Origin of the sequence: gamma proteobacterium SS-5 (assembly GCA_009497875.2) — a bacterium.
Taxonomy (GTDB): Bacteria; Pseudomonadota; Gammaproteobacteria; order Chromatiales; family Chromatiaceae; genus Magnetovirga; species Magnetovirga frankeli.
On record CP032508.2, the window covers coordinates 1,381,096 to 1,842,468 of the forward strand.

Here is a 461,373-nt window from a genome sequence, read left to right on the forward strand (position 1 = left end):
TCGGTGGCTGGGCGTATTCGTGCAACATGCCGTCCTGGCGCAGGCGGATGCGATAGACCTTCTCGTAGGGTTCCAGGTGGATATCCGACGCGCCCTTGTTGATGGCGTCCACCAGCACCTTGTTGACGAAGCGCACTATGGGGGCATCGTCGATGCCGGAGTCGTCACCCTGCTCGGCCTGGGCCTCGGGATCGGCGAACTCCAGGTTGCCCAGGTCTTCGTCGATCATGTCGGTCATGCTGGTGTCGGCGGCGGCCAGGGCCTTTTCAATCGCCGGCAGCAGCTTTTCCACGTCCACCAGCACCGCCTCGGCGGTCAGCCCGGTGTGGAAGCGTACTTCATCCAGGGCTTGGTGTACGGTAGGGTCGGACAGGGCCAGAAACAGCTTGTTGCCGCGCTTGAACAGGGGCAGCACATGGTGCTTGCGCACCAGTTTCTCCGCCACCAGCTTGATTGGCATCAGTTCGCTGTCCATGGCGTCCAGGTCCAAAAGGGGTACGCCATACTCCAGGGAGGCGATCAGGGCGATGTCCTGCCCCGAGGCCATCTTGTTTTCCACCAGATAGGAGACAAAGGGCACCCGTTTCTTGCGAGCGCCCTCGGCGGCCTCAAGGGCAGCCGTCTCGGTCAGGACCTTGTCCTGAACCAGGCGGCGCGCCAGGCCGGTCAGATTGACGGAAGCGGGGGTCGTGGCCATGATCTCTCTAATCAGGGATGCGGATGGGGTGGACAAGTATAACCACAAGCCCGCCTGTTATTCACGCCCTTTGCGCCGCGACGTGCAATCCTGTGCCGTACCGGTCCCGTTGCCCGCTACCTGTCAATCGGCAAGGGCCGTCCTGAAACCGGCAGGAGTTTTCCTTTGGCAGGGGCCTGGCAGGCCCGACGCCCCTGGCCCATCGATTGCTTTTTTCACCTGATGGCCGCACAATGCGCCGCCTGCAAAAACTCCCCAACCCTGAACACATCACAAAGAGGACAGATCATGCGTTTGATTCTTTTGGGCGCCCCCGGCGCTGGTAAAGGCACCGTGGCCAAGCTGCTCACGGCAATGGACGGTTCGGTACAGATCTCCACCGGCGACATACTGCGCGCCGCAGTCAAGGCCGGTACCGAGCTGGGCAAAAAGGCCGAGGCGGCGATGAAGGCCGGTGAGCTGGTCTCCGATGACCTGATCATGGGCATCATGAAGGAGCGCCTGCAAGAGGCGGATTGCAAGAACGGCTACCTGCTCGACGGCTTCCCCCGCACCATCCCCCAGGCCGAGGCCCTCAAGGGTCTGCTGCTGGAGATCGGTGACGAACTGGATGCTGCGGTCAATCTCAACGTGCCCCGTGACGTCATCCTGGACCGCCTCACCACCCGCCGCACCTGCGTCGATTGTGGTGCCATCTACAATGTCAAGTCCAACCCGCCCAAGGAAGAAGGCAAGTGCGACAAATGCGGCGGTGCCGTGGTGCAGCGCGACGACGAGACCGAAGAGGCCATTTCCAAGCGTCTGGATGTATTCACCGAACAGACCGCCCCGCTGGTGGGTTTTTACGAGAAGGAAGGCCTGCTGCTGGACATCAACGCCACCTCCAGTGATGCCGTGGTGGAAAGTATCCGCGCACATCTGGCCAAGTAAGGTAGTCTCTATTCCAGCAAAGTTGGAACCCAGGATCATGGGGCATGGAGAGTCTGCTTGCCCCTGATCCTGACCCTAACTGCCATCCTGAGAACCCACAAATCCCGGCCAATCGAATAGGGCGGCCCGTGGCCGCCGCGCAACCACTAGGGGCAGTCTTCATGGCTGTGGCTTGGCGGCGGACGCGGCCCGTCCTATGTCCTCCCAGGGCTCAATCGAAGGCGCAGCCGGGGGTCTTACCCATCTTCTTCAGGATATTGGCCAGCGGGCAGAAGCCGGTAAAGGCCGACTGCAGCAGATTCAGGCCGATGAAGGCGGTGAAGAAGTGCCAGTAGGGGTGATGGACATGGCCCAGGCCCAGGGTCAAGAGAATCATGAAACCGGCAAAGGCAAAGATGATTTTATCTACGTTCATGCAGTAAGCTCCGTTGAATGAAGGAAAGGACGCGGGAATCTTCGCATCGGCAGGGTGAAAGTCAAGCCAGAGTTGAGGATGCCAGGCTGGGCGGTTGGCTCTGTCGGTGACCTGACGGCTCAGGGCTGATCGCGCCGCAACCGGGCCTGCCAGCAGGCTGCTCGGGCCGATTGGCTGGGCTTGGTGGGTGATCAGGAAAACCTTTGCCCCTCCGCGCTGATGCAGGTACTCAGGCCATCAACCGCGAAACAAAATCCCATGCAGGACAGCCCCATGAGCGCGACCCAGCAACACCCTTTGATCGATGCCCTGCGTCGCCCCGAGGCCTGGGCCGGGCTTGGCCCTGTCCCGCAGCGGGTTGAGCTGATAGAGACCCACATCTCCTGCATCTTTTTGCTGGATGGCCTGGCCTACAAGCTGAAAAAGCCCCTGGATCTGGGCTTTCTCGACTTCTCTACCCCGGAAAAACGTCGCTTTTGCTGCGAGGAAGAGCTGCGCCTGAATCGCCGCCTGGCAGCGGATGTCTATCTGCAGGTGCTACCCATCTGTGGTAGCGAGGAGAGCCCTGAGCCCGGCGGCAGCGGCGAGCCCTTCGACTGGCTGCTGCAGATGCGCCGCTTTGACGCCGAGGGCGTGCTGGCCGAGCGGCCCGAACGCCTGGCCCCCGAGCTGGTACGCCAGATCATCGGCCAGATCGCCCGTTTTCATGCCGCCGCCGCGCCCCTGGAGCCGGATCAGCCCTACGGTCGGCCGGAGCGGGTGCTGCATCCCATGCAGGAGAATTTCACCCAGTTGCGTCAGTTCACCCAGGAGCCTGAGCTGCTGCGGCCCCTGGTCGAGCTGGAGGCCTGGACCCTGGAGCGTTTCGAGCGGCTGCGGCCCCTGCTGGAGCAGCGCCGCGAGCAGGGCCATATCCGCGAATGCCATGGCGATCTGCACCTGGGCAACATGGTGCTGGAGGCCGAGCGGCCGATCATCTTCGATGGCATAGAGTTCAACCCGGCCCTGCGCTGGATCGACTGCCTGAATGACCTGGCCTTTCTGCTCATGGACCTGCGCCACCAAGGGCGGGCCGATCTGGCCCATCTCGCCCTGGATGAATACCTACAGCAGTCCGGCGACTTTGCCGGTGTGCCGCTGCTGGACTTCTATCAATGCTACCGCGCCCTGGTACGCGCCAAGGTCAGCGCCATTCGCCTCAGCCAGGCCGAGCTGGATCAGGCCAGCCGCCAGTCTATCCAGCGCGACTGCCTGGCCTACATCCAGCTGGCCGCTGAGTTCACCCGGCCGCAACGCGGGGCGCTGCTCATCAGCCACGGTCTGTCCGGCAGCGGCAAGAGCCACATTGGCCGCCAGCTGTTCGGCCCCCTGCCGCTGATCCGCCTGCGCTCGGACGTGGAGCGCAAGCGCCTGGCGGGCCTGGCACCGGATCAACGCACGGCATCCGATCTAAATGTCGGGCTGTATAGCCCGCAGATGACCCGGCGTACCTTTGATCATCTGGCGCAGCTGACAGAAAGCCTGCTCGGCTGCGACCAGCTGCTGCTGATCGACGCCACCTTCCTCAAGGCCTCGGTGCGCCAGCGCTTCCGTCAGCTGGCCGAAGGACTGGGTGTGGCGTTTTATATCCTGGAATTTCAGCGCAGCCCGCAGCAGCTGGCGCAGAACATCCAGCGCCGTCTGGCCAAGGGGCTGGACGCCTCGGACGCCGATTTTGGGGTGCTGCAACAGCAGTTGCAGCAGGATGAGCCCCTCAGCGCCGAGGAGCAGGCCCTGAGCATTCCAGTGCCCCTGGACGGGGTCGAGGGCCTGCTCACCGAGCTAAGGCGGCGCTTGCGACTTCCGCAGTAACCGAATGGGAATGGGACGCAGAGGACGCAAAGCAGCGCAAAGGACGCAGAGAAGAATGAATGGGTAGGTGGCGTGGTGCGCGGCATCCGTTCGTCCTCAAGGGGTGGTTCTGGAATGATTTGTCGCGCAGGCGTGACAAAGGCACGCCACTATTTTGGCGCGCTAACTGTCACTCACCAAGACAAAAGGGTCGCTCGTGCATCCGGCAGGGTCGGCCTCCCGCAGGCCTTACCGTGAAACTCGCGGCTGGCGGCTGGCTTGACGTGCGGCCGCGCCCGCCGCTGCGCTGCATCCGGGCTACGGCCTTGCAACTCTCGTGTCCTTTGCGTTTTCTTTGCGCCCTTTGCGATCCGATTTTAGCTCCCCGCAGGGTTAGAACGCATCATCCAACAACTCCGTATCCCCATGGCTATAGGCCGGGCTGCAGCAGCAGAGCACGCGCAGCGGTTCCTGGCCGGTGTTGCTCAGGCTGTGGGCGCTGCCGGGCGGGATCAGGATTGTGTCGCCGGGCTGGATGGCGAAGCGCTCGTCGCCCAGGCGCATCCGCCCCTGACCGGCGCTGATGTGGTATAGCTCTTCGCTTTGTCGATGGCGGTGCAGGGCGGTGTGCTGGCCGGGTAGCAGCAGGGCCTCGGCCAGGCTTTGGTTTCGGTTGCCATGCCGCTGGGGGTGCATCAGCTCGCGGATCTCTGAGCCGTCCTTGGTGCGGTAGGGCAGGATCTCGGCATAGGCGGTCTTCACGGGTGCTCCTCAGATGATGATAAAGGCCACCCCCAGCACCATGAGCAGGGCGGCGGGCAGGTTGCGTTTCAGGTTGGCCTCCTTGAACCACCAGGCACCGATGAGGATGCCAAACAGCAGGCTGGTGCGCTTCACCGCTACCATGTAGGCCGCCTCCACCAGGCTTACGGCGATGAAATGGGTGACCACCATGAGCGCCATCAGGCCGGCCACCGCCAGCGCGGGCAGGGGTCTGCGCCACAGGGCGCTGATCGCTCGGGGCTGGGTGGTCAGTACCAGCAGCAGGGCCGCCGTGCCGACCAGAACAAAATAGAAGGCACCGAAGGCCGACGAGGGCGGGATGAACTGCATCGCCTTTTTGCTGGCGCTGAGGGTAAAGCTGTAGATCAGCGCCGCGCCCAGCATCATCAGGGAGCCGGGGTTGTGGAACATGGCCAGCAGGGGAGAGAACAGCGTACGCAAGCGCAACCGGTCGAACAGGTGCAGGTTGAGCAGCCAGGCCCCCAGGGTGATCAGCGCTATGCCGCCCAGGCCGTTGGCGGAGACCTGCTCGCCCAGCAGCAGCCAGCCGGTCAGTATGGCGAATACCGGGGTGAAGGAGAGATAGGGCAGGGTCAGGGCCAGGGGGTAGTCGCGGATCGCCTTCATGTAGAGCAGCATGGCGGCCAGCTCCAGCAGCACCAGCAGGGCCATCCACTGCCAGAAGGCGGCGGGCGCATCGGCCAGGGGCACCTGGGGCAGCAGGGGCAGCAGCAACAGGCCGCTGAGGCTGAAGCGTATCAGCACCAGCTCGCGCGCGCTGTAGCCCTGCAGATAGCGCTTGGCCAGGGCATCGGAGCCGGCCAAGGCCAGGGCGCAGATGAGGGTGATGAAGAGCCAGCTCATGGCCTGTCCCCGGCGACAGGCAAGGCGTGCTATTTACGCTTGCGGCTGACCGGGAAGTTGGCATTCTGCCAGGCCAGGATGCCGCCGCGCAGGTTGAATACCCGGCTGAAGCCGGCCTTGCGCAGTATGCGGCAGGCAGAGGCGGACTGGGCCCCGGAGTTGCAGCTGAGGATCAGGGGTCTCTCCTGATACTTGCGCAGGCTGTCGATCTGCCCGGCGAAGCCGCTCATGGGGATATTCCTGGCGTTGATGATGTGGGCCTTGTTGAAGTCCGCCGCCGGGCGCACGTCGATCACCAGGGCCTCCTCGTTATTGATCAGCTCGGTGGCACCGCTGGGGTCCACCGTATCCTTGCCGCTGCCGCCGCTGATGATGTCCTGGATCAGCAGGGACAGGACAAGGATAAAGCCCCCCACCAGCAGGTAGTGGTTGGCGGCGAAATCGAGCAGTTGTTGCGTGGCCATGGTGTCTGGGTTCTTGGTTAGGGTGTAGGTCAGGGTGGTCGCTTTGCCCTTCGGCTTCGCTCAGGGAGCCAGGCTAGGCCCAGCGAGTAGGTCCGCTCAGCCAGCCCTTGCCGGGGCTAATGGTTGCAGAAGACCTGCTTCATCATGCCGATGAGTTGCAGGGTGCGGGCGTCGCCTACCCGGTAATAGACCCGATTGGCGTCCTTGCGCGAGGCGAGGATACCCTTTTCCCGCAGGATTGCCAGATGCTGGGAGATATTGCTCTGCGAGGTGCCGACGCGCTCCACTATGTCCTGCACGCTGACCTCGCGGTCCCCCAGCACGCAGAGGATCTTCAGCCGCAGCGGATGGGACATGGCCTTGAGGGCGCGGGAGGCGCGGTCTATGTCCTCATCGCCCTGCAGCAGGTCTTCGTAGTCGTCCTCTGCGGGGCTGGCCTCCGCTGCGGCTGGGTCAAGATCAGGCACCATTCAGAAACTCCTAAATTAAAGGCATAATAATAAAATGATAAAGACTTTTTGCCGATAATGAAATGAGCACAAGCAGCCAACAGGTACCGAATGGGTACGCGTCCGCCCCCCAGCACAGCGTCCAGACCCGCGCAACCCCGACATTGCAGCGCCCGGCAAGGCACCACGAGGGGGCTCTGCGATGAAGCCCGGCCCATCCAACCCCCTCTTGCTGCTGTTGATCCTGGACGGCTGGGGGTACCGTGAAGAGACCGACGGCAACGCCATCCTGGCGGCGCATACGCCGGTGTGGGATCGCCTTTGGGCCGAGTCTCCGCGCAGCCTGATCCGCACCTCGGGCGCGGCGGTGGGCCTGCCCGGCGGGCAGATGGGCAACTCCGAGGTAGGGCATCTCAACCTGGGTGCCGGTCGGGTGGTGTATCAGGAGTTCACCCGTGTCAGCCGCTCCATCCGCACCGGCTCCTTCTTCAGCAACCAGACCCTCACCGGCGCGGTGGACGCGGCCATTGAGCGCGGTTCGGCGCTGCATGTGCTCGGCCTGCTCTCGCCGGGCGGGGTACACAGCCATGAGGATCAGATCCACGCCATGCTCCGCCTGGCGGTGGAGCGTGGCCTGTCCAGGGTCTATCTGCACGCCTTTCTGGATGGCCGGGACACCCCGCCGCAGAGCGCCATGGCCTCGCTGCAGGGGGCCGAGGGGCTGTTCGCGCAGCTCGGCCAGGGGCGTATCGCCAGCCTGATTGGCCGTTACTATGCGATGGACCGCGACCACCGCTGGCCGCGCATCCAGGCGGCCTATGAGCTGATCAGCGAGGGCCGTGGCGCATTCCGCGCCGACTCCGCCTGCGCCGCCCTGCAGGCGGCCTATGCGCGGGGCGAGAGCGATGAATTTGTCCAGGCCAGCTGTATCACCGCCGAGGGTGCCGCGCCGCTGACCCTGAACGACGACGACGTGGTGGTGTTCATGAACTACCGCTCAGACCGCGCCCGGCAGATCACGCGGCCCTTCATCGAGGCCGATTTCAGCGGCTTTGAGCGCCGTCGATGGCCCCGCCTGGCGCGTTTTGTCAGTCTCACCGAATACAGCAGGGAGTTCGACATCCCCATCGCCTACCCGCCGGAGCGGCTGCACAACGTATTGGGCGAGACCATCGCCAAGCAGGGCCTGCGCCAGCTGCGCCTTGCGGAGACGGAGAAATACGCCCACGTCACCTTCTTCTTCAACGGTGGCCGCGAGGAGCCCTTCGACGGCGAAGAGCGTATCCTGGTCGCCTCGCCCCAGGTCGCCACCTACGACCAGCGGCCGCAGATGAGCGCCGCCGAGGTCACCGAGCGGCTGCTGCAGGCCATCCAGGCCGAGCGCTACGATGTCATCATCTGCAACTACGCCAACCCGGACATGGTCGGCCACAGCGGCAACCTGGAGGCCACCCGCTGCGCCATAGAGGCGCTGGATGCCTGTCTTGGCCAGGTCGTGCAGGCCCTGCGCGCCAGCGGTGGGCAGATGCTGATCAGCGCCGATCACGGCAATGCCGAGCAGATGATCGACCGGCGCAACCAGCAGCCGCACACCGCCCACACCAGCAACCCGGTGCCCCTGGTGTATGTTGGCCCGCGTCGGCTGCGGCTGGCGCAGCAGGGTGCCCTGTGCGACATTGCCCCGACCCTGTTACAGCTGATGGGCCTGAAACAACCGGCCGAAATGAGCGGCCAGGGCCTGATTCAGGACCAAGAGCAAGATCCACACAGAGCGAGCGAGACAGCGCCTTGAAGCCAACCCGACCGAACCGCAGCAGGCCAGCCGCGCAAGCAGGACGCGCCGGGTGGGTCAGCGCCTGCCTGCTGCTGTTGCTCGCCTGCTGGCCCCTGGCGGCGGCACAGATCGACGAGCAGCAGGCCAAGCTGGAGCAGTTGCGTCAGCGCATCGCCCGCCTGACCGAAGACCTGCACCTGGACCGCAACCGCCTGGACAGCTATCAGAATGAACTGCGCGAGATCGAGCGCAACATCTCCCAGCACAAATTTACCCTGAAGGACCTGGAGGGCAGCCTGCAACGGCGTCAGCGGCTGCTGGAGCGGCTGGAGCCACGGGAGCAGCAGCAACTGCAGCGGCTGCAGCGCCACCAGCGCCTGCTGGCCCAGCAGCTGCGCGCCGCCTGGCTGATGGGCGAGCAGAACCGGCTGAAGATGCTGCTCAACCAGCAGGACCCGAGCCGCATCGCCCGCCTGCTCAAATACCACGAATACCTGAACCGGGCGCGCAGCCGCAAGATGCAGCAACTGCGTGGCCTGCTGCAAGAGCTGGAGCAGACCCGCCGCAGCCTGGACGAGGAACGCCAGCGCATGGCCGAGCTGCGCGGCCAGGCCCTGCAGCGTCAGCAGCAGCTGGAGCGGGACAAGGCCCAGCGCGCCGCCCTGCTGGAGAAACTGGCCGCCGAGATCCAGGACAAGGATAAGCAACTGAACAACCTCAAGCGCAACGAGGCCAATCTCAAACAACTGGTCAGTCAGCTGCAACAAACCCTCCAGGAGCTGGCCGTGCAGCAAAGCCAGAAGACCCCCTTCGGTGATCACAAGGGGCGCATGTCCTGGCCGGTAAAGGGCCGACTCGGTGCCCGCTTCGGCTCGCCCAGGGCCGGCGGCATCCGCTGGGACGGGGTCTTTCTGCGCGCCAGCGAGGGCAGTCAGGTAGCGGCCATCCAGCCCGGTCGGGTGGCCTTTGCCGACTGGTTGCGCGGCTACGGCCTGCTGCTGATCATCGACCACGGCGAGGGCTACATGAGCCTCTACGGCCACAACCAGAGCCTGTTCAAAAAGGTGGGCGAGACGGTGACCCAGGGCGAGACCCTAGCCCAATCCGGCAGCGCCAGCCTGCACGGCCAGGGCATCTACTTCGGCATCCGCCACAACGGCAAACCGCTGGATCCGGCGGGTTGGTGCCGTTGATCAGAAGACAGAAGACGGAGGACAGAAGACAGATTTTCGCGTCGCTGCGCGACATATTAAGTAAAAACTGGCGCGAAGCGCCTCTGTCTTCTGTCTTCCGTCCTCTGTGGCTAACTGCTCTTTTTAGGATAAAATCCCTGACCATTCACCTATAGCCTGCGAAACCGCCATGCCCCATGCCAGCAAAATCCTCTCCCTGTCCCTGCTCTGCCTGTTGCTTGCCGCCCCGCTGGCGGCCAAGCCCCCGGTGGCCGAGGAGGCGGCCCAGTCCGCCAAGCCCGAGCAGCAGGAGCTGCCCATCGACGAGCTGCGCGCCTTTGCCGAGATCTTTGGCCGTATCAAGAACGACTATGTCGAGCAAATCGGTGACCGCAAGCTGATCGAGCAGGCCATCCGCGGCATGGTCAGTGGTCTTGATCCCCACTCCAGCTATTTGAATACCGATGAATATCAGGACCTGCAGGAAGGCACCAGCGGCGTGTTTGGCGGCCTGGGCATAGAGGTGGGCATGGAAAACGGCTTCGTCAAGGTGATCAGCCCGATCGACGACACCCCGGCGCAGAAGGCCGGGCTCAAGCCGGGCGACATCGTGATCAAGCTCGATGGCAAGAGCGTCAAGGGCATGACCCTGGACGACGCGGTAAAGATCATGCGCGGAGAACCCGGCTCAAAGATCACCCTGACCCTGATGCGCGAAGGGGTCGATGCCCCGATCGAGGTCACCATCGAACGGGCCGTGATCAAGGTCAAGAGCGTCAAGCATCGGCTGCTGCAACCGGGCCTGGGCTATGTGCGTCTTACCACCTTTCAGTCGCGCTCCCTGATCGACCTGACCAACGCCATCAACCGCCTGCAGGAAAAGGCCAAGGGGCCGCTCAAGGGCCTGATCCTCGACCTGCGCAACAACCCCGGCGGGGTGCTCACCGCTGCCGTGGCGATCAGCGACGCCTTCCTGGAGGACGGCCTGATCGTCTATACCGAAGGCCGTTTGGAGAACTCCGAGACGCGCTTCTCCGCAGGCCCCGGCGATCTGATCAATGGAGCGCCCCTGGTGGTGCTGGTCAACGGCGGCTCGGCCTCGGCCTCGGAGATCGTCGCCGGTGCCCTGCAGGACCGTCAGCGGGCGCTGATCCTGGGCAGCCAGACCTTCGGCAAGGGCTCGGTGCAGACGGTCATCCCGGTGGGCGAGCACGGAGCCCTGAAGCTGACCACGGCGCGTTACTTCACCCCCTCGGGCCGTTCCATCCAGGCCGAGGGCATAGCCCCGGACATCATCATCGCGGATCGGGAGATCGTCACCAAAGAGAAGGATGACACGGCGGCCCAGGTCAAAGAGGCCGACTTGGCACGGCATTTGAATAATGGCAAGGAGACCGATCCGGATGCCAAAAAGGCGTCCCCCGACAGCCAGGAGCACGGCAATGCCGATCAGCCAAAAGACGACAGCGATCTCAAGCAACTGCTGCAAAAGGACTATGTGCTCAACGAAGCACTCAACCTGCTCAAGGGCCTGAGCATCTTCAGTGCGCGCAGCAACAATGAGCCGACCCCAGCTTCAACCCAGGCCCCAGCCCAGGTTCCCAGCGAGCCTGGCAAGGAGACCCCGCCCCAGCCCTGAGGCCAGGGGCCAGGACTGCTCCAAGCGCTCGCCCCTGCGGTGGGGCGCTGGCCGCTGGACGGGATTGCTGCTGCTGACGCTGTTCATTGGCCTGCTGCCCCTGGCCGCCTGGTCGGCCGGGCGCATGGCCATCATCATCGACGACATGGGCTACAGCCTGCGCAACGGCAAGGCCATGCTGGAGCTGCCCGGCGAGATCACCTACTCCTTCCTGCCCCATGCCCCCTACACCCCGCAGCTGGTGCAGCTGGCCGAACGGCGCAACAAGGAGATCATGGTCCACCTGCCCATGCAGGACCTGACCGGCAAGGAACTGGACCCCGGTGGCCTGACCCTGAACATGGGCCGTCAGGATTTTTTTCGAACCCTGCTCGATAGCCTGGATGCCGTACCCCAGGCGGTGGGGGCCAACAACCACATGGGCAGTCTGCTCACACGCCACGCCGGGCCCATGCACTGGCTCATGCTCGGCCTGAAGAGCTATGGCGACCTGTTCTTCATCGATAGCCTCACCCACAACCAAAGCATCGCCCTGGACATCGCCCAGGAGGCCCAGGTGGACAGCCTGGCGCGGGATGTATTTCTCGATCATCAGCGCAACCCGGCCAGCATCGGTCGTCAGTTCGATCAGCTACTGCGCATCGCCCAGCAAAGAGGGCAGGCCATAGGCATAGGCCATCCCTACCCGGAAACCATTACCGTTTTACGACAAAAACTGGCCAATCTGCCCCAGTCCGCTGTATCTTTGGTCAAGGCCTCCCACTTGCTTGACCCGAACCGAGAGAGAACCCCGCTATGGCACGCATCCTCATCCCCCTGGCCCCAGGCTGTGAAGAACTCGAAGCCGTCACCCTGATCGACCTGCTGCGCCGCGCTGGTCTTGAGGTGATCAGCGCCGGGCTGGATGATCAACCGGTCAAGGCCAGCCGGGGCGTGGTACTGATACCGGACTGCGCCCTGGATCAGGTGCTGGAGCAGGAATTCGACATGATCGTCCTGCCCGGCGGCCTGGCCGGTGCCGATGCCCTGGATCAAGACCCGCGCATCCACCAGCTCGTGCAGCGCATCGCCGCGCAGGGCGGCTACACCGCCGCCATCTGCGCAGCCCCCAGGGTGCTGGTCGGCCTGGGCCTGCTCGATGGCCGTCAGGCCACCGGTTATCCGGGGCTGCTGGAGGCCATGGGGCGGCCCCAGGTCCAGCTGCGGGATAGCCCCGTGGTGTGCGACGGACGGGTAATCACCTCCCGTGGTCCTGGCACCGCCATGGACTTCGCCCTGACCCTGATCGAACAACTACTCGGACGCGCCGCCCGAGAACAGGTGGAAGGCCCCTTGATGCGGCCTTGATTCATGGCTCGGGAGTCGGTCCCAGGCCCTTGTCTGCTTGCAACCCAAGCGTCACCCTTACGAGGAGAACACCAATGACCGAGATTACCCAAGTCAGCGGCATAGGCCAGGCCGCCGCCGTCCTGCTCAAGGAACAGGGCCTTACCAGCGCGGAGGACCTGGCCGCTGCCAGTATCCAGGCCCTGAGCGCGGTCAAGGGCTTCGGCCCGGCCCGGGCGGCAAGGATCATCGCCAATGCCCAGCAACTGCTCGCCCAGCCGGAACCCCAGCCCCAGCCCGAGCCCGAGCCAACCGCAGAGCGGGAAAAGGCGACCGAGACGCCCCAACCCAGCGCAAAAAAGACCCAGGAGGACAAGCCGAAGGGGGCAAAGAAGGCAAAGGCGGCCAAGGGGGGTAAGGCCAAGAACAAGAGCAAGAGCAAGGCCAAAGACAAAGACAAAGACAAGGCCAAGAAGAAAAAGGCCAGTAAGCCAAAGGCCAAGAAAGACAAAAAGCCCTGAGTGGGCAGCCTTCAGCCGTCAGCCTTCAGCGGTCAGTTGCCGGCCCCCAGTCCCGAACGCCACTCCACAAAAGCTGCAAAAAAGTGTGGACAAGGCCTTACTCTCTGATTATGATAATCACTATCAACTGAGTGGATGGCCCTATCCCCTTGCCTCCGTTTCAGGCTGTTCGCTCTCCCATTACCCGGTCCCTGCGCCGGGTGTTTTTTTACCTGGCCCAGCGCCTGCAACCCCGAGCAAAGGACCGACAATGGCCGATCCCAAACAAACCACGGCAAAACCCATCAAGGTCGCCCTGGTGGGCAACCCGAATACCGGTCGTACCACCCTGTTCAATCAGCTGACCAAGTCCCGTGGCGGCACCGGCAACTATCCTCGGGTCACCGTGGGGGTCAAATCCAAGGTGATCGAGCACAAGGGCTGGGCCATCGAAGTGGTTGACCTGCCGGGGATCTACTCCCTCAGCTCGCGCACCGATGAGGAGCTGCAAAGCCGGGAGTTCATCTACCAGCAGCAGCCGGACATGCTGATCAATGTGGTGGATATGGGCCATCTGGAGCGCAACCTGCTGCTCACCAGCCAGCTGATCGAGATGGGCGTGCCGCGCATCATCGCCCTCAATATGAAGGACGAGGCCCAGCACAAGGGTGTCGAGGTGGAGCTTGCAACCTTCTCCACCCTGCTTGACTCGCCGGTGGTGGAGATGGAGGCACGCAACGGCAAGGGCGTCACCGAATTGCTGGATAGCATTGTGCAGGAGGCGGAAAAGGGCTTCCATCACGACCCCATCCGCATCCCCTATGACGATCACCTGGAAGAGGCCATAGAGCGGGTCACCGCCAAGTACCGCGAGCTGCACAGCGATGAGCTGAACGAAATCCAGATCCGCTGGCAGGCGATCAAGCTGCTGGAGGGTGACGATAGCGTATTGCAACAGGAGAGCGACCACAGCGCCCTGATGGCCATGGTGGAGGAGGAACAGCGCCTGCTCAAGGAGCAGCACGACGAAAGCGCCGCGTTGATGCTCAACGATGGTCGCTACGGCTTTGTCAACGGTCTGATGCACGAGACCGTGAGCCTGAACATGGATACCGCCCTGCAGCGGGTGGATGTCACCCGGGTATTGGACTCGGTGCTGTTGCATCGCTGGTTGGGGCTGCCGCTGTTTCTCGGTTTCATGTGGCTGATGTTCGAGACCACCTTCACCCTGGGTGCCTACCCCATGGACTGGATCGACATGGGCGTGGGTGCCCTGTCGGACGGCCTCAACCAGGTGCTGCCCGAGGGCCTGTTCAAGGACCTGATCATCAACGGCATCATCGCCGGGGTGGGCGGCACCATTATCTTTCTGCCCAATATCGTCATACTCTTTTTCTTCATCGCCCTGTTCAGCGAGACCGGTTATCTGTCCCGCTCGGCCTTTCTCATCGACCGCATGATGCACAGCTTCGGCCTGCACGGTAAGGCCTTCATCCCCATGCTCACCGGCTTTGGCTGCAACGTACCGGCGATCATGGCCACCCGCACCATAGAGAACAAGAAGGACCGCCTGGTGGCCATGCTGGTGATCCCCTTCATGAGCTGCGGTGCCCGCCTGCCGGTGTATATCCTGTTCATCAGCGTGTTCTTTGCCGACAACTCCGGCACCGTACTGTTCAGTATCTATCTGATCGGCATAGTGGTGGCCCTGTTCGCGGCGGTATTTCTCAGCAAAACGGTGGTGCGCGGGGCCAATACCTCGCCCTTCCTGATGGAGCTGCCGCCCTACCGCAAGCCCAGCTACAGCGCGGTGATGAACCACATGGGGGAGAGCGCCCTGGAGTTTCTGAAGAAGGTGGGCGGCATCATCGTCATCGGTTCCATCATCATCTGGCTGTTGCAGACCTTCCCCCAGGAGGTGCCCCTGTCCCAGGACTACGCCCAGGAGATCGCCAGCCTGGAGGCCCAGCCGGAGAGCGAGGCGCGTAATGAGCAGATCGGCGAGCTGAACAACGCCATGGCGGCGGAGATCCAGCGGGGCCGCTATCTGGGTCAGATCGGTGCGGTGATCGAGCCCATCTTTCACCCCCTGGGCTTTGACCTGAACGCCTCCATCGCCATCCTCACCGGGATTGTGGCCAAGGAGGTGATAGTGGCCACCTTCGGCGTCCTCAACGCCCAGGGTGAGGAGGCCACCGAGGAGGATACCGGTCTGAGGGCGGCCATTGCCTCCTCCATGACCGCCACCTCGGCCTTTGCCTTCATGATCTTCTCCCTGTTCTATATGCCCTGTTTCGCCACCATTGCCATGTTCTACCGTGAGTCCGACTCGTCCCTGGCCTGGACCGGCTTCATGGTGGCCTTCTCCACCAGCATTGCCTATGCCCTGGCCCTGCTGGTGGTACTGGTCGGGCCCTGAGCCATGGCCTACAGCTGGACAGTCTGGGATTATCTGACCCTGGCGGTCACCCTGCTGGTGGTATTGGGCTATGTGTTGCTGCGCATCAAGGAGGCCCTGGACGGCAAGAGCGGCTGCAACAGCTGCTGCAGCGGCTGCGGCAGCAACCAATGCCCAGCCGAACCGCCGCCAAACAGCCTGCGCGGCATAGAGATCCGTGCCGAGCCGTTAGACGAAAAATCCAAACAGGACAGTGCGCGGGAGTGATCAACCAGGCCAGCCCAAGGCTGTAGGAGCGCCCTTGGCCGCGAAGGGCTCCCACAGGCCAGCCCAAGGCTGTAGGAGCGGCCTTGGCCGCGAAGGGCGCTTAAGTTTGAAGGGTGAAGTTTGAAGGAATGAGCGCCAAATCCCCCCCCTTTACAAAGGGGGCAGGGGGATTTCTTCTGCCCCCTGGCCCGGATGCAGCGAAGCGGAATCCGAGATCAATGCGATTCACCAAAAGGGTGCGGGTTTTACGGCCAGCCCCCGGAAAGGCCCCAAATTGGTGCAATTTTTGTTGAATTTATTCAATAAAATCAGTTGCCTATAATCGATCTACGGGTTAATATTTCAGCACCTTTACAACCTATCGAGGATAGACCCATGCGCAACAAACTCCTGCCCCTGGCCATCGCCAGCGCCCTCACCAGCACCCTGGCCTCCGCCCCCCTGCTGGCCCAGGACCTGACCATCTACGGTGCCATGCACTACAGCCTGGATTATCTGGACACGGATTCCGCCGCCGTGCTGGATGACACCGACTGGGCCACCGGCGTCAATCGCGCCAGCTTCATTGGCGTCAAGGGCTCTGAGGACCTGGGCAATGGCCTCAAGGCGATTTTCAAGATCGAATCCAACATCAACGACAGCGTTGGCAGTTTCAATACCTACGTCGGCCTGAGCGGTGACTGGGGCACGGTATTCATGGGCCAGCATGACACCCCCTACATGATTGCCACCGATTCCCTGGATCTCTTTGTGGATACCCTGGCGGATTCCAATGTGGTGCTTGGTTCAACGGCGCTAAACGGCTCCTTTGCCCTCACCGTGCCCCAGACCATTGCCTACATCTCACCGGACATGAATGGCCTGACCCTGGCCGGTGCCTGGGTACAGCATCTGGTGGATGAACCCCTGGGCGTGAGCGACACCAACGCCGTCAGTCTGGCTGCCATGTACGCCAACGGCCCCCTGTTTGCCAGCCTGGCCTATGAAGACCACGCCAATGGTACCGCTATTGGCGGTGCTGCGGATGCCGATGCCTGGAAGCTGGGTCTGGGTTATCAGGCCAACGGCTTTACCGCTGGCCTGGTCTATGAACAGGTGGATGGCAGCGGCCCGCTGACCGGCCTGGAAGTGGACAACCTGATGCTCAGCGCCTCCTATGCCGCTGGTAACAATGTGTTCAAGGTGCAGTATGGTGATTCCGACTCCAACCGGGTGGGTGGTGATTTCGACTACTGGGCCATAGGCCTGGATCACAACCTGAGCCAGCGTACCAAGGTCTATGCCCTGTACACCGCACTGGATAACGACAGCCTGGGTTTGGGCGCGCTGAACTGCGCGGATACGGTGAGCTCCAACGACCAATGCGTAGCCGACCACGACGGTCTGTCGGTAGGCATACAGCACAGCTTCTAAAAACAGGAAGATGGGGGGCTGAGGACAGAAATCAGTCCTCCGTCCTCTGTCACCTGCACAGGTTCAAGCACAACCGTTCCAGCATCAGCCAGGGGTCCTGCTTGCGCCAGCCCTTGATGCAGGCGTCCACCTCGCCGCAGCGGATCAGGGCCTGTTGCAGGCGCTGGGGGCCGAGGCGTTTGAGGGCGGCGCTGACCAATGGCTTGCGCTTGGGTGGCCAGGCCCCGTTCGCCACGGTATTGAGGTTGCCGCCCTGAGCCACTTGCTGGGCCATGGGATAGAGGCCGCGCAACTCCCGGCTGATGGCCCAGAGCACCACAGGTTCGGCCACGCCCTCACCACGCAGGCCGGCCAGTATGTGTACGCAGCGGGACGGATGACCGGCCAGGGTCTCGTCCATCAGACCAAAGACATCGTAGCGGGCGCTGTCGGCAACCGCCTCCAGCAAGGCCTCCTGACTGATCGGCCCTGGGCCGTGCAGCAGCAGGAGTTTGTCTATCTCTTGCTTGGCCGCCAGCAGATTGCCCTCCACCCGCTCCGCCAGCAGGGCGGCAACCCCAGGCTGCGGTTGCAGGCCATGGCCGCGCATACGCTGCTCCAGCCAGGCGGGCAGTTGACGGGCCTCCACCGGCCAGATCTGTAACAGAATCCCCACCCGATCCACTGCCTTGAGCCACTTGGTGGTCAGCTGCTTCTTGTCGATCCTGGGGGCATTGATCAGCAGCAGGCTGTCCTCGGGCGGCTGCTCGCACCAAGCGCTCAGGGCCTTGCTGCCCTCGTTGCCGATGGCGCTGGAGTGCAGATGCAGATCAAACAGGCGGCGGTCGCCAAACAGGGAGCGGTTGGCACCCTCATCCGCCAGCCGGTTCCAGTCGAAATGGGCCTGGGTCTCCAGGCGGATGCGTTCGCTAAAGCCCTGGGTACGGGCCTGGGCGCGGACCAGATCGGCGCACTCCAGCATCTGTAGCGGCTCGTCGCCGCTGAGCAGCAGCACCGGCGGCAAGGGCCGCTTGAGCTGGGTGGCCAGTTGTTCCGGCTTCAGTCTCATTGGCCCTGCGCGGCTTTGACCTGATGGGCCATCTGCCGCAGCAGCCGACTGGCCAGCTGCTGGTGCATGTCACGGCGTAGCTCGGATTCTTCATACTGACGCCCCAGGGTCTCGGTCTCCGGGTTGGTATAGACCCGGCTGACGCGCAGCTGCTGGGCCTGTTCCCGCTCCAGCCGGTCCGGCGGGCTACCCAGACGGAAGGATAGCTGCTCGATCAGCTCATACTCCAGCACCTTGCCGCGTGAGCCGATGGAATGTACCCGCTTGTCGCGCAGGTGATTGAACACATAAAGGGTCTGCCTGGCCTCGGCGGGGTTGTCGGTCAGCTCCACCTCGGCCCCGCGCAGGTTATTGCGCAGCACCTGGGTGAAGGGGTCGGCCAGGGCCAGGCCATTGATGTAGAGCGGGCTGATCTGCGGCATGGCCATGCCGCCGTCGGTACCGCGCAGCTGATAGCCACAGCCGCTGAGCAGAACTATCAGCAACAAGGGGAAAAACAAGTGCTGTTTCGACATCTCAGTCTCCTAACCCGGCCAGGCCGGAACCAAAAAGGACGCAGAGGACGCAAAGAAGCGCGGAGAGCGCAGAGGGGTAAAGGTGTTTCTGATTACCCACAAACCTCGGCCCATCGACTCGAATAGGGCGGCCCGTGGCCGCCGCGCCACTCAGCACAGTGGCTGGTCGGCGGGCACGGCCCGCCCTATGCAAAAGGACGCAGAGGGCGCAAAGAAGCGCGGAGAGCGCAGAGGGGTAAAGGTGTTTCTGATTACCCACAAACCTCGGCCCATCGATTCGAATAGGGCGGCCCGTGGCCGCCGCGCCACTCAGCACAGTGGCTGGTCGGCGGACACGGCCCGCCCTATGCAAAAGGACGCAGAGGGCGCAAAGAAGCGCGGAGAGCGCGGAGTGGTAAAGGTGTTTGTACAAGAAAAATTCAATCCTCTGCGTCCTGAAATTTTCGACATGTTGTTCTGCATTTCACTGGCAGCGTATAGGGCGGCCCGTGGCCGCCGCGCCGCTTATCACAGTGGCTGGCCGGCGGGCGCGGCCAGGCCACCGGTGATCCCGTCAATTGCGCCCTTTTCGTATCTTGGCGTCCTTTGCGATCCGGTTTGTTAACGCCTCTAGTTGGCCACTATGTTGACCAGCTTGTTGGGCACCACTATGACCTTGCGGATTGTGGCATCCCCGATGAAGCGTTGCACGTTTTCGTTGGCCTTGGCGGTAGCCTCGATGCTGGCCTGATCGGCCTCGGCATCCACCTCGATATTGGCGCGCACCTTGCCGTTGACCTGCACCACATAGGCGATGCGCTGCTGCACCAGGGCAGTCTCGTCCACCTCGGGCCAGGGGGCCTGGAGGATGTCCGCGCCAAAGCCCAGCGTCTGCCACAGATGATGGCTGACGTGGGGGGCGATGGGGCTGAGCAGGCGCAGCAGCAGGCTCAGACCCTCGCACAGCAGGCTGGCATCCGCCGGGCCATCGCCGAGCTTGTTGAGGCTGTTGACCAGGGTCATGCAAGCGGAGACCACGGTGTTGAACTGCTGACGTTCATAATCGAACAGGGCCTTCTTCAGGGTCTGGTGGATCTCCCGGCGCAGAGCCTGCTGGTTCTCATCCAGCGCTGCCCCGGCCGCATCGGGCAGGTCTTGCAGCCGCAGCGCCAGGGCCCAGACCCGCTTGAGGAAGCGATGGGCACCCTCGACACCCTCATCGGACCATTCCAGGGATTGCTCCGGCGGCGCGGCGAACAGGGTGTAGAGCCGCACCGTGTCGGCGCCGTAGCGGTCGATCAGGGTCTGCGGGTCGATGCCGTTGTTCTTCGACTTGGACATCTTCTCGATGCCGCCGATCTGCACCGGCTCGCCGTCGCTATGCAGGCGGGCACCCAGGGGGCGGCCCTTGTCGTCGCGCTCCAGGGTCACATCCGCCGGGTTGAACCAGTCCTTGCCGCCATCGGCGCGCTCACGATAAAAGGTTTCCGCCACCACCATGCCCTGGGTGAGCAGGCGGTTGAACGGCTCGTTGCAGCGCAGCAGGCCCTCGTCGCGCATCAGCTTGTTGAAGAAGCGCGCATAGAGCAGGTGCAGCACGGCGTGTTCTATGCCACCCACATACTGATCCACCGGCAGCCAGTAGTTGGCCTCTTCGTCCAGCATGGCCTGGTCGTTGCCGGGGCAGCAGTAGCGGGCGTAATACCAGCTGGATTCAAAGAAGGTATCGAAGGTGTCGGTCTCGCGCTGGCGGCCATCGCCCAGGTCGTAGAACGCGGCCATCTTCTTCAGCGGTGAGCCGGAGCCATCGACCACCACATCCTCCGGCAGCAGCACCGGAAAGGCTTCCGCGGGCTGGCTGCTGCCATCGGCCTGTTTGATCATGGGGATCGGGCAGCCCCAGTAGCGTTGGCGCGACACGCCCCAATCGCGCAGGCGGAAATTCACCCGCCGCTCGCCCTTGCCGTGCTCCACCAACCAATCGGCGATGGCATCAAAGGCCTGCTCGGAGCTGAGGCCATCAAAGGGGCCGGAATGCTGCAGCAAGCCCTTTTCCACATAGGCCGCCTGGTCTATGCCGCAGTCGCTGCCATCGACGCTGAAGATCACCTGTTGCTTGGCAATGGCGTATTTCTCGGCGAACTCCCAATCGCGTTGATCGTGGGCCGGTACCGCCATCACCGCGCCGGTGCCATAGCCCATGAGGACGAAATTGGCGGCATACACCGGCACCGGCTCGCCGCTGACCGGGTGCAGGGCGTTGATACCCAGGGCATGGCCCTTCTTCTCCATGGTCTCCAGCTCCGCCTCGGACACCCCGCCCTGCTTGCATTCGGCGATGAAGGCGGCCAGCGCCGGGTCGTGTTCAGCAGCGGCTAGCGCCAGGGGGTGCTCGGCGGCCACGGCAACGTAAGTAACGCCCATCAGGGTGTCCGGGCGGGTGGTGTAGATCTCCAGCGGCGCCTGACCGGGAATGTCGAAGCGCATCTGCACCCCCACCGAGCGGCCGATCCAGTTGCGCTGCATGGTGCGCACCTGCTCCGGCCAGTGCTCCAGCTGCTCCAAATCATCCAGCAGTTCCTGGGCGTAGTCGGTGATCTTGACGAACCATTGCTCGATCTCGCGCTTTTCCACCGGCGCGCCGGAGCGCCAGCCCTTGCCGTCGATCACCTGTTCGTTGGCCAGCACCGTTTGGTCCACCGGGTCCCAGTTCACCGTCGCCAGCTTCTTGTAGGCCAGGCCCTTCTCCACCAGGCGGGTGAACAGCCATTGCTCCCAGCGGTAATAGTCCGCATCGCAGGTGGCCAGCTCCCGCGACCAGTCGTAGCCAAAGCCCAGACGCCTGAGCTGGCCCTTCATTTCGGCGATGTTGGCGCGGGTCCACTCCGCCGGCGGGCGACCGTGCTTGATCGCCGCGTTCTCCGCTGGCAGGCCGAAGGCATCCCAACCCATGGGCTGGAGCACGTTCTTGCCGAGCATGCGCTGGTAGCGGGCGATGACATCCCCCAGGGTGTAGTTGCGCACGTGACCCATGTGCAGCTTGCCGCTGGGATAGGGGAACATGGACAGGCAGTAGAACTTCTCCCGAGTCGGATCGGGGCGGGCGCGGAAGCTCTGTTGCGCTTCCCAATAGCTCTGGGCAGCGGCTTCAAGGGATTGGGGTTCGTAGGATGCTTGCATGATTGCTGGGGCCGGGGTGCGGTTGAAGGGGTGAGCTAACTATTGTTCCCTCTCCCCCTCGGGGAGAGGGTCAGGTAGTTAGGCTTTTTATCTGTGTGCTCTGTGGCTCTGTGGCTAAATATTCGTTTTAGGGTCATTTCAGGCCCGCAAGCATACCGGAAACGGCCCATCCAGGTAATAGCTAGCCCAAGGGCGCGACAAGTTCGTCAAACTGCGCCTGAATCTCATCCCCCAGCTGGGTAAACTTGGGGTTCAGCCCCTGCTGGCCGGGATCCTGAGCCGAAATATCCATGTAACGCTGCTCTACCACGGCACCGGCCTGGCTGTTGGCCACATGGACCAGATCACTCAGGCTGTTGATCTGGTCCAAACGGGGCCGGGGCGTGTCGTGGTCCTGCACGGCATCTACCAGCCGCGAGGGCAGGCCCAAGGCCCCAAGCAAGGCATGACCCAGGCCATCGTGCCACTTGCCGATCAGATACTTCACCGTCTCCGGCCGCTGGCGCAGCTCCTCATACTGGGCCGCCCGAAACAGCATGTAAAAGGCCCCGATATCATGGGTCAGGCCGGCCAACTGGGCCTCGCCGGGGTCAAAATGAGCAAAATGCCGATTCAGCACCAGCGCGGCGCTGGCCGTCTTCAACGAATGCCGCCAAAAGCCAAACAACAGGTCACTGAACACGCTCACCGGGCCACCGATCAAAAACTGCCGCACCACCAGCTTGCGCGCCAGCACCCGCGCCCGTTGCAGGCCCAGCCGCGCCACTGCCGAGGGCAGGTCATACACCGGCCCATCCAGCGGTCCGAAATCCGGCAAATTGGCCAGCCCCACCAGGCGCGCGCTCAGCAGTGGGTCCAGTTGCAGCAGGCCCACCAGCTGATCTTCAGACAGCTGCGGGGCCTTCAGGGCAGAACGCAGGCGCAGAACCAAATCAAAATGGCAGGGGAACACCACATCCCCCGACAACTCCCCGGCAATGTCCTGCAGCATCTGAAACCGTTGCTGCTCAAGGGCCTTGCCACTCTTATTCTCATCCGAGGTCAAATCGGTCTCCAGTCAGTCAAAATTCAATCCACGCCAAGTCCAGTCAACTCGGTCCGTCAAGCAGAAAGAGGCCTATCTTCAGGGCTGGCGCTGTCCCTCCCCTGATCCATAGGTTAACATTCATCGCAAAGGGGGAGACACCAACATGAACATCATCATCACCTTCATTCCGAACAGCACCACCCTGCAGGAACTGGAGCGCTTCGTCCGCTCCGGCCTGGGGCTGCCGCTGGCCTTCTGGAACAAGGCCAAGCTGCGCCACTGCGACATCCTCAACATCCTCGACCGCGACACCGGCGGCCGCGAGGCCCACGGCCTGGCCTACTTCATCAGCGATGAGGCCGCCGACCAGGCGGTCAAGGCCCTCAATGGCAAAAAGATCAACGGCAAGCCGGTGGAGGTGCGCCGCTTCTTCTACCGCAGACCCGGTGACCAACGCAAGAGTCTGGGCAACCTCAAGGGCAAGGCCCTGGTCAAGGATGCCCGCCGCACACACCTGAGCATCCGCTCCCTGGCCACCGGCAACCAAGCCTTCGGCGGCGACGACGCCATGCCCGAGCGCAAGATCTTTGAAGACGGCCCGGAAAGGGAACTGGGCTGGGAGGCCGTGGACCTGCCCGATGCCGCAGACGCGCCCAGCAACCGCAGCACCATCCGGCTGGACCAGCGCCAAGCGCAGGAGAACACAGCCAAGGCCCCGGAAGGGGCCGCCCTCAAGCCCGGCAACGCCGCCCCCCTGGGCAGCGCCGGGGAATCGGAGCAAGAGGTAATAGACCTGAGCGATCAGCTCAAGGAAATGGAAGACCCCAAGGAAGGCAAATAGGAGACTGTCGGGCAAAAAGGGATCAGGTCTGGATTTTAGCGGCATAGGGCGGGCCGCGCCCGCCGGCCAGCCACTGTGATAAGCGGCGCGGCGGCCACGGGCCGCCCTATGTGCGTTAATCAACCGGATCGCAAAGGACGCCAAGATGCGCAAAGGGCGCAAAGGGTTTGCGGGTTGTTCGTCGCGCCTGGGAGTTCCGAGCGCTGGCTCGGAGGTGTAAGTGAAAAGGGATCAGGTCTGGATTTTAGACCCTGTTCTGCTGTAACTGTAAATGGACGGGAATCAGGCTGAATGCGCCGCCTCGGCCAACACCTTGGTAACCCACTTGTTCAGACTGCGCCCTTGGCGTTTGGCGGCCTTGATGGCGGCGGCATGGATCGCTGGGTCAATTCGCAGCATCAGTCGGCCGCTGGCAGGCTTGTCGGGTTCTTGGTCGAGTTTGGCGCAGGCCGCCAGGTAATCATCCACGGCAGCATGAAACGCCTGCTCGAACCCGACTACCGACTCGGCGTGAAAGCCGATGATGTCGTCAATATCCAGCACGCGGCCGACGATGATCTTGTCGTCAGGATCGAATGTCATGCTGGCTTGATAGCCTTTGTAGGTCATGGTGTTGTTCATGGGGCCTCTCCGAGTTGCCGTAAAAATTCGCGCACCAGTTTGATCCGATATTTCAGGGCATCGTCACCCGGATGCGGCCGATGAATGGTTAGCTTCCTTCCGTTTCTGGCAAAGGTAACGGATGAACCGCTGCTTTCGATCAGGGTGCAGGCCATCGCCATCAGCAGCGATTCGATGCGGGACCATTTCATGTTGCCATTGACCGGGTCGGTAAAGAGTTCGGCGCGGGTTTTGCGGTGCTTGCTGTTCACGGCATTAATGATAGCACTCTAGCCTGCGTGGGAAAGCAAGAAGGGATCAGGTCTGGATTTTAGCGGCATAGGGCGGGCCGCGCCCGCCGGCCAGCCACTGTGATAAGCGGCGCGGCGGCCACGGGCCGCCCTATGTGCGTTAACCAGCCGGATCGCAAAGGACGCCAAGATGCGCAAAGGGCGCAAAGGATTTGCGGGTTGTTCGTCGCGCCTGGGAACTCCGAGCGCTGGCTCGGAGGTGTTAGTGAAAAGGGATCAGGTCTGGATTTTAGCGGCATAGGGCGGGCCGCGCCCGCCGGCCAGCCACTGTGATAAGCGGCGCGGCGGCCACGGGCCGCCCTATGCGCGTTAATCAACCGGATCGCAAAGGACGCCAAGATGCGCAAAGGGCGCAAAGGGTTTGCGGGTTGTTCGTCGCGCCTGGGAACTCCGAGCCCTGGCTCGGAGGTGTTAGTGAAAAGGGATCAGGTCTGGATTTTAGCGGCATAGGGCGGGCCGCGCCCGCCGGCCAGCCACTGTGATAAGCGGCGCGGCGGCCACGGGCCGCCCTATGTGCGTTAATCAACCGGATCGCAAAGGGCGCAAAGGGTTTGCGGGTTGTTCGTCGCGCCTGGGAACTCCGAGCGCTGGCTCGGAGGTGTTAGTGAAAAGGGATCAGGTCTGGATTTTAGCGGCATAGGGCGGGCCGCGCCCGTCGGCCAGCCACTGTGATAAGCGGCGCGGCGGCCACGGGCCGCCCTATGTGCGTTAATCAACCGGATCGCAAAGGACGCCAAGATGCGCAAAGGGCGCAAAGGGTTTGTGATTCTAGACCTGACCCCATTTTGCTCTGTACCACCAGGCCGCTGGCAGCGGCTGGGCGAGCGGCTATCACTGGACCACCATGGCCAAATGCTGCTCCTCATGCCCTTTGCCATCGCCGCCTCCCTCCAATCCGGTCCCATGGCCCTGGGCGCGCTGCTCTACGCCATCATGCACTTCATGTACGGCGGCAGCGGCACCTTTCAGCGCCCACCCCGGCTGGGCAAGGCCGAAACCGCCCTCGATATCCTGCTGGTAGGCGCTGGCATCCTCGGCATCGGCCTGATGCTGGCGGGGTTAATCCAGGGGTTGATGGGTTGGCTGGGCTAATCCGGGCCAGGGCAGGCAAGCAGGATGTCGCGTTCATCGGTTTTTTTGGGCGTGTGTCCTGTTCTTCTTCCTGCGCGTTCAATCTACTCAGCTGCGGTGTGTGTTTAACCCAGCGATTAAGATGGACTTGGCCTGATTACTGTTTAGTTACGGCCAGCACAACTTGCTGGTGTAAAGGTGCCTGCGCGGTTTAAAGATATGGTGAGGCAGGCAGTGTCAGCGGTTTGTGAACCTACAGCAGTTGCAGTAATCGTGTAGTCCGTCGCTGTGTTGGTAGGTACAGTTATGCTGTAATAGTTATCCGGTGATGTGGCACTGATACCTGCCTGTGCCAATGTCCCGTAAGTGGGATTACTGGCACGGTATTTTTCTTGCAGTTGTGCAGCTTGGCTCAGCGCTGCAAGGGCATCAGAGCGTTTGCCCCGCAAGACATAATCTTGATATGAGGGATAAGCTATGGCGGCCAAGATGCCAATAATGGCAACCACAATCATAAGTTCTATCAAGGTAAAACCGTTTGTTGTTTGGTGTTTCACACTAAGGCCTTTAGTTGCTTAATTTCCAGAAACATCCACCTGAGACCTGATTTTTAGGCTCAGGTAGGAGTTTTAGTTAGTGCCACAATCAGTGGTGCCTTCTTCGATCAAGAAGTTAATAGTCTGGTTGGCCGAAATATTGATATCTGCCAAGACCAGACTACCACCTGATGTGGATGTGCCTGACTTGTAGCCAGATGCTGTAATTGTCAGGTTCTTAGCTGCCGTATTACTATTTTGCGCCTTGGCACAAGCTGGATCAACAGAAACTGACATGCTCAAAGACTGATTTGCAGGCACTTCACAGGCGTAGTTTGCTGTAGAGTTTTTATCCCAAGTTGGAGTGCCCGAATAGCTGCATGATCCCTCGCTAATATTTAGGGCAACTGTATCCAAGTTGCTTAAGTTGTTGTCGTTGGCTATCTGAATTGTACCGCTGATCGTTTCGATCACCTTAGGTTGTACCACAAAATTACCAGCATCCATCTCATAGGGGGTGGAGGTAGGCAGAGTTAGAGGGCTGGATATAGGGTCTGTAGTATAACTGTAAGAGAAAGGGGTAAGGGTTGCCGAGGTAGCTGATGAGTTAAATGTGCAAACAAAGCCCTGTTTGCCATCAGCATAGGTGCTTAGTGGGCAGTTATAGGTGCCAATGCCATCATCAATCGTGACTGTAAAGGTAGCTGTTTCTGTCTCTGTGCCAACCAGATAGCCTTGAATGTTATAAGCTGGATTCTCAGAGGTTGGGAAATTAAGCGTACAACCTGTCAGCGTACTGCTACTAAGAGGTAATGAATCACATTCATAGCGCTGGCCATCATAATCACTATATATGATTACCGAGTCTGCTGTGGTTTTGAAGCTACAGGAATAGGATGCCAAAGAAACATCAATATTGCAGTCAAATGAGTTTAGCCCAACATTGGCCTTGATGCTTGGTTCGCCAATGGCATTAGTATAGCTGCCTGTGACAATATAATCAGTACCTACAGCACCACCGCAGTAGGTAATATCGGCAATCGGATCATAATAATTTACACCAGTTGAGATAGTCCTCATGATTTCCTTGGAAGCCAACTGTAAGCCAGCAATGGATGTAGCCTGACTCACGCATTCCTGGTGTAGTTGCTTGTTATTGGCCTGGCCATCGATAATCAAAAAATCATGACAGTTGTAGGGAATGTTGATGCCTTCGTTGAGGTTGTTTCGCCGGGCGAAGTAGTTCCTGGCGGTATCCCGTGTGTTGGGCTCTCCAAGCAGTTCTTCGGCAAAGCAGACATTGCGGTTCTGGGGGGCTATGCCAAGAAGGCCCAGTTTGCCGCGCCAACCACCTTCTCCAACATTGGCGTAGCTGTACTGTACGGCTGGGCATTTGGTGAAGTCTGTTTCAAGGCCTTCTATTGAGTCAGTACTGGTGTTGTTTTTACAGTTGCCACCGATATAGCATACATAAGGATGGCTTGAAGCATCAGCTGGGGGGTTAAATACGCAAAAGGCTCCTGTTTCTGTGGCATTAAAACTGAACAATTTGACATCAAGAATGCTTGTATTATTACCTGTTCCTACGCTGGCACGAGAATGGACAATGCCACGGATGGGAATGATGACACCACCATTGAAGCGAACCTGTGGTGTGCAGTACTCGGATGAGTTGACTTCAGAGAAACTGAATAGCTCAATGGCCTCGGCACCGGATTCACTGTCGTAATCTACCCGGCGTGCCCTGAAGCCCTCAAATTCACTGACGGCAGGGGTTAGATTGCTGCACAGGTCGGTCTTTGACGCAGACTGCTCCGACGTATTTACTATGTAGAGTTTGCCATCTATTTCGATAACCTGACCAGCAGTAACCTGTCCCTTCATGTCTTCGGGGATGGCTATAGTCTCAGTAATATCATCCATGGAGCCGCCGGTAAGGCTGGGGCCTGCACCGCCAGAGCCACCTCCACCACCCTTACCGAATGCACTTGCTAGCAAGGCATCTTTGGGGTCTTTAAAGGCAAGGATGCTCTCTACCTTGACATCGGTCTCTTGGCCATCGGCTTCAGACCAAGAACAGGTGGCAACAATCTGTTTACGCGCCGGATTGGTTAGATTTACTACAGCCCATTCTCGCTCAATGGTGGCATTTTTACCGGTTATGGATTCTGCGCTGGCTGAGTTGGTAATAGCTGCAAAGTCTGTTGATGAATACAGGCCGCGCAGTTCCTCTACCTTTTGCTCGCAGAGCATTTTGGCCTCGGCTCGTGCTTTATTGGTGCCGCTTTCGCGCATGAGCCCTGTCTGTAAATTGGCCAATGCCAGTAGGCCTAGGGCAACTACCACTACGGTGACCATGACCTCTATAAGGCCAACACCTTGCGTGTATTTCTTATTTATTGCTTGGTACATAGTAAAAATACCTCAAAGCGAAATAACTTATAATCGAAAACTAGCTGTCACCAGTCTCGCCAGGTGCCTGGAATTGTCGTACCACCACCTTTGGCAGATGGGTCAGCAAAGCCATGGCTGCCATAGGGCACATAGATCAGGTCAACCGTACCACCTACACCACCAGTAGATTGATCCTCTGCGATAACAGAGCCATAAATGGCAGGGGTACCTGTCATTTTCAGTTCACCAGTAACATAAACAATGCCGTAGATTTCTGCGCCACCGTTCAAGGTTAAGTCGCCATCGATAACCAGAACTACGGGATTGTCTAAACTTCCCACTGTTGTAGTGGCATTTACAGTGGCATCACCTTCTACCCAAACATACCCCTTTTCGCCGTCTAGACTGGCACCATCACTATAGACTTGATCTAATAGTTCAGCGACACCCTTGACGTCATCCTTGGTAGAGTTGAAAAACATGGCGAAAAACTCATCTGTCGTCTTGTTGGCTAGAGTAGGGTCACCATACACTACATCTATGCCAAATCCGGCATCGCCATTAGATACCTCTTGGGTGTTTTGTGATTCATCGGCATCGATTAGCTGGGCATTGGTGTAGTCGCCTACCAGGGTATTGGATGGTCGTAGGTAGGTTTCAAAGGCGTTTCCTACCTGGCTGGCGCTGCCGCCGGCCCAGATAGAGCTGTTATTGAAACGATTGATGATCATGGCGTTACCGAAAGCTCCCACTGAGCCACGGGTAATAAAGGGCTGCTTTGGGCTACCCCCTCCCAAGCCAAAGGAGCCATAACCTACACAGACAGATATGGTGCGTTGGGCAGTACAGTCATCACTCCAGCCTCTAGTAACCAGTTCAGCCTGAAGGCCATTGGTATCACTACAGGGCTCCCCCGCAGTTGTATTGAAATTAAACCAAAACATCCCTAGTGTGTCTGGCAATATGACTCTGCCCGCTGGGGTATTAGCTGCCGTAGGCATGGTACAATTGGTCTCAGTGGGTTGTTGGTTTGCTGCGGGTATTGTGAAGGTGTTTGCACCCACAAAATCGGCATCACCGTCGGCAATGCCGTCCCCATCCGTATCTACAACGCCCTTGAAATAGGCAAGACCATGGTCCAGTGCTGCCTGGGCGGCCTGAATAGCCTGGGTGGTGCGATAATGATTGGCACTGACTCGGGTGTCATTGAGCACAATTTTGGCCGTAAAGAAGGTGATGATGGTCAGGGTTATCATCAAGGCCAATGCAGTAAGCAGGCTGGCCATTCCTTGCTGGGCCTTTGGATAGGGGCTAGAGAATGAAATGGGATTCCTCATGGCGTGTGCCCTTTAAGGTACAAGGATGTGACGATCATTGGGCAAGGTTACACTTCCCTGGATAATCTTGCCGATGCCGGCGTCATTGGCCGATGCCCCTGCCATATTGATGGTAACAACCCGCCTGACCAATAAGTTATCTCCTGATGCTGGTGCCGTAGTCAGGCCTGAGCAATCAACAGTGGAATCAGAACCTAGGCTGTCATTGAAGTTGTCGCAGGTTGAGCCATTGAAGGTAAATTGCAAGTTTGTGATTTGGATATCCTCGCCGCCTTCTTGCAAAGTAATCCGCTCCCAATTGCCGTCGGTACAACTGGCGGTGGTTGTCGCACTTAACCTGATACTAACACTGCCGTCGTTATTTAGCCTGAATCCATAACGCTCATTTTCATCTATTACAGTGCCGTTAGTATCTTCATCATCATCAATGTCGGGGTGGCCATCTCTATTAGCATCATAGCTGTAGACGATACAGTTACCGCCGATAATCTGTATATTTTCAGCAGCGGTCATGAAAGGGTTTCCACTGAGATCCATGTCCGGTCCAGCCCCGCCCCAGTAACCTGCACGTCGTATGTCATTGGTCATTAGAGACATCAAGGAATCCATATCGTGATTTAATCGGGCCGAACGCACCACCGCAGAACTGCCTTGCAATGTAGATATGAATACTGCAATGGTTGCGCCCACAACAATGAGTCCCAAGGTAAGGGCTATCATGAGCTCTACCAAGGTAAAGCCCTTTGCTCCTCTTATATCGACAGGATGCCCTGCTTGAATGTTAGTTACATGTACCATAAATACCCTTTAGACTGGAATTTGAGTCATTACAGATTCTAATGCGGCCAACATCGCTGAAGGTCACTCGGGCTGCGTACTTGGATGTGGTAAAGGTTCCACCACCTGCCGCTAGGGTGCCACGTCTAAAATTAATTTCTGTATTACCACCTGTCAGCAGATTGGTGGTTTGAGAATCTGTACCTGATACCCGTTTGAGATCACAGAAATCCGCAGCCGTTGCATCTGTTTGGGTGCAGTCACAGGCGGCTGTGCCTATGCCGTAGCACCATGTGCCAGCGTTACCCGCTGTGCGGTTGATATGGATGTTGCTGCTGCGCTTGAATGCCTCTGTCCGAGCATATTGCATATCTGCCTTGAAGGTCTCTACCACGTCTTTCAGGCGGTTACGCTCAATCAATTCTGCAAAGCTGGGCACGGCAAGTGCAGCAATAATTCCAATCAAGGCCACCACCATCATGGCCTCAATCAGGGTCACGCCTCTGGTGTGCCTGATGTCCTGGTAAAGCAGGGGTAACGTACTGGCGACTTTCAATCTCAAGGCTGTTGCCCTCTGTAAAAATCTGTTGCTGCTCTCTTAGAGACAACTTTAGCCCTATCTGGGTCGGTTGGCCGCTATTTTTTGATGGGCGGTAATGCTTGGTGGATGGATGGATGCCGCAAGTTTCACAGTAACGGTCATGGAGCGCCCCGCTTAACTAACCCATATTTGTCACCCAAAAAAATAACCTCCTTGTAAAACAGCGCATTGCAAATCAACAGAGCAAGGCCTAGCCAGAAACACCTGCATCCGCGCAAGAGCCCCCCGAAGCGGCAAGCAGCCCGCCAGAATCATCCGTACAGCCCAATCTAAGCGGCATCAAGCTACGCTGTGAACGCCACTTGGCCCAGATCGCCCCACACCCCTGATGCCTTTTGATGCCACGGCACGCCTCAAGGCCGCTATCCCCTTCAGCATCGACGACTACCTGGAACTGGTGGAAAGCATAGGCCGTTGCCTCAGGCCAGGCAAGCGGGGAGCCAAAGACTTCGCCAATCCAGCCATAGCCGCTAGAATGGTCATAGATGCCCCTTGTGCAGGACCAACGAATGCCTAACCTCAATACACCAGCCCCCAATTTTGACGATGTCTGGCGCACGATCCAGGAGCTTGCCTTGTCGCAGAAGGAGAGTCAGAAAGAAGCGCATCGGCGAATGCAAGAAGCCGATCAGCGCATAAAGGAGACCGAGCGCCTGATGAAGGAGAGCCAGCAGGAAACCGCTCTTCAGCAGAAAGAAACTAACCGCCAGATCAAGGCACTGGCCAAGCAGCTAGGCGAGCACGGCAACCGCCTGGGCGAGTTTGTCCAAGAGATGGTGCGTCCTGCGGTGGTCAAGCTGTTTCAGGCGCGCAACCTGCCGGTGCATCAGGTGCTGTCGAATCTGGTGGCCTACGGTGATGATCGCCAGTCCCGCATGGAAATCGATCTGCTGGTGGTGGATACGGGCACCGTGATCGCGGTGGAGTGCAAATCCCGCCTCAGCTGCGAGGACGTGGATGAGCACCTGCTTCGACTGCAGGGCTTCAAGACCTGCTTCCCCCAATACCAACCCTACACCTTGCTGGGCGGGGTGGCCGCCATGGTGCTGGCAGAAGACGTGAGCCGCTATGCCTACCGCAAGGGGCTGTTCGTGCTGGCGCAATCCGGCAATGCCATGGAAATCCGCAACGAAGCCCAATTCATACCAAAGTCTTGGTAAGGCACAGAAGGAGTTAGACTACTGCCACCCAACGGACATGGAGCGGACAGCGCCATCCCGGAACATGAAACATCTCTTGGCCGCTTCGGAACTCGGGGTTCGGGACTCGGGACTCGGGACTCGGGACTCGGGACTCGAAAATTGCCACGGATGTTTCACAGTAAGCACCACTAAATACATTTCAATCTGGGAGCTCCGAGCGCTCGCTCGGAGGGGCAAAGGTTAGGCGTGGCCCTGCCCAGCAGCAACCCCGGATTCCGCCCTTCGTCAGGCCCTTCGTCAGGCCCTTCGGCAGGCTCAGGACGCCGCTCAGGACGCCGCTCAGGACATCGCTTCGCTGCATCCGGGCTACTTCTTCCTCATTCTTCTCTGCGTCCTTTGCGCTTCTTTGCGTCCTCTGCGTCCCATCGATTAGAAGATGTTTCATGTTCCGGGGTGGCCGCCTCGCCCCATGATCGTTGGTGGAAAGCACAGGGCGTTATCTCAGACCGGGCAAGCGGGGAGTCAAAGACTTCGCCAATCCGGCTGTAGCCGCTAGAATGGTCATAGATACCCCTTGTCCAGGACCAAAGAATGCCCAGTTTCAACACCCCAGCCCCCACTTTTGACGATGTCTGGCGCACGATCCAGGAGCTTGCCTTGGCGCAGAAGGAGAGCCAGAAAGAAGCCGACCGGCGTATGAGTAAAACCGACAAGCAAATCAAAGCACTGGCCAAGCAGCTAGGCGAGCACGGCAACCGCCTGGGCGAGTTTGTTCAGGAGATGGTGCGTCCTGCGGTGGTCAAGCTGTTTCAGGCGCGCAACCTGCCGGTGCATCAGGTGCTGTCGAATCTGGTGGCCTACGGTGATGATCGCCAGTCCCGCATGGAAGTCGATCTGCTGGTGGTGGATACGGGCACCGTGATCGCGGTGGAGTGCAAATCCCGCCTCAGCTGCGAGGACGTGGATGAGCACCTGCTTCGACTGCAGGGCTTCAAGACCTGCTTCCCCCAATATAAGCCCTACACCCTGCTGGGCGGGGTGGCCGCCATGGTGCTGGCAGAGGACGTGAGCCGCTATGCCTACCGCAAAGGGCTGTTCGTGCTGGCGCAATCCGGCGATGCCATGGAAATCCGCAACGAAGCCCAATTCATACCAACGTCTTGGTAAGGCACAGAAGGAGTTAGACTGCTGCCGCCCAACGGACATGGAGCGGACAGCGCCATCCCGGAACATGAAACATCTCTTGGCCGCTTCGGAACTCGGGGTTCGGGACTCGGGACTCGGGACTCGGGACTCGGGACTCGGGACTCGGGACTCGGGACTCGAAAATTGCCACGGATGTTTCACAGTAAGCACCACTAAATACATGTCAATCTGGGAGCTCCGAGCCCCGAAAATTCCGATCTGATGCTTGGAGGGGCAAAGGTTAGGCGTGGCCCTGCCCAGCAGCAACCCCGGATTCCGCCCTTCGACAGGCCCTTCGGCAGGCCCTTCGGCAGGCTCAGGACGCCGCTCAGGACGCCGCTCAGGACATCGCTTCGCTGCATCCGGGCTACTTCTTCCTCATTCTTCTCTGCGTCCTTTGCGCTTCTTTGCGTCCTCTGCGTCCCATCGATTAGAAGATGTTTCATGTTCCGGGGTGGCCGCCTCGCCCCATGATCGTTGGTGGAAAGCACAGGGCGTTATCTCAGACCGGGCAAGCGGGGAGCCAAAGACTTCGCCAATCCGGCCATAGCCGCTACAATGGTCATAGATACCCCTTGTGCAGGACCAACGAATGCCTAACCTCAATACACCAGCCCCCAATTTTGACGATGTCTGGCGCACGATCCAGGAGCTTGCCTTGGCGCAGAAGGAAACCGAGCGCCTGATGAAGGAGAGCCAGCAGGAAACCGCTCTTCAGCAGAAAGAAACTAACCGCCAGATCAAGGCACTGGCCAAGCAGCTAGGCGAGCACGGCAACCGCCTGGGCGAGTTTGTTCAGGAGATGGTGCGTCCTGCCGTGGTCAAGCTGTTCCAGGGGCGCAACCTGCCGGTGCATCAGGTGCTGTCGAATCTGGTGGCCTACGGTGATGATCGCCAGTCCCGCATGGAAATCGATCTGCTGGTGGTGGATACGGGCACCGTGATCGCGGTGGAGTGCAAATCCCGCCTCAGCTGCGAGGACGTGGATGAGCACCTGCTTCGACTGCAGGGCTTCAAGGCCTGCTTCCCCCAATACCAACCCTACACCTTGCTGGGCGGGGTGGCCGCCATGGTGCTGGCAGAAGACGTGAGCCGCTATGCCTACCGCAAGGGGCTGTTCGTGCTGGCGCAATCCGGCAATGCCATGGAAATCCGCAACGAAGCCCAATTCATACCGATGTCTTGGTAAGGCGCAGAAGGAGTTAGACTGCTGCCACCCAAGCACCACTAAATACATGTCAATCTGGGAGCTCCGAGCCCCGAAAATTCCGATCTGATGCTCGGAGGGGCAAAGGTTAGGCGTGGCCCTGCCCAGCAGCAACCCCGGACTCCGCCCTTCGTCAGGCCCTTCGTCAGGCCCTTCGGCAGGCTCAGGACGCCGCTCAGGACGCCGCTCAGGACATCGCTTCGCTGCATCCGGGCTACTTCTTCCTCATTCTTCTCTGCGTCCTTTGCGCTTCTTTGCGTCCTCTGCGTCCCATCGATTAGAAGATGTTTCATGTTCCGGGGTGGCCGCCTCGCCCCATGATCGTTGGTGGAAAGCACAGGGCGTTATCTCAGACCGGGCAAGCGGGGAGTCAAAGACTTCGCCAATCCGGCCATAGCCGCTACAATGGTCATAGATGCCCCTTGTGCAGGACCAACGAATGCCTAACCTCAATACACCAGCCCCCAATTTTGACGATGTCTGGCGCACAATCCAGGAACTTGCCTTGGCGCAGAAGGAGAGCCAGAAAGAAGCCGACCGGCGTATGAGAGAAGCCGACCGGCGCATGAAAGAAGCCGATTTGCGCATGAGTAAAACAGACAAGCAAATCAAAGCACTGGCCAAGCAGCTAGGCGAGCACGGCAACCGCCTGGGCGAGTTTGTCCAAGAGATGGTGCGTCCCGCCGTGGTCAAGCTGTTCCAGGGGCGCAACCTGCCGGTGCATCAGGTGCTGTCGAATCTGGTGGCCTACGGTGATGATCGCCAGTCCCGCATGGAAATCGATCTGCTGGTGGTGGATACGGGCACCGTGATCGCGGTGGAGTGCAAATCCCGCCTCAGCTGCGAGGACGTGGATGAGCACCTGCTTCGACTGCAGGGCTTCAAGACCTGCTTCCCCCAATACCAACCCTACACCCTGCTGGGCGGGGTGGCCGCCATGGTGCTGGCAGAAGACGTGAGCCGCTATGCCTACCGCAAAGGGCTGTTCGTGCTGGCGCAATCTGGCGATGCCATGGAAATCCGCAACGAAACCCAATTCATACCAAAGTCTTGGTAAGGCACAGAAGGAGTTAGACTGCTGCCGCCCAAGCAGCACTAAATCATTCCCCCCAGGGGGAGGCAATGGTGTGAAGTTAAGACACTTACTGGCTGCTTAAGCCGTTCGCTGACAATTATGATGTGGGCTAAATCATGGGATTAACACAGGTTACGGTAGCCTTGGGTAACTTGATGGGCACAGGCGATTGCTATGAAGAGGAATTTCTGGTCGATACGGGTGGTATCGATTGTTTGGCACCTGCCTCGGCCTTGGTGCGCGCCGGAATAGTGACCGAGGGGCGTGATGTGTATGAGCTGGCCAATGGCGAGGTCGTGGAATACCCCTATGGATTTGCCCGCGTTACGTTTATGGGTGCCGAAACGGTCAGCAAGGTGATATTTGGGCCGGATGAGTGCGAGCCTTTACTGGGTGTAGTTGCGCTTGAGAGCACCGGTATTGGCGTCGATCCGGTCTCCCGTACGCTGAAACGGATGGCCGCTAAGCCGCTGAAATAATTTGTGAAACAACTAAAGAGAAGAAAAGGGCCGAGCCGCGCACCCGAAAAAGCCCTGAGCTATCCACCGCATCAACCTAAAATCATCCACCGAATCGGCATAGACGTCATGTGCGTGGGGTGCAGGCAGCGAGCAATCCCTCCCCAAGAGTCAAGAGCCACCGCCGAAGGTGGAGCCGCTGGAGACCTGGCTGCAAACCGAGAAGGCTGAAAGTTCTGTAACTGTTTGAATTTATTGGCGCGCCCTAGAGGATTCGAACCTCTGACCTCAGCCTTCGGAGGGCTGCGCTCTATCCAACTGAGCTAAGGGCGCTGGGGGAGGGGCGAAGAGCATAGCGAGATTTGCTCGTTTCGTCCATGTCCGTTTTGCCCCTTTTTGCCGAAGAGGGCAGCTGGGGCTATAATCCGCTGCCACCTTTGGCTGGGCTGCCCTGTACTTGGCCGGTCCGCCCCCTTTGACTTGCCCCTTTTAGGAGTATGAAGATGTTTGCACAATCCGTTGCTGGCCTGGCCTTGGGCGCTGCCCTGGCGCTGAGTTTTTCCTCCCTGCATGCCGAGGACCGTTCCGAGGTGTTGCAGCGGATCAAGCCCGTGGGCCAGGTGGCCATTACCGGCCAGCCCGAGCCCGCCCCGGCAAAACAGGCCGAGCAGCCGACTGCGGCGGCTGCGGCCAAGGCAGAGCCGGTACAGGCGGCCCCGGCCGAGGACAAGCAGGCGGCAGCGGCCAGCGAGGGGGCGAAGACGGCCAGCAGTGGTGAGTCCATCTACAACACCAAGTGCATGGCCTGTCACATGACCGGGGCGGCCGGCGCGCCCAAGCTGGAGGACAAGGCCAATTGGGAGCCGCGTATCGCCAAGGGGATGGATGCCCTGTATCAGTCGGCCTTCAATGGCACCGCTAAGGGTATGCCGCCGCGTGGCACCTGCATGGAGTGCAGCGATGATGAACTCAAGGCGACGGTGGATTACATGGTGCAGCAGGCCAGCAACTAGCTGTCCGGCTGCCCTGGTCGGCTCGGCGAACGGCTTGGCTTGGCGTCACGTCACCATGACCGCCCGCATAAGGCCCTGAACGGTCCACTCTATGCGGCAGGCCGTTGGCTGCATCGGCAGACGGGCCTGCTGTTTCCGCCCTGCTGCTCCCTTTGCGGGGCCGCTGGGGTGGGGGATTGGGATATCTGCGCCGAATGCCTGGCCGATCTGCCCCGGCTGGGTGCCTGTTGTCAACGCTGCGCCCTGCCGTTGGCCGTGCCGGGCCTCTGTGGTGCTTGTATGCAGCGGTCGCCGCTGTTTGATCGCTGCATCTGTCCGCTGCTCTATCAGGGGCCGGTCCCTGGCCTGATCACCGGGCTTAAATTCCATAACCGGCTGGCCCATGCCCGGCTGCTGGCAGAGCTGATGTGGCAGCGTTTGGAGCAGGAGGTGGAGTGGCCTGAGTTGATCCTGCCGGTGCCCCTGCATCCGCTAAGGCTGCGCCAGCGGGGCTATAACCAGGCGCTGGAGATTGCCCGTCCCCTGGCCCGGCGGCTGGGTAGGCCGCTGTCTATCCGCCATTGCCGTCGCCAGCGCGCCACCAGCGCCCAATCCGAGTTGCCCAAGCGCCAGCGGCAGAAGAATCTGCGCGGGGCCTTTGTTCTGGATCGGCCCCTGGGGGTAGGGCACCTGGCCCTGCTGGATGACGTGGTGACGACCGGCAGCACGGTCAATGAACTGGCCCGGCTGCTCAAGGGTGCCGGGGTGCAGCGGGTGGATGTCTGGGCGCTGGCGAGGACGCCTTGAATAAAGTTTGGAGTTTGAGGTTTGAAGGGATGTGCCCTTCGGGGGTTTTTTAGAATCGCGGGCAAGCCCGCTCCCACGGCAAGCCCAACGATGTAGGAGGCCTTGGCCGCGAAGGGCGCTTATGATTGATAGACAACCCGGCCTTCAAACAGGGTGTAGCACACCCGTCCGGGTAGGTGCCAGCCGTGAAAGGGGGTGTTGTGGCCGGCGCTGTGCATCTGTTCGCGGTCCAGGACCCAGTCTGCCTCGGGGTCGAAGATGCAGATATCGGCGCTGTTGCCCAGGCTCAGGCGGCCGGCCGGGATGTCCACCACTTGGGCGGGGCCGAGGGTGAGCCGGGCTATGGCCTCGGGCAGGCTGAGCAGGCCATCGCGCACCAGCTTCAGGCTCAGCGGTAACAGGGTCTCCAGGCCGGAGATGCCGGGTTCGGTGGAGGGGAAGGGGGCCTGCTTGGCGTCTTCTTCGTGGGGCTGATGGTCGGAGCAGAGGGCGCTGATGACGCCTTCAGCCAGGGCCTGACGCAGGGCCTCGCGGTCTTGCAGGGTGCGCAGGGGCGGGATCAGGTGGCAGTCGCTGTTGTAGCCGTCCACGTCCTGCTCGGTCAGGTGCAGTTGATGTACGGCGCAGTCGGCGGTGATGGGCAGGCCATCGTGCTGGGCGCGGCGGATCTTGCGCACGGCGGTGGCGGTGGAGATACCGTGAAAGTGCAGCCGGGCACCGGTGTGCTCGGCCAGGGCGATGTCGCGTGCCACGGCCACGGTCTCGGCGGCGGCGGGGATGCCGGGCAGGCCCAGGCGGGTGGCCACCGGGCCTTCGTGTACACAGCCGTTGCCGCGCAGGTGCCTGTCCTCCGGGCGGACGAAGACCACCAGGCCGAAGGTGACGGCGTATTCCAGGGCGCGGCGCTCCACCTGGGTGTTCTTGAACGGGCGCAGGCCGTTGCTCAGGGCCACGCAGCCGGCCTCGTGCAGGGCGGCCATCTCGCTCAGGGCGTCCCCCCTGAGGCCTTGGGTGATGGCCCCTATGGGCAGCACCATGGCCTTGCCGCTCTGCTTGGCGCGACGCCGGATCAGCTCTACCACCGCCGGTGAGTCGATCACCGGATCGGTGTCCGGGGCGCAGCACAGGCTGGTGATGCCGGCCGCGGCGGCGGCGGCGGTCTCGCTGGCGATGTTGGCCTTGACCTCCAGCCCCGGCTCGCGCAGATGGGCGCTCAGGTCCACCAGGCCGGGGCAGACCACGCGCTCGCGGGCGTCTATCACCTGTTCGGCGACAAAGCCCGCTGGTGGCTGGCCTATGGCCAGTATCCGGCCTGCGGCCAGGTGCAGGTCGATGATCTCATCGCGCTCAGCGGCGGGGTCGATCAGGCGGCCATTGAGGATGCTGATACTGTTCATGACTCGGCCCCAGGGGTTTGCTGCATACACAGGGACATCACCGCCATGCGCACGGCAATGCCGTAGGTGACCTGTTCCAGAATCACCGAGCGCGGCCCGTCGGCCACCTCGGAGTCCATCTCCACGCCCCGGTTGATCGGCCCGGGGTGCATGACTATGGCCTCGGGGTGGAGCAGGTCCAGGCGTTCCTCGGTGAGGCCGAACAGGCGGTAGTACTCCTGTTCGCTGGGCAGGAAGGCCCCCTCCATGCGCTCCTTCTGCAGACGCAGCATGATGACCACATCGGCATCGCGGATGCCTGCCTCCAGGTCGTGAAAGGGGTGTACCCCCAGGCTGCGCATGTCGTTGGGCATCAGGGTGCGCGGCGCGATGACCCGCACCTCGGCCGCGCCCAGGGTGTTGAGGGCGACGATCTGTGAGCGGGCCACCCGCGAGTGGCGCAGATCGCCCACTATGGCTATCCGCAAGCGGCCAAAGTCGGGCTTGTGGCGGCGGATGGTGAACATGTCCAGCATGGCCTGGGTGGGGTGCGCGTGCCAGCCGTCACCGGCGTTGATCACGCTGACGTGGGGGGCGCAGTGCTCGGCGATGAAGTGGGCCGCGCCGCTTTCGCCGTGGCGGACCACGAACATGTCCACCTGCATGGCCTCCAGGTTGCGCAGGGTGTCGAGCAGGGTCTCGCCCTTGCTGGTGGCCGAGGTGCTGATGTTGAGGTTGAGCACGTCGGCGGACAGGCGCTTGGCGGCCAATTCAAAGGTGGTTCGGGTGCGCGTGCTGTTCTCGAAAAACAGGTTGGCGATGACCTTGCCGCGCAGCAGGGGCACCTTTTTCACCGTGCGGTTACTGACCCCGGCGAAGGATTCGGCGGTGTCCAGGATCAGGTTGAGCATCTGCCGGTCCAGCCCCTGGATGCTGAGAAAGTGGCGCAGGCGGCCCTGCTCGTCGAGCTGTAGATTGGGCCTCATGCCGCCTCTCCGGCGGCCCGCGCGACCTGCTTGGGGTGACCGATGAACAGCCGCAGCGGGGCCGGTCCGGCCAGGGTGACCTGGGCGTCCTGATCCAGTTGCAGGGCGGATAGCTTGGGCTGGATGGGCAGCTCGCGGCCATTGCGCTGCACCAGCACCAGCAGGCTGACCGAGGCCGGTCGGCCGTAATCGAACAGCTCGTTGAGGGCGGCGCGGGCGGTACGGCCGGTCTGGATGACGTCGTCCACCAACAGTACATGCCGCCCCTCCAGATCGAAGGGGATGTCCGAGGGGCGTACCTCGGGGTTCATGCCGATGCGGGTGAAGTCGTCCCGGTAGAAGCTGATGTCCAACACCCCCAGGGGCTCGCTCAGGCCCAGCTGACGGTGCAGCAGATCGGCCACCCAGACACCGCCGGTGTGGATGCCGACCATGAGGGGATCGCTGACGCCGTGCCGGAGCAGATCGGCCTGCAGGCGCTCGCCAAGCTGGCGGATCAGGCCCTCGACCTCTGGGGTATCTAGGCTGCGGGTTTCATCGTTCATGGGCAGTGCTCGTGCTAGGGGTGGCAAGGTGTTCAAATCCTAAACTGCCATTCCCGCCAGGGAGTGGCGGGGATCCCGTACCAAGGATGGCAGCAGGCTTGGCAACGGTCAGGCCCTGCCCTCCCTGGCCACTGGATTCCGGCGGTCCACGCTGGAATGACGGCTGAGTCGTTGCTTCAAATCGCGGATTATGCCGATTTCTTTACAGATTGAACGCTCAATTTTACCTGATTACCCACAATCCTCCGCCAATCGGGTAGGTCGGCCCAGGACAGCCGGTGGGCGTGCCGCTTGCTGGGCAATCGGCCATGCCCTGTCAGGTCGCCTGGCAGAGCCGACCTCCCACGTCAGGTTAAGCCGTTCGCTCGGCCAGCGCTTTTGCTTTTCCGCTCAGCTGACGGCATTGGCTGTCCAGCCCCTTGCCCGCTGTCCATTTTTGCTCGGCTTAGGGTACCATCTGAACGCGAAATTTTTCATTATTGAGCCTGGGCAGGAGACACCATGCAGCACCAGACCGAGCGACTGATCCACCAATTGAGCCAGCTGCTGGGCCAGATCGGCCCGCTCAAGCTGGCCTGCAGCGGCGGCGTGGATAGCCTGACCCTGGCCCTTTTGGCCCACCGCAGCCTGGGCGATCAGGCACTGATCTGCCATGCCGTCTCCCCGGCGGTGCCGACCGAGGCCACGGCGCGGGTGCAGGGGCTGGCCCTGCGCCACGGCTGGCGGCTGCAACGGCTGGATGCCGGCGAGTTTGCCGACCCCAATTACCTGAACAATCCCTATGACCGCTGCTTTCACTGCAAAAGCAACCTCTACGCCGCCCTGGAGCGCATCGCCGCCGAGGGCGGAGACGCTACCCTGGTATCGGGCACCAACCGGGATGACCTGGACGACTACCGCCCCGGCCTGATCGCCGCGCGCCGCTTCCGGGTGCGGCATCCCTATGTCGAATGCGGCATCGGCAAGGCCGAGGTGCGCCGCATCGCCGCCCATCTGGGGCAGGCCGAGCTGGCTGAGCTGCCGGCCTCGCCCTGTCTGGCCAGCCGGGTGCAGACCGGCCTGCCGATCCGCGCCGAGCACCTGGGCTTTGTTCACCAGGTGGAGCGGGCACTGACAGAGGCGCTGCGGCCCAGGGTGGTGCGCTGCCGCATCTTCAACGATGCCATCAGTATTCAGCTTGACCCGGAGAGCCTGCAACGCCTGGATGCCGCCAAGGAGCACTGGCGTGCCCAGGTACAGGGGCTGGCCGCGCCCTTGCAGCTGCCAGGGCCGGTGCGCTTTGACCCCTACCGCATGGGCAGCGCCTTCGTTGCCGAGGGGGAATCGGCCCCGTGATCGAAGCCAACAGCAAGGCCCAAATCAGATTGGATTTTGACCGCGCCGCACGCACCGGCCTGGACGAGGCGGTGTTCTGCATCCGCAAGAGCCCGGCGCAGATCAGCGCCATCCTGGAGCAGTTCCAGCAGCGGGGTCAGGCTTGCCTGCTGACCCGGTTGGAATCGACCAAGTTCCAGCAACTGTCCCCGGCCTGGCAACGGCAGCTGGATTATGACCCCCTCTCCGCCAGCGCCATCCTGGGCCAGCCCCCCGCCATCCGGCCCGATCCCGCCCGCAGCGTGGCCATCGTCAGTGGCGGTACCTCGGATGCCCCGGTCTGCGCCGAGGTGGCACGCACCCTGGCCTTCTACGGCGTGGCCTGCCAACAGTTTCAGGACGTCGGCGTGACCGGTCTGTGGCGTTTGCTGGAGCGCATCGAGGAGATACGCCAATACCCCATCGTCATCGCCGTGGCCGGCATGGAGGGGGCTATTTTCTCGGTACTGGGCGGGCTGATCGACTCGGTGCTCATCGCCGTGCCCTGCTCGGTCTCCTACGGCGTCGGCCCCGATGGCGAGCTGGCCCTGCACGCCGCCCTGGGCTCCTGCGCCCCCGGCATCCTCAGCTGCAACATAGACAACGGCTACGGTGCCGCCTGTGCCGCCCTGCGTATCCTGCACCGGTTTCAGGCCGGTTAAGGAACAGCGACATAGGGCGGGCCGCGCCCGCCGCCAAGGCAGCTGGGTCCTGGATTTAATATTTCTCTGTCTTGGCCGATAGCCTGAGTGCAACGGACAAAGGCGGCCTTCAGGGCCAGCCAGACAGGGCGGAACGGGATGGCCGCCAGGCGTTGCCAGAGCAATCAGGATTCAACAAAACCCGGCCTCGGCCGATATAGGGTGCAAGGAAAGTGTTTTTATGCAGGTGGCGTTATGAACAACATCACTAATACCGTAGAGCTGAACAGCTTTGTCGTGAATCAACTGGCCAACCCGGTCAATCCGGTCAACCCGAGTCAGGGCAATCCCCTGGGCAGGGCGCAAGACCCTCTTGCCGAAGGCGAGGATAAACTGACCCTGAAGGACCATGCCCTGCAAGGCAGGGAGGAGATGAGTCATCGTTTCTCCGAGGCAATCAGCAATGCCCGCGCCCGTACAGCGGTGCTGGTGGAGTCCTTCCGCGAGGGCAAGTCGCCCTTTGATCTGGAGGCCATGGTCAGAAGCAAGGACGATGTCGAGCGGATTCTGGCTTCCTAAACAGAGGACAGATGACAGATAGTTGTGGCGCTTCGCGCCAGGTCACTCGATCTGTCGCGTAGCGACGCCAAACGCTGTCTTCTGTCCTCTGTCCTCAGTCCTCTGTTTAGGTAAAGGCCCGCAGCAGCTGTTGCAGGGCCTTGCCCCTGTGACTCATGGCGTTTTTTACCTCGGCAGGTAGTTGCGCGGCGCTGCAATCGTGCTCGGGGACGTAGAAGATGGGGTCGTAACCAAAGCCGTTTTCGCCCTGGGGCGCGGTGAGGATGCGGCCCTCCCAGCTGCCCTGGCAGATCAGCGGGGTGGGGTCTTCGGCGTGACGCATATAGACCAGCAGGCATTGATAGCGGGCGCCGCGCTCCTGCTCGGGCAGGCCGTGCAGCGCCTGTAGCAGTTTGCGGTTGTTGGCCTCATCCCCGGCACCGACTCCGGCATAGCGGGCGGAGTAGATGCCGGGGGCACCGCGCAGGGCATCCACCTCTATCCCTGAGTCGTCGGCAAGGGCGGCAAGCCCGGTGTGCAGGGCGGCGTTGCGTGCCTTGATCAGGGCGTTCTCGACAAAGGTCAGGCCGATCTCATCCGCCTCGGGCACATCGGTAAACAGCCCTTGAGGCACCACCTGGACAGGGAAATCAGCCAGCAATTCACTGAATTCACGGACCTTGTGTGTATTGTTACTGGCCAGCACTATGCGTTGTTTGGCATCGGCTTGCGAATCTGTGGCGTGCTGCGGGTTCATGCTTGTGTCTCCAGGGCCTGACGTTGGGCTTGAAACAATTGGCTTATCCCCGCCTGGCCCAGATCGAGCAGGCAGAGCAGTTCATCACGGCTGTAGGGGTGGCCCTCGGCGGTGCCTTGCAGTTCGATGAAGCGGCCATCCTCGGCCATCACCAGGTTCATGTCGGTCTCTGCCGCCGAGTCCTCGGCATAATCCAGATCCAGCACCGGAACCCCCTGATAAATACCCACGGAGACCGCCGCAACCCAGTGCCGCGTGGGGTTGTGGCTCAGCTTGCCGTTGGCAACCAGGCCATTGAGGGCGTCTTGCAGGGCGACGAAGGCCCCACTGATGGCGGCGGTGCGGGTGCCGCCATCGGCCTGGATGACGTCGCAGTCGAGGGTGATGCAGCGTCGGCCCAGGGCCTTGAGGTCCACCGCGGCGCGCAGGGAGCGGCCGATCAGGCGCTGGATCTCCAGGGTGCGGCCACCCTGCCTGCCGGTGCTGGCCTCGCGCCCCATGCGGCTGCTGGTGGAGCGCGGCAACATGCCGTATTCGGCGGTGATCCAGCCGCCCTGGCCGTCGTTCATCCAACGCGGTACGCGTTCTTCAACACTGGCGGTGCAGAGCACCTGGGTATCGCCAAAGGCCACCAGTACCGAGCCCTCGGCGTGCTTGGTGTAGTGGCGTTGCATACGCACCGGGCGCAGTTGATCGGGGCGGCGTCCGCTCGGTCTCATGGTGCTCTCCTGTCCGGTCAGGCCGGGTTTATGTCGGGGTTTCAAAGTTGTCCAGGGCCGAGCGCAGACGCTGCACGGCGGAGTCGATCCGGTCACCATCATCCTTTAGGGGACGGCGTGCCGGGGCCAGCCAGCGCAGGGCCACGCCGGTGACGTTGTCGCTGCCCGGCGAGGCCTCGTACTGGGCCATGTTGGCGGTCTGGTGGAGCAGGGAGTCCAGCGGCACGTCGGCGGCATCCATGGCCAGCGCCAGGCGCTCGTCCCCCATGGGCCCCCACAGACCATCGCTGCACAGCAGCAGCACATCGCCCGGCTCCAACACCACGGCCTCCGGCCCCAGGGTCGGCTCGGGGGACGCGCCCAGGCCACCCAGGCAGCGGGTGACAAAGTTCTTGAACGGGTGCTGGTCCATCTCCTCGGCCTCGATCAGGCCATCCCGGCGCAAGCGCTCCACATAGGAGTGATCCACCGTGCGGCCGAGCAACTCGCCCCGGCGAAAATGATACAGGCGGCTGTCGCCCACATGGCCCCACCAGGCGCGGCCCTCCTGCACCAGACACAGGGCCAGGGTGGTGCGCGGGTCGATCGGCGGGTCCTGCGCCTCGCCATAGTCCACGATGCGCTCATGGGCCTGCAGGCTGATGTACTCCAACAGGCCAGCCGGGTCCGGCACCGGCTTCTTTACCCGCATGAAGGCCTCGTGGCAGCAGTCCACCACCATCTGCGCCGCTTCCTCACCCTTGGGATGTCCGCCCATGCCATCGGCCACCACCAGCAGGGCCACCCCGGCACTGGTGAACAGGGCACCGCGATCCTGGTTGTTGCGGCGATCACCCAACAGGCTGATCTGGCTGGTCTCGAACACGGCATCTGTCATGGGCCTGGGCTCACTTCACTTCGGTTAGGGGTTTGGGTTATTCCGGCATAGGGCCGTAGGCGGTGGGCCTGTCATTCCACCGCCAGCAGGGCCTGCAACAGCTCCCGCGCATCCTGCGGCCGGTCCGGCGCGTCTATCGCCATGGCCCAGTCAATCGCCTCCAGCATGGCCTTGGGGTAGCGTTGGCCGTATTCCTCCAGCGCCGGTTTCAGGTTGTCCTTGGCGTGGCGCTCGATGGCGGTGGGCGGCGACTTGCCATCCAGACAGGTGCGCATACTGGCCCCTATGGCATAGACATCGCTCCAGGGGCCCAGGGCACCGGTGGAATAATACTGCTCCATCGGCGAATAGCCGGGGGTGACCACCCGCCCGGAGCGGACCTGGGTCTGCTCCAGAAACTCATGGGCGGCACCAAAATCCAGCAGCAGGGGGTTGCCGCCGGAGCGTAGGTGGATGTTGCTCGGCTTGATGTCCAGATGCAGGTGGTTTTTTTCGTGGATCAGGGCCAGGGCATCCAGGATCGGCGGGAATACCGTCATCATGAAACGGGTGCTCAGGCTGCCGCCGCGCTTGCGGATATAGCCGCCGAGGTTTTTGCCCTCTTCGTAGTCCATCACCATGTAGGCGGTGTCATTGGCGAGAAAGAAGTTGCGCACATTGACGATGTTCGGGTGCTTCAGTTGGCTGAGCACCTTGGCCTCCTTGTAGAACAGCTTGCGCCCCTGATTGAAGGAGTGGCGCTTGTCCTCGCTGACAATCTGCACCAGGGCGGAGTCCTGATTACGCTGGGACAGCTTCTTCGGCAGGTATTCCTTGATCACCACCCGCGACTGGTCATCCAGATCCTTGGCCAGATAGATCAGGCTGAAGCCGCCACCGGCGATGGGCTTGATGATCTCATAGCAATCGATCTGGCTACCCTCGGCCAGGGGGTTGCGTTCATCTGCCACGGGGGTACCAGGCACTGGGGTTTGCGTTCATTCGGGTATGATAGCAAGGAAGCAGCGAAAGTCTTTAGCCACCCGGAGGAATTCCCATGATCCACAGCATGACCGCATTTGCCCGCAGCGAGCAGCGTACCGAACTGGGCGAGCTGATCTGGGAGCTGCGCTCGGTCAACCACCGTTACCTGGAGCCCGGCCTGCGCCTGCCGGAAGAGCTGCGGCAGATGGAGGGCGCGGTGCGAGAGCGCCTGGGGGCGCGCCTGAGCCGGGGCAAGATCGACGCCAGCCTGCGCTTTCAGCCCGCCGCCAGCAGCCGTGGTGATATCCAGCTGAACGACGCCATTGCCCAGCAGGTATTCTCTGCCGCCGAGCACTTAAGCCACAAGATCGGCCGCCAGATGCAGCTGCCCAGCCTGATGGATCTGCTGCAATGGCCCGGCGTGGTGGAGCAGCGGCGACCCGACCTGAGCCCGGTGATCGAACAGGCCCTGGTCCTGCTGGATCAGGCCATGGAACAGCTGATCGCCAACCGCCAGCGCGAGGGCGCGCGCCTGGCCGAGCTGATCCAGCAACGCTGTAGCGCCATGCGACAGCAGGTGGAACAGGTGCAGGAACAGATGCCCAGGGTCATCGCCGGGGTCCGCAAGCGCCTGCGTGAACGTCTCGACGAACTCAGCGGCGAGCTGGAGCCAGGCCGCCTGGAGCAGGAGATGGTCATCCTCAGCCAACGCCTGGACGTGGATGAGGAAATGGACCGGCTGCTCACCCACATCAGCGAGGTGGAGGCGGTCATGCAACGCCAGGAGCCGGTCGGCCGCCGCCTTGACTTTCTGATGCAGGAACTCAACCGCGAGGCCAATACCCTGGGCTCAAAATCCAACGACCTGAGCATCACCCAATGCGGCATGGAGATGAAGGTGCTGATCGAACAGATGCGCGAGCAGGTGCAGAACATTGAGTGAGTTCCACGGGGTTCTGGTGTGTTCTGCCGATAAATATCATCTTTCTGTTTTTATGGGAAATATTGTCCTATTTGTTCTTGTATGTTCCACGCTAAGCCGCTATATTTTGTGTACCGGTAAGTGTACCCGCAGGTACACTTAGCTGATTCTGGCGGGTACACCACTTAGGCGAGGCGGAAAACATGGGCAAACTCACAGACTTGCAGATCAAGGCCTGGATCAAGAACGGCGAGCGTTTTGAGGGGCGGTCCGATGGAGGTGGCCTCTATCTGCGCTTTCGCCCCGATTACGCGACCCCCATGTGGCGCTTCCGCTATAAATTCTCTGGCAAACCGCGCTGGGTGGAGCTGGGCAGTTACCGGACCCTGAGCTTGGCTGAGGCGCGCAAGGTAGCCAAGGAAATGAAGGCGCGGGTTGCCTTGGGCTATGACGTGGCCATGGAGAAGCGCGAGCGCAAGCAGGAGGCCCTGGAGAAAATCGAGGCGGCAAAGCGCATATACACCGTGGCCGCGCTGGCCGACGAATTTTTTGAGGCCCGGATTCTGGGGCGCTGGAAGCACCCAAACATCGTACGCTCCCGCATTGAGAAAGACATCAAGCCCGCCATCGGCAAGCTGGCCTTGAACGAGGTCCGCCCCAGCCATGTGGACGCGCTGCTCAAGGGTATCGTTGCCCGAGGTGCGCCCAGCATCGCCACCGATGTGATGCGCTGGGGCAAGCGGATGTTCGACTATGCCATCAAGCGCGAACTGGTGGACAAGAACCCCTTTGCGGTTTTCGATCCTTCCGACGCCGGTGGCACCGAAAAGGCACGGACGCGCTGGCTGACCCGTGACGAGCTGGCCAGGTTGTTGCAAGTGATGAAAGACGCACCCGGCTGGTCGGTGGAAAACGGCATCACGGTCAAGCTGCTGTTGATGCTGGCTGTGCGCAAGCAGGAGCTGATCGCCGCCCGCATTGAGGAATTTGATTTGGACAATGCGGTCTGGCACTTACCCGCCGAGCGCACCAAAACCGAAGCGGCCGTTGACATCCCCCTACCCCGGCAGGCGGTCGAACTGCTGCGTGAATTGGTGCGTCTTGCGGGCCGCAGCCAATGGCTGTTGCCGGCCCGCAAAATGCAGAGCCGGATGATTCCGCATATCGACCTGAACACGGTCAACGCCGCCATGGCCAAGAGCATTCGCCCGCTGATGGGACCTGACTGCGAACCCTTCAGTCCCCATGATTTTCGCCGTACCGCCCGCACCCACCTGGAGGCGCTGAGCGTGGCCCCGCACATCTGTGAGCGCTGCCTGAACCACAAGATCAAGGGAATTGTCGGCGTCTATAACCGCCACGATTATTTCGAAGAGCGCAAAGTAGCGCTGCAGCGTTGGGCCGACCTGCTCAGCAGCCTGGAAAATAGTGCCAACGTGGTGCCGATTGGCGAGGGCCTGCTGCGCAAGGCCGGTTGATCCTTGCCCGGCCAAGACCTGGAAAGAACCTATGACCCATGACGATAAGCAGGCTGAGCTAAAGCGGCAACTGATTCGTGCGAAAAATCGTTTCCAGGCCTGGAGAACCCTGCGCGAACGGGGCTGGATCAGCCGGGAGGGTGACCCAACCGAACCGGAACCCGCAGAAAAAAGCCTGGACTGGTGGCTGAGCCTGCCGCCCTTGCCGAAGGACCTGGAGGGCCACCTTCGGTTGCTAAGGGCGGTAACGCCCGACCCGAAGAGACCCTATCGCCGACCGCCAGCGGATCAACTCAGCTCAGGTCACAGCACCAAGGATTGGCTCAGGGCCATTGAGGCAACTAGGCTCAACTTTGGCGAATGGTGGCCGGAGTTCGATCAGTGGCGCCGGGACCATCCCGCCCAGCTTGATCCCTTCACGCCCACCACGGCGGAGGGCTGGCTGAACCAGCTACGCCAGTGGGCGGATGGCGTGGCGGAGCGGGAGGCCTGGCTTGAGCAAGCCCAGGCTGAAGCCGAGGCGCTGAAGTCCAGTAGCCGTGAATCAGCAGAAGAGGCCTGGTGGCTCAAGCTGGATGGCTGGACCCTGGAGCAGGCGGCCAATATCCTCGCCGGCAATCGGCCGGACCAATGCACTGACATCAGCAAGTTCGATTTCCCCGGCGAGCCCCGCGAGTTCCAGCGACGCAAAGCAATGCCCGATCAGCAGCAGTTTGACCACTGGCTGGCGCTACTCCGGCCAGCAGTGGCGGCAGGCCGATTCACGCGCATCCCCACACAGCCGGTTTCGTTTCCGCCGGGGGAAATTGTGCGCTGGGCTGCTGATAAGGGGTTGTCGATCCCTCCGGCGCTGATGGGATTGCTCGATGAGCAGCCAGCTAAAGCCCATGAAAAAGAGCCGTCTAGCGCATCCCTCCTAAGTCGACGCATTGATGCAGTGAAAGAACACATGCGCTCACAGGGGGTTCCTGACAAAGATTGGCAGTCTCTCAGTGAATGGGATTTCACAGTTCAATCACTTTACGAGGAAGTCCAGCATTTACCGATTTTCCAAACCAAAGGCAATCCCATAACTTTTGAGACGTTCAATCGTAAGTTCTGGGAAGAGCAGAAAATCTTTCGTATTTCCTGAGGGCGACCCTTGGCCCGACGGTCGCCCCAAAGTCGCCCTAGGTCGATGACAGTCGCCCACCCCTCCCTGTTCTCCTAACCGCGTGGTCTGGACAGTTCCAGACGTTGCCTAGGAGAACCAAATGCAAAATGAATCCCAGTACAGAACACGTCTGATCCGTCGGCGTGAGGTTGAGCGACTGACCGGCCTTTCCCGCTCATCCATTTACGCCCGGTTAAAGCCCAACCCAAATCGCCCCAGCGATTTCGACCCCGACTTTCCACGCCCCGTCCAGCTTGGTCCAAAAGCGGTTGGTTGGGTTGAAGGGGAGGTTCTCCAATGGGTTGAGGGCCGAATTGCAGCAAGTCGGGACAAGGAGTGCGGGCAATGAAACAGTACCAACCTGTCCGTCGCCGCCCCAACTGCAAGGTCATCCGAGGCCCCTGGCTGCAACCCTATCGATCAGCCGATGGGATTTTGTTCCCCAGCATCAAGACCTACCGCCGCTACCACCAGCGCGTCGCGGCCGGCTGCATGGATTGGGCCTGACCATGGCGGTACCGATCCATGAAATCAAACAGGTAGCAACAGGCCGCTGGCGCGACATTCTGGTCGGGCTGGGGCTGCCTGCCGAAGCCCTGTCCGGTAAACATGGTCCCTGTCCCGGTTGTGGCGGAAGGGACCGCTTTCGTTTTCAGCCCGATGACCGCGATGGCCGCTGGATTTGCGGCCAGGGTGGCGCACCGACGGGCGGGGATGGCTTTGACCTGCTGGTGCATTGCGGCCGGAGCCAGGGCGAGGCCTTCAAAGGTGTTGCGGATTGGCTGGGTCTTACTGAGCGGCCGCTGACGCCAACGCAAAGGCGGGAACTGGATCTGCAGCGGCGCAAATCGGAGTTTCTCAAGCTCGACAAGGCGATTTTTCACGAGGCGCATGTGCTGCAGAACCTGGTGGGTGGCCGCAATGCCAGCCGGGAGCTGGAAGGTAATCGAACCTTCCGTGAGCAGCGCCCCGAGTGGGCACCCCTGCCCGATGAGCCGTCGGATCGTGAATTGCTGGCGGTACGCCGCCTGCGCAAAGCCATGAGCAAAAGATATGAATGAGCGACTAGCGATGAATGAAGATGATCCCAGTGGTTGGCTCGATCAGCAGCCAGAACAACCTCGCCGCGACCTGCGAGTCATTGAAGGCGATGGACCGCAATGGCCACCGATCAGGCCATTGCCAAGCCCCGGCGATGTTTCAACAGCAGAACCCTATCCGCATCACGACGTCCCTGAAGCCATTGGTTTAGCTGCGGCTTGCGCATTCCGCCGAAGATGACCGTTGATTCCGGTGATCGTGACCGACTGGCTCATCGGTCCCGCACTGGTGTGGGTTTTTTACGCTGACCGGTCACGATCCGTCAACTCGGCGTCATTTTCCGCATCGACTCGCCGCGCAGTGGGAGCCGATGGGCACCGTGCAAAAGGCGGTCGAGAATGGCGTCTGCCAGCGTCGCCTCGCCGATGAGATCATGCCAGTGTTCGACGGGTAGCTGACTGGCGATCAACGTGGAGCGTCGGCCGTGGCGGTCCTCGATCACCTCCATCAGGTCGTGCCGTTGGGCGGCCGTCACCTTCTGGATGCCCCAGTCATCCAGGATCAGCAGATCCATCTTCAGCAGCTGGTTCATCAGACGCGGGTAGGAGCCGTCGCCGTGGGCGATGCGTAGCTGTTCGAACAGCGTGGGCAGGCGCAGGTAGCGCACCGCCAAGCCGTGCCGACACGCCTGATTGCCCAAGGCACAGGCCAGCCAGGTCTTGCCACAGCCGGTGGGACCGGTGATGCAGAGGTTATGGGCCTGGCGGACCCAGTCACAGCTCGCCAGCGCCGCCAGGCGGGCCTTCTCCAAGCCGCGGGGATGGCGGTAGTCGATGTCCTCGACACAGGCGTGGATACGCAACTTGGCGGCCTTGAGCAGGCGCCCCAGACGCCGGTTCTCCCGGTGCAGCACCTCCCGCTCCACCAAGAGCGCCAGGCGCTCCTCGAAGGCCAGATCGTGGGTTTCGGGTTGCTCCCGTTGCTGTTCCAGGGCATCCAGCATGCCGGTCAGCTTGAGGGCGCGCAGGTGTTCGGTGGTCTGTTGGTTCAACATGAAAGACTCCTCAGTGGTAGTAATCGGCGCCGCGCAGATTGGCGTGTTCGGGTAGCTCAGCCTCAGGCTCATCGGCCTCCTGGGGTTGCCGATCCAGGCCTTGCTTGAGAATGGATGCCACGCTCGGATAGGTGACCGAGCGGATCGCCAGGGCGCGCTCACAGGCCTGCTCCAGCCGCGTCCGGTCGTAGCGTCGCCCCAGGAGCAACAGCCCGAGGCAGGCGCGGTAGCCGTGCTCGGGATGAGGGCGGCCCTCCAGTTGCTGCTGGATCACCTGCGCCGTGCAGGGGCCGATGTCACGGGCCCAGTTCAAGAACCGTCCCGGCGACCAGTCCCGATGGGCCTGATGGGACTTGGGCATGTGCTCGGTGAGCGTGCTGTAGCGGCCTCGGCCGTGACGTGGGTGAGCGGCGACCCGCCGGCCCTTGTGCAGCACCTCCAGCGTGGTGGCGGTCAGGCGCAGGTCCAGGGTCTGACCAACCGGACGCTGTAGAGGCGCTTGTCCACTTCGACGTGGTAGTCGATGCCCGGCTTGGCCTTGCGCCACTCGGCATAGACGTAATCGTCCTGGGGCAGCGGTTTGAGCGCCGGCCGGTCGATCGCCTCGAACAGGTCCCGGCGGCTCTCCTCACGGCCCTGGAACGGCCGTTCGTTGAGCGGGGGCAGCAACTCGGCGATGGCCTGATTCAGCTCGGCCAGGGAGAAGAAGGTGTGATGGCGCAGGCGCGCCAGAATCCAGCGTTCCACCACCTGCACCGCCACCTCGGCCTTGGCCTTGTCTTTCGGCTTATAGGGCCGTGCCGGCAAGACGGCGGTCCGATAGTGGGCGGCCATCTCGGCGTAGGTGGCGTTGATCGTCGGCGTATAGCGACAGGCCTGGGTCACCGCCGCCTTGAGGTTGTCGGGCACCAGCAGGTCGGGCACGCCACCGAAGAACCGCAGCATGCGCTGGTGGGACGCGATCCAGTCCGGCAGGGACTGGGTGTAGGTCGCCTCGGCGTAGGTATAGCTGGACGCCCCGAGCACGCCGACGAAGATCTGCGCCGAACGGACCTCACCGCTGTGGCGGTCGACGATATCCACCGTCGGGCCGCAGTAGTCGATGAAGGCCTTCTCGCCGGCTCGGTGCAGTTGGCGCATGCTGCACTTCTGCCGGTCTCGCCATTGGCGGTAGCGGTGGCAGTATTGGCTGTAGCCGTAGGCCCGATCCTCATGCACAGCGGCATACTCGGCCCACAGCAGTTGCAGGGTCACGCCCTTGCGCTTGAGCTCCTGGTGGATCTGGAAGTAATCCGGCTCGGCACGCGAGGCAGGCGCCTCACGGGGCGGGTACAGCAGGGCCTCCAGGCGCGCTTCGTCCACCCCGTCAGGCAGCGGCCAACTGATCCCTTTGGCCTGGGCCAGGCTGACGTACTTGCTGACGGCCCCCTTGGACAGGCCGCAGGCGCGACCGATCTTCTCGTGGCTGAGTTGAGCCTCGTACTTGAAGCGTAAGACGTCGATGATTTTCTTCATGGGAATCCTCGTTGCAGGCATGGCGTCCTCCGGGTAAGCAAAAGGACGCGGTTATGCCGGTTAAAGTCGAAGAATTCCAGTGGGTTGGATGGGCATTCCGGGATCGTGACCGGTGATTCCAGACACGTGACCGCGGATTCCGGAAACAGACCCGGAATCGGTCACGATCAATCGGAATCACCGGTCACGTTGCGCCGGAATCGGCGGTCACGTTCAAACGGAATGGGCGGTCACGATGGGGCGGAATACGCACGGCTGAGGTTTCGAGGTTTTGTAAGGTTCCAGCGCAATCACCTGCAGTGGTCGGGCTGGCTGTGACTGGTGTTGCCATAGGCAAATTGGCGGAAATTGAGGAGCGTTCCGGCCATCGGCATTTTCCCAGCTTGTTTTGGCTGGTAATCGCCAGTTCCGGCGAAAGGAAATCACCTGTTTTTAAGCACATGGCAGCACCGCTTGAAAGTTGGTCGATCCGTCAAGAAGCAGCCTTTGCCGAAGCCATGGCGGGATTTCGCGCAAAGACTACAGCCATCGATACCGCCATCAGTGGTCTGAAGAGCGCTGGCCGAAAGATGTCTGATCTTTCGCTGCTCGAAGAGCAACTCGCCGAACTTGAACGCCAGAGGCCAGAACCGCCTGTCAAGCCGATGCTCTTTAGCGCTGATGTGACTGAAGAACGTTTGTTTCAAAAATTGCACGAGCGTGGTGGTGAGTTTGCCGTCCTTTCGGCTGAAGCGCGGCCAATATTGGACAACATCATGGGGCGTTATAGCAGTGGAGGCCGGACCGGAGACGCCATTTATTTAGCGGCCACTTCGGGCGACACCATTACGCGGGATCGAGTGGGCTCAGAGGGACGGGCAGAGGAGCGTGTTGTCTGGCGTCCAGTTTTGACCGTATGCGGCATGTGCCAAGCGGACAAGTACATCGAACTCGCCAGCCACCCCGCCCTGCGTGCCTCTGGGGCATTGGCGCGCATCTGGCCGGCATGGCTGCTCTCACTGGTAGGTGAGCGCCTGGAGGATGTCGGCGAGGTCGGCTTGCAGGATGAACTGATGGGGCCTTTCCGGCGCCTGCTGACCACACTGCTGCGCTTCCGGGAGCAGGGTAGCCCTCGGCTGGAGCAGCCTCATCTGGCCTCCTTGAGCGCTGAAGCGGCGGAGTTGCGGCGGTTGCTGCACAACCAGATCGAAGCGCGCATGGGCGCTGGCGGCGATCTGGTGGATGTGCGCGACATCGCCAGCAAGGCGGTATCGAACATCTGCAAACTGGCGCTGATCCTGCATCTGGCGGATGCGCCGGAGCTTCTGGAGCAGGAAACCTCAGTGATTGACGAAGATTGCTGGCGGCGGGCTGAGTCCATTGGCAGCTGGCATTTGGCTGAGGCGGTCCGCGCCCAGCGTGTTGCCGGGGAAAACCCCTTGCTGGATGGTGCGCGCCGGACCCTGGATTGGCTCAGGCGCGAACGCATGGTGACGGTCAAGGGTATTGATCTGCAGCAGTACGGCCCTCGGCCGCGACCCAGTGGCAGAGAGGCCGGGGAGATTCTGGAGCTGCTGGCCGACCACGGCTATCTGCTGGAAGACCCGGCGCTGAGCAAGCGCAAGCCGGTGTACCGGGTGAATCCCCATGTGCATGACGCCTGAATCTAGCCGGATTAGCCAAACTAGCCAGGGTGCGCCCGCGCCGGCAAAATCCGAGAATGCGCACAGTTCACTGGCTAAGTTGGCTAGTTTGGCTAGTGACCCCGATGCCGGCCAGGCCCGCCAGGACAGCGGCCTGGACAGGGCCACCCAGGCCAGGGCCAAGCGCGTGATCCGCCAGCTGGCGCGGGATTTTGACTGGCCGGCGCAGGATTTGCTGGCTTGGTACGCCAAGGACTTCGCCGACTTTGCCGAGTTACCCTATCAGCGGCTGCGCTGGATCGTGCTGGACTACCTGCAGCGCCATCATGATTGGCACCCGAAGGGCGGCGGCGCGGGAGCTTGAGATCTGGTGGCTTCATTCTCCTTGCAGTTGGCGCGTAACTCGCTGAATTTCAGCAGGTTAAAGCAAATACGCAAGGGTGAAATTGGGTGATTTATAGGAATTGGCTATGAGGTATTTCAAATGAATAGTTATTCTTTATTAAATGAAAATAGCCACTCTAGCCAAATTAGCCGCAGAATCTCCGCCATTGGCCCGTTTTGCGCCCACAGGACTACCCCGGCTAATTTGGCTAGGCCGGCTAAAAAGGCCGTAGCCGCGCCTCAAGTACCCTGGCGCCGCAACAAGAGGGTGATGAAGTCATCCACCAGTTCGCGGTTTTCCGGGGTCAGGGCAGCCAGGCGATGGCTGATCCGATGGATTTCGGTTGCGGGATCAAGCTCAGTGGATTCGGCGCGCTGGTGCAGCTGCGAGACCGTAACGCCGAGGGCGTTGGCAATTTTTGCCAGAGTATCAGCGGAATAGCCCTGAACGCCGCGCTCGATCCGGGACAAATTGCTGGGATTGGTGCCGGCAGCGAGCGCAATCTCCTCCAGCGTCGCCTTCTGCGCTTCCCGAATTTCACGAATGATGGTGCCGATCTGCATCGGCAGTATGGTTAGGGGCATTGACCTGTCGCGAAAAGCGTGTCACGTCAATTAGAATGACCTTTGACGTCAATTCATTTCTCTCAGCAGGAAGAAAGCCGATGCCGACCCAGAACGATGAAGGCAAGCCACATCAATTGGATCTGTTTGAAGTTGACGAAGTCCGGTCGATCCTGGATCAGTTGCTCGATGATTCGCGGCTGTACAGGAAAAGCCAGCGCTACATCGATCTGCTGGATTTTGCATCCCGCCTGCGCAATTTCGCCCCCTTCAATGCCATGCTGCTCAATATTCAGAAGCCTGGCCTGACCTATGCCGCCTCAGCCTATGATTGGAGGGTAAAATTTGAACGTCACCCCAAGAAAGATGCGAGGCCATTGGTAATCCTTTGGCCCTTTGGCCCGGTTGCCTTTGTCTATGATGTGCAGGATACAGAAGGAAAAGACCTACCCGATGGCGTTTACTGTTTTTACGCCAGTGGCCCAGTGGATGAAGCTGCAATAGCGCGATTTATCGATCTTGCGAAAAAGAAGAATATTATTTGCACCATGATTGACGCAGGAGATAGCAAAGCAGGCTCTATTCAGCGTGAAGGAAAACTATTGCCAAAAAAGCCAGGAGCTAAAGTAAAACCAAATTCGTACAGCTACAGTCTGAAAATCAATAAGAATCACTGTGCGCCAACTCAATTCGCAACACTTGCTCATGAGCTAGGTCATCTTTTTCTAGGGCACTTGGACAAAGACAACGAATTGAACATTCCAGACAGGAGTAAGTTGTCACATCATCAGGAAGAACTTGAGGCAGAATCTGTTGCTTACCTGCTTTGCAAAAGAAACGGCGTGGAGACAAAATCAGACAGTTACTTGGCGACCTATGTCAAGACAAACATAACCATCAATAATCTGGATATGTATCAAGTCATGAGAGCAGCTGGCAGAGTAGAGGAGGTACTTGGCCTGACCGCGCACAATACATTTGAAGACCCCAAGAAAAAAAAGCTGAAACGAAAGAAAGCGAAGTGAACTCAGTGGCAACCTTTTGGCTTGTTGGCTTAGTCCTCCCCCTCCATAACCAACACCGAGATCCGTTTCAGTAGCAGACCCTTCTGGATGTTTGGCGGGCCGGCGGTCGGAATGGGGACGGCTTCGATGAGTTCCTTGGCGAGCGGCGTCGGTCAGAAAATCACGCTGCTGCTTGTTGGGATGGGGCGTCGGAGTGTTGGCTACCTGTTTGCTGCCGGAATCTTTCGGGTCAACGCCTCCCAAACACCTTCTTGAATGCGCCTTTCCGGGCCTCACGCCATGACGGTGGAAGATCATCGTTGTTTTCCAGCGCGGCGAAGATCTCGCGCACCTGCTCATTGCTGATCATTTTCGCTGAGTGCATTTTCTTGAGCAGTTCATGGCCATGCCAAACGGGGATCTCGAACTCGGCACCCAGGTGGTGCATGCCCAGGTCATCGGTGGCGACGATCCCGGGGCGCACCTGACCAAAGGCCAGGCAATAGCAGTCAGCAGGGGATGGTGGTGAACGGCCGTGGATGCTGTAGCTGGCCGCGTTCTCCAGCACATGGGCGCGCAGTACGCTGACCATCGCCTCGATTTCGGCCTTTTCCCTGGCGCTCAGCCGCACCCCTTTTGCCAACCGCTCTGTTGAAAGTTCCGCCTGGTCGAACCAGGGGTACTGGAACCGCAAGCGCGGACTGCGGTGTACCTCATCCTCAACGAGCTTGAGGATGGTCAGGGTGTATTGCTTCTGGCCAAAGGGAATCCCGAGCAGGGGCTTGATGCGTTTGGCCAGGCGCAGGTAGGCGTTGGTGTCCAACAACACCCACATTAACGCGCCAGTTCCTCGTACAGCGCCTTCGCATCCAGAGGGGCAATGTCCAAGACCTGCTGGAGATAGCCGGCCCCCGTGCCTTGTTCGTGAATCATGCGCCGTAGGCCGTTGAAGAAATCGGACTGGAAGCTGTGCTCACAGGCCGCCAGGTAACGATCGGGCGCGGGCGGTGCCGGCTCAAACAGCGCCTCAGTAATCAAAGGCCCTGAGCGGCTAGTGCGGACGACATGGATATCCTTGTCACGCAGGGGTAGCGGGGCGTAACCCTTCGCCTGGGCGTAGTGCTGAACCTGCTGGAATACGGTGTTCAGGGAAATGCTGTGGTGGTGCGCCTGCGCCTGGAGCCGATGGAGCGCATCCCGCTGGGGTTGGCCCTTGGCCTCGTCATAGAGTGGCGCGGCGCAGGCCTCGGGGAACAGGAGCGCGCCGGCAAAGGCGTCGGCAAAATCTTCGCCCTTGTCCTGCCCGGTCCAATCCGGGGTGTAAACATGCGCGAGCTCGTGGGCCATCCAGAACTTGAAGTCCTCGATGCGGGTATCGAGGTTGAGGAAGATGAAGGTTACATCCTCCTGGGGCAGGCGGATATGCAGAGCGTTCTCATGGCGCTGCTTGTCACCCCAGAGGACCGGCACCAAGATCGCCCCCGCCCGGTTGAATTCGCCAATCAGGTGTTCGTAGCGCAGCACCGCCGACTCCCCCAGGCCCAGGTGCTTGCGGGTTTGGGCAACAATCGTCTGCAACCGCTGGTAGTCGGTACCTGGCGAGGTGATCAGCGGCCGCAGTGCCTGGATCTCGGATAGATAGGGCACCAAGGGCCGTAGCAGCAGGCCGATGGCCTCGGCCTTGGCGATATGGGCTGCCGTGGTCTTCGCGTTGCCCTTTTTGCGAAAGGCGACAATCGGCCGCCCTTCGTTCTGCGAAACGGTCAGCTGGTCGAAGGTCAGCCTCAGCGCCGCGGCCAGCTTCAGCAGGGCCGCAGGCCGGGGGAAGTCCTTGCCCTTCATCCAGTTGGTGATGGCTTGGGGGGAGACATCCAGGCGTTCCGCCAGTTCTTTCTGGGTCAGCCCGTTTAGGGTCAGGGCCTCGGCGACCGCCGCTTTGTTGAGGAGCTTTTGCATACAGAGAACATAGGGCAGGAATGGAGGGCGATCAAGTTTAATCAAGTTTTCGGCGGTTGGATAGCGCAATCAGCGCGGCTAATCGACCAAAATTTTACCTGATTACCCACAAAGATCAGCCTCGTTCACACAGGGAGCTATACTTGGTGCAGGAGGTATAACGCCATGAAAAACCGAGTGCAATTCCAGAAAGGCTACAGTCTAACTGAATTTCTGCGTGACTACGGCACGGAGGAACAGTGTCGCCAGGCCCTGTTTCGATGGCGCTGGCCAGAGGGCTATGTATGTCCCGAGTGTGGTGGCCGGAAGTACTGCACCCTGCCATCCCGGGGTGGACTGTTTCAGTGCAATCATTGCCATCACCAGCATTCATTGACCAGTCGCACGATCTTTGACTCCAGCAAGCTACCGCTGACGACCTGGTTTCTGGCCATGCACCTGCTGACGCAGGCGAAGACGGGGCTGTCCGCCTTGGCACTGCACCGGCAACTGGGCGTCTCCTACAACACTGCTTGGAGCATGAAGCACAAGCTGATGCAGGTGATGAAAGAACGGGATGACGGCTATACCCTATCCGGGACCATCCAGCTGGATGATGTTTACTGGGGTGGAGAGCATCGGGGTGGCAAGGTGGGTCGCGGCTCACCCAACAAGACCCCCTTTGTGGCGGCGGTTTCCACCACTGACGCGGGCCATCCGCTGTACATGAACCTGCAGGTAGTCAAGGGATTCCGCTCTGCCGAGATCCTGAAGTGGTCTCGCAACCAGTTGGCACCCGGCAGCACCGTCTACAGCGATGGTCTGGCCTGCTTTCGCGCCGTCACGGCCGCGGATTGTCAGCACATCCCGATTGTCACCGGCGGCGGTCCCGATAGCGTAAAGCATGAGGAATTCACCTGGGTCAACACGATGATCGGCAACGTCAAGAATGCCGTCACGGGTGTTTACCATGCCATGCAGCATAAGCACCTGCCACGCTATCTGGCTGAATACTGCTACCGCTTCAACCGACGCTTTGCTCTGGAGACGCTCCTGCCCCGGCTGGGCTGGGCCGCTGCACGAACGCCACCGATGCCGTACCAGCTCCTGAAGATGGCTGAGGTTTATGGGTAATCAGGAAATTTTATGCGGCGGCTAACTCCGGCGGTGCGTCGAAATAGCGGGCCATCAGCGCTTGCAGGGTGGCCTCGGCGGTTTCGGCCATGCGGGTTTGTTGAGCCTGGGTCGCTCGGATAGCTTCGACTCGTTCCGCAAACAGGCGCTGCATCTCGACCGGCGGCAAAGGAATCGGGATCGTCTTGAGTCGAGCTTTGGAAATGTTGGGCATCGAGTTCGCAGCACCGGTTGCGAGCGCTTGAATAGTTGGGCGCATGGGGCTGGAGCCAAGAACTGCCCAGAGGTAACGGGGCGTCATCTTGATGGTTTCGTTGGGGACGAGGCGGAAAATCGTATCCGCCAGCATCAGATTGCCCGGCGCTTCCTCGACATAGGCAACCGCTCCAACCAGTTCCCTCGTGTTTTTTCGTGTAAAGAGAACATCACCCACATGGACTTTGATCTCCGCCCTGGGGGATAACGTATCAGGAAGTATTTTGTTTTCGCTCGGCCTGTAATTGCCATAAGTGACTGCACTGAGCTTCAAAACACCCCATTCCTCTTCCTTCGCCGGCCTATTTCCACATTTCGGGCTCCAGCCTCCATCAATGCGTGTCAGAACTTCGCCAAGGGGGCGCAACTCCCACCCCCGCGGATTCTCTACCGGGTCGCCGAACATTTCGATGAACAGAGCGGGGATGATCTCGCTAGCCTTTTGCTCGGCCTGGCGACGCAGGCGGCAGATGCTGTCGGCGTGGTTGAGGATGTCCACAATCCGGCGTTGTTCGGGGAGGGGCGGGAGCGAGATAACGGTTCGCTCAAAGTCTCGCTTGGTAACGTGGCGCATCGTAGAGCCGTGAGTCTTTTGCAGCAACTTTACGATCTGGCTTTTAAGTAGAAAAAAGAGAAAATCTCGCTCCACTCTATTTGAGGGAGTGACTTTAAAAATGTGCTGATTTAATAGCGCCTCTCCTCTGTCCCAAATAAAAACGCCAAGGCTGGCACTCCACGAGAACAGAAGGTCACCGCAATCTACATGATATTGCTCAGGAACGACTCGGTTAGTTTTGTTCAGGGCCTCAGATGTGCCGGTGAGATTTTGAATTCGGATAATTGGCAGACCCTCTTGGCCCCAATCTTCAGGCTTAAAGGCAAAGCCGTTTTGGAAATTTGCGATTTCTCCCAGGGTGGTCTTTGTCCAGTCACTCATTACACAGCCCTTCCTGATCTAGATCGGCAGCTATAGCCAGCAATGCGCCGACGCAACAAGCTGAGACCGCTACGGGTGCAGGCGACCATCAAGCCGCAATCCGCTCGCGCCATTCGGCGATTTCCACGGTGCTGTGCTTGCGCCGGGCCTCGGCTACCATGGTCTCCAGTTGTTCAGCAGTGGCGTCTTCCAGCCAGTCTTCGCCGCAGCATTGACAGACCAGGGCGGGCACATGGCGGATGACCACCACGCCAAAGCCCAGGTCAGTGGTGAAGGTGGTTTCGCCGGGGGCGCATTCGCCGCCGCAGAGGGGGCAGGGTGCGTTCATGGTTTGATCCTCGTCTTCAGGTCCGGGCCGAAGTGCTCGGCATCGGGGCGGTAGCAGGTGATGACATAGCAGGTGGCGCTGGCCTTGTCGAGAGCAGCGACCACATGCAGGGGCGGTTCCTGGTTGGCATGGAGCAGGGCGCTGGGGATTGGCCGGTCCTCGGGATAGCTGGCGATAATCTCGCCCTGGCGCAGGCTGGCCAGCACCTCGGCGCGGCTGATGCCGCGCTCCAGCATGCGCTCCAGGGCGTGCTTGCGCCATTGGATGCGGCCGCTGTCGAGACAGTGGCGCAGGTCGGCCAGGTTCCAGCTGAGTCCTGTCATGGCGCTGGGTTGGCCTCGGCTGGCCCGCTGGTGCGTTCCGCCGCCAGCTTTTCCGCCAGGGCGTCCACCTCGTTGAGTATCTCTAGCTCGATGGCCTTGAGTTCATCCACCAGTTCCGCCACGGGCCGATGCTCGATCTGGTTGCGCGAGAGGGGCCGGTAGCGACCGGCAGAGAGGTTGAGGTCGTTGGCGCGCAGGGTCTCCAGATCGGCGAACCACCAGTTTTCCGTCCATTCTTCCCTCACCCCTGGCCCCTCTCCCTCAGGGAGAGGGGAATTGTATTGTTGCCATCTTTGCCATCTTTGCCAGCTGGCTTCCCGTTCACGATAGGCCTGGACCAGGCCGGGCAGGTCGTCGGCGGCGATGGGGGTGTCGTGGTTGGCGTCGAGCTTGTAGCCGTCGTTGTCGGCGTGGAGAAAGAGGACGCGCTGGGTGCCGGGCGGCTCATGGGGCTCGGGCTTGCGGAAGAAGAGCACGGAGGTCTTGACCCCGGAATAGGGCTGAAAGACGCCACCGGGCAGGGAGAGCACGGCTTCGACAGCGTGGTTTTCCAGCAGTTGTCGGCGCAGCTCCTTGTGCGCTCCGGTGGAGCCGAACAGGACGCCCTCGGGGATGACCACGCCACAGCGGCCGCCGGGGACGAGGTTGTCCATCATGTATTTGAGAAAGAGGATTTCCGTGGCGGTGGTGCTGCCAATGCGCACTTCATCGATGATGCGGTCAGCATCCAGGCGGCCGGAGAAGGGCGGATTGGCGAGGATGACGTTGTAGCCGTTGAGGGGCAGACCCAGTTCCGCCTGACGGGCCGGGTCAAGGCTGGTGGTCAGCACATTGCGGCGCAGGATGCGCACATTGGCCAGACCGCGCAGGGTGAGGTTCATGGTGGCCAGGCGGACCATCTTGATGTCCACGTCGTTGCCGAAGAAGGTTTCGTTGTGCAGCTTGGTGACCTGTTCCCGGCTGAGGCGGTCGCCGGAGCCGCGCCATTGCTGCTTGCCGTCCTGGTCCAGGGTTTCGATGGCGTCCGGAGAAGAGTGGGCGAGGCGGATGTGGTTGTAGGCGGCGACCAGAAAGCCGGCGGTGCCAGCGGCCGGGTCGAGGATGGTTTCGCCGATCTCGGGGTCGATGATTTCCACGATGGTGCGGATGATATGGCGCGGGGTGCTGCGTCTGCGCCATCGCCCCTATCTGGCGTGCCATAGAGGGCCTGATTGAGGTCATCAATCAAGGCCTGCAGCTGGGCATCGTCACCAAAGAGGGCAAAGGCGCGTTCGATACCGCCATTGTGGCTGAAGGGTGGTTCGGTGAAGTAGTAGAGTTCAAAACGGTCCTGGCTAAGGGCATTGGCCTTGATCTGCTCGCCCAGCATGCGTAACAGGCGCAGTTGGTCGCTGTTGAAGTGATGGGCTTGCAGCCAGGCCTCAAAGCGTGCGCCCAGCTCCAGGGTGCGGGCCTCGCCGGCATCGGTGCGGATTTCGTTGCCGTCTTCATCCAGGGTGATCCAGCCCCGGGTCATGGGGTCGATGTGGTCATCCACGTCCAGCACCAGCAGCTTGCGCGGGGTGCTGGGGCCTTTCGGCGGCTGGCTCTGGATGACAAAGCCGCCCTCGGCATAGTCATCTTCGGCATCACCGTGAAAGGCGGTGACGCCAACAAAGTCGAACAGGGTAAACACCGGCTTGGTGACGGTGACGCCTTTTCTGGCCCCTCGGCCGCGCATCTGCTGGTAGAGGATGGCGGATTTGGTGAAGCGGGCCATGACCAAATTGACCACGTCCGGGTAGTCAAAGCCGGTATCCAGCATGTTCACCGAGACCATGATCTGAGGGAATTTCTCTTTCTTGAAGCGCTTGATGCGGGTGCCGGCGTCGCTGGTGTCGTCCTCGCCGCTGAGCCCGGAGACGACAAAGTCGGCATAGCGCACGGCGGGGTCCGGTTTGCGGTCGGCAAATTCCTGGTCAAGCATCTGCGCCAGGGTTTCGGCATGGCGCTTGGTGACGGCAAAGACAATGGTCTTGCCGTCCAGGGCATAGCGGTGGCGACCATCGGGGCCTTGGTAGCCCTCGTCAATGATCTTGCGAAACTCCCTTACCATGGCGCGGTTACGCTCGGGGATGGTGAATTTCCGCTCCAGGGCGTTGGGATCGACGGTGATGCTGTTCCGGCCGGCAAAGAGCGCTTCCCATTCGACCCGCTCCTCCTCGGCCATGGTGTCCCAGGGCAGTTCCTCCCGCTTGACCTCAAAGCCATCCGTGGAGGCGGTCTTGACCGTTTGCGCGTGGTAGATATGGTAGGGGACCAGATGACCCTCGCTAATGGCCTGCTTGAGGGTGTAGCGAAAGGTGGGTTCGTCCAGCTCGAAAAAACGCAGGGTGTCGCGCACAAAGGCGGCGTCTTCCTGGTCGGCCAGTTTGTCCAGCACCCGCTGCGGGACTTTACAGGGGGTGGCGGTAAGTCCTACCTGGATACCATCGAAATACTTGAGCACACCGGACCATTTGCCGTAGATGCTGCGGTGGCATTCGTCGGTGATGATGAGGTCGAAATAGCCCGCCGAGTAGTCCCGGTAGATGTTGATCATGCTTTGCAGGGTGGTAACGGTAATGCGCTTTTGGTCCTGAAAGCGGCCTCTCTTCAGCACATAGGCCGGGTACTCGCTGAGGTAGTCAGTAAAGGCCTCGTCCACAGCCTGGTTGGCCAGCGTGATGCGATCCACCAGAAACAGCACGCGGGTAACCCGGTTGGCTTCAAACAGGCGCTTGATCAGGGCGGCGGCGGTGCGGGTCTTGCCGGTGCCGGTGGCCATTTCCACCAGCATCTTGCGCTGACCCTGGTTGATGGCCTGGCAGATGGCATTGATGCAGTCCTTTTGGTAATCCCGCCCGGCGATCTTGTTGTCGATGGGAATGTCCATGGGGTCGCGGCGCAGGGTGCGGCTGGCCACACGTCGCTCCAGGTCTGCCTGGGCAAAAAAGGTTTGCACCGGGTGCGGATGGGCTTCGCTGGCGTGGTCCCAGAACCAGATTTCTTCGCCATTGCTGAGGAAGATAAAAGGCACCTCAGCGAGCTTGGCATAGTGCAGGGCCTGCCCCTCCGCCTCGACCGGATTGATACTGGCGCGTTTAGCCTCGACCACCGCAAGGGCGCGTCCATGTCGGTCACAGAGCAGATAATCGGCCTTGGTGCCATCCGGCAGCAGGTATTCGAAATGCACGCTAACGCCATCGGTCAGTGTCCAGCCGATATCCTTGAGTTGCGCATCAATTTTGGCCCGGGAAAAGGCCTCGTTGGAGTTTCTGGGCACGATTGAATTCCGTCTGTGTCGCTTGGAGGCTGACTATGCCACAGATTGGGGGCAGGGTGACATGGCGTTGATCGATATGGCCTGCCGCCGGATAGCGCTCCGCCAGCTCGGCCTGCTCAATCCGGTCGATAATCGCCTGCTCGGTGCGCTTGCTCATCTCCACATAGCTGTCGCGCGCCTCGCGGTAGATTTCCTTTGCCTCATCCGGCAGTGCGCCCCACTGCGGCATCAGCTCCTTGTGCGCCTTCTTGCGGTTCATCTCCTGGCCGATCTTAATCTTCAGCTCCTTGATTTCCACATTCCAGGCCTCGCGCTGCTTGCCCGCCGTGCCTGGCGCCCCAGCCATGAGGCGCTGAATCTGCTCGATGCGCCCCTGCGCCTGCACCACATCGATGATGGCCTTGTAGGGCTTATCGGGATCCACCCCGGCTGCCGTGGCCGCGTGCATCATCTCCGCCAGTTTGTCCGATGCCTGCTTGCCCAGCTTCTGCCAGCGCTCGGCCAGCTTGGCCGCCGCGTCCGCCATCTTGTTACGCTCGGTCTGCATGGTCTGCACCGCCTTGACCATGCCCTTGATCTGCGGCACACGGCCCTCCGACACCTCCGCCAACTGGCGCAAGGTCAGCGCCCCCAGCCTGGCGCCGTAGGTCTTATCCCAAGCGCTTTTCAGCGACTCCTTGAGGGATTTGACGGTCGATTCACGCGCCTCGTTGAGGTTGTCGAACAGGCGGGAATCGTCGTTGGGGTCGGGACTTTGCGCTGGGGCGGCGCGGGAGAACTTGGGCTTGTCGCCGGCTTGTTCGCGCTTGAGCCAATCAGGGCGCTTGTCTTCGGTGGTGGGTTGGCCTATGCTATTGGTATCGGCTGGCCGGTCAGGGATGGGTGAAATCCCCGTTGAAGCACTATGACTTCTGCCCTGACTGCGCCGGTCCGAGTAAAAGGTAATCAGTGTCTCTTTCTTTCCATTCTTGCCGACCACGGCCCGGAATCTCACCCCGTCCTTATTTAACGTGTAGATTCTCTTGCTTCCATCTGTGGTTAGCTCACCCCGCCTGATCACTATCCCAAGGTCTAGTATTTCTTGCGCGGTCACCCGTCCTTGCTTTCCGCTGAAGTGCTTGAGGAGAATGTGTATCGCTCCCGCCTTTCTCCCGCCCGTGTTGAGGACCACGAAATCACGCACGGAGGCTAGGTCAGACTTTCTAACAGCCGCACTGCTCTTTTCTCCCGACATAACGGCAGCAATGCCAGCCTGCTCACTGGTTAGATCGCGGCCATCAATCTCCGCGATGAACTGATCGATGAGGCGTTTCAGTTCACCCTTATTGCTATCTACGCTCCCCGTCATCGCCGCCACACCACCATCAAACCGCACAATGCGCTGCTCTCTCGGTGTATCGTTGGTGTCGTCAGGGAATGCTGCGGAATCCATGCCAAAGCGGGCTTCAGTGTTTCTGGCTTCGGCTTCACCCGCGAGACGCTTGTAAGCGGAATAGGCTAAACCGCGCACAAGTCGGTTTACATCCTCCTGGTACCGGTTAGCTCTGCGCGTATCACCACGCTCGACCGCTTGCGCTATATTCGCTAGAAGCCTCTCGTATCTTGACCGATTCCTTTTATCTCCACCTATCAATTCTTCTATGTCAGATGTCAGCCGCATTTCTGCCGGACTACCACCAATAGCGAAACCCTCGATCGCTTGAATTACATGCTGCACCTCATGCAGCAAGACAGATAGCGCCCGATCTGCACTCGGCGCTGTTACGGTTATCTGCTCACTCAAGTCAAACAGCCCCTCATCGCTACGATCAACAAACGGCTGATATTCTCCAGATGCGGTCTTCTCTGAGGGGTCGATATAAAGCACTATTGGAATGTCTCGAATTTCCGGGTAGGCGTCAAATAATGCTGGATGGTCTAGGAAATCAGAAACAACTCCTGTCGATCTGCCTATTTCCTTTATTGACGCCGCATTATCGTTAATCCAGAACCGCCACTTGCCATCCACATCCTTGTACCAGCCCGTCTCGCGCCAAATCGTCCGCGCATCCGCGCCATCAGTCTCCATCTGCTCAGCCCTGGCCAGCCTGTCCGCATTCGCGGTCCTGGCGTTACGGCCAGCGAAGGAACCACTCACCACCTCGCCATCCTCGCGCACGCGCCCATCGGCGGCGCGCTTCATGTCGTACCGAGCCATGGCCATGATGTCATCGACCGTCAACTGCACCGGCACGCGCAGGCGGCGCAGGCCGGCGCGGACCATGGCGACGAAATCACGCATCAGGTTGCCGATCTTCTGGCCGAAGGTGCGGTCCACCCAATCCATGAAAGCGCCATCGATGGCGCTAAAGCCATTCTCGCGCCCATGGTTGGCCACCACCTCCACCAGGTAGGTCGGCGCCTCATCGATGTCGATGATGTTGCCGTCCGCATCCATGGCGCCGGCCGACTGCATCCGCCCGCGCACCGTGGCAATAACGCCGCGCGCCCGCTGGGGTAGCCGCTGGGGATTGTTGAGGATATTGGCCGCCGCCTGATTCACCGCCTCGCGCTGGGCGCCGTGAGTGACTTCGTGCAGCACCACGCCGGGCGCCGTGTCGGCGTCCAGGTTATCGCCGACCAGGAAGGTCAGGCCGGATTGGGGATCGAACAGGCCTTGGATTTGACCGTTCTGGGAGAAGAAGATAGCGCCCTCGCGGCCCATGGGTCCGCCGGTTGCGCCAGTGTCACGCTTCCAGTGAATGCCGACATACGCCTCTCCACTATGCTCCTTGGCTCGCGCATGAGCCTCGCCGAGAATCTTGAATATATCCCGGCGCCCAAGGCTGTCTTGCTCGCCCTTGAATCGCGTGTAGTAGGTGGTTCTGTCGAAGGGCATGGGGACAAGGTTGCCGTCCTTATCCTTCGCCGACTCTGCCCAGCCAAGCGCTGCGTAATAGTCGTAGGTTTTGCTGGATGATATGGGTCCGTTGATGGCCAGCTCGCCGGTTGGCGTAATGCCGACAAACAGGAATGGGCTGTCATTCAGTCCTTCGGCGAGCTGTTCCTTGCCGAAGAACTCCAGGATCAGGACGCCATCTTGTTCTCGCTGCTTGACGGAGTATCCGGAGAAAGGCCCAAGAGGCTCCTCATAAGCGCGAATTCTTCCGCTTCCTCTTCTGGGGTTAGCGGCGGACTGTCTGGACCGATTATAAATTGCACGGGCCGAGGGGGACGTGGGATCGTACCTAAAGGCGCCCTCTGACTGAGCGGATAGGAAAACAGACGCGGCATCTGCGAGGGCTTTGACTTCTGATTCACTGATCTGATCCTCTGGGGTTCCTCTCTCAAGCATAACCTCCCGGTACACTTTTTCAAGCTCTGCGTTCGAGCGATACCAATCTTCTCCCCGCTTGCTCAACTGCAGCGCCGCCCGCGCCTGCTCCAGCGTCCTCCCGGTCTTCTCCGCAAAGGCCCTGGCCAGGTCCGCCTCGGCCTGTACAAACACCAGCCCCCCGCGCAAGCCCTTCTCTCCACGCGCAATCATCTTGTCCAGCGACCGCGACAGATTGCCGAAGCGCTCGGCAAACACCTGGCGAATGGCGCTCAAGGTGGTGCCGGCTGCCCGGCCTTGGCGGCGTGAGGTCTGGGGTGCGTCGTCGGCCTCTACCTCATCCGCTGCCGCTTTGCCATTGCCGGCCTTTTCGTCGGCGCGCTCTTTAAGTATCCGCTCCACCTCGGCCAGTCGGGTCAGCTTTTCGCCCAGCTCCTGCTCGCTCTTGAAGGGCTCTTTGGCCTGATCTTCAAATACCGACAAATCGGACTGGGCGCGCTGCAGGTTTTTGCGGTAGTTCTCCGCCTGGCTGTAGGCGGCGGTGCTGTCCAGGTCGCGCTCAAACTGGCGCAGGGCATCGCGCAGGCCTTTGGACATTTCTGTGCGCGTGCCGTAGCCGCGGCCGACCAGGTTGTAACCCATGGCCGAGCCATCATCCAGCTTGACACTTAGCTCAATTCCAAGGTACTTCTTGATGTAACTCATTCCGTGAGTCTGAATTCCCAAGAAGCAACTTGATTCCAAAGCCGCCTACAGACAACCAGCATTAGCCACAGGAAAAGGTGTACCAATAGGTGTACCTGTAAGATCATGATGGCTAATAAGATGCATTTTAAATAAGGCAATAATGGTCACACTCAATAATCAGGTGCAATTGAGTGAGAGACGCGGAAAAATAGATCGTAGGTCGGGTTAGCGCAGCGTAACCCGACAACCTTACTGCGCTAACCCGACCTACAGTTGAATGACCAAGCCAGACACGCCTACCGCTATGCGCCTACTGATCGCCCAGATCCGCCAGGCGATACCCTTTGACGCGCCCCAGGCGCGTATTTGCGCCGGACCCTGCGCGTCTTGTTCCCTGAAGCTGCTGGAGTACCTGGAGGCGGAGCTGGACAGCTGGGAGTTGCGTCTGGCGCAGGGTGAGCGGCCGGGTCTTGCCGAGCTTTCCCGATTGGCCAAAAGTGCGCGCAGGATCCAGCGGGCACTGCATCGCAATGGCCTGCTGGATAGCCATACACCGCTTGCGGGGGAGGAAGAAGGCAGGCAAAAAGGCTGAAAGGAGACCGCTGTGGCCGACCCTGGCATGGGTTCCAGGCCCCTTATTCAGGTAATATGCAAGGCATGGAGATGACCCAGCTGCTGCAAAAGATCTTCGAGCGCGTCTTCGCCCCCGGTCATCCGGCCGGGGCGGCAGAGCAGGATGCGCTGCTGCACCAGGCGGTGGACCACCTGGTGCAGCGGATCGATCCCGGCCTGTGCGCCCTGGGTGATTATCAGGCGCGGCTGCGGCCGGCGGTGGAGCTGGCCCTGGAGCATATCGACGGCATTGTCGAGGCCGTTCCCGAGGGCTTCGTCTGTAGCCGTCGGAACTATCTGCAGGATCGCCGGGTCAATGCCTTCTTTGTCAGCCCGGACCACCTCAGTGAGGTATTCAGCGCCAGCCGTGAGTTGCGCGACCTGTTTCAGGCCGATGCGGCCCTGGAGCAGGCCTGGGGGCTGCTGTGTATGCGCCGTCGGCAACAGCGTCGGCTGGGCATGGGCCTGCTGGGTGATACCCTGGTGCGCGATCTGGCGCAGCAGGTGGTCAGCTTCGGCAAACATCAGCTGCTCTCCCCCGGCGAGGACCTGGCAGCGGCACGCAAGGCGCTTAAGTGCTGCATTTTCAATAACCTGCTGGACTACATCAAGACCGGCCTGGTGACCGGGTCGGATGACCGGGCGGCCAACTTTGGTGGCGGCGGTGGGGACAACGGCGGGGCCAGTCCCAGCGCTATCGCCTTCCGCGCCCCGGTCAGGGCCATGCCCCTGCGCCAGCGCCTGCAGCGGGTAGTGGAGGGCCTGCGGCAGCCGCAGCGCTTTGTCCGTCTGCGCCAGCTGGAGCTAAGGCTGGATCGCATGGGGGTGATGCAGGAGGCCGCCGATGTGGACCGGCTGCTTGAGCCCCTGCGGCTGAGCGAGATCGAAATCGCCGGTCGCGGTGCCCGGGTTGCCGCCCTGGTCGCCGTGCGCCGGGAGGACCTGTTGCCGGCCCAGGATATGGCGCGCAATGCCGAGATATTTCTGGCCATGTAGGAGGCCCCATGCGTCGCTTGCTCTGTACCCTATTGATGCTCTTTCCCCTTGGCGCGGCTGCCGGCGAACTGCTCGGCTACGGGGTACGCCCCTGCGAGGACTATCTGCGCACCTACCAGGGCTGGGAGCAGGACCAGCCCAAGGCCGTGATGGAGTATTTTCACTATCAGGATTGGCTGGCCGGTTTTATCTCTGGCCTGAACTACGCCACCGGCGATGATCAGCTGCGCGGGGTCGGCATCCCCGGCGTGCTCAGGCGCAACCGCATCCACTGTCAGGAGCGACCCAATGACGACTTTTTCACTGCCACCATGGCCCTGATCAGGGGCCTCAAGGACCTGCCCTGATGTCAGGTAAAACCCCGCGCCCCATCCCTTGGCTGCTGCTCCCCCTGCTGCTGGCAGGGGTCGGTAACGGCCTGGCAGCGGAGCTGTGGCGCGAGCCCACCACCGGCATGGAGCTGGTCCGGCTGCCGGCCGGCTGTTTTTCCATGGGTGATGGCTTTGGTGATGGCGAGCACAACGAGCGGCCGCTGCATGAGGTCTGCCTGGATACATTCTGGATCGGTCGGCACGAGGTCACCCAGGGCCAATGGCAGGCACTGATGGGGGACAACCCCTCCGCCTATCCCGGCCAGCGCTATCCGGTGGAACAGGTACGTCTGGATGAGATCGAGGAATTTATCCGCCGTCTCAACCAGCTGGGGCAGGGCACCTTCCGCCTGCCCAGCGAGGCGGAGTGGGAATACGCCTGCCGCAGCGCCGGGCAAGGGCATAGGTTCGCCACCATCGATGGCCACTTCAGCCCCAGCGGGGTCAACACAGATGCCGAGGACGACCCCTGGCCGGAGACCGCCCCGGTGGATGAGTTGGCCGCCAACGCCCTGGGCATTCAGGGCATGTCGGGCAATCTCTGGGAATGGGTGGCGGATATCTACGCCGCCGATGCCTACAGCAAGCACAGCCGGGACAACCCCCTGTACAGCCAGCAAGGCCCCAGCCGCGTGGTGCGCGGCGGTGCCTGGTCCCACGCGCCCCACTTCGCCCGCTGCAGCAAGCGGCACATGCATTGTCGGCCCACGGTGCGCTACGACATCATCGGTTTTCGACTGGTGCGCGAGCCTTGAATCAGGGGCCAGGCGGGGACAGGGATGAGGACTACATGCGCAGGGCCCTGGAGCTGGCCCGGCGCGCCGAGGCCGAGGGGGAGGTGCCCGTGGGTGCCCTGCTGGTGCTGCATGGCCAGGTCATAGGTCAGGGCTGGAACCGGCCCATCGCCGCCCACGACCCCAGCGCCCACGCCGAGATCATGGCCCTGCGCCAGGCCGGGGCCCGGCAGAAAAACTATCGCCTTCCGGCCAGCGCCCTCTATGTCACCCTGGAGCCCTGCGTAATGTGCGCCGGGGCCATCATCCATGCCCGGGTGGAGCGGGTGGTCTATGCCGCCAGCGATCCCAGGGCGGGCGCGGCCGGCTCCCGCTTCGATCTGCTCCCCTCAGACCAGAGGTTCAATCACCACACCTGGTGCGAAGGGGGGGTGCTGGGCGAAGAGGCCGGCCAGATGCTGCGGGCATTCTTTCGCCAGCGGCGCCAAACCCCTCGGCACTCGGGCACATAGGGCGGCCCCTGGCCGCCACGCCCTTAATCCAGGTAGCCCGCAGCGCGGGCCTGACGACGGGCGCGGCCCGCCCTAGGCCGCTGGCTGGAACTTGGACGACTGCTGGCGGGAGAGGTATTCGTAGTTCTCCCAGCGCAAATCCACCAGTTCCTGGGCGACCTTCATCAGATGCTCGGCCTCGTCCGGGTTGGTTTTGGTGAGGATCTTGTAGCGCATTTCGTTGTAGGCGTAGTCCTTGAGCTTCACCGTTGGCCGGGGAGAATCGAGGATGAAGGGGCGCTCGCCCACCTTGCGCAGTTCCGGGTTGTAGCGGATCAGCGGCCAGTAGCCGCTGGCTACGGCGAGCTTTTGCTGTTCCAGACCCTTGCTTAGGTCGAAGCCGTGGGCGATGCAGTGGCTGTAGGCCAGAATCAGCGACGGGCCAGGATATTCCTCCGCCTCGCGCATGGCCTGCAGGGTCTGCTGCGGGTTGGCGCCCATGGCGACGCGGGCGACATAGACGTTGCCGTAGGAGATGGCCTGCATCACCATGTCCTTGTTGCCGACGCGCTTGCCGGCGGCGGCGAACTTGGCCGAGGCACCCAGCGGCGTGGCCTTGGACATCTGCCCGCCGGTGTTGGAATAGACCTCGGTGTCCAGCACCAGGACGTTGACGTTGCGGCCAGAGGCGAGCACGTGGTCCAGCCCGCCGGAGCCGATGTCGTAGGCCCAGCCGTCACCGCCCACCAGCCAGACGCTGCGGCGCACCAGATAGTCGGCGATGGCGAGCAGTTCCTGGGCGCGCACCTGATCGCCGTTGTGAATCTCTGCCAGGCGCTGGCGCAGCTCATCCACCCGCAGGCGCTGGGCGCGGATGTCCGAACCCAGCAGCTGCTTGGAGTCGAGAATCGCCTTGACGAACTCGGGGGCGAAGTGACGCTCCAGTTCCTTGAGGTATTCCCGCGCCATCAGGGTGTGATGGTCGGCGGCGATGCGCATGCCCAGGCCAAATTCGGCGTTGTCCTCGAACAGGCTGTTGGACCAGGCCGGGCCGTGGCCCTCTTCGTTCACCGTCCAGGGGGTGGTGGGCAGGTTGCCGCCGTAGATCGACGAGCAGCCGGTGGCGTTGGCCACCAGCAGGCGCGGGCCGAACAGCTGGCTGAGGAGCTTAACGTAAGGCGTCTCGCCGCAGCCGGCGCAGGCGCCGGAGAACTCGAACAGCGGGGTGAGGAACTGGGCACCGCGCACCGAGGAGAAATCCACCCGAGCGCGAGGGATGTGCTTGAGGGATTCGAAGAAGCGCACGTTCTCCTGCCCCTGCTCCAGAATCGGCGCCTTGGCCACCATGTTGATCGCCTTGGTGCTGGCATCCTGGGGGTCATGGGCCGGGCAGGCCTCGACGCAGAGGGTGCAGCCGGTGCAGTCTTCCAGGTAGATCTGCAGGGTGTAGCGGGTCTCGGGGAAGCCGCGGGCGCTCATCGGCGCCGAGGGGAATTCCGCCGGGGCATGGGCCAGCTCGCTTTCGTTGTAGAAGCGGGCGCGGATGACGCTGTGCGGGCAGACAAAGCTGCAGTTGCCGCACTGGATGCACAGCTCCGGCCGCCACTCGGGCACGCTGTCGGAGATGTTGCGCTTCTCCCAGCGGGTGGTGCCGCTGGGGTAGGTGCCGTCGTTGGGCAGCTTGCTCACCGGCAGCTCGTCGCCGCGGCCGGCCATCATCATCGCCGTCACCTCCTGGACGAAGCCCGGCGCCTGGCTGGGGACGACGATGTTGAACTCGCGCAGGCTGTTGGTCCGTTCCGGCAGGGGCACCTGATGCAGGTGATCCAGCGCCGCATCCACTGCGGCGAAGTTCTTCTGCACCACCTCGGCGCCCTTGCGGTAATAGGTCTTTTCGATGGCGTGCTTGATCGCGGCTATGGCCTCATCCCGCGGCAGCACCCCGGAGAGGGCGAAGAAGCAGGTCTGCATGATGGTGTTGATGCGCCGGCCCATGCCAGCGCCCTGAGCGACGGTATCGGCGTCGATCACATAGAAGCGAATCTTGCGCTCGATCAGGCTCTGCTGCAGCGGTCGCGGCAGCTGGTCCCACACCTGATCCGGGCCAAAGGGACTGTTGAGCAGGAACACCGCGCCGTCCATGGCCTCCTTGAGCAGGTTGCGCTGGTAGATGAAGTTGAATTGATGGCAGGCGATGAAGCCGGCCTGCTGGATCAGGTAGGGCGCCTGGATCGGCTTGGGGCCAAAGCGCAGGTGGGACACGGTCTGGGAACCGGATTTCTTCGAGTCATAGACAAAATAGCCCTGAGCGAACAGGGGCGTGTTCTCGCCGATGATCTTGATGCTGTTCTTGTTGGCGCCAACGGTGCCATCGGCTCCGAGGCCGTAGAACAGGGCGCGGGTGACCTGGGGGGATTCGATGTTGAAATCGGCATCGAACGCCAAGCTGCTGTGGCTGACATCATCATTTATACCGATGGTAAAGCCGTTCTTCGGCTGGGCCTTGACCAGCTCATCGAACACCGCCTTGACCATGCCGGGGGTGAATTCCTTGGATGACAGACCATAGCGGCCGCCGATGACCTTGGGCAGCTGCGCCAACTGGCCGCTGTTGTAGGCGGCAAACAGGCTGGTGGAGACATCCTGATACAGGGGCTCGCCGCTGGCGCCGGGCTCCTTGGTGCGATCCAGTACCGCAATCGCCTTGACCGTAGCCGGCAGCGCGGCGAGGAGATGCTCGGTGGAGAAGGGGCGGAACAGGTGGACATTGATCGCGCCAAGCTTGGCGCCCTGGGCGTTGAGCGCCTCCAGGGTGGTGGCGACGGTTTCAAAGCCCGAGCCCATGATGATCAGCACCCGCTCGGCATCGGCCACACCGGCGTATTCAAACAGATGATACTGGCGCCCGGTAAGGCCGGCGAACTCGTCCATGCTGTGCTGCACTATGCCCGGGGTGGCGGCATAGAAGGGGTTGACGCTCTCGCGGCCCTGGAAATACACATCCGGGTTCTGCGCCGTGCCGCGGATGAAGGGTTTGTTGGGGTTGAGCGCGCGCTCGCGGTGGGCCAGCACCAGATCTTCCTTGATCAGGGTGCGAATCTGGTCATCGCGGATCAGCTCCAGCTTGTTCACCTCATGGCTGGTGCGGAAGCCATCGAAGAAGTGAATGAACGGAATCCGCGCCTCCAGGGTGGCGGCATGGGCGATCAGGGCCAGGTCGTGGGCCTCCTGCACCGAGCTGGAGGCGAGTTGGGCGAAGCCGGTGCCGCGCGCCGCCATCACGTCCTGATGGTCGCCGAAGATGGATAGCCCCTGCGCCGCCAGGGCGCGGGCGGCCACATGGAACACCGCCGGGGTCAGCTCGCCGGCGATCTTGTACATGTTCGGCAGCATCAGCATCAGCCCCTGGGAGGCGGTGAAGGTGGTGCTCAGGGCGCCGGTCTGCAGGGCGCCGTGGAGGGTGCCGGCGGCGCCGGCCTCGCTCTGCATTTCCATCACATCGGGGATCTGGCCCCAGATGTTGCGGATGCCCTTGGAGGCCCAGAGGTCGGCCAGCTCGGCCATGGTCGAGGAGGGCGTGATCGGGTAGATGGAACAGACCTGGCTGACGCGATAGGCCACATGGGCCACGGCCTCGTTGCCGTCGATGGTGGCGACCTGGGGTGTCTTAGGCATGGGTCTGTTCTCCGCTCAGGGAAGCCGCGCTGGCGTCGGGCTCGGGGATCATTTCAATCGCGTGGCAGGGGCATTGCTCGAAGCAGACGGCGCAGCCGGTGCAGCGTTCGAAGTCAAAGCGGTAGCGCTTGCCGCGGCCAAGCTTGATGATGGCGTCCTCCGGACAGGAGCCGTAGCAGCCATCGCACTCAAAGCAGTTGCCGCAGGAGAAACAGCGCCGCGCCTCAAACAGGGCCTGTTCGGCGCTGATACCCTGGACGATTTCCTCAAAGCTGTGGGAGCGTTCTTCGCCCTCCAGATGCTGCTGTTCCACCTGGGGCGCGTCGGTGCGGTACCAGAGGTGGATCATGTTGTGATCCACCAGCGGGTGGCGCTTGGGGTAGCTGAAGGGCTCGCCGCGCAGCCAGCCGTCGATATAGCGCGCGGCACGCTTGCCGTGGCCGGTGGCAATGGTCACCGAGCGATCGCCGGGCACCGTATCGCCGCCGGCGAAGATGCCCTCATGGCCGGTCATCATGTCCTGGCCGACAATCACCGTACCGTCACGCTTGAAGGCGATGCCGTCGATGCCGCGCAAGAAGTCGGTATCGCTCTCCTGGCCGACGGCGAGGATTACTGCATCCGAATCCAGGGTCTCGAAGCGACCGGTGGGCTTGGGCTGGCCCTGCTCGTCCAGCTCCATCACCTCGATGGTCATCTGCCCCTCGCCCACCTCGGTGATGGTGTGCAGCCACTTGAACTCTATGCCTTCCTCCAGCGCTTCCTGCACCTCGAAATCGTGCGCCGGCATGGACTTGCGATCACGCCGATACACCACCACCGCCTCGCTAGCGCCCAGGCGCTTGGCAGTACGCGCCGCATCCATCGCGGTGTTGCCGCCGCCATAAACGGTGACCTTGCGCCCCAGCAGCAGGGGCTGGTCGCTGTTGGCCTTGTCCAGATAGGACACGGCATCGACGATGCGGCTGGCATCGCGGTTGGGGATGTCGATCTTCTTGCTGATATGGGCGCCGACGGCGACAAAGGCAGCGGCGAAATCACCCTCGGCCATCTCCGCGGTCAGGTCCTCGACCCGGTGATTGAGGCTGATCTTCACCCCCATGGCGATGATGCGGTCGATCTCCGCCTGCAGCTCGGCCCGTGGCATGCGGTAGCTGGGAATGCCAACGCTGATCATGCCGCCGGCCACCGAGCGGGCATCGCGGATCTCGACCTGGTGACCCAGGCGGGTGAGGTGGTAGGCCGCCGCCAAGCCGCTGGGGCCGGCGCCGACGATGAGCACGCGCCGACCGCCGGTCTTGGGCTCGAAGCGCGGGGTCCAGCCCTGCTGCAGGGCCATGTCGCCGAGAAAGCGCTCTACCGCGTGGATGGATACGCTGGTGTCGGTGAAGTTGCGGTTACAGGCCGACTCGCAGGGGTGGTAGCAGACCCGGCCATGCACCGCCGGCAGGGGGTTTTCCTCGATCAGCTTCTGCCAGGCCGCCTCGAACTTGCCGGCCTGGGCCAGGTCCAGCCAGGCCTGGATGTTCTCCCCGGCGGGGCAGGCATCGTTGCACGGCGGCAGGGAATCCTGGTAGATCGGGCGGCGGCTGCGCAGAGCGCCCGTGCCCAGATGGGTCTGGGTCAGCTCGGGCTGATGGGTCATATCCCCTTGGGTCATGCAGATTCTCCTTCAGACGGTCAAGGCAAGAAAGCGGGCATTCTACTCCGCCGGGGATGAAACAGCAGTGACAAAAAGAAAATTTTTGCTTAAAAATCATAGGTGCAGTGCACAAAAATGCGCGGGCAAGCGGGTGATGGCCTTTGCTGCATGGCAGCAATTCTTGACCCCAACGCACATGGAGCGGACAGCACCACCCCAGAACATGAAACATCTCCTGATCAGTGGGACGCAGAGGACGCAAAGAACGCAGAGAAGAATGAGGAAGAAGTAGCCCGGATGCAGCGAAGCGGAATCCGGGGCGGCGCTGCAAAGCATACGAGTGCCTGCTCAGCACAAACAAAACGGCTGTCCTTGTTTAATCGGAGTGAGGTCGCGGGGTATTGACGCTGGTGCAGCCAGTCCATCAGTCATTGCCTCGCTGTATTTATCGACAGCATAAAATCTGCTGTTACAATATACAGCATGAAGGCCGAACAGCTCATCAAAGAAATCTACCCGATTGGCGAGAACGCCTTCGCTCGGATTCTCTTGTGGGGCCTCGACACCCCTCTGGCCGGCAGCAAGCACCTGTTCAAGTACAGCTTTGCTTATGTGGAGGATGGCGTATGCGTTGTGCGCTTCGACAACGAAGCCGGCAAAGGCGACCACCACCACTTCGGCGACAAAGAAACGGCCTACGAATTCACCAGCGTGGAACAACTGCTGGTGGACTTCTGGACCCAAGTTGACCACTGGGAGAAAAGCCAATGAATACCCTCATCATCAGCATCGGCACTCGTGAGGATGTGAACGCACGGGTGAAAGCCGCCGCACAGGGGATGCCTCAAGGAAGCAGGCTGACCTTCCCTGATTTGAGACTCCTGCATAAAACACTGACACCGAACCGCTGGACCATCATCGAGCATTTGCAGCGCCAGGGCGCGATGGGACTGCGCGCACTCGCACGCGAGCTGGGCGTTGATTCGGGCAACCTGGCGCGGGATATCCGGCAGCTTAAAGACCTCGGCCTGGTCGAGGATTCCGCAGATGGGCTGGTGGTGCCCTACGATGCCATCCGGCTTGAAGTGGTGCTGAGCCGGGCGGCATGAGGCCCGAGCTCAGTTCATACTCAGCGACAATAAGGCATCCCCCTGGTGACGGATCAGGATTCGCTCCGCTCCCGGTTCAACGCCAGCAGGCGGCGCAGCACCTCTTCATCGGGGATGTCCACCGCCCAGCCATAGGTCGCCGCAACCGCCTCGTCTAATTGGATATTTTCTTATTCCCATGTGCTGCAAGCACAAACAAAACGACTGTCTTTTTACGGCAAAAAATAATCCAACCGCTCACCCAAGGTGCTTGATGGATAGAAAACGGGCTTCCACCTCCTGACGATCGGCGTATTCCGGCAGGCCGCTGCGGGCTCCGTGGCGGATCATTTCGGCGTGGCGTAACAGGGCAGCGCGCTCTTCCGACCGATGCACCCCGTCAACGACTACAGCCAGGGTTTCCAGCAGGCGCAGGGTCACTGCGGTGCTGCAACGAGCCTGTTGGCGGATTGGGTTGCAGGCGGCATCGGCTACATCGGCAAAGCTGAATACCGGCATGATCGGCCGCAGTTGCCCCTGGCCATCATAGCTGTAGGGGGGAGTCATCTCTCTACCCGCCAGGCGGCAGAGTGCCGAGCCCAGGTGATCCACAGCGGACATCGCGGTGAAGGGATCATTCACCTAACCATTACTGAAGCCGCAACACCAGAAACCACAGGAGCCTTCTTTGATTTCTCAACAGGGATATTGCATGTGCCAGAGGTGGCTGTGGACCTGGGTCTTGGACCAATGTCGTCAACTTAACGAGAAAACGCTGGCTGAGCGGAGTCGAAGCCAGCCGCCGCTCGCTTCGACTCCGCTCAGCGAACGGTCTAAGCAGCCACTGATTGTCTTAAGTTGACGCCATTGGGTCTTGGACCCATCCTTTACAACCTGCAGTTCTCACTCGTACCCTCATTAACATCATTGCAGTTTGCATTAGACCTAGGCAACTTTGCAGTGACGCCAGATACGGCGGAGATTGCCAACTCTGCATTCTCGGGAACTACGGGTGTATTATCTATTCCGCAAGTAGAAGTCGGAGAGCAATCATTCGCTGTCGATCTGGTGCTAATAGGCTCTGCAAGTGGAATCGTCTTTGAACTGGCTGCGGCCACTGTGCTGTAAATAAAGCCAGCTTTTCAACGATCATGGGGCAAGCGGAGCAACCCCAAAAAAAGAAAGCCTGCTTGCCCCTGATCATTCCTCCTAACCCTAGGGAGGGCCAGAACAAAAGGAGAGCATAAAACAGTCGTTTTGTTCTCTTTGCTGCGCAGGGCGCACGTGCCCAGATGGGTCTGGGTCAGCTCGGGCTGATGGGTCATATCCCCTTGGGTCATGCAGATTCTCCTTCAGACGGTCAAGGCAAGAAAGCGGGCATTCTACTCCGCCGGGGATGAAACAGCAGTGACAAAAGCAAAATTTTTGCTTAAAAATCATAGGTGCAGTGCACAAAAATGCGCGGGCAAGCGGGTGATGGCCTTTGCTGCATGGCAGCAATTCTTGGCCCAAAGGGCCGCAAAGCAAAGCCACGCATCCTGGGAGTGCCGAGTTGTACTCGGCACGGGCAGTGTCGCCTGGGCAGGGGGCCGAGTACAACTCGGCGATCCCAGCGGCCTCTCCTTTTGCTCAGCTCCCGCCGCTGTCGCTGCTTGCTGCCCTTTAGTCTCCGGCGTAGAATCAAAACCCATTGATCCATAAGTAAAACTGAGCAATCCAAGCGCATGTCCGCGTATAAGTCAGCACAATTGGGATTGGAGTTTCCCTATGATTGGGCAAACAGTCGCATGGCCGATGAGGCCCTCATTCGGGCTGTGCTACAGCGTGGGCGCTTCAACGACATGCTGAAAATCTGTGTTCACTATGGTGTTGCCCGCACCCGTCAAGTGGCCGACTCCCTGAGCGATGTGGATAGCCAGGTGCGTGAACGCATCATGAGAAGCCTGTATCGCATCGAGTTGGCGGAAAGCCAAATCCAGGCTCAAGCCCATGATTGATCCCTCTGTTCTTGCGGAGAAAACCGCTGCGCTACTGGAAGATTTGGGCCGTATCAGCGAGATCGGTCAGTTCATTCTGGTGGGTGGCACCGCGCTTTCGCTCCAACTCGGGCACAGAATCAGCTTGGATCTGGATTTCATGGTCCCGGAGCCTGTTCTTCCTCGCGGGGCCATCCAGCCCATTGTCAGTGCTCTGGCGTGGGTGGTGATGCTTGCTTTATTCGGCTGACAACGATTTCAAACGGTTTGCCGGATTGGTGCATGTCAATCCGCTGGCAAACCAATAGTCAGAATGAGTTAATGTCTCAAGTCCCCTGGCTGACTCTTAAACCAGTGGGGCATAACAACCCGAAACCCCCGTTGTTCACATGGCTGCGGGGGTTTTACTGTCTATAACGCCGCCGCGCCAGCGCCGACTTCTGATGGCTGGCTGACTTGGCTACAAGGGGGGGTGATAGCGGACAGGCCAGTGCGCCGGGACAAGCTGGCAAGCGTTTGGAGGTGCAAGCCCTCTGCCCGGTGTAGCGAACCGCCGGGACTCGACCGCCGGGTGTGGCGGTTGAATCTGTGCCGGACCCTGCGTTTTTTGCCTGAAATCCGTCGCTATCGGTTTTTTGGCGATAGTTTGCGTAAGAAAATAATTTAATAAAAACAATAATATAAAATAATCTTTTAATAATTGAAATTAATTTAGGCGTTTTTTTGACATTTTCAGGCAAGAGTGCTTAACTACCTTTTAATATCCTGTTAATTAAGGCTTTCCTCTCAGGTACTCTGCCATGTCCGATCTCAATGCCGCAGGTCAAAAATCCCTGCTTGTCTGTGACAGCAAGGAAACCGTCAATTATCTGAACACCATCTTCAGCTTTGTCAGCCACGAACTGGAGATCATGGAAGGCGGTCAGGAGGTGGTGGACAGGCTATCGAAACAGGGTGGGGCCGATGGCTGTTTCGCCCTGTTCATCGATACCGGGCTGAGCGAGGAGCGCCTGCTGGCCCTGTATGAATCGATCTCCGACATGGACCCACGGCCACCGGTGTTTGAACTGGTGCGCGGCATCACCCCGGCCTCAACCCGTCCGGCGGGCGGCGTGGTGCTGGATGCCCTCTCCCTCCCGGCCCAGTTCGAGAATCTCAACAGCCTGTTTCACAAGGCGCAAATCTATAACGAGAGCCAACGGCCAGACACCGCCTTCCAGCGGCCGGTGGAGCTGTTCCGCAGCCTCTCGGGCAACGGCCGCGCCACGCGCAAGATCAATAAGATGATCGAGCAGGTGGCGGGTACCGATGCCACCGTGCTGGTGCTGGGCGAATCCGGCACCGGCAAGGAGGTGGTGGCGCGCAAGCTGCATTACCATTCCCAGCGCCGCTGCAAGCCCTTTGTGCCGGTCAACTGCGGTGCCATCCCGGCGGACCTGCTGGAGAGCGAGCTGTTCGGTCATGAGAAGGGGGCCTTCACCGGTGCCATCAGCGCCCGCAAGGGGCGCTTTGAGATGGCCGAGGGCGGCACCCTGTTTCTCGATGAGATCGGCGACATGAGCATGCCCATGCAGGTCAAGCTGCTGCGCGTGCTGCAGGAGCGCACCTTTGAGCGGGTGGGCAGCAACAAGACCATCCACTGCGATGTGCGCATCATTGCCGCCACCCACCGCAATCTCGAAGAGGCCATCATGGATGGTCGTTTTCGTGAAGATTTGTTCTATCGGCTCAATGTCTTTCCCATCGATATGCCGCCCCTGCGTGAACGGGTTGAGGATATCCCCCTACTGGTCAATGACCTGGTTACCCGCATCGAGCGGGAGAAGCGCGGCTCGGTGCGCATGACCCCGGCGGCGATCACCGCCCTGACCCAATACCACTGGCCGGGCAATGTGCGTGAGCTGGCCAATCTGATCGAGCGGTTGGCGATCCTCTACCCCTATGGCCTGGTGGATGTGCGCGACCTGCCGGAAAAATACCGCAAGGGTATCCCGCTGGACGAGGCCCCCGAGCCCGAGCCGGGTCATCATTCAGAAGGGGAGGTCAAGCCGATCACCCTCAAGCAGGCCAAGGTGGAGAACGGCGCGGTGGGAGAGTCGCCGCCGGTGCGTCTGCCGCCGGATGGGTTTGATCTCAAGACCCATCTCAATAGCCTGGAGGTGAGCCTGATCAAGCAGGCCCTGGACGAGGCCGATGGCGTGGTGGCCCATGCCGCCAAGCGCCTGAGGATGCGTCGCACCACCCTGGTGGAGAAGCTGCGCAAGTACGGGCTGCAGCGCAGTCAGGACATGATGGAATATTGACGTATCTGCCCTGGCTTGATGATTAGTGTTTTTAACCCATTGTAAATAAACAATAAATTACATTGGCACGCTGATTGCTAAATCAGGTCTGACGACTTGATTCTGGAGATCAGCATGGAATCCACAAACCTGTTTTACGTTGAAGACAACCTGCCTCAGGGGCTCCCTGGGCAGGTTCTGGGCGGGGTGCGTCCCCGGCTAAATGGGGCCGGCGCGCTGGTTGAAAGCCATCCGGTGGTGGCGGAAGACCCGGCCACGCAACGCCTGCTCAACCTGGCCGATCGGGTCGCCCGCAGTGACGTGACGGTAATGCTGGGCGGCAAGAGCGGTACCGGCAAGGAGGTATTTGCCCGCTTCATCCATGCCCGTTCACGGCGACTGGCGGGGCCCTTTGTGGCGCTCAATTGCGCGGCCATCCCGGACAATATGCTCGAAGCCATGTTGTTCGGCTATGAAAAGGGGGCCTTTACCGGGGCCTACAACGCCGCGCCGGGCAAGTTTGAACAGGCCCAGGGCGGCACCCTGCTGCTGGATGAGATCTCGGAGATGAGCCTGGAGTTGCAGGCCAAGCTGTTGCGCGTGCTGCAAGAACGTGAGGTGGAACGCCTCGGCGGCCGCCGCCTGATCCAGTTGGACGTGCGGGTGCTGGCCACCAGTAACCGCATCCTGCGCGAAGAGGTATCGGCCGGACGCTTCCGCGAGGACCTGTTCTACCGGCTCAATGTCTTCCCCATTACCCTGCCGCAATTGAAGGATCGTCCCGGCGACATACTGCCGTTGGCAGGCCATTTGCTTAAGCGTTATGGCGGGGCGGGGCACCCGCAGATGGATGGGGCCGCCCGTCGCGCCCTGCTCAACCACAGCTGGCCGGGCAATGTGCGCGAGTTGGAGAACCTGATGCAGCGCGCCCTGATCCTGGCCGACGATGGCCATATCGGTGAGGAGCACCTGATGTTCGAGATGGAGCAGGGATTCGAGGAGATGGCCCAGCAGACTGCGGCCGAGGGGCACCTGAACGAGGGTATGCGTGACGTGGAGGCGCAGATCATCCTGGAGGTGCTCAAAGAGCAGCAGGGCAGCCGTAAACGCACGGCGCAACACCTGGGGATCAGCCCGCGCACCCTGCGCTACAAGCTGGCGCGGATGCGTGACGCAGGGATCGACCTGCCGCGTTGAGGCCCGCTGAGGTTCGGACCTGATTCAGATCATGTAGAGGCAAGCAGACATGAGCATAGGCAGCATAGATCAAATGACCGCGCAGATGCGGCTCATGGCGGCCCAGGCCGGTGGCGTGCAGGGGCTGGCCAGTGAACCTGTGGCCCCAGGCAACCAGACCAGCGCCTTTGGCGAGATGCTGAAGAACTCCATCGACAAGGTAAACGAGTTGCAGGGCACGGGCAACGCCATGGCCAAGGCCTTTGAACTGGGCTCGGAGGAATACAGCCTGGCCGAGGTGATGATCGCCAAGCAAAAGGCCAGCGTTGCCATGCAGGCCACGGTGCAGGTGCGCAACAAGTTCATGGAGGCGTACAAGGAAGTGATGCGGATGTCCCTTTGATCCCTGAACCCGGCCACTCGGCCCCTCCCCGAGGGATAGGGGATGATTGGCCAGAGGGGTTGGATTTGATTATTGATTTTTGACGGATACTGACCATGGCCGAACTAGCCACTACCACCACTAATCCCCCGCTGGCCGGTGAGGCCACTGCCATTCCCAATCTATCGCTGATGCAAAACCCGCTGCTGCGCCAGCTGGGGTTGATGGTCGGCATTGCGCTTAGCGTCGCCCTGGGCGTGGCCGTGGTGCTCTGGTCGCAGGCCCCCAATTACTCTGTTCTGGTCACCAACATGGCCCAGGCCGATGCCAGCGAGATCGTCGATCTGCTGCGTCAGTCGCAGATCGAGTTCAAGCTGGATCAGACCACCGGCGCGGTCATGGTACCCAGCGCCAAGCTCAGCGAGGCCAAGCTCAAGCTGGCCGGTGCCGGCCTGCCGCGCAGCGAGGAGCTGGGCTTTGAGCTGCTGCAACAGGAGCGCGGTTTCGGCTCCAGCCGTCTGGTGGAGGCGGCGCGCTACCAGAAGGCCATAGAGGGCGAGCTGGCGCGCACCATCAGTACCATCAACAGCGTACAGAGCGCACGGGTGCATCTGGCCATGCCCAAGCGCTCGGTATTCGTGCAGCCGCGCAAGGTCACCAGCGCCTCGGTGGCGGTCAAGCTGCACCCTGGGCGTATTCTGGATCGCGGCCAGGTGGAATCCATCATCCATTTGGTGGCCTCCAGCGTGCCCGAACTGGAGGCCAGTCACGTCACCCTGGTGGACCACCAGGGCCGCCTGCTCAGTGGCCGCAACGATGACCGCGCCCTGATGATGAGCGCCCGTCAGTTTGAATACGCCCGTCAGCTGGAGGATCACTACAAGAGCCGGGTGGAGGATATACTGGCCCCCATGATCGGCATGGACAAGGTCCGCGCCGAGATCACCGCCGATCTGGATTTTACCCGGGTAGAGCAGACCGAAGAGCGTTACAATCCCGATGCCCAGGCGGTGCGCAGCGAACAACTCAGCGAGCGGGCCAGCAACGCCAATGCCCCCGAAGGCGTACCCGGTGCCCTGACCAATCAGCCCCCGGCGGCAGGCGTGGCCCCGGAACAGGCCAATGGCGGCGAGGCAGGTGGCGCTGGCGGCACCCAGTCGAGCAGCAAGAACACCACGCGCAACTATGAGGTGGACAAGACCATCAGCCACACGCAAAACGCCGTTGGCCGTCTGCGTCGGCTGTCGGTGGCGGTGGTGGTGGATGACCGCGTCATCACCGGCCCGGATGGTGCACCGATGGCGCAGGAGCGCAGCGCCGAGGAGATCCAGCGCATCACCCAGCTGGTGCGCGAGGCGGTAGGCTTCGATGCCCAGCGTGGCGACAGCGTGCGGGTGATCAACACCCCCTTCCAGTTGCCCACAGAGCTGGATGCCGTGCCCGAGCTGCCCCTGTGGGAGCAGCCCTGGTTCCTCGATCTGGTCAAGCAATTGGGGGGTATCCTGCTGGTACTGGTGCTGATCTTCGCCGTGATTCGCCCGGCCATTCACCGTCTCACCCATGTGCCGGTAGAGCCGGAGAAGGAAGAAGAGGAAGAGACCGAAGAGGAGAAACAGGCCAAGCTGCATGATTCGGGTAGGGCGCTGCTGGGTGCCGATGGTCAGCCGCTGCGCCTGCTCACCGGCCGGGAATCCTATGAAGAGGTACTGGACGCTGCCCGGGGCATGGTCCAGGAAGACCCCAAGCGGGTCGCCCAACTGATGAAGGCATGGGTAGCTGAAGGCGCTGATTGATGGCCGATCCACAGAAAACCGATATTGCTCAACTCAAGGGCATAGAGCGGGCAGCCATCTTCCTGCTCGCCCTGGGGGAGAAGGACGCCGCCGAGATCCTCAAACACATGGGGCCCAAGGAGGTGCAGGACATAGGCGTGGCCATGGCCAACATGACCAAGGTGACCACGCCGCAGATGCACGATGTGATGCACTCCTTCGTCGATATGATCCAAGGCCAGACCAACCTGGGCCTGGACTCCGACGACTACATCCGTAATGTACTCACCAGTGCCCTGGGCGCGGACAAGGCCTCGGGCATCATCGACCGCATCCTGCTGGGCAAGAACTCCAAGGGCCTGGAGCAGCTGAAGTGGATGGACGGCCGCGCCATCGCCGAGCTGATCCGCTTCGAGCACCCGCAGATCATCGCCATAGTGCTGTCCTTTCTGGAGAACGACCAGGCTGCCGAGGTGCTCTCCACCTTCAGCGAGCGTCAACGTTCCGACATCATCATGCGCGTGGCCACCCTGGACGGCATCCAGCCGGCCGCCCTGCAGGAGTTGGATGAGATCCTGGAGAAGCAATTCTCCGGCAACACCAATGTGCAGTCCTCCAGCCTGGGCGGGGTGAAGACCGCCGCTAATATCCTTAACTTTGTCGATGGTGCCATCGAGGCCAAGATCATGGAAGACATCTCGGACAACGATCAGGACCTCGCCCAGGAGCTGCAAGACAACATGTTCGTGTTCGAGAACCTGATCGAGATCGACGACCGCGGTATCCAGACCCTGCTGCGCGAGGTATCCACCGACCAACTGCTGCTGGCCCTGCGCGCCGCCGACGAAATGCTCAAGGAAAAGATCTTCAACAATATGTCCAAACGCGCCGCCGAGATGCTGCGCGACGATCTGGAGGCGGCCGCCCCGGTCAAGCTTAGCGAGGTGGAGGCAGCGCAGAAGGAGATCCTCTCCATCGCCAAGCGCATGGCCGATGCCGGTGAGATCTCTCTGGGCGGGGCAGGTGGTGACGAGTTTGTCTGATCCGGGCAAGGGTTCTAGCAAGGGCTTTCAGGCCTGGCTGCCGCCCGATGTGGGAGACAGCAAGCGCCCCAGGCCCCTGGCGGTGAACCTGAAGCAGGAAAAGCTGAAGATGCCCACCGCCGAGGATATCGAGGCAATCCGCCAATCGGCCCAGGAGGAGGGCTATGCCGAGGGCTTCGCCAAGGGCCAGGCCGAGGGCCAGACCGAGGGCCACGAGGAGGGCTACCAAAAGGGCCAGCGCGAAGGCCTGGAGGAGGCGCGTCAGGATATGCAGCGGCGCCTGACCCGGCTGGACGAACTGGCCGCCGACCTGGAGGCCCCGCTGGATCAGCTCGACGAGGAGGTGGAGGAATCCCTCATCAGCCTGGCCCTGGCCGTGGCCCGCCAGTTGATCCGCCGCGAGATCCGTACCGACCCGGCGCAGATCGTCGGCGTGGTGCGCGAGGCCCTGGGGGCACTGCCGGCAAATTCCCGCAAGGTCCGCATCCACCTGCATCCGGAAGACGCCAAGCTGGTGGAAGAGGCCTATCAACAGATGGGCAGCGAGCACGAATGGCGCATTGAGCAGGACCCCAGCCTGTCCCCCGGCGGCTGTCTGGTGACGAGCCAGACCTCGCGCATCGACGCCAGTCTGGAGCGGCGCTTCGCCAGCGTCATCGCCCCCCTGCTGAATGAAGAGCGCCATGCCGAGCAGATGCAGGCCTTCGCCGCCGAGCCGGAGTGGCTGGAGGAGGACAGGCAGGCAAGCCAGGCCCATGCCGAGACTGAGACTGAGACTGAGGCTGAGGCTGAGGCTGAGGCTGAGGCTGAATTTGAGCCGGAATCTGAGGCCGAGTCTGGATCTGAGTCCGAGTCCAAGGCCGAATTTGAACCGGAAGCCGGATCTGAGACAGGGTCTGAGGCAGGGTTTGAGACGGCATCCGAACCCCAGCCGGACCCGGATGCGCCTGAGATCAGGGACTCCGGTAAGGCAGAGGTCGAGGCCGAAGGAGCAGAGCGCGACGAACCGGACAAGAGCCATGGCCAGTGAACTGCTGCGCCAGCACCAGAAACGCTGGGCCGGGGCGCTACGCGAGCGCCTGGGGCATCTGGAGCAGGATCCGGGCCTGGTGGTGGAGGGCAGCCTCAGCCGCATGGTCGGCCTGACCCTGGAGGCCACCGGCGTACGCGCCGCCATCGGTGCCCAGTGCGACGTGGTCAATGCCTCCGGCCAGCGCATGGGGGCCGAGGTGGTCGGCTTCGGCGGCGAGACCCTGTTTCTCATGCCCACCGGCGACTTGCAGGGCCTGGAGCAGGATGCCCGGGTCATCCCCACCGGCAAGGTGGGCGAGGCCCATGTGGGCGACGAGCTGCTCGGTCGGGTGATCGACGGTGCCGGCGAGCCGCTGGATGGCAAAGGCCCGCTGCGGGTGCGCCACAAGCGACCACTGACCGGCAAGGTGATCAATCCCCTGGAGCGCCAGCCGATCCACAAGCAGATGGACGTGGGCATACGCGCCATCAACGCCCTGCTCACCGTCGGTCAGGGCCAGCGCCTGGGCCTGTTCGCCGGTTCCGGCGTGGGCAAGTCCGTGCTGCTGGGCATGATGACCCGCTACACCACCGCCGACATCGTGGTGGTCGGCCTGATCGGCGAGCGCGGCCGCGAGGTCAAGGACTTCATCGAAAACATCCTCGGCCCCGAGGGCCTCAGTCGCGCCGTTGTGGTGGCGGTGCCCGCCGACCATCCGCCACTGCGCCGGATGCATGGCGCCATGCTCTGTACCAGCATCGCCGAACACTTCCGCGATCAGGGTCAGGACGTGCTGCTGCTGATGGACTCCCTGACCCGCTTCTGTCAGGCCCAGCGCGAGATCGGCCTGGCCATCCACGAACCGCCGGCCACCAAGGGCTACCCGCCATCGGTATTCGCCAAGCTGCCGCAGCTGGTGGAGCGGGCCGGCAACGGCCCCCCCGGCGGCGGCTCCATCACCGCCTTCTACACCGTGCTTACCGAGGGCGATGACCAGCAGGACCCCATCGCCGATGCCGCCCGCGCCATCCTCGATGGCCACATCGTGCTGTCCCGGCGTCTGGCCGAGGCCGGGCATTATCCGGCCATAGATATCGAGGCCTCCATCAGCCGCGCCATGAACGACATCGTCTCGATCGATCACCGCAATGCGGCGAATAACTTCAAGCGCATCTACTCCCTGTATCAACGCAACCGCGACCTGATCAGCGTGGGTGCCTACGAGGCGGGGGCCGACCCGGATATCGACCTGGCCATCCGCGCCATGCCCGAGTTGGAGCGATTCCTGCAACAAAGTCTGGAAGAGGCGGTTCAGCTGGAAGACAGCATCCTCGGCCTGATGGATCTTACCGGCTGAGGTCTGAGGGGTTGGGATTCCTGCCTGCGTGCTCCGTGGCTAAATACGCTTTTTAGGGTTATATTTGGAGGTAGAGGACCATGATGACATCATCCGCACGACTCAAACCCGTACATGGCTTTGCCGAGCGCAAAGAGCAGGACGCTGCCCGCGCCTTCGGTGAGAGCCAGCAAAAACTGCAAAGCGAGAGCGATAAACTGGAGCAGCTGCGCCACTACCGCCGCGAGTATATGGAGCGCTTTCATAGCGTGGCCCGGCAAGGCATCCAAGCCCGCCGGGTGCTGGACTATCAGGCCTTCATCGCCAAGCTGGACGAGGCCATCGGTGAGCAGGAGAAGATGCTCGGCTATGCCCGCGAAACCAGTCATCGCGCCAAGGACCAGTGGATGGAGAAGCAAAGCCGCAGCAAGGCCCTGGGTAAGGTGGTGGAACGCCACCAGGTACGCGAGCGGCAGGAAATGGACAAGCGTGAACAACGGGAGCAGGACGAACGCAGTCAGCACGGCAGGCCGCTGCACTAGGGCCTACCAGATTTGACACTCAAGGGGTTTTATAATTTATTTCAATGACGTAATATTGAAATCTGAAGTAGAATCTTACTGCTCGACCCAGGTTTCACCGAGATCAACAATACCTGGCGCTCTGTGACGCGGCGCAAGCCCCGAGTCCCGCTTCTTCCCAGCCCGTGCCCGGAAGGGCAGGAATAAAGCGCCGCACGATTCTCACACTAACTAGCCCATGGAGACGGTCATGAACGTCCGCACAGCCTTATTGATGGCAGTTGCCTGCCTGCCGCTTTCTGCCTGCGATAACGCCCGCAACACCAATTCCATCACCCAGGCGGATATGGATGGGGTACGCACCGAATCCAGCCGTGCCCACGCGGCCACGGCGCAGACCGAGACCCATCACCGGGTAAGGGATAGCTGGTACATAGTCCATCCCTGATTTGCCGATGGCACAAGGGACGCCCTCAGCTGGCCGGTTGCGGTCTGCTGGCGGGTCGATTGGCCGCTTGCTTGGTGGCGGTTTCTATGGGGTAGGGGGTCGGGATAAGCAGGGTGCTGGCCACCTTGAGGCGGTCGCTTTTCAGGTTGTTGGTGCTCTTGATCAGGGCTACGTCGCAGTTGTAATGGGCGGCCAGCTTGGCCAGGGTATCGCCCTTGCTGACCCGGTGCTTGCGTAGCCGCAGGCGTTCCGCCAGGGGCACCTGGGCCAGGCGTTGGCTGAATTGCTCGGCCTTCTCGGCGGGTAGCAGCAGGCGATGCGGGCCGCTGGGGCCGGTGAACCAACTCTTGAAACCGGGGTTGAGCTGGCGCAGCCTTTCCATGCCGATCTCCGCCAGACGGGCCACCAGGCCCAAATCCATCGGGCTGTCCAGATCCACAAGCTGCAAAGGCCCCTGCCCTTGTCCGCTCTTCAGTTCAATGCCGTAGCGTTCGGGGGACTCAAAGATCTCCTTCAGGGCCAGCAGCTTGGGCACATAGGCGCGGGTCTCGCGGGGCAGATCCAGGGACCAGAAATCCGTCGGCCGACCGCGCTTGCGGTTGTTGCGGATGGCACGCCGCAGCGCCGGCTCACCGGCGTTGTAGGCGGCCAGGGTCAGGGCCCAGTCGTGGTCGAAATCAGCATGGATGCGGCTCAGATAGTCCAGCGCCGCCTTGGTCGATGCCGCCACATCCTGGCGCCCTTCGTACCAATGATTGCTGGACAGGCCAAAGGCCCTGCCGGTGGCGGGGATGAACTGCCAAAGCCCGGCGGCACGGCTGGGGGACAGGGCCTGGGGCCGGTAACCGCTCTCGATCATGGGCAGCAGGGCCAGTTCACCGGGCATGTCACGGCGTTCGATTTCGTCAAGGATAAAGCCGATGTAAGGCTCCGCCTGCTCCTGGGTGCGGCTCAGGTGGTTGGGGTGTTTGAGTAGCAGTGCGCGTTGCTGGGCGACCTGTGGGTGATCGGCCTGGGGTAGGCTGAAGTTGGCGGTCAGGCGTTGCCAGACGGACGTCGGGGGCGTGCCTTGCGCCAGGTCCGTCGGCGGTGCCTCGGCCGGGACGGCCGTGGCGGCTGCATCCAAGGGCCGTTGCTGCAGGGACAGCTGGCCTGGGGTGCAGCCACAGAGCCATAACGCCATAAGCATCAGGCCTGCCAGGGCAAACCTGAATCCTGCCGCCGGGCCGGGTGCGCCTTGTGTATCAGGGTCGGTCGTGGTGTCGGTCATGGCATCAATTGGGCAAAGTGTTACATAATGGGCTACGCAATGGGTTGGGTAATGGGTGACAGAATGGGCGATCGAATATACGGTAAGCCAAGGCCAAATGCCACAACAAAAACCTGACATATACCCCCCAGCATCGGACGAGGCGGCCTTCTGGCAGGGCTCGGCCTGTGCCAGGGACCTGATTCGACAGGAAAATAAGCTGCTGCAGAAGCTCGATGAGCGGCTCTTTGGCCGTTTCATGTTGCAGCTGGGCGGACAGCAGACGGGCTGCCCCATGCCCTGTTTCAGCGGGGTGCGCAAGCAGTTTGTCATCCAGCCGCAGGCCCAGGGCACTGGCGATCTGCGCGCCCTGCCCAGGCAGTTGCCTATCGCCAGCTCTTCTGTAAACGTATTCTACCTGGCCCATGTACTGGAGTTCAGCGATGACCCCCATGCCCTGCTGCGCGAAGTGGATCGGACCCTGATCCCCGGCGGACGCCTGTTGCTCAGCTGTTTCAACCCCTTTGGCCTGTACGGCCTGGCGCGTCTGCTGGGGCGCGATTACCCCTGGTCTGGTCGTTTCATCGGCCGTCATCGGCTGCTGGATTGGCTGAACCTGCTGGGTTTTCAGGTGGAGATGATCGAGCATTTGGGCTACAAACCGCCCCTGTCCAATCAGCTGCTGCACGACCGCTTCTCCCTGCTGGAGCGCCTTGGCCCCAGGCTGTGGCCGCAGATGGGCGCGGCCTTCCTGGTGCTGGCGGTAAAGACCGAGGCACCCCTGAGCCTACTGCGCCCCAGCTGGAAGAAAAAACGCGGCTTTGTGCCCCAAGGCGGCATTGCCGAACCCACCACGCGAACCGATCACCATGGCTGAACCTACTGAATACGTTGAGATATTTACCGATGGCGCGTGCAAGGGCAACCCCGGCCCTGGGGGCTGGGGTGCCGTGCTGCAATTCAAGGGCGCGGAGAAACGCCTGCACGGCGGCGAGGCGGCCACCACCAACAACCGCATGGAGCTGACAGCGGTAATCAAGGCCCTGGAGGCCCTTACCCGGCCCTGCCGGGTACGCCTGACCACGGACTCCCAGTACGTGAAGAACGGCATCACCGGTTGGATCAAGACCTGGAAGCGCAACGGCTGGCGCACCGCCAGCAAGCAGCCGGTAAAGAACATCGATCTCTGGCAGGAGCTGGAACGCCAGGTGGCCCGGCATCAGGTGGCGTGGGCCTGGGTCAAGGGCCACAGCGGCCATCCACAGAACGAACTGGCCGACCAGCTGGCCAATCAGGGTATAGCGGAGCTGCGCAGATGAGCCGACAGATCGTACTGGATACGGAGACCACAGGCCTGGAGCCCAGCGAGGGGCACCGCATCATCGAGATCGGCTGCGTGGAGATGATCAACCGGCGGCTGACCGGCAACAACTTTCACCAGTACCTGCAACCGGACCGAGAGATCGACGCCGGGGCCATCGAGGTACACGGCATCAGCAATGAGTTCCTGGCCGACAAGCCGCGCTTTGCCGAGGTGGCCGCCAGCCTGCTGGACTATCTGCGCGGTGCCGAGCTGATCATCCACAATGCCGCCTTCGATGTGGGTTTTCTCAATCACGAACTGGCCCAGCTGGGCGCGGACCAGGGGCGCGTCGAGGACCACTGTCAGGTAACCGACTCCCTGGTCCTGGCGCGCAAAAAACACCCCGGCCAGCGCAACAGCCTGGATGCCCTGTGCAAGCGCTACGAGGTGAACAACAGCCACCGCGACCTGCACGGGGCCTTGCTGGATGCAGAGATCCTGGCCCAGGTCTATCTGGCCATGACTGGCGGGCAGAAAAGCCTACAGCTACAGCAAGAAGACAGCGAAGGGGAGCAGCAATCAACCCGCATCCGCCGTCTGCCAAGCCAGCGTCCACCCCTGCCGGTGATCCCACCCAGCGCCGAGGAGTTGCAGCTGCACCAGCGCCAGGTCCAGGCCCTGGCCGAGAGCACAGGCCTGCCCATCGCCGAATGGGGCTGATGGCCATGAAAGGCGGCACAAAAAGTCAAAGATTGCAGGTAACTACTGGCTCTCTCTCGCCTTCAAAGAGAGGGCTCAAATTCCCCCCTTTACAAAGGGGGGCAGGGGGATTTCTTGAAAATGGGGCCAGGCCCTTTTTCTATAGCGAAATCGCGAACGGATACCAATGCAACGCTCCACAGCGCGGAGCATCGTGGTTCCCACGCGGCGCGTGGGAACGAGACATTAGTGTAAATGGTAAGGTGTCACCGTAATTCCCGCCGCTTCCACAGCAGATACACCGCTGGCAGGACGAACAGGGACAGCAGCGGCGCGGTGATCATGCCGCCGATCATGGGTGCGGCGATGCGGCTCATGACCTCGGAGCCGGTGCCGGTGCCGATGAAGATGGGGATCAGACCGGCGATGATGGTGGCCACGGTCATGGCCTTGGGCCGCACCCGCTGCACCGCGCCTTCGATGATCGCCGCCAGCAGGCCGGCCTGGTCCAGCGGGCCTTGGGCCTGGCGTTCGCGCAGGGCGTTGTCCAGGTAGATCAGCATGATCACGCCGAACTCGGCAGCTACCCCAGCGAGGGCGATGAAGCCGACCCCCACCGCCACCGACAGGTTGTAGCCGAGCAGGTAGATCAGCCAGAAGCCGCCCACCAGGGCGAAGGGCAGGGAGGCCATCACCAGCAGGGCCTGGCCGGCGTGGCGGAAGCTGAGATAGAGCAGCAAGAAGATGATCACCAGGGTCAGGGGCACCACTTGGCTCAGACGCTGGTTGGCGCGCTGCATGTATTCGTACTGGCCGGCCCAGCTGATGGAGTAGCCCGGCGGCAGTTGCACCTGCTCGCGCACCGCCTGCTGCGCCTGGGCGACGTAGCTGCCCAGGTCCTGGTCGCGGATATCGACGAAGGTCCAGCCGTTGAGTCGCGCGTTCTCGCTCTTGAGCATGGGCGGGCCATCGCTGATGCGCACCTCGGCCACCTGGGCCAGGGCCAGCTGGGCGCCGCTGGGGCTGATCAGCGGCAGCTGGCGCAGGTCCTCCAGGCTGTCGCGCTGCTCGCGGGGGAAGCGCAGATTGATCGGGTAGCGCTCGCGCCCTTCCAGGGTCTGGCCGATGTTGACCCCGCCCACCGCGCTGGCCACCAGCTGGTTGATGTCTTCGATGCTCAAGCCGTAGCGGGCGGCGCGCTGGCGGTCGGGGATGACCTCGATATAGCGACCGCCGGCCACCCGCTCGGAGTAGGCCGAGGCGGTGCCGGGCAGCTGCAGCAGCACCTGCTCGATTTGCTCGCCGATTTGCTGAATCTGCGCCAGATCGGCACCGGCCACCTTGACCCCCACCGGTGTCTTGATGCCGGTGGCGAGCATGTCGATGCGGGTCTTGATCGGCATCACCCAGGCGTTGGTCAGGCCGGGGAATTTCACCGTTGCCTCCAACTCCTCGATCAGCTTGGCGGTGGTCATGCCAGGCCGCCACTGCTCCCGCGGCTTGAGCTGGATGACCGTTTCGATCATGGTCAGGGGTGCCGGATCGGTGGCAGTATCGGCGCGACCGGCCTTGCCGAATACCCGCTTCACCTCGGGTATGCTGGCGATCAGCCGGTCGGTCTGCTGCAGCAACTCCTGGGCCTTGCCGATGGAGATACCGGGCAGGGTGGTGGGCATGTACATCAGATCGCCTTCATCCAGCTCGGGCATGAATTCCGCGCCCAGGCCGGAGGCCAGACGGGCGATGTCCGGCTGGTCGGCAAAACGCGCCCGCCAGGCCTTGGCCCAGTCCTGCTGGCTGGCTTCCAGCACCGCCAGGGCGGCAGGCGGCTCGCCGCTGAGCTGTTCTATCAGCTGCAGCGGCCATTTCAGCGGCGCCAGCAGGCCGGGCAGCCCGGCCAGGGGGATGAGCAGGCTGACCACCAGCACGGCGGCGGTGAGCAGGGTGGCCCGCGGCCAGCGCAGCACCCAGAGCAGGGCGGGGCGGTAGAGCCAGATCAGCAGGCGGCTCAGGGGATTTTTGTCCTCGCTGGGAATGCGGCCGCGGATGAAGTAGCCCATGAGCACCGGCACCAGGGTTACCGCCAGACCGGCCGCGGCGGCCATGGCGTAGGTCTTGGTGTAGGCCAGGGGGCTGAACAGGCGGCCCTCCTGGGCCTCCAGGGCGAATACCGGCAGGAAGCTGAGGGTGATGATCAGCAGGGAGAAAAACAGCGCCGGGCCGACCTCGTTGCTGGCCTTGATCACCAGCGCCCAGTGCGCTGCGCCCTGGGGCGGGCTGCCGTGCCGTTGCAGATGGCGCTCCAGGTGTTTGTGCAGGTTCTCCACCAGAACGATGGCGGCATCCACCATGGCACCGATGGCGATGGCGATGCCGCCCAGGGACATGATGTTGGCGTTGATCCCCTGCTGCTGCATGACGATGAAGCTGATCAGCACCCCCAGCGGCAGGCTGATCACCGCCACCAGCGCCGAGCGCAGGTGGAACAGAAACAGCAGGCAGACCAGGGCGACGACCACCAGTTCCTCGATCAGCTTCTCCTGCAGGTTATCCACCGCGCGCTGGATCAGGCCGGAGCGGTCGTAGGTTTCGATGATCTCCACCCCCGGCGGCAGCCCCTGCCGGAGTTCGTCCAGTTTCTGCTTGACCCCTTGGATGGTGGCCAGGGCGTTCTCGCCGAAGCGCATGACGACGATGCCGCCGGTGATTTCGCCCTGGCCATCCAGGTCCGCCACCACCCGGCGCATCTCTGGGCCGAGCTGAATTCGGGCGATGTCGCGCAGCAGCACCGGCGTGCCCTGCTCGCCGACCTCGATGGGGATCTGCTCCAGATCGGCAAGCCCCTGGATAAAGCCACGGCTGCGCACCATGTATTCGGCCTCGGCCAGCTCGATCACCGAGCCGCCGATCTCCTGGTTGCCACGCTGGATCGCGCTCTGTACCCGGTTCAGGGGGATGCCGTAGGCGCGCAGTTTTTCCGGATCGACCACCACTTGGTACTGGCGCACCATGCCGCCCACCGTGGCCACCTCGGAAACCCCGGGCACCGTCTGCAGCTCGAACTTGAGGAACCAATCCTGCAGGCTGCGCAGCTGCGCCAGATCGTGCTGGCCGGCGCGGTCCACCAAGGCGTAGCTATACACCCAGCCGACGCCGGTGGCGTCCGGTCCCAGCTGTGGCTGCACCCCCTCAGGTAGCTTGGCGGCGGCCTGATTGAGGTACTCCAGCACCCGCGCCCGCGCCCAGTAGATGTCAACCCCGTCCGCGAAGATGACATAGACATAGGAGTCACCGAAGAAGGAATAGCCGCGCACCACCTGGGCCCCGGGCACCGACAGCAGGCTGCTGGTGATGGGGTAGGTGACCTGGTCTTCCACCACCTGCGGCGACTGGCCGGGGAAGGCGGTGCGGACTATGACCTGCACATCGGACAGGTCGGGGATGGCATCCAGCGGCGTGTTCTGCAGCGACACCCAGCCCCAGCCACTGAGCACCAGGGTGGCCAGCAATACCAGTAGGCGGTTGTGTACCGACCAGGCGATTAGACGTTCGAGCATGGTTTACATCTCTCAAGTAGTGCGTCCTAAGGACGTAGAGGGCGCAGAGAAGCGCAGAGCTCGCAGAGGGCGTGCCTAGAAAACAGACTGAAAAATCCGCACTCCATCCGGGCTAGAGTATCCGCGTGTTCTCCGCGTCCCATCTCAATGACCGCCATGATGGCTTGGCGGTTCGCCGCCGAGGCGGCTGAAGCTGGCCTGCAGGTTGGATTCCGAGTCGATCAGGAACTGGCCTGAGGTGACCACGCGGTCGCCCTCGCTCAGACCCTCAAGGACCGCCACCTGGCCCTTGGCCTGCATCCCCAGCACCACATCGACTGGCTGAAAGCGGCCGTCTTCCAGCTGTTTGATCACGCTGGTGCGCTTGCCGGTGCTGATTACCGCCTCGGCGGGTAGCAGCAGCAGATCGTCCTCGGGGCCGCCGTAGATCACCGCCTCGGCGAACATCTTGGCCTTGAGCAGGCCCTCGGGGTTGTCAAAGCGCAGACGTACCCTGAGGGTGCGGGTCTTGGGGTCCAACTCGGGGTAGAGATAATCCACCTGGCCCTGCCAGACCCGGTCGGGGTAGGCCGGTACGCGGATCTCGGCGCTCAGGCCGGGCCTGACCCAGGCCAGTTGCTGCTCGAACACATCCACCTGCACCCAGATGCTGGAGGTGTCCACCAGGCTCATCATCTCGACGCTGGGCTGCACATACATGCCCTCGCGCACCCCCAGCCTGGCTACTATGCCGTCCTGGGTGGCCTGAATGGGCACCCGGTTGAGATTGGCCGAGCCCTGCTCCAGGGCACCGATGGTGGCCTCATCCACCCCCAGCAGGCGCAGGCGGTTGCGGGCCTTTTCCAGCCGTTCGGTAGGGATGTTGGGCCCCAAAGCCACGCGAAAATCCACCTCGGCGGACAGGATCTCCGGTGAGTACAGCTCCGCCAGCAGCTGGCCCTTTTTGACCGGGTCGCCCTCGCTGCGCAGGTGCAGGCGCTCCAGCCAGCCGCTGACGCGGGGGTGCAGGTGGCTGATACGGGTCTCGTCGTATTCCACCCGGCCCAGGCTTTCGATGTATTTCCACAGGCGGCCGCGCCTGACCTCGGCGGTGCGCAGGCCCATGTTCTGCACCACGGCGCTGCCGACGGTCACCGCCGGGTACTTGTCCTGCTGCTGATCCTGATCGGGCTGCTTGGGCACCAGGTCCATGCCGCAGATGGGGCAGTTGCCCGGTTCGTCGCGCACGATCTGCGGGTGCATGGGGCAGACGTACTTGGGGTCCAGGTGCTTGCGTGCGTGTTCCTCGGTGGAATCCAGCGCCGCGCTGAGCCTGGATTCAGAAGGCGCAGGCCCGCCATCACCGCAGCCAACCAGCAGCAGGGAAAGCATGAGCAAGACTACAGAGATAGGCATATTCATAGCGAGTTGTCCGGTTTTGTCATGGGTTAGAAAAGTCCGCAAATGCACGCCAATTAACTACAGGACGCAGAGCACGCGGAGTAGCGCAGAGCACGCGGAGTTTGTGTTTTCTCTGATCCGTCTAGTCCGGGGTTTCGCTTTACTTCATCGACGAGCTGATCCCGGGTACAGGCTTGCAACTTTCCAGCACTTAGCGTCCTTTGCGTTTCCTTTGCGTTCTTTGCGATCCGGTTTTGCTTGTGGCTTGGCTAAGCTAGGCAATGGGTGGGCGGTAGAGGGGGCTTTGGCTGGGGGTTGGGTGTGTGGGGATGTGCAGAGGGAGGGGGCTGATGGCCGGGGTCAAACCGTTCTGGGCCAGAGAGATGTTCGTTGGCAGGCTGGGACTCAGGGCGCTCTGGCAGCAGTCGCAGTCCAGGGCCATGCCGGTTTGATCACAGTGCGGGCAGGGGGCGGGTTCAGGGTTGGAGTTCTGGGCATGACAGGGGGCAAGGGACTGCCCCATGCCGGGGTCTTGGTCGGATACAGCAGGGCAGTGGGGCATGGCCCAGAGTTGCGCCAAGGGGATCAGCAACAACCACAGGGCCAGGCCCAAGGCCAGGCGTCCCTGCCAGCGGGTGATCTGCATGGGGCTCATTCAAGCGTTCTGCAGATGGGCTTGGCGCGGGCTATTTGGAACCGCCACACTTGCCGCCGCCGCACTGCATGGCAGGCTGGGCCTTAGCGCCGCCGCACTTGCCCTCACCGCACTTACCGGCCGTGGGGGCCTTGTCGGCACCACCGCACTTGCCTTCCGGGGCCTTCTCGGCACCACCGCACTTGTCAGCGGCAGGGGCCTTGGCCGCGCCACCGCATTTGCCTTCACCGCACTTGCCGCCGTGATTATCGGCGATCTGCGGCAGATTGCCCATATCCTTCAGGGCAAAAGGGTTTTCCGCAGCCAAGGCAGGCATGGCAAAGATCAGGGCGGAAAGCAGGACAGACAGGGTCAGGGTTTTCAGCATGATTTAGTGCTCCAAATGGATGGGTTGAATCAAAACAGGGCCCATTATAGACAGCCTTGAGGGCTTAGGGTAAACCCCTTTTTTGGCATGTTTTCATTTGTGGCCCGGTGCATAGGGCGGCCCATGGCCGCCGTGCCCTCACCAGGGGTCTATGACCTGGCGGCGGGCGTGGCCCGCCCTATGCGGTAGGGCAAATAACCGGGCGGATGGCCGGAATTCCCGTTTTGTGACCCAGTTCACAGTTTCCCCCCTTGCACTGGACAAGCCCAGAAAGACAGGGGTTAAATGCGGATCATAAGACAAAGCCACATGGACGCCCGAAAAATGATCCTGATACTCTGCAACATCCCCTCCGTCTCCTCCCTGGATGACTTGCGTCAATTTATTGAAAAGTATTCCAAATCCTGGAACCCGCTGAAGAGGTCCGTGGAGGTCAGCGGTTGCGAGATCCTGGAGATACTGGACCCGACCACGGGGGACCGGGAGCTGCACGGGCTGGTGAATATCCCCAACTTTCAGCAGGCCAACGCGGCCATTCAGCGCCTGAACGGGCGCAAGCTACTCGGGAGGCCGGTGCGGGTGCGGGAATATGTCTATCGCTCCCCCGGAGATCGCCGCGTCAATCTCCGCTGCCAGGGGCTCAATCGCCCCGAAGACCGCCGCCGCGCCCAGTTGAAGGTCAGAAGGCACGGCGAAGAGGTCGAGGCCGCCACTCACAATCTCCTGTCTGATACGCCCCTGGGCTGAGCTTCCTCTTAAATTTTAAAGAGTAACTGCTTGCCCACTCTCAACTCTTAAAGAAAGGGTCAAATTCCCTCCTTTACAAAGGGGGCAGACGGGTCATTTTTTTACCGCATCAATAGGCTAGGCCCAGTGGGAGCGGGCTTGCCCGCGATTCTAAAAAACGCGCGAAGGGCTCATTCCTTCAAACTTCACCCTTCAAGCTTCTAACTTTTTCGGCTGCCAGCTGGGTGTAGGCGCTGCTTGTGGCAACCCCGGATTTGGTTGCACTCCATCCGGGCCACAGGGACTGAGTCCTTTGGCGGGGTCAATTGATATCATGATGCCGCACCGGGTGGCCGCTTTGCTGGTATTGGCGGTAGCGCTGGCGACCGGCGCTGATGATCCGGGGGTCCTGGTCGATCAGCTCCGCCAGGCGCTGGAAGCCCTGATAGAAGGGCGGTTGGCGGGCGGTCAGATTGACCAGAACGTCGCACTCGCCGGCCGGGTCGTCCTGGTGGCCGATGAGTACCGGGTTGAGCCTTGCATCGGTCTGGCGCAGCAGGCCGTGGGGGATGAAGCTTTGATCACGAAATTCCCACAGCAGCCGGTCCAGCCGCTGGCTGTCCTCGGACGAGGCGGTGTAGGTCAACACCCGCCGCCCCTGGCCATAGGCCTTTTCGATCAGGCGACAGGCCAGGCCGAAGCGGTCGCTGCGGCTTTGCGGGCGCAGGATGTAGAAGTCGATCTCGGTCATTTATCGCCAGCGCGTTGCAGCAGGAATTGCATCAGCAGGGGCACGGGGCGACCGGTGGCACCCTTTTTGTCGCCGGATTTCCAGGCCGTGCCGGCGATATCCAGGTGCGCCCAGTGGAATTTCTCGGCAAAGCGGGACAGGAAGCAGGCGGCGGTGATGCTGCCGGCGCCCTTGCCGCCGATGTTGGCCATGTCGGCAAAGGGGCTGTCCAGCTGCTTCTGGTATTCCTCCCACAGCGGCAGCTGCCAGGCGCGGTCGTTGCTGGCCTGACCGGCGGCGAGCAGCTCATCCGCCAGCGCCTGATCATTGGCCAGCAGGCCGCTGGCCTGATCCCCCAGGGCGACGATACAGGCACCGGTGAGGGTGGCGATGTCGATCACCGCCGTCGGCTCGAAGCGCTCGGCATAGGTCAGGGTATCGCACAGGATCAGGCGGCCCTCGGCATCGGTGTTGAGGATTTCGATGGTCTGGCCGGACAGGCTGGTGACTATGTCGCCGGGCTTGTTGGCGGCACCATCGGGCAGATTCTCGCTGGCCGGCACCAGGCCCACCAGATTCAGCGGCAGTTTTAGCTCGGCTACGGCCTGCAGGCAGGCGATGACGCTGGCGCCGCCGCACATGTCGTATTTCATCTCGTCCATCCCCGCGCCGGGCTTGAGCGAGATGCCGCCAGCGTCGAAGGTCAGGCCCTTGCCCACCAGGGCGATGGGCTTGGCGCTGGCCTTGCCACCGGCGTATTCCATGATGATGAGCTTGGCTGGTTGGCGGCTGCCATGGGAGACCGAGAGCAGGGCACCCATGCCGAGCTGCTCCATGTCGTCTTCATCCAGTACCGAGACCTTGAGCGCCTTGTGCTGCTTGCCGATCTTTTTCGCCTGTTCGGCCAGGTAGCTGGGGGTGCAGATGTTGCCCGGCAGATTGGCCAAGTCCTTGGCCAGGTTGACCCCCTGAGCAATGGCCTGGCCCTGCTCGATGGCGGATTCCAGGGCGCTGCCATCGGTCGGGTCCGGGGTCCAGAATTGCAGCCCCTGCAGGGGGTATTTGGGGCTGGCCTTGTCGCGGTTTTTGGCGCTCTTGCAGCTATCGGCGCGGTACAGCGCCTCCTCGCTGATCAGTACCGCCTCACGGGCCAGGCGCAGGCCATCCGCCCCCGGCCAGGGGTCATCCAGCAGGCTGGTGGCCAGGCGGCGGCTCTTGTCCGCATTGAGTTGGCCGATGGCGCTGGCCAGGGCGGTGCGCCAGGCGGCGGCCTTGTACTCCTTCTTTGGCCCCAGACAGACCAGCAGCAGCTTTTTGGCTCCGACCCCGGACACCTGGTGCAGCAGCAGGCTATCCCCCGGCTTGTCCAGGTGGGCCGTTTTCAGCAAATCGGCCAAGGCTCCATTGCTGGCCTGATCCAGGCGCTGACTGGCGGAAGTCAGTTTGTGGTTGGCGAATACGCCGCTGATCAGGCAGTCGGCCTTGAGTTCGGATAGGGGTTGGCGGGTGATGCTGTAATCCACGGGGGCTCCTCAGATGGGCTGAAAACCCGCTCAGTTTACCCTGAAACTCGGGGCCTGGTCTTCGGCGATTTTGGCCTCAAGGGCCTCTCCTTCTCTCTACAAAGCCGCTCGGTCTGTGCCATAATTCCGCCCTGTTTCCGCCAACCAAAATCGAGGGGATATACGTGGACGAGAATCGCAAAAAGGCATTGGCAGCGGCGCTGGGCCAGATCGAAAAGCAGTTCGGCAAGGGCTCGGTAATGCGCATGGGTGATACCGGCCGGGTCAATGTCGAGACCGTATCCACCGGTTCTCTGGGGCTGGATATTGCCCTGGGCGTGGGCGGCCTGCCCAAGGGCCGGGTGGTCGAGATCTATGGCCCGGAATCCTCCGGCAAGACCACCCTGACCCTGCATGCGGTGGCGGAGATCCAGAAACAGGGCGGCACCGCCGCCTTTGTCGATGCCGAGCACGCCCTGGACCCCATCTATGCCGAGAAGCTTGGCGTCAATATCGATGAATTGCTGGTATCCCAGCCCGATACCGGGGAACAGGCCCTGGAGATCACCGATATGCTGGTGCGTTCCGGCGCGGTGGACATGGTGGTGGTGGATTCGGTGGCAGCGCTTACCCCCAAGGCGGAGATCGAGGGCGAGATGGGCGATTCCCACGTCGGCCTGCAGGCGCGGCTGATGTCCCAGGCCCTGCGCAAGCTCACCGCCAATATCAAGCGCACCAACACCATCGTCATCTTCATCAACCAGATCCGGATGAAGATCGGCGTCATGTTCGGCTCGCCAGAGACCACCACCGGCGGTAACGCCCTCAAGTTCTACGCCTCGGTGCGGCTGGATATCCGCCGCATCGGCAGCATCAAGAAGGGGGATGAGGTCACCGGCAACGAGACCAAGGTGAAGGTGGTGAAGAACAAGGTGGCACCGCCGTTCCGGCAGGCCCAGTTTGAGATCATGTACGGCGAGGGCATCTCCAAGATGGGTGAGTTGATCGACCTGGGGGTGCAGGAGAAGATCATCGACAAGGCCGGTGCCTGGTACAGCTACGGCAAGGAGCGCATCGGCCAGGGCAAGGAGAATGTGCGCCAGTATCTGAAGGACAACCCCGCCATGGCGGACGAGATCGAGGGTAAGATTCGCGCCATTCTGATGCCCTCCAAGGAAAAGGCCGCCGCAGTCGATGCCGAGCCCGCCGTAGGGGACGAGTCGGCCGTTCCAGAGCAGCTGGGCCTGGCCAACTGAGGGCCCCTTGAGCCCTGACCAGACCGTTGAGGCAGCCGTGGTTCGGCTGCTGGCCGGGCGTGAACACAGCCGGGCGGAGCTGAGGCGCAAGCTGTCCGGCCGCTTTGCCTCCACGGAGCTGGAGCCGGTGCTGGATGACCTGGCGGAACGCGGTCTGCAAAGCGACCGGCGATTTGCCGAGGCCTATGCCGCCATGCGCCAGAGCAGGGGCTATGGCCCCCTGGCGATCCGGGCGGAACTGAAGCAGCGCGGGGTGGATGCCGCGCTTATCGCCTCTGCCCTGGATGCCCTGGATCCGGACTGGCTGGCGCAGATGCGCGGTCTGTCTGAGCGTAAGTTTGGCGCAGACCCCCCTGCCGACCGCAAGCAGATGGCCCGCCGTGGTCGTTTTCTGGCCCAGCGTGGGTTTCCCGCTGATTTGATCCATCAACTGCTGCGAGATTGAATGTCTCTACGCCTATCGCCCCTGTTGTTGCTCCTTGGTCTGACCGGCCTGTTTGGCCTGGTCGGATGCGGCCAAGACGTTGATTCACCCTTTTTCAACTACATGGACTGCCGGGCGAAGAAGCGCGCAAGCCTTGAGCAACAGGGCATGGACCCCACGGCGGCGGATATGCGCTCCAAGGCCTACTGCAAGGAGCGCTTTCCGGAACAGCCCTGATACCGGCTCAAACGACCACCTGCAGCGCCCGCTCCAGACTGATGCCCTCGGGGCTGGGGCTGGCCGCGTAGGCCAGGGCCTCCACCCCCTGCTCCAGCGCCTGCCTGAGGGTCTGGCCATAGACCGGATCAATGGCGTCGGCCGGACTGACCCGGCAGGCATCATTACGCTGAACGCAAAAGAAGATTACCGCCCGCTGGCCTGCCCGCGCCACTGTCGAAAGTTCACGCAGATGCTTGCTGCCACGGGCGCTGACGGCATCGGGAAAATAGCCAGTGCCCCCTTCCACCAGGGTGAGGTTCTTCACCTCCACATAGCAATCGGGCCGCCCCTGGGCTGCAAGCAGCAGATCGATACGGCTGTTCTCGCTGCCGTATTTTACCTCGCTGCGGATGCGCTCATAGCCGCCCAGCTCGCTCACCTGGCCGGTCTCTATGGCCTCGCGCAGCAGGTGATTGGCCAGCCCGGTATTGATCCCCACCATCACCCCGGCATTGGTTTCCACCAGCTCCCAGGACAGGGGGTACTTGCGCTTGGGGTTGCCGGAGTCGCGCAGCCAGACCCGGCTGCCCGGCTCGGCACAGCCCAGCATGGAGCCGGTGTTGGGGGTGTGGGCAGTGACCAGGCTGCCATCGGCCAGCTCCACATCGGCAAGAAAGCGCTTGTAGCGGCGCAACAGACGGCCAGGGATGAGCCCTTGAGTAAATTTCATCGACCTTGGCCCGGCGTGGCTTCAGTGTGCCAGCAGTTGGTCTTCGATATCACGAGACAGCCATTGGTAATCTCGCTCATCCAGCTCGAAGAAGTTCAGGATGTCTGTCTTGGATCGCCTCCAGGAGACATCCAGGGAGAGGCTGCTGACGCGGTTGCCTAGGTGTTCGGCAAAGGCGAGCAGGTAAACCAAGGGGGTCAGTTTGGCGTGCTCACCCTCTAACCCTATGGGTTCGTGATGCAGCCGGATCACCTCGCAGACCAGCTCGGGCAGGTTCCAGCTTTGCGCCACCAGATAGCCCAAGATGGAATGACTGAGGGCGAAGGCCTGCTCCTCGATCCGGTTGACATCGTTGCCGGGGTCGGCGCTGGCCTGCTTGATGACCGGCACATAGCCATGAAAGCGCATCATCATCAAGGGGATGCCGCAGTCATGAAACAGCCCGATCAGATAGGCATCGGCAGGGTCACCAACCGAAAATTGCCAACTCAGGGCGCGGGCCGCCATGGCCGTATTGGAGGCGGCATCCCAGAAGCGGTCGAAGCTGACCCTGGGCGTGCCGTTCATCGCCTGGCGCAAGGACAGACCGGTGACCAGACTGATGACGTTCTTGTAGCCCAGCAGGCTAACCCCGTGGGGTATGGAATTGACCGGGTTACGCAGGCCGTAGAGCGAGGAGTTGACGGTCTTGAGGATGCTGGCCGAGAGGGCGACATCGGTACTGATGGCCTCACTGATCTTGGCCATGTCCGGCTCACTGGCCTGCTTCTGTTGCAGAATTTCCACCAGCACCCTAGGCCGAGGGGGGATATGAATACCGGTCAGCAGCCTGTCGATGCTTGCCTGATCCAGATCCTGCACCCTGTTCATCGCCTACCCCCTGCTCGAAATCATGGGGCGACCCGCCCCGGAAAAAACTTACCCTGGCGCTTGCAAAACAGGCAGTGAGCCCCTGCGCCCGCACCCTGTTTGGCCACAACAGGTCGCAGCGCCAAAGGAGCGCAAGCCAGGCGCTCAGAGCCTGGCCCGCACCCAGGACTCCACCGAGGCCAGGGCGGCGGGCAGGGCGCTGGGGTCACTGCCGCCGGCCTGGGCCATATCCGGGCGGCCACCGCCCTTGCCGCCGACCTGGGCGGCGATGTCCTTGATCAGGTCGCCGGCCTTGAAGCGGCCGGTGAGGTCCTGGGTAACGCCGGCCGCCAGGCTGACCTTGCCCTCGCTGACCGTGGCCAGCAGGATGACGGCGCTGCCGAGTTTGTTCTTCAGCTGGTCCAGGGTATCGCGCAGGCCCTTGGGATCGGCGCCCTCCAGGTTGGCGGCGAGTAGCTTGAAGCCATCCAGGCCGATGGCCTGGTTGAGCAGGTCATCGCCGGCGCTGCTGGCCAGCTTGGCCTTGAGCTGTTCCAGTTCCTTTTCCTGCTTGCGGCTGCGCTCCAGCATCTGCGCCAGCTTGGCGTCCACCTCGTCGCGGCTGCTTTTGAGCAGCTGCGCCAGGCGGTCCAGGCGCTGCTGGCTGATTTCGACATAGTCCAGGGCGTTCTGCCCGGTGACCGCCTCGATGCGGCGCACCCCGGCGGCGACGCCGCCCTCGCTGAGGATCTTGAACAGGCCGATGTCACCGGCGCGCTGCACATGACAGCCGCCGCACAGCTCGGTGGAGAAGTCGCCAAGGCTGATCACCCGCACCTGATCGCCGTATTTTTCGCCAAACAGGGCCATGGCCCCGGCGGCTATGGCCGCCTCCTTGCTCATTTGTCGTTCGCTGGCCTCGGCGTTGGCTCGGATCTCGGCGTTGACCCGGCGCTCCACCTCGGCGATCTGCTGCGGGGTCATGGGTTCGAAGTGGGCGAAGTCGAAGCGCAGGCGCTCCGGCTGCACCAGGGAGCCCTTTTGCTGTACGTGCTCGCCCAGCACCTGACGCAGGGCGGCGTGCATCAGGTGGGTGGCGGAGTGGTTGAGCACTATGGCGCGGCGGCGCTCGGCATCCACCTGGGCGCGCAGGGTTTCATGCAGGCTCAGCTCGCCGCTCTCCACGCGGATGCGGTGCAGCACCGCCTCGCCCTTTTTGCGCGTGTCCAGCACCAGAGCGCGGCCCTGCTCGCCGATCAGCTCGCCGGTGTCGCCCACCTGGCCGCCGGATTCGGCATAGAAGGGGGTCTGATCCAGCAGCAGCAGGCCCTCTTCGCCCTCGCTGAGGCTGTTGACCGGCTGCTGGCCGCGATACAGACCAAGGACCTGGGCGCTTTCCTGCAGCTGCTGATAGCCGTTGAAACGGGTCTGGGCGTCGATCTTCAGCCCATCGCCATCGCTGGCGCCAAACTGACTGGCGGCGCGGGCGCGGCGGCGCTGCTCGGCCATCTGTACCTCGAAGCCGGCGTGGTCTATGCCCAGACCGCGCTCGCGGGCGATGTCGGCGGTCAGGTCGGCGGGGAAGCCGTAGGTGTCGTAGAGGCGGAACACCAGCTCGCCGGGGATGGTCTTGCCGCTCAGCCCGGCCAGCTCGGCCTCCAGGATGCGCATGCCCTGCTCCAGGGTCTCGGCGAAGCGCTCCTCCTCCTTGCGCAATACCCGTTCGATGCCACTCTGCTGCTGGGCCAGCTCGGGGTAGGCGCTGCCCATGGCCGCCACCAGGGGGGCGACCATGGCGTGAAAGAAGGGCTGAGTCTGGCCCAGCTGATAGCCGTGGCGGATGGCGCGGCGGATGATGCGGCGCAGCACATAGCCGCGTCCCTCGTTGGAGGGCAGTACGCCGTCGAGCACCAGGAAGGCGCAGGAGCGGATGTGGTCGGCAATCACGCGCAGGGATTTGTTGTCCAGATCGGCCGCCCCGGTGAGCTGGGCAGCGGCGCGGATCAGCTGCTGGAACAGGTCGATCTCGTAGTTGCTGTGTACCTGCTGCAGCACGGCGGCCAGGCGCTCCAGGCCCATGCCGGTATCCACCGAGGGGCGCGGCAGCAGACTCATGCTGCCGTCGGCATCGCGGTTGTACTGCATGAACACCAGGTTCCAGATCTCGATGTAGCGGTCGCCGTCTTCCTCGGCACTGCCCGGCGGGCCGCCCCAGATTTCCGCGCCGTGGTCGTAGAAGATCTCCGAGCAGGGGCCGCAGGGACCGGTGTCGCCCATGGACCAGAAGTTGTCGCTCTCGTAGCGCTTGCCGCCGGGCTTGTCGCCGATGCGGCTGAAGCGCTGCTCATCCACGCCAATCTCGTTGAGCCAGATGGCGGCGGCCTCCTCGTCCTCGTCATACACGGTGACCCAGAGCTTTTCCGCCGACAGGCCCAGGCGCTGGGTGAGGAATTCCCAGGCGAAGTGGATGGCTTCGCGCTTGAAGTAGTCGCCAAAGCTGAAGTTGCCCAGCATCTCGAAAAAGGTGTGGTGACGGGCGGTGTAGCCGACATTTTCCAGGTCGTTGTGCTTGCCGCCGGCGCGCACGCAGCGCTGGCTGGTGGCGGCGCGCACATAGTCGCGCTGCTCACGGCCCAGGAACAGGTCCTTAAACTGCACCATGCCGGCGTTGGTGAACAGCAGCGTGGGGTCGTTACCCGGCACCAGGGGGCTGCTGGGGACCACCTGATGGCCCTGTTCGGCGAAGTAGTCGAGAAAGGCCTGACGAATCTCTGCGCTGGTTTTCATGGCAAACCTGGGTCTGTTGGCTGGAAAGGGACGAATCATGCCACAAAACCCCCGCACTGATGAAACCCCCGAGTGCGTTACCGCCTAGTAGAGCAATGACCTGAAACCGGGCTTGTGGTTAAATGCAGCCCATGTTCAAGCCCCTGCCCCTGTATATAGGTCTGCGCTACACCCGCTCCAAGCGGCGCAACCACTTCATCGACTTCATCTCCATCAGCTCCATGCTGGGGGTGATGCTGGGCGTGGCGGCGCTGATCATCGTCCTGTCGGTGATGAACGGCTTTCACAAAGAGGTGCGCGAGCGCATTCTGGGCATGGCCTCCCACGCCATCATTGTCGGTGCCGAGGGCAAGATCGACGACTGGCGCGCCGGGCTGCGCATCGCCCAGGACCACCCGGAGGTAATCGGCCAGGCCCCCTTCATCGAGATGAAGGGCATGCTGATCAATGCCGACCAGGTCAGCGGCGTGGAGGTGCGCGGCATACTGCCGGAGGAGGAGCCCAAGGTGTCCCAGGTGGGCGAGCACATGGATCAGGGCCTGCTCAGTGACCTGGCCGATCGCAGCTACAACATCATCCTGGGCAAGGAGCTGGCCGCCAGCCTGGGGGTGATGGTGGGCGACAAGGTCACCCTGCTCGCCCCCGAGGTGATGATGACCCCTACCGGCAACATGCCGCGTATGAAACGCTTCACCGTCTCGGGCATCTTCCGCGTCGATATGGGCAAGTACGACAGCGGCGTGGCCCTGGTGCATCTGAACGACGCCGCGCGGCTGCTGCGCCTGGGCGATGGGGTCACCGGTATTCGCCTCAAGCTCAGGGATATGTACAAGGCCCCCGAGGTCTCGGTGGAGCTGGCCCGCGCCCAGGAGGGCTGGTTCCGCGTGGCGGACTGGACCATGCAGCACCGCAATTTCTTCAGCGCCCTGCGCACCGAGAAGCGCATGATGGGCCTGATCCTGTTTCTCATCGTTGGCGTTGCCGCCTTCAATATCGTCTCCACCCTGGTGATGGTGGTGACCGACAAGCGCAGCGACATCGCCATTCTGCGCACCCTGGGTATGTCGCCCCGGCAGATCATGCACATCTTCATCATTCAGGGTGCCACTCTGGGCCTGGTGGGCACCCTGGTCGGCACCCTGCTGGGGGTGGTCATAGCCTTCAACTTGGAGGGCATAGTCGGTGGTCTGGAGGGCCTGTTTGGCTTCAAGATCCTGGACCCGACGGTGTATTACATCAGCAGCATGCCCTCGGACTTGCATTGGAACGACGTTGGCATGATCGCCAGCAGCGCCTTCGCCCTGACCCTGCTGGCTACCATCTACCCGGCGCGGCGGGCAGCGGCCACCCGGCCGGCGGAGGCGCTTCGTTATGAGTAAGGGTTATGAGTAAGGGATATGAGTAGGCCGATCCTCAGCGGCAGCCAGCTGACCAAGAGCTATGACGAGGGCCTGGTCAGGGTGGACGTGCTCAACGGCGCCTCGCTACAGGTGTTCGAGGGGGAGAGCATCGCCATCCTGGGTGCCTCCGGCTCGGGCAAGAGCACCCTGCTGCACTGTCTGGGCGGGCTGGATCGACCCGATTCCGGTCAGGTGCTGTTGGATGGCACCGACCTGTTCAGCCTCAACGAGACCGAGATGGGCCTGTTGCGCAACCGCCTGCTCGGCTTTGTCTATCAATTCCACCACCTGCTGCAGGAATTCAGCGCCCTGGAGAACGTGGCCATGCCCCTGCTCATCGGCGGTGCCGAGGTGGACGAGGCGCGGGAGCGGGCGCTGGCCATGCTGCAACGGGTCGGCCTGGGCCAGCGGGTGGCGCACAAACCGGCCGAACTGTCCGGCGGCGAGCGCCAGCGCGCCGCCATAGCCCGCGCCCTGGTCACCCAACCCCGCTGCGTGCTGGCCGATGAGCCCACCGGCAACCTGGACGGCCACACCGCCGCCAGCGTCTATGCCCTGATGATGGAGCTGAACCAATCCCTGGGTACCAGCTTCATCATAGTCACCCACGATATCGAACTGGCACGCAAGATGGGCCGCGTGCTGCACCTGGTGGACGGCCAGTTCGACGCGGATTTCACCCTGCCCGAGCCATTGTCCTAAAACATTTTCCCGATTAGCCGCAAATCTCAGCCAATCGAATAGGGCGGCCTGCGGCCGCCGCGCAACCACTCGGAGCAGGCTTCATGGCTGTGGCTTGGTGGCGGGCGCGGCCCGCCCTATGTCGCACGGCAAAGTCGGTTTTCAAGCCACATGGCCATACAGGCTCAGGGGCCGAAATCGGCCGCGCCGAGCAGTTCACTGCCCTGACTGAGCAGAAATTCCTGAAACACCTGGGCGGTGTAGGACAGCCTTTTGCCCTTGGGATAGACGCAGTGCCAGGGGCGAATCAGGGGAAAACCCTCGACGTTGAGCACCGCCAGCAGGCCGGCGCTCTGCTCCAGTCGGAAGCTGAGGCTGGAGATTACCGACACCCCCAGACCGGCCATGGCCCCCTGCTTGATCGCCTCCTCGCTACCCAGCTCCATGTAGGGGCTGATACGCAGGCCCTGGGCGGCAAACAGCCGGTCCACCGCCGAGCGTGTGCCCGAGCCTTCCTCGCGGATCAGAAAACGCTCCTGGATCATGCGCTCCAGGGGGATGGGGCGGGCCTCTTGCGCCAGCGGGTGGCTGGGGGCGGCCACCACCACCAGGCTGTTGTTGATGAAGGGCCGATAGTTCAGCTCCATGCCCTCGGGCACCTGGCCCATGATCACCAGGTCGTCCATATTGTCCTTCAGCCGCGCCAGCACCTTGGCCCGGTTGGTGACATTCAGGCGCGGCTCCACCTCCGGGTGTTCGCGCACGAAGGGGCCGAGCAGGTGGGGCATGAAGTATTTCGCGGTGGTGACCACGGAGACGCTCAACGGCCCGCGTACCTGCCGGTGGTGATCCTCCAATGTGTTTTCCAGCTCCGTCAGTCGGCCCAGCACGTCACGACTGGCCTTGAGCATCTCTTCACCGGCCGTGGTCAAGTAGAGCTTCTTGCCGACCTGCTCGAACAGGGGCGTGCCAATACTGGCCTCCAGCTGCTTAAGTTGCATGGATACCGCCGGCTGAGTCAGATGCAACTCCTCGGCGGCGCGGGTGTAGCTGAGATTGCGCGCTACCGCCTCGAACAGGCTGAGTTGTCTTAGGGTCAGGTGCACAGGTCTCATCGGCAGGCTGGAAAACAGGCCCCTAGCATAGCACCTAGAGCGGCCTGGCGGTTGCCCGCCGTCGGCTCTGCCGACAGGAATATCACGCAATACAGTGGGCTAAGGGTTTTGTGCAGTGCGTTATAAGGAAATTGACCTTTGCCATATATTTTTTCTGGGCGTCATTCCGCTATTTACCTTATAGACTGCGCGCTCTTTTTTACCTGCAAGTGCTGGGGTTTTTCCCGGGATCTGCCCGGGCGGCGCAGGTAGCATCCACACCCAAGATTTAAGAGGAAACACCATGGCTCTCGACCAATCCAGTCGCTACTCCGATCTCTCCCTGAAAGAAGAAGACCTGATTGCCGATGGCAAGCACATCCTGGTCGCCTACAAGATGAAGCCGAAGGGTGGCTACGGCTACCTGGAGGCCGCCGCCCACTTTGCCGCCGAATCCTCCACCGGCACCAATGTCGAGGTCTGCACCACCGACGACTTCACCAAGGGCGTGGATGCGCTGGTCTATCACATCGACGAGGCCACCGAGGATATGCGCATTGCCTATCCCATCGACCTGTTCGATCGCAACATGACCGACGGCCGCATGATGCTGGTGTCCTTCCTCACCCTGACCATCGGCAACAATCAGGGCATGGGCGACATCGAACACGCCAAGATGATCGACTTCTACATGCCTGAGCGCGCCATCCAGCTGTTTGACGGCCCGGCCCGCGACATCAGCGACATGTGGCGCATCCTGGGTCGTCCGATCAAGGATGGCGGCTACATCGCCGGCACCATCATCAAGCCCAAGCTGGGCCTGCGCCCCGAGCCCTTTGCCCATGCCGCCTACCAGTTCTGGCTGGGTGGCGACTTCATCAAGAACGACGAACCCCAGGGCAACCAGGTGTTCTGCCCGACCAAGAAGGTCATCCCGCTGATCGTCGATGCCCTGCGCCGCGCCCAGGACGAGACCGGCCAGGCCAAGCTGTTCTCCGCCAACATCACCGCCGATGACCACTACGAAATGTGCGCCCGCGCCGACTACATCCTGGAGGCCTTTGGCCCGGATGCGGACAAGGTCGCCTTCCTGGTGGACGGCTATGTGGGTGGTCCGGGCATGGTCACCACCGCCCGCCGTCAATACCCCGGCCAGTACCTGCACTACCACCGTGCCGGTCATGGTGCCGTGACCTCTCCCTCGGCCAAGCGCGGCTACACCGCCTTTGTGCTGGCCAAGATGAGCCGTCTGCAGGGTGCCTCGGGTATCCACGTCGGCACCATGGGCTACGGTAAGATGGAAGGCGATGCCGATGACAAGATCATCGCTTACATGATCGAGCGCGACGAGTGCCAGGGCCCGGTGTACTTCCAGAAGTGGTACGGCATGAAGCCCACTACGCCGATCATCTCCGGCGGCATGAACGCCCTGCGCCTGCCCGGCTTCTTTGAAAACCTCGGCCACGGCAACGTCATCAACACCTCCGGTGGCGGCTCCTACGGCCACATCGACAGCCCGGCGGCCGGCGCCATCTCCCTGCGCCAGGCCTATGAGTGCTGGAAGGCCGGTGCCGATCCGATCGAGTGGGCCAAGGAACACAAGGAATTCGCCCGCGCCTTCGAATCCTTCCCGCACGATGCCGACCAGATCTTCCCTGGCTGGCGCGACAAGCTGGGTGCCAGCTCGGCGCACAAGTAAGGCAAAAGGGCGGCCCTCGGGCCGCCCTTGTTTTGTCCTAACGACCATGAAGCGAATGGCGACACCCCGAAACATGAAACATCTCCTGGTCAATGGGACGCAGAGGACGCAAACGACTGCAGGGAAGCAGGAGGTAGAACGAAGCAGGATGCCAGAGTCGAGGAGCGCAAAGGACGCAGAGAAGAATGAGGAGGAAGTAGCCCGGATGCAGCGCAGCGGAATCCGGGGTTGCCGTTAGACAGGGTCACGCCTGCCCCATTGCACCTCCGAGCGTCAGTTCGGATTTCCGGGGCTCGGAGCTCCCAGGATGAGTGGCAAACCTCAATGTTGTTTCACAGTAAAAAAAGCCTTTAGCCACGGAGCCACAGACGACTCCATGGACGGAGGAGGTAGGGCGAAGCCTGGAGCCAGAGCCGAGCGCACAGAGAAATTCAATGTGTTTACAGAGGGGATATTTAGCATCTTCCAGGTGAATGCGGTCAATAATGTAACTTATTGAAAAAACTCTGTGATCTCGGCAACTGCTCCTGCGTTGCTCTACCTCTCCACATCCTGTGGGTCGTCTGTGTCTCTGTGGCTTAACTGAAAAATTAAGGCCTACAAAGGCCTTGACCCTTGCCCGTACGATTGACAGGAACCCGCATGACCGACAGCGAGCAATACCGCGTTCAGCGCGAACCCTTTTATCAACCCCAGGCGGACGAGGTGGCGCTGTATCAGGCGGCCTATGCCGAACGCCTGCCGGTGATGATCAAGGGCCCCACCGGCTGTGGCAAATCCCGTTTTGTTGAATTCATGGCTTGGCAGCTGGGCCGCCCCCTGATCACCGTCGCCTGCAACGAGGACATGACCGCCTCCGACCTGGTCGGCCGCTACCTGCTGGACGCCAACGGCACCCGCTGGCTGGACGGCCCCCTGACCACGGCGGCGCGTATCGGTGCCATCTGCTACCTGGATGAGATCGTCGAGGCGCGGCAGGACACCACCGTGGTCATCCACCCGCTGACTGACCACCGCCGCACCCTGCCGCTGGACAAGAAGGGCGAGCTGGTGCAGGCCCATGCGGATTTTCAGCTGGTGATCTCCTACAACCCCGGCTATCAGTCGCTGATGAAGGACCTCAAGCAATCCACCAAGCAACGCTTCTCCGCCCTGACCTTCGACTACCCCGGCGCTGAGCTGGAGGCGCAGATCATCGCCACCGAGACCCGCTCTCCCCTGGAGACCGCCAGCCAGCTGGTCAAGATCGCCCAGACGGCGCGCAACCTCAAGGGTCACGGCCTGGACGAGGGCATCTCCACCCGCCTGCTGGTGTATGCCGCACGCCTGATCCAGCGCGGCGTGGTGCCGATTCCCGCCTGCCGCATGGCGCTGGTCGATCCCATCACCGACGATGCCGACATCCGCGCCACCCTGCACCACGCCATTGATGCGGTGTTTGGTTAGTTTCTTTCTGTGAAAAACGCCGGTGGGAGGCCAGCTTTGCTGGGCGACTGGCCAGCGCCATCAGGAGCCTATTCGCGCAGCAAAGCTGCCCTCCCACAACCGGCAGCTTTACTGTGAAACATCTGTGGCAATTTTCGAGTCCCGAGTCCCGAACCCCGAGTCCCGCAGCCGCCAAGATATTGATTCATGTTTCTGGATGCTGCTGTCCGCTCCATGCCCGTTAGGCTAACCCCATGAACGATCAAGACATCCAGGCCTACCGCCAGCGGCTGAGCTGCAACTTCGAGCGCATCGAGCATGTGTTCCCTGCCTGTATCAGTGAGGCTGCGCGGCTGTTGAGCGCGCAGGGCATCAAGGACTACCTGGACGGCGCCTCGCTGATCTGCATGATCGGCCGCGGCGTGGAGCCGGTGCTGGTCTATCTGGAGGAAATGCCCGAGGTGGCCGAGCGCCTGGGCGAGGCCAGCCTGTCGCTGGTCGCCCAGACGGTATGGAAGATCTCGCGCAGCCCCAACGGCAAATCCATCCCGCCCTTCCTGCAGAGCCTGGCCGCCGTGTCCCGCCGCCTGGCCAGCCTGGAGTTGCTGGAGCGCTACTGCGCCCTGGTGCTGGAATTCATGGAGCGCACCAGCAGCTCCATCCACGGCAACCAGTCCGCCACCATCGCCAGCCCCAGCCTGGGGGATCTGCTGGAGCGCATGCCCGCCTTGCTCGCCGAGCTGTCCTGCCAGGGCCTGCGCAACTGGATCGACTACGGCCTGGAGCACTATCTGCGCCACCCGGAGCGCCAGCGCGACTACTTCAGCCTGCAATCCGCCGACAGCCGCGCCGTATTACAGCGCGAGCGCCACGGCACCCTCTATGCCGATCACGAGCGCCAGCTGGATCTCTATCTGCAGGCGCTGTGGGGCCGCCATGAGCTGTTCGTGCCCTTCTCCAACGCCTTTGACCAGCTGCGCAAGCCGGTGGCCTATTTTGATGATCGCGGCATCCGCGTGCCCGATGTCTATGACGACCGCGCAGGGGTGCGCGGCATCGACCGCTACCGCGCCCTGCTGGCCCATGTCGCCGCCCACAAGCGCTGGAGCCGCCCGCTGATCGCCGACAACTTCAGCCCGTTTCAACGTCTGGCCATCGAGGTGTTCGAGGACTGCCGGGTGGAGCGCCTGGCGCTGCGCCGCTATCCCGGCCTGCGCCGCCTGTGGCTGGCCCTGCACCCGCGCCCGCATGAGCAGGCCTGTGACCCGCAGCGCGAGTCCTGCATCCGTCACCGCCTGACCATGTTCTCCTTCGCCGCGCTGCAACCGGCGCACGGCTACAGCAACCCGGTGCTGCTGGAGTTTCTCGGCCAATTTGAGCAACTGCTGGCGCAGCCGGGGCAAAACAGCCAGCAGATGGCCGATCTGGCCATCAGCTACATCGCCCGGACCCGCAGTCAGGCCGACCTGTCCGCCCGGGTGCACTTCACCGATACCGAGGTGGACTACCGCGACGACAACCGCCACCTGTGGCGCTACATCGAAAACGGCGATGAGGAAGAGCTGTACGAAGAGGAACGGCGCCCGCAGCAAGAGGAAGACAGCAACCGCCTGCCGCCGCGCCACTATCCGGAATGGGACTACCGGGCGCGCACCTACCGCCCCGACTGGGTCAGCCTGTACGAGGCCCTGCACCCCGGCGGTCAGGCCGAGCGCATCGACGCCCTGCTCAACAAACACCAGGCCCTGGCCAAGCAGCTCAAGCGCCTGCTCGACCTGCTCAAGCCGCAGCAGTATGTGCGCCTGCGCTATCAGGAAGACGGTGCCGAGCTGGATCTGGACCTGGCCATCCGCTCCCTGATCGATCTCAAGGGCGGTGCCCAGCCCGATCCGCGCATCAACATGAGCCAGCGCCACGATGGCCGCGATATCGCCGTGCTGCTGCTGCTGGATCTGTCCCAATCCCTCAACCAGGTACCGCCGGGGGCCAGCCAGAGCATCCTGGAGCTGGCGCAGGAGGCGGTGGCCCTACTGGCCTGGGCCATAGAGCACCTGGGGGATGAATTTGCCATTGCCGGCTTCAACTCCGACAGCCGCCACGAGGTGCGTTACCAGCACATCAAGGGCTACAGCGAGCACTGGGATGAGCAGGTCAAGGGCCGGCTGGGTGCCATCCAGGCCGGCTTCTCCACCCGCATGGGCGCGGCCATGCGCCACGCCGGCCGTGCCCTGGCCAAGCGTCAGGCGGACAAACGGCTGATGCTGATTCTCACCGACGGCGAGCCCCATGACATCGACGAGGCCGATCCACGCCTGCTGATCGAAGACGCCCACCAGGCGGTGCGCGAGCTGGGCCGCGACGGCATCGCCTGCTTCTGCGTCAACCTCGACCCCCAGGCCGATGCCTATGTGGCGGACATCTTCGGCAAGCACTACACCGTTATCGACCGGGTAGAAAAGCTGCCCCAGCGCTTGCCGGAGTTGTTTTTGTCCCTGACCAAGTAGATGGCTACCTGGCCCCATCCCCCGAGGCCTTGATCAGCAGGCGATCCAGCAGCGCCGTGGGCAGCAGGCGCTTGAGCAGAGCGAACAGATAGGTGGGAAAGGTCACCGGGTAGCGCGCCTTGGGGCGCGGGCTTTCCAGGGCGTGAATCAGCCGCTTGAGCACCGCCTCCGGCGGCAGGGTAAAGGGCGCGGCCGGGCCTTGTAGGGTCAGGCGTCGTTCCATGGCCGCATATTGCTCGCGGTGGCGGCTGTGGGCCGGGTCTATGTTGCGCTGGAAGCTGCGGTAGGCATTCTCGCGGAAGCGGCTGAGGATGGGGCCGGGCTGGATCAGGCTGACGTGCACCCCAGTACCGCGCAGCTCCAGGCGCAGGGTGTCGGTCAGGCCCTCCAGGGCGTATTTGGAGCAGTTGTAGGCGCCCCGGTAGGGCATGGCGACAAAGCCGAGCACAGAGCTGTTGTGCACCAGGCGGCCGCGTCCGGCGGCGAGCATGGGCCCAAGCGCCAAGCAGCTCAGTTCATGCCAGCCGAGCAGGTTGGTCTCCAGCTGCTGGCGCAGGGTATCGCGGCTGAGGTCTTCCACCGCGCCGGGCTGGCCGTAGGCGCCGTTGTTGAACAGGGCGTAGAGCTGGCCATGGGTCGCCGCCATGACCTGCGCGAAGGCCTGCTGGATGCTCTGGCTAGAGGCCAGATCCAGCTGCAGGGCCTCTAGACCCAGTTGCCGCAGCCGTTCCACATCCTCAGCGCGGCGCGCGCTGGCGAACACCCGGTAGCCGCGCTGCTGCAAGCCCAGGGCGCAGCACAGGCCGATGCCGCTGGAGCAGCCGGTGATGAGGACGCTGGCGCCGTCCTCAGCGTTTGAGCTTGGCAAAGGCATTGGCCATGGCGGTAGGCTGGGCCGGCTTGGCAGGTAGCTGGGCGGGCTTTTGCGGCGCCCCACGCCGAGCCGGTCTGCTGCGCTTATCGCTGGCGCCTGCCTGTGCTTCCTGATCCCGCGGGTCATCGTTGAGGCGCATGGACAGGCCGATACGCTTGCGCGGAATATCCAGCGCCATCACCTTGACCTTGACCACATCACCGGCCTTGACCACCTGATGGGGGTCCTTGACGAACTTGTCCGACAGCGCGGAGATATGCACCAGGCCATCCTGATGCACGCCGACATCGACGAAGGCACCGAAGTTGGCGACATTGGTCACCACCCCTTCCAGGATCATGCCCAGCTGCAGGTCGCTGATCTGCTCCACCCCTTCCTTGAACTCGGCGGTCTTGAACTCGGGGCGGGGGTCGCGACCGGGCTTTTCCAGCTCCTTGAGGATGTCGCGCACCGTCGGCTCGCCGAAGCGCTCATCCACATAATCATTGGCCGCCAGGCGCGAGATCAGGCCGGTGTTGCCGATCAGCTCGCCGATGGGCTTGCCGGTCTGCTGCAGGATGCGCTGCACCAGCGGGTAGGCCTCAGGATGCACCGCTGAGGCATCCAGTGGGTTGCTGCCGTTCATCACGCGCAGAAAGCCGGCGCACTGCTCGAAGGTCTTGGGGCCGAGGCGCGGCACCTGCTTGAGCTGCTCGCGGCCGGCAAAGGTGCCGTGCTGATCGCGGTGGGCGACGATCTGTGCGGCCAGATTGGCCGACAGACCGGCCACCCGCGCCAGCAGGGGTGCCGAGGCGGTATTCAGATCGACACCGACGGCGTTGACGCAGTCCTCCACCACCGCATCCAGGGTGCGGGCCAGGCGGGTCTGCGACAGGTCGTGCTGATACTGGCCGACGCCGATGGACTTGGGATCGATCTTCACCAGCTCCGCCAGGGGGTCCTGCAGGCGGCGGGCGATGGACACCGCGCCGCGCAGGGACACATCCAGCTCGGGGAACTCCCGCGCCGCCAGCTCTGAGGCGGAATAGACCGAGGCCCCGGCCTCGCTGACCATGATCTTCTGCAGGCGCAGCTGCGGCAACTGCTTCACCAGCTCGGCGGCGAGCTGATCGGTCTCACGCGAGGCGGTGCCGTTGCCGATGGCGATCAGCTGTACGCCGTGGCGCTGACAGAGCGCGCCGAGCACCGCCAGGGACTGATCCCACTGCCGCTGCGGCACATGGGGATAGACGGTGGCGGCGTCCAGCAGCTTACCAGTGGCATCCACCACCGCCACCTTGACCCCAGTGCGCAGGCCGGGGTCCAGCCCCAGGGTGGCGCGGGGTCCGGCCGGGGCGGCCAGCAGCAAGTCCTGCAGGTTGCGCGCAAACACGCGGATCGCTTCTTCCTCCGCCACCTCGCGCAGGCTGCCGAACAGGTCGGTCTCCAGGTGAAAGGCCAGCTTGACGCGCCAAGTCCAGCGCACCGTCTCCTTGAGCCAGGCATCCGCCGGGCGCTGTTGATCGCTGATGCCAAAGTGGGCGGCGATGCGCCGCTCGCAGCGGCCCAGCTCGTTATGGCCCAGGCCTTCATCATCGGCCAGCGCCAGGTTCAGATTCAGCACCCCCTCCTTGCGCCCGCGAAACAGCGCCAGGGCGCGGTGCGAGGGCGCCTTGGCCAGGGGCTCGCTGTAATCGAAATAATCGGCAAACTTGGCCCCCTCCGTCTCCTTACCCGCCACCAGTTGGGCGCGCAGCTGGCTCTCCTGCTGCAACAGCTGGCGCAGATCGCCCAACAGCTCGGCATCCTCGGCAAAGTGCTCCATCAGAATCTGCCGCGCGCCATCGAGCGCCGCTGCGGCATCGGCCACGCCCTTGTCGGCATCCACAAAGGCCGCCGCCCGCAGCGCCGGGTCTTGAGTGGGATCATCCAGCAAGCTCAGGGCCAGGGGCTCCAGCCCGGCCTCGCGGGCAATCGCCGCCTTGGTGCGGCGCTTCTGCTTGTAGGGCAGATAGAGGTCTTCCAGGCGCACCTTGGACTCCGCCGCCTGGATGGCGCTGGCCAGCTCCGGGGTCAGCTTGCCCTGCTCCTCAATGGACTTAAGCACGCTGACGCGTCGCTCCTCCAGCTCGGTGAGATAGCCCAGACGTTCTTCCAGGTGGCGCAGCTGGGTATCGTCCAGACCGCCATGCACCTCCTTGCGGTAACGGGCAATGAAGGGGATGGTCGCCCCCTCGGCCAGCAGCTGCATCACCGCCTCCACCTGGGCAGGACGACAGCTGAGTTCTTCGGCAATACGCACGGGGATGGGGGCAAGGCTCATGGGCGTTCCAGAATAGGGTCACCAGAATAGGGTCAGGTCTAGAATCATAGCTTTTTTTCGTCTTTGGAGGTAAGAGCAGAGCCTGAATTCTGAAATCTAGACCTGACCCCCTTTTCGGGGTGTCTATCAGGCCGCCAGTGCCTTGACCCAATGCTCCATGGCCTCGTTGGCCACAGGCATGGGGGCCTCCAGGAAAGAGATGACAAAGCGATCGGCGTACTCGGCAACGCCAATGGAGCGTGGCCGCACCGAGAGCATTTCCGGTTTGGGTAGCTTGGTGCCGAAGCAGAAAACGATATTCTTGGCCGCCACCAGACCGGGGGCCAATTCACCTTCTGGCAGGGCCTTGGTGTGGGCGTAGTGATCAAACTCGGCGATATAGGCGGCCACTGGGTGCTTGTCGATGGCGTCCTTGAGGTAGGCCAGTATGGCGTCGGTGTCGGCATAAGGGGTCTCGCCCTTGGCCAGTTCCAGCACATAAACGGGGTATTTTTCTTGCAGTAACTGCTGTTTCATCGAGCACTCCAGGGTCGGGAAGGAAAGCGCTCTAGCTTAGTCGCAGAGGGGGCTGGTGGCATTGAATTCAATCAATCACACAAGAGCAGAATAGGGTCAGGTCTAGAGAGCAGAATAGGGTCAGGTCTAGAATCATAGCTTTTTTCGTCTTTGGAGGTAAGAACAGAGCCTGAATTCTAAAATCTAGACCTGACCCCTTTTCTGTTTTAGACCTGACCCCTTTTCTGTTTCGGGTTCAGTATTTGCTCCAGGCGGCCATGGCCTTGGCGGTGGCATCGGCCCAGAGGCCGCGGTTTTCCACCTTGGCCTGCAGCGTGCTTGCCCTGTGCGGGGAGGGGGTATCGGCCGGCTTGGTGGGTACCGCATAGCCCTCGGCCACCAGGGTGGCGGCCAGGGAGCGGCCCTGGGCATCGAATACCTCGCCGTTGATGCGGCCGTAGCGGTCGCGCAGGTCGGGGTCGAAACGCGCCTGGAAGGGACCAAGGCTGGCGATGAGCTGCTTCAGCCGCGCCGTGCTGGCCTGGCCCAGCGCGAGCAGGCTGTTGCGATCCAGCCCGGTGGTCTGCAGGTCGAGCAGCAGCTTGGGGTTGTTGCTGTCCTCGGGGGCGTCTATGTCCAGCAGCTGCAGGCGTATCTCCTTGCCGTTGAAGGGGATGAGGACGGTATCGCCGTCCTCAACGGCAAGCGTATCCAGGTCGATCTGCATTTCAGCGGCCAGCGCCAGCGGGGCCTGCAGCCATAGCAGGCTAGAGATCAGTAGAATGGATTTGGTCATCTTGTTCTCACTTCAGTTCAAGAAGAAACTGGGGCCAAGTCTAGAATAGAGGCCTTTAATCGGCTAAGCAACGAAAATGAGTTGGGTCTAGGAGCCTGTCGGATTTAGGATGCTCCTACTGCGCCGGTGGGAAGAACGGCCCAGAATGGTTTTAAACATTGGCCTTGATTTTTCGTTGCGTAGGTGTCGGTCCCGCCCTGTATCTGCTGGCGAGCCTTGGCCTTGGCTTCGCGGGCGTCAGCCAGAGATACCTCCGGGTACTTGCCCAGCGCCAGCAGCTTCTCCAGGCTTCAGCCGCCAAAGTCTTGAGCCGTTGGGCATGACATGCAGGAACAGCCCTTCACCGTCCGCCAGCTTGTAAGCCTTCTCGGCGGGCTTGGCGTTCTTCACTTGTTGCGCAGTCAGTTTCACCTTCTCACCTCCTGGGGGTATCGCTTTTGAGGTCAGAATCCACCAGCCCAGCAATGACACGCACTTGGCGGCCATGAGAAGGGGTCTTGTCCGTGCTGCAACCTGCACTCTGGTAAGAGTTTTTTTGCCGCATCCAAATTCAGGAGCAATCAGGCTGTATTTTCAGCTGGTGGCATTCCGCAGAGAGGTCATTCCCCCCTGATTGGGGGTAGATTTTTTACCCCCTGGAAAATCCCCCCAAATCTACCCCCACTTTTGCGGGTACCCCTGGGGGTTCCTGGGAATAAATGATAGATCACGGAGATAAAAAACCAGCTTTTCGCTTGGTTAGGGGGGTTGGTGGGAGTGTCTAGGAGGGGTGTTTGGAGGCTCAGGCCGGAATCGAACCGACGTACACGGATTTGCAATCCGCTGCATAGCCACTCTGCCACTGAGCCGAACGGGATTGCGCATTATAGCGATCCTTTGGCGGGGGTCAAATCAACAAGCGGGAGGCCGGTCTGCTGGAGAAGCTGCGTATCGAGTTCACCAAGTCACGTTCGCGGCACTCCAACGACAACGCTTTGGCGGATGGAAAAAACGGTGCCGTGGTCAGAAAGCTGTTCGGTTACAGCCACATACCACAACAGAACAAAATAGGGGACGTACCCCTATTGCCCTTACTTTTTTTGGGGCGCAAGCCCACCTTATGGAGCGCAGCGACACCGCGAAGCAAGGCGAGCGGCCTGGGGGTTTGGGGGCATGCCCCCAAGTAGAAACAGCCGCGCAGCACCTTAGCGGGATGGGATGGGATGAACAACCGGCTTTGCCCAGTCAGGGAAGGCTGGGCAGAACCCACCGACCCGACTCCCCGAGCAGGGATGCTGGGGGATTAAAACAGCCCTGGTGAGCCCAAGCCCGGACGGCACCGGGCTGGCCAGCACCCCGCCAAAGCCCCCGAGCAACGATCATGGGGCAAGGCGGCCACCCCAGAAGATAAAAGTCGCCTTGCCCCTGATCGTTCCCTCCCCCCAACCCCTTCCCGGAGGGAGGCGACTGCAGGGATGCAGGAGGTAGAATAGCGTCAGGAACAGCTGTCGAGGGAGCAAACGAGCGCTTCGCGAGTTTCACAGTAAGGATGCTGGGGGATCAAACAGCCGGACGGGGCTCCGCCTCGGGGGTCTGGGGCTCTTCCCAGGGCAGAACAACTCGGGGGCCGCTATCAGCGCCAGCGCGGGGCACAGGCCCCACCAACACCTCAGCACCAATCCGGCGGGCCGTGGAGCCGCCCCACCCCAGTGCAGGTTGCCGCAGCTTCCGGCACGGTGCTGATCCCTGCGCCGGCCTGATCATCCCCTATCCTGCAGCGGCTGATGGCTCGGCATCGGGTCCGGCATCTGTCTCAGGAGCGGGAATCGCGAATGCTGTCGCCGCGCTGGTCGATCCCGCCGCCGCAATCGCTGCCAGTCGGGTTCGACCTCCAGGCGGGCGCAACGGTGCATCGGTGCATAGCGACGGGCCATCACCAGCAGTCCGCCCACAGATGGGACCCGGAAGCGCAGCACCGATTCCAGACTCCCCCTCCTTCGCCAGAAAATCCGTAAATCACACCCCCACTCATAACGCGAGGGTTTCTGTCATTAGGGGCGCACTTGGGGTACGTCCCCATTATTCAATTTGAATTGATATGATGCCTGTGCTACAGATGCAGTATCGATCGGATAATTAACCTACCAAGGGGCTTTCCATGCTGGCAGTGACCGTTTCTCCCAAATTTCAGGTTGTGATTCCACAGGCGGTTCGAGAGCAGTTGCACATCGAAGCAGGGCAGAAACTGCAAGTACTGGCGTATGAGCATCGAATTGAGTTTTTACCTGTTGAAAGTCCGCAGACTCTGCGAGGCTTTCTGCCGGGAATAGCCACTGATGTGCCCAGTTTGCGTGACCTGCAGGCAGAGCAGCGGCGTCTGGAGCAGGCTGGCAAGCCCGTGAAGGCCTTCAAGACCTACCCCTTGGGCTATGTGCACATCGATCTCAAGTACTTGCCCCGCATGGCAGATGAGACCAGGCGATGTTACCTGTATGTGGCAATCGAGCGCTCCACGCGCTGGGTACACATGGAGATCCATGGCGACAAGAGTGCCGAAACGGCCAGTCGGTTTTTGCAGAATGCCATCGACAAAGCCCCGTTTCACATCAAAACCATCTTGACCGATAACGGTAAGGAATTCACTGATCGTTTCGTGGCCAATGGAGAGCGAGAACCCACCGGCTCACACCTGTTTGATCAGGTGTGTACCCAGCAGTCGATCGAGCATCGCCTAATCAAGCCGAGGCACCCACAAACCAATGGCATGGTAGAGCGTTTTAACGGGCGTATCAGCGAGATACTGGCCACTCACCACTACGACTCCAGGCGCAGCCTAGCAGAGGCCCTAGAGCACTACCTGATGGTCTATAATTACCACATCCCTCAGAAGGCACTGGGGCACAAAACGCCTGTGCAAGCATTGAAGGAGTGGCAGAAAAAGGCACCGGAACTGTTTAATAAAAGCACTGATGATCAGCCGGGACTCGACAGTTGACCAGTTGCGCCACCTCAACCCCCTTGGAGCGGGCGTGTTCCTGTAGATAGCGCTCCACGTCCTCATCGAGGTAGACCGGCAAATGGTGGCGGGCTTTCGGGCGGAAGAACTTGCCGCGCTCACCCTGGGAAAAATCGGTGTCGGCTTTCAGGGACGCTGGTCGCACGGAGAGCACAATCAGCCCTCGCGGATCGCGCTCAGCTCGTCGTGGATCACCTGGCGGATGGCCTCCAGCGTTGGCGGCGCATCCTGCTGCAGGTATTCACGCAGCGCCCGGTTGATTTCTGTCTGGTAGCCGCTGCCGCTTGCTTCCGCCTTGGCGCGAAAGGCGTCCAGTATCTCGTCGTCTAACATGATGGTGATGCGGGATTTCCCTGTGCTTTTGGCTACAGCTCCGCGCGTTCCCATGGAGAAATCGTATCGGTCTTTCATTGGGTCACCCTTCGTAGGCTTTACGTTCGCTCGGATCGGCCCTGCGGGCCGAGATGATGCGGATGCAGTCCGTCCCGCATTCCGTCCAGCACACCACCAGCAACCGTGAGAAGCTATCCATGCCGAGGGTTACTTGGCGAAACTCATCCTGGTCGCGGTCTTCGATGGTGATGGCCATCGGGTCATAGAACACGCCTTCGCAATCGGCGGAGCTGATCTTGTGCTTGCGGATGTTGGCGGTGTTCTTGGCGATGTCATACTGAATCTCCATGCCTCGATTATGTGCATTAAATACATATATCGCAAGCTAGCCTGAAGCGGTGCGCGCGTTGTCTGGCTACCCCCACCTGGGGCAGCCCCGCCAACCATCACACCGCCGCATACAGCTCGCCTTCCAGCTTGCGGGCCTGGCCTATGGCTACCAGTGTTTCGAGGATTTCGGCGATGCGCTTGAGCTGGGCGCGTTTGAAGGTGCGGGCCAGTTGGTCGGCGCTGGCGGGGTCTGGGTGTTGGTCGAGGGCGGTGCGCAGGGCTTGGACCTGTTCGGGCAGGGTTTTGGGCCAGTCCAGTTTGCTGGTTTCGCTGGCGGCTGCGGCGGGGTTGTCGAGCTCGGCGGCCTGTTGGCTGGCGGTTTGGCCCTGGGGGTTTTGGTAGTCGGGGCGCAGCCAGCGGATGAGGCCGCGCTGTTCCTCCAAGGCGCGCTGGGCGTTGAGGTCCACCAGGCTTTGCAGCAGTTCTTCTTCGGCCTCAGCCTGGTCGTCGGGCTTGTCCGGCCAGGGGGTGGTGGCACCGGGGCTGACGTGGTGCCGGGTATTACTGCCGGTGATAGCTCAATTATGCCCAAGCAAAGCCGGAGTGCAAACCGGGCTATTGCCGATACGCCCATGGCCGCTGCCAATCCCCCGCCTGCCGCCATACCCCCAGCCCCTGCCGCTTGACCTCTTGCTCGGCCTGCCGGTAACCGGACTCCGGGCAATAACGCCGATACACCGCCGCCTGGCCCTGTTCGACCATCTGCCGGTTGATGTTGTGGCCGCTGGCCGGGTCGATGAGTTCGGCGACGGTGCGGCCGTAGCGGTCGCGGTCGAGAAATAATAGGGGACGTACCCCGTTTAGCACAAGGGGCCAATCGGACTACATCTTTCGGTTGGCGGGTTAGGCGCTTGCATGCCCATCGCCGATTCGGTGCCATGCCTCCTTGAAAGGGTGCCAGTACCAGTTGGCCGCGTCTACAAATCATTCCACACCTCGTCCTCGAGATTGTTCCAAACGGACGCCAGGGATTCCTGCTGGGCATTGATCAAGTCGACCCACGCGGTCCGGTCGTTTTTTTTGCTTGAGATAGCCAATGAAGTCCAGGACCTCGCGGATCTGCGGTTCCGCCAGGGTGTCGATCTGTTCAATCGCCAGTTCTTTGATGGTCATGGCATTCGGCTCCTGGGCGCGGCAGGCAGTCACCCTCACGCAGCCTTGCTTTTATGCTCCGCCTCCCAACCGATGCAGGCTAGGGCGATGTAGCGGGGCACCGGGCGAGCGCCAGTGCCAAAGCTGCTGATGGTGCGCGGGGTGAGCCCTAGGGCACCGGCGGCTTGGGCCAGGCTGAGGTGGTTGCGTGCACGCCATTGGGCGAAGATGCGGGCGTTTTCGTCCGGGGCGTTTTGCGCTTGGGCGTCCAGCCAGAGGGTGTCTGCGCCGATCTGGATGTCGACGCTGGGCCAGACCACGGCCCAGCCTTCACCTTCGATCAGGCTAGCCTCGGCAAAGACCTTGGGGTGCTGCAACGGTGCCAGACCGGGGGATTGCGCCCAGAGCGGTGCAAAGTCCAGTTCCTGCACGCTGTCGTCTATAAAGGTGAGGCGCAGGCGATGGGTCGGCAAGGCTTGCACGGCCTTGAGGCGGGGGCGTTTCATGGGTGCCATTGGTTCCAGTCCTCCATCAGTTGCTGCCGGTGCTGTTTGATCCAGTCCAGGACTTCCTGGCGCAGTCCTTTGGGCCAACGGCCCTCGCTCTGCAAGCTGTCCAGGTAGATGATGACGTCGAACTCGCCGCCGACCAGGTGGACATGGGCGGGGCCATGATCCCGCTCGCGCAACTCCAGCCGGTACTTTGTGCGGAAGCGCTGCTTGCTCGTCATGGCTTTAAGTATATAGAAATTTTTTCTATAAAAAAGGCATCAGTCCGTCATGGATGCCGATACCCCAAGGCCGCTGGCCGGGTCGATGAGTTCGGCGACGGTACGGCCCTAGGAGCCTGTCGGGTTTAGGTGCCCGTAGCGAGCAAGGTGGGAGAACGAGAACAAATTTTCACGATTTTGAGGCGCTGAGTTGGCCTACGCAACGAAAAATCGGGGCCGATGTTTAAAACAATTCTGGGCCGTTCTTCCCACCGGCGCAGTAGGAGCATCCTAAATCCGACAGGCTCCTAGTGGTCGCGGTCGTGCGCGATCAGTTTGAACCGGCGCGGGGTGATGGCGCGCAGGTGGTCGCCGTCGAGCGAACAATAGGGAACGCCCCCCAATTGCCGCTCTACCTTGCCAAGCAAAGCCCTCGGTGTTGTCGCACCGGGGGTTTTGTTTTTCTACGTCAAACCAAACAACCTTCTCACCTCCCCTTGCCCACGTCCCAGCGAGCGACTGAACAGGCGGTAGTTGTGTTTCTTGTGCTGTATCCGCCCGACGATGATGGCAGAGTGAATGTTGCGGCTGCGGGCCAGTTTCAGCACGGCCTTGGGGTCAAGCCGTTGCCAGGCGGGGCTGGCCTCCAGCAGCGCATCGGGCAGGAGGGCATTGAGGGCGAGCTGGTCGGCCTCGCGCTCTTGGGTGTCATCGGATTCACTGTCCAGGTCATCGACAAACAGGTCTTTGCTGTCGTGCAGGTGCAGTGCCACATGGGCCAGTTCGTGCAGCAGGACGAACCAGAAGTTGTCGATTCGGTCGTGCCTCAGGGTCATGCCGATGACGGGCTGGCCGTTGCCCAGCAGTAGCGCGGCGCCGTCCAGGTAGGTTTTGGGCAGATGGGGTTCAATGATGAGGTGGATGCCGTAGCGCGCCAGATGCTCTTGGGCCAGCAGAGGGCCGTTGTCGAAGCTGCTGAGCTCGGCCAGGCGTGCCATGAATTGGCTTTGATCATTGATAGCGCCTTGGCGATAGGCGCCAACCGACTGCTGTTTAGCGCGTTCGGCCACGCGGCCGCACCAGGCCTTGAGTGCGTAGGGGTCGAGGTCACGCTTGCTGCGCTTGTGCGCTTCCGGCTGATTGTTGCTGTGGCGAAACCGTGCCACCAGGGCGGGTTCATCCACACGCCTGAAAAAGCCGGTCACCAGTTCCTCGGCGTAGTCCTTGAGTTCGGCCGGGGCGAGGTTATTGGCGGTGAAGTAGCCATTGGCCTGCATCGGCTTGATGGGGTATTTGCTGTAATCCTCTTCGCTTTCCAGGGGCAGGGCCTGACCGGGCTCTTGCAGCAGCACCTCAGCCGGTATGCCCAGCTCTGCATGGAGCTTGCGGATCATGGACAGGCTCAGCGGCCGTTTGCGATTGAGCACTTCCGAGACCTTGGACTTGGAGCCGATCAGGGGTACCAGGTCGTTGTTGATCAGGCCTTGCTGGTCCATGCGAAAGAGGATGGCGTCCACCGGGTCGGGCGCATCCATGGGGAAGTGCTGGTCCTCGTACTGTTCCAGCAGCAGGCCGAGCAATTCCAGTTGATCGGCCTCGGGGCTGCCCGGCGCTGGATCAAGTTCCATGAGTTCGGCCAGCGCCGCCATGCCGGCCTGGTAGTCGTTTTCGGATTTGATGACGCGAAGCTGCATGACGCTTACCCCTTAGAATGTCTTTTTGCTGTATTCCGCATGGGTGCCAACCCATTCTATTCGCAGAATACCCGCTTGATAGGCCGCTTTGACGACCAGCCGGTAATGGTTGCCCTTGATGTTGAAGATCACCCGGTTGTCGGAGAGGAAATCCGCACTGGGGAAACGACGCTTGATGTCGTTCGGGCATTGCCAAGCGGAGGCCTTCTTTCTGGTCAGATCGAGGCCGATAGCCACCTTGGCGGTTTTCAGGGAGGATGGCTTGGTCTGGAATGGATGGTCTGGCTTCCACTCCCAGTCAGCGGTTTATGTGGAGGCCAAGCGAAAAGAATCGGAGCTGATATATCAAAGCTAGGGCGGACCCCCGACAGCGCCGCCGGGGTCCAATACAGCCTCAGGGCGCAAACAGGCGCTTATCCTCCCCTTATGGCTGCTGCAATCCAGTATAGAGGTCAGCTGCCGGGGTTTAAAAGCCTTATCGGAGCCTTGGCCTGACCCCTATTCCTCGCCCTCCCGCCAGCGTTTCAGCAGCACGTAGGTGGCCCCGGTGCCGCCGTCCCAGCGTGGGGCCGAGCTGTAGGCCATGACGCCTTGGTGCTGCGGCAGCCATTGGTTGACCTTCTGCTTTAGAATGGGCTGCTGTTGCGCCGAGCCCTTGCCCTTGCCGTGGATGATGCGTACCACGCGAAAGGCGCGCATGCGGCTTTGGTCGATGAACTGGCGCAGCAGGTGGCGGGCCTGTTCCACCCGGTAGCCGTGCAGGTCGAGGGTTTCCTCTGGCGGCAGATGACCGCGCTGCAGGGCCAGAAAGCGGCGCTGTTGCAGACCGGGCCGCATGAACAGCAGCTCGTCGTGGGTCTGGATGCTGCGGTCGGCGAACACCTCCGGGGCCTCGGGCTGCGGCGGTTGTTCGATGGGCTCGGGGCGCAGGCGTGGACGAAAGGGCTCGATGCGGTTGGCCTGCAGGGGGCGGGCATCGGCCATGGCCTGACGAAACAACTCGGCCTCCGCAGTGCCGTCGGCAGCGGTTTCGTTTATAGTGTCGCCTTTCTTTTTAGATGTGTTCATGAGCATGAGGATATTACTCAGTAACGACGATGGCTACCAGGCACCGGGTCTTGCCGCTCTGGCCGAGGCGATCGCTGAACTGGCCCAGGTCACCGTGGTGGCACCGGAGCGCAATCGCAGCGGGGCGAGCAATTCCCTGACCCTGGATATGCCCATCCGTGCCCAGACCATGGCCAATGGCTTCATCAGCGTTGAGGGCACCCCCACCGACTGCGTGCATCTGGCCATCACGGGCCTGTTGGAGCAGGACCCGGATATGGTGGTGGCGGGGGTCAACGCCGGGGCCAACATGGGCGATGACGTGCTCTACTCGGGCACGGTGGCGGCGGCCACCGAGGGGCGTTTTCTGGGCTATCCGGCGATTGCCGTCTCCATGGCCAGCCATGAGCCAAGGCATTACGCCAGCGGGGCGCGGGTGGCGGCCCTGCTGGTGCGTCATCTGTGCCGCCAGCCCCTGGCCCAGGACAGCATCCTCAACGTCAATGTGCCGGACCTGCCGTTTGATCAGATCAAGGGCCTGCAGGCCACCCGTTTGGGGCACAGGCACCGTGCCGAGCCTGTGGTGCGCACGCAGGACCCCAGGGGGCGGCCGATCTATTGGGTCGGGCCGGCCGGGCCGGAGCAGGATGCCGGTCCGGGGACCGACTTCCATGCCGTGCGCCAGGGCTATGTCTCGGTTACCCCGCTGCAGGTGGACCTGACCCGCCACGCTGCCCTGCCGGAGCTGGGCAGCTGGCTGGACGGGATGGTCGATTGATGCTCAAGGCGCATCTGCAGGGCATCGGCATGACCTCCCAGCGTACCCGTGATCGGCTCATTGAGCGTCTGCGGGAGGAGGGCATCCGCAGCATGGCGGTGCTCGATGCCATGCGCAACACCCCCCGGCATATCTTTGTCGATGAGGCCCTGGCCAGCCGCGCCTATGAGGACAGCTCGCTGCCCATAGGCCACGGCCAGACCATCTCCCAGCCCTACATAGTGGCCCGCATGACCGAGGAGCTGTTGCAGCAGGGGCCGCTGGATCGGGTGCTGGAGGTGGGCACGGGCTCGGGTTATCAGGCGGCGGTGCTGGCCCGGCTGGTGGGCTCTCTGTACACGGTGGAGCGGATTCGCGCCCTGAGCGATTTGGCCTGTCAGCGCTTTCGTCAGCTGGGTCTGCGCAATATCTACGTCAAGCACAGGGATGGCGGCATGGGTCTGCCGGAACAGGCCCCCTTTGATGCCATCATGGTCACCGCCGCGCCCGAGGGCATCCCCCTGGCCCTGGTGCGCCAGTTGCGCCTCGGCGGTACCCTGGTGCTGCCGGTGGGGGATCGCAAGACCCAGGCCCTGCTGCGGGTAACCCGCACCGAGGAGGGCTATGACAAGGAGTTTCTGGAGCAAGTGGTTTTCGTGCCTTTGTTGGGAGGTCTGAGTTGAAGCTGTTCTCCCCGCTGTATGAGCGCGTCATGCGCTGGGCGGCCCATCGCCATGCCACCCGCTATCTGGCCGGGCTGAGCTTTGCCGAATCGTCGTTTTTCCCCATCCCGCCGGACGTGATGCTCGCCCCGATGAGCCTGGCCCGGCCGCAGCGGGCCTGGTTCTATGCCGGCCTGACCACCCTGACCTCGGTGCTGGGCGGGGTGCTGGGCTATCTCATCGGCCTGCTGGCATTTGACCTGGTGGAGCCCCTGTTGCATCAACAGGGCTATTACGCCAAGTACCTCACCGCCCACCAATGGTTTGAGCAGTGGGGCTTCTGGGCGGTGCTGCTGGCGGGCTTTTCACCCATCCCCTACAAGGTATTTACCATCACCGCCGGGGTCATAGGGATGAACTTTCCCCTGTTCGTGCTGGCCTCAGTGGTGGGGCGCGGGGCCCGTTTCTATCTGGTGGCCGGCCTGATGCGCTGGGGCGGCGAGCGCATGGATGGGCTCCTGCGCCGCTATGTGGATTGGCTGGGCTGGCTGACGGTGGCCTTGGCCCTGATGTTGTTTTGGCTGTTTGGCCGGTGATCCAAGTGATGTTCCCATGATGATCAAGTTCAGCAAGCGCGGTCTGGCCCTGCTCATTCCGCTTGGGTTATCGGGCTGTTTCGGCTTCTTTGGCGAGCCGGTGCGGGCACCGGTATATGAGGGCGAGCGCATGGTGGCCCGCGCCGGCCCCATGCCCAGCACGGATATCTACAGCGTACAGCCGGGGGATACCCTGTACTCCATCGCCTGGCGCGAGAACATGGACTACCGCGCCCTGGCCCTGTGGAACCGGCTGCCGCCGGACTATGCCATCCGCCCCGGCCTGCGTTTGCGCCTGCAACCGCCGGTGATCAGTGGCGATTATTACGCAGAGCCGGATTTTGCCAGTGGTGCCATAGTCGATCTGCAACCCCAAGACAGCCCCCTGATCCAGCACGACCGGCCCCTGGCGGCGCTGCCGGACAACAACAAGCAGGACCTGGTGCGCAAGGCGCAGCAACTGCAGCAGCGTAACGAACAGCCGCCCCAGCCCAGCGGTGCGCCGGGCTGGCGCAAGCCCACCCAGGGCCGACTGGTGAAGGCCTACAAGCCCAGTGATCTGGCGCTTAAGGGGGTGCATTTGAGCGGGCGCGAGGGCCAGCCCATCATCGCCGCCAAGGGGGGCAAGGTGGTGTACAGCGGCAGTGGCCTTAAGGGGTACGGCAATCTCATTATTGTAAAGCATGATAAAAATTACTTAAGCGCCTATGGATTCAACAGAAAAATCCTGGTAAAAGAGGGGCAGCTGGTGCGCGCCGGGGAGCAGATTGCAGAAATGGGGCGGTCGGAAAAGGGGGTGGCCCTGTTGCACTTCGAGATCCGCCACAAGGGCAAGCCGATCAACCCGGCCAGCCTGGTTGCACTGTAATTGCCCGGCCCGGTCCTATGCCTTGTCAAGGGCGGGCCTGCTGGGCCGGAGGGGTTGGAGGAGCATGAAGAAACAGAAAAAAGCCAAGCCAACGGCCGCAGCACAGGCCGATGCCGAGTTGTTGGACGAGGCCGATCTGGAAATCACGGAGGATGAGCTTGACCTGGACCTGGTCGATGACGATGCGCCCGAGGAGGTTGTCTTGGATGAGGAGGATGCTGCCGATTTCGATATCGAAGGCCTCCGGCCGCGCACCCCGTCCACCGGCTTTGGCCAGATGGACGCCACCCAGCTCTATCTGAGCGAGATCGGTGCCTCCAAGCTGCTCAGCGCCGAGGAAGAGGTCCACTTCGCCCGCCTAGCGCAGAAGGGTGACGAGTTGGCGCGCAAGCGCATGATCGAAAGCAACCTGCGCCTGGTGGTGAAGATCGCCCGGCGCTACCTGAACCGCGGCCTGGCCCTGCTGGACCTGATCGAAGAGGGCAACCTGGGGCTGATCCGGGCGGTGGAAAAGTTCGACCCAGAGCGTGGCTTTCGCTTCTCCACCTACGCCACCTGGTGGATCCGCCAGACCATAGAGCGGGCCATCATGAACCAAAGCCGCACCATCCGCCTGCCCATCCATGTGGTCAAGGAGATCAACAGCTGTATGCGCGGGGCCCGTCAGCTGGCGCAGCAGCTCGATCACGAGCCCAGCGCCGAGGAGATCGCCCGTCTGCTGGACAAGCCCCTGGCCGAGGTGGAGCGCATGCTGGGCCTGAACGAGCGGGTCGGCTCGGTGGACAGCCCCCTGGGCAAGGAGGCGGACAAGCCCCTGCTGGACAGCATCGCCGACGAGGCCGCCACCGACCCCATGGACTCGCTGCAGACCGAGGGCATCAAGGAACACCTGGACGAATGGCTGCTGCGGCTCAATGAGAAACAGCGCGAGGTGGTAGAGCGCCGCTTCGGCCTGCACGGGCACGAGGTCTGCACCCTGGAGCAGGTGGCCAACGAGCTGGGGGTGACCCGCGAGCGGGTGCGTCAGATCCAGCTGGAGGCCCTGCGTCGCCTGCGCATGATCCTGGAACGGGATGGCTTTTCCTTTGACAGTATCTTTAAGTAAACCAGCGAGCAGGGGGTGTTCTGGATCCATCAGCCCCCTGGTCCTCTCCCCAATCTCATCCCGGGGATGCAGGAGGTAGAACAGCGTCTGGAACAGCTGTCGAGGGAGCAAACGAGCGCTTCGCGACTTTCACACTCAGGGGGGCTAATGGCCAGGGCAGTTGGATTTTGATCGGGATTACACGGGTGAGGGAGCTGTTTGCAAGGGACTCAAGGGTGGTAGTATGAGGGCAATGAGGGTCTGATTGATGCAGCACTGCCGAGATTGCATCGGGGTAGATGACAAGGGTAATGGAGGTAGTTCGACAATGGCGAAGATTCTGGTTGTGGAAGACGAAGAGGTCTCTTTGCATTTTTACACCACGGTATTGCAGGGTGCCGGGCATGAGGTGTTGCAGGCCAGCAATGGCCTGGGGGTGGCCGAGATAATCCATGCGCAACGGCCGGATCTGCTGCTCACCGACCTGGTGATGCCGGATTGTGAGGGCTTTGAGATGATCATGTCCATCCGCAAGACCAACAAGGCGCTGCCGATCATCGCCATGTCCGCCCATGCCAACTATCTGGATCTGGTCGGCGAGTTGGGTGCCAATGCGGTCTTGCAGAAGCCTTTTTCCAAGGCCGATCTGACCCAGGCGGTGGCGCAGGCCCTGTAGTAACGGCCCTCTGCCGCCCTGCGGGGGGTGCTGTTTTTGGTTTCTTTCGCCGTTTTGTAACCCGCTTGTCGTATTCTTCCCGGTCGGGCCTGTTGTCCCTTCCTTTTGCAGATCCAGGGCCTGCGGATGCGCGGGCCTTGAGTTCAAATCCAAGCCGACGCTTGGTGGTTCACCGCAGTATCTAGGAATCGCTATGAATAATGAGCAAAATCCCCGTTTTGTCAGTCGTCTTACCCGTAATACCCTGGCCCTGATCCTGGCCGGTGGGCGTGGATCCCGTCTCAAGCACCTGACCAAGTGGCGCGCCAAGCCGGCGGTGCAGTTTGGCGGCAAGTTCCGCATCATCGATTTTCCCCTGTCCAATTGCATCAACTCCGGTATCCGCCGGATTGGCGTGCTCACCCAGTACAAGTCCCATTCCCTGCTGTTGCACCTGCAACGGGGCTGGAGCTTCCTGCGCGGTGAGTTCGGCGAGTTTGTTGAGTTGCTGCCGGCCCAGCAGCGCATCGAGACCAACTGGTACGCCGGTACCGCCGATGCCATCTATCAGAACCTGGATATCCTGCGCAGCCACGATCCGGAATATGTGCTGGTGCTGGCAGGAGACCATATCTATAAGATGGACTACGGCACCATGGTGGCCGAGCACGTGGCCTCGGGGGCGGATATGACCGTGGGTTGCATCGAGGTGGACCTGGAAACCGCCAAGGCCTATGGCGTGATGGCGGTGGACGATGGCAATCGGGTGGTGGAGTTCAGCGAAAAGCCCGAGCAGCCCAAGTCGATCCCCGGTGACCCGGGCCGGGCCCTGGCCTCCATGGGTATCTATGTGTTCAACAAGGCCTTTCTGTTTGAACAGCTGATCAAGGACGCCGATGACCCCCATTCCAGCCATGACTTCGGCAAGGACATCATCCCCGAGGTGATCGGCAAGTACCATGTGCAGGCCTATCCCTTCCGCGACCACGAGGGCAAGCAGGCCTATTGGCGCGATGTGGGGACGGTGGACTCCTTCTGGCAGGCCAATCTGGAGCTGACCGGGGTGACCCCGCCGCTGAATCTGTACGATGAGACCTGGCCCATCTGGACCCATGCCGCCCAGTTGCCGCCGGCCAAGTTCGTGTTTGACGACGATGATCGGCGCGGCATGGCGGTGGACTCCATGGTCTCTGGCGGCTGCATCATCTCCGGGGCCCAGGTGCGTCATTCTTTGTTGTTCTCCAGCGTCATGCTGCATTCCTACAGCCTGGTGGAGGATTCGGTACTGCTGCCAGAGGTGGTGATCAATCGCCACTGCCGCATCAAGAACGCCATCATCGACCGGGGTTGTGAGATCCCCGAGGGTACGGTGATCGGTGAAAACCCCGAGGAGGACGCCGAACGCTACCATGTTTCACCGGGTGGCATCGTCCTGGTCACCCCTGACATGCTGGGACAAGATATCCACTATGCAAGATGAAGAACACCCCCTGAAGGTTGTACTCTGCTGGCACATGCATCAGCCGGACTATCGTGGTCCGGCCAGCAGTGATTTTGAGCTGCCCTGGGTCTATCTGCACGCCATCAAGGACTATTCCGACATGGCCTTTCACCTGGAGGCCAACATTGAGGCGCGGGCGGTGGTCAACTTCGCCCCGGTGTTACTGGAGCAGCTGGATGAGTATGCGCGTCAGCTCAGGCGCTGGCTGAAGACCGGTCAGCGTATCACCGATCCCCTGTTGGCGGCCCTGGCCGGGCCGGGCCTGCCGTTGCGTCTGGAAGACCGCAACCTGCTGATCGATAGCGCCCTCAAGGCCAACGAACAGCACCTGATCAACCGTCATCCGGTGTATCGGGAGCTGGTGGATACGGCCAACTGGGCCAAGCAGCGGCCCGAGACCCTGGCCTATCTGAATGACCAATATCTGATCGACCTGCTGGTCTGGTATCACCTGGCCTGGATGGGCGAGAGCGTGCGCCAGAGTGATCTGCGGGTGGTTTCCCTGGAGAGCAAGAAGCGGCACTTCAACGAGGAGGATCGCAGGCATCTGATCGAGGTGATCAGCGGGGTGCTGGACAATCTGATTGAACGCTACCGGAATCTGGCCCTGGCTGGGCGGGTGGAGTTGTCGGTCACTCCCTATGCCCACCCCATCATGCCCCTGTTTCATGACTTCCAGGTGGCGCGTGAGGCCATGCCCGAGGTGGCCCTGCCCGAGGCCGACAACTACCCAGGGGGCGAGGAACGCGCCCTCTGGCATATCCATCAGGGCCTGGCCACCTTCGAGCATCATTTCGGTTTCAGACCCGCTGGGTGTTGGCCCTCGGAAGGGGCGGTGAGCGACGCCAGCGTGGCCCTGTTCGAGCAGGAGGGCTTTGCCTGGGTGGCCAGCGGCCAGCAGGTGCTGCATAACAGCCTCAGCGCCAGCGGTGCCGACATGAGCGCCCCGGCCTCCTGGATACACAGCCCCTACCGTCTGGCCAGCGGCAAGCTGCATGGCTTTTTCCGCGACGATGGCCTGTCGGACCTGATCGGCTTCACCTATTCCGACTGGCATGCCGAGGACGCGGTACAGAATCTGATCCAGCACCTGGAGAGCATCGCCGATGCCACCCGTGGCGAGGCCAACCGGGTGGTGTCCATCATCATGGACGGGGAAAACGCCTGGGAGTATTACCCCAAAAACGGCGTTTATTTCCTCAGCGCCCTGTACAAGCATCTGGTGGAGCACCCGCGCCTGACACTCACCACCTTCAGCCAGGCGCTGGATACCAGCCCGGTGGAGCCGCCCCTGCTGCCTCGTCTGGTTGCCGGTAGCTGGGTCTATGGCACCCTGTCCACCTGGATCGGCGACCCGGACAAGAATCGTGGCTGGGAGATGCTGGTGGATGCCAAGCAGGCCTATGATCAGGCGTTGCGAGAGAAGCGGTTCAGCCCCAGTCAGGTCCAGGCCCTGGAACTGCAACTGGCCACCTGTGAGGGCTCCGACTGGTTCTGGTGGTTTGGCGATTACAACCCCGGTCAGGCGGTATCGGACTTCGAACGCCTGTTTCGCCTGCAGCTGACGCAACTCTATGCCTTGTTGGAGGTCGAACCCCCGGATTACCTGCAACATGTCTTCGCCAAGGGCAGCGGCGCGCCCTCCGCCGGTGGCGTCATGCGGCAGAATGTCTAGCTTGGCCGCAGCACCAGGCGGCGTCCTTCTTTTGGTTCCGGTCTCGCCGGGTTAGGGATTGTTCGTGAAATCATCAGCCACCATCGCCTGCAAGCCACCGCGTCAAGCAGGTGTACTCTTGCACATCACCTCCCTGCCGGGCAGCGGCTACAGCTGTCTCGGGGCCCAGGCCTTTCGTTTTGTCGATTTCCTTGCCGATGCCGGTTTTCGCGTCTGGCAGGTGTTGCCTATCAACCCGGTGGGGATGGACGGCTCGCCCTACCAGGCCACCTCTGCCTTCGCCGGCAATCCGGAAATGATCGACCTGGCCGAACTGCACCAGCAGGGCTGGCTGGCCGAGCTGGATGACATGGCCCCCATCTGTCAGCTCATCTGGGATACCTGGCAGGGCTTCTGCCGCTACGCCGGAGAGGCCGACCGCAAGGACTTTGCCGACTTTATCGAGCGTCAGGCCTACTGGCTGGATGATTACGCCCTGTTCTATTCCATCCATACCGAGCAGGAGAAGCCCTGGTGGGAATGGCCTGCACAGTTGCGCCATCGCAGCAAGGAGGGGCTGGACAAGGTCAGGGCGCGCCTGGCCGATCGCATCACCTGTGCGCGTTTCGAGCAATATCTATTCTACCGGCAATGGCGGGCGCTGAAGCACCACGCCAATGAACGTGGGGTAAGCTTGTTCGGCGATGTACCCATCTTTGTCGCCCACGACAGCGCCGAGGTCTGGTCACGGCCGCATCTGTTCGAGCTGGACGAGGAGGGCCAACCGACCCTGGTGGCCGGGGTGCCGCCGGATTACTTCTCCGCCACCGGCCAGCGCTGGGGCAACCCCCTGTACCGCTGGGACGTGATGCACGCCGATGACTACGCCTTCTGGGAGCAGCGCATCAAGACCCAGCTGGAGCTGTTTGACCTGATCCGCATCGACCACTTCCGCGGCTTCGAGTCTTACTGGGCGATACCCGCCAGCGAGGAATACGCGATCAACGGCAGCTGGATGCCGGGGCCGGGCGAGGCCCTGTTCAAGCGTCTGAAAAAGAAGCTGGGCAAGCTACCCCTGGTGGCCGAGGACCTGGGCGTGATCACCGACGAGGTGCGCGAGCTGAAAGGCAAGCTGAATATGCCGGGCATGAAGATCCTGCAATTTGCCTTCTCCGGTGATGCCGATAACCCCTATCTGCCCTACAACCACGAACGCTGCTCCGTGGTCTATACCGGCACCCACGATAACGACACCACCCTGGGCTGGTATGCAGACCTGAGCGACGGTGAGCGGGAGCATGTCAATCACTACCTGGGTCATCCCCAGGAGCCCATGCCCTGGCCGCTGATCCGCCTGGCCCTGGGCTCACGCAGCCAGCTGGCCATCATCCCCATGCAGGATCTGCTGGCATTGGCCGGCGAGCACCGCATGAATACCCCCGGCACCACCGAGGGCAACTGGCACTGGTCCTTCACCTGGGAGCAGATTCCCGAGGACCTGGGCCAACGCCTGCACGGCTTGCTGGGCCTGTACGGCCGGATCAACTGAAACCCTGTTTGGCCTGAGCCAAGTAGGCCGCAGCCAAAAAAGGGCACAGAAAGTGCAAACAAAGGTCCAGCCAGCGCTTTCTCGTTAAGTTGATGATATCCTGATCTTAACCTGACATTGGTCGGATGCCCTGATTGTTCCCTCCCTCCAACCCCCTCTCGGGGGGCAATGGAGTGGACTGCTTCACCCCGGAACATGAAACATCTTCTGGTTGCTTCGGGACTCTGGTCTGGGGACTGGGGACTCAGGTCTCGAGATCGACCAGGGATGCTACAGCAATCCCCCTGAATCTTGCCGCCTTCACCTGAAGACCCTAAACTCGCTCCATGGTCCTGAAGCCGCAAACCCCTGCCGACGACTACGACAGCCCCTGGAAAGAGGTGCTGGAGCACGCCTTTCCGGAATTCATGGCCTTCTACTTCCCTGAGGCCCATGCCGCTATTGACTGGTCCCAGGGTTACAGCTTCAAAAGCACCGAGCTGCGCCAAGTGGTGCGCGATGCCGAGCTGGGCAAACGCTTTGCCGATGCCTTGGTGCAGGTCACCCTGCTGGATGGCACCGAGGGCTGGGTCTATATCCACATCGAAGTGCAGGGCGAGCCCGAAAGCCAGTTCCCCAAGCGCATCTACACCTACAACTACCGCCTGTTCGACCGCTACGACCGGCCCATCGCCAGCTTCGCCGTGCTGGCCGATCAAAACGAACACTGGCGGCCCGACCACTTTGGCTACGACATCCTCGGCTGTCGTCATCGCCTCGATTTCCCCATCGCCAAGCTGCTGGATTACGCCACCCAAGCCGATGCGCTGGAAGATCACCCCAACCCATTTGCCCTGGTTACCCTGGCCCACCTGCGCACCGGCCAAACCCGGCATGACCCCGAGGCCCGCTATCAGGCCAAACGCACCCTGGTTCGGCTGCTCTACAAGCGCGGCTGGGAGCGCCAGCGTATCCTCGACCTCTTCGCCGTGCTGGACTGGATGATGCGGCTACCCGACGGCCTGGAGCAGAAATTGTGGCAAGATATCGATCAAATTGAAGGAGAGACCCAAATGCGTTATGTCACCAGTGTAGAGCGCCTAGCCACCGAGCGTGGGCTACAAAAAGGCATGGAACAAGGTATGCAACAAGGTTTGCAACAAGGCGTACAACAAGGCATGCAGCAAGGCATGCAGAAAGAAGCCCAAGCCATCCTGGAGCGCCTTCTGCGCAAACGCTTCGGCCCGCTCAGCCCGGAAACCCGCGCCAGGCTGGAAAGCGCCACACTGGATCAGCTTAACCACTGGGCAGACCAGATCCTGGATGCGCCGACGCTGGCGGCCTTGTTTGAGGAGCACTGAAACTTGCTGTACCTGTTTGACATATTAAATGACACAGGGCGGCCCGTGGCCGCCGTGCCCTCGCCGGGAGGCAACCCGATAACAGATCGCCCCCGAGGCCCGCTACCAAGCTAAACGCACCCTGATTCGGTTACTCTATAGGCGCGGCTGGGAGCGCCAGCGCATCCTTGAGGCTTCGGTCCTGGATGAGGTCTTTACCAACCACTAAATAGCACCGACCCGGTCAAATCCAACAGGCGTCTAGGTGATTCTTCAGGCGGCTTTTTCTGTCCTGTTCAGGGTCTCTGATTTGGCAGTATCCCAACTAAATTTGGACAAAGCCCAGTCACTGTAATAGCATCTGCCGCGTGAACAGGTTCCAATCCCAGCCCATGAGGAGTTCGTGATGACGACTGCAGCTACAGAAAAAACCGAGACTGATCTCCATGCCAAATCGGCCCGTGTGATTGCTTCTGCAGTCAAGTGGTCTGCTGCTGCGGCAGTGGTACCTGTTCCCTATGTGGATCTGCTCGCCCTGGCATCGGTCCAGGTCAAGATGGTGCGTGATTTAGCGCGGGTACATGGTCAGGATGCCGGTGATGAGACCCTGCCTGGGGTGATCTCTGCGTTGCTGGGTACCCTGGTTCCAGCCAGCCTCAGCACTGGGCTGCTGGGCAGTTCGCTCAAGGTGATTCCTGGCGGTGGGTCGCTGATTGGCAGCCTGGGCATGGCCGCCTTTGCATCTGCATCTACCTTTGCCATTGGCAAAATCTTTGTGATCCACTTCGCCAAGGGCGGCACCCTCAGCAATTTCAGCGCCGAGGCCGTAGAAGACGATCTGAAGAAGGAGTTTTCCGCCGCCAAAGCCAAATAAGCCTTATGTCAGCCCATCCCGCGTTAATCCTGCTGTATGTACTATTGAGCATTGTGGTTGGCTTTTATGCCCGCAAGCGCTCCGTGGGGTTTGCGGGTGGCTTTGTTCTCTCCTTGCTCCTATCGCCGTTGGTCATGGGTATTGCATTGATGATCGGCAGTCCCCAGTCAAAATAACGTAGATCGACACCATGCCGACAGTCAGCGAAGGTGCGGACAAGGCCACCGAGGGTTTGGGTGAGCGCCTGTTGCGGCTCATTCCTACCCGAAAGCAACAGCAGAACGACCAGTCCCCCCCCTCCAAGCCTCCCCTCGTAGCACAACTATTCAAGCTTGGCAGCCAGGATTCGCTGGCGCGTCTGGCCTGGATTGCCGTGCTGGCGGCGTTCTGTGGCAATGGCGTCCTGCTGCTGTTGAACATGGAGGTGAAACAGCTAGAAAGGCACGACTATTCAACACTGACAGCCTTGCTTTTTGCCGGCTTGTTGGTGGTCTATCGTTTGTCGCAGAACCATTTGATCCGCAAATCCGCCGAGGCCATAGAGTCGGCATTGGACCGCCAGAGGCAGCGGGTGGTGGGCGATGTGCTGAATCTCTCCTTGCGTGATGTCGAGCAGTTGAATGACGATCATCTGCGCGATGGGGTTGCCGCCCAATACAGCGCGCTGTCTCAGACCCTGGTGCCCCTTGTTGCAGGGGTGGAGGGCTTGATCCTGCTGGTTTTTATGTTTGCCTATGTGGTCAGCATATCGGCCTTTGTTGGTTTGTTGACGGTGCTTGTTCTATCGGTGACTGTCATCGGTTACCTGAATAAGAGCAAGCAGTTGGACGCTGAGATGAGCGATGCCAGTCAGGCCGATGCCCATTTTCGCCAGCTCACCGACGCCATTGTGCATGGAGCCAAGGAATTGCAGTTGAGCCTGGGGCGGCGTAATGCATTGCAGGAGGCAATGAATACCAGTTCCCAGGCCATTGCCCGGGGCCGCACCCGATCGGCGGCCCAGTTTGCCGAAATCATAGCCACGGGAACCACCATCTCTTACCTGTTGGTCGGGGCTGTGGTGTTCATTATGCCCTTGATTGTCAACCAAGAGGGTTCCGATATCTCCCGTGAGGTGATCGCCGTTATTTTTCTGTTGGGTCCAATAGGTTCAGTCGTACAGGCCATGCAGCAATACGCTACAGCCCAGTTTGCCCTGCGGGTGATCAACGAGTTTGAGGCCAAGGTGGCATCCTGCCGCAAGGCCACGGAGAGCGTTAGGGGAGGGGATAAGGCGATCCCTGCCCAGGATTTCAGTGAACTCCGGCTAGAGGCCCTGCGCTACCAGCATTTGGGTGAGCAGGGTTTCGCCATCGAACAGATTGATTTACGGCTCAAGCGTGGCCAGATCCTCTTTTTGACCGGTGGTAATGGCTCGGGCAAGACCACCTTGTTGCGGGTGTTGACCGGGCTTTACCCACGGGCAGGAGGGAAGATCATCTTGAACGGTCAAGAGTTGCCCTTGATGCCGCCTCAATCCTACAGAGAGCTGTTTGCCAGCGTATTTTCCGATTTCCACCTGTTCGATCGGCCCTATGGTCTGGATGAGCAGTCCATGCAGCGTTTTGACCATTGGCTGAGACAGCTGGGGGTGCGGGATAAATTGGCTGACAGCCTGGACCACTTGCCCACGGCCAAGCTCTCCACGGGCCAGCGCAAGCGGCTGGCCCTGGCCTATGTGCTGGCGGAAAAAAGGCCCATACTGGTGCTCGATGAATGGGCGGCAGACCAGGACCCGCAAACCCGCCAGCGCTTTTATGAGCAGATATTGCCCCAGCTAAAGGCCGAGGGGTACACGATTTTTTGCATTACCCATGATGAGCATTACTTCCACTGCTGTGATCAGCGGCTGCACATGGTCGAAGGACGGTTGAGTCAAGAGTTACTGTGAAATAATCGTGGCTATCTTCGAGTCCCGAAGCGGCCAAACCTGGTTTCACGTTCCGAGGTGTCCCACACCTAGGAGCCTGTCGGATTTAGGATGCTCCTACTGCGCCGGTGGGAAGAACGGCCCAGAATTGTTTTAAATATTGGCCCCGAATTTTCGTTGCGTAGGCCAACTCAGCGCCTCAAAATCGTGAAAATTTGTTCTCGTTCTCCCACCTTGCTCGCTACGGGCACCTAAACCCGACAGGCTCCCAGTCGCCCTGGCGGGCGACAGTCGGGCTGGAAGCCCGACCTACAACCCGAACTACAACTTGGCCAGCCGCAGCCAGGTGTCCACCATGGTGTCCGGGTTCAGAGAAACGCTGCTGATGCCCTGGGTCACCAGCCATTCCGCCAGGTCCGGGTGATCAGATGGCCCCTGGCCGCAGATGCCGACGTACTTGCCCTTGGCGCGGCAGGTTGCTATGGCCATCTCTAACAGCTTTTTCACCGCCGGGTTGCGCTCGTCGAAGGCCTTGGCCACCAGGGCCGAGTCACGGTCCAGGCCCAGGGTCAGCTGGGTGAGGTCGTTGGAGCCGATGGAGAAGCCGTCGAAGCGCTCCAAGAATTCGTCCGCCAGCAGGGCGTTGGCCGGGATCTCGCACATCATGATCAGGCGCAGGCCGTTCTCACCCCGGCGCAGGCCGTTTTCCGCCAGGCGTTCGATCACCCCATCGGCCTCGTCGAGGGTGCGCACGAAGGGGATCATCACCTCCACATTGGTCAGGCCCATGTCGTTGCGCACCCGCTTCACCGCCTCGCACTCCAGGCGGAAGCAGTCGCGGAAATCCTCGGAGACATAGCGCGAGGCACCCCGGAAGCCGAGCATGGGGTTCTCCTCATGAGGCTCATAGCGCGGTCCGCCGATCAGGTTGGCGTATTCGTTGGACTTGAAATCCGATAGGCGCAGGATCACCGGATGAGGCGCGAAGGCCGCTGCCAGGGTGGCTATGCCCTCGGTCAGCTTGCTGACGTAGTACTCCACCGGATCGCCGTAGGCGGCGATGCGTGGTGCCACCAGCTGTTTGATCTCATCGGTCTGATCGGCATATTCCAGCAATACGCGGGGGTGGATACCGATGCTGTTGCTGATGATGAATTCCAGCCGCGCCAGGCCTATGCCCTGATGGGGGATAGCGGCGAAGCCGAAGGCCCGCTCCGGGTTACCGACGTTCATCATCATCTTTACCGGCGCTGGGGGCATCTGATCCAGTTGCACGGTCTTGTGCTCGAAGGCCAGCGCGCCCTGATAGACCAGGCCGGTGTCGCCCTCGGCGCAGGACACGGTAACCGCCTCGCCATCGCGCACCCGCTCGGTGGCGTCACCGCAGCCCACCACCGCCGGCACGCCCAGCTCGCGGGCGATGATGGCGGCGTGGCAGGTGCGGCCGCCGCGGTTGGTGACTATGCCGGAGGCGCGTTTCATGATCGGCTCCCAATCGGGGTCGGTCATATCGGTGATGAGCACGTCGCCGGGCTTGACCTGATCCATCTGCGCCAGGCTGCTGATCACCCGCGCCGCGCCGCTGCCAATGCGCTGGCCAATGGCGCGACCCTCGCACAGCACCTCTCCGCGCTGCTGCAGCTCGTAGCGTTCGATGACGCCGCCACTGCGGCTTTGCACCGTCTCCGGCCGCGCCTGCACCACATACAGCTGGCCATCCAGGCCGTCGAGGGCCCATTCGATGTCCATGGGGCGGCCGTAGTGCTGTTCGATGGTCAGGGCGCAGCGGGCCAGCTCTTCTATCTGCGAATCCTTGATGCAGAATTGCTGCCGCTCGGCCTCGCTGCAGGGGCTGGTGCGTACCTTCTCCGGCCCCTCGGCGTAGGTCATGCGGATCGCCTTGCTTCCCAGCTGGCGGCGCAGTATCGCTGGCCGGCCAGCGCTTAGGGTGGGCTTGTGCACATAGAATTCGTCCGGGTTGACCGCACCCTGCACCACCAGCTCGCCGAGGCCGTAGCTGCCAGTGATGAACACCGCATCGCGGTAGCCGCTTTCGGTGTCCAGGGTGAAGATGACGCCGGACGCGGCCAGGTCGCTGCGCACCATTTTCTGGATGCCGGCGGACAGGGCGACCTTGCGGTGATCGAAGTTCTGGTGCACCCGGTAGGCGATGGCACGGTCGTTGAACAGGGAGGCGAACACCTCGTGGATGCAGTGCAGCAGGGCCTCGTGGCCGCGCACATTGAGGAAGGTCTCCTGTTGACCGGCGAAGGAGGCGTCCGGCAGGTCCTCGGCGGTGGCCGAGGAACGCACCGCCCAGGAGCAATCGCTGCCGTACTCGGCATCCAGCTCGGCGAAGGCCTCTTCCAGGGCGCTGCTGAAGGCGGTGGGGAAGGGCGTCTCCATCACCAGGCGGCGGATCTCGCGGCCGGTGCGGGTCAGGGCTTCGATGTCATCCACATCCAGGGCGTCGAGCATGGCACCGATCTGATCGTTCAGCCCGCTCTGGGCAAGAAACTCGCGATAGGCCTCGGCGGTGGTGGCAAAGCCACCGGGCACGCGCACCCCCAGGTCAGCCAGATGATGGATCATCTCGCCCAGGGAGGCATTCTTGCCGCCGACCAGTTCGACCTGGTCGATACGCAGTTCTTTTAAAGGGATGACGTAGGGGTTCATGGACTCTCCTCAGGGCTGATGTTGGCAGTCAGGCCACAGAGACACAGAGATCACAGAGTTTTTTCAATGCGTTATATCTCAGCCCGATTCGCCCAGATAGGGCTTGAATGGTTACTCTTCGATACATTGATTTTTCTCTGTGTGCTCTGTGGCTCCGTGGCTAAATGCGCTTTAGGTGTGGCATCGATCGATGTTGCGTTGCAAAATAACCTTTTAACCTGTCAGGCGCTGCTGTCAAGCCTTGGGCGTCATTTTTTTTAATTTTTCTGTAACCAAAGGGGATGGGAGATGGGCAAGCGCACGGTATTTTTTCTTTCGGATCGCACCGGCATTACCGTCGAGATGCTCGGCAACAGCCTGCTGTCGCAGTTTGACGGCATTGATTTTCATCGGGTACACATCCCCTTTCTGGATAGCGAGGAGAAGCTGGCCGAGGCCATAGCCCGCATCGAAAAGGCCGGTGAGATCGAACGCCACCCGCCGCTGGTGTTCTCCACCCTGGTGGAGTCCGGTCTGCGTGATCAGCTGGAGCACTCGCCCTGTCACCTGATCGACCTGTTCGAGCACTTCATCCCCGATCTGGAGCAAGAGCTGGGTCGCCCCTCGGGCAGGGCGGTGGGCCGCACCCACGGCATCGGCAACCTGGCGGAATACGAGCGCCGGGTGGATTCCATGCACTATTCCCTGAGCCATGACGACGGTGCCAAGCTGACCAATCTGGGCAAGGCCGAGGTGATCCTTATCGGCGTGTCACGCTCCGGCAAGACCCCTACCTGCCTGTACCTGAGCCTGCACTACGGCCTGTTCGCCGCCAATTACCCGCTGATCCCCGAGGACCTGGAGCAGCACCGCTTGCCAGAGGCGCTGAGGCCCCATAAAGAGCGCCTGTTCGGCTTGACCCTGCAACCCGAGCGACTGCACCAGATCCGCCAGGCACGCCGAGGCGGCAGCGACTACGCCGCGCTGGATACCTGTCGGCGGGAGATCCGTCAGGCAGAGAGCCTGTTTGCCCGCGAGGGCATCCCGATGATCAACAGCAGCTCCCTGTCCATCGAAGAGATTGCCACCGAGATCCTGCGACGGTTGAAGTTGAAGGGGCACAGGTGACGGAGGACAGAAGACAGAAGCCAGAGGACGGAGGATAGAGGACAGGGTGAAGCACGTCAGCCAGCCAGTCATCCAGCTTGGCGCAGTTTGTTTAACTGCGTCATGATTGCGCCAACACGCCTCTAAAGGGTGCCAAAACCCATGCCATCCACGACAGATCGGGTCAGCAGCACCCGCTCATCGCCAACCGGGGTGGCGCTAAGCCAGCTTTTCTGTGAAAGTCGTCACAACACCTCATTGGCGTAGTCCGCCAGGCGTGAGCGTTCGCCGCGCAGCAGGGTGATGTGGCCGCTGTGGTCCCAGCTCTTGAAGTGATCCACCACATAGGTCAGGCCGGAGGTGGTTTCGGTCAGGTAGGGGGTGTCGATCTGGGCGATATTGCCCAGGCAGATCATCTTGGTGCCGGGGCCGGCGCGGGTGATCAGGGTCTTCATCTGCTTTGGCGTCAGGTTCTGCGCCTCGTCGATGATGATGTATTTGTTCAGAAAGGTGCGCCCGCGCATGAAGTTCAGCGAGTGGATGCGGATGCGGCTTTTGAGCAAATCATCGGTGGCGGCGCGGCCCCAGCTGCCGCCCTCGGGCTGGGCCAGCACCTCCAGGTTGTCCATCAGGGCACCCATCCAGGGGGTCATCTTTTCCTCCTCGGTGCCGGGCAGAAAGCCGATATCCTGGCCCACGGGCACGGTGACCCGGGTCATGATGATCTCGCTGTAGATGTTCTGGTCCAGCACCTGGGTCAGGCCAGCGGCCAGGGTCAGCAGGGTCTTGCCGGTGCCGGCCGTGCCCAGCAGGGTAACGAAGTCCAGATCCGGGTCCATGAGCATGTTCAGCGCGATATTCTGCTCCCGGTTGCGCGCCCCTATGCCCCAGACGCCGTGCTTGGGGCTGCGGTAATCATTGGCCAGCTCGATGGTGGCGCTGTCCTCTTTCACCTTGCGCACCAGGGCCTCGAAGCCGCTCTCGTCCTCCATATAGACGCACTGATTGGGGTACCAGTCGGCCAGGTCCGGGCCTTTGACTTGGTAGAAGGTGCGCCCCTGCTCCTGCCAGGATTCCACATCCTTGCTGTGGCTGTCCCAGAAGTCTGCCGCCAGCTCGGTCTTGCCCTGATAGAGCAGATCGACGTCGTCGAGTACCTTGTCGCTGTGATAGTCCTCGCTGCGCAGGCCGAGCACGGCGGCCTTGATGCGCATGTTGATGTCCTTGGAGACCAGGATGACCGGCTTCTCTCCGCATTCCTTCTGCAGCGCCATGCTGACGCCGAGGATGTTGTTGTCCGGGGTCTGACCGGGGAGAAAGTCGGGCAGGCTGTGTTCGCGCTTGCTGGTCTGGAAGAAGATGCGCCCGCGCTCCAGTCGATCATTCTCGCGCAGACCGCTGCTGGGCATGGGCAGCTGCAGGCCCGCCTCGATCTCCTCACGGCTGCGCCCGGCCATCATCTCATCCAGAAAACGGCTCACCTGACGCACGTTGCGCGCCACCTCGGAGACCCCCTTCTTGCCGTGGTCCAGCTCCTCCAGTACGGTCATGGGCAGGAAGATATCGTGCTCCTGAAAGCGAAACAGGCAGCTGGGATCGTGCATCAGCACGTTGGTATCCAGGATAAAGAGTTTTTTGCTCATGGGAGCTCCGGTTGGGTTTGGCGCGGAGAGGCAAGGAGTCCGCAGATAAAGGCTAATGGATGCGAATAGCTTTAAGAATTCAAGGAGATAGAATCCTAGAATCTTAGAGTCTTAGAGTCTTAGAGTCTTAGAGTCTTAGAGTCTTAGAGTCCTAGTGTCTTTGTATTCTCAGTTAAACCCGGATTCCGCTGTGCTCTATCCGGGCTGCTCCCAGCTGATGGCTGACCGCTGCTTATGCCAGCTGCCGCAGGGCTTCAAGCACTTCTGCCACATGGCCCTTGACCTTGACCTTGCGCCATTCCCGGCGCAGCACGCCGTCCGGGTCGATGAGGAAGGTGCTGCGCTCTATGCCCAGGTATTCTCTGCCGTAGTTCTTTTTCAGCTTGATTACGTCGAACAGCTTGCACAGGGCCTCTTCCTTGTCCGAGATCAGCTCGAAGCCAAAGCCTTGCTTGGCCTTGAAGTTCTCCTGGGCCTTGAGGCCATCGCGGGAGGCACCCAGTATCTGGCAGTTGGCAGCGGCAAACTCCGCAGCGGCGGCGCTGAAGTCCAGGCCCTCGGTGGTGCAGCCGGGGGTACTGGCCTTGGGGTAGAAGTAGAGCACCAGAAACTGGCCAAGGTAGTCGCTGAGCCGGGCCTGGCGGTTGCCGGTGAGCAGGAGTTCACAGTCGGGGATGGGCTGGTCCAGGGCGATTTCGATCATACTGGGGTTCCTTAAGAAAGACTGTTCAGTCCGCAGATGAATTCAAGAAGATAGCGGTTTAGTGGTATTAGTGGTTTGGCCTTTTACCGGATTTCGCTGCGTTGCATCCGGGCTACGCTCAGTTGACGGCTGACGGCTGACGGCTGACGGCTGGAGGCTTTAACCTAAAAAGAGCATTTGGCCACAGAGCCACAGAGTACACAGAGAAAAATCAATGTGTTGGAAAGCGAACATTCAACACCTTCTAGGTTAGCCCAGTCTGATAGGTAACTCATTGAAACAACTCTGTGATCTCGGCTCAGGCTCCAGGCTTCGCTCTACCTCCTCCGTCCCTGGAGTCGTCTGTGTCTCTGTGGCTTAACTGAGGAATATAGGTTTAAGCGTTCATTTGCGGACTTAAAGTAAAAGCTAACTCAGCGCTTCATCGGCTCCAGCACGGCGTCCAGGTTCATCGAATCACAGAAGTCCATGAACTCGTCGCGCAGGGTGGCGATGTGCAGGTTGGCCGGTACGCCTATGCTCATCTGTACCGAGAACATGGGGGTGCCGGTGTGGGGCGCGGCATAGCTGCCGGTGACCATGTCCTCGATGTTGATCTCGCGCTGGGAGAAGAAACTGGCCAGGTGGTGGACTATGCCGGGGTGGTCAAGGGCGACCACCTCTACCATGTAGGGCAACTGATCGGCGCTGGGCTGGCGCTCTTCGGTGCGTTCGCAGATGATGGTCAGGCCAAGGGATTTGCGCAGCTCGGGCAGTGCGTTCTCCAGCTTGGCCAGGGTGTTCCAGTTGCCGCGTACCATCATCAGGATGGCGAATTCGCCGCCGAGCACGGTCATGCGGCTGTCCAGGATGTTGAGATCGTAATCAAGCAGCAGCTTGGTCAGGCGATCGACGATCCCGGGACGATCCGTGCCCAGGGCGGAGAGGACCAGATAGTTGTTGATGGCGGGCATGCTCGGTTCAGACTCCTGTGGCTGGGGCTTGGGTTCTGCCTTGCCAGTGGGATGCCAAGGCCGAATGCAGCTAGTTTAGCTTTGCCCAAGGCCTTTGGATAGCCCGAGTTTGACCCGAGCTTGACCGAGGCATTGCGTGACCCATGGCGCAAACCGGGCTAGAATTGGCCCCTTTGGCGATAATCCGTGAGTGGTGTGCAAATGATTCAGGGCAGTCTGGTGGCGTTGGTCACGCCGATGCTGGCGTCGGGCGAGGTGGATTTTTCCTGTCTTGAGCGCCTGCTTGACTGGTATGTTGAGCAGGGCAGTAACGGCATTGTCGCGGTGGGCACCACCGGCGAGTCCTCTACCCTGGATGAACAGGAGCATTGCGAGGTGATCCGCCGTTGCGTGGAGCACCTGGACGGGCGGCTGCCGCTGATTGCCGGTACCGGGGCCAACTCCACCCGCGAGGCCATCGCCCTGACCCGCTGCGCCAGGCAGGTGGGGGCCGACGCCTGCCTGCTGGTCACCCCCTATTACAACAAGCCCACCCAGGAGGGCCTGTATCGACACTACCGCGCCATTGCCGAGGCGGTGGATATGCCCCAGATCCTCTACAACGTGCCCGGTCGTACCGCCTGTGACATGCTGCCTGAGACCGTTGGCCGACTGGCCCCGATTGAAAACATCATCGGTATCAAGGAGGCCACTGGCGATCTGAACCGTGTCACCCGTCTGCGTGAGCTGTGCGGCAGTGATTTTGCCCTGTTCAGCGGCGATGATGCCAGCTCGCGTGAGTTTCTTCTGCTCGGTGGTGATGGCGTCATCTCGGTGACCGCCAATGTCGCCCCTCGCCAGATGAGCCAGATGGTCGCCGCCGCCATCGCCAGCTGCGGCACCGAGGCCGAGGCGCTGGATGCCCCCTTGGCGGAGTTGCATCAACGCCTGTTCATCGAGGCCAACCCGATCCCGGTAAAATGGGCCCTGGCGGAAATGGGCCTGATCCCCGAGGGCATACGTCTGCCCCTGACCTGGCTGTCCGAGGACGCCCGGCCGACAGTGCGTGAGGCACTGCTCGCTGCCGGCCTGGTCTAGCCTTCTGCGGAACCCCCGAGCATGAAGTTACCCATTGTCCTGCCCCTGATCCTGTTTCTCACCGGCTGTAACCTGATGCCGGAGATGGACAGCCTGGTGGAAGACCGCAAGGTCGAATACAAAAAGTCCCGCGATGCCCAGAAAGACCTGGAGGTACCGCCTGACCTGACCCGAGACCGCATCGACAACGCCCTGGTGGTGCCGGACATAGGTGCCTCGGGCTCGGCCACCTTCTCTGAATACAGCAGCGAGCGCCACTCTGGCAGTCGTCCGACCGGTACGGCCACGGGCGTGCTGACCAAGGTCGAGGCAATCGATCTACAGCGCAACGGCGACAAGCGCTGGCTGGTGATCAAGGCACCACCGGCCCAGGTCTGGTCCTCGCTGATCGCCTTCTGGCAGGAAAACGGCGTGTTGCTGCTGGAGCAGGACCCCGAGGTGGGCCTGATGCGCACCTCCTGGCTGGAAAACCGCGCCGACATCAAGTCCGACTTCATCACCGACGCCATCCGCGGCGTGTTTGATGGCCTCTATTCCGCCGACACCCGCGACCAATTCCGCGTGCGCCTGGAAGAAGGGCCGGACAACAGCACCGAACTCTACCTGACCCATCGTGGTATGCAGGAGAAGATCATGGCCGGCTCGAACAATCAGGGCGAGCAGTCGGTGTGGGTACCGCGCCCTACCGACCACGGCCTGGAGGCCGTGATGCTGCGCCGTATCATGATCTACCTGGGGGTCAACGAAAAACGCGCCACCGCCGAGGTGCAGAAAAAGGGCAGCCAAGGCGCGGCGCGCTCGCGTTCGCAACTGCTGCGTAACAGCAATGAGGTGGCCCTGCGTATCGATGAAGACCTGGAGCGCTCCTGGCGCCTCACCGGCGTGGCCCTGGATCGGGTCGGCTTTGCCGTGGAGGACAGGGACCGCAATCAGGGCGTCTATTTCGTACGTTACAACGACCCCTACGCCGATCAGGAAAAGAAAGAAGGGCTGCTGTCCAAACTGGCCTTCTGGAGCGACGACAGCCAGCTGAACAAGACCAGCCAATACCAGGTACGGCTCTCCCCACGCAATCCGGGCACCGAGGTCAGCGTCCACAGCGAGCAGGGCCAGAGGGACAACTCGGCCACGGCTGTACGCATCCTCACCCTGCTGCACGAACAGATTCGCTGATTCGGCCAGGCCCAGTGGAACCAAATAGGGCGCAGAGGGCGCAAAGAAGCGCAAAGAGCGCAGAGATGGAAAAGTGCTCGTGTGAGCTGGCTGCTCAGCCCAGTTTGATTTGTGGCCGGTGAGGGGGTGAGAGAGGCAAGGATCAGGGGCGACGAATCCAGGGCTAATACCTCATGATCCTTGGAGTGAAAAGAAGGAGGCAGGGTTTTGCTATCGACGGTTGAACAAAGAAGACTACAGCTCTCAAAGAGCACTGGAGCGGAAAAAAAGGCCTATTTCGGTCAATTTCTTACTCCCGAAAGAACGGCGGTGTTTATGGCGGGTCTTTTTCCGGATGGAGAGGGGTCTTGTCATCTTCTTGATGCTGGCGCAGGGATCGGCTCCTTATCTGCTGCTTTTTTGGATCGATGGAGAAGTGGGGGGCTTCACTTTGAGCGGGTGAAAGTTCATGCCTTTGAGCTGGACCATGGTTTGACTGAACACTTGTCGAGAACACTTGAAAAATACAATCACAGAGGAGATTTTTCCGCTGACATCCATGCAGAGGACTTCATCCATTCTGCGGTTGAATCATTGTCCGGCAATCTGTTTTCCAAGCCCTCGGAACGAGTTACCCATGTAATCCTTAATCCTCCTTACAAGAAGCTAAATAGTAATTCTGCGCACCGGCTGGCCTTGCGCCGTGTTGGTATCGAAACGGTAAACCTGTATAGCGCCTTTGTGGCGCTTGCTATCGCCCTGGCTGAGTCGGGCGGGCAGATTGTCGCCATCATTCCACGCAGCTTCTGCAATGGGCCCTATTACCGACCCTTCCGTGATTTCATACTTGAGCGGGCGGCCATTCGCCATATGCATCTGTTTAACTCACGCAGCAAAGCCTTCAAGGACGACAATGTGCTACAAGAAAACATTATTATCCGCCTGGAGCGTGGCGGCAAACAGGGGCCGGTGATGGTTTCGACCTCAACCGATGATAGCTTTTCCGATCTCGTCACCCATGAACATCCGTTCGACCGGATCCTGTTTTCTGATGATCCCGAGCGGTTTATTCATGTCCCCACCTCGTCAGAGCATGACGCCATCGATCTGCCCCCAGGGATTCGCTGCACACTGGCCCATCTTGGCCTCAATGTTTCGACCGGGCCGGTGGTTGATTTCCGACTGAAATCCTATCTTCGTGATACACCGGGGCCGCACACCGCGCCATTACTCTATCCTGCCCATTTTAGCGGCAGCGGCACAACCTGGCCAATTGAGGGCCTGAAGAAGCCTAACGCTATCGAGCGGAATGCCGACACCGAGAGGTGGCTTTACCCGAACGGATTTTATTGCGTGGTGCGCCGTTTTTCGTCCAAGGAGGAGAAGCGCCGAATCGTGGCGAGCGTGGTTGAACCCGAGTCATTTGGCGGTGTGCCCGTGCTGGGTTTTGAGAATCATCTCAACCTGTTTCATGAGAACAAGCACGGCCTGCCTGAGCCGCTGGCTCGTGGGCTGGCCCTGTTCCTGAACACGACGGCAGTGGATCAGTATTTCCGGCGCTTCAGCGGCCACACCCAGGTCAATGCCACCGACCTCAAGCAAATGAAATACCCCTCGCGCGCTACTCTGATCCAGCTTGGCGAGTGGTCCATGCAGCAAGGAACGCTCACGCAAGAGCAGATCGAGAGCAAGCTTGGAACCTTGACCGGATGAGGAAAAAGAAGGATTACATCGAGGCAGCACGGCAGATCATCATTTCTTTGGGCCTGCCTCGGGCACAACAGAACGAGCGTTCTGCCCTTTGCCTGCTGGCGCTGCTGAATCTCAGGCCAGGCAAGTCATGGGCCGATGCGGAAAACCCCCTGCTGGGTATCACGCCGATTATGGATTGGGCGCGGGAGTACTATGGTAAGGAGTATGCACCCAATACCCGCGAGACGGTGCGGCGTCAGACCATGCACCAGTTCTGCGATGCAGGCATGGCCCTATACAATCCGGACAAGCCTGATCGTCCGGTAAACAGCCCGAAAGCCGTATATCAAATAGAGCCCGCCGCGCTGGCTCTTGCGCGAACCTTTGGCACTTCGGCATGGCCTGACCACCTGGCCGCCTATCTTGCCGAGCGTGTAACGCTGGTTGCCCGCTACGCCAAGGAGCGTGAGCAAAACCACATCCCGGTCGAGATGGCGCCGGGTCAGCAAATCGTCCTCAGTCCCGGTGAGCACAGCGAACTCATTCGGGCCATTATCGAGGACTTTGCCCCACGCTTCGCGCCGGGTAGCGTGCTGGTATATGCGGGAGATACAGGCGACAAGTGGGGCTATTTTGACGCCGCGCTGCTGGCCGGGCTGGGGGTCAATGTGGATTCACACGGCAAGATGCCTGATGTGGTGCTGCACTATACCGAGAAAAACTGGTTGCTACTGGTGGAGTCCGTTACCAGTCACGGGCCGGTCGATGGCAAGCGGCACACTGAGCTTGCCGGATTGTTTGCCGGATCGACCGCCGGACTTGTCTATGTCACTGCCTTTCCAGACCGGGCCATTATGGGCCGCTACCTTGGCGAGATTGCATGGGAAACGGAAGTTTGGGTGGCAGATGCCCCCTCACATTTGATCCATTTCGATGGTGATCGTTACCTTGGGCCATACAATGCGCCCTGAACAAGCCGCTGCATTTGGACGCTAAGCGCGCAGCGGCGCAATGCCGCCACTGAGCCTGGTTTAACTAGGCATCGCCCTTGTCCTTGGCACTGCCGGAGAAGCCGCTGGCCTTGAGGAATTGCGCCTGCATCTGTTCCCAGATCTTCAGGTTCTCTTCGGTCATGCGCGCCAGGCCTTCCATGGGGTTGCTGCTCAGGGAGTTGAGAAAGGCCTCATTTTGCCGGGTGAACAGGTTCAGGCTCTCTTCCAGATAACGGCTGAAGGGGTTCTGCAGGGCACCGCCGTAGAAGCGGATGATCTGGCCCAGCATGGAGGCGCTGAACAGGGGCTCGCCACCGGCCTCGGTCTCCAGGATGATCTGCATGAGGATGGCGCGGGTGATGTCCTCGCTGCTGTTGGAGTCGATCACCTTGATTCCCTCACCCTGAACAATCAGCCCCTTGAGATCGGAGAGGGTGATGTATTTGCTCTGATCGGTATCGTAGAGACGGCGGTTGGGGTATTTTTTGATCAAGCGTTCGGCCATGGTGGATCCTTAGCGGTGCAGGGGTAAAGCAGGGGCGCAAGTGTAATCCATTTGGCGCTCAAAAGCTTGTTGGTTGCCAGCGGCCAGCTTTCAGCCTTCAGCCGCCAGCGGCCAGCCGCCAGCTTCCAGCTGGCCGCTGACTCCTACTCCCGCTCCACCGCCATGGCCACGCCCATGCCGCCACCTATGCACAGGGTGGCCAGGCCGCGCTTGGCATCGCTGCGCTGCATCTCGTGCAGCAGGCTCACCAGCACGCGGGCACCGGAGGCGCCTATGGGGTGACCCAGGGCGATGGCTCCGCCGTTGACGTTGACCTTGTCCGTGTCCCAGCCCATGTCCTGGTTGACGCACATGGCCTGGGCGGCGAAGGCCTCGTTGGCCTCGATGCGGTCCAGGTCGGCCACCTGCCAACCGGCCTTGGCCAGGGCCTTGCTGGAGGCGGGGATGGGGCCTGTGCCCATGATCGCCGGGTCCACCCCGGCGGAGGCGAAGGCGGCGATGCGGGCCATGGGCTTCAGGCCCAGCGCCTTGGCCTTGGATTCGGCCATGACGATGACCACGGCGGCACCGTCGTTGATCCCAGAGGCATTGCCAGCGGTCACCGTACCCTCCCTGGAGAAGGCCGGGCGCAGCTTGGCCAGTGTTTCGGCGGTGGTGCCGGCGCGGGGGAACTCGTCGCGCTCGAAGATTAGCGGCTCGCCCTTGCGCTGGGGGATCTCCACGGGGATGATCTCATCGGCAAAGCGGGCCTGGTTCAGGGCGGCCTCGGCCTTTTGCTGGGAGCTGGCGGCAAACAGGTCCTGTTCGGCGCGGCTGTAGTTGTATTTGTCGGCGATATTCTGCGCGGTAACGCCCATGTGATAGTCGTTGAAGGCATCCCAGAGGCCATCGACGATCATGGTATCGGTCAGCTTCCAATCGCCCATCTTGGTCCCGTTGCGCGAATTGGGCAGGGCATGGGGGGCGGCGCTCATGTTCTCCTGACCACCGGCCACGACGATCTCGGCATCGCCGCAGAGCACCGATTGCATGGCCAGGTGTACCGCCTTGAGCCCGCTGCCGCAGACCTTGTTGATGGTCATTGCCGGGGTCTCCACCGGCAGGCCGGCGGCTATGCTGGCCTGGCGGGCCGGGTTCTGGCCGACCCCGGCGGTGAGTACCTGGCCGAGGATCACCTCGTCCACCTGTTCAGGCTTGATGCCGGTCTTGGCCAGCAGGCCGGAGATGACCTTGGCACCCAGTTGATGGGCCGGAATACCGGCCAGGCTGCCGCCAAAGCTGCCGATTGCGGTGCGGCCTGCGGCCACTATCACTACGTTTTCAGTCACAATTGCTTCCCCATGGGTTTTGTGGATTTGGATATACTCTGATTGCTGAAGCGGAATCCAGGCTACAGCCGCACCGGAGAAGACTAATGCAAGCCGTCCCGGATTGGAAATTGTTGCAGCGCACAAACTTCGGTGCTAGTTTACACTCTGACCTTCAAACAGCAAACTACAGGAACCCACCACATGACAGATTCCCCCTTCTGGAACGATGACTGGATGAAGATCCAGCAAAAATACTGGGACAACTGGAGCGACATGAGCCGCAAGGCCATGGGTATGGACAGGCCGGCCAAATCGCCCTGGGAGAGCGCCATGGACCACTGGTGGCAGGCGGTCTCCCCCTCGGTGCCGGATACCGGCAGTGATTTCATGCGCCGGATGATGGATCAGGGCAAGCAATTCTTTCGCATGAGTGATGAGTTTGGCAAGAACTATCAGGCCAGCAACGACTGGCTGGAGGCGGTAAACAAGACCTTCAGCGACATGCAGCAGATGTTTGCCGGCGGCATGGAGCAGGCCGCCAATCTGGCCGGGAGTGGTGCCGAGGAGCCCCTGCACAAGCTCATGGCCTTCTGGGAGATGCCGCTGGACAACTGGCAGCGCATGGCCAGCTCGCTGGCCCCCATGCCTGGCGACCTGCTCCGCAACATGCCGCGCAGCGGCCAGCTGGATGCCCTGTTCAGCGCCCCTGGCCTGGGCTACACCCGCGAGGAAGAGGGTCAGTACAAGGAACTCATGCAGCGTGGCCTGGCCTATCAGCAGGCCCTGGGCGAATACAGCCAGTTCTTCTCCAACCTGGGCATGGCCTCGGTGGAGCGCATGCGCGGCAAGGTGCAGGCCCTGCTTGAATCCGGCAAGGCCATAGACTCGGCCCGCGGCCTCTACGATCTCTGGGTGGCCGCCTGTGAAGAGGTCTATGCCGAACAGGTGATGACCCCGGAATACGCCAAGATCCACGGTGGCCTGGTGAATGCCCTGATGGCCCTCAAGCAAAAGATGGGGCAGATGGCCGATGAGAATCTGGGTGCCCTGAACATGCCCACCCGGCGCGAACTGCGTACCCTGCAGCAGCGTTTGCAGGAATCTCGGCGTGAGATCAAGGGCCTGCGCGCCCAGATGGATGTGTTGCAGGAACAGGTACAGCAGCTGCGCGCGATCCAGGTGCAGGCCGCCAACGCCGCCCCGGCCCAGGCCCAGGCACAGACCGGGTCCGGGACCGAGAGCAGCGCCCCGGCAGCGGCCAGCAGCGTCAAGCCCAAGCCCGCGCGCAAGAAGGCCAGCACCCGGCGCAGCGCCGACAGTGCCGAGTAGAGCGGCGAACCCTGATAAGACGACCCCGGCGCCGAGCGCTGGTTACTGAGGAGAAGAATAGTGCAACCCTTTAATTTTCGACCCGATCAACTGGCTGAAGAGATGTTCGACTACAGCCGCAAGCTGGGCAAGGGCGTGGAGAATCTGCTCCATGCCGAGAGCATAGACACCGGCGTTACCCCCAAGGTGGAGGTCTATGCCGAGGACAAGCTGCGCCTGTACCGCTACGAGGCCCCGGCCAAGGTAGTGCAAAATCGGGTACCGATCCTGATCGCCTACGCCCTGGTCAACCGCCCCTACATGACCGACCTGCAAGAGGACCGCTCCCTGGTGCGCAACCTGCTGGCGGCGGGGCAGGATGTCTATCTGATCGACTGGGGCTACCCGGACGAGGCCGACGCCAGCCTGAGCATGGATGACTACATCAACGGCTACATGGACCGCTGCGTCGATGTCATCCGCAGCCGCCACAAGCTGGAGCAGATCAACCTGCTGGGCATCTGCCAGGGCGGGGCCTTCAGCCTCTGCTACGCCTCCCTGCACCCGGACAAGGTCAAGAACCTGATCACCATGGTCACCCCGGTGGACTTCAAGACGCCGGACAACATGCTCTCCGCCTGGGTGCAGCACATGGACGTGGATCTGATGGTGGACACCATCGGCAACGTGCCGGGCGAGCTGCTCAACTGGACCTTCCTGTCGATGAAACCCTTTAGCCTGATGGGGCAGAAATACATCGCCATGGTGGATGTGCTGGAGGACGAGGACCGGCTGAAGAACTTCCTGCGCATGGAGAAGTGGATCTTCGACAGCCCGGACCAGGCCGGTGAGACCTTCCGTCAATTCATCAAGGACTTCTATCAGAATAACGGTTTTATCAACGGCGGGGTCAAACTCGGTGGCCGTACCGTGGACCTGAAAAACATCAGCTGTCCCATCCTCAACGTCTATGCCGAGCAGGACCACCTGGTGCCGCCGGACGGCTCCAAGGTGCTCAAGGGCATGACCAGCAGCAAGGACTACACCGAACTGGCCTTCCCCGGCGGTCATATCGGCATCTACGTCAGTGGCAAGGCGCAAAAGACCCTGCCACCGGCCATCGGCGAGTGGTTGGACAAGCATTCCTGAGGTCTATGGGTCGGACCGAGCCAAAAAACTGTCTGAGCGCCTGGGTGCTGGCCCGATTCAGGGCCGTTGCCCGGGTGATTTGACGGCAATCTTCTCCTGCCAATACTGTGCCCGTTGCAGTAGGGCGGTTTCGTCCAGGCTGGTGATGGCCCCGTTTTTCACCAGCTGGCGGCCGTTGACCCAGACCTGGCTGACCTGATGGCGGGAGCTGGCATACACCAGCTGGGAGATGGGGTTGTAGAGGGGACGGCTGTGGATGCCGCCCAGGTCCACTGCCACCAGATCGGCGGCCTTGCCCGGCTCGATGGAGCCGGTGATTTCCTCCAGCCCCAGGGCCTTGGCCCCGTTCAGGGTGGCCATGCGCAGGGCCGTGGCGGCGGGCAGGGTGGCGGGGTCGCCGCTGACGCCCTTGGCCAGCAAGGCGGCGCTGCGCATTTCGCTGAACATATCCAGGTCGTTGTTGCTGGCGGCACCGTCGGTGCCCAGGGCGACATTGACCCCGGCCTGCAACACTTGGCCGACCGGACAGAAGCCGCTGGCCAGCTTAAGGTTGGACTCCGGGCAATGGATCAGTTGGCAACCGGCGGCTGCGATCAGCTCGATCTCGTCCGCCTCCAGCTGGGTCATGTGTACCGCCTGCAGGGCCGGGGTGAGCAGGCCGAGGCGCTCCAGGCGACGCAGCGGGCGCTGGCCGAATTGGCTCAGGCTTTGCTGGATTTCATCGCCCGTCTCGTGCAGATGGATGTGGATGGGTACCGGCGGGTCGAGTTCGTCGGCGATGGCGCGCAGGCGGTTGAAGCTGTCGTCCGATACCGAGTAGGGCGCATGAGGGGCGAAGCTGAAGCGGATCAGCGGATGACCGGCGTATTGGTCGCGCAGCTCCAGGCCCTTGTGGATGTAGCTGGCCGGGCCATCGGCCCAGCTGGAGGGGAAGTCGATCAGGATCATCCCCAGCTGGGCGCGGATGCCGGCCTCGGCGGCGGCATGGGCGGTGACATTGGGGTGAAAGTACATATCGTTGAAGCAGGTGGTGCCGCCGCGCAGCATCTCGGCGATGGCCAGGCGGCTGCCATCGGCAACGAATTCCTCCCCCATCCAGTGCTGTTCGGCAGGCCAGATGTGCTCTTGCAGCCAGGTCATCAGCGGCAGGTCATCGGCCAGGCCGCGCAGCAGGTTCATGCTGGCATGGCTGTGGGCGTTGATCAGGCCGGGGATCAGGGCCTGCCGCTCCAGGCGGTGCAGCTGCCCGGGCCGGTATTTCACTTCGGCCTCGGCTGCGGGCAGAAGCTCCAGGATGCGTCCGGCGTGGATCGCCACGGCGTGATCGGCGAGTACCTGTGCGTGGGGCTCGACAGGGATAACCCAGGGGGCGATGATCAGGCTGTCGATCTGCATGGTCGCTGTGCCTATTCTTCCTCTTCGGACTTGGGCGGTACGCGCTCGACGATGATCTGCTCGATGCGGCTGTTGGAGGCCCCTTGGATCAGCACCTTGAGGCCGTCGATCTCAAACTGCTCGTCTTCGTCAGGGATGCGTTCGATGTCCTCCAGGATCCACAGGCTGACGGTGTCGGTGGGCTTGCCCGGCAGGTCGATGTCGAAGAAGTTCTCCACCACGCGCAGCTCGGTGCTGCCATCTACCAGGATCTTGCCCTCAGCCAGCAGCATGTATTCGTCGGGCAGGTCGTCGCTTTCGTCGTAGATCTCGCCCACCACCTCTTCCAGCAGGTCCTCCAGGGTGACCACGCCCTGCATGGCACCGTGCTCGTTGACCACTACGGCCATGTGCTGCTTGCTCTTGCGCAGGCTGCTGAGCAGCTCGCCAATGGGCTGGTTTTCCGGACAGAACACCGGCTCGTGGCCCAGGTCGCCGATCTGCGCGCTGTAGCGCTTGTTGGCCAGGGCGTGGAGTATATCGCGCAGCTGTAGGATCTTGACGATCTCGCCGGTGCCGGTGTTGAACAGGGGGATGCGGCTGTAGGACTGGTGATCGATAAGGTCGATGATGGTCTCGATGCTGAGGTTGCAGTCCAGCTGGAAGACATCCCGGCTGGGGGTCATCACATCGGCGGCGACCAGGTCGTTGAGGTTGAAGATGCGCTCGATCATCTCCCGTTCCTCCCGCTCTATGGTGCCCTCCACCTCACCGTGGCCGGCCAGATTGATCAGCTCCAGCTCGGTGATGGTGGGGTCGTTGTTGGTGCCGGTCATGCGGTGCACCGCACGGATGATGCCCTCGAAAAACCACACCAGCGGGGTGAGCAGGCGCTCCAGGGCATAGATCGGGGGTGAGGCCAACAGGGAGATGCGCTCGGCAAAGCGGGTGGCCAGGCTTTTCGGCGTGATCTCGCCAAAGATCAGGATGAGAAAGGTGAGAACGCCGACGGCCACGCCCGGACCCAGGTGGCCGCCCAGGTGCTTGGTCGCCACCAGGGTAGCCAGGGCCGAGGCGGCGATGTTGACCACGTTGTTGCCGATAAGAATGGTGATGAGCATCCGTGTCGGGTTGCGTTTGAGTTGCACCAGGGCCTTGGCACCGGCCCGGCCTTCCTTGGCCAAGGCCTCGGCACGGGCGACGCTGAGGGTGACCAGGGCGGTCTCCGAGCCGGAAAAGAATCCAGACAGGATTAACAACCCGGCGAGGCTGAATATATCATTCACCGTTGAGTGCCCTTGATATGCATGGGGTGGCCGGAGGGCGGGCCATTGGCGAGGTGGTTACGGATTTCACTGCTCTGCATAGCGGCCCTGGGCACACCGCAAAGGGCGACCCTGGGCCATGGGCTCAGTACGCTGAAATTGAGTGGAACGGGGGAATAACTCGGTTCGGTCAGTGTCCATTTGCGGTCAACTCTACCACTAAAACCCGCAGCGGCAAATACATGGCGAAGTCTGGGCCTTGCTGGCGCTTAGGCCCCCCTTGGCAAGCGGCTGCGAATGCCTGCTGTCAAACGCATCGGCTCGCACGCCCGTGCAATCTGTTACCATTGGCGGTCACCATTGGCCTGGGGATATCGCATAAAGCCATGAATCTGAATTTCCTTGATTTTGAACAGCCCATTGCCGAGCTGGAGGCGAAGATCGAAGAGCTTCGCATGGTCGGCGACGACAACGAGATCAACATCCTCGATGAGATCGAGCGGTTACAGAAAAAGAGCCTGTCGCTCACCGACAGTATTTTCTCCTCCCTCACCCCCTGGCAGATCTCCCAGCTGTCGCGTCATCCGCAGCGGCCCTATACCCAGGACTACATCGACCGCATCTTCGAGGACTTCGAGGAGCTGCACGGTGACCGCGCCTTTGCCGATGACCAGGCCATCATTGGTGGTCTGGCCCGTCTGGAGGGGCGGCCGGTGGTGGTCATGGGCCAGCAGAAGGGGCGCGACACCAAGGAGAAGATCCAGCGCAACTTCGGTATGCCGCGCCCCGAGGGCTACCGCAAGGCCCTGCGCCTGATGCATCTGGCCGAGCGCTTCAAGATGCCGGTGCTGACCTTCATCGACACCCCGGGGGCCTACCCCGGCGTCGGTGCCGAGGAGCGCGGCCAGAGCGAGGCCATCGCCCGCAACCTGCAGGAGATGGCCGGGCTGAAGACGCCGGTGATCTGCACTGTGATCGGCGAGGGCGGCTCCGGCGGTGCCCTGGCCATAGGTGTGGGCGACCGGGTGATGATGCTGCAATTCAGCACCTACGCGGTGATCTCGCCGGAGGGCTGCGCCTCCATCCTCTGGAAGAGCGCTGACAAGGCCTCGCTGGCGGCCGAGGCCATGGCCATCACCTCGGACCGCCTGCTGGAACTGGGGCTGATCGACCAGGTGGTGGCCGAGCCCCTGGGTGGTGCCCACCGCGACCCTGGGCGCACTGCCGCCAGCCTCAAGCAGGCCCTGCTGGAAGGGCTGGAGGAGCTGGAAAAGCTGCCCCAGGCCGAGCTGCTGGACAGACGCTACCAGCGCCTGATGCAGTACGGCAACTACACCGAGGCCTGACCCGCCCGGCCATGTGTCCCCTGCTTGACGCCCTGCGTCCGCGCCTGCGTCAACTCCCCCCGGCGCAACGCTACCTGATCGCCCTGAGCGGCGGGGCCGACTCCCTGGCCCTGCTGCACGGCCTGTGGGAGCTGCGCGACGAGTTTGCCCCGAGCCTGCAGGCAATCCATGTGGACCACGGCCTGCAAGCGCAATCCGGCCACTGGGCGGACTGGTGCCAACAGCACTGCGCCGAGCTGGGCCTGGACTGCATCGGTCTGCGCCTGGAACTGCCCGCCCAGTCCGCTGAAGGGCTGGAGGCGAGTGCCCGGCAGGCTCGCTACGCCGCCCTGCAAGGGCAGATGCGCCCCGGTGATCTGCTGTTCACCGGCCATCACCAGGACGATCAGGCGGAAACCCTGCTGCTGCAACTGCTGCGCGGCAGCGGTCTGCCGGGCCTGGCCGCCATGCCCTGGCTGCGCCCCTTCGGCCCCGGCTGGCTGGCCCGACCCCTGCTGGATCTACCCCGGCAGGCGCTGCTTGACGCCCTGCGCCAACGCGGTCTGGGTTGGCTGGAAGACCCAAGCAACGCCAGCCCGGATTTTGACCGCAACTACCTGCGCCATCACATCATGCCCCTGCTCAACCAGCGCTGGCCCGCCGCTGCCCGCTGCCTGAGCCGCTCTGCCCGCCACTGCGCCGAGGCCCAGGATCTGCTGGACAAACAGGCCCAGGTGGAGCTGGGCCTGTCCGCTGTTGGACCGGGTTCCGGCGGACGGCAAGACCAGTTGGAAATATCCGCTCTGATCAGCAGGCCCCTGGCCGAACGCCATTGGCTGCTGCGCGCCTGGCTGCGGCGGCTGGCGGCCCCCACCCCCACCAGCGCCCAGCTGCACAGGCTCTGCACCGAATTGCTACAGGCCGGGGCCGGGCGTAATCCGGAACTGATCTGGGGCGGGGTAGGGGTGCGCCGCTATCGCGACCGGCTCTATTACCTTGGCCGCTGGCCCAGGCCATGCCCAAGCCCTGAGCCCCAGGACTGGGCCGAGCCCGAGACCTTGCAGTTGCCGGGCAACGGTTGGCTCTACCTGCGCCCGGCGGCCTCCGGCCTGGACCCGGCCCTGTGGCAAAGACAGCGGCTACAGGTGCGTTACCGGCAGGGCGGCGAGCGCTGTAGCGCCCGTCACAAATCGCTGAAAAAGCTATTGCAGGAGGCCGCCATCCCCCCCTGGCAACGCGACCGCCTGCCCCTGCTGTTCGCCGGTGAGCGCCTCATCGCCATCGCCAACTGGGGGGTCTGCGCTACCGACGCACGCAGCCCAGGCCCAGGCCTGGAGCTGGTCTGGCGCGAGGCCGCTGCGGGGCAAGGGCCGGGGACGCCCTTGTTGCCCCTTGGGGGCCGAGGGCCGGTCGGCCCCTGAGCGGCAATCGGCGAGTGAATTCATCCCCTGAATTCAGTACAATCGGCCCTTTTCAGCGAGCAGATTGCGCCATGCAGGACATCAACCCCATCACCCATTCCATTGCCGATCTCAAGGGGCGACTGGCGTCCCTGAGGGGGTATCTTTGACTATGAGGGTAAGCAAGAACGCCTGACCGAGGTCCTGCGCGAGCTGGAAGACCCCGATATCTGGAATCATGCCGAACGGGCCCAGGCCCTGGGCAAGGAGCGCGTCCTGCTGGAGGGCGTGGTGCTGAACATGGATCAGCTGATCAGCGGCCTGGACGATGCCAGCGATCTGTTGCAGATGGCCCTGGAGGAGGGCGACGAGTCCACCGTGGATGCCGTTGCCGAGGACGTCAAGGGCTTCGGGGTGCGGGTAGCGGAGCTGGAATTCCGCCGCATGTTCGCCGGTGAGACCGACCCGCTCAACGCCTTTCTCGATATACAGGCCGGCTCCGGCGGCACCGAGGCCCAGGACTGGGCGGAAATGCTGTTGCGCATGTATCTGCGCTGGGGCGAGCAGCACGCATTCAAGACCGAACTGCTGGAGGTCTCCCCCGGTGAAGTGGCGGGCATCAAGAGCGCCACCATCCGCTTCGAGGGGGATTATGCCTTCGGCTGGCTGCGCACCGAGATCGGCGTGCATCGACTGGTGCGCAAGTCGCCGTTTGACTCGGGCAACCGGCGGCATACCTCCTTCGCCGCCGTGTTCGTCTCACCCGAGATCGATGACTCCATCGAGATCGAGATCAACCCGGCAGACCTGCGCATCGACGTCTATCGCGCCAGCGGTGCCGGTGGTCAGCACGTCAACCGCACCGAGTCGGCGGTGCGCATCACCCACCTGCCCAGCGGCGTGGTCACCCAGTGCCAGAACGACCGCTCCCAGCACAAGAACAAGGACGTGGCGATGAAACAGCTCAAGGCCAAGCTGTACGAGCTGGAGGTGCAAAAGCGCAACGCCGACCAGCAGGCCCTGGAGGATTCCAAGTCCGACATCGGCTGGGGCAGCCAGATCCGCTCCTACGTGCTCGACCAGTCGCGCATCAAGGACCTACGCACCGGGGTGGAAACCGGCAACACCCAGGCCGTGCTCGACGGCGCCCTGGACCAATTCATCGAAGCCAGCCTGAAAAGCGGGCTGTGATTATAACTAGGACGCAGAGATCGCAGAGAAGCGCAGAGCACGCAAAGATTATTTAAAGAGCCTTTACACGCCACCCTTGGCTTGGCAAAGGGATCCAAAATACTTGTCCTATTCAACCTCTGCGCTCTTTGCGCTTCTCTGCGATCTCTGCGTCCTGAATTACGAAGATATAGCACAATGAATCATGAAGCTGTCCAAGACGAGAACAAGCTGATTGCCCAGCGGCGGGAGAAATTGACCGCCCTGCGGCAGAAGGGCAATGCCTTTCCCAATGATTTCCGCCGTGATGCGTTGGCCGCCGAGCTGCATCGGCAGTATGGCGAGATGAGCGCCGAGGAGCTGGAGGGCCTGGGTCTGCGGGTCAAGCTGGCCGGGCGCATGATGACCCGGCGGGTGATGGGCAAGGCCAGCTTTGCCCATCTGCAGGACATGAGCGGGCAGATGCAGCTGTTTGTCCAGCGCGATGCCCTGGCCGAGGGCGTCTATAACGACGGCTTCAAGAAGTGGGACCTGGGGGATATCCTCGGTGCCGAGGGGGTGCTGTTCAAGACTCAGACCGGCGAGCTGTCGCTCAAGGTCGATGACATCCGCCTGCTGACCAAGGCCCTGCGCCCCCTGCCGGAGAAGTGGCATGGCCTCACCGACACCGAGCAGCGCTATCGCCAGCGCTATCTGGACCTGATCGTCAACCCGGACTCGCGCAACACCTTCCTGCTGCGTACCGCGATTGTCCAGTTCATCCGCAACTACCTCAATGGTCGCGGTTTTCTCGAAGTGGAAACGCCGATGATGCAGGTGATACCTGGCGGGGCGACGGCGCGACCCTTCATCACCCAGCATAACGCCCTGGACATGCAGCTGTTTCTGCGCATCGCCCCGGAGCTCTATCTCAAGCGCCTGGTGGTGGGCGGTTTCGAGCGGGTGTATGAGATCAACCGCAACTTCCGCAACGAGGGCCTATCGACGCGGCACAACCCCGAGTTCACCATGCTGGAGTTCTATGAGGCCTATGCCGATTACAACGACCTCATGGACCTGACCGAGGACATGCTGCGCAGCCTCTGTAACGAGGTGCTGGGCAAGACCCAGATCGACTACCAGGGCCAGAGCTACGATTTCTCCAGCCCCTTCCGGCGCATGAGCGTGGCGGAGTCGATCCTCCACTTCAACCCCGAGATCAGCGCTGAAGATCTGGCCGATCCGCAGCGGGCGCGGGCGCATGCCCAGCGACTGGGCATTCCGCTGAAGGATAGCTACGGCCTGGGCAAGGTGTGGATTGAGATCTTCGAGAAGACGGTGGAGGGCCGACTGCTCGACCCCACCTTCATCACCGCCTATCCCACCGAGGTCTCGCCCCTGGCCCGGCGCAACGATGCCGATGCCTTTGTTACCGACCGCTTCGAGTTCTTCGTCGGCGGCCGCGAGATCGCCAACGGTTTCTCCGAGCTGAACGATGCCGAGGATCAGGCCGAGCGCTTCCGCAAACAGGTAGCGGACAAGGAGGCCGGTGACCTGGAGGCGATGCACTTCGACGAGGACTATATCCGCGCCCTGGAGCACGGCCTGCCGCCGACAGCGGGGGAGGGCATAGGCATAGACCGGCTGGTGATGCTGTTCACCGACTCGCCCTCGATCCGCGACGTGCTGCTGTTTCCGCACATGCGGCCGGGGTGAGGGCCAGCGGCCAGCCTGTAGCCCGGATGCAGGCGATAGCCGGAATCCGGGGTGGGCCTTGCCGCTGGTCAAATGCTGGCGTAATGCGCGGCGCTGGCCCCTCCCCCAACCCCTCTCCCGGGGGGAGAGGGGATTTAAAAGCTGGCCGCTGACTGCTGAAGGCTGACCGCTGGCAGCTGAAGGCCGAATACCTTGATGAATGTCGCCCTTTGTCCGGCGGGCTTCTTGCTACCATGCCCCGACCTATCTGACTGGAGATCTGCCCGTGATTGCTGAACTTGGACACTTCGCCCTGCTCGCCGCCCTGGTGGTGGCCCTGGTGCAATCCACGCTGCCCTTGATCGGGGCCTACCAGCGACGTACTGCCTGGATCGCCCTGGCGCGGCCGGCGGCCTACAGTCAGCTGTTTTTTCTGAGCTTGTCCTTCGCTATGCTGACCCATGCCTTCATCGTCAGTGATTTCAGCGTGGCCTACGTGGCCAATCACTCCAATACCCAGATGCCGATGATGTTCAAGGTCTCCGCCGTCTGGGGTGCCCATGAGGGCTCGCTGCTGCTGTGGGCGCTGATTCTGGGGCTGTGGACCGCCGGCGTGGCGCTGTTCAGTCGCAGTATGCCGGACCTGGTGGTGGCGCGGGTGCTGAGCATCATGGGCATGGTCAGTATCGGCTTTCTCAGCTTCATGATTTTCACCTCCAATCCCTTCGAGCGCCTCTGGCCCTTCCCGGCGGAGGGGCGCGACCTCAATCCGCTGTTGCAGGACTTTGGCCTGATCGTGCATCCGCCGCTGCTCTATATGGGCTATGTCGGCTTTGTCGTGCCCTTTGCCTTTGCCATTGCCGCCATGCTGGATGGCCGCCTGGACGCCGCCTGGGCGCGCTGGTCGCGGCCCTGGACCAACATCGCCTGGATGTTCCTCACCTTAGGTATAGCCCTGGGTTCCTGGTGGGCCTATTACGAGCTCGGCTGGGGCGGCTGGTGGTTCTGGGACCCGGTGGAAAACGCCAGCTTCCTGCCCTGGCTGGTGGGTACCGCCCTGCTGCACTCCCTGGCGGTGACCGAAAAGCGCGGCGCCTTCAAGGCTTGGACCGTGCTGCTGGCGATCTTCGCCTTCGCCCTCAGCCTGCTGGGCACCTTCCTGGTGCGCTCCGGCGTACTCACCTCGGTGCATGCCTTTGCCTCGGACCCGGAGCGCGGCGTGTTCATCCTCTTCTTCCTCTGTGCCGTGGTGGGTGCCTCTCTGACCCTCTACGCCATCCGTGCCGAGACCATCCGCAGCCGGGTCAGCTTTGCCACGGTCTCCCGCGAGACCGGGCTGCTGGTGAACAACGTCCTGCTCACCACGGCGGCGGCGGCGGTGCTGCTCGGCACCCTCTATCCCCTGCTGCTGGACGCCCTGAACCTGGGCAAGATCTCCGTCGGCCCGCCCTATTTCAATGCCGTGTTCGTGCCCCTGACCGTACCCCTGGTGCTGCTCATCGGTGTCGGTTCCCTGGCCCGCTGGAAGCGTGACGAGCCGGGCCGCCTGCTGGGGGCCCTGTGGCCGGCGGCCCTGTTCAGCCTGGTCACCGGCCTGCTGCTGATTCTGGTCTTCGCCACCGAGTTCCGCTGGGGCGCGGTGCTGGGCCTGGTAATGGCACTCTGGGTGGTCAGCTCCAGCCTCATCGGCCTGCGTGAGCGCCTGGCCAACAAGAGCCACCTGTGGCAGGGCCTGAAAAGCCAGCCCCGCGCCTACTGGGGTATGCAGCTGGGGCATCTGGGGGTGGCCATGTTCGTCATCGGCGTCAGCCTGACCTCCATCTATAGTACCGAGAAGGACGTCAGCCTGACCCCCGGCGAGGCCTATGAGCTGGCCGGTTATCGCTTTGAATTCGTCGGCGTGGAGAACTTTGCCGCGTTCAATTACAAGGGTAATCGCGGTGATTTTCGCATCAGCCGTGATGGTGTGCTGATCAGCCGCCTGCACCCGGAAAAGCGCATCTACTCCAGCCAGTCGGCCATGCCCATGACCGAGGCGGGGATTGACCCAGGCCTGACCCGCGACCTGTTCGTTGCCATGGGCGAGCCCCTGGGCAACAACGCCTGGGCGGTGCGCATCTACCACAAGCCCTTTATCCGCTGGATCTGGCTGGGCTGTCTGGTCATGTCCTTCGGTGGCCTGCTGGCGGCCACTGACCGGCGCTATCGCAGCCGGGTGCGGGTCAAGGCCCCCGCTGATGCCGGTTTGGCCAAGGGGGCGGCATGAAGCTCAAGGCCGCGTTGCCGCTGATTCTGTTTTTTGCCCTGGCGGTGCTGTTCTACTTCATGCTGGGCAAGATCAACCAGGGCGAATACAACCCGCGCGATATACCCACCGAGTTCATCGGTCGGTCCGCACCCGAGTTCAGCCTGCCGGACCTGCTCAAGCCTGAGCAGAGCGTGCGGCCCTCGGACTTCAAGGGCAAGCCCTGGCTGTTCAACGTCTGGGGTACCTGGTGCCCGGAATGCTGGCGCGAGCACGAGTTTCTGGTGTTGCTACACAAGCAGGGGGTGCCCATCGTCGGCCTGAACTGGCGCGATGAGGCACCGGAGGCGAAAAAGATGCTGGCGCGCCTGGGCAATCCCTTTGTCGCCATCGGCTTTGATCCCACCAGCGATGTGGCCATTGACTGGGGTGTCTATGGCGCCCCCGAGACCTTCCTGATTGATGCCGAGGGCATCATCCGCGTCAAGCACAAGGGGGCGATGACGCCGCAGATCTGGCAGGAGCAATTCCAGTCCTACTTTAACCTGGAGGCCAAGCCATGAAGCGCCCGCTGATAATCGGCCTGTTTTGCCTGTCTTTGTTGATACCCCTGGCAGCCCAGGCGGCGATAGAGACCTACGACTTCCAGACTCCGGCGCAGGAGGCGCTGTATAAGGATCTGATCGCCGAGCTGCGCTGCTTGGTCTGTCAGAATCAGAATATCGCCGATTCCAATGCCGAGCTGGCCCAGGACCTCAGGCGCAAGACCCATGAGCTGATCATGGCCGGCAAGAGCCGCGAGGAGATCACTACCTACATGGTGCAGCGCTATGGCGATTTCGTGCTCTACCAGCCGCCGCTGAAGCCGCAGACCGCGCTGCTCTGGGTCGGGCCTTTTCTGATCCTGGGGCTGGGGCTGTTCGTGCTCATCCGCGTCATCCGCCAGCGCAGCCGTGAGGCGACGGGGGCAAACATCAATCAGGCACAGCGCGAACAGGCCGAGCGCCTGCTGCAAGGAGATCGACATGACTGAATTCTGGCTGCTGGCGGCACTCATCCTGCTGCCGGGCATCATCATCCTGGCACCACCCCTGCTGCGCCCGCGCATCCGCGTTGCCTCTGACCTCAATGCCCGCAACGTGCAGATCGCCCGCGAGCGCCTGGCCGAGCTGGAGCGCGAGCACCAGGCCGGCAACCTGAATCAGGCGGAGTTCGAGCAGGCCAAGGTGGAGCTGGAGGGCAACATGCTCGACGACCTGCGCCATGCGGAGGATCAGGCCACCGATGATCGCGCCTCGCGTCCGACCCTGGCCCTGCTGGCCCTGGCCATTCCCCTGGCTGCCGTGCTGCTGTATCAGCAAATCGGCACGCCGGAGATCATGCCGCGCCTGGCCAGCGGTCCGGCCGCCCAGCACGGGCAGTCTGAGCAGACCGACATCAACCAACTGCTGGCCCAGCTGGAGGAGCGCCTGAAGGCCGACCCGGACAATGTGGAGGGCTGGTTCATCCTTGGCCGCTCCTACATGGCCCAGGAGCAGTACCCGCAGGCGGTGCGCGCACTGGAGGAGACCTATCGGCTGGCGCCGGATAACCCCAATGTCATGGTCAGCCTGGCCGATGCCCTGGCCATGCAGGCCGGCGGGGTGCTGGCCGGTCGGCCGCAGGAGTTGTTGCAAAAGGCCTTGCAGCTGGATGCCAACAGCACTACCGCCCTCTGGCTGCTGGGCATGGCCAGCCAGGAGCAGCGCGACTTTGCCCAGGCAGTGGCCTATTGGCAAAGGGCGCTGCCCCTGCTGCAAGACAATGCCGAGGGCGCGCAGCGCCTCAGCCTGATGATTGATCAGGCGCGGCAGATGGCGCAGCAGAGCGGGCAGAAGCTGGAACCGGCACCGCAGGCCCCGGTATCGGCAGCGGCATCGCCATTGGTGCCAGCGGCCCAGGCCGAGGCAACCGCCAGCGCGGCAGCGGGTGCCGAGATCCAGGTCTCGGTGCGTCTATCGCCAGAGCTGGCTGCCCAAGCCAAGCCGGAGGATGTGGTCTTTGTCCTCGCCCGCGCCGTCTCCGGCCCGCCCATGCCCCTGGCGGCGGCCAAATACCGGGTGGCCGACCTGCCCCTGCAGCTGAGCCTGACCGATGCCATGGCCATGATGCCGCAGATGAAGCTATCCAACTTCCAGCAGGTGCTGGTGCAGGCGCGTATCGCCAAGGGCGGCTCGCCCCAGGCGCAAAGCGGCGATCTGCAAAGCCAGCCGCTGCAGACCAGCACCCAGGGCAAGCCCAGGGTAGAATTGACCATAGATCGGCTTGTGCCCTGAGCTGATTGGGTCGGCTTGTGGCTGATGGGACGCAGAGGACGCAAAGAAGCGCAAAGAACGCAAAGGGTTTGAAAAATAGCAAATCCCTAGTCCGGATGGGCCGTGGGAGGCCAGCTGTGCTGGGCGACATGGGGCGGGTCGGGTCGCGCAGCAGAGCTGCCCTCCCACCGGCTGCCGGCTGCCGGCTGCCTGGGAGCTCCGAGCGCTGGCTCGGAGGGGGTTAGAAGGCTTGTTCTTGCAAGCCCCTAGTTGCAGGCCGCTGCCCCGGATTCCGCTGCACAAGGATGTGCGAGTGTCCCGAGAGGCAGGATGCCGATAGGGACCGTCACGCTCCATCCGGGCTACAAGCCGTACCAAATCCATAGACAAACACCAAGGAGTCACTCCATGCGCCTGATTCGATTTCTGCTCCTGCTGCTGGTGGTGATGCTGGGAGCTGCCTTTGCCCTGCTCAATGCCGGGCCGGTGCTGCTGGACTACTACTACGGCAGCATCGAGCTGCCCCTGGCCCTGGTGATCACCGCCGCGCTGCTGCTCGGTGCCCTGGCCGGGGTGCTGGCGGCCCTGGCCTCGGGCCTGCGGGTGCGGCGGGAACTGGCCTCCCTCAAGCGCAGTCACCGGCTGGACCGGCAGGAGATCGACAACCTGCGCGCCCTGCCGGTGAAGGACTGAGTGGGCTTGCTCCGCTCCGAGCCGGGTTAGGTCCATGGAATGGCTGTTGCTGTTGCTGCCCCTGGCCGCCGCCAGCGGCTGGTATTCCGGGCGGCGCTCGGCGGGCCGGACCAGGCCCAGGGCAGGGCAGGGCTGTGACCTGGATCAGGCCTACTTCGAGGGCCTGAATCTGTTGCTCAACGAGCAGCCGGATCGCGCCGTGGATCATTTTATCGAGATGCTGGAGGTCAATACCGAGACGGTGGAGACCCACCTGGCCCTGGGTGGCCTGTTTCGGCGGCGCGGCGAGGTCGATCGGGCCATTCGCATCCATCAGAACCTCATCGCCCGCCCCTCCCTGAGCCGGGAGCAGCGCCATCAGGCCCTGCTGGAGCTGGGCCGGGACTACCTCAAGGCCGGCCTCTACGACCGCGCCATCGCCTTGTTCGACGAACTGCTGGAGCAGAGCCACTTCCACCTGCAGGCCCTGCAGCATCTGCACCAAATCTATCAGCGCATCAGCGACTGGCGCCAGGCCCTGGCCACCGCATCGCGCCTGGAGGCCATGGGCGGCGGCAGCCTGAAGCGGGAGCGGGCGCATTACCAGTGTGAGCTGGCCGAGCAGGCCCTGACCAAGGGCGACGATGTGCAGGCCAGTCAGCTGCTCAAGGCGGCCCTGGCCAGCGACAGCCACTGCGTGCGCGCCTCTATCGGCCTGGCCCGGTTGGCCCAGCGGCGCGGGGACCTGGATGAGGCCATCCGCCGCTACAGCGCCGTGGCCGAGCAAGACCCCAATTACATGGATGAGGTGCTGCGCCCCCTGGCCGAGTGCTATGAATCCCAGTGTGGTCAGGGCCAGTCCACTGCGGCCAGTGAGTTCGAGCAAGGCTTGCAGCAGACCCTGCAGCGGGCCGCCCGTCAGCTGGGCAGCCTGAAGGCCCTGGAGATGTTGCTGGAGCGCTATCTGCGCCAGGGACAGGGTGCGCAGGCCAAGGCCCTGCTGCTGGATTACCTGGAGCACTACCCCAGCAGCGGCGCCCTGCAGCAGCTGCTGTGCCTGGACCCGGCCGATGCCGAGGTGGCCGGGCTGCTGCGCCGGGGGCTGGCGCGCCTGGTTGGCGCCGAGCATCCCTATCAGTGCGGCCAGTGCGGCTTTGTCGCCCGGCAGTTGCACTGGCAATGCCCCGGCTGCGGTCGCTGGGGCGAACTCAAGCCCAGAATTTTAATGGAGAACCAGCGCAAGGCAGCGGTGAGCGGCCTAGCGCCGGATTCGGCGGAATCAGCCCAGTCGGCCTTTTAACCCTAACCGATGGGACGCAGAGAAGAATGCCTCACAGGACACTCGCACATCCTTGTGCAGCGGAATCCGAGGTTGCCGTTAGACATGGCTACCCCGTTGCGTCTCCGAGCCAGCGCTCGGAGCTTCCAAAGTGATTGTCTAACTCATTGTAACAAAATGAAAAAGACTGAATCTGCGGTTTATTTAAGATAAAAAGCGAGCAACAGCATGACGACAGAACCACGCATCATCATCGCCCTGGACTTCCCCAGTGCCGAACCGGCCCTGGCCCTGTTGCAGGGCTTGCCGCCAGGGGCCTGCCGGGTCAAGATCGGCAAGGAGATGTTCACCCGCTTGGGGCCAGACTTCGTGCGCGCCGTGATCGACCGTGGCTTCGATGTCTTTCTCGATCTCAAATACCATGACATACCCAACACCGTGGCCGCCGCCTGCCGCGCCGCCGCCGATCTGGGGGTGTGGATGCTCAATGTCCATGCCTCGGGCGGGCGCAGGATGATGGCCGCCGCCCGGGCGGCCCTGGCCGAGCGGGACAACCCGCCCCTGCTTATCGGCGTCACCATGCTCACCAGCCTGGCCGAGGCGGACATAGCCGAGATCGGCTATGGCGGCAGCCCGGAGCAGAACGTGCTGCGTCTGGCCCGGCTGGGCCAGGAGGCGGGTCTGGATGGGGTGGTCTGCTCGCCCCTGGAGAGCGCTGCGGTACGCGCCGCCCTGGGCGATGGCTTCCTGCTGGTAACCCCCGGTGTCAGGCCAGGCGGCAGCAGCGAGGATGATCAGCAGCGCATCAAGACCCCGGCGGACGCCATCCGCAGCGGCAGTGATTATCTGGTGATCGGCCGCCCCATCACCGGCGCGGCCGACCCCGCCGCCGCTCTAGTCGCCATCCAGACGGAGGTCCAGGGGGCGCTGGTGGCCATGAAGCCCTAGGAGCCTGTCGGATTTAGGATGCACCTACTGCGCCGGTGGGAAGAACGGCCCAAATTTACCCGATTTTTCGTTGCGTAGGTCCACTATGCGCCTCAAAATCGTGAAAATTTGTTCTCGCTCTCCCACCTTGCTCGCTACGGGCACCTAAACCCGACAGGCTCCTAGCCAAAAAAAGGGCGTAGAGGCCGCAAAGGAGCGCGGATATCGCAAAGTTCAGTGGGTTGGCGTGAAACAAGATTGCCGTTGCCAATTGCCCCAGGTCGCCCAGCACAGCTGGCCTCCCACAGGCATAGGGCGGGCCGCGCCCGCCGCCACGCGCTGCGCTGGTAGCTGGCTGCTGACCGCTCAACTTATCCCCGCATAAATTTTGTCTTGAGTAGCGTCCTCAAGGCTGTGATAGCTTAGGCGAAATTTGCCCCGGCAATTCAGCAGTATTGAGGTGCCATATCCTTTCCATGATCTCAGGAGACCCATAGCCATGATCAAACCCATAGGTTCCGACGAGCTTAAGCCGCTGTTTGTTTACGACACCGATAAGCATCATGCCCTGATGCACGAGGCCGAGGGCCTGCCCTCGGTGGTGATCAGCTCCCAGGCGGCCGGCAACGCCGTGATGTTGGGCGGTGGTTACTTCACCCCCCTGACCGGCTTCATGAATGTGGCCGATGCCATGGGCTGCGCCGAGAAGATGACCCTGACCGACGGTCGTTTCTTCCCCGTGCCCCTGCTCTGCCTGCTGGACAATGTCGATGCCATCCAGGGTGCTAAGCGCATCGCCCTGCGCGACCCCAACATGGAAGGCAATCCGGTGCTGGCGGTGATGGACGTGGCTGCCATCGAGACCGTCAGCGATGAGCAGATGGCGGTGATGACACAGAAGGTCTATGGCACTGATGACGCTGAACACCCCGGCGTGGCTGCGTTCAACAGCCAGGGCCGCTTTGCTGTTTCCGGTGACATCCAGGTGCTGCACTTCTCCTACTTCCAGGACGACTTTCCGGATACCTTCCGCACTGCGGTGGAGATACGTAACGAGATCAAGGAGCGCGGCTGGAGCAAGATCGTCGCCTTCCAGACCCGCAACCCCATGCACCTGGCCCACGAAGAACTCTGCCACATGGCCATGGACCGCCTCGGCTGTGATGGCCTGGTGATCCACATGCTGCTGGGCAAGCTGAAGAAGGGCGATATCCCCGCGCCGGTGCGCGATGCCGCTATCCGCAAGATGGTCGAACTCTACTTCCCGCCGAACAGCGCCATGGTCACCGGCTACGGCTTTGACATGCTCTACGCCGGCCCTCGTGAGGCCGTGCTGCATGCCTATTTCCGTCAGAACATGGGTGCCACCCACTTCATCATCGGCCGCGACCACGCCGGCGTGGGCGACTACTACGGTGCCTTCGACGCCCAGACCATATTCGATACCGAAGTGCCCGAGGGTGCCCTGGAGATCGAGATCTTCCGCGCCGACCACACCGCCTGGTCGAAGAAGCTGAACAAGGTGGTGATGATGTGCGAGGCCCCGGACCACTCCAAGGATGACTTTGTCCTGCTCTCCGGCACCAAGGTGCGCGAGATGCTCGGTAACGGCATTGCCCCGCCCAAGGAGTTCTCCCGTCCCGAGGTGGCGCAGATCCTGATCGACTACTATCAGTCGCTGAATAACTAGCCCCGCGCCAAATTGCGCCTGCCGGGCCCTCCGGCAGGCGCATCCCCGCCTTGTTCAAGCCAGCCATCTGTCTGCTCGGTCTTCTGTTCTTGCCCGCCACGGCAATGGCCACGCCCGCCACCAAACTCAGGGTCTGCGTCAATTACGACTGCCGTGGCCAGGCCCAGATTGGCCTGAGTCCGGCCCAATGGCGGCAGCTGGCCAGGCTGTTTCCGCGCTCCCTCAATACCCCCGCCAAGGAACGCCGACAGATCGCCCAGGCCATAGGCCTGCTGGAGCGGATGGTCGGCAAGCTCACCGGCACCGCCAAGGATCAACCCCGTAACCAGGCCACCGGCGAGCCCGGCCAGCTGGACTGCGTGGCCGAGTCACGCAATACCGAGCGCTATCTCAAGGCCCTGCAGGAAAGGGGTTGGCTCAGGTTTCATCGGCTCCGGGAACGGGCCAGGCGCGCCCCCATGATCATCGATACCCACTGGACTGCGGTCATCCAGGAGACCGCCAGCGGCCAGCGTTACGCGGTGGACTCCTGGTTCCGCGCCAACGGCAAACCGGCGCTGGTGATGCCGCTGGAGGATTGGTATGCGAAGAAGGAAAGGCTGATCGGCAACGACCCAGGCTCCTAGGAGCCTGTCGGATTTAGGATGCTCCTACTGCGCCGGTGGGAAGAACGGCCCAGAATTGTTTTGAACATTGGCCCCGATTTTTCGTTGCGTAGGGAAACTCAGCGCCTCAAAATCGTGAAAATTTGTTCTCGCTCTCCCACCTTGCTCGCTACGGGCACCTAAACCCGACAGACTCCTAGAAAGCACTTCCTGATTACCCACAAGGCTCAGCCAATCGGGTAGGTCGGCCCGGTGCAACGAGGTGGGAGGGCAGCTTGCTGCGCGACCTGGCAGGGCCACTTGCAGCGTGATCCGCGCTGCCCTGTCAGATCGCCCGGTAGAGCCGGTCTCCCACCCCAAGCCGAGATAATGGCTGAGCTACAGGGGGAATCAGGCGCGGTTTTGTTCAACTCGGCGTTCTCTGCCTCCTTTCGGGGCAGCGGAACTAGCCCTCCATCAGATCGCGCACCACCCGCTGAAAGAGCTGGGCCAGCTGCTCTGGGTCCAGTTCGGGGTTGCGCACGCTGCGGATCAGCAGGCCCTCGAACAGGGCGGCGAGCACCTCGGCCTTGGCCGCCAGCTGTGCCTCGCTGTCGGCGTGGCCGGCATGGCCGCGCGCCTGGCGCAGGGTCTCGATCAGGCCGACACGGCAGGCCAGATCGGCAGAGCAGACGATCTGGGCGATGTCGGGGTTGCGTGCCGCCTCGGCGACGATTTCCAGCTTGAGCGCGGCGGTGACGGGGTCGAGGTTATCGCTAACCCCCTGGCTGACCCGTTGCAGCATGGCCTGCTGCACATCCTCGGCGTTGCGCATCTCCTCGGTCAACAACAGCAGGCGCTCCAGGTCCTGGGCGACGATGGCGGCGATGATCGCCTCTTTGTTCTCAAAGTAATGGTAGATATGCCCTGGACTCATGCCGGCGGTCTTGCCGATCAGGGCGATGCTGGCAGCGTGGAAGCCCTTGCGGCGGAAGCAGTCGGAGGCGGCCTCCAGGATCTGCGCGCGCCTGGTCTCGGTGCGCTCGCTGGCCTCCTGCGGTATGTCTTTATGGCTTGTCATGGGGTCAAGGCTAGCATAGAATGAACGTTCATTCTAGTTTTGCGCCCTTGATTGGAATCCCCCCATGCCTGACTCTCTGAAACGCCTGCATCCCCTTGCCTGGTCTGTTATTTTGTCTGTCTCGCTGCTCGTCTGCACGCAGCAGGCGGTCGCTGCCAAGGGACCGGGTGGGCCGGAAAAGGTCCCGGCGGTCAAGGTGGTGACCCTGGATCAGGAGCCTGTGCCCATGCGGGTGGAGCTGCCCGGTCGCACCACGCCCTTTCTGATCGCCGAACTACGCCCCCAGGTCAGCGGCATCATCCAGGAGCGCCTGTTCGACGAGGGCAGTGAGGTGGAGGCCGGCCAGGTGCTCTACCGTATCGATCCGGCCCTGTATCAGGCAGCGGTGGACCTGGCCGAGGCCGATCTGGCCCGTGCCGAGGCCGAGCGCCATGCCGCCCGGCTCAAGGCCGAGCGCAACGCCGAGCTGGTGCAGCGCCAGGTGGGCAGCCAGCAGGAGTTCGACGATGCCGATGCGGCGCTGAGAATGGCCGAGGCGGAGGTGGCTGCGGCCCAGGCGGTGCTGGCCAAGGCGCGTATCGATCTGGGCTATACCCAGGTGCGCTCGCCCATCTCCGGGCGCATTGGCCGCTCTGCGGTCACCGTTGGTGCCCTGGTCACCGCCAACCAGCCCCAGGCCCTGGCCACGGTGCAGCAGCTCAATCCCATCTATGTGGATCTGACCCAATCCAATACCGAAGTCAGCCGTATTCGCCGTGAGCTGAATCTGGGTCCGCTGCATCGGCAGCAGACGAGCTTTCCGGTGCAATTACTGCTGGACGATGGGGTCGAGTACCGGCATTCGGGTCGGCTGGCCTTCTCCGAGGTGACCGTGGATGAACAGACCGGCAGCATCACCCTGCGCGCCCGGTTCGATAACCCGGAGGGGGAGCTGTTGCCGGGCATGTACGTGCGCGCCGCCATGACCCTGGGTCAACGTGAGCAGGCCATGCGCGTGCCCCACAAGGCGGTGACCCGGGACACCCGAGGACGACCCCAGGTGATGCTGGTGGACGAGCAGAACAAGGTGCAGCTGCGGCCGATTACCACGGTGCAGTCCATGGGTTCGGACTGGATAGTGACCGAGGGGCTCAAGCCTGGTGATCGAATTATTGTCGAGGGCCTGCAGCGGGCCCGTCCCGGCGGCGAGGTCAAGGTGGAGGACCCGAACGCGGTGACCATCAAATCACCCGCTGGGCAGGAGTAAGTCGGGCCATGGCCAGTTTCTTTATCGATCGTCCCATCTTTGCCTGGGTCATTGCCATCGGCATCATGCTTGCCGGTGCCCTGGCGGTGCTCAAGCTGCCGGTGTCCCAGTATCCGGCCATTGCCCCGCCGGCCATCGCGGTCAAGGCCACTTACCCCGGTGCCTCGGCCAAGACCGTGGAGGACTCGGTCACCCAGGTGATCGAACAGCGCATGACCGGCCTGGATGGCCTGCTCTATATGAGTTCCACCAGCGACGCCTACGGCAACGCCACCACTACACTGACCTTCAGCGCCGATACCGACCCGGACATTGCCCAGGTGCAGGTGCAAAACAAGGTGCAAACGGCGCTGCCGCTGCTGCCCCAGCAGGTACAGCAGCAGGGGGTGCGGGTGGCCAAGTCGGCACGCAACTTCCTCCTGGTTATCGGCCTGGTGTCGGAGGATGGCCGCTATGACGGTTTTGATTTGACCGACTATCTGGTCTCCAGCGTGCAGGAGCCCATCTCCCGGGTCAACGGCGTCGGTGAGGTCATCGTCTTCGGTGCCCAGTACGCCATGCGCATCTGGCTCGACCCGGCCAAGCTGAATGACTTCAAGCTCACCCCCGGCGATGTCAGGGATGCGGTACAGGCGCAGAACACCCAGGTCTCCGCCGGTCAGCTGGGGGGGACCCCGGCGCTGCCGGGGCAGGGCTTCAGCGCCAGCATCACCGCCCAGAGCCGGATGAGCAGCGTTGCCGAGTTCGAGGAGATCCTGCTGCGCAGCACCGAGCAGGGCGGTGAGGTGCGCCTGCGCGATGTGGCGCGGGTGGAGATCGGCGCCGAGGACTACGGCCGGGTGGCACGCTTCAACGGCCAGCCCGCCGGCGGCATGGCGATCCGCCTGGCGGCCGGGGCCAACGCCCTGGATACGGCCCAGGGGGTGCGCGACAAGCTCGATCAGCTACAGCCCTATTTCCCCGCCGGGGTGAAGTATGTGGTGCCCTATGACACCACGCCCTTCGTCAAGCTGTCGATCCGCTCGGTGATCATGACCCTGATCGAGGCGGTGGCGCTGGTGTTTCTGGTGATGTATCTATTCCTGCAGAACCTGCGCGCCACCCTGATCCCCACCATCGCCATCCCCGTGGTCATGCTCGGCACCTTTGGCATCATGGCCGCCTTCGGCTACAACATCAACACCCTGACCCTGTTCGGCCTGGTCCTGGCCATTGGCCTGCTGGTGGATGACGCCATAGTTGTGGTGGAGAACGTCGAGCGGGTGATGAGCGAGGAGGGCCTGTCACCGCGGGAGGCCACGCGCAAATCCATGCGCCAGATCACCAGCGCCCTGATCGGCATCGGCCTGGTGCTCTCGGCGGTGTTCGTGCCCATGGCCTTCTTTGATGGCTCCACCGGGGTGATCTATCGCCAGTTCTCCATCACCATCGTCTCCGCCATGGGCCTGTCGGTGCTGGTGGCCATCATCTTCACCCCGGCGCTGTGCGCCACTATGCTCAAGCCGGTGGAAAAGGGTCATGAGCACGGTGAGGGTGGACTGCTCGGCGGCCTTTTCCGTGGCTTCAACCGTCTGTTCAACCGCAGCACCCAGGGCTATGAGCGGGCGGTGGGCGGCATCATCAAGCGGCCGCTGCGTTTCTTGCTTGTCTATCTGCTGATCGGTGCCGGGCTGGTGCATCTGTTCAGCCAGATGCCCAGCTCCTTCCTGCCCGATGAAGACCAGGGCATCATGTTCAACCAGGTGATGCTGCCCGCCGGTGCCACCCAGGAACGCACCCTGGAGGTGCTGCGCAAGGTGGAGCATTTTTTCCTTGAACAGGAGAAAGACGTGGTTCGCGCCCTGTTCACCGTGGCCGGCTTCAGCTTCGGCGGCAGCGGCCAGAATATGGGCATAGGCTTCGCCAATCTGCGCCACTGGGACGAGCGCCAGGCACCGGGAATGGATGTCAAATCCCTGCAGGGCCGGGCCATGGGCTTCTATGCTCAGATCAAGGAGGCCATGGTGTTTGCCTTCGTGCCACCGGCGGTGATCGAGCTTGGCACTTCCACCGGCTTCAACGTCCAGTTGCAGGACCGGGGTGCCTTGGGCCATGAGGCGCTGATGGCCGCCCGCGGCCAGTTCCTCGGCCTGGCTGCCAAGGACCCGCGCCTGGTCGGCGTGCGTCCCAACGGCATGGAGGATACCGCCGAGTTTCGCATGGAGATCGACCGGGCCAAGGCCGGGGCCCTGGGCATTGACCTGAATGAGATCAATGAGACCCTGTCCATTGCCTGGGGTGGCGGCTATGTGAACGATTTTCTCGACCGCGGCCGGATCAAGAAGGTCTATCTGCAGGGCGATGCCCCGGCGCGCATGACCCCGGAGGACCTGAACAAGTGGTATGTGCGCAACAACGCCGGTGAGATGGTGCCCTTCTCCACCTTTGTCAAGCCCAGCTGGACCACCGGCTCGCCCCGGCTGGAGCGCTACAACGGCCTGTCCTCGGTGGAGTTGCTCGGCCAGGCCGCACCCGGTTTGTCCTCCGGCGATGCCATGGCGGCGGTGGAGGAGATTATCGCCCAGCTGCCGCCGGGCATAGGCTACGACTGGACCGGCACCAGCTACGAGGAGCGCCAGAGCGGCTCCCAGGCCCCGGCGCTCTACGCCCTGTCGATCCTGGTGGTGTTTCTCTGTCTCGCCGCCCTGTATGAGAGCTGGTCGGTGCCCTTCGCGGTGATCCTGGTGGTGCCTCTGGGGGTGTTGGGTGCGGTGCTGGCGGCCAGCGGCCGCGGCCTGTCCAACGACATCTACTTCCAAGTGGGCCTGCTGGCCACTATCGGCCTATCATCGAAGAATGCCATTCTCATCGTCGAATTCGCCAAGGCCGAGGTGGAGCGAGGCGTCGAGCTGACGCAGGCGATTCTTACCGCCGTGCGCCTGAGACTGCGGCCGATCATCATGACCTCCCTGGCCTTCGGTTTCGGCGTACTGCCCCTGGCCCTGGCCAAGGGTGCCGGTGCCGGCGCGCAGAACGCCGTAGGCACCGGCGTGCTCGGCGGCACCATAGCCGCCACCCTGCTGGGCATCTTCTTCGTGCCCCTGTTCTACGTCGTCATCAAACGCCTCTTCGCCGGGTCTGACGGGCAAAAGGGGGTTTAAAAGCTGGACGCAGAAAAGCCGGACGCGGAGGCCGCAAAGAAGCGCAGAGGACGCAGAGTTGATTTGGTCTGTAGCCTGGATGCAGCGCAGCGGAATCCAGGAATGCGTTGCCAAAGGAGTTGCCAACCCGGATTCCGCTGCGCTCCATCCGGGCTACGGCTGAGTATTCCCCTATTTTTCTCCGCGATCTCTGCGCTTCTCAGCGTCCTCTGCGTCCAAACTCAAAGCCTGACAAAAATACTTTGACATTCCGCGAATCTGGTCTATACCTTAGCTTAACGCTTGGTTATTGGGCGTTACTCAATTATCAACCCAGGGGGATAAGACCATGGCAACACTCAACCCGTTAATCACCGAAACCCGTTCCCAGTTCAGCGGCCAGGACCTCTGGTCGGAGGAGATGGGCCTGGCGGTGGCCGAGGAGCTGGGCATTGAAATGACCCCGGCCCATTGGCAGGTGATCCACTTCCTGCGCGAGCAGTGCGAGCTGACCGACGGCATGTGCAACGCCCGCAAGGTGATCCGCGCCCTGCAGGATCGCTTCCACGAGCAGGGCGGCAAGCGCTATCTCTACAGCCTCTTCCCCGGCGGCCCGGTGCGTCAGGCCAGCCGTATCGCCGACCTGCCCATGCCGCCCGAGACCCTGGATATGTCCTTCGGCAGCGTCCACTGATCGGGTTCCCCCAGCCCGCCAGGCAAGGAGGCCCGGCAGGCTGTCTTCAGCAGATTCAGCCAGAAGGTGCCCAATGTTCGGTCTTCAACTGGGTTTACTGGGCTGAGCGTATAACGGAGTTGATATGTTCCGCCAGCTGTGTGACGGCGGGCTGTTGCAGCAGGCTTTGATGGTTGGCCTCAAAACATTGGTGTTCTACCGGGTGAGGGCTGAGGCTGGCCCATGTGCGCGCCTCTGCGGTGCAGTCGCTGATCAGTTGGGAGTGGCTGGCGCAGGCCAGGTGGATGGGGCTGGGTATCGGCTGGTGGGGCCTGTAGGCGTGAAACAGCTCGATGCGTTGCCGGTTCAGGGTGAGGAGCTGGTGCAACTGCTCCAGGCTTGTGGATTGTGGCAGCATGCCTGCGTCGATCAGTTTGGATAATGCCTGCCGGGCCAGTTCCTGCTGCGGGACCCGTTGTAGCCGCTGCTGATCTTTCTCGCCCAGTCCGAGCCAGGTCAATGTCTGGCGCAGTAGTGCTGCCTGACCGATTTCAATCGGCTGCGGGGCAGCAGCGGCCGGGGCCGGTACATCGATCAGGATCAGTGCCTTGGGGCGGCGTCCGGCCTCTGTCAGGCGCTGGGCGATCTCCAGGGCGACATAGCCGCCGTAGCTGTAGCCGATGAGGATGAGGTCCGCGCAAGCCATGTCGCTGGCCATGGCCTCGCTCAGGCGCTGGGCCGAATCGGCTATGGGCTCGGCCTGGTGCAGGGGGTATTGGCCGCCGTAGCAGGGGCTATTCGGCTGCAGATGATCGAGCAGTTGTTTGAAACAGAGGAGGTTGTTGTCGCTACCCGGTAGCAGCACCAGGCTGGGGCCTGCCTTGCCGGGGCGAATCGGCAGCAGGGGCTGGAACGGGGTCGGCCGCAAGTCGGCGATGTGGTCAGCCAGTTGGCGCAGACTCAGGGGCTGCATCAGCATCTGCAAGGGAATACTGATGCCAAAGACATCAAACAAGCGGGCGCAAAAGCGTATAAGGCCCAGGGAATTGCCGCCCAGATCCTGCATGTTGCGGCCCAGGCTGATCGCTCCCTGTGCCTGAAAGGCCTCCCGCCACAGCTGCACCAACTGCATCTCCAGCGGGTTTTGCGCCTCTGCCCCGGCCTCTACCGGGCAGGGGTCTGGCGGGTTGTCCTGGAGCAGGCGGCGATAGTCTATTTTGCCGGCATTATTGATGGCAAAGCCATCTACAACAGTGAACCGCCGCGGGATCATCTGGCGCGGCAGGAGCGCCCGCATCTCCTGTGCCCAATGGGTCGATGGATGCCGCTGCGGTCGATGCAGCTGGATGAAGGCGTGGATCTGCCCATCGCCTGAGTCATCGTCCAGACCAGGGTTCAACGCAACGGCGGCAGCGGCGATTTCCGGGTGGCGGCACAGGGCCGCCTCGATCTCGCCCAGTTCGATGCGCATGCCGTGCAGCTGAATCTGGCGGTCGCGCCGGCCAAGAAACTCCAGGCTGCCATCGGCCAGCCAGCGGCCCATGTCCCCTGTGCGATAGACCCGCTCCTGCTGGCCATCGATGGAGATGTTGATGAAGGCCTGCCGACTGCGCTGCGGGTCGTGCAGATAGCCAGTGGCCAGACGTTCACCGGCGATGCAGATCTCACCGATCAGGCCGGGCGGGACCTGCTCCTGGCGCTCATTGAGGACATGGATGCGCGTGTTGGGCAGAGGCTGGCCAATGGGGATACTGCCGAGTCTGGCCAAGGCCTGACCATCTACCGGTAGTTCGCATACGGTGGCGGCCATGGTCGCCTCGGTGGGTCCGTAGAAGTTCATCAGTCGGGCATCGACAGCCAGTTGTTGCCGCGCTCTGGCGGCCAGTTTGGGTGTCAGTACATCGCCACCGCAAATGAGCAGACGCAGTTGGCGCAGGGCGCTGGCGTCCTCAAGGGCGGTGATTTCGGCCAGATAGGCGGGGGGGAATTCCGCCACGCTGACCTGTTCTTGTTGCATCAGTTGCAACAGGGCGCGGGGCTCGCTCAGACGCTGAGCGGGGATGATCAGGCGCGCGCCATAGGCCAGGGCCACCAGCACCTGCTCCAGAGAGGCGTCAAACAGGGGGCTGGCAAACTGCAGCAGGTTGTCATCCGGTTGTATCCGGTAGATGGTCTTGAGCCCTGCAATATGGCTGTGCAGGGCGGCGTGACCGATGCAGACGCCCTTGGGTTCGCCGCTACTGCCGGAGGTGTAGAGGATGTAGGCCAGCTGCTCCCGGCTCAGGGACGGCAGTCGGGCCTGGCCCGGATCGGCTGCCCTGGCCTGGGCGATATCGATGCCTGGCGGCCCCAGATCGGCGATCTGCCCAGGCCGACCCAGCAGCGCGGCGCAGCGGCTGTGTTGCAGCAGCCGACGCAGCCGTGCCGAGGGATGATCCGGGTCCAGGGGCAGGTAGATGGCACCGGCCTTCCATACCCCGAGCAGGGCGCACAGCCAGTCCCGGCCGGGGGGCAGGGCCACGCCGATGATCGGCTCGGGGCCTAGACCCTGACCGAGCAGATAGGCCGCTACCCGGTCCGAGGACTCATCCAGGGCCAGATAGCTCATCTCGCCTTCGGCATCGAGCAGAGCCGGGTTGTCCGGTATCTGATCCACCTGACCCCGCCACAGATCGAGCACGCTCTGGCCGGGGCGACGCCGGCTGTCGCTGGCGTTGTGCTGGCGTAGTCGGTGTTGGGCATGACCATCCAGCAGTTGCAGTCCGCCGAGGGTGACTTCCGGTAGATCGCAGATCTGTTGCAGTATGGCCTGATAGGTGGTCATCACCGCCTCCAGGGTCTCGCGCCGATAGCGGTTGGCGGCGTACTCCACCACCAATTCCAGCTGATCCTCGCAGTCGAACGCCTCCAGGGTGATGGGGAACATGCTGGAGTGGACCCTGTAGTCCAGGGGCTCTATGCGGGTCTGTTGTCCAGCCCCTTGCCCGGCCTGCTGTTCAGGCATGGGTTTGAGTTTGCGGCGGCTCTTTTTCTCGTAGGAAAAGACAAACTCGAACAGGGGGTGGGGCTGGTTGGGTTCCTGATAGGGCAGGTCCTGTAACAGGTGCTCAAAGGGATAGTCGGCACAGTCCAGGGCCTGGATAACCCGCTCGCGGACCTCGCCGAGGAAGGCGCTGAAGGTCATCTCCGGCTTGATCTCGCAGCGCAGCGCCAGGGTGTTGGCGATAAAGCCGATGATGTCCTGAAACCCGCCTCTGTCGCGGGCCGCCGTGACCGTGCCCAGGGTGATATCGGTCTGGCCGCTGAGTCGGTGCCAGAGGGCGAAATAGGCCGCCAGCAGGGTCATGAACAGGGTGCAATGCTGTCGCTGGGCATACTGCTTCAGGCGCTCTGCGGGGATCAGGCAAACAAAGCTCTCGCCGCTCAGATCGCGGTGAGGTGCAGAGGCATGATCGGGGGGGAAGGCGATGCGGTGGGGTGGTGTCTGGAATTGGTCGAGCCAGAACGCACGCTGGCGGGCGTATTCCTCTGATTGAAAAAAGGCCTCCTGCCAGCGCATGAAGTCGGAATACTGGTGCTTCAGCTCCGGCAGGGGCTGGCCGCTGCTGAGAAGATAGTACTCCTGGCCAAGTACGGATGCGGAAAAGCCATCGAATATCAGGTGGTGGCAGATGGTGGCCAGCACCAGGTCATCTGGTCCCAGGTGGATGGCCAGCACCCGCAGCAAGGAGGGCCGACGGGTGTCGAAGGGGGTGTCATGGCGCTGGATAATGGCGTTGATCTCGGCCTCACTGCCCGAGGTTTCGATCAGCTCATAATCGGCACTATCATACACCTCGGCCATCAAGGCCCCGTCCAGCTCGCGAAAGCCGGTGCGCAGGGCCTCATGGCGCTGGATGAAATAGGCCATGCTGCGACGAAAATCATCCAGACAGAAGGGGCCGCGAACACGGATCACATCGGTCAGGTGATAGGCCACATCACCACCGGGGAGCTGGCATTGGAGGAAGATGCGGCGCTGGGCCGAGGTCATCGGCAGGCGCTGGATGACCCGGCCGCCGTTGCGCTTGCCGTCACTCATGCCAGGCTTGACCCTGCGGGCTGGTCCTGCTGCATCTGGCCCTGGATGAAGGCGCTGATATCCTCGATGGTCGGGTGGTCGAACAGCAGGGATACCGGTAGATTGAGGCCGAAGCTCTTGCCCAGCTGGTTGCGTATGTCCACTGCCATCAGGGAGTCAAAGCCGATGTCGATCAGCCGGGCATCCAACTGCACGGTCTCCATGTCCTCATAGCCCATCACCCGCACTGCCGTCTTTCTGACAAACTGCTGGATCAGGCTTGGCCGTTGCTCGGGGCTGGCGGCGGCGATCTCATCGGTGATGCGTCGCCGCTGGGACCCCTCCTCGGCCTGGCTGGCCCCAGCGGTGTTGAGCGGTGCGCTGGTCTTGTTGCGCAGCGGGCTTAGGAATGTGGCGGCCAGCCCCTCCGGCAGGCCCTGGATGAAGCGCTCCCAGTCGATATCCAACACCGTGGCCACGTCGCTGTTGCCCTGCAACAGGGTCGCCAGGGCGGATAGGCCATCCTGAACACTGAGGCCGTTGAGTCCCTGTGCCTTCATGCGTTCGCCGCGATTAGCCTGTTCTGTAGCCATGCCCACCTCGGCCCAGGGGCCCCAGCAGATGCTCAGCGCCTCCAGCCCGCGCAGATGGCGGTACTCGGCCAGGCTGTCCATGAAGGCGTTGGCGGCGCTGTAGTTGCTCTGCCCCATGGCCCCCAGGCTGGAGGCCACCGAGGAGAAGAGCACGAAGAAGTCCAACAGCCGACCCTGGGTGGCCTGATGCAGATGCCAACTGCCGTCCACCTTGGGTGCCAAAACCTGCTGAAAGCTGGCCCAGTCCTGCTCGGCGATCATGCGGTCGCTGAGCACCCCGGCGGCGTGGATCACCCCCTTGAGCGGCCGGGAAGCGGCATCCAGCTGCTCCAGGATGCGTTCAACATCCGCTGCCTTGGCCACATCGGCCTGGATGTAGCGCACATCCGTGCCCTTTTGACGCATCTGCGCCATGCGTGCCTCGGCCTGCTCGCTGGGGCGGCTGCGGCCGGTGAGGACCAGGGCCCCGGCCTTGAAATCCACCAGCCAGTCGGCCAGGGCCAGGCCCAGGCCGCCCAGGCCGCCGGTGATCAGATAGGCGCTGTCCGGCCGTACCGGGGCGCTTTTCAGGCGTCGCTTGCGGATCGCGCTGCGGTGGCTGAGTACCAGCTTGCCGGTATTCTTCGCCTGGGACATGAAGCGGAAGGCCTGCTGGGCCTGTTCGATGGGAAACACATGGCGGGCGGCGGGCCTGAGCCGACCGCTGGCGAACAGCTCGAACAGCGCCTGCAGCAGGTCATCCCGGCAATCGGGCGAGCTGTCCATGGTATCGCCCAGGTCGAAGGGGATATAACTCAGGCCGGGCTTGATGGCATCCACCTGGGCCTTGGTGAGGATCTCGCGCTTGCCCATCTCCAGAAAGCGTCCCCCGGTGGCGGTCACCGCCAGGCTCTGTTGCAGCATCTCGCCGGTGAGGGCGTTGAGTACCACATGCACCCCCTGGCCCTGGGTCAGGCGCAGGATCTCATCGGCAAAGGAGCTGTCGCGGGAGTGCAGTACGTGTTCTACCCCAAGCTCCCGCAGCAGGGCCTTTTTGCGCGGGCTGCCTGCGCTGCTGAAGACCTCGGCCCCCAGCCATTGCGCCAACTGGATTGCCGCCAGACCCACACCACCCGCCCCGGCGTGGATCAGGATACGCTCGCCCGGTTGCAGCCGGGCCAATTCCACCAGGGCGTGGTAGGCGGTCATGTAGGCGATGGGGATGGCGGCGGCGTCCTCAAAGCTCATCTGCGCCGGTTTGCGCGTCAGGCTGCGGCGCTGAATGGTGATATAGCTGTCGAAGGCGCCATTCATGGAACGACAGATGACGGCATCGCCGGGGGCCAGGTCCTTGACCCCCTCGCCGACGCGGGTGACCACCCCGGCCGCCTCCGAGCCCAAGCGTCCCGGATCACCCGGATATTGGCCCAGCAGATTGAGGATGTCGCGGAAGTTAAGTCCCGTTGCCACCACCTCGAACTCCACTTCCAGGGGGCCGGGGGCCCGGCGCTTGAGGGGGGCGAACTGCAGGCCATCGAGACTGCCGCGCTCACGGATCTCCAGGGCGTATTCTTCAGGCAGGGAGGGCTCGGACTTGCGCCCCTGGGCCGCCATGCCCTGCAACCGGGCGCACCAGCGTTGACCGCCGTGCAGGGCGATGCGCTGCTCGCTGGCCTGATCGATAGGCCCCTGGCCGATCTCCTCGGCCAATTGCATGAAATCGGTCTCCTCCGGCATGACCGGTAGATCGATGTGGGTGATGCCCAGCTCGGGGTATTCCGACTGGGCGGCATGCAGAAAACCGCTCAGGCAGCCCTGTTGGGGATGTAGCAGCACCTCTTCTGGCTCCAGCCGCTGGCTGCCGAAGGTCAGCGCATAGAAGCGGTTTATCCGACCGCTGGCGGCCACCGCCTGGGTCAGATAGAGCAGGCCCTGCAGGCTCTGGTCTATGTCGGCGGTCAGGGCCTGGAGACTGGGTTGTTGCAGGGAGGAGCCCGATAGGGGTGCCAGGCTGATCAGGTCCGGGCGCTGGTCGGGGAAGGCATGGGCGATCTGCTCCAGGACCCAGTGATAGGCGGTCGGCGCGGTCGCGTCGATAGCATAGGCATGGGTGCCCAGGGCCTGGTTCTGATCCGCCAGCCGTAGATCGATGATGCGCGGATAGACCTGACTCAGGCTGGCGAGCAGTTGGTCAGTGCTGGGATTGGGCCAGCGCGCCAGGATCTTCAGGCCATCGCGGGGCAGGGGGGTTGCCGGGCTGGACTTCAGGGGCATGGGCTGCCAGTGGATCTCATGGATGAAGCGGCGGCTGCGGTCGATCATTTCCTGTTTCTGCAACTCAAAGCGGGACACGCTCAGGGCCGTAAAGCCATGCAGGCGCAGGCAGAGCCGACCCTCGGCATTGAACAGAAACATCTCGCTGTTGGAAGTGGCACGGGTGCTGGCAGCGGCCTGCTCCTTGCCGATCAGGCAAAGGGCGCGATAGTCCCCCGGCGGCAGTTCCGGTAGATAGCAGCTGATGCGGTTGATGGCAAAGGGGATAAACAGCTGGTCGGCAAAGTGCTCCTGCGTCAGCAGGGCAATTACGGCGGCACCGGGGATCTGGATCACCGCATCCAGATCACTGGGGGTTATCGGATAGCGGCCGGTCTCCGCATCCCGCTCGGGCAGCCGCATGTCGCAGATGATGGCCCGGTCGGACAGACGGACCTTCTGGATGACGCGAAAGGCCTTTTTCAGGTCATAGCCCATCTGCGCCATCTGGCGGTAAAACTGCTCGCCGTCGATCTCAGTGGTCAGATCGCCGCTAAAGTCCGTCAGATTCGGCACCGGCCCGGCATCATTGTCCCTAACCGATGGATGCACGATGAAGCCGGAGCAATGCAGCAGCCAGGGTGCATCGGGTGCATCGGCCGGGCGTGAATAGACCTCGAACTTGGCCCGCGGGCTGTGGATATCGCTGATCAGGATCTGGCCGCTGCGTCTGGGCTCGGAAAGGGTCAGCACATTGAGGAAGTTGACCTGCTCCAGACAGAAGTCGCTGTGGCCCAGATAGTCTTGTGCAGCGATCCAGACATGGCTGAGCAAGGCGGCACCCGGCGCGGTGGGCCGGCCCATGATGATGTGATCACGCAGGAAATAATTGCGCTCGGCAGAGAACTCGGTCTCATATACCCGGGTATTCTCCAAGGCCGGCGAGGACAGCCGGTGGCCGATCACCGGGTGGCCATAGAAGCCGGGCTCGCGCTCTGGCCCAGCTGGGGCCTGGCTGCTGCCTGCTCCCTGGGGGGCAGGTTCGTTCGCATCGATCCAGTAACGCTGGCCGCTGAAGGCATAGGTGGGTATGGGTATGCGGCGGTAGTCATAGGGGGCGTTGAGTGTTTTCCAATCTACCGGAAGACCGAGCAGAAACAGCTTGCCCAGGGTCTCGGACAGACTGTTCCAGTTGGGGATGCGGTAGCGCATGGAGTAGAGGAAATGGGTATCGGCGCGATTCAGGCATTGCTGGGCCAGATTGCTCAGGGTGGGGGCCGGGCCAATCTCAAGAAAATAGCGCTGGCCCTGCTCGCCCAACCAGATGATGGAGTCGCTGAAGCGCACCGTCCCGCGCAGGTGTCGCCGCCAATAGCCGGGGCTGGCCATCTCAGCGGCCTCCACCGGCCGGGCGCTGGTGTTGGAGATGATGGGAAACGCCAGCTGGCCAAACTCCACCCCCGCGAACACCTGCTCAAATTCGTCCAGGATGCTGTCCATCTGAGGCGAATGGAAGGCGTGGGAGACCTTCAGCGGCTGACAACGGATGCCTTCTGCCTCCAGCTGGGAACGCAGCGCCGCCAGGGGCTCGGCAAAGCCGGAGATGACGCACTGCTGCGGGCTGTTGACAACGGCCACGCAGAGGCGGTCGGCTTGATCTTGCAGCAGGGGCTCGATCTGTTCCTGGGGTGCCTCCACCGAAAGCATGCCGCCCTCGCCTGTGGCGCTGCCCATCAGTCGGCCACGGGCAATGACGATGCGCATGGCGTCTTCCAGGCGGAATAGCCCGGCGATGCAGGCGGCGCTGTATTCGCCAACACTGTGGCCGATGGCCGCCGCCGGCCTCAACCCGGCGGCCATCCAGAAGCGGGCCAGGGCGTATTCCAAGGCGAAGATCAGCGGTTGGGCATAGCGGGTATGGTTGATGCGCTCGTTATCGGCACCACTGGCACTGGCATAGAGCAACTCCAGCAGGGATTCGCCGGTCTCTTGTTGAAACAGCTGGTCGCAACGCTCCAGCTCGGCGCGGAACACCGGGTGGGTCTGGTACAGCTGGCGGCCCATGCCCAGATACTGAGATCCCTGGCCGGTAAACAGGAACACAGGCTCAGGCCTTTTTGCGGCCCGCTCGCTGCCCGGCTCGTCCAGTTGCCCCTCCAGGATATCGATCATCTCGTCGATGCTCTGGGCGCTGGCGTAGGCGCGGAATTCAAAATGGTGGCGGCCGCTCTGGGTGGTGAAGCAGATATCCGCCAACTGCTCCTCATCGGCCTGTTGCAGAAAGCGGATGTACTTGCGTATCAGCCCTTGCAGCGCCTGTGGCGTCTTTGCCGAGAGCAACAGGCAGTGCACCGGCTTGTGCCATTGCGGGGCCCGTTGCGGCGGGACGGGCGGCTCGGCCAGGATCAGGTGGCAGTTGGTACCGCTGAAGCCGAAAGAGCTGATGCCGGCCAGACGCAGCTTCTCGCCACGCGGCCAGGGGCTGTTGCTGTGGTTGACCTCGATAGGGTAGGCGGCCCAGTCCACGCTGGGAGTGGGTGTGGAAAAGTGCAGATTGGCCGGAATCAGCTCCTGGCCCAGGGCGAGTATCACCTTCTGCAGCCCAGCCACCCCGGCGGCCGCCTCCAGATGGCCGATGTTGGACTTGATCGAACCCAGTAGCAGAGGCTGTTCCTTGCCGCGTTTGCCGGCCATCAGATTGCCGATGGCGGTGGCCTCGGTACGGTCGCCGACCACAGTACCTGTGCCGTGTGTTTCCAGATAGTCCAGCTGCGCCGGATCGACCTCGGCCTCCTGCAGGGCCTGCAATATCACCTTTTCCTGTGACTTACCGTTGGGTGCCGAGATGCCGGTGCTGACGCCGTCCTGGTTGATGCTGCAGCCCTTGATCACGGCCAGTATCGGGTCCTGATCGCGCTGGGCGTCCTTGAGTCGCTTGAGCAGGACAATGCCGCCGCCCTCGCTGCGCACATAGCCGTTGGCTGAGGCGTCAAAGGATTTGCAGCGACCATCGGGGGATATGGCCTGGAGCTTGGACATGCCAATCAGGTGTTGCGGCTGCAACATCAGGTTGAAACCACCGGCCAGGGCCAGGTCGGACTTGCCCAGCTGCAGATAACGACAGGCGTTGTCCACCGCCACCAGGGATGAGGAACAGGCGGTATCCAGGGTCTGGCAGGGCCCTTCCAGGCCGAAGATGAAGGAGATACGCCCGGAGATGACGCTGTTGCAGGCCCCGGTCAGGCTGTAGCTGTTGGCATTGTTGAAATCCCCACTCATGGAGAAGCTGGAGTAGTCGATGCTGGAGACACCAATGAATACCCCGGTGTTGCTGCCGGTTAGGCTGCCGGGGTCGATGCCGGCATATTCCAGCGCCTCCCAGGATAATTCCAGCAGGATGCGCTGCTGCGGGTCCATGCTCGCTGCTTCCTTGGGGGCGATGTTGAAGAAATGGGCGTCAAACACATCGATGGGGATGTCCATGAAGCCGCCGCGCTTGGTGATCATCTTGCCCGGAGCCTGGGGGTCGGCATCGTAATAGGCCTCCTTGTCCCAGCGCGAGGGCGGGATGTCACTGATGGCGTCCTGGCCGCTGACCAATAGGTTCCAGAGTTCATCCGGGCTGTTGGCCCCACCGGGAAAGCGGCAGGCAAGTCCGATAATGGCGATTTCTTCAAACTTCATGGATCAACTCCAAAAGGGGTAATAGGTTACTGTGAAACAACATTGAGGTTTGCCACTCATCCTGGGAGCTCCGAACGCTGGCTCGGAGGTGCAATGGGGTAGCCATGTCTAACGGCAACCCCGGATTCCGCCCTTCAACAGGCTTCCTGTGCTGAGCATCGTCGAAGCAAGGACATTGCTTCGCTGCATATCCGGGCTACTTTTTCCTCATTCTTCTCTGCGTCCTTTGCGCTCCTTTGCGTCCTCTGCGTCCCATTGATCAGGAGATGTTTCATGTTCTGGGGTGGTGCTGTCCGCTCCATGTGCGTTAGGCGCTGCAAGCAAGCAGCCGGGGCCATGGCCGGCCGCTGGCCGCTTGTCTTCATTTCTCAATGATCGTATCGCCGATGATGAGCAGGTCCAGGCCGGAGGTGTAAAACACGGCGAGGGCGTCTTCCAGGCTATGGATGATCGGCTTGCCCATGACGTTGAAGCTGGTGTTCAGCACCAGGGGGATGCCGGTGATCTCGTAAAAGGCGGCGATCAGGTCGTAATAGCGTGGGTTCCAGGCGCGGGTGACGCTCTGCAGGCGACCGGTACCGTCCACATGCACCACGCCGGGGACCTTGTCCCTGACCGAGGTGCGGAAGCGCAGGGTGCGTTCCATGTAAGGGGTCTCCTGATAGCCCTCGAAGTATTCCGCGCCGTGCTCGTGCAATATGGAGGGGGCGAAGGGGCGAAAGGCCTCGCGGAACTTGACCTGATCGTTGATGCGCTCCTTCACCTCGGCCGAGCGCGGATCGGCGAGGATGGAGCGATTCCCCAGCGCCCTGGGACCAAACTCGGCGCGCCCCTGCATCCAGCCGATGATCTTACCTTCAGCCAGTCGTTCTGCAGCGATATAACTGACCTCGCCCTTGGCCTCGCGCACCTTGCCCGGCGGGCCGTAGTTGCGCAGTTTCTTCAGTTGTTTGGGGTCGATCTTAGAGCCCAGATAGGGAGACTGGAAGCCGTGGCTATGTTGGGCCTCGGGGTGGTCCTGATAATAGGCCAGCCAGGCCGCGCCGGCGGCATTGCCGTCGTCGCCGGGGGCGCTGAACAGGTAGGCCTGCTTGAACGGGGTGTTGTCGATGATCTGGCCGTTGGTGGAGGAGTTGAGGAAGCAGCCGCCGCCCAGCACCACGGCATCCATGCCGGTCAGCTCATGCAGGTTGGTGAGATAGCTGAACACCGCCTCGCTGAATACCTGCTGGGCGGTGAAGGCGACATCGGCCATCTCCAGATAGGGCTGGCCCGGCCGGTGGCGGTATTTTTCCAGCTCCTGATAGAGCAGAAAGCTCTTGCGATAGTCCTCCTGGCGGATATTCAGCCCATCGACCATCACCAGGGGTTTGAGCAGGGCGTAGATCTCAGGGTCGAGCTTGCCGTAGGCGGCCAGGCCCATCATCTTCCATTCTTCGCCGTTAAACAAAGCAAAGCCGCACAGCTTGCAGAGGGTCATGTAAAAGCTGCCCAGGCTGCTGAAGTTCATGCCCAGGCCTTGCTCCTGGCCCGGCAGCAGGGTCAGTTGATTGTTGCGAAACACAAAACTGGAGTTGGCGGTGCGCTCGCCGTAGCCGTCGAGCACGGCGCAGGCCGCCTGGCTGAAGGGGCTGCTGTAACAGGCGGTGGCAGCGTGGGTGCTGTGGTGATTGAACTTGCGCAGCTGGGCAATCTTCAGGCGCTGATCCATCGGCATCTGGCTGAGACCGTAGCGCAGGTTGATGCCGGTGAGCTTGGTATAGGCGGCGAAGGATTCATCACAGAGTTTGGATAGGGTGACCAGGTCGAGCAGGCTCTGTGGGGTGGCCTCCTCGGGCAGGTCGCTGAGGCTGGACTCCAGGTTGGCGAAGGCATCCCGCTCCAGCTGGCCAATGGCGGGCTGATCGCTCCAGCTGTGGGCCACCACCAATTCGGCACCCGGCGGCACATGCTCGGCGAGGATCTGTTCCATACGGTGGAACTGATCCGGGCTGTTGTTCACCGCACGCTTGTTCTGCAGGTAACGCTCGGTGCCCTCGGCAAACAGCAGCTTGCCCTGGGGGTCAACAATGGCCAGGGCGCTGTCGTGAAATGAATTGGCGATTCCCAGGTAGTATCTCATGGCGTATTTTTTCTGCTTGGATGCGGGTGAAAGTCGGGACTCGCTTCGAGCCATCCCGGAGTTGTGGTCTGTCTGTGCTCAGTTGGCGTCCTGGCTGTCTTCTGCGCCGGCCGGTCTGCTCAGCCCCAGCTCGGTTTCATCGGCGCGCAGGGCGTTGGCCGCGCCGAGGAAGGCGAAGGAGCCGTTGATTAGCAGCGAGGTCATGATGCTGTATTTGAACACAAAGGCGCCGAGCAGATTGAGCACGCCGGGGGCGATGCTCAGTTGCAGGCTGCGCTCCAGGTTACGGCTCAGGGCGCGGGAGATGCGATAAAGATCGTTGATGCCTTCCAGTTGGCCGTGCATGAGGATGACCTCCGCCATGTCCTGGGCGATGTGGCTGGCACCGGACAGGGAGATGGAGACATCGGCCTGCTTCAGGGCCATGCTGTCGTTGATGCCGTCGCCAACAAAACAGACCCTGTGCCCCTGCTGCTGTAGTTCGCGCACTATGTCCGCCTTCCGCTCCGGCAGCACGCCATGGTAGTAGCTGTCGATACCCAGGCTCTGCGCCAGCTCGCGGGTGGCGGCCTCCTGATCACCGGAGACAATGGCGATGTGACGCACGCCATGCTCGCGCAGCCCCTGTAGCACCGCGCTCATCTCAGTGCGCAGGGTGGATTTCAGCACCATGCCGCCGCTGACCTGGCCGTTGCAGGCGACGAAGATGAAGTTCTCGCCACAGTCTTGGGCATTCTGGTAGGCGGCCAACAATTCCTCGGGCAGGCTGGCGCCGATCTCATTCATATAACGTGCACTGCCCACCTGGATCAGCCGCTCGCCGTGTTGTACCTGGATGCCGTAGCCGATGGCATAGGCGGAGTCATCGATCTCCGGCAGCTCTATGCCCTGGCTATGGGCCTGACGCAGGATGGCCTTGGCGATGGGGTGCTGTAACTTCTGCTCGGCCATGGCGGCATCGCGCAGCACCTCGGCCGGGTCCTGGCCCGCGCTGGGGATAATGCGTACCAGACTGAGGTCCTCATGGGTGAGGGTGCCGGTCTTGTCAAACAGCACCGTATCGATTGTCTCAAAGCGCTCCAGGGCGCGGCCGTCCTTGACCAGGATGCCCTTGCGTGAGGCCATGCTGATGTGATTGAGGGTGCCCATGGGTGCCAGTACGCGGATGCGCACGCCGATGTGGCTGTTGATGAACACCGCCGTGGAGGTGGGACCGAGGATGGGCAGCAGTACAAGGGCAGAGACCAGCATCGGCGTGGTCAGGCTGTTGGCCCAGGTCTCGCCTTTGAGTTGCAGCTGGCTCTTGTGGTTGATGGATTGAAACAGGCTGGCGGCGATCTGGTAGGCGGTGGTCTCCTGGCCCGAGCGCTCCACCTTTACCAGGATCCGCCCGCTGACCACCAGGGTGTTGGCAAACACCGCATCACCAGCGCCCTTTTCCGCCAGAATCGCCTCCCCGGTCAGGTCCTGCTGGTTGATGCCGGCTATGCCCTCAACGATGGTGCCATCCACCGGCACCATGCCGCCGCTGTGCAGCACGATCAGATCCCCGGCCTGCAGGCTATCCACAGGTACGGCAATCTCCGCCCCATCGCGCAGCAGCCAGGCCTCCCGTGGCAGGTTTTTGAACAGGTGCGAGACCATCTTCTGGCTGTCATCCCGGGCGCGGGCCACCGCCAGCTTGCCGGAGTGGATCAGAAACAGGCTCAGTCCGGCGGTGGCGTAATGGCCGGTGAGCAGGGTAAGTATGTCCGCCGCCATGAACAGGCCGTCCACATCGACCCGCTTTTCCTGCACCAGGGAGCGCTCCACATCCCGCATGTAGGGCATCATGGCATAGACATAGGCCAGCACGCCGACCGGCAGCAGCACAGGCACTGTGCCCTTGAGGGCGAAGGCGGCGCAGGAGACCAGGCTCATCTCGGCGTAGCTGGGCAGGGTGGATTCGTCCGCGTCGCGCACAACCAGGGCCTGGGGCGGCTGTACCCCATGCCCCTGGGGTGGCGCGGGCAGGCTGAACAGTTGCTTGACGTTTTTCTTCAGTACATCAGAGGCACCACGCAGCCCCTGATTGAGGGCGTGGTCCTCTGGCAGGTTCTTTGAGCCGTAATAGGCCAGACCCAGGATACCGAGTTCAAAAAGCACTGAGAGTCCTTATGGGTGATGAGGTGTCTGGCACGCCCGGCCAGGCCGGAGCAGGATGGACTCAATGGGAGCCAAGTCGAATTCAGGCCAGGAAAACTAGGCGATAACCCAGGCATTGTCAAATTGAGCTGGCAAGCTAAGCAGGCAAGGCGCAAGCCCAAGGCAGGCCCAGGGGGGTAGGAGCGGCCTTGGCCGCGAAGGGTGCCTGAAAAGTCAGAAGTTTGAAGGGTGAAGCTTGAAGGGATGGGCCCTTCGGGCGTTTTTCAGAATCGCGGGCAAGCCCGCTCCCACTGGGCCTGTCCTATTTATTGATGCGGTAAAAAATGACCCGTTTGGGCTGGAACAAATGGGTCATGCTCCCCCTCCACTTGTGCCCCAGTGCCTTCTGAGGATGTGGTGATTATAGACCATCAGATAGTGCTCCAAGCCCCGCTGCCTCACCCAGTTCGCAGAAATTCCGGGTCCATCATGTCGATGAAGCGCTGTGCCTGGGGCGAGAGATATTTGCCCTTGCGTACCACTATGCCGTAGCCGCGGGTGGGGAAGTATTCGTCCAGCGGGCGCTGGATCAGGCGCTCCTCGCCGGTGAGGCAGACCCCGGTGACGATGGAGATGCCCATGCCCAGCTCGACGTATTTCTTGATGATCTCCCAGCCGCCGGCCTCCAGGGCGACGTTGAAGCTGAGATCGTGCTTGGCGAAGCCCATTTCGACGATGCGCCAGGTGGCCAGGTGGCGCGGTGGCAGGATCAGGCCATAGGGGGCGATGTCGGCCAGGTCCGGTCGTTCCAGCTGGCCCAGGGGGTGATCCAGGGGGGTGATCAGGGTCGGTCGGTAGAACAGGCTGGGGCGGTAGCTGATGTCCGGCGGGATGTCGATCATGGAGCCGACGGCAAAGTCTGCCTCATCGGCGCGCAGCATGGCCATGCCATCGCGGCCGGTGACGTTGTGCAGCTTGATCTTGATGCCGGGGTATTCCTGGCGGAAGCGCTGGATCGGGCCAGGCAGTATATAGAGTATGGTGGACTCCCCGGCGGCGATGTTCAGCTCGCCGCTCTCAAGCTTGCCGGTGTGGGCGGCGAAGGTCTCCTCCAGCTTGTCAATGCCCTCCACCAGGGGCTGGGCCAGCTGGTAGAGCACCTGCCCCTCGGGGGTGAGCTTGATCTTGGGGCCACGGCGCTCGAAAACGGTCAGATTCATCTCCCGTTCCAGGGCCTGAATCTGCAAAGAGACCGTAGGCTGACTGAGGAAAAGGAGCTCCGCCGCCTCGCTGATGCTGCCGGTCTGGGCCGCCCGGCAGAAGGCGCGCAACTGCTTAAGTCGCTTTTGCTTGTAATAAATTTTACTTGAATTTGCCATCTTTCTGCCTTTAGTGGCGCGGTTTCTGGGTTTGTATTCAATTTTACAATATTAAAAATTGAAATAATTGTTTTGCTAAATTCTCCGCCCATACCCTAGTCTCGCTGCATTGCACAATAAATTGTGTCAAAGCCCTGTGTTCGATGTGGACTTTGCCTTGATGACGGGAGGTTAGACGTGGAACTTGGTTTCAATCCGCAGCACATCGCCGCTGCATCCCTGTTTATGCTGGTCCTGGGCGGCCTGCTGGCCTATGTGCTGGTGGTGGCCAACCGCAAGCTCTGGGTCTATGAAGACCCGCGCATCGAGCTGGTGGAGGACCTGCTGCCCCATTCCAACTGCGGTGCCTGTGGTACCCCCGGCTGTCGGCCCTTTGCAGAGGCCCTGATCGACGGCCAGGTGCAGCCCAGCCAGTGTACCGTCAACAGCGCCGAGCAGAACCTGCGCATCGCCGATTTCCTGGGCGTGGATGCCGGTGAGAGCGAGCGCCTGGTGGCCCGCCTGGCCTGCTCTGGCGGCAACAACGTGGCGCGTATGCGCGCCCACTATGCCGGCCTTGAGAGCTGCCGCGCCGCCGCCGCCGTGGGCGATGGCCCCAAGGGCTGTAGCTGGGGCTGTCTGGGCATGGGCGATTGCGCCGATGTCTGTGATTTTGACGCCATCCACCTGAACGCCCAGGATATCCCGGTGGTGGACGCGGCCAAGTGTACCGCCTGTAACGACTGCGTCGAGATCTGCCCCAAGGACCTGTTCTCCCTGCAACCGGCGGCCAACCGGCTATGGATCAACTGCCGCAATCTGCAATTCGGCGATGCCGCCGAGGCCGATTGTGAGGTGGCCTGCACCGCCTGTGAGCGCTGCGTGATGGACTCCCCCGAAGGCCTGATCCGGATCGATAACAACCTGGCCGTGATCGACTACAGCAAGAACGCCCTGGCCTCCAAGGTGGCCACCGAGCGCTGCCCCACCGGTGCCATCGTCTGGCTGGACGAGCGCGCCGGGGTCATCAAGGGCCGCGAGGCCAAGCCCATTATCCGCCAGACAGCGCTGCCCGCAGCCTGATGGTTCACCCAGAAGTTTTCCGAGGAGCCCGAGACCATGTTCGGTAAGAAAGAAGAAAGAGTATTCAAATACCCTGGCAAGCGCATGGCGATGGATGGCAATACGGCGGTGATCATGTGTGAACGTGAGGCCTCCGATGCCGCCGGTGCCTATCCCATCACCCCCTCCACCCAGATGGGTGAATTCTGGGCTGAGGAAATGGCCAAGGGCCATGTGAATATCTCCGATCGCGGTCTGATCTTCGTCGAACCCGAATCCGAGCACGCCGCTGCGGCGGTCACTGCCGGGATGAGCATGACCGGCCTGCGCGCCACCAACTTCTCCTCGGCCCAAGGCGTGGCCTTCATGCACGAATCCCTCTACGCCGCCGCCGGCAAGCGTCTGCCCTATGTGCTCAACGTGGGCTGTCGCGCCATCACCAAGGCCTCGCTCAACGTGCATTGCGGTCACGATGACTATCACTGCATCGACGACACCGGCTTCTTTCAGGTATTCGCCAACGACGCCCAGGGCGCGGCGGACCTGAACCTGATCGGGCGCAAGATCGCCGAGCTGTCCCTGACCCCGGCGGTGGTGGCCCAGGATGGCTTCCTCACCACCCATCTGATTGAACCCCTGCAGGTGCCCGAGCGCGAGTTGATCGCCGAATTCCTCGGCAAGCCGGATGATCAGATCGAATGCCCCACCCCGGCCCAGCGCATGCTCTACGGCAATACCCGGCGTCGGGTACCGGCCATCTGGGACGTGGACAACCCGCTGCAATCCGGTACGGTGCAAAACCAGGATGCCTATATGCAGACCCAGGCGGCGCAGCGGCCCTATTTCTACGATCACATCCAGCAGATCACCGACCAGGTGATGGACGAATACTACGAGCTGACCGGCCGCCGCTATGGCCGCATCGGCACCTTCAACATGGACAAGGCCGACTATGTCATCCTCGGTATGGGCTCCATGGTGGTGCAGGCCCGTGGCGTGGCCGAGTACCTGAAAAAGACCCGCAAGCTGGAGATCGGCGTGGTCGATATCACCATGTTCCGGCCCTTCCCCGGCGATCTCATCGGCAAGACACTGATGGGCAAGAAGGGCGTGGTGGTGCTGGAGCGTACCGACCAACCCCTGGCCGAAGACCTGCCGCTGATGCGCGAGGTACGCGCCGCCCTGAGCAAGTGCCTGGAAAACGGCCGCTCCAGCGATGCCAAGCCCTACCCGGACTACGCCAGCTATGGTCAGATCAAGGACCTGCCGCCGCTCTATTCCGCTGCCTACGGCATGGGCTCCCGCGACCTGCAACCGGAGGCGCTGATCGGTGCCATCGAAAACATGCTGCCGGAGGGCAACAAGCGCAAATTCTTCTACCTGGGCATAGAGTTCGTGCGCGAGGCCAGCAACCCCAAGCAGGAGGTGTACCTGCAGAACCTGCTGGAGGCCTATCCCAAGATCGGCGAGCTGGCGCTCAAGGGATCGGAAAACCCCAACCTGATGCCGGAAGGCTCGATGACGGTGCGCATGCACTCGGTGGGCGGCTGGGGTGCCATCACCACCGGCAAGAACCTGGTGATGACCCTGTATGACCTGCTCGGCTACGAGATCAAGGCCAACCCCAAGTACGGCTCGGAGAAGAAGGGCCAGCCTACCACCTATTACCTGGCGGTAGCACCCACCCCGATTCCACTCAACTGCGAATACCACTATGTGGATGTGGTGCTCAGCCCCGACCCCAATGTGTTCAACCACTCCAATCCCCTGGCCGGCCTGAAGCAGGGCGGCACCCTGATCATCCAGTCGAGCCTGGAAGACCAGCAAGCGGTGTGGAACAGCTTCCCGCGCTGGATGCGCAAGCAGATCATCGACAACGAGATCCGCGTGTTCTACGTCGATGGCTTCAAGATCGCCCGCGAGGAGGCCAGTAATGTCGAACTGCAGCTGCGTATGCAGGGCAATGCCTTCCAGGGCGCCTTCTTTGCCGGTTCGCCGCTGATGCAGATGGCCGGCCTGGACGAGAAGAAGCTGTTTGCCTCCATCGAGGCCCAGCTGGAGGCCAAGTTCGGCGACAAGGGCAAGCGCGTGGTAGCGGACAACCTGCGCATCGTGCGGCGTGGCTTTGAGCAGGTGCGCGAGATCACCGACAAGACCCTGGGAGTAGAGAGCGTCCAGCAGCTGAAGAAGGAGATCGGCCTGCCGGTGATGCTCAAGCAGATCCCGCAAGGCCAGGGCGAGCTGGCCGACATCCACCGCTTCTGGGAGCAAACCGGCAACTTCTACTTTAACGGCAAGGGCTCGGACAACCTGGCCGACCCCCATCAGGCCCTGTCCCTGGTACCGGCCTCTACCGGTATCTTCCGCGACATGACCCAGATCCGCTTCGACTACCCCAAGTGGATCGCCGAGAACTGCACCGCCTGCGGCGACTGCTACACCGTCTGCCCGGACAGCGCCATCCCCGGTCTGGTCAACACCGTCGGCGAGGTATTCAATAGCGTTATCAACGGCATAGAGCTGGGCGGAACCATCACCCAGTACCTGCGCCGCGAGACGCGCGCGGTAGAGAAACGCCTGCGCGCCCTGGTCAATGAGCAAGGGGAGGCTGCCAAGGTGCGCGACCTGCTGGATCAGGCAATCCTGGAGACCCTGGCGGAATCCGAGCTGGAAGGGGAGAAAAAGGCCAATCTGGAGAAGGAGTTTGCCCTTTTCCTGGATGCCTTCGGCGGCTTCGAGTTCGCCATCACCAAGCCCTACTGGAACAACATGGAGAAGAAGGCGGCCAACTCCGGCGGCCTGTTCTCCATCACCATCAACCCCTATACCTGCAAGGGCTGTATGGAGTGCGTCGAGGTCTGCGCCGACGACGCCCTGCGGGTGGAAAAGCAGGACGACCTGGCGGTGGATAAGCTGCGCGCCGATTGGAAGTTCTGGCTCAATCTACCCACCAGCAACCAAAGCTTCAGCCGTATCGACGACCTGGACGAGAAGGTAGGCGCGCTGGAGACCCTGCTGCTGGACAAGGCCAGCTACGACTCCATGAACTGCGGCGACGGTGCCTGCCTGGGATGCGGCGAGAAGACCCTGATCCACCTGTTCACCGGCACCGTCACCTCCCTGATGCAGCCCAGGGTCAAGGCCCAGGTGGCCCGGCTGGATGACCTCATCGCCCGGCTGGAGCAGCATATCCGCCTGAAGCTGGCCGCCGGCGTCGATCTCAGCCACCCCGAGGTGCTCGGCGAGCTGGGCGACAGCGAGGAGCCGGAACTGACCCTGGCCCAGCTCAGCGACCGGGTCGATCCGGCCCACGAAAACACCCTGGTGGACAAGACCTGGCTGAAGCAGATCAGCGGCGTACTGGGCCAGCTGCGTGACCTGCGCTGGCGCTACCTGGAAGGGCCGACGCAGAAGGGCCGCGCCGCCATGGGCATAGTCAACGCTACTGGCTGTACCTCGGTGTGGGGCTCCACCTTCCCCTACAATCCCTATCCCTTCCCCTGGGCATCACATCTGTTCCAGGACAGCCCCTCCATGGCCATGGGTCTGTTCGAGGGCCACATGACCAAGATGGCCGACGGCTTCAAGGCCATCCGCCGCGCCGAGCTGGAACTGGCGGGCAAGTACAATGCCGCCGAGCATGAGTCCTTCTTCAACTACTTCGATTGGAAGTCCTTCAGCGACGAGGAATGGCTGCTGTGCCCGCCGGTGGTGGCCGTGGGTGGTGACGGTGCCATGTACGACATCGGCTTCCAGAACCTGTCCCGCGCCCTGGCCTCGGGCATGCCGATCAAGGTCATGGTGCTGGATACCCAGGTCTATTCCAATACCGGCGGTCAGGCCTGCACCTCAGGCTTCATCTCCCAGGTGGCGGACATGACCCCCTACGGCAAGCAGATGAAAGGCAAGGAAGAAATGCGCAAGGAGATGGGCCTGATCGGCCTGGCCCACCGCACCAGCTATGTGCTGCAGGGCTCCATCAGCAATGTCACCCATCTGATCGAGGGCTATGTGGATGGCCTTAACAGCCGCCGCCCGGCCCTGTTCAATGTCTATGCCGTCTGTCAGCCGGAGCACGGCGTACCAGACGACGCCACCCGTCGTCAGTCCAAGCTGGCGGTGGAATCCCGCGCCTATCCGCTGATGAAGTTCGACCCTGATGCCGGCGTGACCCTGCAGGAGTGCCTGGATCTGGAGGGCAACCCGGCCATGGATCAGGATTGGCCCACCTATCAGCTGGACTATGTGGATGAGCAGGGCAACGCCGGCCGCCTGGAGCTGCCCCTGACCTTCGCCGACTTCGCCGCCACCGAGGGCCGCTTCCGCAAGCACTTCCGCAAGGCACCGCAGGAGACCTGGAGCGATGCCATGATCCCCTTCCATGAATTCCTCAAGCTGGACGAGGACGAGCGCGAGGACAACTTCCCCTACATCTGGGCGCTGGACGGCAAGAACCGCCTGATGCGGGTGATCTGCTCGGCGGAGATCGTCAAGTCCGCCGAAGAGCGCCAGCTCTATTGGAACCAGCTCCGCGGCTTGGCCGGCGAGCTGAACAAGGTAGATGTGGATGCCCTGGTGGAACAGACCAAGGCCGACATGGCCAATCGCTTAAGCTCCAGCCTGCTGTCCCTGGTGGCCTCGGGCAACGCCTCCGCGCTTACCGGAGGTATGGCTGGCATGGTCGGCAGCGACGGTGCCAAGGCGGCGGCTGCCGCAGCAGGCAATGGGGCCGGTAACGGAGCCACTCAGGCGGCGGACTACGAGCCGGTCTGGGTGGAGACCCCGGAATGCACCGCCTGCGACGAGTGCATCGACATCAACCCCAAGATCTTTGCTTACAACGACGACAAGCAAGCGGTTATCGTCGATCCCCGCGCCGGCCAGTTCAAGGACATCGTCAAGGCGGCAGAGAAATGCACCGCCGGCTGTATCCACCCGGGAACTCCCTGGAACCCGAGCGAAAAGGACCTGGACAAGCTGGTCAAGCGGGCGCAGAAATATCAATAGTTAGAAGATAGAAGTTAGAAGATAGTAGGTAGTAGGTAGTAGGTAGGAGATAGCGTCTTAGTGGTTTAGCTATTAGAGCCAAGACACTAGGATACTAGGACACTAGGCCAGTAAGTAGGAGATAGGAGATAGAGTCTTAGTGGTTTAGCTATTAGAGCTAAGACACTAAGAAACTAGGATACTAGGACACTAAGATACTAAAGCGCTAAAACGCTAACCCAGAACTCAACCAGAGGAATATCACAGATGGCAACAGTAACCTTTCTTGGCAACCCGGTAGAACTCAACGGCGAACTGCCGGCAGTGGGCAGCAAGGCACCCGATTTCAGCCTGCCGGACAAGGACCTCAACGACAAGGGCCTGGCGGACTTCGCCGGCAAGAAGCGCCTGCTCAATATAGTCCCCAGCCTGGACACCCCGGTATGCGCCACCTCCACGCGCAAGTTCAACGAAGAGCTGGCCGATCGTGACGACGTGGCCCTGCTGGTGATCTCCGCCGATCTGCCCTTTGCCATGGGGCGCTTCTGCAGCATCGAAGACCTCAATCACGTCACCGCCCTGTCACTGATGCGCGGCAAGGGCTTCGCCAAGGACTACGGCGTGCTCATCACCAGCGGCGCCCTGGCCGGCCTCACCGGTCGTGCAGTGGTGGTGATCGACGAAAACGGCACCGTCACCTACACCCAGCTGGTCAAAGAAATCGCCGAAGAGCCGGATTATGCGGCGGCGATAAAGGCGCTTTAGTTTTAAAAGCAGGACGCAGAGGACGCAAAGGAGCGCAAAGGACGCAGAGAAGAATGAGGAAAAAGTAGCCCGGATGAAGTGTAACGGAATCCGGGGTTGCCGCTGGGCAGGGCCTCCCCGGATTTCGCTTCGCTGCATCCGGGCTACAACTTTACAGCTCTGCGTCCTCTGCGCTCCTTAGCGTGCTCTGCGTCCAATTTTCAGTTTATCCATTTCGGGGAGACCAAAGGCTTGTTCAGCCTGACACAGCTTTTCGGCAGATCGACCTTCAGCCACGGCATTCATCCGCCGGAGCATAAGGCGGAGACGGCGCAGCGGCCGATTCGGCGCATGCCTTTTCCGCAGCAGTTGGTGCTGCCGCTGAATCAGCATATCGGCAAGCCGGCCGTCGCCTGCGTCAAGAAGGGCCAGGAGGTGGTGCGCGGCGAGCCCATTGCCGAGGCGGACAGCTATGTCTCCGTGCCCCTGCATGCCCCGGCCACCGGCCGCATTCGCGGCATCGAGCTGATGCCCAGCGCACGCGGTCCGCGCACGCCCTCGATCCTGCTGGATGTGTATGAAAGCGCCACCCAGGAGGTGCTCTGGGGCTGCGAGCGTGATCTGGACTCCCTCAGCCCGGAGCAGCTGATCCAGGCGGTACGCGAGACCGGCATGGTCGGTCTGGGCGGTGCCGCCTTTCCCTCCCACGTCAAGCTGACGCCGCCGACGGATCACGCGGTGGATACCCTGGTGGTCAACGGCTGCGAGTGCGAGCCCTATCTGACCTGTGACCACCGCATGATGCTGGAATGGACCGATGCCCTGCTGCTCGGCACCCGCATTGCCATGCGCTGCCTGGGGGTGGCGCAGGCGGTGATCGGCGTTGAGGATAATAAATTGGATGCGGTGGATGCCATCGCCGCCAGGATTCAGCCCGGCAGCGGTATCAGCGTCAAGGCGGTGCCGACCAAGTATCCGCAGGGGGCGGAGAAAATGCTGATCAAGTCGGTGCTCAACCGCGAGGTGCCCCCAGGCGGCATCCCGGCGCAGATCGGCGTGGTGGTGAACAATGTCGGCACCCTCAGCATGCTCGGCCGCCTGCTGCCCAAGGGCGAGGGGCTGATCGAGCGGGTGGTCAGCGTGGTCGGCCCCGGCGTGGAGCGGCCCGGCAACTATCTGGTGCCCATTGGCACGCCGGTGGGCTTTGTCCTGGAACAGGCGGGGCATGAGGGGCGCAAGAGCGAGATCATCCTCGGCGGGCCGATGATGGGCACTGCGGTGCCCTCGCTGGATACGCCCATCACCAAGGGCACCTCCGGCGTGCTGGTGCTCAACGAACCGGCGATAGATACCGAAAGCCGCCTGCGCAGCTGGCCCTGCATCCGCTGCGGCCGCTGTCTGGAGGCCTGCCCCATGCACCTCAACCCCTCCATGCTCGGCCAGCTGGCGGCCAAGCGCGAATACGAGCAAATGGGCGAGCAATATCACCTGATGGACTGCTTTGAATGCGGCTGCTGCTCCTACAGCTGCCCCTCCAACATCCCCCTGGTGCAATACTTCCGCATCGCCAAATCCATCCTGCGGGAGAAGCCCTGATGAAACCTTTTGGGACGCAGAGTGCGCGGACGACTGCAGGGATGCAGGAGGTAGAACGAAGCAGGAGGCCAGAGTCGAGAAGCGCAGAGAGCGCAGAGTTGATGGGGGATGCTCGCTCTATTGCGCGGGTAGGTCGGCCTTCAGGCCGACTGTCGGCCGCAACCGGTCGCGCTGCTCCATCGCCAGTGGCCAAGCCAATCGGGCTGAAGCCGGACCTACCTTCTATTCTCTGCGCACTCTGCGCTCCTTTGCGTCCTCTGCGTCCTATACGTCCCAACTAAGCCCATGACCAACAAAGCCCAAATCGAAATTCGTACCTCGCCCCATGCCCATTCCGGTGCCGATGTGGTGCAGATCATGCGCACTGTGGCCCTGACCCTGCTGCCCCTGGCGGGCTGGGGTGTCTGGCGCTATGGCCTGTCGGCGGCGCTGTTGCTGCTCACCACGCTGCTCGGCTGCCTGCTGGCGGAGCGGCTGTTCAACCGACTGCGCGGCCAGCCCAGTTCGCTGGGCGACTGGTCGGCGGTGATCACCGGCCTGCTGCTGGGGCTGTCGCTGCCGCCGGGCTTTCCGCTGTGGATGGGGCTGGTGGCGGCCTTTGCCGCCATTGGCCTGGGCAAGGCCCTGTTCGGCGGCCTGGGCATGAACCCCTTCAACCCGGCGCTGGTGGGGCGTGCCTTTGTGCAGGCGGCCTTTCCCGCCGCCATCACCACCTGGACCCCGGCCCTGTTCGATGGCCGTTTCACCAACCCGGTGCCGAGCACCCTGGCCTGGCCCTTCCTGCGTCCGGCGGACATCAGCCCCTGGCTGCACGAGCGGGCGGTGGACGGCTTTACCGGTGCCACCCCCCTGGCGCTGATGAAGTACGAAGGCCAGAGCATCCCCCTGACCGACCTGCTGATGGGCGGTGGTGCCGGTTCCATCGGCGAGGCGGCCCTGTTGATACTGGTCTGCGGCCTGTTTCTCGCCTTCAAGCGTATGCTCGATTGGCGCATCCCGCTCAGTATCATGGCCAGCACGGCACTGTTTGCCTGGCTGGCGCAGCTGTTTGACCCCAGCGCGCCGGGGCCGCTGATCATGCTCTGCTCCGGCGGTCTGATGCTCGGCGCCTGGTTCATGGCCACCGACATGGTGGGCTCGCCGATGACATCCCTGGGGGTGCTGATCTATGGCGTACTGATCGGCTTTGTCACCGAGATGATCCGCCTGTTCGGCGGCCTGGGGGAGGGGGTGATGTACGCCATCCTGCTGGGTAACGCCGCCGCGCCCCTGATCGATCAGTGGACCCAGCCACGGGTGTTCGGCGCGGCCAAGGCCAAGGCGAGGAAGTCAGCATGAACCTGATAAGAGGATTTAGCCACAGAGCCACAGACGACTCCATGGACGGAGGAGGTAGGGCAAAGCCTGGAGCCAGAGCCGAGCGCACAGAGAAAAATCAAAGTGTTGAAATGCGAATATCCAACACTTTCTAGGTCGATATGATCTGTAACTCATTGAAATAACTCTGTGATCTCGGCAACTGCTCCTGCGTTGCTCTACCTCTCCACATCCTGTGGGTCGTCTGTGTCTCTGTGGCTTAACTGAGGAATTTAGGATGAACCAAGCGCCAACCGATACCCTGCAGCACCAGACCCCGGCGCTGCGCATGCTGGTTACCCTGGGCGGGGTGGCCATGCTGTCCGGTTTTTTGATTGTGCTGGTGTATCAACTGACCAAGCCGATCATCGAGGAAAACCAGCGCCTGGCGATCGAGCAAATGGTGTTCAAGCTGGTGCCCGCCGCGAGCATTCGCCGGGATATCGAACTGGCCCCCGGTCTCTCGGTCTATGCCGCCTATGATGAACAGGGCAGGCTCAAGGGCGTGGTGGCCCAAGGCGCGGCCCAGGGCTATGCGGATTTGGTGCATCTGCTCTACAACTATGCCCCGGATTGTGACTGCATCAAAGGCTTTGATATTTTGAAAATGGCCGAAACGCCGGGGCTGGGGGACAAGATCCTTACCGACAAGGCCTTTTTGGCCAATTTTGACTATCTGGATGCGCGTCTGAACGCGGCGGGCGATGGCCTGGCCAACCCCATAGTCACGGTCAAGCACGGCAAGAAGCAGGAGCAATGGCAGATCGATGCCATCTCCGGCGCCACCGTCACCTCCCGCGCCGTGGGCAAGGCGATCAACGACTCGGCCCAGCAGATGCTGCCCCTGCTACAGCCGCGCCTGGAGGGGATCAGGCAGATCGAGCTGGAGCAGACCCCAGCGGAGCAAACTCAAGCGGAGCAGCAGCCATGAGCCTGCACAACCCCCATATCGACTGGCAGACCTTCACCGACGGCCTGTGGAAGGAAAACCCGGTATTCGTCATGCTGCTGGGCATGTGCCCGGTGCTGGCGGTGACCAACTCGGCGATCAACGCCCTGGCCATGGGCATAGCCACCACCTTTGTGCTGCTGGCCTCGGGGTTGATGGTGTCCCTGCTGCGCCACCTGATCCCCAAACAGGTGCGCATCGCCACCTATATCCTGATTATCGCCACCTTCGTCACCATCGTCGATTACCTGATCCAGGCCATCTCCCTGGAGCTGTACAACGCCCTGGGGGCCTTCATCCAGCTCATCGTCGTCAACTGCATGATCCTGGGCCGGGCCGAGGCCTATGCCTCCAAGCACCGGGTGCCCAAGGCCCTGCTCAATGCCCTGGGCATGGGCCTGGGCTTCACCTTCGCCCTGCTCTGCCTGGGGGTGGTGCGCGAGGTGCTGGGGGCGGGCAGCCTGTTTGGCGTGGATCTGTTCGGCAGCCAGTTCGAGCCCTGGGTGGTGATGGTGCTGCCGCCGGGGGGCTTCATCGTCCTCGGCGGCTGGTTGTTGCTGTTCGAGTGGCTGCGCGAGCGCCGTGCCGCCGCCCAACTGGAGAAGGAGGCCGCCCGTGCCCGCTGAGAGTCTGAGCTTTATCTTTCTGAATGCCGCCCTGGCGAATAACTTCGTCCTGGCGCTGTTTCTTGGCCTCTGCCCCTTTCTCGGCGTCTCCGGCAAGCTGGAGACCGCCGTGCCCATGGGCGTGGCCACCAGCTTTGTCATGCTGGTCAGTTCCATCAGCGCCTTTGGCATCAACTGGATACTGACCAGCCTGGAGATCGAATTTCTCAGGCTGATCAGCTACATAGTTGTTATCGCCAGCGCCGTGCAGCTGGTCGAGATGGTGCTGAAGAAATTCAGCCCGGCGCTGTTTCACTCGCTCGGTATCTTCCTGCCGCTGATCACCTCCAACTGCGCCATCCTTGGCCTGGCCCTGTTCCAGACCTTCAAGGAATACAACTTCATGCAATCCATGGCCTACGCCCTGGGGGCCGGTGCCGGGTTTACCCTGGCCATAGTGCTGATGGCCGGCCTGCGCGAGCGCCTGGCCCTGGCCAACCTGCCCACCCCGGCCCAGGGCGCGGCCATGAGCCTGATGCTCGGCGGCCTGCTATCGTTGGTATTCATGGGCTTTGCCGGACTCGGAGGCTGATTATGCTCGATTACCTCATCGCCATGCTGGTCATCCCCATCCTCATGCTCAGTTGGCTGCTGGTGCAGAATATCGCCCGCCGCTTCGCCAGGGCCCACCCGGAATTCGGCCCGGCGCGGGAGGAGGGCGGCGGCTGCGGCAGCACCTGCGGCTGCGCCGGCAAGAGCAGTTGCAAGCGGGGGTGAATTTGCAAATCTGAAAGGACGCAGAGGACGCAAAGAAGCGCAAAGGACGCAGAGAAGAATGAGGCGATAAAGCCCCTCGCCCCTTTACTGCGAAACAACCTGGTTGTTGCCTCTCAACCTGGGAGCTTTCAGGGTAAGAAAGAGGACAGAGGACGGAAGATAGAATTTTGCGTCGCTGCGCGACAGGTTAATTATCGGGGGCATTACCCACTTGTCCCACCCCGATCAGCAAGCGGCTGGCATCGCCCGTGGCGGCCTGGTCTAATCCCCTTCCAGCCGGGTCAGGTTGCGCCCGCCGGTCTCGGTGATGCGGCTGGAGGCGATCAGGGCAATCACGGCAAAGCCAAGCATGAGCAGCATGGCCTGCTGATAATCGGCCAGGGCATAGCGGCGCAGGCCCTCATGCAGGGTGCCGTCCCAGCCCTGGTCCAGCACCCAGCCAAACAGCGGCTGCATGATGGCGGCACCCAGAAACAGGCCGGTATTCACCAGACTGATGGCCATGCCCGACAGCGCCGGGGTGCAGACCTCCTTGGCGCAGGCGTAGCTGAGCACAAAGCCGCTGCCGGTCAGGCCGATCAGACCGAACAGCAACATACCGCTCCAACCGGCCGACCAGGGCAGCCACAGCAGCGCCAGCCAGGCCAGGCAGTAGAGTAGGGCACTGGTCATCATCACCACCTTGCGCCGCCCCAGACGGTCTGAGATCCAGCCAGACAGCAAGGTGCCTATGGCCATGGCCAGCAGGGTCAGGGTGGTGTACTGGGCCGCCTCATCGCGGCTCAGTTCGTGCAGATCGCGCAGCAAGGGCACGCCCCAGAGCCCGGCAAAGGCAAACAGGCCCCCGGCCATGCCGAAATTGAACCAGAAGCCCGGCCAGATGCGCCGGTTGCGGCACACACCGAACAGCTCCCTGAGCCAATGATGCTCCCGCTCCGGGTCCGGCACCCGGCCATCCAGGCTGTGCAGCGAGGGAAAGCCCGCATCCTCTGGCCGATTGCGCACCCGCCAGGCGCTGAGCAGGGCCAGCAGCAGGGAAAAGACGCCGATGCCGACAAAGATGCTGCGCCAGCTGGCATGGGCCAGCAGCCAGGCCAGGGGCGCGGCCGCCAGCACCGAGCCCAGATTGCCCAGCAACAGGGTGATGCCGCTGATCAGGCCATAGATGCGATCCCTGAACCAAAGGGTATTGCTCTTCATCAGGCCGACAAAGATCACCGACACCCCCAACCCCACCAGAAAACGCCCCAGATAGGCCATCTCCAGGGTCTCGGCCAGGCCAAACAGGATCGAGCCCAGTCCGGCCACGGCATTGCCCAGGGTCACCACGGTACGCGCCCCCAGGGTATCGGCCAGCACCCCGGCGGGGATCTGCATGGCGGTATAGATGTAGTAATAGACCGCCGCCAGGGAACCCAGGGTAGCGCCGGTGGTGGAGAAGGCCAGCATCAGCTCGCCGGAGACCACGGCCGGGGCCATGCGGTGAAAATAGACCGACATATAGGCCAGGATCAGGATAGCGAAAATACTCCAGCGCACCTGCTGGAAGCGTTTGGCGTCAAAGGGTTCTGTGGTCTGCAAGGCTGGGGTCCTGGTAGGAGAGTCAGTCGCTGGGGCCGGATACGGCCATTATCGCAACCTTGGGCCGGGGCTGCCAAGGCATAATGGGTATAGGCTCCGTAGGTCGGGTTAGCGCAGCGTAACCCGACGTTGGCCTTCACAAACCCGCAAAAAAGGTGCTACATTCAGCCGCAGTTTCGATTGGATGAACAGGGATCCCATGGATCAGCACTGCCCCATCTCAGGCTACCCAACCTCAGTCCATCAAACCGCAAGCTTGCGGACCCTGTATTAGGGCCGCCGCTGTGCAATCATTCCTGCCACCTTGGACAGCAGCAGAGTGATTGCATGATTCGCTTCTCCCGTTACCGCTTCACCTTTACCGCCCTGGACCCCATCCGGCTGCCGACCTATGCCGGTTCCGCCTTGCGCGGCCTGCTCGGCCACGGCCTCAAGCGCACCCTCTGCGTCACCGGCCTGAGCCAATGCAGCGCCTGCGCCCTGCGCCGCCAGTGCGGCTACACCCTGCTGTTTGAAAGCCAGACCGCCAGCGGGCAAAAGACCCTCTCCCTGCAACCCCTGGTCATGGCCCTGGATCGCTATCGGCCAGACTATGCCGTGGGCGAGGCCTTTGGCCTGGAACTCATACTGATCGGCAAGGCCAACCGGCATTTTCCCTACCTGATTCCCAGCTGGGCGCGCGCTGGCCAGCTGGGCTTGGGACCACGCCGCGGTCGGTTCCATCTGAGCTCGGTGCGGCAATGGCAGTTTAGGCAACAGCGCTGGCGTGACATTTACCCCGAGCCAGAGCCGGGTCAGGCGCCCTTTACCGAGCCCGAACCCTGGCAGCCGAGCATGGCCTATGCTGGCGGCGCCATCCGGCTACAGCTCATCACCCCCTACCGCAGCAAGCGCGATGGACGCCTGATCACCCCGGAGCAGTTCGACCCCCTGGGCTTTGCCATCGCCCTGATCACCCGCATCGAGCGCCTGCGGGCGCAGCACGACCCCGACAGCCCACCGCTGCCGGTGGCCGACTGGATAACCGAGGCCAAGCAGCTGGAAATGCACCAGGCAAAACTGCGCTGGAGCGAGGTGCAGCGCCGCTCCTCACGGCAAAACACCGACATGAACCTGGGCGGCGTCACCGGCAGTTTTCAGCTGCAAGGCCCTGGCCTGCAGGCGCTGATGCCCGCGCTGGAGCTGGGCCAATGGCTGCACGTGGGCAAAAATAGCCTGTTTGGCCTAGGCCAATACCGCATCCTCGACCCGGCGCAGCCCGATGCCTAAGCCCCGGCGCATTCTGGTCTGCGTCACCGGCCTCTCGCCGCAGGTCGTCACTGAAACCCTCTACGCCCTGGCGGTCAAGCAGGGCTGGGTGCCGGATCACATCTGCCTGATCACCACCGCAGAGGGTGCCAAGCGGGTGCGTCTGTCCCTGCTCAGTGAAGACCCCGGCTGGTTTGCCCGCCTGCTGAAGGACTACCAGCTGCCGCCGATCCGCTTTGGCCTGGACGATATCCGCGTGCTCACCGATGCCCAGGGCAAGGAACTGTCCGACATCCGCACCCCGCAAGACAACGAGCGCGCCGCTGACTTCATCGTCACCACCCTGCGCGAACTCAGCGCAGACCCGGACAGCCAGCTGCATGTCTCCATCGCCGGGGGCCGCAAGACCATGGGCTTCTACCTGGGTTACGCCCTGAGCCTGTTCGGCAGGCCGCAGGATCGGCTTTCCCACGTACTGGTCAGCGAACCCTTTGAATCCAGCTGGAACTTCTTCTACCCCACGCCCTATTCCAAGGTCATAGAGCTCAACGACAAGACCCTGGCCGACACCCAGGACGCCGAGATCACCCTCGCCAGCATCCCCTTTGTCAGCCTGCGCCACGGCATGCCGGATCAGCTGATGCAGGGCGCGGTGGGTTTCGCCGGTGCCGTGGCGGCCATCAACCGCAGCCTGGCCCCGCCGGAGCTGATCATCGACCTGGAAGCCAAGCGCATCCGCGCCGCCGGATCCATCATTCCCCTGCCGCCGGTGGAACTGGCGCTGCTATCGGTGTTTGCCCGTCGCGCCCTAAATGGCCTGCCAGCCTGCGCCGCGCCCAGTAAGGAGGTGCCCGATAGTCCATGGGCCGTCTGGTTCATGCTGGAATACGATCAAATCCGGCCCGAGCGGGGTGATGAGGACGCCACCCGCCGCAGCCTGGCCAAGGGCATGGACGGTGATTATTTTTCTCTACACAAGAGTCGCCTACACGCAAAGCTGAAAAAACGCCTGGGCCCGGCGGCTGAGGCCTACCTCATCAACAATGGCAGGCGACGGCCCTACCGCTACAGCCTGGGCCTGCCGCCAAGCAGCATCAGTTACCGCAAGCTTGCGGTTGCGGACACTCAGGCCGTTTCTGAGCACACTACCCTTTCATCCACAGACAGGTCCCCATCATGAGCACAATGGAAACCCGCAGCTTCACAATAGAGTTCCTCACCCCGGCCTTTCTCGGCAATGCCCGGCAAAGCGGGCAGTGGCGTACCCCACCCATCAAGGCCCTGCTACGACAATGGTGGCGGGTGGCCTACGTGGCGCAACGGGGGTTTAAGCTCGATACGAATCAGCTGCGCCTGGATGAGGGCTTGCTGTTTGGTGCCGCTGCCGATGGCGCGGGTAATCGCAGCCTGGTGCGCCTGCGCTTGGATCGCTGGGATGAAGGCAAGCTGAAGAGCTGGAATGGACTTGAGCCAGGCACGGTCGCACATCCAGAGGTGCAGAGGACCGGATACAAGGTCGGAGCACATGCCTATCTTGGCTTTGGGCCTTTGGATGGCCGGGGTGGTACCAAGCTGGCAAAGGCCAATGCCGCTATTCAAGCCACAGAAACCGCCCAGCTCTCCCTGGCCTTTCCGCAACATCAGGCAGAGCTGTTGGATCAGGCCCTGTGGCTGATGGGCCGTTTTGGCACCCTGGGTGGCCGCAGCCGCAACGGCTGGGGCTCCTTCGTCTTGCGCTCTCTTTCCTCGGGAGAGGGCCGGGGTGAAGGGGCTAAGCCGACTGGCGCACTGCCCCTGCGCGATTGGCGGCAGTGTCTGCAACTGGACTGGCCCCATGCCCTGGGCAAGGACCAGAGCGGCCCGCTCATTTGGCAGACCCAGGCCCATGGTGATTGGAAATCCCTGATGCGCGAACTGGCCGAGATCAAGATCGGTCTGCGCACCCATTTTCGCTTCAATGCCGGGCATACCAACCAACCCGAGCCACGCCATTGGCTCAGCTACCCGGTAACCAATCATTCGGTCCGCTCCTGGGGCAACAACGCCCGCCTGCCCAACAGTCTGCGCTTCAAGGTCCGTACCACGACTGAGGGCCAACTGACGGGGGCCATTTTCCATGTCCCTTGCCAGCCACCCGCCTCGTTTCAGCCGCAAACAGCTCAACTGGTGAAGGTCTGGGGGCAGGTTCATGCCTGTCTGGATGGGGACAAGAAGCTGAAAAGGAGCCCGCAGTGAGCTATCTGGTAAGCAGCACAAGCCGAGGTTCGACCTGGGATATCCGCTTGAAGTCGAGATCCAGGGTCAGCAATGGGATGTCGTTTTCAACCGCCAGGGCGGCGATCAGACAATCATGGGGGCTGCGGATCGTCAGGCCCTGCCAGCGGCAGCGGGCATACAGCTCTCCAGCAAGCAGGTATGACCCTGTTGTAGCCCGCAACATGGGCTGGCAGGCGAACTCGCGGCGGAGGGTGTTCAATTCGGCCGCGTTACGCGCGCCCTGCAGCAACTCCTGCAGAATGACTGGGGCAAGCCAGGCCGCTTCCTCATTCAGCAGCCGGTCAAGCCGCACGGTGGCCGGATTCTCGGTCCCGCGCAACCAGGCCACCCAGACGCTGGTATCAACCAGCATCCTCGTCCATCCAGCGGCGGACCTTGAGCAGGTCATAGTCGGGATCGATCAGGTCGCTCCCTTTCAGTTTCAACAGCTGGCGTTGACTGTGGTGCGCCACCATCTCGCGCAAGGCCAGGTCCACCACCTCACGCTTGCTGCGCGCGCCGCAAATCCGCATGGCCTCGGCCATCAATTCATCATCCAAAACTATGTTGGTTCGCATGGAATACACCTCCTGATGTGTATTGTAGGGCAAGCCCAGTCGCAAAGGTATTCAGCATGGAAAAAGTAGAGACTCTCTGGCAAACCAAGCTCGCCGCCCGCATCCACGATCCGGCGGAAAAGGCCCTGGTATTGCTGCGTGATCCGGCCGGCCATGAGGGCGGCACCAGTGCCGCGCTCAAGCGCTTGCTGGGCCTGGACAGGCTGCCCGAACAGATCGACCCGGACAACGACCAGGTGCTGTCCCGCGTGCTGTTCAAGAAGGGGCTGCCGTTGAACATCTACCGGCATGTGCAGCGGGCCGACTGGTGGGCCGCCGCCGCCGACCGGCCACAGTGGCCCATGCAGGAAATCACCCTGCCTTCGGGCAAGACCCTCGCCGTTGCCCCCTGGGCACAGGTGCGCTGGGCGCAGCAGCCGGTACTGATTCATCCGCTGACCGGGGAGCAATTCCCCCTGCTGGGCGGCCTGCAAGAGACCGAAATCCAGGACATCAAGCGGCGCAGCTTCGAGCACTTCTCCGAGCTGTTGCTCAAGCTGGGCGCGGTCAATGATAACCCGCAGGACTGGCGCAAGATCCTGCTGACCTACTGGCGCTTTGGGCCGGATCTATCGGTCAGCGCAGCGGATACCCAGGACAATGGCCAGCTCGGCAGCCTGTGGGCGGTACTGCCTGCCGATACCCGCATTCCCGACCACAGCATCTGGGATCACCTGGACCTCACCTCGGCCTTCGCCGGCGCCTTTGCCGCTGACCCCAAGGGTGAGGCCGCCTTGCTCACCCTGTCCATTGGTCCGGTGCAGGGCTTCATTGCCGCGGCACGCTCGACCTCCGATCTCTGGGCCGGTTCGCATCTGTTATCGCGCCTGAGCTGGGAGGCCATGCGCCCGCTGTGTGAACAGCTGGGGCCGGACGCCATCCTGTTTCCGCGCCTCAGGGGCATACCCCAGGTGGACCTATGGCTGCGCGAGCAGATGCAGCTACCGGATGAGCTGTTTGCCGACTGTCCGTGGAACAGGGGGGCCAGCGATGCCAACCCCTTGTTTTCCGCCGCGCTGCCGAATCGTTTTGTCGCCCTGGTGCCGGCCAGCCAGGCGCAAGCCCTTGCCGAGCAGGTCACCCAGTCGGTGCGGCAGTGGCTGCGCGATCTGGGCAGGGATGTGGTAACGCGCCTGCTGCATGAGGCGGGCCTGGACCCGGAGAGCCCGTTGCCCTTCGAGCAAATGCGGCAACAGCTAGAGGGCTTCCCCGAGGTGCACTGGGCAGCCGTGCCCTTCTCCTTGATCAAACCCAGAAACCCGGACAAACAGACCGATCTGGATACCATCGCCCTGTCCGCCGCCATGGCACCCTTCTTCGACTCCGACGCCGGGCCCTACGGCTTTCTCGCCAGCCCCGCCTGGCAGATCCTGTCGCAACAGATCGACTGGGCCGATGCGGATGGGGGTAGCACGCGCTTTTTCGCCCCCAACCCCGGCGTGCTTTACCCGGCGGTGTTTGACCTGGCGGAGCGGGTCATGGCCGCCGCCAAGGCAACCCGCGCCTTCCAGCAGAGCGAGCAAAGCGGCTGGCGCTGCTCACTCAGCGGCGAGGCAGAGTGGCTAACCACAGACCGCAGCCAGCTGCAAAGCTCCTATCGGCAGCAGACAGATACCCTCTGGGCCAGGATTGCCGTCAGCAAGCCCTCCTGGGCAAAAAAGGGCGAGCACCTCAGCGCCTTGCCGGCCATCAAACGGCTCTGGCCGAGCATCTTTCAGGAGGAGGTAGGCAAGGCCCTGAGTGCGGGTGAGCAGGGCGAGCAAAAGACCATTGGCCGCTTTGTGGTGTCCACCCACACCATGGCCCTGGCCCATCAACTGGACCAATGGCTGAGCAAGGGTGGCACCACCGCTCCGGGCTTCGCTGCACTGGCCAAGGATGCCGAGGCTGTGGCCCTGCCGCGTAAACTGACGCGCAAGCACGCGAAAAACCCTGCCCTGGCCGATGCCAAAAGACTCCCCAGCTTGCTGGAGATGGCCGCTGAGGCAGACGGGGATGAGGCGTTATTCAAGGCCAAACGACTGGTGCAGGACAGCCTGGCCACGGCCTTGGACCGAGATGAAATACGTCTGGAGACCTACTACGGCCTGATCATGCTGGATGGCGACCGCATGGGGGAAATCCTCTCGGGAGAAGATCCGACCGATGCCGCCCAGGATACCCGTATCTCCTACCGCGACAGCTTTCATCCCAGGGTACAAAAGGGCTTTGATGCGGCGGCGGCCAAGCAGGCGCTGATCCAGCGCTACGCCAAGCAAAAGCGCAGCCTCTCGCCCAATCGCCACCTGGCCATCTCCTCGGCCCTGAACGAATTCTCCCAGACCGTCGTGCGTCATGTGGTGGAGGAAGAATACCTGGGCCGGGTCATCTATGCCGGTGGCGACGATGTCCTGGCCATGCTGCCGGTCAGCGATCTGCTGCCGGCCATGCAGCGCTTGCGCCATGCCTATTCCGGCACCACACCAGAGGATGAATGCCTGGATTGGGGGCAGTTGCAGGGGCGCAACCGCCTGGTATGCAAGGGCGGTTTTGCCTGGCTCAACGGGCGCCTGATGCGCATGATGGGTCGGCAGGCCAGCGCCAGCTGTGGGGCCATCATCGCCCATCATCAGGCACCCCTGGCGGCGGTGATGCGCGAGCTGCGAAGCGCCGAACAGCGCGCCAAGAACGAGGGCGGACGCAATGCCTTTTCCATCAGCCTGATCAAGCGTTCCGGCGGTGCCCTGCGGCTGACGGAACACTGGGGTGAGCCACTGGTACTGCTGGCCGAGCTAAGGGACTACCTGGCCAGCCCAGATACCTCCCGGCGGGCGGTCTATCACAGCCAGCAATGGCTTAAGGATCTGCCCGAACCCAGCGATTTTCACAGCAAGGAGCAGCCAGAAATGTTGGAACGGCTATTGGCCTACCAACTGGAGCGGCAATCCGCTGGCCATGCCCAGGCCCAGGCGGCCGGGCTGGCCAAGCGCCTGGCTAACCTGGCCGCAGCCCAATCGAGCGATGGCCGCAAGTGGCTGGAGAACTTCATGAGCGTGGCCGAGTTTCTGGCCCGCGAGACCCGCAGCGGAGGTGCCGCATGAACAGACAACAAGCCCATTTCATCCAACCCCATGATGTCCTTTTCCTGCGCGGCAACAAGCTGTTTGGCGACCCAGGCAGCTATGGTGAATCCCTGGTTCCTCCCTGGCCATCGGTAATGGCGGGGGCCATCCGCAGCCATATCCTGGCTCAGGATGGCAGTGACCTGAAGCTATTTGCCCAAGGCAGGCAGGCACACCCGCAGCTGGGCACCCCGCAGCAACCGGGCAGCTTCATGCTGGCCGCCTTTCATCTGGCCCGCAGCCTGGCCGACGGCCAGATCGAGGCACTGATGGCAACCCCGGCGGACCTGCTGATCAGCGCCGGACAGGCAGGCAAGCCACAGATAAAACCCCTTAGCCCCATACGGCTATCCGATGTAGCAGGGGCCGGCCTAGCTGGAACAGGCATCAGCAGCTCTGCCCCTTTGGCCCATGCCCCGGTATTGGCGCAAAACAAACGCAGCAAATCCCTGTCCGGCTATTGGCTGGCCGAATCCGGCTGGCGACGCTACCTGGCCGGCCAGTTACCCCAGGCCGAAGACCTGATTCACAGCAGCGCGCTCTGGGCACTGGATGCCCGCGTCGGCGTGGGCCTGGATAGCGAACAGCACCGGGCCGAGGACGGCAAGCTGTTCAGCATGCAGGCCATAGCCTTTTGCGAGGGGGTCGGCTTTCTGGTGCAGGTCAGCGGGGCAGAGGTGCCGGCGGGCGCCATCCGCCTGGGTGGTGATGGACGGGCCGCCAGCCTGCAGCCCCTGGAGCAGGGTCTGCCCGAAGCCGACTATGCCGCCATCGCCCAGTCCGGTCGTTGCCGTCTGCTGCTGACCATGCCTGGCCTGTTCAGCGGCGGCTGGCTGCCCACCGGCTTCTCCTATTTCCCGCCAGGAGAGGGGACGCAGGAAAAGGAGGTCCGCTTCGACCTGTGCGGGGTCAAGGGGCGACTGGTCTGTGCCGCCGTACCCCGTGCCGAGGTCATCTCCGGCTGGGACCTGGCCAACTGGCAGCCCAAGGCCGCGCAGCGCGCCGCCCCCAGCGGCTGTGTCTATTGGCTGGATGAGCTTCAAGCCACGCCGGAACAACTGCGCAAGCTTGCCAAACAGGGTTTTTGGCCCGAGCAGGGGTACGATGCCCAGCGTCGCGCCGAGGGCTTCAATCGCCTGGCATTGGCTATCTGGAGCTAAGCGATGAAAATTCGATCAAGACCAAAGAGTACGCAGCGGATAACGCCGGATCACCGGGTCAGGGGAGACCAGGGTCAGGCCCCGCTCGATGGCCTGGCAGATCAGCATGCGGTCGAAGGGGTCGCGGTGAAGAATCGGCAGGTGCGCCAGATGTTGCACATCCCTCTCGTTAAAGGGCAGACCCTGCACCCCATGGGCATCGCGTTGCGTTACGAAATGCACCCAGGCACCTTCCGGGGCATGCAGTTTGAGCTTGCCCAGCCGATGCTTCTGACAGGCCTCCCAAATCGAGATCGAACTCAACCAAAGTTCATGCTCCGGGTCGGCAATGACCTCTCGCACCTGTTCTGGCAGTTCTCGGGCATCCCAGATCAGCCACAGGAACACACAGGTATCAAGCAGCAATCTCATGCTGAACCTCCGGTATCGGGCTTCCAGTCCGGATGCAAGGGGTCCTCCGGACGTATTTCATACCAATCAGCCAGTTCCTCCTCGCTCATCGGCTCGAAAAAGGAGGGCAATACCTCTCCCATACCCTTCGCCAGCCCCATCGGGCGGCGTTTTTTCGGCTCGGTGGGCTCGGGCAGGGGGCGCAACTCGGCAATCGGCTTGTTGCGCCGGGCAATGACCAGCGTCTCTCCCTGTTCGACCTTGCTGAGGTACTCCGACAAATGCGCCTTGACCTCATGAATGTTGATTATCTGCACTTTAGCTATCTCCTAACGGACGTGGAGCGGACAGCGCCACCCCGGAACCTGAAACATCTGTTGGCAGCTCCGGGACTCGGGACTCGGGACTCGGGACTCGGGACTCGGGACTCGGGACTCGGGACTCGGGACTCGAAATTTGCCACGGATGTTTCACAGTAAACTTGACCCACTCAGAGGATTCTAGACCATGTTTGAACAACAAGCTGCCCTGTTTCTCTATGCCGTCAGCCCGGTACACATGGGTGCCGGCAGCGCCACCGGCCTGATTGATAACCCCATCCAGCGTGAGCGCCACACCAACCACCCCAGCTTTGCCGGCTCCGGCATCAAGGGCGCGATTCGCCATGCCTTCGCCCAATTGGGTGGCGAAAAAGACCTGATCAAGCGCCTGTTTGGCCCCGACTCCGGCAGCGACGAGCTGCACGCCGGCGCGGTCAGCTTTGGTGATGCCCAGCTGCTGGCCTTTCCCATCCGCAGCCTCAAGCAAGGCTACGTCTATGCCAGCTGCCCTCAGGCCCTGGCCCGCGCCCAGCGCCTGCTCAACCTGGTGGGCGTGAAAACCCAATGGACCATCCCCCTGCCGGAAGAAGGCCATTGTCGGCTGGCCAACCCGGCGCTGATGAGCGGCGACAACAAACTCCACCTGGAGGCCTTTGAATATCAGGTGCATGTGGACCCGGTCCTGCCCGAACTCTCCAGCGCCCTGGCGGGGCTGGCGCTGCCCGACCAGCCCGAATACGGCTTTTTCAGGGAAAAACTCAAGACCGACCTGGTGCTGCTCTCGGACACCGATTTTGCCTACTTCAGCGAAAACGCCACCCTGGTCGAGCCCCATGTGCGCATCAACGAGAAGACTGGCACGGCGGATGACGGCGGCCTGTTCTATACCGAAAACCTGCCGCCGGAATCCCTGCTCATCGCCCCGCTCATGGCCAGCCAGAGCCGTAGCGGCAAGGAAGACAAGCTGGAGGCGGTCGATGTAATGATGAAAATGCACAATATCCTGGATGGCCGCCTGTTGCAGATGGGTGGAGACGCCACCACCGGACGTGGTCTGGTGCTGGCCAAGCTGGTGGGGGGTTGAGCATGGCAACACTGACACTCAAGCAAGACAAAGCGGCCAGCGGCAAGCAGACCCTGGAACAGCGCCGGGCCACCCATGCCTGGGCCAAGGCCAAGGCGGGCATAGCCCAGCACCAAAAGGATTACGTCAACGATGCCAAGGGTCTGCCTGCGCTCATCATGAACTCTGGCCTGATGCAGGTAATGGCCTTTCTGCATGGCAAGGGCGGCCGCCACGAGGTACTGGCCAGCCACCTGCGCGATTGGCTGCAGCAAGCCCAAGGCACGCCACCGGATTTTGAGGCCTTCATGCAGCACCTGCTGAATGCCCAGCCGACGGAGTTTCAGGCCATCACCGCAGAGGCCTTTGCCTGGCTGCGCTGGTTGCGGCAAATGGCCCCAGCCGCCGCAAGGGAGGTGTGACATGCCCATGGCTGCGCTGCCCAAGTATCTGGGTGATGATTTTGCACAGGCCTCACCGGGTTTGCGGTTTGGTATGTACCTGCCTGTGTGGGGCAAAGACAACAAAACCGGCGAGACCCTGTGGACAAGCCATGACCTCAATTACCGCGAGGCAGGGCGGGATCGCCAAGTGCGCCAATTCAAGGATGAAAACAAAACCCAGGCGCTCAATCAGTCTGCCCGATTGAATGCCAATGATCGGCAGCTGATGGAGAAACTGGCGCAACGCCAGGCCGCGGCGGCCTCTGTGCTGCCGCAGATGCTGAGCCTGCAGGCCCGCTCCATTGCCCCCTTCACCACCGGCCTGGGCAATGAACACCCGCTGGAAAACGGCTTTGCCTTTCTCAATCCCTACGGCCTGCCTTATCTGCCCGGCAGCGGTGTCAAGGGCGTATTACGCCAGGCGGCGCGTGAGCTGGCCAGCGGTGATTGGGGCGATGAGCGGGGTTGGAATCAGCAGCCCAGCTATACCCTCAAGATGGGCAAGGAGCCGGTCCACTTCAGCATGATCGACGCCCTGTTCGGCAAGGAATGCAGCATGGGAGGCAAGGAACAGATGCGCGGTGCCCTGAGCTTCTGGGATGTCATCCCGCAGATCAAGGGCGATCGGCTGGAGGTCGAGGTCATGACGGCGCACCAAAGCCACTATTACCAGAAAAAACGCGATGACAGGGCAGGCAATAGCGACTCGCCCCATGAATCGGGCCAGCCCAATCCCATCAACTTCCTCAGCGTACCGCCCGGCTCGGGATTTGCCTTTCATGTGCAGTGCCATCAGGCCTTGCTGGCCCGGATTGCCCCAGACCTGGCCGAGGCCGACCGTTGGCAGGGCCTGCTCCAAGCCGCCTTTGAACACGCCTTTGACTGGCTCGGCTTTGGCGCCAAAACCGCCGTGGGCTATGGCAGTTTGCAACGGGATGCACAGGCCGAAGCAGCGATGAAACAGGCGTTTGAGCAGATCCAGGCGCAGGCCCAGGCCCAGGCCGAATTGGATAAGCTGTCCGATGAGCAACGCCAGATTAAGGAACTGGAGCAGCTGTTCCTGGCCACCAAGGACAAGGGCGGGCTCGATGCCGGCTGCCCGGTAGCCACCCAGCGGCTCAAGCTGCTGGATGATGCTCTGGGCTGGGAGTCGCCAGAATATCGCCAGCAAGCGGCCGATTTACTGCGCCGCATCGCCAAGGACCTGCCCTGGGCAAAAAAGCGCAAGCAGGAGGCCAGCGACAAGCTGGCCCGGTTGATGGCATAGGACCGCAGCCGTCTAAACTGAGGAATAGCATCATGCCCACCACCTGGTTTATCAGCCGTCACCCCGGTGCCCTGCACTGGGCCGAGCAGACGGGTATCGCCTATGACCGGCATCTGGAGCACCTGGAGCTGGATCAGGTGCAGGCCGGGGATCGGGTGATAGGCTCGCTGCCGGTGAATCTGGCCGCCGAGGTCTGCGCCCGTGGCGCCGAGTATCATCACCTCAGCCTGGAGCTGCCCCGTGCCCTGCGTGGCCGCGAACTCAGCGCCGAGCAGCTGCGCCAGGCCGGGGCGCGCATTCGGCGCTATTGGGTCCAGGAGGTCGGCGATGCCTGAGGTCCTGGTCATCCCCAGCGCCGCCCTGCAGCGGCCAGCGCAATGGCGCGAGCGGGCGCCCTGCGCGTGGGAGGCCAGCTGTGCTGGGCGACCTGGAGCGGCCGCATCGCGCAGCACAGCTGCCCTCCCACCAGCGGGCTACCCCTTTGCACCTCCGAGCCAGCGCTCGGAGCTCCCAGGATAAGAGGCAAATCCCAATGTTGTTTCACCGTAAAATCTATTAACCGATGAATCCCCATGAACATACTCCTCTGCACCCTGGGTGCCAGCTGGGCGGTGATCCCCGAAGTACTCGGCCTGCTCGACCCCGAGCTTTCGCTCTACGCCCATCATCCGCAGCGCCAGGGCATCGCCAAGCTGCAGGCCGAGCACCAGCTGCGGCCGCCGGATGAGATCTGGGTCTGCACCACCGAGGGCGCGCAGACCGATGCCAGCCTGGCGGACCTGCTGGCCTGGGCTGAACTGATGGGCATGGCGCGCCGCCTGCGCATTTGGCGCGCCCAGGGTAGTGATCAGCTGGCCACTCAGGCCGAGTGCGAACACTTCCGCGAGCTGGCCTTTCGCCTCAGCCTCAAGGCCAGCGAGGCCTGCCAAGGGGGCCAGCTCTTGCTCAGCCTGGCCGGCGGGCGCAAGACCATGAGCGCCGATCTGCAGCGCGCCGCCAGCCTGTTTGGCTGTCATCGTCTGCTGCATGTGGTGGACTCGGGCCAGCTACCGCAAGCGCTGTTTCGGCCCAAGCCCGAGGACCTTATCGGCCCCATACCGGTGGAACTCATGGTCGATGCCCAGGGCAAGCCGCAGATCACGCCGTTGATTGTCGGTGCCGGTCTGCGCCATGAAATCCTCGATGTTGACCCGGCCATCGGCGCGGCGGCCTACCCGCTGCCGCTGGCCGAACCCAACGGACATGGAGCGGACAGCGCCACCCCGGAACATGAAACATCTCTTAGCCGCTTCGGGACTTGGGGTTCGGGACTCGGGACTCGGCAGCCCCGTAGCCCGGATGCAGCGCAGCGGAATCCGGGGTTGCCGTTAGACAGGGCCACACCTGCCCCATTGCGCCTCCGAGCCAGCGCTCGGAGCTCCCAGGATGAGGGGCAAATCCCCGTGTTATTTCACAGTAAGCCCAATCAGGCACTGTCCTGGCCCCTGCCGGAATCGGCTCTGCTGTATCGGGAAATCGACCGGCGTGAGCAGGAAAGCGGCCGCCTGCTGGGCAACTTCCTCGCCCGCATTGGCGAGAACGAGCGCCACGAAAACTGGCGCCAGCTGTATCGTCTGCCCACCGGTACCATCAATCAGCTACGCCACAGCCCGCTGGATCGCCCCTGGCTGGAGGCCCTGCCCAAGGTCGATCTGCACCGCCATCTCGGCGGCTGCCTGGACCTGGCCGAGCAGCGCCGGGTGGCCGAGGCGGTCTGGCAGGCGATGGATAAATCCCAGCGCCGCCAGGCCCTGCAGCGGCTACAGCCCCTGCTGCACCAAGCCGAATGGGGCCAGGCCGAATGGGATTGGCGCTGGCCGCAACGGCTGCAAGCCGGCCCGCACGAAGCGGCGCAACGGCGCAGCGAACGCGCCGCCGCCCTGCTATTGCACGCCAGCGATGCGCAGCTGCGGCACAACCTCTGGGGCGTTACCGAACCGCGCCATGGCCTGATCCAACAGCCGCGTGGCTTTGCCGCCTATGAGCGCCCCGGCGAGCTGACCGGTTCGGCCATACTGCAACACCCCGCCGCCATCGAACCCTACGCCCAGGCCATAGTGGAGCAGGCCCAGCGCGAGGGCCTGGCCTACCTGGAGCTGCGCGGCAGTCCGCAAAAATACCTGGCTGGCGATGGGGTCGGCTTTCTGCGCCGCTTGCAACAGGCCCTGGAGCTGGCTCTGAACCAGACCCCGGAGCAGACCCTGAATCAGCAGGGCATGCGCCCCATTATCCGCTTCATCGTCATCGTTGATCGCCGCGCCCCGGCGGACGCCATCCAACAAAGCGTGGCCCTGGCGGTGGCCGAGCAGGAGCGCGGCTTTGTCGTCGGCCTCGACCTGGCCGGTGATGAGGCCCATGAGGATAACTATGACCTGGGGCAGATGGAGCGCTGGTTTGCCCCGGCCTTTGCCGCCTGCCTGCCCATCAGCATCCACGCCGGCGAGGGCCAGCCGCCGGAGCGTATCTGGAAGGCCGCCTATCACCTGCACGCCGACCGCATCGGCCACGGCCTCAGCCTGCTGCAAAACCCCAGGCTGATGCAAAAGTTCCGCGATCGGGGTATCTGTCTGGAGCTCTGCCCCAGCTCCAACCGCGAGGTGGTCGGCTACCAAGACCCCCAGTACCCCGCGACCCGATCACTGCCCGCCTACCCGCTCAAGGCCCTCTGGCAGGCGGGCCTGGCCCTCTGCCCCTGTACCGACAACCCCGGCATCAGCCGCACCGACATCAGCGCCGAATACCTGGCCGCCAGCCGCATGAGCGGCGGCCTCAGCCGCTGGGAGGCCCTGGCCATGCTCAAGCAGGGCTTCAGCCACGCCTTTCTCACCAGCGAGCAGCGCGAGCAGCTGCTCAAACGGCTGGACCACCGGCTCTATCAACTGCTGTTGCCATAGGACGGGCCGTGCCCGCCGCTGCGCCAAACCGCCCTGGCCAGGCCCACGGCGGCCACGGGCCGCCCTATAAACTGCTGCTGCCATAGGACGGGCCGCGCCCGCCGCTGCGCCAAACCGGGTGACGGATTACCGATACAGAAACCCCATGTCATTTGAGCCCGAGGAATAGCCATGACCATCCATCTCTGCCTGGTATCCGCCCAAGCCACGCCCAACCTCACGCCGCTGATGGACCCCGCCACCCGGCCGGACGAGGTCATACTGGCGGTCAGCGCCGACATGGCCCAGCGCGCCGACTGGCTGGAGCAGGTCATCCGCCCGCGGGGCATTCGCCTGCAGCGCTGGCGCATCGACAACCCCTTCGACATCCAAGCCACCCGCGAGCAAATCCTCAACCAACTCAGCGAACACCCGCGGCACGACCGCTTCATCCTCAACGCCACCGGCGGCACCAAGCCCATGAGCATCGCCGCCTATGAAATCTTTCGTGACTTTGCTCTGCCCATCTTCTACGTCCACCCGGAGCTGGACCGCCTCATCTGGCTGCACCCCAAGGAGCAGCCCGCCATCGACCTGGCCGACCGCCTCAAACTGGAGGACTTCCTCGCCGCCCACGGCGCCGGCCTGCAGGGCAGGGCGCAACGCCAGGGCCTTAACCCTCAGCAGCGCGACATCTGCCACTACCTGATTGAAGAGATCGACCGCTTCAGCCGCCCCCTGCGCAGCCTCAACTGGCTGGCCAATAGCGCCGAAAATGGCCTGCGCTCAAAACCCCTGACCGAACTGGGCCAGCTGGATGCCGATTTGGAGCTGCTCATCGACCGCTTTGCCGCCAACGGCTTTGTCCAGCTCAAGGATCAGCGCCTGGTCTTCGCCAGCGAGGATGATCGCTTCTTCGTCAACGGCGGCTGGCTGGAGCTGTACGTCTTTGACCTCTGCGCCCAACTGCGCCAGCAAGGCCCCATGCAAGACCTGGCGCGCAACATCCAGGTGCGCCGCCACCAGCGCGGCCAGCCTGTGCGCAATGAGATCGACGTCGCCGCCCTGGTGGAAAACCGCCTGTTTCTGCTCGAATGCAAGGCGAAGAAATGGCAAGGCCAAGGCCCCGGCGCCGATGCCCTCTACCGCCTGGACAGCCTCAAGGACCTGCTCGGCGGCCTCAACGCCCGCGCCATGCTGGTCAGCTACCAACCCCTGCCGGACCACGACCGGCAAAGGGGTGCCGACCTGCGCATCGACCTGGCCGCCGGCCGCGACCTGCAGCGCCTCAAGGAAAAGCTCAAGAGCTGGTTCTGGCCATAGAAGCCTGGCCAGATTAATTTTCGCCGGACACCAACAGCAAGGTTGCTTTACAGCAAGAAGACAGCAGCCATCCATGTGCCATAATGGCACACAGACAGCCCAATAGGAGACCCTGCCATGACAACTGCCACACTACCCCGAATCACCACCCGCGTGGATGCGGACACGCAGCGACTCTTGCAGGACGCGGCGGCGCTGAGCGGTATCTCCAGCATTAACACCTTCGTCTTACATGCGGCGGTCGAGAAGGCCAAGCAGATCCTCGAACGCGAGCAGCAGCTACAACTGTCCGAGCGTGATGCCAAACATCTGATCGATTACCTGGATCAGCCGGTTGAAGCCATTGCCCCACTGCAAGAGGCCGCGCACCGCTATCAGCAGACGCGCTGATGCAAACGCTAGCGCTGGATGGCAAGCTGCATGATCGTAACGGGTTCGACTGCGGCGTAACGGCCCTCAATAGCTACCTGAAAACCTTGGCGGGCCAGCAATCCAAAAGGGACAATGCGCGCACCTATATCCTTCCTGCCACCGACAACCCGAGCCATATCCTCGGCTACTACACAGTCTCCCTGACACAGATTGACCTGGCCAATCTGCCCACAAACTATCAAAAACGCCACCCGACCGCCCATTCGGCCGGCCTGATTGCGCGTCTGGCGGTCGATCATCGGCACACCGGCAGAGGTTACGGCTCATGGCTGTTGATCGACGCCCTGTCTCGCTTGGCGCAGGCGAGCGAGGTCATCGGCTTTCCCCTGATCGTCGTCGATGCCAAGCCCGGGGCCAGGGCGTTTTATACCCGGTTCGGTTTCCGCTCATTTCTGGATGCGCAGGACCATCTTTACCTCCGGGTCGCCGAGGTCAAGGCGAGCCTGGCCGCCCCCGCCACCCCCAGCAAACCGCAAGCTTGCGGAACCTGAAATTCGCCGCAAAAGGGCTAGGCTATGGCCCATGAACAACGATCACCTCTACCTCGCCGCCTACGACATCCAAAGCCCCAGCCGCTTGCGCCAGGCCTTGCATGTGCTGCTTGACTACGCCCTCGGCCGGCAGAAATCCGTCTTTGAATGCCCGATGACCCCAGCCCAGCAGCGCGAGTTGGTCAGCCGGGTCGAGCAGGTCATAGACCCCGATGAAGACCGCTTTGCCCTGATCCGGCTCGACCGGCGCAGCGCCAGCCACACCCTCGGCAAGGCCGTCCCCCTGGATGACGACCAATTTTTCTACCTGGGATAAGGCCAATGACCAGCACCCTCTACCTTGATCACCGCGACATCCAGCTCAGCCTGCACGGCAAGGCCCTGCACATCCACCGTGATGGCGCCCTGGAACGAACCCTGCCCCTCAGCCTGGTCGAGCACATCGTCTGCCAGGCCAGCGTCGGCCTCAAAACCGGCCTGCTCGCCAGCCTCAGCGCCCAGGGCATAGGCCTCACCTTCTTCGGCGGCTACCACAACCAGGAATCCGCCCACCTCGGCGTTGCCGGCGCCCGCGACGTCATGCGCCGTCTCGGCCAATACCAACTCTACCTCGACCCCGCCCAGCGCCTGGCCTGGTCCATCCGCCTCATGCAGCACAAACTGCAGCGGCAACGGCGCCTGCTGCTGCGCGCCCGTCGCCGCCGTGCCGACCTGCGCCACCCCCTGACTCAGGGCATCGACAGCCTGGCACGCCTGCAACAGGGCCTGCGCCACAGCCCGCCGACAACCATCGACAGCCTGCGCGGCATCGAAGGCAGCGGCGCCCGCTGCTACTTCCAGGCCTACGCCAGCCTGTTTGCCGACAGCCTCGGCTTTGCTGGCCGCCAGCGTCGGCCACCGCCGGACCCGGTCAACGCCCTGCTCTCCCTCGGCTACACCCTGCTCAATGGCGCTGTGCAGCAGGCCGTCGCCGGTGCCGGGCTCGACCCTTGGCTCGGCTTCTATCACGAGCCCTACCACGGCCGCGCCTCCCTGGTCTGCGACCTGGTCGAACCCTTTCGCCCCCACATCGACGCCCTGGTCTGGCAACTGCTCAGCAGCCGCACCCTGCGCGCCGACCACTTCGGCAGCGACAGCCAGCCGGATGAAGACGGCCACAGCCAAACCCGCTGCCTGCTCAACAAGCCCGGCCGCGCCCTGTTCTACCCGCTCTATGAGGCCCATGCCAAGGGCTGGCGGCCGCAGCTGCGCCACATCGCCCAGGCCCTGGCGCTGCAGCTGCAACAAAGCCCCAATCCCCCACTGGAACCCTGAGAAGCAGCCATGTACGCCAAACCCCTCTACCTGCACGCCAAGGCACCGACGCAAATCGTCCTGCAAGGCCCCGCCCTGCGCGTCAAGAGCGAAAACCAGGCCGAACACCTCTACCCCCTGCGCTACATCGAACGGGTACAGGCCGACCACAACATCACCTGGAGCACCCCGGCCCTGCTGGCCTGCGCCGAGCGCGGCATCTGCATCCAATTTCTCGATGCCCAGGGGCAAACCCTCGCCCGCCTGCTCGGCAGCAACCACGCCCAACACAGCCTCGCCATCCGCCTGGTCGCCATCCTCGCCCGCCCCGGCTGGCAGAATCAGTATCAGCGCTGGTGCTATGGCCGCCGCCTGCAAACCCTGCGCTATGTCGCGCAAAAACTCGGCTACCGCTACGAGCAAAGCAAAGACCTCGAAGCCCTGCCCAGCTGGAGCCGCGCCCAACTGGCCGAGCGCCACCCCAAAGACCCGGCGGATGCCGGGCTGCAATGGCTCAATAACGACCTCTACGGCTTCATCAACCAGCGGCTGCGCGACCTGGACATCCAGGGCGACCCCCTGCTGCTGCAGCAACCCCTGGATCTGGCCCGTGATCTCACCCGCATCCTCAGCGGCATACTGCTCCTGGTGCGCCAGCGCGGGCTTAAAGCACAAAACCACGAAATTCCCATCGACCGCAAGCTTGCCGCCCTCTGGTTCAACCAGCAGCGCGGCCTCATCGACTGGCAGCTCAAACGCCTGCTCAACCTGCTGGAACTCTGGACCCTGGAGCAAAACTGATGGCGCAGAATCAAGACAAGCACCACATCATCGCCTACGACATCGGCGACCCCCGGCGTCTGGGCCGCATCCACCGCTTTCTCAAAAAGCAGGCCATGCCGGTGCAATACTCCGTCTTTCTCATTCGCTGCAACGCCCTACGCCTGCAGCAGCTACGCGATGAACTCGCCGCCATGATCGACCCCGAGGCCGACGACATCCGCATCTATACACTGCCGGAAAAAAATGACATCATCACCCTCGGTCAGCAACAGCTGGCCGAAGGCATCTACCTGCTCGGGAGCGACGATGACATCCTGCAGAAATTGTAAACTTTCGCCAACCGGCAAATTTTTTCAAGGGCCTCTGCAGGCCATTGAAAACAAATGCCTTCTGGCAACGAGCAGTTAGAACCTCAGACCCACAAACAAGGGGATTAAGACCAAATGTAACATTCAACCCCTCATCACGAAAAGTTAGAACCTCAGACCCACAAACAAGGGGATTAAGACTTGGCCAACTCGGCAGTATTGCGCCCGACGGGTTAGAACCTCAGACCCACAAACAAGGGGATTAAGACCCCGACGGTCGCCGCATCTTTCAATTGCGGCTGTTAGAACCTCAGACCCACAAACAAGGGGATTAAGACATTTTTCCGTACTCCCGTTGCCGCACCAGCTCAGGTTAGAACCTCAGACCCACAAACAAGGGGATTAAGACTATTTTTCCAACCATTCTATTTGTTCGCAATGCGTTAGAACCTCAGACCCACAAACAAGGGGATTAAGACTTTCTATATAGGTTTAATACTTTGTTGAAATGTTAGAACCTCAGACCCACAAACAAGGGGATTAAGACCGCAATAATAGCATATGCAATCGCCTGAAATCGGTTAGAACCTCAGACCCACAAACAAGGGGATTAAGACTTGGTCTGGTTAATACGTTCGATCTTCACGCCGTTAGAACCTCAGACCCACAAACAAGGGGATTAAGACAATCCTCGCGTTAAAATTAAAAGTTTTGAAAAGTTAGAACCTCAGACCCACAAACAAGGGGATTAAGACCTCAGAAGGGTCATATACTAAACATAGGCAAGACGTTAGAACCTCAGACCCACAAACAAGGGGATTAAGACGCGTTCAGGTTGCAGACGTTGATGTAGCCGCTGGTGTTAGAACCTCAGACCCACAAACAAGGGGATTAAGACGATGCTGCATAGCTAAAGTTATGCGGCTACATGGTTAGAACCTCAGACCCACAAACAAGGGGATTAAGACTTGATGGCCTTATTAAGGTTCGTGAGTAGCCGTTAGAACCTCAGACCCACAAACAAGGGGATTAAGACGCATTATCTCCTAAGATAATTGAAGGGTTATGGTGTTAGAACCTCAGACCCACAAACAAGGGGATTAAGACCCATCCCCGATCCATGGTGTCCAGGAGGTTCTTGTTAGAACCTCAGACCCACAAACAAGGGGATTAAGACCTTGGTAATAACACGCACCGCAACATTCTTTTGTTAGAACCTCAGACCCACAAACAAGGGGATTAAGACTCTTGTTTACGCGAGACTCCAGAAAGTTCCACGCGTTAGAACCTCAGACCCACAAACAAGGGGATTAAGACCCGCTACATGCGGCCAACAGGGCATTGGCGAGCGGTTAGAACCTCAGACCCACAAACAAGGGGATTAAGACAGCAGGGCGTCTTCAAACGACTTACGCGCCCCCGTTAGAACCTCAGACCCACAAACAAGGGGATTAAGACTTCTTCAAAGAGGGTCCTGATTACCCACAAAGATCAGCCTCGTTCACACAGGGAGCTATACTTGGTGCAGGAGGTATAACGCCATGAAAAACCGAGTGCAATTCCAGAAAGGCTACAGTCTAGCTGAATTTCTGCGTGACTACGGCACGGAGGAACAGTGTCGCCAGGCCCTGTTTCGATGGCGCTGGCCAGAGGGCTATGTATGTCCCGAGTGTGGTGGCCGGAAGTACTGCACCTTGCCATCCCGGGGTGGACTGTTTCAGTGCAATCATTGCCATCACCAGCATTCATTGACCAGTCGCACGATCTTTGACTCCAGCAAGCTACCGCTGACGACCTGGTTTCTGGCCATGCACCTGCTGACGCAGGCGAAGACGGGGCTGTCCGCCTTGGCACTGCACCGGCAACTGGGCGTCTCCTACAACACTGCTTGGAGCATGAAGCACAAGCTGATGCAGGTGATGAAAGAACGGGATGACGGCTATACCCTATCCGGGACCATCCAGCTGGATGATGTTTACTGGGGTGGAGAGCATCGGGGTGGCAAGGTGGGTCGCGGCTCACCCAACAAGACCCCCTTTGTGGCGGCGGTTTCCACCACTGACGCGGGCCATCCGCTGTACATGAACCTGCAGGTGGTCAAGGGATTCCGCTCTGCCGAGATCCTGAAGTGGTCTCGCAACCAGTTGGCACCCGGCAGCACCGTCTACAGCGATGGTCTGGCCTGCTTTCGCGCCGTCACGGCTGCGGGTTGTCAGCACATCCCGATTGTCACCGGCGGCGGTCCCGATAGCGTAAAGCATGAGGAATTCACCTGGGTCAACACGATGATCGGCAACGTCAAGAATGCCGTCACGGGTGTTTACCATGCCATGCAGCATAAGCACCTGCCACGCTATCTGGCTGAATACTGCTACCGTTTCAACCGACGCTTTGCTCTGGAGACGCTCCTGCCCCGGCTGGGCTGGGCCGCTGCACGAACGCCACCGATGCCGTACCAGCTCCTGAAGATGGCTGAGGTTTATGGGTAATCAGGAAGAGGGTTACGCTCATGCTAGAAAGTTAGAACCTCAGACCCACAAACAAGGGGATTAAGACCAAACGCCTGGCTCCAATTGGCGGTGGCAACCGTACAAACCACAGACCCAATCATTAGGGGATTAAGACCCGAACGCCGCGCAAAATTCGCGGATACCAGAACCCCCGAACAAGAGGTGGTGCTGTGTCTCTGTGGCTTAACTGAGGAATATAGGTTCAAGAAATCAACCCCGGCGGCCGCTAACCTGTCAGGGGTGGTTGTCATGGGGGAGATCGGCATGAGGGGGTTGGTATGAAGATCCTGGATTCACAGCTGCAGATGCAGGCAAGGCACGGCTACAGGGAGCAGCATCTGCGTCAGGAGAAGCTACAGGCCTGGGTTGGCGAGCGGCCGTCGGCGGATGGCCTTGAGATTGCGGCAGGGCCAGAGGAGCCGGTCTCCGGATTGGACCTGTCCGGCCTGCAACAGCGCTTGCAGCAGAGCCAGGAGCAGCTGAGCCTGTCGGCCCAGGCGCAGGGGCTCAAGCCGAGCAAGGCCTTGCTTACCGAGGCGGACAAGGCGGCAGAGGATGAGCCCTATTACGATCTGGAATATAGCCTGCTCAAGGCGCTGGTGGAGCGCTTTGCCGGGCGTGAGATCAAGCTGATGAAGCCCAGCGACCTGGAGCCAAAACAAGACCCCATGCCGCCGCCACAGCAGCCCCCTGACTCGGCCGAGGCCGCCGCCGACGCCCCGCAACCCCAGGGCTGGGGCCTGATCTACGACTATTATGAACTCCACCAGGAGCAGGAGAGCAGCAGCTTCAGCGCCAGCGGCCAGGTGCTCACCAAGGATGGCCAGCAGATCGACATCCAGCTGGAGCTGCACATGAGCCGGGAGTTTCAATCCGAGCTGCAGATCAACCTGCGTGCCGGCGATGCCCTGATCGACCCCCTGGTGGTCAACTATGCCGGTAAGGCGGCCGAGCTGACCCAGCGCCATTTTGCCTTTGACCTGGACCGGGACGGGCGTCTGGATCAGATGCGGCAGCTGGCCTCGGGCAGCGCCTACCTGGCCCTGGATCACAACCGGGATGGCCGGATCAACGACGGCGGCGAGCTGTTTGGCCCCAGCAGCGGGCGGGGGTTCGCCGAGCTGGCCGAGCACGACCAGGACGCCAACGGCTGGATAGACGCCAACGACAGCGTCTATCAGCGCCTGCGCCTGTGGAGCCGGGACGAGGACGGCAGCGACCGGCTCATCGGCCTGGGTCAGGTGGGCATAGGTGCCCTCTATCTGGGGCATGTGGAAAGCCCCTTCCTGCTCAAGGACGGGGATAACCAACTGCAGGGCAGGGTGCGTGAAACCGGCCTGTTCCTGCGCGAAAACGGCACCAGCGGCACGGTTCAAGAGCTGGATTTGGTGGTTTAGACAGAAGTCAGAGGACAGATATACGCCCTCTGTCCTCTGTCCTCCGTCCTCTGTCCCCCGTCCCCCGTCCTCTGTCCTCCGTCTTCTGTTCAGCTGGTCTCCACCAGGATACGCCCACGGGCCTGACCTGCGAGCAGTTCTTCGAAGGCACCGGGCAGGTCTTCCAGGGGGATGACACGGGTTACCAGCTGTTCCAGCAGGGGGCGGTCGAGCTGTTCGCTGAGCCGTTGCCAGACGTGCTGACGCAGCGCCATGGGGCATTCCACCGAGTCGATGCCGAGCAGGCCGATGCCGCGCAGGATGAAGGGCATCACCGAGCTGGACAGGCCCATGCCGGCCGCCATGCCGATGCTGGCGACTGTGCCCCAGGGCTGGATCTGCGGCAGCAGGCCGGCCAGGATGTCGCCGCCGAGGCTGTCGATCAGCCCACCCCAGCAGGCCTTGTCCAGGGGGCGCTGGCTCAGGGGCAGCTGGTTGCGGTCGATCACCTGGCTGGCCCCCATCTCCATCAGGCGCTGGCGCTGGTCCTCCTTGCCACTCACGGCCACTACCTCATAGCCATTGCGCGCCAGCAGGGCGATGGCGATACTGCCCACGCCGCCACTGGCACCGGTGACCAGCACCGGCCCCATCTCCGGGGTCTGGCCGTTTTGCTCCATGCGCTGCAGGGCAAGGCCCGCGGTAAAGCCGGCCGTGCCCAGGGCCATGGCCATGAAGGGGCCAAGGCCGGGGGGCAGGGGTACCAGCCAGTCGGCCGGCAGGCGCAGGTAGCGGCCATAGCCGCCATCATGGCTGACCCCCAGGCCGTAGCCGGTGGCCAGCACCGGGTCACCGGGCTGGAAGCGGGGGTCGCTGGATTCGACGACATCGCCGGCGGCATCTATGCCACCGGTGATGGGGAAGTGGCGCACCACCTTGCCCTGCCCGGTGCCGGCCAGGGCGTCCTTGTAGTTGACGCTGGAGAAACGGCATTCCAGCAGTACCTCCCCGGCCATGAGTTGCTCCGTTTGCAGCGTTTCCACGCCGCTGTGATAGCCCTGGGCGTCATTGTGGATGCGAAATGCCTTGAATTGGTTCATGCTGGGGTCCTCTTTAGCTTGGGCCAGATCGGTTTATGGGCAGCGAAATCGTGAACAAAATTGCAAAAAACTGGGGTCGCAAAGGGCGCGACGAAGCGCAGAGCACGCAGAGTTTGCGTGGGTGGCCTTTAGCTAATGGGCATGGAGCGACCCCACAGCTATCTGAGCCAGGTGTGGGGCACCCCGCAACATGACATCTGTCGCGTCCCGAGTCCCGACCCCCGCAGCTGCCAAGGTAATGTGTCATGCTCCGGGCTGTCGCTGCCCGCCCCATGGGCGTCAGGCTGCATGGTGCCATTTGTAATCCGGCCGGTCACCCCCCATATTGGTGCCTGCTTCTGAATTCTTTGCTGAGGAACCCATCATGCCTTTTTATGATTACCGTTGCGAGGCCTGTGGCCACGCTCTTGAGGTGCTGCAGAAGATCAGCGATCCGCTGCTCACCGACTGCCCGGAGTGCGGCCAGCCGACCCTGAAGAAACAGCTTACCGCGCCGGTGTTTCGCCTCAAGGGCGGCGGCTGGTACGAGACCGATTTCAAGTCCGGCAACAAAAAGAACCTGCACGACTCGGGCAAGGAGGACAAGCCCAAGGCGGATAAGGCGGACAAGGTCGATAAACCGGCCGACAAGGCCAAGCCTGAGGCGAAGTCGGCGAAGAAGGAGCCAGCCCCCGCTGCCGCTGCCTCATGAAACGCTATCTGGTCGCCGGGCTGCTGGTCTGGTTGCCCCTGGGGGTGACCCTGCTGGTGGTGCGTCTGCTGGTCAACTGGCTGGACGGGGTGATGCGTCTGCTGCCGCCGCAGTATCAGCCGGAGCAGCTGCTCGGTTTCCATATCCCTGGGCTTGGCGTGGTGCTGACCGTGCTGGTGGTGCTGGTCACCGGCATGTTGGTGGCCAATTTCTTCGGCCGCAAGCTGGTCGCCCTGTGGGAGCGCCTGCTCTCGCGCATCCCCCTGGTGCGCTCGGTCTATTCCGCCTCCAAACAGCTCACCGAAACCCTGTTTGCCGACAGCGGCCAGAGCTTTCGGCAAGTGGTGCTGGTGGAGTTTCCCCGCCGGGAGAGCTGGACCCTGGCCTTTGTCACCGGCCACGAGGCCGGTGAGGTGGCGCGCCTGCTGGGCCGTGACCTGGTCAATCTCTATGTGCCCACCACGCCCAATCCCACCAGTGGCTATTTCATCATGGTGCCGCGCATGGATGTCATCGAGCTGGACATGAGCGTGGATGATGGCCTCAAGGCGATCCTCTCCATGGGCGCGGTGATGAGCCCGGATAAGGCCTGCGCCCTTGCGGAGAAGGCGGTTAAACCTTAATATCCAGCCCCTTTCTGCGGTATGTCCGCGGCTTTTTCAAACGCCTTCTTTTCCAGACACAACCAGGGTAACCAGTACCATGCGCAGCCATTATTGCGGCGAAATCAACGCCAGCCACCTCGATGAAACCGTTGAACTCTGCGGCTGGGTCAATCGCCGCCGCGATCATGGCGGGGTGATTTTTATCGATCTGCGCGATCGTACCAGCCTGGTGCAGGTGGTCTATGACCCGGACCTGCCGGAGGTCTTTGCCAGCGCCGAGCAGGTGCGTAACGAATTTGTGCTGCGCATCAAGGGCCGCGTGCGCCGCCGCCCCGAGGGCACAGAGAACCCCGACCTGGCCAGCGGCGAGATCGAGATCCTGGGCAAGGAGCTGGAGATCCTCAACCGCGCCGACACCCCGCCGTTCCAGCTGGACGAAGACGATATCAACGAGGAGCTGCGCCTGCGTCACCGTTACATCGACCTGCGGCGGCCGCTGATGCAGCAGCGCATCCTGCTGCGCGCCCAGGTCACCCGGCTGCTGCGTCGGTTCCTGGATGACAACGGCTTTCTCGATATCGAAACCCCCATGCTCACCCGCGCCACCCCCGAGGGCGCGCGGGACTATCTGGTGCCCAGCCGTACCCATGCGGGCAAGTTCTTCGCCCTGCCGCAGTCGCCGCAGCTGTTCAAGCAGCTGCTGATGATGTCGGGCATGGATCGTTACTACCAGATCACCCGCTGTTTCCGCGATGAAGACCTGCGCGCCGACCGCCAGCCGGAGTTCACCCAGCTGGATATAGAGACCTCCTTCATGGACGAGCAGCAGATCACCGAGCTGATGGAGCGGATGATCCGCGGTCTGTTCAAGGAGGTACTGGCAATCGACCTGCCCGATCCCTTCCCGCGCATGACCTATCACGACGCCATGCACCGTTATGGCTCGGATCGGCCCGACCTGCGCACCGATCTGGAACTGGTGGATGTGGGCGATCTGCTGGCCGGGGTCGAGTTCAAGGTCTTCTCCGGCCCGGCCAATGACCCCCATGGCCGCGTCGCCGCCCTGCGCCTGCCCAAGGGCGGCGAGCTGAGCCGCAAGGAGATCGACGACTACACCAAATTTGTCGGCATCTACGGGGCCAAGGGCCTGGCCTATATCAAGGTCAATGACCTGAGCCGGGGGGTCGAGGGCCTGCAATCGCCCATCCTCAAGTTCATCCCCGATGAGGTGGTACAGGCGATCATGGCCAGAACCGCCGCCGCCGATGGCGATCTGGTGTTCTTCGGTGCCGATAAGGCGCACATTGTCAATGAATCCCTGGGTGCCCTGCGGGTCAAGCTGGCCGAGGAGCGCGGCCTGATGCACAAGCCCTGGGCACCGCTCTGGGTGGTCGATTTTCCCATGTTCGAATGGGACGAGAAGGACCAGTGGTATGCCCTGCATCACCCCTTCACCGCGCCCAAGGAGGAAGACCTGCCGCGCCTGGAGAGCGACCCCGGCTCGGTGCTCTCCCGCGCCTATGACATGGTGATCAACGGCAGCGAGGTGGGCGGCGGCTCCATCCGTATCCACCGCCAGGAGATTCAGCACAAGGTGTTTGGCCTGCTAGGGATCGGCGATGAAGAGGCGCAGGACAAGTTCGGTTTCCTGCTCAATGCCCTCAAATACGGTTGCCCGCCCCACGGCGGCCTGGCCTTCGGCCTGGACCGGCTGATCATGCTCATGTCCGGTGCCAGCTCGATCCGTGATGTCATGGCCTTCCCCAAGACCCAAACCGCCAGCTGCCCGCTCACCTCGGCCCCTTCGGAGGTCAGCGCCGCCCAGCTCAAGGAGCTCAACATCCGCATCAAGCTGCCCCAGCGCGAGCAGCCCCCAGAGGAGGGTTGAACCGGCACGGCCTAAGGGTCAACCGGGCTACAACTGATCGCAGGCTGCTGAAAGCTAACAGCTGGCAACTGGCCGCCGCCCCACCTTTGCGGTTACACTGCGCGATTTTCAGCGGGCAAAAGCATGTGGTTTAAGAACCTTCAGATCCATCAACTCATCACCCCCCTGGGCCTGAGCCCGGAGGAGCTGCATCAACGCCTGGAAACGGCGGCCTTTCAACCCTGCGGCTCATTACAGCCGGAGACCATCGGCTGGGACCGGCCTCTGGGCCGCGATGGCCAGCTGCTCACCCATGCCGTGAATGACTGCATCATGCTCTGCGCTACCCGTCAGGAGCGCCTGCTGCCCAGCTCCGTGGTGCGCGAGGAGCTGGACGAGCGCGTGGCGGCGCTGGAGGACAAGGAAGGCCGCAAGATCGGCCGCAAGCAGAAGCTGCAGATGCGCGACGAGCTGATTGTCGATCTCATGCCCAAGGCCTTTGTTCGCTCCAGCCGCACCTATGCCTACATCGACGAGAGCAATGGCTGGATCATCGTTGATAGCGCCAGCGCCAAGCGCGCCGAGGAATTGCTCAGCCTGCTGCGTGAGACCCTGGGCTCGCTCAAGACCCGGCCCCTGGCGGTGCGCGATGCCCCGGCCAGCGTGTTCACCCACTGGGTCAGCAACAATGCCCCGGATGACTTCCTCATGCAGGAAGAATGCGAACTGCGCGAGCCCAGCGAGGAGGGCGGCATCATCCGCTGTCGGCGTCAGGCCCTGGACAGCGACGAGATCGCCAGCCACCTGGCCGCCGGCAAGCAGGTGGTGCGCCTGGCGGTGGAGTGGAAGGAGCGCCTGTCCTGCGTGCTGGCCGATGACCTGGTGGTGCGGCGGCTGAAGTTTCTCGATCTGGTGCAGGATCAGGTCAGCGATGCCAACCCCGAGGACGCCATCGCCCGCTTCGATGTGGACTTTGCCATCCTGGCCGCCGAGCTGCGTCTGTTCATCCCGCGCCTGCTGGAGATCTTCGGCGGTCTGGCGGAGGAGGCCTGAGATGTCCGGCAACAGCATCGGCAAGCTGTTCTGCGTCACCTCCTTTGGCGAGAGCCATGGCCCGGCCATCGGCTGCATTGTCGATGGCTGCCCGCCGGGGCTGGAGCTGTCAGAGGCCGATCTGCAGCGCGACCTGGACCGGCGCAAGCCGGGCTCCTCGCGCCACACCACCCAGCGGCGCGAGGCGGACGAGGTGCAGATCCTCTCCGGCGTGTTCGAGGGCCGCACCACCGGCACCCCCATCGGCCTGTTGATCCACAACACCGACCAGCGCTCCAAGGACTACGGCAAGATCGCCGAGCAGTTCCGCCCCGGTCATGCCGACTACAGCTACACGCAGAAATACGGCTTTCGCGATTATCGCGGCGGCGGTCGCTCCTCGGCGCGGGAGACGGCCATGCGCGTCGCCGCCGGTGCCATCGCCAAGAAATGGCTGGCGCAGCGGATGGGTATCCGTATCCGCGGTCATCTGTCCCAGCTGGGGCCGATCAAGCCACGGGGCTTCGACTGGGATGCGGTGGAGCGCAATGCCTTTTTCTGGCCCGATGCCAGCCAGCTGGCCGAGCTGGAGGCCTACATGGACGCCCTGCGCAAGGAGGGCAATTCCGTCGGCGCCGAGGTGCAGGTGATTGCCGAGGGCGTGCCGCCGGGGCTGGGCGAGCCCATCTTCGACCGCCTGGATGCTGACATCGCCCATGCTCTGATGAGCATCAACGCGGTCAAGGGGGTGGAGATCGGCGACGGCTTCGCCTGCGTGGCGCAGAAGGGCACCGAGCATCGCGACGAGATGACGCCCGAGGGCTTCCTCAGCAACCACGCCGGTGGCGTGCTCGGCGGCATTTCCAGCGGCCAGAACATCATCGCCCGCCTGGCCCTCAAGCCCACCTCCAGCCTGCGTCTGCCGGGGCGCTCGGTGGATCGGCAGGGTCAGGCCGTGCAGGTGATCACCGAGGGCCGCCACGACCCCTGCGTCGGCATCCGCGCCACCCCCATTGCCGAGGCCATGCTGGCCATAGTGCTGATGGACCACGCCCTGCGCCAGCGGGCGCAGAACGCCGATGTGGTGCGCAGCACGCCGGTGATTCCGGGCTGACGAGCCTGGACTTCATGGGACGCAGAGGACGCGGAGAAGCGCAGAGAGCGCAAAGGATGCAGAGATAGCAGAGATAGCAGAGTTCTAAAGGTGTTCGTGATAGAAGCAAACTACAATCCTCTGCGTGCTCTGCGCTTCTTGGCGATCTCCGCGTCCTTTTGGGCCAGGCTTCGGGGGGCAAAGCAGCTTTTGGCGCAAGACAGCATCAGGCATCCCTCCTTCTTGTCTCCGGCTGAACCCCGGCAGCTGGCCGCTGGCGGCTGCTAGAGGAACCCCGGACCCATGCCCTATTGGCGCCTTTCTGGCTTTTATTTCTTCTACTTCGCCGCCCTGGGGGTGTTGGCCCCCTTCTGGGGGCTGTATCTCAAGGACCTGGGCTTTGATGCCCTGGCCATAGGCCAGCTGATGGCCATCCCCCTGGCCACCAAGATGCTGGCCCCCTATGTCTGGGGCTGGCTGGGGGATCACCTGGAGCAGCGCATGCGCATGGTGCGCCTGGGCTCGCTACTCACCGCGCTGATTTTCATTGCCGTCTTCTTTGTTGAGTCCTTCTGGCCCCTGGCCCTGGCCATGGTGCTGTTCAGCTTTTTCTGGAATGCGGTGCTGCCCCAGTTCGAGGTGATCACCTTTCGTTATCTGGGCCAGCGGGTGGCGCGCTATGCCCAGGTTCGGGTCTGGGGCTCGGTGGGCTTCATCATCGCCGTGCTGGCCCTGGGGGTGGCGGTGGATGCCCTGGGGCCGCGCATCATCCTGCCGGTGATGCTGGCCATTTACATCGGCATCTGGCTGTCTTCGTTGCTGGTGGCGGACCCGGCCCGCCGACCGCATCCGGAAGGGCAGGGGCATATACTGCGGGTGCTGCTGCGCCCCGAGGTGTTGGCGTTTTTCCTGACCTGTTTTCTGATGCAGGCCGGTCACGGCGGCTACTACGCCTTTTACTCCATCTACATGGAGGGCTTTGGCTACTCCAAGACCCTGATCGGCGGGCTCTGGGCCCTGGGGGTGGTCGCCGAGGTGGTGGTGTTCATCTTCATGCACCAGCTGCTGGAGCGCTTCGGTGCCCGCCAGGTGCTGCTGGCCAGCTTCTTTCTCGCCGCCCTGCGCTGGCTGCTGGTGGGGCTGTTCCCCCAATCACTGGCGCTGATGCTGCTGGCGCAGCTGCTGCATGCGGCCACCTTTGGCACCTTTCACGCCGCCGCCATCCATCTGGTTCACCACCACTTTGTCGGCAAACACCAGGGTCGCGGGCAGGCCCTGTACAGCAGTATCAGCTTTGGTGCCGGCGGGGCCCTGGGCAGCCTGTTTGCCGGCATCATGTGGGAGGGGCTGGGCCCGCTGCTGACCTTTCTGGCCTCCAGCCTGGTCTCCCTGCTGGCGCTGGCCATTGCCTGGGTTTGGGTAAGGGATGAAGAGCGCAATGAGTTATCCTAACACCCATGGAGCGGACAGCCAGCCCCAACATGAAGGCTTTCCTGGTCGCTCCGGGGCTTGGGGTTGCTAATATATAACTCATTGAAAAATTTATGATCTCTATATCTCTGTGGCCTAACTTAACTGAGCGATTGAGGGTTGTAGTTCAGCCATGAGCCGCCTTTGCCCGTCTCGCCCCTGGTTGCCCCTGTCCCGGCTGGCGCTGCTGTGCCTGCTGTTGATGTCGTTGGCACCGCTATGGGCGGCCGCAGCCCAGGATGCCCTGCCTACCCTGCACAATCTGGTGCAGCTGCGTCAGACCCTGCAAACAGAGCTGGATCAGCTGAGAGGGGCCCTGGCCGCCGCCGAGTCGGACACCGAAAAGGCGGAGCTGCGCAAGCGCCTGGCCAGCGTGCAGCAGGACCTGCGTACCACCCAGAACAACTTTGAGGATCTGGCCGCCGGGGTCCGGCTGGCCCGGCTGAAGGGGGAGGCGGAGGAGCCATTCAATCTGCAGCAGGAACTGCTGGCCCTGCTGCGCCCGGCGCTGGAAGAGATGAAGTCCATGACCAGCCAGATGCGCAAGAAGGCCGACCTGAAGGAGCGCATCGCCCAGTACAGCCAGCAATTGCCGCAGATTCACCAGGCCCTGGGGCAGATCCAGGAACTGCGAGATGGGGCCGGGGACGAGGCGCTGCGCCAGGCCCTGGATGCCCTGGCCGAGGCCTGGCGCACCCAACAGGCCCTGTTGGAGAGCGAGTTGCAGTCGGCGCAATTTCAGCTGCAAAGTATTCTGCAGCAGGAGGTCTCGCTCACCGAGGCCTCGCAGAATTACCTGAAAAACTTCTTCCAGAAGCGTGGCCTGTACCTGGGCATGGCCCTGTTGCTGGTGCTGGGTATTGCCCTGCTATCGCGCCTCAATCATTACCTGTTGCGCCGCCTGGTGCCCGGATTTACCCGGCCACAGCGCAGTTTCCGGGTGCGCTTGATCGAGCTGATCCACCTAGTCGGCACCCTGCTGCTGATGGTGCTGGGGCCGATTCTGGTGTTCTACCTGGTGGAGGACTGGGTGCTGTTGAGCATCGCCATCCTGATCCTGCTCGCCCTGGCCCTGACCCTGCGCCACACCCTGCCCAGCTATGTGCAGCAGATCCAGCTGTTTCTGAATATAGGCACGGTGCGCGAGGGGGAGCGCTTGCAGCTGGATGGTCTGCCCTGGCAGGTCAAGCGCATCAATGTCTTCTGTACCCTGGTCAATCCCGATGCCAACCTGACCCAGCGCCTGCATATCGACAAGCTGGTGGGCATGCGCTCGCGGCCCTATCAGGCGGGGGATCCCTGGTTTCCCTGTCGGCAGGGTGATTGGGTGATCCTCAGGGATGGCGTGCGTGGCCAGGTGATGGGCATCAGCGAGGAGTTGGTGCTGCTGCAGGAGCGCGGCGGTGCCTGGCTGACCTACGCCACCCTGGATTTCATTGCCGCCAGCCCGCGCAACATCTCCCAGGGGTTTCGCCTGAAAGAGGTCATCGGCCTGAGCTATGGGCTGCAAAGGGCGGTGATTGGCGACATCCCAGGGCAGTTGCTGGCCTATCTGCGCCAGCGCCTGGAACAGGAGGGCTATGCCCCCAGCCTGCGTGATCTCAAGGTGGAGCTGGGCCTGGCCAACAGTTCCTCGCTGGATCTGGTGATGATTGCCGACTTCAGCGGCGATGTGGCCGAGCTGTACGGCCGCCTGCGTCGTGTCCTGCAGCGCCTGGCCATAGAGGCCTGCGCCCAACAGGGCTGGGAGATCCCCTTCCCGCAGTTGCAGCTGCATGGACTGGCCGATAAAAGACCTTGATGGCGCTATTGGTTTGGTGGCAGGCCATGGAGTTGTGACATAATAGCCGCCGACCGTCCATACTCTATTTGCGAAAGGGGTGCCATGAAAATTCGACTATTGGCGATGCTTTTCTCATGCCTGGTGGCGCTTCCTGTTACGGCCGGGGAGGCAGACAAGTCCTTGTTGCTGGCTGCGGCCGCCGATGACATGGAGGCAGTACAGCAGGCCCTGCAGGCCGGTGCCGATGTCAACGCCCTGGGCCGCTTTGGCAATACCCCCCTGATCCTGGCGGTGGAGAACGGCAACTTCATCATGGCCGCCGATCTGCTCGCCCATGGGGCGAATGTCAACCACGTCGCCGATGCCGGCACCACGGCCATCACCGCCTCTGCCGAGTACGGTCATATTGAGATCATGGCCATGCTGTTGGAGCGCGGTGCCAAGCTGGACGTGCAGACCCGCGAAGGCTGGAACGCCCTGATGATCAGCGCCGACCACGGCCTGATCGACATGGTGGAGCAATTGCTCTACAAGGGCATGGACCCCGAGGTGACCGACCGCAAGGGCAGGACTGCCCTGCAACACGCCGCGCTCAAGGGGCATCCGGACATAGTCGCCATGCTGGCGGAAAAGGGCAATGCCAAGCTGGACGTGAAAGACGCAGAGGGAGCCACGGCGCTGATGCTGGCCACGGATGCGCGCTACCCCGAGGTGGTGGATGTGTTGCTGGGGGCGGGTGCCAACCCCAACCTGACCGACCCCGACGGGGCCACCGCCCTGCACTGGGCTGCGGGCGTGGGTAGCCGAAGCATCTCCAAGGCCCTGTTGGACAAGGGTGCCAGCCTGGATCAGGCCGACGCCCAGGGCAACACGCCGCTGATGGAGGCCATAACCGCCGGCTACAGCGAGCTGGTGGCCTTCCTGTTGCACAAGGGTGCCGACCCCGATCTGCGTAACAAGGCGGGCAAATCGGCCCGCGACCTGGCCCAGCAGGCCGGCGGCAAGATAGCCGCCTTGTTTAACTAGCCTAACGGACACGGAGCGGACAGCGCCACCCCGGAACATGAAACATCTCTTGGCGGCTCCGGGACTCGGGACTCACGAGATGCCACGGATGTTTCACAGTAAGGGACCGATAGCTGACACTCAGCACAGGCGGAAACAAGATAAAGGGCGCAAAGGACGCAGAGTTGGCGGAACAATCCTGATTACCCATCCATCTCCGCTCGGCTGGACGCGGACTGGGGTGGGAAATCGGCTCTGCCGGGTGACGTCGCGCAGCAAGCTGCCCTCCCACAAGGCTTCATCCGCTTCAGACTCGAAAATTGCCCAGGATGTTCACAGTAGCGGCTTAGCCCTTCATTATTTCCCTAGCGATATCTGCATGTTGAGATTGCGCTGAACAACTTCAGCGGCAGACTGTCAACGCCCGTGATGGCGGATGAACTGCTCCCGGTGGAAATTGGGGAAGTCCGGGTTGGTCCAGCCCTCTTTGGCCTGCTTTTGCGCCGGTGGCGGCAGGCGTGAGCTGTAGTCCATCACCAGCATGATATCGCGCGGGTGCATGTAGCGGATCTGCTCCTGCATCTTCTTGTCGGCGTTGCGCCTCAGGCCACGGCGAATCCATTCGAACTGGCGCTGCAGGTAGTTGAAATGCTGCCCGTACAGGGCAGGGATGTGATACACATAGTTGCCCTCGCCCTCATAGCCGTGGCACTCCGCGCACTCCTTGTTATACACCACCTTGCCCCGTTCCAGGTCGATGCCCGGCCCCTTGCCATTGTTCGGCGTCATCGGCAGTTGGGCGATGTAGGCGGCAATATCCGCAATGGCCTGGGCATCGGGCAACACCCGGAAACCGGTGAAGGGCCGCATGGTCGGGTTATCGCGGTTACCGGCACGGATATCGGCCAGTTGCTTGATCAGCACGCTGGGCAGTTGGCCGGCAATCTGCGGATAGGTGCCGGCCTGATTGCCCCAGCCCTCGGGGCCGTGGCAGACCACGCAGGTACGGTAGTAGTCACGCCCCCGCTCCACATCCCCCTGGAGTTTGATCGCCTCCTCATACTCATGGGGCTCTGCCGCCTGAACGGTACCGCTCAGGACCAAGGTGGCCAGGCCAATGCCCAGGCCGATACCGAGTTTGTATGCAATGCCGCTCATAATGCCCCCTCAGCTTTGTGTGTGTTCGGAAAAGATTATCCTAAATTCGGCGGTTAAGCCACAGAGATGCAGACAAGCCGGGGGCCTGGAAAGCTGAGCGATCAGCGACAGGGGCCGAATGCCTGCCTGCGCCAACCCCAGGGGCAGCAAGACAAAGGGTCAATTGCGCCATGGGTGGAGAAAAGCCAGGCCCATCCATGGTATCTTGTTGCGCCTGTCAGGGCAGGCGTGGGGCCTGTCAGGGCCAACAATCCATTGATAACGGCGGCAGATGAACGCAAAGACCCTCTACGACAAACTCTGGGACAGCCACCTGGTGCGGGAAGATGCCGATGGCACCGCGCTGATCTACATCGATCGTCAGTTGGTGCACGAGGTAACCTCGCCGCAGGCCTTTGAGGGTCTGCGCCTGGCCGGGCGCAAGCCCTGGCGGGTGGAGGCCAATCTGGCCACGCCGGATCACAACGTCCCCACCACCGACCGCAGCGAGGGTATCGCCGATCCCATCTCGCGCCTGCAGGTGGACACCCTGGACAAAAATTGCGACCACTTCGGCATCACCGAGTTCAAGATGGACGACATCCGTCAGGGCATAGTCCATGTTGTCGGCCCGGAACAGGGCGCCACACTGCCGGGCATGACCGTGGTCTGCGGCGACTCGCACACCTCCACCCACGGCGCCTTTGGTGCCCTGGCCCACGGCATAGGTACCTCCGAGGTGGAGCATGTGCTGGCCACCCAGTGCCTGATCCAGAAAAAATCCAAGGCGATGCAGGTGCGCGTCGAGGGCCAGGTGGGTCCGGGCGTCACCGCCAAGGACATCGCCCTGGCCATCATCGGCGAGATCGGCACCGCCGGCGGCACCGGCTACGCCATCGAGTTCGCCGGCCAGGCGATCAGGGACCTGAGCATGGAAGGCCGCATGACCCTGTGCAACATGGCCATAGAGGCCGGAGCCCGCGCCGGTTTTGTCGCCGTGGATGACAAGACGATTGAGTACGTCAAGGGACGCCCCTACGCCCCCAAGGCCGAGCACTGGCAGCAGGCGGTGGCCTGGTGGAAGACATTGCACTCGGACCCCGGCGCTCAGTTTGACCGCGTGGTGACACTCCAGGCCGCCGACATCGCCCCGCAGGTGACCTGGGGCACCTCGCCGGAGATGGTGGTGGCGGTGACCGAGCGGGTGCCGGACCCAGATACCGAGGCCGATCCGGTCAAGGCCGAGGGCATGCGCCGGGCGCTGGCCTACATGGGCCTGGAGGCGAACACGCCGATCAGCGAGATCCGCCTGGACAAGATCTTCATCGGCTCCTGCACCAACTCCCGCATCGAAGACCTGCGTGCCGCCGCTGAGCTGGTCAAGGGGCGCAAGCTGGCGGCCAATATCCAGCAGGCACTGGTGGTGCCGGGCTCGGGTCTGGTCAAGCAGCAGGCGGAGCGGGAAGGGCTGGATCGGATCTTTCGCGCTGCCGGCTTCGAATGGCGCGAACCGGGCTGCTCCATGTGCCTGGCGATGAACGCCGACCGGCTGGGCGAGGGCGAGCGCTGCGCCTCCACCTCCAACCGCAACTTCGAGGGACGCCAGGGCAAGGGCGGCCGCACCCACCTGGTCAGCCCCGCCATGGCCGCCGCCGCGGCGATTGCCGGGCATTTTGTCGATGTAAGAGATTTTTAGGACGCAGAGGACGCAGAGGAGCGCAAAGCACGCAGAGTATTTCAATTTTCTCTGCGCTCTCTGCGTCTTCTCCGCGCACTCTGCGTCCCTCTGTCCTGAGGAGATTACATGCAGAAATTCGAGACCTTTGAATCGGTGGTCTGTCCGCTGGATCGCTCCAACGTGGACACCGATGCCATCATCCCCAAGCAGTTTTTGAAGTCGATCAAGCGCTCGGGCTTTGGCCCCAACCTGTTCGACGAATGGCGCTACCTGGATCAGGGCGAGCCGGGCATGGACAACAGCCAGCGGCCGCTGAATACGAACTTTGTCCTCAACGACCCGCGCTATGCCGGGGCGCGGATCTTGCTGGCGCGGGAGAACTTCGGCTGCGGCTCCTCCCGCGAGCACGCGCCCTGGGCCCTGCTGGATCATGGCTTTCAGGTGATCATCGCCCCCAGCTTTGCCGACATCTTTTTCAACAACTGCTTCAAGAACGGCATCCTGCCCATCGCACTGCCCGCCGAACAGGTGGACGGCCTGTTCCGCCGGGCCATGGGCGCCGAGGCGCTGAAGCTGACCGTGGACCTGCAGGCCCAGCAATTGCGCTATGCCGACGAGAGCCTGGGCTTCGAGGTGGACAGCTTCCGCAAGCACTGCCTGCTGGAAGGGCTGGACGACATCGGCCTGACCCTGCAACATACCGACGCCATTCGCGCCTACGAGGCCAAACGCCAACAGCAGGCCCCCTGGTTGTTTGGTTGATTTGTTTGGACGCAGAGGACGCTGAGAAGACGCAGAGGGCGCAGAGAGAATGTAAATTTCTTCGCGTGGGTGATTTTTGTTGGCCGCAGAGTTTACAGAGAAAAACAGAGCACGCAGATGAATAAAAAATCTCTGTGTCCTTTGCGCTTCTTTGCGCTCTCTGCGTCCCTGTCTTTCAGGAATACAGATGACTAAGAAAATTTTGGTGTTGCCCGGGGACGGCATAGGTCCCGAGATTGTTGCCGAGGCGGTGAAGGTGCTGGAGGCCCTGCGCCAGCGCCATGGCCTGGATGTGGAGCTGGAGCATGGACTGGTGGGTGGCGCGGCCATCGATGCCACCGGCGGGCCCTTGCCGGCGGAAACTCTGGAACAAGCCAAGGCGGCCGATGCCGTGCTGCTGGGTGCTGTGGGCGGTCCCAAGTGGGAGTCGCTGGACATCGGCATCCGCCCGGAAAAGGGCCTGCTGGGTCTGCGTGCTGGCCTGGACCTGTTCGCCAACCTGCGCCCGGCGATTCTGTATCCGCAACTGGCCGGTGCCTCCAGCCTCAAGGCGGAGATCGTCGCCGGGCTGGATATCATGATTGTGCGCGAGCTGACCGGCGGCATCTACTTCGGCCAGCCGCGCGGCATCCGCACCCTGGACAACGGCGAGCGTCAGGGCTTCAATACCCTGGTCTATGCCGAGCACGAGATCGAGCGCATTGTCCGCGTCGCCTGCGACATCGCCCGCAAGCGCGGTGGCCGGGTCTGCTCGGTGGACAAGGCCAACGTGCTGGAATGCACCGAACTCTGGCGCGAGGTGGCGACCCGGGTGGTGAGCCAGGACTATGTCGATATCCAACTCAGCCACATGTACGTGGACAACGCCGCCATGCAGCTGGTGAAGTGGCCCAAGCAGTTCGACGTCATGGTCACCAGCAACATGTTTGGCGACATCCTCTCCGATGCCGCCGCCATGCTTACCGGCTCCATCGGCATGCTGCCCTCGGCCTCGCTCAACGCCGAAGGTCGCGGCATGTACGAGCCGATCCACGGCTCGGCGCCGGATATCGCCGGCCAGGGCGTGGCCAACCCACTGGCGACCATTCTCTCGGTGGCGATGATGCTGCGCTATTCGCTCGATGAACCGGCCCTGGCCGAGCGTATCGAGCAGGCGGTGAATCAGGTGCTGGATCAAGGCCTGCGCACGCCGGATATCCTGTCCGAGGGCATGACCCAAGTGAACTGCGCCGCCATGGGCGACGCGGTAGTGGCTTTTGTTTGAATCTAGGGACGCAGAGGGCGCGGAGAAGACGCAGAGCACGCGGAGGGTACTAAAAATTCTCTGCGTGCTTTGCGCTTCTTTGCGTCCTCTGCGTCCTGACTTTTGAGGTTATCCAAATGAAACGAGTAGGTATTGTCGGCTGGCGTGGCATGGTGGGTTCGGTGCTGATGGAGCGCATGTTGGCGGAGAAGGACTTTGATCTGATCGAAGAACCGGTGTTTTTCACCACCTCCCAGCTGGGTCAGGCGGGGCCGGAGATCGGCAAGCCGGTGCCGGCGCTGCGGGATGCCAACGACATCGAGGCACTGCAGCAGATGGATGTGATCCTCAGCTGCCAGGGCGGCGATTACACCAAGGCGGTGTATGGCCCGCTGCGCGCTGCCGGTTGGGATGGCTACTGGATCGACGCCGCCTCCAGCCTGCGTATGCAGGATGACAGCATCATAGTGCTGGACCCGGTCAACCGGGACGTGATCAAGCAGGGGCTGAGTCAGGGCATCAAGAGCTATGTCGGCGGCAACTGCACCGTGAGCCTGATGCTGATGGCTATAGGCGGCCTGTTCCGCGCTGATCTGGTGGACTGGGTCAGTGCCATGACCTATCAGGCCGCCTCTGGTGCCGGGGCCAAGAACATGCGTGAGCTGATCAGCCAGATGGGGGCCATTCACGCCGCCGTTCAGGCAGAGATCGACGACCCCGCCGGGGCCATCCTGGAGATCGACCGCAAGGTGGCAGAGAGCCTGCGCTCGGCCGACTTCCCCAGTGATAACTTCGGTGCCCCCTTGGCCGGCAGCCTGCTGCCCTGGATCGACGTCGCCCTGGAGAATGGTCAAAGCAAGGAGGAATGGAAGGGCTTTGCCGAGACCAACAAGATCCTCGGCCGCAGCGACCGGCCCATCCCCATCGACGGCACCTGCGTGCGCGTGGGTGCCATGCGCTGCCACAGCCAGGGCCTGACCATCAAACTCAAGCAAGACCTGCCCCTGGACGAGATCGAGGGCCTGATTGCCGAGGCCAACGACTGGGTGCGGCTGATCCCCAACCAGCGTGACCTCAGCCTGCACGAGCTGACCCCCACCCAGGTCACCGGTACCTTGCAGGTGCCGGTGGGCCGCCTGCGCAAGATGAATCTGGGGCCTGAGTATCTGAATGCCTTCACCGTCGGCGACCAGCTGCTCTGGGGCGCGGCCGAACCCCTGCGGCGCATGTTGCGCATCCTGCTGGAGGCCTGAGCTTGGGCCAGGGCATAGCACTGGCGGTGCTCGGGGCGGCCGGGCTGAATGGTGAAAACCTGCTGCAGCTGTTGGCGGAAAGCAGCCTCGCCTACCGCAGCCTGCGCCTGCTGGACGACGATAGCCAGCTGGGCCGCAAGCTATCGGTTGGGGATGCCCTGCTGCCCCTGGAGACCTACCCCCAGGCGGAGTTTCATGACATCGACCTGGTGCTTGCCTGTGAACCGCCCACGGCCGAGCTGGTGCAACGCATCGGCGAGCAGGGTGCCAGCCTGATCGCCCCCGCATCCGCCCTGAGCGGGGCGCAGCCCCTGGTGGCCGAGCTGAATCTGGGCCGAGTGTCGCCGCGCAAGGGCGATGCCCTGGCCCTGCCACCGGCCGAGGCCTGCATCATGGCCCGGCTGCTCAGCCCCCTGCACGATGAGCTGGGCCTGCACGCCGTACACAGTCATTGGGTGCGCAGTGTCGGCCTGCAAGGCCGCGCCGCCCTGCAGGCCCTGGCCGGCGAGACGGTGCAATTGCTCAACGGCAAGCGGCCCAAGCCCGGTCCCTTCCCCCAGCCCATCGCCTTCAACCTGCTAAGCCTGGACAGCCGCTCCCAAGAGCAGGACCTGCGCCATCTCTGGGCCAGTCTGTGGGGCGATAATTACTTGATTTTGTCCATCAATTCTGTCCTGGCCCCGCTCTTTTTTGGTGATATAGTCAGCATCTCCATGGTCATCGAACAGCCCAGCAATAGGGCTGAGATAGGCCAATTGCTGGCATCTGTGGAGGACCTGAGCCTGCACGCGGAAGACGAGACAGGCACCTTGACAACGGCCGACAGCAAGGACGGCCGGGCCATGCGCCTGGGCCACTTGCGGCAGACCGATGCGGAGGGGCGCTGCTTCAGTTTTCAGATAGCGCTGGATGCAGCACGGGATGGGTTTGCCCGAAACCTCTTGAAGGTGGCAGATAATTTGGCAAAAAATCTATTCATAAGCTATAGTTAGCGCGTCAAATTAAATTAATTTGTAGGTTGTTGTTGCTTGATTGTGTTATCTGGTAGAAAATCACCTGGCCGGACCGCCCTGGGCGGGCCTGTCTGGTTAGCCAGGCAGCAGCAAAAAGATTCAACCGTATCAATCCAATAGCTAGATCCATCTACAGCGGATGCAATGGGAGTAGGGCATGACTCGAAGACCGATCCTCGCACTGGCCGTAGCGGCGGCACTCCATCCACTTGGGGCCGGTGCTGTTGGCGTGGGCGACATCACGATCTATTCGGCGCTGAACGAGGTACTCAACGCCCAGATCAGCCTGCACAAGGTGGACGAGGCCGAGATCGACAATCTCAGCGTCTCCCTTGCCTCCAGCGAGGCCTTCGCCAAGGCCGGACTGGAACGGCCCTACTACTTGACGGACCTGAAATTCAGCACCCGTCTGGGGGCCGATGGCAAGCCGCTGATTCAGGTCATGAGCCGCAACCCCATTCGTGAACCCTTTCTCAACTTCCTGGTCGAGGTCAACTGGCCACGGGGCAAGGTGATGCGCGAATTCACCCTGTTGCTGGACCCGCCCAGCACCTTCAAACGACCGCCACCCCCGCTGCAGGCGGTGCAGAGCCAGGCCCAGCCCATACCCCTTGAGGTCAGGAGGCCAGCGGTAAATTTTACCCCGCCACCGGCAACGGAATACCGGGTTGAGGCCAATGATACCCTCTGGAGCATAGCCCAGCGCTATCGCCCGGAGGGGGTCAGCATTCAGGAAATGCTGATGGCCATTTACCGCAGTAACCCCCACGCCTTTGCCCGCAACAACATGAATCTGCTGCTGGCCGGCCGCAGCCTGAAGATACCTGGGGCCGAGGCCCTGGCGAGCAGCAATGAACAGGAGGCCCGCCGTGCCTATCAGGCCAGGCTGGAGGCCGACAGCGCAGGCCTGGCCGATGGCGTCACCCAGCCCCAGCCGATAGACGCCCGTGGCGAACTGACCCCGCCGCCAGAGCAGATGGATCGGCTGGAGATCGTCACCCCCAGCGCAGAGACCGCCGAAGAAGGTACCGAAGACTTTGAACGCGGCGCGATGAACCGCCTGGAACGGGACCTGTTGCTGGCGCGGGAACTCAACGAAAAGGTCAGCGCCGAGAACAACGAACTGCAACAGCGCCTGCAGCGGCTGGAATCCCAGTTGATGGACCTGGAACGCCTGCTCAAACTCAAGAGCGACAGCGCCGCCCAGGTGCAGGAACAACTGGCCGAGGCCGAGCCGCAGCAGCCGCCGACAGCGCAGGAGTCCGCGCCGGAATCGGTCGCGGAACAGGTTGAGGCGCAGGAGCAGGCCCCAGAGTCTGCTCCAGAGCCCGCCCCAGAAGCCGACCCGGCAGAGGTCCAGGACCAGACCGCACAGCCAGCCAGCGGGCCCGAACCGGCCCCGCAGCCGGATGCCCAGCCGATCAGCGAGGCCCCTGCCGAACCGCCTGAGCAGCCCGCCACCGAGGCCCCGGCAGATACCCAACAGGCGGAACCCCCGCCGCAAACCCAGCCTCAGCCCGCCGCCCAATCCGGCCTGCTGGACATGCTATTGGGCAACCCCCTGCTGCTGCCCGCTGCCGGTGGGCTGCTGATCCTGCTCTTGCTGCTGCTGTTTGTGCAGTCCCGGCGCAAGGGCAAGGAAGAACCCCAGGCCCAAGCGGAGCAGGCCAGCCACCTGGCGGATCAGGACGATGTGCCCAGCTTTGAAGACATCATCGGCGACGAGGCAGAGATCGGCGATATCGAGGCCGACGAGGAGGCCCCCCAATCCTCCCTGCTGCTCGACTTCACCCCCAGCGAACTGGAAGGTCTGGGTTCGGACACCGAGATCGACCCCGTCTCCGAGGCCGATGTCTATGTCGCCTACGGCCGCTACAACCAGGCCCTTGACCTGCTGCGCGAGGGCATGGAAAACAGCCCCGAGCGCAGCGATATCAAGGTCAAGCTGCTTGAGGTACTGCATGCGGCGGGCGAGCGTGAGGAATTCCTGCGTCAGGTCGCTCAGTTCGCCAACGAGGGCCTGGCCAAAAAGGACCCCACAGGCTGGGCGCGGGTCAGCAATCTGGGCCGACAGCTCGACCCGGATCATCCCCTGTTTGTGGGTACCGCAACCGCCGCAGTCGCTACGGCGGCAGCCGCCGCCAGCGGGCCTGAAGCCGATGCTCAGAAAATCGACCTCAGTAAGGCCCAGCAGCCCGAGACCGAGACCCTGGAGATTAGCCCCCCAGAGGAAGAGCTACAGCAGCTGGATCTGAGTCAGGAGGCACAGGATCTGCCTGAGGAAGAGATCTCCATCGAGCCGGTCAGCGGTCCCGACCAGGAATCCGGTTTCGGCGATGACCTGCTGGACCTGGATGAGCTGGACATCCCGGAGCTGGACCTGGATCAAAGCCCCACTGGACAGGACATCGACCAGATCCAGGTTGAGCAGACCCAGGACCAGCCAGAACCCGCCGAGCCAGAACCGGTTGAGCCAGAAGCTATTGACCTGGAGGAGCTGGAGCTGGCCGCGCTGGAGCAAAGCGTGGACGAAATGATCGGCAGCGAAGAGGAAGAGCCGGTTCTGGGGCGCGATGCCGACAGGGACGAGCCGCAGGAGCCTATCATCGACCTGAGCAACGAGGAAGACCTGCAGGCCCTGAAGGAGATAGAGGCCCTCAGCGGCACCCAGGACGCCGACCCCGGCGAGGGCATATTCAAGGCCAGCGACGAAGGCTCCCTGGATGCGCTTGAGGCGGAACTGTCGCAGGCAACCGAGGGCCTGTCGGATCAGCCCCAGGCCGAGCCGACGTCCGCCAGCGAGGATGCCGAGCTGGACTCCTTCCTGGACGACCTGGGCGAGGGACTGGAGGCCGACAACGCCGATCTGGACCTGGAATCCGAGCTGTCCGACCTGGACCTGGAGCTATCCTCTGGCGACCAGGGGGTGGATCTGGAATCCGAACTGGCCGAGCTGGACAAAGAGCTGGCCCCCCGCGAGGACATAGATCAGCAACTGGCCGCCAACGGCGGCGAACTGGATCAGGGGCTGGAAGGGCTCGACCTGCTGGATGACAGCGGGGAGGATCACAACCAGACCAAGCTGGAACTGGCCGAGGCCTATGTGGATATGGGCGATCCCGACGGTGCCCGCGCCATTCTGGAAGAGGTTCTGGCAGAGGGCTCAGCGGCACAAAAGAACCAGGCCAACGACCTGATCGCCAAGCTGGGTTGATCTGCCCCGTCGCCTTCTCCCCCAGTGAGAATCGCCTTAGGCATAGAATACGACGGCTCTGCCTTCCATGGCTGGCAGACCCAGCAGGCCGGGGTACGCAGCGTCCAGCATGAACTGGAGCAGGCCCTGGGCCAGGTGGCCGCGCAGCCGGTCAGGGTGCAATGCGCCGGGCGTACCGACACCGGCGTCCACGCCTCGGGCCAGGTGGTGCACTTCGACACCCAGGCCCAGCGTCCGATGCGCTCCTGGATCCTCGGCGGCAACGTGCATCTGCCCTACGACGCCAACATCACCTGGGCGCAGGAGGTCAGCGAGGGCTTTCACGCCCGCTTCAGCGCCACCGGCCGCCACTACCGCTACGTCATCGCCAACCGCCCAACCCGCTCGGCCCTGATGAGTCGGCGTGTGGTCTGGGTCCACCAACCGCTGGATGCCGAGGCCATGCACCGCGCCGCCCAGCACCTGCAAGGGATGCACGACTTCAGCTCCTACCGGGCCCTGGCCTGTCAGGCAAAGAGCCCGCAGCGCGAGCTGCGCCGTATCGGCGTGCGCCGCCAGGGCAACCTCATCCTCATCGATCTCTACGCCAACGCCTTCCTGCATCACATGGTGCGCAACATCGCCGGGGTGCTCATCGCCATCGGCAGGGGGGAGCAGGCGGAGGACTGGAGCCGAGAGATCCTGGAGCGCCGCGACCGCCGCCAGGGCGGCGTCACCGCACCGCCCCAGGGGCTCTATCTCACCCAGGTGGAGTACCCGACCGAATACGCCATCCCCGAACCCGCACCGCTGGACCTGTTTGGCTGACCCCGGCGCAGTAGGAACATCCTAACGATCATGGGGCACCCCCACGCAGATGAGGGGTCGCCCCGTGATGGTGGGCGTAAAGCCCCTACATCATCTCCTTGAACTGGTAGATCATATCCACCAAGGCATTGGATTTTTTGCTGAACTCCTCTGCCTCCATATTCCGGTCGAGCAGGGCGCAGTAGCCCTCCAGCTGCTCTTTGTCCACTGCCGAATCCACATGTCGGTAGCCCATCGACCATTGGCCGAAGTTGCGTTCCTGGATCGGCCCCTGACTGAGCACCAGGGGCGAGCGGTGCAGGGGGTTTTTGGCGATATGCTGATAGATGTCCAGCACGTTTTTCTCCTCGCCCTCCAGCACCTGAAAGAAGCGCCCGCCGGAGTAGAGCAGGATGCCGGTCACCCCCAGCTTGCGGTTGTTGCGGCGTGAGATATCGAGGATGTGCAACAGCTCCTGCTCACTGATCGGGCGCGTGGCGGTGCTGACATAAACGAGACTGATCATGGCGTTACCTTGCAGCTAAGGGTCCTGGGCGAATGGGGTTTGGTCGCCCTGGCGCTGCTCGATCTGGAGCAGGGATTGGATCAGCTCCTCCAGCGGCGGCCCGAGCGCAGCCTGTTGGTCCGATTTTAATAGACCCTCCACCGCCTTGGCCTGCTCGGTCAGTTGCGGGAAGCCAAAGGTGCCGCCGTTGCCCTTGAGGGTATGCACCGTCTGCCGCAGGCCGGGCCAATCGGCAGCGGCCAGTTGCCGTTGCAGCAGGCCGCGTTTCTGCGCCAGATTGGCGACGAACATCGCCCTGGCCTCCTGCATGGGGTCTTGCTCCGGCGCGGCAGGCGGTGCATCTCCACCGGGTTTGAGGTGTTGGCGCAGGGCCAGGAACAATTGCTGGCGCTCGATGGGCTTGACCAGAAACCCGCTGCAACCGGCCTCCTGGAGCTGATCCCGGTGGCTTTGCATGACATTGGCGGTCAGGGCATAGATGGGCGCGTCGTTGCCCAGTTGGCGCAGCATACGGGTGGCCTCTATGCCGTTGAGATTGGGCATCTGCATGTCCATCAGGATCAGATCGAAGCTGTCCCCCATGGCCCGCTCGAAGGCCTGCTGACCATCCTCGGCCCCCACCGCCTCGGCCCCGGTGGAGCGCACCAGGCCCTCAACCAGGTGACGGATCTCCGGGGTGTCATCGGCAACCAGCACCCGGCCTTGCAGGCTGGGCATCTGGCTGGCGCTGGTCTCTTCCTGAGGTGCGTCGGCGGCAAGCTCAGAGCAGGCCATCTCCAGGCTGAAGCCGAAGCGGCTGCCTTCGCCCTCGCGGCTGCTTACCTGGATCTGGCCGCCCATCAGTTCCACCAGTTGCTGGGAGATGAACAGCCCCAGGCCGGTGCCGCCAAAGCGCCGGGAGATGCCATTGTCGGCCTGCTCGAAGGGCCGGAACAGGCGCTGTATCACCGCCTCGGACATGCCGATGCCGGTATCGGTGACGCTGAAATCAAGCCGTACCCTGTGTTCAGGCAGGCTGTGATAGCGCAGTTCCAGCACCACGCTGCCGCCCTTGCTGAATTTGACCGCGTTGCCCACCAGGTTGATCAATACCTGGCGCAGGCGGTTGCCATCGGAGATCAACTGTCTGGCCGCAGCCGGGTGGTCGGACTGGCTGATCAGGCGCAAGTCAACCCGGTCGTCACGGGCGCGCACCCGAAAGATGTCGATTACATCACGCAGCAACTGTTGCAGGTTGAAGGGGTTGTAGTCGATGGTGAAGTTGCCGGATTCGATCTTGGATAGATCGAGGATATCGTTGATCAGCGACAGCAAGGAATCCCCGGCCACCCGTATATGCTCCAGCTGCGCCCGCTGTTCGCTATTCCGCAGGGCATGACTGAGCACCTCGCTGTAGCCCAGGATACTGGTCAGGGGGGTGCGCAGCTCGTGGCTCATGGTGGCCAGGAAGCGGTCCTTGCTGCGCATGGCCTCCTCCAGCTCCGCCTGCACCTGCTTCAATTCGGTGATGTCGGTACGGATGGAGACATAGCGCTCCGGACCCTGGTCACCGATGAAGGGCGCGATGGTGGCCCGCACCCAATAGGTACGGCCATCCTTGGTGCGGTTCATGATTTCGCCGTGCCAGGTCTTGCCGCTGCCGATGGTCTGCCACAGGTCGCGGTAAAAGGACTCGGGGTGATGGCCGGACTTGATGATGCGGTGGTTCTTGCCGATCAGCTCGCTGCGGGTGAAACCGCTGGTCTGGCAAAAGGCATCATTCACCTCGATGATGTTGCCCTCGGCGTCGGACATGCTGACAATGGCGTGCTGGTCCAGGGCATATTTGAAGAAATGCAGCTCGTAGATGGTCTTCAGGCTGATCTCATTGGCCTGCCGGGTACGCTGGCGGGCATCCTGCAGATGCCTCTGCAACTGCACGGCGGCGCGGCCCAGCCGCTGTAGCTCGTTCGCGCTGTCCGGGTCAAACGTCGGAGGCTTGCCGTAATCGCCCGCATCCAGCCGCTGCAGCAGCTGGGTGATCTGCTCCAGACTGCGCAGATTACTGCGTGCCAGCAGGTAGGATAGAAACAGCGCAGGCAACAGGCCCAGCAGGATGATCGGCCAGGCCAGGCCTTGATCAAGCAGCAAGGCCAGGCCCAGGGCAAGCAGCAAGGGCAGGGCGCTCAGCCCCAACAGGGTCAGGGTCTTGCGTCGCAACAGCCAGTGGTTCAGGGATACATTCAAGGGGTGCACTTCGCTGCCGGGGTCAGTGGTGCCATTCTAACGCGATTGCGCAGGGCCGTCGCGCCGGGTGCGAACCTTGTTCGGATAGGGCCGCACAGGTAAACTCGCAACCGGTTATGGCAAGATTGAAGGCCAGTTTTGGCAGGAATTATTGATATGCTCGATGACAAAGAAGGTAACGAAGGCAGGCCCCTGGTCAGCGTGGCCCTGGCGGATGACGACTCCAGCACGCGCTATCTGCTGCAAAGCCTGCTGAACCGAAACGGTTGCAAGGTGATGGCCGCCAAGGCCGATGGCACCGGCCTGATGGACGCCTACCAGCACCTGCGCGCAATCAATCGGGCACCGGACATCATCCTGCTGGATATCTCCATGCCCGGCGCAATGAACGGCATCGACGTGCTCAAGGCCATCCTGGAGATCGACCCCAATGCCTTCGTCATCATGATCAGCGGCGAGACCGATGCCGAGGTGGTCAAGGAGGTCATCGCCTCCGGTGCCTCCGGCTTCATCGTCAAGCCCTTCACCGTAGGCCGCATCCGCGACATGATCCAAAGCTATCGGAAAAAGGCCGGGCTATGATCGCGCACAGGGGCAGCGGCCAGGCCTCAGCGACCCGCCTGCGCTAGCGGGTATAGTATTTGACCTGTCCCTGTCATGCGCGTATTATTCCGCTCCTGCTACGGCAGGTGCATCGCGCAACGGGGCATAGCGCAGTCTGGTAGCGCGCCTGCTTTGGGAGCAGGATGTCGGGGGTTCGAATCCCTCTGCCCCGACCAATCGCCTTTCTCCAGTAAAGCAGAAATCAAGAACATGCGCCCGTAGCTCAGCCGGATAGAGCAACGGCCTTCTAAGCCGTGGGTCGCAGGTTCGAGTCCTGCCGGGCGCGCCAGAGACGCCTGCAAACCAAGTACCCTTTTATGGTGGGTGTAGCTCAGTTGGTAGAGCCCCGGATTGTGATTCCGGTCGTCGTGGGTTCGAGTCCCATCATCCACCCCATATCGGGCCATTAGCTCAGCTGGTAGAGCAGTGGACTCTTAATCCATTGGTCGTAGGTTCGAACCCTACATGGCCCACCAATAAAAACAAAGGCTTACGCTGATTTTTAAGACCGCCAATTGGCGGTTTTTTTCTTCAGACAACCTCCAGACAACCACAGAACAAAAAACCCGGCGCAGTGGCCGGGCTTGGTGGTCGGCATGAAATCCATGCCAACGTCAGGTGGTGGTCTGTCCATACTCGCGCCGGATGGTGAGTGCTCGCTGCCCCTCCCGCCGGGCCTGGGCTTCCGCCTCGGCTATCGCGGCGGCCACTTCGTCGGGCGTGCCCTGGGGGATGCGGACTATTTCAATCTTCACGTCCTTGCTTGCCAGCTTATCCAATCGGCGCGATAGGGTGGTGCTCATGTCAGCGTCTCCTGAACGTGCTCAACCAGGATCGCCACCACGTCATAGCCCTGGGCTTCCAGGGCGGCCTGCTCGGCTCTGAACGCCACCAGGGGTGCCGGGTCGCTGGCGTTATAGCAGGTCAGCACCTTGCGGCCTTTGCGGGTCTGCCGGATTCGGTCTAGGCGGTTGCGTAGGCTGGCGGTGCTCATTGGCGGTTCTCCAGATCGATAATGCGTTGCTCAAGTTCGTCGGTGCGGATCGCTTCGAGCAGGGTCCGCAAGACAAATGCGCCGGTTCTGACCTTGCTCTCCTCCGTCTCATCGTTCATCAGTCGGGCATAGAGTGCGGCCAGTTCGCGCCGGACACCTCGGCTCGTGGTGAGGCGGTATCGCTTGGGGGCCGATTTGCTGGGTAGCCATTGCCCTTCAAGGGGTTGATCGGCGCTTTCGTTGCCATTCATGCCGTTGATGGGTTCAGGTGTAGAGCTTCATTCTGGTACAGCACGCACTAGCCATTGCCTTTGCCCCTGATTCCTTCCGCAGCCTATCCAGGGCCTTGCCGATGCCGTCATGAATCGCCTTGAGGCGCGATAGCTCGCCTTCCAAGCGCGCCAGCATCCGCTGGCCTTGGTCATGCCCTGCCCATGCTCTGGCGCTGGCCAGATCGGCCTTGATGCGCCCGAGCAGCTGTGTTGCGGTGTTGAGTATGTCCCGCAGTTTGGTAATGGATTGGCGTTGCTCTGGTGTCATCATGACTCCAGTCGGCGCAACAGGGCCTCTTGCTGCTGCTTGAGCCCTTCCATGGCCTCCAGCACCTCGGACAGGCTGTTGCGGGTGGCCTTAATGTACTGACAGCCACTTGAGGCAGCTTTGGCGACGTTCGTCATCGTCTGCTTGAGCAATGCCAGATCGGCGTCAGACACTTTGGGGTCTGGCTTGGCAGCTTCGGCTGTCATCTGAATCAACAGTTCATTCATCATTTGGGGTTTAATCATGTCTCATGTTCTCTATTGGGGGTGAATAGGTGCCCGGCTGTAACCCGAGGCGAAAACAGCCGGGCCGCTTCCGAGTCGCCACTAGGAAGCGTTTTCTGCATCGCTGAGCAGGCGATAAATCTGTCGCTCGGTGTACCGGGCTTGATAGGTGAATTTCCGGGAGATTTCTTGAACCGTCATGCCTCTGCGCCGCATGGCCAGGATGTCGCGCTGGCGCTTGCGCCGGAGCCGCCAAAGCTCGGCAGGCACCGCAATACTGCTGCCGCCAGCCCATGCTGAAAGCTTCTCAGCCGCCTCTTGCCCGAGTTGCTGTATCAACTCACGGCCAGCGGAATTGTCGAGCGTTGCAGGCACATACAGGCTGATACCGCCTGACCATTCGACCAGGCTGAGATAGGCATCCCTGCCGATAACCTCATCGATCAGATTTGCCGGATCACTCATCGGCTAGGGCTCGGTGATGGGGGGAGCGTTGCCCTGGCGGCTGCCATAGCATCGGCAATGAGCGCGTCGTACTCCTGCCCATGTCGCCAATGCCAGGGGGAAAACTCTATAAACTCGCTTGCACCGCCGGTTATCTCAGCGACGGCGTACAGCTTGGCCAGGATCGGGAGCGCCGATGCGTTGGCTTCAACCATGAGCTCAGCCCAAAGCGCCTCAAGCGCCTTGCCCCAGTCGGCATCGGCTTTGCGGTCTGCCTGCCGATAGGCCGCTTCCTGGGTTGCCTTTATCTGCTCCAGCCCTGCCAGGGATTCCACGGTGATGTCCCGCTCATCTTCCAGCGCCCTGATAGCGGTCTGGGCCGCCATGCCGCCCTGAATGTCGCCCTCAGCTGCCCGCTGGCGGCGTATCTCGCCCTGCTCATCGATCTGCTGGTCTATGGCCTTGAGTCGCGCCTGTGCATCGGCTATGCGGGCCTGTGTGGCCTGTAGCGTTGCCCAAGCTTCGTCTAGCTGCTTTTGGATGCCCTTCATGGGGTGGTTCCTCGGTGCCAATTGTCAGGCAATGATAGGTCAGCCGATAGGTTTTGTCTATTACAGATTTTATTCTGATTGGATTTGACTATTGCCGTGCTGATCTCCTTGATCAGTTCGCGGACCTGCTTCTGTGTCATATCCGGCTGCACCTTTGGCAGCGCCTTTCGAAAGGCGATGTCGTCGAGGCTGGCGAGGTCGGATATGGCGCGTTTGCTTGCTGGTAAACTTTCCGCAGTTGCGGAAAGTTCGTTTGCACGGCGACCAACGGATTCCCATTGGTGCAGCACAGATGATGAACACCCCAACCACTCGCACCCTTTCCTGCTGAACTCGCTTCCGCCCTGGGTGTTCATGCCGCTGTGCCGCCTACAGGTGGTGCTGGCGCTCGGGTAGCTGGCGCTGCTGGTCGCTTAGGCCGCTCTGGCAGCCTGGGACGCTGCTGGCGCTGCTGAATACCGACTACCTGATAGATCATCAGCCTAAGGTCATCAGGCGTTCCTGGGGCCAGTTGCACGCCGATGGTGCTGGGGCCTGTGGCTTCCAGGCGAATGATGCTGTCCTGAATCATCAGCCATTGCGGGTTGGCTTTGATGCGTTCAATGGTGTCCTCGCTGGTCGGCAAGTTATTGGTAGCACCAATAAGTTCCTGAGCCTCTTTGCCCGTGATGATCGGCTTATGCCGCTTGCAGAATCGCCATGTCCCGAAAGTGACGGCCTTGCCGATGATGTTGCAGCGGGCATACTGCCTGGGGGGGCGGTACTGGCAGTCTTTGCAGCGCACGGCGTTGGGGTGCTTTGGGCCGAAGGGTCTAGTGGTGGTGGTGGTCATGGATGCTTGCCTCTTCATGAATTACCAAATGTCCCGCTTGTCCCGAAACAGGGGCGGGACACGGGACACGCCTATAGGCGCGTGTCCCGGTTGTCCCGGTAAAAACCCTGTTTTGCGGGACAATGTCCCGGCTTTGTCCCGCTATGTCCCGGTGTCCCGCTTGGGGGTTCATGCGGCTTCCTCCATGTCGTCATTGGATGCCAGTTCGCCGGAGATACTGAGCGCCACGCGCCAGCCATGAGCGTTGGTCCACGGAGTTGCAGCGCAGTCGGTCAGGCGGTAGTGGTCGCCCGAGACAACGGCTAGATTGCCATTGACCAGGTCGGCGCGTGCCCGCTGAAAGGCTTTCTTCTTGGCCTCTGGCGAGTCCGCCGTGTGGCCGTCGTAGAAGATCGCGCGCCAGTCCTCCAGGTGCGCCTTGTCGCCGCCGTTCGCCCGGATCGCTTGGGCCAGGGTGTCAGCGGCATAGGTCACGCCCGGCGGCATGGGCCGCGCCTTGGTGCGAGTCGGGGTGTCGGTCAATACGGGGACCAGGGTGGTGACGGGTTCGCCGTCATCATCGGTGAATCCAAGGTCAACGCTCTGCATGGTGAAACTGACTGGCGGCCACTCGGCTTCATCCTTGCTCTTGAGGCAGGTCAGGGTGGTGGTGTCACCGTGCCGTTCTGCCGAGATGCGAAAGTCACTGTTGGCGCGCAGTTGGTAGGCTCCGGCCTCCCGGCCTTTCTCGCCGTGTCCGACATGGTGAATAACCAGGCAGGTGCAGCCGAAGGGGATGCGGGCATACTGGACCAGGTTGTTTAACAGAGCGGTGATGTCGTTGCCGTCCTTGTAGTCGCCGCCTCCGAAGTTGGTCATCAATGTGTCAACGACCAGCAGGGAGGGCGTATCGCCGCCGCTCTGCTCCACCAGGCCGGTGATTGCCTCAGACACGGTGGCGGCGGCTCTGGCGTCATAGAGGGCCGCCGGGGTTTGCGAGACATAGAACGGCAAGGGCCGGCCAATGTCGTGGTGCAGCTTCCAGCCGGTAATGCGCTTGGCGAGTCCAGCATGACCCTCGCCAGCCAGGTAGAACACGGGGCCGGGTGTCTTTACCGCCATGCCGTGATAGTCCAGCCCCCCGGCAATGGCTAGACCCATATCGAGCGCCAGGAAACTCTTGAAGGTGCCGGATTCACCAAACAGGATGCCCACGCTTTCGCTCGGCAGTACCGGCTTGATGCAATATCGCGCCGGGGTGGTTTTCAGTTCATGTTCGGGAATGAATCGAAAGGCAGGCTTGGGCGCCTGCTGGCCTTTCTGACCCTGCTCCTGGGCCTTGCCCAGCAATGCGGATATATCCACCTCAGCGGCCTGAGCCTGGGCATACTCCCGGCGCTGCACCTTATTCCAAGATTCGTTGCTGATGCTCAGCCAATTGTCTCCTGCATCGCGGATCGCGGCTTTTTCGTCATGGTCGTGAAATAGGACACAAAAGGCTGAGAAGGCGTCATGTGCGCCTCCGCCACCACCGCCGGTATAGAGGGGATCGTTCGGGCTGAGGGAATGAACGCGCCCATCTTTCACGTTGGCGCTGTAGCTGCCGGTCTCGCTGGCCGGGTGGCGAAAGCGACTGCCCTGTTGCGAGTAGTTGGCTTGGAGCAGGACGTCCTCCACCGTGTAGCTGGCGTTGAAGGCATCAATCAGGCTCTGGCCTCCGGCGCTCTGGCGCTGCTCCCGGCGCTGGCGGGCTTCCTCCCTCCGCTTGGTGGTCTCGGCCTCCTGTGCTTCGATCTGAGCGCGCATCTGCTGCACCCAAGGTGCTAGGGCCTCTGTGCTGAGAAACGGCGCTGTGCGCTCGCTGATCGCCCCATAGAATGGGCCACTGTTGGGCAGGAGGCAAAGCTGCACGGCGCCGGTGTTGGCGGTGTCGGGGGTGATGCCGTTGGCCTCAAGGATCAGGTTCAGTGCCTGCTGTGCCAGCACCCAATCAGCCGACGACAATGGCTGGTCAAGTGGAATCAGGATTCGCGCCTTCTGCCTGCCCTCGGTGGCACTCTTGCTGGTGTAAACCTCGAAACAGCACCTTGGCAATGACTGGCGCAGAACCTCAGCCGTGCGCTCAATCGGTGGCGGTTGATGATCCAGATCAGCCCACAAGTAATGGTAACTGCCGTGTGCCATCTGCTCAGCGAGGTAGCGCGCCTCTGAGGTGTTGTGGCTGCTCGGGATCAGCCATTGCCCTTGGGCTTTGTCCACGCGGGGCGGGTTGTCCACCAGATCGCGGATGTCGGCCAGGGCGACAGTCGGATAACTCTGGCCGGTACCTTTGCGGGTGAAGTGCTGTCCGTGTCCGGTGATACAAAGAGGCTCTATCATGCTGCTGCCTCCCTGCTGTTGCTGGCCACAATGAGCTCCATCTCCAGATTGCGAAGTCGGGCGATGATATTTTTTATCCGTGCTTGGTCTTTCTCACGGCGCAGTTCGAGACTCGCCAGCAGCAAGAGGCTTTTTTGTATTTTGCGAAGTTCGCTTGTACTCATTTCGGACTCCTAACAGTGGAGTCGCTGTTGCTGGTATAATAGGCGGGCCCACGCCGGGCAAAGCTATCATCTCCAGCCGGTGCAGCGGCTCGGGGGTGATGGCTTTTTTATGCGGCGGCTTTGTGTTCTTCGGCAGTATTCGCGAAGCTCGGCCCGAGCAGTTGCGTTGCCCAGTTGTCGAGGTCATCGGTGCTATAAACCACTTCGGTCTTGCTTACGCGAATAAAGCGGGGGCCTCCTCCGACTGAGCGAAGTTTGGCGAGCGTGCGGGGGGTTCTTTGGATGCCGTACTGATCTTTCAGATAGGCCGATGCGGCATCGGTGCGGTTAACTTTCATGCTGTATCACCTTTTGTAAGGCTGGCAACACTTGGCCCTCTGTGGCCGACTATCCTTTACCAGTGTTGCCCGGTGCAGGTGATACGCATTTAATACCTGAAAAACTAATGCGTCATTCAGGCGAAATCACAGAATTAAGTAGAATCTTGAGCTCTCGCCCATTGTTTGAATTTTTCGAACTCATCATCTAAGCCTTTTTTTCCAACTAGCTGCCAAGTGTTGAGGATGCTTCGACGTTGCTTTTCGTCTGCGAGATAGTAGTTATCACGCACAGCGCCCTCAGTCATGCAGCGCGTATATTGGGCCGCCAGCGCGAGCGCGCCAGGTGGATTATTGCCCGTCATGGGATGCCCCTGCTGCACCAGCCATTCAACCATGGCTATAGCTTTAATTCGGCGCTCTGTGTTGCGCAGATCGCGGGGCTTACCCGTTGGCCTGGCTAGCCCTAGGTCTCGCATGGGATTGGCGCTCACGGCCATGGTGGCCAAGGTGTCGCTGATCTCCTCCGCTATGACGGAGTGCAAAGCTCCGCTGCGGGCCACTCGGGACAGAAAGAGCAGCTTGCGGCGAGCAACGGCCTGCTCGTCCTCCAGCCCCATGCCCATAGCCACGAAACGCCACCATGTGAGCGTTGGGATTCCTTCGGCGGTGAGGTTGTCAAAGTCGTCCATCAGCCCGCCCTCCGCAACTGAACCACGTTCCCGCCGATGGCGGCGGTCAGTATCTGATCCCAAGCATCGGCGGCCTGCTTCATGCCGGCAAAGCCCTGGGCACGCTGATAAACGGCTTTCACGCCGCTGTTCGTGCTGGCTGCCTTGTGGGTCAATAGTCGGTCCAAGGCATCTTCGGATATGTCGGGTCGCATTTCCGCCACCAGTGAAACGCAGGAGCGGCGGAAGTCGTGGATGCTCCAGTTCTCCACGCCAGATCGCTTGCGCAACCGGGTAACGGTGCCGTTCCACGCCGCGAAAGGCTTTTGCTCAGCCAGGGCCTCCTTGTCGGTGAATACCAGCGCTTGCGGCTTTGGCTTTTCTGGTAAGCGCTCCTTGAGTATCTGCATTGCCAGCGGTGGCAGGGGCAGGCGCTGGTCATCGGAAAACTTGCGCCCATCCTGTGCGTGAAGATTTAGCTCCCCCGCTTCCAGGTCCACTTCGCCCCACGTCAGTGAGGTGATGGTGCCAGCCCTGAGCGGTAGCGCCATAGCGAAGCGGTGAATGTCGGCCCCCGTGGTGCCCTTGGATTCCATGGCTGCCTGCCAGATCGCGCCAAGCTCTTGCAATTTGGGGTAGCGTTTCTTCGCCTGGGGTGGCTTGGGTGCTTTGAGCGCCGCGAAAGTGTTTATCGTGATGGTGCCCTTCTCCGCTGCCAGATCGAGCAGGCGCTTTGCAGAGCCCCACGCTTTGCGCAGGTTGGCAGGCGAGTTGCTGTAGTGTGACTTCATCGCCATGGCGTGTTCGTGGTTGATGCTGGCCAGGGGCAGATCGCCCAAGATGACAGCAGCGCACGCAATGCCATGGGCCTCCGCTCTGGTCGCTGTGCTGGCGTGTGTGCTGGCGTAATTGGTCAGGTACTCATCGGCCAGATCGTTGAAAGTGGCTTGCTTGCGCAGCTTTTCCGCTTGCGGGGTGTGCCCGAGAGTCAGGCTGGCGACGATCTCATTTGCCCATGCTCGGGCCTGCTCCAGGGTCAGGATGCTGGCGCTATTTTCAAGGGCCTGGCCGGCTGCGTCTCTGGGGGTGAAGGTCTGCGCCTTGCCGGCAACCTTCTTCACCACCGAATAGGATGCTCCACCTTCCGTACGCCGGAGCCGCAGCGGTGATTCTGAATCGGTCCAAGGGCCACCGGGTTCTTTGCCGTGAACTACCTTCGCCACAAATGCCTTGCTAAACTTTTGAACAGCCATATCGACTCCTAGCTAAGTCGGTTTCGGTCAGGGCCTCGGGGGTGTTGGTAGCGCCTCCGGGGCCTGCTTTTTCGTGGGGCATCTCAGACAACCTCCAGACAACCTCCAGACAACCGCAGGGGGTGTTTTTGGGTGTTTTTGATGTCGGGGTGAGTATAGCTCAGTAAAAGGCGGGACGCTTGTAAATTACTGGATTATCAGAGAAAAATTTGCAGATTTTTAGCGCAACCAAGGGCTTAGAGAAGGGTTTTTATTAGGACTCTTAATCCATTGGTCGAAGGTTCGAATCCTTCATGGCCCACCAATGAAAACAAAGGCTTAGTGGATTTTCCACTAAGCCTTTTTTGTTTGGGGTAACGCTGGGGTAACCCGTGTTTTAGACGGGCATTCCGGGGTGGCTTTGCCCAGCGGCAACCCCGGACCAGCTTCCACGGCAACAAGTCCCGCACTGTGGTCGGCAGCGATTACCGCTTGCAGACGGAGCGGCCCGCGAACTCATAGCAGCCCGCGCCCGCGCCGGATTGAGTCAGGCCGATCTGGCCGAGCGAATGCACACTAGCCAATCGGCAGTTGCCCGCATGGAGAGCGGCAAGACCCTGCCCAGCCTGAGCCGCTACGCCGAGGCCACTGGCTGCAAGGCCGTGGTGCGGCTGGAAGCGCAATGCCCCTTTACCCCCGGTCGTCACCTCATGCAGGAAATAACAAAATACCGCCTTGGCCGAAAATGATCCGTAGCGCGGATCACCCGCGTTCCCTCGCAGCGCGTGGGAACGAGAAAAAGGACAATTTACACAGCATAGTGTAGAGTCGAGATTAGAAGCGGTTCTCCGAGAAATGCCATGGTAATGCCCCCCCCCCCCCCCGCATAAGCTGCCCGCCGTCATGAATCGCCAGGTCGCCGCTTGGCTAGTCCTTGTTGTCGGGCTTGTACTAACGACTCTTGCAAGCCTTGAGGTCAAGCAGGCCATCGAACAGGATGCGACGGAAGATTTCGCATTCACCAGCGATCAGGTCACGCTCAAAATTCGCGAGCGACTTGATGCCTACGCGCTCACCCTCAAGGGAGGCGCGGGTCTCTTTGCTGCATCCAGCACAGTCGATCGCCGCGAGTGGCAAGCCTACGTTGAGAAACTTCGCACCCAGGACAGTCTTCCCGGGGTGCAGGGCATCGGCTTTTCGCAAGTGATTCCACCGCATCAACTGGCTGCCCATATCGCCAAAGTTCGCGCCGAAGGCTTTCCCGACTACAGGGTGTACCCGGCGGGCGAGCGCGCCCTCTACACCGCCATCATCTATCTGGAACCTTTTCGCGGCCGCAATCTGCGCGCCTTCGGCTTCGACATGTTCTCCGAACCGGTGCGCCGCGCCGCCATGGAGCAGGCACGCGACAGTGGCGCACCGGCATTGAGCGGCAAGGTCGAACTGGTTCAGGAGACCGGCACGGAGGTGCAAGCCGGAACGCTGATGTATGTCCCGGTCTATCGCAATGGCGCTCCGATCGACACGGTTGAGCAGCGTCGCGCCGCGCTGATCGGCTGGTCTTACAGCCCCTATCGGATGCAGGATCTGATGGAAGGTATATTGGACAATTGGGCTGACCACAAAACCAAGCGTGTGGATGTGCATATCTACACTGGGTCTGAGGTGCAGGCCGACAGCCTTCTGTACGACAGCCACCCCGCCTTGTCCCATACAACCGATCCGCGCTACTACCAGCAGCGCACCATTGATTTCAATGGTCAGCATTGGTTGCTGGCATTTCATACCGGTGAGGACGTGGCACCCATCAACTATGCGACCGCCTGGGCCACACTGGCCGGTGGCATCGTGCTCAGCAGTCTGCTGTGCGCGTTGATGCTCGCCTTGGCGCGCACGCAGGCCCGCGCCAGGGACATCGCCGCTAGCCTGACTGAAGATCTCAGGCGCAGTGAGGATTCGTTGCGAAAGAGCGCAGCGGCATTGCGGTCATTCACCCGCGATTTCGATGCCTTTCTCGATCAGACATCCGACTTCGTGTATTTCAAGGACGCCGACAGCCGCATCCGCTTTTGCAGCAAGACACTGGCCGACATTACCGGACATCGCCACTGGCGCGAGATGGTGGGCAAGCACGACCGCGAGTTATTCCCGCCCGATACCGCGAAAATCTACGAAGAAGAAGAGGCTCCTGTTATTGCCGAAGGCCGACCATTGCTCAATAAAGTCGACCCGTACTACGACAAGGATGGACGGACAGGCTACGTAGAGACCAACAAGTGGCCGTTGTTCGATGACGACAAGACGGTGGTCGGTATCTTCGGCATCAGCCGCGACATCACTGAACGCAATCGGGCCGAAACCGCGCTACTCGAAGAAAAAAAATTCACCGAAGACACCCTGAATGCGCTGCCCGGCGTGTTCTACATGTTCGATGCCACTGGCCGTTTCGTGCGCTGGAATCATCAGTTCAGCAAGGTGACCGGCTACAGCGATGCCGAGTTGGCGATCATGCAGGGGTCGGATTTCTTTACCGGTGACGACCAGCGGCGGGTGGGCGAAGCCATGCAGCTGGTGTTCAGCGAAGGACAGGCTGACGTTGAGGCAGACTTTCAGACCAAGGATGGCCAGAAGCTGCCCTACCACTTCCAAGGGCAACGCAGCAGCATCGGCGGGCAAGCCTACCTGCTGGGGGTCGGCATCGATATAACCGAGCGCAAGCAGGCCGAAGCGCAACTTCAACTCGCCGCCAGTGTCTTCACCCACGCCCGCGAAGGCATCACCATCACCGACCGGGATGCCAATATCCTGGACGTCAACGCTGCCTTTACCGACATCACCGGCTACAGCCGCGAGGAAGTTCTTGGCAAAAATCCACGCATCCTTAATTCCGGCAAGCAGGACAAGGCGTTCTACGCCACCATGTGGCATGACCTCCAGACCAAGGACCACTGGTATGGAGAAGTATGGAACCGGCACAAAGACGGTGGGGTGTTTGCTGAGATGCTGACCATCAGTGCCGTGCGCGACGAGCGGGGTGAAATCCAGAATTACATCGCCCTGTTTTCTGACATCACCATGGTTAAGGAACATCAGGCCCAGCTCGAGTATATCGCCCATTACGATGCGCTCACCGGCCTGCCCAATCGACTGTTGCTGGGCGACCGCCTGCGCCAGGCCATGAGCCAGGCCCCACGGCGCGGACAGAGCGTGGCCGTCGCTTTTTTGGACCTAGACGGATTCAAGGCGGTCAACGACACGCATGGACATGAGGTAGGCGATCAGTTGCTGGCGACTCTGGCCAAGCGAATGACGCAGGCACTGCGCGATGGCGATACACTCGCTCGCCTTGGTGGAGATGAATTTGTCGCCGTGCTGGTTGACCTGCCCGACATTGAGGCCAGCGTCCCGGTCCTCACGCGGTTGCTTGAGGCCGCAGCGCTGCCGTTTCACGCTGGTGACATCGTGCTCAACGTCAGTGCCAGCCTGGGCGTGACCTTCTATCCGCAAGACGAGGAGGCTGATGCCGACCAACTGTTACGTCAAGCCGACCAAGCCATGTATCAGGCCAAGCTGGCCGGCAAGAACCGCTACCACCTGTTCGATGCTGTTCACGATGAAGAAGTGCGCGGACACCATGAAAGTCTGGAGCGGATCAAACATGCGCTGGGTGAACGTTAATTCGTTCTCTACTACCAACCGAAGGTGAACATGCGCACGGGCAAGGTCACGGGCGCTGAGGCTTTGATTCATTGGCGGCATCCAGAGCGGGGCCTGCTGCCGCCCAGCGTCTTCCTGCCGGTGGTGGTGGGGATGTGGTCATCAATGTGGTTGTGGTCTGCTCCATCCTTCCAGGGTGCAGATGTAGGTCTTCCCATTTATGGGGCGAGGTCTGGCTGGTCAACATCCAGGGCCTTTTTGCCTTCCCTGCGATTTTAGAGTAGCAGTAGAGTACCAGAAGGGGGCAAAGAGAAAAGGCTTAGTGCCGTTAGAAGCTAAGCCTTTGATTTTATGGAGCAATGGCCGGAATCGAACCGCGAACCTACTGATTACGAACCAAACAATGGCATTTTAACATATTGTTTTTAATCAGCTTTTATCGGGCGTCCGTTGCGCTAAACCCCGTACAGATCACGACGAATCACAACCAATCCACGCAAAAAACCCGCAGTCTTTGCACACCGACTGGCCCCGGCCCTGGTCGGGCACCCAGGGCGCACCGAGCAACTTCCTCACAGGGGCCAACTATAGGGGAGTCAATACCTTGCTATTGGGCCTGGCGGCCCACCAGCAAGGGTACGACAGACCCCTCTGGGCCACCTTCAAGCAGTGGCGGCTCAAAGGTGCCACGGTGCGCCGGGGCGAGCACGGCACCTTGGGAATTTTTTACAAGCCCGAGACTTTCCGGGACGAGAACACCGGCAAGGACGTTACCATCCCCATCCTCAAGCATTTTTTCCTGTTCAACTTGGCCCAGGTCGAAGGCATTGAGGTCGAGCCCCTAACCCCACTGAGCCGGGTTGAACGCAACCAGCAGGTGGACCGCTTCATCCAGGGCACCGGCGCGGTGATCCACGAACAGGGCCACCGTGCCTACTACTCACCCAGCACCGACCACATCTGGATGCCGCCGATCCACGCCTTTACCGACCAGCAAGCCTTCTACAGCACCCTGTTCCACGAACTAGGACACTGGACCGGTCATGCGGACCGGCTGGACCGCAAAGACGGCATGGACAGTCGCTTTGGTGACCAGGCCTATGCCATGGAAGAGCTGGTGGCCGAACTGGCCTCCTGCTTCCTGAGCATCCAACTCCAGGTCAGCCACGAACCCAGGGCCGACCATGCCCAGTACCTCAACCACTGGCTACAGGTGCTCAAGGACGATTCCAAGGCGTTCAGCTCGGCAGCCAGCAAGGCGCAGGTGGCTGCGGATTACCTGCTGGTGGTGAAGACGCGCAGCCTGATGGCGGCGTAGATGACGAAAGCCAAGGATGGTGCCCGCGAAATGCTGTGCTAGTATTCAGAAATCCAGCCGAAGGACTGGGGCAGGCAGGGCGCACAAATGTACAAGAAGAAACTGTCAGAAACCGACATCCGCACCAAGTTCATCACCCCAGCCATCATCAAGGCAGGCTGGGATGTGCACACACAAATCCGCGAAGAAGTCGCCCTGACCAGTGGCAAGATTCTGGTCCGTGGTCAAAAGCACAAGCGCGGCGCGCCCAAGTTCGCCGACTACATCCTCTACTACAAACCCAACATTCCCATCGCCGTCATTGAGGCCAAGGACAACAGCCACGCCCTGGGCGATGGCATGCAACAGGCGCTCAATTACAGCCAGATGCACGGTGATCTGCCTTTCGTGTTCAGCTCCAATGGCGATGGCTTCCTGTTCCACGACCGCACCCAGACCCAAGGCCAGATCGAAACCGAGTTGAGCCTCGACCAATTCCCCAGCCCCGACGACCTCTGGCAAGGCTACTGCACCCACCACGGCCTGACCGAACCGGCTTGCTCTGGGAGGCTTTGCAGGAAGGGGTCGGCAAGGACCCTGATCCCTTCGATCTCATCTGCCACATCGCCTACGGCCAGCCCCCGCTGACCCGAAAAGAGCGGGCCAACCAAGTGCGCAAGCGCAACTACTTCAGCCAGTATCAGGACAAGGCACGACTGGTGCTGGATGCCCTGCTGGACAGGTAGGCCGACCAAGGCATCGAGAACATCGAGGAGACCAGCATCCTCAATGTGCCGCCCTTCAATGAGATCGGCACGCCCATCGAAATCGTGCGGATGTTTGGTGGCAAGCAGGGTTATCAAACTGCCATCCAAGAGTTGCAGATGCAGCTATACACATAAAAGACTAGACTCTGCGCATAAATCCAAAGGGGCTAGCCATGACACAACAGACCCACCAGAACACCACGCGAACCAACATCGTCCTCAATACCGAGCTGGTGCAAACCGCCCTGCGCATGACCGGCCTGAAGACTCGGCGCGAATTGGTTGACTATGCCCTGCGCGAGCTAGTGCGCCATCAGCAGCAGATGAAACTGCTGGAGCTAAAGGGCAAGGTCAACTGGGAAGGTGACTTGGATACCATGCGCATCAGCCAAACGCCGGAGGATTGGGCTTGATACTGGTGGACAGCAGCGTCTGGATCGACTTCTTCAGGGGGCAGGACGCACCGCATGTCCAACAGCTGGAGCAAGCCATCCGCAACCGTAGGGACCTTGCCATCTGCGGCATCATCCTGACCGAAACCCTGCAAGGCATCCGCAACGACACGCGATACAGGCAGGTCAAGGACCACTTCAGTTCCCTCATCCTGCTACCGATGGAGCAGCCGGTGTTCATAGGTGCCGCCGACATCTACCGGACACTGCGCAAGCAAGGTCAAACCATTCGCAAAACCAACGATTGCATCATCGCCGCCACGGCCATCCATTACCGTAGCCAGTTGCTGCATAACGACAGAGATTTTGTTGTGCTCAGTCGCCACACACCCTTGGAATTGTTGCAAGCATGAGCATCACCACCACCATAAAATCCATCCAGGACATCATGCGCAAGGACGCCGGGGTCGATGGCGATGCCCAGCGCCTTGGCCAGCTCGGCTGGCTGCTGTTCCTCAAGATCTTCGATGACCAAGAGCAGGAGCTGGAACTCACCTACGACGACTACCAATCCCCCATCCCCGAGCAGCTGCGCTGGACCCACTGGGCCACCGACCCCGAAGGCATCACCGGCGACAGCCTGCTCGACTTCGTCAACAACGACCTGTTCGATGCACTCAAAACCCTCAGCCTGCGCAACAAAAGCCCGCGCGCCTGCGTCGTCCAAAGCGTGTTCGAAGATGCCTACAACTACATGAAGAACGGCACCCTGCTGCGTCAGGTCATCAACAAGCTCAACGAGATCGACTTCAACCGCAGCGCCGACCGCCACACCTTCAACGACATCTACGAGAAAATCCTCAAGGACCTGCAAAATGCCGGTAACGTCGGAGAGTTCTACATCCCCCCCGCGCCGTCACCCAATTCATGGTCGATCAGATCGACCCCCAGCTCGCCGAGCAGATACTCGACCCGGCCTGCGGCACCGGTGGCTTTCTTGCCTGCGCCATCGAGCACCTGCGCAACCACCATGTGCAGAGCCTGGAACACCGCGACCAGCTCCAGAGCGCCATCCACGGCATCGAAAAGAAGCAGCTGCCGCACCTGCTCTGCACCACCAACATGCTGCTGCACGGCATCGAAGTGCCCAGCCAGGTGGTCCACGACAACGCCCTCACCCGGCCCCTGCGTGACTACGGCCCGCAGGACGAGGTGGACGTCATCCTCACCAACCCGCCCTTCGGTGGCATGGAAGAGGACGGTATCGAAAAGAACTTCGGCAGCTTCAGCACCCGCGAGACCGCCGACCTGTTTCTGGTGCTGATCATGCGCCGCTTGAAACACAAGGGCCGCGCCGCCATGGTCCTGCCTGACGGCTTCCTCTTCGGCGAAGGCATCAAGACCCGCATCAAGGAAAAGCTGCTGACCGAGTGCAACCTGCACAGCATCGTCCGCCTGCCCAACGGCGTCTTCAACCCCTACACCGGCATCAAGACCAACCTGCTGTTCTTCACCAAGGGCGAGCCAACCGGAGAAATCTGGTACTACGAGCACCCCTACCCGCAAGGCTACAAGTCCTACTCCAAAACCAAGCCCATGCGCATCGAGGAGTTCGAACCGGAGAAGGCCTGGTGGACGGACCGCAAGGAAACCGAACAGGCCTGGCGCGTCGGCATCGACGCCATCAAGGCCAACAACTACAACCTCGACATCAAAAACCCCAACAAGCCAGACGACGGCCCCGGCGACCCCGACCAACTGCTGGCCGACTATAATCAGCATCAGCGACAGATCGCCGAGCTACAGGAACAGCTCAAACAGCAACTGCATCAAGCGCTGGGAGAATGAACATGAGCAACACTGCACAAAAGCAGGCTCGGGCCATTGAATCGGAATGGCAAAACAGCCTGAGACTGACCCAGCAGCTCAGTATGCAGCAAGTCTGGGACAACCTCGACGATGAAGCATGGAACGACTTGCCGCAGCAATCCGCCGCAAAAGCCCCACGCACTACTGGTGAGACGACTGCAGGGAAGCAGGGTGTACGACCTACAGGACCTGGGAAGGTAGAGCAACACAGGAGCAGTTGCCAAGAGTAAGGCATGGAGCCTGAGCCGAGGGATTGAGGAGAGAAAATGATGCACGAGCCCAACCCCAAGCTGCAAGAATACGCCCGTACCATGCGCCATGCCGCGACTGATGCCGAACAGAAATTATGGCAGCGGCTGAGAAACCGCGCCCTTGGCGGTTATAAATTTCGGCGTCAGGTACCCGTCGGCCCCTACATCCTCGATTTTCTCTGTAAAGAACTCAAGCTAGTGATTGAACTGGATGGCTCTCAACACATGGAACAACAAGCCTACGATGATGCGCGAAGCCGCTATCTGGAGATGCAGGGCCTGAAGGTCCTGCGCTATTGGGACAATGATACTTTGCAACAGACTGAATCGGTGCTGGAAGCCATCCTGTTTCAGTGTCAGGAATTGGCGTCGAACTCCAGAAGCTTCGCCCCCCCTCATCCCCAACCCTTCTCCCCAAGGGGAGAAGGGAGCAGGAGCGACGCCCCAGTGGCCAAGAGTGATCCATTAGCCCCTCGCCCCTTTGGGGAATCAAGGACTGAAATACAACAGCCAGAATCAATAGCCCCTCGCCCCTTTGGGGAATCAAGGACTGAAATACAACAGCCAGAATCAATAGCCCCTCGCCCCTTTGGGGAACCAGGGACTGAAGTACAACAGCCAGAATCAATAGCCCCTCTCCCCTTTGGGGAACCAGGGACTGAAGTACAACAGCCAGAATCAATAGCCCCTCTCCCCTTTGGGGAGAGGGGTTGGGGTGAGGGGGTGCGGCCATGACTAAAACCCAATTCCTCCACCACTTCGGCCCATTCCTCGACGCCCCCAACGGCATCCAGAAGCTCCGTGAGCTGATCCTGCAACTGGCGGTGCAGGGCAAGCTGGTGGCCCAAGACCCCAACGACGAACCGGCCAGTGAGCTGCTGAAACGGATTCAGGCCGAAAAGGCCAGGCTGGTGGCCGAGGGCAAGATCAGGAAGCCCAAGCCCTTACCGCCGATCAGTGAGGAGGAGAAGCCGTTTGCGCTGCCGGAGGGGTGGGAGTGGGTGAGGCTTTCCCAAATTGGTAGAGACTGGGGACAAAAGGTACCAGATCAGCCATTTAGTGCTCGCTGGAAAACTCAAAAAATTTGCTCAGCCCCACCCCGACCCGAAGCCGGTCGGCCAGAAAATGCCATAATTGCTATCTAGATATTTGTAGTTATTGCTGTCGCTCAGCGATGCCAGACATTTTTACCGCCCAACAGCCCCATCTGATCGGCTGCCAGGCAGACCAATCCCTGGGGCCTGTTTAGCAACACCGAATGCCTGGGTGTTAGGCCGTGCGTTTTTTGTAAGGCCCGCGCTTGCGGTCTGCCTCGGCCTTTTCCGCTTGGCGCAGCAGCACACCGATGCGCTTGATGTTGCGGGCCAGTACGGCCAGGGCGACATAGCGCTCGAAGCCATCAATGCCGTGATCCCGGCAGCGGTCGAGACCGCCCTGCTCGAGGCCGTTGATGGCGGATTCCACGGCGCTGTGCTGTCGGCGCTGCTGTTGGAAGGTGGGGCTTTGTTCGCGCTCTTGCTCACTGGCGTTGCGGCGGCCCTTCTTGGGCAGGGTGACCTGGGGGACGATCCGGGGCAGCTCCCGCTGGTTTTCCGGGGAGTGATAGCCCTTGTCAAAGCTGACCCCTTGTAGGTTGGGGAAGGCCTGCTTGGTCTCGCGCACCAGTTCGATGGCGAGCTTTTCGTCGGTCTGCTGACGCGCTACCCGGTGGTGCAGAATGAATTGGTGCTGGTCTTCGACGATGTGCACGCGTAGCCCCAGCCCTTGTGGGACCCCGGCCTTGCCCTTGCTGATCCATTCGGTATGGGACTGGAAGATGGAGAAGATCTTTTCGTCATGGGGGATGTCTTCGCCCAGGATGCAGCGCCGGTGGATCTGATCGGCGAACAGTTGTGCGTAATCGCGCCATTGCTGGAGCTGTTCAACCAGCCGGTCATCCAGCGTCTGTGCGGCTTCCAGCAGGGCTTGGGCACGGCTGATGTGGGATAGGGCGAGCAGGATCAGGCGCTGGGTTGCCAGCTCGACCTGCTCGGCATCGGCCTTCTTGCTTTTACGCAGCTTCTGTAGCTTGTGGCATTGACGTTTGAAGGCCTGCTGGTTATGGCGGGCCTGACGCCAGCCCTTGACCTTCAGGGCCTTGGCCAGTGCCTGACCACCGTGCAGGATCTTGCGCACCGCATCCCACAGCAGACCGATGTCGGTGGGGAAGTGCACATGGGTCTTCACCACGAAGGAGTCGCAACGGGCCATGAGTTCCGGTGAAAGGGGCTCATCAGCGCCGTTTTTTTTAACCAATTCATGCCCGTATCGAACTACGGCCTGATTGATCTGATTCAGTATCTCAGGGGTAAACAGGCGCAGGTTGTCCTGTAATTGACCGAGGCTGTATTCTGTCTCTGCGGCCCAGCCGCTGTGGCCGAGGAACAGGCGCACGGTCTTGTGCTGGTTGGCCAGCTCATGCACCCGATCGTAATCGGCGTTGATGGCCAGGCGCAAAACCCCCAGCACCAGGATCGACCACTGATCCAGACCCGGGCGGCCGGTGTCGCTGGATACGGGCTTGCCCTTGTCGTCTCGGGGCACGACCTGGCTGAGGATGGCGAATACCTCGTCACGCAGCTGGGGTGTGGTGTAGATGTACTGTAGGCCGCGCAACAGCTGGGGGATGTCATCCCGAGATTTGGGATCGAGGACGATGTCGCCAATGGCCACTTGTCCAAAGTGAGGTTGCGGATTTTTGACCTGTCGCATAATTTCACCTGGCGAAGATTTTGAACCTGAGCGCTACGCCCGAGGTCGGGGAACGAAGAATCAATAACTTAGCGGTCTGTTGTGTGGCTTTTTGGTGCAAGCCTGGGAATTCTTCAACCCCCATATTATAGCTTAGCGGTATGATTTTTAAAAGGAATTCTGATTCCCCGGCAGGCACCATTTACTTATATTGATGTTTCGGCAATTGATAACTCAAAGGGCCTAATTGCAGAACCTACACAACTTCAGGCAGATGAAGCTCCTTCAAGGGCGAGAAAGAAGGTAAAGGTTGGCACAGTAATTTACTCCACGGTAAGGCCGTATCTCTTGAATATTACTGTTGTTAATCGGGAATTTCCGACCGAACCAATTGCTAGCACTGCATTTGCTATCCTGCATCCACTTTGCGGATTGAATAGCCGTTTCCTTTATTGGTACCTGAGAAGCCCTGTATTTATCACCTATGTTGAATCTGTACAAACTGGCATTGCATACCCTGCTGTCAACGACGGCCAATTTTTCTCAGGGCTATTTCCGTTAGCTCCCATCTCAGAACAACACCGCATCGTCGCCAAGATCGATGAACTCATGGCCCTCTGCGACCAGCTCGATGCCGAACGTAACGCCCGCGACACCACCCACCGGCAACTCATCCGCGCCATCCACCACCCACTCACCGAGGCCACCGACAGCACCCAAACGCACAGGGCATGGCAGCGCATCCGCGACCACTTCAACCCCCTCTACACCACCCCCGAAGCCGTCCAAGCCCTGCGCCAGACCATCCTCCAGCTCGCCGTGCAAGGCAAGCTGGTGCCCCAAGACCCCAACGACGAACCGGCCAGCGAGCTGCTGAAGCGGATCGAGGCGGAGAAGGCCAAACTGGTGGCCGAGGGCAAGATCAGGAAGCCCAAGCCCTTACCGCCGATCAGTGAGGAGGAGAAGCCGTTTGCGCTGCCGGAGGGGTGGGAGTGGGTTATTTTCGGCAATGTTGCGATCATCGAACGTGGTGGATCGCCAAGACCAATCAAGGATTACCTCACAGAAGAGTCCAGCGGACTGAATTGGATAAAGATTGGTGATTCTGATATTGGAATTACGGTGACACTTTACCAATTACACTAATTTTAGTTGTCTCGGGTAATTCTTCTTCGAAGGGGGCCGGGCACGATGATACGTGGGGAATTGGGTAAATGGTAACGTGTCACCGTAATTCCACCGTAATTCCCAGCGGGCCTTTTTTTGCCCATCACAAATATTGCCAGCATCCAAACTCCTTACTATACTGTCTAACGTAAGGATATAGAAGGAGACGGCAATGTCAAACGACGCCACACTTACAAGCAAAGGCCGAACAACAATTCCCAAAGAAATTCGAGATAGTCTTTCCATGAAGGCTGGAGACCGGATGACGTTCACGTTGATGCCGGACAACACTGTTGTAATGCGCGTAAAGTCAAAGAGTGTCACTGAATTGGCTGGCACCTTACACAAAAAGGGCCGTAAGGCCATCCCTATAGAACAACTATCTCTGTAATGCTGGGTATAGATACCAACGTCCTTGTACGCTTTCTAGTGCGGGATGATGAGATTCAATTTCAGAAGGCAAGCCATCTGATCAAACGTGAGGTCGCACAAGGGCGGTACGTTTTCGTTTGCCAGTTGGTCCTCTTGGAAACCGAATGGGTTTTACGAAGTCGCTACAGAGTGCCAAAGCATGTGATTATTGAAACCGTTTCGAGTTTGCTCGATTCAACTGATGTTCGATTCGAGAATGAATCAACCATCGAAGTCGCTCTTTTCCTCTGGAAAGAGACAACTGCAGATTTTGCTGACTGCCTGATCGGTGCGAATAATCGACAACTTGGCTGTGAAGCGACAGCAACCTTTGATGTAAAGGCATCCAAGTTGTCAGGGTTTATCGCTGTTTAACGGGATTTCCCGTCCACCTCACCTATCGCGCCAGACTCGACAAGCGCCCTTAAGGGTTGCCTTGGCGATACCGCAATTACGGTGACACTTTACCAATTGCACTAAGGAATTACGGTGACACTTTACCAATTACACTAATTTTAGTTGTCTCGGGTCATTCTTCTTCGAGGGGGCCGGGCACGATGATACGTGGGGAAATGGGTAAATGGTAACGTGTCACCGTAATTTCCTACTTTTATTTGGTGACTCATTGGTGACTCAAAAATGAGCGGCTGAACTGAAACGCGCCTAAGTTATTGATTTTATGGAGCCGGCGACAGGAGTCGAACCCGCGACCTACTGATTACAAATCAGTTGCTCTACCAACTGAGCTACGCCGGCAAGGCTGGGGATTTTAACCTAGCCTTGGGGCTATTGCACGGGGCTTCGTTGCTCTTGTTGCTCCTGGGGCTGGGGGCATTGGCTGGCACGTATGAGTTGGCGTTGGGGGTGGTCCAGGCCCAGGGCTTGCAGGTTGAGCTTGGGTTGCTTGCTGGGGAAGTCGAGCCAGTAGGTGGGGTTGGCGTTGGTTTGGGCCTGGATTTGCGCTGGTTTGCCAGGCGGGCGCTGGGCTTGGCGCTGTTTGGCCTGCGTTTCGGTGTCGAGTATCTCCAGCAGTTGCTGGCCTTTGTATTTTCCTTGCAGGATCAGGCGGGTTTCTGGCGGGCTGGCCCCGGCCTCGCCTTGTTGCAGCAGCCAGTAGCGGGTTCCGGCTGGGGTTTCGCGGATCTGGGGTTGGGCTGAGATCTCCTTGAGGCGGGCCATGAGGCCGACGGCGGTCAGTTGGCTGGTTAGGGGGCCGTAGCTGTAGCAGTAGCCTTGTGCGGATGACGCGGCTGGCTCGGCGGGTGCTGGGTCGGATAGAGGTTCTGGGTCTGGGACGAGTTCAGGTTCAGGCCCAGGTTCAGGCTCAGGCTCCAACTCGCGTGCGGTCAGGGCCGATGCCGGTGCCGGGGTGGGCCGTTCGGCATAGAGCAGTATATCGCCGCCGGGGATGGGTTCTGCCCCTTGACCCTGTCGCTGCTGCTGGATGAGCAGGAACAGCCCGAGGTTGAGCATCAGCAAGAGCACTACCAGGACCTTGCTCATGGGCCGACACCCCTGCCTTGCTGTTGGGCGATGAGGGCCAGGCCCTGGAGCAGCAGGTGGTCGATGCGTTGATGGTCGAAGCCGAGCAGGGGCGCGATCTGTTCGGCATCGCCGCCGGTGAGCAGCCAGCTGTGACCGGGGGCATGGCGCTGGGCGACCAATTCTATCGCCCCCAGACAGGCGAGCAGGGCACCCTGGCCGATGGCGTTGGCGGTGTCCGTGCCGGGCTCTAGCCTGCTGCCGATAAACGCGGTGGGCGGGATGGCGGTGTTCTGCAGCAGACAGCGGCCCATGCTGGCCAGGCCAGGGATGATCCAGCCGCCCTGGTGCTGGCCCTGGGCATCTACCAGGTCGAGGGTGATGGCGGTGCCGGCATCCACCAGGGCGACTGGACCCTGGCAGTGCTGATGGGCGGCAATACAGCCCAGCCAGCGGTCGTTACCGAGCCTTTCCGGCTGGGCGTAGCCGTTGCGCATGCCGGGGTAAGGCTGGGTGCTGGTGAAGAAGAAGGGGCTGATGCCCCAGGCCTGCTTGATCCACTGGCGCAGTTGCTGATCGCGCTCGGCACCGGCGACGCTGCAGATCATCACCCGGCCCGGCCGCAGGCCTTGCCAGTGCTGTTGCAGCAGGGCTACCAGGTTGAGATCACGGTGGCTGAAGGCCTGCACCGGCCCCGGTGAGTTGGTTTGATCGGCCTCCAGCACGGCCCATTTCAGGCGGCTGTTGCCCAGATCGACGAGCAGGCAATCAGACGCCACGCAGGGAGACCTCGCCGCTGTGGTGGCGCTGCAGGCCCTCGGCGGTGCGCAGCAGCAGGGCACCGTCCTCGGCCACCCCGGCGCAGATGCCCTGGCTGAGGCCGTCGTCACCGCGCAGCAGACGCACCGGCTTGCCCTGGAGCTGATCCAGCGCCGGCCAGTCGGCCAGAAAGGGTTGCAGGCCCTGGCTGTCGTACTGGCTCAGCCCTTCGAGCAGATCGGAAAGCAGCAGGCCGGCGAGGGTGGAGCGTGGCGGCGGATGGCCCAGCGCCGCCAGATCGACCCAGGGCTGATCCAGGTCCTGGCCCCAGCCCGGTGGCATCCGCACATTCAGGCCCAGGCCTATGACCAGGTTGCTCGGCCCCTCGCCCTCGCCGCTGAGCTGGATCAGCACCCCGCCGAGCTTGCCCTGAGGGGTGAGCAGATCGTTGGGCCATTTCAGGCCGACGCTGGCAAAGCCCAGGGCACGCAGACGCCGTGCCACCATCACCCCCACCGCCAGGCTCAGGCCGCCCAATTGCTGGGGTGGGCGGGGCGATGGCCAGAGCAGGGAGAAGGTGAGATTGGCGGCGAAGGGAGAAAGCCAGCAGCGGCCGCGCCGACCCCGCCCGGCGGTCTGGCGCTCGGCCAGGCAGGCGCTGATTCTTTTATCGCCGGACAGGGCGCGGGCCATGAGCTGGCTGTTGGTGGAGTCGATCTCGTCGAACAGCTCCAGGCGCTGCAGCAGACCGGTGGCCCTGGGGCTGAGCTGGCGCAGGATCTGGGCCTTGTCGAGCAGATCCAGCGGCTGGCCGAGGCGATAGCCCTTGCCCTTGATCGCCTCCACCGGCAGGCCCCAGAGGGTTTGCATACGCTGGATTTGCTTCCACACCGCGGTGCGGCTCAGGCCCAGCTGCCCGGCCAGGCGCTGGCCGGAGTGGCAGCGGCCATCGGCGAGGATGCGGATCAGTTCTGGTGCAGCCATGCGCGGCGGCGCTCCTGTTGCTGGGTATGGGTGTCGGCATCGGCCAGCAACCAAAGCTCGGCGCACTGCGGGCTGCCAGGCCGCAGGGGCAGGCTGCGCTGCAGCAGTTGGTCGCCGCGGAACAGATGCAGGGGCACACTGGCCTGATCTGTCACCAGCCGGGACAGTTGCTGATCCAGGTTGGCGGCATCGAGCCTGAGGCCGTCGATGGCCAGGAGCAGATCGCCCGCCGCCAGACCGGCCTCGGCAGCCGGGCTGTCTTCGTGCACCAGCAGGACCTCGACCCCTTGTGGATGGGGTTTGAAGCCGATGCCGAGCCAGGGCGGTCCGCTGGCATCAGTCGAATCGGGTGATCCTGAACCGACTGGGCGCAGCCCGCCGGGGTCCTGCTGCTGACGTGGTGGCCGCAGGGCGAAGCCGACCCCCACATCCGCCAGCAGGTCCGCCAGGTCCTGCTCCAGGGGTGCGGTGGTCTGGGTCCAGCGGTGCAGTTCCTCGGCCAGGTCGATGCCGCTGGCCTGTTCGATGATACCCGCCATGGCCTGCTCGGCCACGCCGATGCCGGTCTTGCCGAAGTTGTGCCAGAGATGGCGCATGACATCATCGAAACTGTACTCGCCATCGCTGAGCCGGCGCAGGCTCAGATCGATCAGCATCACCACTATGCCGCCTTTGACGTAGTAACTGACGATGGCGTTGGCGGCGTTCTCGTCCTGCTGATAGAACTTGGTCCAGGCATCAAAACTGGATTCCGCCAGGCTCTGGCGCTGGCGGCCCTTGCCACGGAAATAGCGGGTCAGGTTCTTTGCCAGCATGTCCAGGTAGTCGCTCAGCGGGATCACCCCAGCGCGCACCAGCGCCAGCTCGTCGTAGTAGGATGTCACTCCTTCCACCAGCCAGAGCAGTTGCGAATGCACCTCGCGGCTCAGGTCCGGCTGCAGATAGGCCTGGGGGCAGATGCGCTTGCCGTTCCACAGATGAAAGTATTCGTGGCTGCAAAGGGCGAGAAACTGACGGTATTTGTCGCTCAGCTTAGCCGGGTCCGGTTTCTCCAGATCACTGCGGGCGCAGATCAGGCTGGTGGAATTGCGATGCTCCAGGCCGCCATAGCCCTGGCCGACCAGCTGCAGCAGAAACAGGTACTGATCCTCCACCGGCAGCTCGCCAAACAGCTCGACGTGGCAGGTGCAGATGGCCCTCAGGGCCTGGCTGATGGCCTTGAGATCGGCAAAGTGGCGGCCGCTGACGGCTAGCCGATGGGGCACGCCCTGAACGCTGAACAGGCAGACCTCAGGCTGGCCCATCTCCACCGGATGGTCGATCAGCTGGCTGTAGCTGTCGGCGGCATAGCGGCCAAAACCCTGGGCATCGGTGTGCAGGGCGGGCAGGCCGGTGAGCAGTTGCCAGGGCACTTTTCGAGTCCCGAGTCCCGAGTCCCGAGTCCCGCGTGGCTCAAGAGGTGTTTCATCTTCCCGCTCGGCGCTGGCTGCGAGATTATCCCTGGGAGGAATCAGATCAACCTCATAACCTCTGCCATCATCCGGCCAGGGCTGGAGAAACAGCGAGGAGCCGTTGAAAAAGCCATGGCTGTCATCCAGATGGGCACCGCGCACGGACAGATCGAAGGCATACACCAGATAGACCAGGCCAAAGCCCAGCCCACGGTTGCGCACCCGCCAGCGGTGCTTGTCCAGCTTCTCCCAGGGGCAGGGCGCATCGGCCTGGAAGGCGGCAAATTCGAGGATGTTGCGGGCAAAATCGCGAATCTTGTAGGAACCGGGCAGCCAGTTGGGCAGGTGCAGCTCGGTCCACTCCAGGCCGTTTTCGGGCACTTCCAGGCACAGGCGGAACTGATGATGCAGCGCCGAGTGGACCTCGACGCGGAAGCTATAGGGGGGCAGGGGGTTGATGCTTGTCTCCTGGGTTTAGCTGGATTCGGCGGTCAAGCAGGTGCTGAATGTGTCGTCTGTGAGACCTGGGTTGCCCTGTAAGCACCCTGGCCGAATGCCTTGTTTGGCTCACGCATCCAGCTGCTCCAGGTAGGCCTCGGCATCCAACAGATCTTCCAGCTGTGTTGGGTCGTCCATGCGGATGCGCAGCAGCCAGCCGTCGTTGAAGGGGGATTCGTTCACCGTCTCCGGGCTGTCGGCCAGGACCGGGTTGATGGCGATTACCTCGCCGCTGACCGGGCTGTAGATATCCGAGGCGGCCTTGACCGATTCCACCACGGCGCATTCCCGGCCGGCCTCCAGCCTGCTGCCCGGTTCCGGCAGTTCGATATAGACCAGATCCCCCAGTTGACCCTGGGCGTGGTCGGTGATGCCTATGCTGGCGGTGCCATCGCCCTCGTTGCGGATCCATTCATGGCTGCTGGCGTATTTCAGGTCATTGGGCAGTGGGTTCATCTGGCTGTCCTGGTTGGTTGGCTGAGGTTGAGTTCAACTTGAGTTGGACGAAGCTGAACGAGTGCACAGGGTACGCAAACCGGGCTTGACTTGTCACCCCCCGGCGTTGTCTGCCTGCGGATCGGTTCAGAAATCAAACATGGCCTTGCCGTTGCGCAGAAAGGGCAGCTTTACCCGGCGCAGGGGCAGGCGTTTGCCGCGCAGATCCACCTGTATCTGCTCACCGGCATCGGCGCTGACCCGGGCCATGGCGATGGAGCGTTGCAGGCTGGGCGAGAAACCGCCAGAGGTGATCTCGCCCACCGGCCGCTCGCCGCTGAACAGGGCCATGCCCTGGCGCAGCACGCCCTTGGCCTCCAGCAGGAGGCCGGTAAAATGGCGTCGCTGGGGGGCATCGGCGATGCGCTGCAGGGCCTCGCGGCCGATGAAGGTGCGTTCCTCGGGCTGCCAGGCAACCGTCCAGGCCAGGCCGCATTCCAGCGGACTGATGCCCTCGTCCATGTCGTTGCCGTACAGGTTCATCCCCGCCTCCAGGCGCAGGCTATCCCGCGCACCCAGACCGCAGGGGGTGATCTCGGCCTGTAGCAGGCGCTCCCACAGCCCCTCGACCTGGGACTGGGGCAGCATGATCTCCAGGCCGTCCTCGCCGGTATAGCCGGTGCGGGCGACGAACCAATCGCCCTGGCCAATGCCGTGAAAGGGCGCAAGCCCGGCCGCCTCGCTCAGGCCCGGCGGCAGCAGGGGCAGGGCCTTGGCGCACGCGTTTGGCCCCTGCACCGCGATCATCGCCAGCTCCCGGCGCGAGGTCAGTTCCAGCCGGTAGCCGTCGGCCTGACGGGTCATCCAGCCGAGGTCCCGGTCGGCGCTGGCGGCGTTGACCACCAGCCGGTAGGCATCCTTGGCGACAAAGTAGCAGATCAGGTCATCCAGGACCCCGCCTTGCGGGTTCAGCATACAGCTATACAGCGCCTTGCCGGGCCTTTTCAGGCGTGCCACGTCGTTCGCCAGCAGTTTTTGCAGGAAGGGCCGGGCATCGCGGCCGGACAGGTCGATCAGACGCATGTGAGAGACATCGAACAGCCCGGCATCGCGCCGTACCGCCAGGTGCTCGCTCAGCTGAGAGCCGTAGTGCAGCGGCATCTGCCAGCCGGCAAAGGGCACCATGCGTGCGCCCAGGGCCAGGTGGCGGGCGTGGAGCGGGGTCTTTTGGGTCATGGCGTTGGGCGTGTCCGGTAGCGGGCCGGTGGTCATTTTAGCCTGAAAGTCTGTGAGGCACAGTCTATGAGTGATGCGCTCATCTTACCTGCAAGAAGTGCGCTGGAATGAATGCGGCCACTCCCTCAGTTTGTTTTACTGGTGAGGGGAGAGGGAAGCCGAGGCCTGAGCGGTTAGTTGTCAGGCTCAATGCTGGCGTTGTTGCGCCCCAGCAGGGCCTCGAACTGCTCCAGTGGCAGTGGGCGGCTGAACAGGAAGCCCTGGTAGAGGCGACAGTTGTGTTGCTGCAGGAAGGCGCGTTGGGCCTCGTTCTCCACCCCCTCGGCGATCACCTCCAGTTGCAGGCTGCGGGCCATGGAGATGATGGCCTGGGCGATGGCACCGTTGTTGCGGCTGTGCGGTAGGTTCAGCACAAAGGTGCGGTCGATCTTGAGCTGATCCAGCGGCAGGCGGCTGAGGTAGGACAGGGAGGAATGGCCGGTGCCGAAGTCGTCCAGGGCGAAGCGGATGCCGCGCCGCTTCAGCCGCAGCATCTTCTCCACGCTGTCGCCCAGGTCCACCAGCATCATGCTCTCGGTCAGTTCGATCTTCAGCCGATTGGGGTTCGCGCCCTGTTCGGCCACCAGTTGCAGCACCTCATCGGCAAAGCCGATCTGGCGGAACTGGCGCGCGCTGACATTCACCGCCAGTTGCAGCTGGGCGCTGGCCGGTGACGCGCTCCAGGCCTTGAGCTGGGCGCAGGCATGTTCCAGCGCCCAGCGGCCGATGGGCAGGATCAGGCCGGTCTCCTCGGCCAGGGGGATGAACTGGTCCGGCGGCACCAGACCGCGCTGGGGGTGCTGCCAGCGCAGCAGGGCCTCGGCCCCGACGATGCGCTGGGCATGGTCCACCTGGGGCTGGTAATAGAGCAGGAACTGGCCCAGCTGCAGGGCCTGGTAGAGATCGGCCTCAAGCGCGCTGCGCTCGTCCAGGGTTGCCTGCATGGCCGGGTCGAAAAAGCGGATCTGGTCGCGGCCGGAACGCTTGGCCTGGTACATGGCCATGTCCGCCTGTTTCAGCAGGCTTTCCACGCTGCAATCGTGGTTCCAGAACATGCTTGCGCCGATACTGGCGGAGCTGTGGAAATCACCCCCTTCCAGCGGGTAGGGCTCGGCCAGGCTGAGGCGAATCTTCTCCGCCACCTGGCGGGTCTGCATCCCGGCCTCGGCCAGGTCCTTGCCCAGGTTCTCCAGCACCACCACGAACTCGTCGCCGCCCAGGCGCACCACGGTGTCGGCGGCGCGTACCTGGAGCTTGATGCGCCGCGCCACCTCGATCAGCATCTGGTCGCCCACGCCGTGGCCACGGGTGTCGTTGAGGGCCTTGAAGTTGTCCAGATCGAGAAACACCAGCGCCCCGCGCAGACCGCTGCGGCGGCTGCTGTTCATTGCCTGATGCAGGCGGTCGAGAAACAGGGCGCGATTGGGCAGCCGGGTGAGGGGGTCGTAGTAGGCCAGGCGATGGATCTTGGCCTCGGCCTCCTTGTGCTGGGTGATCTCGGAGAAGGTGCCGACATAGTGACTGACCTGGTTGTCCAGGTCCATCACGGCGGAGATGGTCAGCCATTCGACAAAGATGTCGCCGTTCTTGCGCCGGTTCCACAGCTCGCCCTGCCAGTAGCCGGTGGTGTGCAGCACGCGCCACATCTCCTGGTAAAACTCGACGCTGTGGTGGCCGGATCTGAGCAGGTGGGGGGTCTGGCCTATGGCTGCCTCGGCGCTGTAGCCGGTGAGCAGGCTGAAGGCGGAGTTGACGCGGATGATGCTCAGGTGGGCGTCGGTCACCATCATGCCCTCGCGGGACTCGAAGGCAACTGCGGCAATACGCAGATCGGCGAGGGTTTCACGCAGCTCGTCGGCGATCTGCTGGAGCGCCTCGTTCTGCATCTCCAGCTCGATCTGGTGTACCTGCAGCTCGTGCAGCAGGCGCAGCCGATCCACCTCATCCTGGGGTGGGGGCAACTGACACTCCGCCAGCCGAGCCTCGGCCTGCTGGCGCAGCTCGCTGGGGGTGGGTGTTTGCGCTGGCATCAGTGGCTTGCCTTTCTGGGGACGCGGAGATCAGTTTTTCAGGTTCCACGCAAAGCATCTTTCAACTCTGCGCACTTTGCGCTTCTCGGCCCACTCTGCGTCCTAAATAGGCTTGGCTTCATGGGCCCTGAGTTGGGCCTCCAGTTGCTTGATGGCGGTGATGTCGATGAAGGTGATGACGACGCCGTCGATGAGATTGTCCTGGGTCCGGTAGGGCATGATACGGACACGATACCAGCGGCCATCGTGGGTGGCGAGGGCTTTTTCCTGGAAGACCAGGCTGCGCAGGACCTCGCTGGCGTCCGCGCCCAGTTGCGGGTAGTCCAGGTCGCTGTTCAGATCGGACAGGGGGCGGCCGATATCGCTGGGGATCAGCTTGAACAACTGGGTGGCGTGCGGGGTATAGCGGCGCAGCTGCATCTGGCCGTCGAGAAACACGGTGGCGATCTCGGTGCTGTTGAGCAGGTTGGCCATGTCGTTGCGCACGCTGATGAGGTCCTCCACCCGCGCCTGCAACTCGGCGTTGAGCGTCTGCAACTCCTCGTTGAGCGACTGCATCTCCTCCCGCGAGGTGGTCAGCTCCTCGTTGGCCGATTGCAGTTCCTCGTTGGTGGATTGCAGCTCTTCGTTGCTGGATTTGAGTTCCTCCACCGTGGTCTGCCTCTCCTCCCGGGCGATCTGCAGGGCCTCGCGCGCCTGCATCAGCTCCTGTTCCAGGGCGCTGCGGGACTCTGCCAATGCCGGTTTGCCGGCGCGCCGACGCCGGGCCATGGCCACGTCCTTGAACACCAGCAGCACGCGCCCGCTCAGGGCCTTGGGTTGGCTCAGCGCCAGTACGCTCAGATCGATAATCTGGGTGCCGCCGTTGGTGCCCACGCGCAGGCCCTTGAGTTCGATCGGCCGGGACTGGCCCTGGGCCTTGCGGATCACCCCGATCAGCGCTTCGCGCAGGCCCTCCCGCGCCATGGCGTGGATGTTGACATTGGTGCGGCCGGCGGCCGGTTCCAGGTACTTGCCGGTGCGGCCGCTGATGTAGAGGATATCGCCCTCGCTGTTTACCAGTACCGCCGCCGGGGCGAACTGCTGCTGGATCAGCTGATCGGTGAGCTGGCCCAGGTGTTCGGGCTCCGTCCCCGGCAGCGGCGGGTCGTTTAGCGGCGGATAGGTGGGCGGCTGGGATAGCGGCAGCGCGGTCAGGGGCAGGGGTTGGTTCAGCCGCCGATACAGATGGGTCTGCTTGCCCGATGGGCTGGGCAGCGGGCTGAACAGCTCGGCGTGCTGACCCACCGCCTCGGCGTTGCCGAGCAGGAGCAGGCCGCCGGGCTTGAGGGCGTAATGGAACAGCGGCAGCAGCTTGTGCTGCAATGGGCTGGCGAAGTAGATCAGCAGATTGCGGCAGCTGAGCAGGTCGAGCTTGCCAAACGGCGGGTCGCTGATGATGTTCTGCACGGCAAACACCAGCATCTCGCGGATCTCCTTGCGGATGCGGTAGCCGCCGCCCTCCTCGGCGACAAACCAGCGCGCCAGCCGCTCGGCGCTGACATCGGCGGCGATATCCTCGGCATAGACCCCACGGCGGGCGCGCTCTATGGCCTCGGGGTCCAGGTCGGTGGCGTAGATCTGCAGGTGAAAGCGGCCCTCGGGCTTGAGTTCATGCAGGCACTCCTGAAACAGGATCGCCAGGGAATAGGCCTCCTCGCCGGTGGAGCAGGCCGCTACCCAGGCACGCAGATCGGCCCCCTGGGGGTGGGCGGCGAGCAGTTGCGGCAGGGCCTCCTGGGCCAGGATCTGCCAGATCTCGGGGTCGCGGAAAAAGCGCGTGACGCCAATCAAAAGCTCCTTGAACAGCAGCCCCAGCTCCTGCTGGCTGGTCTGCAACAGGTGCAGATAGGCATCTATCTGGTCCAGCTGATGCACCGCCATGCGCCGTTCGACGCGCCGCTGCAGGCTGCTGTTCTTGTACTGGGAGAAATCATTGCCCGAGTACTGGCGCAGCAGGCGCAGGATCTGCGTCATGGGCTCGGGCTGCTCGGCAGCCGGTTGCCGCTGCGGGGTCGGTGGGGGGGCGGCCTTGGGGTCTGGGCGGTGTGGTTTGATGTCAGCTTGCCTCGCGGGGCCTGTCGGCGTCGAGCAAGGCCAGGGTCTCGGCGGCGATCTCGCGCACCTCGGGGTTGTCGTCCTGCAACAGGGGCCGGATCAGCGGCCGGTCTGCGCCATCGCCCAGCACCCCCAGATAATGACAGGCATCGGCGCGTACCTGGGAGTCGGCAGCATCGAGCAGTTGCCGCAGCGGCGGACGGGCCGCGGCAAGCAGGGCCGGGTCTGTGCCGATCTCCTCGATCAGGGCACCGATGCCGATGCGCAGGGCCATGGGCCGCTGCAGGTCGCCCAGTAGCGGGATCAGCCCGCCCAGCAGGTCGGGCCGTTGGCGCACCTGTTCCACCGCCTGGGGCAGCTGCCGCTGGCCCAGCAGATGCAGCAGATAGGCCTGATGGCCCCTGCCTTGGCTCAGGGCCTGAACGAACTCCTCCAGCGCCGGTTGCTGCATGACGCCGGTGAAGACGAATTCATCCAGCCGCCACCAGGGCACCGAGCGCACCCCCAGGCGCTGGGCCTGCTCGGGCAGCTGGCTGATGTTGATCAGCTCCAGCCGACCGATGCGCCCCTGCTTGAGCAGCTTGCTCAGCTGGTCGAGCATCACCGGGCAATGGCTGCAACCGGTGGCGATGAGTAACAGGGCCTGGGGTATGGGGTTCATGGGTCGGGCCTGAGATTGGCTGGCGTTGACCGGAACCTTAACCCAGAGGGCCGCCTGGGCAAAGCCATTGGACAAAAAACCTGCCTGATTACCCACTAAAGCTCAGCCGATCAGGCAGGTCAGCCGAGGGCATTGTGGTGGGAGGGCAGCTTGCTGCGCGAACTGGCAGCTGCACGTACAGCCTGATCCGCGATGCCCTGTCAGGTCGCCCGGCAGAGCCGGCCTCCCACCCCAAGCTGTGCGCTGCCAGTCGAGCCGAGATAATGGCTGAGATACACGGGTAATCAATAAAACCTTTGCCAGCCCGGCCATTCTTTGCGACCTTTGTCTTCCGTTGAACCGACCCTGGAACTCCAACCCATGCACCTACACCTGAATCCTATCGGCGGCCTGGCGGGCGATATGTTCTGCGCCGCCTTGCTTGATCTGCGGCCGGAGCTGTTTCCCTCGCTGCGCCCCCTGCTGATGCAGCTGGGGCCGCCGGCCGGGTTGCGCATCGGCCTGGGGCAGGCCAGCGGCGACCTGCATGGGCGGCATTTCCTGGTGCGGCTGGAGGCGCAGGGGCAGGCCCCGGCGGGGCACGCCCACAGCCATTACCGGCAGATCAAGGCCCTGCTGCAAGGGGCCGACCTGCCCGCCGGGGTGCGGCAGCGCGGCCTTGACATCTTCCGCCTGCTGGCCGAGGCCGAGGCCCAGGTGCACGGCGTGGCCCCGGATGATGTGGTGTTTCACGAGCTGGGCAACTGGGATTCCATCGTCGATATCCTCTGCGCCGCCTTCCTGCTGGAGCAGTTGGATATCCAGACCTGTAGCTGCGGGCCCCTGCCCCTGGGCGCGGGCCGAGTCAACAGCCAACACGGCTGGCTGCCCCTGCCGGCACCGGCCACGGCCTACCTGCTGCAGGGCATGGAGCTGCACCAGGATGGCGTGCCGGGTGAGCGGGTAACCCCCACCGGGGCGGCCATTCTGCGCGCCCTCGACCCCGCCCCCATGCCTTCTGGCCGCCTGCGCGGCAGCGGCTATGGCTTTGGCAGCCGGCAACTGCCGGGGCTGCCCAACTGCCTGCAGGCACAGTTGCTGGAGGGTGCCGATGGGGCCGATGGGGTCGGTATCTATAGGCCTGATCAGGTGTTGGAACTGGTCTTTGAGCTGGATGACCAAGGCCCCGAGGACCTGGCCATTGGCCTGGAGCGCATCCGCTGCACGCCCGGCGTGCTCAGTCTGCTGCGTCTGGATGCTGTGGGCAAGCAGGGGCGGCCCTGCTGGCAGATCCAGGTGCTGGCCGAACCCGTTGCCGCCGAGCGGGTCAGGGAGGCCTGCTTCCGCGAGACCCGCAGCCTGGGCCTGCGTCATCGCCTCAGCCAGCGCTGGACCCTGCAACGGCGCTCGACCTGGGTGGGGCAGGCCGACCGCCTGCTGGGGGTCAAACTCAGCCGTGGCCCGGATGGCTGGCAGGCCAAGACCGAAAGCCGTGACCTGGCCGCCGTAGCCGGTCAGCGGCAACGCCGAGATCTGGCCCGCCAGGCCGAGGCCGAGGCCCTGTCGGGGCTTGGCACTGCCTCATCCCCCCATGCGGTCAGAGGACAGAAAACAGATGACTGAGGCGCTTTGCGCCAGGTTTATTGATCTGTCGCGTAGCGACGCAAAATTCTGTCTTCCGTCCTCTGTCTTCCGTCCTCTTTCTTCAGGGGGATACGCCGGAAGATGCCGTGCGGGCGCGCCGGGCCAAGCTGATGGCCGCCTGAGCGGGTAGCGAACGCAGGCGCTACGGCCCGCGTTCACGCACAGGACAAGGAACCTGGCGGATTTAGCCTAATCAATCGACAGTTATCGACAATTATCGATAGGTTAGATCGAAACTATCTCTTTTTATTTACCCCCCCGCAGGGCTTATAAAACAGCCTGAGTAGCGGAGGGGAAGGCATGCGCCTGTTCAACGAGATCCGATTCGACAATCTGCGCGGTGATCTGTTCGGCGGGGTCACCGCGGCGGTCATCGCCCTGCCCATGGCCCTGGCCTTTGGCGTGGCCTCGGGTGCCGGGCCTGCGGCGGGGCTTTACGGTGCCGTGCTCATCGGTCTGTTTGCCGCCCTGTTCGGCTCCACGCCGACCCTGATCTCTGAACCCACCGGGCCGATGACGGTGGTGATGACGGCTGTCATCGCCAGCCTGATTGCCGCCAACCCGGAACAGGGCATGGCCATGGCCTTCACTGTGGTGATGATGGCCGGACTGTTGCAGATGCTGTTCGGTGTCCTCAGGCTGGGCCATTATGTGACCATGATGCCCTATACCGTGGTATCGGGCTTCATGACCGGCATCGGCGTGATTCTCATCATCCTCCAGCTTGGACCCTTTCTCGGCCAGGCCACGCCGACCGGTGGCGTGCTGGGCACCCTGGAGTCCCTGCCCCGGCTGTTGGCCCAGGTGCAGCCGGCCGAGACCGGCCTGGCCCTGCTGACCTTTGCCCTGCTGCTGTTTTTTCCCCAGCGCCTGCGCCGCTACATGCCGCCACAGCTGCTGGCCTTGATCCTGGGCACCCTGATCGCGGTGTTTTTTCTCACCGATCTGGACATCCGCCGCATCGGCCCCATCCCCACCGGCCTGCCCGAACTGCAACTGCCGGTATTCAGCGCCGCGCAGTGGCAGACCATGCTGATCGATGCGGTGGTGCTGGCGGTGCTGGGCAGTATCGATGCCCTGCTGACCTCGGTGATTGCCGAGAACCTGACGCGCAAGGAGAGCAATGCCAATAAGGAACTCATCGGCCAGGGGATAGGCAATCTCGCCTCCGGCCTGTTCGGCGGCATCCCTGGCGCCGGTGCCACCATGGGCACGGTGGTGAACATCCAAACCGGTGCCACCTCGGCCCTGTCCGGCCTGACCCGCGCCCTGTTGCTGCTGATCGTGGTGCTCTGGGCGGCGGATTTGACCGCGCAGATCCCCCTGGCGGTGCTGGCCGGCATCGCCCTCAAGGTGGGCGTGGATATCATCGATTGGGGCTTCATCAAGCGCGCCCACCGGGTTTCCCTGCGTGCCGCCCTGATCATGTATGGGGTGATCGGCCTGACCGTGTTCGTCGATCTGATTGCCGCCGTGGCCATTGGCGTATTCATCGCCAACCTGCTGACCATAGAGCGCATGGCCCAGCTGCAGCAGGAGGCGGTGAAGGCCATCCGCGACCCCAACTCGGCCGAGCTGAGCCGGGATGAGCAGATGTTGCTGCGCCGGGGTCAAGGCAAGATCCTGGTGTTCGCCCTGGGCGGGCCGCTGTTCTTTGGCGTGGCCAAGGCCATCTCGCGCCAGCAGGCGGTGCTGGCCGAGCATGAGGTGCTGATCGTCGATCTGACCGAGGCACCGACCCTGGGGGTATCTTCCTCCCTGGCCCTGGAAAAACTGATTCTGGACGATCTGGAACAGACCATCCCGGTGTTCCTGGTCGGCATGCAGGACTCGGTGCGCAAGCGTCTGGGCCGTCTTGGCGTGCTGCAACCTCTGCCTGCCGAGCACCTCTGCGCCACCCGTCAGGAGGCCCTGGAGCAGGCCTATCGGCTGATCGACGGCCAGCCCCTGCTCGCCAGCGGTACCCGCCAGGAGGGCGAGGCCCCGGACGCCAAACCCATGGTGCAGGTCTGAGATGAATCCCGGCATCACCTTGGCCCAGTACTGGCGGCGGGAGGGCAGGGCATGATCAGCCTGCGCACCTACGTCTATGTGGACTCCCTGCAGCCCCAGTTGGCGGCCTACATGGCCACCGTATCCCAGGGCTTTCTGCCGGTGCCCGGTGATGCCTGCCTGTGGATCGAGGTCTCCCCCGGCATGGCGGTGCATCGCCTTACCGACCGGGCGCTGAAGGCCACCCGGGTGCATCTGGCACAGCAGGTGGTGGAGCGCGCCTACGGCTCCATGGTGATCCATCAGCGCGATCAGGACGATGTGCGCGAGGCCGGACGGGTCCTGCTGGGCAGCATGAATTCCCAGGTAGAGGATCGGGAGCGGCCACGCATCGCCTGGCAGGAGATCATCCGGGGCATGACCCCGGACCACACAGTGCTGATCAACCGTCAGGACCGGCGCGGTTCCATGATTCTGCCCGGGCAGAGTATGTTCATCCTCGAAACCGAGCCCGCCGGCTATATCATCTATGCCGCTAATCAGGCGGAAAAGGCGGCCAGCATCAACCTGATCGATGTACGCGCCGTGGGGGCCTTCGGTCGCCTGATCCTGGCCGGCAGCGAGGCCGATGTGGACGAGGCCGCCGGCGCTGCCCTGGCAGCGATGGAACGGCCATCGGGGACTTGAAGACAAAGAGGACGCAGAGATCGCAGAGAAGCGCAGAGAACGCTGAGGATTAGATTTTTCTTCAAGCACCAGCAATGTAACTCTTCGACCTCCGCGCTTCTTTGCGCACTCCGCGTCCTGATTTGCGGTTTTATTCAGGATTTTCCGGGTAACTCACTAAGGCCAGCCATGCACCGTCAAGAACTGCTGCAACTGCTCAGCCGCTACCGCCCGCACAACAATGCCGAGGCCGGCTATCTGACGCGCACTCGGGCCTTTGTGCAACAACAGCCCGATTGTTTCGACAGCTGCCTGGCCGAGGGCCATGTCACCGGCTCCGCCTGGGTGGTCAGCCCGAGCCGGGAGCGGGTGTTGCTGTTACACCACTGCAAGCACGACCAGTGGTTTCAGCCCGGTGGCCATGCCGATGGTGACCACGACATCCTGCGCGTTGCCCTGCGCGAGACCCATGAAGAAACCGGCCTGCCGCCGGAGCAGATTCGACTGGTGGATGGCGAGGTGTTCGATCTGGACATACACCAGATCCCCGTCTCCCACCGGGGCCCGGCGCACCGGCATTACGACGTCCGTTTTCTGGTGGAAATCGATGACCGAATCCCGGTGCCGGGCAACGACGAATCCCACCAGATACTCTGGGTACCCCTCTACCAGGTAGCACGCTACAATAACAACCTATCCACCCACCGCATGGTGGAAAAGACCCGCAGACTCAGGGGGGATTGAGGTTGGTCTCCCCCTTGGTAAACCTATAAACCGCAGATTACGCCGATTATCTCAGATTAAATTATGTGTTTTCATTAGGTTAGAATGACTTAGCCAGCCACCCGCTGGGTCAGTGGGCGCACTTGGCAAACACACTGAAAAATCTGTGTAAATCGGTGAAATCTGCGGTTCAACCGCTCTTTTTTAGGGTAAAGGGGGAACTTGGGTCTCTCGCCTTAGAGATGAGAGGGGGCAAGTGGTTACCCCCTGTGTATCAATTGGGCTCTGCGCCCCGCTTTCACCCCTATAAAGGGTTAGACCATGCTGATTTTTGACCACTCCAGGCCCGGTCGGAGGGCCTTTGCCCAGGCCCCGGTTGTGGCTGCCGATGTCTCTGCCATCCCGGCCCATTTGCGCAGGCAGCAACCGGCGGCCTTGCCTGAGGTGTCAGAGATGCAGGCGGTGCGCCATTACACCCGCTTGTCGCAGAAGAATTTTTCCATCGATACCCAGTTCTACCCCCTGGGCTCCTGCACCATGAAGTACAACCCCCGTGGCAGTAACGGCCTGGCCATGCTGCCGGGGTTGGTGGATCGCCACCCCTACGCGCCGGACAGCCACAGTCAGGGGTTGCTGGCCTGTCTGTTTGATCTGCAGGAGATGCTCAAGGCGGTCACCGGCATGGCAGCGGTATCCCTGACCCCGGCAGCGGGCTCCCAGGGTGAGTTTGCCGGCGTGGCCATGATCCGCGCCTATCATGAGTCCCGTGGCGATGGTGCGCGGCGGGAGATCCTGGTGCCCGATGCCGCCCACGGCACCAACCCGGCCTCGGCGGTGATGTGCGGCTATCAGGTGCGCGAGATCCCCACCGGCGCCAACGGCGATGTCGATTTGGAAGCGCTGAAACAGGTGCTGGGGCCGCAGACTGCTGGGATCATGCTCACCAACCCTTCTACCCTGGGGGTGTTCGAGCGCAACATCCGCGCCATTGCCGATCGGGTGCATCAGGCCGGTGGTCTGCTGTATTACGACGGCGCCAACCTCAACGCCATCCTCGGCAAGGTGCGTCCGGGGGATATGGGCTTTGACGTGATGCACCTGAACCTGCACAAGACCTTCTCCACCCCCCATGGCGGTGGTGGGCCGGGGGCCGGGCCGGTGGCGGTCAACGCCCGTCTCGAACCCTTTCTGCCGGTGCCGCTGGTGGCCTTCGACGGCAGCAGCTATCGCTGGCTGGAGGAGGCCGAGCGCCCGCAAAGCATAGGTCGGCTATCGGCCTTCGCCGGCAACGTCGGCATACTCCTGCGGGCCTATGTGTATGCGCGCATGCTCGGTGCCGAGGGCATGAGCCGGGTGGCGGATTACGCCACTCTTAATGCCAATTACATGCTCAAACGCTTGCAGGCCCTGGGCTTCGATGCGCCCTATGCCGAGCGCCGCGCCAGCCATGAATTCATCATCAGCCTGAAACAAGAGGCCAGGCAGCTGGGGGTGACGGCGATGGACTTCGCCAAGCGCCTGCTGGATCATGGCGTACATGCGCCCACCACCTACTTTCCCCTGCTGGTAGCCGAGTGCCTGCTGATCGAGCCCACCGAGACCGAGAGCCAGGAGGAGTTGGACCGTTTCATCAGCGCCCTGATCCAGATCCGCGACGAGGCACGCAATAACCCCGAGCAGGTCAAGACCGCGCCCCACAGCCTGCCGGTACGCCGCCTGGACGAGGTACGCGCCGCCCGCGAGCTGGACCTGGCCTGGCGGCCCTAGTGAGACGGCCCTGGGACGCAGAGAACGCCAAGTAGCGCAGAGAGCGCAGAGGGATAAAGGCTGGGTTCAAGCCGTGGTCTGAATAGCTGTGTTGGCTGGTCTTTTTAGCGTCCGGGGTGATGCAGCATTGCCGCACTGCTACACTCTGCGTCCTCTGCGCTTCTCGACTCGGGCTTCCTGCTTCGTCCTACCTCCTGCATCCCTGCAGTCGTTTGCGCCCTCTGCGTCCCTTGAAATCAAGCCATTATTACGGAGTTAGCCATGTCGGCACTGATCTGTGGTTCCTTTGCCTTTGACACCATCATGGTGTTCCCTGACCGTTTCAAGAATCACATCCTGCCGCAGCAGGTGCATATTCTCAACGTCTCCTTCCTGGTGCCCGAGTTGCGCCGGGAGTTCGGCGGTTGCGCCGGTAACATCGCCTATAACCTCAATCTCCTGGGCGGCGATGGCCAGCCCATGGGCACCGTGGGCGAGGACTTTGCCTCCTATGCCGAATGGCTGGACTTGCAGGGGGTGGATGGTCGGCACATCCGCGTCATCCCGCAGACCTATACCGCCCAGGCCTACATCACCACCGATCAGGACGACAACCAGATCACCGCCTTCCATCCTGGGGCGATGAACGAATCCCACCAGAACCGGGTCGATCAGGCCAGCGGCGTGACCCTGGGCATGGTCTCGCCCGATGGCCGTCAGGGCATGCTCGATCACGCCGAGCAGTTTGCCGCCGCCGACATCCCCTTCATCTTCGACCCCGGTCAGGGCATGCCCCTGTTCAACGGCGAGGAACTGGCCCGCTTTGCCGATCTGGCCAGCTATCTGGCATTCAACGACTACGAGGCCAAGCTGATGCAGGAGCGCACCGGCAAGTCGCCCGAGCAACTGGCGCAAAACGCCAGGGCGGTGATCGTCACCCTCGGCGGCGAGGGCTCGCGCATCTTCACCAAAAACGACTGCTTCGAGATACCGCCCGCCCCGGCCAGCGCCCTGGAAGACCCCACCGGCTGCGGCGATGCCTATCGCGCCGGGCTCATCTACGGCATCATGAACGGGCTTGACTGGGCCCTGGCCGGGCGCATTGCCGGCCTCATGGGGGCGATCAAGATCGAGCACAAGGGTACCCAAAACCACCGCTTCGAACGGGATGAATTCGCCAGCCGTTTCCGCCAGGCCTATGGCTTGGAGCTGGGGCTCTGATCCAGCCAGCGGATGACCGCGGAATTCAGCAGATTGCCAACCCCGGCACATTTTCCCCCAGTCAAATCCACTATGCTTGAGGACATCAGAGAATACCCAGGAGCAGCACCATGTCCTTCAGCGATACAGACACCCACTTCAGCGCCAGCACAGGGCTGCGTTCTGCCCTGGAAAAGACCTCCCGCTTCGTCAAGATGGGTGCCTGGCAGATGCGCATGCAGTCGCGCTACGGCAAGGTGGAACACCTCAAGTACAAGAAGAATCGCCTGCGTCTGATGCTCGGCCCGCACGGCAGCGGTGCCGCCTGGCTGGCCAGCAACCTGATTCGAGTAGAGCGGGGCATGCCCTTCTTCAACACCCCCCTAAGTCGCCTGGAACCGCACATGATCGAGGCCGATGGCCGCTGGAACCTGCCCTTTGACTACATGAAGGAGACCTTTGGCAAACACCCGGCGGAACACCTCTTCGCCCAATTGGTGTCCCTGGACGAAAACGACCTGCTGAGACAGAGCAGCAATCGCCTCAGCCTGCGCAACGCCAATCTGGATCAGATCCTGGTGCACGAGGCCCAGGGCCTGCTCATGGCCGAGGCCCTGATCCGTACCTACAACTGCCCGACCCTGCTGGTGGTGACCGACCCGGTCTATGCCATCGACAAGGCCCTGGTGGATATAGGCCCGGAGCGGATGGCCAACTACCTGCAACAGGAGTTCCGCTCGGTGGGCGATCCCGCCTTTCTGCTGCGCTTCATGGGCAGCAAGACCCGTGGCTTTCGTAAGGTCTATCAGCGGATTCGTGACATGCCGGACGGCAATGAGGCGCACAGCTATCGCCAGATCCTGAGCCTGGCGGCGATCAACCGCATGTTCACCAAGCTCGCCGGACTCTATGCCAAGGTAGAGAGCCTGACCCTGCGTGACCTGATCCTCACCCCCAACAAGATCTACCAGCTGGGGCTGATCGGCGCGCAACCGGTCCAGGGCGTGCTGGTGCCCAAGGTGGATTTTCGACCCGACATCAGCAGCATCACCGCCAGCATGACCGGCCGCCCCCAGCGCCTCAGCCCGGAGCAGACACGCCAGGCCTACCAATTTCTGGCCGAGGCCGGCCTCGCCGAACAACGGCCCATGCTCAACATCGGCGAGCAATTCAGCCAGCAGCAGGAGGCCAACCCAAGGCTCGCCAGCAAGGCAGGGGTGGCCTGAGCATAAAGGCCAAAAAAAACCCAGCGGCATGTGGGATAATCCACCCCGCACGGTTCGCTGGGCATGGCCGAAGCGAACCGAGCCAAAGCAAGAGGATAAGCGGTCACGCAGAGCCAAACACCCACGCCAAAAACCACATGAACCCAGCCCCACTCAGCCTCATCGCCGCCATGGCCGATAACCGCGTCATTGGCCGTGATAACCGCCTGCCCTGGCACCTGCCGGCCGATCTGGCCCACTTCAAGCGCCTCACCCTGGGCAAGCCCCTGCTTATGGGGCGCAAGACCTGGGAATCCCTGCCCGGCCTCCTGCCCGGCAGGCCGCATCTGGTCATCAGCCGCAACCCGGCCTATCAGGCTCCAGGTGCCCGCTGCTTCACCGACCTGAATCAGGCCCTGGCCGCCATCCAGGCCGAGGAGATCATGGTCGTAGGCGGTGCCGAGATCTACGCCCAGACCCTGCCCCTGGCCCAGCGGCTCTACCTCACCTTGGTGCACATGCAGGCCGAGGGGGACTGCCGCTTCCCGGCATTCGATGCCGACAATTGGCGGCTGATCGAGCGCCAGGACCATGCCGCCGACGTCAAGAACCCCTATGCCTACAGCTTCCTGCACTACAGCCGCCATGCTGCTTGACATCAATCACGCCCGCATCGTCCATCTGGAATGGGAGCTCAAGCTGGAGGAGACCCTGCAACGCGGCCGCCGACCGCTGAAGATTGTCAGCCACCACAACTGCATGCTCGGCGTCTGGCTCTATACCGAGGGCCTGGTCAAATACCGGCAAACCCCGGAGATCCTGCGCCTGGAGGAACTGCACCACAACTTCCACGATCTGGCGCAGCAGGTCGCCGATGCCCATGCCGAAAAGCAGCCCGCGCTGGCCCAGGAACTGTTTGAAGAATTGCAACTGGAAAGCCGTGAGATCGTCTATCTGCTCACCCTGATCGAACTGCGCATACTGCGGCAAAAACGCCGCTTCCACCTCCTGCGCCACCCGCTGCGCAGCCTGCGCAAGCTGTTTTCCTGAGGTCCAGGATGCCAGACCCACAACCCCGCTTTGCTCCTTGTGCCCTGTCAGGGTGGCGGGTATCTTAGCCCGCCATGCGCCTTGAGAAGATCAAAATTGCCGGCTTCAAATCCTTCGTGGAGCCCACCACAGTGCTGCTGCCGTCCCATCTGGTGGGCGTGGTCGGGCCCAATGGCTGTGGCAAATCCAATGTCATCGACGCCGTGCGCTGGGTCATGGGGGAAAGCTCGGCGAAGATGCTGCGCGGTGAATCCATGGCCGATGTCATCTTCAACGGTTCCACCTCGCGCAAGCCGGTGGGCACCGCCAGCATCGAGCTGGTGTTCGACAACAGCGACGGCCGCGCCGGTGGCCAATACGCCAGCTACAACCAGATCTCGGTGCGCCGCAGCGTCTCCCGCGATGGTCAGTCCGGCTATGCCCTGAATGGCATGCGCTGCCGCCGCCGCGATATCACCGACCTGTTTCTGGGCACCGGCCTGGGGCCGCGCAGCTACTCCATCATTGAACAGGGCATGATCTCGCGCCTGATCGAGGCCCGCCCGGAGGACCTGCGCCTGTTTCTGGAGGAGGCGGCCGGCATCTCCAAATACAAAGAGCGTCGGCGCGAGACCGAGACCCGCATCCGCCACACGCGGGAGAACCTGGACCGCCTCAACGACCTGCGCGAGGAGGTGAGCAAGCAGCTGCGCCACCTGGAGCGCCAAGCGGCCACGGCGGAGAAATACAAGACCCTCAAGCAGCAGGAGCGGCGCGGCAAGGCCGAGCTGCTGGCCCTGCGCTGGGCCCAGCTGGCGCAGGAACACCACCAGGCCGAGACCGCCATTGCCCAGCAGGAGACCCAGCTGGAGGCCCGGCTGGCCGAGCAGCGGCGGCTGGAGGCGGGGCTTGAGCAGCTGCGCGAACAGCAGCTGGAGGGCAACGACCGCTTCAACGCCGAGCAGAGCAGGTTCTATGCCGTGGGCGCGGAGATCTCCCGTCTGGAGCAGCAGATCCGCTTTGCCCGGGAAAACCGGCAACGGCTGGAGCGTGACCTGGGCCAGACCCGGGCCGAGCTGGAGCGGGTGCAGGAACACCAGGGCCGCGACCAGGCCGGGCTGGAGGAAAAGACCGCCCAGCTGGCCGAGCGCCGCCCCCAGTTGCAGCTGCGCCAGGAGGAGGAGCAGCAGATCGCCGCCGAGCAGCAAGCGTACGAGCAGCAGCTGCACGGCTGGCAGGCAGACTGGGACGAGTTCAATCAGCGTGCCGCCCAGCCAGCCCAGACCGCCCAGGTGGAACGCGCCCGCATCACCCAGCTGGAGCAGCAGCAGGACCAGTTGCAGCGCCGAGGCCAGCGTCTGCAAGAAGAGCAGAGTCGGCTGGAAAGCAGCGCCGATCAGGCCCGTCTGGAGGGCCTGGAGCTGGACCTGGCCGAGGCCCAGGAGCAGGCGGATCAGGCCGAGCAGGCCCTCAGCGAGCAGCTGCTGCAGATCGAGCAGCGCCGCGAGCAACTGCGCCAACAGGAACAGCAACTGCGTCAGCGGCAGAACCGTAACAGCGAGCTGGCCGGGCGCATCGCCTCCCTCAATACCCTGCAGCAGGCCGCCCTGGGCAAGGAGACCAAGGGCGATCAGGGTCGGCGTCTGGTCGAGCTGGGTCTGACCCAGGCGGCGCGCCTGGCCGAGCAGCTGCAGGTCGAGCCGGGCTGGCGTCAGGCCCTGGAGGCAGTGCTCGGGCCGCGCCTGCAGGCCATTTGCGTGGAGGACCTGGACGCCCTGGGGCTGCGCTTGAGCGCCGATGAGCCGAGCCAGCTGTGTCTGCTGGGGTGTGGATCGGGTGGAGAAGGGGCGACCAGCGCCCATCTACCCAGCGCCGACCCCGGATTCCGCTTCGCTGCATCCGGGCTACAGTCAGTGGCGGATCTCCCCAGCGACAGCCTGCTGCGCCGGTTGCAGGCCGGCCCGGCCAGCGCTGCCCTGGCCCAGCTGCTGCATGGCGCCCGTTGCGCCGAGTCCAGTGAACAGGCCCTGCAGCGGCGCGGCGAACTGGCCGCTGGGGAGTATTTTGTCACCCCCGAGGGCCTGCTGCTGGGAGCCAACTGGCTGCTGGCCGGGCGGGACCAGCGCAGCGCCGGCGCCCTGCAGCGGGAGGAGGAGTTGCGCGCTCTGGGTCAGGAGGCGGGCCTGCTGGGGGAGGAGATCGAACAGCTGAGCCAGGCCCTGGAGGAGCAGCGCAGCGCCCTGCAGGAGCTGGAGCAGGCCCAGGAGCAGCAGCGTCGGCGTCATGCCGAGGCCGGGCGGCGGCTCACCGAGCTGCGCTCCCTGCGCGCCGGGCTGGTCAGCCGTATCGAGCACGTCAGCGGCCGCCGCCGCGCCATCGACGAGGAGTTGCAGGAGATCGAACAACAGCGCCAGCAGGCCGAGGACGACATCAAGCAGGCGCGTACCCGCCTGCATCAGGCCCTGGAGCAGACCGAGGCCTGCACCGGCCAGCGGCAGCTGCTGATCGAACAGCGCGATGCCCTGCGCCAGCGTCTAGGCCAGGTGCGCGACACGCGCAACCGCCTGCGCGGCCAGGTGCAGGAACTGGCCCTGCAGGTGCAGGCGCTGGATACCGCCTGCGTCGCCCTGGACAAGGCCCAGGCCCAGGCCGAGCAACAGCAGCAGCGCCTGCGGCAGCGGGCCAGTGAACTCAGCGCCCAGCTGGCCGAGGCCGAGGCCCCGCTGCAGCTGGAGCAGGCCCAGCTGGAGGCCCAGCTGGAGCTGCGCTTGCAGGTGGAACAGGCCCTGGCCGAGGCGCGTGATGGCCTGGCCCAGCTGGATCAGCAGTTGCGCCAGTATGAACAGCAGCGCCACCAGAGCGAGCAGCAGGCCAGCACCCAGCGCGACCGGCTAGAGCAGGCGCGCCTGCATCAGCAGGAGTTGAAGGTGCGCTGGAGCACCCTGGCAGAGCAGCTGGCCGAGACCGGCTACGGCAGCGAGGAGCTGCTCGCCCAGCTGGAGCCGGGCCTGGAGCTGGACCAGCTACAGGCCCGGCTGGAGGACCTGGGGCAACAGATCGAACGCCTGGGCAGGGTCAATCTGGCCGCCATCGACGAGTTCAGGGAGCAATCCGAGCGCATGAGCTACCTGGATGCCCAACACGCCGATATCAGCAGCTCCCTGGAGGTGTTGGAGGAGGCCATCCGCAAGATCGACCGCGAGACCCGCACCCGCTTCAAGGAGACCTTCGACAAGGTCAACAGTGGCCTGCAGGAGCTGTTTCCCAAGCTGTTCGGCGGTGGCCATGCCTATCTGCAGATGACCGGCGATGACCTGCTCGATACCGGCGTGTCGGTGATGGCACGCCCGCCGGGCAAGCGCAACTCCAGCATCCAACTGCTCTCCGGCGGCGAGAAGGCGCTCACCGCCGTGGCCATGGTGTTTGCCATCTTTCAGCTCAATCCGGCCCCCTTCTGCATGCTTGACGAGGTGGACGCGCCGCTGGATGATGCCAACGTCCAGCGCTTTTGTAACATGGTGAAGGAGATGTCTGATAAAGTGCAGTTCATTTTCATCACCCACAACAAAGTCACCATGGAAATGTCCCATCAGCTGATCGGTGTGACCATGCATGAACCCGGCGTCTCCCGCATCGTATCCGTCGATATCGCCGAAGCCGCCAAGCTGGCGGGTGCCTGAGGAGCGGTCCATGGACGTTGAACTGTTCCGCCTGCTGCTGCTGATCATTGGCATCCTGTTCCTGCTCGGCATCTATTTCTGGGACCGGCACAAGCGCATCAACGAGGAGATCGTCCTCAATCGCCGCACGGTAGAAAAGTCGCGTCAAGGCCAGGACCAGCACCCGCGCCAGAAGCAGCGGCAAACGGGCCAGCAGGCGCAGCCCCCTGCCCAGAGCACCGCACCTGCCGAGCTCAGCGACTGGGACGACGGCGACAGCGATCTGGCGGAAGACTTCTACACCCCCAGCCAGCCCGCCGGGCAGACAGTTCAGCCCCAATCAGACCCCAATGCCAACCAGGGTTTTCTCGGCCTGCTCAAGCGCCAGGGCGAGGCCCAGGCCGCAGTACCCGCCCAGCGCGAGCGCCAGGAGCCCTCCCTCTACAGCCGCCCCAGTCCAGCGGGCCGAAGCACGGCCCCAGCCGCAATACCCGATATCCAACCCGCCGAGCACAGGCCCCTGGAGGAACTCTCGGAGCTGGACCCCGAGGTGCTGGAGCAGGACCGCGCCCTGCTGCGCGAAGAGCTGGCCGAAGACGACCGCCGCGAGCCCTGGCTGGCAGGGGGGCTGCTGCAGGGGGATGATGCAGAGCCCCGGGACCTGGAGCCAGAGTTGGATCGAGAGCCAGAGCCAGAATTGGATCCAGAGCCGGGGCAGGTGCCAGAACAGGCACCAGAACAGGAGCCAGCACAGCTGCCCGAACCGGCCATGCCCAAAGGTCCAGATGCCCAGGTGGGGCGCGATCTACCCCTGCGCGATACCGAGGCGCTGGACCTGCAACCCGAGCTGGAAGAGCCCGAGCCGCTAGAGCCCCAGGCCGCGCCCGCCAGCGCCAGCATCGAACCCGTTGCCGAGGAGCCCATCCTCGCCCCCCTGGCCAAGGACCTGCCGCAGCTGTTGGTGCAGATCAGCCTGGTAGCCCGGGGCGCCTTCCTCGAAGGCACCGAGATCCTCGACGCGGCGCGTGCCCTGGACCTCAAACCCAGCCGCCGACAGGTGTTTCACCGGGTCGATCCGGCCTGCAACGAGGTGGTCTATAGCATGGCCAGCATGGTCGAGCCGGGCACCTTTCCGCTGCATGACATGAGCGACTTCGCCACCCCTGGCGTCACCTTCTTCATGCAGTTGCCCTGTTCCCTGGAGGGCACCAAGGCGTTTGAGGACCTGCTCGACACCGCCCACAGCATGGCCGATCTGCTCAACGCCGAGCTGCAGGACGAGAATCACAACCTGCTTTCGCGCCAGGCCATGGAACACAGCCGCAGCCAGGTGCAGGAACACGCCCGCCAGGTACAGCTGGCGCTCAAGCGCAGGGGCAAGGGCAGACGGCGATGAAGGATCAACCGGCCGAGCAAATAGACCAGCTGCGGCGGCAGATCGAGGGGCACAACTACAGCTACTACGTCCTCGACGACCCCCAGATCCCCGACGCCGAATACGACCGCCTGTTTCGCCAGCTGCAGCAGCTGGAGGCGGAGCACCCGGAGCTGGTGCGGCCCGATTCTCCGACCCAGCGGGTAGGGGCGGCACCCTTGGCTAAGTTCGCCGAGGTGGTCCACGCCCGGCCCATGCTGTCGCTGAACAACGCCTTTGATGAGGCCGAGATGGCGGATTTTGACCGCCGTGCCCGCGAGCGCCTGGCCAGTCCCGGTCCCCTGGTCTATCTGGCCGAGCCCAAGCTCGATGGCCTGGCGATCAACCTGCGCTATGAGCAGGGTCGGCTGGTGCAGGCCGCCACCCGGGGCGATGGCAGCAGCGGCGAGGATGTCACCCAGAACATACGCACCCTGGCCAGCATCCCCCTGCGCCTGCTCGGCCAAGGCTGGCCCGAGGTGCTGGAGGTGCGCGGCGAGGTGTTCATGCCCCGAGCGGCCTTTGAGCGGCTCAATCAGCAGGCCCGAGAGCAGGGCAGCAAGGGCTTCGCCAATCCGCGCAATGCCGCCGCCGGCTCCCTGCGCCAGCTCGATCCCCGCATTACCGCCAACCGCGCCCTGGCCTTTTACGCCTACGGCCTGGGTGAGGTCAGCGGCGAGCGCCTGGCCGACAGCCAAAGCGCCAGCCTGGCCCGCTTGCGTGACTGGGGCCTGCCGATCTCGCCGGAACAGCGCCGGGTGGAGGGCCTGGAGGGCTGTCTGGCCTATTACCGACAGATGGGCGAGCGCCGCGATGGCCTGGACTACGACATAGACGGCGTGGTGTTCAAACTCGACGCCCTGGATCAGCAGGAGTGGCTGGGCCAGATCAGCCGGGCGCCGCGCTGGGCCCTGGCCTTCAAATTCCCTGCCCAAGAGGCCCTGACCCGCCTGCTCGGGGTGGATTTTCAGGTCGGTCGCACCGGTGCCCTGACCCCGGTGGCGCGGCTGGAGCCGGTGTTGGTCGGCGGGGTCACGGTCAGCAATGCCACCCTGCACAATATGGACGAGGTGCGGCGCAAGGATATCTGTATCGGTGATCAGGTCATCGTACGCCGCGCCGGCGATGTCATTCCCGAGGTGGTGCGCGCGCTGCCCGACAGCCGCCCGGTCGATGCCCAGGTTATCGAACGGCCCAGCCAGTGCCCGGTATGCGGCTCCGATGTGGTGCAGGCCGAGGGCGAGGCGGTGGCCCGCTGTAGCGGTGGCCTCTATTGCAGCGCCCAGCGCAAGGAGGCGCTGAAACACTTTGCCAGCCGCAAGGCCATGGATATAGAGGGTCTGGGTGATCGCCTTATCGACCAGTTGGTGGAGCAGGGTCTGGTACAGAATCCGGCGGAGCTCTATGGGCTGCAGGCCGAGCAGCTGGTCGGGCTGGAGCGCATGGGGCGGAAGTCAGCGGATAAGCTGCTGGCCGCCTTGGCACGCAGCCGGGATACCCGTCTGGAGCGCTTTCTGTTCGCCCTGGGCATCCGCGAGGTGGGGGAGAGCACCGCCCGCAACCTGGCCCGGCACTTCGGCGACCTTGCCCCCCTGATCGCCGCCAGTGAGGAAGAGCTGCTGCAGATCAGCGATATAGGACCCATAGTTGCCCGCCATATCCACAGCTTCTTTCGACAGGGGCATAACCAGGAGGTGATCCAGGCCCTGCTTGAGGCCGGGATCAGCTGGCCTAAACAGGAGCCCACCCGTCCCGAGCGCCAACCCCTAGCCGGTCAGACCTTCGTCATCACCGGCACCCTCAGCCGCCCCCGCGAGCAGATCAAGGCCGAACTCCTGGCCCTGGGGGCCAAGGTCAGCGGCAGTCTGTCCAAAAAGACCCATTACCTGATCGCGGGCAGCGAGGCCGGCTCTAAATTGGCCAAGGCTCAAGCGCTGGGGGTGCAGGTCATCGACGAGGCCGAGTTGGAAAGGCTAAAGACCGAAGCGGCAGGGTTGCAGTAGTCCAGTCCTCTATCCATAAACCTTACTGCGAAACTCGCGCCAGCGACTGACTTGCCGTGCCGCATGGGGCGGGCCGCGCCTACCGCCAAGCTACAAACCATAAGACTGCCCCTGGCCAGGCCACGGCAGCCACGGGCCGCCCTATGCTCCATGCCCCTTACTGTGAACCTATAAACCGCAGATTACGCCGATTATCGCAGATTAAATTATTTATTTTCATTGGGTTAGAGTGACTTGGCCAGTCACTCGCTGGGTGAGTGGGTGCACTTGGCAAACACACTGAAAAATCTGTGTAAATCGGTGAAATCTGCGGTTCAACTGCTCTTTTTAGGGTGAAACAGCATTGCCGCCGTTCGTCATCCTGGGAGCTCCGAGCGCTGGCTCGGAGGTGCAAAGGGTAGGCGTGGCCCTGCCCGCCTCGCCCCATGATCGTTAGGTTGCACATCAGAACTTCGGTCGCACCGGGCAGGGGGCGCGGGCGTTGATGATGCGCTCCAGCTTCTGCTGATAGTGCTGCATCTCCTCGGCGCTGCGCTTTTCCGTGGCGCAGACCAGCAGGGCGTTGCCCAGCTCCGGGTAGTCGCGGCTGAGGTCGTAGCCGCCGAGTACATTGTGCGCCGCCAGGGCGCGCAGCACATCGCCGACGGCCAGGGGCAGGCGCAGGGCCTGCTCATGGAACATTGCGCCGCTGAACAGGGGCTCGACGCCCTTGACCTGGCACAGCAGCTGGACCAGCTGTTGGGTGTTGGCGTGACAGGCAGCGGCGGTGTTGGCCAGGCCGTTGAAGCCGAGCAGGCTTAAGTGAATGGTGGCGGCGGTGACCATCAGGCCCTGATTGGTGCAGATGTTGGAGGTGGCCTTGGAGCGGCGGATGTGCTGCTCACGCGCCTGTAGGGTGAGGCTGAAGCCGGGGTTGCCGTCCAGATCCAGGGTGCGGCCGACGATGCGCCCCGGCATCTGCCGCACATGGCGCTGGCGACTGGTGAGAAAGCCGAAATAGGGCCCGCCGGAGCTGAGCGGTATGCCCAGGGGCTGACCCTCGCCACAGCAGATGTCCACCCCCGCAGCACCCCATTCCCCCGGCGGCTTGAGCAGCGCCAGCGACAGGGGGTTGACCACGCCAATGCTGATGGCCTGCTGCGCCAGGGCCCAGTCGGCCAGCTCATCCACCTCTTCCAGCACGCCAAAGAAATTCGGCTGGGCTATGACCAGCGCGGCAATGTCCTCGCCGGCGTAGGGTGCCAGCGCGGCGGGATCGGTACGGCCCGTGGCCGCGTCAAAGGGCAGTTCAATCAGCTCAACCCCCTGCTGGCGGACTATGCTGGCGACGCTGCGGCGATAGGCGGGATGCAGGCTGCGCGGCAACAGTACCCGGCGCGATTGGGACTTGCGATTGAGCCGCAGCGCCATGAGGATGGCCTCGGCCAGGGCGGAGGCTCCGTCGTAGAGGGAGGCGTTGGACACCTCCATCGCGGTCAGGGCGGTCATCATCGATTGGAATTCGTACAGCAGCTGCAGGGTGCCCTGGCTGGCCTCGGCCTGATAGGGGGTGTAGGCGCTGTAAAACTCGCCGCGGCTGGCCAGCTGCCAGACCGCCGCGGGGATGTGATGATCGTAGGCGCCGGCGCCGATGAACAGCAGGCCACCGGCATCGGCCCGCGCCCGTTGCTGCAGCAGCCGACCGACCTCCATCTCGCTCAGGCCAGGGCCCAGCTCGGCAAGGGTGCCACAACGCAGTTCGGCGGGGATCTCATCAAACAGCTGATCGATGCGCTCGACGCCGATGACGCCAAGCATGGCCGCCACCTCGGCCTGGGTGTGGGGAATAAAGGGCATCTCAGATCCTGACCCGGCATGGCCGGAAGCAATGGTTGTATCGGGAGCACACAGGAGTGACAGTTTAACCCAGAAGCCTCGGTTGGTCGGAGTGGAGGCCCTCTGTGAGTCCCCTGTCATCGGAATTCTATCCGCGTCGTGCGAGATTTTTTGGCACGATGAATGCAAAGCTCTGAGTGAATGATCACTTGAAGAGGACAATGCCATGTTTCCGGCACTTTGGACCGCAAAAACCGGTCTTGACGCCCAGCAGACGAAGATGACGGTTATTTCCAATAACCTGGCCAACGTCGCGACCACGGGTTTCAAGCGCGATCGGGCTATCTTTGAAGACCTCATCTACCAGAACCGCCGTCAGGTGGGCGGCTTGGCCGATCAGAACAACACCCTGCCATCCGGCCTGCAGACCGGCACCGGCGTGCGCGTGGTGGCGACGGAAAAGATCCACACCCAGGGCAACCTGCAGCGCACGGAAAACTCCCTGGACATGGCGGTGCAGGGCAACGGCTATTTCCAGATCAGCTACCCCGACGGCACCATCGCCTACACCCGCGATGGCACCTTCCAGCGCAATGCCGAGGGCGAGGTGGTTACCTCCAACGGCATGTTGCTGGAGCCGGCCATCACCATCCCGGACAACGCCACCAGCATCAGCATTGGCTCGGATGGCGTGGTCACCGTGTCCATCGCCGGCGAGGCCGATGCGACCAATCTGGGCACCATCCAGCTGGCCACCTTCATCAATCCAGCCGGTCTTGAGCCCATTGGTCAGAACCTGTTCCGCGAGACCGCCGCCAGCGGCGCGCCGGCGGTGGCCAACCCCGGCGAGGAGGACACCGGCACCCTGCTGCAGGGCCATCTGGAAAGCTCCAACGTGAACACAGTGGAGGAGTTGGTGGGCATGATCGAGACCCAGCGGGCCTATGAGATGAATTCCAAGGCCATATCCAAATCCGACGAGATGCTGGGCCAGTTGACGCAGCGTCTGTAATTGAGGCCACTTGAATGAATAAGCTGATGTTTACCGCCCTGTTCAGCGCTGGCCTGTTGGTCGGCTGCAACAACATGGCGCCCAAGCGCGATCCCCTCTACGCCCCGGCCATGCCGGTGGTGCAGAAGGAGCCGCCCACGGGTAATGGCGCTATCTACCAGGCCGGCCATGGCATGACCTGGTTTGAGGACCTGCGCGCACGCCGGGTGGGCGATCTGCTCACTGTGCGTCTGGTGGAAAAGACCAGCGGCAGCAAGGTGGCCGAGACGGCGGCGGACAAGACCTCGTCCACCACCGTGGGCGTGCCCAATGTGCTGGGCATGAGCCCGGACAAGCTGTCCGCCAGCATGAGTTCCACCCATGCCTTTGATGGCAGCGGCGACAGCAAGCAGAGCAACAGCCTGAGCGGCGAGATCACGGTCACCGTGGTGGAGGTGCTGCCCAATGGCAACATGATGATCCGGGGTGAAAAGCGCATCGGTATCAACCAGGGCAACGAGTACGTCAAGATCTCCGGCATCGTTCAGCCGCAGGACATAGACGCCAACAATACGGTGCCCTCGACCAAGATCGCCGATCCCACCATCGTCTATGTGGGTGACGGTCCGGTGAGTGAATCCAACAGCATGGGTTGGCTGGCACGCTTCTTCATCGGCGCCTTGATGCCTTTCTAGCGCGGGACTCGGAAATCGCCACGGATGTTTCACCCTAAAAAGAGCATTTGGCCACAGAGCCACAGAGCACACAGAGAAAAATTAATGTGTTGGAACGCGAACATTCAATACCTTCTAGGTGAGCCTGGTCTGATAGGTAACTCTTTGAAACAACTCTGTGATCTCTGTGTCTCTGTGGCTTAACTGAGGAATATAGGTTCACACGAACTGCCAGCCCCCTGATGGGCGGCAGGGCATAGGGCGGCCCGTGGCCGCCGCGCCCTGGCCAGGGACAAGCCTGATGGCTGTGGCCTGGCGGCGGGCGTGGCCCGCCCTATGCGGCACGGCAAGCCAGTCGCTGCCGCAGGTTTTACAGTAAAAGTAACAGGAGAAGATCATGTACAGCCTATCCAGCCCTAATACCGGCAACAGGGGCAAGATCCTGCCGCTGTTGGCAGTCTTGGCCCTGGCCCTGCTGGCCGCTCCGGTGCAGGCGGAGCGGATCAAGGACCTGGCCTCGGTGGCCGGGGTGCGCAGCAATCAGCTGTTGGGCTACGGCTTGGTGGTGGGCTTGGACGGCTCCGGCGATAAGGTCAACTCCTCGCCCTTCACCGAGCAAAGCCTGAAAAGCCTGCTCACCCAGCTGGGCATAGCCGCGCCCGCCGGGCTGAAGATCAACCCCAAGAACGTGGCGGCGGTGATGGTGCATGCCGACCTGCCGCCCTTTGCCAAGCCCGGTCAGCAGATCGATATCACTGTGTCCTCGGTGGGGGATGCCAAGAGCCTGCGCGGCGGCAGCCTGCTGATGACGCCGCTGAAGGGTGCCGATGGCCGGGTCTATGCCGTGGCCCAGGGCAATCTGGTGGTGGGCGGCCTGGCCGCTCAGGGCAATGACGGCTCCAAGATCACCGTCAACATCCCCAGCGTGGGGCGCATTCCCGGTGGCGCCACCGTGGAGCGCATGGTGGCCAACCCCTTCAATGATTCGGATAACCTGATCTTCAACCTGCATCGGGGGGATTTCTCCACCGCCCGTGCGGTGACCGATGCCATCAACCAGGCCATAGGCCCCGGTACCGCCAAGCCGATCGACGCCACCTCCATCAGCGTGCAGGCACCCAGGGATGCCGGTCAGCGGGTCTCTTTCATGGCCATGCTGGAGAATATCGAGGTCAAGCCCGGCGCGGCAGCGGCCAAGATCATCGTCAACTCGCGCACCGGTACCGTGGTGATCAACAGCCAGGTGCGGGTCAGCCCGGCGGCGGTGTCCCATGGCAGCCTGACGGTGACCATCAAGGAGAATCTGGATGTGTCCCAGCCCGCGCCCCTGAGCGAGGGCGAGACGGTGGTCACGCCCAATTCCGATCTCTATGTGAACCAGGGTGCCAACCGCATGTTTGTATTCGACCCCGGCGTGAGCCTGAATCAGGTGGTGCAGGCGGTGAATCAGGTGGGCGCGGCACCGAGCGATCTGGTGGCCATTCTTGAAGCCCTGAAGCAGGCCGGCGCCCTCAACGCCGAGCTGATTGTGATCTAGGGCTGGAGCAGCCGTCATGGCCGTAGCGGATGTCTCTGTCTATACCGAATTCTCCGGCCTGACCGCGCTCAAGGCGCAGGCGGCCAAGGACCCGGACGCGGCCCTGGATGAGGTGGCGCGTCAGTTCGAGGCCATGTTCCTGCAGCAGATGCTCAAGGAGATGCGCAAGGCCAGCCCCGGCGATGGCCTGTTTGACAGCAGCCAGACCCAGTTTTACCGGGAGATGTACGACCAGCAGCTGGTGCAGCACCTGAGCAAGAGCGGCGGTATTGGCCTGACCGAGGTGCTCAAGCGCCAGCTGGGCGGGGCGCAGGAACCGGCCCTGGCGGCGCGGGAGGGGCTGGATAGTCTGCCCCTGCTGGCCGGTCAGAGCCCCTCCATGCCCCTGCAGGGGGCCATGCAGGCCGGACCGCTGGCGCTGGATAACCGGATTCACCCCGGTCTGAGACGAGCGCCCATGGGTGGCCCGACCTCGACCGGGGCAGGGCAGCCGTCGCCATCGGCCAGCGCGCCCAGCGCGGCTGGGGTGGAGTCAGAGGCACCCTTCGCCAATGCGGCGGATTTTGTCCAGCGTCTGCGCCCCCATGCCCAGGAGGCGGCGGCCAGGTTGGGGGTGGAGCCGGATGTGCTCATCGCCCAGGCGGCGCTGGAGAGCGGCTGGGGCAAGCGCCAGATCAGCCATGCCGATGGCGGCACGGCGCACAACCTGTTCGGCATCAAGGCCGACCGCAGCTGGCAGGGGGACAAGGTGGCGGTATCTACCCTGGAGTACGAGGGCGGCGTGGCGGTACGCAAGACCGAACCCTTCCGCGCCTACGCCAGTTATCGCGAGAGCTTTATGGATTACGCCAATTTTATTCAGTCCAACCCGCGCTACGGCAAGGCCCTGAGCGTGGCGGACGACCCCAAGGCCTACTTCAGGGAGTTGCAGAAGGCCGGTTATGCCACCGACCCCAAGTACGCCGATAAATTGATCTCGGTGATGCAGGGGCCACAGATGCGGGATGCGGGTTGAGCTAGACTTGTGTTGGGGACGGGGCTCGGGGTTAGGGATTCGAAGAGGGCCTTATGCTCCCCCTCCCACTGGGAGGGGGTTGGGGGGAGGGTGATGATTACTGTGAAATAACACGGGGATTTGCCCCTCATCCTGGGAGCTCCGAGCGCTGGCTCGGAGGCGCAATGGGGCAGGTGTGGCCCTGTCTAACGGCAACCCCGGATTCCGCTGCGCTGCATCCGGGCTACGGGGCTGCCGAGTCCCGAACCCCGAGTCCCGAAGCGGCTAAGAGATGTTTCATGTTCCGGGGTGGTGCTGTCCGCTCCATGTCAGTTGGGGTGAGAGAACAGCCCCCGTATATTTTGATTGTTAACAGTTCAAGGTTGTAAGGAACAACGACATGCCAGACGCACTAGGTATAGGCGTTACCGGGCTCAAGGCCTTTCAGACGAGCCTGAGCACCGTCAGTCATAACATCGCCAACGTCAACACCGAGGGCTACAGCCGTCAGGAGGTGCCTTTGGTCTCGGGTCCGCCCACCAATCAGGGTGGCCGTTGGTCGGGCTCGGGCGTGCGTGATGAACAGGGTATTCGCCGCTTTGAGGAATTCACCGCCAGCCAGGTGACCACGGGTTACACGGTCACCGAGGAGCTATATACCTATGCCCGCTACGCCGAGCGCATCGACAACATGTACGCCGACCCCGAGGTGGGCATGGGACCGGTGCTGCAGAACTTCTTTGATTCCCTGCAGACCCTCTCGGCCGATTCCGGCTCACCAGCGGCCCGTGAACTGGTGCTCAGCGACGCGGAAAACCTGGCGGAGCGCTTCAACGAACTCAACACCCAGACCGAGGCGGTGCGCGATCAGGTGAACGACGCCATCCGCGTTGCCATTGACGACCTGCAGGGCTATGCCGATGCCCTGGCCGAGGTGAATGAGACCATCGCCTTCGTCTCGGCGCAGAATGGCGGCGTGACCCCGCCGGACCTGCTGGATCAGCGCGATAAGATCATCAACGACGCAGCCAAGCTGACCCAGGTCAGCACCGTGTTGCAGGACGATGGCTCCCTGAGCCTGTTCGTGGGCAACGGCGTGCCCCTGGTGGTGGGGGCCACACCCTCGATTATCGGGGCCAGGGTCAGTGAGGCCGACCCCGGCGGCCTGGATATCACCATCAAGACCAGCCCCAACGCCACCGAACAGGTGGTGACCCGGCAGATGACCGGTGGCAGCATCGGCGGCCTGGAGCGCTTTCGTACCGAGATCCTGGATGATGCACAGAATCAGCTGGGCCTGGTGGCCATGGGGGTGGCCGAGCAGATCAACGAGCAGCACAAGCTGGGGGTGGATCTCTATGGCAATTTTGGCCAGGATTTCTTCCGGCCCATGCAGGGCGTGGCCCTGGCGAATGACAATAACAATACCGCCTCGGGCTCCTTTACCGTGGGTATAGAGGATACCAACCACCTGACCGGGGATGAGTTCAGGCTGACTTTCGATGGGACGGATTATGCTCTGAGAAGACTGAGTGACAGCAAGGTGATTTTTAACGGCAATCCCTTGCCGACGGGAGAAATCATGGATGGCACGGATCCCCTGGGCTTCAGTCTGACGCAAACAGGCGGCCTGGCAGCGGGCGACAGCTTCCTCATCCGCCCCACCCGCAACGGTGCCCAGGATATCCGCCTGAATCTGCACGACACCAATCTGGTGGCGGCGGCGGCACCCGTGGTGGGTGAGCCCAATGGGGATATTGCCAATCTGGGCTCGGGCCTGATGTCCCAGCCGGTGCTTTCGGCGCGGGATGAGACACTCCATGCGCCCCTGTCCAGTTGGCCAGCTGGTGTGCAACTGGTGCTGGAGTTTGATAATAGTGCGCCCGGCAATCCTGGTTTTTCGGTTTCAGCCCTAGATGCAGCTGGCAACCCTGTCCCAGCCGTTCTCACTCCTCCGGTAACTGTACCACCGATCGCGGCCACTCCTTTTGTTTCTTACGATCCGGCAACTGATAGTGGTTCGACGCTGAATATTCAAACCAGTATCGGTGAGCTCAGCTTCACCATGAAGGGTACCCCGGCCTATGACGGGGCAGCAATTCCGCCAGCAGGGGATTCGTTTAACATCGACTTGAATCTCGACGCCAACGGCAACGCCCCCATCGCCGACAACCGCAATGCCGTGCTCATGGCGGAGATGAACAACACCCAGACCATGCTGGATGGCAATGCCACCTTTACCGGCACCTTCTCCCGCGCCGTGGCCTCGGTGGGTACCAATGTACGTCAGGCGGAGATCGCCTACACCGCCCAGGAGGGGCTGCTGCAGCAGGCCAAGTCGGCCCATGCCGAGGTCTCCGGGGTCAATCTGGACGAGGAGGCGGCCAAGATGATGCGCTTTCAGCAGGCCTATCAGGCGGCGGCCCAGATCATCACCGTGGCCCGCTCACTGTTCGATACCCTCATCGGTGCTGTCAGGTAGGCCGTCATGCGCATAGGAACCCTGTTCTTCAACGAACGCATCACCAACGACATGCTGCATGCCCAGACGCAGCTGGCCGATACCCAGTTGCAGCTGTCCACCGGGCGGCGCATCGTCACCCCATCGGACGACCCCTCCGGTGCCAAGGCGGTGCTGGATACGGAAAAATTTCAGACCACCACCGAGCAATACCAGGAAAACATTGCCCAGATCACGCCCCGCCTGGAGCTGGAGGAGACGGTGCTGGCCAACGCCGACGACATCATGCAGCGGGTACGGGAGCTGGCCATCCAGGGGGCCACGGATGTCTATTCGACCCTGGACAAGGGCTTTATCGCCGATGAGATCGACCAGCTGCTGGAGCAGATGAAGGGCCTGGCCGGTACCAAGGATTCCAATGATGAATACCTGTTTTCCGGCTTCGATCGCAAGACGGCGCCGATCAACGATACGTCGATCTACCCGCCGCAGATCGATCAGACAACCGGTCTCTACAGCTCCAATTTCACCTATGAGGGTGATCAAGGCAGCCGCAAGGTGCCCATCTCCGCCAATCGGCAGGTGTTGGATGTGGAGAACGGCCATGAGGTATTCTTTTTCCGGGAGAGAGACCTGGTAAACAATACGGTTACTCAGAAGAGCGTGTTTGAAAGTATCTACAATCTATCGGCCGCACTGCGGACAGACCCAACCGCAGCAGTGCAACCGGACATGGACGCTGTTATTGCGGATATCGAGGCCTCCATGGATCAGCTCACCTCGGTGCGCAGCAAGGCCGGTGCCCGCCTGTCCACTATAGAGCAGCAGGAGAGCGCCAATGCCGATTTTATCCTCAACTACGAATCACAGCTGGCAACCATTCGCGACCTGGACTACGCCGAGGCCATCACCCGCCTGAACCGCGACACTACGGCACTGGAAGCGGCGCAAAGCTCCTACGTCAAGATCCAGGGTCTGACCCTGTTCAATTACCTCTGAGCCTGAACCCGAGCCGCTCTTGTTCCCTTTCCCCTTTTTACTGTGAAAGTCGCGCAGCGTTCGTTTGCCCCCTCCCTCCGGGAGGCGACTGCACGGCCACCGATGACTGGATCACCGGTGGCCTTGGCGGTCGGGAGGGATCAGGGGCAAGACGACTTTCATCTTCTGGGGTGGCCATCTTGCCCCATGATCGTTAGATTAAGTCTTCACTCAGTCCACCCAGAAGGTACCCAATGTTCAGGCTTCAACAGGTTGATCTTTACTCTGTGGCTAAATGTCCTTCACTAAATTGATCAGGCCAAGGTCAAAGGGCTGGGGCGGGAAGGGGCTCAGGGGGATGAGCAAGTGGTGGTGGCTGGGCCTGGGCCTGCTGGCGCTGCTGCTGGGTCAGTGGCTGCTGGATGCCTATCGCGAGGAGGAAAAACAGCTGCGCGGCGAATGGCGCGAGGGCCTGCTGCAGCGTTTTCCCGAGCAGGCCGAGCAGTTGCGCCAACGCTACGGCCTGAGGCCCTGGGGGCAGGCGGCAGCGGCCCGGCAGGGGCGTGCCCTGGTGCTGATCCACGGCCTGGATGACCCCGGCAAGGTGTGGATGAACCTGGCTCCGGCCCTGTTGCAGGCAGGCTTTGCGCCCTGGATCATGCACTACCCGGACGATCAGCCCATCAGTGAATCGGCGCAACTGCTGGCCGAACAGTTGCAGTGGCTCAAGGCGCAGGGAGTAGGGCAGCTGGACATAGTGGCGCACAGCATGGGCGGGCTGGTCAGTCGGGAGCTTTTGACCCATCCCCGTTGGCGTGATGCCGACCTGCCTCGGGTGGATCAGCTGATCATGCTGGGTACGCCCAATCAGGGCTCGGAGTTGGCCCGTTTTCGGGGCCTGGCGGAGTGGCGTGACCAGTTCGCCGAGCTGCTCAGCGGTGATTTTCACTGGCTGGGGTTCATCTTCGACGGGGCCGGCGAGGCGGGCATAGACCTGCTGCCGGGTAGCCGCTTTCTGCAACGGCTCAATGCCCGGCCCAACCCGCCCCATACCCGCTTGACGGTGATCGCCGCCGAGCTGGGCAAGGCGGATCGGCAGCGGCTGATGCAGCTGGCCCGGTCGGACGAACACCTGGCCTGGCTGGAGCCGCTGGCCAGCTCCCTGGGCAACGGCCTGGGGGATGGGCTGGTGACGGTGGGTTCGGCCCGCTTGCCCGGTGCCCGGTTCTATCTGCTGGAGGGCAGCCATCTGTCCATGATCCGCAACCTGCTGGAATCCAGCCCGCGTATCCCGCCCGCCGTACCCCTGGTACTGAGGCTGCTGCAGGAGGGCGCTCAGACGATGACGTCTATGCCCTGACCGCGCCTTGAGGGCTGCTTGCGCTGGGCCTCACGGTCTTCCTGCCGACGCAGCTGGGTACGCCGCTCGTGCTGGTCGCGGGTATCCAGCAGGGGGCTGTCCGGTTCTTGCTGGCGGTCTTCATCCTCACCCTGTTCTGTCTCTTTGCGCGCATCCTGGCCCTGGCGGCGCTGGGTCAGACGCCGGTCCTCATGCTTGCGCGCCTCATGCTCGCGCTCTTCGTCGATGGCATGTACGGCAAAGGGGGCCTCGGTGGCGGCCACCGGTTTTTGCGCCCGGCGCAGGGCCTTGGGCGGGTTCAGGGCCGCAATGCGGGCATCGTCATTGATATCGGTAATACGCATTTTGATCCTCCTTGCCTAAACCATAGCTCAAAAATACAGAATACAGAAGGCAGAGGACAGGGGACAGAAGACAGAGTGCTGAGCTGCCAGGTTGATTGATCTGTCGCGTAGCGACGCAAAATTCTGTCCTCTGTCTTCAGGCTGAAGGCCGACTATACCGCAACCAACAGGCGCAGGGCGTCCAGGTGGACCTCGGCGTTTTCTATGGCCTTGAGCACCTGTTCCAGCTCCTGGCGGAAGTGGTCGATCTCGGTCTGGCGCACGTTGGGGTTGCTCTGCTGCAGGGCGATGAGGCGGTCGATTTCGGCCCCCAGGGTCTGTTCGGCCTGCTGGCGGGCCTGTTCGATCAGCTTGGGCGTCTGTTGCAGCAGGGCCTGCTCGGCGCTGTCCAGCAGGGGCTGGAGCAGGGGGGTGCAGGTCTTGATCAGCTGTCTGGCCTGCTCCCGGTTGATGGACTTGCGCTTTTCCCGGATCAGCTCCGGTGTGATCTGCCGACCCAGGCTGCGGCCCTGGGGGTCGAGCAGCAGGCGCAGCGGGGTAGGGGGCAGGTAGCGACTGACCTGTAGATGGCGCTCGGCGCTGGCCTGTAGCAGGAAGATGCATTCGATCATCGGCGTGCCCGGCTTGAGGCCGCATTTCTCCAGGCTGCACAGGCTGCTGTTGCCGAAACCGCTGCCGCAGATGGCCTCCATGGCCGATTCCAGCAGGGGATGCTCCCAGCTCAGATAGGCCAGCTGCTCGTTGGCCAGGGCGCAGGCGCGGTCGCTGGTGCAGGCCAGGCCGTCTTCGGTCAGGCCGGGGAACAGGCCCTCGGGGGTGCGTTGGCCGGGGCGCAGCAGAAAGGACTGGGCGCTGAGCGGGGTGCTGTCGATGTCGAAGCCGTCGAACAAATGCTCCAGGTAGTTGACCAGCTGGATCGGCTGCTGCTCGGCCTTGGCCTGTTGCAGCAGCCCCTCGGCCAGGTGCGGTCGGCAGGAGTTGTACTCCAGCAGGGGGTCGCGGCCCCGGCGCAACTCCTCGCTCAGCTGGGCATGGCGCTGACGTGCCCGCTCGATCAGCTCATCCAGGCCCTCGCCGACATCAAGGGCCAGCAGCAGGTCCTCGCGCAGTTCGTCGAACACCAGCTGGCTGGCCGGGCTGCTCTGCTCAAAGGCATTCAGCCCCTCGTGATAAAACCGCGCCAGCCAGTGCTGTGGGCTGGCCTGGGGGTAGGGCAGGTGGATCTGGATGTCCTTGCGCTGACCGATGCGGTCCAGGCGGCCGATGCGTTGCTCCAGCAGACCGGGGTTCAGCGGCAGGTCGAACAGGATCAGGTGATGGGCGAACTGGAAGTTGCGCCCCTCGCTGCCGATCTCGGAACAGATCAGCAGGCGGCAACCGCCCTCCGGGTCGGCGAAGAAGGCGGCGGCGCGGTCGCGCTCCAGCAGGCTCATGCCCTCGTGGAACAGGGCGGCCTGCAGGCCGATGCGTCGGCGCAGGGATTCGGCCAGGCGCTCGGTGGTGTCGGCCTGGGCGGTGATCAGCAGGACCCGGTGCGGATACAGCCAGCGCAGTTGCTCGATCAGCCAGTCGATGCGGGTGTCCAGCCGGGGATTGGCGCTGGCCGGGTTGGCCGCTTCATCCAGGAGGGCGGCGGGATTGTCCAGCGGGTAGAGGCTCAGGCGACGCTGGGGGAAGCCCCGGATGGCGCGGCGGCTGTTGCGGAACAGCACACGGCCGGTGCCGTGGCGATCCATCAGGTGGTCCATCAATTCACGCCGGGCTTGTAGCTGTGGGGCCTCTGCGCTACCCGCTTCGGCGGGCGGCTCAAGCACCCGCGCCAGCAGCGCCTGGTTGTCGCCCTCGCCCAGGGTGCCGGCCAGCAGGGTCCGGTCCGCCGGGCTGAGGGGCCTGTTCTCCAGCAGGCTGTGCAGGCAGTGGGCGATGGGGGCGTAGGCGCTCTCCTCGGCCAGGAAGCCGTCCAGGTCATGAAAGCGATCCGGGTCGAGCAGGCGCAGATGGGCGAAGTGGCTGGCCTTGCCCAGCTGTTCCGGGGTGGCGGTGAGCAGCAGCAGGCCCAGGGTGCGGGCGGCCAGTTGTTCCACGCAGCGGTATTCGGCGCTGGCCCCTTCCGGTGACCAGCGCAGGTGATGGGCCTCGTCCACCACCAGCAGGTCCCAGCCGGCGGCCTGGGCCTGTTCCAGGCGCTCTGGGCTCTGGCTGAGGAAGTCGATGCGGGTCAGGATCAGCTGCTCGGCGTGGAAGGGGTTGGCCGTCTCGCCATCGGCATCGATCGCCTGGCAGCGTTCTTCGTCGAACAGGCTGAAGCGCAGGTTGAAGCGGCGCAGCATCTCCACCAGCCATTGGTGTTGCAGGCTCTCGGGCAGCAGGATCAGCACCCGACTGGCGCGCCCGGTCAGCAGCTGTTGATGCAGGATCATGCCCGCCTCGATGGTCTTGCCCAGGCCCACCTCGTCGGCCAGCAGTACCCTGGGCGCGTAGCGGCGTGATACCTCGCGGGCGATGTAGAGCTGGTGCGGGATCAGGCTGGTGCGGCCACCGGTCAGGCCGCGCAGGGGCGAGCGCATCAGACGATGGCGCAGGCGGTGGGTCTGATAGCGCAGCTCGAACCAGCCGTTGCGGTCGTAACGGCCGCCAAACAGGCGATCCGCCGGGCGGTTGAGGCGTATGCGATGATCCAGCTGGGTCTCCGGCAGCACCGCCTCGCTGCCGTCCTCGCGGCTGCCCAGATAGCAGGCCAGGCCATCAAGAAATTCCACCGATTCTACCTGCAGGGCCCAACCCTCGGCGCTCAGGGCCTGATCCCCCACGGCGAACAGCACCCGGCTCAGGGGCGGGTCGCGGCGGGCATAGGTGCGGCTTTCGCCACAGGCAGGGAAGTCAAGGCTGAGGGTACGCGCATCCAGCGCGGTAATCAGGCCCAGACCGAGTTCGGGCTCGGCATCACTGACCCAGCGTTGACCGGGTGAAAAATCGTCCATTCAGGCTCCAAGGGGGTAAGCGATTGATCAAAAAAATTATTCCAGATGTCGAGTCACGGGTTCCTAGTCCCGAGTCCCCGCTTTCAGGCCAATGGTACCGAAAACACCGTACCGATGCGCAGCGGGTTTGGACTTGAATTCTGACTGAACAGACCCATCTCCTGGCCATCGTTTTTCACCCACTTGCAGAGGATGTACCCCAGATGACGGTAGAAGCCCATAAAGAGACCCTGAGTTTTCAGGCCGAGGTGAGCCAGGTGCTCAACCTGGTGATCCGCTCCCTGTACAGCAACAAGGAGATCTTCCTGCGCGAGCTGATCTCCAATGCCTCGGATGCCGCCGAGAAGCTGCGCTTTGAAGCACTCACCGACGATGCCCTGTACGAGGGCGATGCCGAGCTGCGCATCCGCGTCAGCTTCGACAAGGACGCCAACACCCTGACCATCGGCGACAACGGCATCGGCATGAGCCGCCAGGAGGTGACCGAGACCATAGGCTCCATCGCCAGCTCCGGCACCAAGAAGTTCCTCGAATCCATGACCGGCGATGCCAGCAAGGACAACGCCCTGATCGGTCAGTTCGGCGTGGGTTTCTACTCCGCCTTCATCGTCGCCGACAAGGTCACGCTCACCACCCGTCGCGCCGGTCTGGGTGCCGAGCACGGGGTGCGCTGGGAATCCACCGGCGAGGGCGAATACAGCATAGAGACCATCGACAAGCCCAGCCGTGGCACCGAGGTGACCCTGCACCTGAAGGACGACGAGGGCGAATTTGCCGCCGGTTATCGCCTGCGCGGCATCATCGGCAAGTTCTCCGACCACATCGCCATCCCCATCGAGATGCTCGAAGAGGTCTATGGCGAGGAGGCGGAGAAGAAGGAGCCGCAGTGGGAGCAGGTGAACAAGGGCACCGCCCTCTGGCAGCGCAACAAGGCCGATATCACGGACGAGGAATACAACGAGTTCTACAAGCACATAGGGCACGACTTCCAGGATCCGCTGCTGCACATACACAATCGGGTCGAGGGCACCAATGAATACACCGCCCTGCTCTATGTGCCCTCGCGGGCACCCTTCGATCTCTGGGACCGGGAACAGAAGCACGGCGTCAAGCTCTATGTGCGGCGGGTGTTCATCATGGACGAGGCCGACAAGTTGATGCCCAATTATTTGCGCTTCATCAAGGGCGTGGTGGATGCCGACGACCTGCCGCTGAACGTCTCCCGCGAGATCCTGCAACACAACCGCAAGATAGATACCATCCGCAGCGCCAACACCAAGCGCGTGCTGGGCGAACTGGAACGGCTGGCCAAGGAGGATGAGGCCAAGTACGCCGAGTTCTGGCAGCAGTTCGGTCAGGTGCTCAAGGAAGGTCCGGTGGAAGACTTCGCCAACCGCGAAAAGATCGCCGCCCTGCTGCGCTTTGCCTCCACCCAGGGTGAGGGCGACAAACAGAACGTCTCCCTGGATACCTACATCGAACGCATGCAGGAAGGCCAGGAGAAGATCTACTACATCACCGCCGACAGCCTGGCCGCCGCCAAGCACAGCCCCCATCTGGAGGTGTTCAAGAAAAAGAATGTCGAGGTGCTGCTGCTGACCGACCGGGTCGATGAATGGCTGATGTCGCACCTGAACGAGTACAAGGACAATCACTTCCAGTCGGTGGCCAAGGGCGAGCTGGACCTGGGCAAGCTGGCGGATGAAGAGGCAGACAAAGAGGCGGTGGAAAAGGCCGCCGAGGAGCACAAGTCGGTGCTGGAGCAGATCAAGCAAGGCCTGGGCGATGAGGTCAAGGACGTGCGCGTAACCAGCCGCCTGGTGGATTCACCGGCCTGTCTGGTGGTGGAAGATCACGACATGAGCGCCAACCTGGCACGGGTGCTCAAACAGGTCGGTCAGGATGCCCCCATGCCCAAGCCGATCATGGAGATCAACGTCGAACACCCCCTGCTACAGCGGCTGGAGGCAGAGCAGGACGACGAGCGCTTCAAGGAACTGGCCCGCCTGCTGTTCGACCAGGCCCTGTTGGCCGAGGGCGGTCAGCTGGAAGACCCGGCGGGCTTTGTGCACCGGATGAACAAGCTGATGTTGAGCATGGCGAACTGAGGACAGGGGACAGATGACAGATGACAGATGACAGAGGCGCTTCGCGCCAGTTTTTACTTATCTGTCGCGCAGCGACGCAAAAATCCGTCTTCTGTCTTCAGGCAAAAGCTGGCCGCTTCAACACAAAGACAAACAATGAATTACAAACTCTTGGTATTCGATTGGGACGGCACGCTGATGGATTCGGAGGCGCAGATCATTGCCTGTATGCAGGCCGCCTTTGCCGATCTGGACCTGGCCCCGCCCGCTGCCGATCAGATCCGCAACATCATCGGCCTGGGCCTGAGCGAGGCGGTCAGCGCCCTGCATCCCCAGGCCGACGCGGGCCTGGCCGATGCCCTGTTTGGCCGCTACCGGCATCACTTCTTCTCCGAACAGGCCCCCGCCGCTGGCCTGTTTCCCGGCGTGGAGGCGGTGCTCGCCCAGCTGGAGCAGGCCGGTTATCTGCTCAGCGTGGCCACCGGCAAGGGTCGGCGCGGGCTGGATCTGGTGCTGGACAAGACCGGGCTTGGGCGCTATTTCATCGCCACCCGCTGCGCCGATGAGACCTTCTCCAAGCCCCATCCGCAGATGCTGCAGGAGCTGATCGACTACGCCGGGGTGGCGGCCAGCGAGGCGCTGGTGATCGGCGATACCGAATACGATCTGCAAATGGCGATCAACGCCGGCAGCGCCTCCATCGCCGTCTGCTACGGGGTACACGCGCCCGAGCGCCTGCGCCGCTTCAACCCCCTGGCCTGCCTGGATAGCATCGAACAGCTGCCCGACTGCCTGGCGGGGTTGGGCGAATAAAGCCGTCAGCTTTCAGCGGCCAGCCACCTGGGAGCTCCGAGCGCTGGCTCGGAGGCAATCAAATCCGGGTTCCCAGTGGCGAGGCCCCCCGGATTCCGCTGCGCTCCATTCGGGCTACAGGGTTGGCTGGCCGCACCCTCCCCCCAACCCTCGACAGCTGTTCCAGACGCTGTTCTACCTCCTGCATCGGACCTACAGGGAGGTAGGTCATGCCAAATCGATGACTGGATCATCGGTGGCCATGCAGTCGCCTCACGGGGGGAGCAAGAGGCACGAGATGTTACGGTTCTTCTCTGTGTGCTCTGTGGCTCTGTGGCAAAATTTGCATAGGTTGACCACTCCCTAAACCCAAGGAACCCACCATGACCGACAAACAGCCCGATTCCAGTACTGACCTGCACTGGCACCGCCGTGTGCTGGAGGACCTGGCCAATGCCTCGCTCAAGGAACAGCGGGCGGCGCGGCGCTGGGGCATTTTCTTCAAGATCCTGTTTGCCCTCTATCTGATCCTTGGCCTGCTGGCCTGGATCGGCCTGAGCCAGCAGGAGCTGAGCCTGTCCAGCGACAAGCACACCGCCGTGGTGGAGCTCAACGGCATCATCAGCCACGAGTCCGAGGCCTCCGCCGACAAGGTGGTCAAGGGCCTGCGCGATGCCTTCAAGCACAAGGGCACCCAGGCGGTAATCCTGCGCATCAACAGCCCCGGCGGCAGCCCGGTGCAGTCGGCCTACATCCACGATGAGATGCTGCGACTGCGCAAGAAGTACCCCAAGATCCCGCTCTATGCCGTGGTCTCCGACATCTGCGCCTCCGGCGGCTATTACGTGGCGGCGGCGGCGGACAGGATCTACGCCAATGAGTCCAGCATCGTCGGCTCCATCGGTGTGCTGATGAACGGTTTTGGCTTTGTCGGCGCCATGCAGGAGTGGGGCGTGGAGCGGCGCCTGCTCACCGCCGGCGAGCACAAGGGCCTGATGGACCCCTTCTCACCACTGAAGGAGGGCGACAAGGCCCATGTCCAGGGCCTGCTGGATGGCCTCCACCAGCAGTTTATTCAGGCCGTGAAGTCGGGCCGGGGCGAGCGCCTCAAGGGCGGCGATGAGCTGTTCAGCGGTCTGTATTGGAGCGGTCTGGAGGCAAAGAAGCTGGGCCTGGTGGATGAGTTCGGCAGCACCAGCTACGTCGCCCGCGAGGTGGTTGGCGTGGAAGAAACCCTCAGCTTCACCCGCAAGCAGGACCTGATCGAGCGCCTGGCCAAGCGCATGGGCGCAGGCATCAGCCAGGGCCTGCTACAGGCCGTGCAGGAGCTGCAGATTCGTTAGCTGGGGGCGCTGCATTGGGCGGCCCGTGGCCGCCGTGGGCCGGGTACAACTCGGCGATCCCAAGGCGTAGCCCTACTTCAAACAGGCCTCGATCTGGATGAGCAGCTCGTCCACCGAGAAGGGCTTGTTCATGATGGCGTTGGCCCCGAGCATCTCTGAAATATCCAGGTAGCTGTGGCCGAAACGGTCGCCACCGGACATGGCGATGATGGGCACGGGGTCGTGCAGGTCGCGGATCTCGGTCACTATCTCCAGGCCGTTTTTCTCCGGCAGATGGATGTCGGTCAGGATCAGGTCCGGCCGCTCACTCTTGAGCAGGGCCAAGGCATGGCTGCCATCTTCGTCCTGCACCACACGGTAACCGGCCTTCTCCAGCACCAGGGCCAGGCGGGTGCGGGTGGTCTGGTCGTCTTCGATCATCAGAATGGTCTTCACCTTGGCTCCTCTGCGGGCGTCTCTTGGGTGGTGGATAGGGTAGTGCGCAGGGCCGCTGCGATCTCGTTTTGCAGTTGACGCTGGAGTGGCTGCAACTGTTCCAGCAATGCCGCCATTTCCTGTATCAGCCCCTGCTTGGCGGCCTGTTCCAGACGCCGGGCCTGGGTGCAGAAGCGCTCGGCACCCAGGTTGCCTGCCGCGCCCTTGAGCTTGTGCGCCAGGCGCTCGATGGCCTGGGCGTCCTGCCTGCTCACCGCCTGCTCCAGCTGGCGCAGCATCTGTGGCAGGTCGCGCTCCAGTTCCTGTAGTACCAGGGACATTATACCGCTATCGCCCATCATCATCCCTTGCAGGGTTTGAGTGTAATCGAACAGAGGGGCCTGCACCGATGCGGGGTCGGCTGCGGCTGTCTGCTGCGGGCGGGCCGGGGCGGTATCGGCCTGCTGGGCTGCGGGCAGATAGCGTTGCAGGATTTCCTGCAGTCGGCTCGGCTGCATCGGCTTGCTGATGTAGTCGTTCATGCCCGCCTCGATGCAGTCAGCCCGTGCCCCATCCATGGCGTTGGCGGTCATGGCGATCAGCGGGATGCGGTGATTGCGCACCGGGCTTGCCGGGTGGCGTATGCGGCGGGCCGCCTCGTAGCCGTCCATCACCGGCATCTGGGCATCCATCAGGACCAGGTCGTAGTCCGATTGGCTCAGCCTATCCAGGGCCTCCTGGCCGTTGTTGGCGCAGTCGGCGCTGACCCCCATGCGCTTGAGCAGGCCAGTGGCCACCAGTTGATTGGTGGATACGTCATCCACCACCAGCACATGGGCCTGGAAGCGCTTGTGCCGGGCCGGCCCGGCCTGCTCGGCCTCGGTCTTGCCCAGCGTCAGGCAGAGGCTGAACCAGAAGATAGAGCCCTCTCCCGGCTGGCTTTCCACCCCCAGTTTACCGCCCATCAATTCGGCCAGTTGGCGGCTGATGGCCAGCCCCAGCCCGGTGCCGCCGTATTGGCGGGCGGTGGAGCTGTCTGCCTGACTGAAGCGCTGGAACAGACCCGCTTGTTGCTCCTTGCTCATGCCGATACCCGTGTCCTGGACGCGAAATTGCAACCGGCAGCTATCCGCATCCCGTTGCAGCAGCCGACATTCCAGGCGGACAAAGCCCTGAGCGGTGAACTTGATGGCGTTGTTGAGCAGGTTGATCAGGATCTGCCGAATCCGGCCCATATCGCCCAGGTACCACTGGGGCAGGTCATCGGCCAGTTGCAGCTGGAACTCCAGGCCCTTGTCGGTGGCGGGTACGCGCAAAAAGGAGCCAATATCCTGGAACAGGCGCGGCAGGTTGAAGTTGATTGTCTCCAGGCGTAGCTTGCCCGCCTCGATCTTGGAGAAGTCGAGAATGTCGTTGATGATCACCAGCAGGGCCTCGGCGCTGCGCTTGATGGTCTGGGTCATCTCCCGCTGCTGAGGGTTCAGGGGTTGGTCCAGCAGCAGCTCGGTCATGCCGATGACGCCGTTCATGGGGGTGCGGATCTCGTGGCTCATGTTGGCTAGAAACTCGCTTTTGGCCAGACTGGATGCCTCGGCCTTGGCCCAGGCGGCCTCCAGTCGCTGCTCCAGGACTTTGCGTTCGCTGATCTCGGTATGCGAGCCGACCATGCGGTAGGGACGGCCGGAGGGGTTGCGCAGGCACTGGCCCCGGCCCATGATCCAGCGCCAGCCACCGTCCTTGTGGCGCATGCGGAACTCCGCTTTAAAGTCGCTAACCTTGCCGTTGAGGTAGTGATCCAGGTGGTCCAGCAGGGCTTGCAGGTCATCGGCGTGGACCTGGGCCTTGAAGTTATCGAAGCTGCTGTGGAACTCATCATCCCGGTAGCCCAGCTGGGCCTTCCAGGTGGGGGAGAGGAACAGGCTGTTGTTGCCCAGGTCCCAGTCCCAGACGCCGTCGTTGATGCCGTCGAACACCAGTTGCAGGCGCTCTTGCGAGGTCATTAGTTGCTCTTCGGCCTGCTTGCGCTCGGTGATGTCCAGATGGGTGCCCACCATCCACTCCGGGTCGCCCTCGGCGGTGCGGCTGATCAGGCGGCCACGGTCCTCTACCCAGACCCAGCCGCCGGACTTGTGGCGCATGCGTACCTCGCATTCGTAGAGGTCGGATGCGCCGCTGAGATAGGTCTGTAGCCGCTCGGTGGCCAGGTCCCGATCCTCGGGGTGCAGCAGCTCGCTCCAGGTGCTGACATCCGTTGGCTGGAGTTCCTCCAGGTCATGGCCGACGATCTGCGCCCAGCGCTGATTGAACTCGGTGCGGCCGCTGGGGATATGCCAGCGCCAGGTGCCGGCATCGGTGCCCCAAAGGACATGGGCCAGGTTCTGCCGCTTTTCCTCCAACCGCTGTTCCAGCTCGATGCGTTCACTGATGTCGCGGATGTAGCCATGCCAGAGGATGCTGCCATCGGCCAGTTGCTCCGGGCTGGCCTCGCCCTCCAGCCAGAGAATCCGGCCATCGGGCCGGATGATGCGGTGGATATTGGTCCAGGTCGTCAGGTTGCTGGCCGAGATATCGATGGACCTCTGGAGTTCAGGCCGATCCTCGGGGTGGATCATCTGGAATATGGGGCTGGCATCCTGGCTGACCTGTTCCGCCTTCAGGCCGTAGAGATCACCTATGCCCTGGCTGGCGTAGGGTATGCTCAGGTGACCGTCCGGCCAGATCTGGAACTGATAGATCATGCCCGGTATGTGATCGGCGATCTTTTCCAGCCTGTCGGGTGGGTTTTGATTGGGGGTCATCGGGGGGTTATGGCTGGCTGGGCCTTACCCCCCCCCCCCCCGAAACAGGGGGGCAGACGGCGCTTGTGGGGCGCTCTGACCGCATGTTTGAGTGGCTTGCTGGGGTGGAGCATGGGCGCGGGCCGTGACAAGGTGTATCTGGCCCAACATGGTAAGCGGTTGATCAGCGGCAGGCAAGCTCTGCCCATTAGCCAGAAGTCCTCCCTCAGAACCCCGCGAACAGCTCAAGGCAAGGCGCGGCCCGGCACGCTCTATGGGTTGGTATCCGCCTGTTTGCGGTGATAGTCGGCGTAGTCACCGTCTTCGTTCTTGATGTGGTTGATCAACCAGCGGTTAAGGGTGTTGATCAGGTCATCCACCACGTCCTCGCCGGCCTCGTAGCGGCTGACGAAGTCCTCCACCTTCTGGGAAAACAGCTGGTGCGATTGCTGATGGGCCTCCAGGCTAGGAAAGCCGATCTCACGCATGAAGCGCTCTTCGTAGCCAAAATGGGAGTAGGCGTAGTCCAGCAGTTCGGTGAGCACCTCGCCCACCTGGGCCTCATCGCGCGCCTCGCGGGCCTCATACAACTCATTGATGTAGAGCACGATGCGCTTGTGCTGTTCATCGATCACCGCAATGCCGGTGTCCAGCGCGCTGGACCATTGTAGATGTGCCATGACTGACTCCTGGATTTAAGCCTGAAGAAGGACGCAGAGGTCGCAAAGAAGCGCAGAGAGCGCAGAGTTGCAAAAACTGGCCACCCACGTAACTACTCGCCCACTCTCATCTCTAAGGACAGAGCATCTAATTCCCCCTTCACAAAGGGGGGTAGGGGCCTAATGGCCTGAGTACTTACCCACACGCTTGGCGGGCCCCATAGGGCGGGCCGCGCCCGCCGGTCGGCCACAGTGCTCGGGCTTGTCCCTGGCACGGGCGCGGCGACCACGGGCCGCCCTATGGATCAGCATTCCGAATCCAGGCTCAGCGCCCGGCCGTGAACCTCGGCGCTGTCGGCCCCCAGCAGATAGAGGTAGGCGGGCAGGGCGCTTTCCGGGGGCGGGTTGTCGTTCTCGTCCTCGCCGGGGTAGGCGTCCTTGCGCAGCTTGGTGCGCAGGGGTCCGGGGTCCAGGCTGTTGACCCGCACCGGGCTGGATTCCAGCTCCTCGGCCAGCACCTGCATCAGCCCCTCCAGGCCGAATTTGGACACGGCATAGGCACCCCAATAGGCCTTGGCGCGGCGGCCCAGCTGGTCGGAGGTGAATATCAGCCGGGACTGGTCGCTGGCCTTGAGCAGGGGCAGGCAGGCCTGGCTGAGCAGGAAGGCGGCGGTCAGGTTCACCTGTAACAGCTGGTTCCAGGTCTCCAGGTCGTAGTCGTCGATACGGCTGAGCAGGCGCAACTGGGCGGCGCAGTGGACCAGTCCGTGCAGGGCGCCGAATTCGTCGCGGACGACATCGGCCAGTTCTTCATGGCTGTGGGCCGAGGCGGTTTCCAGGTTCAGCGGGATGATGGCCGGCTGGGCGCCACCGGCGGCCTCGATCTCGTCATACAGCTGTTCCAGCTTGGCGGTGTCGCGTCCGGCCAGGATCAGGGTCGCCCCGACGGCGGCGGCGCCCAGGGCGATGGCGCGGCCCAGTCCGCCGCTGGCGCCGGTGACCAGAATGATGCGCCCCTGCAGCAGGCCAGGAGCGGCTTGATATTGGTTGATGATCATCTTGCTTGGCTCCTACAAAATGTTGCCCTAGCGGCTTGGGGTGGGAGGCCGACTTTGCCAGGTCGCGCAGCAAGCTGCCCTCCCACCACGCGGGTTGCCGCTGGGCAGGGCCTCCCCGGATTCCGCTGCGCTGCATCCGGGCTACTTCTTTCTCACTCTTCTCTGCGTTCTTTGCGCTTCTTCGCGTCCTCTGCGTCCCATCGATTAGGGGATGTTTCATATTCCGGGGTGGCCGTCTCGCTCCATGTCCGCTAGGAGCCTGTCGGGTTTAGGTGCCCGTAGCGAGCAAGGTGGGAGAACGAGAACAAATTTTCACGATTTTGAGGCGCATAGTTGGCCTACGCAACGAAAAATCGGGGAAATTTGGGCCGTTCTTCCCACCGGCGCAGTAGGAGCATCCTAAATCCGACAGGCTCCTAGGTAGGCCCCTTGGTCTAAGCCTAATCCAGCCAGTGCAGAATCTCCAGCGGTGTTTGGATGATGGCGTCGGCTTGCCAGTCCTGGATGCGGTCGTTTTCCCCCAGATAGCCCCAGGCGGCGGCCAGGCTGAGGCTACCGGCGGCGCGGGCGGCCTGGATATCGCGCTCGGCATCGCCGACGTAGATGGCCTCGGCGGGGCGCACCCCGGCCAGGCGACAGGCATGGCGTATGGGCTCGGGGTGGGGCTTGCACTGGGGCAGGCTATCCCCGCTGAGGATGCACAGCGCGCGCCGGTCCAGGCCCAGGTCGGCGGCCAGGGACTCGGTGAGAAAGGCGGGCTTGTTGGTGATCAGGCCCCAGGGGATGGCGCGCCGCTCCAGCTGCAGCAGCAGGGCCTCCATGCCTTCGAACAGGCGGCTGGCGCGGCTGAGGTTGGCCTGATAAAGGGCCAGCAGCTGGGCGCGCAGATCGGCGTAGGAGGGGTCGCTGGGGGTCAGCTGAAAACCGGTCTGGAGCAGGGCGTCGGTGCCGTGGGAGACCTGCGGGCGAATCCGCTCAAACGCCAGGGTGGCGCGACCATGACGCTCAAGGCAGAGGTTGAGGCTGTAGGCCAGGTCCGGCGCTGTATCCACCAGGGTGCCGTCAAGGTCGAAGAATACCGCCTTGTAGCGGCCCGGCTGATTACTGTGAAACAACATGGCCGCCTGTCAATATGGGAGTTCCGAGCCCCGGAAATTCCGATCTGATGCTCGGAGGGGCAAAGGTTAGGCGTGGCCCTGCCCAGCAGCAACCCCGGATTCCGCCCTTCGACTGGCCCTTCGGCAAGCTCAGGACACCGCTCAGGACATCGCTTCGCTGCATCCGGGCTACCTCCTCCTCATTCTTCTCTGCGTCCTTTGCGCTCCTTTGCGTCCTCTGCGTCCCATTGAATTGAAGATGTTTCATGTTCCGGGGTGGTCGTCTTGCCCCATGATCGTTAGATGAATGGCTGGGCGGATGGTTCGGCATTAGGTGGGCCGACGGCAGCGCACCAGATAATTGACGCTGATGTCGTCCGGTTCCAGCCGATACTGCCGGGTCAGGGGGTTATAGACCAGGCCGGTCATGCCCTGCATCTCCAGCCCGGCCTGACGAATCCAGCGGCCCATCTCGGCGGGGGTGATGAATTTGTCGTAGTCGTGGGTGCCGGTGGGCAACATGCGCAACAGGTATTCGGCGCCGAGGATGACAAAGGCATAGGCCTTGGGGTTGCGGTTGATGGTGGAGAGGAATACCTGGCCGCCGGGGCGCGCCAGCTGGGCGCAGGCCTGCACCACGGAGCCGGGGTCGGGAACGTGCTCCAGCATCTCCATGCAGCTGACCAGATCAAAGCTCGCCGGGCGCTGCTCGGCCAGCTCCTCCACGGTGATCTGCTGGTAGTCCACCTGCTGGCCGGATTCCAGCAGGTGCAGGCGGGCGGTGCGCAGGGAGCTGGCGGCCAGGTCGATGCCGGTGACCTGGGCGCCGGCCCTGGCCAGGGCCTCGCTGAGGATGCCGCCGCCGCAGCCCACGTCCAGCGCCGTCTTGCCGGTCAGGCCGCCGCAGTGACGCTCGATCCAGCCCAGGCGCAGGGGGTTGATATCGTGCAGGGTCTTGAATTCGCTGTTGGGGTCCCACCAGCGGGTGGCCAGGGCGTCGAATTTTTCGATCTCGGCCGGGTCGATATTGGCGTGATCGGCAGGGGTTTGGGTCATGGCGGTCTCGGCGGTTTGGCGTTCTGGCAAGAGGGGGGAGCATCCTAACCCGGCGCGGCCGTAAGCCAAAATCGGATCGCAAAGAACGCAAAGGGTTACAAATAGTTTCTCTTCATCGGCCCAATCCGGGGGTTTAGTTGGTTTGAAATTTCGCTGTCCTTTTAATTCAACCTGACCCCTGTCGAGTCCCATTGGCTTGAATCTCTTAACAAATCCTGTATGGGAAGTGGCGGAAAATAGGTTGCCTGCCCCATCGGTCAACCGGACACACCTCACCTTGACACCCTTTGCGATCCCTTTTTTGCATCCAGCTTCGCCGGGTCAGGATCATTCAGCGGAGATACGCAGCGCGGCGGCGGTGGCCAGGGGCGAGAGCAGCAGGGCGCCGATCAGAATAGCGCCGAGCAGGGAGAGGTGGCTGGCTGCCCCGAGGCCGGAGGCGCTGGCTTCCACGGCACCGGCGCCGAAGATCAGTACCGGGATGTACAGCGGCAGTACCAGCAGGGAGACCAGCACGCCGCCGCCGCGCAGGCCCAGGGTCAGGGCCGCGCCGATGGCACCGATCAGGCTCAGACTGGGGGTGCCGAGCAGCAGGGAGAGGATCAGCACGCCGAGGGATTGGGTGGAAAGATCGTACTGCAGCCCCAGCAGGGGCGCCATGATCACCAGCGGCAGGCCGGTCACCAGCCAGTGCGCCAGCACCTTGCCCAGCACCAGCAGGGCCACTGGCTGCGGGCTCAGCAGCATTTGCTCCAGGCTGCCGTCGTTATGGTCCTGGGCGAACAGCCGCTCCAGCGCCAGCATGGAGGCGAGCAGGGCAGCCACCCAGACCACGCCGGGGGCGATCAGGCGCAGGGTGTTCAGCTCCGGGCCTATGCCCAGGGGGAAGAGGCTGACGACGATGACGAAGAAGAACAGGGTGGTGAACAGGTCCGAGCGGCGGCGCATGGCCAGCAGCAGGTCGCGGCGGATGATCCAGACAAAGGCACCGCTCATGCCGCTTTCCTCCAGCCCAGTTCCAGATTCTTGCTGTTGCCGCTGGTGAGGGGCACCTCCTGATGGGTGGTGAGCACGGCCATGCCGCCGCGCTCCAGGTGTTCGCGGATCACCTGTTGCAGCAACTCCACTGCGGCCTTGTCCAGGGCGGTGAAGGGCTCGTCCAGCACCCACAGCGGGGCGCGGTTGACCAGCAGGCGGGCCAGGGCCACCCGGCGCTTCTGTCCCTGGGACAGCACCTTGGCCGGCAGGTCCTCATGGCCGTCCAGGCCGATGCGCTCGAGGGCTTCCCAGGCCTGGCGCTGGCTGAGGTCAAAACCATCGAGAATGCTGCTGATGCGCAGGTTCTCAAGCCCGGTCAGGTCACCCTTGATGCCGTTCTTGTGGCCCAGATAGAGCAGCTCGCGGGTGAAGTCCTCGCGCAGGCGGTGGGCGTTCTCGCCGTTCCAGCGCACCTCGCCCGCATCGGGCAGGATCAGGCTGCACAGGGTGCGCAGCAAGGTGGTCTTGCCGCTGCCGTTGTGGCCGTGGACATACAACAGCTCGCCGGCCTCCAGGCGAAAGCTGATCTGGCGAAACAGGCGGCGGTCGCCGCGCACGCAGGAGAGGTTGTCGGCTTCAAGCATGGGCTGGGCTGGTATGCTCTGGATTGTCGGCGGCAAAGGCGCGATTGTACCCAAGTTGGTGGCAAATCAGCAGTCTTATCAGGGCCTGATCCCGTAAAATCCGGCGTTGGCTGGCCAGGGATTTTGAAAATCCCTGGGCTCAGGGGATAATGGCCGGGTTTTTTCGTTCAAGAGTGCAATGATTCGATGCAATTGACCCTCCTCAAGTGCAAGATCCACCGCGCCTGCGTGACCCATGCCGAACTCGACTATGAGGGCTCCTGCGCCATCGACCGCGACCTGATGCGGCTGGCAGGCATTCTGCCCTACGAGCAGATCCAGGTGTATAACCTGGGCAATGGCGAGCGCTTCACCACCTACGCCATCGAGGCCGAGGCCGGTTCACGCATCATCTCTGTCAACGGAGCGGCGGCGCACAAGGCCCAGCCGGGGGACAGGGTCATCATCTGCGCCTATGCGCTGCTGGACCAGGCCGAGCTGGCGGACTTCAGGCCCGCCCTGGTCTATACCGACGAGCACAACCGGGTCATGCGCACCGGCGAGCAGATCCCGCCGCAACTGGCCGCCGCCTGAGCCGTGCTCCCAGCCAAGAGAGGTGCAGGAGCGCCAATCTAAGCCGTTCACTGGGCGCGGCCGAAGTGAACGGCCGATGACAACCCAGCCAACCCCAACCCCGAGGACAAGACCCATGAGTGAGCAGAGCCCAAGCCGTGATGAAGTCGTGGTAGCGCAAAAGAGCCCCATCCCGGTAGAGGTGGAAGCAGGCAAGACCTATTACTGGTGCTCCTGCGGCCGCAGCAAGAGCCAGCCCCTGTGCGATGGCTCACACCAGGGCACCTCCTTCGAGCCCCTGGCCTACACCGCCAAGAAGACCGAGACCGCCTACCTGTGCGGCTGTAAAAAGACCTTTCACGCCCCCCTGTGTGACGGTACCCATCAATCCCTCTGATCGCTGAGTGGGGCCTAAACCCGACTCTCCAACATCCGCTTTGCCATGCCGAAGGCGTCGTTCAGGGAGCGGGAGAAGGCCAGGCTGTCCTTGCGCTTGCGCACCCCGGCGCGCCTGAGCTTGAGCATCATGCGTGGTAGCAGGTTGTTGATCACCAGACCGATATTGCGCTGTTTCAGGTCCTCGGCGATGGACTCCATGGCAACGATGGCGCTCATGTCCAGCAGGGTGACCTGGGACATATTCAGCACCACCACGCGCACATCGGGGCGCACCTGGCCGATGGTCTTCAGCGCCTTCTGCGCCGAGCCAAAAAACAGCGGGCCGTTGATGTCATAGACCACGATGGACTCCGGCAGATCATAGCCCTCATGGTCCAACTCCAGGGCAGAGGTCTGGGTCAGGCTGATGCTGCGGCGGATGAACAGGGTGGCCGCCAGGCCCATGCCCAGGGCCACGGCCAGGGTCATGTCGAACAGCACGGTGAGCAGAAAGCACAGCAACAGTACGATCACATCATCCCTCGGCGCCACCCTCAGGGTACGCGCAAAATGCCGAGCCTCGCTCATGTTCCAGGCCACCATCAACAGCAGGGCCGCCATCGACGCCATGGGGATGTAGGACAGCAAGGGGGCCAGCAGCAGGATACTGAGCAGGATGAACAGGCCGTGCACCACCGAGGCCAGGGGCAGGCTGCCACCTGATTTGACATTGGCTGCCGTGCGGGCGATGGCCGCCGTGGCCGGGATGCCGCCAAAGAAGGGCGCAATCAGGTTGCCTATGCCCTGGCCGATGAGTTCATCGTTGGGCTCGTGCTTCTTGCCCGACATGCCGTCGGCCACCACGGCGCAAAGCAGGGATTCCAGGGCCCCGAGAATGGCGATGGTAATGGCCGCAGGCAACAGCTGGCGGATCAGCTCAAAGCTCAGGCCGATGGGCGTGCCATCCGCCCCCGGCAGGGTCCAGGGCCAGGCAAGGCCGGGCAGGACAGGGGGTATGCCGCCACCGCTCAGGCCGTTGATCTCATAGCTGAAGCGGCTGCCGATGGTGGCCACGGAAAAGCCCGTCAGCCAGGACCCCAGGGCCAGGGCGGCCAGGCTGCCGACCAGCAGGGCAACCAGATGGCCGGGGACCTTGGAGCGCATCCGTGGCCAGAGCAGCAAGACCCCCAGGGTGATGCCGCCGATCAGGCTCTCCTGCCAGTCGAGGGAGGGCAGCGCCTGCAGGATCTGCCCCATCTTGTGTAGATAATGGCCCTCCAGCCCGGCAACATCCAGGCCGAAGAAGTCCTTGATCTGAAAGCTGGCTATGACCACGCCGATGCCGGCGGTAAAGCCCACGATAACCGGATAGGGGACGATCTCGATCAGCTTGCCGAACTTGCTCAGGCCCATGATGATCAGGATCAGCCCGGCCATGAGGCCGCTGAGCAGCAGGCCGCCCAGGCCGAATTGCTGCACTATGGGCAGGAGGATGACGACAAAGGCCGCGGTGGGGCCGGAGACGTTCACCTTGGAGCCGCCGCTGAGGGCAATCACAATACCGGCCACAATGGCCGTATAAAGGCCATGCTGGGGTGCCACGCCGCTGGCGATGGCCAGGGCCATGGACAGGGGCAGGGCGATGACGCCCACGGTCAGTCCGGCCAGGACGTTGGCCTGGATCTCCCTGGCGGAGGGTCTTTCGTGCAGTGATCTTCTGAGTGCGGATAGCATCTGGGTCTTGTCTGTGTCTGGCGTCGATCGGCACGCAAGGGGAGGGAGCAGGAAGGGCCTACCCCGGATGCCTGGTCCCTTGCCAGTGAAGTGCTGAACAAAATAGTGAAATTTCAGCACGCAGAGCGCGCCTCTTGGCGATCTCTGCGTCCCTTTTGCTACCGGCCGAGCCGGGTCAGGATAAACCGGTGCAGACACAATTGCCAAAATGACCGATCACGCTGAATCGCCGTTGCGCCTGGAATTGACCGATCGTCGCTGCCGTCGGATCTATCTGCTGCTGGCCCATTTGCTCCCCCTGCCGGTGCTGCTGTTGGCCCGCATCTGGCCTGTGGAGATACTGCTGGGGCTGGTCTTGGTGCTGTTTAGCGGGCTGTTCTGGCTTTGGCGTGAGCGCCGCCCTCAGCCACAGGCGCTGAGCTGGGATGGGGAGCGGGGTTGGCGTCTGCATTGGGGCGATGAACAGGGGTCTGCAGGCCCACCTCGCTTTCTCATGCTCGGCAGCTGCCTGCTGCTGGAGGTGGACGGGCAGCTTTTTTTTCTACCGGAAAGACCCGGGCTGAATCGTTTGCGGCGGCTGCTGCGCGGTGGGCATGGCCTGCCCCGTGATCCCTAGGATAATACCCTCATGAAGATACTTGCTCTGGATACCTCGGCCGAGGCCTGCTCGGTAGCGCTGAACCTGGATGGCGAGCTCATTGGCCGCCTCCGGCACGCGCCGCGGCGGCATACCGAACTCATCCTGCCCATGCTGGAGCAACTGCTGGCCGAGGCCGGTCTGGGGCTTACCCAGCTGGATGCCATCGCCTTTGGCCGTGGACCGGGCTCCTTCACCGGGGTACGCATTGCCGCCGGAGTCACCCAAGGGATTGCCCTGGGGGCGGGGCTGGCGGTGGTGCCCATCTCCACCCTGGCGGCCCTGGCCTTGCGGGGTTACCGCGAACAGGCCGAGCAAAACCTGCTGGCCGCCTTTGATGCGCGCATGAAGGAGATCTATTGGGGTGCCTATAGGGTCGATGATCAGGGCCTGGTCCAGCTCAAGGGCCGGGAGGCCGTACTACCGCCGGAGCAGGCCAGCCCGCCCGAGGCGGCCGACTGGTTTGCCCTTGGCAGTGGCTGGGCCGCCTATCCAGAGGCCCTGCGCCAGGCCACGGCACTGCCGTCAGGGCGGTGCGACAGTGGCCTGGTCTGCCGCGCCGAAGAAATGGCCCTACTGGCCGAGAGGGAGCTGCTAGAGGGCAGGGCAGTCGGCCCCGAACAGGCGCTGCCCCTGTACCTGCGCGACCGGGTGGCCTGGAGCAAGGGTTAGTTTGCCTCGCTGGCAGGGAATAAGAAAACCCCTCTCAGGACAGAAGCGATCCGCAGCGCGTGGGAGCGAGAAAAGAACCGATGGGACGCAGAGGGCGCAAACGACTGCATGGCCACCGCCCCACACCTACCGCCCTTTGGGGCTAGGTGTGGGTCAAGCTGATCCAGTCATCGGTTTGGCATGACCTACCTCCCTGTAGGCCCGATGCAGGAGGAACGAAGCAGGATTCCAGGGCCGAGAAGCGCAAAGGGCGCAGAGAAGAGAGTAGTGAATTACTGCGAACCTTGGGGCTTGCCTCGCATCCTGGGCACCCCAAACCCCGGATATTCCGAACTGGCGCTCGGAGGTGTTGAGTTGTAGCCCGGATGGAGCCTGGCGGAATCCGGGGAGTGCTATGCCGTCTGCTTTGGGGTTTAGGCCTTATGCGGGGGCAGGGACAAGGGTCAGGCCCCGCTTTTTTCAGCCCTCACCCTGACCCTTGCCCAAGAGAGGGGCCTATTTTGGCAGGGGAGATCGGTCTTTATGCTTGAATCACTGTCCTTTTTGTCCCTTAGTATGCGTGATTACTTTGGTTTTACAAGGATATTATTGCTGTTGTTAATTGTGCTGGTTTTCGCCTGGGTTTGGCGGGTCATGCGCTGTGGGAGTCCAGCCTTGCTGGGCGGCATCGGCTGCCGGGTCGCGCAGCAGAGCTGTCCTCCCACGGGGCTTGCGGGGTGATTAGCCAGTGCCTGGCCCTGCCAGACGCACACCCAGTCCGTGCCCGAGTCAGACCCGGCCGTTGTCCATCCTCAATGCGCGTCAAATACCTCATCCAGTGTCTTGGCATCAAGCAGGCGCTCGCCCCAGAGTTCGAGCTGTTCCAGCGTGGCTAGTTGCAGCCTTGTTTCGGTATCCTGGGTTAAGGTGCCAAAACGCTTGATCAGCTGGCGTTTCAGCAGGCTGATCTCACCTTCTTGTCGGCCTTGCTGCATGCCTTGCTGTATGCCCTGCTGCATGCCTTGCTGCATGCCTTGCTGCATGCCCTGCTGCATGCCTTGCTGCATGCCCTGCTGCATGCCTTGCTCCATGCCTTTTTTCATGCCTCGCTCAATGGCCAGGCGTTCAACACTGGTGACGTAGCGCACTTTGCTTTCTCCTTCTAAGGTTTCTATATCTTGCCAGAGTTTTTGCTCCAGGCTGTCGGGCAGGCGCATCATCCAGTCGAGTACGGCAAACAGGTCGAGGATGCGCTGCCGGTCCCAGCCTTGACGGTAGAGTAGCCGCACCAGGGTCCGTTTGGCCTGGTAGCGGGCCTGTGGATCGTTGCGGGTCTGCCGGGTCCGCAGATGGGCTGCGGTGATGAGGGCAAAGGGGTTTGCGTGGCCTTCCAGCGTATCGGTTTGGGCGGCATAGTCAAGTAGCTTGACCACCGGGAAGTCGAGCCTGTGCCGACAGCCGAACACCTCGTAGGCAAAGTGATCCGGCCTCCAGTTTTCATCCTGGTCGGCGAGAACCACAAAGCTGGCGATGGGGCGATCATAGCGGTCGAACAGACGGTAGTTGTAGATGTAGATGCGCTTGGGGAGCTGGTTGTCTCTTTCGCCTTGCACCTCGATATGTATGTACACCAGGCGTTGTTCACCGTTTTTCAGGCTGACCTGCACCAGGGCATCGGCAAAGCGTTTGCCCAGCTCTGCATCGCGAACCACTTGGCGCAGTTCGGTATTCTTGAATTCGTAGCCCCGTGACCAGTCAATATCGGCATGGGCCTTGGGGAAGTAGAAGGCCATGAATTCAGGAAAGGCATGCTCCAGCACCTCTTTCCAGGGGCTGTCGTAGTGGTCGTTTTCCTCAGGACAATTCATGGCTTGGTCAGGAAGATTGGTCATCGCCATCGGCTAGCTGATACATGGCCAGGGAAACCACTGGGCCTCACCGCTTGGGGCCGGTTGGGGAGGGTGGAGTCGGCCGATAAGCCGGGTTCTGTCGTGGACGGTCATTCATCTGGGACCTGCGTCACCACAGGCCTCAAGCAACCTACCCGGGAATCCTGCGGGCCGCAGGTCGCAGCGAGCTGCTCATTCCCCTATTTGGTCTTGCAGCGGACGGGGTTTACCCTGCCACAACCGTTGCCGGTTGCGCGGTGCGCTCTTACCGCACCATTTCACCCTTACCCCTCACCTAGTGACTAGGTGAGGGGCGGTATATTTTCTGTGGCACTTTCCGTAGGCTCGCGCCCCCCAGGGGTTACCTGGCGTCTTGCCCTATGCTGCCCGGACTTTCCTCCGCCGTTGCCGGCAGCGACCGCCTGGCCGACTCCAAGGGCAGTCTAGCATACAGAGGACAGAGGACAGAGGACAGAGGCGCTTCGCGCCAGTTTTTACTTAATCTGTCGCGCAGCGACGCAAAAGTCTGTCTTCTGTCTTCCGTCCTCTGTCCTCTGTCCTCTGTCCTCTGTCTTCTGCTCGAGTCCGAGCTGGTAGAGATCGTTGCGCCTGAGTCCGGTGATGCCTGAGGCCAGGCTGGCGGCCTGTTTCAGGGGTAGTTCTTGCAGCAGGATCTTGAGTACCCGCTCGGCATCCTGCGCCTTGGGGTCTGCGGGTTGGTCGGTGTTGCCTTCCAGCAGCAGGACCATTTCCCCCCGGCGTTGGTCGGCGTCTTCGCTCACCCGTTCCACCAGTTGTGCCAGGGGGGCGTCGATGAAGGTTTCGTGCAGCTTGGTCAGCTCCCGGGCGAGGATGGCGCGGCGCTGGGGGCCGAAGCCTAGCTGCATGTCGCGCAGGCAGTCTTGCAGGCGATGGCAGGATTCGTAGAACACCAGTGTGGCGGTCTCTGTGGCCAGTTGCTCGAACAGCCGCCGCCGGGCCGGGCCGGTGCGGGGCGGAAAGCCGAGAAAGAGGAAACGGTCGGTGGCCAGCCCTGCCGCCGATAGGGCAGTGATGGCGGCATTGGCACCGGGGATGGGCACCACGGCGTAGCCCTGCCGGCGCAGTTCGCGCACCAGGGCAAAGCCGGGGTCGCTGATCAGCGGGGTGCCGGCGTCGGAGATCAGGGCGATGCACTGACCACCGTCCAGGCGCTGCATGATCTGCCCCAGCAGGGCGGTCTCGTTGTGCTCGTGCAGGGCCAGCATGGGGCTGTTGATGCCCAGGGCGGCGAGCAGGCGGCCGCTGTGACGGGTGTCCTCGGCGGCCACCAGGTCCACCTCGGCCAGGGTCTGGCGGGCGCGCTGGCTGATATCCGCCAGATTGCCGATGGGGGTTGCCACCACATATAAAGTGCCGCGTTCATTTGACAGCATTAGATCGACCTCCGATACTCGGCCTGAGCCAACCCAGCAGGCCCGTCATAAATCCCATAACACCATGCCCCTGAAACTGCCCAAACTTCTGGTTGCCCTGACCATTCTGCTCCTGCTGGGTTGCAACCCGACGGATAATCGCGCCTCTGGGGGCAATCCCAATCTGATCTCTTCTGCCGAGATCGTCAACGAGGCGGACCGCCAGCGTATGCGCAACGAGGGCAGACGCCTGGCCGCCCAGGCCGCCAACAGCCCGCCGCCGCGCAGCGATCAGCTGTATATGCGCTCGGCCGAGGCCTATCTGCGCGGCGAGGATATCAAGAATGCCCGCGCCAGTGCCGACAAGGTGGCCTCTGGCCGCCTGCCGCCGGCCGATCTGTTCGACTGGAACATGCTCAGCGCCGAGATCAACATGAAGTCCGGGGCCCTGGGTACGGCGCTCAATAGCCTATCTGAGCGCCCCCCGGGGCAGCTGAACAGCGCCCAGCTACGGCGATATTACCTGAACAAGGCCGAGGCCCACCGGCTCTCGGGCAATCTGCTGGAGAGTGCCCGCGCGCGCAGCGATCTGGACGCCCTGCTCAGCGACCCCAGGGAGAAGATGGACAACCAGCTGCGCCTGATCAAGACCCTCACGCCCCTGTCGGATACCGCCCTGGAGCTGCTCCAGCCCAGCCCGCCGGGGCTGCTCGGCGGCTGGATGGAGCTGGCGCGGGTATTCAAAAAGCACGGTGATGACATAGCCATGGCCAAGCCGGCCTATGAACAGTGGCGCAGCCGCTTCCCGGATCATCCGGCGGCGGCCGATCTGTACGCCGGCAGCGTGGAGCGGATTCAGACCCAGTACCACCGCCTGGAGCAGGTGGCCGTGCTGCTGCCCCAGTCTGGCCCGCTGAAGGGCCCGGCGGGTGCCATTCGCAGCGGCATCATGGCGGCCTATTACGCCGTGCCCAATGAGCTGCGCCCCAGCCTCAAGTTTTACGACAGCAGCAAGCCAAGCAAGCTGGATGCCATCTACCAGCAGGCGATGGACGAGGGCGCGGTGGCGGTGATCGGCCCGCTGGGCAAGCAGGCGGTGGAGCAGATCGCCAACCGGGCCGAGCTGCCCCTGCCCACCCTGACCCTGAACCGCATCCCGGCCGGACAAAGGCCGCCGGCCAATCTCTATCAGTTTGCCCTGGCCCCGGAGGACGAGGCACAGCAGGCGGCGGAGCGGGCCTGGCACGACGGCCATCGTCAGGCCCTGGCCCTGGTGCCCGACAGCCGCTGGGGCAAGCGCGTGCTGGAGGCCTTTCGCAGCCGCTGGCTTGCCCTCGGCGGCAGCCTGGTGGAGCACAAGCTCTATAAAGAGAAACAGCATGATTTCTCCAAGGAGATCCGCGCCCTGTTCAAGATCGACACCAGCGTGGCGCGGCACAAGCAGCAGCAGCGGCAACAGAGCGGCAAGGCGGAGGATCTGCCCAAACCGCGCAGCGATGCCGATGTACTGTTCCTTGCCGCAAGCCCGGAAAAGGCCCGCGCCATCCGCCCCCAGTTGCAGTTCAACTTTGCCGGCGAGGTGCCCATCTACGCCACCTCGCGGGTCTATAACGGCTGGCCCAACGCCCGTCTGGACCGTGACCTGGCCGGCATCCGCTTTCCTGACCACCCCTGGCTGCTGATTGCCGAAGATGGAGCCACCTCGCGCGCGGCGGTGGCGCGGTTGTTTCCCTCATCCCGCAATAAATACCCGCGCCTGCACAGCATGGGCATAGACAGCTACAATCTGCTCGGCCAGCTGGAGCAACTGGCCGCCGACCCTCAGGCCGCCTTTGACGGCAAGACCGGCATACTGCGCCTGGATCGGCAGCGGCGCATCCAGCAGCAGCTGCTCTGGGCCGAGATGAAGAACGGCAAGCCTGAGGTGATCGGCTACCTGCCGCGCAAACCGGCCCTGGCCACCGCCCCACTGGGCAATCTGCCCTCGCCATGAGGGGGTTGTCTTGAGCAGAGAGACCGGCAATCGGGCCGAGGATCAGGCACTTGGCTACCTGCAGGCCCAGGGGTTGAGGCTGCTGGAGCGCAACTACAGCTGCCGTCAGGGGGAGATCGACCTGATCATGCAGCAGGGCCAGACCCTGGTCTTCATCGAGGTGCGGTACCGGCGCAGCAGCCGTTATGGCTCGCCCCTGGAGAGCGTCGATCCACGCAAGCAGGCACGCCTGCTGCACAGCGCACGCCACTATCTTCTCTGCCATCCCCATTGGCAAGACCGCCCCTGCCGCTTTGACGTGGTTGGAATCAGCGGCGATCAGGGTACAATCCAATGGCTGACCAACGCCTTTGGTGAATAGCCCCATGTCCCTCAGCGAGCGCATCGAGCAGCTGTTTGTCTCCCAGCGGGAGGCCCAGCAAAACAACCAGGCACGACTGGCAGGCCCCCTGCGCGCCGCCGCCGAACTGATCTTTGGCCAGATCATCCAGGGCCATCGGCTGCTGGCTTGCGGTAACGGCGGCGGTGCCGGTCTGGCGCAGATCCTCGCCGCGCAGATGCTCTACTGTTTTGAACAGGAGCGCCCCGGCCTGCCGGCCCTGTCTCTCAATGGCGATTGCGCCACCCTCACCGCCATCGCCAGCGGCGACAGCCTGGACGAGGTGTACGCCCGTCAGGTCACAGCCCTGGGCCAGCCCGGCGACCTGCTGCTGGTGATCAGCCCCAAGCGGGAGGTCATCAACCTGATGCGCGCCGTGCAGGAGGCGCAGGCGCGGGAGATGCGGGTCATCGCCCTGACCGGCAGCGAGGGCACGCAAGGCGGCGAGCTGAGCGCCCTGCTCGGGGCCGAGGATATTGAACTATGCCTCAGCTCGGCCCAGGATGCGCGTATCCTGGAGGGCCAGTTGTTTGTCATCCATTGCCTGTGCGACCTGATCGACCGGCAATTGTTGGGGCATTGAGCGAAGCCGTTCACTGAACAAGGTGCCATCTGGGCTAGGGGCAATGTTTGCAACTCGGTGATCTCTGCAATTCTTTGCGTCCTCTGCGTCCTCTGCGTCCTTTTTTGTTCCGGTTACGCCGGGTTTAGGAGATAACATGCTACCGCGCTTGATTCTATTGCTCGTTGCCGCCCTGTCCCTGCTGTCTGGCTGCGCCCCGGTGGCGATTACCGGCGGGGCCACCGCCGTGGCCGTGGTGCATGACCGGCGCTCTGTGGGCACCCTGCTGGAGGACAAGGAGATCGGCCTGAAGATCTCCAACTACATCCAGAAACAGCCCGAGCTGAAGAAGTTCAGCGATGTCGCCAGCACCAGCTTCAATCGCCGCGTATTGCTCACCGGCGCGGTCGCAAGCCCCGCCCTGTCGCGCCAGATCGCCAACTACGCCAAGGGCCTCAACGGCGTGCGCGAGGTGATCAACGAGATCGAGATCCACCCGGAATACGACGGCGGCATCCAGGGCACCCTCAACGATAGCTATATCAGCACCCAGGCCAAGCTGCGCCTGTTTAATGTCAAGCTGCCCACCTTCGACCCCACCCGGGTGGAGGTCACCACCTACAACGGCAGTATCCATCTGATGGGCATGGTCAGCCGTACCGAGGGCAGCGCCGCCGCCGAGGAGGTGCGCTATGTGCAGGGGGTCAGCCGGGTGGTCAAGCACTTTGAGTACATCAAGTTGCCCGCGCCCAGCAGCCGCCAGGCCAGCCCAGGTGGCGGCGGCAGCGCCAACCTGGAGCGGTTCCATTAATCTGACCCCGGCCCAGCTTGGGCAATTGCAGGCTGCCGTCGGGGCCGACTGTCTGCTCACCGACCCCGCCGACTGCTGGACCTATGGCTACGACAATAGTCGCCTGCAGGGTCGCCCCCTGGCCGTGGTGCTGGCCGAATCCAGCGGGCAGATTCAGCGACTGCTCACCTTCTGTATTGAACACCAACTCCCTCTGATCCCGCGTGGCCGTGGTACCGGCACCACGGGCGCGGCCGTGCCGGATCAAGGGGGCCTGGTGCTCAGCTTCGAGCGCATGAACCAGATACTGCACATCGACCCGGCCAACCGCCTGGCCAGGGTGCAGCCCGGCCTGACCAACCAGGCCCTGCAGGATGCCCTCAGGCCCCTGGGCTTCTTCTGGCCGCCGGACCCCACCAGCGCCGCCTACTGCAGCATCGGCGGCAACCTGGCCTACAACTCCGCCGGACCCCGCGCGGTCAAATACGGCACGCCGAGGGAGAATACCCTGGGCCTGAGCGCCGTCATCGGCACTGGCCAAGTCTTACACACCGGGGTTGAGACCACCAAGGGCGTGGTCGGCTACGACCTGACCCGGCTGCTGATCGGCTCCGAGGGCACCCTGGGGCTGATCACCGAGGCCACCCTCAAGCTCAGCCCCCTGAGCGAGGCCAAGCGCACCCTGCAGGCGGTGTATAAAGACATGGACGCCGCCGCCCAGGCGGTCTCCGCCATCATGGCCCAGCCGGTGATCCCCTGCGCCCTGGAGATGATGGATAGCGCTGCCCTGCGCCTGGTGCGTCGTTTCTCCGACCCCGGCCTGCCGGAGGCGGCAGGTGCCCTGCTGATGATCGAGGTGGACGGTGCCGCCGCCGGGCTGGATCAGGCCGCCGAGGCCCTGGCCCAGGCGGCCAGCAATCCCGGCCTGATCAGCGTGGAGATCGCCCAGGACGAGGCCCAGGTCAAACGCCTGTGGAAGACGCGCAAATCCCTCTCCCCGGCTCTGCGCAACGCCGCGCCAAAGAAGATCAACGAAGACATAGTGGTGCCCGTATCCCGCATCCCGGAGCTGATCGCCGGGCTCGACGCCCTGTCCCGTCAGCACGCCATCGACATCGTCAACTTCGGCCACGCCGGCAACGGCAATATCCACGTCAACCTGATGTACGACCCCGAGCAGGGCAATGCCAGCGAACGCGCCCAGCAGTGCCTGAGCGATGCCTTGGTGCTGGTGCTCCGCCTGCACGGTACCCTCTCCGGCGAACACGGCATTGGCCTGGCCAAGCGCGACTTCGTCGCCCAGGAGCTGGACCCCGTCGGCCTGGAGATGATGCAGGCCATCAAACGCCAATTCGACCCGCACAACATCCTCAACCCCGGCAAGGGCTTGCCTCAGTGACAGGGCTGGAATCCTGTCACCCTCCCTGTCCTCCGTCCTCCGGCCTCTGTCCTCTGTCTTCTGTATTAGGTAAACTGGCGGCAACAATCCCGGCCCCCCTTGCTTAGCCACCCATGCCCACCCCAGCAAAACTCTTTATCAAGACCTTCGGCTGCCAGATGAACGAGTACGACTCGGCCAAGATGGTCGATCTGCTGCGCGTGCATCAGGGCCTGGAGTTGACCGATGTGGCCGAACAGGCCGAGGTGCTGTTGCTCAACACCTGCTCGGTGCGGGAGAAGGCGCAGGAGAAGGTGTTCTCCCAGCTGGGACGCTGGCGACCCTGGAAGCAGCGCAACCCGCGTCTGATCATCGGCGTGGGCGGCTGCGTGGCCAGCCAGGAGGGCGAGGCCATCCGTGCGCGTGCGCCCTTTGTCGATCTGGTGTTCGGTCCGCAGACCCTGCACCGCCTGCCGGAGATGATCGATGCCGTGCGCCGCGAGCAGCGGCCGGTGGTGGATGTCAGCTTCCCCGAGATCGAAAAGTTCGACTGTCTGCCGGAGCCCCGCGCCGATGGCCCCAGCGCCTTTGTCTCGGTGATGGAGGGTTGCTCCAAATACTGCACCTTCTGCGTCGTGCCCTATACCCGCGGCGAGGAGATTAGCCGTCCCTTTGATGATGTCATCGCCGAGTGCGCCCAGCTGGCCGAGCAGGGCGTGCGTGAGATCAACCTGCTGGGGCAGAACGTCAACGCCTACCGGGGCGGCATGGATGACGGGAGCAGCGCCGACCTGGCCCTGCTGATCCGCTATTGCGCCGCCATCGACGGCATTGAGCGCATCCGCTACACCACCTCCCATCCGCTGGAGTTCTCCGACAGCCTGATCGCCGTCTATGCCGAGGTGGAGCAGCTGGTCAGCCACCTGCATCTGCCGGTGCAGAGCGGATCGGATCGGATTCTGCGGCAGATGAAGCGTGGCCACACCGCTCTGGATTACAAGCAGAAGATACGCCGCCTGCGTGAGCTGCGGCCGGAGATGAGCCTGTCATCGGACTTCATCATCGGCTTTCCCGGCGAGACCGAGGAGGACTTTCAGCACACCCTGAACCTGATCGAGGAGATCGGCTTCGATCACTCCTTCAGCTTCATCTACAGCCGCCGCCCCGGCACCCCGGCTGCCGAGCTGCCCGATGACGTGCCCCTGGCGGTCAAGCAGGAACGCCTGGCGCGCCTGCAGCAGCTGATCAGCAGCAACGCTCAGCGCATCGGTCGGCAGATGGTAGGCACGCGCCAGCGGGTGCTGGTGGACCGGCACTCGGCCAAGGACCCGACCGAGCTGTCCGGCCGCACCGAGAACAACCGGCCGGTGAACTTCAGCGGCCCCGCCGAGCTGATGGGCCAGTTTGTCGAGTTGGAGATCACCGAGGCCTTCCCCAACTCCCTGCGGGGTGTGCTGTGAGCCTACAAAGAGCATTTAGCCACAGAGCCACAGAGCACACAGAGAAAAATCAATCTGTTGAGGATTGAATAGTGACTGCCTGTCAGGTGGGTGTGACTAATGCATCACTCATTGAAAGCACGCTGTGATCTCCGTGTCTCTGTGGCTTAATTGAGGAATTTAGATTGAATCAGCCGCTGAGCTTACAGATCGAACTTCAGCCCGAGGACAACCAGCGCCTGGCCAATCTCTGCGGCCCGCTGGACGAGCACCTGCGCCTGCTGGAGGTGCGCCTGGGGGTGGAGATCAATAACCGTGGCGGCCGGTTTCAGTTGATCGGCGAGGCGCCCCTGGTGCAGGCCGGGGCGCGGTTGATCGAGTCGCTCTACGCCCAGACCGAGCACAGTGCCCTGGATCGGGAGCGGTTGCACCTGGCCCTGGGCGAACTGGACCAGGAGCTGCCGACCCTGATGCACAAGCCCGAACGCCCCGAGGTGCTGATCAAGACCAAGCGCGGCCTGGTGCGGGCACGCGGGGCCAACCAGAAGGACTACCTGTATCGGGTGGTGAGCCACGACATCAACTTCGGCGTCGGCCCGGCGGGCACCGGCAAGACCTACCTGGCGGTGGCCTGCGCCATCGATGCACTGGAGCGGGATCAGGTGCGCCGCATCGTGCTGGTGCGCCCGGCGGTGGAGGCAGGCGAACGGCTGGGCTTTCTGCCCGGCGACCTGGCGCAGAAGATCGATCCCTATCTGCGACCGCTGTACGACGCCCTGTATGAAATGCTCGGCTTCGAGCGGGTGGCCAAGCTGATCGAGCGCAACGTCATCGAGGTGGCACCCCTGGCCTACATGCGCGGCCGCACCCTGAACGAATCCTTCATCATCCTGGACGAGGCGCAGAACACCACCCCGGAGCAGATGAAGATGTTCCTCACCCGCCTGGGCTTCAGCTCCACGGCGGTGATCACCGGCGACCTGTCCCAGACCGACCTGCCCAGGGGACAGAAATCCGGCCTGCGCCAGTCGATCGAAATCCTCAAGGACGTGGAAGGCATCAGCTTCACCTTCTTCAACGCCCGCGACGTGGTGCGCCACCCCCTGGTGCAGCGCGTAGTCCACGCCTATGACGAATTTGACCGGCAGCAGGGCCATGAGCATTGAGCTGGTAGTACAGCGCATCCATGACACCCCAGGCCAGCCGGACTTGGCCCGCCTGCAAGGCTGGCTGGATGTGGCCGGCCGGGGCATCGAGGAAGACCTGGAGCTGGTGGTGCGCATCGTCGATGAGGCCGAAAGCCAGCGGCTCAACCGCGACTACCGGGGCCAGGACAGGCCCACCAATGTGCTTTCCTTCCCCTTCGAGGGGCCGGCGCACCTGCCCGCCGAATCCCTCGGTGATCTGGTGATCTGCGCCCCCGTGGTGCAGCGCGAGGCCGCCGAGCAGGGCAAACCCCTGGCGGCCCACTGGGCGCACATGCTGGTTCACGGCATACTGCACCTGCGCGGCTACGACCACCAGGGCGATGCCGAGGCGGAAGAAATGGAGGCCCTGGAGCGACAGATCCTCGCCGAGTTGGGCTTTGCCGATCCCTATGTCTGACCCAGACCCAAAAAGCGCCCCTGAGGAAGGTTGCAGAATGAAGTTTGAAGGGTGAAAAAACGGTCCAAGCCCGACCTACAGCCTGAGCCGCCTCAACCCAGAATAATGAAATCTCTTCAGAACACTTCGGGACCGGGGCCTGGACTACTGGCAAGGCTTCCCGCCGGCCCCTGGTCCTATCCCCTGGCCTTTGCCGCCGGTGCCCTTGGCGTGCTGGGCTTTGCCCCCTTCGCCTGGTTTCCCCTGCTGGCGCTGGGGCAGGGCCTGCTGTTCTGGCTGCTGCTTGATGCCAGCCCGCGCCGGGGACTGGGCCTGGGCTATGCCTATGGCTTGGGCCTGATGGGCCTTGGCGTCAGCTGGCTGCGTATCAGCCTGGCCGAGTTTGCCTATGTGCCGCCTTGGCTGGCGGGCCTTTATACCCTGGGTTTTGTTCTCTGCATGGCCCTGTATTACGGCCTGGCGGGCTGGGCGATAGCGCGCCTGGGGCAGGGTCGCGGCCTGCGGGCACGTCTGCTGTTGCTGGCTCCATCGGTCTGGCTGTTGCTGGAATGGCTGCGTGGCTGGCTGTTTACCGGCTTCCCCTGGCTACAGACCGGCTACGCCTGGATCGACAGCCCCCTGGCGGGCTTCGCCCCCCTGTTCGGGGCGCAGGGCATGGGCCTGCTCGGCCTCTGGCTGGCTGCTGCCCTGGCCTGGCTGCTGATCGGGCCAAGACGCTTGCAGGCCCTGGGCCTGCTGGCGCTGATCCCCCTGGCGGGCCTGTTGCTGCAACAGGCCAGCTGGTCGCAGCCGCTGGGCGGCCCGTTTCGCGTCAGCCTGATCCAGGCCAACATCCCGCAGAGCCTGAAATGGAAGCCGGACCATCTGCGCGAGTCGGTCGCGGCGCACCTGGCACTGACCCGCCAGCACTGGGATAGCCAGCTGATCATCTGGCCGGAAACGGCAGTGCCGGCCATGGCCGGGCGGGTACAGACATCCCTGCTACAGCCGCTGGACCAGGAGGCCCGCGCCCGAGACCTGGAGCTGTTGATCGGCATCCCGCGCGAGAGACCGGGCTCGGCGCAGTATTTCAACAGCCTGCAGAACCTGGGGGGCACGGGGGCGCACTATGCCAAGCGGCATCTGGTGCCCTTTGGTGAATACGTGCCCCTGCCCGGTCTGCTGCAACCCCTGGTGGATGGCCTGGGGGTGGAGATGGTGGATTTTGTGCCGGGTGAGGGGCCGTCATGGCTGCCGGTGCTTGGCCGCTTGGCGGGGATCAGCATCTGTTACGAGGTGGTCTTCGCCAACCTGGTGCGCCAGGCCCTGCCACAGGCAGGCTTTCTGGTGAATGTCAGCAACGACGGCTGGTTTGGTGATTCCCTGGCCCCCTGGCAGCACCTGCAGATTGCCCGTATGCGCGCCCTGGAGACCGGCCGCTACCTGCTGCGCGCAACCAACACCGGTATCTCCGCCATCATCCGCCCCGACGGCAGCCTGCAGGCGCAATCCGGTTTGTTGCAGTCGGGCGTGGTCAGCGGCCAGGTGCAACCCCGGCAGGGTGCCACCCCCTATGTCCGCTGGGGGGATGGGCCAGCACTGGCCCTGGCAATCCTGGGGTTGCTGCTGAGTGCCCGTCTGCCGCCAATGCCGCCGCGGCAGAGGCACAGCAGGGGCAGATAAGCCCCCCTGTGGCGCGGGTTTGATTCGACCAGGCTGTATCTGCCATCGGTCATTGCGGCCTGAATTGGGGCTTGAGATCAGTCGTCCTGGTCCAGCAGCATTTCCTGCATATCGGCGATCAGGTCGTCCAGGTCCAGGTCGCTCAGCCCCAGGCTGCCCTGTACCTGTTCGCGTATGTGGGGCCATTCGCCATCGACCAGTTCGTTGATCAGGCCCTCCATATGTTCGGCCAGCTTGAGATTGGCCAGAAGGCTGTGATGGGGCTCGGGGGTTTGCTTGCTGTCGTCCAGGATCCAGTCCGCCCGGTGATGATCCAGGATGGCATGGCGTACGGTCTGCGGTAGGCCCCATTCCCGTGCCATCAGATAGCCTATTACCGGGTGACCTGTCTGGTAACGACGCTCTTCTTGTTGCACCAGTTGGGGGCCATTGCCCCGGCGGCTGCCCCACAGCTGCCGGTAGCCGGGCAGTTGGCGGATCATCAGGGGGATGGCGCTGTCGTGGAACAGGCCCAGCAGGTACATTTCATCGGCGTTGGCGTTGCCCAACTGCCGGGCCAGATAACTGCCCAGGCGGGCAATCTCACTGGAGCTGTCCCAGAACCGGTGCAGGCCGGGGTCATCCTCAAAGGTCTGCTTCAAGAGCAGGGCGGTGGTCAGGTTGAAGGTGCCCTTGAGTCCCATGAAGGTGACCGCATGGGGCGCGCTGAGCAGCTTGCTGCTGAGGCCAAAAACGGGGCTGTTGACGCACTTGAGCACGGCGGCGGTCAGGCCTACGTCCTGGCCGATCAGCTTGGCAATACGGCTAAGGCTCGGTTCTTCCTTGTATTTCTCTTCCTGAAGCGCCATCAGCAACTCGGGGCGCGGCGGGATTTTTACCCCACCTAAGAGGCGCTGTAGCTGGTCTTCATCCAGGTGGTCCAGGGCATTGGCATCAAGCTGCTTGAGATCAAGCGGGTCTGTGGACAGGCTCACGGGGTTATCTTTGTTAAATTAACGTGTTGCAGAGTGACCCTGCGCTGGTTTGCGTCCTGTTGGATGGCTGCTGTAAACCCAGAACGGCAGGGGAGGGGCCTCAGCCCTCGTCGATATAGCGCTCTTCCCTGGGGGTGCTGAGGAGTTTTTCCGCCTCGGCGTTATTGCGGGCGAAGATCATGCGGACCTGGATGGCGCTGTTCACGCCCAGTTCGGCGCGCTTGCCTCGGGCCAGTTCACGGGCCTGTTTGTAGCTGTCAAACTGTTGTAGCAGTTCAAGTTGTCTGGGTTCAGTGATCTGGTAAACAAAGTAGGGCATGCTGGGTCCTGTAGGGATTGAAACGCGGTTCCATCCAGATGGGGATGCCTGGGCCGATTACAAGCCGGGTCACTGGTTGATGTCGATGCGGCCGCCGTTGCGCAGCAGGGCGAGGCTGTGGCGGCGGTCTTGCAGGCGCTGCAGGAACTTGCCCTCGATGGCGCGCTCATAGGCGCAATCGCCGTTGTAGCCCATCTCTTCCAGGCGTTTCTGCAGGTAATTGATCTCCGACAGCAGGCTCTGCTCTTGCTGTAGCCTGAAGTCACGCTGGGCGCGGATCACCTCGTTTTTTCTCATTGCTGACATCCTCGAATCGGGTTCTGAATTTTGTTCTATGCTTATCTCAGTGGGGACAATTTACCCCCTGACTGTGAATAAATGATGAATCTGAGGTGAAACCCATGGATGCATTACCCCAACCCCGAATCCAGCAACCAGTGGTGGCCGGGCTGTTTTATCCCGCCCAGGCCGACCGGCTGCAACAGGATCTGGCCAGCTATCTGCGCCAGGCCCGGCTGCCCGCTACGGATGCCCCGCCCCGCGCCCTGATCGTGCCCCACGCCGGTTATCCCTATTCAGGCCCCGTGGCGGCCAGCGCCTATTGCCTGTTGCAGGCCCATGCCGACCGGTTTCAGCGGGTGCTGCTGCTGGGGCCGGCCCATCGGCTGGCCTTTGCCGGCCTGGCCCTGCCCAGCGCCGATGCCCTGCGCAGTCCGCTGGGGGACATGCCACTGGATCGGGAGCTGTGTCAGCGGCTGCTGGCCTTGCCCTTTGTGCAGACCCTGGATGCCGCTTTCGCCCAGGAGCATTGCCTGGAGGTACAGCTGCCTTTCCTGCAGACCCTGCTGGACGGGTTCCAGCTGGCACCCCTGCTCATTGGCCAGAGCCATTATGCCCAGGTGACCCAGGTGCTGCGCCTGGTGGCCGATGATCCGCACTGTCTCATCCTGATCAGCTCGGACCTGAGTCACTACCAGGGCTACAGCCAGGCCCAGCGCCAGGATCAGCACAGCAGCGAGCGCATCCTCGCCCTGGATGCCGAGGGCCTGGGGCCAGAGGATGCCTGCGGGCGTATTGGTATTGGCGGGTTGTTGGAGCTGGCCAGATCCCTGGGCTGGCGGCCGCAGCTGCTCGATCTGCGTAACTCCGGCGATACCGCCGGAGCGCGTGACCAGGTGGTGGGTTATGGTGCCTATGCCTTCTTCTGAAACCCTCTCAGAGCCGGACCAGCTCAGGCTGCTGCAACTGGCGCAAGACTCCATCCAGCACGGTCTGGAGCAGGGGTGTCCGCTGCGGCTGGAGCTGGCGCATTGGCCGCAATCTTTGCAGGAACCGGCGGCCTGCTTTGTCACCCTGGAGCTGGAGGGTCGGCTGCGCGGCTGTATCGGGCATTTGCAGGCGCTCCAGCCCCTGGCGCAGGATGTGGCGGACAACGCCTTTGCCGCCGCCTTTCAGGACCCCCGCTTTGGCCCCCTCAGGGCCGATGAACTGCCCCGGCTGGAGCTGCACATCTCGGTCCTCGGCGAGCCACGGCCCCTGAACTTTGATTCGGAGGCGGACCTGATCGCCCAGCTGCGCCCCGGCGAGGATGGCCTGATCCTGCAGGATGGCCCCCATCGCGGTACCTTCCTGCCCTCGGTATGGACGCAATTGCCCGAGCCTGAGCAGTTCTGGCGTCAACTCAAGCGCAAGGCGGGCCTGCCAGCGGACTACTGGTCGGCAAGCCTGCGCGTACAGCGCTACAGCAGCCTGGGGTTCGGCCGGGCGCTGACTGAGATCCAATAGCGGCCAGGTTTCAGTCATCAACTGGCCGCAGGCCGCTCTGGATGAAATCCAACAAAGTCGAGCTAGGTGCCTTGCGTGGTTGCGTGAGAAAATACCCGATCCAGGATAATCACCCGTCAATCAAGCCTACTGGAGCCACGCCATGCGTCTTTTTCCTTTGTTGCCCGTATTGTTGATGTTCCCCGCCCTGGCCTCCGCGGCCATGTACAAATACACCGATGATAAGGGCCGGGTGGTGTATTCGGAGCGGCCGCCGCCCAGTGGCGAGGCGCAGCTGATCAAGCCGCCACCGCCGCCGGCGAGTTCGCCACAACCGGCGGCCGGGGCAACGGCTCAGGCCCAGGGAGAGGATACGAACAGCGGGGTCGAGGATGACGAGGCGGCGCGGCGCCGGGCCGAATCCCGGCGGATCAAGACCGAAAACTGCGCCAAGGCACGCAAGATGTTGCAGATGTACAGCAATCCGCAAAACCGCCTGCTGAAACGGCCCGACGGCAGCTATGAGCGGGTGACCGACGAGCGCCGCCAGCAGGGTATAGACTCGGCCCGGCGCAGTATTCAGGAGTTCTGTGACTGAGCCGGTTGGATGCGCCCCACCCAGAGTGCCGTGGCCCCGGCCACGGCCGCTGGCATGGCAAGGAAATTGAGCCCAGGCACCATCATCAACAGGGTGATGCCAGAGCCAAAGCCCAGCGAGGCCAGGCGCTGGCGTTGCAGCCCCTTGCGTTGATCGGCAAAGCCGATGCCGTGATTGCCCATGGGGAAGTCCAGGTATTGCAGGGCCAGCATCCAGGCGTTGAACAGGAACCAGAGCACGGGTGCGGCCAGATTCAGTACAGGGATGACAAACAGCAACAGCAGAGGCAGGGCGCGCAGCAGAAAATAACCCAGCTTGCCCAGTTCGGTGACGAGCATGGGCAGCAGGGTCTTCCACAGGGCCGGTTGCGGCGGCAGCGGCTGGCCGGTGAGATACAGTTCCACCCGCTCCGCCAGCAGGGCGTTGAAGGGCGCGGCGATCAGGTTGGCCAGGCTGGTGAAGCTGTAGAACACCAGCAGCAAGGCGGTCAGGGCGAACAACGGCCAAAGCAGCCAGCGCAGAAAGCCATACCAGGCATCGGCCGGCAGGATCCACTCCATGAAGACAGCAAATTGATGCATCCCCAGCCAGATCAGCCCGCTGAACACCAGCAGATTGATCAAAAAGGGGACGATGACAAAGCGGCGCAGCTCGGGCCGAAGCACCAGTTTCAGCCCCTCAAGGGCGTAGCCAAAGCCGGAAATGCCGTGGGTTAGGGCCATAGTGAGATACCTGATTCGGGTTGTGGGTAGTGCTGGGTGAGGGAGGGCCGGGCTTGTCCCAACAGGTCGGCACCCACCCTCAGTGCGTCCCGCCCAGGATGAACAAAATCAACCCGGCGAGCAACAGGCGGTAGATGACGAAGGGCAGCATGCCGATGCGCTCGATGTGGCGCAGGAACAGCTGAATGCAGCCGTAGGCGGCGATGAAGCTGAGCAGTATGCCCCAGAGCAGGGCCTGCCAGTCGATGTAGTCGGCCTCGGTGATCAGCTCCAGGGTGACCAGGCCGCTGGACATGAGGATGGTGGGAATGGCCAGCAGGAAGGAGAAACGCGACGCGGCCTGGCGGGTCAGGCCCAGCAGCAGCCCGGCGGTCATGGTGATGCCCGAGCGCGAGGTGCCGGGGATCAGGGCCAGACACTGCATCAGGCCGATGATCAGGGCGTCCTTGAGGCGGATGTCGCTGGTCTGGCGCTGGCGCTTGCCCTGGCGGTCGGCCCACCAGAGCAGCAGGCCAAAGGCCAGGGTGGCGTAGGCGATCACCAGCGGCGAGCGCAGTTCGGTCTCCACCAGAGACTTCAACAGCAGCCCGGCAAGCATCACCGGCAGGGTGGCGAGGATGATCAGCCAGCCCATGCGGCTGTGCTCGGTCACCGGTCCCGTTGCGGGCAGGGAGGCGAACCAGTCGCGCAGGATCAGCAACACCTCCTGGCGAAAATAGAGCAACACAGCCCCCAGGGAGCCGAAGTGCACCGCCACGTCAAACGCCAGGCCCTGGTCGCCAAAGCCGAACAGCCGAGGCGCCAGAATCAGGTGGGCCGAGCTGGAGATGGGCAGGAACTCGGTCAGCCCCTGCACTAGGGCCAGCAGGATGATCTGCAGGCTGTCCACCGGCCGATCAGGCTTGGGCCTGGGCCTGGACCTGGGCCTGGTTCTGGAGCGGACTGGGCGAGTCCGTGCTGGACTTGGGGGCCTTATACCAGCTGAGTTTTTCCTGCAGTTCCACCACCTCGCCGACCATGATCAGGGTCGGCGGCTTGGGCTGCTCGCGTTCGACGATACTGGGCAGGCTGCTCAGGGTGCCGGTGAATACCCGCTGCATCGGGGTGGTACCCTGTTGCACCAGGGCTGCCGGGGTGTCGGGGGAGCGGCCATGTTCGATCAGCCGCTGTGCAATCAGCGCCAGCCCCTGCAGCCCCATGTAGAACACCACCGTCTGATGGGGCTGGGCCAGCTGGGGCCAGTTGAGATCGATGGAGCCGTCTTTCAGGTGGCCGGTAACAAAGGTCACCGACTGGGCGTAATCCCTATGGGTCAGGGGGATGCCGGCATAGGAGGCGCAACCGGCGGCGGCGGTGATGCCAGGCACCACCTGGAACGGGATGCCCTGCTGGGCCAGGGTGTCGATCTCCTCGCCGCCACGACCAAAGATAAAGGGGTCGCCGCCCTTGAGGCGCAGCACCCGCTTGCCCTGCTTGGCTAGGTCGGCCAGCAGTTGATTGATCTCCTCCTGGCGCATGGCGTGGTTATTGCGCTCCTTGCCGACGTAGATGCGCTCGGCATCCTTGCGCGTCATCTCCAGCACCGGCTTGGCCACCAGACGATCATAGACCACCACATCGGCCTTCTGCATCAGACGCAGGGCGCGGAAGGTGAGCAGGTCGGGATCACCCGGCCCGCCGCCCACCAGATAGACCTCGCCAATCGGACTGTCGGGATCATCCCGCTGCAGGGCCTGCTCCATCATCAGCTCCGCCTCGGCCAGGTGGCCGGAGAAGACCCGTTCGGCCACGCCGCCCTCCAGCACCTGCTCCCAGAAATTGCGCCGCTGCTTACCGCTGGCAAAGCGCGCCTTGACCCGATCCCGATAGCGGTTGGCCAGCTCCGCCAGACGGCCATAACCGGCCGGGATCAGGGACTCCAGCCGACTGCGAATCAGCCGCGCCAACACCGGCGAGGCGCCGCCGGTAGAGACAGCGGCAATCACCGGCGAGCGGTCGATGATGGAGGGCACGATAAAGCTGCACAGCTCGGGCTGATCCACCGCGTTCACCGGGATGCCCAGACGCTCGGCCTCCGCCACCACGGACTGATTGACCTGGGGGGCGTCGGTGGCGGCTATCACCAACGCCGCGCCGACCACATCGGCCTCGGTGAAGGGCCGGGATAGGTGCTCGATCTGACCGCCCTCGGCCAGCGCTCGCAACTCGGCATGGACGTCCGGGGCCACCAGACGCACCCGAGCACCCGCCCGCAACAGCAGGGCGACCTTGCGCGCCGCGACCTCACCGCCACCCACGACTAGGCAGGGTTTTTCTTTTATTTTTATGAAGATAGGTAGGAAGTCCATGATCAGGCCTGGGTTGAAGAATTAACTTGCCGACTTTACCACCCCCTTGGGCGGAGAAAAACCTCCTTGTCACCCAATTGAAAGTATAGTGATTTACTAATATACTCCGTCGATCTTGTTACTGATCGGGTAAAGCGCGTGCAGATTAAGGAAATTGATGTGGATGAGTTGCAGTCCCGTCTTGCTGGCGGTGAAGACATCCGCCTGCTGGATATCCGCAGCGATGCCGAACTGAATGTGGGCATGCTGCCCCAGGCCGAACACCTACCGATGCACCTGATCCCGCTGAAGATGCAGGAATTCCGGCAGGCCCCCCAGCGGCAGGTGGTGCTCTATTGCCGTAGCGGGGCGCGCTCCGCCCACGCCTGCGCCTATCTGATGCAGCAAGGCATAGACAACGTGATCAACCTGCGCGGCGGTATCATCGCCTGGGCCCAGCAGGGTCATGAAATCCGCCCTCGTGGCTAGCGCGGGTCTGTCCGCCGATTGAAATTTAACTTGCGTTGCAGCGGCTTTTTCAATATAAGTAGCGTCTAAATTTCCTCCGCCACCTGGGGGATATTGATACAGGGAAGTCACCGGCTCCTGGGTGCAGGGCGGCACAGCAATACGGTAAGTGGGGGGAAGCACCCCGATTGCCACATCCCAATAAGCAATCCAATAACTGGAGGTCAATATGGCTGACTATGATCAAGAACTCGATGCAAGCGGACTCAACTGCCCCCTGCCCATCCTGCGTGCGAAAAAGACCCTGGGTGCTATGGAGGCAGGCAAGGTACTGCACATCATCGCGACCGATCCCGGCTCAGTGAAGGACTTTGAGGCCTTTGCCAAGCAAACCGGCAATGAACTCATGGAATCCAAGGAAGAGGGTGGCAAGTTCCACTTCCTGATCAAAAAGGCGTAAGCCGATTTCACTCATTCACCCTGTACTGGAGGAGTAAAGATGGAACAGAAGAAACTGGCGATCATTGCCACCAAAGGTACCCTGGATTGGGCCTACCCCCCCTTCATTCTCGGTTCCACTGCCGCCGCGCTGGGCTACGATGTGGAAATCTTCTTCACCTTCTACGGCCTGCAATTGCTGAAAAAGGACCTGGACCTCAAGGTCAGCCCCCTGGGCAACCCCGGTATGCCCATGCCCATGGGTATGGACAAGTGGTTCCCGGTACTGGGCACCGCCCTGCCCGGAATGGAGGCCATGATGACCATGATGATGAAGCAGAAGATGGCCAGTAAGGGCGTGGCCAGCGTTGAAGAGCTGCGTGAACTGAGCCAGGAGGCGGAAGTCCGCTTCATTGCCTGCCAGATGACCGTGGACCTGTTCGATATGGACCACAACCAGTTCATCGATGGTATCGAGTACGCAGGCGCGGCCCGTTTCTTCGAGTTTGGCGGCGAGGCCGACATCTGCATGTATATGTAAGACCTCGGGAGTTGTCCCGGCATAAAAAACCGGCCGTCAGGCCGGTTTTTTTGTGTGCAACCCGTCGTCCCTGGCAGCTTCAAGACTCGGGACTCGGCAGGCCCCGTAGCCCGGATGGACTGTAACGGTCCCTATCGGCATCCTCGGCTTTGGCATCCTGCGTCGCCCTACCTCCTGCATCGGGCCTACAGGGATCTAGGTCATGCCAAACCGATGACTGGATCAGCTTGACCCACACCTAGCCCCAAAGAGCGGTAGGTGTGGGGCGGTGGCCATGCAGTCGCGCCTCACGGGACACCCGCACATCCTTGTGCAGCGGAATCCGGGGTTGCCGCTGGGCAGTGCTACCCCGGATTCCGTCCTTCGACAGGCCCTTCGGCAGACTCAGGACACCGCTCAGAACGGCGCTTCGCTAACCACATGAGAAGACCAATCTTACTCTGCGATAATCGGCGTAATCTGCGGTTTATAGGATGAAGGGCCTGGACATTAGCCCAGGCGCTATCGGTCAGATGCGGCGTCCGATTCTGATTCCGCTGCCGGGGACGATGGGGGGTCTGGGGGCGGGTCGCGGTAGTAGTAATCGTACTTGTGCATGGCGCTGGTAAAGCGCCAGGCCTCGCTGTGGCTCAGGCCACTGCCCTCGGGGAAGATGACCTTGATGTACAGGCTGTCGGGCATCTTCTGTTGCAGTTGCGCCAGCCGTGCCTCCAGGGCGCTGCGGGAAATGGCCCTGAAGCCGGACTGATCGGGTTCGCGCAGCTCGATATGACGGCGGCCGGCGCGCTTGAAGTAGCGTACCTCCACCACATGCTTGTTGCTGGCGGTACGGGCCGGTTTCACCAGCCGGTCGTACTTCACCTGCAGATCGCCCAGGTCGCCCTGCAGATCGGCCAGACGCTTGTCCGTGACCCGGATCTCTCGCCGCAGTTGGCTCAGTTCGTCTTCCTTTTCGCTGTTGCTCTGTCGGAGCCGCACCAGCTCCTCGCGCAGGGTGCGGTTGTCCTGATCCAGTCGGGTCAGGCGCTGATCCTGCTCGCTGCGGGTCTGAGTGGCCTGTTGCAACTGCTCGGCCTGCGTCTGATTGAGTTGGCTGAGGCGCTGCCTTTGCGCGTTCAGGTCGGCCAGATCGGCCTGCAGGCGCTCGCTGTGTTGCTCCAGCTCCTGCTGGCGTTGGCCCTGTTGACGCAGCTGTTCGGCCTGCTGCTGCTGTTGCCGTTCGGCCTCGGTCAGTTGCTGCTGTAGCTGGGCAAGCCGTGCCTGGGTGGCCTCGGCGCTGCGTTGAGATTGTTCCAGCTGACGCTGTTGCTCCTCGCTCCGTTGGCTCAGGCGCTGGCGTTGCGCCTGTTCGCTGCCGAGCTGTTCACGGGCCTGTTGCAGCTGCGCCTGGCTGAGTTGCAGTTGTGTCTGGGTCTGCTCCAGTTGGTTCTGTTCCTGCTGGAGTTGTTGCTGGGTTTGTTGCAGCTGGCTCTGGCTGAGTTGCAGTTGCGTCTGGGTTTGCTCCAGCTGGGCCTGATCTTGCTCCAGTTGGGCCTGGGTCTGGCGCAGGCTGGCCTGGCTCTGCTCCAGCCGTTGCTGGCTTTGTTGCAGTTGCGCCTGGATCTGCTGCAGCCGCTGTTGCTGTTCCTGCCCTCGGCGTTCCTGGCGCAGCTTGATTGCCTCCAGCAGGCCGATGCGCACACGGGCCTGGGTCAGCTTGCTTGCCTCTTGCTCGGCCTGGGTCTCCAGTTGCGCTACCTGATGCTGTAAACGGGCCTTTTCCGGGCGCAGCTGGCCCAGTTCCGTCTCGGCATTGCGCAGGCGTACCGCCAGGCTGTTCTTTTCCTTGCCCGAGGCCTGGGCCAGGGCGATGGCCTGGCGCTCGGCGGCCACGGTGGCGCGCAGCTGCTTGACCAGTTCCAGGTTGCGTACCAGCAGGACCACCATGGCGATGAGGAAGATCATCAGGATCACCGTCATGATGTCGGTGAAGGAAGGCCAGAAGCTCTCGCTGACCTGCCCTTCCTGGCGGCGAACGCGCAGGTCAATGAAGCCGTGATCGATCATTTATCTGACAACCGGAAGCCTTCGGTGAGGATGTGCTTGAGCGAGCGCATTTCCGCCAGCAGGCGCTCCGGCTGGCCGGACTGTTCCTCCGCCAGGGCCATCATCTTGGCCTCAAGCGCGCCCAGCCCTTCCTGCGAGTCTTCCATTTGATCCACCAGGCCCTGCAGGGAGCGGATCAGGCCGGTGAACTCGTAGAGCACGTTTTCCGTCTTCACCTGATATCTGGGCATCAGGTAGTGGCTGGTGACCTGTTCAATGCCGCTGATCAGGTTGGTCTGCACGTCGCTCAGCTTCATGTTGAAGTAGCCGAAGAAGACATAGCAGACGATGGCGGTGATGGTGGTGGACAGGGCGGTGGACATGCCGTGGATGATGATGCCCATGCCACCCACATCGACGCTGTTCTCCAGCATGTCGGAAGCACCCAGCAGGGACAGGGATAGGGCCACTATGGTACCGAATACGCCGGTGAGGATGAGGATGTTGTTGATGTAGCGCGGGGTGCTGTAGCGGCTGCTCTCGGCGGCCACCAGGGTGGATGCCAGGGCGCTGTGATTGATCGGCGCGCGGGCCTCGAACAGGCGGACGATGAGGCGGTAGCGGTGGCCGATGAGGCTGCCCTGCGCCACCTCATGCAGGGGGGCTTCGCTGTTTTCACCCTCGATGTTGTCGGTGAAACGGCACAGCGCCCGTTCCTCCCGCGCATAGTGAAACAAGGCCAGCATGATGTTCAGCAGGCCGAGCAGAAACAGGGCGGCAATGACACCATTGATGATGTAACCGACGTTGGTCAGTTGGTTCTGGAAATAGACGCTGTCAATGAAACCGCGGTTCCAGTAAAGCAGCCCGACGGCGACGAGCGAGAAGGCCAGCAGACGCAGCAGGATCTTACGGCTGAAATGGCGCTGGATCAGCAAGCTGTCCATAGTGGTTCCCCAGGGTGGCGAGCAGGAAGAAACAGGGTTTATTGCCTATTCCCCCTCTCCCACAAGGGACGAGGGAATTAACGGCCTGAGCAGCTACCTTTATGCCGATGATTTTGGTGGCAGCCGCCCTAGTATCTCAGCAATCCTGTGGAAAATAAACCGGGGCAAGCGAGTCTGGGCTCCCGGCTGGGTTATCATGGGCAGATGTCGGCCAATCCATTTGAAGAACCCAGACCATGAACAAAAACACACTGCACAGCATAGACCCCAAGGCCGCCTGGGAGCTGCTTCGGCAGAATCCTCGCGCCCTCTTGGTGGATATTCGCTCCTCCATGGAGTTTCTGTTTGTCGGCCACCCGGTGGGGGCGGTGCATATCGCCTGGATCGATGAGCCGGATTGGGATGTCAACCCCAACTTCGTGGCCGAGATCCGCCAGCTCTTGCTCGGTGGCGTATCGGCCGGCCTAGCCGAGGGGCCGGCACCCGTGATCCTTATCTGCCGCAGCGGTAATCGCTCGAAAGACGCCGGTGAGCTGCTGGTAGAGCAGGGCGTGTCTGAGGTGTACCACATCGACGAGGGCTTTGAGGGCGAACTCAACGACTGCCACCAGCGCAGCGCCCTCAACGGCTGGCGCTTTCACGGCCTGCCCTGGGAGCAGTGCTAGGAGCCTGTCGGGTTTGGGTGCCCGTAGCGAGCAAGGAGGGGGAGCGAGAACAAATTTTCACGATTTTGAGGCGCTGAGTTGGCCTACGCAACGAAAAATCGGGGCCGATGTTTAAAACAATTCTGAGCCGTTCTTCCCACCGGCGCAGTAGGAGCATCCTAAACCCGACAGGCTCCTAGACCCCATGGCGTAAAACCCTGGCCGAGCGGAGCCGAAGCCGACTGCCAGGCGGCATGGGTTTTGGTAGCATAGCCAAAGCCAGTTACCCCAAAGAGAGAGTCCCGTGAAACTCAGCGTTCAGCAATTCCGCGATTGGCCGCACAAATCCATCACCCTGCTCGGCATGTCCGGGGTGGGCAAGACCTACCTTTCGACCCTGCTGCGGCGGCACGATTGGTTCCACTATTCGGGTGACTACCGCATCGGCACCCGTTATCTGGATGAGCAGATTCTCGATCTGATCAAGCAGCAGGCGATGCAGGCGCCCTTCCTGCGCGAACTGCTGCGTAACGACTGGATCTATATCCGCAACAACATCAAGGTGGATAACCTCGGCCCGGTGCTGTCCTTCGTCGGCAAGCTGGGCAACCCAGAGCTGGGCGGCGTGCCGCTGGAGGAGTTCGTCCGCCGTCAGGCGGAGTACCGCAAGGGCGAAATCGCCGCCATGCGCGACGTGCCCGAGTTCATCCGCAAGGCGCGCGAGATCTACGGCTACAACCATTTCATCAACGACGTCGGCGGCTCCCTGTGCGAGCTGGACGAGCCGGGCATAGTCGAGCTGCTGGCGGAGCACAGCCTGATCCTCTACATCCAGGCGACCAACGCTGAGGAAGAGGACATGCTCATCCGCCGCGCCCAGAGCGACCCCAAGCCGCTCTATTATCGGCCCGAGTTCCTCCAGGAGCAGCTGGTGATCTACCTGGCGGAGAAGGGCCTGAGCTACGCCGCCGAGATCGAGCCGGACGATTTCACCCGCTGGGTGTTCCCGCGCCTGTTCCGCAGCCGCATCCCGCGCTATCAGGCCATAGCCCAGCCCCACGGCTACACCGTCACATCGGCGGAGGTGGCCCAGGTGCGCGATGAAACGGACTTTCTCGCCCTGTTGGAAACGGCCATCGCCCGCACGGAGGCCTGAGCATGCCGATCATCGCCCACAACGGCCTGCCCAGCTACGCCCGCCTGCGCGAGGAGGGCATGATTGTCCTGCCCAAGGAAAAGGCCGACCAGCAGTACATCCGCGAGCTGCACATCGGCCTGCTCAACATGATGCCGGACGCCGCTCTGGCCGCCACCGAGCGCCAGTTCTTCCGCCTGGTGGGGGAGAGCAATCCCATCGCCCAGTTCTACCTGCACCCCTTCAGCCTGGATGCCCTGCCGCGCAGCGACAAGGCCCAGGCGCACATCGATCATTATTACGAGCGCTTCGCCGACCTGCGCCAGCAGGGCCTGGATGCCCTGATCATCACCGGCGCCAATGTCGCCGGGCCAAATCTGGCGGATCAGCCCTTCTGGCGGCCGCTGATCGAGGTGATCGACTGGGCCGCCGAGCATGTCACATCCACCCTCTGCTCCTGCCTGGCCACCCATGCGGTGCTGGAGTTTCGCTACGGCCAGAGGCGCGTACCCCAGCAGGAGAAGACCTGGGGCGTGTTTCCGCATCAGGTCCTGGACCGGCACCATCCCCTGGTCAACGACGTCAACACCCGCTTCGACGTGCCCCATTCGCGCTGGAACCAGGTCTCGCGAAGGCAGTTCGAGACGGCCGGGTTGCATGTCCTGGTGGAGAGCGAACAGGCCGGGGTACACCTGGCCACCAGCGAGGATGGCTTTCGCTTCGTCTTCTTCCAGGGTCACCCGGAATACGACACGGTGTCTCTGCTCAAGGAATACAAGCGCGAGCTGGGCCTCTGGCAGGCGGGCAAGCGTGACAAACCGGGCTTTCCCGCCAACTATCTCGGCCGGCGCGAGCAGGCCATCCTCAATGAATTTGCCGGGCGTCTGCAGCAGGGCGATACCAAGAGCCTGGCCGACTTTCCCGAAGACCTGGTGGCAGGCCAGATCGACAACACCTGGCACGACACCGCCGAGGGCCTGGTGGGCAACTGGATGGGTCTGGTCTATCAGCTCACCAACCGCGAGCGCCAGCTGCCTTTCATGGACGGCATAGACCCGGCCAATCCCCTGGGGTTGTATTGAGATGGAGTTCTACGCCAAAAGCCCAGCGCCCCTCTGTGCCGAGCAGCTGCAACAACTGAGCATCAGCCAGCTGCCTAAGGCCTGCAACCTCATCGATCGGGTGCTGGACGATCAGGGCGAGTGGGGCGAAATCTACTGCCTCTGGGGCCAGTTTATCGTGCACCGGGAAGTCATCCGCGACGGCCTGCGTTTCACCCTGCCCAAATGCCCCAACGCCCTGCAATGGACACTCACCGCCGAAGCGGACGGCAGCCTGATCCACTGCACCATCAACCGCGCCGAGCACGACGCGGAGTTTATCGAGACCATCGAGCTGTTCGTAGAGGCCTGGCAGCAAGGGTTGAGGGATTGGCATGGGGCGCTGTAAGGGACCAACCTGGGCAGGCAGTACGAGCTGATCCCGGCGAAAGCAGCACCATGGGTGCGGCTGAACCGGCCCGAAGGCCTGCGCCTGCTGCCGGTTGCCAATCCCCTTCTGTCAGGATAGATGCAAGATCAACGCAACAGCCGCACACAACCCCGTTCGCTGCTGAATTCCTGCCGCTGCAGACCGGGAAACTCCTCCAACCACAGACGCACGATCTCCTGTTCATCGGGGCGGGCGGCATCGTCGAGAAAGAGGGTCGCCTGTTGGGCAAGGTACGACCAAAGCAAGGGCAGGGCAGGGTAACGGGACAGGGGTTGCAGAAAACCCGGTGGCCCATCGATCACCAGCATGTCTATGGGTTGCCGGGGCAAGGCGCTGATGTCGTACCACTCATAGCCCTTGTTGTGAATATCTACCGGTAGAAGGGGCGCATGGATTACCCGGGCCTGCTCGGTCAGTCCCTGGGCCCGCAGTTGCCCATGGGTACTGGCAGCAAACTCGGCCCCATTCTCCAGACTGACCACCTGGCCGCAGCCATTGAGCCTGCACGCCGCTGCCAGCATCAGGGTACTGATGCCGCTGCTGCATTCGACTATATGTTGAGGCCTGTGCGTCAGACAATGCTCGACGATCAAGTGCAAGAAATCCGCCGCAGCGGACCAAATGGGGTCGTACGCCACGGGCATCTCCAGCCGAAGCCGTTGGCACAGAGAAGATAGGGTCGCTTCAGTCATCCAGGTCCTGTTGTGGGATTGTGGTCAGGCCATTGGGCTTACTGTCGCAGTGCCGCCTGATTCGACAGGGCAGCCAGCGTGCCCTGCGTCTGGTGGACAGGGTGCATGTGCAGGCCTGCTGTGAAATCGGCCATCACCTGGTCGAGTTTGAACAACAGGGCGAGGCACGCGCCGCCTATGGCAAAAAGCTACTGCCTCGCCTGGCCGAAGGCTTGACGCAGGGGTACGGCAAGGGCTTCGATGCCTCCAATTTGCGCTATATGCGCTTGTTCTATCAGGCCTTCCCGATTCGTGACCCAGTGCGTCACGAATTGAGTTGAGCCCATTACCGCGTACTACTGCTGGAGTTTCTCGGCTTGCCTGGGGCGGGCAACTTGCTGGAATCCACCCTGGAACAAGCCTTGATGGGCGAATTGTAAGGCTTTCTGCTGGAACTGGGCAAAGGTTTTGCCTTCGTCTTGCGGCCTTATCATTAGGTATATTTATGGCGTAACTACTCCCCCACTCTCATCTCTAAGGACAGAGCATCTAATTCCCCCCTTTGCAAAGGGGGGTAGGGGGGGATTTCTTCAGCCAGAATCCCCCTCAATCCCCCTTTTGCAAAGGGGGAGGTCAATTCTCTACCCATTAAACCCCCTTTGGTTAGGTGCTTATCGGCTGATCGTTGCCACGGTTTCAGATGAGGATATAGCCAGAATCAAAGAAAGTGCCGGGGGCAAGGCTAGCATCATCAATGGCATGCACGCCGAAGAGCAGGTGAGCGTCAACGCTATCCCGGCCATGGCGGCGGCATACCTGGCTGATAAGCTGGGTCTAGCCTAACGACCAAGCTCACCGGAAATTTTGGAGCGCAGCGGAATAATTGTCCGAGTGCAGCGCCTTCGTTAGCTGGACTATTTAAGGATTACCGTATCAGTCCATTTTTGCATATCGAACATGGCACGAATGCTAGGAATTAAAATTTCAAGTTGATTAACTGGCTCCAAATTTAAGCTGTGGAGAGTTGATCCAATAAAATAAAAATCTGGTTCGCAGGTTCCATCGTTCGGCTTGAATAATAAATTAGTTTTTACCGTTTTCCCATTAATTCTAAGCTCCGCTTCTTTTCTAAAAGAGTTAACAGGCAGAGCGGACCCTCGCACTGCAAAAAGAAAAGCACTATAATAATCGGAAAAAAGAAAACTCGTTACGATTGATAAGGCTTCTCCCTGATAGTTTAACCTGACTGGCCGGTTTCGAGGTATGACCACTCGACAATAGTAATCAATATCTGATTCATCAGCCAGCCGCTGCCGAGATTTTTCTTCACGCAAATTCGCTTCTAGGGCTACCCTTGCACTATTGACTGCATTTTGGATTAAGATGATATTTGAATCCTTGGAGTTGAAATCCTGAGTTTGAATCCAGCCCTTTTTATTTGCCCTCAGTCGTAAGAATTCAGGCCCTTTGAAGTTTATAACGTATCGTCCTTCAATGTTCGTCACGATGGGCTCTGAACAAAAGACTTTGTCCCACACCAACTGTCCGTCAGACCACCCCCATCCCGAGTAGCAAGCTGTAACAGCGACACCATTCAATGCAACATTTGATTCGTCTACGACTTTGCCTGTGATGGTTTGATATTCATGCGTACATGCGAGCAAAGCTGTCAGGCACAAGAACACAAATAAAAATTTGATCGCTGTGGAGTGGTTAATGAGCCTAATATCTGTCATTTAAAGTCAGTTTTCCAGCTAACGACAAATTGAGCGGCGAGCGAAGCGAGTCCGCTGCAATGCCGAGTTAGGTGCAGGAAGTTCCGATGGCGCGGGAATGAAGGGATGACCGCCTGCAGGTCATAACCAAACATGGCGGCATGGGCATCACGAATGGCTCGCACCTCATCAATGATTTCGTCATTCAACATTTTCTTCTCCAAGAAGTTCTTCCGGTGAATGGCAGAAACAAACCAAGCTGCTCCAGGTACTCGGCAATGCCTCTTCGCATTTCTGGATTTGCAATATATCGGCAGTTCCATGTCAGCAGATAATCCACACCATTGACCGTGGCTACCGCAATGTGCAGTGCATCCTCCGCAGCCTTGGACGGAACAATTCCGCGTTCCACCAACGATTCAGCGAGTTGAAGTGCCGGCTCGGTGATTATTAGCAGAGGCACATCATTCAATATCGCCAAACGTCTTTTGGCTGCATCAGGATCGCCAGCGCCACACTCCCGTAGCACCGACTCTGACACCAATAGTTCGTATGGGAGCATTACCTAATTGTTCTAGGAGCCTGTCGGGTTTAGGTGCCCGTAGCGAGCAAGGTGGGAGAGCGAGAACAAATTTTCACGATTTTGAGGCGCATAGTTGGCCTACGCAACGAAAAATCGGGGCCAATGTTCAAAACAATTCTGGGCCGTTCTTCCCACCGGCGCAGTAGGAGTATCCTAAATCCGACAGGCTCCTAGCCACATCAATAGGCTAGGCCCAGTGGGAGCGGGCTTGCCCACGATTCAAAAAAAAAGCCCGAAGGGCTCATTCCTTCAAACTTCACCCTTCAAACTTCTCACTTTCTTAAGCGCCCTTCGCGGCCAAGGCCGCTCCTACACCCACACAAAAAACGGGGTCTGTCCCCTATTTGTACCTCATGGATTCTTGGCTAGCTGCCGCAGCAGGCCGCGCACGGTTGCCAGCGCGGCCGGATAGTCGAAGGTCGCCACTTGTCGCTCCAGTTGCATGGTTGTCGGCCCGTGCATCGCCAGCAAAAGCGGCTGGTTGCGCTCGAACAGATCAGTGGCCGCAATATCGTCGCGCTCCAGCAGTGCCGCCAGTTGTTCGAGCACCCCGCACGCATGCTCGGGATCGGGTGCCGGTAGCTCATCGGTCGCCGCCTCAGCCAATTGCGTCAGCACAGTATCAAAGGCGTGCATTTCGGTCTGCAGGGACTCCAGGAGTTCAGGTATCGATGTCATTTCATTGGCGCGCAGGGCTTGCTCGAGCGCCAGTGCGGCGGCATGCAGGGCGGTCGCGCCCAGGGATCCGGCGGCACCCTTGAGGGCGTGCAGCCGTTGCCCGGCGGCTTCGGTCTGGCCTGCGGCAAGCGCACTTCGCAGTAATTGCGGATCGTCGCGGTGGTTGATGGCAAACTTACGCAACAAGGCCACATAGGCGACGACATTGCCACCGAGGATCCGCAGTCCGCGTGCTGAATCTAGACCGGCAAACTCAGTCAAGAGGGTCGGCAACATGACTTGATGGCCTGGCCGTTGGCTCGGCGCGACGATCGCGTCATCGGTCCGTGCGGTGTTTTGCTGCGTTGGCAACCACTTCAGCAAGGTGGCGAAGAGCGCGTCCGGCTCGACCGGCTTGGTGATGAAGTCATCCATCCCCGCGTCCATGCAGGCCTGGCGGTCTTCGTCAAAGGCATTCGCCGTCATCGCCAGGATCGGCCGGGATGCCCAGCCGGGCAGTTTGCGGATGGCGCGGGTGGCGTCAAGGCCATCCATGACGGGCATCTGCATATCCATCAGGATCAGGTCGTAATCGCGGGCCATCGCCTTTGACACCGCCATGCGGCCGTCCTCGGCCGTATCGACGACCAAACCCGCGCCGTGCAGCAGTTCCAGCGCCACTTCGCGATTGATGGGGTTGTCCTCGGCGAGCAACAGACACTTGCCGGGGGACTGCTGGCGCAGTTGTGTTTCGGCATCGACGCTGGGCTCGACCCTGGGTTCGACACTATCGGCGGGCATGGCCCCGTGTCCGCGCTGCAGGCGGGCGGTGAACCAGAAGGTGCTACCCACCCCGGGTGTACTGTCAACGCCGACTTCTCCGCCCATCATCTGCGCCAATTGTTTGGTGATGGCGAGCCCGAGACCGGTGCCCCCGTACTTGCGTGTGGTCGAGGCATCGGCCTGTTCGAAGGATTGGAACAGCCGCTGCCTGGCTTCAGGCGTAATGCCTATGCCGGAGTCGGCAACGGCGAAGCGCACCAGCAGGCCTTCATCATCGTCTTTCAAGAGCAGGGCGCTGAGCAAGACGCGACCTTTTTCGGTGAACTTGACGGCATTGCCGGCGAAGTTGAGCAAGGCCTGACGCAACCTCACCATATCGCCGCGCAGCCAGGCGGGTACGGCGTCGCGGTCAATCTCGACCACCAGGCCCTTCTCCTGCGCTGCGGGGTTGATGATGGAGGCGACGTTGTCGAGGACGGCGGAGAGGTTGAAGTCGGAATCCTCCAGTCGCAGTTTGCCCGCCTCGATTTTTGAAAGATCGAGAATGTCGTTGATGATCGACAACAGGTGTCGGCTCGCGTTGTCGATCCTGGTCAGCCGGTCCGACTGCTCCGGTGTGGCCCCCGCGCGTTGCATCAAGCTGGTGAGGCCGATGATGGCGTTCATCGGCGTGCGAATCTCATGGCTCATGTTGGCCAGGAAGGCACTCTTGGCGATATTTGCGGCTTCGGCTTGCTGCTGTGCCGCAGTCAGTTCCACCGTGCGCTGCGCCACCAGGTCCTCCAGATGATTGCGGTACTGGTCAAGCTCGACGCCGATGCGCTTCTTCTTGGTGATGTCATCCTTCACCGCAACGTAGTGGCTGATCGTCCCGTCGGGCTGGCGCAGCGGTGTGATGATGGCAAATTCGATGTATTCGGTGCCGTCCTTCTTGCGATTGATGAATTCACCCTTCCATGGATGCCCCTGTGTCAGGGCGGCCCACATCGCGGCGTAGGTTTCCGGCGGCGTCTTGCCTGAGTGAAGGATGCGCGGATTTTTTCCGATCAGCTCATCGCGGGAATAGCCAGTAACCCGCACAAAGGCTTCATTGACATACTCGATTGCACCATCGAGCTTGGTGATCGCGATACTCTCCGGACTCTGCTCAATGGCGAGCGACAGCTTGCGCATTGTTGCTTCACTTTCCTCGGCCCGTTTTTGGGCGGCAAGCGCATCTTCCATCAGGCTCAATGCGGCGCGGGACGATTGGCGCTGGACCTCGAGGGCGGCGCTCATTTCGGCGCGGCGCCGGGACTCGCTTGCGGCCAACTGGAGGGCGGCGCGCTGGCTCTCGGTGATGTCGTTGATCGAAAGGAACGCGAGCCTCTCGCCGTCGGCGCTCTGGATGAGCCAACCGGAATAGGCGAGGATCTTCTCCCAGCCTTGATCGAGTCGACGCAATCTCAGTTCCCAATCGTGCAGCTTTTCGCCGCGCAGCACGCGGCTCATCGGCCACTCCTCGACCGGCAGCAGGCGATCATCGTCGAGTGGTCGCATTTCAAACAGTTCGGCAAACTCGGCGAGCGGGCGCCGGCAGTCGTCCATGCTGGCGAAGCCGTTAATGCTGAGGGCCATCGGGTTCCAGTACATGACCTGCCCCTGATCATCGGCCATGATAAGACCCTCAGTGAGGTTCTCCATCACCGCAGCCATCCGATCGTTGCTCTCCTTCAACGCCCTCTCGGCCTGCTTGCGCGCAGTGATGTCACGGGCGATACCGTAGAGACCGATGATTTCCCCGTGCGCGTCGTGGATCGGATACTTGCGGTTGTCTACCCAGCCTTTTCTGCCGTCCTTGGTCAGAGTCTCCTGGATCTCATGGGCCATCGGCATGCCGGAGAAGATCTGCTTTTCGAGGCGGTAGTAGATGTCCGCATATTCTTCGGGAAAGACGTCGTAGTCGGTCTGGCCGAGAAGATCAGTCCAGTGATCGGTGGGATCGCAGAGTGACACCAGCGTCTGGCTGGCCCCGGTAAAAACGTGATGACGATCCTTAAAATAGATGTAGTCATCGGTGATTTCCATCATGGCGGTGAAATTGGCCATCGTGGAGACATCAGGCATGGTTCGCTTCAAGGATTTCGCGTCCTGCAGCAGCAAATTGAGCATCAGACCCTGCGGGCCGGGCTCCTTGCTGTATTGCCCACGGAAGCAGCGAATGCGGCCATTGGCATGCCTGAGCCGGATGTTGAAGACGCCAGACGCGGCGGGATCGCCAGGGGAAAAAAGCCTGTCGGCGATGTCGCTGTCGTGCGGGTGAATTTGTTGCCTCAGGGAAACCCGCCCTGACAGATAGTCGTCCGCTGTAAAGCCGAGCAGTGCTTCGATACTGTCGGCAACCGCCACAACCGGCAGCAGTTCCGTCAAGGCCAGGCAGACGCTTGCTTCAAGCACGCCATCGCCGCTCTGGGGCGTGCTCATGCCTCATCTCCGGCCGACTTCGACGGTATCTGACCGACACCGGGAACGCGGTCAGTCGGCAGCTGAACCCCATAGCGCGGTGGCTGGCCGGATTGGGCCAAGAGTTCGTTGACCTCCTGCTTAATCGAAATGATGCGGGCTTCGCGACCAAGCATCGCCGCTTGCCAGCGGCGCAATTCGTCCACTTGCCCAGCCAGTGTCGCGCTTATCGCTTCGGCCTGCTGCCGGGCCGCAATGGCTTCGTCTCTCAGGTTCAGCGCGGCCAACTGCGCCCGCTTCTCCTCGGCCAACGCCGCCATCTGGCTTTCAGCCAGAGACTGCTCCATAGCCTTGCGCGCCGAGATATCCTCGACTACCGAGATGAAGTAGTCCGGTGCGCCATCGTTCTTGCGCACCATCGAGACGGTGAGATTGATCCAGACGATGCCGCCGTTTTTGCGGTAGTAACGCTTCTCCAGCGAGTAGTTGTCTATTTCGCGTGCGCACATGCGCCGCACCTGATCGAGGTCGGCATCGAGATCGTCGGGATGGGTGATGTCCTGAAAGGTTTTGGCCAGCAGTTCTTCCTGTGTATAGCCGACGATGCTACATAGCCTGCCGTTCACGCGTAGCCAGCGGCCGTCGGTCGCCACCAGCGCGATGCCCACCGCAGCCTGCTCGAAAATACCCTCGAAGCGCGCCTCACTCTCGGCAAGACTCCTCTGCGCCTGCTTGCGCTCGCTGAGGTCTTCCACCACCGCAACAACGTAATCGACGCCGCCATCCGGCTTGCGCACCAGGCTGGCCGCCAGATGCGTCTCGACCAGATGGCCCTCCTTGTGGATGAAGCGCTTGTCGATGTCGTAACTGTTGATCTCGCCGGCCAGCATGCGGTCGAACTGCATTTGGTCAGCCGGCAGATCCGCCGGGCAGGTTAGCTCTGCCCAGGTCAGACGGGTCAGTTCGTCGCGCGAGTAACCCAGCGCGGCACAGAGGGCATCATTGACCTCAAGCCACCCCTTTTCCGCACTGGTGATGGCAAATCCGATGCTTGAGTGCTCAAAGTAGGCCCGAAAGCGCTGCAAGCTCGCGCGCTCTTCTGCAACCAGCGCATCCCGCGCGCTCTGCAGTGCGGCCTTGTCGATCAGTTGCTGTTCGACATTGCGGAAGATCAGGCACAGGAGCATGGTGGTCAGCGGGTAGAACAGCAGCAGCACCCACCAGGCTTGCTCGATGAAGGCATAGCCGGCCCGATTGGGCACTTGCGTGAAGGCGGCCAACTGCATCAACTGCACCACCACGCCGAGCGCGAGATAGTCGATCGGTCGCGGTGGCTTTGTGCGTCTCAGCCACCATTGACGAGCCAGTACGCCAAACAAAGCCGACAGCAGTACGATGATGATGCCGACCGGCGCACCGATGCCGCCCAACTGGTAGCGATAGAAGGCCGCCATGCCTGCTGCGATCGCGGCAGTCACGCCGCCCCCCACCACGCCTGCCACCGCCAGCACAATTGAACGACCGTCGAAAAACACCCCGGGCGCAAAGTTGACCGGATTTGCCATGCCCAGCAAAGCCGCGCCGCCAAACAGCAAGCCCAACAGCACTTGACGATTCAGCGTGTTCTCGGGCAACCGTAAAACAACGACTTGCCCAGCCGCTGCCAGGGCGATCAGAAAGGAGATGTTGTTAATCAGGTTGATGGTCATGTGTCAGCGGCTCCGCATTGGGTGTTGGGCGGCCAGTGGATTAATCTAGCGTGACTTCGTTACCATGCCCATTATGCTTACGGATGGCCCCGGTCCTGGTATTGATCGGCGATGGCGGTCATGGCAGCAAAGCCTTCGAGAAAAGCCGCTGCGATGTCCGGATCGAAATGGCTGCCGCTGCCTTCGGTAATAATCTCGCGGGCCTTTGCATAACTCATCGCGGGTTTGTACACGCGCGGCGAGATCAGGGCATCGAACACGTCGGCCACTGCCATCAGGCGCGCGGAAAGCGGAATCGCGTCACCCTTGAGTCCATCGGGATAGCCGCTGCCGTCCCATTTTTCGTGGTGCCAATGGGCGATCTCCTTGGCCAGCGAGAAAAAGGCAACAGGCTGCTCGACATCGATCTCTGCCTGTTCGATGGCATCGGCCCCCAGCCGGGAATGGGTCTTCATGATCAGCCACTCATCAGGAGTCAAGCTGCCCGGTTTCTGCAGAATGCTGTCCGGTATGCCAACCTTGCCAATATCGTGCAGTGGCGCCGACTTGGTCAGCAGGTCGATGGTGCGTGAGTCGAGGACAGTGGAAAACCGCGGATGCTGCCTGAGTCGCAGCGCCAGGGCACGAACATAATTCTGCGTCCGCAAGATGTGATTGCCTGTTTCGGGATCGCGCGTCTCGGCCAAATGGGCCAAGGCCCGAATGCTGACCAGTTGAGTCAGGTCGTTCTCGACCATGCGCCGGGAGACTTCCGCTTCGAGGAAGGCGTTCTGGTCTTTCAGCCAGTCACGGGCTTGCTTTGCTTCGAGTTGCGTACGCACCCTGGCCAGAACAACGGCGGGCTTGATCTGCTTGGTAATGTAGTCAGCGGCCCCAAGCTCCAAACCACGCTCTTCATCGTCAACATCGGCGAGCGCGGTGACGAAAATTACCGGAATGTCGAGGGTGGCTGGGTTGTTGCGAAGACGGGCAAGAACCTCTTCACCACTCATTTCCGGCATCATGACATCCAGCAAGATGAGGTCCGGACGCGGCTCGTTCGCCGCTGCACGCAGCGCGTTCTCGCCCGAATTGGCGGCGCGCACTTGATAATCCGATCGCAACAGATGCATCAGCAACGACAGGTTGCTGGGTTCGTCATCGACGATCAGGACGGTTGCAGTGGACAATGTTCAACTCCCCATTGCTTCTCAGTAGAGCCAGTTAAATTTCTCTCATTCGACCGAAAAGCCTGCGCTGGTAGAGGTTTCGGGATGCGTAAGGGTGCCCACGATTTGAACGCCAGAAACATCCTGGCCCATTTTCGTGAAACATTCGTTTCGTTTTCATGGGCACAGCCGCAAAAAATCAGTTTAACCCAGATTTTTCATTAGGTGGCATGATGATCGCGCAGCGAATTGACTCAAATTAAATAGAAGCTGTTCTTCGACAAGGCCGCAATCGCCTGCAGTTGCATCCGTTGGCGTATCACCCGTTCGTCCGCCTTTTCGTACTGGACTATCGTCTTCGGTGAACAGGCTCGGGGTCGGGAGGGATTGTCGTCAGCGGACGCTCCGCCGATCCCGGCGCGCTGCTGGATCTGTTTCAGCTGTGCTTGGGCCCGCCGGATCAGCGCTTTATCGTGCGCCGGTAGATTTTTCGTTACCCTCATTCTCTTCGTTTCCTCTCGGTTTTTCGATTTCAAAAAGGGTCTCGCCGCCCGTTAATCCGACCAAATCAAAGTTAGACCGGTAAATAGGATTAATCTGCGGCTTTGGTCAGCCTGTCGAAATCGAAACGGGCGGCGCGTGCGCACGCGTGTTTTCGGAAACGAAACGCAGGAGAACGGTAACGGAACGGCAGTCGCTGACGTGGGATTGCCGACCCCGTGCCTAGTCTTGCCGTGGCGATGACGAACCGGTGCCAGGGCGTGGTAGATGGGGCGCGCGGCAGAGGTGCCGCTTTCCCTGTTTGGCCTGGCGTCCTCCCTGCTGTCGACTGGCATGGCCGATTCGCCCCCACTTTTTGGATCGGGATGCCCTGCTCGTCGATGCAAGGAGGGCCAACTCAACCGGCATTTCTCGATCAAAACACCAGTTATTTTGACCAGGTTTTTGTCCAATTTGGCCATCATGTCGATTTATGCCAGGATAAGTTTTTAGAGTATTATACGGGAGTTATCTCATGAGCGGACCCACGAAAGCAGAACTTGAGGCACGTCTCAAGCAATTTAAACAGCAACAACAGCGCAAACGCGAGCAGTCAAAGACACGCAGGGAGGATCGCAAGCAACAGGGCGAGAAGGAATTGCGCATCTACGTGCCGAAGGAAAAATTGGCGGCCTGTCAAATCGCGGTGGAGCAGGTGGTCAAGGGCGCGGGCTATCCCTCCGTTGTCGACCGGGCCGTGACCGAGGCCATCCCCTTGGCCGAGATGATCAGGCAAACCTGCATGATCCTAAAAAGAGCATTTGGCCACAGAGCCACAGAGCACACAGAGAAAAATCAATGTGTTGGAAAGCACGCATTCAACACCTTCTAGGTGAGCCTGGTCTGATAGGTAACCACGACGCGGGGGATCGGCATTGGCAGGCTTTGAGAGGCTAGGAAATCCCAGGGCTGAAATCAATTTGTTTTCCTGACTGTGGGGTCCACTTTACCCAACGCCATCAGGCCAGGGCGATCCTTATGAGCGAAAATCTAAGCATGTGAAGCCGCTATCGAGGGCTTGGGCTTGAATTGACGCCATTGGCTGTGGGCCAGCAGAAGATGAAAATTGCCGACTTGTCTCGCCGGTGATTTCGTATGGAGATCTTAAGTGTTTGAATTTATTGGCGTCCCCGAGACGATTTGAACGTCCGACCTGCCGCTTAGGAGGCGGCTGCTCTATCCAACTGAGCTACGGGGACTGGGGTTGGGCGGTTTGGATTATAGGGGATGCAGGCCGGGGCTGAAAGCCTGGGCCTTGTGGCCGCTTTATTTCGGGGTTGGGTGGTTGAGGTTGGAAAAGGCCTGGGGCCGGTCGGAGAAATCGGCCTGGGTCCAAGAGTGGCGTTCAATCCAGCTGATCACCCGGCGCTCGCCGCAGGCCAGGTAGCCATCCAGATCATCCAGCAGGCGGCGCTGCAACAGCAGGCAGAGTTGCTGGCTGCGCACGCCGTCGTGGGCCATGGCCAGGGGTGCCGCCTCTTGCTCGGCGGCGGCGAGCAGGCGTTCGGCCAGGTCCAGCGGCAGCTGGGGCAGGTCGCAGGGGACGACCAGCAGCCATGGGGCGCTGGCCTGCCGACCGGCGGCTAGAATGCCGGCCAGGGGGCCGGGAAAGCCCTGCTGCAGGTCGCTGACTACCGGATGACCCAGCTGTTGATAGCGTGCCAGGTTGCGGTTGGCGCTGATCAGGACCTCGTCCACCTGCGGTCGAAGGCGCTCCAGGGCGTATTGGATCAGGGGCTGGCCCTGGTATTCCTGCCAGCCCTTGTCGATGCCGCCCATGCGCTGGCCGCGTCCCCCGGCGAGGATGATGCCGCTGAGGCTGGGTCTGTGCCCCCTGTCCGCTTCGGTTGCGCTCGGTGAAGGGTCCAGTGGGTTTGGGCCTAGGGTTGATGGCTGGGGATGGCGTATCATGGGCGGGATTCGTAAGACCAAGAGATAAGAGAATTCTGCCAGTTGACTGAGAACAAAGCACGTATCCAGCGCCGCAGCCCCGATCCGGCCTGCCTGTCTGCCCTGACCGGGCTGGACCCCCTGCTGGCGCGCATCTACGCCGCCCGGGGGGTGAGCGATCCGAGCCAGTTGGACCTGCAGGCGCGGCGGTTGCTGCCGCCGCAGCGGCTGGATGGTCTGGACGCCGCCGCCCAGATGCTGCAGCAGGCCCTGCGCCAAGGCCAGCGTATCGTGATCGTTGGCGATTATGACGCCGATGGTGCCACGGGCACGGCGCTGGCGCTGCGCGGGCTGGCCGCCTTGGGCTTTCGGCAGCTCGATTTTCTCGCCCCGGATCGTTTTCTCTATGGCTATGGCCTGTCACCGGCCATTGTCGAGCTGGCCCTGCGCAATCGGCCCGATCTGCTGATCACCGTGGACAACGGCATCTCCAGCATCGATGGGGTGGCGGCGGCCAAGGCGGCGGGGCTTGGCGTCATCGTCACCGACCACCACCTACCGGGCGCTGAGCTGCCCGCTGCGGATGTCCTGGTGAACCCCAACCTGCCCGGTTCCGGCTTTCCCAGCAAGGCAATGGCCGGGGTCGGCGTGGTGTTTTATCTGCTGCTGGCCCTGCGCGCCACCCTGCGCGAGAGCGGCTGGTTCGGCCCCAATCGGCCCGAGCCCAATCTGGCCGAGCTGACCGACCTGGTGGCCCTGGGCACGGTGGCCGATGTGGTGCCCCTGGATCAGAACAACCGCATCCTGGTGGAACAGGGCCTCAAGCGCCTACGCAGCGGCCGCGGCAATCCCGGCATACGCGCCCTGCTCAGCCTGGCCGGGCGCGATCCGGCCCAGGTCACGGCAACGGACCTGGGCTTTGCCGCTGGCCCCCGACTCAATGCCGCCGGCCGCCTGGACGACATGAGCCTGGGCATCCACTGCCTGCTCACCGATGACCTCAATCGGGCCATGGAGCTGGCGCGTCAGCTCGATCAGCTCAACCGTGAGCGGCGCGGCATAGAGGCGGAGATGCAGCAGGAAGCGGATCTATTGCTACAGCGGCTGTTCGACCACTCCGATGGCTGGCCCCAGGGGGTCTGTCTGCAGGGCGCGGACTGGCATCAGGGGGTGGTGGGCATAGTCGCCTCGCGGGTGAAGGAGCGCCTGCACCGGCCAGTAATCGCCTTCGCCCCCGTCGATGACGGCAGCCTCAAGGGCTCGGGCCGCTCCATCGAGGGCCTGCATCTGCGCGATGCCCTGGATGCCGTGGCCTGCCGTCACCCCCAGCTGATTCAACGCTTTGGCGGCCATGCCATGGCCGCTGGGCTGAGCATCCCCGCCAGCGCCTATGCCGATTTTGCCGCCGCCTTCGATGCCGAGGTACGCCGTCAGCTGGGTGATGAGCCCCGCGAGCCCCTGATCCACAGCGATGGCGAGCTGGCCCCGGCGCAGTTCAGCCTGGACACCGCCTGGAGCCTGCGCCAGGCCGGGCCCTGGGGGCAGCGCTTCCCCGAGCCCCTGTTCGATGGCCGCTTTCGCATCCTGCAGCGGCGCATCGTCGGCGAGCAGCACCTCAAACTCCGTCTGCGTCCCGAGCAGGGACCAGAGCTGGACGCCATCGCCTTCTTCATGGCCGAGCACCGAGACCATCCCGGTGATGAGTTGCATGCCGCCTATCGGCTGGACATCAATCACTATCGGGGCGAACAGAACCTGCAGCTGCAACTGGTGCATATCGAGTGAGGAAACATGAAACGGCAGCCCATTGATCAAACATCGAACGCAGCCTGGGATGAAGACGGGGATGAAGACTGGGACGAGGACGAGCTCCTGGAGGGCCTGGACGGGTTCGGGGATGAAGATCCTTATGGAGACGATCATGAAGCCGAGGAAATGCCCGACGAGGACCGGGAGGAAGGGGATGACGAGGGCGAAATGGAGGTCATCTGGGTTCAGCCCGGTGCCGCAGCCGGTGCCGATGGTGATGAAGAGGCGGATGAAGGGGCCGAGCGGGTCTATGCCGAGCGCCCCAACAAGAGCGCCCTGAAGCGGGAGATGCAGTCCCTGCAAGACCTGGCCGAGCGCCTGCTGGAACAAGGCCCGGAGCGGTTGTTGCCCCTGCGCTTCTCAGACAAGCTGATGCAGGCCCTGGCAGAAGGGCGGCGGCTGAAGGTGGCCAATGCCCGCCGTCGTCATCTGCGCTACCTGGCCCGCCTGTTGAGCCAGGAAGACATCAACGCGGCGGAGCAGTTCATCGCCGAGATCGACGCCCGTCACGCCACCAACACGCGCCAGTTCCACCGGCTGGAGCAATGGCGCGACCGCCTGCTACAGGAGGGCGATGCCGCTCTGACCGAACTGTTGCGCGAATACCCCCAGGCGGACCGCCAGCTAGTGCGCCAGCTGATGCGCAATGCCCAGCGCGAACAGGCCCAGGGCAAGCCCCCGGCCTCGGCACGCAAGCTGTTCAAGCTGCTGCGCGCTCTGGGCTAAGGGATGTCTGAAGCCATGCCGTCGAAACAAAGGGGCCTGCTCGGAGAACCTGGTGGTCAGGGACAGGGGTCTATGCCCCTGTCCTCGCCCCAGATGAGTATCTGGCTCGATATCCAGACCGGGCGGGATGCCAGCGCCTACAACCTCTGCGAGCTGGTGGAACTGAGGGGCCAGCTCGATGTACCGGTGATGATCGAGGCCATAGTCCAGAGCCTGACCGAGGCCGATAGCCTGCATCTGCGCTTTGGCGTACAGCAAGGGGTGCCGGTACAGTCCCTGGGCGTGGCACAGGCGGATGTGGCCGTGGTGGACCTGAGCGTCGGCTATGCCGATGAGGCGCAGCGCGAGGCCTGCGCCTGGCGAGAAATCGAGGCGCTCAAGGCCCGGCCATTCGACCTGGAACGGGGTGGTTTGAGCCGGGACAGGATCATCCGTCTCGGGCCGGAGCGCCACTGGTGGGTCAGGCTCTATCACCACCTGGTGTTGGATGGCTTTAGCGGCAGGCTGCACGCCAGCCGCACTGCCGCGCTGTACAACGCCAGGCTGCGCGGGGTTGAACCCGCGCCCAGCGGCTTGGGCGATTACCGCGCGTTCATTGCTGCGGATGCGGCCTATCCCGCAAGCCGGGCCCATGGGCTGGACCTGGCCTACTGGCGCGAGCGTCTGGCCCAGGGCCATAGGCCCGCCCGCTTTGGCGCAGGGGCCGGCGGCCCATCAGCGTCCATGCCGCCGCACATGCTCAGGCGGCCAGTGCGGCCCGAGCTGATCGCCGGGGTCAAGCAGATCTCGGCCCAGGCCGGGGTGACCTTCTATGCTGTGTTGCTGGCGGCCTATCTGCTGTTTCTGGGGCGTCACGCCGGCACCTTCCGACCGGCCTGCGCCTTGCCCCTGGTGAATCGGCGCGGGCGGGCCGAGCGCGCCACCCTGGGCCACTTCGTCAATGTGCTGCCCTTCGGTATCTCCCTCGATGAACACCACTCCTTCATCGCCCTGTCCCAGGCGGTAGGTCGGCAGCTGCGCAGCGATCTGCGGCACATGCGTCTGGGCGGCGGCCTGATGCGTGCGGCAGGCCTGGACCCCTGGGCAGGAATTGGGGCAGGAACCGGGTCAGGAACCGGGGCGGGCGTGGCCACCTTCAATGTACTGGATTATCCCAGCTCCCAGCCCTTTGCGGGCCTTGAGGCCAACCTGCCCCTGGTCCTTGGCGTAGGGCCGGTAGAGGACCTGATGCTGGTGGTCAGCGGTTATCAAGGCTATCCGCCGGGGGCAGAGGCCAGGTTCTGCTGGTGGTACAACCCCGCTGTCCATGACGCGGCGGCCATGGCCTATCGGGCGGAGGGCTTTGAGGCCCTGCTGCAGGCCCTATGTCGGGATGCCCAGGGTGACCCGGCCGGGCTGCCGCTGATGGGTGACGGGCAGGCCGCGCGGATCAGGGACGCGGAGCAGGGTCCGGCCCTGGGCGAGGTGGTCCATGTGCTGGATCGGATACAGGCCCATGTCCAGCGCAATCCCCAGGCCAGGGCCCTGAGTGCGCGGCAGCAGAGCGCCAGCTACGCGGAGCTGGCGCAGATGGCGGCGGCGGTGGCGGCCAGGCTGCGCGAAGCCGGTATTCGGCCAGAAGAGCCGGTCGGGCTCTGTCTCCATCCGTCCATCGAGGTGGTGGCGGGCTTTCTCGGCATCCTGCTGGCCGGCGGCGCCTCGTTGCAGCTCGATCCGCAACAACCCCCGGCCCAACTACAGGGCATGATCGGCGACCTGGGCTGCCGTCTGCTGCTGGTAGAGGCCAGCACGCGGGCTATGGTGGCGCAAGGGGCGGACCTGTGCCTGATCGAACTCGATGCCAGGGCGCTACGCGGCGAGGCCCTGTCGGGTGACCCTGGGGCGTTATGGGGGGCGCTGGGTGGGGGGCAGGGGGGCAGGCGGCGCTTGCTGGACGATCGGCTGATCTGTCTGCTGCATACCTCAGGTTCCAGCGGCAGGCCCAAACCCGTTGGCCTGAGCGCCAGGGCACTGGCCGGCAGAATGGACAGCATGGCGCGCGAGTTCGGCCTGGGCGAGGCCGATGAATGCAGCTGCGTCAGCGCGGCACTGGGCTTTGACCCCTGGCTGGAGCAGGTGCTGTTGCCCCTGTGCACGGGCTCCAGCCTGTGGCTGCCGGAGCGTCAGTTGCTGCTTGATGGCCCGGCCTTTTGGCGTGAACTGAAACGCCAGGGGGTGACCCATTTCAACCCCCCCGTGCCCTCACTGCTGTCTGTCCTGTTGTCCGCCGACGGCATCCCCGAGGGCCTGCGTCTGCGCCGTCTGGTGCTCGGCGGCGAACGCCTGAGCGCCGATCTGCTGGCCCGCGCCCAGGCGCTGCTCAACCCCGCCACCATCTGGAATATGTATGGTCCGACCGAGGCCACCATAGAGGCCACGGGATGGCCCCTGCCAGGCGGTGTGCCGGGCCGCGAGACGGAAGCGGAAATCCCCATAGGCCGGCCCCTGCCGGGGATGGTCCTGCGCATCCTCGATGAGCGTCTGCGTCGGCTGCCCTTCGGCGTGCCGGGTGAGATCTACATCGGCGGGGCAGGCCTGGCCCAGGGCTATCTGAACCGGGCAGCGGAGACGGCAGAGCGGTTTATCCCCGATCCCTACGGGCCGCCGGGGGCGCGCCTCTATCGCAGCGGCGATCTGGGGCTCTGGCGGGCCGATGGCGTGGTGCTGTTTCGCGGCCGTAGGGATGAGCAGGTCAAGCTGCGCGGTCAGCGTGTTGAGCTGGCCCATGTGGAGGCCGTGATCAAGCGCCAGCCGGGGGTCGAGGATGGCGTGGTGCTGTTCGAGTCGAACCCCTACGGTGGCCGCCTGATTGCCCATGTCGTCGGCCAGGTATCTGCACAGGCCCTGAAGGCCGCCCTGAAGCGGGAGCTGAGCGCGGCCGCCGTACCCCAGACCTATGTCATGCATCAGGCCCTGCCCTTACTGCCCTCCGGCAAGCTGGACCGCCGGGGGCTTGCCGACCAGGCCAGGGACAGGCCGACGCCTGGCCCGAGATCCCCTGCGCCTTCATTCCCTGCATCTGGATCGGCCCGGCGCAGGGCGTTGCAGCGAGCCATCGCCGCCATCTGGGCCGAGTTGCTGGATGCCGAGGCCCCGGCCGTGGACGCCAATCTGTTCGAGACCGGCGTCCACTCGCTGCTGGTGCTCGCCGCCCTGCCTCGGCTGTCCGCCCTGGCCGGGCGCGAGGTCTCGGCGGTGGAGGTGTTCCGCTATCCCAGCATCGCCCAATTGGCCGCCCAGCTGGCCGCCGAGCCAGTCTCTGATCTGGTCCCGGAGCTGGCTCCAGAACTGGCCCCTGATCCGGGCAAAGCCGAGGCGGACAGATCGGTCTGTCTGGCCCCAAGGGTGGGCCGACAGGCCAGCGGGGCGGATGCCGAGCTGGCCATCGTCGGGCTGGCCCTGCGCGTGCCTGGGGCCGAGGATGTCGCACAATTCTGGCGCAATCTGCTGGATGGCGTCGATAGCGTAGGCCAGGTCGATGCGGCCGCCCTGCGGCTGGCCGGTCTGGACCCAGGGCTGCTGCAAGATCCCCGGTTCATCAGTGCCCATGGCCGTATCCATGGCATCGAGCAATTCGATCCGGCGGCCTTCGGCTATAGCCCCGGCGAGGCGGCGCTGATCGATCCGCAGCAGCGATTGTTGCTCGAACTGGCCCTGCACGCCCTGGAGGATGCCGCCTGCGACCCGGCCGCGCAAGGACCGGTCGGGGCCTTTGTCGGCCTGGGCTTCCCCAGCTATCTGGTGGACCTTCTGGCGGTACGGCTGGAGCCGGTCGGCCTGCAGCGCTATGCCGCGCTGTTGGGCAACTCCGCCGATCATGCCGCCACCCGGCTGGCCTACAAGCTGGGCCTTGGCGGTCCGGCAATGGCCATCTCCAGCGCCTGTTCATCGGGCCTGGTGGCGGTGGCCCAGGCGGCGGAGAGCCTTCGCGCCGGCCGCTGTCGCGCCGCCCTGGCCGGTGCCCTATCCCTGGGCATGAACCTGGCCGGTGGCTACAGCTATGCCCAGGGCGGCATAGGTTCGGCCAGCGGCCGCTGTCGGCCCTTCGATGCCGCCGCCGATGGCACCCTGGGCGGAAGTGGCGGTGCCATGCTGGTGCTCAAGCGCCTGACCGATGCCCTGGCCGATGGCGACTGCATCCATGCCATCATTCGCGGCATAGGCCTGAACAACGACGGCAGCGCCAAGGCCGCCTTCACCGCCCCAGGTCTGGATGGCCAGGTGGCCTGCCTGCGGGCCGCCCTGGCCGATGCCGGGGTCGCTGCCGAATCCATCGGTTTTGTCGAGGGCCACGGCACGGCAACCGCCTTGGGTGACCCGATCGAGGTGGCGGCCCTGAACCAGGCCTATGGGGCAGGGGAGCGGGGCTCGGTCCTGCTGGGTTCGGTGAAGGGCAATATCGGCCACCTGGACGCCGCGGCCGGGGTAATCGGCCTGGTCAAGGCGGTCCTGGCCGTGCGCGAGGGGAGGGTGCCGCCGACCTGCCACTTCACCCAGGGCAACCCGCGCATCCCCTTTGCCGAGGGCCCGTTCCGGGTCAATACCCAGGCCGAGCCCTGGCCGCTCCGGCAGGGGCCTCGGCGGGCTGGGGTCAGCAGCTTTGGCGTTGGCGGCAGCAATGCGCACCTGATTGTCGAACAGGCACCCGAGCGGGGCGAGACGGCAGCGGCGGCGGGAGACGCACAGGCGCAACTGCTGCCCCTGTCGGCCGCCAGCCGGGAGGCCCTGGGACCGCTATGCGAGTCCCTGGGTCGCTGTCTGGGCGGGGCCGGGGCACCCGGCCTGGCCGATGCCGCCTACAGTCTGCAACGGGGGCGGCGGCGTTTGCGCTACCGCCGCGCCCTGGTCGCCCGCGACCTGGAGCAGGCCCTGGCCCGGCTGGCGGAGGCCGCCAGGGGTGAAGGTACGATCGAGGGGGACAGTCAGGCCAGCGAGCTGGCGCCGGCCTTTGTGTTTCCCGGCCAGGGCAGCCAGGTGCCGGGCATGGGGCGCGCGCTCTACGCGGAGGAGCCCCTGTTTCGCGCCATCCTGGACGAGGCGCGGGATATACTGGCGGGGAGCGGAGCCGCCGATGTGCCCGATCTGCTGCTGGGCGATCCCGCCGATAAGACCGCCCTGGCCCGGTTGACGGCGACGGACAGGGCGCAGCCCGCCCTGTTCGTTATCGAATACGCCCTGGCCAGGCAGTTGCAGGCCTGGGGTATAGTGCCGAGCGCCCTGGCCGGGCACAGCCTGGGGGAATACGTGGCGGCCTGTGTGTCCGGGGTGATGGATTTTGCCCGTGGTCTGGCCCTGGTCTGCGAGCGCGGGCGGCTGATGGCCTCGGCCCCGGCCGGCGCCATGCTGGCGCTCTCGCTGGCCGAGGAGGAGGCCCTTGCCCTGCTAGAGGCGGCCGGCGAGGGGACCGACCGGCCCGTCCTGGCCGCCGTCAACGCCCCGCGCCAATGCGTTGCGGCAGGCACCCCTGCGGCCATCGACCGGCTGGAGCGGCTGGCGCAGGAGGCAGGTCGGCCAACCCGGCGCATGCCCCAGCCCCACGCCTTCCATAGCCCGCTGATGGAGCCGATTCTGGCACCCTTTGCCGATGTCCTGGCGCAATACCCACTGGCCGCGCCGAAGATCCCCTTCACCTCCAATCTCAGCGGTAGTTGGATCGAGGAGGGACAGGCCAAAGACCCGGATTATTGGTGCCGTCATCTGCGCGGCGGGGTGCGCTTTGCCGATAATCTGGCCGCCCTCAAGGCCGAGCCGGGGCGGGTGCTGATCGAGGTCGGTCCCGGTCTGACCCTGTCGCGCCTGGCTCGGGCCAACGGCATGGCCGCGGAGGCCTGCCTGGCGACCCAGCCGACGCCGGATTGCGGCCGCGAGGCCCTGCTCGATGTCGTCGCCCGCCTCTGGGTAGGCGGGATAGAGCCGGACTGGCAGCGCCTGAATGGCGATCGGCCACGCCGCCGGGTGGCGCTGCCGGGCTACCCCTTCCAGCGGCAGCGCGTCTGGATCCAGGCCCAGGACCTGCGCCCGCCCAGGGCGGCCGCCCCTGTGGCCACCAGTACACCCCTTGAGGGGGCGTCCGTGCAGGATCAGGTTGTTGCCGTCTGGCAGCAGGTGTTCGGCGTTGCCTCTGTGGATCTCGATGCGGATTTTTACGCCCAGGGCGGTGACTCCCTGCTGGCGCTGCGCCTGGCAGCGCTGTTGGGTGAGACACTGGGGTTCAGTATCCCGCTGGAGTTGGTGCTGGAGTCCGGCAGCCCGGCGCAATTGGCGCACGCCCTGGAGAACCAGAGGCAGGCGTCGGACCATTCTGAATTTGAGACGGGAACCTTATGAGTACAGTCGCGGCCGAGGGCCTGCTGAACGAGTTGCGCAGCCTGGGGATCCGCCTCTGGGTGGAGGATGGCAATCTGGGCTTCGAGGCCCCGCCCGGCGTGTTCAGTCAGGCGCTCAAGCAGCGGGTGCGCCTGGCCAAGCCGGAATTATTGCGCCTGTTGGGAGAGCAGGATGCAGGGCCTGCGCCCCAGGAGGCGGCCTTTGCCGCCTTCCCATCCCAGGAGACCATCTGGGTCGCCCGCCGCGACCGGGCCAGTGACAGCACCTACTCCGTCATCGGCTCCATGCGCCTGCCGCCGCAGACCGGCAGCGCCCTGGTGGAGCAGGCCCTGGCCCAGGTCGCCGAGCGCCATGTCTGTCTGCGCAGCGTCTTCTTCGAGCGCGCGGGCCAGCTCTATCAGCAGCCCCTGGCCAGCGCCACGCCGCTGTTGCGCGTGCATGACTTCTCTACCGAGGCGAACCCCGGTGGCGCATTCCAGGAGCTGGTCCGCAGCGAATCCTTGCGTCCCTTCGATCTGAGCGCCGGACCGCTGACGCGGCTGCACTACTGCCGCCTTGGCGCGGCAGACCTGTTGCTGCTGTTGGTGGCCGACCACCTGATCATCGACGGCGAATCGACGCGCCTGTTCAAGCATGAACTGCTGACCCGGATCGAGGCGCTGCAGGCGGGCCAGGCAGCGGCGCTGCCGCCCTTGCCTCTGCCCCTGAGCGCCCTGGCGGAGCAGCGCCGCGCGGCCCTGCAGGGCGAGCGCTGGGAGGCCCTGCGGGCATTCTGGTCGCCGCGCATGGATCACGCCGACTGGGAGCCCTTGCCGACGGATGCCGACGAGGCGGATCCGGGCACGGGCGAGGGTCGCCGTTACCTGCATCCGCTCGACCCTGAAACCTGCGCCGCCCTGACCCAGCTCTCGGTCGGTCAGCAGGCCACGCCCATGGCCGTCTGGCTGGCGGCGGTGAGTCTGCTGCTCAGCCGCTACAAGAGCGGCGGCGGCCCGGTCGCCCTCGGCGTACCCTTTTCCGGCCGTACCCATAGCGCCAGCCAGGCCCAGATTGGCTGTTTCGTCAATGTCCTGCCGATCCGTACCCAAGTGAGCGGGGCGCTGGATTTCCATGGCCTGCTGAGGCACGCAATGGCCGAATTGCTTCAGGTGATGGATCACCAGGACCTGCCCCTTGACCACCTGCGCTGTGGCGATGGCATGGGCACCAGCGCGGCCCGGTTCGATGCCGTGGTCACCCTGGACCCGGACGATGAGCTGCAACGCCTCTGTCCCGACCTGCAAGGCCTGGCCGCAGTGGGCAAGTTCCCCCTCATGTTGAGTCTGATATCCAGCCCGGATGGCGGGAAGATACTGGGCATAGAATACGACCAAAATCTCTATTGCAAGGAGCGCGTTGCTCGCATGGCCGGGCACCTGGAGAGGCTGCTGCGGGATGCCGCCGCGCGTCCCAGGGCCGGGCTGATGCGCCTGCATCTGCTGGGCGAGGCGGAGCGGGTACGGCTGATCGATGGCTTCAACCCCGGCCACCGCCCCTATCCACGGGATGCCTCCCTGGCCAGTCTGTTTCGCCAGGCCGCCGCCAGCCGGGCCGAGGCCAGGGCGCTGGTGGCCGGGGAAGAGAGCCTCAGCTACGCCGAGCTGGATCGGCTCAGCGACGGTCTGGCGGGGGCCTTGGCGGCCCAGGGGGTGGTGCCCGGCGAGGTGCTTGGGCTGGCCCTGGAACCGGGCATACAGGCCGTGCTCACCCTGCTGGGCGTGATCAAGGCCGGCGGCGTCTATCTGCCGTTGGACCCCGGCCTGCCGTCCAGCCTGCTCGGGCCCTTGCTTGAAAACAGCGGCGTGCGCCGGGTGATCGTCGATGACGCAAACCGCCAGCGCCTGGCCGGAGAATCCCTGACCTGCCTGGAGCTGGCGCGGCTGCTGGATGCCGACAGCCCCGCGCCCGAGGTGGATCGGCAGGGCGGGGATGCCGCCTATGTGCTGTTTACCTCGGGTTCCAGCGGTGAACCCAAGGGCGTGGTGGTACCCCATCGGGCGGTGGCGCGTCTCTGTTGCAATGCCGATTTTCTGTCTTTGGGCCAGGAGGATGCCATGGCCCAGGCCGCCCCGCTGGGTTTTGACGCCGCCACCCTGGAGATCTGGGCACCCCTGCTGGCGGGTGCCTGCCTGGTGATCCTCGATCAGGAAACCCTGCTCAACCCCAAGCGCCTGCGGCAGTGTTTGATCGACCAGGGCATCACCGTCATGTGGTTGACCGCCAGCCTGTTCAACCGGATTGCCGACGAACAACCCGAGGCCCTGCGCCCCCTGCGCAGCCTGCTCACCGGGGGTGAGGTGCTCAGCCCGGCCCATGTGCGGCGGGTGCTGGATGCCTGCCCCGAATTGCGCCTGATCAACGGCTATGGCCCCACCGAAAATACCACCTTCACCAGCACCCACAGGATTCGGCGCAGTGAGGCGGACGCCCTGGCCCTGCCCATAGGTCGGCCGGTGGCCAACAGCCGGGTCTATGTCCTGGATGCCGCCGATCAGCCCGCGCCCGTAGGGGTCTGGGGCGAACTCTGTTGCGCCGGTGATGGGCTGGCCATCGGCTATGCCGGGCGCGACGATCTGACCGCCAAGGCCTTCGGTCGGCTGCCCTGGCCGCCCCATGAACGCATCTACCGCAGTGGCGATCTGGCCCGCTGGCGCGAGGATGGGGTGCTGGAATTCGGTGGCCGCCGGGACGGCCAGGTCAAGGTCCGTGGCCACCGGGTCGAGACCGAGGCGGTGGAGAGGGCCCTGACCCGGCTGGATGGCGTGCGCGACGCGGCGGTGCTGACCCTGGGCGAGGGCGATGGCCGCCTGTTGCTGGCCTGTTTGGTGGCCGAGCAGGCCGTGGAGCAGGCAACGGAGGCGCGTTGGCGTGCCCAACTTGGCGGGATGCTGGCCGACTTCATGCTCCCGGACCGCTTCGTCCAGGTGGCGCAGATCCCACTCACCCGCAGCGGCAAGAAGGATCGCCGCGCCCTGGCCCGCCAGATCGGAACGCCGCAGGCAGAGCGCCCGGCCCGGCCGCCCGGCAGCGATGCCGAGCGCCTGGTGGCGCGGCTGTTTGCCGAGCTGTTCCAGGGCGCTGCCATCGATGCCGAGTCCGATTTCTTGCGTTTGGGCGGCCACAGCCTGCTGGCCATGCGCCTGTCCAGCCTGATCGAGCAGGAGACGGGGACGCGCCCGGCGATTGGCGATATCTTCAGCGCCGGCAAGGTATCCGCCATTGCCCGTCTGATCGAGCAGGCCGCCCCCCAGCGCCGGTCCATACCCAAGGCCACAGGCCCCGACTTCGCCCTCTCCAGCGGCCAGGCGCGTCTCTGGGTGATGCAGCGGCTCTACCCGGATTCACCCGCCTACAATGTCCCCGCGGCCATGGACCTGGAAGGGCCGCTGGATGTGGCGGCCCTGGGCCGCGCCCTGATCGCCCTGGAGGAACGGCAACATGCCCTGCGCCTGCGCCTGATCCCGGCGGCCGATGACCCCATGGGCCTGCGTCAGCGCCTGGTCGATGCCGGTGGGCTGAGGCTGGTAGAGGAAGACCTATCGGCGGCGGCCGATGCCATGGCCGAGGCCGAGCGTCTGCTGGCCGAGGAGGTCAGACGCCCGTTTGATCTGCTGCGCGAGGGGCCGATGCGGCTGCGTCTGCTGCAACTGGGGGCGCGGCGCTGGCGGCTGATCCTGGTGCTACACCATCTCGCCTGCGACGGCTGGTCCATGCCGATCCTGCTGCGCGACCTTGCCGCCCTGTACCGGCGCGAGACGGGCGCGACCCCGCCGCCATTGCCCCGGCTGGAGCGCAACTACGAGGACTTTGCCGAATGGCAGCGGACCTTTCTCGCTAGCGCCGACGGCCAGGCCCTGCTGGCGCGCTGGCGCGCCCGCCTTGAGCCCTTGCCCGAGCCCTTGGCCTTGCCGACAGAGCATAGGCGTCCGGCGCAGAAGCGCTTTCGCGGGGAGTTTGCAACCTATGCCTTCAGCGCCCAGCTGACAGGCCAGTTACAGGCTATTGCCGAGCGCCATGAGGCCTCCCTGTTCATGGCCCTGCTTGCCCTGCTGCAGGTCCTGTTTCATCGCCTCAGCGGCCAGACCGACATCGCCCTGGGCACCCTGGCCGCTGGTCGTGATCAGCTGGAACTCAATGATCTGGTGGGCTTTTTTGTCAATACCCTGGTGCTGCGCCAGGTGGTTGACCCCAGCCAGGGCTATGCGGCCTGGCTGCAGGCGGCGCGGGTGGGCTGCATGGCGGCCCTGGAGGATCAGAACTGCCCGTTCGAGGCCCTGGTCGATGGCCTGGGCGTGCCCCGCGACAACAGCCGCAATCCCCTGTTTGACGTACTTGCCAGTTGGCAGGATGCAACCCCAGAGCCCCTGGACCTGCCAGGGGTCGAGGCGCGTTTTGTCGATCTGCCCTTTCCCTTCGCCAAGTTTGATCTGGCCTTTTATTTTCAGCGCCAGGGTGGTCAGTACCAGAGTGGTCAGACCCAGGGCGGCGAGATCCAGGTGACCCTGGAATACAGCACGGACCTGTTCGACCGGCCCGCCATCGACCGGCTGATGGGCTGGCTGTTCAGGCTGGCGCAACAGGCCCTGGCCGACCCGGCCCAAGCGGTGGCCGGGCTGAGCCTGATGGGGGCTGAGGAATATCGCCTGGTGACCCAGGGCTTCAATGCCACGGCGGTCGATTTCGACCTGAGCCGCAGCCTGCCCGAGCCCTTTTTGCAGCAGCTCAGGGCCAGCCCCGAGGCAAGGGCCGTGCTGACCGAGGGGGAGACCCTCAGCTATGCCGATTTCGCCCAACGCGCGGCGGCGGTGGCCGAGCGCCTGCATGCCATGGGCGTCGAGCCCGGCGGCCTGGTGGCGGTTTGCGCCCGGCGCGGGGTGGAATTGCTGGCCGCCATCCATGGCATCCTCATGGCCGGGGCGGTCTATGCGCCCATCGACCCCGACCACCCGGAGCGGCGTCGCGCCCAGATGCTGGATGATCTGGGCAATCCGCCGATCCTCAGCCTGGCGGCCCTGGCCGAGCTGTTCCCAGGGCGCGCGCCGATTGCCCTGGATGGACTGGCCCCGGCCAAAGGGCCGCCCCAGTGCCGGGCAAGCGAGCCTGGGGCCCTGGCCTATGTCCTCTTCACCTCGGGTTCCACCGGTCGGCCCAAGGGCGTCGGCATAGAGCACCGCAGCGTGCTCAACCGCATCCTCTGGATGCAGCAAACCTTTCCCCTGGGGCGCGATGATGTGATCCTGCACAAGACGCCGGTGACCTTCGATGTATCGGTGTGGGAGCTGTTCTGGTGGTCCTGGACCGGTGCTGCCGTCGCCCTGCCCAAGCCGGGGGCGGAGCGGGACCCGGTTGCCCTGGTTGACGCCATCGAGCGCTTTGGGGTGACCCTGGCGCATTTCGTGCCCTCCATGCTGGATGTGTTCCTCAGCTGTCTGGAGGACGGTCGCGCGGACCCCGCCAGGTTGCGTCGGCTGCGTTATGTCTTCGCCAGCGGCGAGGCCCTGGATGCGCGCCTGGTGGAGCGCTTCAACCGCCTGCTGCACGTCCCCTTCGGCTGTGAACTGCACAATCTCTACGGCCCCACCGAGGCCACGGTGGATGTCACCTGGCAGCCCTGCTCACCCTGGCCGGGGGGTGCCCGGGTGCCCATCGGCAGGCCCATCGCCAACACCCGCATCCGCATCCTCGACCCCTCAGGCCAGCCGGTGCCAATCGGCGTCAGCGGCGAGATCCACATCGGCGGCATCCAGCTGGCGCGCGGTTATCTCCAGCAGGCGGCCCTGACCGAGCAGCGCTTTGTCGCCGACCCCCTGCTGCCCGGCGAGCGGCTCTATCGCAGCGGTGATCTGGGCCGCTGGCTGGCCGATGGCAGGATCGACTATCTGGGCCGCATCGACCATCAGGTCAAGGTGCGCGGTTATCGCATCGAATGCGACGAGATCGAACAGGCCCTGGAGGGCCACCCCTGGGTCGAACGGGCGCTGGTGGTGCCCGCCGAAGCGGGCGGCTTCACCGAGCTGCACGCCTATCTACTGACCTCGGAGGCCGATGGGGCAGCGGGGCTGTCAAGCGCCGCGTTGCGCACCCATGCCCGCGAACGGCTGCCGGAATACATGCTGCCGGCGCGTTATCTGCGTCTGCGCGAGCTGCCCCTGACCTCGAGCGGCAAGCTGGATCGCAAGGCCCTTGTCGGCCAGTCCCTGGAGGCCGACGCCGACGCCATTGCCGATACCGACGCCGCTGGCGACCCGGCTTCGAGTCCAGTCCAGCGGCGCCTGCTGGCCATCTGGCGGGAGATCCTGCCCGCTGCCCGCTTCACCCCGGAGCAGGGCTTCATGGAGGTGGGCGGCAACTCCCTGATGCTGATCCGCCTGCATGAGCGTCTGCAGGACGAATGGCCGGGGGTGTTCAGTATCGCTGATCTGTTTGCCCACGCCACGGTGGCGGCCCAGGCGCGGCGTATTCAGGCACTCGGCGGCGAATCAACGGCGGCCCAGGCGGCCCAGAGTCCAGACCAGGGCCCGGTCGCCATCATCGGCATGGCCCTTCGCCTGGCGGATTTCGAGGATACTGATACCTTCTGGCAGGAGCTGGAGCAAGGGGCCGATCGGGTCAGGCCCCTGCCGACCGGGCGTGCCGCCGATGCCGCCGGTCTGGCGGCCGTGCTGGGGCGCGAGGTGGCCGAGTTTCGCCAGGCGGCCTATCTGGAGGATATCTTCGGCTTTGATCCCGGCCGCTTTCGCATGGCCCCCATGGATGCCAGCCTGATCGATCCCGAACAGCGTCTGTTCCTGGAATGCGCAACGGCGGCGCTGGAGGATGCCGGTTACGGTGGCGCGGCGCTCGATCATCGGCACTTGGGGGTGTTTGTCGGCGGCTCGGCTTCGCCCCTCTATCGCGAGGCCCTTGGGCGGCTGCTGCCGCAGCGTCTGGAGCAGATCTTCGCCCTCAATGTACCGTCCAACATCGCCACCCGCTGCGCCTTCCTGCACGACTGGCGCGGACCGGCGATGCTGCTGGACACCGCCTGTTCCTCCGCCCTGGTGGCGGTGCACCAGGCCTGCCGCGCCCTCGCCGAGGGGACCTGTGAATTGGCCCTGGCCGGTGCCGCCAAGGCCTATGCGCTGCCGCCCGATGCGGCCCGGCAATTGACCATAGATTCCTCCACCGCCCGCACCCGGGCCTTTGCCGAGGGGGCCGACGGAACCGGCATGGGCGAGGGGGTAATCGTCTTTTTGCTCAAGCCTCTGAACCAGGCCCTGCGGGACGGCGATGCCATACATGCCCTGATCCGGGGCAGCGCGGTAAACCAGGATGGTGCCTCCAGCGGCCCGGCGGCACCCAATCCCCTGGCCCAGGCCGAGGTGATCCGCGCCGCCGCCAAGCAGGCCGGGGTTTCCCTCGACAGCCTGTCCTACGTCGAGGCCCACGGCACTGGGACGGCCCTGGGTGACCCGATCGAGATCGATGGCCTGAGCCGCGCCTTTGCCGAGGATACCCAGGCAACCGGCTTCGCCTTCGTCGGCTCGGCCAAGGGCAACTACGGCCATCTCGACGCCGCCGCCGGGGCCCTGAGTCTGGCCAAGGCGGTGCTCTGCCTGCGCCATGACCGGGCACCGCCGCAACCCTTCTTCACCGCGCCCAATCCGGCCATCGACTTTCAGCGCGCCCCGGTGCGGGTGGCGCAGACGGCCTCGCCCCTGGCGGATCGGGGCGGGCCCCGGCGGGCCGGGGTCAGCTCCTTTGGCCTGAGCGGCATCAATTGCCATCTGATCCTGGAGGCGGCCCCGGTGCCGGAAGGCCGGTGCAGCGAGGGCAATGCGCCGCCCGCCCATTATGTCGTCGGCCTGTCCGCCGCCGATGAGACCGCCCTGCGGCGCTATGTCGAGGCCCTTGCCAAGCGGCTGGAGCAGGCCGATCTGAGCCTGGCCGATCTGGCCCATACCCTGGCGGTAGGGCGTCAGCATCTGGCCTGCAGGATTGCATTCTGCGTCCGCGACCTGGCCGATCTGACAGGCCAGATAAGGGCCTCCGGTCAGGCCGATAACCAGGCATTCAGCCTGCTGGCCCGGCGCGGGGCCGGTGCAGGCAGCCCTGAACCGGCCCGGGCCGTCGCCAGGGATGCGGCGGAGGCTGCGCGGATGCGCGCGGCCTATCTGGCGGGTGCCGATTTGATCTGGCCGAGCACGGCAGCCCCGGCGCGACGGCTGCACCTGCCCCCCGCGCCCTTCAGTCGCAGGCCCTGCCATCCCGATTTTGCGCCAGCGGCAGGGGGCGGGGCACGCCCCTGGCTGGGGGCCGGGGTGCGCCTGAGTGACGGCTTCGGCTTCGCCTGTGAGGTGCAGGGGGCGGACTTCTGGCCCATGGCGGAGCATCAACTGGAGGGGCGGCCAACCCTGGTCGGCATGGCCTTGCCTGGGCTGTTGGCAGAGGCGGCGCGCCAGGTCGGCATCCAGGGGCCGATCCAGCTTACCGATCTGCGCTGGCTGCGGCCGGTACGCGCCGATGAGCTGGTGGCGGGCAGCCTCAGCCTGAGGTTGCGCCAGGGGCACGGGGCCTGGCAGGCGGAATTGGCCGGCCTCAAGCGGGCCGTGGCGGGGGAGCATTGGACGCCATTTGCCCAGGCGCGGCTGCGCGGCGGCGAGCCGATGGCGGCGCTGGACCTGGCCGCGGCGCGGGCCAGATGCCCACACAATATGCAGCTGGCGGCGTTTCAGGCCGAGCAGCAGGGGGTGCGGGTCTCCGCCCGCTGGGATTGTTTAGTAGAACTGCACGTGGCGGCCAATGGCGCGGAGAAACTGGCCCTGTTGCGGCGGCCGAATGATACTGCCGAGGCGGCCGGGGGACGGTCATTTGCCCTCGATCCCGCCCTGCTGGATGTGGCCGCCAGCCTGGCCCTGGATTACGCCGGGCGCGTGCCCAGCGCCTGTGACGCGCTGCTGCTTGATGCCAGCCCGCTGCCGCCGGAGGTCTTGGCCCTGGTGACCCGGCGCGGCTATGCGGGCGATGACCTGCTGGTCGATGTCAGTCTGGTCGAGGCCGATACGGGTCGGCCCTGTCTGGCCTTTCATGGCCTGCGTTTCAGCCGTCTCGGGGCGGCGCGCAAGGCATCCCTCTGGATCCCGGCCTGGGTCGCGGCACCTCTGCCGGCGGGTGCCGCGCCGCGTCCCCTGGCCCTGGTCGGCGGCGGCCCCCTGTGGGCGCGTCTGCGCGACGAGCTGGAGGCGCTCGGTTTGCTGGCCCTGGAGGCCAATAGCGCGGCCGATATCCTGGGCTATGCAAAAGTCGGCGGCAGGGATGTCATTCTGGCCCCGGACTGTGGCGCGGCCCCCTTCGCCTGGACCACCGGCCTGCTGCGTGAACTCATGCTCGGCATCTCATCGAGGCTGCGCCTGCTGTTGGTTGCGCAGCAGGCCTTTGCGGAGACGGCGTCCAGGGTCGAGATCGACCCCCAGGCCAGCCTGCTGGCCGGCCTGTGCCTGTCGGCAGGGCAGGAAGAGCCGCTGCTGGACTGCCGCTTTATCGATCTCGATGCCGGAACCCAGGTCGAGGCGCTGGTCAGGGAGTTCGATCGGTTTGATCTCGAACCCGCTGCTCACCCGGTGGGCGCTGACCCGGCCGGTGATGAGCGGCCGGCCCTGGCCCTGTGGCGCGGGGGCGAGCGCATGGAACGCATCCTGCAACCGGCCCTGGAGACGGATAGCACGGCATGGCCGGAGACGGGTTGCTGCCTGGTATCCGGTGGCCTGGGGGGGCTTGCCCTGACTTTGGCCGAGGCAATGGCGGCCCAAGGCAGGCTGTCGCTGGCCCTGCTTGGCCGCAGCGGTGGCGTCAGCGGTGACGATGCCGAGTCGGAACGCCGTGCGCAGCGCCTGCACGAGTTGCGCGAGGCCGGGCTGAGGCTGCGCCTTTATGCCTGCGATGTGACCGATGGCGCGGCACTGGCGGCCTGCCTGGACGATATCCGGGCCGAGCTGGGGCCGATCACCGCCGTGGTACATGCCGCAGGCCTGGCCGATGGCGGTTTCCTGGCGCAGCGCAGTTCGGCGGAGCTGAGCCAGATATTGGCACCCAAGATCGAGGGTGCCCGCCAGCTGGATCGGCTCACCCGGCAGGACCCGATCCAGGCCTTCGTCCTGTTCGGCTCGATCACCGCCCTGGTCGGCGCGCCGGGGCAGATCGCCTATACCGCCGCCAATGCCTGGCTGGCCGGCTTCGCCACCTGGCGTCGGGCCCAGGGACGGCCGACCCAGTGCCTCGATTGGTGCGCCCTGAGCGAGCTTGGCATGGCGGCACGCGCCACTCGGGGCAGTCTGAGTGCGGGCGGCATAGACCCAGGCCAGGCCCTCGATGCCTGGCATAGGGCCCTGAGGGTGGACGCCCCTCAGGTAGTGATTCGGGGGCCGGAGGTCGCCGCCCCGGTGGCGGCAGCGCCGCAGCCCAGGCCCGCAGCGGAACCCCGGCCAGAATCGGGCACGGAATCGGGCACGGAACCGGACGCTGAATCGGGATCAGAGGCAACGCCAGCGGCCCAGCCTCCCCCGGCAGGCCTCAATCTGGAACAGGCCCTGGCGGCGATCTGGCAGCGCGTGTTGGGCTATGAACAGATCGATGAGGACGTGGATTTTTACAGCCTTGGCGGCGATTCCATTTCCGGTATGCAGATCGTCGATCAGATCATCCGCGATCTGGGCCATGCCATCAGCCTGTCCGACCTGTTTGCCCATGCCAGCCTGGCCAGGCTGGCCGCCCACATCCGGGGCAAGACGCCAGCTGAGACGGCGGGCAAGGGGCTGGGGCCTGATTTGGCGCAGGCCCCGGCATTGGCTCCGGCACTGGCTCCAGAGCGGGTTCCAGAGCTGGCCCCGGCCCTGTCCAGGGATGTCTATCCGGTCGCCTGGGAACAGCTGAGCGTGCTGCGGGCCGAGTCCGCCGGGGATGTGGGTACCGCGTACAACCTGGCCTCCCTGTTTGAACTGCCTGCGGGGGTCGATCGGGCCGAGCTCGAGGCGGCCCTGACGGCCTTGCAGGCCCGGCATGAGATCCTGCGCACGCGCTTTGTCGCCACCGACGGCCAGTGGCAGATGCGGATCGAACCGGCCAGGGCGATCCGTTTGCCGCTGCTCGATCTGACCGATGCCGAGGACCTTGGTGCCGCCTGCGCGGCGCGGGTCCGGCCCTTCGACCTGGAGGCCGGCGCGCCGCTGCGCTTCGAGTACATCCTTCTCGGAGCCGGGCGGCATTATCTGTTTTTTGATATCCATCATGCCCTTGCCGATGGCTATAGCCTGGAATTGCTGTCCCGGGATCTGGCCGCCCTCTATGCCGGTCAGACACTCCCGCCCCTGGCCCTGCAACTCAAGGACTATGTCTGCTGGCAGCAGGGCCATGAGGGCGAGGGCCTGGAGCGGGACCGCGCCTACTGGTTGGAGCGCTTCTCGGGCGATCTGCCGCTGCTGGACCTGCCCGCCGACCGGCAGCGTCCGCCGGTGAACACCTGGCGTGGCGATACCCTCTCCTTCCGCCTTGCGGCGGAGACGGTGCAGGGCCTGCGCGGCCTGGCCAAGTCCCATGGGGCGACGCCGTTTTCCCTGGTGCTGGCGGCCTGGATTGCCCTGATCAACCGCATCAGCGCTCGTGATGACATCGTCATCGCCGTGCCGGTGGACAGCCGCGACCGGGCCGAGCTGCGCGACATGGCGGGCATGATGGTGTCCCTGTTGCCGCTGCGGGTGCGGTTGCAGGCCGATGAGCCCTTTGCGCGCCTGTTGCAGCGCGTCCACGCCACCCATGCCGAGGCCCTGCGCCATCGGGCCTATGGGCTGGCCCGGCTGCTTGAAGAGCTGGCCCTGCCCGCCTCCCCTGAGCGACCGCTGTTACAAGAGGTGTCCCTGTCCTACATGAATTTTGCCGAGGCCGAGGGCACGCCAGGGACATTCCCCCTGCGCAGTCTGACGCGTACCTCGTGCAAGAATGACCTATCCATCTTCGTGCGGGATCTGCCCGGCGGTATGGAGATAGCGCTGGAATACTATGCCGACCTGTTCGACCGCTCCCGCATCGAGCGGCTCGGACGCGGCTTCACCGCCCTGCTGCAGGCCCTGATCGAGGCGGATCTGGACCTCAGCGTTGCTCGGTTGCCCCTGTTCGATGCCGATGAGGCGGCCCGTATCCAGGCCTTTGAACGCGGCCCAGAGCCGCCCTTGGCACTTGATCGGGGCCTGTACGGGCATTTTCTCGACCAGGTCGCGGCACGGCCGGAGGCGATTGCCGTGGAGGACGGGACCACTGCCCTGAGCTACCAGGCCCTTGCCCATCGCGCCAACGGCGTGGCCCAGGCCCTGCGGGAGGCAGGGGTTGGTCCGGCCGATCGGGTTGGCCTGCATGTCCGGCGCGATGCCGATGCCCTGGCGCTGATCCTGGGCACGGTCGCCCTGGGGGCCACCTATGTCCCGCTGGACCCCGCCTATCCGCCGCAACGCAACCGCCTGATCATCGAGGATGCCCGCTGCCTGCTGGTGGTGGCCGATGCCGCCGGGCGCGAGGCCCTGGCTGCCCCCTCGGGCTGGCGCATCCTCGCCGCCGAGGGGCTTGCCCGGCGGCAGCGGGAGATGCCGCCCCAGGTCGAGGTCCAGGATTGGGGGCAGGCCATTGCCTATCTGATGTACACCTCGGGATCCACCGGTCGGCCCAAGGGGGTGTTGGTGCCCCAGCGGGCGGTGCTGCGCCTGGTGCTGGGTGCCGATTATGTCCCCCTGGCGGCGGATACGCGCCTGTTGCAGGCCGGACCCCTGGCGTTCGATGCGGCCACCTTCGAGCTCTGGGGGCCATTGCTCAACGGCGGCCGGGTCTGCATCGCCAGCCGCGAGGAGATTCTCGACCCCGCCGCGCTGCATGCCTGCCTTGAGCGGTTTCAGATCAACTGTCTGTTTCTCACCGTCAGCCTGTTCAACCGCCAGGTGGAGTACGACCCGGCGAGTTTCCAGGGGCTGGGCGCGGTCCTGGTGGGTGGCGAGGCGATCAGCCCAAGCCATGTACGCCGGGCCATGGAGGCCTGTCCCGATGTGACCTTCATCAATGTCTATGGGCCGACCGAAAACACCAGCTTCAGCACCAGCTGGCCGATCCGCCTGGACGATCTGGAGCGCGGCGTCATCCCCATCGGGCGGCCCATCGTCAACAGCCTGGCGCAGGTGCTCGATGCACAGGGACGGCGTCTGCCGATTGGCGTCTGGGGTGAGATCCACCTCGGCGGGGTCGGCCTTGCCGAGGGCTACTGGCAGCTGCCGGGGCCGACCGAGGCGGCATTCATCCCTGACCCCGAGCGGCCTGGCCAACGCCTGTATCGCAGCGGCGATTTGGGCCGTTGGGACGAACAGGGCAGGCTGGAGTTTGGCGGTCGGCGCGATGGCCAGATCAAGCTGCGCGGCGTGCGTATCGAACTGGATGAGATCGAGCAGGCGCTGGGCCGCCATCCCGTGCTCGATCGGGCGGTGGCCCTGTACCAGACCGAGGCCGGCGAGGGGCGTATCATCGCCTGCCTGAAGCCCGCCGCGGGGGACCTGCCGGGGCCGACCGAGCTGCGCCACTGGCTGGCCCAGCGGCTGCCCAGCCCCATGCTGCCGTCGGTCTGGTATCTGCTGCGCGAGGTGCCGGTGGATGCCAACGGCAAGGCCGATCGCCGCCGCCTGCTCGATGAGCTGGCCGGGCTGAAGCCGCTGCGCGATACCGGCGCGGAGGAGGGCCTGGACCTTGGCCGCGAAGAGCAGTTGGTGGCCGAGGTCTTCGGTCAGGTCTTTGGCTACCCGGTGCGGGATCGACAGATCGGCTTTCTGGAACTGGGTGGCCACAGCCTGCAGGCGATACGGGTGGTGAATGCCCTGGAACAGCGCTGCGGGGTGCGCATCAGCATGACCGACTTCTTTGCCGATCCGACCATCGCCGGCCTGGCCCGGCATCTTGCCGCGGGCGACAGCGCCGGGCAGGACAAACGCGCCATCCCGCCGGTGGCCCCGGCCGAGTTTTACCCCGTCAGCCATGCCCAGCAGCGGCTGTTCCTGATGCATAACCTGGATGCGGGCTCGGCCGCCTACAACATGCTGTTTGCCTTGCGCTGTACGGCCAGTCTGGACAGCGCCGCGCTGGAGCAGGCCCTGTATTGGCTGGTGGAGCGCCACGAAACCCTGCGCAGTGGCTTTGAGCAGCGCCAGGGCAGCGTCGTGCAGCGGGTGAGCGGGCCGCTCATGCCGCCCCTGCAAGAGGTGGACCTGCGCCAGCGGGCCGATGCCGCCAGCGAGGCGCTGCGCCTGGCCCGCTGGGAAATGGCGACGCCCTTCGACCTGGCCGGACCGAGCCTGGTGCGCGGTCGCATCATACGCCTGAGCGATGAGGACGCGCTGCTGCTGCTGGTGCTGCACCACATCGTCGGCGACGGCTGGTCGTCGCGGATCCTGGTGCGTGAGCTGGGTGCCCTGTATCAGGCGGCGGCCAGCGGTCAGCGCTCAGCCCTGCCGCCCCTGCCTATCAGCTATAAAGACTTTGCGCTCTGGCAGCGACGCCAGGACTGGTCGCAGCAGGCCGATTTCTGGCGTGCCCGCCTGGCCGGCGCGCCAGGGCGCATCGCCCTGCCGCTGGACCGCCCTTTGAGCGAGGTCAAATCCTTTCGCGGCGATATCTGTAGGCTGTCACTGCCGACCCAGGTCAGTGCCGGGCTGGAGGCCCTGGCCGTGCGCCAGCGGGTGCCCCTGTCGGCGGTCGGCATGGCCCTGTTTGCCGCCTTGCTCTACCGCCTGAGCCGTCAGCGGCAGATGGTATTGGGCATGGGCGTGGCCGGGCGCGACCGGGCCGAGGTGGAGGGCCTGATCGGGTTCTTTGTCAATGTACTGCCGATTCGCCTGGATCTGGACGATGACACCGGCCTGGAGGCCCTGATTGGACAGGTCCATCAAACCCTGGTCGAGGCCCTGGACCGGCGAGACTATCCCTTTGATCAGCTGGTGCGTGATCTTGCCCCACGGCGTCAGGCCAACCGCGAGCCGCTGATCAACGTGGTGTTCGAGTACCAGCGCTTCGAGGCCCTGGATCAGGGGGGCGATGGCGGCCTGCCGCTGCGCCCGCCGCCGATGGATGAGGATGCAGCAGACGAGCTGGGCCGGGAACTGGCGCGGCTGGTCGATAGCAGCACCGCCAAGTACGATCTGCTGCTCTACTTTGTCGAAGAAAGGGGGCAGATACAATTGGCGATGGAATACGATACCGATATCCTGAATCGGCAGACCATCGAGCAATGGCTGGCCTTTTATGGCCAATTCGCCGCCACCGCGGCGCAGCAGACACAGGCTGAATAGCCCAGGAACCTAAAAACAGCATTTAGCCAGGGGGCCACAGGGCATGCAGAGAAAACGCAATGACTGTGACACATCTGTGGCAACTCCCGAGTCCCGAACCCACTTGTCTCACCTCGATCGGCAAGTGGCTGGAGTCGTGGACAAGCCCGTTCCCATCGGCCAGCCCAGGGGTGTAGGAGCGGCCTTGGCCGCGAAGGGCGCTTGTCTCACCTCGATCGGCAAGTGGCTGGAGTCGTGGACAAGCTCGTTCCCATCGGCCAGCCCAGGGGTGTAGGAGCGGCCTTGGCCGCGAAGGGCGCTTGAAAAGTGAGAAGTTTGAAGGAATGAGCCCTGCGGCGTTTTTTTGAATCGCGGGCAAGCCCGCTCCCACTGGGCCTAGCCTATGGATGCGGTGAAAAATGACCAGCTTGGGGTAGTTTGGCCTCCCCCTTAGCAAAAGGGGGATTGAGGGGGATTTTGGCACCTCCCCCTTTGTAAAGGGGGTGTTTGACTCTCTCTCCTTAAAGATGAGAGTGGGTAAGTAGCTACACTGCTCAGGCCTCTTCTCCCCTCTCCCCCTGGGGAGAGGGGGTGCGAATTACCCCCTTCCCACATCCTGTGGGTCGTCTGTGTCTCTGTGGCTTAACTGAGGAATTTGGAATGAAGATCGGTGATTTGCCGTTTGACCCCCAGTCGGGCCAGATCGAGCCCAGGGGCCAGGCAGTCGGGCCGGGTCTGGGGCCTGGCGAGAGCATTGTCGCCTGCTTTGCGCGCAGGGTGGCAAGCCATCCGCACAGGCTTGCGGTGCGGGACGAAACGGCCGACCTGAGCTATGCCGAACTCGACCGGGAGGCACGGCGTATCGGCCGTTTCATTCAGGCCAGGGGGCTGGCCAGGGAGAGCTGCATCGGCCTGATGTTCGAGCGTAACCGGTATTTTGTCGCCGCGGCCCTGGGCGTGTTGCAGGCGGGCTGCGCCTATGTCCCGATCGACCCCATGCTGCCGCTGGCACGCCGGGCACAGCTGCTCGATCGGGCGGCGGCCCCCTTGCTGGTGTCCCAGGCCAGCCTGATTCGGGATCTGCACCGGCTCCAGTGGCAATGCCCGGCGTTGCGCCAGATCCTCTGCCTTGATAGTAACGACATGGACAGCCTGATCGAGGCGCCGGGGGCGATGATGTCCACCGAGTTGTGGGATCATCTGGCCGGCGAGGGGGCCGATGATATCGCCGCCGGTGGCTGGAAGAGCGCCTTCACCGGCTTGCCGCTGCCCGCGCAGGCGATGCACGCCTTTGGGGCCAATGCCCGGCGTCTGGCCGCATCGGTGCTGGGGGAGAATGCGCGGGTGCTGGAGATCGGATGCGCCTCGGGGTTCACCATGCGCCATCTGGCACCCCTGGCGGCGTCCTACCTGGCGACGGATATCTCCCGGCGCAATATCGAGCGGGTGGCGCACTATGCCCAGGCCCATGGCCTGACCCAGGTCTCGGTGCGCCAGCTTGCCGCCAGGGACATAGATCTGTTCCAGCCAGGCAGTTTCGATCTGATCGTGCTCAACAGCGTGATCGAGAATTTCCCCGGCTTTGCCTATCTGCGCCAGGTGCTGGATAAGGCGCTCAAGCTGTTGGCCCCAGGCGGGGCCATCCTGGCCGGCAGCGTCTGGGATCTGGAGCGGCGCTCTGCCTATCTGGCAGACCTGGCGGCATTCGCCCGCGACCATGCCGGGGCAGGCTATCAGACCCGGCTCGACTTCCCCGAGGATCTGTTCGTGCCGCAGGCCTTTTTTGCGGACTGGGCGGCGGAGCAGGATGCGCCCCCGGCGTTGAGCTTCAGCGCCGTCGCCGCCGAGGGCTTCGAGCCGGCCCGCTATGCCTATGACCTGCTGATCCGGCCCGGCATCCAGGGACCGACCCGACAGGCGCAGCGCCAGCGCTACGATGCCCGCGCCCTGGACCGGTTGGATACCGCCCCCCTGCCGACCGAGGTGGCCGCCGACAATCTGGCCTATGTGATCTTCACCAGCGGTACCTCCGGCCAGCCCAAGGGGGTGATGATCGAGCACCGCTCGGTGGTCAATCTTGCCGAGCATGTGGCCGAGACCCTGTTCAGCCTGTATCCGGCGGTGGCCGAGGGCCTGAATGTATCTGCCATTGCCTCTTTTGCCTTCGATGGTTGTGTCAAGCAAATCTTCGCCACCCTGCTCAATGGCCATAGCCTGCACATACCGGGTGAAGAGACCCGGCGCGATCCTGCCCGGCTGCACGCCTTTATCCAGGAGCGCAGGCTCGATCTGTGTGACACCACGCCGAGCCTGTTCGCCCTGCTGCTCGACTTCTGGAGCGAGAGCGGGGCGCGGACCTCGGCGCGGACCTTTATCCTCGGCGGCGAGGCCGTGCAGAGCGAGTTGCCGCGCCGCTTCTACGCCCTGGAGGGGCATGGCGATGCCCGCCTGGTCAACGCCTATGGCCCCACCGAGACCTGTGTCGCCGCCTGCCAGCACATCATGACCTCAGGCAACTGGTCGGCAATCCAGCCACCCCCCATTGGCCTGCCCCTGCGCGGCGTCAGTATTCAGGTCTGTGATGGCAACGGCCTGCCCCTGCCCCAGGGCGTGCCCGGCGAGATCCGCATCGGCGGTGCCGGGGTAGGGCGCGGCTACCTGGCCGATGCCGAGCTGAGCGCGCGCAGCTTCGTTACCGATGGGCAGGGTCGAATCTGGTATCGCAGCGGCGATCTGGGCCGATGGCTGAGCGGCGGGCTGCTGCATTTTCTCGGCCGCGAGGATCGGCAGGTGAAGATTCGCGGTAATCGCATCGAGCTTGCCGAGGTGGAGGACGCAATCGCCGCCCACCCCCTGATCCGCCAGGTGAGGGTGCTCGCCTGCGACCCCCATCACGACGGCAATCTGCTACTGGCGGCCTACCTGGTGCCCCGCGCCGGGTTCGACCTGGCCGCCTGCAAGACCGACCTGGATGCCCGCCTGCCGACCTATCTGGTGCCGTCCTGGCTGATCCCGCTGGAGGAGATCCCCCTCACCGCCAACGGCAAGGTGGATGAGGCGCGGCTGCCTGCCCCGGAAACCGCCAGCCGACCGACCCAGACGCGCCCTGCGGAAACCCAAACCCAAGCCCGACTGCTCAGGATCTGGTCCGAGGTGCTGGATTTCCCGGTGGAGGATATAGATGCCGATTTCTTTGTGCTGGGCGGCCACAGCGTACTGGCGGTACGCCTGCTGGCGGCGGTGGAGCGGGCCTTTGGCATACACCTGCCGCTGGCGGACCTGTTCGCCCATTCCAGCGTGGCGCGGCTGGCCAGCCGCATCGATGACTCGGCGCGGGGCTCGGACTGGCACCCGGTGGTTGCCATTCACGCCACAGGCGGCCTGACCCCCATGGTCTGCTTTCACCCGGTGGGTGGTAACGTGCTCTGCTATCAAGGCCTGGCCCAGGCCCTGGGCCCGGAGCGGCCGCTGTACATGGTCCAGTCCTACGGTCTGGAGGCCCATCAACCGCTGCTGGCGAGTGTGGAGGAGATGGCCGCGGCCTATCTGCGGGCCTTGCGCGAGGTCCTGCCCGGCGGCCCCCTGATCTTTGCCGGTTGGAGCTTTGGCGGCCTGCTCGCCTACGAGGCGGCCTACCAATGGCAGCGCAGCGGTCAGCAAACCAGCGATGTGCTGCTGTTTGATGCCGTGGCGGTCGCCGACCCGGTGCGCGATCTGTTGCGTCAGGATGAGGCGGAGTACCTGGCCATACTGTTCGAGGAACTCGACCTGGTGAAGGCGGAGGAGTTACGACCGCTGAGCCCGACCGAGCGCCTGGATCTCATCCTGGAACGCGGCCAGGGCACGGACTTCCTGCCTGAAGGCATGGATCGAGCCGGTATGCGACGTCTGTTGACGCTGTTCCAGAACAACGGCCTGGCGGCGGTACGCTACCAGCCACGCGGCCTGGAGGGACGCCTGCTGCTGGTGCGCCCAAGGCTATCCTCGCGCCAGGCACCCGGTGTCCCGGGGGATGACTACAGCGGTTGGCAGGGGCTGGCAAGCGGAGGGGTCTGCCTGCGCTGGATGGACGGCTCGCACGGACAGATGATGGAACAGCCCTACGTGCAACAACTGGCCGGGCTGATCAATGAGCACCTTAGGGAATTACGGTGACAGGTTACCATTTACCCATTTCCCTACGTATCATCGTGCCCGGCCCCCTTCGAAGAAGAATGACCCGAGACAACTAAAATTAGTGTAATTGGTAAAGTGTCACCGTAATTACAGACATGCCCACTGTCTAGCGCACTCCACCCTGGCTTTCGCTTCGCAGCATCCATGCTAAAGAGCGGGTGAAATTTTGAATCTCTGCGTTCTCTGCGCTCCTTTGCGCCCTCTGCGTCCCATCTGATTACTCATTGGAGCCGCTTGACCAACTCCCGATCCGGCCAGCAGCTGGGTTTGAGGCCTTGGCTTTGTTGCCAGCGGCCGATGGAGCGGCGGGTTTTGAAGCCGACCAGGCCATCGGCGCCGCCGACGTCGTGGCCGAGTTGGATCAGCCGCTCCTGCATCCGGCGCACATCGCGGCGTTTGAGGCCCTGCACGTCCTGCCAGAGTTGCTCAAAGGGCTGGCCGCCCTGCATGCGGTCGGCCAGGTGGCCGATGAACAGGGCGTAGAGGTCAGATTCGTTGTAGTCCTTGAGCACATAGAAGTTCTCGCTGACGAGAAAGCCGGGGCCGTAGCGGCCGGCGGGCATGAGCAGAAAGAATTGCCCAGCCCCCTGATCCTCAGGCAGCCGGGTTTGGATGCCAAGCCTGCGCCAGGCCACTCCGGGCTGGCCCTGATCCGGCCCTTCCAGGTGGCAGCCGACGGAGGCGGGAATTAGCGCCTCTTGGCCCCAGTCGCGCTGGGGATTCCAGCCGTGTTGCTTGAGGAAATTGGCGATGGAGGCCAGGCTATCGGGCACCGAGTTCCAGATGTCGCGCTTGCCATCGCCGTCAAAATCCACGGCAAATTCGAGGAATTTGGAGGGCATGAACTGGGGGTGGCCAAGGGCACCGGCCCAGGAGCTTTTCAGACCATCGCGGCCGATGTGGCCCTGCTGGAGGATTTGCAGGGCGGCGAGCAATTCCGGGTAGAACTCCTCCTTGCGTGCACCGGCGTAGCCGAGGGTGGCCAGGGCGCGGATGGCATCGTGGGGCAGCTTGGCTTGGCCGAAGGCGGTCTCCCGCCCCCAGATGGCGAGGATGATGTGGCGCGGCACGCCGTAGCGCTGTTCGATCTGGCTGAAGGTCTTGTCCCAGCGTTGTTCCAGGGATTTGACCTTGCTCAGCAGAAAGTTGATGTTGCCCGGTTTGAAGTAGGCGGAGGGGTTGCCGAACTCGGTCTGGCCCTTGCTGTCTGGCTCGGCCTGGCCGGGCTTGATCAGGTCCGGCAGGCTCCAGTCAGGTTCTAGACCACGAGTGGCGGCGGCGAAGGTCTGCGGGCTGATGCCACGGGCCTGGGCGTCGGGCCAGAGTTTGTGTTTGAGCCAGGTTTCGAAGCTGCTGTCTGGATTCTTGTTGGCATTAGGCTTGGGCAAGTCGAAGTCTGCATAAAGGTTGGCACTGAACAGGCTGAGCAGGCAAAGCCCGGTGGCCAGGGTTGTGCTGAGATTTAAGGACGCAGAGGGCGCGGAGGAGCGCAGAGGACGCGGAGTTTGTATTGCATCATCCTGGGAGCTCCGAGCACCCGCTCGGAGGTGCAAAGGGTCACCCCGGATTTCGCTTCGCTGCATCCGGGCTACAGTTGTACGATCTGCCCCCCTCTCCCTAGCCCTCTCCCCAGGGGGGAGAGGGGACAAGAGGCCTTGCAGTTGATCTAATTCATCTCTGCGTTCTCTGCGCTTCTTTGCGGTCTCTGCGTCCCCTAATGGCATTCCGAACATCAAGCGGCCTGCTGTTGCATTTGCTGGGTTTCGCGGTAGGGTCGCAGGGGGTCGGCGCCGAGGGTGCCTACCAGTTGTTCCAGGTAGTCGGCCGATTGCACCTGTTCCAGGCGTTGTTTGGCCAGCTCCAGCCGCTCGGCGACGTTGAGGCGCTCGGCCACGTCGCTGTGGCTGGCCAGGTCGTTGAACTCCTGCAGGCTGTGGACGTGGCGTTTCCACAGCTGGATGTCGCGTTCCTGCTTGACCTCCAGGCGCTCCTGATACCAGTCGGCGTTGAGCAGGTAGTCGCGGTTGAACATGGCGCGGATGCTGGGGTGGTGCGCGTCCAGACCCTGGTAATGGCCCTGGGCCATGATATAGAGCAGGGCCTTGAGCGGCGGACAGGCCTCGTCGATGCTGCCGTCATCGATGTAGCGCTGGGCCACCTTTTGCTGGGCCTCGACGATGTTGTTGATGCCATCGACGAAGCAGTCGATGTCCTGGGTCTCGGGGCGGAGGATGGCGTCGGTGAGGGCGGCGTTGGGGTTGTCGAAGATCTTGCCCATATAGCCGTGGACGAAGCGCTCGGTGATGCGATAGCCCAGACGGCTCGCCAGCACCCGTTTGCCCTGATGCTCGAAGTCTTCGAGCTTTTCCAGATAGCCTTTTTCGATCAGATACCTGGGGTCGCGCTCCTGGGGGTCGAGGCGGGCCCAGATCTCCGGGATGAGCAGGCTGATGTCGTGATCGACGCGCACATTGGGGCCAATGTGGCCGGCCGAGCTGGAGAAGCCGGGGTAGTCGGTAAGGATGTAGGACACCAGGGCGTTGTTCAGATCGGCGGTGGGGCGCAGGGCGTTGAACGGGCCCTTGGTCAGAGCGCCCTCGCTGCCGGCTCCGGTGGTGGAGGGGGACTTGCCGGTGAGCGAGCAGACAAAGTCCATGAACAACTCCGGTAGCTCCTGATAGTGGATCGGGTTGTACACCGCCAGGGGGCGGATGCCCGGCTCCGGCGGGTTGTTGCGCCGGCCGGTGAGCACTGCATCCACCGGGTGGCAGAGGGGCTGATCCAGCGGCAGCTTGCGGTGCAGGCGCGCGCCCATTTCCGCCACGTAGGTGCGGATGGGGTGCTGCAGGTCGAGACGGGTCTGCAGATAGCGAGGGTTCTTCGAGGGTTTGCCATCGACAATCCGCGGATGGGCGGAGGAGACCACATAGCTGTCGCCGTCCTCACGGGCGCGCTGCAGCAGGTTGCGCATGGGGTCTGTGAAGGCGCAGAAGTTGAGCACGTCCTCGGTCACGGCGGCGAGCTTGGTTTGATCCAGCGGCTCGTAGTTGGCGATGAAGTTGTCCAGGCTGGCCATGTCTTGCTCGGCCTGCTTGTCATAGCCGGGGATAACGGCGTCATCCGGGCGCTGGAACAGGCGATATTCGCAGTTTTTTACCAGCTTCAGGCTGCGGTCGCTGGGGCGACCGGTAAAGCAGTCGCAGAGCAGATGCGCCGGGGCCACCACCGAGGCGCTGATGTCGTCCTCCATCTGCACCTTCTCGGCGGCGATGAAGTCCTGGCGGACCTTGAAGGTACGCCACTTGCCTTTGGGGTCGAAGCCGAGGCGCAGGTAGGAGGCGATGATGCGCCGCTCGTAGAGCTTGAGTTCATGACCGGGGGCGCCGTCCACCTCGTCCACCGACAGATAGCGGTGCCAGTCGTCGCCCCATTCCGGGCGATAGAATCGCTTGATCAGGAACACCAGGGCGAGGATGCGCGGCGGGATCTCCGCCAGCCAGGCGTTGTATTCGTCGGTGTGGCTGGAGGAGGGGGTGAGCAGCTTGATTACCGAGCCCAGGCTGCGTTCGCTGCTCAGGGGTTGGCGGCTGGGGTCACGGTCCTCGCCCTCGTGGCCGGGGCGGAAGCGGTTGCTGTAGTCGCGCTCGAAGATCTCGCGCACCCGTTCCAGGTCGGTCTCCAGGTGATCGACAAACAGGGGGGCGTAGATCACCGCGTCCTCCAGGGATTTGGATATCTCCGACTTGCCGCCGCCGGAGACGGTGCAGGGCTTGTGGCAGAAGGTGCCCTCGGCATCCGTGCCCACCAGGCGCCAGGAGGGCGCGCCGGGGTGTTTCATCATCTCGACCTTGTAGCCGTTGGGCTGCATGTAGATCTTGCCCGGCTGCAGGCGCATGCTCTGCTGCTGGCCCTGGTAGCGCCAGCTGATCCTCTGCGTGTTCAGGTCCATGCGCAGATCCTGATGCAGGTAGATGATGTCGGCAAAGCGTTTGTCGATGGCATAGCCCTCGGGCTGCAGATCCATGATCGCGCCATAGCGCTGCACCATTTCGTCGAAACCGTAACCGGGCTCGCGGGTGCGGCTATCGACGCCGAACTCCTCGCCGTGGTTGCGCCGCTGGAAGGCCAGGGCACCACCGGCGTGTTCCTCCTCGGCCAGGCCGTAGAGATTGGCGGCGAAGCTGATCTGGGTCTTCACCTCCTTTTTGCAGTAGCCGTAGTAGTTGTCCGCCAGGATGGTGACTATGGTGCCGCTGAGGTCCCGTGCGGTGATCTTGAACGCCTCGCCGTCGTTGTACAGTTCGTTCTCATCGCGCCAGCACATGCCCTCGTGGCGTTGGCGCTCGTTGGCGTCATCCCAATGGGGCAGGGCCAGCTGCTTCTTGGTCAGCCGGGTCAGCTGCGGGGCGAGGATGACGCAGCCGCTGTGGCCGCTCCAGTGCTCCACGTCCAGGGCGGCGTCGAACTGGGCCAGGTTGGGGTTGCCGCCGTTGCCGAAGATGCTCTCGACAAAGTCCAGGTTACTGACCAGGTTGCCGGGGGCGAAGAAGCGGATCTCCATGGATTTTTCCGCCTCTATGCCCGGAATGGCCGGGCAGATCACCGGACGCAGTAGCAGGGATACCATGATCTCTACCTGCTGCTCGCGGTTGGCGGCGAAGGGTACCCGGTTCAGGGCTTGGGGTGGATTCAGGGCCGCGCCCAGCATCAGGGCAAAGCTGCGCTTGGGCACCGCCTTCTTGTCGCCGGGGATGGGCAGGCCACCCTCGGCCACATGGAAGGAGCCCTGGGTGGTGCGCCGATCGCTGGCGGGGTTGTGCAGCACGCCCTGCTTGATACGGTAGCTGGAGATGATGTTGGAGCGGAATTCATCGCCATCCATAGGCAGGGATAGTTCACGGGCCAGGCCGTGGCGGTCAAGCACAAAGGTCTGGGCGGGCAGGCGCGGTATGCTGGGAAGCTCCAGGTCGGCCAGGTAGTTGTTGATGAAGCCTTGGATGCGGCTATCCACCGGGCACAGATAATTGGATAACAGGCGGTTCTTCTCCCGATAGGCCTGCAGCAGATCACCGGCGATGTTGAGCAGGCCCTCGGCGTCGGTATCGCTGTAATAGGGTTGCCCGGAGGAGGCCAGCTTGAGATTGATATAAAGGTGCAGGCGCTCGCGCTCTTCGGCAGGGTCTTCGATGGGTTTGTCCAACCCGAGGGTGCGTAACAGGTCCATGGTGTCTCCTGTGGTGTGCCAGCTGGCAGGTTAAACTCATCGGCCCGACGGGTGTTCTGCACAAGGCAGGGCGGGCGCTTCGGGGCAAAGGTGAGCGCAATGGGCAGGCCTGGGATCGGACTGGGACCGAGCTATTGGGCCTCCTCCGAGCCGATCATCCTGCATCAACCCCGATCTGGGATCAACTACTTGCCTCTCAATGTTAGCTCGTCTGTAACGACTTGCCCCCTCTCGCCTTCAACAAGGGGGAGTCAGATTCCCCCCTTTACAAAGGGGGCAGGGGGGCTTCAATCCCCCTCAATCCCCTTTTTGCAAAGGGGGAGGCCGATTCTCTATCTGATTGGCTCTGGACAAGGGCGCGGTCAGGCCGGAGAATCCGCCCATGGCAATCTCCCGCTCTATCCCAATCCCCATCGGCCTGCAATCTCAGGCCTGGCAGCCTGGTCGGCAAGGGGCCTCGTCGGCCCAGTTGCTGACCGCCCCAGTACACAGCGGGGAGGCGGGTGGCCGATGAGCCGGGCGCTATCCCCAGAGGCCTGGCAAAGGCGCAGACGGATAGGCCTTGTCGTGCTGCTGGGGGTGCTGCTGGCGTTGCCCCTGCTGCCCGGAGTGGAGCGTTTCGACCTGCTGCTGCTCGATTGGCAGTTCCAGCTGAAGCGCCAGATCAGCCCGGATCAACGGGATGCCGATGTGGTGCTCATCGGCATCGATGAGCAGACCTACGAGAGCTTCCCCGAGCCCTTTGCCCTCTGGCACCCGCATCTGGGCGAGATGTTCCAGGCCTTGGCCCTGGTTGGCCCTAAGGTGGTGGGGTTGGATCTGGCCCTGCCGGACCGCTCCTACAATAGTCTCGCCCCAGGCTATGATCAGAAGCTGCTGCAGGGCCTGCTGGCCATGCGCCAGGTGGCCTCGGTGGTGCTGGGCATCACCATTGATCAAAACGGCAATACGCGCAAGGTGCACTCCCCCTTTCTGTCGCTGGTGGGTAACCAGGGGCAGGCCTTTGTCCTGTGGAAGCTGGACCCGGACCGGGTGGTACGCCGTTTCACCCCCATGTTGGGCGCGGCACAGCGGCCCCTGCCGACCCTGGTCAGCCGTATGGCCGGACACCTGGGGCTGGAGGCCAACGCGGGGCTGATCGACTACAGCCAGGGCCGGGCGCTGGACTATGTGCCCCTGCAACAGATGCTGGACTGGTACCGGCAAGGGGAGGGCGATCGCCTGCGCCGGACCTTTGCCGACAAGGTGGTGCTGCTGGGCAGCGTATTGCCGTTTGAGGATCGGCACTATCAACCGGTCAATCTGGCCGCCTGGGAGGAACACAACAACCACTTCGTGCCTGGGGTGCTGATCCATGCCCAGGCCCTGCGCAACCTGCTGTTGGATGGCTTCATTCAACCCCTGCCACAGGTGTTGGCGCATCTGCTGTTGCTCCTGCTGGCCTTGCTCTGGTGGCCTGCGGCCACGCCGCGAGCGGCCCTGCTGCTGGGCCTTGCCTTCACCCCTGGTCTGTTGCTGGTCCAGTATGGCCTGCTCGGCCAGGGGCATTTCCTGCCCGCAGGCCAGTTGCTGCTGGGCCTTCTACTGGTGCTGGCCGGGCGGCAGGGGGTTGAGCTCTGGATGCAGATCGCCGAACGCAGCCGCCTCAAGGAGTTGTTCAAGGGCTATGTCAGCCCGCAGGTGCTGCAAGAGATCCTCAGCGGACGGCTGGAGCCTGGGGTGTCCGGCAAGCAGCAGTATGCCTGCGTGATGTTCTCCGATATCCGCAATTTCACCACCCTGAGCGAGAAGATGCCGCCGACCCAGCTGGTGGCCTTTCTCAACCGCTATCTGGGCGAGATGGCCAGCGCCATCCAGAACCACGACGGCACGGTGGACAAGTTCATCGGCGATGGCATCATGGCGGTATTCGGTGCCCCCCAGCCCACCGCCGTACCGGCGCGCAACGCCATGGCCGCCGCCGAGGAGAAGCTGGAGCGCTTGCGGCGTCTGAATCAGGCCTTTGCCGAGGAAGGGCTGCCGCAGCTGAAGATCGGCATCGGCCTGCATCTGGGCGAGGTGATCGTGGGAAATATCGGCTCGGCCGAGCGAAATGACTATACTGCCATCGGTGATGTGGTAAACACCGCCAGCCGTCTGGAAGGGCTGACCAAACAGACCGGCTACCCGGTAGTGGTGTCGGCGGCGGTGTATCAGGCCCTGATGCCCACCGAAGGCTTTGATGACCTGGGTGAGATCCCGGTCAAGGGGCGCTCGCCGGTGGCCATCTACGGCTGGCCGGCGGTGCCGGGCGGGCCGCCGTCGCCGGTGGTGATTTGATCAAATGCGTTTCACACAAGGGGGAAGGAACTATGTCAATGAAAATTCGGCTGATTATTTTGTTGGGTCTGATCGGGTTGGGCCTCAATCCTGCCTTGGCGGAGGCCCCCGTGGCCATGGTCACCGATGTGCAGGGGGATGTGCGCCTGGCCGGGCAGCCGGTCAACCTGCTGGCGGAATTGTCGGCCGGCAGCACCCTTGACCTGGCGGCGGATGCCAGCCTCAAGCTGGTGTTTTATCGCTCAGGCAAGGAGTTCGATCTACCCGGCGGGGTGCAGGCCGTGCTGGTGGAAGAGCAGGTACAGGTAGATGGCCAGCCGCTGGCCGGGGAGGCATTGCTGCTCTCCAGCGAGGGGGCCATGCTGTCCTCGGCGCAACTGAGCCAGGCGGCGGTACTGATGCGCAAGGCCATGCCCCAGGAGCAGGTGATCGAGCTGACCTATCCGGTGGCTTCAACCATCCTCGAACCCCGTCCCATCTTCAGCTGGCGGGTGCATGGCCAGAGCGAGAAGGATTTCAGCTATCGGCTGGAGATCCTCTCGGAACAGGGCAAGTCCCTGTTTATCGGCAACAGCGATATCGGCCGTTTCCGCCTGCCCAAGGACGTCGAACTGCCCCAGGGTGAGCGCCTGACCTGGGAGCTGGAGGCAAAACAGGGCGAAGACATGATCTTCAGCACGGCGGATTTCTCCATCGCCACCAACCAGCAGGCCGACCGGGTGGATCAGATCAGCGCCGAACTGGGCGAGGACTTTGCCCGCCGCCTGACCTTCGCCCGCTACCTGGAGGCCAACGGCTTTCGCCATGATGCCCTGAACAGCTGGCGCAAGCTCTCGGCGCAGCGGCCCGACTCAGAGGCCCTGCGGGCCAAGGTGGCGGAGCTTGCCGGGCCTAGGTAGCGGGGCTGCCTTGCCTTCCGCATGGCCAGGTCGGCGAAGGGACGCAGAGGACGCAAAGGATTGCATGGCGTGCCAGAGTCGAGAAGCGGGGAGGGCGCAGAGTGGATAAGGTAGTTGCCGATGATGTGACCAAATTAACGGTTCATTTCCAGGGATTCTGTATTATCTTTACCTGACAGGGGATGCAAACTGCGCCCAGGGTTTGTTCGGAATGTATATCTAAAGCGTATAGGGGATAGAGAAATGTTACAGAAAATGAACAGAAGCATGGTCTTTGCCGCCGCCTTGGGCCTTTCGGTAGCGGCGGTCCCGCAACAGGCGCTGGCCGGCAGCGGCTCCCGTGCCTTGATTGGTGGCCTGGTGGGTGCCGCCATCGGCACCGCCATCATCAACTCGCAGAACAAGAAGAAGCGCAGCAGCAGCCGACGCAGCAGCAGTCGCGCCGCAGCCCCCAGGGTCGATCAGGAAGCGGTCAAGGTGCAAAAGGCCCTGGCCTCCGCCGGTTATTACTCCGGCCCCATGGACGGCAAGCTGGACTCCTACGCCACCAAGTCCGGCATCATGCAATTCCAGCAGCGCTATAACATGGTGCCCACCGGCATCCTCACCCCGGATGTGGTCGGTATTCTGACTTATCAGGCGGAGCTGGCCGATCTGGGCGGTTACCTGGCCTATGCCGGCTATGAACAACGGGGTACCAAAAAGCGCCTGCAGGCGGCCCTCAAGGTGGAGGGCTTTTATACCGGCCGCATCGACGGTGCCATTGGTCCAGGCAGCCGACGTGCCATCAGTTCCTATCAGCAGGCGCGGGGGATGATCGCCACCGGTGCCTTCTCCCCGGATCAGGAGAACGCCTTGATCGCCGAGGCGGCGCAAAAACTGGCCCAGCAAAAGGCGCAGACCGATCAGCAATTGCTGCAAATTGCCCAGCGCAGCGCGCCACCCCAGTATCAGGCCCAGCAGCAGCCGGTTTATCCGGTTCAACCGGGCCAGCAGCCCCAGTATCAGCCGCAGTATCAGCCGCAGCCCCAGCAACAGCCCTATCCTCAGGCGCAATATCCGACCCAGCCCGCCTATCAGCCGCAGCCGCCACAACCTCAGGTGCAGCCGGTCACCCCCATCTATCAGGCGGCGGCCCCTGGGCCGCAACCGCAGATCGCCGCTGCCAATGGCCTGCGCGCCGCAGGCACGGTGCCCGTGGCCTTGACCGAGCCGGTCGAGGGCGCGGAAAGGCCCAATCTCTACATCCTGTCCATCGGCGTATCCAAGTATTCGGACAAGGGCTACAACCTCAACTTTGCCGACGAGGATGCCGAGGCCGTGGCACGCGCCTTCAAGTCCCAGCAGGGCAAGCTGTATGAACGGGTGGAGACCCGCCTGCTGACCAACAGTCTGGCCGACCGCGACAATATCCTGGATGGTCTGGAATGGCTCATCCGGGAAACCACCCAGCGTGATCTGGCGGTGATCTTCGTTGCCGGCCACGGCACCAAGGATGGCGGTGGCCAATATTACTTCATGCCCCATGATACCGACATGGACAGCCTGCGCCGCACCGGGGTCAAGTGGTATGAGTTCCAGGACACCCTGGACCGTCTGCCCGGTACCCGCTGGCTGCTGGCCGATACCTGTCATGCCGGCAGCATCACCGGCAAGCGTGGCCTGACCCGTGACGCCAGCGACATCACCGATGCCCTGCGTGACCTGCGCAAGGTGGAGGGCGGCGTGGTGGTCATGTCCGCCGCCACCGGTCGTGAGTCCAGCGTGGAGAACCCGGAATGGGGTCACGGGGCCTTCACCAAGGCGCTGATCGAGGGCATGGAGGAGATGAAGGCCAACTACAACGGTGACCACCGCATCGACCTCAAGGAGCTGGATCTCTACGTCACCAGCCGGGTGAAGGAACTGACCGGAGGCCGCCAGCACCCGATGACCGAGATCCCCCAGGTGGTACCGGACTTCCCCATCGCCATCACCCGATAGCCAGCTTGGGTTCACAACCCCCAGCCCGGTACCGTCCGGCTGGGGGCTGATAAAGAAAAGCTATCAATCAATTCAAGTTTATCGATTTCAATTGATAACCCCCATCCGTTATCTTTGTCTCCACGCCGACTCGGGTTCTTTGCTAGCCCTGATCGGCGTGAACTTTTTCATCCCTACTACCAACCGAGGAACTACCTATGGAACTGAAAGGCAGCAAGACTGAACAACACCTGAAAGATGCGTTTGCCGGTGAATCCCAGGCCAACCGTCGTTACCTCTACTTCGCCAACAAGGCCGACGTAGAAGGCTATGCAGACGTGGCAAGCCTGTTCCGTTCCACCGCTGAAGGTGAAACCGGCCACGCCCATGGCCACCTGGAATACCTGGAAGAATGCGGCGATCCGGCCACTGGCCTGCCCTTTGGCGCCACTTCCGACAACCTCAAGACCGCCGTTGCCGGTGAAACCCACGAGTACACCGACATGTATCCGGGCATGGCCAAGGATGCCCGCGACGAAGGTTTCGACGAAATCGCCGACTGGTTTGAAACCCTGGCCAAGGCCGAGCGGTCTCACGCCAATCGCTACCAGAAGGCCCTGGATCAGCTCGACGCCTGATTCTGATGCCTGATTTTGGCACCTGAACCTCGCCCGCCGGAACTGTCTTCCGGCGGGTTGGGGCAGAATTTCAATTCGATAAAACCGAGAGGACAGAGAGATGGCCGTAAGAGAAGGTAATCTGGAGGCGCCCACCCGTCACGCCCTCGACTGGAAGAACCCCGAGTTCTACAACGAGGAGTCCCTGTACCACGAGCTGGAACGGGTGTTTGACATCTGCCACGGTTGCCGTCGTTGCATCAGCCTGTGCCAGTCCTTCCCCACCCTGTTTGATCTGGTGGACGAGTCCGAAACCATGGAAGTGGACGGGGTGGTCAAGGCCGACTACTGGAAGGTGGTGGATCACTGCTATCTCTGTGACCTTTGCTACATGACCAAGTGTCCCTATGTGCCGCCGCACGAGTGGAACCTGGATTTCCCCCACCTGATGCTGCGCGCCAAGGCGGTGAAGTTCAAGAAGGGCGAGGTCAAGCTGCGCGACAAGATTCTCACCAGCACGGTGGAAGTGGGCAACTTCGCCGGTATTCCCGTGCTGTCCAACGTCATCAACGCGGTGAACAAGATGGGTCCGGCGCGCAAGGTGCTGGAATCCGTGCTGGAAGTCAGCGCCGAGGCCAAGCTGCCCGAGTTTCAGAGCAACACCCTGAAGAAGCGTCTGGCCAACCACAGCAGCCGCAATCAGGCCCAGCCCGCCGCAGGCACCACCGGCAAGGTGGCCCTGTTCGCCACCTGCTACATGAACCGCAACGAGCCCGGCCCCGGTGAAGACCTGGTGGCGGTGTTCGAGCACAACGGCATCCCGGTGGTGCTGGCCAACGACTCCAAGTGCTGCGGCATGCCCAAGCTGGAGCTGGGGGATCTGGAATCCGTCGAGCAGGCGAAGAAGGTCAACATCCCGCTGCTGGCGGCGCTGGTGGATCAAGGTTACGACCTGACTGCGCTGATCCCCTCCTGCGTGCTCATGTTCAAGCAGGAACTGCCCTTGATGTACCCCAAGGATCCTCAGGTGCAGAAGGTCAAGGAGGCGTTTTACGATCCCTTTGAATATCTGATGCTGCGCCACAAGGAAGGCAAGCTGAACACTGAGTTCAAGCAGCCCCTGGGCAAGGTCAGCTACCAAGCCGCCTGTCATCAGCGGGTGCAGAACATCGGCCAGAAGACCCGCGAGACCCTGGCGCTGATCCCCGACACCCAGGTGGAGATCATAGAGCGCTGCTCTGGCCACGACGGCACCTATGCGGTGAAGAAGGAATACCATGAATTTGCCGTGAAGATCGGTAAGCCGGTGGCCAGTCGGGTGGAAAAGTTTGCCCCGGATCACTTCGGTAGCGACTGCGCCATGGCCGGTCACCACATCGAAGAGATCATGGGGGGCGGCAAGCCCGCTGAACACCCCATCAGCCTGCTGCGCAAGGCCTACCGGATCTAGCCGCCATGGGCGAGCCGGCCCGGCAACTGGAGGATCTCTACGCTCAGCTTGTGGCCCTGCCGGAGGGGCAGGTGGGTGAGATCTACAATGGCCGCCTGATCGCCAACCCTCGGCCCGCAGGGGGGCATGCGCTGGCCTATTCGGTGCTGGGAGCTGACCTGCTGGTGCCATTCCAGCGCGGTCGCGGCGGGCCGGGTGGATGGTGGATCATCGACGAACCCGAGCTGCACCTGATCCGTGATATCGAGGTGCTGGTGCCGGACATCGCCGGCTGGCGCAAGGAGCGCATGCCCCAATTGCCCCGTGGCCACCGCTTTGAGGTGGTGCCGGATTGGGTCTGCGAGATTCTTTCACCGGCCAGCCAGCGGCGCGACCGGGCAGAGAAGATGGCCATCTACGCCCGCCACGGGGTGGGCTGGCTCTGGCTGCTGGACCCCAATTACCGCACCCTGGAGACCTACCAGCTGCAGGACAAGCACTGGCTGAACCTGGCCAACTATGCCGGTAACGACAAGGTCAGGGCAGCGCCCTTTGACGCCATCCAGCTGGAGCTGGGCGACCTCTGGCTGGAGCCGGAAGACCCTGACAATAAGGACGCAGAGGACGCCGAGTAGCGCAGAGATCGCAGAGCTGAAATGGTTCGGAATGAGCTGAAAATCTAAACTTTGCGCTCTCTGCGTCCTGAATTTCTATCAACTCACACAACCGAGGAGAACTGCACCATGGCAAACGAAGGCTACCACGAGCCGGTGGAAGAACTGAGCGACGCAACCCGCGACATGCATCGCGCCATCCTTTCCCTGATGGAAGAGCTGGAGGCGGTGGACTGGTACAACCAGCGCGTCGATGCCTGCAAGGACGATGAACTCAAGGCCATACTGGCCCACAACCGGGACGAGGAAAAGGAACACGCCGCCATGGTGCTGGAGTGGATCAGGCGCAGGGACCAAAGCTTCGACAAGGAGCTGAAGGACTACCTGTTCACCGACAAGCCCATCGCCCACCACTGAGGGGATTGACATGGCAAAACTGACCCGTGAAGACCTGTTCAGCCTGGAGGAATACGCCGAGGCCCGCCCGGTATTCCGTCAGCAGGTGATGGAGCACAAAAAAGACCGTCGTCTGGCCATTGGCGAGCACGCCAGCCTGTATTTTGAAGATGCCCTGACGATGAAATACCAGGTGCAGGAAATGCTGCGCATCGAACGCATCTATGAAAAGGCCGGCATCCAGGAAGAGCTGGAGGTCTATAACCCGCTGATCCCGGATGGCAACAACTGGAAGGCCACCTTCATGATGGAATACAGCGACATCGATCAGCGCAAGCAGATGCTGGCCAAGCTCATCGGCGTGGAGCAGAGGCTCTATGTCCAGGTAGAGGGCTTTGAGCGGGTCAACCCCATCGCCAACGAAGACCTGGATCGGGAGACCGAGGACAAGACCTCATCGGTGCACTTTGTGCGCTTTGAGCTTAGTCCAGAAATGTGTGCCGCGGTCAAACAGGGCGCGGCGATCAAGGCCGGCATAGACCACGATGCCTACCGCGAGGAAGTAGTGGCACCGGAGAATGTACGCCAATCCCTGGCGGCAGATCTGGACTGAGGCTTTTGAGTAATTGGCCACAGAGCCACAGAGATCACGGAGGGCTTTTTGATTATCTCTGTGCCTCTGTGGCTTAATTGACGACTACTCTGAGGACTGGCGATGAAAAAACAGCTGATCTTGCCCCTTTGTCTGCTGCCGCTGATCGGTTGCAGTGAAGAGCCCACCCCGGTGGTGCCGGCGCAGCAGGTGATCGAGACCACAGCGGCAAACCCGGATGCCGCTCTGGCCGAAGGCGATCTGCCCGATGACATCGCCGCAGAGATCGAGGCCGATCACGGCCTGGCTGCGGACCTGCCGCCGGACGAGGCGCAGGCACCGGGCAAGATGGAATCCCTGCTCGGCGGGGCCGGGGCAGGCATGGACTCGGCGATCCGAGACATAGTCCCGGCCCTGGAAGAGACCGGCGCGGCGATCAAGGACTCCACCGAGCAGGGGGTAAAGAAGGGTGCCGAAGTGGTGGATGCCTTGTCTGAGGAAGGCGGCAGGCTCATGCAACAAGAGGTCAAGCCCGCCCTCAAGCGCGGCGCGGAACTGCTCGATCAGGCGGGCGAGGCGGCCAGGCACAAGGGCACCGAACTCATGGATGCCCTCAAGGCACAGCCCCAAACCGATCCCGAGCCAGATTCCGAACCAAGCGGCCCGCAACTACCCCCTGGGCAACCGATGTAGCCCCGCATGAAGGTCCCGGCAGAGGATCCACCAGCCCAGGCCATGCAGGTCGAGATTCTGCAAGCCCGTGACATGCCCGCCGGTTTTTTGCGCGTGCGCAGCTACCAACTGCGCCATAGCCTGTTTGCCGGTGGCCTGAGCGAGCCGATCCAACGTGAATGCCTGCAAGGCTTGGGCGCGGCCTCGGTCCTGCTTTACGATCCCAAGCGGGATCAGGTGGCCCTGCTGGAGCAGTTTCGCATCGGTGCCTACGCAGGCTCCGGGGGGCAGGCACAGGCGGCCTGGCTGCTGGAGACCGTGGGGGGGCACATAGGCGTGGGCGAGACCCCGCAGCAGGTGGCCCGACGCGAGTCCATGGAGGAGGCGGGTGCCGAGCTGCTGGAGCTGATCCCCATCTGCCGCTTCTGGGTCAGCCCAGGCCTGTCCGACGAGCAGATTCACCTCTACTGCGGCCTGATCGACAGCACCGGGCTTGGCGGCATTCACGGCCTTGACGAGGAGCAGGAAGACATCCGCCTGCTGGTCATGCCCGCCGAACTGGCTCTGGCCGAGCTGTATCGGGGCCGGGCCAACTCCACCAGCATCATCATCGCCCTGCAATGGCTGGCCCTGAACCGGCACAGGCTCTAACCCGCCAAGCACATCCCCTGAAGGAAAGGCGGGGCAAGTAGTTATCTCAAAATCAAACCTGATCCTGATTACCCATGTGTCTCAGCCATTATCTCGGCTTGGCTGGCCGTGCATGTCCGGGGGTGGGAGGCCAGCTTTGCCGTGCGGCATAGGGCGGGCCGCGCCCGCCGCCAAGCCACAGCAATGAAGCCTGCCCCTAGTGGTTGCTCGGCGGCCACGGGCCGCCCTATTCGATTGGCTGAGATTTGTGGGTAATCAGGAAATCAAATACACAACCGACGCAGTTGGCTGTCGGCCTCGCTGTATTGGCGTACCTGGTCAAAAAAGCGGTCGAGTTGCCGGGCCTTGGCCGGGTCGTGAAAGGCGGCGCTGGCCTGCGGGCGGCTGTGCAGCGGCTGGAAGAGATAACCCTGGCCGTCCACCAGCAGAAAGTTCTCGGCGTGGTCGCGGTGCTCGGGCAGTTGCGGCCGGTAGATTTGGATACCTGAGCTGAGGCGCTGTGCCAGGTCCAGCAGGCGGTGACCCTTGCGCTGCACCCCCTCATTGTCCTGCAGTATGACCTGCAGCCCAGGGCCGGGTCGGCGTAGTACCAGCGTCCGAACGGCTTGGTAGAACTCCAGGTTGCTGTAACTGTAGGGGTCGAAGCCCTGGCTGAACAGGCGTATCTGACGGCGGGCCTGCTGGCACAGGGCCAGGGCCATCAGGCGCATGGGCTCGCGTCCGCTGAGCTGAACCCGGCCAGGTGTAAGCCCCAGCCGGGCCTGATCCAGCCGCTCGCTGGCGACCAGCTCCGCCAGGGTCTCTGTTGCAGCGCTTGCTATGGCCTTCATCTGCGGCCTAAATCCCCCGCGCCTGCTCGGCGGCATTGCCGGTGTAGCTGTCTGGGGTCAGGGCGCGCAGCTCGGCCTTGACCTCGGCGGGCAGCTCCAGGTTGTCGATGAAGCGGGCCATGCCGGCCTGATCGATGCGCTGGCCGCGGGTCAGTTCCTTTAGCTTTTCATAGGGTTGATCTATGCCGTAGCGGCGCATCACGGTCTGGATCGGCTCTGCCAGCACCTCCCAGTTGGCGTCCAGGTCGGCCAGCAGGCGGGCGTCATCCGCTTCCAGCTTGCCGATGCCGCGCAGGGCCGAGCCCAGGGCGATGCTGGTGTAGGCAAAGCCCAGGCCCATGTTACGCAGCACGGTGGAGTCGGTCAGGTCGCGCTGCCAGCGGGAGATGGGCAGCTTCTGGCCGAGATGGCTGAACAAGGCATTGGCCAGGCCCAGATTGCCCTCGGCGTTCTCAAAATCAATCGGATTGACCTTGTGCGGCATGGTGGAGGAGCCCACCTCGCCTGCCAGGGTCTTTTGCTTGAAGTAGCCCAGGCTGATGTAGCTCCAGACATCGCGGCAGAAGTCGATGAGAATGGCGTTGAAGCGGGCGATGGCGTCAAATAGCTCGGCCATGTAGTCATGGGGCTCGATCTGGGTGGTGTAGGGGTTCCAGCTCAGACCGAGGGATTCGACAAAGTCCTGAGCAAAACGCGGCCAGTCGATCTGGGGATAGGCTACCTGATGGGCGTTGTAGTTGCCTACCGCACCGTTGATCTTGCCCAGCAGCTCGACATTGGCCACTGTGGCGCGCTGGCGCTGCAGGCGGTGGACCACATTGGCCATCTCCTTGCCCAGGGTGGTGGGGGAGGCGGGCTGGCCGTGGGTGCGCGAGAGCATGGGCCGCTCGGCATGGGCATGGGCCAGGCGGCGAATGACCTCGATCACATCATCCATCTGTTGCAGCAGCACCTGGCCGCGGCCCTCGCGCAGCATCAGGGCATGAGACAGGTTGTTGATGTCCTCGGAGGTGCAGGCGAAGTGGATGAACTCGCTGACCCGCTCCAGCTCGTCGTTACCGGCGATCTTCTCCTTGAGGAAATACTCCACCGCCTTGACATCGTGATTGGTGGTGCGCTCGATGTTCTTCACCCGGCGCGCGTCCTCTTCGCTGAACTTCTCGACGATATTGTTGAGCAGGTTACTGGCGTGTTCGCCAAAGGGCGGCACCTCAGGTATCTCGGGGTGCTGGGCCAGGGCCTGCAACCAGCGCACCTCCACCAGCAGCCGATGGCGGATCAGGCCAAATTCACTGAAGATGTTGCGGTAATCGACGGTCTTGCTGGCGTAACGGCCATCGATGGGGGAAACGGCATTGAGCGGGCTAAGTTCCATGGGGCTGTCCTCTATGAGTTCACGATGGGCCCATTCTACCGTTTAATTCGACCTTGTTGGGTTTGTCCGATGCGTCCCGGTGAGCCCCTTACGACCGGTCCAGGGCGGTGACTCAGGACGGCGGCTCAGGAGGGTGCTGGCGATTGCCGGGGTGGCTTGCTAGGCTTGGCCATCTTATCCATAGCGGGAGTGAGCTGAAGTGACAGCGGAATCAAACAAGGCATCTTTGGATGTTCTGCTATTCGATGTGGACGGCACCCTGGCCGATACCGAGCGCGATGGCCATAGACTGGCCTTCAACCGCGCCTTCGCCGAGGCCGGTCTGGATTGGGACTGGAGCGAAGAGCTGTATGGCCAGCTGCTGCAGGTGACCGGCGGCAAGGAGCGTATGCACTATTATCTGGAGCGGTTCAATCGCTGCTTTGAGCCCCCGCCGGACCTGGCGGGCTTCATCGCCGGGCTGCACCAGGCCAAGACCCGCCACTATGCCCAGATGCTGGCCGAGGGGGCCATCCCCCTGCGCCCTGGGGTAAAACGGTTGATCGCAGAGGCGCGTAGCGCCGGGCTGCGCCTGGCCATAGCCACCACCACCACGCCGTTGAACGTCAGCGCCCTGCTTGACAGCACCCTGGGGCCGGAATCAAACGACTGGTTCGAGGTGATCGCCGCCGGTGATCTGGTGGCGGCCAAGAAACCGGCCCCGGACATCTATCTCTGGGCCATGCAGCGCATGGGGGTCAGCGCCGAGCAATGCCTGGCCCTGGAGGACTCGGACAACGGCCTGCGCGCGGCGCGTGATGCCCAGATCAAGGCCCTGTTGGTGACGGTCAACGACTACACCCGGCAGCAGGACTTCAGTGGTGCCAGCCTGGTGCTGGACCAGCTGGGCGAGCCGGGCCAACCGGCCCAGGTGCTGGCCGGCCCGGCGCTGGCCAAGGGCTATGTGGACCTGGCCACCTTGCGCCAGCTGCATCGGCAGGCCCAGGGCTGAGGTCACTGGCTTGGGCAGCTCGGGCTGATCCTGGCCTCGGCCCGTTCCAGTCTGTTGGGTATCTCCCGGGCCAGTTCGGTGGCCACATCGAAGCCCAGCAGGGAGCCATCGGCCGATACCAGCACCAGCTGGCTCCATTCGTCGTGCAGCTGGCTGCGGCTACAGCTGAGGACCCTGAGATCAAGGCCAACCCGTTCGATCACCGATAGGTTGCTGCGGTAGGGGCGGAAGGCTTCGAGCCGCTGCCAATCACCGGGCCAGATCTGGCTAAGCTCAATGGGGGAGGCTGGCCGTTGCCGACAGGCCCGCTCCCGTGCCTGTTGCAGGGCCAGGTGGTTGGGGTGCTGGCCCTGGGTTTCCGGCTCGCAGATAAAGGGCCAGGGTGGTGCCGAATTCAGCAGGATCAAGGGTATGCCCAGGATGAAGAGGGCAAAGGGGATGATGACCAGACTGCCCAGGGGGATTCTCATGCCCATCAGTTCGGCTCACTGCTTGGCCGGGGGCGGTGGCGGGTTGGGCGAGTTGGGGGTGATGGCCACCTCATCGCCGCCATCCAGGCGGGTGAAGGGCTCGGCAAACTGCCGGTTGACCGTGACCCGTACCCGCTCATCCTCCAGCAGATAGCCCTTGTCGCGCCATTTATGCCTGAGCCATTTGAGCAGGCCAGTGACATCCTGCACCGAGGCGGGTACCTGCAACTCCTCGCTGTCCCGGCGCAGCAGCTTGGCCAGATAGGCGAAGTAGAGCAGCTTGAGGCTTCGCGGTTGCCCCGCTGCCGGGCTGTCGGCGTGGCGCTGGTAGCCTATGGCCTTGAGCTGGGCCAGGTAGTCCTGCCAATAGCCTTCCTGGTTCTGACCCAGGTCGTAGAGGGTCTCCCAGGAATAGATGCCGGTGTCATGGCCGTCGTCGAAGCTGATGCGCAGGGCGTAGTTGCCCTGTGGCTCGATGCGCTCGATGTTGACCTCCTCCTTACCGGTGACCGGTTGGCCGCTGCTCTTTACCTCGGCGGCGTGGGAGTGTACGCGCAGGTATTCGCAGGGCAGCTCAAAGCGGCTGCCGTCATCGAAGCCAATCACCAGCAGGCGTGATTTACGGTGCAGGCTGATCTCGCTCGGCCTGTGCTGATTTTCTTTCATAACTACTGATCCTGATGCTGGAAGAACCGGAAACTGGCTCAGGGTTAGCTGGGTCGGTCAACTGGGGTCCGTCGAAATGGCCTCATCGGCCTTAGGGCCTGCAACATGCTCGGGGCATCTGCCGCTTTGCGTCATGACCTGACTGAATTTCTCAATCGCGGTCTTGAAGCGCATGAAGTCGTCGTTGTTCAGGGGGGCACCGTTGTTGTCGGCGTAGATCAGGCCGACGGCGCGGTTGTCGCAAAACAGGGCCATCATGAAGCTGTCCTTGTCTGACCAATCGCCGGCATCCTTGGGTATCAGACCCTTATATCGGTGCCGATTCTGCGAGTTCAACCAAAGCCCGACGGGTTTCTGCATCAGGGCGAAAAACAGGCTGCCGCGCAGTTCGTGATCAAAGTCTTGCAGGGGCTCGGTATCCAGGCCCACCAGCAGCTCCTGTTTGAGCCTGCCGGCATCGTTCTGGCGGGCGAACAGGCAGCGTTGCAGGCCGAGCTTGCGCTGGATGAGCGTTACCAATTGACGCAGGGCCTGGGCAAAGTCGGTCCGGCCGCCGTTGTGGGTGGCTGTCGGCTGGGGCGCGGCTGGCGGGCTGGCCTCCGGGGTCGGGGTGCTGGACTGGGCCGGTTTGCTGACGGCCTTGGCCTGAACGGATTGGGCCTGGTCCGTCCCGCTGGGTGCCCTGTTTGGCTTGGGCGTGCCCGGCTGTGGCTGCCGCCTTTGCTTGACCAGCCGGGTCGCGGGCAGCGGGCTTGAGCGGCGTTTGATCGATGCCTGCTCGGTGATGAAGGGCAGGTGATGAATGGCCATGGGCAGGCCGGTGAACTGGGCGGCGCGGGCAATCTCCGCCGCCTGCCGGTGCAGCAGGGCGACGACCTGAGCGTTATCCCAATCGAGAAACTCCTGAATCAGCTCCAGCAGCAGGGCGGATTTGGGGTTGACCCATTGCTGGTCAATGGTGCGCGCCAGGTGGGTGGCCAGCACCACGCACAGGGGGCGGGTCTCATATACGTTGTTGCTCAGGGACTCCAGGGTCAGCGGCGGCAGAAACCAGTGTTCCGCCAGCCTCAGGCTAAGGCGGTTGAGGCTCACCCCCAGCACCCGCAGGGCGGCATCATTGCTGGTGCTGCCCTGGGCGCGCAGCCGGTTGATGGCCAGCATCTGCTCCGGCGCGTTGCTCCACAGGGCCATTTCGGCGCACTCATCCACCAGCGCCGCCAGGCCTATGGCCTCGGGGTTGCCCAGCCCCTTGATCTCGGCCCAGCGGCGGGCAAAATAGGCCGACTGGATGGCCCGGCCAAAGCACAGGCGCAGGCCGGGGATGGCCTCATCGGCCAGGCGGTCGATGCTGGGCATGCGCAGGGTGGCCAGTTGCAGGGGTTCCAGGCCAAGCATGGCGATGGCGTGGGGCAGGGTTTCGATGGGGTTCTTTGGTGGCTCATGCAGGCGGCGCAGGCTGCGAAACACCTCGATGCTCATGCCCGGACCAAAGCGCAGGATCTCGGCAAAGTCATGGTGGGAGGCAATGGCGCGGTTCAGGGTCTGTTGTACGCGCAGGGCAATGGCGGCCTGGATCGGCAGGGGCCGATCCTTGAGAAAGTCAAACCAAGTATCCAGGGCGTTGGGCATAGTGCCGGATCAGTGCTCTTAACCAGTGATGGGGGGATTGTACGCCAATTGCCGACCCTCGGTCCTGGTGATGGATTATGGCCGCCCAACGGACATGGAGCGGACAGCGACACCCCTGAACATGAAACCTATCATGGTCGCTTCGGGACTCGGGGCTCGGGACTCGTGAGTTGCCACGGATGTCTCACGGTAATGCACCGGGTTGAGATAAGATCCCTGTCCAGTGATCATGGGCGAACGAACAGCGCGACCTTATTGGTAATGAACAACAAGACCTGGACCCTCTACATGCTTCGCTGTGGTGATGGCAGCCTCTATACCGGCGTGGCCACCGACCTGCAGGCGCGCCTGGCCAAGCACCGCGCCGGCAAGGGAGCCAAGTACACCCGAGGCCGCCTGCCCCTGGAGCTGGTGTATAGCGAAACCAGCACCGACCAGGGCCAGGCCCTGCGCCGAGAACTGGAGATCAAGGCCTTGTCCCGACAGCAGAAGCTGGCCTTGATCGGCCAGGGTTCGGCATAGGCCGCTGCTGTTGGATGGCAGCGGCCAGGCCTTGGTCCCGCCTCTGGGGCTCTATGTGCACTACCCCTGGTGTCTGCAAAAGTGCCCCTATTGCGATTTCAACTCCCACGCCCAGGGGCGGCTGGCCGATGGCGACTATGTGCAGGCCCTGCTGGCGGATCTAAAGGCCCAGCTGGATGGGCAGCCAGTCAGGCCGATTGGCAGCATCTTCATCGGCGGCGGCACCCCCAGCCTGCTCTCCGGCCCGGCCCTGGCCGAGCTGTTGCAGGGCATAGCGGGGCTGGCAGAGCTGTCCGCCCAGCTGGAGATCAGCCTGGAGGCCAACCCCGGCGCGGTGGATGCCGGGCACTTTGCCGCCTATCGCGCCGCCGGGGTGAATCGCCTGTCTATCGGCGTGCAGAGCTTCGATGACGGCTGTTTGCGGCGCATCGGCCGGGTCCACGATGCGGCCCAGGCGCTGCGGGCGATTGAGCTGGCGCGGGCGGCCGGGTTCGATAACCTCAATATCGACCTCATGTTCGGCCTGCCCGGCCAGACCCAGGCCCAGGCCCTGGCCGATCTGCATCAGGCCCTGGCGCTGGGGCCTGAGCACCTATCCTGGTACCAGCTCAGCCTGGAGCCCAACACCCCCTTTTACCACAGCCCGCCAAGCTTGCCCGACGACGAGAGCCTGGCGGATATCCAGGAGCAGGGTCAGGGCCTGCTGGAGCAGGCCGGTCTGCGGCAATACGAGGTGTCTGCCTATGCCCGGCCGGGACGGGCCTGTGGCCACAACCTCAACTACTGGCGATTTGGCGATTATCTGGGCATAGGGGCCGGTGCCCACGGCAAGCTGACCCAGGCCCCAGGCCGGATACGCCGCTACGCCCGGCCGCGCGGGCCAAGCCGGTATCTGGCCAACCCCGCTGCCCGCCCCAGCTACCGGATATTGAGCGCCAGCGAGCTGCCCCTGGAGTTCATGCTCAACGCCCTGCGCCTGAAGCAGGGGGTCGATCTGGGGCTGTTCGGCCAGCGCACCGGGCTTGATCCGGCGGTCATTGCAGCCCCCCTGCAACAGGCCCATGACCTCGGCCTGCTGCGGCCAGGCCCAGAGCGCATCCAGGCCAGCCCCCTGGGCTGGCGATTTCTCAATGACTTGATTGGCCTGTTTGCCGAACAAGCCGGGCCGTAGCGGTCCTTGGCGAGGACAGGGCTTGGGCGATGGCAGAGACGGGGTCGGCCTTGCCGGGGGTGATTCCCGCCGCCTCAGGAGCGGGATCTTCTGCGCCCGCCGGGCTCTTGCTCCAGCAGGATTTGCTGCACCCTGAGCGGGGTCTTGAGTCGGTCCGAGGCGGCGATGATCTCTGCCGCCAGATCGGCCATTTTGCGTCGTTCCGAGCGGGCCTGACGGCGCAGGGCCTCCTCCGCCTCGCTCAATCCCAGGTGAAAGCGCTCCATCAGGATGCCGGTGGCCAGGTCGATCTGATGGCTCTTGCTCAGGCTGTCCTGCAACTGGGTCTCGCGGCATTTCAGGCCGTTGAGGTGTTGCGACAGCTCCAGCGCCGCCTGTACCTGGGGGATCAGGCTATCGATCTTCACCGGCTTGAGGACATAGCCCAGGGCCATGCCCTGGGCCGAGGACATGGCCTTGTCCACCACGATCTGTTCGCCATGGCCGGTGAGAAAAAGCACCGGCACCTGGGTTTCGCGGCGCAGGATCTCGGCCAGTTCTATGCCGTTGAGATCCGGCATGCCAATATCCAGAATGGCCAGGTCCGGTGCCTGTTCCCGACACAGACCGAGGGCCGCCTTGCCGCAGCTGGCCTGGCGCACCCGGTAACCGGCCAGGGTCAGTCCTTCGGCCACCAGGCCCAGCAGTATGGGGTCATCATCGGCAATGAGGAGTTCGCTTTGGGCTTGCGCTGTCATGGTTTGGTTTTCCAATGTCCTTGGTTTCCTGTCAGTGAAATGCTGATCAACAAGTCGAGAATTTCAGGACGCAGAGATCGCACAGGGTAACGACTTGCCCCTTGGCCGATCGGCAGGGGTTTAGAACAGGGCGGGTACCGGCTGTAGCTGTTGCCATTGATCCCTGCCCAGGGTGCGGAACTCGCCATTGGCGTATTCTATGAGGATACGTCCGCCCAGGGCCTGGACGACGAAGCTGTGACCCCGGTTATCCCGGTAACAGCGGCCCAGTTCCGGTTGTTCTGACTGACCGGGGCCGGCCTTGAGAATGGCCTTATCGGCAGGGGATTGGCTTGCCCTGTGCAACATCATCTGGCCTCAGTGTAGTTCGTGTCGGGCGGATCAGATTAGCAGCCATTCTTTGCGCTCAGGTGATGCTTTTGTGGCAATGCCTGGATGCCCCGCCGGCCCCTGCCCAGGGGCCTGGGTCCTTGTCTGCCAATACTTGAAAAAGGTCCGCTGGAGAATATTTCCATTACTGAATAACCAACCAGGAATACTCGGCAACCAACTCAGGGCCCAGGGTTTTTCTGCAGACCCTTTGTGACAGTCAAAAAAGGCCCTGAATCGAGCCTTGACATTATCCCCGGCTGGGCTAGGGTGTAGTTGCAGCCTGGCTTGTTTCGCTGCGCTTCGGGCCTTTTCTTTCGCCCCTCCCCGACCTGCCTTGGGTTCTACCCCGGCAGGTCCACCTCTACCGCTAACCCCTCTGTTAGCCCCTTTCCGTGCTACGGCCTCGTTCTGCCGCGTTCATTGTCTTCGGGCCTTGCCCGTTATCTATCATCCAGGCCCCGCCGTGGCCCGGAAGGTTAACCCTACATCCAGGCCTGGCCTGGGGGAGGTTGCTGTGTTCGTGCGATTTACGATGCATCATTGGCGCATTTTGTTGCTTTTGGCCCTGATCCTGGGGCCGGGTAGCCTGTTTCTGTTGCTTTATCTATCCCCTGGGGCAGGCGGGCACTCCCTGCCCAGCCCCCTGCTCAGCGATGGCTTGCTGCCACTGGTCTGGCTCTCCAGCCTGGGCCTGTTGTTGCTGTTGCCCGGTGGCCGCCACGGCGTGGCGCAGCCCGAGCCCGCCCGTCGGCCCGAGGGCCCTGTGCCCCGGCCCGATATCGAGACGGCTGGCCATCCACTGACCGGCCAGGGCTATCTGCTGGATAAATATGCCTTTACCCGGCATCTGGCCAGGCTGGTGGGGCGCAATGGCGGTCGTGGCCATCTGCTGCTCTATGTGGACCTGGACCAGTTCAACCTGTTCAACACCCTCTATGGCCTGGAACAGGGCGACCGCCTGCTGGCCTCGGTGGGTGAGGTGATCCGCCGCAATCTGCCGAAACACAGCTCCCTGTGCTGGCACGGCGAGGACGAGTTCGTCGTGGTGCTGGAGCATTGCCCCAAGGATCGTGCGGTGCAGGTGGCGGAGACCATCCGCCAGCGGGTGGCCGAGTTGAACACTCGGCCCCTGTTCGCCCTCACCCTGAGCATGGGGCTGGTGGGCCTGGATGAGTTCGATGGGGATATCTCCGCCGCCCTCAACGCCGCGGATATGGCCGCCCACACCGCCAAGGAGCTGGGTCGCAACCGCCTCTATGTGGCCTGCAACCAGCCCCCGGAGATGAGTCAGCGGCTGTTGCAGGTGAGCAGCCTGAGCGAGCTGTCGGATGCCATGCAGGAGGGCCGTCTGCGCCTGTTCTGCCAGACCATAGCGCCGCTCAATCCCCAGCGTGACGAGCCCATCCTGGAGATCCTGCTGCGGGCGCAAAACCGCCAGGGCCAGTGGATCTCGCCGGGGGCCTTTCTGCCGGCGGTGGAGCGCTTTGGCCTGTCCCTGCCGTTGGATATCTGGGTCATTCGCCAGTGCTTCCAGTGGTTGCACGGCTTTCCCCCGGAGCAGCGGCCGCGGGTGTCGATCAATCTCTCCGGTCATTCCCTCAACGCCCCCGAACTGCTGGAGCTGATCAAGGGGGAGTACCGCCAACAGGGGCTGAATCCGGCGCGTATCTGCTTTGAGGTGACTGAGACTGCGGCGATGAGCGACAAGGACCAGGCCAAGCGCCTGCTGCGCGAGCTGGATGAACTGGGCTTTGCCATCGCCCTGGATGACTTCGGCACCGGTCACTGCTCCTATGCCTATCTGCGGGATCTGCCGGCGCGTTTTCTCAAGATCGACGGCGTCTTTGTGCGTCAGTTGGAGAGGGACCCGGTGAATCAGGAGCTGGTGGCGGCGATCAACGCCATGGCCCATGCCCTGGGCAAGCGCACCATCGCCGAGTTCGTCGAGACCCCCGAGAGCCTCGCCTTGCTGAGAAAGATCGGGGTTGATTATGCCCAGGGGTTCTATCTGGGCAAGCCCTGTCTGCTGGAGCTGCATGGCCAGCAAGAGGAGCAGCCGCAGAGGGTAGAAGACCTGCTTGAGGCGGTTCCCTGCGCGGCCTGAGGGGCAGAGAACGGAGGACTACGGACAGAGGACAGAGGACAGAGGACAGAGGACAGAGGACAGAGGACAGAGGACAGAAGATAGAGGACGGAGGGTAGTCCTTAACAGGCGTCCTGCAACAGCTCTCTGGTGTGTTCCAGGGCCTTTTGCAGATGCAGCAGGTGCTCCACCGAGGCCAGGCCCTGGGCCGCTGCCTGCTCCAGGGTCTGGGCCAGGTGGAACATGCGCGCCGCCCCCAGGCTGCCGCTGCATGATTTCAGGCCATGGGCGGCGCGGCGCAGCAGTTCGTGCTGGTCGGCGGCCAGGTGTTGCTCGATCTCGCCGAGCAGGCGCTCAGCCTCCTGCAGATAGGCCTGCACGCTGCGCGCCCAGAGCCCGCCCTGACCCCGCTGATCCAGCTCCAGCAGTTGCTCGATCTGCCCCCGGTCAAGCACTGCATGACCGACCGCCGGACCCAGCGCCGGGTCCGGTCCTCCGGGCTGGGGGTTGTCTCGCTGGCGGCCATCGCCTGGCGCAGTCGCCAGCGCGTGGTGGGCAGCCACTTCATCAACAGGGCCGCTATCTGGGCAAAGCGGAAGGGCTTGCTCAGATAATCGTCCATGCCCGCCGCCAGGCAGGCGGCCCGCGCCCCCTCCAGGGCGTGCGCGGTGAGGGCGATGATGGGGGTGCGGCGCAGGCCGCGGGCCTGCTCCAGGCGGCGGATCTTGCGGCTGGCCTGGTAGCCGTCCAGCTCCGGCATCTCGCAGTCCATGAGGATCAGCTGATATTCATCGGCCTTGCGGGCGTAGCCGCTCAGTGCCTCCAGGCCGTTGAAGGCGACATCGACCCGGCAGCCCAGGCGTTCCAGCACCGAGATGACCACCTCCTGATTGACCGGGTTATCCTCCGCCAACAGTACCCGTGCATCGTATTCATGCTCCAGTGGGTCTTGGCCGAGCAGGCGCTGGCAGGACCGCATCTGGCTCCAGGCCTGATCATCCAGGGCCTGAAAACGGGCGCTGAACCAGAAGGTAGAGCCCTGGCCCGGCTCGCTTTCAAACCAGAGATCACCGCCCATCAGGCGCGACAGCCGCTTGGCAATCACCAGCCCCAGGCCACTGCCGCCGTATTTGCGGCTGATGGAGCCGTCCGACTGACTGAAGGCCTGAAACAGGTAGGGCTGAAAGTCCAGCGGGATGCCGATGCCGTTGTCGCTGATCTCGAATTGTAGCAGGGGGCGCTCGGCCCGGGAGGGCAATAGGCTGACCCGAACACGCACCCGGCCATGGGGCTCGGTGAACTTGATCGCATTGCCCAGCAGATTGAACAGGATCTGGCTGAGGCGGCTGGCATCGCCGAGCAGTCCAGGGGGCAGGTCGGGGTTCAGTTGCGCTTGCAGATCCAGGCCCTTGTGCCGGGTCTGATCCCTGAACAGATCAACCACCTCCTGGATCACCTGGCGCAGGTCAAAGGGCTCGTTCAGCAGGTCCAGGCGGCCGGCCTGGATCTTGGAGAAGTCGAGGACGTCGTCGATGATACGCATCAGGGTCTGGCCGGAGCGCTTGATGCTTCTCAGGTAATGCCGCTGGTGCGCGTTCAGCTCGGTCTGATCGAGCAGTTCCACCATGCCCAGCACGCCGTTCATCGGGGTGCGGATCTCGTGGCTCATGGTGGCAAGGAATTCGCTTTTGGCGCGGCTGGCCTGCTCCGCGCGCTCCTTTGCCTGGTTGAGTTCGGCGGTGCGCTCATCCACCTTCTTCAGCAGTTGGTCCTGGCTGTCGCGCAGGTCCTGCTCCGCCAGCCGTTGCAGTTGCAGGGTGTCACCGAACTGCTGCACCATCTGGTTGAGCTGACGCAGTTCACGGGCACCCTGCTGGCCGGGGCTGAGGGCCTGTTGATGGTCAAGAAAACGCTGGATGCGCCCGGCCAGGCCGTTGACCGGGCGGATCACCAGCCAGTGGATCCAGAAGGACAGCACCAGCCCGGCCAACAGCAGCAGAAACACCAGGATCAGCTGCAACCAGCGCACGCCCTGATTGAGCCTGGCCTGCTCCTGGCTGGGGTCCCAGCCCAGCCGGACGACACCAATCGGCCGACCAGCGTGCGTCAGCTGTTGTTGCAGCAGGATCAGCCTGCCCTGACCGGTCCCGGCCTGGTCGCGTTGGCGTTGGATCAGGCCGCGCCCCTGCGCGTCGCTGAACTGGATGTAACGGATCTGCCCCAGCCGATCCATGCTCGCCTGGGCCAGCTGATCCAGCCGTTGCCTGTCCCCACTGGCCAGGGCATCCAGGCTGGCGGCGGTGAGCAATTGCAACTGGCTGTGGTAGAAGTCCTCCAGCAGTTGCTGTTTCTGCTGGCGGGCCAGGCCATCGATGGCCAGCCCCATGAGCAGGATCAGGATCAGACCAATCAGCCCCAGCGCCAGTGCCAGCTGAGCCCACAGCGGCCAGGCCAAGGCGGGCCTGAGACCTTGTAAAAGACGCTTCGGTTTCAAGGGGATATCTCGGTTGCCTCTGGCCCGATCCAGGCCAGGAAAGTAGGCCCCCAGTATCCCCCAGGCCCTTGAATCTTTAGTGACAGCCAAACCCAATTTCTAGCCGTGTGCCATTGCCCGGATGACAAGCCCCGGCGCTTGCGCCATACTTGGCCGTTGTGGTTTTAAGGGGCAAGCGCATGTGTCTGGGTATCCCCATGCAGATCAAATCGGTCGGTCAGTACAGCGCCCAGTGCGAGGCCAAGGGCGTGGAGCGCGAGGTGGGGCTGTTGATGCTGCAACACGAGGCGTTTCAGCCCGGTGATTTCGTCATGGTGCACCTGGGCCAGGCGATGGAGAAAATCAGCCGCGAACAGGCCCTGGCCGCCTGGGAGCTGTATGACGAGATCTTTGCCGCCGCTGGTGAGCCAAATCCTGTGACCTGACATCTGGGTTTGCTAGAAAGGGCTGTTCACCATATATTTCAAGGCGTTACACAGACTTTCAATCGGTTTTTTGCCCCTGACCGAAGGGCGCTCAATGGGTAGAGAACTGGCCTCCCCCTTTGCAAAAGGGGGATTGAGGAGGATTTTGGCGCGGGTGGTTCCGCAGGCGTTGAAGAAATCCCCCCTGCCCCCCCTTTAGTAAAGGTGGGATTTGACACCCTCTGCGTCTCTTAATTGGGTAGATCAAGGTTGCGCAGATTGAGGTTTTGACCTAAATCATGGCCCTGACCGGGCCTCGGCTGAGACCATGCCGCCTGTTTTTTTGTGAGTCCAATCATGCAACTAATCTGTCCTGCGGGCAATCTGCCCTCGCTGAAAGCGGCCATTGAGCACGGTGCCGATGCCGTCTATACCGGCCTGCGCGATACCACCAATGCCCGCCACTTTCCCGGCCTCAATCTGCAGGAGAACAACCTGGATAAGGCGCGTGAACTGACGCGCAGCAAGGGCGTGCGTCTGCTGTTGGCGGTGAATACCTATCCCCAGGCGCACAACTGGTCGGCCTGGCAGCGGGCGGTGGATGTGGCGGCCGACCTGCAGGTGGATGCCCTGATCGCCGCCGATCTCGGCGTGCTCGACTACGCCGCCCAGCGCCATCCCCAGCTGCCGCTGCACCTGTCGGTACAGGGCTCGGCCACCAACTATGAGGCCCTGCGCTTCTACAAGGAGCAATTCGGCATCCGCCGCGCCGTGCTGCCCAGGGTGCTGTCCCTGCGTCAGGTGGAGCACGTGGTGCAGAACAGCCCGGTGGAGATCGAGGTATTCGGCTTTGGCAGCCTCTGCGTCATGGTCGAGGGCCGCTGCCTGCTGTCCTCCTATGCCAGCGGTCAGTCGCCCAACACCTACGGTGCCTGCTCGCCGGCGGAGCACGTGGAATGGCGCGAGACCGCCAGCGGCATGGAGACGCGCCTGGGCTCGGTACTGATCGAACGCTACGGCAAGGACGAGCCGGCCAGCTACCCGACCATCTGCAAGGGCAGCTTTCAGGTCAGCGGCAAGACCTATCACGCCATCGAAGAACCCACCAGCCTGAACACCCTGGAGCTGCTGCCGGAACTGCTGCGCATGGGCGTGGCGGCAATCAAGATCGAGGGCCGCCAGCGCAGCCCGGCCTATGTGGCGCAGGTCACCCAGGTCTGGCGTCAGGCCATAGACCGGGCCCAGCGCGACCCGGCGGCCTACCAGACCACGGCGGAGTGGAACGGTGCCCTGGCCAAGGTATCCGAGGGCAGCCAGACCACCCTGGGTGCCTATAGCAGGCCCTGGCAATGAGCCCGCGTCTCGCCCTGGGGCCGGTGCTCTACTTCTGGCCAGAACAGCAACTGCGCGACTTTTATGCCGAAATCGCCGAGATGCCGGTGGATATCGTCTATCTGGGCGAGACCGTGTGCAGCAAGCGGCGCAGCCTGGACCTGGATGGCTGGTTGCAGATTGCCGAGCAGCTGGCCGCAGCGGGCAAGGAGGTGGTGCTCTCGGCCATGTGTCTGCTGGAGGCGGAATCGGAGCTTAAACAGCTGAGGCGCCTGTGCGCCAATGGCTGCTTTGCCGTCGAGGCCAATGACATGGGCGCGGTGCAGCTGCTGGCGGGCCAAGGCCCCTGGGTGGCGGGTACCGGCATCAACAACTACAACCCGCATGGGCTTGCGGTGCTGGCGCGTCAGGGCATGCAGCGCTGGGTTCTGCCGGTGGAGCTGGGCCGCGACAGCCTCAGGGCCATGCGCGCCGAGCTGCCCGAGGGGCTGCAGACCGAGGTGTTTGCCTATGGCCGCCTGCCCCTGGCCTATTCCGCCCGCTGCTACACGGCACGGCACTACAACCTGCCCAAGGACGACTGCCAGCTGCGCTGCCTGGACCATCCCGATGGCCTGCTGATGCAGACCCAGGAGGATCAGGCCTTTCTCACCCTCAACGGCATCCAGACCCTATCGGCGCAGACCCAAAGCCTGCTGGCCGATGTGCCCGAATTGCTGCAACTGGGGGTGGACGTGTTGCGCCTAAGCCCGCAGTCGAGCCAGACCGGCCGGGTGATCCGCGCCTTCCGTCAGGCCCTTGACCATCCGCAGCAGGCGGCGGAACTGGCGCAAGGCCTGCAGCCGATCATGCCCGGCGGGGCCTGCAACGGCTACTGGCACGGCAGGGCGGGGATTCAGAAATTGTGAAGTTCGAAGGGAGAAGGGTGAAAGGCCAAGCGAGCCCTCGTTTCCTTGCTCGTGAAACCCGACAGCACAGGGCGGGCCGCGCCCACTGCCGAGCCAAAGGGCGAGGAGCTTCCCCTTGGTGAAGGCTGCCCCACAAGCCAACTGCTGAAGGCTGGCAGCTGGTGGCTGGCTACCGAAACACTCGCTGATACAGGTCCAGGGTCTTGTCCAGGCCCTGCTGGGCGAAGCCGGGCAGGGGCAGTTCGTCCCAGTCCAGGCTATCGAGGAAGTTCTTGATGCTCAGGCCCAGGCCGGTGTCGCCCTGGATCGACAGGCGACGCTGAAAGAACAGGGTGTCCGGGTCCTCGCGTCGGGTCAGCAGCAACAGAAAATCGTGCAAATGGCCGCTGAGGATGACATCCGGCGGGTTATGGCTGATCTGCATCCGCCCGTCCTCCAGGGTCAGCCGGTAGTCGATGCCGGCGTCCTGGATACTCACCTGCAGGGTGCGGCCCTGCATCATGTCCAGTTCGGCATCGGCCAATTGCTGGGCCAGGGTGTGGTTGAGCATCCGCGCCAGCAGCCTGCTGTGCAGCCCGCCGGGCATCAGGCGCAGGGGCAGGGACAGGGGCCTGGGCAAGCGGATCTGCCGGGGCGGTTGATCCAGGGGCTGGTCTGCGGACGGGTGCAGGGAATGGCTGCGGAACATGCTGGCTGTCTCTTAAAATCACTGAACTTGGCCACAGTTTCCACCCCTCGGCCAAATCTGCCATTGATATAGCGCAAGAAAAACCGATTCGGCCCCGGCCTTTGCCCTGCCCGTTGCGCGGCAAGACCTTTCGGCTTCCGTGGTGAAGCGGCAGCCAGGGGGTGATAAGGTGCGTGCTGTGCCTGGTGGTAGGCCTTTATTTCCAGCCCTGTTCACCCGCATCCCAGTCCTAACGGACATGGAGCGGGCAGCGCCACCCCGGAACATGAAACACCTTCTTGTGCGCTTCGGGACTCGGGTCTCGGGACGCGAAAATTGGCACGGATGTTTCGCAGTAATCAACTAAATTACACCATAGCCTTGATGAAATTTTGCCCTTATTCGCCATTGCGCGCAGGCCGGATGGCCCTTTACCCATGAGCAGCATACTGCCACAGAAGGTCAACACCTTCGGTCAGGACCTGCTGCGCCGTTACGGCCAGCGGGTGCACAAGATCGCCATTCACGCCGGCTTCACCTGCCCCAACCGGGACGGCAGCAAGGGCCGGGGAGGTTGTACCTTCTGCAACAACGTCTCCTTCGGACCCGGACTGCGGGAAGACCCGGACGTGGCCGGCCAGATCGAGATCGGCCGACGGGTGATCGCCAAACGCACCAAGGCGCAGTTGTTCTTCGCCTATTTTCAGACCTACACCAACACCTACGCCAGTGTTGCCGAGCTGGACCGTCTGTACCGGGGTGCCCTGGCGGTGCCAGGGGTGGTGGGGCTGTCCGTGGGTACCCGGCCGGATTGCGTCTCCGCCGAGGTGTTGGACCTGCTCTGCGGTTACCGGGATGAGGGCTACGAGGTCTGGTTGGAGCTGGGCCTGCAAAGCGCCTTTGACAAGACCCTGGAGCGGGTCAATCGCGGCCATGGCTTTGCCGATTACGAGCACACCGCCCAGGCGGCGCGGGCCAGAGGCCTGCCGCTCTGTACCCACCTGATCATCGGCCTGCCCGGCGAGGGCGGGGCAGAGTCACTGATCAGCCTGGATCGGGTGGTGGCGCTGGGGGTGGACGGCCTCAAGCTGCACCCCCTGCATGTGGTGCGAGGCACCCAGCTGGCCAACGAGTGGCGCCGGGGCGAGTATCAGCCCCTGGGGTTCGAGGAGTATCTGCAGATCGCCGCCGACATGGTCGAGCGCACCCCGCCCGAGGTCAGCTTTCACCGCCTCACCGCCACCGCCCAGGGCGATCTGTTGCTGGCCCCGGACTGGTGCGGACGCAAGTGGCGGGTAATCGACGGCATTGCCGCCGAACTGCAAAGGCGCGATACCCAGCAGGGCTCCCGCTATCGGCCTCAGCGGTAGTAGGGACGTACATAGGGGCAGAGCTTGACCACGCCGCCGTAGGTGACGAAGGTGTCTGACTCCCAATCATAGGAACGGTAATCGCGGTCGCAGCGGCGCTTGGCCGATTTATAGCCCCCCTTGCCGCTGTAGCTGGGCTGGCTGTTGTGGTTGGCGATAATGGCCCCGATCAGGGCACCGGCCACCAGCGGCACCACGATATTCCGGCCGCGATGCGAGGAACGGCGCGGGGCCTGTTGCGGGCTATACCGATGGGGGCGGCGATGGTGCCGTACCTGCTGGATCTCCTGGCGCGATGAATGGAAGACCCCATCCCTCTGGGCCTGATCCAGCCACCTCGGCTGGGCCTGAACCGAACCTGCGGCAAGCAGGGCGGCACCGAATAACAGGGGTTTGATGGTGTAATGCATGGGGATTCTCCGTGGTTGCCATGGTTCCCAGTATAGGCAACCCGGCTGAACCCAGGCTGAACCAGGAACAGGCCGAGAATTCGGGGTCAGGTCTAGAATAGAAGCCTTTGTTTTTTTCGTTCCCACGCGATGTGTGGGAACGCAGCGCCTCCCGCGCCGCAGAACCAACGAACCGCATAATTTGACGCCCTTGGGCCTTGATCCGGTCTATATCAAGTAGCAGATGTATGGCCAGGGCGAAGAGGGTCCGCAGCGCGGAACTTTGGCATTCCCACGCGGCGCGTGGGAACGAGAAAGTGGCAAAACATGCTCCAAATCAGGATCGCAAAGGGCGCAAAGGTCACGCAAAGAACGCAAAGAGTTCCCTGATTACCCATAATTCTCAGCCAAAGTATGACATCGGTGGACTCGCAGCGTGTTCTAGGTCGGGCTTTGGCCCGATCTAGAGGATTTAGCTGTAATACAAAGTGATTGTCCTATTGTTGTCTGCTGTCATTTTGCTAGACAAAAGTGGCTTTGCTGGATCCTAGTAGAAGTTGATTTGTATTGGCTGACCGAGCTTGTGCTATTATTATGAACCATTAACCACCAACCTTATTGTATGCCATGGCAATAAACTCTTTTACTGACTCGAACTCTGTTTCTGAGGATATGGTAAACTCTACATCTCCAGTGCCATAGTGACCTATTGAAGTAACATCTCTGTAGTATGGAGTTTCGTTAGGAATGTCAGACGGCTTAAGCTTTAAGAACAGCTTAATATTTTTTCCTTTTACTTCCATACATGCAATATTCTGAGAAATTTTGTACGCGATATAGAGCTTTTTGGGGATTTCTTCTATGGACTCATCCAAGCCAAGAATAAATTCGCGAATTGTCATTGTTAGCGCATGAATTTCTTCGCTTTTTCCTTCAAGTCGTTCGTTGATCGTATAAGTTGTCGTGGCGCGAGTTAGTGCGGCTTTTTTGCCAGCTTCAACCATAACAGGATTTTTATATCTGTTTTCGGTTACAACAGCAGATGTGGTGGATGCCGTTGGTTTCGAAGTATGAAAAATTTCTTCAAGGTAAAGTGAGTTATTAGAAAATAATCGATATTTCCATAGCTCGATATTTGCACCCATGACTTGCACAGCGTGCAAGTCATACTTTTTATAGTTTGGAGCAAGACAAATAACCCTAACGTCAGACCAATCTACCTTGACTCCGCTTCCGAGTTGTTTTTGTACGGCGATTTCAAAATCACCCTTATGGTCTTGAATCCAATGTAGGTAGAAAAGACTTTGGTTTATCAGTTCTGATGATTCGATTTTTTTGTATTCGATAATGACAGGATTGTCTTCCTCTGATAATGCGAGGCTGTCGATTCTTCCAGCATGTTGAGCGCCAGTTGAGAACTCACTCGCAATAAATCTGCAATTGAAGACTGTTTCGAGATTTTTCTCAATCAGGGACTGCAGATCCTTTTCCAGTACAAAGTTCTTCTGTTCTACGGCAGATAATTTGTCACCTGAAATGTCAAAAATTGGCACTTGATGATTGCTCCATTAAAAATTACTGTGAAACAGCATTGCCGTTGTCCATCATCCTGGGAGCTCCGAGCGCTGGCTCGGAGGTGCAAAGTAATAGCCTGCTGAGCAGACACTCGTATGTTCTGCAGTGCCTCCCCGGATTCCGCTTCGCTGCATCCGGGCTACAGAACTGCAACTTTTGTAACCCTTTGCGCCCTTTGCGTCTTCTTAGCGTCCTTTGCGATCCAACAAAAGCGCTGCCAAAGCCCATCAACCCCAGTTTAGCGCCATTTTGGCCGGTGCCCAAAACGCCAGCGGCCAGCTTTTTCGAGCTGGCCGCTGGTGGCTGCTGGCTGACGGCTGTCGGCCGACTAACGGTTCTGGCGATTCTGGATCAGGTCATCCACCACCGTTGGGTCGGCGAGGGTGGAGGTGTCGCCCAGGGCGTCGATCTCGTTGGCGGCGATCTTGCGCAGGATGCGGCGCATGATCTTGCCCGAGCGGGTCTTGGGCAGGCTGGGGGCCCACTGGATGATGTTGACCTTGGCGATGGGGCCGATCTCGGTGCGCACCAGTTTGACCAGTTCCGCAGCCAGCTCGTCGCTGCCCTCTTCGTCCGCCATCAGGGTGACGTAGGCGTAGATGCCCTGACCGGTGAGGTCGTGCGGGTAGCCCACCACGGCGGCCTCGGCAACCTTATCGTGCAGCACCAGGGCGGATTCGATCTCGGCGGTGCCCAGACGATGGCCGGAGACGTTGAGCACGTCATCGACGCGGCCGGTGATCCAGTAGTAGCCGTCCTCGTCGCGGCGGGCGCCGTCGCCGGTGAAGTAGTAGCCGGGGAACATGGCGAAGTAGGTCTCGAAGAAGCGCTTGTGGTCGCCGTAAACGGTGCGCATCATCGATGGCCAGGGGTGTTTGATGGCCAGGTTGCCCTCGGCGGGGTTGCCCTCGATCTCATGGCCCTGATCGTCCAGCAGGCAGGGTTGCACGCCGAAGAAGGGCAAGGTGGCGGAGCCGGGCTTGAGCGGGGTGGCGCCGGGCAGGGGGGTGAGCATGTGGGCGCCGGTTTCGGTCTGCCACCAGGTATCGACGATGGGGCAGCGCTCTTCACCCACCACGCGGTGATACCACTCCCAGGCCTCGGGGTTGATCGGTTCGCCGACGGTACCGAGCAGGCGCAGGCTCTTGCGGCTGGTCTTCTTCACCGGCTCTTCGCCGGCACCCATCAGGGAGCGGATGGCGGTGGGGGCGGTGTAGAAGGTGGCGACATTGTGCTTGTCGCACACCTGCCAGAAGCGGGAGATGTCCGGGTAGGTGGGGATGCCTTCGAACATCAGGGTGGTGGCACCGTTGGTCAGGGGGCCATAGACGATGTAGCTGTGGCCGGTGACCCAGCCGACGTCGGCGGTACACCAATAGACCTCGCCGTCCTTGTAGTCGAATACCGTCTTGTGGGTCATGGCGGTTTGCAGCAGGTAGCCGGCGGTGTTGTGCTGCACGCCCTTGGGCTTGCCGGTGGAGCCGGAGGTGTAGAGGATGAACAGGGGGTCTTCGGCGTCCATTTCTTCCGCCGGGCAGACCGGATCGGCTGCGGCCAGGGCCTCGTGATACCAGATATCGCGCTGCTCGTCCCATTCCACCGGCTCGCCGCCGCGCTGGACGACGATGCAGCTGGTGACGCCGGGGCACTGGGCTATGGCCTTGTCGGCATTGGCCTTGAGCGGAACCTTGCGACCGCCGCGCAGGGATTGGTCGGAGGTGATGACCAGCTTGCAGTCGGAATCCTGGATGCGATCGCGCAGGGCATCCGGAGAAAAACCGCCGAAGACGATGGAATGCACCGCGCCGATGCGGGTGCAGGCGAGCATGGCCACGGCGGCCTCGGGGATCATGGGCAGATAGAGGGAGACGCGGTCGCCCTTCTTTACGCCACGGGACTTGAGCACGTTGGCGAAGCGGCTGACTTCTTCGTGCAGCTGGCGATAGGTGATCTTGCGGTCTTCGTTGGGGTCGTCGCCTTCCCAGATGATGGCGATTTGATCACCCCGGTTTTCCAGGTGACGGTCCAGACAGTTGTAGGAGACGTTGAGCTTGCCGCCCTTGAACCATTCGATATGCAGATCGTCCTGCTTGAGGCTCCAGTCCAGGGTGGTATCCCAGGGTTTGAACCAGGTCAGATAGGCATTGGCCTGCTCGGCCCAGAAGCCCGCTGGGTCTTCGATGGAGCGGCGGTACATGTCATCGTATTGCGCCTTGGTGACGTTGGCCTGGGCAGCGAAGGCCTCGGGTACCGGGTATGTCTTGTTTTCAGCCATTTTTTCCTCCGGATAGGGTGTGGTGTGGGCTGATTCTACACCAATATCAACGGTCAGCCATCAGCTATCAGCGGCCAGCCTTCAGCCGTCAGCCGCCAGCGGTCAGCCTGCCGAGTCCTCAATACTTGCCGCGGTACTCCAGCTCCTTGAGCGGCACATGGCGCTCCGGCAGGCGCTGTACCGTGAGGGCCTGGAACAGTTCGGCAGTGGCCAGGGCGTCGGTCAGGGCGTTGTGCGCCTTGTAACGGGGCAGGTTGAAGCGGTTGCGCAGGGCGTTCAGGCGCAGGTCGGATTGTTGCAGGTAGAGATTGCGGTTGTCGATCCAGCGTCGCCCAAGCAGCAGGGTATCCACCGTCGGGATGAGGAACTGGCCGCCGTACAGGCGGCGGCAACAGGCGTTGATGAAGCCCAGTTCCAGGCGGGCATAGTGGGCAATGAGCACCTTGCCGGCCAGGCGCTGCAACAGGAGTTCGATCGCCCGGCGGCAGCTGATGCCCAGGGCGGCCTGGTCGTCGGTGATGGCGTGGATCACGGCGCTGGCCTCGGGGATGTCGTTCTGCGGGGCGATGATCTCGTGCTGGGCGGTGCCCAGGTGGATCGCCATGTCGCGCATGTCCACCACGCCCAGGCTGAGCAGTTCATCCTGCTGCGGCTCCAGGCCCGTGGTTTCAAAGTCCAGGGCGGTGTAGGTGAGCGTCCGAAAATCACTGTTGGGGTCGGCAAAGGGCACTGCCAGATAGTCCCGCAGGGGGCCGGCTGGGGTGTGTTTGAGCAGGGCCTGGCGTTGTTGCTCCAGGCTCTGCCATTGACGCCAGAAGGTCCACCAGGCCATCAGTAGAACCGGCTTGCCTGGTAGCGCGAATCCAGCGCCGATTGCATCTCGGCGATGACCTTGAAGGCATCGCGCAGGTGGCCGCGTTCCAGCGCCGACAGTTCATTGGGCGGCAGGTAGTTGTCCGCCGCCTGGCCCTGTTTGAGCTGTTTGGCCTGGTGACGGATGCGCAGGATGGAGATGAACTCCAGGGCGTCGATCAGATTGGCCGCGCCCTCCTGGCTGAGGGCACCGTGGGCGGCGCTGAATCTGAGCCGGTCCAGGGTGTTGACCTCGGTGCAGCCGCAGGACAGGGCATAGACCCGGGCCAGATCGACGATGGTGACCAGGCCACGGTGCTTGATGTCGAAGGTGTTGTCGTGGTCGCCATCGCTGATCAGCACCAGTTGGCGGAAGAAGCCCAGGGGCGGCCGGTGCTGCAGGGCGTTGGCGGCCATGTAGGCGAGAAAGATCTTGTTCTTCTGGGTCTGCTCCAGTACCCCCTGTTGCAGCTGGTCGAAGAGTTCGGCATCGCCGGCCACCAGGCGCAGGTCGAAGAAGATGCTGGAGAGCATCAGCGCCATCGGCTCGGGCTTTTCGATCCAGGTGCTGAAGTAGCTGCGCCAGCGGGCCAGGGGCTGACGCCACTTGGGGTTGCTGGCCATGGCCTCGCCGGGGCAGTAGTAGAAGCCACAGGCATCCAGGCCGTCGCAGACAAAGTTGGCCAGGGCGGCGAAATAGGCCTCGTGCTCGGACTGGTATCCATCGGCGAGGATCAGGGCGTTGTCCTGATCGGAGTAGCTGGTCTGTTCCTGACGGGCCTGGGAGCCGCCGCTGACCCAGGCATAGGCCAGCGGGGCTGGGCCGAGTTGCTGTTCCGCCAGCACCAGCAGGCGCTGGGTGATGGCGTCGGTGACCGAAGATACCACCTGGCCGATGTGATGGGCGGTGGCCCCGCTTTCGGCCAGTTGGATCTGCAGCCGGGGCAGGCGTGCGGCACTGTTTTTCAGGTCGTCGATGCGCTCGGCGCGGAGGATCTCGCGCACCAGATAGGGGCCGTGGGCGCTCTGATAGCGGATCAGATCGGTGGTGGAGATCAGCCCCTTGAGCCCGTCCGGATCCACCACCGGCAGGTGGTGCACCCCCTCCCGGGTCATGCGCAGCAGGGCCTCGAAGGCTGGGGTGTCTGAGCTGATATAGATCGGGTTGGGGGTCATTACCTGTTCAATGGGGGTGTCATAGGCCAGGCGCTGGCAGATAAAGCGGCGGCGTAGGTCCTTGTCGGTGACTATGCCCACCAGGCGGTCATCGGCAGTGATGAGCAGGGAGGAGACGCCGTGCTCGGTCATGATCTGTGCCGCCTGTAGCACGGTGCTGTCCGGGCTGGTCTGTACCACCCGTGATTCGAACAGCTCTGCCGCCGAGATATTCATCAGGCTGCTGTTGTTCAGGCCGCCATCATCGGTGATCTGGTGGATGGCCAGGCGCAGGCGCTCATTGGTGCCGGCGCTGAAGAAGTGGTCAAACTCCGGCGAGCTGCTGCGCAGGCGCTTGAGCACATCGCAGGGGGCCAGATAGACCAGGGTGTCTTCCTCGGCATTGGCCTGCAGGCGTTCGCTGTCCGGGTTGTCGCAGTAGGGGATGAAGTAATCCCCCTCGCCGAGCTTTTCCATCAGCTTGCCCGTGCTGTCGTGCACCTCCAGCGCGCCCTTGCGCACCAGATAGAGGAAGTCACCCGTGTCCCCCTCTGGCGGTACCTGACTGGTGCGGCGCAGATAGCGGATGCTCATCTCGCCCAGCAGCAGGTCCAGGGCGGCATCGGGCAGGTGGTCAAAGGGGGGACGCTGGGCGAGGAAGTCGCGGATTTCTTCGAGTTCAATTTCCATGGAGTCAGGCCTTAAAGAGTGGTGTGGGGTTAATCCTAACCCGGCATGGCCGGAAGGATAAATTAGAACGCAAAGAACGCAAAGAAAAATCTATGGATCAATTATAAGGATTTATGACCGCTGATTTAGCTGGAAAAAGTCACTGTTTCACAAACAATAAGGTTCAGCATCCCTTAAGAAATGCTTCACTCGCCAGTGGTTCAGGGCAATCCTCAGAAGACGGACTGCGTGAGAATATCAGAAGCAGCCGTGGTGAAGAACTCCCACAACGTCAGTTGAAAAGCGGGGCGGATTGCCACCAAGGTGTTCCACCTTGTGCGGTGGTGAGCCAACGATTTTCTGCCCCTTTGGTCCTGAACCCCGCTCCAGTATCTTGTTCGCCAGGCTGATCGCCTGAGCACAGGGATGGCTTGGCCGGGACGCACTCTTGGGTTCATCGCCTGTCACTTCAAGCGTAGCAAACGCACGCGGTAGCCGATGCTGCGGAAACCCCTTGGCAATATCCCACAGGGATTGCTCATGGATATTGCCCAGCCACCCGGCACCACTGGCGAACATGCAGGTGCGTACACCGCCATCCGGGGCGATGTGCAGGTAGCGGGGCCGATAGAACCTTTTGAGAGCGCAGTCGGTTTGACTCAGGTCACCGCTAACCCTGGGTGGTGACACGCTGATGTTTCGGCTATCCTCGATATCGACTACATCGGAACCCCCGGGGATGACCGACCCCAGCGGGCTGCCGGTCTGGTGCCGCAACAGTGCCAGCGTGCTGCGGATATCGGGTCCGGACACACCGGTGAACAGCAATTCCGTGGCCAACTTCCGTTGATCGCACAGGGACAGGACTTTGACCAGGGCAGACCACAGGCTGGGATACTGGCGATAACGGCCATCGACGCTCAGGGCGATGAGTTTCATGCCCCGCTCAATTAAGTAATCAAGCAGGTCGCCCGGTGAGAAGCGGTGATCGCCGAGCCGAACCCGTTCGGCGGCACCCCACCAGGCGCTGGTATTGAGGCGCACGGGCAGGCCCATCGTGGCGGTGATGTTCAGAATCTCCAGCAGGTTGCTCCCGGGCTGTATGACCTCACCCCCGGTGAGGTTCACGCCGGTCTCGACCAATCCAAGGTTCCTCGCATCAACCAGGCAGTGTTCTACAGCAGACGGGTCGATCCACTGATGGTTGCCGGCATGGCGCAGGTCCGATTGGAGACAATGGGCACAATCCAGCACGCAGGAATAGGTGAGCTCGATATTCACGGCTTCCACGAATTGCAGGGTAGCAACAGAGCCATTTGATGCGGATTGGTTGAGCTCTTCCGTATAAACGCGCAGCAGACGTGCCGCAACCAACTCGTCGAGGGGGAAGTCCAGGGGCAATGCGGACCGGATTCGCTGCTTCCCCTGTGCCAGGCGTCTCAGCACCGACCAATGTTCTTCGTTCAGCGATAGCACATGGGTGTCGAGATAGGACCGAAGCCGTCGCTTGGCCCATAGCAGGCGCAGGTTGTTCGTGGCGCTGATCATCGTAAGAGAGAAATAGGCACCTTTTTCAATCCTTCCAGGTAAAGTAGTTCTCTGGCCGATCCAGCCAATTCTTCAATTCCTTGGAAAGTTCGATGGCGTCTTCTGGTGAGAGAACAAACCGAACGCCCACAACATAAGAGGCGCCATCATTTGCGATCTGGCCAAGTACATGCCGGACCTGTCAACAAAACCGCTACCGCCGGGCTATCTTGAGCCTACCTACCTATTAGGGAAAGACGTTAGCCGTGGGGCTTACACAATATTACGGTACCAAAGTTCATACCGGGATCAACCGGGGTACGTCCCCTATTTATTCGGTTAGTTCCTCCTGCAAGCCGGTGCGCTCCTGCTGCTTGCGCCCCAGCTTGCTTTTCTCCTTTTTCAGCTCGCTTTGCTTGAATTCCAGGTCTTCGTCAGAAATCTCAATAAACCCCTTACGCTCTTCCTGCTTGATGTAGGCCAGGTCCGACGCCAAGCGGTTGATATTCTGGATGCCAAGGGCCGCCTCCAAGGAAGACTTCAGGCGCACCTCGGAATGATCATCGGCGGCAATCTCCTGAATCTTCTCGCCGTCGAAAAAGAAAAACTGGGTGATGCCGGGCGGGATGGCCGCGCGGATGAAATCCTGCCAGATTGCCTGGTTCTGCACCGACACCCGCTTGCCATCGCGCACCACCACCAGCCGCTCGGTCAGGTCGCGGGGCTTGGGTTCCGCCACTGCGCCCGCGCTCCAGGCTCGTTTGACGATCAGCTCCGCGCCGTCGTCCATCTCCATGACCAGCTCGAACACCACATTGGCGTTGCCCTTGGCCTTCTCGCGGCGGTTGATGTTGCGGTAGATCTCGTCCCCCTTGGCACCATAGAGGCAATAGTTGATCGCCTCCATGATCGAGGTCTTACCCGCACCGTTCATGCCGCCGATCAAAAAGATGCTGCGACCGTCCGCCGCCATGGGAAAGGCAATCTCAGTGGCAAACTGGAATGATTTGTAATTTTCGATGGTCAGTTTGATGAACTTCATGATGACGCGCCTCCCGGTTGCGATTTCAGGATTTCCCGCAGGGAGTCATAGACCCCGGTGCGGCGCTCCTTGAATTCGTAATCGCGCACCCTGTCGAGCAGCTTCAATACCTTGTCGGCGCTCACGCCGTGCTGCTGGCACAGCTCCTCCAACAGCCGCTTGTCCTCGCTGGTCAGATTCATGGTTCCTCCCCCTTCTTGCGGCGTGGTCTTCACTTCTTGTCGGTGGTGGGCAACTGTTTCACCAGCTTGTCAAAGTCATTGCCGCGCTGGTCCGCTTTTGTAATCCGGTGGCGGCTGAATTTCTCATATTCACCTTCCGCCAGTTGCTTCGCCATCTCGTGCGAGATTTTCCCGGCGTGGGTCAGAATCTCGCGGTCGTTGATGTTTAAAAAGGCGTCGAGTTTGGCGATCCAATCCTGCATGTGCATAGGAATCCGGCGCATGGCCTGGCCTTCGGCAAAAATCAGGTACTGCTCCACCAGATTGTTCAGGGCGGCCAGCTCTTCCTCGTTCAGGTAGTTTTTGGCGATAGTCACATCCTGTTTGCGCACCTTCACACCGCGATAGTTGGTTAGCCCCATGTTGGGCTTGTCACTGCTGGCGCGGGAGTGGATGATCTCGGCGGCAGTCTGGCCGGTGATGGCCCAGTGCATCTTGTTCTGCACCGTCTTGAAGAAATCGATACTGATGGTCAGCGTCGGGTCGTAGTCGATGCTGGTGGCGTAGATATCGGTAATCTTCTGGTAAAAGCGCCGCTCCGAGGTACGGATATCCTGGATGCGGCGGGTCAGCTCCTCGAAGTAATCGAAGGGTTGATCGGGGTTCTTCAGCCGTTCATCGTCCATGGTAAAGCCCTTGACGATGTATTCCTTGAGTCGCTGAGTCGCCCAGATGCGGAAGCGGGTGGCGACATGGCTTTTCACCCGGTAGCCGACGGAGATGATCATGTCCAGATTGTAGAAATCCAGGCTCCTCTGCACCTGTCGGCTGCCCTCCTGACGAACTGACAAGAATTTCTTGTAAGTTGCCCCCGGCTCCAGTTCGCCCTCTTCATAGATATTCAGGATATGCTGGCTGATGTTCTGCTGGGTGGTCTGAAACAGGTCCGCCATGTCGGCCTGGGTCAGCCAGACGGTCTCGTCCCGCAAGCGGACCTCCAGCTTCACCCGACCGTTCTCGGCCTCGTAGACCAGAAACTCACCCTGTGGAAAGGATGCGTCCATGGGTTTATCGCTCATGTCCGCACCGCCTCCTCGATGAGTTGCTCGACGCGGGATTTGGCCTGGTCGAGGAGGTGTTCTGACTCCTGCCGCTTTTCAAGAGACTCAGCCACCAGCGCAGCGATTTGTTCTTCTTGTTCAGGAGCAAGGCGCGGGACCAGAACCCGGCCAACATCGCGTGGGGCAAGATGGCCGTTGGTTGAGCCGGTGATCCAGCGGTTGAATTGAACCTGGCCGAGGTGGTGATCCAGGGTCAGCAGGAGATAGTGGGGATTGATCGAACCATTGGCCCGGAGCCGCAACATGTCACCCGAAAAAACGAGGTTGTCGTAGCGGTTGACGATGCCGATCTTGCCGATGGTCGCGCCGGTAATCGCCAGCAGCAGATCGTCTTTCCTGGCGGTTGGAGCTCCGGCAGCAGGATATGCCTTGGAAGCTCCGACAATTTCGCGACCGGTGATGTGCTTGATGCTGCAATAGTCTGTTGTGCCCGTTTCGGCTTCCGCTTGTTGGCGGCCTTTTACTGTACTGGCAAGCAAAAGACTCAGCCGGTCGCAGTTTGCATGTTTCAGCAGCCAGTCTTCATAGAATACCGCCTCGGGCGAGAAGCACTGGGCGTCAAGGCGGTTGGCACTGACGCTGTCAGACAGCCCGACGACACTAAACCGCGCCGTGTAGCCCACGGGTTTGTCAAAACGCAGCTTGGCCAGCCCCGGCACCGGCGACAGGTCCAGTTCGCTGAGTTGGTTGCCCAAGCCAGCTTTAGCACCAAAGATGATCGCTATTAAGCCGCCCCCGCACGACAGCTCGGTCAACCTCGGCACCGGCGACAGGTCCAGTTCGTTAAGTTGGTTCCCAAAACAACGCAGCTGAACCAGATTCAGCACTGGCGACAGGTCCAGTTCGCTGAGTTGGTTTTCATAGCAATACAGCTCGGTCAGCCCCGGCACCGGCGACAGGTTCAGTTTTCTGAGCTGGTTGCCCCCGCAATTCAGCGTGGTCAGCTCCGGCACCGGCGAGAAGTCCAGTTCGCGCAGTTGGTTGCCCCTGCAATCCAGCTCAGTCAGTCCCGGCACCGGCGATAGGTCCAGTTCGCGGATTTGTGTCCTAAGACAAATCAATTCAGTCAGTAGTGGCATACCCATGAGATCTAGCTTGGTCAGTGGAAAGCGACTCCGATAAATGCAGACCAGTCTCCGCAAGGCGGGCGCCTGGGGCAACAGCGTCATTTCTTCGCGTTCAACGCCTTTATCCTTTGCTACGAACCCCAAGGCCAACAAGCGCAGCCCCTTGACCCAGCGGTCGGGAAAGCGGGGCAGACGATCAAGGTCCCACACCAGACTGAGCAGGGCACCGTCTTGCAGGTGGAAATGGATAGACTCAAACTCATCGCCCGTATCTTCATCAGGCTCCAGACTGCTACCAGCCAAAATTGCCAACAACTCCTCCGGCTCCATAGCATTGGCCTCAGCCCAAATCCTGATCTGCCGATAATCCGGCTCGCGCAATTCATAATCGCCTACGCGATACCTCGCCTGCTGCAAGGCCGTTTGTCGGGCCTGGGCCAGCAGGCCCTCGGTCATGCGGCTGATGACCGGGTGGGTGCTGGGCTGGCTGCTGGTCAGCTCGGTTTCGGGTTTGGGGATGAGGCTTTTGTCTTGATCCATGGTGTATTCTAATTGTTGAGCCTTGATGCAAATGGCCTACGGCTTGGGTGTCTGTTGGCGTGAACATACCCTGTCAGCCCCTTTTTCCTGCGGCTTGGTCTAGGCCGGACGGTGCGAGTCCTCGTTGGCAAGCAAATCCACTCTTTAACCCGGCAGGCAGCCATTTGTAACCCTCTGGCCCTAGACAATTTCATCTCGACACGCTGATCCATTCATGCAAGCCCTCAGCGGTGCGCGCCTTTGGCGCGTCCGATGGATGGTTTTGTTAGGCATTGAGGATCGTACTATGGCAAGTAATCAATGCACGGTTTCATTGTAATTAAGAAGCTTCTCTGCGTCTGAAATGCAGCCTTTAATCCGAATAGCAATATAACGCAAAAACATAGCGAATTCTCTAAGCTCTAGGTTTTTTTGATTTGTCGTAAGGCTCGCGGGTGTTGCATGTAATAACCTACTTGTGTACGAGTAAATGAACTCATATTCATCGGACATTCCGGCATCTTTAGCTTTAATTTCCCAATTCCAACGTTCTGCAACAAGTTTTTTAATATCTTTCGGTAATATTATCTTCAATTCCATGATTTCATTATTTATGTTAGCTATTCCTTCGCGAGCACTTGGGATCGCCTTCTGCGATATTAGATGAGCCTGATATCCATAGCCATTTATTAGTGCATCATCAATGTATATACACAGCCGCTTTGCTGCTTCATCATCAATCATTGTTTGTACGTTATCTCCTACATTTCGTAATGCCCCATCCCTCCTTTCCTCATCTACAATTTTCTGTGCCTCTAGCACTTTTTTCTTTAAAATATCGTTTTCCTTCGCATGAATCTCTTTAAAAAACTCTATTTCTTTCAAAAGATGGCTTTCCAAATCCATGTATTAATCGTTGCAAAAGTATTGGCAGTTTATCCCAAGGCTTCCAATATATACCGGGTGCTGTCCATTCTGAAGAAACTGCGAATGAGCGAGCCCTGCTTCTGGATAGAGCGCAGTATGGACGTCAGGTGCCGCTTCATATCGCGCAGGTTGAATATTGAAAGTTGGCTCAAGCGTCGCTTGGCATGGTTCCACACCTGCTCATCGGGATTGAGCTCCGGGGAATATGCGGGCAGGAAAGCCAGCAGTATCTTGCCCTCCTGTTCAGCGATGAATCGCTGCGTTTCCTTGCTGTGGTGATAGCGGGCATTGTCGGTAATGACCAAGATCGGCTGGCCGGCATCACGGTGCAGCTTTTTCAGGAAGGCGATAAATTTCGTCGAGTTCATTTTGTCTTCGATAAAGCTGAAACGCATGTCGCCGCGAGGCGAGACCGCGCTGATCACCTTCAGACCAAAGCGGCCACCGCTGTTCTTCACCACGGGCGTTTGGCCGATCTTGCCCCAGGTCAGGCCGCGATGGGCATCACTGCGCACTGCAGCCTCATCCACGAAGAAGATGGCCGCGCCAAGGCGCTGCGCCTGTGCCACGGCCTCGGGAAAGGTTTCCTTGAGGTAGCGGTCGATCTTGCGCGGGTCTTGCTGGTAGGACTTGTAGATGGGGCGCTGCGGGCTGAGGCCCAAATGCCTCAGCAGACGACTGACGGCGCTCTTGCTCAGTTTGACCTTGCGTTCCTTTTCGATCAGCGTCCGTAAGGCATTGAGTGTCCACAGGCAGAAATCGAACTGGTACTGCTGCGGGTTTCCCAGGGTTACCGCGTAATAGACCCAGCGCATGTCTTCCGTTGACAGTTTGCGCGGACGGCCACTGCGCGCTCCCTCACGTAACGCATCCCAGCCACCACTGCGATACAGAGACAGCCAGTTAAACACGGAGCGTTCCGGCACATTGTAAATTCGCTGCACTAAATGCACAGGCTCTTGCCTCAACACGATGGCCTCGACCACCTCCCTACGGCGCTGTTCACGTATTTCGATCTGTGTGCTCATGCAGCCAATTATATACTGCCATTACTTATGCAACAATTAATAAAAGTGAAGCTGTTTGTCCAAGAGCTGGTACTGATAAACAATGCCATATCTGTCATCGTTGATTAATAATTTCATCCAAACAGACAATTCAAACACATAGCGAGTTACAGATAAAACCCCCATTGTTTCTATAAACTTAAAGTTCTGTTCAATAAATAGTCGCAGCTTTATTAGCGAATCAATATAGGCAACGGCTCTCCAGTATCGTCCGGACAGTTTCTCTTCCCCAGGAGAAAGTAAGACTTCGAGTTCTTCAATTTTCTTCCTGTATTTCCGAATAAGCCTCTCTAACTCCTCATGGAAGAGCTGGATAGTCTTAGTAGCCTCTTCTATCGTTTTTGTTGATGCTTGATCCATATGAACAATGCCTTAAATTCGCTTACTGTGTATCTGACAGCCAAACACTGAAGTAGGCTGGCAACTGAATTAACGTGCTAGGCTAATTGCAGCTTAGCCTCATATGAGGCTCAACCACGCCAGAACAATCTCCCCAACAGCTTGTAGCTTGTTACCATGGAAGCTCCAATTCTCCACCGATAATGGGAGACCCCATTATTCCTCCTATAATTCCTCCATAGAATGTAGAGCTTACCGTTCTGCAACTGTTTAACGAATCGAAAAATCGAGGTTAGGTCTCGTTAATTTCGGTCATCTCCCCTGACGCCGTTTACATTTTTCGTTTACTGCCTTACAGGTGGGAAGCATTACGCGTTTATTCAGGGTACGCTCACCCCTGCATGGCAGCAGTACTAGTGATGATGTTTGGGCACAGACTTGAGTTTTCGTTCGTCTTCCAATCGCCCACCGATGCCTACTGTTCTGGACGGCCTCGGCACTTTGGTTGCTCTGGAACAATTAGGTAATGCTCCCTACTGCTTTCATGCTTGGTCTTCATTTCGGACGTAGGGTTGGGGAAGAAGTAAAGACGTGAGTAAGTAACTTCTTAGCATCAATCCAAACAGGATACTTCCTCACTCTATCGGTGCCGCTGGAACGTGGAGCTGGATCTGCGCAACATCAAGACCACCCTCGGCATGACACACCTGCGCTGCAAGACCCCGGAGATGGCCATCAAAGAGCTGTGGGTCTACCTGTTGGCCTACAACCCGCACGCTTCAGATCGTCATACATCCGCACATACATATCCATCTGCCCGACGTCCTGATGGGTGAGCTTGCCCATCTTCAGGCCGATCAGCACAAAGCACTTGAGCAGGTAGTTGTAAAACACCAGGTCGATATAAAAGTGTTGCGACTCGGTGCTGATGCGCTGTTGGCGCGCGACGAAGGCGAAGCCTTTGCCCAGCTCCAGCAAAAAGGGTTGCAGCTTTTCGATCAGCGCCGCTTCCAATTCGCTTTCATGCAAACGGTGCGATTCCTCGATTTCCAGAAAATCGAGCACATAAGGATGCTTGATCACGTCCATCGGACGTTCAACGGTTTGGCCTTCGCTGGCCAGCTTAAGCACACCCGCCTTGTCCTGGCTCTTGAGCAGGCGGGCAAACAGATGGCTGTGAATTTGCCTTTCCAATACCGGCTGGCTCCAGTTGCAGCGCTCGGCCTCGATCTCGTAGAACAGTCGCTCGGCGTGCTGTTCCACGGTGCTCAGGGTGCGGTAGTGCG

The 461,373-nt window shown here is 62.4% G+C and carries 388 protein-coding genes, 9 tRNA genes, 1 other RNA gene, 10 pseudogenes and 1 CRISPR repeat array (2 of these 409 cut by a window edge); of the genes and pseudogenes, 235 read left to right on the forward strand and 173 right to left on the reverse strand.

The features are described 5' to 3' along the window. Window positions 1-697 carry the start of a type IV-A pilus assembly ATPase PilB gene (gene pilB / locus D5125_11690; protein QFY90092.1) on the reverse strand. The gene continues 1,013 nt to the left of window position 1, outside the view, so only the first 697 of its 1,710 coding nucleotides appear in the window; the start codon lies at window positions 695-697; the stop codon falls past the left edge of the window. A 288-nt stretch (window positions 698-985) separates the two neighbouring features. Between pilB and D5125_11695 the strand changes: the two genes are divergently transcribed. Then, on the forward strand, window positions 986-1,627 hold the full coding sequence (locus tag D5125_11695) for an adenylate kinase (GenBank protein QFY91144.1): 642 nt from the start codon (window positions 986-988) through the stop codon (window positions 1,625-1,627). Window positions 1,628-1,838: 211 nt separating this feature from the next. Here D5125_11695 and D5125_11700 read toward each other — a convergent pair whose 3' ends face one another. Next, window positions 1,839-2,042, reverse strand: coding sequence for a DUF2892 domain-containing protein (locus tag D5125_11700; GenBank protein QFY90093.1), 204 nt, complete (start codon window positions 2,040-2,042; stop codon window positions 1,839-1,841). A 273-nt stretch (window positions 2,043-2,315) separates the two neighbouring features. Between D5125_11700 and D5125_11705 the strand changes: the two genes are divergently transcribed. Beyond that, the gene (locus D5125_11705; protein QFY90094.2) at window positions 2,316-3,893 is read left to right on the forward strand and encodes an AAA family ATPase; all 1,578 of its coding nucleotides are present in this window, start codon (window positions 2,316-2,318) and stop codon (window positions 3,891-3,893) included. Between the two features lie 372 nt (window positions 3,894-4,265). Here the strand turns inward: D5125_11705 and D5125_11710 are convergent, their stop codons facing one another. From D5125_11710 to D5125_11725, 4 genes are all read right to left on the reverse strand, one after another. Further along, entirely contained in the window at window positions 4,266-4,634 is a 369-nt protein-coding gene (locus D5125_11710; GenBank protein QFY90095.1) for a cupin domain-containing protein, read from the reverse strand. Window positions 4,635-4,643: 9 nt separating this feature from the next. Next, entirely contained in the window at window positions 4,644-5,519 is an 876-nt protein-coding gene (locus D5125_11715; protein QFY90096.1) for an EamA family transporter, read from the reverse strand. 29 nt (window positions 5,520-5,548) lie between these two features. Then, window positions 5,549-5,983 carry a rhodanese-like domain-containing protein gene (locus D5125_11720; GenBank protein ID QFY90097.1) on the reverse strand — a complete coding sequence of 145 codons (435 nt, stop codon included), beginning with the start codon at window positions 5,981-5,983 and terminating at the stop codon, window positions 5,549-5,551. 116 nt (window positions 5,984-6,099) lie between these two features. Continuing rightward, window positions 6,100-6,453 carry a winged helix-turn-helix transcriptional regulator gene (locus D5125_11725; GenBank protein QFY90098.1) on the reverse strand — a complete coding sequence of 118 codons (354 nt, stop codon included), beginning with the start codon at window positions 6,451-6,453 and terminating at the stop codon, window positions 6,100-6,102. Between the two features lie 181 nt (window positions 6,454-6,634). Between D5125_11725 and D5125_11730 the strand changes: the two genes are divergently transcribed. From D5125_11730 to D5125_11770, 9 genes are all read left to right on the forward strand, one after another. Further along, window positions 6,635-8,224, forward strand: a complete 1,590-nt coding sequence (locus D5125_11730; protein QFY90099.1) for a 2,3-bisphosphoglycerate-independent phosphoglycerate mutase — start codon at window positions 6,635-6,637, stop codon at window positions 8,222-8,224. After that, window positions 8,221-9,399: a peptidoglycan DD-metalloendopeptidase family protein gene (locus D5125_11735; protein QFY90100.2), complete on the forward strand. Its 1,179-nt coding sequence runs from the start codon at window positions 8,221-8,223 to the stop codon at window positions 9,397-9,399. Before D5125_11730 ends, D5125_11735 begins: the two co-directional genes overlap by 4 nt. Window positions 9,400-9,568: 169 nt before the next feature. Then, window positions 9,569-11,017, forward strand: coding sequence for a S41 family peptidase (locus tag D5125_11740; GenBank protein QFY90101.1), 1,449 nt, complete (start codon window positions 9,569-9,571; stop codon window positions 11,015-11,017). 64 nt (window positions 11,018-11,081) lie between these two features. Further along, window positions 11,082-11,873, forward strand: coding sequence for a divergent polysaccharide deacetylase family protein (locus D5125_11745; protein QFY90102.2), 792 nt, complete (start codon window positions 11,082-11,084; stop codon window positions 11,871-11,873). Next, window positions 11,813-12,364: a DJ-1/PfpI family protein gene (locus D5125_11750; GenBank protein QFY90103.1), complete on the forward strand. Its 552-nt coding sequence runs from the start codon at window positions 11,813-11,815 to the stop codon at window positions 12,362-12,364. Before D5125_11745 ends, D5125_11750 begins: the two co-directional genes overlap by 61 nt. Window positions 12,365-12,438: 74 nt before the next feature. Then, on the forward strand, window positions 12,439-12,864 hold the full coding sequence (locus D5125_11755; GenBank protein QFY90104.1) for a helix-hairpin-helix domain-containing protein: 426 nt from the start codon (window positions 12,439-12,441) through the stop codon (window positions 12,862-12,864). 250 nt (window positions 12,865-13,114) lie between these two features. After that, window positions 13,115-15,262, forward strand: a complete 2,148-nt coding sequence (gene feoB, locus D5125_11760; GenBank protein ID QFY90105.1) for a ferrous iron transport protein B — start codon at window positions 13,115-13,117, stop codon at window positions 15,260-15,262. Window positions 15,263-15,265: 3 nt separating this feature from the next. Further along, the gene (locus tag D5125_11765) at window positions 15,266-15,508 is read left to right on the forward strand and encodes a hypothetical protein (GenBank protein QFY90106.1); all 243 of its coding nucleotides are present in this window, start codon (window positions 15,266-15,268) and stop codon (window positions 15,506-15,508) included. A 375-nt stretch (window positions 15,509-15,883) separates the two neighbouring features. Beyond that, the gene (locus D5125_11770; GenBank protein QFY90107.1) at window positions 15,884-16,921 is read left to right on the forward strand and encodes a porin; all 1,038 of its coding nucleotides are present in this window, start codon (window positions 15,884-15,886) and stop codon (window positions 16,919-16,921) included. Between the two features lie 49 nt (window positions 16,922-16,970). Here D5125_11770 and D5125_11775 read toward each other — a convergent pair whose 3' ends face one another. From D5125_11775 to D5125_11795, 4 genes are all read right to left on the reverse strand, one after another. Continuing rightward, window positions 16,971-17,969, reverse strand: a complete 999-nt coding sequence (locus tag D5125_11775; protein ID QFY90108.1) for a DNA polymerase III subunit delta — start codon at window positions 17,967-17,969, stop codon at window positions 16,971-16,973. Then, on the reverse strand, window positions 17,966-18,484 hold the full coding sequence (locus tag D5125_11780) for a hypothetical protein (GenBank protein ID QFY90109.1): 519 nt from the start codon (window positions 18,482-18,484) through the stop codon (window positions 17,966-17,968). The genes D5125_11775 and D5125_11780 overlap by 4 nt, the downstream gene beginning before the upstream one ends. 609 nt (window positions 18,485-19,093) lie before the next feature. Next, the gene (locus D5125_11790; protein ID QFY90111.1) at window positions 19,094-21,643 is read right to left on the reverse strand and encodes a leucine--tRNA ligase; all 2,550 of its coding nucleotides are present in this window, start codon (window positions 21,641-21,643) and stop codon (window positions 19,094-19,096) included. Window positions 21,644-21,824: 181 nt separating this feature from the next. After that, entirely contained in the window at window positions 21,825-22,688 is an 864-nt protein-coding gene (locus tag D5125_11795) for an HDOD domain-containing protein (GenBank protein ID QFY90112.1), read from the reverse strand. Window positions 22,689-22,833: 145 nt separating this feature from the next. On the opposite strand from D5125_11795, the gene D5125_11800 reads away from it, so the two are divergent. Next, window positions 22,834-23,511 carry an RNA-binding protein gene (locus D5125_11800; GenBank protein ID QFY90113.1) on the forward strand — a complete coding sequence of 226 codons (678 nt, stop codon included), beginning with the start codon at window positions 22,834-22,836 and terminating at the stop codon, window positions 23,509-23,511. A 282-nt stretch (window positions 23,512-23,793) separates the two neighbouring features. Here D5125_11800 and D5125_11805 read toward each other — a convergent pair whose 3' ends face one another. Together D5125_11805 and D5125_11810 are read right to left on the reverse strand one after the other, a co-directional pair. Then, window positions 23,794-24,132, reverse strand: coding sequence for a type II toxin-antitoxin system HicB family antitoxin (locus tag D5125_11805; protein QFY90114.1), 339 nt, complete (start codon window positions 24,130-24,132; stop codon window positions 23,794-23,796). Next, window positions 24,129-24,383, reverse strand: a complete 255-nt coding sequence (locus tag D5125_11810; protein ID QFY90115.1) for a type II toxin-antitoxin system HicA family toxin — start codon at window positions 24,381-24,383, stop codon at window positions 24,129-24,131. Before D5125_11810 ends, D5125_11805 begins: the two co-directional genes overlap by 4 nt. An 891-nt stretch (window positions 24,384-25,274) precedes the next feature. Between D5125_11810 and D5125_11815 the strand changes: the two genes are divergently transcribed. Continuing rightward, entirely contained in the window at window positions 25,275-25,514 is a 240-nt protein-coding gene (locus D5125_11815) for a hypothetical protein (GenBank protein QFY90116.2), read from the forward strand. A gap of 143 nt (window positions 25,515-25,657) precedes the next feature. Here the strand turns inward: D5125_11815 and D5125_11820 are convergent, their stop codons facing one another. From D5125_11820 to D5125_11840, 5 genes are all read right to left on the reverse strand, one after another. Continuing rightward, on the reverse strand, window positions 25,658-26,008 hold the full coding sequence (locus D5125_11820) for a type IV pilin protein (GenBank protein ID QFY90117.1): 351 nt from the start codon (window positions 26,006-26,008) through the stop codon (window positions 25,658-25,660). A gap of 114 nt (window positions 26,009-26,122) precedes the next feature. Further along, window positions 26,123-28,441, reverse strand: coding sequence for a hypothetical protein (locus tag D5125_17100; GenBank protein QPB72248.1), 2,319 nt, complete (start codon window positions 28,439-28,441; stop codon window positions 26,123-26,125). Between the two features lie 47 nt (window positions 28,442-28,488). Next, window positions 28,489-29,760 (reverse strand): hypothetical protein, encoded by a 1,272-nt coding sequence (locus D5125_11830; GenBank protein QFY90119.1) that lies wholly within the window; start codon window positions 29,758-29,760, stop codon window positions 28,489-28,491. Window positions 29,761-29,772: 12 nt separating this feature from the next. Beyond that, window positions 29,773-30,480 carry a hypothetical protein gene (locus D5125_11835; protein ID QFY90120.2) on the reverse strand — a complete coding sequence of 236 codons (708 nt, stop codon included), beginning with the start codon at window positions 30,478-30,480 and terminating at the stop codon, window positions 29,773-29,775. Window positions 30,481-30,541: 61 nt separating this feature from the next. After that, on the reverse strand, window positions 30,542-31,036 hold the full coding sequence (locus tag D5125_11840) for a GspH/FimT family pseudopilin (protein ID QFY90121.2): 495 nt from the start codon (window positions 31,034-31,036) through the stop codon (window positions 30,542-30,544). 430 nt (window positions 31,037-31,466) lie between these two features. Between D5125_11840 and D5125_17105 the strand changes: the two genes are divergently transcribed. From D5125_17105 to D5125_11875, 6 genes are all read left to right on the forward strand, one after another. Beyond that, window positions 31,467-31,655 (forward strand): hypothetical protein, encoded by a 189-nt coding sequence (locus D5125_17105; GenBank protein ID QPB72249.1) that lies wholly within the window; start codon window positions 31,467-31,469, stop codon window positions 31,653-31,655. Beyond that, the gene (locus tag D5125_11850; GenBank protein ID QFY90122.1) at window positions 31,648-32,298 is read left to right on the forward strand and encodes a DUF3782 domain-containing protein; all 651 of its coding nucleotides are present in this window, start codon (window positions 31,648-31,650) and stop codon (window positions 32,296-32,298) included. The genes D5125_17105 and D5125_11850 overlap by 8 nt, the downstream gene beginning before the upstream one ends. Before the next feature lie 573 nt (window positions 32,299-32,871). Next, on the forward strand, window positions 32,872-33,447 hold the full coding sequence (locus tag D5125_11860) for a DUF3782 domain-containing protein (protein ID QFY90124.1): 576 nt from the start codon (window positions 32,872-32,874) through the stop codon (window positions 33,445-33,447). 610 nt (window positions 33,448-34,057) lie between these two features. Next, the gene (locus tag D5125_11865; protein ID QFY90125.1) at window positions 34,058-34,654 is read left to right on the forward strand and encodes a DUF3782 domain-containing protein; all 597 of its coding nucleotides are present in this window, start codon (window positions 34,058-34,060) and stop codon (window positions 34,652-34,654) included. Between the two features lie 457 nt (window positions 34,655-35,111). Next, window positions 35,112-35,729, forward strand: coding sequence for a DUF3782 domain-containing protein (locus D5125_11870; GenBank protein QFY90126.1), 618 nt, complete (start codon window positions 35,112-35,114; stop codon window positions 35,727-35,729). A 134-nt stretch (window positions 35,730-35,863) separates the two neighbouring features. After that, window positions 35,864-36,226 (forward strand): clan AA aspartic protease, encoded by a 363-nt coding sequence (locus tag D5125_11875; GenBank protein ID QFY90127.2) that lies wholly within the window; start codon window positions 35,864-35,866, stop codon window positions 36,224-36,226. Window positions 36,227-36,461: 235 nt separating this feature from the next. Here the strand turns inward: D5125_11875 and D5125_11880 are convergent. Continuing rightward, a tRNA-Arg gene (locus tag D5125_11880) sits at window positions 36,462-36,538 on the reverse strand. Window positions 36,539-36,708: 170 nt separating this feature from the next. Between D5125_11880 and D5125_11885 the strand changes: the two genes are divergently transcribed. Then, window positions 36,709-37,218: a cytochrome c5 family protein gene (locus tag D5125_11885; GenBank protein ID QFY91145.1), complete on the forward strand. Its 510-nt coding sequence runs from the start codon at window positions 36,709-36,711 to the stop codon at window positions 37,216-37,218. 108 nt (window positions 37,219-37,326) lie between these two features. Continuing rightward, complete coding sequence (locus D5125_11890) at window positions 37,327-38,004, forward strand: ComF family protein (protein QFY91146.1); 678 nt, start codon at window positions 37,327-37,329, stop codon at window positions 38,002-38,004. A gap of 119 nt (window positions 38,005-38,123) precedes the next feature. Here D5125_11890 and D5125_11895 read toward each other — a convergent pair whose 3' ends face one another. Genes D5125_11895 through pyrR form a run of 3 tightly spaced genes read right to left on the reverse strand, consistent with a single transcriptional unit; the run spans window position 38,124 to window position 40,911 of the window. Next, window positions 38,124-39,401: a dihydroorotase gene (locus tag D5125_11895; GenBank protein QFY90128.1), complete on the reverse strand. Its 1,278-nt coding sequence runs from the start codon at window positions 39,399-39,401 to the stop codon at window positions 38,124-38,126. Continuing rightward, window positions 39,398-40,366, reverse strand: coding sequence for an aspartate carbamoyltransferase catalytic subunit (locus D5125_11900; GenBank protein ID QFY90129.1), 969 nt, complete (start codon window positions 40,364-40,366; stop codon window positions 39,398-39,400). The genes D5125_11895 and D5125_11900 overlap by 4 nt, the downstream gene beginning before the upstream one ends. After that, the gene (pyrR, locus tag D5125_11905; protein QFY90130.1) at window positions 40,363-40,911 is read right to left on the reverse strand and encodes a bifunctional pyr operon transcriptional regulator/uracil phosphoribosyltransferase PyrR; all 549 of its coding nucleotides are present in this window, start codon (window positions 40,909-40,911) and stop codon (window positions 40,363-40,365) included. The genes D5125_11900 and pyrR overlap by 4 nt, the downstream gene beginning before the upstream one ends. Before the next feature lie 501 nt (window positions 40,912-41,412). Between pyrR and D5125_11910 the strand changes: the two genes are divergently transcribed. From D5125_11910 to D5125_11920, 3 genes are all read left to right on the forward strand, one after another. Next, the gene (locus D5125_11910) at window positions 41,413-42,246 is read left to right on the forward strand and encodes an adenine nucleotide alpha hydrolase (protein QFY90131.1); all 834 of its coding nucleotides are present in this window, start codon (window positions 41,413-41,415) and stop codon (window positions 42,244-42,246) included. Then, window positions 42,246-42,926 (forward strand): nickel pincer cofactor biosynthesis protein LarB, encoded by a 681-nt coding sequence (gene larB, locus D5125_11915; protein ID QFY91147.1) that lies wholly within the window; start codon window positions 42,246-42,248, stop codon window positions 42,924-42,926. The genes D5125_11910 and larB overlap by 1 nt, the downstream gene beginning before the upstream one ends. Window positions 42,927-43,160: 234 nt before the next feature. Then, entirely contained in the window at window positions 43,161-43,484 is a 324-nt protein-coding gene (locus D5125_11920; GenBank protein ID QFY90132.1) for a hypothetical protein, read from the forward strand. 106 nt (window positions 43,485-43,590) lie between these two features. Here the strand turns inward: D5125_11920 and rdgB are convergent, their stop codons facing one another. The 4 genes from rdgB to D5125_11940 all read right to left on the reverse strand — a co-directional run bounded on the left by rdgB (window position 43,591) and on the right by D5125_11940 (window position 46,766). Beyond that, window positions 43,591-44,220 (reverse strand): RdgB/HAM1 family non-canonical purine NTP pyrophosphatase, encoded by a 630-nt coding sequence (gene rdgB, locus D5125_11925; protein ID QFY90133.1) that lies wholly within the window; start codon window positions 44,218-44,220, stop codon window positions 43,591-43,593. Further along, window positions 44,217-44,939, reverse strand: a complete 723-nt coding sequence (gene rph, locus D5125_11930; GenBank protein QFY90134.1) for a ribonuclease PH — start codon at window positions 44,937-44,939, stop codon at window positions 44,217-44,219. Before rph ends, rdgB begins: the two co-directional genes overlap by 4 nt. 28 nt (window positions 44,940-44,967) lie before the next feature. Next, complete coding sequence (locus D5125_11935) at window positions 44,968-45,816, reverse strand: serine/threonine-protein phosphatase (GenBank protein QFY90135.1); 849 nt, start codon at window positions 45,814-45,816, stop codon at window positions 44,968-44,970. Between the two features lie 71 nt (window positions 45,817-45,887). Beyond that, a complete protein-coding gene (locus D5125_11940) occupies window positions 45,888-46,766 on the reverse strand; it encodes a serine/threonine protein kinase (protein QFY90136.1) in 879 nt (292 codons plus the stop codon). Window positions 46,767-46,852: 86 nt separating this feature from the next. Between D5125_11940 and D5125_11945 the strand changes: the two genes are divergently transcribed. The 7 genes from D5125_11945 to D5125_17115 all read left to right on the forward strand — a co-directional run bounded on the left by D5125_11945 (window position 46,853) and on the right by D5125_17115 (window position 51,613). After that, a complete protein-coding gene (locus D5125_11945; GenBank protein QFY90137.1) occupies window positions 46,853-47,722 on the forward strand; it encodes a YicC family protein in 870 nt (289 codons plus the stop codon). 182 nt (window positions 47,723-47,904) lie between these two features. Continuing rightward, on the forward strand, window positions 47,905-49,179 hold the full coding sequence (locus tag D5125_11950; GenBank protein QFY90138.1) for a tyrosine-type recombinase/integrase: 1,275 nt from the start codon (window positions 47,905-47,907) through the stop codon (window positions 49,177-49,179). Window positions 49,180-49,210: 31 nt separating this feature from the next. After that, a complete protein-coding gene (locus D5125_11955) occupies window positions 49,211-50,311 on the forward strand; it encodes a hypothetical protein (protein QFY90139.1) in 1,101 nt (366 codons plus the stop codon). A 121-nt stretch (window positions 50,312-50,432) separates the two neighbouring features. Continuing rightward, the gene (locus tag D5125_11960; protein ID QFY90140.1) at window positions 50,433-50,681 is read left to right on the forward strand and encodes an AlpA family transcriptional regulator; all 249 of its coding nucleotides are present in this window, start codon (window positions 50,433-50,435) and stop codon (window positions 50,679-50,681) included. Further along, entirely contained in the window at window positions 50,678-50,839 is a 162-nt protein-coding gene (locus tag D5125_17110; GenBank protein ID QPB72250.1) for a hypothetical protein, read from the forward strand. Before D5125_11960 ends, D5125_17110 begins: the two co-directional genes overlap by 4 nt. 2 nt (window positions 50,840-50,841) lie before the next feature. Then, a complete protein-coding gene (locus D5125_11965) occupies window positions 50,842-51,393 on the forward strand; it encodes a hypothetical protein (GenBank protein ID QFY90141.1) in 552 nt (183 codons plus the stop codon). A 10-nt stretch (window positions 51,394-51,403) separates the two neighbouring features. Further along, window positions 51,404-51,613, forward strand: a complete 210-nt coding sequence (locus D5125_17115; protein ID QPB72251.1) for a hypothetical protein — start codon at window positions 51,404-51,406, stop codon at window positions 51,611-51,613. Window positions 51,614-51,695: 82 nt separating this feature from the next. Here the strand turns inward: D5125_17115 and D5125_11970 are convergent, their stop codons facing one another. Together D5125_11970 and D5125_11975 are read right to left on the reverse strand one after the other, a co-directional pair. Next, window positions 51,696-52,427 carry an ATP-binding protein gene (locus D5125_11970; protein QFY90142.1) on the reverse strand — a complete coding sequence of 244 codons (732 nt, stop codon included), beginning with the start codon at window positions 52,425-52,427 and terminating at the stop codon, window positions 51,696-51,698. A gap of 10 nt (window positions 52,428-52,437) precedes the next feature. Continuing rightward, window positions 52,438-53,963: pseudogene (locus tag D5125_11975) on the reverse strand (IS21 family transposase). Between the two features lie 293 nt (window positions 53,964-54,256). Here D5125_11975 and D5125_11980 point away from each other — a divergent pair. Then, complete coding sequence (locus D5125_11980; protein QFY90143.2) at window positions 54,257-55,585, forward strand: DUF3987 domain-containing protein; 1,329 nt, start codon at window positions 54,257-54,259, stop codon at window positions 55,583-55,585. Between the two features lie 88 nt (window positions 55,586-55,673). Then, on the forward strand, window positions 55,674-55,928 hold the full coding sequence (locus D5125_11985) for a hypothetical protein (protein QFY90144.1): 255 nt from the start codon (window positions 55,674-55,676) through the stop codon (window positions 55,926-55,928). Between the two features lie 260 nt (window positions 55,929-56,188). Here the strand turns inward: D5125_11985 and D5125_11990 are convergent, their stop codons facing one another. Next, window positions 56,189-56,512, reverse strand: coding sequence for a helix-turn-helix transcriptional regulator (locus D5125_11990; GenBank protein QFY90145.2), 324 nt, complete (start codon window positions 56,510-56,512; stop codon window positions 56,189-56,191). A 56-nt stretch (window positions 56,513-56,568) separates the two neighbouring features. Here D5125_11990 and D5125_11995 point away from each other — a divergent pair, with 56 nt between their 5' ends. Beyond that, window positions 56,569-57,537, forward strand: coding sequence for an ImmA/IrrE family metallo-endopeptidase (locus D5125_11995; GenBank protein QFY90146.2), 969 nt, complete (start codon window positions 56,569-56,571; stop codon window positions 57,535-57,537). Between the two features lie 229 nt (window positions 57,538-57,766). Here the strand turns inward: D5125_11995 and D5125_12000 are convergent, their stop codons facing one another. Together D5125_12000 and D5125_12005 are read right to left on the reverse strand one after the other, a co-directional pair. Then, window positions 57,767-58,351, reverse strand: coding sequence for a hypothetical protein (locus D5125_12000; GenBank protein QFY90147.1), 585 nt, complete (start codon window positions 58,349-58,351; stop codon window positions 57,767-57,769). Continuing rightward, window positions 58,351-59,472: an ImmA/IrrE family metallo-endopeptidase gene (locus tag D5125_12005; protein QFY90148.1), complete on the reverse strand. Its 1,122-nt coding sequence runs from the start codon at window positions 59,470-59,472 to the stop codon at window positions 58,351-58,353. Before D5125_12005 ends, D5125_12000 begins: the two co-directional genes overlap by 1 nt. Before the next feature lie 165 nt (window positions 59,473-59,637). On the opposite strand from D5125_12005, the gene D5125_12010 reads away from it, so the two are divergent. Beyond that, complete coding sequence (locus D5125_12010) at window positions 59,638-60,585, forward strand: IS1595 family transposase (GenBank protein ID QFY90149.1); 948 nt, start codon at window positions 59,638-59,640, stop codon at window positions 60,583-60,585. Between the two features lie 10 nt (window positions 60,586-60,595). Here D5125_12010 and D5125_12015 read toward each other — a convergent pair whose 3' ends face one another. From D5125_12015 to D5125_12040, 5 genes are all read right to left on the reverse strand, one after another. After that, window positions 60,596-61,777, reverse strand: a complete 1,182-nt coding sequence (locus D5125_12015; protein ID QFY90150.1) for a restriction endonuclease subunit S — start codon at window positions 61,775-61,777, stop codon at window positions 60,596-60,598. 88 nt (window positions 61,778-61,865) lie between these two features. After that, entirely contained in the window at window positions 61,866-62,105 is a 240-nt protein-coding gene (locus D5125_12020; protein ID QFY90151.1) for a type II toxin-antitoxin system MqsA family antitoxin, read from the reverse strand. Then, window positions 62,102-62,428: a DUF4258 domain-containing protein gene (locus D5125_12025; GenBank protein ID QFY90152.1), complete on the reverse strand. Its 327-nt coding sequence runs from the start codon at window positions 62,426-62,428 to the stop codon at window positions 62,102-62,104. The genes D5125_12020 and D5125_12025 overlap by 4 nt, the downstream gene beginning before the upstream one ends. Window positions 62,429-63,305: 877 nt before the next feature. Next, window positions 63,306-65,732 (reverse strand): DEAD/DEAH box helicase family protein, encoded by a 2,427-nt coding sequence (locus D5125_12035; protein ID QFY90154.1) that lies wholly within the window; start codon window positions 65,730-65,732, stop codon window positions 63,306-63,308. After that, window positions 65,689-69,750 (reverse strand): hypothetical protein, encoded by a 4,062-nt coding sequence (locus D5125_12040; protein ID QFY90155.1) that lies wholly within the window; start codon window positions 69,748-69,750, stop codon window positions 65,689-65,691. Before D5125_12040 ends, D5125_12035 begins: the two co-directional genes overlap by 44 nt. A 286-nt stretch (window positions 69,751-70,036) precedes the next feature. Here D5125_12040 and D5125_12050 point away from each other — a divergent pair, with 286 nt between their 5' ends. The 5 genes from D5125_12050 (at window position 70,037) to tadA (ending at window position 72,957) form a co-directional block, all read left to right on the forward strand. After that, on the forward strand, window positions 70,037-70,324 hold the full coding sequence (locus D5125_12050) for a hypothetical protein (GenBank protein ID QFY90156.2): 288 nt from the start codon (window positions 70,037-70,039) through the stop codon (window positions 70,322-70,324). A gap of 65 nt (window positions 70,325-70,389) precedes the next feature. Continuing rightward, window positions 70,390-71,340 (forward strand): hypothetical protein, encoded by a 951-nt coding sequence (locus D5125_12055; GenBank protein QFY90157.2) that lies wholly within the window; start codon window positions 70,390-70,392, stop codon window positions 71,338-71,340. An 8-nt stretch (window positions 71,341-71,348) separates the two neighbouring features. Further along, window positions 71,349-71,687 (forward strand): hypothetical protein, encoded by a 339-nt coding sequence (locus tag D5125_12060; protein QFY90158.2) that lies wholly within the window; start codon window positions 71,349-71,351, stop codon window positions 71,685-71,687. Further along, window positions 71,687-72,466, forward strand: coding sequence for an SUMF1/EgtB/PvdO family nonheme iron enzyme (locus D5125_12065; protein ID QFY90159.1), 780 nt, complete (start codon window positions 71,687-71,689; stop codon window positions 72,464-72,466). Before D5125_12060 ends, D5125_12065 begins: the two co-directional genes overlap by 1 nt. Window positions 72,467-72,501: 35 nt before the next feature. Next, window positions 72,502-72,957 carry a tRNA adenosine(34) deaminase TadA gene (tadA, locus tag D5125_12070; protein ID QFY91148.1) on the forward strand — a complete coding sequence of 152 codons (456 nt, stop codon included), beginning with the start codon at window positions 72,502-72,504 and terminating at the stop codon, window positions 72,955-72,957. 72 nt (window positions 72,958-73,029) lie between these two features. On the opposite strand, the gene nifJ is transcribed toward tadA, so the two are convergent. Beyond that, window positions 73,030-76,611 (reverse strand): pyruvate:ferredoxin (flavodoxin) oxidoreductase, encoded by a 3,582-nt coding sequence (gene nifJ, locus D5125_12075; protein QFY90160.1) that lies wholly within the window; start codon window positions 76,609-76,611, stop codon window positions 73,030-73,032. After that, entirely contained in the window at window positions 76,604-78,271 is a 1,668-nt protein-coding gene (locus tag D5125_12080; GenBank protein ID QFY90161.1) for an NAD(P)-binding protein, read from the reverse strand. Before D5125_12080 ends, nifJ begins: the two co-directional genes overlap by 8 nt. 465 nt (window positions 78,272-78,736) lie before the next feature. Between D5125_12080 and D5125_12090 the strand changes: the two genes are divergently transcribed. Both D5125_12090 and D5125_12095 read left to right on the forward strand, forming a co-directional pair. Then, window positions 78,737-79,024 carry a hypothetical protein gene (locus D5125_12090; protein QFY90163.1) on the forward strand — a complete coding sequence of 96 codons (288 nt, stop codon included), beginning with the start codon at window positions 78,737-78,739 and terminating at the stop codon, window positions 79,022-79,024. Continuing rightward, entirely contained in the window at window positions 79,021-79,362 is a 342-nt protein-coding gene (locus D5125_12095; protein QFY90164.1) for a MarR family transcriptional regulator, read from the forward strand. Before D5125_12090 ends, D5125_12095 begins: the two co-directional genes overlap by 4 nt. Before the next feature lie 237 nt (window positions 79,363-79,599). Here the strand turns inward: D5125_12095 and D5125_12100 are convergent, their stop codons facing one another. Beyond that, window positions 79,600-79,962: a DUF2254 domain-containing protein gene (locus D5125_12100; GenBank protein QFY90165.1), complete on the reverse strand. Its 363-nt coding sequence runs from the start codon at window positions 79,960-79,962 to the stop codon at window positions 79,600-79,602. Window positions 79,963-81,128: 1,166 nt separating this feature from the next. Between D5125_12100 and D5125_12110 the strand changes: the two genes are divergently transcribed. Both D5125_12110 and D5125_12115 read left to right on the forward strand, forming a co-directional pair. Then, complete coding sequence (locus D5125_12110; GenBank protein ID QFY90167.1) at window positions 81,129-81,338, forward strand: hypothetical protein; 210 nt, start codon at window positions 81,129-81,131, stop codon at window positions 81,336-81,338. Beyond that, the gene (locus tag D5125_12115) at window positions 81,331-81,567 is read left to right on the forward strand and encodes a nucleotidyl transferase AbiEii/AbiGii toxin family protein (GenBank protein ID QFY90168.1); all 237 of its coding nucleotides are present in this window, start codon (window positions 81,331-81,333) and stop codon (window positions 81,565-81,567) included. Before D5125_12110 ends, D5125_12115 begins: the two co-directional genes overlap by 8 nt. 154 nt (window positions 81,568-81,721) lie before the next feature. Here the strand turns inward: D5125_12115 and D5125_17120 are convergent, their stop codons facing one another. After that, entirely contained in the window at window positions 81,722-82,057 is a 336-nt protein-coding gene (locus D5125_17120) for a hypothetical protein (GenBank protein QPB72252.1), read from the reverse strand. A gap of 60 nt (window positions 82,058-82,117) precedes the next feature. On the opposite strand from D5125_17120, the gene D5125_12120 reads away from it, so the two are divergent. The 9 genes from D5125_12120 to D5125_12160 all read left to right on the forward strand — a co-directional run bounded on the left by D5125_12120 (window position 82,118) and on the right by D5125_12160 (window position 91,289). Further along, window positions 82,118-83,620 (forward strand): sigma-54-dependent Fis family transcriptional regulator, encoded by a 1,503-nt coding sequence (locus D5125_12120; protein QFY90169.1) that lies wholly within the window; start codon window positions 82,118-82,120, stop codon window positions 83,618-83,620. A gap of 114 nt (window positions 83,621-83,734) precedes the next feature. Then, window positions 83,735-84,796 carry a sigma-54-dependent Fis family transcriptional regulator gene (locus D5125_12125; protein QFY91149.1) on the forward strand — a complete coding sequence of 354 codons (1,062 nt, stop codon included), beginning with the start codon at window positions 83,735-83,737 and terminating at the stop codon, window positions 84,794-84,796. A 49-nt stretch (window positions 84,797-84,845) separates the two neighbouring features. After that, a complete protein-coding gene (gene fliE, locus D5125_12130; protein ID QFY90170.1) occupies window positions 84,846-85,178 on the forward strand; it encodes a flagellar hook-basal body complex protein FliE in 333 nt (110 codons plus the stop codon). A gap of 95 nt (window positions 85,179-85,273) precedes the next feature. After that, on the forward strand, window positions 85,274-86,950 hold the full coding sequence (gene fliF / locus D5125_12135) for a flagellar M-ring protein FliF (protein ID QFY90171.1): 1,677 nt from the start codon (window positions 85,274-85,276) through the stop codon (window positions 86,948-86,950). Beyond that, on the forward strand, window positions 86,950-87,972 hold the full coding sequence (gene fliG / locus D5125_12140; protein QFY90172.1) for a flagellar motor switch protein FliG: 1,023 nt from the start codon (window positions 86,950-86,952) through the stop codon (window positions 87,970-87,972). Before fliF ends, fliG begins: the two co-directional genes overlap by 1 nt. Continuing rightward, complete coding sequence (locus D5125_12145; GenBank protein ID QFY90173.2) at window positions 87,965-89,002, forward strand: flagellar assembly protein FliH; 1,038 nt, start codon at window positions 87,965-87,967, stop codon at window positions 89,000-89,002. The genes fliG and D5125_12145 overlap by 8 nt, the downstream gene beginning before the upstream one ends. Further along, entirely contained in the window at window positions 88,992-90,341 is a 1,350-nt protein-coding gene (gene fliI / locus D5125_12150; protein ID QFY90174.1) for a flagellar protein export ATPase FliI, read from the forward strand. Before D5125_12145 ends, fliI begins: the two co-directional genes overlap by 11 nt. Before the next feature lie 80 nt (window positions 90,342-90,421). Continuing rightward, window positions 90,422-90,862, forward strand: coding sequence for a flagellar export protein FliJ (fliJ, locus tag D5125_12155; GenBank protein ID QFY90175.1), 441 nt, complete (start codon window positions 90,422-90,424; stop codon window positions 90,860-90,862). A gap of 229 nt (window positions 90,863-91,091) precedes the next feature. Beyond that, on the forward strand, window positions 91,092-91,289 hold the full coding sequence (locus D5125_12160; protein ID QFY90176.2) for a hypothetical protein: 198 nt from the start codon (window positions 91,092-91,094) through the stop codon (window positions 91,287-91,289). 25 nt (window positions 91,290-91,314) lie between these two features. On the opposite strand, the gene D5125_12165 is transcribed toward D5125_12160, so the two are convergent. Then, window positions 91,315-92,472 (reverse strand): transglycosylase SLT domain-containing protein, encoded by a 1,158-nt coding sequence (locus D5125_12165; protein QFY90177.2) that lies wholly within the window; start codon window positions 92,470-92,472, stop codon window positions 91,315-91,317. A gap of 184 nt (window positions 92,473-92,656) precedes the next feature. On the opposite strand from D5125_12165, the gene D5125_12170 reads away from it, so the two are divergent. From D5125_12170 to dnaQ, 3 genes are read left to right on the forward strand one after another with little or no spacing between them, the layout of a single operon-like run. Continuing rightward, complete coding sequence (locus D5125_12170) at window positions 92,657-93,415, forward strand: methyltransferase domain-containing protein (protein ID QFY91150.1); 759 nt, start codon at window positions 92,657-92,659, stop codon at window positions 93,413-93,415. Further along, window positions 93,408-93,857: a ribonuclease HI gene (gene rnhA, locus D5125_12175; GenBank protein QFY90178.1), complete on the forward strand. Its 450-nt coding sequence runs from the start codon at window positions 93,408-93,410 to the stop codon at window positions 93,855-93,857. The genes D5125_12170 and rnhA overlap by 8 nt, the downstream gene beginning before the upstream one ends. Further along, window positions 93,854-94,561 carry a DNA polymerase III subunit epsilon gene (gene dnaQ, locus D5125_12180; protein ID QFY90179.1) on the forward strand — a complete coding sequence of 236 codons (708 nt, stop codon included), beginning with the start codon at window positions 93,854-93,856 and terminating at the stop codon, window positions 94,559-94,561. The genes rnhA and dnaQ overlap by 4 nt, the downstream gene beginning before the upstream one ends. 245 nt (window positions 94,562-94,806) lie before the next feature. Here the strand turns inward: dnaQ and D5125_12185 are convergent, their stop codons facing one another. The 4 genes from D5125_12185 to D5125_12200 form a co-directional block, all read right to left on the reverse strand. Further along, on the reverse strand, window positions 94,807-98,097 hold the full coding sequence (locus D5125_12185) for an efflux RND transporter permease subunit (GenBank protein QFY90180.1): 3,291 nt from the start codon (window positions 98,095-98,097) through the stop codon (window positions 94,807-94,809). Window positions 98,098-98,241: 144 nt separating this feature from the next. Further along, window positions 98,242-99,498 (reverse strand): efflux RND transporter periplasmic adaptor subunit, encoded by a 1,257-nt coding sequence (locus D5125_12190; protein ID QFY90181.1) that lies wholly within the window; start codon window positions 99,496-99,498, stop codon window positions 98,242-98,244. Between the two features lie 253 nt (window positions 99,499-99,751). Next, on the reverse strand, window positions 99,752-100,132 hold the full coding sequence (locus tag D5125_12195; GenBank protein ID QFY90182.1) for a hypothetical protein: 381 nt from the start codon (window positions 100,130-100,132) through the stop codon (window positions 99,752-99,754). 31 nt (window positions 100,133-100,163) lie between these two features. Next, window positions 100,164-100,502 carry a hypothetical protein gene (locus D5125_12200; GenBank protein ID QFY90183.1) on the reverse strand — a complete coding sequence of 113 codons (339 nt, stop codon included), beginning with the start codon at window positions 100,500-100,502 and terminating at the stop codon, window positions 100,164-100,166. A 321-nt stretch (window positions 100,503-100,823) separates the two neighbouring features. Between D5125_12200 and D5125_12205 the strand changes: the two genes are divergently transcribed. Next, window positions 100,824-101,246: an RNA-binding protein gene (locus D5125_12205; protein ID QFY90184.2), complete on the forward strand. Its 423-nt coding sequence runs from the start codon at window positions 100,824-100,826 to the stop codon at window positions 101,244-101,246. Between the two features lie 301 nt (window positions 101,247-101,547). On the opposite strand, the gene D5125_12210 is transcribed toward D5125_12205, so the two are convergent. Further along, window positions 101,548-101,976 (reverse strand): DNA polymerase III subunit chi, encoded by a 429-nt coding sequence (locus D5125_12210; GenBank protein ID QFY90185.1) that lies wholly within the window; start codon window positions 101,974-101,976, stop codon window positions 101,548-101,550. Continuing rightward, on the reverse strand, window positions 101,973-103,478 hold the full coding sequence (locus tag D5125_12215; protein ID QFY90186.1) for a leucyl aminopeptidase: 1,506 nt from the start codon (window positions 103,476-103,478) through the stop codon (window positions 101,973-101,975). The genes D5125_12210 and D5125_12215 overlap by 4 nt, the downstream gene beginning before the upstream one ends. Before the next feature lie 164 nt (window positions 103,479-103,642). On the opposite strand from D5125_12215, the gene recA reads away from it, so the two are divergent. The 3 genes from recA to D5125_12230 are packed head-to-tail and all read left to right on the forward strand — an operon-like array spanning window position 103,643 to window position 105,374. Continuing rightward, window positions 103,643-104,713 carry a recombinase RecA gene (recA, locus tag D5125_12220; protein QFY90187.1) on the forward strand — a complete coding sequence of 357 codons (1,071 nt, stop codon included), beginning with the start codon at window positions 103,643-103,645 and terminating at the stop codon, window positions 104,711-104,713. Between the two features lie 7 nt (window positions 104,714-104,720). Further along, complete coding sequence (locus D5125_12225; protein QFY90188.1) at window positions 104,721-105,158, forward strand: regulatory protein RecX; 438 nt, start codon at window positions 104,721-104,723, stop codon at window positions 105,156-105,158. Further along, window positions 105,159-105,374, forward strand: coding sequence for a hypothetical protein (locus D5125_12230; protein QFY90189.1), 216 nt, complete (start codon window positions 105,159-105,161; stop codon window positions 105,372-105,374). A gap of 7 nt (window positions 105,375-105,381) precedes the next feature. Here D5125_12230 and sfsA read toward each other — a convergent pair whose 3' ends face one another. The 3 genes from sfsA to alaS form a co-directional block, all read right to left on the reverse strand. Further along, the gene (gene sfsA / locus D5125_12235) at window positions 105,382-106,086 is read right to left on the reverse strand and encodes a DNA/RNA nuclease SfsA (GenBank protein ID QFY90190.1); all 705 of its coding nucleotides are present in this window, start codon (window positions 106,084-106,086) and stop codon (window positions 105,382-105,384) included. A gap of 21 nt (window positions 106,087-106,107) precedes the next feature. Continuing rightward, on the reverse strand, window positions 106,108-106,956 hold the full coding sequence (locus D5125_12240; protein ID QFY90191.1) for an HDOD domain-containing protein: 849 nt from the start codon (window positions 106,954-106,956) through the stop codon (window positions 106,108-106,110). Window positions 106,957-107,100: 144 nt separating this feature from the next. Then, a complete protein-coding gene (gene alaS, locus D5125_12245; GenBank protein ID QFY90192.1) occupies window positions 107,101-109,722 on the reverse strand; it encodes an alanine--tRNA ligase in 2,622 nt (873 codons plus the stop codon). 131 nt (window positions 109,723-109,853) lie between these two features. On the opposite strand from alaS, the gene D5125_12250 reads away from it, so the two are divergent. Together D5125_12250 and lolD are read left to right on the forward strand one after the other, a co-directional pair. Continuing rightward, window positions 109,854-111,101, forward strand: coding sequence for a lipoprotein-releasing ABC transporter permease subunit (locus D5125_12250; GenBank protein ID QFY91151.1), 1,248 nt, complete (start codon window positions 109,854-109,856; stop codon window positions 111,099-111,101). An 18-nt stretch (window positions 111,102-111,119) separates the two neighbouring features. Next, window positions 111,120-111,824, forward strand: a complete 705-nt coding sequence (lolD, locus tag D5125_12255; GenBank protein ID QFY90193.1) for a lipoprotein-releasing ABC transporter ATP-binding protein LolD — start codon at window positions 111,120-111,122, stop codon at window positions 111,822-111,824. A 164-nt stretch (window positions 111,825-111,988) separates the two neighbouring features. On the opposite strand, the gene D5125_12260 is transcribed toward lolD, so the two are convergent. Continuing rightward, window positions 111,989-112,918: a LysR family transcriptional regulator gene (locus D5125_12260; GenBank protein ID QFY90194.1), complete on the reverse strand. Its 930-nt coding sequence runs from the start codon at window positions 112,916-112,918 to the stop codon at window positions 111,989-111,991. 283 nt (window positions 112,919-113,201) lie between these two features. On the opposite strand from D5125_12260, the gene D5125_12265 reads away from it, so the two are divergent. The 3 genes from D5125_12265 to D5125_12275 all read left to right on the forward strand — a co-directional run bounded on the left by D5125_12265 (window position 113,202) and on the right by D5125_12275 (window position 118,525). Next, complete coding sequence (locus D5125_12265; protein ID QFY90195.1) at window positions 113,202-114,596, forward strand: ribulose-bisphosphate carboxylase; 1,395 nt, start codon at window positions 113,202-113,204, stop codon at window positions 114,594-114,596. Between the two features lie 642 nt (window positions 114,597-115,238). After that, window positions 115,239-116,042 (forward strand): CbbQ/NirQ/NorQ/GpvN family protein, encoded by an 804-nt coding sequence (locus D5125_12270; protein ID QFY90196.1) that lies wholly within the window; start codon window positions 115,239-115,241, stop codon window positions 116,040-116,042. A gap of 233 nt (window positions 116,043-116,275) precedes the next feature. Then, window positions 116,276-118,525 (forward strand): VWA domain-containing protein, encoded by a 2,250-nt coding sequence (locus D5125_12275; GenBank protein ID QFY90197.1) that lies wholly within the window; start codon window positions 116,276-116,278, stop codon window positions 118,523-118,525. Between the two features lie 4 nt (window positions 118,526-118,529). On the opposite strand, the gene D5125_12280 is transcribed toward D5125_12275, so the two are convergent. The 6 genes and pseudogenes from D5125_12280 to D5125_12305 all read right to left on the reverse strand — a co-directional run bounded on the left by D5125_12280 (window position 118,530) and on the right by D5125_12305 (window position 123,840). Beyond that, window positions 118,530-119,399 carry an SDR family oxidoreductase gene (locus D5125_12280; protein ID QFY90198.1) on the reverse strand — a complete coding sequence of 290 codons (870 nt, stop codon included), beginning with the start codon at window positions 119,397-119,399 and terminating at the stop codon, window positions 118,530-118,532. Beyond that, window positions 119,374-121,701, reverse strand: a complete 2,328-nt coding sequence (locus tag D5125_12285) for an RNA-binding transcriptional accessory protein (GenBank protein ID QFY90199.1) — start codon at window positions 121,699-121,701, stop codon at window positions 119,374-119,376. Before D5125_12285 ends, D5125_12280 begins: the two co-directional genes overlap by 26 nt. Window positions 121,702-121,827: 126 nt before the next feature. Then, on the reverse strand, window positions 121,828-122,217 hold the full coding sequence (locus D5125_12290) for a hypothetical protein (GenBank protein ID QFY90200.1): 390 nt from the start codon (window positions 122,215-122,217) through the stop codon (window positions 121,828-121,830). A gap of 235 nt (window positions 122,218-122,452) precedes the next feature. Then, window positions 122,453-122,992: a thermonuclease family protein gene (locus D5125_12295; GenBank protein ID QFY90201.1), complete on the reverse strand. Its 540-nt coding sequence runs from the start codon at window positions 122,990-122,992 to the stop codon at window positions 122,453-122,455. 104 nt (window positions 122,993-123,096) lie between these two features. Beyond that, window positions 123,097-123,403: pseudogene (locus D5125_12300) on the reverse strand (DUF4102 domain-containing protein). A 363-nt stretch (window positions 123,404-123,766) separates the two neighbouring features. After that, a tRNA-Cys gene (locus D5125_12305) sits at window positions 123,767-123,840 on the reverse strand. 1,289 nt (window positions 123,841-125,129) lie between these two features. On the opposite strand from D5125_12305, the gene D5125_12315 reads away from it, so the two are divergent. Further along, complete coding sequence (locus tag D5125_12315; GenBank protein ID QFY90202.1) at window positions 125,130-125,966, forward strand: DDE-type integrase/transposase/recombinase; 837 nt, start codon at window positions 125,130-125,132, stop codon at window positions 125,964-125,966. 177 nt (window positions 125,967-126,143) lie between these two features. Here D5125_12315 and D5125_12325 read toward each other — a convergent pair whose 3' ends face one another. From D5125_12325 to D5125_12370, 10 genes and pseudogenes are all read right to left on the reverse strand, one after another. After that, window positions 126,144-126,398, reverse strand: a complete 255-nt coding sequence (locus D5125_12325) for a BrnA antitoxin family protein (GenBank protein QFY90203.1) — start codon at window positions 126,396-126,398, stop codon at window positions 126,144-126,146. 4 nt (window positions 126,399-126,402) lie between these two features. Then, entirely contained in the window at window positions 126,403-126,669 is a 267-nt protein-coding gene (locus tag D5125_12330; GenBank protein QFY90204.1) for a BrnT family toxin, read from the reverse strand. Between the two features lie 97 nt (window positions 126,670-126,766). Next, window positions 126,767-127,117 carry a hypothetical protein gene (locus D5125_12335; protein QFY90205.1) on the reverse strand — a complete coding sequence of 117 codons (351 nt, stop codon included), beginning with the start codon at window positions 127,115-127,117 and terminating at the stop codon, window positions 126,767-126,769. Between the two features lie 148 nt (window positions 127,118-127,265). After that, entirely contained in the window at window positions 127,266-127,517 is a 252-nt protein-coding gene (locus D5125_12340; protein QFY90206.1) for a thermonuclease family protein, read from the reverse strand. A 110-nt stretch (window positions 127,518-127,627) separates the two neighbouring features. Next, window positions 127,628-127,823: pseudogene (locus D5125_12345) on the reverse strand (hypothetical protein). A gap of 35 nt (window positions 127,824-127,858) precedes the next feature. Then, the gene (locus tag D5125_12350; GenBank protein ID QFY90207.1) at window positions 127,859-128,317 is read right to left on the reverse strand and encodes a DUF2442 domain-containing protein; all 459 of its coding nucleotides are present in this window, start codon (window positions 128,315-128,317) and stop codon (window positions 127,859-127,861) included. Next, entirely contained in the window at window positions 128,305-128,532 is a 228-nt protein-coding gene (locus tag D5125_12355) for a DUF4160 domain-containing protein (protein QFY90208.1), read from the reverse strand. The genes D5125_12350 and D5125_12355 overlap by 13 nt, the downstream gene beginning before the upstream one ends. A 443-nt stretch (window positions 128,533-128,975) precedes the next feature. Continuing rightward, complete coding sequence (locus D5125_12360) at window positions 128,976-130,205, reverse strand: ImmA/IrrE family metallo-endopeptidase (GenBank protein QFY90209.1); 1,230 nt, start codon at window positions 130,203-130,205, stop codon at window positions 128,976-128,978. A 12-nt stretch (window positions 130,206-130,217) separates the two neighbouring features. Continuing rightward, on the reverse strand, window positions 130,218-130,457 hold the full coding sequence (locus tag D5125_12365; protein QFY90210.1) for a type II toxin-antitoxin system HigB family toxin: 240 nt from the start codon (window positions 130,455-130,457) through the stop codon (window positions 130,218-130,220). 246 nt (window positions 130,458-130,703) lie between these two features. Continuing rightward, the gene (locus tag D5125_12370; protein ID QFY90211.2) at window positions 130,704-131,273 is read right to left on the reverse strand and encodes a Smr/MutS family protein; all 570 of its coding nucleotides are present in this window, start codon (window positions 131,271-131,273) and stop codon (window positions 130,704-130,706) included. A 4-nt stretch (window positions 131,274-131,277) separates the two neighbouring features. Here D5125_12370 and surE point away from each other — a divergent pair, with 4 nt between their 5' ends. The 12 genes from surE to D5125_12430 all read left to right on the forward strand — a co-directional run bounded on the left by surE (window position 131,278) and on the right by D5125_12430 (window position 144,701). Beyond that, on the forward strand, window positions 131,278-132,030 hold the full coding sequence (gene surE, locus D5125_12375; protein ID QFY90212.1) for a 5'/3'-nucleotidase SurE: 753 nt from the start codon (window positions 131,278-131,280) through the stop codon (window positions 132,028-132,030). Then, a complete protein-coding gene (locus D5125_12380; protein ID QFY90213.1) occupies window positions 132,030-132,692 on the forward strand; it encodes a protein-L-isoaspartate(D-aspartate) O-methyltransferase in 663 nt (220 codons plus the stop codon). Before surE ends, D5125_12380 begins: the two co-directional genes overlap by 1 nt. Next, window positions 132,689-133,267, forward strand: a complete 579-nt coding sequence (locus tag D5125_12385; GenBank protein QFY90214.1) for a DedA family protein — start codon at window positions 132,689-132,691, stop codon at window positions 133,265-133,267. Before D5125_12380 ends, D5125_12385 begins: the two co-directional genes overlap by 4 nt. 16 nt (window positions 133,268-133,283) lie before the next feature. Then, the gene (locus D5125_12390; GenBank protein ID QFY90215.1) at window positions 133,284-134,135 is read left to right on the forward strand and encodes a peptidoglycan DD-metalloendopeptidase family protein; all 852 of its coding nucleotides are present in this window, start codon (window positions 133,284-133,286) and stop codon (window positions 134,133-134,135) included. A 118-nt stretch (window positions 134,136-134,253) separates the two neighbouring features. Then, a complete protein-coding gene (rpoS, locus tag D5125_12395) occupies window positions 134,254-135,240 on the forward strand; it encodes an RNA polymerase sigma factor RpoS (GenBank protein QFY91153.1) in 987 nt (328 codons plus the stop codon). Between the two features lie 307 nt (window positions 135,241-135,547). Continuing rightward, window positions 135,548-135,895, forward strand: coding sequence for a response regulator (locus tag D5125_12400; protein ID QFY90216.2), 348 nt, complete (start codon window positions 135,548-135,550; stop codon window positions 135,893-135,895). 193 nt (window positions 135,896-136,088) lie between these two features. After that, on the forward strand, window positions 136,089-137,354 hold the full coding sequence (gene glgC / locus D5125_12405; GenBank protein QFY90217.1) for a glucose-1-phosphate adenylyltransferase: 1,266 nt from the start codon (window positions 136,089-136,091) through the stop codon (window positions 137,352-137,354). Next, on the forward strand, window positions 137,344-139,050 hold the full coding sequence (locus D5125_12410; protein ID QFY90218.1) for a glycoside hydrolase: 1,707 nt from the start codon (window positions 137,344-137,346) through the stop codon (window positions 139,048-139,050). The genes glgC and D5125_12410 overlap by 11 nt, the downstream gene beginning before the upstream one ends. A 64-nt stretch (window positions 139,051-139,114) precedes the next feature. After that, on the forward strand, window positions 139,115-140,578 hold the full coding sequence (malQ, locus tag D5125_12415) for a 4-alpha-glucanotransferase (GenBank protein ID QFY90219.2): 1,464 nt from the start codon (window positions 139,115-139,117) through the stop codon (window positions 140,576-140,578). Between the two features lie 326 nt (window positions 140,579-140,904). Next, on the forward strand, window positions 140,905-141,918 hold the full coding sequence (locus D5125_12420; protein ID QFY90220.1) for a DUF4351 domain-containing protein: 1,014 nt from the start codon (window positions 140,905-140,907) through the stop codon (window positions 141,916-141,918). Between the two features lie 385 nt (window positions 141,919-142,303). Further along, a complete protein-coding gene (locus D5125_12425) occupies window positions 142,304-142,771 on the forward strand; it encodes a DUF697 domain-containing protein (GenBank protein ID QFY90221.1) in 468 nt (155 codons plus the stop codon). 190 nt (window positions 142,772-142,961) lie between these two features. After that, a complete protein-coding gene (locus tag D5125_12430) occupies window positions 142,962-144,701 on the forward strand; it encodes an ATP-binding cassette domain-containing protein (protein QFY90222.1) in 1,740 nt (579 codons plus the stop codon). 300 nt (window positions 144,702-145,001) lie between these two features. Here D5125_12430 and ppsA read toward each other — a convergent pair whose 3' ends face one another. Continuing rightward, window positions 145,002-147,356, reverse strand: coding sequence for a phosphoenolpyruvate synthase (ppsA, locus tag D5125_12435; GenBank protein ID QFY90223.1), 2,355 nt, complete (start codon window positions 147,354-147,356; stop codon window positions 145,002-145,004). Between the two features lie 288 nt (window positions 147,357-147,644). On the opposite strand from ppsA, the gene D5125_12440 reads away from it, so the two are divergent. After that, complete coding sequence (locus D5125_12440; protein QFY90224.1) at window positions 147,645-148,463, forward strand: kinase/pyrophosphorylase; 819 nt, start codon at window positions 147,645-147,647, stop codon at window positions 148,461-148,463. Between the two features lie 224 nt (window positions 148,464-148,687). Here D5125_12440 and D5125_12445 read toward each other — a convergent pair whose 3' ends face one another. The 3 genes from D5125_12445 to D5125_12455 all read right to left on the reverse strand — a co-directional run bounded on the left by D5125_12445 (window position 148,688) and on the right by D5125_12455 (window position 151,741). After that, the gene (locus D5125_12445; GenBank protein ID QFY90225.1) at window positions 148,688-150,085 is read right to left on the reverse strand and encodes a PhoH family protein; all 1,398 of its coding nucleotides are present in this window, start codon (window positions 150,083-150,085) and stop codon (window positions 148,688-148,690) included. Between the two features lie 232 nt (window positions 150,086-150,317). Then, window positions 150,318-150,785: a peroxiredoxin gene (locus tag D5125_12450; GenBank protein QFY91154.1), complete on the reverse strand. Its 468-nt coding sequence runs from the start codon at window positions 150,783-150,785 to the stop codon at window positions 150,318-150,320. Between the two features lie 416 nt (window positions 150,786-151,201). Continuing rightward, the gene (locus tag D5125_12455) at window positions 151,202-151,741 is read right to left on the reverse strand and encodes a glycine cleavage system protein R (protein ID QFY90226.1); all 540 of its coding nucleotides are present in this window, start codon (window positions 151,739-151,741) and stop codon (window positions 151,202-151,204) included. A 201-nt stretch (window positions 151,742-151,942) separates the two neighbouring features. Between D5125_12455 and D5125_12460 the strand changes: the two genes are divergently transcribed. From D5125_12460 to D5125_12475, 4 genes are all read left to right on the forward strand, one after another. Beyond that, complete coding sequence (locus D5125_12460) at window positions 151,943-152,818, forward strand: 4-hydroxy-tetrahydrodipicolinate synthase (GenBank protein QFY90227.1); 876 nt, start codon at window positions 151,943-151,945, stop codon at window positions 152,816-152,818. 21 nt (window positions 152,819-152,839) lie between these two features. Continuing rightward, window positions 152,840-153,991: an outer membrane protein assembly factor BamC gene (bamC, locus tag D5125_12465; protein QFY90228.1), complete on the forward strand. Its 1,152-nt coding sequence runs from the start codon at window positions 152,840-152,842 to the stop codon at window positions 153,989-153,991. Window positions 153,992-154,198: 207 nt separating this feature from the next. Next, window positions 154,199-155,683 carry an Eco57I restriction-modification methylase domain-containing protein gene (locus D5125_12470; GenBank protein QFY90229.1) on the forward strand — a complete coding sequence of 495 codons (1,485 nt, stop codon included), beginning with the start codon at window positions 154,199-154,201 and terminating at the stop codon, window positions 155,681-155,683. Next, window positions 155,680-156,633, forward strand: a complete 954-nt coding sequence (locus D5125_12475) for a restriction endonuclease (GenBank protein ID QFY90230.1) — start codon at window positions 155,680-155,682, stop codon at window positions 156,631-156,633. The genes D5125_12470 and D5125_12475 overlap by 4 nt, the downstream gene beginning before the upstream one ends. Window positions 156,634-156,697: 64 nt before the next feature. On the opposite strand, the gene phaR is transcribed toward D5125_12475, so the two are convergent. Then, on the reverse strand, window positions 156,698-157,159 hold the full coding sequence (gene phaR, locus D5125_12480) for a polyhydroxyalkanoate synthesis repressor PhaR (GenBank protein ID QFY90231.1): 462 nt from the start codon (window positions 157,157-157,159) through the stop codon (window positions 156,698-156,700). Window positions 157,160-157,302: 143 nt separating this feature from the next. After that, window positions 157,303-158,487 (reverse strand): acetyl-CoA C-acetyltransferase, encoded by a 1,185-nt coding sequence (locus D5125_12485; GenBank protein QFY90232.1) that lies wholly within the window; start codon window positions 158,485-158,487, stop codon window positions 157,303-157,305. Window positions 158,488-158,670: 183 nt separating this feature from the next. Between D5125_12485 and phaE the strand changes: the two genes are divergently transcribed. Together phaE and D5125_12495 are read left to right on the forward strand one after the other, a co-directional pair. Further along, on the forward strand, window positions 158,671-159,798 hold the full coding sequence (gene phaE / locus D5125_12490) for a class III poly(R)-hydroxyalkanoic acid synthase subunit PhaE (protein QFY90233.1): 1,128 nt from the start codon (window positions 158,671-158,673) through the stop codon (window positions 159,796-159,798). Window positions 159,799-159,858: 60 nt separating this feature from the next. Beyond that, on the forward strand, window positions 159,859-160,926 hold the full coding sequence (locus D5125_12495; GenBank protein ID QFY90234.1) for a class III poly(R)-hydroxyalkanoic acid synthase subunit PhaC: 1,068 nt from the start codon (window positions 159,859-159,861) through the stop codon (window positions 160,924-160,926). Between the two features lie 57 nt (window positions 160,927-160,983). Here D5125_12495 and D5125_12500 read toward each other — a convergent pair whose 3' ends face one another. Next, entirely contained in the window at window positions 160,984-162,321 is a 1,338-nt protein-coding gene (locus tag D5125_12500) for a TRZ/ATZ family hydrolase (GenBank protein ID QFY90235.1), read from the reverse strand. A gap of 11 nt (window positions 162,322-162,332) precedes the next feature. Then, window positions 162,333-163,586 (reverse strand): HlyC/CorC family transporter, encoded by a 1,254-nt coding sequence (locus D5125_12505; protein QFY90236.1) that lies wholly within the window; start codon window positions 163,584-163,586, stop codon window positions 162,333-162,335. Between the two features lie 365 nt (window positions 163,587-163,951). Between D5125_12505 and accA the strand changes: the two genes are divergently transcribed. The 13 genes from accA to D5125_12570 all read left to right on the forward strand — a co-directional run bounded on the left by accA (window position 163,952) and on the right by D5125_12570 (window position 178,867). Further along, window positions 163,952-164,911, forward strand: coding sequence for an acetyl-CoA carboxylase carboxyl transferase subunit alpha (accA, locus tag D5125_12510; GenBank protein QFY90237.1), 960 nt, complete (start codon window positions 163,952-163,954; stop codon window positions 164,909-164,911). 11 nt (window positions 164,912-164,922) lie between these two features. Continuing rightward, on the forward strand, window positions 164,923-166,311 hold the full coding sequence (gene tilS / locus D5125_12515) for a tRNA lysidine(34) synthetase TilS (GenBank protein QFY90238.1): 1,389 nt from the start codon (window positions 164,923-164,925) through the stop codon (window positions 166,309-166,311). Window positions 166,312-166,382: 71 nt separating this feature from the next. Further along, window positions 166,383-167,481 (forward strand): peptide chain release factor 2 gene (gene prfB, locus D5125_12520; GenBank protein QFY90239.1). Its coding sequence is split into 2 segments (ribosomal slippage): window positions 166,383-166,457 and window positions 166,459-167,481, totalling 1,098 coding nucleotides; the frame shifts between segments, so codons are not numbered across the junction. A 177-nt stretch (window positions 167,482-167,658) separates the two neighbouring features. Further along, on the forward strand, window positions 167,659-169,155 hold the full coding sequence (gene lysS, locus D5125_12525) for a lysine--tRNA ligase (protein ID QFY90240.1): 1,497 nt from the start codon (window positions 167,659-167,661) through the stop codon (window positions 169,153-169,155). Window positions 169,156-169,420: 265 nt separating this feature from the next. Further along, window positions 169,421-171,400, forward strand: coding sequence for a heme lyase CcmF/NrfE family subunit (locus D5125_12530; GenBank protein ID QFY90241.1), 1,980 nt, complete (start codon window positions 169,421-169,423; stop codon window positions 171,398-171,400). After that, a complete protein-coding gene (locus tag D5125_12535; protein QFY90242.1) occupies window positions 171,397-171,942 on the forward strand; it encodes a DsbE family thiol:disulfide interchange protein in 546 nt (181 codons plus the stop codon). Before D5125_12530 ends, D5125_12535 begins: the two co-directional genes overlap by 4 nt. After that, entirely contained in the window at window positions 171,939-172,412 is a 474-nt protein-coding gene (locus tag D5125_12540) for a cytochrome c-type biogenesis protein CcmH (protein ID QFY90243.1), read from the forward strand. The genes D5125_12535 and D5125_12540 overlap by 4 nt, the downstream gene beginning before the upstream one ends. After that, a complete protein-coding gene (ccmI, locus tag D5125_12545; protein QFY90244.1) occupies window positions 172,405-173,694 on the forward strand; it encodes a c-type cytochrome biogenesis protein CcmI in 1,290 nt (429 codons plus the stop codon). The genes D5125_12540 and ccmI overlap by 8 nt, the downstream gene beginning before the upstream one ends. A 387-nt stretch (window positions 173,695-174,081) precedes the next feature. Next, window positions 174,082-174,366, forward strand: a complete 285-nt coding sequence (locus D5125_12550; GenBank protein QFY90245.1) for a DUF1049 domain-containing protein — start codon at window positions 174,082-174,084, stop codon at window positions 174,364-174,366. Between the two features lie 34 nt (window positions 174,367-174,400). Continuing rightward, window positions 174,401-175,645 carry a lipopolysaccharide assembly protein LapB gene (lapB, locus tag D5125_12555; protein ID QFY90246.1) on the forward strand — a complete coding sequence of 415 codons (1,245 nt, stop codon included), beginning with the start codon at window positions 174,401-174,403 and terminating at the stop codon, window positions 175,643-175,645. A 207-nt stretch (window positions 175,646-175,852) separates the two neighbouring features. Next, window positions 175,853-176,572 carry an orotidine-5'-phosphate decarboxylase gene (gene pyrF / locus D5125_12560; protein QFY90247.1) on the forward strand — a complete coding sequence of 240 codons (720 nt, stop codon included), beginning with the start codon at window positions 175,853-175,855 and terminating at the stop codon, window positions 176,570-176,572. Between the two features lie 478 nt (window positions 176,573-177,050). After that, window positions 177,051-178,241 (forward strand): sulfate adenylyltransferase, encoded by a 1,191-nt coding sequence (gene sat, locus D5125_12565; protein ID QFY90248.1) that lies wholly within the window; start codon window positions 177,051-177,053, stop codon window positions 178,239-178,241. Between the two features lie 50 nt (window positions 178,242-178,291). After that, complete coding sequence (locus D5125_12570; protein QFY90249.1) at window positions 178,292-178,867, forward strand: hypothetical protein; 576 nt, start codon at window positions 178,292-178,294, stop codon at window positions 178,865-178,867. A gap of 424 nt (window positions 178,868-179,291) precedes the next feature. Here D5125_12570 and D5125_12575 read toward each other — a convergent pair whose 3' ends face one another. Further along, on the reverse strand, window positions 179,292-179,906 hold the full coding sequence (locus tag D5125_12575) for a TetR/AcrR family transcriptional regulator (protein QFY90250.1): 615 nt from the start codon (window positions 179,904-179,906) through the stop codon (window positions 179,292-179,294). Between the two features lie 64 nt (window positions 179,907-179,970). Between D5125_12575 and D5125_12580 the strand changes: the two genes are divergently transcribed. The 3 genes from D5125_12580 to D5125_12590 all read left to right on the forward strand — a co-directional run bounded on the left by D5125_12580 (window position 179,971) and on the right by D5125_12590 (window position 184,965). Then, complete coding sequence (locus tag D5125_12580) at window positions 179,971-181,152, forward strand: efflux RND transporter periplasmic adaptor subunit (protein ID QFY90251.1); 1,182 nt, start codon at window positions 179,971-179,973, stop codon at window positions 181,150-181,152. Between the two features lie 8 nt (window positions 181,153-181,160). Beyond that, entirely contained in the window at window positions 181,161-184,292 is a 3,132-nt protein-coding gene (locus tag D5125_12585) for an efflux RND transporter permease subunit (protein QFY90252.1), read from the forward strand. A gap of 328 nt (window positions 184,293-184,620) precedes the next feature. Further along, complete coding sequence (locus D5125_12590; GenBank protein QFY90253.1) at window positions 184,621-184,965, forward strand: TusE/DsrC/DsvC family sulfur relay protein; 345 nt, start codon at window positions 184,621-184,623, stop codon at window positions 184,963-184,965. Window positions 184,966-185,059: 94 nt separating this feature from the next. Here D5125_12590 and D5125_12595 read toward each other — a convergent pair whose 3' ends face one another. The 5 genes from D5125_12595 to D5125_12615 all read right to left on the reverse strand — a co-directional run bounded on the left by D5125_12595 (window position 185,060) and on the right by D5125_12615 (window position 201,138). Continuing rightward, window positions 185,060-189,025 (reverse strand): amino acid adenylation domain-containing protein, encoded by a 3,966-nt coding sequence (locus tag D5125_12595; GenBank protein ID QFY90254.1) that lies wholly within the window; start codon window positions 189,023-189,025, stop codon window positions 185,060-185,062. Further along, a complete protein-coding gene (locus D5125_12600; protein QFY90255.1) occupies window positions 189,022-195,513 on the reverse strand; it encodes a type I polyketide synthase in 6,492 nt (2,163 codons plus the stop codon). The genes D5125_12595 and D5125_12600 overlap by 4 nt, the downstream gene beginning before the upstream one ends. Before the next feature lie 361 nt (window positions 195,514-195,874). Further along, complete coding sequence (locus D5125_12605; GenBank protein QFY90256.1) at window positions 195,875-197,635, reverse strand: nodulation protein nolNO; 1,761 nt, start codon at window positions 197,633-197,635, stop codon at window positions 195,875-195,877. A 78-nt stretch (window positions 197,636-197,713) separates the two neighbouring features. Further along, the gene (locus D5125_12610) at window positions 197,714-199,780 is read right to left on the reverse strand and encodes a heavy metal translocating P-type ATPase (protein ID QFY90257.1); all 2,067 of its coding nucleotides are present in this window, start codon (window positions 199,778-199,780) and stop codon (window positions 197,714-197,716) included. A gap of 437 nt (window positions 199,781-200,217) precedes the next feature. Further along, window positions 200,218-201,138 carry a LysR family transcriptional regulator gene (locus D5125_12615; protein ID QFY90258.1) on the reverse strand — a complete coding sequence of 307 codons (921 nt, stop codon included), beginning with the start codon at window positions 201,136-201,138 and terminating at the stop codon, window positions 200,218-200,220. Between the two features lie 225 nt (window positions 201,139-201,363). On the opposite strand from D5125_12615, the gene D5125_12620 reads away from it, so the two are divergent. The 9 genes from D5125_12620 to D5125_12660 all read left to right on the forward strand — a co-directional run bounded on the left by D5125_12620 (window position 201,364) and on the right by D5125_12660 (window position 213,192). Next, window positions 201,364-202,200, forward strand: a complete 837-nt coding sequence (locus D5125_12620) for an RnfABCDGE type electron transport complex subunit B (GenBank protein ID QFY91155.1) — start codon at window positions 201,364-201,366, stop codon at window positions 202,198-202,200. A gap of 36 nt (window positions 202,201-202,236) precedes the next feature. Then, window positions 202,237-207,186: a 2-oxoacid:acceptor oxidoreductase family protein gene (locus D5125_12625; GenBank protein ID QFY90259.1), complete on the forward strand. Its 4,950-nt coding sequence runs from the start codon at window positions 202,237-202,239 to the stop codon at window positions 207,184-207,186. Between the two features lie 246 nt (window positions 207,187-207,432). Next, window positions 207,433-207,930, forward strand: coding sequence for a thiol peroxidase (tpx, locus tag D5125_12630; protein QFY90260.1), 498 nt, complete (start codon window positions 207,433-207,435; stop codon window positions 207,928-207,930). Between the two features lie 231 nt (window positions 207,931-208,161). Continuing rightward, entirely contained in the window at window positions 208,162-209,505 is a 1,344-nt protein-coding gene (gene rsxC / locus D5125_12635) for an electron transport complex subunit RsxC (protein ID QFY90261.1), read from the forward strand. A gap of 285 nt (window positions 209,506-209,790) precedes the next feature. Continuing rightward, window positions 209,791-210,843: an RnfABCDGE type electron transport complex subunit D gene (locus tag D5125_12640; protein QFY90262.1), complete on the forward strand. Its 1,053-nt coding sequence runs from the start codon at window positions 209,791-209,793 to the stop codon at window positions 210,841-210,843. Window positions 210,844-211,099: 256 nt separating this feature from the next. Then, window positions 211,100-211,792, forward strand: coding sequence for an FMN-binding protein (locus tag D5125_12645; GenBank protein QFY90263.1), 693 nt, complete (start codon window positions 211,100-211,102; stop codon window positions 211,790-211,792). Then, entirely contained in the window at window positions 211,789-212,436 is a 648-nt protein-coding gene (locus D5125_12650) for an electron transport complex subunit E (GenBank protein QFY90264.1), read from the forward strand. The genes D5125_12645 and D5125_12650 overlap by 4 nt, the downstream gene beginning before the upstream one ends. Further along, complete coding sequence (locus D5125_12655; protein QFY90265.1) at window positions 212,426-213,007, forward strand: RnfABCDGE type electron transport complex subunit A; 582 nt, start codon at window positions 212,426-212,428, stop codon at window positions 213,005-213,007. The genes D5125_12650 and D5125_12655 overlap by 11 nt, the downstream gene beginning before the upstream one ends. Window positions 213,008-213,009: 2 nt before the next feature. After that, window positions 213,010-213,192 (forward strand): chemotaxis protein, encoded by a 183-nt coding sequence (locus D5125_12660; GenBank protein QFY90266.1) that lies wholly within the window; start codon window positions 213,010-213,012, stop codon window positions 213,190-213,192. Window positions 213,193-213,453: 261 nt separating this feature from the next. Here D5125_12660 and D5125_12665 read toward each other — a convergent pair whose 3' ends face one another. After that, entirely contained in the window at window positions 213,454-214,692 is a 1,239-nt protein-coding gene (locus D5125_12665; GenBank protein QFY91156.1) for an MFS transporter, read from the reverse strand. 408 nt (window positions 214,693-215,100) lie between these two features. Here D5125_12665 and cas6 point away from each other — a divergent pair, with 408 nt between their 5' ends. Genes cas6 through D5125_12680 form a run of 3 tightly spaced genes read left to right on the forward strand, consistent with a single transcriptional unit; the run spans window position 215,101 to window position 218,256 of the window. After that, the gene (cas6, locus tag D5125_12670; GenBank protein ID QFY90267.1) at window positions 215,101-216,042 is read left to right on the forward strand and encodes a CRISPR system precrRNA processing endoribonuclease RAMP protein Cas6; all 942 of its coding nucleotides are present in this window, start codon (window positions 215,101-215,103) and stop codon (window positions 216,040-216,042) included. Beyond that, entirely contained in the window at window positions 216,035-217,201 is a 1,167-nt protein-coding gene (locus D5125_12675) for a TIGR02584 family CRISPR-associated protein (protein QFY90268.1), read from the forward strand. Before cas6 ends, D5125_12675 begins: the two co-directional genes overlap by 8 nt. Then, window positions 217,198-218,256, forward strand: a complete 1,059-nt coding sequence (locus D5125_12680) for a hypothetical protein (protein ID QFY90269.1) — start codon at window positions 217,198-217,200, stop codon at window positions 218,254-218,256. The genes D5125_12675 and D5125_12680 overlap by 4 nt, the downstream gene beginning before the upstream one ends. Before the next feature lies 1 nt (window position 218,257). On the opposite strand, the gene D5125_12685 is transcribed toward D5125_12680, so the two are convergent. Continuing rightward, window positions 218,258-218,650 carry a PIN domain-containing protein gene (locus D5125_12685; GenBank protein ID QFY90270.2) on the reverse strand — a complete coding sequence of 131 codons (393 nt, stop codon included), beginning with the start codon at window positions 218,648-218,650 and terminating at the stop codon, window positions 218,258-218,260. After that, window positions 218,640-218,855 (reverse strand): type II toxin-antitoxin system VapB family antitoxin, encoded by a 216-nt coding sequence (locus tag D5125_12690; protein QFY91157.1) that lies wholly within the window; start codon window positions 218,853-218,855, stop codon window positions 218,640-218,642. The genes D5125_12685 and D5125_12690 overlap by 11 nt, the downstream gene beginning before the upstream one ends. 56 nt (window positions 218,856-218,911) lie before the next feature. Between D5125_12690 and cas10 the strand changes: the two genes are divergently transcribed. Both cas10 and D5125_12700 read left to right on the forward strand, forming a co-directional pair. Continuing rightward, window positions 218,912-221,974 (forward strand): type III-B CRISPR-associated protein Cas10/Cmr2, encoded by a 3,063-nt coding sequence (gene cas10 / locus D5125_12695; protein QFY90271.1) that lies wholly within the window; start codon window positions 218,912-218,914, stop codon window positions 221,972-221,974. Continuing rightward, entirely contained in the window at window positions 221,971-223,155 is a 1,185-nt protein-coding gene (locus D5125_12700; protein ID QFY90272.1) for a type III-B CRISPR module-associated protein Cmr3, read from the forward strand. The genes cas10 and D5125_12700 overlap by 4 nt, the downstream gene beginning before the upstream one ends. A gap of 15 nt (window positions 223,156-223,170) precedes the next feature. Here the strand turns inward: D5125_12700 and D5125_12705 are convergent, their stop codons facing one another. Further along, window positions 223,171-223,566 (reverse strand): type II toxin-antitoxin system VapC family toxin, encoded by a 396-nt coding sequence (locus D5125_12705; GenBank protein QFY90273.1) that lies wholly within the window; start codon window positions 223,564-223,566, stop codon window positions 223,171-223,173. Then, window positions 223,563-223,862 carry a type II toxin-antitoxin system prevent-host-death family antitoxin gene (locus D5125_12710; GenBank protein ID QFY90274.1) on the reverse strand — a complete coding sequence of 100 codons (300 nt, stop codon included), beginning with the start codon at window positions 223,860-223,862 and terminating at the stop codon, window positions 223,563-223,565. The genes D5125_12705 and D5125_12710 overlap by 4 nt, the downstream gene beginning before the upstream one ends. A 190-nt stretch (window positions 223,863-224,052) precedes the next feature. Between D5125_12710 and cmr4 the strand changes: the two genes are divergently transcribed. The 14 genes from cmr4 to D5125_12780 all read left to right on the forward strand — a co-directional run bounded on the left by cmr4 (window position 224,053) and on the right by D5125_12780 (window position 238,087). Next, window positions 224,053-224,949, forward strand: a complete 897-nt coding sequence (gene cmr4, locus D5125_12715) for a type III-B CRISPR module RAMP protein Cmr4 (protein ID QFY90275.1) — start codon at window positions 224,053-224,055, stop codon at window positions 224,947-224,949. A 2-nt stretch (window positions 224,950-224,951) separates the two neighbouring features. Next, window positions 224,952-225,350: a type III-B CRISPR module-associated protein Cmr5 gene (gene cmr5 / locus D5125_12720; protein QFY90276.1), complete on the forward strand. Its 399-nt coding sequence runs from the start codon at window positions 224,952-224,954 to the stop codon at window positions 225,348-225,350. Window position 225,351: 1 nt separating this feature from the next. Beyond that, entirely contained in the window at window positions 225,352-226,638 is a 1,287-nt protein-coding gene (gene cmr6, locus D5125_12725) for a type III-B CRISPR module RAMP protein Cmr6 (GenBank protein ID QFY90277.2), read from the forward strand. 32 nt (window positions 226,639-226,670) lie between these two features. After that, window positions 226,671-226,973, forward strand: a complete 303-nt coding sequence (gene csx16 / locus D5125_12730; protein QFY90278.1) for a CRISPR-associated protein Csx16 — start codon at window positions 226,671-226,673, stop codon at window positions 226,971-226,973. Between the two features lie 636 nt (window positions 226,974-227,609). Then, window positions 227,610-229,571: a hypothetical protein gene (locus D5125_12735; GenBank protein ID QFY90279.2), complete on the forward strand. Its 1,962-nt coding sequence runs from the start codon at window positions 227,610-227,612 to the stop codon at window positions 229,569-229,571. 165 nt (window positions 229,572-229,736) lie between these two features. Beyond that, window positions 229,737-230,873 carry a DUF1887 family protein gene (locus D5125_12740; protein QFY90280.1) on the forward strand — a complete coding sequence of 379 codons (1,137 nt, stop codon included), beginning with the start codon at window positions 229,737-229,739 and terminating at the stop codon, window positions 230,871-230,873. Window positions 230,874-230,990: 117 nt separating this feature from the next. Then, on the forward strand, window positions 230,991-231,263 hold the full coding sequence (locus D5125_12745) for a DUF1778 domain-containing protein (protein QFY90281.1): 273 nt from the start codon (window positions 230,991-230,993) through the stop codon (window positions 231,261-231,263). Further along, window positions 231,260-231,796, forward strand: a complete 537-nt coding sequence (locus tag D5125_12750) for a GNAT family N-acetyltransferase (GenBank protein QFY90282.2) — start codon at window positions 231,260-231,262, stop codon at window positions 231,794-231,796. The genes D5125_12745 and D5125_12750 overlap by 4 nt, the downstream gene beginning before the upstream one ends. A gap of 31 nt (window positions 231,797-231,827) precedes the next feature. Then, window positions 231,828-232,112 (forward strand): CRISPR-associated endonuclease Cas2, encoded by a 285-nt coding sequence (gene cas2, locus D5125_12755; protein ID QFY90283.1) that lies wholly within the window; start codon window positions 231,828-231,830, stop codon window positions 232,110-232,112. 5 nt (window positions 232,113-232,117) lie between these two features. Beyond that, on the forward strand, window positions 232,118-233,110 hold the full coding sequence (gene cas1, locus D5125_12760; protein ID QFY90284.1) for a CRISPR-associated endonuclease Cas1: 993 nt from the start codon (window positions 232,118-232,120) through the stop codon (window positions 233,108-233,110). 9 nt (window positions 233,111-233,119) lie between these two features. Further along, the gene (locus D5125_12765; protein ID QFY90285.1) at window positions 233,120-233,890 is read left to right on the forward strand and encodes a CRISPR-associated endonuclease Cas1; all 771 of its coding nucleotides are present in this window, start codon (window positions 233,120-233,122) and stop codon (window positions 233,888-233,890) included. Beyond that, window positions 233,890-234,201 (forward strand): CRISPR-associated endonuclease Cas2, encoded by a 312-nt coding sequence (gene cas2 / locus D5125_12770; protein QFY90286.1) that lies wholly within the window; start codon window positions 233,890-233,892, stop codon window positions 234,199-234,201. The genes D5125_12765 and cas2 (D5125_12770) overlap by 1 nt, the downstream gene beginning before the upstream one ends. A 74-nt stretch (window positions 234,202-234,275) precedes the next feature. Beyond that, a CRISPR array of direct repeats spans window positions 234,276-235,638; the repeat unit is 37 nt; unit sequence GTTAGAACCTCAGACCCACAAACAAGGGGATTAAGAC. An 83-nt stretch (window positions 235,639-235,721) separates the two neighbouring features. Then, entirely contained in the window at window positions 235,722-236,669 is a 948-nt protein-coding gene (locus D5125_12775) for an IS1595 family transposase (protein ID QFY90287.1), read from the forward strand. Window positions 236,670-236,968: 299 nt separating this feature from the next. Then, entirely contained in the window at window positions 236,969-238,087 is a 1,119-nt protein-coding gene (locus D5125_12780) for a hypothetical protein (protein QFY90288.1), read from the forward strand. A gap of 89 nt (window positions 238,088-238,176) precedes the next feature. On the opposite strand, the gene D5125_12785 is transcribed toward D5125_12780, so the two are convergent. Beyond that, window positions 238,177-239,166 carry a YhdH/YhfP family quinone oxidoreductase gene (locus D5125_12785; GenBank protein ID QFY90289.1) on the reverse strand — a complete coding sequence of 330 codons (990 nt, stop codon included), beginning with the start codon at window positions 239,164-239,166 and terminating at the stop codon, window positions 238,177-238,179. A 364-nt stretch (window positions 239,167-239,530) separates the two neighbouring features. Between D5125_12785 and D5125_12790 the strand changes: the two genes are divergently transcribed. From D5125_12790 to D5125_12825, 8 genes are all read left to right on the forward strand, one after another. After that, a complete protein-coding gene (locus D5125_12790; GenBank protein ID QFY90290.1) occupies window positions 239,531-239,857 on the forward strand; it encodes a zinc ribbon domain-containing protein in 327 nt (108 codons plus the stop codon). After that, window positions 239,854-240,480 (forward strand): DUF502 domain-containing protein, encoded by a 627-nt coding sequence (locus D5125_12795; protein QFY90291.1) that lies wholly within the window; start codon window positions 239,854-239,856, stop codon window positions 240,478-240,480. Before D5125_12790 ends, D5125_12795 begins: the two co-directional genes overlap by 4 nt. A 79-nt stretch (window positions 240,481-240,559) precedes the next feature. Continuing rightward, window positions 240,560-242,350, forward strand: coding sequence for an aspartate--tRNA ligase (aspS, locus tag D5125_12800; protein ID QFY90292.1), 1,791 nt, complete (start codon window positions 240,560-240,562; stop codon window positions 242,348-242,350). 123 nt (window positions 242,351-242,473) lie between these two features. Continuing rightward, window positions 242,474-243,382, forward strand: coding sequence for a recombination-associated protein RdgC (rdgC, locus tag D5125_12805; GenBank protein ID QFY90293.1), 909 nt, complete (start codon window positions 242,474-242,476; stop codon window positions 243,380-243,382). A 1-nt stretch (window position 243,383) separates the two neighbouring features. Further along, the gene (aroC, locus tag D5125_12810) at window positions 243,384-244,475 is read left to right on the forward strand and encodes a chorismate synthase (protein ID QFY90294.1); all 1,092 of its coding nucleotides are present in this window, start codon (window positions 243,384-243,386) and stop codon (window positions 244,473-244,475) included. Window positions 244,476-244,757: 282 nt separating this feature from the next. Further along, window positions 244,758-245,906: an MFS transporter gene (locus D5125_12815; GenBank protein QFY90295.1), complete on the forward strand. Its 1,149-nt coding sequence runs from the start codon at window positions 244,758-244,760 to the stop codon at window positions 245,904-245,906. A gap of 151 nt (window positions 245,907-246,057) precedes the next feature. Beyond that, window positions 246,058-247,725, forward strand: a complete 1,668-nt coding sequence (locus tag D5125_12820) for a hypothetical protein (protein ID QFY90296.2) — start codon at window positions 246,058-246,060, stop codon at window positions 247,723-247,725. A 162-nt stretch (window positions 247,726-247,887) separates the two neighbouring features. Beyond that, the gene (locus tag D5125_12825; GenBank protein ID QFY90297.2) at window positions 247,888-248,733 is read left to right on the forward strand and encodes an ankyrin repeat domain-containing protein; all 846 of its coding nucleotides are present in this window, start codon (window positions 247,888-247,890) and stop codon (window positions 248,731-248,733) included. Between the two features lie 396 nt (window positions 248,734-249,129). Here D5125_12825 and D5125_12830 read toward each other — a convergent pair whose 3' ends face one another. Continuing rightward, on the reverse strand, window positions 249,130-249,870 hold the full coding sequence (locus D5125_12830; GenBank protein ID QFY90298.1) for a c-type cytochrome: 741 nt from the start codon (window positions 249,868-249,870) through the stop codon (window positions 249,130-249,132). A gap of 271 nt (window positions 249,871-250,141) precedes the next feature. On the opposite strand from D5125_12830, the gene leuC reads away from it, so the two are divergent. From leuC to truA, 7 genes are all read left to right on the forward strand, one after another. Then, the gene (gene leuC / locus D5125_12835) at window positions 250,142-251,545 is read left to right on the forward strand and encodes a 3-isopropylmalate dehydratase large subunit (protein QFY90299.1); all 1,404 of its coding nucleotides are present in this window, start codon (window positions 250,142-250,144) and stop codon (window positions 251,543-251,545) included. Between the two features lie 108 nt (window positions 251,546-251,653). Next, window positions 251,654-252,289: a 3-isopropylmalate dehydratase small subunit gene (leuD, locus tag D5125_12840; protein QFY90300.1), complete on the forward strand. Its 636-nt coding sequence runs from the start codon at window positions 251,654-251,656 to the stop codon at window positions 252,287-252,289. A gap of 187 nt (window positions 252,290-252,476) precedes the next feature. Continuing rightward, window positions 252,477-253,553, forward strand: a complete 1,077-nt coding sequence (gene leuB / locus D5125_12845) for a 3-isopropylmalate dehydrogenase (GenBank protein ID QFY90301.1) — start codon at window positions 252,477-252,479, stop codon at window positions 253,551-253,553. Between the two features lie 116 nt (window positions 253,554-253,669). Next, window positions 253,670-254,785, forward strand: coding sequence for an aspartate-semialdehyde dehydrogenase (gene asd / locus D5125_12850; GenBank protein ID QFY90302.1), 1,116 nt, complete (start codon window positions 253,670-253,672; stop codon window positions 254,783-254,785). A 2-nt stretch (window positions 254,786-254,787) separates the two neighbouring features. Then, the gene (locus tag D5125_12855; protein ID QFY90303.1) at window positions 254,788-255,777 is read left to right on the forward strand and encodes a hypothetical protein; all 990 of its coding nucleotides are present in this window, start codon (window positions 254,788-254,790) and stop codon (window positions 255,775-255,777) included. Window positions 255,778-255,955: 178 nt separating this feature from the next. Then, entirely contained in the window at window positions 255,956-259,012 is a 3,057-nt protein-coding gene (locus tag D5125_12860; GenBank protein ID QFY90304.1) for a LysM peptidoglycan-binding domain-containing protein, read from the forward strand. Window positions 259,013-259,036: 24 nt separating this feature from the next. Next, window positions 259,037-259,819, forward strand: a complete 783-nt coding sequence (gene truA / locus D5125_12865) for a tRNA pseudouridine(38-40) synthase TruA (protein QFY90305.1) — start codon at window positions 259,037-259,039, stop codon at window positions 259,817-259,819. Between the two features lie 85 nt (window positions 259,820-259,904). Here the strand turns inward: truA and D5125_12870 are convergent, their stop codons facing one another. Both D5125_12870 and D5125_12875 read right to left on the reverse strand, forming a co-directional pair. Next, entirely contained in the window at window positions 259,905-260,324 is a 420-nt protein-coding gene (locus D5125_12870) for a BLUF domain-containing protein (GenBank protein QFY90306.1), read from the reverse strand. Window positions 260,325-260,339: 15 nt separating this feature from the next. Further along, entirely contained in the window at window positions 260,340-262,550 is a 2,211-nt protein-coding gene (locus tag D5125_12875) for a response regulator (protein ID QFY90307.2), read from the reverse strand. A gap of 156 nt (window positions 262,551-262,706) precedes the next feature. Between D5125_12875 and D5125_12880 the strand changes: the two genes are divergently transcribed. From D5125_12880 to D5125_12900, 5 genes are all read left to right on the forward strand, one after another. Next, window positions 262,707-263,132, forward strand: coding sequence for a response regulator (locus tag D5125_12880; GenBank protein ID QFY90308.1), 426 nt, complete (start codon window positions 262,707-262,709; stop codon window positions 263,130-263,132). A gap of 120 nt (window positions 263,133-263,252) precedes the next feature. Continuing rightward, window positions 263,253-263,329: transfer RNA gene (locus D5125_12885), tRNA-Pro, on the forward strand. Window positions 263,330-263,365: 36 nt separating this feature from the next. Further along, a tRNA-Arg gene (locus D5125_12890) sits at window positions 263,366-263,442 on the forward strand. A gap of 31 nt (window positions 263,443-263,473) precedes the next feature. After that, a tRNA-His gene (locus D5125_12895) sits at window positions 263,474-263,549 on the forward strand. Between the two features lie 4 nt (window positions 263,550-263,553). After that, window positions 263,554-263,629, forward strand: a tRNA-Lys gene (locus D5125_12900). A 138-nt stretch (window positions 263,630-263,767) separates the two neighbouring features. On the opposite strand, the gene D5125_12905 is transcribed toward D5125_12900, so the two are convergent. The 14 genes from D5125_12905 to D5125_12960 all read right to left on the reverse strand — a co-directional run bounded on the left by D5125_12905 (window position 263,768) and on the right by D5125_12960 (window position 271,501). Beyond that, window positions 263,768-263,956, reverse strand: coding sequence for a hypothetical protein (locus tag D5125_12905; GenBank protein ID QFY90309.1), 189 nt, complete (start codon window positions 263,954-263,956; stop codon window positions 263,768-263,770). Then, window positions 263,953-264,147: a hypothetical protein gene (locus D5125_12910; GenBank protein QFY90310.1), complete on the reverse strand. Its 195-nt coding sequence runs from the start codon at window positions 264,145-264,147 to the stop codon at window positions 263,953-263,955. Before D5125_12910 ends, D5125_12905 begins: the two co-directional genes overlap by 4 nt. After that, window positions 264,144-264,398 (reverse strand): hypothetical protein, encoded by a 255-nt coding sequence (locus tag D5125_12915; GenBank protein QFY90311.1) that lies wholly within the window; start codon window positions 264,396-264,398, stop codon window positions 264,144-264,146. Before D5125_12915 ends, D5125_12910 begins: the two co-directional genes overlap by 4 nt. Window positions 264,399-264,411: 13 nt before the next feature. Then, a complete protein-coding gene (locus tag D5125_12920) occupies window positions 264,412-264,690 on the reverse strand; it encodes a hypothetical protein (GenBank protein QFY90312.2) in 279 nt (92 codons plus the stop codon). Beyond that, window positions 264,687-264,932, reverse strand: coding sequence for a hypothetical protein (locus D5125_12925; GenBank protein QFY90313.1), 246 nt, complete (start codon window positions 264,930-264,932; stop codon window positions 264,687-264,689). The genes D5125_12920 and D5125_12925 overlap by 4 nt, the downstream gene beginning before the upstream one ends. Before the next feature lie 81 nt (window positions 264,933-265,013). Further along, entirely contained in the window at window positions 265,014-265,376 is a 363-nt protein-coding gene (locus tag D5125_12930; GenBank protein QFY90314.1) for a hypothetical protein, read from the reverse strand. Then, the gene (locus D5125_12935; protein QFY90315.1) at window positions 265,373-265,906 is read right to left on the reverse strand and encodes a hypothetical protein; all 534 of its coding nucleotides are present in this window, start codon (window positions 265,904-265,906) and stop codon (window positions 265,373-265,375) included. Before D5125_12935 ends, D5125_12930 begins: the two co-directional genes overlap by 4 nt. Beyond that, complete coding sequence (locus tag D5125_17125; GenBank protein ID QPB72253.1) at window positions 265,903-266,262, reverse strand: hypothetical protein; 360 nt, start codon at window positions 266,260-266,262, stop codon at window positions 265,903-265,905. Before D5125_17125 ends, D5125_12935 begins: the two co-directional genes overlap by 4 nt. Continuing rightward, entirely contained in the window at window positions 266,259-266,738 is a 480-nt protein-coding gene (locus D5125_12940) for a hypothetical protein (protein ID QFY90316.1), read from the reverse strand. Before D5125_12940 ends, D5125_17125 begins: the two co-directional genes overlap by 4 nt. Before the next feature lie 168 nt (window positions 266,739-266,906). Further along, complete coding sequence (locus D5125_12945; GenBank protein ID QFY90317.1) at window positions 266,907-269,096, reverse strand: AAA family ATPase; 2,190 nt, start codon at window positions 269,094-269,096, stop codon at window positions 266,907-266,909. Beyond that, window positions 269,093-269,260: a hypothetical protein gene (locus tag D5125_17130; protein QPB72254.1), complete on the reverse strand. Its 168-nt coding sequence runs from the start codon at window positions 269,258-269,260 to the stop codon at window positions 269,093-269,095. The genes D5125_12945 and D5125_17130 overlap by 4 nt, the downstream gene beginning before the upstream one ends. A 107-nt stretch (window positions 269,261-269,367) precedes the next feature. Continuing rightward, a complete protein-coding gene (locus D5125_12950; protein ID QFY90318.1) occupies window positions 269,368-269,598 on the reverse strand; it encodes a hypothetical protein in 231 nt (76 codons plus the stop codon). Window positions 269,599-269,732: 134 nt separating this feature from the next. Then, window positions 269,733-270,269: a hypothetical protein gene (locus tag D5125_12955; protein QFY90319.1), complete on the reverse strand. Its 537-nt coding sequence runs from the start codon at window positions 270,267-270,269 to the stop codon at window positions 269,733-269,735. Beyond that, a complete protein-coding gene (locus D5125_12960; protein ID QFY90320.1) occupies window positions 270,269-271,501 on the reverse strand; it encodes a tyrosine-type recombinase/integrase in 1,233 nt (410 codons plus the stop codon). The genes D5125_12955 and D5125_12960 overlap by 1 nt, the downstream gene beginning before the upstream one ends. Before the next feature lie 232 nt (window positions 271,502-271,733). On the opposite strand from D5125_12960, the gene D5125_12965 reads away from it, so the two are divergent. The 12 genes and pseudogenes from D5125_12965 to D5125_13030 all read left to right on the forward strand — a co-directional run bounded on the left by D5125_12965 (window position 271,734) and on the right by D5125_13030 (window position 280,774). Further along, window positions 271,734-271,805: transfer RNA gene (locus tag D5125_12965), tRNA-Ser, on the forward strand. An 82-nt stretch (window positions 271,806-271,887) separates the two neighbouring features. Continuing rightward, window positions 271,888-272,229, forward strand: coding sequence for a helix-turn-helix transcriptional regulator (locus D5125_12970; protein ID QFY90321.1), 342 nt, complete (start codon window positions 271,888-271,890; stop codon window positions 272,227-272,229). A gap of 1,126 nt (window positions 272,230-273,355) precedes the next feature. Further along, window positions 273,356-275,416 (forward strand): annotated as a pseudogene (locus tag D5125_12975) (PAS domain S-box protein). Window positions 275,417-275,651: 235 nt separating this feature from the next. Next, the gene (locus D5125_12985; GenBank protein ID QFY90323.2) at window positions 275,652-276,455 is read left to right on the forward strand and encodes a DUF1738 domain-containing protein; all 804 of its coding nucleotides are present in this window, start codon (window positions 275,652-275,654) and stop codon (window positions 276,453-276,455) included. Window positions 276,456-276,542: 87 nt separating this feature from the next. Further along, on the forward strand, window positions 276,543-277,082 hold the full coding sequence (locus tag D5125_12990; GenBank protein QFY90324.1) for a type I restriction enzyme HsdR N-terminal domain-containing protein: 540 nt from the start codon (window positions 276,543-276,545) through the stop codon (window positions 277,080-277,082). After that, window positions 277,007-277,180 carry a hypothetical protein gene (locus D5125_12995; GenBank protein ID QFY90325.2) on the forward strand — a complete coding sequence of 58 codons (174 nt, stop codon included), beginning with the start codon at window positions 277,007-277,009 and terminating at the stop codon, window positions 277,178-277,180. Before D5125_12990 ends, D5125_12995 begins: the two co-directional genes overlap by 76 nt. 45 nt (window positions 277,181-277,225) lie before the next feature. Then, window positions 277,226-277,336, forward strand: coding sequence for a hypothetical protein (locus D5125_13000; protein ID QFY90326.2), 111 nt, complete (start codon window positions 277,226-277,228; stop codon window positions 277,334-277,336). Window positions 277,337-277,374: 38 nt separating this feature from the next. Beyond that, complete coding sequence (locus D5125_13005; GenBank protein ID QFY90327.1) at window positions 277,375-277,614, forward strand: type II toxin-antitoxin system VapB family antitoxin; 240 nt, start codon at window positions 277,375-277,377, stop codon at window positions 277,612-277,614. Next, window positions 277,611-278,006, forward strand: a complete 396-nt coding sequence (locus D5125_13010; GenBank protein QFY90328.1) for a PIN domain nuclease — start codon at window positions 277,611-277,613, stop codon at window positions 278,004-278,006. Before D5125_13005 ends, D5125_13010 begins: the two co-directional genes overlap by 4 nt. Beyond that, a pseudogene (locus tag D5125_13015) lies at window positions 278,003-279,441 on the forward strand (SAM-dependent DNA methyltransferase). Before D5125_13010 ends, D5125_13015 begins: the two are co-directional and overlap by 4 nt. A gap of 287 nt (window positions 279,442-279,728) precedes the next feature. Then, a complete protein-coding gene (locus D5125_13025; protein QFY90330.1) occupies window positions 279,729-280,448 on the forward strand; it encodes an endonuclease domain-containing protein in 720 nt (239 codons plus the stop codon). 50 nt (window positions 280,449-280,498) lie between these two features. Continuing rightward, window positions 280,499-280,774: pseudogene (locus D5125_13030) on the forward strand (restriction endonuclease subunit S). A 208-nt stretch (window positions 280,775-280,982) separates the two neighbouring features. Here D5125_13030 and D5125_13035 read toward each other — a convergent pair. Next, window positions 280,983-282,464 carry an ISNCY family transposase gene (locus D5125_13035; GenBank protein QFY90331.1) on the reverse strand — a complete coding sequence of 494 codons (1,482 nt, stop codon included), beginning with the start codon at window positions 282,462-282,464 and terminating at the stop codon, window positions 280,983-280,985. A gap of 327 nt (window positions 282,465-282,791) precedes the next feature. Between D5125_13035 and D5125_13040 the strand changes: the two genes are divergently transcribed. The 3 genes from D5125_13040 (at window position 282,792) to D5125_13050 (ending at window position 284,396) form a co-directional block, all read left to right on the forward strand. Then, the gene (locus D5125_13040; GenBank protein QFY90332.2) at window positions 282,792-283,589 is read left to right on the forward strand and encodes a hypothetical protein; all 798 of its coding nucleotides are present in this window, start codon (window positions 282,792-282,794) and stop codon (window positions 283,587-283,589) included. A gap of 193 nt (window positions 283,590-283,782) precedes the next feature. After that, the gene (locus D5125_13045) at window positions 283,783-284,001 is read left to right on the forward strand and encodes a type II toxin-antitoxin system PrlF family antitoxin (GenBank protein ID QFY90333.1); all 219 of its coding nucleotides are present in this window, start codon (window positions 283,783-283,785) and stop codon (window positions 283,999-284,001) included. Continuing rightward, a complete protein-coding gene (locus D5125_13050; GenBank protein ID QFY90334.1) occupies window positions 284,001-284,396 on the forward strand; it encodes a type II toxin-antitoxin system VapC family toxin in 396 nt (131 codons plus the stop codon). The genes D5125_13045 and D5125_13050 overlap by 1 nt, the downstream gene beginning before the upstream one ends. 305 nt (window positions 284,397-284,701) lie before the next feature. Here D5125_13050 and D5125_13055 read toward each other — a convergent pair. From D5125_13055 to D5125_13100, 10 genes are all read right to left on the reverse strand, one after another. After that, a tRNA-Thr gene (locus D5125_13055) sits at window positions 284,702-284,777 on the reverse strand. 30 nt (window positions 284,778-284,807) lie between these two features. Continuing rightward, entirely contained in the window at window positions 284,808-285,524 is a 717-nt protein-coding gene (locus D5125_17135) for a hypothetical protein (GenBank protein QPB72255.1), read from the reverse strand. After that, entirely contained in the window at window positions 285,521-286,282 is a 762-nt protein-coding gene (locus D5125_13065; protein ID QFY90335.2) for a type III pantothenate kinase, read from the reverse strand. Before D5125_13065 ends, D5125_17135 begins: the two co-directional genes overlap by 4 nt. Continuing rightward, the gene (locus D5125_13070) at window positions 286,272-287,246 is read right to left on the reverse strand and encodes a biotin--[acetyl-CoA-carboxylase] ligase (protein ID QFY90336.1); all 975 of its coding nucleotides are present in this window, start codon (window positions 287,244-287,246) and stop codon (window positions 286,272-286,274) included. The genes D5125_13065 and D5125_13070 overlap by 11 nt, the downstream gene beginning before the upstream one ends. Further along, on the reverse strand, window positions 287,228-289,078 hold the full coding sequence (locus D5125_13075) for a M61 family metallopeptidase (protein QFY90337.1): 1,851 nt from the start codon (window positions 289,076-289,078) through the stop codon (window positions 287,228-287,230). The genes D5125_13070 and D5125_13075 overlap by 19 nt, the downstream gene beginning before the upstream one ends. 186 nt (window positions 289,079-289,264) lie before the next feature. Beyond that, the gene (gene gcvH / locus D5125_13080; GenBank protein ID QFY90338.1) at window positions 289,265-289,651 is read right to left on the reverse strand and encodes a glycine cleavage system protein GcvH; all 387 of its coding nucleotides are present in this window, start codon (window positions 289,649-289,651) and stop codon (window positions 289,265-289,267) included. A gap of 126 nt (window positions 289,652-289,777) precedes the next feature. Further along, complete coding sequence (gene gcvT / locus D5125_13085; GenBank protein QFY91159.1) at window positions 289,778-290,866, reverse strand: glycine cleavage system aminomethyltransferase GcvT; 1,089 nt, start codon at window positions 290,864-290,866, stop codon at window positions 289,778-289,780. 173 nt (window positions 290,867-291,039) lie between these two features. Continuing rightward, window positions 291,040-292,935: an EAL domain-containing protein gene (locus D5125_13090; GenBank protein QFY90339.1), complete on the reverse strand. Its 1,896-nt coding sequence runs from the start codon at window positions 292,933-292,935 to the stop codon at window positions 291,040-291,042. Window positions 292,936-293,037: 102 nt separating this feature from the next. Further along, window positions 293,038-294,951: a PAS domain-containing protein gene (locus tag D5125_13095; GenBank protein ID QFY90340.1), complete on the reverse strand. Its 1,914-nt coding sequence runs from the start codon at window positions 294,949-294,951 to the stop codon at window positions 293,038-293,040. 82 nt (window positions 294,952-295,033) lie between these two features. Next, complete coding sequence (locus D5125_13100; protein ID QFY90341.2) at window positions 295,034-295,693, reverse strand: HEAT repeat domain-containing protein; 660 nt, start codon at window positions 295,691-295,693, stop codon at window positions 295,034-295,036. A 360-nt stretch (window positions 295,694-296,053) separates the two neighbouring features. Between D5125_13100 and D5125_13105 the strand changes: the two genes are divergently transcribed. The 12 genes from D5125_13105 (at window position 296,054) to ligA (ending at window position 312,953) form a co-directional block, all read left to right on the forward strand. Next, window positions 296,054-297,295 (forward strand): LarC family nickel insertion protein, encoded by a 1,242-nt coding sequence (locus D5125_13105; GenBank protein ID QFY90342.1) that lies wholly within the window; start codon window positions 296,054-296,056, stop codon window positions 297,293-297,295. A gap of 321 nt (window positions 297,296-297,616) precedes the next feature. Further along, window positions 297,617-299,329: a SulP family inorganic anion transporter gene (locus D5125_13110; GenBank protein QFY90343.1), complete on the forward strand. Its 1,713-nt coding sequence runs from the start codon at window positions 297,617-297,619 to the stop codon at window positions 299,327-299,329. A 51-nt stretch (window positions 299,330-299,380) separates the two neighbouring features. Next, a complete protein-coding gene (locus D5125_13115; protein QFY90344.1) occupies window positions 299,381-299,995 on the forward strand; it encodes a BMC domain-containing protein in 615 nt (204 codons plus the stop codon). A gap of 168 nt (window positions 299,996-300,163) precedes the next feature. Next, entirely contained in the window at window positions 300,164-300,718 is a 555-nt protein-coding gene (locus D5125_13120; GenBank protein QFY90345.1) for an NUDIX hydrolase, read from the forward strand. Window positions 300,719-301,018: 300 nt separating this feature from the next. Then, window positions 301,019-302,464: an aminomethyl-transferring glycine dehydrogenase subunit GcvPB gene (gcvPB, locus tag D5125_13125; protein ID QFY90346.1), complete on the forward strand. Its 1,446-nt coding sequence runs from the start codon at window positions 301,019-301,021 to the stop codon at window positions 302,462-302,464. Between the two features lie 261 nt (window positions 302,465-302,725). Further along, the gene (locus D5125_13130; protein ID QFY90347.1) at window positions 302,726-303,664 is read left to right on the forward strand and encodes a carbohydrate kinase family protein; all 939 of its coding nucleotides are present in this window, start codon (window positions 302,726-302,728) and stop codon (window positions 303,662-303,664) included. A 110-nt stretch (window positions 303,665-303,774) separates the two neighbouring features. Continuing rightward, the gene (locus tag D5125_13135; GenBank protein ID QFY90348.1) at window positions 303,775-304,869 is read left to right on the forward strand and encodes a hypothetical protein; all 1,095 of its coding nucleotides are present in this window, start codon (window positions 303,775-303,777) and stop codon (window positions 304,867-304,869) included. A gap of 137 nt (window positions 304,870-305,006) precedes the next feature. Then, window positions 305,007-305,504, forward strand: coding sequence for a dihydrofolate reductase (locus D5125_13140; GenBank protein ID QFY90349.1), 498 nt, complete (start codon window positions 305,007-305,009; stop codon window positions 305,502-305,504). Further along, window positions 305,494-305,898 carry a CZB domain-containing protein gene (locus D5125_13145; GenBank protein QFY90350.2) on the forward strand — a complete coding sequence of 135 codons (405 nt, stop codon included), beginning with the start codon at window positions 305,494-305,496 and terminating at the stop codon, window positions 305,896-305,898. The genes D5125_13140 and D5125_13145 overlap by 11 nt, the downstream gene beginning before the upstream one ends. A 74-nt stretch (window positions 305,899-305,972) precedes the next feature. Further along, window positions 305,973-309,557 carry a chromosome segregation protein SMC gene (gene smc / locus D5125_13150; GenBank protein ID QFY90351.1) on the forward strand — a complete coding sequence of 1,195 codons (3,585 nt, stop codon included), beginning with the start codon at window positions 305,973-305,975 and terminating at the stop codon, window positions 309,555-309,557. A gap of 10 nt (window positions 309,558-309,567) precedes the next feature. Then, the gene (locus D5125_13155; GenBank protein QFY90352.1) at window positions 309,568-310,932 is read left to right on the forward strand and encodes a hypothetical protein; all 1,365 of its coding nucleotides are present in this window, start codon (window positions 309,568-309,570) and stop codon (window positions 310,930-310,932) included. Next, window positions 310,929-312,953 carry an NAD-dependent DNA ligase LigA gene (gene ligA, locus D5125_13160; protein ID QFY90353.1) on the forward strand — a complete coding sequence of 675 codons (2,025 nt, stop codon included), beginning with the start codon at window positions 310,929-310,931 and terminating at the stop codon, window positions 312,951-312,953. The genes D5125_13155 and ligA overlap by 4 nt, the downstream gene beginning before the upstream one ends. 444 nt (window positions 312,954-313,397) lie before the next feature. Here the strand turns inward: ligA and gcvPA are convergent, their stop codons facing one another. Continuing rightward, the gene (gcvPA, locus tag D5125_13165) at window positions 313,398-314,789 is read right to left on the reverse strand and encodes an aminomethyl-transferring glycine dehydrogenase subunit GcvPA (protein QFY90354.1); all 1,392 of its coding nucleotides are present in this window, start codon (window positions 314,787-314,789) and stop codon (window positions 313,398-313,400) included. 205 nt (window positions 314,790-314,994) lie between these two features. Here gcvPA and flgG point away from each other — a divergent pair, with 205 nt between their 5' ends. The 7 genes from flgG (at window position 314,995) to D5125_13200 (ending at window position 323,763) form a co-directional block, all read left to right on the forward strand. After that, a complete protein-coding gene (gene flgG, locus D5125_13170; GenBank protein QFY90355.1) occupies window positions 314,995-315,780 on the forward strand; it encodes a flagellar basal-body rod protein FlgG in 786 nt (261 codons plus the stop codon). Window positions 315,781-315,794: 14 nt separating this feature from the next. Further along, window positions 315,795-316,454: a flagellar basal body L-ring protein FlgH gene (locus D5125_13175; GenBank protein QFY90356.1), complete on the forward strand. Its 660-nt coding sequence runs from the start codon at window positions 315,795-315,797 to the stop codon at window positions 316,452-316,454. Between the two features lie 376 nt (window positions 316,455-316,830). After that, window positions 316,831-317,970, forward strand: a complete 1,140-nt coding sequence (locus D5125_13180; protein QFY90357.1) for a flagellar basal body P-ring protein FlgI — start codon at window positions 316,831-316,833, stop codon at window positions 317,968-317,970. Between the two features lie 16 nt (window positions 317,971-317,986). Further along, window positions 317,987-318,985, forward strand: coding sequence for a flagellar assembly peptidoglycan hydrolase FlgJ (gene flgJ / locus D5125_13185; GenBank protein ID QFY90358.1), 999 nt, complete (start codon window positions 317,987-317,989; stop codon window positions 318,983-318,985). Between the two features lie 379 nt (window positions 318,986-319,364). Further along, entirely contained in the window at window positions 319,365-321,446 is a 2,082-nt protein-coding gene (flgK, locus tag D5125_13190; protein QFY90359.1) for a flagellar hook-associated protein FlgK, read from the forward strand. A gap of 6 nt (window positions 321,447-321,452) precedes the next feature. Continuing rightward, entirely contained in the window at window positions 321,453-322,424 is a 972-nt protein-coding gene (gene flgL / locus D5125_13195; protein QFY90360.1) for a flagellar hook-associated protein FlgL, read from the forward strand. Between the two features lie 337 nt (window positions 322,425-322,761). Next, window positions 322,762-323,763, forward strand: coding sequence for an alpha/beta fold hydrolase (locus D5125_13200; GenBank protein QFY90361.1), 1,002 nt, complete (start codon window positions 322,762-322,764; stop codon window positions 323,761-323,763). Here the strand turns inward: D5125_13200 and D5125_13205 are convergent. Beyond that, the gene (locus D5125_13205; protein QFY90362.1) at window positions 323,739-324,107 is read right to left on the reverse strand and encodes a hypothetical protein; all 369 of its coding nucleotides are present in this window, start codon (window positions 324,105-324,107) and stop codon (window positions 323,739-323,741) included. The genes D5125_13200 and D5125_13205 overlap by 25 nt on opposite strands. Window positions 324,108-324,259: 152 nt before the next feature. Further along, the gene (gene rapA, locus D5125_13210) at window positions 324,260-327,088 is read right to left on the reverse strand and encodes an RNA polymerase-associated protein RapA (GenBank protein ID QFY90363.1); all 2,829 of its coding nucleotides are present in this window, start codon (window positions 327,086-327,088) and stop codon (window positions 324,260-324,262) included. Window positions 327,089-327,291: 203 nt separating this feature from the next. Between rapA and htpG the strand changes: the two genes are divergently transcribed. From htpG to D5125_13225, 3 genes are all read left to right on the forward strand, one after another. Next, window positions 327,292-329,196 carry a molecular chaperone HtpG gene (gene htpG / locus D5125_13215; GenBank protein ID QFY90364.1) on the forward strand — a complete coding sequence of 635 codons (1,905 nt, stop codon included), beginning with the start codon at window positions 327,292-327,294 and terminating at the stop codon, window positions 329,194-329,196. 135 nt (window positions 329,197-329,331) lie between these two features. Beyond that, the gene (locus D5125_13220; protein QFY90365.1) at window positions 329,332-329,988 is read left to right on the forward strand and encodes an HAD-IA family hydrolase; all 657 of its coding nucleotides are present in this window, start codon (window positions 329,332-329,334) and stop codon (window positions 329,986-329,988) included. Window positions 329,989-330,350: 362 nt separating this feature from the next. Next, window positions 330,351-331,310, forward strand: coding sequence for a S49 family peptidase (locus D5125_13225; protein QFY90366.1), 960 nt, complete (start codon window positions 330,351-330,353; stop codon window positions 331,308-331,310). Between the two features lie 72 nt (window positions 331,311-331,382). Here D5125_13225 and D5125_13230 read toward each other — a convergent pair whose 3' ends face one another. From D5125_13230 to ccmA, 8 genes are all read right to left on the reverse strand, one after another. Then, the gene (locus D5125_13230; GenBank protein QFY90367.1) at window positions 331,383-331,745 is read right to left on the reverse strand and encodes a response regulator; all 363 of its coding nucleotides are present in this window, start codon (window positions 331,743-331,745) and stop codon (window positions 331,383-331,385) included. Then, the gene (locus D5125_13235) at window positions 331,742-334,522 is read right to left on the reverse strand and encodes a PAS domain-containing protein (protein ID QFY90368.1); all 2,781 of its coding nucleotides are present in this window, start codon (window positions 334,520-334,522) and stop codon (window positions 331,742-331,744) included. The genes D5125_13230 and D5125_13235 overlap by 4 nt, the downstream gene beginning before the upstream one ends. 251 nt (window positions 334,523-334,773) lie before the next feature. Next, the gene (locus D5125_13240) at window positions 334,774-335,181 is read right to left on the reverse strand and encodes a bacteriohemerythrin (GenBank protein ID QFY90369.1); all 408 of its coding nucleotides are present in this window, start codon (window positions 335,179-335,181) and stop codon (window positions 334,774-334,776) included. Window positions 335,182-335,465: 284 nt separating this feature from the next. Continuing rightward, window positions 335,466-336,212: a YciK family oxidoreductase gene (locus D5125_13245; protein ID QFY91160.1), complete on the reverse strand. Its 747-nt coding sequence runs from the start codon at window positions 336,210-336,212 to the stop codon at window positions 335,466-335,468. A gap of 446 nt (window positions 336,213-336,658) precedes the next feature. Beyond that, window positions 336,659-337,336 (reverse strand): HAD-IA family hydrolase, encoded by a 678-nt coding sequence (locus D5125_13250; GenBank protein QFY90370.1) that lies wholly within the window; start codon window positions 337,334-337,336, stop codon window positions 336,659-336,661. Between the two features lie 309 nt (window positions 337,337-337,645). After that, window positions 337,646-338,371 carry a bifunctional 2-polyprenyl-6-hydroxyphenol methylase/3-demethylubiquinol 3-O-methyltransferase UbiG gene (ubiG, locus tag D5125_13255; protein ID QFY91161.1) on the reverse strand — a complete coding sequence of 242 codons (726 nt, stop codon included), beginning with the start codon at window positions 338,369-338,371 and terminating at the stop codon, window positions 337,646-337,648. A gap of 327 nt (window positions 338,372-338,698) precedes the next feature. Further along, entirely contained in the window at window positions 338,699-339,367 is a 669-nt protein-coding gene (gene ccmB, locus D5125_13260) for a heme exporter protein CcmB (GenBank protein ID QFY90371.1), read from the reverse strand. Next, a complete protein-coding gene (ccmA, locus tag D5125_13265) occupies window positions 339,364-339,993 on the reverse strand; it encodes a cytochrome c biogenesis heme-transporting ATPase CcmA (protein QFY90372.1) in 630 nt (209 codons plus the stop codon). Before ccmA ends, ccmB begins: the two co-directional genes overlap by 4 nt. Before the next feature lie 186 nt (window positions 339,994-340,179). Between ccmA and D5125_13270 the strand changes: the two genes are divergently transcribed. Both D5125_13270 and D5125_13275 read left to right on the forward strand, forming a co-directional pair. Continuing rightward, complete coding sequence (locus D5125_13270; GenBank protein QFY90373.1) at window positions 340,180-340,566, forward strand: aspartate 1-decarboxylase; 387 nt, start codon at window positions 340,180-340,182, stop codon at window positions 340,564-340,566. Between the two features lie 115 nt (window positions 340,567-340,681). Then, window positions 340,682-340,942 carry a CDGSH iron-sulfur domain-containing protein gene (locus tag D5125_13275; GenBank protein ID QFY90374.1) on the forward strand — a complete coding sequence of 87 codons (261 nt, stop codon included), beginning with the start codon at window positions 340,682-340,684 and terminating at the stop codon, window positions 340,940-340,942. A 14-nt stretch (window positions 340,943-340,956) separates the two neighbouring features. On the opposite strand, the gene dauA is transcribed toward D5125_13275, so the two are convergent. Then, window positions 340,957-342,657 carry a C4-dicarboxylic acid transporter DauA gene (dauA, locus tag D5125_13280; protein ID QFY90375.1) on the reverse strand — a complete coding sequence of 567 codons (1,701 nt, stop codon included), beginning with the start codon at window positions 342,655-342,657 and terminating at the stop codon, window positions 340,957-340,959. Window positions 342,658-342,865: 208 nt separating this feature from the next. Between dauA and D5125_13285 the strand changes: the two genes are divergently transcribed. Then, complete coding sequence (locus D5125_13285; protein QFY90376.1) at window positions 342,866-343,273, forward strand: hypothetical protein; 408 nt, start codon at window positions 342,866-342,868, stop codon at window positions 343,271-343,273. Between the two features lie 12 nt (window positions 343,274-343,285). After that, entirely contained in the window at window positions 343,286-343,966 is a 681-nt protein-coding gene (tsaB, locus tag D5125_13290; GenBank protein ID QFY90377.1) for a tRNA (adenosine(37)-N6)-threonylcarbamoyltransferase complex dimerization subunit type 1 TsaB, read from the forward strand. Window positions 343,967-344,757: 791 nt separating this feature from the next. On the opposite strand, the gene D5125_13295 is transcribed toward tsaB, so the two are convergent. The 3 genes from D5125_13295 to rsmI all read right to left on the reverse strand — a co-directional run bounded on the left by D5125_13295 (window position 344,758) and on the right by rsmI (window position 347,249). After that, complete coding sequence (locus D5125_13295) at window positions 344,758-345,813, reverse strand: DUF4351 domain-containing protein (protein ID QFY90378.1); 1,056 nt, start codon at window positions 345,811-345,813, stop codon at window positions 344,758-344,760. A 91-nt stretch (window positions 345,814-345,904) separates the two neighbouring features. After that, window positions 345,905-346,268, reverse strand: an RNA gene (gene rnpB, locus D5125_13300) — RNase P RNA component class A. 60 nt (window positions 346,269-346,328) lie between these two features. Then, complete coding sequence (gene rsmI / locus D5125_13305) at window positions 346,329-347,249, reverse strand: 16S rRNA (cytidine(1402)-2'-O)-methyltransferase (protein ID QFY91162.1); 921 nt, start codon at window positions 347,247-347,249, stop codon at window positions 346,329-346,331. Window positions 347,250-347,313: 64 nt separating this feature from the next. Here rsmI and D5125_13310 point away from each other — a divergent pair, with 64 nt between their 5' ends. The 9 genes from D5125_13310 (at window position 347,314) to lnt (ending at window position 357,036) form a co-directional block, all read left to right on the forward strand. Further along, the gene (locus tag D5125_13310; protein QFY90379.2) at window positions 347,314-349,221 is read left to right on the forward strand and encodes a penicillin-binding protein activator; all 1,908 of its coding nucleotides are present in this window, start codon (window positions 347,314-347,316) and stop codon (window positions 349,219-349,221) included. 10 nt (window positions 349,222-349,231) lie between these two features. Then, window positions 349,232-349,582, forward strand: a complete 351-nt coding sequence (locus tag D5125_13315; protein ID QFY90380.1) for a YraN family protein — start codon at window positions 349,232-349,234, stop codon at window positions 349,580-349,582. Between the two features lie 4 nt (window positions 349,583-349,586). After that, window positions 349,587-350,183, forward strand: a complete 597-nt coding sequence (locus tag D5125_13320) for an SIS domain-containing protein (protein ID QFY90381.1) — start codon at window positions 349,587-349,589, stop codon at window positions 350,181-350,183. 136 nt (window positions 350,184-350,319) lie between these two features. Continuing rightward, window positions 350,320-350,973, forward strand: coding sequence for a BON domain-containing protein (locus D5125_13325; GenBank protein ID QFY90382.1), 654 nt, complete (start codon window positions 350,320-350,322; stop codon window positions 350,971-350,973). Continuing rightward, on the forward strand, window positions 350,855-352,351 hold the full coding sequence (locus tag D5125_13330) for an FAD-binding protein (protein ID QFY90383.1): 1,497 nt from the start codon (window positions 350,855-350,857) through the stop codon (window positions 352,349-352,351). Before D5125_13325 ends, D5125_13330 begins: the two co-directional genes overlap by 119 nt. 113 nt (window positions 352,352-352,464) lie before the next feature. After that, window positions 352,465-353,790: a tRNA (N6-isopentenyl adenosine(37)-C2)-methylthiotransferase MiaB gene (miaB, locus tag D5125_13335; GenBank protein QFY90384.1), complete on the forward strand. Its 1,326-nt coding sequence runs from the start codon at window positions 352,465-352,467 to the stop codon at window positions 353,788-353,790. A gap of 164 nt (window positions 353,791-353,954) precedes the next feature. Continuing rightward, the gene (locus tag D5125_13340; GenBank protein ID QFY90385.1) at window positions 353,955-354,935 is read left to right on the forward strand and encodes a PhoH family protein; all 981 of its coding nucleotides are present in this window, start codon (window positions 353,955-353,957) and stop codon (window positions 354,933-354,935) included. Further along, a complete protein-coding gene (gene ybeY, locus D5125_13345; GenBank protein QFY90386.1) occupies window positions 354,925-355,374 on the forward strand; it encodes an rRNA maturation RNase YbeY in 450 nt (149 codons plus the stop codon). The genes D5125_13340 and ybeY overlap by 11 nt, the downstream gene beginning before the upstream one ends. Window positions 355,375-355,479: 105 nt before the next feature. Then, entirely contained in the window at window positions 355,480-357,036 is a 1,557-nt protein-coding gene (gene lnt / locus D5125_13350; GenBank protein ID QFY90387.1) for an apolipoprotein N-acyltransferase, read from the forward strand. Window positions 357,037-357,113: 77 nt separating this feature from the next. Here the strand turns inward: lnt and D5125_13355 are convergent, their stop codons facing one another. From D5125_13355 to D5125_13365, 3 genes are all read right to left on the reverse strand, one after another. Continuing rightward, the gene (locus tag D5125_13355; GenBank protein ID QFY90388.1) at window positions 357,114-358,010 is read right to left on the reverse strand and encodes an HDOD domain-containing protein; all 897 of its coding nucleotides are present in this window, start codon (window positions 358,008-358,010) and stop codon (window positions 357,114-357,116) included. A 100-nt stretch (window positions 358,011-358,110) separates the two neighbouring features. After that, window positions 358,111-358,329: a hypothetical protein gene (locus D5125_13360; protein QFY90389.1), complete on the reverse strand. Its 219-nt coding sequence runs from the start codon at window positions 358,327-358,329 to the stop codon at window positions 358,111-358,113. 69 nt (window positions 358,330-358,398) lie between these two features. Continuing rightward, complete coding sequence (locus D5125_13365; GenBank protein ID QFY90390.1) at window positions 358,399-358,626, reverse strand: hypothetical protein; 228 nt, start codon at window positions 358,624-358,626, stop codon at window positions 358,399-358,401. 104 nt (window positions 358,627-358,730) lie between these two features. On the opposite strand from D5125_13365, the gene amrB reads away from it, so the two are divergent. From amrB to D5125_13380, 3 genes are all read left to right on the forward strand, one after another. Further along, window positions 358,731-359,537, forward strand: coding sequence for an AmmeMemoRadiSam system protein B (gene amrB / locus D5125_13370; GenBank protein QFY90391.1), 807 nt, complete (start codon window positions 358,731-358,733; stop codon window positions 359,535-359,537). Continuing rightward, on the forward strand, window positions 359,524-360,114 hold the full coding sequence (gene amrA, locus D5125_13375) for an AmmeMemoRadiSam system protein A (protein ID QFY90392.1): 591 nt from the start codon (window positions 359,524-359,526) through the stop codon (window positions 360,112-360,114). The genes amrB and amrA overlap by 14 nt, the downstream gene beginning before the upstream one ends. 142 nt (window positions 360,115-360,256) lie before the next feature. Further along, window positions 360,257-360,691, forward strand: coding sequence for a DUF4124 domain-containing protein (locus D5125_13380; GenBank protein QFY90393.1), 435 nt, complete (start codon window positions 360,257-360,259; stop codon window positions 360,689-360,691). Here the strand turns inward: D5125_13380 and cysZ are convergent. The 3 genes from cysZ to cobA all read right to left on the reverse strand — a co-directional run bounded on the left by cysZ (window position 360,673) and on the right by cobA (window position 363,761). Then, window positions 360,673-361,413: a sulfate transporter CysZ gene (cysZ, locus tag D5125_13385; GenBank protein QFY90394.1), complete on the reverse strand. Its 741-nt coding sequence runs from the start codon at window positions 361,411-361,413 to the stop codon at window positions 360,673-360,675. The two genes, D5125_13380 and cysZ, sit on opposite strands and share 19 nt — an antisense overlap. 79 nt (window positions 361,414-361,492) lie before the next feature. Then, entirely contained in the window at window positions 361,493-362,302 is an 810-nt protein-coding gene (locus D5125_13390; protein QFY90395.1) for an undecaprenyl-diphosphate phosphatase, read from the reverse strand. Window positions 362,303-362,309: 7 nt separating this feature from the next. Next, window positions 362,310-363,761: a uroporphyrinogen-III C-methyltransferase gene (gene cobA, locus D5125_13395; protein ID QFY90396.1), complete on the reverse strand. Its 1,452-nt coding sequence runs from the start codon at window positions 363,759-363,761 to the stop codon at window positions 362,310-362,312. A gap of 138 nt (window positions 363,762-363,899) precedes the next feature. On the opposite strand from cobA, the gene D5125_13400 reads away from it, so the two are divergent. The 3 genes from D5125_13400 to D5125_13410 all read left to right on the forward strand — a co-directional run bounded on the left by D5125_13400 (window position 363,900) and on the right by D5125_13410 (window position 365,187). Further along, on the forward strand, window positions 363,900-364,229 hold the full coding sequence (locus D5125_13400) for a sulfurtransferase (GenBank protein QFY90397.1): 330 nt from the start codon (window positions 363,900-363,902) through the stop codon (window positions 364,227-364,229). A gap of 208 nt (window positions 364,230-364,437) precedes the next feature. Next, on the forward strand, window positions 364,438-364,668 hold the full coding sequence (locus D5125_13405) for a sulfurtransferase TusA family protein (protein ID QFY90398.1): 231 nt from the start codon (window positions 364,438-364,440) through the stop codon (window positions 364,666-364,668). 39 nt (window positions 364,669-364,707) lie between these two features. Continuing rightward, window positions 364,708-365,187 carry a DsrE/DsrF/DrsH-like family protein gene (locus tag D5125_13410; GenBank protein ID QFY90399.1) on the forward strand — a complete coding sequence of 160 codons (480 nt, stop codon included), beginning with the start codon at window positions 364,708-364,710 and terminating at the stop codon, window positions 365,185-365,187. A gap of 501 nt (window positions 365,188-365,688) precedes the next feature. Here D5125_13410 and D5125_13415 read toward each other — a convergent pair. Both D5125_13415 and D5125_13420 read right to left on the reverse strand, forming a co-directional pair. Beyond that, window positions 365,689-367,233 carry a hypothetical protein gene (locus D5125_13415; protein QFY90400.1) on the reverse strand — a complete coding sequence of 515 codons (1,545 nt, stop codon included), beginning with the start codon at window positions 367,231-367,233 and terminating at the stop codon, window positions 365,689-365,691. Next, entirely contained in the window at window positions 367,230-368,159 is a 930-nt protein-coding gene (locus D5125_13420; GenBank protein ID QFY90401.1) for a hypothetical protein, read from the reverse strand. Before D5125_13420 ends, D5125_13415 begins: the two co-directional genes overlap by 4 nt. 236 nt (window positions 368,160-368,395) lie before the next feature. Between D5125_13420 and D5125_13425 the strand changes: the two genes are divergently transcribed. The 4 genes from D5125_13425 (at window position 368,396) to D5125_13440 (ending at window position 371,387) form a co-directional block, all read left to right on the forward strand. Continuing rightward, window positions 368,396-368,824 carry a rhodanese-like domain-containing protein gene (locus D5125_13425; protein QFY90402.1) on the forward strand — a complete coding sequence of 143 codons (429 nt, stop codon included), beginning with the start codon at window positions 368,396-368,398 and terminating at the stop codon, window positions 368,822-368,824. A gap of 283 nt (window positions 368,825-369,107) precedes the next feature. Then, window positions 369,108-369,959, forward strand: coding sequence for an ATPase (locus D5125_13430; GenBank protein QFY90403.1), 852 nt, complete (start codon window positions 369,108-369,110; stop codon window positions 369,957-369,959). A gap of 2 nt (window positions 369,960-369,961) precedes the next feature. Further along, the gene (locus D5125_13435; protein QFY90404.1) at window positions 369,962-371,020 is read left to right on the forward strand and encodes a homoserine O-succinyltransferase; all 1,059 of its coding nucleotides are present in this window, start codon (window positions 369,962-369,964) and stop codon (window positions 371,018-371,020) included. A 1-nt stretch (window position 371,021) separates the two neighbouring features. Beyond that, the gene (locus D5125_13440; protein QFY90405.1) at window positions 371,022-371,387 is read left to right on the forward strand and encodes a hypothetical protein; all 366 of its coding nucleotides are present in this window, start codon (window positions 371,022-371,024) and stop codon (window positions 371,385-371,387) included. A 128-nt stretch (window positions 371,388-371,515) separates the two neighbouring features. Here the strand turns inward: D5125_13440 and D5125_13445 are convergent, their stop codons facing one another. After that, entirely contained in the window at window positions 371,516-372,121 is a 606-nt protein-coding gene (locus D5125_13445) for a class I SAM-dependent methyltransferase (GenBank protein ID QFY90406.1), read from the reverse strand. Window positions 372,122-372,138: 17 nt separating this feature from the next. Here D5125_13445 and D5125_13450 point away from each other — a divergent pair. Beyond that, window positions 372,139-372,540: pseudogene (locus D5125_13450) on the forward strand (hypothetical protein). Between the two features lie 474 nt (window positions 372,541-373,014). Here D5125_13450 and D5125_17140 read toward each other — a convergent pair. The 7 genes and pseudogenes from D5125_17140 to D5125_13485 form a co-directional block, all read right to left on the reverse strand. Then, window positions 373,015-373,836 (reverse strand): hypothetical protein, encoded by an 822-nt coding sequence (locus tag D5125_17140; protein ID QPB72256.1) that lies wholly within the window; start codon window positions 373,834-373,836, stop codon window positions 373,015-373,017. Next, the gene (locus tag D5125_13460; protein QFY90408.1) at window positions 373,833-374,027 is read right to left on the reverse strand and encodes a hypothetical protein; all 195 of its coding nucleotides are present in this window, start codon (window positions 374,025-374,027) and stop codon (window positions 373,833-373,835) included. Before D5125_13460 ends, D5125_17140 begins: the two co-directional genes overlap by 4 nt. Then, window positions 374,017-374,278: pseudogene (locus tag D5125_13465) on the reverse strand (hypothetical protein). Before D5125_13465 ends, D5125_13460 begins: the two are co-directional and overlap by 11 nt. Before the next feature lie 471 nt (window positions 374,279-374,749). Then, complete coding sequence (locus D5125_13470; GenBank protein ID QFY90409.1) at window positions 374,750-378,301, reverse strand: PAS domain S-box protein; 3,552 nt, start codon at window positions 378,299-378,301, stop codon at window positions 374,750-374,752. Beyond that, window positions 378,298-379,989, reverse strand: a complete 1,692-nt coding sequence (locus tag D5125_13475; GenBank protein ID QFY90410.1) for a PAS domain S-box protein — start codon at window positions 379,987-379,989, stop codon at window positions 378,298-378,300. Before D5125_13475 ends, D5125_13470 begins: the two co-directional genes overlap by 4 nt. 77 nt (window positions 379,990-380,066) lie before the next feature. Then, window positions 380,067-381,158 carry a two-component system response regulator gene (locus tag D5125_13480; protein QFY90411.1) on the reverse strand — a complete coding sequence of 364 codons (1,092 nt, stop codon included), beginning with the start codon at window positions 381,156-381,158 and terminating at the stop codon, window positions 380,067-380,069. 233 nt (window positions 381,159-381,391) lie between these two features. Further along, window positions 381,392-381,640, reverse strand: coding sequence for a hypothetical protein (locus D5125_13485; GenBank protein ID QFY90412.1), 249 nt, complete (start codon window positions 381,638-381,640; stop codon window positions 381,392-381,394). A gap of 512 nt (window positions 381,641-382,152) precedes the next feature. On the opposite strand from D5125_13485, the gene D5125_13490 reads away from it, so the two are divergent. Next, window positions 382,153-382,509 (forward strand): hypothetical protein, encoded by a 357-nt coding sequence (locus D5125_13490; GenBank protein ID QFY90413.1) that lies wholly within the window; start codon window positions 382,153-382,155, stop codon window positions 382,507-382,509. 290 nt (window positions 382,510-382,799) lie between these two features. Here D5125_13490 and D5125_13495 read toward each other — a convergent pair. Beyond that, a tRNA-Arg gene (locus D5125_13495) sits at window positions 382,800-382,876 on the reverse strand. 67 nt (window positions 382,877-382,943) lie between these two features. Next, on the reverse strand, window positions 382,944-383,588 hold the full coding sequence (gene mobA, locus D5125_13500; GenBank protein QFY90414.1) for a molybdenum cofactor guanylyltransferase: 645 nt from the start codon (window positions 383,586-383,588) through the stop codon (window positions 382,944-382,946). A 63-nt stretch (window positions 383,589-383,651) separates the two neighbouring features. Here mobA and recJ point away from each other — a divergent pair, with 63 nt between their 5' ends. The 5 genes from recJ to D5125_13525 all read left to right on the forward strand — a co-directional run bounded on the left by recJ (window position 383,652) and on the right by D5125_13525 (window position 411,985). Then, window positions 383,652-385,352, forward strand: coding sequence for a single-stranded-DNA-specific exonuclease RecJ (gene recJ / locus D5125_13505; GenBank protein QFY91163.1), 1,701 nt, complete (start codon window positions 383,652-383,654; stop codon window positions 385,350-385,352). Between the two features lie 6 nt (window positions 385,353-385,358). Beyond that, window positions 385,359-386,102, forward strand: coding sequence for a DUF615 domain-containing protein (locus D5125_13510; GenBank protein ID QFY90415.1), 744 nt, complete (start codon window positions 385,359-385,361; stop codon window positions 386,100-386,102). A gap of 72 nt (window positions 386,103-386,174) precedes the next feature. Next, window positions 386,175-392,468 carry an amino acid adenylation domain-containing protein gene (locus D5125_13515; protein ID QFY90416.2) on the forward strand — a complete coding sequence of 2,098 codons (6,294 nt, stop codon included), beginning with the start codon at window positions 386,175-386,177 and terminating at the stop codon, window positions 392,466-392,468. After that, window positions 392,465-407,851, forward strand: a complete 15,387-nt coding sequence (locus D5125_13520; protein QFY90417.1) for an amino acid adenylation domain-containing protein — start codon at window positions 392,465-392,467, stop codon at window positions 407,849-407,851. The genes D5125_13515 and D5125_13520 overlap by 4 nt, the downstream gene beginning before the upstream one ends. Window positions 407,852-408,490: 639 nt before the next feature. After that, window positions 408,491-411,985 carry an AMP-binding protein gene (locus D5125_13525; GenBank protein QFY90418.1) on the forward strand — a complete coding sequence of 1,165 codons (3,495 nt, stop codon included), beginning with the start codon at window positions 408,491-408,493 and terminating at the stop codon, window positions 411,983-411,985. A 242-nt stretch (window positions 411,986-412,227) separates the two neighbouring features. Here D5125_13525 and D5125_13530 read toward each other — a convergent pair whose 3' ends face one another. Next, window positions 412,228-413,589: a lytic murein transglycosylase gene (locus D5125_13530; GenBank protein QFY90419.1), complete on the reverse strand. Its 1,362-nt coding sequence runs from the start codon at window positions 413,587-413,589 to the stop codon at window positions 412,228-412,230. A gap of 149 nt (window positions 413,590-413,738) precedes the next feature. Next, on the reverse strand, window positions 413,739-417,230 hold the full coding sequence (locus tag D5125_13535; GenBank protein QFY90420.1) for a hypothetical protein: 3,492 nt from the start codon (window positions 417,228-417,230) through the stop codon (window positions 413,739-413,741). Between the two features lie 510 nt (window positions 417,231-417,740). On the opposite strand from D5125_13535, the gene D5125_13540 reads away from it, so the two are divergent. From D5125_13540 to D5125_13585, 10 genes are all read left to right on the forward strand, one after another. Then, on the forward strand, window positions 417,741-419,549 hold the full coding sequence (locus D5125_13540) for an adenylate/guanylate cyclase domain-containing protein (protein QFY90421.2): 1,809 nt from the start codon (window positions 417,741-417,743) through the stop codon (window positions 419,547-419,549). Window positions 419,550-419,587: 38 nt separating this feature from the next. Continuing rightward, window positions 419,588-420,448, forward strand: a complete 861-nt coding sequence (locus D5125_13545; GenBank protein QFY90422.1) for a hypothetical protein — start codon at window positions 419,588-419,590, stop codon at window positions 420,446-420,448. Between the two features lie 255 nt (window positions 420,449-420,703). Continuing rightward, the gene (locus tag D5125_13550; protein QFY90423.2) at window positions 420,704-422,431 is read left to right on the forward strand and encodes a caspase family protein; all 1,728 of its coding nucleotides are present in this window, start codon (window positions 420,704-420,706) and stop codon (window positions 422,429-422,431) included. Between the two features lie 197 nt (window positions 422,432-422,628). Beyond that, window positions 422,629-423,048 carry a rubrerythrin gene (locus tag D5125_13555; protein QFY90424.1) on the forward strand — a complete coding sequence of 140 codons (420 nt, stop codon included), beginning with the start codon at window positions 422,629-422,631 and terminating at the stop codon, window positions 423,046-423,048. Between the two features lie 100 nt (window positions 423,049-423,148). After that, window positions 423,149-424,477, forward strand: a complete 1,329-nt coding sequence (locus tag D5125_13560; GenBank protein QFY90425.1) for a Fe-S oxidoreductase — start codon at window positions 423,149-423,151, stop codon at window positions 424,475-424,477. A gap of 5 nt (window positions 424,478-424,482) precedes the next feature. After that, complete coding sequence (locus tag D5125_13565) at window positions 424,483-425,091, forward strand: Uma2 family endonuclease (GenBank protein QFY90426.1); 609 nt, start codon at window positions 424,483-424,485, stop codon at window positions 425,089-425,091. A 108-nt stretch (window positions 425,092-425,199) separates the two neighbouring features. Beyond that, window positions 425,200-425,487, forward strand: coding sequence for a ferritin (locus D5125_13570; GenBank protein QFY90427.1), 288 nt, complete (start codon window positions 425,200-425,202; stop codon window positions 425,485-425,487). A gap of 10 nt (window positions 425,488-425,497) precedes the next feature. After that, window positions 425,498-426,079 carry a DUF3501 family protein gene (locus D5125_13575; GenBank protein ID QFY90428.1) on the forward strand — a complete coding sequence of 194 codons (582 nt, stop codon included), beginning with the start codon at window positions 425,498-425,500 and terminating at the stop codon, window positions 426,077-426,079. A 102-nt stretch (window positions 426,080-426,181) separates the two neighbouring features. Continuing rightward, window positions 426,182-426,751 (forward strand): hypothetical protein, encoded by a 570-nt coding sequence (locus D5125_13580; GenBank protein QFY90429.1) that lies wholly within the window; start codon window positions 426,182-426,184, stop codon window positions 426,749-426,751. A 42-nt stretch (window positions 426,752-426,793) separates the two neighbouring features. Then, window positions 426,794-427,381 (forward strand): NUDIX domain-containing protein, encoded by a 588-nt coding sequence (locus D5125_13585; GenBank protein QFY91164.1) that lies wholly within the window; start codon window positions 426,794-426,796, stop codon window positions 427,379-427,381. Window positions 427,382-427,644: 263 nt separating this feature from the next. On the opposite strand, the gene D5125_13590 is transcribed toward D5125_13585, so the two are convergent. Next, complete coding sequence (locus D5125_13590) at window positions 427,645-428,211, reverse strand: hypothetical protein (protein QFY90430.1); 567 nt, start codon at window positions 428,209-428,211, stop codon at window positions 427,645-427,647. Between the two features lie 7 nt (window positions 428,212-428,218). Then, window positions 428,219-429,586, reverse strand: coding sequence for an adenylosuccinate lyase (purB, locus tag D5125_13595; protein ID QFY90431.1), 1,368 nt, complete (start codon window positions 429,584-429,586; stop codon window positions 428,219-428,221). 226 nt (window positions 429,587-429,812) lie between these two features. Between purB and D5125_13600 the strand changes: the two genes are divergently transcribed. Beyond that, entirely contained in the window at window positions 429,813-430,577 is a 765-nt protein-coding gene (locus D5125_13600; protein QFY90432.1) for an HAD family hydrolase, read from the forward strand. 2 nt (window positions 430,578-430,579) lie between these two features. Here D5125_13600 and D5125_13605 read toward each other — a convergent pair whose 3' ends face one another. From D5125_13605 to D5125_13615, 3 genes are read right to left on the reverse strand one after another with little or no spacing between them, the layout of a single operon-like run. Then, window positions 430,580-431,047, reverse strand: a complete 468-nt coding sequence (locus D5125_13605) for a hypothetical protein (protein ID QFY90433.2) — start codon at window positions 431,045-431,047, stop codon at window positions 430,580-430,582. A gap of 15 nt (window positions 431,048-431,062) precedes the next feature. Further along, window positions 431,063-431,713: a DUF971 domain-containing protein gene (locus D5125_13610; protein ID QFY90434.1), complete on the reverse strand. Its 651-nt coding sequence runs from the start codon at window positions 431,711-431,713 to the stop codon at window positions 431,063-431,065. A 57-nt stretch (window positions 431,714-431,770) separates the two neighbouring features. Continuing rightward, complete coding sequence (locus tag D5125_13615) at window positions 431,771-433,342, reverse strand: HDOD domain-containing protein (GenBank protein ID QFY90435.1); 1,572 nt, start codon at window positions 433,340-433,342, stop codon at window positions 431,771-431,773. 261 nt (window positions 433,343-433,603) lie between these two features. Here D5125_13615 and D5125_13620 point away from each other — a divergent pair, with 261 nt between their 5' ends. Both D5125_13620 and hemW read left to right on the forward strand, forming a co-directional pair. Then, window positions 433,604-433,864, forward strand: a complete 261-nt coding sequence (locus D5125_13620; protein ID QFY90436.1) for a GIY-YIG nuclease family protein — start codon at window positions 433,604-433,606, stop codon at window positions 433,862-433,864. Between the two features lie 4 nt (window positions 433,865-433,868). After that, window positions 433,869-435,035 carry a radical SAM family heme chaperone HemW gene (hemW, locus tag D5125_13625; GenBank protein ID QFY90437.1) on the forward strand — a complete coding sequence of 389 codons (1,167 nt, stop codon included), beginning with the start codon at window positions 433,869-433,871 and terminating at the stop codon, window positions 435,033-435,035. 74 nt (window positions 435,036-435,109) lie between these two features. On the opposite strand, the gene D5125_13630 is transcribed toward hemW, so the two are convergent. After that, the gene (locus tag D5125_13630) at window positions 435,110-435,772 is read right to left on the reverse strand and encodes a response regulator (protein QFY90438.2); all 663 of its coding nucleotides are present in this window, start codon (window positions 435,770-435,772) and stop codon (window positions 435,110-435,112) included. A gap of 120 nt (window positions 435,773-435,892) precedes the next feature. Beyond that, window positions 435,893-436,123 (reverse strand): hypothetical protein, encoded by a 231-nt coding sequence (locus D5125_13635; GenBank protein QFY90439.2) that lies wholly within the window; start codon window positions 436,121-436,123, stop codon window positions 435,893-435,895. 541 nt (window positions 436,124-436,664) lie between these two features. Between D5125_13635 and D5125_13640 the strand changes: the two genes are divergently transcribed. Beyond that, the gene (locus tag D5125_13640; GenBank protein ID QFY90440.2) at window positions 436,665-438,248 is read left to right on the forward strand and encodes a GGDEF and EAL domain-containing protein; all 1,584 of its coding nucleotides are present in this window, start codon (window positions 436,665-436,667) and stop codon (window positions 438,246-438,248) included. A gap of 101 nt (window positions 438,249-438,349) precedes the next feature. Here the strand turns inward: D5125_13640 and D5125_17145 are convergent, their stop codons facing one another. Together D5125_17145 and D5125_13650 are read right to left on the reverse strand one after the other, a co-directional pair. Continuing rightward, a complete protein-coding gene (locus tag D5125_17145; protein QPB72257.1) occupies window positions 438,350-438,607 on the reverse strand; it encodes an Hpt domain-containing protein in 258 nt (85 codons plus the stop codon). Further along, on the reverse strand, window positions 438,505-440,682 hold the full coding sequence (locus D5125_13650; GenBank protein QFY90442.1) for a response regulator: 2,178 nt from the start codon (window positions 440,680-440,682) through the stop codon (window positions 438,505-438,507). Before D5125_13650 ends, D5125_17145 begins: the two co-directional genes overlap by 103 nt. Before the next feature lie 218 nt (window positions 440,683-440,900). On the opposite strand from D5125_13650, the gene D5125_13655 reads away from it, so the two are divergent. From D5125_13655 to D5125_13665, 3 genes are all read left to right on the forward strand, one after another. Next, window positions 440,901-441,146: a HypC/HybG/HupF family hydrogenase formation chaperone gene (locus tag D5125_13655; GenBank protein QFY90443.1), complete on the forward strand. Its 246-nt coding sequence runs from the start codon at window positions 440,901-440,903 to the stop codon at window positions 441,144-441,146. A gap of 336 nt (window positions 441,147-441,482) precedes the next feature. Continuing rightward, window positions 441,483-442,478, forward strand: coding sequence for a U32 family peptidase (locus D5125_13660; protein QFY90444.1), 996 nt, complete (start codon window positions 441,483-441,485; stop codon window positions 442,476-442,478). Beyond that, complete coding sequence (locus tag D5125_13665; GenBank protein ID QFY90445.2) at window positions 442,475-443,365, forward strand: U32 family peptidase; 891 nt, start codon at window positions 442,475-442,477, stop codon at window positions 443,363-443,365. The genes D5125_13660 and D5125_13665 overlap by 4 nt, the downstream gene beginning before the upstream one ends. 169 nt (window positions 443,366-443,534) lie before the next feature. Here the strand turns inward: D5125_13665 and D5125_13670 are convergent, their stop codons facing one another. After that, entirely contained in the window at window positions 443,535-444,053 is a 519-nt protein-coding gene (locus tag D5125_13670) for an SCP2 sterol-binding domain-containing protein (protein QFY90446.1), read from the reverse strand. A gap of 416 nt (window positions 444,054-444,469) precedes the next feature. Here D5125_13670 and D5125_13675 point away from each other — a divergent pair, with 416 nt between their 5' ends. Further along, window positions 444,470-445,402 carry a TIGR01212 family radical SAM protein gene (locus tag D5125_13675; protein QFY90447.1) on the forward strand — a complete coding sequence of 311 codons (933 nt, stop codon included), beginning with the start codon at window positions 444,470-444,472 and terminating at the stop codon, window positions 445,400-445,402. On the opposite strand, the gene D5125_13680 is transcribed toward D5125_13675, so the two are convergent. The 13 genes and pseudogenes from D5125_13680 to D5125_13740 form a co-directional block, all read right to left on the reverse strand. Next, the gene (locus D5125_13680) at window positions 445,393-445,812 is read right to left on the reverse strand and encodes a BA14K family protein (protein ID QFY90448.1); all 420 of its coding nucleotides are present in this window, start codon (window positions 445,810-445,812) and stop codon (window positions 445,393-445,395) included. The genes D5125_13675 and D5125_13680 overlap by 10 nt on opposite strands. Window positions 445,813-446,393: 581 nt before the next feature. Beyond that, window positions 446,394-447,344, reverse strand: a complete 951-nt coding sequence (locus tag D5125_13685; protein ID QFY90449.1) for a hypothetical protein — start codon at window positions 447,342-447,344, stop codon at window positions 446,394-446,396. A 350-nt stretch (window positions 447,345-447,694) separates the two neighbouring features. Continuing rightward, window positions 447,695-449,641 (reverse strand): acetate--CoA ligase, encoded by a 1,947-nt coding sequence (acs, locus tag D5125_13690; GenBank protein ID QFY90450.1) that lies wholly within the window; start codon window positions 449,639-449,641, stop codon window positions 447,695-447,697. 118 nt (window positions 449,642-449,759) lie between these two features. Then, entirely contained in the window at window positions 449,760-450,473 is a 714-nt protein-coding gene (locus D5125_13695) for a 3'-5' exonuclease (GenBank protein QFY90451.1), read from the reverse strand. Then, window positions 450,473-452,338 carry a cyclic nucleotide-binding/CBS domain-containing protein gene (locus tag D5125_13700; protein ID QFY90452.1) on the reverse strand — a complete coding sequence of 622 codons (1,866 nt, stop codon included), beginning with the start codon at window positions 452,336-452,338 and terminating at the stop codon, window positions 450,473-450,475. Before D5125_13700 ends, D5125_13695 begins: the two co-directional genes overlap by 1 nt. A 237-nt stretch (window positions 452,339-452,575) precedes the next feature. Beyond that, window positions 452,576-453,865: a hypothetical protein gene (locus D5125_13705; GenBank protein ID QFY90453.1), complete on the reverse strand. Its 1,290-nt coding sequence runs from the start codon at window positions 453,863-453,865 to the stop codon at window positions 452,576-452,578. Window positions 453,866-454,184: 319 nt separating this feature from the next. After that, a pseudogene (locus D5125_13710) lies at window positions 454,185-454,886 on the reverse strand (AAA family ATPase). Then, complete coding sequence (locus tag D5125_13715) at window positions 454,883-455,068, reverse strand: hypothetical protein (GenBank protein QFY90454.1); 186 nt, start codon at window positions 455,066-455,068, stop codon at window positions 454,883-454,885. Before D5125_13715 ends, D5125_13710 begins: the two are co-directional and overlap by 4 nt. Window positions 455,069-455,097: 29 nt before the next feature. Beyond that, window positions 455,098-456,111: a virulence RhuM family protein gene (locus D5125_13720; GenBank protein QFY91165.1), complete on the reverse strand. Its 1,014-nt coding sequence runs from the start codon at window positions 456,109-456,111 to the stop codon at window positions 455,098-455,100. A gap of 11 nt (window positions 456,112-456,122) precedes the next feature. Further along, window positions 456,123-457,775, reverse strand: a complete 1,653-nt coding sequence (locus D5125_13725) for a leucine-rich repeat domain-containing protein (GenBank protein QFY90455.1) — start codon at window positions 457,773-457,775, stop codon at window positions 456,123-456,125. 297 nt (window positions 457,776-458,072) lie between these two features. After that, window positions 458,073-458,660 (reverse strand): hypothetical protein, encoded by a 588-nt coding sequence (locus D5125_13730; GenBank protein ID QFY90456.1) that lies wholly within the window; start codon window positions 458,658-458,660, stop codon window positions 458,073-458,075. Between the two features lie 29 nt (window positions 458,661-458,689). Next, entirely contained in the window at window positions 458,690-459,709 is a 1,020-nt protein-coding gene (locus D5125_13735) for an IS630 family transposase (GenBank protein ID QFY90457.1), read from the reverse strand. A gap of 36 nt (window positions 459,710-459,745) precedes the next feature. Then, window positions 459,746-460,108, reverse strand: coding sequence for a hypothetical protein (locus D5125_13740; GenBank protein ID QFY90458.1), 363 nt, complete (start codon window positions 460,106-460,108; stop codon window positions 459,746-459,748). A 614-nt stretch (window positions 460,109-460,722) separates the two neighbouring features. Here D5125_13740 and D5125_13745 point away from each other — a divergent pair. Continuing rightward, window positions 460,723-460,857 (forward strand): annotated as a pseudogene (locus D5125_13745) (transposase). On the opposite strand, the gene D5125_13750 reads toward D5125_13745, so the two are convergent. After that, window positions 460,823-461,373: the 3' portion of a YhcG family protein gene (locus D5125_13750; GenBank protein QFY90459.1), read on the reverse strand. Its footprint extends 181 nt past the window's final position; the window shows 551 of its 732 coding nt (coding positions 182-732); the start codon falls outside the window, past its right edge; its stop codon occupies window positions 460,823-460,825. The pseudogene D5125_13745 and the gene D5125_13750 overlap by 35 nt on opposite strands.

Bases quoted from the DNA above. Each gene is read 5' to 3' on its own strand.
- D5125_11695 (QFY91144.1), top strand. From the start codon at position 986: ATGCGTTTGATTCTTTTGGGCGCCCCCGGCGCTGGTAAAGGCACCGTG.
- D5125_11700 (QFY90093.1), bottom strand. From the start codon at position 2,042: ATGAACGTAGATAAAATCATCTTTGCCTTTGCCGGTTTCATGATTCTC.
- D5125_11705 (QFY90094.2), top strand. From the start codon at position 2,316: ATGAGCGCGACCCAGCAACACCCTTTGATCGATGCCCTGCGTCGCCCC.
- D5125_11715 (QFY90096.1), bottom strand. From the start codon at position 5,519: ATGAGCTGGCTCTTCATCACCCTCATCTGCGCCCTGGCCTTGGCCGGC.
- D5125_11720 (QFY90097.1), bottom strand. From the start codon at position 5,983: ATGGCCACGCAACAACTGCTCGATTTCGCCGCCAACCACTACCTGCTG.
- D5125_11725 (QFY90098.1), bottom strand. From the start codon at position 6,453: ATGGTGCCTGATCTTGACCCAGCCGCAGCGGAGGCCAGCCCCGCAGAG.
- D5125_11730 (QFY90099.1), top strand. From the start codon at position 6,635: ATGAAGCCCGGCCCATCCAACCCCCTCTTGCTGCTGTTGATCCTGGAC.
- D5125_11740 (QFY90101.1), top strand. From the start codon at position 9,569: ATGCCCCATGCCAGCAAAATCCTCTCCCTGTCCCTGCTCTGCCTGTTG.
- D5125_11750 (QFY90103.1), top strand. From the start codon at position 11,813: ATGGCACGCATCCTCATCCCCCTGGCCCCAGGCTGTGAAGAACTCGAA.
- D5125_11755 (QFY90104.1), top strand. From the start codon at position 12,439: ATGACCGAGATTACCCAAGTCAGCGGCATAGGCCAGGCCGCCGCCGTC.
- feoB (QFY90105.1), top strand. From the start codon at position 13,115: ATGGCCGATCCCAAACAAACCACGGCAAAACCCATCAAGGTCGCCCTG.
- D5125_11765 (QFY90106.1), top strand. From the start codon at position 15,266: ATGGCCTACAGCTGGACAGTCTGGGATTATCTGACCCTGGCGGTCACC.
- D5125_11770 (QFY90107.1), top strand. From the start codon at position 15,884: ATGCGCAACAAACTCCTGCCCCTGGCCATCGCCAGCGCCCTCACCAGC.
- D5125_11775 (QFY90108.1), bottom strand. From the start codon at position 17,969: ATGAGACTGAAGCCGGAACAACTGGCCACCCAGCTCAAGCGGCCCTTG.
- D5125_11780 (QFY90109.1), bottom strand. From the start codon at position 18,484: ATGTCGAAACAGCACTTGTTTTTCCCCTTGTTGCTGATAGTTCTGCTC.
- D5125_11790 (QFY90111.1), bottom strand. From the start codon at position 21,643: ATGCAAGCATCCTACGAACCCCAATCCCTTGAAGCCGCTGCCCAGAGC.
- D5125_11800 (QFY90113.1), top strand. From the start codon at position 22,834: ATGAACATCATCATCACCTTCATTCCGAACAGCACCACCCTGCAGGAA.
- D5125_11805 (QFY90114.1), bottom strand. From the start codon at position 24,132: ATGAACAACACCATGACCTACAAAGGCTATCAAGCCAGCATGACATTC.
- D5125_11815 (QFY90116.2), top strand. From the start codon at position 25,275: ATGCTGCTCCTCATGCCCTTTGCCATCGCCGCCTCCCTCCAATCCGGT.
- D5125_11820 (QFY90117.1), bottom strand. From the start codon at position 26,008: ATGATTGTGGTTGCCATTATTGGCATCTTGGCCGCCATAGCTTATCCC.
- D5125_17100 (QPB72248.1), bottom strand. From the start codon at position 28,441: ATGTACCAAGCAATAAATAAGAAATACACGCAAGGTGTTGGCCTTATA.
- D5125_11830 (QFY90119.1), bottom strand. From the start codon at position 29,760: ATGAGGAATCCCATTTCATTCTCTAGCCCCTATCCAAAGGCCCAGCAA.
- D5125_11835 (QFY90120.2), bottom strand. From the start codon at position 30,480: ATGATAGCCCTTACCTTGGGACTCATTGTTGTGGGCGCAACCATTGCA.
- D5125_17105 (QPB72249.1), top strand. From the start codon at position 31,467: ATGCCTTTTGATGCCACGGCACGCCTCAAGGCCGCTATCCCCTTCAGC.
- D5125_11850 (QFY90122.1), top strand. From the start codon at position 31,648: ATGCCTAACCTCAATACACCAGCCCCCAATTTTGACGATGTCTGGCGC.
- D5125_11860 (QFY90124.1), top strand. From the start codon at position 32,872: ATGCCCAGTTTCAACACCCCAGCCCCCACTTTTGACGATGTCTGGCGC.
- D5125_11865 (QFY90125.1), top strand. From the start codon at position 34,058: ATGCCTAACCTCAATACACCAGCCCCCAATTTTGACGATGTCTGGCGC.
- D5125_11870 (QFY90126.1), top strand. From the start codon at position 35,112: ATGCCTAACCTCAATACACCAGCCCCCAATTTTGACGATGTCTGGCGC.
- D5125_11875 (QFY90127.2), top strand. From the start codon at position 35,864: ATGGGATTAACACAGGTTACGGTAGCCTTGGGTAACTTGATGGGCACA.
- D5125_11885 (QFY91145.1), top strand. From the start codon at position 36,709: ATGTTTGCACAATCCGTTGCTGGCCTGGCCTTGGGCGCTGCCCTGGCG.
- D5125_11895 (QFY90128.1), bottom strand. From the start codon at position 39,401: ATGAACAGTATCAGCATCCTCAATGGCCGCCTGATCGACCCCGCCGCT.
- D5125_11900 (QFY90129.1), bottom strand. From the start codon at position 40,366: ATGAGGCCCAATCTACAGCTCGACGAGCAGGGCCGCCTGCGCCACTTT.
- pyrR (QFY90130.1), bottom strand. From the start codon at position 40,911: ATGAACGATGAAACCCGCAGCCTAGATACCCCAGAGGTCGAGGGCCTG.
- D5125_11910 (QFY90131.1), top strand. From the start codon at position 41,413: ATGCAGCACCAGACCGAGCGACTGATCCACCAATTGAGCCAGCTGCTG.
- D5125_11920 (QFY90132.1), top strand. From the start codon at position 43,161: ATGAACAACATCACTAATACCGTAGAGCTGAACAGCTTTGTCGTGAAT.
- rdgB (QFY90133.1), bottom strand. From the start codon at position 44,220: ATGAACCCGCAGCACGCCACAGATTCGCAAGCCGATGCCAAACAACGC.
- rph (QFY90134.1), bottom strand. From the start codon at position 44,939: ATGAGACCGAGCGGACGCCGCCCCGATCAACTGCGCCCGGTGCGTATG.
- D5125_11935 (QFY90135.1), bottom strand. From the start codon at position 45,816: ATGACAGATGCCGTGTTCGAGACCAGCCAGATCAGCCTGTTGGGTGAT.
- D5125_11945 (QFY90137.1), top strand. From the start codon at position 46,853: ATGATCCACAGCATGACCGCATTTGCCCGCAGCGAGCAGCGTACCGAA.
- D5125_11950 (QFY90138.1), top strand. From the start codon at position 47,905: ATGGGCAAACTCACAGACTTGCAGATCAAGGCCTGGATCAAGAACGGC.
- D5125_11955 (QFY90139.1), top strand. From the start codon at position 49,211: ATGACCCATGACGATAAGCAGGCTGAGCTAAAGCGGCAACTGATTCGT.
- D5125_11960 (QFY90140.1), top strand. From the start codon at position 50,433: ATGCAAAATGAATCCCAGTACAGAACACGTCTGATCCGTCGGCGTGAG.
- D5125_17110 (QPB72250.1), top strand. From the start codon at position 50,678: ATGAAACAGTACCAACCTGTCCGTCGCCGCCCCAACTGCAAGGTCATC.
- D5125_11965 (QFY90141.1), top strand. From the start codon at position 50,842: ATGGCGGTACCGATCCATGAAATCAAACAGGTAGCAACAGGCCGCTGG.
- D5125_17115 (QPB72251.1), top strand. From the start codon at position 51,404: ATGAATGAAGATGATCCCAGTGGTTGGCTCGATCAGCAGCCAGAACAA.
- D5125_11970 (QFY90142.1), bottom strand. From the start codon at position 52,427: ATGTTGAACCAACAGACCACCGAACACCTGCGCGCCCTCAAGCTGACC.
- D5125_11990 (QFY90145.2), bottom strand. From the start codon at position 56,512: ATGCAGATCGGCACCATCATTCGTGAAATTCGGGAAGCGCAGAAGGCG.
- D5125_11995 (QFY90146.2), top strand. From the start codon at position 56,569: ATGACCTTTGACGTCAATTCATTTCTCTCAGCAGGAAGAAAGCCGATG.
- D5125_12000 (QFY90147.1), bottom strand. From the start codon at position 58,351: ATGTGGGTGTTGTTGGACACCAACGCCTACCTGCGCCTGGCCAAACGC.
- D5125_12005 (QFY90148.1), bottom strand. From the start codon at position 59,472: ATGCAAAAGCTCCTCAACAAAGCGGCGGTCGCCGAGGCCCTGACCCTA.
- D5125_12010 (QFY90149.1), top strand. From the start codon at position 59,638: ATGAAAAACCGAGTGCAATTCCAGAAAGGCTACAGTCTAACTGAATTT.
- D5125_12015 (QFY90150.1), bottom strand. From the start codon at position 61,777: ATGAGTGACTGGACAAAGACCACCCTGGGAGAAATCGCAAATTTCCAA.
- D5125_12020 (QFY90151.1), bottom strand. From the start codon at position 62,105: ATGAACGCACCCTGCCCCCTCTGCGGCGGCGAATGCGCCCCCGGCGAA.
- D5125_12025 (QFY90152.1), bottom strand. From the start codon at position 62,428: ATGACAGGACTCAGCTGGAACCTGGCCGACCTGCGCCACTGTCTCGAC.
- D5125_12040 (QFY90155.1), bottom strand. From the start codon at position 69,750: ATGAGTTACATCAAGAAGTACCTTGGAATTGAGCTAAGTGTCAAGCTG.
- D5125_12050 (QFY90156.2), top strand. From the start codon at position 70,037: ATGCGCCTACTGATCGCCCAGATCCGCCAGGCGATACCCTTTGACGCG.
- D5125_12055 (QFY90157.2), top strand. From the start codon at position 70,390: ATGGAGATGACCCAGCTGCTGCAAAAGATCTTCGAGCGCGTCTTCGCC.
- D5125_12060 (QFY90158.2), top strand. From the start codon at position 71,349: ATGCGTCGCTTGCTCTGTACCCTATTGATGCTCTTTCCCCTTGGCGCG.
- D5125_12065 (QFY90159.1), top strand. From the start codon at position 71,687: ATGTCAGGTAAAACCCCGCGCCCCATCCCTTGGCTGCTGCTCCCCCTG.
- tadA (QFY91148.1), top strand. From the start codon at position 72,502: ATGCGCAGGGCCCTGGAGCTGGCCCGGCGCGCCGAGGCCGAGGGGGAG.
- nifJ (QFY90160.1), bottom strand. From the start codon at position 76,611: ATGCCTAAGACACCCCAGGTCGCCACCATCGACGGCAACGAGGCCGTG.
- D5125_12080 (QFY90161.1), bottom strand. From the start codon at position 78,271: ATGACCCAAGGGGATATGACCCATCAGCCCGAGCTGACCCAGACCCAT.
- D5125_12090 (QFY90163.1), top strand. From the start codon at position 78,737: ATGAAGGCCGAACAGCTCATCAAAGAAATCTACCCGATTGGCGAGAAC.
- D5125_12095 (QFY90164.1), top strand. From the start codon at position 79,021: ATGAATACCCTCATCATCAGCATCGGCACTCGTGAGGATGTGAACGCA.
- D5125_12100 (QFY90165.1), bottom strand. From the start codon at position 79,962: ATGTCCGCTGTGGATCACCTGGGCTCGGCACTCTGCCGCCTGGCGGGT.
- D5125_12110 (QFY90167.1), top strand. From the start codon at position 81,129: ATGGCCGATGAGGCCCTCATTCGGGCTGTGCTACAGCGTGGGCGCTTC.
- D5125_12115 (QFY90168.1), top strand. From the start codon at position 81,331: ATGATTGATCCCTCTGTTCTTGCGGAGAAAACCGCTGCGCTACTGGAA.
- D5125_12120 (QFY90169.1), top strand. From the start codon at position 82,118: ATGTCCGATCTCAATGCCGCAGGTCAAAAATCCCTGCTTGTCTGTGAC.
- D5125_12125 (QFY91149.1), top strand. From the start codon at position 83,735: ATGGAATCCACAAACCTGTTTTACGTTGAAGACAACCTGCCTCAGGGG.
- fliE (QFY90170.1), top strand. From the start codon at position 84,846: ATGAGCATAGGCAGCATAGATCAAATGACCGCGCAGATGCGGCTCATG.
- fliF (QFY90171.1), top strand. From the start codon at position 85,274: ATGGCCGAACTAGCCACTACCACCACTAATCCCCCGCTGGCCGGTGAG.
- fliG (QFY90172.1), top strand. From the start codon at position 86,950: ATGGCCGATCCACAGAAAACCGATATTGCTCAACTCAAGGGCATAGAG.
- fliI (QFY90174.1), top strand. From the start codon at position 88,992: ATGGCCAGTGAACTGCTGCGCCAGCACCAGAAACGCTGGGCCGGGGCG.
- fliJ (QFY90175.1), top strand. From the start codon at position 90,422: ATGATGACATCATCCGCACGACTCAAACCCGTACATGGCTTTGCCGAG.
- D5125_12160 (QFY90176.2), top strand. From the start codon at position 91,092: ATGAACGTCCGCACAGCCTTATTGATGGCAGTTGCCTGCCTGCCGCTT.
- D5125_12165 (QFY90177.2), bottom strand. From the start codon at position 92,472: ATGGCGTTATGGCTCTGTGGCTGCACCCCAGGCCAGCTGTCCCTGCAG.
- D5125_12170 (QFY91150.1), top strand. From the start codon at position 92,657: ATGCCACAACAAAAACCTGACATATACCCCCCAGCATCGGACGAGGCG.
- rnhA (QFY90178.1), top strand. From the start codon at position 93,408: ATGGCTGAACCTACTGAATACGTTGAGATATTTACCGATGGCGCGTGC.
- dnaQ (QFY90179.1), top strand. From the start codon at position 93,854: ATGAGCCGACAGATCGTACTGGATACGGAGACCACAGGCCTGGAGCCC.
- D5125_12185 (QFY90180.1), bottom strand. From the start codon at position 98,097: ATGCTCGAACGTCTAATCGCCTGGTCGGTACACAACCGCCTACTGGTA.
- D5125_12190 (QFY90181.1), bottom strand. From the start codon at position 99,498: ATGAATATGCCTATCTCTGTAGTCTTGCTCATGCTTTCCCTGCTGCTG.
- D5125_12195 (QFY90182.1), bottom strand. From the start codon at position 100,132: ATGAGCCCCATGCAGATCACCCGCTGGCAGGGACGCCTGGCCTTGGGC.
- D5125_12205 (QFY90184.2), top strand. From the start codon at position 100,824: ATGATCCTGATACTCTGCAACATCCCCTCCGTCTCCTCCCTGGATGAC.
- D5125_12210 (QFY90185.1), bottom strand. From the start codon at position 101,976: ATGACCGAGATCGACTTCTACATCCTGCGCCCGCAAAGCCGCAGCGAC.
- D5125_12230 (QFY90189.1), top strand. From the start codon at position 105,159: ATGTCTCTACGCCTATCGCCCCTGTTGTTGCTCCTTGGTCTGACCGGC.
- sfsA (QFY90190.1), bottom strand. From the start codon at position 106,086: ATGAAATTTACTCAAGGGCTCATCCCTGGCCGTCTGTTGCGCCGCTAC.
- D5125_12240 (QFY90191.1), bottom strand. From the start codon at position 106,956: ATGAACAGGGTGCAGGATCTGGATCAGGCAAGCATCGACAGGCTGCTG.
- alaS (QFY90192.1), bottom strand. From the start codon at position 109,722: ATGAAAACCAGCGCAGAGATTCGTCAGGCCTTTCTCGACTACTTCGCC.
- D5125_12250 (QFY91151.1), top strand. From the start codon at position 109,854: ATGTTCAAGCCCCTGCCCCTGTATATAGGTCTGCGCTACACCCGCTCC.
- lolD (QFY90193.1), top strand. From the start codon at position 111,120: ATGAGTAGGCCGATCCTCAGCGGCAGCCAGCTGACCAAGAGCTATGAC.
- D5125_12260 (QFY90194.1), bottom strand. From the start codon at position 112,918: ATGAGACCTGTGCACCTGACCCTAAGACAACTCAGCCTGTTCGAGGCG.
- D5125_12265 (QFY90195.1), top strand. From the start codon at position 113,202: ATGGCTCTCGACCAATCCAGTCGCTACTCCGATCTCTCCCTGAAAGAA.
- D5125_12270 (QFY90196.1), top strand. From the start codon at position 115,239: ATGACCGACAGCGAGCAATACCGCGTTCAGCGCGAACCCTTTTATCAA.
- D5125_12275 (QFY90197.1), top strand. From the start codon at position 116,276: ATGAACGATCAAGACATCCAGGCCTACCGCCAGCGGCTGAGCTGCAAC.
- D5125_12280 (QFY90198.1), bottom strand. From the start codon at position 119,399: ATGCCTTTGCCAAGCTCAAACGCTGAGGACGGCGCCAGCGTCCTCATC.
- D5125_12285 (QFY90199.1), bottom strand. From the start codon at position 121,701: ATGAGCCTTGCCCCCATCCCCGTGCGTATTGCCGAAGAACTCAGCTGT.
- D5125_12290 (QFY90200.1), bottom strand. From the start codon at position 122,217: ATGAAACAGCAGTTACTGCAAGAAAAATACCCCGTTTATGTGCTGGAA.
- D5125_12295 (QFY90201.1), bottom strand. From the start codon at position 122,992: ATGACCAAATCCATTCTACTGATCTCTAGCCTGCTATGGCTGCAGGCC.
- D5125_12315 (QFY90202.1), top strand. From the start codon at position 125,130: ATGCTGGCAGTGACCGTTTCTCCCAAATTTCAGGTTGTGATTCCACAG.
- D5125_12325 (QFY90203.1), bottom strand. From the start codon at position 126,398: ATGAAAGACCGATACGATTTCTCCATGGGAACGCGCGGAGCTGTAGCC.
- D5125_12330 (QFY90204.1), bottom strand. From the start codon at position 126,669: ATGGAGATTCAGTATGACATCGCCAAGAACACCGCCAACATCCGCAAG.
- D5125_12350 (QFY90207.1), bottom strand. From the start codon at position 128,317: ATGGCACCCATGAAACGCCCCCGCCTCAAGGCCGTGCAAGCCTTGCCG.
- D5125_12355 (QFY90208.1), bottom strand. From the start codon at position 128,532: ATGACGAGCAAGCAGCGCTTCCGCACAAAGTACCGGCTGGAGTTGCGC.
- D5125_12360 (QFY90209.1), bottom strand. From the start codon at position 130,205: ATGCAGCTTCGCGTCATCAAATCCGAAAACGACTACCAGGCCGGCATG.
- D5125_12370 (QFY90211.2), bottom strand. From the start codon at position 131,273: ATGAACACATCTAAAAAGAAAGGCGACACTATAAACGAAACCGCTGCC.
- surE (QFY90212.1), top strand. From the start codon at position 131,278: ATGAGGATATTACTCAGTAACGACGATGGCTACCAGGCACCGGGTCTT.
- D5125_12380 (QFY90213.1), top strand. From the start codon at position 132,030: ATGCTCAAGGCGCATCTGCAGGGCATCGGCATGACCTCCCAGCGTACC.
- D5125_12390 (QFY90215.1), top strand. From the start codon at position 133,284: ATGATGATCAAGTTCAGCAAGCGCGGTCTGGCCCTGCTCATTCCGCTT.
- D5125_12400 (QFY90216.2), top strand. From the start codon at position 135,548: ATGGCGAAGATTCTGGTTGTGGAAGACGAAGAGGTCTCTTTGCATTTT.
- glgC (QFY90217.1), top strand. From the start codon at position 136,089: ATGAATAATGAGCAAAATCCCCGTTTTGTCAGTCGTCTTACCCGTAAT.
- D5125_12410 (QFY90218.1), top strand. From the start codon at position 137,344: ATGCAAGATGAAGAACACCCCCTGAAGGTTGTACTCTGCTGGCACATG.
- D5125_12420 (QFY90220.1), top strand. From the start codon at position 140,905: ATGGTCCTGAAGCCGCAAACCCCTGCCGACGACTACGACAGCCCCTGG.
- D5125_12425 (QFY90221.1), top strand. From the start codon at position 142,304: ATGACGACTGCAGCTACAGAAAAAACCGAGACTGATCTCCATGCCAAA.
- D5125_12430 (QFY90222.1), top strand. From the start codon at position 142,962: ATGCCGACAGTCAGCGAAGGTGCGGACAAGGCCACCGAGGGTTTGGGT.
- ppsA (QFY90223.1), bottom strand. From the start codon at position 147,356: ATGAACCCCTACGTCATCCCTTTAAAAGAACTGCGTATCGACCAGGTC.
- D5125_12440 (QFY90224.1), top strand. From the start codon at position 147,645: ATGGGCAAGCGCACGGTATTTTTTCTTTCGGATCGCACCGGCATTACC.
- D5125_12445 (QFY90225.1), bottom strand. From the start codon at position 150,085: ATGAGCAAAAAACTCTTTATCCTGGATACCAACGTGCTGATGCACGAT.
- D5125_12455 (QFY90226.1), bottom strand. From the start codon at position 151,741: ATGCCCGCCATCAACAACTATCTGGTCCTCTCCGCCCTGGGCACGGAT.
- D5125_12460 (QFY90227.1), top strand. From the start codon at position 151,943: ATGATTCAGGGCAGTCTGGTGGCGTTGGTCACGCCGATGCTGGCGTCG.
- bamC (QFY90228.1), top strand. From the start codon at position 152,840: ATGAAGTTACCCATTGTCCTGCCCCTGATCCTGTTTCTCACCGGCTGT.
- D5125_12475 (QFY90230.1), top strand. From the start codon at position 155,680: ATGAGGAAAAAGAAGGATTACATCGAGGCAGCACGGCAGATCATCATT.
- phaR (QFY90231.1), bottom strand. From the start codon at position 157,159: ATGGCCGAACGCTTGATCAAAAAATACCCCAACCGCCGTCTCTACGAT.
- phaE (QFY90233.1), top strand. From the start codon at position 158,671: ATGACAGATTCCCCCTTCTGGAACGATGACTGGATGAAGATCCAGCAA.
- D5125_12500 (QFY90235.1), bottom strand. From the start codon at position 162,321: ATGCAGATCGACAGCCTGATCATCGCCCCCTGGGTTATCCCTGTCGAG.
- accA (QFY90237.1), top strand. From the start codon at position 163,952: ATGAATCTGAATTTCCTTGATTTTGAACAGCCCATTGCCGAGCTGGAG.
- tilS (QFY90238.1), top strand. From the start codon at position 164,923: ATGTGTCCCCTGCTTGACGCCCTGCGTCCGCGCCTGCGTCAACTCCCC.
- lysS (QFY90240.1), top strand. From the start codon at position 167,659: ATGAATCATGAAGCTGTCCAAGACGAGAACAAGCTGATTGCCCAGCGG.
- D5125_12535 (QFY90242.1), top strand. From the start codon at position 171,397: ATGAAGCTCAAGGCCGCGTTGCCGCTGATTCTGTTTTTTGCCCTGGCG.
- D5125_12540 (QFY90243.1), top strand. From the start codon at position 171,939: ATGAAGCGCCCGCTGATAATCGGCCTGTTTTGCCTGTCTTTGTTGATA.
- ccmI (QFY90244.1), top strand. From the start codon at position 172,405: ATGACTGAATTCTGGCTGCTGGCGGCACTCATCCTGCTGCCGGGCATC.
- D5125_12550 (QFY90245.1), top strand. From the start codon at position 174,082: ATGCGCCTGATTCGATTTCTGCTCCTGCTGCTGGTGGTGATGCTGGGA.
- lapB (QFY90246.1), top strand. From the start codon at position 174,401: ATGGAATGGCTGTTGCTGTTGCTGCCCCTGGCCGCCGCCAGCGGCTGG.
- pyrF (QFY90247.1), top strand. From the start codon at position 175,853: ATGACGACAGAACCACGCATCATCATCGCCCTGGACTTCCCCAGTGCC.
- sat (QFY90248.1), top strand. From the start codon at position 177,051: ATGATCAAACCCATAGGTTCCGACGAGCTTAAGCCGCTGTTTGTTTAC.
- D5125_12575 (QFY90250.1), bottom strand. From the start codon at position 179,906: ATGACAAGCCATAAAGACATACCGCAGGAGGCCAGCGAGCGCACCGAG.
- D5125_12580 (QFY90251.1), top strand. From the start codon at position 179,971: ATGCCTGACTCTCTGAAACGCCTGCATCCCCTTGCCTGGTCTGTTATT.
- D5125_12585 (QFY90252.1), top strand. From the start codon at position 181,161: ATGGCCAGTTTCTTTATCGATCGTCCCATCTTTGCCTGGGTCATTGCC.
- D5125_12590 (QFY90253.1), top strand. From the start codon at position 184,621: ATGGCAACACTCAACCCGTTAATCACCGAAACCCGTTCCCAGTTCAGC.
- D5125_12595 (QFY90254.1), bottom strand. From the start codon at position 189,025: ATGAGTGACGGCAAGCGCAACGGCGGCCGGGTCATCCAGCGCCTGCCG.
- D5125_12600 (QFY90255.1), bottom strand. From the start codon at position 195,513: ATGAAGTTTGAAGAAATCGCCATTATCGGACTTGCCTGCCGCTTTCCC.
- D5125_12605 (QFY90256.1), bottom strand. From the start codon at position 197,635: ATGAGATACTACCTGGGAATCGCCAATTCATTTCACGACAGCGCCCTG.
- D5125_12615 (QFY90258.1), bottom strand. From the start codon at position 201,138: ATGGCAAATTCAAGTAAAATTTATTACAAGCAAAAGCGACTTAAGCAG.
- D5125_12620 (QFY91155.1), top strand. From the start codon at position 201,364: ATGCTGGTCCTGGGCGGCCTGCTGGCCTATGTGCTGGTGGTGGCCAAC.
- D5125_12625 (QFY90259.1), top strand. From the start codon at position 202,237: ATGTTCGGTAAGAAAGAAGAAAGAGTATTCAAATACCCTGGCAAGCGC.
- tpx (QFY90260.1), top strand. From the start codon at position 207,433: ATGGCAACAGTAACCTTTCTTGGCAACCCGGTAGAACTCAACGGCGAA.
- D5125_12640 (QFY90262.1), top strand. From the start codon at position 209,791: ATGACCAACAAAGCCCAAATCGAAATTCGTACCTCGCCCCATGCCCAT.
- D5125_12645 (QFY90263.1), top strand. From the start codon at position 211,100: ATGAACCAAGCGCCAACCGATACCCTGCAGCACCAGACCCCGGCGCTG.
- D5125_12650 (QFY90264.1), top strand. From the start codon at position 211,789: ATGAGCCTGCACAACCCCCATATCGACTGGCAGACCTTCACCGACGGC.
- D5125_12660 (QFY90266.1), top strand. From the start codon at position 213,010: ATGCTCGATTACCTCATCGCCATGCTGGTCATCCCCATCCTCATGCTC.
- D5125_12665 (QFY91156.1), bottom strand. From the start codon at position 214,692: ATGTCGGTCTATTTTCACCGCATGGCCCCGGCCGTGGTCTCCGGCGAG.
- cas6 (QFY90267.1), top strand. From the start codon at position 215,101: ATGATTCGCTTCTCCCGTTACCGCTTCACCTTTACCGCCCTGGACCCC.
- D5125_12675 (QFY90268.1), top strand. From the start codon at position 216,035: ATGCCTAAGCCCCGGCGCATTCTGGTCTGCGTCACCGGCCTCTCGCCG.
- D5125_12680 (QFY90269.1), top strand. From the start codon at position 217,198: ATGAGCACAATGGAAACCCGCAGCTTCACAATAGAGTTCCTCACCCCG.
- D5125_12685 (QFY90270.2), bottom strand. From the start codon at position 218,650: ATGCTGGTTGATACCAGCGTCTGGGTGGCCTGGTTGCGCGGGACCGAG.
- D5125_12690 (QFY91157.1), bottom strand. From the start codon at position 218,855: ATGCGAACCAACATAGTTTTGGATGATGAATTGATGGCCGAGGCCATG.
- cas10 (QFY90271.1), top strand. From the start codon at position 218,912: ATGGAAAAAGTAGAGACTCTCTGGCAAACCAAGCTCGCCGCCCGCATC.
- D5125_12700 (QFY90272.1), top strand. From the start codon at position 221,971: ATGAACAGACAACAAGCCCATTTCATCCAACCCCATGATGTCCTTTTC.
- D5125_12705 (QFY90273.1), bottom strand. From the start codon at position 223,566: ATGAGATTGCTGCTTGATACCTGTGTGTTCCTGTGGCTGATCTGGGAT.
- cmr4 (QFY90275.1), top strand. From the start codon at position 224,053: ATGTTTGAACAACAAGCTGCCCTGTTTCTCTATGCCGTCAGCCCGGTA.
- cmr5 (QFY90276.1), top strand. From the start codon at position 224,952: ATGGCAACACTGACACTCAAGCAAGACAAAGCGGCCAGCGGCAAGCAG.
- cmr6 (QFY90277.2), top strand. From the start codon at position 225,352: ATGCCCATGGCTGCGCTGCCCAAGTATCTGGGTGATGATTTTGCACAG.
- csx16 (QFY90278.1), top strand. From the start codon at position 226,671: ATGCCCACCACCTGGTTTATCAGCCGTCACCCCGGTGCCCTGCACTGG.
- D5125_12735 (QFY90279.2), top strand. From the start codon at position 227,610: ATGAGCGCCGATCTGCAGCGCGCCGCCAGCCTGTTTGGCTGTCATCGT.
- D5125_12745 (QFY90281.1), top strand. From the start codon at position 230,991: ATGACAACTGCCACACTACCCCGAATCACCACCCGCGTGGATGCGGAC.
- cas2 (QFY90283.1), top strand. From the start codon at position 231,828: ATGAACAACGATCACCTCTACCTCGCCGCCTACGACATCCAAAGCCCC.
- cas1 (QFY90284.1), top strand. From the start codon at position 232,118: ATGACCAGCACCCTCTACCTTGATCACCGCGACATCCAGCTCAGCCTG.
- D5125_12765 (QFY90285.1), top strand. From the start codon at position 233,120: ATGTACGCCAAACCCCTCTACCTGCACGCCAAGGCACCGACGCAAATC.
- cas2 (QFY90286.1), top strand. From the start codon at position 233,890: ATGGCGCAGAATCAAGACAAGCACCACATCATCGCCTACGACATCGGC.
- D5125_12775 (QFY90287.1), top strand. From the start codon at position 235,722: ATGAAAAACCGAGTGCAATTCCAGAAAGGCTACAGTCTAGCTGAATTT.
- D5125_12780 (QFY90288.1), top strand. From the start codon at position 236,969: ATGAAGATCCTGGATTCACAGCTGCAGATGCAGGCAAGGCACGGCTAC.
- D5125_12785 (QFY90289.1), bottom strand. From the start codon at position 239,166: ATGAACCAATTCAAGGCATTTCGCATCCACAATGACGCCCAGGGCTAT.
- D5125_12790 (QFY90290.1), top strand. From the start codon at position 239,531: ATGCCTTTTTATGATTACCGTTGCGAGGCCTGTGGCCACGCTCTTGAG.
- D5125_12795 (QFY90291.1), top strand. From the start codon at position 239,854: ATGAAACGCTATCTGGTCGCCGGGCTGCTGGTCTGGTTGCCCCTGGGG.
- aspS (QFY90292.1), top strand. From the start codon at position 240,560: ATGCGCAGCCATTATTGCGGCGAAATCAACGCCAGCCACCTCGATGAA.
- rdgC (QFY90293.1), top strand. From the start codon at position 242,474: ATGTGGTTTAAGAACCTTCAGATCCATCAACTCATCACCCCCCTGGGC.
- aroC (QFY90294.1), top strand. From the start codon at position 243,384: ATGTCCGGCAACAGCATCGGCAAGCTGTTCTGCGTCACCTCCTTTGGC.
- D5125_12815 (QFY90295.1), top strand. From the start codon at position 244,758: ATGCCCTATTGGCGCCTTTCTGGCTTTTATTTCTTCTACTTCGCCGCC.
- D5125_12820 (QFY90296.2), top strand. From the start codon at position 246,058: ATGAGCCGCCTTTGCCCGTCTCGCCCCTGGTTGCCCCTGTCCCGGCTG.
- D5125_12830 (QFY90298.1), bottom strand. From the start codon at position 249,870: ATGAGCGGCATTGCATACAAACTCGGTATCGGCCTGGGCATTGGCCTG.
- leuC (QFY90299.1), top strand. From the start codon at position 250,142: ATGAACGCAAAGACCCTCTACGACAAACTCTGGGACAGCCACCTGGTG.
- leuD (QFY90300.1), top strand. From the start codon at position 251,654: ATGCAGAAATTCGAGACCTTTGAATCGGTGGTCTGTCCGCTGGATCGC.
- leuB (QFY90301.1), top strand. From the start codon at position 252,477: ATGACTAAGAAAATTTTGGTGTTGCCCGGGGACGGCATAGGTCCCGAG.
- asd (QFY90302.1), top strand. From the start codon at position 253,670: ATGAAACGAGTAGGTATTGTCGGCTGGCGTGGCATGGTGGGTTCGGTG.
- D5125_12860 (QFY90304.1), top strand. From the start codon at position 255,956: ATGACTCGAAGACCGATCCTCGCACTGGCCGTAGCGGCGGCACTCCAT.
- D5125_12870 (QFY90306.1), bottom strand. From the start codon at position 260,324: ATGATCAGTCTCGTTTATGTCAGCACCGCCACGCGCCCGATCAGTGAG.
- D5125_12880 (QFY90308.1), top strand. From the start codon at position 262,707: ATGCTCGATGACAAAGAAGGTAACGAAGGCAGGCCCCTGGTCAGCGTG.
- D5125_12905 (QFY90309.1), bottom strand. From the start codon at position 263,956: ATGAGCACCACCCTATCGCGCCGATTGGATAAGCTGGCAAGCAAGGAC.
- D5125_12910 (QFY90310.1), bottom strand. From the start codon at position 264,147: ATGAGCACCGCCAGCCTACGCAACCGCCTAGACCGAATCCGGCAGACC.
- D5125_12915 (QFY90311.1), bottom strand. From the start codon at position 264,398: ATGAATGGCAACGAAAGCGCCGATCAACCCCTTGAAGGGCAATGGCTA.
- D5125_12920 (QFY90312.2), bottom strand. From the start codon at position 264,690: ATGATGACACCAGAGCAACGCCAATCCATTACCAAACTGCGGGACATA.
- D5125_12925 (QFY90313.1), bottom strand. From the start codon at position 264,932: ATGATTAAACCCCAAATGATGAATGAACTGTTGATTCAGATGACAGCC.
- D5125_12930 (QFY90314.1), bottom strand. From the start codon at position 265,376: ATGAGTGATCCGGCAAATCTGATCGATGAGGTTATCGGCAGGGATGCC.
- D5125_12935 (QFY90315.1), bottom strand. From the start codon at position 265,906: ATGAAGGGCATCCAAAAGCAGCTAGACGAAGCTTGGGCAACGCTACAG.
- D5125_17125 (QPB72253.1), bottom strand. From the start codon at position 266,262: ATGAACACCCAGGGCGGAAGCGAGTTCAGCAGGAAAGGGTGCGAGTGG.
- D5125_12940 (QFY90316.1), bottom strand. From the start codon at position 266,738: ATGACCACCACCACCACTAGACCCTTCGGCCCAAAGCACCCCAACGCC.
- D5125_12945 (QFY90317.1), bottom strand. From the start codon at position 269,096: ATGATAGAGCCTCTTTGTATCACCGGACACGGACAGCACTTCACCCGC.
- D5125_17130 (QPB72254.1), bottom strand. From the start codon at position 269,260: ATGAGTACAAGCGAACTTCGCAAAATACAAAAAAGCCTCTTGCTGCTG.
- D5125_12950 (QFY90318.1), bottom strand. From the start codon at position 269,598: ATGAAAGTTAACCGCACCGATGCCGCATCGGCCTATCTGAAAGATCAG.
- D5125_12955 (QFY90319.1), bottom strand. From the start codon at position 270,269: ATGGACGACTTTGACAACCTCACCGCCGAAGGAATCCCAACGCTCACA.
- D5125_12960 (QFY90320.1), bottom strand. From the start codon at position 271,501: ATGGCTGTTCAAAAGTTTAGCAAGGCATTTGTGGCGAAGGTAGTTCAC.
- D5125_12990 (QFY90324.1), top strand. From the start codon at position 276,543: ATGTACAAGAAGAAACTGTCAGAAACCGACATCCGCACCAAGTTCATC.
- D5125_13005 (QFY90327.1), top strand. From the start codon at position 277,375: ATGACACAACAGACCCACCAGAACACCACGCGAACCAACATCGTCCTC.
- D5125_13025 (QFY90330.1), top strand. From the start codon at position 279,729: ATGATGCACGAGCCCAACCCCAAGCTGCAAGAATACGCCCGTACCATG.
- D5125_13035 (QFY90331.1), bottom strand. From the start codon at position 282,464: ATGCGACAGGTCAAAAATCCGCAACCTCACTTTGGACAAGTGGCCATT.
- D5125_13045 (QFY90333.1), top strand. From the start codon at position 283,783: ATGTCAAACGACGCCACACTTACAAGCAAAGGCCGAACAACAATTCCC.
- D5125_13050 (QFY90334.1), top strand. From the start codon at position 284,001: ATGCTGGGTATAGATACCAACGTCCTTGTACGCTTTCTAGTGCGGGAT.
- D5125_17135 (QPB72255.1), bottom strand. From the start codon at position 285,524: ATGAGCAAGGTCCTGGTAGTGCTCTTGCTGATGCTCAACCTCGGGCTG.
- D5125_13070 (QFY90336.1), bottom strand. From the start codon at position 287,246: ATGGCTGCACCAGAACTGATCCGCATCCTCGCCGATGGCCGCTGCCAC.
- gcvH (QFY90338.1), bottom strand. From the start codon at position 289,651: ATGAACCCACTGCCCAATGACCTGAAATACGCCAGCAGCCATGAATGG.
- gcvT (QFY91159.1), bottom strand. From the start codon at position 290,866: ATGACCCAAAAGACCCCGCTCCACGCCCGCCACCTGGCCCTGGGCGCA.
- D5125_13090 (QFY90339.1), bottom strand. From the start codon at position 292,935: ATGCCAGCGCAAACACCCACCCCCAGCGAGCTGCGCCAGCAGGCCGAG.
- D5125_13095 (QFY90340.1), bottom strand. From the start codon at position 294,951: ATGACGCAGATCCTGCGCCTGCTGCGCCAGTACTCGGGCAATGATTTC.
- D5125_13100 (QFY90341.2), bottom strand. From the start codon at position 295,693: ATGAACCCCATACCCCAGGCCCTGTTACTCATCGCCACCGGTTGCAGC.
- D5125_13105 (QFY90342.1), top strand. From the start codon at position 296,054: ATGCACCTACACCTGAATCCTATCGGCGGCCTGGCGGGCGATATGTTC.
- D5125_13110 (QFY90343.1), top strand. From the start codon at position 297,617: ATGCGCCTGTTCAACGAGATCCGATTCGACAATCTGCGCGGTGATCTG.
- D5125_13115 (QFY90344.1), top strand. From the start codon at position 299,381: ATGATCAGCCTGCGCACCTACGTCTATGTGGACTCCCTGCAGCCCCAG.
- D5125_13120 (QFY90345.1), top strand. From the start codon at position 300,164: ATGCACCGTCAAGAACTGCTGCAACTGCTCAGCCGCTACCGCCCGCAC.
- gcvPB (QFY90346.1), top strand. From the start codon at position 301,019: ATGCTGATTTTTGACCACTCCAGGCCCGGTCGGAGGGCCTTTGCCCAG.
- D5125_13130 (QFY90347.1), top strand. From the start codon at position 302,726: ATGTCGGCACTGATCTGTGGTTCCTTTGCCTTTGACACCATCATGGTG.
- D5125_13135 (QFY90348.1), top strand. From the start codon at position 303,775: ATGTCCTTCAGCGATACAGACACCCACTTCAGCGCCAGCACAGGGCTG.
- D5125_13140 (QFY90349.1), top strand. From the start codon at position 305,007: ATGAACCCAGCCCCACTCAGCCTCATCGCCGCCATGGCCGATAACCGC.
- D5125_13145 (QFY90350.2), top strand. From the start codon at position 305,494: ATGCTGCTTGACATCAATCACGCCCGCATCGTCCATCTGGAATGGGAG.
- smc (QFY90351.1), top strand. From the start codon at position 305,973: ATGCGCCTTGAGAAGATCAAAATTGCCGGCTTCAAATCCTTCGTGGAG.
- D5125_13155 (QFY90352.1), top strand. From the start codon at position 309,568: ATGGACGTTGAACTGTTCCGCCTGCTGCTGCTGATCATTGGCATCCTG.
- ligA (QFY90353.1), top strand. From the start codon at position 310,929: ATGAAGGATCAACCGGCCGAGCAAATAGACCAGCTGCGGCGGCAGATC.
- gcvPA (QFY90354.1), bottom strand. From the start codon at position 314,789: ATGCCCTTTATTCCCCACACCCAGGCCGAGGTGGCGGCCATGCTTGGC.
- flgG (QFY90355.1), top strand. From the start codon at position 314,995: ATGTTTCCGGCACTTTGGACCGCAAAAACCGGTCTTGACGCCCAGCAG.
- D5125_13175 (QFY90356.1), top strand. From the start codon at position 315,795: ATGAATAAGCTGATGTTTACCGCCCTGTTCAGCGCTGGCCTGTTGGTC.
- D5125_13180 (QFY90357.1), top strand. From the start codon at position 316,831: ATGTACAGCCTATCCAGCCCTAATACCGGCAACAGGGGCAAGATCCTG.
- flgJ (QFY90358.1), top strand. From the start codon at position 317,987: ATGGCCGTAGCGGATGTCTCTGTCTATACCGAATTCTCCGGCCTGACC.
- flgK (QFY90359.1), top strand. From the start codon at position 319,365: ATGCCAGACGCACTAGGTATAGGCGTTACCGGGCTCAAGGCCTTTCAG.
- flgL (QFY90360.1), top strand. From the start codon at position 321,453: ATGCGCATAGGAACCCTGTTCTTCAACGAACGCATCACCAACGACATG.
- D5125_13200 (QFY90361.1), top strand. From the start codon at position 322,762: ATGAGCAAGTGGTGGTGGCTGGGCCTGGGCCTGCTGGCGCTGCTGCTG.
- D5125_13205 (QFY90362.1), bottom strand. From the start codon at position 324,107: ATGCGTATTACCGATATCAATGACGATGCCCGCATTGCGGCCCTGAAC.
- rapA (QFY90363.1), bottom strand. From the start codon at position 327,088: ATGGACGATTTTTCACCCGGTCAACGCTGGGTCAGTGATGCCGAGCCC.
- htpG (QFY90364.1), top strand. From the start codon at position 327,292: ATGACGGTAGAAGCCCATAAAGAGACCCTGAGTTTTCAGGCCGAGGTG.
- D5125_13220 (QFY90365.1), top strand. From the start codon at position 329,332: ATGAATTACAAACTCTTGGTATTCGATTGGGACGGCACGCTGATGGAT.
- D5125_13225 (QFY90366.1), top strand. From the start codon at position 330,351: ATGACCGACAAACAGCCCGATTCCAGTACTGACCTGCACTGGCACCGC.
- D5125_13235 (QFY90368.1), bottom strand. From the start codon at position 334,522: ATGACCCCCAATCAAAACCCACCCGACAGGCTGGAAAAGATCGCCGAT.
- D5125_13240 (QFY90369.1), bottom strand. From the start codon at position 335,181: ATGGCACATCTACAATGGTCCAGCGCGCTGGACACCGGCATTGCGGTG.
- D5125_13250 (QFY90370.1), bottom strand. From the start codon at position 337,336: ATGTTGTTTCACAGTAATCAGCCGGGCCGCTACAAGGCGGTATTCTTC.
- ubiG (QFY91161.1), bottom strand. From the start codon at position 338,371: ATGACCCAAACCCCTGCCGATCACGCCAATATCGACCCGGCCGAGATC.
- ccmB (QFY90371.1), bottom strand. From the start codon at position 339,367: ATGAGCGGTGCCTTTGTCTGGATCATCCGCCGCGACCTGCTGCTGGCC.
- ccmA (QFY90372.1), bottom strand. From the start codon at position 339,993: ATGCTTGAAGCCGACAACCTCTCCTGCGTGCGCGGCGACCGCCGCCTG.
- D5125_13270 (QFY90373.1), top strand. From the start codon at position 340,180: ATGCAATTGACCCTCCTCAAGTGCAAGATCCACCGCGCCTGCGTGACC.
- D5125_13275 (QFY90374.1), top strand. From the start codon at position 340,682: ATGAGTGAGCAGAGCCCAAGCCGTGATGAAGTCGTGGTAGCGCAAAAG.
- dauA (QFY90375.1), bottom strand. From the start codon at position 342,657: ATGCTATCCGCACTCAGAAGATCACTGCACGAAAGACCCTCCGCCAGG.
- D5125_13285 (QFY90376.1), top strand. From the start codon at position 342,866: ATGACCGATCACGCTGAATCGCCGTTGCGCCTGGAATTGACCGATCGT.
- tsaB (QFY90377.1), top strand. From the start codon at position 343,286: ATGAAGATACTTGCTCTGGATACCTCGGCCGAGGCCTGCTCGGTAGCG.
- D5125_13295 (QFY90378.1), bottom strand. From the start codon at position 345,813: ATGAATTGTCCTGAGGAAAACGACCACTACGACAGCCCCTGGAAAGAG.
- rsmI (QFY91162.1), bottom strand. From the start codon at position 347,249: ATGCTGTCAAATGAACGCGGCACTTTATATGTGGTGGCAACCCCCATC.
- D5125_13310 (QFY90379.2), top strand. From the start codon at position 347,314: ATGCCCCTGAAACTGCCCAAACTTCTGGTTGCCCTGACCATTCTGCTC.
- D5125_13320 (QFY90381.1), top strand. From the start codon at position 349,587: ATGTCCCTCAGCGAGCGCATCGAGCAGCTGTTTGTCTCCCAGCGGGAG.
- D5125_13325 (QFY90382.1), top strand. From the start codon at position 350,320: ATGCTACCGCGCTTGATTCTATTGCTCGTTGCCGCCCTGTCCCTGCTG.
- D5125_13330 (QFY90383.1), top strand. From the start codon at position 350,855: ATGTGCAGGGGGTCAGCCGGGTGGTCAAGCACTTTGAGTACATCAAGT.
- miaB (QFY90384.1), top strand. From the start codon at position 352,465: ATGCCCACCCCAGCAAAACTCTTTATCAAGACCTTCGGCTGCCAGATG.
- ybeY (QFY90386.1), top strand. From the start codon at position 354,925: ATGAGCATTGAGCTGGTAGTACAGCGCATCCATGACACCCCAGGCCAG.
- lnt (QFY90387.1), top strand. From the start codon at position 355,480: ATGAAATCTCTTCAGAACACTTCGGGACCGGGGCCTGGACTACTGGCA.
- D5125_13360 (QFY90389.1), bottom strand. From the start codon at position 358,329: ATGCCCTACTTTGTTTACCAGATCACTGAACCCAGACAACTTGAACTG.
- D5125_13365 (QFY90390.1), bottom strand. From the start codon at position 358,626: ATGAGAAAAAACGAGGTGATCCGCGCCCAGCGTGACTTCAGGCTACAG.
- amrB (QFY90391.1), top strand. From the start codon at position 358,731: ATGGATGCATTACCCCAACCCCGAATCCAGCAACCAGTGGTGGCCGGG.
- amrA (QFY90392.1), top strand. From the start codon at position 359,524: ATGCCTTCTTCTGAAACCCTCTCAGAGCCGGACCAGCTCAGGCTGCTG.
- D5125_13380 (QFY90393.1), top strand. From the start codon at position 360,257: ATGCGTCTTTTTCCTTTGTTGCCCGTATTGTTGATGTTCCCCGCCCTG.
- cysZ (QFY90394.1), bottom strand. From the start codon at position 361,413: ATGGCCCTAACCCACGGCATTTCCGGCTTTGGCTACGCCCTTGAGGGG.
- cobA (QFY90396.1), bottom strand. From the start codon at position 363,761: ATGGACTTCCTACCTATCTTCATAAAAATAAAAGAAAAACCCTGCCTA.
- D5125_13405 (QFY90398.1), top strand. From the start codon at position 364,438: ATGGCTGACTATGATCAAGAACTCGATGCAAGCGGACTCAACTGCCCC.
- D5125_13410 (QFY90399.1), top strand. From the start codon at position 364,708: ATGGAACAGAAGAAACTGGCGATCATTGCCACCAAAGGTACCCTGGAT.
- D5125_13415 (QFY90400.1), bottom strand. From the start codon at position 367,233: ATGATCGATCACGGCTTCATTGACCTGCGCGTTCGCCGCCAGGAAGGG.
- D5125_13420 (QFY90401.1), bottom strand. From the start codon at position 368,159: ATGGACAGCTTGCTGATCCAGCGCCATTTCAGCCGTAAGATCCTGCTG.
- D5125_13425 (QFY90402.1), top strand. From the start codon at position 368,396: ATGAACAAAAACACACTGCACAGCATAGACCCCAAGGCCGCCTGGGAG.
- D5125_13435 (QFY90404.1), top strand. From the start codon at position 369,962: ATGCCGATCATCGCCCACAACGGCCTGCCCAGCTACGCCCGCCTGCGC.
- D5125_13440 (QFY90405.1), top strand. From the start codon at position 371,022: ATGGAGTTCTACGCCAAAAGCCCAGCGCCCCTCTGTGCCGAGCAGCTG.
- D5125_13445 (QFY90406.1), bottom strand. From the start codon at position 372,121: ATGACTGAAGCGACCCTATCTTCTCTGTGCCAACGGCTTCGGCTGGAG.
- D5125_17140 (QPB72256.1), bottom strand. From the start codon at position 373,836: ATGACAGATATTAGGCTCATTAACCACTCCACAGCGATCAAATTTTTA.
- D5125_13460 (QFY90408.1), bottom strand. From the start codon at position 374,027: ATGTTGAATGACGAAATCATTGATGAGGTGCGAGCCATTCGTGATGCC.
- D5125_13470 (QFY90409.1), bottom strand. From the start codon at position 378,301: ATGAGCACGCCCCAGAGCGGCGATGGCGTGCTTGAAGCAAGCGTCTGC.
- D5125_13475 (QFY90410.1), bottom strand. From the start codon at position 379,989: ATGACCATCAACCTGATTAACAACATCTCCTTTCTGATCGCCCTGGCA.
- D5125_13485 (QFY90412.1), bottom strand. From the start codon at position 381,640: ATGAGGGTAACGAAAAATCTACCGGCGCACGATAAAGCGCTGATCCGG.
- D5125_13490 (QFY90413.1), top strand. From the start codon at position 382,153: ATGAGCGGACCCACGAAAGCAGAACTTGAGGCACGTCTCAAGCAATTT.
- mobA (QFY90414.1), bottom strand. From the start codon at position 383,588: ATGATACGCCATCCCCAGCCATCAACCCTAGGCCCAAACCCACTGGAC.
- D5125_13510 (QFY90415.1), top strand. From the start codon at position 385,359: ATGAAACGGCAGCCCATTGATCAAACATCGAACGCAGCCTGGGATGAA.
- D5125_13515 (QFY90416.2), top strand. From the start codon at position 386,175: ATGCCCCTGTCCTCGCCCCAGATGAGTATCTGGCTCGATATCCAGACC.
- D5125_13520 (QFY90417.1), top strand. From the start codon at position 392,465: ATGAGTACAGTCGCGGCCGAGGGCCTGCTGAACGAGTTGCGCAGCCTG.
- D5125_13525 (QFY90418.1), top strand. From the start codon at position 408,491: ATGAAGATCGGTGATTTGCCGTTTGACCCCCAGTCGGGCCAGATCGAG.
- D5125_13530 (QFY90419.1), bottom strand. From the start codon at position 413,589: ATGCAGCGAAGCGAAATCCGGGGTGACCCTTTGCACCTCCGAGCGGGT.
- D5125_13535 (QFY90420.1), bottom strand. From the start codon at position 417,230: ATGGACCTGTTACGCACCCTCGGGTTGGACAAACCCATCGAAGACCCT.
- D5125_13540 (QFY90421.2), top strand. From the start codon at position 417,741: ATGAGCCGGGCGCTATCCCCAGAGGCCTGGCAAAGGCGCAGACGGATA.
- D5125_13545 (QFY90422.1), top strand. From the start codon at position 419,588: ATGAAAATTCGGCTGATTATTTTGTTGGGTCTGATCGGGTTGGGCCTC.
- D5125_13550 (QFY90423.2), top strand. From the start codon at position 420,704: ATGAACAGAAGCATGGTCTTTGCCGCCGCCTTGGGCCTTTCGGTAGCG.
- D5125_13555 (QFY90424.1), top strand. From the start codon at position 422,629: ATGGAACTGAAAGGCAGCAAGACTGAACAACACCTGAAAGATGCGTTT.
- D5125_13560 (QFY90425.1), top strand. From the start codon at position 423,149: ATGGCCGTAAGAGAAGGTAATCTGGAGGCGCCCACCCGTCACGCCCTC.
- D5125_13565 (QFY90426.1), top strand. From the start codon at position 424,483: ATGGGCGAGCCGGCCCGGCAACTGGAGGATCTCTACGCTCAGCTTGTG.
- D5125_13570 (QFY90427.1), top strand. From the start codon at position 425,200: ATGGCAAACGAAGGCTACCACGAGCCGGTGGAAGAACTGAGCGACGCA.
- D5125_13575 (QFY90428.1), top strand. From the start codon at position 425,498: ATGGCAAAACTGACCCGTGAAGACCTGTTCAGCCTGGAGGAATACGCC.
- D5125_13580 (QFY90429.1), top strand. From the start codon at position 426,182: ATGAAAAAACAGCTGATCTTGCCCCTTTGTCTGCTGCCGCTGATCGGT.
- D5125_13585 (QFY91164.1), top strand. From the start codon at position 426,794: ATGCAGGTCGAGATTCTGCAAGCCCGTGACATGCCCGCCGGTTTTTTG.
- D5125_13590 (QFY90430.1), bottom strand. From the start codon at position 428,211: ATGAAGGCCATAGCAAGCGCTGCAACAGAGACCCTGGCGGAGCTGGTC.
- purB (QFY90431.1), bottom strand. From the start codon at position 429,586: ATGGAACTTAGCCCGCTCAATGCCGTTTCCCCCATCGATGGCCGTTAC.
- D5125_13605 (QFY90433.2), bottom strand. From the start codon at position 431,047: ATGAGAATCCCCCTGGGCAGTCTGGTCATCATCCCCTTTGCCCTCTTC.
- D5125_13610 (QFY90434.1), bottom strand. From the start codon at position 431,713: ATGAAAGAAAATCAGCACAGGCCGAGCGAGATCAGCCTGCACCGTAAA.
- D5125_13615 (QFY90435.1), bottom strand. From the start codon at position 433,342: ATGCCCAACGCCCTGGATACTTGGTTTGACTTTCTCAAGGATCGGCCC.
- D5125_13620 (QFY90436.1), top strand. From the start codon at position 433,604: ATGAACAACAAGACCTGGACCCTCTACATGCTTCGCTGTGGTGATGGC.
- D5125_13630 (QFY90438.2), bottom strand. From the start codon at position 435,772: ATGACAGCGCAAGCCCAAAGCGAACTCCTCATTGCCGATGATGACCCC.
- D5125_13635 (QFY90439.2), bottom strand. From the start codon at position 436,123: ATGATGTTGCACAGGGCAAGCCAATCCCCTGCCGATAAGGCCATTCTC.
- D5125_13655 (QFY90443.1), top strand. From the start codon at position 440,901: ATGTGTCTGGGTATCCCCATGCAGATCAAATCGGTCGGTCAGTACAGC.
- D5125_13660 (QFY90444.1), top strand. From the start codon at position 441,483: ATGCAACTAATCTGTCCTGCGGGCAATCTGCCCTCGCTGAAAGCGGCC.
- D5125_13665 (QFY90445.2), top strand. From the start codon at position 442,475: ATGAGCCCGCGTCTCGCCCTGGGGCCGGTGCTCTACTTCTGGCCAGAA.
- D5125_13670 (QFY90446.1), bottom strand. From the start codon at position 444,053: ATGTTCCGCAGCCATTCCCTGCACCCGTCCGCAGACCAGCCCCTGGAT.
- D5125_13675 (QFY90447.1), top strand. From the start codon at position 444,470: ATGAGCAGCATACTGCCACAGAAGGTCAACACCTTCGGTCAGGACCTG.
- D5125_13680 (QFY90448.1), bottom strand. From the start codon at position 445,812: ATGCATTACACCATCAAACCCCTGTTATTCGGTGCCGCCCTGCTTGCC.
- acs (QFY90450.1), bottom strand. From the start codon at position 449,641: ATGGCTGAAAACAAGACATACCCGGTACCCGAGGCCTTCGCTGCCCAG.
- D5125_13695 (QFY90451.1), bottom strand. From the start codon at position 450,473: ATGGCCTGGTGGACCTTCTGGCGTCAATGGCAGAGCCTGGAGCAACAA.
- D5125_13700 (QFY90452.1), bottom strand. From the start codon at position 452,338: ATGGAAATTGAACTCGAAGAAATCCGCGACTTCCTCGCCCAGCGTCCC.
- D5125_13705 (QFY90453.1), bottom strand. From the start codon at position 453,865: ATGATCAGCGCCACGAACAACCTGCGCCTGCTATGGGCCAAGCGACGG.
- D5125_13715 (QFY90454.1), bottom strand. From the start codon at position 455,068: ATGAATCTGACCAGCGAGGACAAGCGGCTGTTGGAGGAGCTGTGCCAG.
- D5125_13720 (QFY91165.1), bottom strand. From the start codon at position 456,111: ATGGACGCATCCTTTCCACAGGGTGAGTTTCTGGTCTACGAGGCCGAG.
- D5125_13725 (QFY90455.1), bottom strand. From the start codon at position 457,775: ATGGATCAAGACAAAAGCCTCATCCCCAAACCCGAAACCGAGCTGACC.
- D5125_13730 (QFY90456.1), bottom strand. From the start codon at position 458,660: ATGGATTTGGAAAGCCATCTTTTGAAAGAAATAGAGTTTTTTAAAGAG.
- D5125_13735 (QFY90457.1), bottom strand. From the start codon at position 459,709: ATGAGCACACAGATCGAAATACGTGAACAGCGCCGTAGGGAGGTGGTC.
- D5125_13740 (QFY90458.1), bottom strand. From the start codon at position 460,108: ATGGATCAAGCATCAACAAAAACGATAGAAGAGGCTACTAAGACTATC.